We start from the raw sequence: 436,040 nt of genomic DNA, 5'->3' as shown, positions 1-436,040 counted from the left end.
GAGTTTTGCCGCATCGGGCTTGGCAAACAGCTTCGTCTCGAAATCGAGCCCCGCAGAAAGCCCCATATAGGCGTGTGTCGGCCGGGCGAAACAATAGATGCAGCCGTGCTCGCAGCCGCGATAAGGATTGATCGAGCGGTCGAAGGAAATGTCCGGCGATTCGTTACGGGTGATCGCCGTGCGCGGTTTTTCGACCTGCACTTCCGTCTTGAACGGCGGCAATTCTTCCCACGTCTGCCAGCCGTCGTCGACGGTCTCGCGCTGCTGCGCTTCGAATCGACCTGTCGGGTTCAGTCCCGCCCCACGCCCACGACGCCGATCGACCTCGACCCTCAGACCGGAGGAAACGATCATCGCATCGGCAATATCTGCCGTATTGGCAGGCGCGAATGCGGCCTGCCCTGCCAGGGACTGCTCTCTCATCGGATTCTCCCGCGGCGAAAAGCCATCGCCGTCGCCCGTTTTGCTGATTAAATTCCTATCCGCAAAAAGAGAACAATGCAAGAACAAAATGAGGAAAACGGCGCTGGCAAAAATTTGTGCGGCGCATTATAAATAGTCAATGTTGACGGTTGTTCTCGAATGTCAGGATCAGGAATCTGAGCTGGCACAGACTTTATCGGTACTGGTGGCGGGCGCGGTGGAGGGGCTGGTGAGCGATGTGGTCGTGCTCGATCACGGCTCGCGCGACGGCACCTCGCGGGTGGCCGACGCCGCCGGTTGCCGCTTCCATTCGCAATGGGATATCAAGGACATCGTCCGCGCTGCCCGCGGCGAATGGCTGCTTTTCGTCGAGCCGGGTGCAAGACCCCAGGCCGGCTGGATCGATGAGATCGCCGAATATGTGGCGCTGAACAAGCTGCCGGCGCGCTTCACCGCATCGCGCGGCTACCGGCGCCCGTTCTTCCAGCGTGTCGGCCGGACCGTGCCGCCGCTGGAACTCGGCTTTCTCCTGCCGAAGAAGCAGGCGCTCGCCATCGCCAAAAGCGGCATGCGGCTCACCGAATTCGTCAAGGGCCAGAAGCCGCGCCGGCTGGCGAGTGAACTCATTCCCTCCTGGGCCGCCCGCGCTGCGCGGTAGGTGTCGCGACCCTCTCCACCGTTCGCGCAAAAGATGGCGCCCAATAGGATTTCGCGCTATAATTCAATCATGGCGCCGTCGAAGCGCCTCGCTTCGCAACGGAATGGCCATGGAATGCCGGTGAACGGCAGAACAGGTCAGCGAAAATCTCCTTTTCTGCCGGGTTCCCGGCGAAAGGAGGTGCGTCATGACACGCGGTAGGGTCTACGGCGTACGCAGTATGGTCTTCGGCCTCATAGCCGTCATATTGCCGACAATGGTGATCGCGCATCCGCATTCGGTAGCATCGCAGATGATGCGCAGTTGCGCAGGCCGACCCGAAATCGTCAATTTCCTGGACAAGAACTTCGCCGAAAAGCTCACGGCAGTCGGACTGATCAACCAGAACGCCATTCTCGAGGTCTATGCCGCCGAAAGCGGCACCTGGACACTCATCGTCACGGATGTTCATGGCATAAGCTGCGTCCTGCTGTCGGGTGATAGCTGGGACACGATGCCCGTCCTGCCGGCCATTGCGACATAACGCATGTCGCGCAAAAGTGTGCTGCGGTTTTGCGATAACGACATGCGTAAAAACAAAGACCTGAAGCGCAAGGAGCGAATCTGAAATACTGTGACGCGCCTTAGGCGATGCCGCTGTCGCAGGCAGTCTATCTGGTCGCGCCGCGTTTCAGGTGCTCGTCAAGACGCGGCATGATCTCGACGAAATTGCACGGCACGCTGCGATAGTCGAGCTGTCCTTTCAGAATGCCGTCCCAGGCATCCCGGCAGGCGCCGGGCGAACCCGGCAGCACGAAGATGAAGGTGGCGTTGGCAACACCTGCCGTGGCGCGCGACTGGATCGTCGCCGTGCCGATCTTCTCGTAGGAGATCCGGTGGAATATGGCGGAAAAGCCGTCCATCCGCTTTTCGAATAAAGGTTCCAGCGCCTCGGGCGTCACATCGCGGCCGGTAAAGCCGGTGCCGCCAGTGGTGATGACGACGTCTATATCTTCGTTCTCAGTCCAGGCCTTCACTCGCGCGGCAATCTTTTCGCGATCATCGGGCACAATTCCCCGGTCGACCAGCCTGTGGCCCGCCTCCGTGATCCGCGCCGCCAGCGTATCGCCTGACTTGTCCGTCTCCGGCGTGCGGGTATCCGAGACAGTCAGAACCGCAATGCCGACCGCGATGAAGGGCCGTTTTTCGTCCAGATCTGCCATCATGCACCTCCCGAAACGGTTTCCGTCGCCTGGAAATACCAGTCAGGGCGCGCGTCGTGAAGAGCTGCCGCAGCATCTTCGGCAGCAGTCATGCTCGCAAATATGCCGAAACAGGTGGCGCCGGAACCGGACATGCGGGTCAAAAGCGCGCCCTTCGCTTGCAGCATCGCCGAGATTGCCGTGATCTCGGGCAGGAGTTCGCGCGCCGGCGGCTCCAGGTCGTTGCGGGCAGCAGCAATTGCCGCGAGCCAGTCGGCAGTCTGAAGCCGGCTCGGTGCCAGGCGCAGAGCCGGATTGTTTTTCTCCGCCAGCCGGCGGAAAACCTCGGGCGTCGAAACGCCCTTCAGCGGATTGGCGAGCACCATGGCAAAGGCCGGCAGCTCTGGCACAGGTTCGAGCTCTTCGCCGATGCCGCGGGCAATCAGCGGCCGGCTCGCAAGGCACATCGGCACGTCGGCGCCGAGCTTCAGGGCGAGAGCTGCGAGCGCCTCCTCGGGCAATGTCGCGCCCCAGAGCCGCATCAGCCCGCGCAGCGTCGCGGCCGCATCGGCCGAGCCGCCGCCGATACCGGAGGCAACAGGCAGGTTCTTTTCCAAATGGATGCGGACGGGGAAGGCGAGGGGACCGATCGCCTCTCGCAGGAGGTCGCGCGCCTTCAGCACCAGGTTGGTGCCGCCATCGCCGGCAAGTACCTCGCCGAAACGGCCAGACAGAAAAAATTCGTCGGCCGGCGACCGCGTGAAGCCCAGCCGGTCGCCATGATCTGCGAAGGTCACCAGCATATCGAGCAGATGATAGCCATCCGGTCGCTGGCCCGTCACATGCAGGGCCAGGTTGATCTTCGCGCGACCTTCTTCGGTGATGCTGGAGCATGATGCCGAAAAGTGTGAGAGATTTTCGGACGACATCATGCTCTATTTCTTTGACCTGTTTCCGGCCAAGCCCTTATCAGGCATGCCTTCCGCCCGTCAGGATTTCTTGTCGACCGGCGGCGGGATGACGGGCGCCGGATCCGGCTGCTTCTTGTCGGCCGCCTTGGCATCGTCGCTGGCGGGAGGCAGGCCGTTGGCGACCTTGTCCTTGATCTTCGGGATCTCGGCAGCTTCGGGCTCGGAGCTGAGCGCCCGGTTCCATTGGTAGACGGCCTCGAGCTTGCGGCCGACGCGCCAGTAGGCGTCGCCGAGATGGTCGTTGATCGTCGCATCGCCGGCCTTGATCTGGGCGGCGCGCTCCAGCTCGTCGACGGCATCATCGAAGCGGTTGAGGCGGAAATAGGCCCAGCCGAGCAGATCGATGATGTAGCCGTCGTCAGGGCGAAGGTCGACGGCCTTCTTGATCATGCCGAGACCTTCGTCGAGGTTCCGGTTCATGTCGATCCAGGAATAGCCGAGATAGTTCAGCACCTGCGGCTGGTCGGGATTGAGCTCCAGCGCCTTGCGGAAGTTGGGCTCCGCCTGGTCCCACTTCTTCAGCCGCTCATAGGCAATGCCGCGCTGGAAGAAGACGCTCCAGTTGGCGCGGCCGGGAATGGGGCCGATCGCTTCGACGGCCTTGTCGTAATTGGTGGCCATCGCCTCGTAGTCCTTGGCGTCGGAGAGCACGCTGCCATAGGCGAGGTAACTGCGGATGTCCTTCGGGTCGGAGGCGATCAGCGCCTGCAGGTGCTTGCGCGCCTCGTCCACCTTGCCGCCCTGGGCAAGGGCAAGACCGAGCTGCAACTCGGAGATGCGCCGCATCGGCGAATTCTCCGGCACCTTCTTGTAGAGCGCGATGGCGCGGTCCATCTGATTCTGTTTCTCGGCGATGCCGCCGAGCAGCACCAGCGTATCGGCGCTGTTCGGATCGAGCGCATTGGCCGTCTGCAGGTACAGCGAGACGATGTCCTCGGCGCCGTCGCGGTTCAGCGCCCCGCCGACGGAGAAGAGCACGCCGGCAGCCCCTTCTTCGGCCGTCTTGACCTGCTGTTCCTGCTTCTCGTTCTTTTCAATGCTGTCGCGTAGCGCGTTCAGCGGCGCATAGTTCGGCAACAGGTTGTCGCCGACGGAAACGGCGTCGAGCGCCTTCTGCTTGTTGCCTTGTGTTGCTTCGAGGCGAGCAAGCGCCATCACCGCGCGCATGAAGGTATCCGGCGCCGTTGCGCCGCCTTCCTTGTCGAGCACGGCATCGTTCAGATGCTGACGGGCGGCTTTCACGTCGCCGGTGACGATGGCGATCGCCCCGGCATTGTAATTCTGGAAGATGCGGAACCAGTCCGGTCCCTTCATCTTCTCGACCACCGTGAGTGCTTCCTTGCCGCGGCCGGCGCCGACGCGGGCCCAGGCGAGCAGCAGGTCGTTCATCATCCGGTCGAGATCGTTCGGCCCCGTATATTTCAGGATGGACTCGGCGGTCTTGTAGTCGTCGCGGCGCACGGCATCCATGCCGCGCACGATCGTGGTGATGCGCTCGACGGAAGGATCGCCTTTCAGGTCGTTGGCATATTTGACGCCTTCCTTGATGTCGCCATTGAGCAGCAGCGAGATCATCAGCCGCTGGCGGATCTCGGGATTGCCAGGCTCGATCTGCAGCGCCTTCTTGTAGAGCTCGATCGCCGTTTCGTAGTCATGATCGACATCGGCGGTGCGCGCCGCGAGGAAGGCGCCGGAGAAGGTGGTGACGCTGTCCGCATCAAAATGAGCGGCCGTACCGGCATCGTCTGCCTTGGCCGCATCCTCGGCGTTCACGCCGCCGACACTGCCCAGCGAAAGGACAGCTGCAAGCGCTGCGCTCGTAAGAAGACGGATGGCAAGTCTCTGCCGCATTAGGAAACCTTTCTTCGACAGCGTCCCGACAAATGCTGCCGGTCGCAAAACCAGTTGCGATCACTGATTCACAACAGGATGGCTTTTTTGAAGCGGCGCTGCAAGAAAATCAGCCTGCGATCAAGGACGTTTGATCAATTGACGCGCTCGATGCAGAAGTCGATCACTTCCATCAGGGCGGATTTCCAGACCGTATCGGGAAGGGGCGCAAGCGCGTCCCGTGCGATCGTTCCGTAATGGATCGCGCGGCCGATCGTGTCGCTGAGCGTGCCATATTTGGTGATCAGCCCCAGCGCTTTTTCGAGATTGGCGTCGGTGCTGTTGCCGGCTTCGATCGCATCGCGCCAGAAGGCGCGCTCGTCCTCGGTGCCGCGGCGATAGGCCAGAATGACGGGCAGGGTGATCTTGCCTTCGCGGAAATCGTCGCCGACATTCTTGCCGAGATCGGCCGCCTTGCCGCCGTAATCAAGCGCATCGTCGACGAGCTGGAAGGCCAGCCCAAGATTCATGCCGTAGGATTTCAACGCATTGCGGCCGGACCGGCCGATCTCGGCGACGATCGGCCCGACTTCGGCGGCAGCGGCAAAGAGGGCCGCCGTCTTGGCGCGAATGACGGAGAGATAATCGTCCTCGGTCGTCTCCATGTTCTTGGCGACGGAAAGCTGCAGCACTTCGCCTTCGGCGATCACGCAGGCCGCGGAAGACAAGACGTCGAGCGCATCGAGCGAGCCGACATCGACCATCATGCGGAAGGCCTGGCCGAGCAGGAAGTCGCCGACCAGCACGCTTGCCTGGTTGCCCCAGATCATCCTCGCCGTCGATTTGCCGCGGCGAAGATCGCTCTCGTCAACGACGTCGTCATGCAGCAGCGTCGCCGTGTGCATGAACTCGACTGAGGTGGCGAGCTTGACGTGGTTTTCGCCCCTGTAGTCGAACAGCGAGGCGGAAGCCAGCGTCAGCATCGGCCGCAGCCGCTTGCCGCCCGATGAGATAAGATGGTTCGCCACTTCGGGGATCATCTGCACGTCGGAGCCGGCCTTGGACAGAATGAGCTGGTTCACTCGCTCCATGTCCGCCCTGGTGAGATCGACCAATGGCTTGATGGATGCCAGTTTGTTTTTGCTTTCTTCAAGCGGTATGACCACGCCCAACGACCCGGACTCCTGTTCATTCTTTGCATCTGACAATAGAAAGGGGCGATGGACGCGGCAAGGGGTGAATTGTCGCGCTGAGCGAAATTGGAAGGAAAACGACGGCAAATGCATGAACTTATCCGCGCCAACGACCCCGTTCTTCTCTCCTATGCCGAGAGTTTGATGAAGGATGCCGGAATTCACTGCTTCATCGCCGATCAGGGCATGAGCGTGCTGGAGGGCTCGCTCGGCATGCTGTCGCGCCGCCTGCTGGTGGATGAGGAGATGGCCGATCAGGCGCGCCGCATCCTCATCGATGCCGGTCTCGGTGGCGAGTTGCGCGAGCGGAAGTGAGCTCCGATGACCGGGGAAACCACTGACACCATCGATGCCTTTCATCGCGGCGCCTTCCACGTGATGCAGCCGAAGGGCAGGGGCCATCGCTCCGGCATGGATGCGATGCTGCTTGCAGCTCTGGTCGCCGACGATCGCCCGGTCAGGGTTGCCGATCTCGGCGCCGGCGCCGGTGCCGCCGGTCTTGCCGTCGCCTCACGGCTTGCCAATTCGCAAGTGGTGCTCTTCGAGCGCTCGGCCGAGATGGCCGATTATGCCCGCCGCAGCATCCTCTTGCCCGACAATGCCCATGTCGCGGGCCGCGTCAGCGTCGTCGAGGCCGATGTGACGCTGACCTCCAAGGCGCGCAACGATGCGGGGCTCACCGATGAGAGCTTCCACCACGTCATCATGAACCCGCCCTTCAACGACGCCGGTGATCGGCGCACGCCGGATGCGCTGAAGGCCGAAGCCCATGCGATGACCGAGGGCCTGTTCGAAAGCTGGATCCGCACGGCCGGCGCCATCATGATCCCAGGCGGGCAATTGTCGCTGATCGCCAGGCCTCAGTCGATCGCCGAGATCGTTGCCGCCTGCGGCCGGCGCTTCGGCGGCATCGAGATCACCGCTATCCACCCGCGTCCGGGTGAAAACGCCGTGCGTATCCTGGTGACTGGTATCAAGGGATCGCGGGCGCGGCTGTCGCTGCGTGCGGGCCTCATCATGCACGAAGAGGGGAGCCACAAGTTCTCCCCTCTCGTCGATGATTTCAACAATGGCCGGGCGGCCTACGCCAGGCTTTAGACTGGCGCCACACTTTTCCTGGAATTGCTTCAGCCGGTGACGAAGTCGAAGAGCAGCTTGACGTTCAGTCCTGCAATGACGACCGCGATCAGATAGGCGATGCCGCTCAGCCAGCGGGGCGCCACCAGTTCGCCCATCTTGGCCTTGTTGCCGGTAAACATGACAAGCGGGAAGACGGCGAAGGAAAGCTGCAGGCTGAGCACCACCTGGGTGAGGATCAAAAGCTCGGCCGTGCCCTGGTCGCCATACCAGATGGTGACGATCGCCGCCGGCACGATGGCGATGGCGCGGGTGATCAGCCGGCGTATCCATGGCTTCAGCCGGATCTTGAGAAAGCCTTCCATGACGATCTGGCCGGCAAGCGTTGCCGTCACCGTCGAATTGAGACCGCAGCAGAGAAGCGCGATGCCGAACAGCGTCGGCGCGATGGCGAGGCCAAGCAGCGGCGACAGCAGCGAATAGGCATCGCCGAGTTCGACGACGTCGGTCTTGCCGTGCGCATTGAAGGCGGCGGCCGCCAGGATCAGGATCGAGGCGTTGATCAGCAGCGCGAAACACAGCGCCACCGTCGAGTCGATCGTCGCAAAGGTCAGCGCTTCCCTCTTTTCGGGAACCGTATGGCCGTAGGCCCGCGTCTGTACGATGCCGGAGTGGAGGTAGAGATTGTGCGGCATGACGGTCGCGCCGAGAATGCCGAGTGCCAGATAGAGCATCTCGGGATTGGTGACGATCTCCGTGGTCGGGAAGAAGCCGGTGAGAACGGCGCCCCATTGCGGGTCGGCCAGCAGGATCTGCACACCGAAGCAGACCGCGATGACGCCGAGCAGCGCGATGATGAAGGCTTCCACCCAGCGGAAGCCGAGCTTCTGCAGGAAGAGGATAACGAAGACGTCGAGTGCGGTGATCAGCACGCCGAGTTCAAGCGGGATGCCCATCAAGAGGTTGAGGCCGATCGCCGTGCCGATCACCTCGGCAATGTCGGTGGCGATGATGGCGATTTCCGCAAAAGCCCAGAGCGGCAGCGAGACATATTTCGGAAAGGCGTCGCGGCAGGCCTGGGCGAGGTCACGGCCCGACGCGATCGCCAGACGCGCGCAGAGCGATTGCAGCACGATGGCCATCAGGTTGGAAAGCAGCGCGACAGTGAGCAGCGCATAGCCGAATTTCGAGCCGCCGGCGAGGGATGTCGCCCAATTACCGGGGTCCATGTAGCCGACGGCGACCATGTAGCCCGGCCCGGCGAAGGCTGCCGCCCTTCGCCACATCGAGCTGTGACGCCCGGTTCCGACGGTGCGGTAGACATCGGACAGCGACGCCTCGCCGCGTTCGTGCCGCCAACCGCTCTTTGCATTCGGATTAAGGACGTCCATGCGATTTCCACCTGTTCTATCGTCAGCGCACTATGACGAATTAGAATGATAATGCAAGTCATTCGCAACAACAAATTCAAACCCGCTATTTTCGGGAACGCGGGGATTGCGTTTGCCGTTCCAACGCATACATGGATGCCGATCGCAAACTGCGATCGTGCGACCCGAAGCGAAGGATGGGAAATGGCCGGATTCTTGAGAAAACTGCTGCCGAAACGGTTCCGCAAGGACGGCATCACCATCCCGGTCGTCCGGCTGCAGGGGGCGATCATCAGCGGCGGCGGCCAGTTCCGGCCGACCCTCAATCTCGCCAATGTCTCTCCGGTTCTGGAAAAGGCCTTCGCTATGAAGGACGCGCCGGCGATTGCCATCTCCATCAATTCGCCGGGCGGTTCGCCCGTCCAGTCGCGCCTGATCTTCACCCGCATTCGCGAGCTTGCCCGCGAGAAGCAGAAGAAGGTTCTGGTCTTCGTCGAGGATGTCGCCGCCTCCGGCGGCTACATGATCGCGCTGGCCGGCGACGAGATCATTGCCGATGCCACCTCCATCGTCGGCTCGATCGGCGTCGTCTCCGGCGGTTTCGGTTTTCCCGAACTCTTGAAGAAGATCGGCGTCGAGCGCCGCGTCTATACCGCCGGCGAAAACAAGGTGATCCTCGATCCGTTCCAGCCGGAAAAGGAAAAGGATATCGAGTACCTGAAGAGCCTGCAGCTCGAAATTCATCAAGTCTTCATCTCCATGGTGCGCGAGCGTCGCGCCGGCAAGCTGACAGACGATGCGACGGTCTTTTCCGGCCTGTTCTGGAGCGGCACGCGCGGCCTGGAGCTCGGCCTCATCGATGGCCTCGGCGACATGCGCCAGGAACTGAAAAGGCGCTACGGCCAGAAGACCAAGCTGGAGCTCGTCACCGCCGGCCGCGGCCTGTTCGGCCGCCGAATTCCCGGCGTGTCCCCGGTGTCGCTCGAGGGCGCTGCATCCGGTCTCGCAACAGGGCTTGTCGAAGCGGCGGAAGAGAGAGCATTGTGGAGCCGTTTCGGGCTTTGAAGGGAGCAAGAGAGGGGCATGCCGCAGTTAATTACCATTCTGATCCTGATCTTCTCAGCCTGGTGGCTCTACCGCCGCTTCGTCTCTGACGCCCGCAAGCTCGCCGAAAAGTCGCGCCGCGCCGAAAAGGAGCGCCAGACCGGCGCGATCGGCACGCTGGTCAAGGACCCGGAGACCGGTGAATACCGGCTGAAGCGCGAGGGCGAATAAAATTAAGAGCACAAATTGAAGGGTCTCGCCACTGCTCTGCCCCATCCAGCATCCTAGACCCCTCCCCAACCCCTCCCCACAAGGGGGAGGGACTAACCCGGAGTACCCGCCTCGCTCCTCCTTGAACGTCGAAGATCTGGAAAGCGGGCGCAGCAAGTTAACCCCTCCCCCTTGTGGGGAGGGGTTGGGGAGGGGTTTTAGATCTCTCCGCCGCCGCAAAAGTCTTGACCCCTGCCGCCCTCCATGGCACCTGTCGCGCCGATAAATCCCACGCAATCGGTGCCGTTCGATGTCAGCTATCCCAGACCATATGAACCCGAAGCGCTCCTTTCAGGCGCTGATCCTGACCCTGCATCATTACTGGGCGGATAAGGGTTGCGCGGTACTGCAGCCCTACGACATGGAAGTCGGCGCCGGCACCTTCCATCCGGCCACCACGCTGCGCGCCCTCGGCCCCAAGCCCTGGAAGGCCGCTTACGTTCAGCCATCCCGCCGCCCTTCCGACGGTCGCTATGGCGAGAATCCGAACCGGCTGCAGCATTATTACCAATACCAGGTCATCCTGAAGCCGAACCCGCCAAATCTGCAGGAGCTTTATCTCGGCTCGCTGGCGGCGATCGGTCTCGATCCGCTGCTGCATGATATCCGTTTCGTCGAGGACGACTGGGAAAGCCCGACGCTCGGCGCCTGGGGCCTCGGCTGGGAGTGCTGGTGCGATGGCATGGAAGTCTCGCAGTTCACCTATTTCCAGCAGGTCTGCGGCATCGAATGCTCACCCGTCGCGGGCGAACTGACCTATGGTCTCGAACGCCTCGCCATGTATGTCCAGGGCGTCGACAATGTCTATGACCTGAACTTCAACGGCCGCGAAGGCGACGAGAAGATCAGCTATGGCGATGTTTTCCTGCAGTCCGAGCAGGAATATTCGCGCCATAATTTCGAATTCGCCAACACCGAGATGCTGCATCGCCACTTCGTCGATGCCGAGAAGGAATGCCGGGCGCTGCTCGATGCCGGCGCACCCGGCGACAACGCCAACCAGCGCCTGCACAAATGCGTCTTCCCGGCCTATGACCAGTGCATCAAGGCGAGCCACCTCTTCAACCTGCTCGATGCCCGCGGCGTCATCTCGGTTACCGAGCGGCAGAGCTACATCCTGCGCGTACGCACGCTCGCCAAGGCCTGTGGCGAAGCCTTCCTGCTGACCGATGCCGGCGGCGTCAATCTGGCCAAAGAGGCGGCGTGACGCAACAGCCAGCCAGCCGCATCATCCATATCAACGGCTGGCCGGGCACTGGAAAGCTGACTGTCGGCCGCCTGCTGGCGAAGAGGCTCGGCGCGCGGCTCGTTGATAATCACATGCTGCTCAATCCGGCTGAGGCCCTGTTCTCGCGCAGCGATCCGCTGCACGCATCGCTGCGTGGGCAGATCCGCCACATGGTTTTCGATCATGCCGTGCGCGCAGACCCGGCTGAAAGCTTCGTCTTCACCGATGCCTTGTCGGACGATGCACAAGACACTGCGACGTTTTCCTGGTATCGCGATCTGGCTACCGCAAGAGGCGCCGATCTGGTGGCAATCCTGCTCGATTGCGCCCCGGAAGAGAACGCCAGGCGCCTTGTTTCTCCCGGCCGGTCCGAGGCGCTCAAGCTGACGGATATTGCGGTACTGCAACGGCTGCGGGCAAACCATAGGCTGCTGCGCGGGCTGGCTGAACGCACCGTCGAAATCGACACGACAGGCCTTTTGCCGGAGCAGACGACGGCCCGAATCCTCGGAGATATCGGCGTTTGACGGCAGCCGGCAAAACCGCTTAGTGTCCGCCCGGACATTACTTCGCTGCGGGGGATTCGCGATGTATATTGCACTTGGCGTCATCGTTCTGGTCGCGCTCTATCTCGTCTTCATCTACAACGGCCTGGTTCGCGCGCGGCAGATGGCTGAGGAAGCCTGGTCGGGCATCGATGTCCAGCTCAAGCGCCGCGCCGACCTGATCCCGAACTTGATCGAGACGGTCAAGGGCTATGCCGCCCATGAGAAGTCGACGCTCGAAGAGGTGGTTGAGCTCCGCAACAAGGCGCAAGCCGTGCCATCAGGCGATGTCGCCGGCAGGGCGCAGGCGGAAGGTCTGCTCGGCCAGGCGCTCGGCCGCGTCATGGCGCTCGCCGAAGCCTATCCCGATCTCAAGGCCAACCAGAACTTTGCCGAGCTGCAGGCCTCGCTGGAAACCATGGAAGGCGAGCTGCAAATGGCGCGGCGTTATTACAACGGCGCCGCCCGCGATCTCAACGTCAAGGTCGAAAGCTTCCCGTCCAATCTTGTTGCCGGCCAGTTCGGATTCTCCAAGCGGGAATATTTCGAAATCACCAACGAGGCCGACCGCGCCGTCCCCGCCGTGAAATTCTGACGATCCGGCATTTTGCCTTTGCCGGAAAGCGATTAAGAGCAAGGGCAGATTGCGGCCGGCTTGAGCATGTCGCGCAAAACCAAAGACCTGAAGGGTGGGTCAAGCAGATCTGAAAGATCGCGACGCGCTTTAGGGACGCCCCATGGACGGAAGAACAGCATGACACGCACAGCCAAACTCACGATCATTCCGCCGGGCCGGCCGCTTTCAGGCCGCGCCATGCCGCCGGGCTCCAAGTCGATCACCAATCGCGCGCTGCTGCTTGCCGGCCTGGCGAAGGGCACGAGCCGGCTGACCGGGGCGCTGAAGAGCGACGATACGCGCTATATGGCCGAAGCGCTGCGCGCCATGGGTGTTTCGATCGACGAGCCTGACGATACCAGCTTCGTCGTCACCGGCAGCGGTAGGCTCCTGCCGCCGAAGGCGCCGCTCTTCCTCGGCAATGCCGGTACGGCGACACGTTTCCTGACGGCCGCTGCGGCTTTGGTCGACGGCACCGTGATCGTCGATGGCGACGAACATATGCGCAAGCGCCCGATCGGCCCGCTGGTCGAGGCGATGCGCACGCTCGGCATCGACGTGACCGCCGAGACCGGCTGCCCGCCGGTCACCGTCAAGGGCGCCGGCCGCTTCCAGGCCGACCGCATCCGCATCGATGGCGGCCTGTCCAGCCAGTATGTTTCGGCACTGCTGATGATGGCGGCCGGCGGCGACCGGCCGGTCGATATCGAACTCGTCGGCGAGGATATCGGCGCACTCGGCTACATCGACCTGACCACGGCGGCGATGAAGGCCTTCGGCGCCAAGGTCGAGAAGACCAGCCCCGTCACATGGCGGGTCGAGCCGACCGGCTACCGCGCCGCCGATTTCATCGTCGAGCCGGATGCCTCGGCGGCGACCTATCTCTGGGCGGCCGAGGTTCTCACCGGCGGCGCGATCGATCTCGGTGTTCCCTCCGATACCTTCTCGCAGCCCGATGCGCGCGCCTATGACATCATCGCCAAATTCCCGCATCTGCCGGCGGAGATCGACGGCTCGCAGATGCAGGATGCCGTTCCGACCCTTGCCGTGCTTGCCGCATTCAACGAGACGCCGGTTCGCTTCGTCGGCATCGCCAATCTGCGCGTCAAGGAATGCGATCGCATCCGGGCGCTCTCGACCGGCCTCAACCGCATTGTGTCAGGCCTTGCCCGCGAAGAGGGCGACGATCTGATCGTGCAGTCCGATCCCGCACTTGCAGGAAAGCGTCTATCGGCGGAGATCGACAGTTTCGCCGATCACCGCATTGCCATGAGCTTCGCGCTGGCGGGGCTCAAGATCGACGGCATTACCATTCTCGATCCCGATTGCGTCGGCAAAACCTTCCCCGCCTATTGGCGGACGCTCGCGGCACTCGGCGTGAAATACCAGGACAACGATTGACGGAACGCGCAGCCGAGGCTGCCGGCGAGGAGACAGGGATGGGGCGTCGGGTTTTCGTATTTTGCTTTGCGCTGCTGTTGATGCTCGCCGCTCCGGCGGTGTTTGCCGCCGAGGTGATCGACAGTTTCGCCTCCGATATCGCGCTCGAAAAGAGCGGAGCGATGACGGTGACGGAAACGATCACCCTTAATGCGGAGAACAACCAGATCAACCACGGCATCTTCCGTGACTTCCCGCTCTATTTCACCGATGCCACAGGCCGTCGCCGCAGCGTCGATTTCGATATGGTCTCGGTCCAGCGTGATGGCGATAACGAGCCCTGGCACACCGAGTCGATATCAGGCGGCATCCGCATCTATGCCGGTTCTGCCGATGTGACGGTGACGCCGGGCCGTCATCAATATGTCTTCACCTACAAAACCAACCGCCAGATCCGCTATTTCGACGATCATGACGAACTCTACTGGAACGTCACCGGCAATGGCTGGATTTTCCCGATCCGCTCGGCAACGGCGACGGTGCACCTGCCGCCCGGTGTCGGCGCCACTGATACGATCTTCTTCACCGGCCCGGAAGGCGCGACCGGCAAGAATGCCCGCGTCAGCGAAACCGGCGCCGGCCTGGTCTTTTCGACGACCGAGCCGCTCGACGCACACGAAGGCCTGACATTCTCGATCAAGATGGCGAAGGGCGCCATCGATGCGCCGAGCGCCGATATGGAAAGCAGCTGGTGGTTGAAGGACAACCGCAATTATTTCATCGGCTTCGGCGGCCTGATCCTCGTCTTCGCATACTATACGCGCTCCTGGCTGAAGGTCGGCCGCGATCCCGCCCGCGGCGTCGTCGTGCCGCGCTGGGATGCGCCAGACGGCATCTCGCCGGCACTGGTCAACTACATCGACAATAAGGGCTTCTCCGGCGGAGGCTGGACGGCGCTGTCCGCCACTGCGCTCAATCTCGCCGTTCGCGGTTACGTCAAGCTCGAGGACCTGAAGAATTCGATCGTCATCAGCGGCACCGGCAAGCCGCTCGGCAAGGAGAAATTCCAGGCCGGCGAGATCGAATTGCTGAAGGTTGCCGGCGGCGCCAGCTCGACGCTGACGATCGACAAGGCCAATGGCGAGCGGGTGAAGTCCGTCGGCCAGGCCTTTCGCTCGGCGATCGAGAAGGAACACCGCGGCAAATATTACAATTCCAACCTCGGTTATACCGCAGGCGGCATCGTGCTCAGTGCCGCCGCCCTGGTGATACTGTTCGTCTTCGGTTCGCTGGAGCCCGAGACGATCGCGCTGATGCTGATTCCAATCGCCATCTCGGTCTTCGTCGCGGTGTTTGCCGCCGGCCTCGTCAGATCGGTGCATCGCGGCAAGTCGCTGTTCGGCAAGATCATCGCCATCATCTCCACGGCGATCGGCGTTTTCGTCGGCGTCAGCATCCTGGCGATCATGGTGATGGTGCTCACCTCGTCGCTGATGGAGCTGCATGAAACGCCGATGCTCTTTGCCGTCGGCGGCATCGTGCTTTTGAACATCCTGTATTTCTTCATCATGGGCGCCCCGACCCCGCTCGGCGCCAAGATGATGGACGGCATAGATGGCCTGCGCCAGTATCTGACGCTTGCCGAGAAGGACCGGATGAACACGGCTGGCGCGCCCTCTATGTCGCCGCAGCATTTCGAGACGCTACTGCCCTATGCGGTGGCGCTCGGCGTCGAAAAGCCCTGGTCGCGCACTTTCGAGGCCTGGCTTGCGGCAGCTGCCGCCGGCGCGGCTGCCGCCTATGCACCCGCCTGGTATTCCGGCAATTTCAACAGCGGCGGTTTCTCCGATCGTATCGGCGGCTTTTCCTCGTCGATGGCCTCGACCATCGCTTCGACGATTCCTTCGCCGCCGCCGTCTAGTTCATCCTCCGGTTTTTCCGGCGGCGGCTCGTCCGGCGGGGGCGGCGGAGGCGGCGGAGGCGGGGGTTGGTAGCTTTCCCGCTTGACCTTTCGGTCCTTCGCCCTTAACCGCCAGACGAAACAGGAAAGGGTCGCGCATGAAGGTTCTGTTGATCGGATCGGGCGGACGCGAGCATGCGCTCGCCTGGAAGCTGGCGCAATCGCCGTTGATGACGGAATTCTATGCTGCACCCGGCAATCCCGGCATTGCCGAACACGCCGTGCTGGTGCCCCTTGACATCGAGGATCACCAAGCGGTCGCGGCCTTCTGCAAGGACAAGGCGATCGATTTGGTCGTCGTCGGTCCGGAGGCGCCGCTGGTTGCCGGCCTCGCCGACCGGCTGCGCGCCGATGGCCTGGCGGTCTTCGGTCCCTCCGCTGCCGCAGCCCAGCTCGAGGGTTCCAAAGGCTTCACCAAGGATATCTGCGCCCGCTACGGCATCCCGACAGGCGCCTACCAGCGCTTCAACAATGGACCGAAGGCCAAAGCCTATATCCGCGCCGAGGGTGTGCCGATCGTCGTCAAGGCCGATGGCCTTGCCGCCGGCAAGGGCGTCACGGTTGCGATGACGCTCGAGGAAGCTTTGGCTGCTGTCGACGACTGCTTCGAAGGCGCCTTTGGCGTTGCCGGCGCCGAAGTCGTCGTCGAAGCCTATCTTGATGGCGAGGAGGCGAGCTTCTTCTGCCTCTGCGATGGCAAACATGTGCTGCCGCTCGCAACCGCCCAGGATCACAAGCGGGTGGGCGAGGGCGATACCGGCGTCAATACCGGCGGCATGGGCGCCTATTCGCCGGCGCCTGTGATGACCGCCGAAATGGTCGAGCGGACGATGAAGGAGATCATCGAGCCGACGATGCGCGGCATGGCCGAGAGCGGCCATCCCTTCTCCGGTGTCTTTTTCGCCGGGCTGATGATCACCCAGAAGGGGCCTGAACTCATCGAATACAATGTCCGCTTCGGCGACCCCGAATGCCAGGTGATGATGATGCGGTTGAAAAGCGACCTTCTGCCGCTGCTGCTCGCCACCGCCAACGGCACGCTCGATCAGGTCAACGCCGAATGGAACGACGATCCGGCGCTGACGGTGGTCATGGCGTCCAAGGGTTACCCCGGCGCCTACGAGAAGAATACGCCGATCCTCTCCCTGCCTGATACGGGCGAGGGCGAGAAGGTGTTTCATGCCGGCACGGGTCTGAAAGACGGTGTGCTGGTTGCGACCGGCGGCCGCGTGCTGAACGTCACCGCGTCAGGTGGCACGGTCGCCGAGGCCAAGGACCGCGCCTATGCGCTGCTCGACAGGGTAAGATGGGAAAACGGCTTTTGCCGGCGCGACATCGGCTGGCGGGCGATCGAGCGCGAAACCGGCGCGGAATGAGTATAAACCGGCCCGTTCTTTAAATTTTTACCCTTTCCCCTGACGGGATAGAAACAAAGCTGCGCTAATTTGCTCCCAAGATGAGACGGAGTAGCGTTGATGCGTCAGATTTTCCTCGGTGCGGCAATCCTGCTGATGGCAGGTTCTGCGATGGCGTCCTCGATCGAGGTGGTCGGCAAGACTGCGCCGCGTGCTGAAGGCAGCATCGTCACCGAAACCTGCGCCCATTGCCCGCCGCTCCAGACCGAGCTGACCAAGAGGGACTATACGGTGCCGGAGCTGAAGCCCGGCGTCCTCGAGGCGAGTGAAATCCGCGATGTCGGCGGTGAAAAGAAGATTTACCGCACCGAAGGCTGGATGGGTGGCTCGCCCGTCGTTTTCGTCAGCAAGGCGACGCCGGAATCCATGATTGCGGCCGCGCCGTCGGCGCCGGCGGTCGACGGCATCGACATGAATGCAACCACCGCGGCCGTCATTGGCGGCGACGCCAGGCCCGTTGCGGCCGGCATGGCGGAACAACCGGCAGCGCTAAACGCTTCCGAATTCAAGCTGCGTTTCTAGGAGCAACTTCCGGCAAAAGTGTTGAGCGGTTTTGCGTCCGGAATTGCCTAAACAACAAATTCCCTGCCCCCGCCTGATCAAGGTTTCGATCGTTTGGGGGTCCACCACAGGTGGGCCGAATGCACCCTCGATGAGCAGCGGGGGTGCATTCATGTTTTGATGCACCGGGCACGCTGAGAATTCAAAAGAGAAATGATATTTGGCCGGCGGATGAAAATCCGGCGGTCTGCCTAACTTTACCCCCTGATTTTCAGGGAAGTTCACATCGCGAACAATAAAATTAAAGCTTTTTTATAGGGTGAGCATTAATTGATACTTTACCCGGTCGCAGCATGTTTATTTTAGCAGCGGTAGACGCGTCCTCTTTTTCGGCGCGCTCGCACAGGCGGTAGAAGACCGCACCGGAATGCAGCCATCCATTCCCGTTGCGAGGCGTCATGAAAAATTTGAAGATATCGAAGCAGCTCATATTGCTGGTCGTCGGCCTGATGATCGCCTTTGCGATCGCCACCTCCCTGCAGATCCGCTCCTCCGTCAACGCGATCTACAACGAACGCTACGACATGCTGCGGGCGGAGGTGCAGTCTGCGGTCTCTGTTCTCAAAATCTACCAGGCCAAAGTGACTGCCGGCGAAATGACGCTGGAAGACGCCCAGAAGCAGGCTTACGCCACGGTCAATGCGATGAAATACGACCCCGATGGCTATTTCTTCGGCTATAGCTACGACATCCAGATGATGTTCCATTACGATGCGGCGAAAGTCGGTCAGGTCAACAAGGGCCAGCCGGACAGCAAAGGCAAGCTCTATCGCGAAGAGCTCGTCAAGCTCGGGCAGCAGGGCGGCGGTCTCGTCGAATATTATTCCACAGCCAAACCGGGCCACCCCGCTGGCGATTTTCGTAAGACGGCCTATGCACAGGCCTTCGATCCCTGGAAGGTCGTCGTCGTCACCGGCGTCTATATGGACGATCTCGATGCTCAGATAAACAGCACGATCCTGACCGCGCTCTCCGGCAGCATCGTTCTGTTCTTCCTTGCCATGACAGCCGCATACTTTGTCATCCGCGGTATATCGGGACCTCTCAACAACGTCCATGCCGCCCTGAAGGCCGTCGCCGAAGAGGATGTTTCGATCGCCATCCCGCATACCGGGATGAACAACGAAGTCGGCATGATGGCGAAGGCGACGTTGTCGCTGCAGGAAAAGATCAGGGAACGCCATCAGATGTCCGATCGCGAGGCGGCTCAGCAGCTGGCGCTGGAAAGCGAGCGCGAAAACAATCTGCGCCAGCAGCAGGATGAGACGACCCTCCAGGCGCGGGTGGTGGCAACGATTGGCCAGGCACTGGCGATGATTGCCCGTGGCGATCTCACCGTCCGCTGCGCCGATCTCGGCCAGAAGTATGCCGCCCTCCGCGATAACTTCAACGATGCACTGTCGCATCTCGAAGCCGCCATGGCCAAGGTCAGCGCCAAGGGAACCGACATCGGCACCAGCAAGGAAGAGATCCGCCGCGCTTCGAACGAGCTGTCGCAGCGCACCGAGCGTCAGGCGGCCAGCCTGGAAGAGACTTCGGCCGCCCTCGATGAGCTCACCGTCGCCGTCCGCCAGACGGCCGATGGCGCGCACGAAGCCAGCAAGCGCGTCCACTCGGTCAGCACCGAGGCCACCCATAGCGATGCGATCGTCACCCAGGCGATCGAGGCGATGAGCGGCATCGAGAAGTCGTCCTCGGAGATCACCAAGATCATCGGCGTCATCGACGAGATCGCCTTCCAGACCAACCTTCTGGCGTTGAATGCCGGCGTCGAGGCAGCGCGTGCCGGCGAATCCGGCAAGGGCTTTGCGGTCGTCGCCCAGGAAGTGCGCGAACTTGCCCAGCGTTCCGCCGCGGCCGCCAAGGAGATAAAGGACCAGATCGCCCGCTCCTCCAGCCAGGTCGACCATGGCGTCCGTCTGGTCGGCGAGGCAGGCGAAGCGCTGAAGCGCATCTCCGACCAGATCAAGGCCGCCAACGAGATCGTCGCCAAGATCGCCCACAGCGCCTCCGAACAGGATACGACGCTGCGCTCGATCTCGTCGTCGATGAACCAGCTCGATGCCGCCACCCAGCAGAACGCCGCCATGGCCGAGGAGACCACGGCATCGGCCGAGACGCTCGCCACCGATACCGACGAGCTGATCGACCTCATCCGTGGCTTCCGCGTCAGTGGCGAAAGCGCTGCCCCGGCAATGCATCAAGGTCGCCGCGCCGCTTAAACGGCGCGGGGACAAAAGCGTTTTCATCACCAAATTCTTAGCGGCCGTCGGTTCTCCGGCGGCCGTGCCTTTTGAGGCTTATTGCGCGATACGTTCGATCAGCCGCTCGATCTCATGATCGGAAAACACTTCGACACCGGCCGCTTTCAGCGCCGCCGCCGTCACGCCGTTGCCGGCCTGCTTGCGGCCGGAAAACGTGCCGTCATAGATGAAACCGGATCCGCAGGACGGGCTGCCGTCGATGAGCAGCGCATAGTGGCAGCCGGTCTGCCTTGCGAGCGCCACGGCATTTTCCGCCGCCAGCAGGAACTCTTCCGTTACGTCGGCGCCCGTCAGCTCGACAACCCGCGCCGTGCCGGCCAGCACATCCTCGCCCGTTGCCGCCTCTGCGATCTCCGCCGGCGGCCGCGGCACCGTCATGCCCGCCGACATCTCCGGACAGATCGTCACGAGCCGGCCCTCGGCCCGCCATGTCTCGATCGCCGGATGAAGCAACGGCTTCGCCCGTCCGTCATACCGAACGGCCTGGCCCATGAGACAGGCGCTGACGAGAATCTTGCTCTGCATGTCTGTATGAATAACGCTACGGCGGCGGCAATGCCAGACCGCCGATGGCGGCCGAATTTCACCCCGAAATCTTCGAGAAATCCGCAACCGTTCCCGTCGCCTCGCGGATCAGCCGCAGCAAAGCGAGACGGTTGGCGCGGATGGCGGCGTCCTCGTCGTTGACGAGCACCTCTTCGAAGAAGCGGTCGACCGGGCCGCGCAGCTTGGAGAGCGCTTCCATCGCCGAGCGAAAATCCTCGCCGGCGACGGCGTCCGACGCATCCTTCGAGGCGCTGGAGATTGCGGCGAACAATTCCTTCTCGGCATCGAGCTTCAGAAGCGCTGGCGAAACACCGTCGGCGATCACGGTGCCCTTCTTCTCCTCGGCGGCAAGCAGCTGCGTCGAGCGCTTGGTGCCGGAAAGCAGGTTCTTGCCGTCTTCCGAGGTGATGAAGGCCGTCAGCGCTTCGACGCGGCGCGCCACCATCAACAGGTCGTCGGCATCGGGCGTCAGCACGGCGTCGATCAAATCATGGCGGGCGCCTTGGTCGCGCAGGTAGACCTTGAGGCGGTCGTGGAAGAAGGAGAGCAGGTCGCCATCCCTGGTCGTTGCCAGCAGCGGCAGGCGGATCCTTCGCTCCAGCAGGATCCTGACGACACCGAGTGCTGCCCGTCGCAGCGCAAACGGATCCTTCGACCCTGTCGGCTTTTCATCGATCGCCCAGAAACCGATCAGCGTATCGAGCTTGTCGGCAAGGGCGATGGTGATCGCCACTCTGTCCTCCGGCACGCGGTCCGACGGACCCTGCGGCTTGTAGTGGTCCTCGATCGCTGCGGCAACGGAGGCGTCCTCACCCTGCAGCACCGCATATTTGCGGCCCATCAAGCCCTGCAGCTCCGGGAATTCGCCGACGGCTTCGGTGCGCAGATCGGCCTTGGCGAGTACGGCGGCGCGATCGACGAGGGCCGCATCCGCACCAGTTATCTTCGCCAATTCCTTGGCCAGCGTGCGGATGCGGGCGACGCGCGCGCCCTGTGTGCCGAGCTTGGCATGGAAGGTCACGTCAAGCGCATCGAGCTTGGCCATGCGCTGATCGAGCGGCTTCTTGATGTCGAGGCCGAACTTTGCCGCCGAAGCCGTCAGCATCTCGAGATCCGGCAGATTGCCCTGGTCGCGCTTCCAGAAATGCAGCGCATCCGAAAGCCGGGCCCGCACCACCTTGCCGTTGCCGTGAACGATTTCCTTGCCGCCGTCGCTCGCCTGGATGTTGGAGACGAGGATGAACTTGTTCGACAGCGTTTCGCCGCCCTGCGGCCGCGTCACGAAACACTTCTGGTTGGTCTTGATCGTCAGCCGGATGATTTCGGAGGGGATCGAGAGATAATCCTCCTCGAAGCTGCCCATCAGCACCTGCGGCCATTCGACGAGGCCGGAGACTTCCTCCAGCAGGCCCTCGTCTTCCACCAGCTCAAGCCCGTTGGCAAAGGCGATGTCGCGGGCGTCGTGCAGGATGATGTCCTTGCGCCGCTCGGCATCGAGGATAACCTTCGCCTTTTCCAGGTTCGCCGCATAATCGTCGAAGCGCCGGACGGTGATCGCCTCGGGCGCATGGAAGCGATGGCCGTAGGTGATGTTGGACGCGGTGATGCCGTCGATCTCGAAGGGGATGACGGTGGTCTCTTCATGCTCCGGGCCGAAGGTGCAGACGATCGACTGCAGCGGCCGCACCCAGCGCAGCGCACCGGGCTTCGACGAGGCCTTGCCCCAGCGCATCGATTTCGGCCAGGGAAAATCGCGGATGATGCCGGGCATGATATCGGTGACGATCTCTTCCGTCGCGCGGCCGGGCTTGGAGATGACCGCGACGTAGAAATCGCCCTTCTTCGGATCGCTCACCACCTGCGCCTCGGAGACCGAGGAAAGGCCGGCGCCGCGCAAAAAACCTTCGATCGCCTTCTCGTTGGCGTCGGTGCGCGGTCCCTTGCGTTCCTCGCGAACATCGGCTGAGCGGGCCGTCAGGCCATGGATGTCGAGCGCAAGCCGCCGCGGCGTCCAGTATTCGCGCGCGCCCTCGTAGGACAGGCCGGCTTCGACAAGCGCATCGGTGACGAGCTTCTTCAGGTCGCCGGCAGCCTTGCGCTGCATGCGGGCCGGAATCTCTTCGGAGCGGAGTTCGAGAAGAAGGTTTGGCATGTCAATCTTTTCCTTGCGCCCGCGGGCAGGGCGATCCAAAAACGTTGCTTCTGCTATCAAAGAATGCCGCATCTGCACAACCGCAAAAACGGACGAGAGCGATGGGGTGGGGCGACCGGCGGGCGTGTTGCCATGTGGCCCCCTCATCCGCCCTGCCGGGCACCTTCTCCCCGGTGGGTAGAAGGGGAGTTGCGGCAGCGATCCATTCTTGCCACTGCCGTTTGTGATGGAGGAAAGCAGTGCGGCATATCCCTTCTCCCCTCGGGGAGAAGATGCCGGCAGGCAGATGAGGGGGCCATGCGGCAACACGCCGATAATCCCCAATCCATTAACTTCCGCTGTGAAAACCACAGCCGGGCATTGCCTTGCCGCTTTTCGCCGCTATGGTCCCGCCACCTCTGTCGAAACAGGAAATCCCATGGCCGCAGACCTCCGTTTTCTCGCAGCCCGCATCTCCGCCGAAATCAACGCCCGGCCCGAACAGGCCAAAGCCGCCATCGAGCTGCTTGACGAGGGCGCAACCGTGCCCTTCATCGCCCGCTACCGCAAGGAAGTGACGGGCGGGCTGGATGATACACAGTTGCGCAATCTCGCCGAGCGGCTGGTCTATCTGCGCGAACTCGAAGCCCGGCGCGACGCGATCGTCGAATCGATCACCGGCCAGGGCAAGATGACCGACGAGCTGATGGCCAAGGTCGCAGGCGCCGAAACCAAGGCCGAGCTTGAAGATCTCTATCTGCCCTACAAGCCGAAGCGCCGCACGCGGGCAGAAATCGCCCGTGAACGCGGCCTCGGCCCGCTCGCCGAGAGGATCCTCGCCGACCGCGCCAGGGAACCGGCGGGGCTGGCCGAAGGCTTCGTCACCGCTGATGTGCCCGATGTGAAGACGGCGCTCGAGGGCGCGCGCGATATCATCGCCGAAGGCATTGCCGAAAATGCCGACCTGATCGGCAGGTTGCGCGCTCATATGCGCCAAGCCTCATTGCTGAAGGCGAAAGTCGTCGACGGCAAGCAGGCGACGGGCGAGAAGTTTTCCGATTATTTCGACCATTCCGAACGCTGGGCGACCGCCCCCGGCCACCGCGCGCTCGCCATGCTGCGCGGCTGGAACGAGGAGGTGCTGACGTTGACGATCGAGGCCGACGCCGAGACGGCCTCCCCGAACAAGCCGGTCGAGCGCATGATCGTGGCGGCATACGAGATCGGTACCAGCCGTCCCGGCGACCGCTGGCTGATGGAGGTCGCAAGCTGGACCTGGCGCGTCAAGCTTTCCATGTCGCTCTCGCTCGACCTGATGCGGGAACTGCGCGAAAGGGCGGAAGAGGAGGCGATCCATGTCTTCGCCCGCAATCTCAAGGATCTGCTGCTGGCCGCGCCCGCCGGCTCGCGCGCGACGATGGGTCTCGATCCGGGCATCCGCACCGGCGTCAAGGTCGCCGTCGTCGACGGCACCGGCAAGGTGGTGGCGACATCGACCGTCTATCCCTTCCAGCCGAGGAACGATGTGCGCGGCGCCCAGGTCGAGCTGGCCTCGCTGGTCCGCAAGCACAATGTCGAGCTGATCTCGATCGGCAACGGCACCGGCAGCCGCGAAACCGAAAAACTGGTGGCCGACATGCTGGCCGATTTGCCGGCGCCGAAGCCGACCAAGGTCATCGTTTCGGAAGCCGGCGCCTCGGTCTATTCCGCCTCGGCGACCGCTGCTGCTGAATTCCCTGATCTCGACGTGTCGCTGCGCGGCGCCGTCTCGATCGCGCGGCGCCTGCAGGATCCGTTGGCCGAACTCGTCAAGATCGAGCCGAAGTCGATCGGCGTCGGCCAGTATCAGCATGACGTCGACCAGCAGAAGCTGTCGCGTTCGCTCGATGCGGTGGTGGAAGATGCGGTGAATGCCGTCGGTGTCGATCTCAACACCGCGTCTGCGCCGCTGCTGTCCCGCGTCTCCGGCCTCGGCCCGTCGATTGCTGACGCCATCGTCCGTCACCGCGACAGCGAAGGCCGTTTCGAGACGAGAAAGGATCTCCTGAAGGTCGCCCGCCTCGGCGGCCGCACCTTCGAGCAATGCGCCGGCTTCCTGCGCATTCCCAACGGCAAGGAGCCGCTCGATTCCTCTTCTGTGCATCCGGAGGCTTACGGCGTCGCCAAGAAGATCGTCGCCGCCTGCGGCCGCGATCTGCGCGCGCTGATGGGTGATAGTGCCGTCTTGAAATCGGTCGATCCACGCCAGTTTATTGACGAGAAATTCGGCCTGCCGACGGTCAGGGACATCATCGCGGAGCTGGAAAAGCCTGGCCGAGACCCGCGTCCGAGCTTCAAGACCGCGACCTTCGCCGAGGGCGTCAACGAAATTTCCGACCTGACGCCCGGCATGGTGCTGGAAGGCACGGTGACCAATGTCGCCGCCTTCGGCGCCTTCGTCGATATCGGCGTGCACCAGGATGGTCTGGTGCATGTGTCCCAGCTTGCCGATCGCTTCGTCAAGGATCCCCACGAGGTCGTCAAGGCGGGCGATGTCGTCAAGGTGCGGGTTGTCGAAGTCGATGCCAAGCGCAAGCGCATCGGTCTTTCCATGCGACGCGACGATGGTTCATCGGCGCCGCCGCCGCGCGGTGATTCTCGTCCAAACCAAGGGGCGCGGCCGCAGAACGAACGCCGGCCTGCGGCTCAGAAACCGGAAAGCCAGGGCGCATTCGGCGCGGCACTTACCGAAGCCATGAAGCGAAAATAGGGGTTTAGCCGGCATTTCGGCAAAAATGCAACAGTTTGGCAGCGTTCTGAACGGAGTGCTAAATCCGGCGCTTGTAAGGCGAAAGAGAGCGACTAAGTTGATGTGACCATCCTGTCACATTTGCGAGGCGTGCATGGCGTCGGCATTCTTATCGATCGTCCAGCAAATCGTCCGCAAGGGTTCGTTGAAACTTACCCTTGCCAATGGCGAAACCCACACGATCGGCGACGGCACGGGTGAACCCGTTGTCGCTCGCCTTGCCGATCAGGAGGCCGAGGACGCCATCCGGCGCGACCCGACCATGAAGCTCGGTGAAATGTACATGCAAGGCCGGTTCATTCTCGAACAGGGCAACATCTACGATTTCCTGTCGCTGGTGAAACAGAACACCACCAATGAAATCTTCGATTTCAAGATGGCGGCACTGCTGCTTGGCCGCATTGCCTGGCAGCAGCTGAAGAGCCGCGTGCCGGTCAATCGCAACAAGCACAATGTCGCCCATCATTACGACCTTTCGGCCAAGCTCTTCGATCTTTTCCTCGACGAGGACTGGCAATATTCCTGCGCCTATTTCGAACCCGCCGGCATCAGTCTCGATGAGGCGCAACTCGCCAAGAAGCGCCATATCGCCGCCAAGCTTCTGCTCGAGCCGAACCAGCGCATCCTGGAGATCGGCTCCGGCTGGGGTGGCATGGGCATGTACCTGACGGAGGCGACCGAAGGTGCCGAGTTCACCGGCATCACACTGAGCGAGGAGCAGCTCAAGGTCTCGCGCACGCGCGCCGAAAAGCGGGGCCTTGCCGACCGGGTGCGGTTCGAACTGCAGGACTACCGCACCATGACCGGCCGGAAGTTCGACCGCATCGTCTCGGTCGGCATGTTCGAACATGTCGGCATCGGCAATTACGGCAATTTCTTCCGTAAGGTGTCGGATCTCCTCGACGACAACGGGGTCATGGTGCTGCATTCGATCGGTCGCCCGAAGCCGAGCTTTGCCACCAATGCCTTCATCGAGAAATATATCTTTCCCGGCGGCTATATCCCGTCCGTCGGCGAGGTCGTGCCGCCGCTCGAAAAGGCAGGGCTGCTGGTCAAGGATATCGAAATCCTGCCGATGCATTATGCCTATACGCTACGCCATTGGCGCGAGCGTTTCGTGGCGCGCAAGGCCGAAGCCGTGGCGCTTTACGACGAGCAATTCTTCCGCATGTGGGAATTCTATCTGGCCGGTTCGGAAATGGGCTTCCGCTGGGACGAGCTCTTCATCCTGCAGATCCAGATCGCCAAGAACCAGTTCGCCGTTCCCGACAATCGCAATTACATTGCCCGCAACGAAGCCAAGCTGAAGGAATTCGAGGCGAGGCGCGCCCCGCTGGAAAAGGTGACGTTCTAATCCCGCGGAAGTGCTGCTTCCGCTGGCGCTTTAGCCGAGGGACCGATTCTCATGAAAGGACGTGCCGATGAGCAGTGCGTTTCCCGAGACCTATCTGGTCCGCCACGGTGAAACCGAATGGAGCCTGTCGGGGCGCCATACCGGACGCAGCGATATTCCCTTGACGGCGAACGGCGAGGCTGCCGCCCGCAAACTTGCCGACCGGCTGGCGGGCCTTACCTTCTCCGCCGTCTGGTCGAGCCCGTCCGAGCGGGCCCGCAAGACCTGTGCGCTCGCCGGCTTCGGCTCGGGCGCGGTGATCAAGGACGATCTCGCCGAATGGGACTACGGCGCCTATGAAGGCATCACGACCAAGGCGATTCTGGCGGAGCGCCCCGGCTGGCAGCTCTTTCGCGACGGCTGCCCAAATGGCGAATTCGCCGCCGATGTCGGCGCCCGCGCCGACGCCATCATCCATGCGCTTCGCGAAACGGCCGGCACCATCCTGATCTTCTCCAGCTCGCATTTCCTGCGCGTCCTCGCTGCCCGCTGGCTGGGTCTGCCGCCGGAAGGCGGCGCGTATTTCTCGCTCGATACGACGAGTATCAGCGTGCTCGGCTACGAGCACGATCTGACCGAACCGGTCATCCGCCGCTGGAACCAGAGATAGGGAAGCGGGGGAGTGGTTTTGCGGAATTCGATAGTAGATGCCACCAGGGTGCGGCCCCCTCATCCGACCCTTCGGGCCACCTTCTCCCCGAGGGGAGAAGAGGGGAGGAAGGCGCGCCGACACTGCCAAACGAACCCGCCTGCTCAACGGTACGCCATCCAATGGGGTTGCTGACGAAGCGGCGTTCTCCCTCTTCTCCCCTCGGGGAGAAGGTGCCCGTAGGGCGGATGAGGGGGCCGCACGGCACCGACTTTCATGAGCGCCCATTGTTTCACCGTGGTTAACATTGGGGTAACGACATCAGGATAGATGTAGCGAGCGCCGCTCTCCGCGGCTTTGTTTTTGCTTTTTCTGGAGTGCGGACGTGTCTCATCGATCAGTCGTATCGATCTCTTTAGCTATTGCCATTTCATCTCTAGGTTCGGCGGCCGCCGCGCAGGAAAGCGGCCAGCACTTCTGGTCCGGCGACTGGTATCTGAGCGTCGGCGTCGCCGGCTTCTCCGCCCCGAAATTCGAGGGCTCGTCGCACAACGAATTCAAGTTCAGCCCGCTGATCTCGGTTGGCCGCCAGGGCGCCGGCCAGCGTTTTTCCTCGCGTAACGATAATCCTTCTTTCGCCCTCATTGACAAGGGTGCCTTCCGTGCCGGCATCGTCGGCAGATTCGTGCCGTCGCGCGATGACGGCGACGGCAGCGAGCTGAAGGGCTTGAAGAAGGTCAAATGGGGGGCGGAAGCCGGCGGTTTCGTCGAGGTCTACCCCACAGATTTCCTGCGCGCCCGCGCCGAAGTCCGCCAGGGCATCCGCGCGCATGACGGCATCGTCGCCGATCTCGCGGTCGATGCCTTCACCGATATCGCGCCCGACCTGCAACTATCAGGCGGTCCGCGCGCGACCTTCGCCACCAGCGGCTATTACGACGCCTATTACGGCGTCAACGCCAAGCAGGCGGCGGCAAGCGGTCTTGATCCTTATAAGCCGTCGTCGGGCATCCAGTCCTATGGCGCCGGCACGGCGCTCACTTGGAAGGCGACGGAAAACCTCTCTGCCAGTTCCTTCCTCGAATACAAGCGGCTGGCAGGTCCTGCCGCTGACAGCAGTCTCGTGCGCGAGCGCGGCTCGAAGAACCAGGTCGTAATCGGGGTCTCGGCGACCTACAAGTTCAATTTTTCACTGCAGTGATTGACGGCGCCGCGGGCCTTTCCGGACATGCGGCGCTGTAACGCTTTGAATTGCCACATGACTTCGCCGGGATCGATTCCGGTCTGAGGAATGATGCAAGTGGCATTGCAATGATCGCGTCTTGACCGGGTCGGCGGCCCGCCGCTAGATGAGCGGCATGCACGATACCGGCGATTTCAACGATCGCGTCTCCGACGCACCTTCCGATAACTGGGTCTACCGGATCCTGCCGTCATGGCTTTGGCCCTATGCGCAGTTGGCGCGCTGGGATCGCCCGATCGGCTGGCAGTTGCTGATGTGGCCGTGCTTCTGGTCGGCGACGCTTGCCGCCAATGCGGCGATCGGTGAGGGGATCTATTCCGGCAGTGTGCTGGTGTCTCACCTGTTCCTCTATTTCATCGGCGCGGTCGCCATGCGCGGCGCCGGCTGCACCTATAACGATCTCGTCGACCACCAGATCGACATGGAGGTGGCGCGCACGCGGTCGCGTCCGCTCCCCTCCGGCCGCGTCAGCCGCCGACGGGCGAAGATCTTCATCGGCTTGCAGGCGTTGGTCGGCCTCTTCGTGCTGCTGCAGTTCAACTGGCTCAACGTCTTCCTCGGCGTACTCTCGCTCGGGATCGTGGCGTTCTATCCCTATGCCAAACGGTTCACCGACTGGCCGCAATTCTACCTCGGACTTGCCTTCTCCTGGGGCGCGCTGATGGGCTGGGCCGGCATTCTCGGCGGCCTCTCCTTTGCCGCCATCCTGCTCTACGCCGCCTCCGTCGCCTGGACGATCGGTTACGATACGATCTATGCGCATCAGGACAAGGAGGATGACGAGCTGATCGGCGTCCGCTCCACTGCGCGCCTGTTCGGCGATAGGACACGGCGATGGCTGATCGGCCTTTATGGGCTGACGCTGGTGCTGATGTTTATCGCTTTCGCTCTCGCCGGCGCTAATCTCATCGCTTTCCTGGCCTTGCTCGGTGCGGCCGGCATGTTCGCCTGGCAGATCGTCCGGCTCGATATCAACGATGCCGACCAGTGCCTGGCGCTCTTCAAATCGAACAACCGCGTCGGCCTGATCATCTTCTTCGGCCTCTTCATATCGCTGCTGTTTGCTATTCCCTGATTGGGACAATGGATGAAACGATAAACCCGGCGCGGGCGCCGGGTTTCAAAATCGTATTGCCAAATCGGGACTTTCGCGATTTCGCTCAATTGCGGGCGATGATTTCCTTACCTTCGATCTTCATGGCGACGCCCAGCCGGCCGGTGGTGCGGCGCACGAGGAAGCGCGGACGGCGATTGGCGAAGTAGGAATGACGGCGGCGCGGCTTGAGATCGCTGGTGCGTAAGGCACCAATATGGTCTTCGAGCGGCCGGGCGACACCATCGGCCTCGACCATCAGCATCGGGATCCGGAAGGCTTCGGACCAACTGCGCCAGTCGGCAGCGATATCGCTGAGATCATGGGCGACGAGCAGCGGAATGCAGAGCTCCGGATCGGTGTGATGGAGTTCGAGGGTTACGGTGACATCGCCGTCGCCATGGTCGATGGCGCGGGCGGCGACACCTTTGAAAACGCGCTTCGGCAGCGCAATCGAGAGCGGCAGGCCGCTGGAGGGGAGGACCTTGCGCAGGACCGCACCGCGTTCGTCTATCGTGATATTGACGTCATCCGAACAATCGTGGATGGCATAGCTGACCTGCTGGGGAAAGCGGGTCGGATCGAGGCGCAACGTCGTGCCAGCCCAGGCGGGCTTCATAACGGGATTGTTCATTTCATTCTACCCTTGTCTTACCTGAGAGCCGATTTCCGGTCTTCTCCTTGGGACTTTTCGTCCTCTATGGCTGACAATAGGCAGCCGCCGTTCCGTACAGCTTAAAAATTGCGGTTAAGAAAACTTTGCCTCCTCTGATGGTTATCAAAACCGAATCCGGCAGGGTTTCCGGAAGGTGAACGATGTGGTGTCCTGAAATGATGCATCCAGAGGTAAGCCTCAGGTAAGCTTTCCATGGCAAAATGTGCTCACCAGCAGTTCGTCTTTCTTTTAGAAATTTGGGTGAAAAGGGCGCTTTTCATGATCTCGGCTTCCCTCGCTTACACGATCCTGTCGCGGGATATGACGTCCAGCCTCAACAAGGTTGCGTCGCAGGCGACGGTCAAGAAGGATGCTCAGTACTACGCCGACCATATCAACAAGGTCGAAAACGTCGACGATTTCCTCGGCGACTACAAGCTCTATAGCTATGCAATGAAGGCCTATGGTCTCGAGGATATGACCTATGCCAAGGCCTTCATGAAGAAGGTGCTCGAAAGCGACCTCACAGACCCCAACAGCTACGCCAACAAGCTTTCCGATACGCGTTATCGCGAGTTTGCCGCCGCCTTCAATTTCAACGCGCCGGCCAAGGATGTCCAGACCGACGCGCAGGAGGACGACCTGATCGGCCTCTACAAACAGTCCTTCGTCGATGCCGACAAGGCCGCCAGCGCTGAGAGCACCTATTACAGCAACAATATCGATAGCGTGCAGACCGTCGACGACCTGGTCAACAACGCCCGGCTGCGCACCTATGTGCTGAAGACCTTCAAGATTGATCCGACCTATGCGTCGAAGGATTTTCTGCGGCAGGTGCTGACGAGCGATCTCAGCGACCCCACGAGCGTCGTCAACACGCAAGGCGGCGACAAGTACAAGGCGCTTGCCGCCCAGTTCAGCTTCAATGCCGACGGCACCGTCACCGGCACGGCGCAGACCGCCGCGCAGAAGGCCTCGGTCATCGAATCCTACACCCTGAATTCCCAGTCCGTCATCATCGACAATTCGGTCGGTTCGGACGTCTATTACGTCGGCCAGACGGCGGCCGATTACAACAAGGCCTATTATACGGCGAAGATCGGCACGATCACCAATGTCGACGATCTGGTCGCCGACAAGCGCCTGACCTCTTATATCACGACGGCCTACAGCATGGGCGCCGACTTCACCGCCGCAGCGCTGCGCACGGTGCTGACCGATCCCGGTTATGCCCAGCTGATGGGCTTTACCAATGTTTACAACGCTTTCAACTTCAAGGCTGACGGGTCGGCCTCCAGCACGGCGCGCGTCCAGACGCTCGATCAGGCAAACAGTCTGAAGGCGGCCGCATCGAACACGAACAACTATTATACCGTCACCTCACAGTCGAGCGGCATCACCAATGTCGACGACCTGCTCGCCGACAGCGTGCTGGCGCGCTATATCAAGGATGCCTACGGTCTCGGCACAGGTTTCAGCAATGCTGACCTGAAGAACATCCTGACCGATTCGGCCTATGCCGCGGCCCAGGGCCATTCCGATCTCAATGCCGACTTCAACTTCCAGGCAGACGGTTCGATCAACGGTTCCGCGATCCAGACCGCGGCGCAGCGGAAATCGACGACCGACAAGTCAGCGGCGAATGCAGCACATTTCAACAGCATGATCGGCAACGTCACCAATGTCGACGACATCATGTCCGATGCGGTTGCGGTCAGCTATATCAGAAACAGCATGCAGATCGCAGACGGCGTCTCCGATGCGACATTGAGGACTTTCCTCGTCGATCCCACCGCGGCCAGCGCCCAGGGCTACAGCGACGTTCACAACCTCTTCAATTTCAAAGCGGACGGTTCGGTCGCGACCCTTTACGCCTCGCAGAGCGCGACGCAAAGCGCCAGCACCACCAGCAAGGCCGACAATGCGGCAGTCTACTACCAGTCGACCATCGCCGGCATCTCAAACGTCGATCAGTTGCTGGCGGACCAGAAGCTGAACAATTTCGTCCGCAACGCCTACGGCATCCCGTCGACCGTCAACGACGTCGCTCTTCGCGCTATCCTGACCGATCAAAGCGGCACCGGAACCTATGCCGACGTCGCCGCCGCCTTCAATTTCAAGGCGGACGGCACGCTTGAGGACGGCATGGCGGCGCAGACCGCGACCCAGATCAGCAGCACCAAATTTGCCGCCGCGGCGCGCACCGATGATTATTCCGCCAGGATGTCGACGATCGGCAATGTCGATGATCTGCTTGCCGACAGCGCCATGACCAATTTCCTGAAGAGCACCTACAATCTGCCGTTCAGTATTTCGGACGCCGATCTGAAGAGCATCCTGACCGATGCGACGGCCGCCGCCGCAGCCGGCCATGCCGATCTCAATGCCGACTTCAATTTTGCCGCCGACGGATCGCTTCCTGTCCTCAGTTCGGCCCAGACGGCCGATCAGGCACAGACCACCAACGACAATTATGCGGCGCGCTACGACGACGAACGCGACGAGGCGATCGACGAGGTCGCATCCAACTACCAGAAGCTTATGGCCGACAGCAGCAGTCTGCTGAATTTCTCCGACGTCAACAGTGTCAATGATTTCCTGCGCAGCAATTCGTCCGCCGATTTCAGCAAGAGCAACGACAAGCTGCCGGATCTCTTCCATGTGGCGCTGCAGGCCTTCGGTCTGACCGACCAGGAGGTCTCGCGCTCGATGATGCGCAAGATCCTGACGAGCGATGCCTATGATCCGAATGGCTATGTCGCCTCGCTCAAGGATGAACGCATCACCAATCTTGCCCGGGCCTTCAATTTCGGCCCCGACGGCAAGGCGGCATCACCCTTCCAGGCGCTCCCCGACGCGACCATGGCCAAATATGCCACCGACTATCGATCGCATATCACCATGCTGATGAAGGACGGTCCGGTGAAGGACAAGGCGGCGAAGGACGCGACGGCTGAAGTCAACTATTTCGCCAAGGGCATGGCGAAGGTGAAGTCGCTCGACGATTTCCTCGACGACAGCCGCCTGACCGGCCTGGTGCTGAAGGCGAACAACCTTGATCCGAAGGATTACGACAAGGCGACGCTCAAGAAGATCTTCACATCCGATCCAGACGACAAGAAGAGCTATCTCAACGCCACCGCCGATGCACGTTTCAAGGATATCGTCGCCGCCTTCAACTTCGACAAGGATGGCAATCTGACCCGCGCCAAGATCGGCACCATCCAGAACAAGGCGGCCGAGGAGCACACCCAGGAGCTCTACGTCAAGCAGACGATGGAAACCCAGGAAGGCGAAACCAACGACGGCGTGCGCCTGGCGCTCTATTTCAGCCGCAAGGCCCCGAGCATCACCTCGATCTATTCGATCCTCGGCGACAAGGCGCTCTATCAGGTCATCACAACAGCCTACAGCCTGCCGTCGCAGATCTCGGGCATGGATGTCGCCAAGCAGGCCGATCTCATCAACCGTTTCGTCAAGCTCGAGGATCTCCAGGATCCGAAGAAGGTCGACAAGCTGCTGCGCCGGTTTACCGCGATGTACGACGTCCAGAACGCCACCCAGCAGTCGCCGGCGCTGATGATCCTGACCGGCGGCGGCACGCAGCAGTCCTAAGGCAATTCCCAGCAAAGTACGCAGCGGGTTCCTCCACGTTTCGTCGTCCCAGGGCTTGAGCTACAGCTGTCCGGTTGGCGTCAATGACTGCTCCTCACCCTAACCCTCTCCCCCTTCTGACGGGGAGAGGGGACGTGCCCTGCGAAAGGTTGGTGGGAACCGAAAGGTTGTGTCATATTCCCTTCGCCCCGCCTGCGGGGAGAAGGTGCCGGCAGGCGGATGAGGGGCAAACGTTGGCGATCCCTCCGATTGTCGGCCTCACGGATCGAGGCTGACGACCTTTCCCGGGTTCATGATATCGGCGGGGTCGAAGGCGCGCTTGATGCGGCGCATCAGCTCGATTTCGATCACAGGCCGGATCGCCGCCAGTTCGTCGCGCTTCAGCTGGCCGATGCCGTGCTCGGCCGAGATCGAGCCGCCATGCGCAAGCACCCGTCCATGGACGATATGGTTCATCTCGTGCCAGCGGGCGATGAAGGCGTCCTTGTCGGCGCCGAGCGGCTGGGAAATATTGTAATGAATATTGCCGTCGCCCATATGGCCGAAGGCGCAGATGCGGGCGCCCGGCATCGCCGCCATGACAGCTTCTTCGGCCTCGGCCATGAAATGCGGGATCTTCGATACGGGCACGGAAACATCGTGCTTGATCGAGCCGCCTTCCGGCTTTTGCGCATCCGACATGCTCTCGCGCATGTGCCAGAGCGCCTTCTGCTGTGCTACCGACGAGGCGATTGCCGCATCCAGCACCAGCCCGGCCTCGAATCCCTGTTCCAGCACGCCACTCATCATCCGCTCCGCCGTCTCGGCCGAGTCCGACGTCGAAATGTCGATCAGCACATACCAGGGATAGGCGGTCTCCAGCGGATCGCGCACGCCGTCGATATGGCGGGTGGTGATTTCGACGCCGAAACGCGGCATCAGCTCGAAACCGGTGAGCGAGGCGCCGCAGAGACTGGAGGCGAGGTTGAACAGGGCAAGCGCGTCCGCCACCGAATTCAGGCCGGCGAAGGCTATCTGATGGCCGAGCGGCTGGGGAAAGAGCTTCAGCACCGCACCGGTGATGATGCCGAGCGTGCCCTCGGCGCCGATGAAGAGATCGCGCAGATCGTAGCCGGTATTGTCCTTCTTCAGGCGGCGCAGGCCGTCCCAGATCTCGCCGGTCGGCAACACCACTTCGAGGCCGAGGCAGAGCTGGCGCATATTGCCATAGGCAAGCACGGCCGTGCCGCCGGCATTGGTGGAAAGGTTGCCGCCGATGCGGCAGGAGCCCTCCGAGCCGAGCGACAGCGGAAACAGCCGTCCATGCGCCTCGGCCGCCTTCTGCACCTCGGCAAGGATGGCGCCGCCATCGGCCACCAGCACGTTCGCCACGGGATCGACATCACGAATCCTGTTCATGCGCTCGAGTGACAGGATGACATCGGACTTGCCCTGGCGCGGCGTCTGGCCGCCGACGAGGCCGGTATTGCCGGTTTGCGGCACGATCGCCGTTCCGGTCTCCGTCGCAAGCTTCATGATATCAGAGACTTCTTCGACCGAACCGGGTTTCAAGAGGAGAGGGGAGGAGCCGTGATAGAGCCCGCGGTTTTCGATCAGATGCGGTGCAAGATCTGCCTCGCTACGCAAGGCGTATTTTTCACCGACGATGGCCGCGAAGCGATCGAGGAGTTCGGTGGAAATGCTGGAATTGCTCATCGGCCTCGGTTCTCCATCGTGATGCACTGTCCTTCAGTCGCGGGGCGCGGCTGCCCGCTGCAGCCGGTCGTTGATCGCTTCGCCAAGCCCATCCTCGGGAATCGGCGAAAAGGCGATGCTCTGGGCGCCGCTGGCATCGGCCCGCTTCATATAGTCGAAAAGATTGGCCGCCGCCTCCGCCAGGTCGCCGCGCGGGCTGAGATCAAGGACGATCCGGGCACCGTTCGCGCCGGAAACCGCAGCGCTCCCGAAGGCAATCAGTGCCTCGCCGGGTTCCACCGCCGTCGCATTGAGGCGCACGGAAGCGCCCGGCGCGTAATGTGAGGCGAGCATGCCCGGCGCTTCGATCGCCGCCGATGCCGTTTTCGGCCGCAGCAGCGGCTGGCCCGCGACACGCTCGATCTCGCGCGCCGCCAGTCCCCCGGGCCGAAGCAGCCGCAACCGGCCGCCCTCTGCTTTGACGATCGTCGATTCGACGCCGACAGCACTTGGCCCCGCATCGAGGATCAACGGGATCCGCGCCCCGAGATCGGCTTCGACATGGGCGGCACTCGTCGCACTGATCCGGCCCGAGGTATTGGCGCTGGGGGCTGCGAGCGGCCGTCCGAAGGCGCCGATCAACGCGCCCGCAAAGCCCTTCGGCACGCGGATGCCGACGGTGTCAAGCCCGGCGGTCGCCAGCGAATGGATCGAGCTTTCTGGCTTCAGCGGCAGCACGAGGGTCAGCGGACCGGGCCAGAAGGCTCTGGCCAGCGCCCGTGAGACCGGGTCGAACTCGGCGTGCTCTTCGGCCATGGCGAGATCGGCCATGTGGCAGATCAGCGGGTTGAAGCGCGGCCGACCCTTTGTCTCGTAGATGCGGGTGATGGCTGCGGGATTGGTGGCGTCGGCCGCAAGGCCGTAGACGGTCTCCGTCGGGATGGCGATGGCAAAGCCGTCGGCAAGAGCAGCTGAGGCCGCCTCAAGCGCTGCTTGCCTGTCTGCCGTGATGTCGATTATGCGTGCCATATCCTGCCCGGTCCTGGCAGTCATTAGGCTTTCCGCCGCTCGCGATCAATCGCTTTAGAGCTGCCGGATGATTTCGCGCAGCTGTTCGTTGCGGGCACCGAGCAAGAGGATGTTGCGGATCGCAGCCTGCGGATCATGGGTGCGGAAGAGCAGGCCGTTGCCGCGCACCGACCGGTCGATGGTCATCTTTTCCGCGGAGTTCTCGCCAGGTTTGATGGCGACGGCGAAATACATGCGGGAATAACCGACATCGATGCGCTCGAAGAAATTATCGTTGTCGCCGATGTCGGAATAGAAATTGGCGATGTAGAAGGCCCAGCTTACCTCTTCGTAATGCGCGAATTTCGTCCGCGCGGCGGTGACGTGGCAATAGCCGAGATGCGGGCTGTCCTCCAGCGTCCGGTGAAAGATCATCTTCGGAAACTGGATCGAGTGGTGAAAGCCGTTGATGTGCTGATGCGTCTTTTCGCCGGCGACCTGCAGCTTGCGGCCGGTCTTTGCGGCGACCTCGTCATGGGTGAAATAGCGCTTTTCCTCGGCCAGCCAGTGCCGCCGCTCGCGGGGAATGCGGCCGGTGCGCAAAAATTCGGAATGCGCGGCAATCAGCTGCGGCTCTTGCAGTTTACCTGCTTCTTTCGCGTCGAAATACCGGAGTTTGGCCATGGTTCGCATTCTTCGGTCGGTCTGAATCAACAGCAGGATAGGACGGTATGCTTAAGGCGATGTTAAAAAATCGCCATGGCGGCAGGCCGGCTGAAGGCAAATGCCGGTAGATGTCGCAAACACGACTGACATCGATATCAGGCAGTGGACCTCTTTGCGCAACGGGTCTTTACGCCATGTCGCAATTGAGGATAATTGCCGGGAGAGTCGGGCGAGGTGATCGACCGGGATGGGCCGCTTCAAGCCTTGCCGCATCCTGTCGTCAATTTCGAAGCCGATGTCGCATTACAACCAAGCGGCAGCCATGCTCGGTGATTAAATGACGCCATGAACAATTCTCCCGAAGGAGAAGGAAGCGGGCGCGCTTCCGCCGGCCTTCTTGCCGGAAGGCGGCAGCCGGGTGCACGAGGACATGAAGATGGATATTCGCAGCAACGTTTTGCGTCAGCTCAAGAGCCGCCGTGAGGGCTTCAGCCTCGAACAGCCGTTCTATATCGACGAGGAATATTTCCAGCTCGACATGGAGATGATCTATTATCGCGACTGGCTGTTCATCGGCCATGATTGCGAACTGCCGAAGCCGGGCGCCTATTTCACCGTCCAGATCGGCAGCTATCCCGTCGTCATCGTCCGCGGCCGCGACAATATCATCCGCGCCTTCCACAACAGCTGTCGTCATCGCGGCTCGCGCGTCTGCACCAAGGAGCACGGCTCCTCCGTGCGTCTCGTCTGCCCCTACCATCAATGGACCTATGATCTCGAAGGCAAGCTCGCCTTCGCCCGCCACATGGGCGATGATTTCGACAAATCGGGTTTCAACCTGAAGCCTGTCCACTGCGAAACCGTCGCAGGCTTTGTCTTCATCTGCCTTGCCAACACCGCTCCGGATTTCCAGACGGTGCGCGACAAGATCGAACCCTATGTCGCACCGCACCGGATCAGCGAGAGCAAGGTTGCCTTCCAAAGCACGATCATCGAAAAGGGCAACTGGAAGCTTGTCTGGGAAAACAACCGCGAGTGCTACCACTGCGCCGCCAATCACCCCGAACTCTGCCGCACCTATCCCGAAGCGCCGAGCGTGACCGGCACGGATGGCGGCGCCGACGATCCCGAGATCGCCGGCCATTGGGCGCGCTGCGAGGCCGCCGGCCTGCCGAGCAAGTTCCAGATTTCGCCGGACGGTCAGTTCCGCACCGCCCGCATGCCGCTGATCGAGGATGCCGAAAGCTACACAATGTCGGGCAAGCGCGCCGTCAAGCGTCCGCTCTCCGACGATATCTCGATCGGCCATATCGGCACCATGCTGCTCTTCCACTACCCGACGACGTGGAACCACCTGCTCGGCGACCACGCCATCTCCTTCCGCGTGCTGCCGCTCAGCGCCAACGAGACCGCGGTGACGACCAAGTGGCTCGTCCACAAGGACGCCGTCGAAGGCGTGGATTACGATCTCGAGGAACTGACCCACGTCTGGACCGAGACCAACGATCAGGATCGCCGCATCGTCGAGGAAAACGCCTTCGGCATTCACTCGCCCGCCTATGAGCCCGGCCCCTATTCCACCCTGCATGAGGGCGGCGTCATGCAGTTCCTCGAATGGTATTCGAACTTCATGGTGAACCGTCTGCAGGGCGACCAGGCGAAAATTTCCGCCGTGGCCTGATCCATCGCGCCCGGAACTGTTAGCGGTTCCGGGATCACGATATGCATGAACAGAGGACTGAGGTGCGTTCCGGGCGAGATCATCGAGGAAGGCCTCGCGGTTAATGCCCGGTTCAGATCGATTTCTTTAGACATACGAAAGCAGCCGGCCCCGGCCGCTTTCGGAACCATTCCGGCACGAAAGCGTTGCTGAGCAGGCGGTTATCGCTGTTGAATGGGAGAGAAGAATGTTCGGTTTGAGTAACAAGATCGCGACTGCAGTTCTGGCTGCGGCCGTGGTTCTGACAGGTTTCGTGCCGTCGCAGGCAATGCAGATGCCGACCGCCCCGCAGGTGGAAAAGTCCGCAGCCGTCGAGAACGTCCAATACCGCCGCTATTATCGCCCCGGTTACCGTCCGGGCTACCGGCCAGGCTATCGTCCCGGCGCCTACTACCGGCCCGGCTATTACGGCGGCTATCGCGGATATTCCTATTACCGCCCGGGCTATCGCCATTATAACGGTTATTGGTATCCGCTCGCCGCCTTCGGCGCCGGTGCGGTCATCGGCGGCGCCATTGTCGCGCAGCCGCGTTACGTCGCGCCTGCGCCCAGCATGGGTTCGAGCCACGTTGCCTGGTGCGCCAACCGCTACCGGTCCTATCGCGCCTACGACAATACCTTCCAGCCCTATAACGGCCCACGCCAGCAGTGCTATTCGCCGTATTGATAAACGTGCTGTTCTCGAGAAACGTCTGCCCCTCACCCTAACCCTCTCCCCGTAAAAACGGGGAGAGGGGACGTGCCAAATGTGCAGCGTCGAGGTTGAGGAAAACGGTGCGGCATGTTCCTTCTCCCCGCCTGCGGGGAGAAGGTGCCGGCAGGCGGATGAGGGGCCGGTGCGGGTTGATCCCCATCGGATCGAGGCGTAGGTCCGCGAGCCCCGGCAGTCACGCCGCACGTCCACCCTCAAAGAATATCCACGCGCCTCAGCAGCCACCAGGCAAAGGCGATGGAGGCGACGATCAGAGCGACGGCGTATTCGGTGCCGTAGTCGCCGACGGCGAAGGGCAGGTTTGCCGTGTTCATGCCGAAGAAGCCGGTCACCAGCGTCGGCGGCAGCAGGAAGGCCGTCATGATCGACAGCAGATAGAGGTGACGGTTGGTTTCGGAGGATTGCTTCGAATCGATTTCTTCGTGCAGCAGGCGTGCCCGGTCCTGCAGCGCATAGATATCGTGGTCGACCGTTTCCAGCCGGCTCGTCAGCCGCCGCGCCACATCGTCGAAGCCGAAGGGCATCTCGTCGTCGTCGGCCGCCGCCGCCCGGCGCATCAGCGCCAGCACGGTGCGCAGATGGCGATGCAGCCTGACCACGGTTCGCCGCACCGGCGCCAGGCGCCGGCGCTCGTCGCGCTGCGCGCTGTCGTAGACGATATCCTCGATCTGGTTCAGTTCTTCGGTGAGTTCGATGACGACCGCGATCAGCGTGCGCTGGAATTCGATCACCAGCAGTTCGAAGAGATCGACTGGCCGGGAGAATTTGCCTGGATTCTTCTCGATCAGGGCGCGTGCCCGTTCGACGCTGCGCAGCGGCTGCAGCCTCGTGGTGATGATGAAGCGGTCGGACATGGCGAAATGCAGCCAGCCGAGATTGTTGGTATCCTGGGCGAAATCGCGCTGGCAATCGACGAGCGTGCCATAGAGCATCTGCTCGTCGACAGTGATGGTCGCATGCGTATCGCGCGTCGTCAGCGCCGATTTCGCGTCCTCCGTCAGCCCGTCCAGCGTATCGAGCAAGGCTGGCACGCGGGCGTCGACAAGGTTGAGGTGCAGCCAGTAGAAACAATTGTCGGCGGTCAGTTCCGCCACCGTCGCACTATTGTTCAGTCGCACCGCGGTCTTTTCTTCGGGTGAGAAGCGATAAGCCCAGACGAAACCGGGTATGTTGACGGGCAACGTGTCCATTGTTCGCCGGTCCTTTGCGAAGGCGATGTCATTCCTTAGAGTGTCTCCATGACGTGCATTTGTGCAAGGGTGCAAGAGCAAAGCGTCACGTCATGCGACTTATCGCATGACGGCCGAGGAAATCGAAAGTGACGTTTACGTAAAAATCAATTAGCCCGTGTCTCGGAGGGGCTTTGCCGCTGTGAGGCCGGTCTGCGGAGGAAAAACCATGTACAAAGCGCCCGTCGAGGAAATCGCGTTCACGTTGAAGCACGTAGCGGGCATGGGCGAGGCAATTTCCAAGGGGCTGCTCGGCGATCTCGGCGAAGATCTGGTCGATGCGATCCTTGCCGAGGCGGGACGTTTTGCCACAGAGGAAGTGGCGCCGCTGGCCGACATCGGTGATCGTCAGGGCGCTCGTCTGATCGATGGCGAGGTCCGGCTGCCGGATGGCTGGCGCGATCTGTACCGCCATTGGATTGCCGGCGGCTGGAACGGCCTGACGGCGCCCGAAGCTTTCGGCGGCCAGGCCTTGCCGCATATGCTGAATGTCGCAGCACTCGAAATGTGGAATTCCGGCTCCATGGCCTTCGCCCTCGCCCCGACGCTGACGATGGGTGCCGTCGAGGCCGTCAACACCCATGGCAGTGCCGCGCTGAAAGCCAAATATCTGGAAAAGATGGTCTCCGGCGAATGGACCGGTACCATGAACCTGACCGAGCCGCATGCCGGCTCCGATCTCGGCGCCCTGAAGGCTCGCGCCGAGCGCCGCGACGACGGCAGCTACCGCCTGTTCGGCCAGAAGATCTTCATCACCTGGGGCGAACATGACGCGGCCGACAACATCATTCATCTGGTGCTGGCCCGTCTGCCGGATGCGCCGGCCGGCACCCGCGGCATCTCGCTCTTCCTGGTGCCGAAGTTCCCGGTGAACGACGACGGTTCGCTTGGGGGCCGCAACGATCTGTTCTGCCACTCGCTGGAGCACAAGCTCGGCATCCATGGTTCGCCGACCTGCACGATGATCTACGGCGACGGAAAATTCGGCGGCGAAAAGGGCGCTGTGGGCTGGCTGGTCGGCGAGGAGAACAAGGGGCTCGCCTGCATGTTCACGATGATGAACAATGCCCGCCTCGCCGTCGGCATGCAGGGCGTGGCGATCGCCGAGGCCGCCACCCAGAAGGCGCTCGCCTATGCCAGGGAACGCACCCAGGGCAGGGCGCCGGGCTCAAGCGGCGCCGGCATGAGCCCGATCGTCGACCATCCCGATGTCGCCCGCATGCTCCTCACCATGAAGGCTCTGACGCAAGGGGCGCGCGCCATTTCCTATGCCTGCGCCCACGCGATCGACATGTCGCACCGGGCAGGTGACACGAGCCGCCACTGGCAGGAGCGCGCCGCCCTTTTGACGCCGATTGCCAAGTCCTTTTCGACCGATGCCGGCGTCGATGTCGCCTCGCTCGGCATTCAGGTGCATGGCGGCATGGGTTTTATCGAGGAGACGGGTGCGGCGCGTTATCTCCGCGATGCCCGCATTGCGCCGATCTACGAGGGCACCAACGGCATCCAGGCGATCGACCTCGTCACCCGGAAGCTGCCGCTCTCCGACGGTGACCAAGTGAAGGGCTTCATCGCCGAGCTTAGAGATCGCCGATGGCGTCCGCCGCTCCAATCTCAATGGTTTCGGCGAGACCGCTGCCAGGCTCGAGGCTGCGATTGCCGATCTCGAACAGGCGACCGCCTGGCTGCTGAAGACGCTTGCCGACAACAGGGTTACCGAGGCGCTCTCGGGAGCGACACCCTATCAGCGCCTGTTCGGGCTGGTGCTCACCGGCTGTTATCTCGCCAAGGGTGGTCTCGCCGAGGGAGTCGATGGGGCGGGCGAAAACCGCATCGCGCTCTGCCGCTTCGCCGCCGAAAACCTGCTTGCCGAGACCGCAGCCCTTTGCGACCGGGTCGTCAATGGCGCGGCAAGCCTTGCCGCCGCCCGCATCCTGCTTGCCTGAGGAGACCTTATGACCGACCACATCATCGTCGAGCAGCCTTCCGCTTATCCCGGCGTGCAGTCCATCCGCTTCAACCGGCCGGAAAAGAAGAACGCCATCACCCGCCCCATGTACCGCACCATGGCCGATGCGTTGACTGCGGCCAACACGAACCCCGACATCCGCGCCACCGCCTTGCTCGGCACCGAAGGCTGCTTCTCGGCCGGCAACGACCTGAACGATTTTCTTGCTGCCGCGATGGGCGGCCGCGGCCTGGAGCAGGAGATTCTCGATTTCCTCTATGCGCTGGTGAAGGCCGAAAAACCCGTCGTCTCCGGCGTCGACGGCCTTGCGGTCGGCATCGGCACGACGATCCATTTCCATTGCGACCTGACCGTCGCCTCCAACCGCAGCCAGTTCCGCACACCCTTCGTCGATCTGGCACTAGTGCCGGAGGCAGGTTCCAGCCTCGTCGCGCCGCGGCTGATGGGATATCAGCGCGCCTTCGCCATGCTTGCCGCCGGCGAAGCATTTTCGGCCGAGGAAGCGAAGGAAGCCGGCCTGGTCTGGAAGGTCGTCGAACCAGGCGAGGTCGATTCACTAACGCTTGCCCTCGCCGCAAAGCTCGCGGCCAAGCCGCCGGAGGCGCTGCGCATCGCCCGCGATCTCATTCGCGGCGATCGTGGCGAGATCATCGCCCGCATCGACGAAGAGGCCCGCTATTTCTCCGCGCGGCTGAAAAGCGCCGAGGCGCGGGCGGCCTTCGAAGCCTTCATGCGCCGCTGAGCGCCGATCTCGATCGTTTCCGAACAATCCATGGCAAGCAGGCCGGTACCAACACCAGTTCGGGAGCAAACGGATACCGATCAGACCGCCGGCACATTGAATACCTCGCCGGCCCTGAGCGGCCGGAACCGTTCCGGGGGAATATCATGCTCGCTCATGGCTTCTTGCAATGCTCTTGCCGGCGCGTCGACCGCTTCATTCGTCAGTTGGAACGTGGCGAAGTGGTGTCCGGCCACATAGGCCGCATTTGCCAACTTCATCCCGGCCACCGCCTCCTGCGGATTCTGGTGCTGCCCTTTCATGAACCAGCGCGGCTCATAGGCGCCGAAGGGTAAAATGGCCAGGCGAAAGCCGCCATGCTTCTGCTGTGCCGCTTTGTAGTTGATGCCGTCGTGAAAGCCCGTATCTCCGACGTGATAAATCTTTCCGGCTGGAGTCGATAAAATGAACGACGCCCAGAGTGCCATCCGGCGATCGGCGGTTCCGCGAGCGGACCAATGGTGTGCAGGCTCGGCATCAATGCTTATTCCGGCGTGCGAAATGCGCTCGCCCCAGTCCATCGATGTCGTCTGTATATCGGGCACGGCACGGCGTATGATTGTGTCATTGCCGAGCGGCGTCACGACAAGTGGCCGATGCTTCGCAGCCAACCGCCTGAGCGTTGCGATATCGAGATGATCATAATGATTGTGCGACACCAGCACGAGATCGATTGGCGGCAAATCATCGAATGCGATGCCCGGTTGGACGACGCGCTTGGGTCCGGCAAAAGCGAAGGGACTCGCGCGCTCTGACCATACCGGGTCGGTGAGGATATTGAGCCCAGCGACCTGCACGAGCATAGTCGCATGGCCGACCATGGTCACTCTTAGGTCCTCGCCGTCGACGCATGAATCCGGTTTGGCCGCCGCGTACGGACTTGCGACCGACCTCGGCCAGGGCTCACGGCCACCGCCGAATTGCCACCGCAACACATCGCGGAAACCAAGAGGTTCGATACCTTCGGGATTGAAGAAATGCGTGCCGTCGAAATGATCGGACACGGGGCCGTTATAGTAGGGGTTGCGTCTTTTGGACTTAGTCATTGCCGGTGACCAGGGCAACGCTTCTGTTTTTGTCGATCATGTTTCACCTTAGGGTGGAGATCACCGCCAATTGGTTACTATCTTTTCGATATCGCGTCACTATCGAAAAGATACCGATAAAAGCCTATCGATTCCGCGATGCCTTTCCGCTGCGGCCTTATCTGTGGCGATGTGCGTGGAGCATTCTCGTCTTGCAGGATGCACATAGGGGCCTCATCCGGTTCTACCAATATAGGAAGAGCCGCGGCATCGTGACCACTATGGCGGGCTCGGAGATCCAACCCATTGCAACAGATGCCGTTTCAGGCACACAAGCCGGGACTCGGGCAATGCGACACAGCTCGGATCGGGACACGAAAACCGGAAACCGACAAGGTAGCTCCAACGCTAGGAAGACGGTTCGGGCACCACACCGCCGGCACAGAGAGCAAAAACTTAGCCGACAGGCACGCCTATTTCTCCAGCGTCGCCACCACCTCGACATGCGAAGTCCAGAGGAACTGGTCGATCGGCGTCACGCCGGTAATGCGGTAGCCGCCCTCGACGAGGATCGCCAGATCGCGCGCCAGCGTCAGCGGATTGCAGCTGACGGCCACGATCTTCTTCACGCCTGAGCGGGCGAGCTCCTGGCACTGGAACTCGGCGCCGGCCCGCGGCGGATCGAAGACGACGGCGTCATAGGGCTTGAACTCCTGCGTCATCAAGGGGCGGCGGAAGAGATCGCGCTTTTCGACGGTGACCGGTTTCAGCCCCTGTGTGTTGCGGGCCGCATGATCGAGGGCTGCGAGCGCCTTTGCCTCGGCTTCGACGGCGTGCACGCGGCCGATCCGCGCCAGCCGCAGTGAAAACGTGCCAGCGCCGGCAAAGAGATCGGCGATCCGCTTCGACTTGCCGACATGAGCAAGTACCAGTTCGGCCATCGCCTCTTCCGCGGGCTTGGTTGCCTGGGTGAAGCCGCCCGGCGGCGGTGAAACCTGGACGCCACCGAATTCGACCATCGGCTTCGACGGCTCGACGAGGATTTCGCCGTTCAGCGAAACACGGGCGATGCCGCGCAGGCTGAGCGCGGTCTCGATCGCCTTGCGCCGCTGCGGGTCGGAGAGTTTCTTCACCTCGTCGACTGATATGTCCAGGCCGGAAAGCGTTTCGAGCACGGCGACGCGGAAGGGTTCGGCGCTGGTCGCCAGCGATGCAGCAATCGCCCTGATCGCCGGCAGCCGGGCGATGATCCCTGCCGACGAGATCGGACATTCCTCGATGGCGACGATATGGTGGCTTTCGGCCTGGTTGAATCCAACAAGCATGTCCTTCTCGGTCTTGCGCGCCGCAAAGACGAGGCGCCGGCGCTCGCCCGGCCGGGCCGGAACGATCTCGCCGACCTCTGACGTCAGACCCTTCGATTTCAGCGCATCGATCACAAGCTGGCGCTTGAAGGCGCGGTAGGGCGCATCGGCCATATGCTGCAGTGTGCAGCCGCCGCAGGTGCCGTTGACGCCATCCGGGCCGAAATGCCGGCAAGGCGACTCCTGCCGGTTGGGCGAGGGCGTCGTGATCGACATGATCGTGCCCTGGCTCTTGACCCGGGCAATCGCCACCGTTTCGCCTGGCAGGGAAAAGGGCACGTAGACAGGCCCGCCGGCGCTGCTGGCGATGCCGTCGCCCTGGGCGCCGAGCTTCTCGATCTTGACGGTTTCGGTGCTCACGGTTTCAATCCTGCCAGAAGAAATTCCTGATTGCCATCGCCGCCGGAAATCGGGGAAGGGATGAGGCCGAGGCTTTTCCAGCCCATGTCCTCTGTGAACCAGCGCTCCAGTTCCGCCGCAACGGCGGGAGCGGAGGAGGGGTCCTTCAGCATCCCGCCCTTGCCGATCGCCTCGCGCCCGGCCTCGAACTGCGGCTTGACCAGCAGCACGGCGATAGCGCCGGGTTCGGCGATCTCGAGAGCCGGCGCAAGCGCCAGCCTCAGCGTGATGAAGGAGACGTCTGAAACGATGAAGGTGGCGGGATGGCCGATATCCTCTGCGGTCAGATTGCGGGCGTTGAGGCCTTCCCTGTTGGTGACGCGCGGATCGCCTGAAATGCGCGGATGCATCTGCCCGTGGCCGACATCGATCGCGGTGACATGCGCAGCCCCGCGCTGCAGCAGCACCTCGGTGAAGCCGCCAGTGGAGGCCCCGACATCGAGACAGTGATGGCCGGCAGGATCGAGCCGGAAATGGTCGAGTGCGGCGGCAAGCTTCAGTGCGGCGCGCGAGACATAGTCCTGCGCCGGATCGTCGATCTCGATTGCCGCGTCTGCGCCAAACAGCGCGCCAGCTTTCGTCACCACTTGGCCGCCGATCTTGACGGTGCCGCGCTGCACGGCGTCGCGGGCGCGCGAGCGGCTGGCAAAGAGGCCGAGGGAGACGAGAAGTTGGTCGAGGCGTTGGGTGTTTTGATCTGACATCGGCTGTGCATGACCGGCAAAGCCGCCGGTTGCAAGCAATTTGTTCCCAAGACCGTCATTGACCCTCAAAAGCTTTCGGCGATAATCCTGCCGCGGCGACCGCGCGGCCGCAGACACGGGGGTGTTCCATGCTGAAGCTCTTCACGCTGATTGCCGCGGCAGTGATCGCATCGCCCGCGATCGCGAACGACACGATGGCCGAGGTCAAGACCGGCGGGCTGATCTTTGCCCAATCCGACGATGTCAGCATGGCTGAAGAGGATCTCTTCATCTCCGCTTCGGAAGTGCGCGTCGACTATATCTTCGAGAATAGTTCCGACAAGGATGTCGAAAGCCTGGTCGCCTTTCCGATGCCCGACATCACTGGCCAAGTCGACAACAATTCCGCCATCTCCGATTATGACAGCGACAATTTCCTGCATTTCTCCACCGTGCAGGACGGCAGGCCGATCACCGCCAAGCTGCAGCAGCGCGTCGTCTCGCTCGGCATCGACGTCACCGAGGAATTCGCCAAGCAGGGCATTCCGGTCCTTCCCTATAGCCAGAAGACGACCGAGGCGCTCGCCAAGCTTCCCGAAACCGTCCGCAAGGACTGGACCGCCCGCGGGCTCGTCTATCCCATGGCCGAGGGCGATGCCGATGGCGTCGCAAAGGTTGATCTCGTGCCGCTCTGGACGCTGCGCTCGACCTATTGGTGGCGTACCACTTTCCCGGCGAAGAAGAAGGTCAGCGTCCAGCATCGCTACAAACCGGCCGTCGGCGGCACCGTTGCCATCAGCTTTCTCGAAGGTGGCGAGCCGAAGGGCGAGCGTTTCGACGAATATTCGCGCAAATACTGCCTCGACGGAGATTTCGTCAAAGTTGCCCAGCAGCGTGCTCGGGAAGCCGAGGCCGGGGGCGCCAACTATACCGAAAGCTGGATCTCCTATGTGCTGTCGACCGGCGCCAACTGGGCGGGACCGATCAGGCGCTTCCAACTGACGATCGACAAGGGCAAGCCGGGCAGCCTCATCAGCTTCTGCGGCAGCAACGTTCGGAAGATCGGTCCGACGACCTTCCGGATGACATCACAGGATTTCGATCCCACAAAGGATTTCGACATCTTGATCCTCAATCCTCCGGAAACGGCACAATAATCCGCGCGCTCGGCCTCGGTTGCAGTGCACAAATTTAAACAAATTTAAAGCCTGCCCGGATAGGTTCGGCGTGATTGCGGCGGTTCGTCTGAACTGCTCAGCGCCATGAAGGCGCACGCGTTTCCACGCCGATCATGTTCTCAGTTTCAAACATCCCGGCGGTTGCGTCTCGCGCGACCTGCCTCTCGCCGCGTCGACTGTCGTCAGGAGAAATCACCGATGTCCGCCAAAAACATATCCTTGAACGGTAAACTTGCGGCCACGTTCGCAGCCCTCATTCTCATTTTCGTCGCCGTTTCCGCTTTCGTTTACTCCAAGGCGACGGCGTCCGCGGCCGCGTCTGCCGAGCAGGAAAAGTCCGAGCTGCTCGTCAATCAGATCGACGATGCGCTGCAGGCGATGCTCGAACAGGCCGTTAACCTGCGTGGCTTCATCCTCTTTCGCAGCGACAGCACCTATGACGACGTCTTCGCCAACCGCGAGCGCATGCTGAAGGCGATTGCCGCCGCCAAACAGACGGCGGCCGGCGAGCCGCAGCTGGTCGAGATGATCGAGGGCATGCAGAAGGCCGCCGACCTCTATTTCCATGAACTCGCCGAGCCGCAGACCAAGGCGCGCAAGGAAACCGACATGCCGATCGAAGAGGTCGTCAAGATCGGCGTCAACGCCACCAAGGGCCAGCTCGACGGTTTCCGCCAGGCCTCGGCCAAGATCAAGGCCACCGCGCGTGAAAAGTCGGAAGCGCTTGCCGAGATCCGGGCTGATGCCAACAGCGATCTGAAGATCACGCTGCTTGCCGGCGGCATCCTCGCCTCGCTTGCCGCTGCTATGCTCGCCTGGCTGATGTCGCGCATCATCGTCCGCCCGGTCGTCGGCATGACGAGCGCCATGGATCGCCTCGCCGGCGGTCAGAACGACATCGAGGTTCCGGCGACCGACCGCGGCGACGAAATCGGCCGCATGGCCCAGTCGGTCCTGGTCTTCAAGCAGGCGGCGATCGAGAAGCTGCGCCTTGCCGGCGAGACCGACCGCATGCGCGACGACGCCGAGCGTCAGCGCCGGGCAGGTGATGAGCAGAAGGCGCGCGAGGAAGGCGAGATTCGCTATGCCATCGACGCTTTGGCGGGCGGCCTTGCCGAGCTTGCCAACGGCGATATGGCCGGCCGCCTCCAGACGCCGTTCGCCTCGCAATATGACAGCCTGCGCAATGACTTCAACCATGCCGTCGAAAAGCTGCAGGCGGCGCTGCAATCGGTCGGCCGCAACGCCTCGGCGATCAATGCCGGCGCCGGCGAAATCCGCTCGGCTGCCGACGATCTGGCCCACCGCACCGAGCAGCAGGCTGCCGCCGTCGAACAGACCGCCGCGGCACTCGAGGAAGTGACGACGACCGTTCGCGACAGCGCCAAGCGCGCCGAGGATGTCGGCAATCTCGTCGAGCGCGCCCGCCTCGGCGCCGAAAAGTCAGGCGAAGTCGTCCGCAAGGCGGTCTCCGCCATGCAGCAGATCGAGAAGTCCTCGGGCGAAATCTCCAACATCATCGGCGTCATCGACGACATCGCCTTCCAGACCAACCTTTTGGCCCTGAACGCCGGCGTCGAAGCCGCCCGCGCCGGCGATGCGGGCAAGGGCTTTGCGGTCGTCGCCCAGGAAGTGCGCGAGCTTGCCCAGCGCTCGGCCAAGGCCGCCAAGGAGATCAAGGCGCTGATCACCACCTCGGGCGAACAAGTCGTTGCCGGCGTCGGCCTGGTCGGCGAAACCGGCAAGGCGCTGGAGGTCATCGTCTCCGAGGTGCAGGAGATCAACCACCACGTCAGCGCCATCGTCACCGCCACCCGCGAACAGTCGATCGGCCTGCAGGAGATCAACACTGCCGTCAACAACATGGACCAGGGCACGCAGCAGAACGCGGCCATGGTCGAGGAGCAGACTGCCGCCAGCCATGCGCTCGCTCAGGAGGCAAACGCTCTCGAAGAATTGCTGCGCCAGTTCAAGCTCGGCCAGCTGGCCCCGGCGCCGCGCGCAAGCGTTGCCGGCACCAACGCCCGCCCGGTCGCCTCCCCGGCCCACGCCCTGACCCGCACCGTCGCCAAGGCTTTCGGCGGAAGACAGGCGAGCGCTGCAGCCGTGAAGGAAGACTGGACGGAGTTCTGAGAGGGCGGCCTTCTTAGGAAGGGATGTTAAATGAACAGGGCGGTGCAGTGATGCGCCGCCTTTTTATTGAGAGGACCTGCCGAGCAGCCCCCTCATCCGCCCTACGGGCACCTTCTCCCCGAGGGGAGAAGAGGGAATCGAGACGTTGCGGCATATCTCTTCTCCCCTCGGGGAGAAGGTGCCGGCAGGCGGATGAGGGGGCCACACGGCACGCCCTCACCCAAATCTTACCCCGCAACCCCAACCCCAACCGCCCGCCGGCGCCCCAGCGCCCTGAACACCGTTGAGACGATGCCGGCGCGGTCGAGGCCGGCGTGGGCGTTCATGGCTTCGGGCTTGGCCTGCTCCATCCAGATGTCGGGCATGACGAGTGAGCGCAGCTTCATGCCGTTGTCGAGCAGGCCTTCGGTGGCGAGGAAGTGCATCACATGGCTGCCGAAGCCGCCGATTGCGCCTTCTTCGACGGTGATCACCATCTCGTGGTGGCGGGCAAGCTGGCGGATCAGGTCGTGATCGAGCGGCTTGGCGAAACGCGCATCGGCGACCGTCGTCGAAAGCCCCGCGGCATCGAGATCCTCGGCGGCAAGCAGACAGTCGGCAAGCCGCGTGCCGAAGGAGAGCAGCGCCACCTTGGTGCCTTCCTTGACGATGCGGCCCTTGCCGATCTGCAGGATTTCGCCGCGCGCCGGCATGTCGACGCCGACGCCTTCGCCGCGCGGATAACGGAACGAGATCGGCCCGCCATCATAGGCGACAGCCGTGCGCACCATGTGCTTGAGTTCGGCCTCATCGGCGGCTGCCATCACCACGAAGCCGGGCAGGGTGGTGAGGAACGTGGTGTCGAAGGAGCCGGCATGCGTCGGCCCGTCGGCGCCGACAAAGCCGGCACGGTCGATCGGAAAACGCACCGGCAGTCCCTGGATCGCCACGTCGTGCACGACCTGGTCGTAGGCGCGCTGCAGGAAGGTCGAATAAAGCGCTGCGAACGGCTTGTAGCCTTCTGCGGCCAGGCCGGCAGCGAAGGTCACGGCATGCTGTTCGGCAATACCGACGTCGAAACAGCGCGACGGAAAGGCCTCGGCGAGCTTGTCGAGGCCGGTACCGTTCGGCATGGCGGCGGTGATGCCGACGATCTTGTCGTCGAGGGCGGCTTCCTGCACCAGCGCTTCGGCAAAGACGCTGGTATAGCTCGGCGCATTCGGCTTGACCCTTGCCTGGGCACCGGTGATGACGTCGAACTTGTTGACGCCGTGATATTTGTCGGCCGCGGCTTCCGCCGGCGGATAGCCCTTGCCCTTCTGGGTGACGACATGGATCAGCACCGGTCCGCGCCCATTGTCGCGCACATTGCGCAACACCGGCAGCAGGTGGTCGAAGGAATGCCCGTCGATCGGGCCGATATGATAGAAGCCCATCTCCTCGAACATCGTGCCGCCGGTGACATAGCCGCGCGCATGCTCGACGGCGCGGGTGATCGCCCGGTCGATGTTCTTGCCGAGATAGGCCGTCAGCTTCTTGCCGAGATCGCGGAAGCCCATATAGGTGCGTCCCGAGGCGAGGCGGGCGAGATAGGCGCTCATTGCGCCCGTCGGCGGCGCAATCGACATGTCGTTGTCGTTGAGGATGACGATGAGGCGCGCGTCCAGCGCCCCGGCATTGTTCAGCGCCTCATAGGCCATGCCGGCCGACATCGCCCCGTCGCCGATGACGGCGATGACGCGGCGGTCTGATTTGTCGAGGTCGGCGGCAATCGCCATGCCGAGGCCGGCCGAGATCGAGGTCGAGGAATGCGCGGCCCCGAAGGGATCATATTCGCTCTCCGCCCGGCGGGTGAAGCCGGACAGCCCGTCTTCCTGGCGCAGCGTCCGGATGCGGTCACGCCGGCCGGTGAGAATCTTGTGCGGATAACATTGATGGCCGACATCGAAGATCAGCCGGTCATCAGGCGTGTCGAAGACGCTGTGGATGGCGATCGTTAATTCAACGACGCCGAGACCGGCGCCGAGATGGCCGCCGGTGCGCGACACCGCATCGATCATTTCGTCCCGGACTTCGCGGGCAAGCTGCGGCAGGTCGCGATCCTCGAGCTTGCGCAGGTCGGCGGGATAGATGACCTGGTCGAGCAGGGGGGTCTTCGGCAGTTGTGTCACGGGCGGGCGCTCTTTCTTGCTTTTCCTTGTTCCGCTTTATTCGATTAGATTGCGGCAAAACAAGTGCATTTCAGGAACCGAAGGTTTTCACCTTAGAGCATGATGCCGAAAAGTGTGAGCGGTTTTCGGCGGAGATCCAGCTCTATTTCTCGATCCCGATCCGGAGGATTCGGATCATTGGGATCCATTTAGCCTTCCGGCAAAGGCACGAATTCCTCTTCGTCACCGGGAACGATATCGAAGCGGCCGCTGCGCCATTCCTCCTTGGCCTGTTCGATCCGCTCCTTCGAGGAGGAGACGAAATTCCACCAGATATAACGTTTCGAATTGAGCGCCGCCCCGCCGAAGAGCATCAGGTGGCAGCCGTCGCGGCCGGCTTCCAGCGTGATCTGATCGCCCGGCCGGAAGACTAGCAACTGGTCGGCGGCAAAACGGTCGCCTGATATGACGACCTCGCCCGACAGCACATAGACGGCGCGCTCTTCGTGGCCTGCGCCGAAAGGAAATTTGGCGCCCGGCTGCAGGTCGAGATCGACATAGAGCGTGTCGGAGAAAACACCGACCGGCGATGTCATGCCTTCGAACGAGCCGACGACCACGCGCCCGCGCACGCCTGCCGTCTCTATCAGCGGCATGGCGGACTTTTCCGTATGGGCGAAGGCGGGATCGATCTCCTCCTTGTCGTCGGGCAGAGCCAGCCAAGTCTGCAGCCCCGACATCAGCAGCGGATGGCCACGCAGATTGTCGGGCGTGCGCTCGGAGTGCACGATGCCGCGGCCGGCCGTCATCAGGTTGATATCGCCGGGACGGATGACCTTTTCGGTGCCGAGGCTGTCGCGATGGCGGATCTCGCCGTCGAACAGATAGGTGACCGTCGACAGTCCGATATGCGGATGCGGCTTGACGTCGAGCGCCTCGTCGGGCTTCAGGATCGCCGGACCCATGCGGTCGAAGAAGATGAACGGCCCGACCAGCCGCCGCTGCCGGCTGGGCAGCGCGCGGCGCACCTGGAAACCACCGATATCGCTGGTGCGCGGGATGATCAGGTTCTCGATCGCGTCGCAGGCAAAGGCATCGCCGGGCAGGGGGTCTTTACCGGGAAAGAAGGACATGGGGATCTCCGATCGCTACAGGGCCGCGCGTCATCGCCCACAAATAGCGCCTGGAGCGCCGCGCGTCCAATCGGATGCGCAAAGGACGCTCCAGCACTGGAAAGCGCGCCGCGCGTCCAATCGGATGCGCAAAGGACGCTCCAGCACTGGAAAGCGCGCCGGACGATTGGCTCAGATCGCGGTAAAACCGTTGTCGACGAAGAGATGGGCGCCATTGACGAAGCTCGACTCGTCGCTGGCAAGATAAAGCGCGGCCCGCGCCACGTCTTCGGGCTCGCCGATCCGCCCCTGCTGCGCGGCAATGGCGGCATCCGAAACATCGACGCCGAGCGCTTGCAGGTCGGCCACCTCGCGCAGGCCGTGCGGCGTGCGGATGAAGCCGGGGCAGACGGCGTTGCAGCGGATGTTGCGGTCGCGGAATTCCACCGCGATGGCGCGGGCAAACATATGCACGGCACCCTTGGTCGTGTCGTAAAGGACTTCCATCGGCGTGGCGGCGACCGCCGAGATCGACGAGGTGCAGACGATCGACCCGCCACCGCTTTCAATCATCTTCGGCAGCACGGCCTTGGTCATCAGGAACATCGAGCGCACATTGACGGCGTGCAGCCAGTCCCATTCCTCGACGGTTGTTTCGAGAAAAGGTTTGATGACGATCGTGCCGGCGTGATTGAAGAGCACGGTGACTGCGCCGTAGCGTTCCTCGACACCGGCGACGGCGGCATTGACGGCGGCTTCGTCCGAGACATCGGCCGTCCAGCAATCGGCCTCGCCGCCGGAATCACGGATCGCCTCGACTGTCTCGGCTGCTGCTTGCCGATTGCGGTCGATGATCGCAACGCGCGCGCCTTCCGCCGCAAAAAGCTTCGAGGCGGCACCGCCCATGCCGGTTGCGCCGCCCGAGATAATGGCGACCTTGCCCTTCAATCTGTCCGTCATTCCTATGTCCCCTCATTGCTTGGGAGAGGATCATAGATCGGTCCGAAGCCGATAGCCAAGCGTCTTCAAAGGGAGTTTGCCGCCTCAGGCGCCGTCGAGCGGCTCGACGCCCTGCGGCTTGCCGGCGCGGTCGAGCCGGATCTTCTCGATGCGGTTCTCGGCGGCCGAAAGCAGCGTCTCGCAATGTTTCTTCAGCGCTTCGCCGCGCTCGTAGATTTCGATCGATTCATCCAGCGCCACATCGCCGCGTTCCAGCCGGGCGACGATGCTTTCGAGTTCGGCGACCGCCTTTTCGAAGGAAAGGCCTGATACCTCAGGCTTGGCGCTGTCTGTCATTCTCAACCCTTCATCATTCTCAAAATATGCATGCCCGCCGATTCGGCGAGTCCCTCGAGATCATAACCGCCTTCGAGCAGGCTGACGACCCGGTTCTTCGCGTGCCGGTCCGCCAGTTCGAGCACGCGCCCGGTCGCCCAGTCGAAATCCTCGCCGGTCAGGTTGATCTGCGCCAGCGGGTCGCGGTGATGCGCGTCGAAGCCGGCGGAGATGATGATGAGATCCGGCCGGAAATCGTCAAGGGCGGGCAGCACGCGCGATTTGAACGCTTCGCGAAAATGGTCGCTGCCGACATTCGGCGAAAGCGGCGCATTGACGATGGTATTGTGCTTGCCCTTCTCATCCTTGGCGCCGGTGCCGGGATAGAGCGGCATCTGATGCGTCGAGCAGAACAGCACCGAGGCATCGTCCCAGAAAATATCCTGCGTGCCGTTGCCGTGATGCACGTCCCAGTCGACGATGGCGATGCGCTCGGCGCCATGCGTCTTTTGCGCATGCCGGGCGGCGATCGCCGCATTGTTGAAGAAGCAGAAGCCCATCGCCGTCATCTTCTCGGCATGGTGCCCCGGCGGGCGGGCGGCGACGAAGACATTGTCGGCCCGGCCGGTAAAGACGTCGTCGACCGCCGCCATCGCCCCGCCGATGCCGGTCAATGCCGCCTGCAGGCTCTTGCTGCTGGCATAGGTATCGGCTTCGATCTGGTTGATCTCACCCTCTTCCTCGGGAATCTCCCGCATCACGGCGGTAAGATGCTCCTCCGGATGCGCCAGCAGCACCGCATCCTCATTCGCCTGCGGCGCCTGCCGGCGCTCCAGCCGCTCGAAATTCGGATGCTCCAGCGCGACATTGATGGCGCGGATCCTGTCCGACCGTTCCGGATGGCCGGCTGGTGTCACATGTTCCAGGAAGATCGGGTGTTCATAAAGACGGGTGCTCATGAAGACACTCTATCGGTCGCTTATGTCATGTGCCACAGCAGATGGGGCGTCGCCTGACGATTTCAACAAGCGCTCTTGTCGCGCCGTCCGACCGTTCGCCTATCAGGACTGTCTCTTTTGCGCCGTTCCCGTCGATCAGGTCCCTTGCAAGGCCCTGCATGTTACCGGTACGTGGAGGACACTGTAACACTTTGAACTATTGCGTAATTTTATCCTTAAGCCGGTTCCGGTATAAGCTATTATGAAGTACTGTTGCCATGGGAACTCTGTAAGGCAGATCTGTTGATGAGTCAGTCGAAACGTCCTGATGTGGCGGAAATACGCGTGCCGTTTCGCGATGTCGATATGACCGGCCGGATGTTTCTGGCCTCCTATATTTCCTATGCCGAGTCCGTGCTCGCAGGCTTCTGGTCCTCACGGCCCGATGTCGACGACGAACCCGTCTATAGCCCCAGCAAGGTTTCCTGCTTTCTCCACCGCCCGCTGCACTATGATGAGACGGCAACCTTCACCGCCACCGTCGACAAGATCGGCGTGCGCTCCATCGGCTTCCTCATCTCGATCGAGGCGGGCGAGGAGCGCGCCGCCGAGGTGGAAATCATCTGGCAGGCCCACGCCCCCGAAGACGAATCGCCGGCTCCGTTGCCGGAGGAGACGCGAGACTGGCTTTATCGGTTTTTGAATTAAAGGATTCCAAAGGCAAAACGGTCCCCGTGAGCTGGGCGAGAACCAAAAGAAGGCATTTCAGTGCCTTTGAGAAACGGGAGCGGTCTTTCCGACAGCTGAATAGCCGGCCGGAGCCCAAGCCCGGCTATGCGATGACCGGCTCCGAAACGCTCTTTCGCGAGCTCCACTCTTCCTTGGTCTGCGTCTTGACGTCGAATTGGTCGCGTGTCCTCGCATATGTGTGGCCACCCATCCTTCCGACGGCGTCCATCAGTTGCTGGTCGATATGCAAGTTTGTCGGATTGACCGCGTCGCTTCTGACATAGACGCCAAGCACTTCGCCGAGGATGATTTCGCGCGCCGGCCCGACCTGCAGGGTGGTGTGGCGGCGGCATTCGAGTGCTGCGGGCGCGGCCAGGATGCGCGGGCTTCTGACCATCTGTCCCGGCGTCGTTGCCAGTCCGGCTTCGGAGAGTTCGTCGACCTCGGGCCCGAACTTGATGGCGCAGACCTCCATCTGGTCGACAAGGGCGTCATCGCAGATATGGACCGTGAATTCGCCGGTTTCGCGGATGTTGCGGGCGGTATCCTTGAAACGCATGTCGGCATAATTCTCGACGCCGATGGCGACGATTGCCGGGTCGTGGGTGAGGACGTTGAAGAAGCTGAACGGGCCGGCATTCGGCAGGCCTTCCTTGCTCAAGGTGGTGACCAGCGCGATCGGGCGGGGGATGACCGTGCCGATGAGGATCTTGTAACGCTCGCGCTCGGTCAGCTTGGCGAAATCGAAATGGGTGTGTTGTATGATGGGTCATGTCAGGCCTCGGCAGCGACGCGGTGGGTTTCAAGCGGGGTATGGCGGCTGAGGTTCTCGAAACCGTCCTTGGTCACGACATACATGTCGCCGATGTTGCAGCCGGCCGATAGCGGTTCCAGCCATTGCGTGTGCAGCACGAAGACCATGCCCTCCTCCATCCTGTCGTAGTTATGCGAGGAGATGTTGAAGCTGTTCTGGCCGCCGGCCATGCCGACGGAATGGCCGAGGTTCGGATTGTGCGGTCCGTGCGTTGCCGGATAGACGTGCATCAGCTTGCGGCCCTGCGCCTCCCAATCGACGTCCTTCACATACTGATGGGGGATCAGGCGCGCGCCGCCGTCGTCCATCGGCGACCAGTTATAGGGCATGGTGCGCGCTTCCGGTGACGAAAGCATGCCACGCTCGATCATCGGTTCGAAGGCGGCATTGTTGACGTCGCGCATCAGTGCGCCGGGCTTGATGAGCTTTTCGGCCCGCTTGACGCCCTCGGTGCAGGCGGCAAGCACGACTTCCTGACGGCTGGTGATGTCGCCAACCGCGATCATACGGGCGGTCTGGGCGGTATAGCCGCGATACGTCACGTTGGAGATATAGAGGTTGATGAGGTCGCCCGGGCGGACAATGTGGCCATAGGGCTTGCCGCAATGGGTGCCGAATTCATTGATGCCGATCTGATAGCCGTCGCCGGTTTCACCGCCGAGCGCCATCTGCGCATAGGTAAAGGCGGCCAGGATTTCATGGTCGGTGACGCCTGACTTCGCCACATGATAGGCGGCCTGCGTGCCGATGCTGACCAGTTGGGCGGCGGCGCGAAACATCTCGATCTCGCGCGATGAGCGGACCTTCTGCATGCGGTCGAGAATGGTGTTGTCGGCGACGAACTTGCTCTTCGGCATCAACTCGTCGAGGGCAGACCAGAAGGTCAGCGACGTACGGTCGCCGATCCTGCCGATCTGGGCCTTGGCAAGACCGAGACTGGCGAGAACCTCGGCGCATTTCTCAGCGGTCTTGATGACGGAATCGCCGGGGCGGTCGGCATATTCGCGGCCGATCGGGCCGATCTGCCAGATTTCGTCGACGAGCACCGGCTCGCCGCCCGGTGGCAGCAGAACGGACTGCGTAAAGAAGGAGAGAAGCACCATCGCCTTGTCGGCGTCGGTCGGAATGATCAGCACGCCTTCGCGCATCCAGTCGCAAATATAGCGAAGATAGGCGTTCGAAGCGTGGAACCAGCCGACGCTGCCGGCGTGAACGATCAGTGCGTCATGACCGGCTTCGACCGCCTGACGGCGAATTCTGCGAAGGCGATCCTCGAACTCTTCGACAGGAAGCGGCAAGGGCGCGGAGAAGTCGAAATCCGGCTGGAAATCGGCCAGCAGCGATCCCATCCCGCCGCCTGCGTTTGTCGCACGCATGTTCATAAGTTTGTTCCTTCCAATTCGAGCATAGGTCAAATGGCGGATCGTTCAGGCCTGCCGCGGCGGCGCGAGAACGCGCCGGGCAACCAGCAGTCCGACCAGCGTCACGGCGATCAGAATTCCGGAGATTGCAGCGACGCGCACATCGAGCGATTCCTCGATCAAAGCGAACATCCGCAGCGGCAAGACGGTCGTTCGGGCGTCGGCGAGGAAAAGCGATACCGACACATTGTCGAGCGACTGGATGAAGACGAGGAATGCGCCGGCCAGGATGCCGGGCATCAATAGCGGCAGGGTGACGCGCCGCAGTGTCATGAACCAGCTGGCGCCCATCGTCGTCGATGCCTCGGCAAGCGAGGGATTGACACCCTGGGCGACGACGGAGGCGGCGCGGTACATCAGCGGCCCGAAGACGACGACATGGCCTGATACGGTCAGCCAGAGCGACGGCTTGAAGCCGATGAAGTTGGCGACGATCAGGGCGGCAAGGCCGTAGACCAGGCTCGGCAGGACGAGCGGGGCGAGCAGCAGCGGCTCGATGGTGCCGGCGGCGCTGCGCTTCATGCGCGTCATGCCGATGGTTGCCGGAACCGCAAAGATCAGCGATCCGAGGACGGCAAGGCCGGCAATCTTCAGCGAGTTCCAGGCGGCGATATGTTCGGTTGCCGAGCGCACGGGATCGAGCAGCGCCGCGTACCACCGGAGCGAAAAGCCCTGCGGCGGATATTTCAATGTCTGCCCCGAGGTGAACGACATCGTCAGCGCAATCACGATGGGTGCCACGAGATAGATGACGCAGAGCCCGCCGAAACCGTAGACGAATGCCTTGTAGAGCATGACGGGAATGGGATTTTCGCGACGATCAGGCATGACCGACCAACCTCCTGTGACGGGACATCATGGTAAGGGCGACCAGCAGGCAGCCGGTGGACAGCAGCAGGACGACGGCGATGGCCGAGGCCAGCGGCCAGTCGAACAACGTGCCGACTTCGCGGTAGATCAACTGTGGAACATAGACGTTGCGCGCACCGCCGATGACGGCCTGGGTAACGAAGGAACTGCTGGTACTGGCAAAGACCAGGATCCAGCCCGCCAGCAGGCCCGGCAGCATCAGCGGCAGAAGCACGGTGACAAAGATGCGCCAGGGACCGGCGCCGGAAACCTGGGCCGCTTCCGTCAGTTGCACCGGCGTGCGCGACAGGATGGCGATCAGCGGCAGGATGATCAGCGGCAGGTCGATCTGGCACATGGCCATCACAAGGCCGAGTTCGGTAAACAGCAGGCTGGTCGGCATGCCCGTCAGGCCGAGCCCGACCAGCGCTTCGCTGATCGGCCCCTGGCGCCCGAGGATGACGATCCAGGCGAAGGTGCGCACGACATTGCTGGTCAGCATCGGAATGAGCGTCAGGAAGATCAGCACCTGCCGCAGGTTTCGGCCGCCGTGCCAGTAGAGAAGCGCGATCGGCACGCCGAGCAAGGTCGTGCCGATGACGGTTTCGAGCCCGAGCCTTGCAGTATTGACAAGGACGCGGAAATTGAACGCGTCGCCGAAGAAGCGGGCATAATGTTCGAGGGTCGCCCCGCCGGGGCCGGCGAAGCTGAAACCGACGAGGACGGCGAGCGGCGTTGCAAAGAACGCCACGGAAAGCAACAGCATCGGCAGGACGTATGGGAAGCCGCTCGCCTTCATCAGATCACCTCAACCGGCAACGAGAGCGTCGAACTGGCGGATCCAGTCGTCGCGGTTCTTGTTGATCGCCACCCAGTCCGGATAGACCATGGTTTTGATCTGGTCGCGGGTGACATAGGCTTCGATGCCCGGTGTCAGCGCCACGTCCTTGTTGGTCGGGAACATCTCGGTCGGCGGCTCCTTGAGCTGGTCCTGGGCGGCCTTGGAAATGGCGGCATCCATATAGGCATAGGCCGCGTCGAGATTGGCCGAGCCCTTGGTCAGGTGGATGTTGACGGGGGCTGCCGGCGAGCCGGTTTCGGGGTGGACGAATTCGGCATTGAGGCCGAGGCTTTTCAGGTGGGCGACGTTGCCGGTCGAGCACATGAAGACGGCGATTTCGCCCTGCTGGAACAGCGTCATCTGATGGTTGGTGCTGTCGACCACGCCCTTCAGATGCTCCGGATGATCCTTGAACAGCTTGAAGACGGCGTCCATGTCGTTCGGGCCGGAACCGAAGATCTTGGCGATCTCGGTATAGGCCATGACGGCGGTGTTCGAGGCAAAGCCAGTCCAGGAAACCTTGCCGCTATAGGCCGGGTTTTCGAAGAGATCGCGATAACCCTTCGGCTTCGGAACGAGATCGGGATTGTAGGCGATGCCGTTGACTTCGATGGTCACGGTCGGGCCATATTCGCCCTGGAAGGACGGATCGAGCATGCCCCAGTTCTTGAGCTTGCTCGGATCGATCTTCTGGATGAGATCCTTCTCGATGGCGACGGCCATCTGGCCGGGCGACATCAGCAGCGTGTCATAGGGCGGGTTGCCGGGGCTTGCCATGATTTTGGCAAGCTGGTCCTGCGCCATCGCCGGCGCAATGGTCAGGTCGTAGCCTGCATCCTTGACCATCGGCGTCAGCACTGTGCGGTAGGCATCCTCCCAACTGCCTGGGAAAGTGGCGGCAACGGCTCCGCTGCCGGCGGCGCGGGCGGCAAATGGAAGCATGGCCGATGCGGCAACACCGGCTGCCAGGAAACCGAACCCACGGCGGGTAATCTGAAAGTCCTTCATCTCGTTCACCTCTGTTGAATTGTTTCTTCACTCATGATTTCCGGTTCGGCCGGAAAGGCGTGACACCTTGCGGTGTCGATCTCGGCAAATAGCTGCGTTCCCGGTTCGGGAATGAATGTGGTGGGGCCTCTGACCTCGGAGGCGCGCAGGCCCGTGCCGTCTTCCAGAACAAGGTCATGGACGAGGGAAGGGCCGAGCGGCACGGAAACCGTCATGCGAACCGGCAGCGTGCTTTCGCTCGGCTGCGTCGACAGGCGAACCTCTTCCGGCCGGAAGGTGATCGTGACCTTCGAGCCGAGGGTGAAATTCAGCCGGCGCGGCAGCAGCAGGGTCTGGTCATTCGCAAGGCCGATCAGCGAGCTCTCGGCATCGAGCCGCAGCACCGTTCCATTGAGCAGGTTGGCCTGGCCGATGAAGGTGTTGACGAAGAGCGTCTTCGGGCGGTCATAAACGGTCATCGGCGTGTCGATCTGTTCGACATTGCCCTTGTTCATCAGCACCAGGCGGTTTGCGAGGCTCTGGGCCTCCTCCTGGTCGTGCGTGACGATCAGCGTTGTGATGCCGAGCGTCTTCTGCAGGTGCAGCAGCTCCACCTGCAGATCGAAACGCAAGGCGCGGTCGAGCGCGCCGAAGGGTTCGTCGAGCAGAAGAAGGGACGGGCGCCCGGCGATGGCACGCGCAACGGCGACGCGCTGCTGTTGGCCGCCGGAGAGTTCGCGCGGCAGGCGGCTGCCATAATCCTTGAGTCCGACGAGCGACAGCATCTCCTCGACGCGCACCTTGCGCTCGGCGCGAGGAAGCTTCTGGCAGGCGAGCGGATAGGCGATGTTTTCTGCGACCGTCAGATGCGGAAACAAAGCATAGTTCTGAAAGACCATGCCGACGCCGCGTGAGCGGGCCGAGACCTCTGCCAAGTCTTTCTCTCCGAGCACAATCCTGCCGGTCTTCGGCTGGATCAGCCCGGCGATGGCGCGCAGCACGGTCGACTTGCCGCAGCCGCTCGGCCCGAGCAGAGCAACGATCTCGCCGGCCTCGATATCGAAGGCCACGTCGCTGATGGCGTTCTGGCCACCGTAACTGTGGGTGAGGCCCTGAACGCTGAGCCGCTTGCGTTCAGCCATATTCGGTATGCCTGGCATAGGGCCTCCCTGGTTTTGGGTCGAGGTCACGGATTGCTGTGCTGTCTCCGGCACAAGACGGAGATGCGGTCCGGCGAGAAATTTTGCGTCGAGCTTGTTCATGAGAAACGAATTGCAAGCGGCATGCCAGTTTTCACGTTCGTCATTATGGTCAATGCCAAGCTAATGAAAATTAAGCGGTATTTTTGACTTATAAAGTTTCGAAAGTTTATAATAAAACACATTCGATCTGAAATTCGAATTTAGTTTCTGTATAAATTTTCGCCAGTGTCGTATATTAAATGGGCATCAGATAGAAACAGCCACGGCCCCTGAACGGGCGATTAAGCGCCGAAAAGTGCGGGATTTGGCATCTGAAGGGTGCTTTCGGGTCTCGTGAGCCAATGAAGGCGGTCAAAAGTGATGCGGCAGGGCAGGGGAGCGTAAAAAGTGTGCATCATATGTTCGAAACTTAATGCGAATTATGTTGCGAAACTCCATCAGAAATGTCGTCATCAACAAAAAGACTATAGATATCAGATAATTATCGATGCGCCACTGCAGGTGGCACGGCGATTGCATGGATGATCCCGAGAATTCACCGACACAAAAAGAGGGGATCACATGATGTGCATCCAGAAAATCTTGAAGGCCGGAGTTGCCGGAGCGATGGTCACTTTGATCGCGGCCTCTGCTTATGCCGCCGGAGGTGCCGTCGAGAAGATGACGGCCGATGCCGATGTCGCCAAGCTCCCCGGCGTCGCCCTCACGCAGAAACTGGCCGACGGTCTGCCGCCCTCCATCAAGTCGTCGGGCGTCTTGAAGGTCGCGACCGACCTGACGCCGCCGATCAGCTTTCACGGCGAGAATGGCAAGCTGATCGGCATTGATGCCGATATCGCTGCCGCACTCGGCGTCATCCTGGGCGTCGATGTTGAGATGACCGATGTCGGGGCGGGTGCGGCGATCGTGCCCTCCATATTGGCAAAGCGCTTCGACATCTCGATCTCGGGAATCAACGACGATCCGGAGCTGGAAAAGCAGGTTGACGTCATCGACTATATGTATGACGCAACGACGATCATGACGATCAAGGACAATCCTCTCGCCATCAAGGGCATGGAGGATCTGTGCGGCAAGAAGGTCGCCGTTCCCGTCGGCACCTTCCAGGCGAAGATGGTCGAGGCGGCATCGGCCAAATGCGCGACCCCAGTCACCATCATGTCGATCCCGAAGATGCCGGATGTGCTGCAGGCCGTCCGCACGGGGAGGGCTGACGCCACGGTCAATGGTTACGCCACCAGCGTCTACACGACCGAGCACCAGACCGGAAACGGCAAGGGCCTGCAGGCGCTGCCGGATATCCGCCTTGCCGTCGGTTATCTCGGCATGCTGACGGCCAAGGACAATTCGCAGCTGCGCGACAGCGTCGTAGCCGCCTTGCAGCAGATGGTGGACTCCGGCGCCTACGAGACCATCATGAAGAAGTGGAGCCTCGGACCGCTGGCCGTGAAGACCGTCAAGGTCAATGATGCCGCCAGCATGCCTGCGGATTGACGCCGATGGCCCTGTTTCAAGCGTCACCCATATCGCTCTCCCTTGCGCCATCGGTCGGAAGACCGATGCATTGGTGGCAGATCGCAACCGGTGCCATCGCGATGTCAGCGCTGGCCTTCTTCGCGCTCGTCGTCGGGCAGAGCCAGAGCATCCAGTGGTCCGAGATCCCCCGCTATCTGGTGGATCCTTCGATCCTGCGCGGCGTGCTGCTGACGCTTGAACTGACGGCTGGCGCCATGGTGTTCGGCATTGTGCTCGGATGCCTGCTGGCGCTGATGGCGACGAGCCATAACCTCGTTCTCAAGGTGATCGCCGCCGGCTTCGTCTGGTGGTTTCGCGGCGTGCCGCTCATCGTCCAGATCTTCTTCTGGTTCAATATCGCCCTCTTCGTCCCGCAGATCGGGATGGGGAGCTTCACCATTTCGATCAACGATCTGGTGACGCCGGCCCTGGCCGGCTTCCTCGCACTCGGACTGCACGAAGCCGCGAACATGTCGGAGATCATCCGCGGTGGCCTGATCGCGGTCGATCGCGGCCAGCGCGAAGCGGCCACGGCGCTCGGGCTAAAAAAGACACAGACTTTTTTCACCGTCATCATGCCCCAGGCCACGCGTATCATCGTGCCGCCGACGGGGAACCAGGCCATCGGCATGCTGAAAGCCAGTGCCATCGTCTCGGTCATCGGCATGCAGGATCTGCTGACGCAAGCCCAGGCGATCTACGCCCGGAACTTCCTGGTCATCGAACTGCTGTTCGTCGCTTCGATCTGGTACCTCGCCATCACGAGCGTCGCATCCATAGGCCAGCACTATCTCGAAAAGAGTCTTGTTCCGAAAGGCCGGACAGCAGAGAAGTCTCGCGCTCCCGGACGGGCGTGATCGCGGATCCATCGACGTGAATTGAGATCAACAACGAAGGGGTCGCCAGTGCAGCGCGCCCCATCAGGAAACAGCAGAGGAGCATGACATGAAATTGGGTATCGACAGCATAAAGCTGCCCGAGGCGAAGAAGCGGGGGCCTCTGGCAAGCCTTGATCACGTCAAGAAACTTGGGCTCGCAGGCCTTTTCTTCAGTACGGCGCTGGACATGAGTCCTGACCTCGACAGCGGCCTGCTGCGCGAGATCAGGGCGAAGGCTGACGACCTTGGCCTCTATCTCGAAAGCGGCATCGGCAAGATCAATCCCTATTGCAGCGCCGAGGAACCGGCCCTGCGGGCAGCCGGCGGCGGCGATATCATTGCCGGTTTCACGCGCATGATCGAGGCAAGCGCCGCGATCGGCTGTCATGAGCTCTGGGTTGCTCCGGGCAATTTCAAGAGCGAATATCGCGGCCGGCTGGCCAATGACCGATTCCGCACCGATGTGACCTGGGAAGAGCAGTTGCTCGGAATCGAAAAGGTCCTCCGCAAGCTCGCGCCCGTCGCCCGTGCCAATGGCGCGCACATGAACATCGAAACCCATGACGAGATCACCTCCTTCGAGATCCTGCGATTGATCGAGAAGGTCGGCGCCGATTGCGTCGGCGTCGTCTTCGACACGGCAAACGGACTGCAGCGGGGCGAGCATCCGGTCTTCGCCGCCAAGCGGCTGGCTCCCTATATCCGCCAAACCCATATCAAGGATGCCTATGTCGGGCGCGCTCCGGGCGGTCTCGATTTCCAGACCAGACCCGTTGGCGGCGGCATCGTCGATTTCGCCGCGATCCTTCCCATTCTTGCCGACGCCAACGCCGCGCTGAACCTGTCGCTGGAGGTCGCCCAGTCTGTCGCCGACAAGCCCCGCAAAGCCAATCCGCGCCAGTGCATCGAGATCGACGATCCTATCTGGCGCGCCGGCCACCCCGACCTGACGGCGGATGAGCTTGCGGCCTATATGGCGATGGTGGATGCCTATGAGAAACGGGTCGCCTCAGGTGAAATTCCGGACTGGGTCGCCTATGAAAGCAGCCAATACGGCTACCCGACTTACGAAAATCAGTCCTACGGCTTTGCCGAGGCGATCGGCTTCATCCAGCAATCGGCGCGTCATGTCGAGGCGGTTTGCGCCGAAAAGGGTATTGCCCTGTCCGCATCGGTGAAGAAGCAGAAAGCGGCTTGATTTCCCAAGGCGGTATCGGCGTTTTCGCCAGTACCGCCGATCGGAATGCACGTGCCGAGATGATCTACGCAGGAATATTCTTATGGAAATAATTATCGGGCACGGATATCTGGTGATCGATCAGATCGACGCAAGGCCGCCAGAGGCAATTTGGAGACTGAAATGAGAAAGATGCGCCGTCAGAGTCCCAAGGCGATGACAGCGGCCAATGGGTCGGTGGAGAGCGCCGATACCCATGACGATGTTTCGGAACGCATCCGCGCCACGCTTGCCGCCGCCATCGGCGAGGGTGCGCTCAAACCCGGCACCAAAATCCTGGAGGAGGCGATCGCCGAGCATTTCGGTGTCAGCCGAACCGTCGTGCGCGGGGCACTCGGTGTGCTTGAGAGCGACCACCTGCTGGAACGCAAGAGAAATCGCGGTACTTTCGTTGCCGAGCCGAGCGTCGAGCAGGCAAAGAGCCTTTTCGAGGCGCGGCGGAAAATAGAGCGGCTGCTTCTGGAACTCGTCATCGCCCGGGTCACGCCGGAGCAGCTGGATGCGCTGCAAAAGCTGACGGACGAAGAAGAGCACATCCACCACCACGGCGACGAAAAATCGAAGACGGTTCTGTCCGGCAAGTTCCACATCGTGCTTGCCGAAATCGCCGGCAACCCGGTGCTGACGGAAGTGCTCGCCAAGATCGTTGCTCGGCTTTCGCTCGTCATGTCCTTGTACGAAGAGGACCGCAAGGACGACTGCGGTGCGGACCACCATCGCATGATCGTTGCTGCCTTGAAGGCAAAAGACCTCGCCAAGGCGCAACAGCTGATGGACCACCACCTCGCCGACATCGAAGGCCGTGTGCGCCTGACCGAAGGGCAGGGTGACCGGCACACATTCCTGGCCGTACTGGAGAATTTTTCCTGATGGAGATCCGCGCGTATCGCTGATGCTTGCTCCAGGACTTGAATCAACAAGAGTCCAGCGAGCTATCTGCCGTGGCGGGTTCGTGCGTACAGCCCTCCAGCCCGCTTGGAGACGGCAAAAGAGGGCAGTCATCCTCGGATTGGCTGACAGCGGACATTGGCATGATCTGCAGGATCGAGTAGATGTCTGTCTTCGGTCACATCGCAACAGCCAAAATCCCAGTGTAGGTCAGATGATGCAACAACTGATCGGCTCCGTGCGCGGCCCAGTAAGGACGGCTTGTCATGGCAGCCGGATGGCGGCGCGCGTGAACGGCCTTTACGTGATCAACGGTAAAGTGAATTAGAAATTCGCCTAGCGCCAAGACCGTGATCGTCACGCCATCCAGCCCGAACAAAAGCAATCCCGGAAGGGTGCCTGCGACGTGGATCGCGGCATGAATATAGCCTCCCGGGTGGCGGATATCGCCCTTGCCCTGCAGAATCCAGGCCGGCTGCAAGAGATAGTCGGCGGCGAAATGTTTGACCTGCAGCCAGGCGAGTAAGCCAATAAGGAAAGATGCACTTTCCATGATCCGTCCTCCCTCAAATCGGGGGCGATTTCCGATCCAGGGTAAAGATCGGCACCGGTTGCGATTTGCCGCGCACCACCGTCTCTCCCAGCGAGCGGGCATCGAGCCGCCGGTTCGCCCGTTCCCACGTCTCGCCACTCAACACGATTTCAACGCCTTTGTCTTTGGCGACGCCGACCAGGCGGCTTGCGAGGTTTACGACATCGCCAATCGCCGTGTAGCTCAGGCGTTCGGCCGAGCCGATATTGCCGACGAGTGCCGTCCCGCTGTTGATGCCGATCCTGACCCGCACTGCGTCATGCTGGGGCGCGAGCGGCGGGATGGCATGCATCGCGTCACGGATCGCGGCTGCCGCACGGCAGGCACGCGACGCGTGATCGGGCTCGTCGTTCGGCGCATTCCAGATCGCCATCACAGCATCACCGATGAATTTGTCGACCGTGCCGCCCTCGGCGTGGATCGCGGCGATGGAAAGCGTGAGGAAGCGGGTGAGATGCGGTTCGACACCGGCGCCGAGTTCCTCGGTCATCTCCGTAAAGCCCGGCAGGTCGGCGAAGAGAACCGTGATGTCGGTAAGCTTGCCGCCGGGCCTGGGCTCGATGCCGCCGTTGACGAGCGGCTTGACGACATCGAGCGGCATGAAGCGGGCGAAGGCCGATAGCCCCGAAGACATCCGTTTCAGCGCGACGGAGAAGTCATTGAGTTCAACCAGCACGGTGGGCGTGTGGCTGACGGCATCGAGTTCGAAGCGTTCGACCGCGTGCAGTTGTTGCGCCAAGCGGGCAAGCGGCCGGGCGAAAAGCAGGCGGGCGAAAATAATCGCGGTGACAGCGGCAAGCAGCGCGATGGCAGCGACGATGAAGAACACGCGCTTGGTGTTTTCATCGATATCGCCGGCAAAGGTGGAGCGCGGAATCGCCGTCAGCAGCCGCCAGTCTTCAAAAGGCAGCGCACTGGATGAAATGAACACCGGCCCGAGAGCGGCACTCTGTTGCAGCGTGCGGAAGACGTTTTGAGGATGGGTGCGGCGCGCGGATGCGACGGCAGCAGAAAGCACGTCGGTCTTCGGAAAATCGGCGAGATGGGCGGCCATGACGCCGTCCGACGGTTCAGACGTGGCGAGGACCACATCGTCCTTCGCGAGCACATAGATTTTGCTTTCGGAGGGCATGTTGAGATGCTGCAACGTCAGTGACAGTTGTCGCAGGCTGACCGCCACCATGACGACACCTTCGAGCCGTCCGAAGGCTTCGACCCGTTTGGAAAGAACGATCGAAGGCTCGAAACCGCTTGGCAAGATGTCCACGACCGTCCAGGCCGGATCGGTGCTGTCCTTGCCCTTGCGATACCAGGACGAGCCCTCCGTCACATAGGCGCTCTCGGTGTTGACGCGCTCTTCGAAGAATATGTCGCCGGGGATCGGCTTGTATCGGTCGCGGCGCAATGTTCGAGGTTTGCCGGGCGCGGCTTTGCCGATTTCGACCATCTCGATCCGGCCGTCGGCGGCGGCATGTGAACCGAAGAAGCGCCCATCGGTGAAACCGAACCCAATCCAGGCGATCGCCGGCTGCTCACGCAGCAGCGAGAGAAACAGGAACTCGCGCTTGACCTCGTCATCGGGCTTGATGGCGCCCTGGAAGAAGACCGAGCGGATTATTTCCGCGGTACTCGATACCAGTGCGAGTTGCGAGGCGAGTTCGTTGCGAACGGCGCCGGTGCTTTGCGCATCGAGGGCGGCCACGACATTATCGACATTGGCACTCGCGGTGCGTTGCCAGATCAGATGGACGAGGACAGCCGTCGAGATGACGGCAAGCAGCAGCAGCATAGTGACTGCGCGGCCCATCTTCACGCGTGGAAGGAAATCAGCGCTCATGGCGGTCGGTGATGAGGCGGGCGCTCCGCTCGTAGCGAAGATAGGCCAGGCCCCAATCCATGAAAACCACGAGGCGATTGCGGAAACCGACGAGGAACCAGAGATGGGCGAGGTTCCAGATCAGCCAGGCCGAAAACCCGGACAGCCTGATCCGTCCGAAATCGGCGACCGCCGCCTTGCGGCCGATCGTGGCGAGATTGCCGAAATGCCGATAGCGGAACGGCTTGACCGGATTGCCCGCGATGAGCGCCCGGATGGCATGCGCGGCATGCTCGCCCATCTGCTTGGCGGCCGGCGCTGTGCCTGGCACGGGATGGCCATCCGCTTTCTTCGCCGCAGCTGTATCGCCGATGACGAAGATGTTGTTGTGGCCGTGGACATTCAGCCGTTGGTCGACCACCGTGCGGCCGGCGCGGTCGGCCCCGGCGCCGAGCCATTTGGCCGCTTTGGATGCCATGACACCTGCGGCCCAAAGCACGCATGCCGAGCGAATCTGGCGCCCGTCGGCGAGCATGACGCCTTCGCTATCGCAATGGGTGACGGCAGCGGTGCGTAACACTTCCACGCCCAGGCCTTCGAGATGACGCTGCGCCTTTGCCGAAAGGCAGACCGGCATGGTTGGCAGGATACGGTTGCCGGCTTCGACCAGGACGACGCGTGCCGAAGCGGCATTGATGTGACGGAAGTCGCGAACCACGACCTTGCGGGCAAGTTCGGCAATCGCACCGGCCATTTCGACGCCTGTCGGGCCGCCGCCGACCACAACGAAGGTCAGTAACGCCGCGCGCCGCTGATCATCCTCAGTGACTTCGGCGCTTTCGAAAGCGGAGAGAATCCGGGCGCGGATCTCCGTCGCATCGCCGATCGTCTTGAGGCCCGGCGCGCTTTCGGCCCACTCTTCATGGCCGAAATAGGCATGACGGGCGCCGGTCGCGACAACAAGATAGTCGTAAGGAATGGTCCGCTCGGCGGTGTGAACAACCTGCGTGGCTTTCTCGATCCGCTCTACCCTTTGCATCAATACCGTCACATTCTTCTGCCGCGACAGGATGCGGCGGATCGGCATCGCGACTTGAGCGGGAGATAGGCCTGCAGTCGCCACCTGGTAGAGCAGCGGCTGGAAGAGGTGATAATTGCGACGGTCGATGACGGTGATATCGACCTGGATATTCTTGAGCGCCATCGCGGCGGCAAGACCGCCGAAGCCGGCACCGAGAATGACCACGCGCGGGCGGCCATTCCCGGGCATTGGGCGGATCATGTTCGGCGCACCGCCTGTCATCGCGCCCTCGGCTTCGATCCGCATGGCTCAGCGCTCCTGCGAGAAAAAGCGGCCGGCGAGATGGTCGAGCGAGATGACGCCCGCGCCTCGCGCGAAAATCAGCAGCAGCGGAGCCGCCCAGGTCAGATGTTCGCCCCAATGGGTGGGATAGACGAAGATCTGGATTGTGGCGACGACGCCGAGCAGCATCAGTGCCGCGAGACGCGAGAAGAGACCGAAGAGGATCAGCATTGCACCCGACAGTTCGGCGGCCGTGGCGAGCAGGGCTGCGACGCCGGGATCGAGTACCGGCAGGCGATATTCCAAGGCGAAGAGCTGGACCGTGACGGGCCAGGAGGCGAGCTTGCTCTGCGACGATTGCCAAAACACGTTCGCAACAGTGAGCCGGGCGACGAACTGCACCGCCGAAAGCGGTACGGACGAGGCCAGCCGGAGTGCCTGCGAATAAAGGCCGGCGAAACCGCCTCGTTCGGGCATGGATGTCGGGGTCATCATGGTCATCGATCCATTCCTTCTCAGTTGATGTTTGCAGGTTGGTGGCGGACGCGGGTGACGAGGCCGTCAGCAAAGAGACCGCCGAGCGAGGCGACGAGGTCGAAATTCGGATCGCGAGCGGCGGCTTTCTGAACGGCATGTTCAAGTCCGCGGCCGCTCTTCAGCGCCTGCAGAAAGACGTAATGGGCGCCGCTGAGGCGGAGAAAGCGAACGCTGTCCCGGTTCCGCCACAGCGCGATCCGCTGCGGTTTCCTTCTGATATCGCCAAGCTGTTCGAGATCGCCGCTTGCCTGGTGCGCCGACCAGATGTCGAGCGCCGGCCAACGGCAAAACAGCAGTCGCAACGACGGCTGGAGGATCAGGTCGGGCATGGTGTCTTCGCCACCCCGGGAGAGTTCCGCCATATTCGCAGGCGGCAGCGCCGGCGCATCGAGCGCCTCGGCGATCAACCATTCAAGCCGCGCCGTATCGGCGATGAAGGGCATAGGCTTGAGGTCTTCGAGCCGGCCGAGGAAGTCGGCGAAGTCGCCACCATAGCGTACCAGCCGCGCTTCGGAGGGCGGGCTCACGCGAATGAAGCTTGCGGCAATATGGCGGAAATACCGCTCTCCAATCAGGCTGACGGCGACAGGAAAGACCGACACGAGCGTGGCACTCAGCGATGCGAATGTGTTGTTGCGGTAGATGTTGAAGCGGCGCATCGGGTCGAAGCGGCCGCCCGTATCGAATGAGGGGCCGAGATCCGGCCCTCGGCGGTTAAGGATAGCATCCGCGACGGCTTGCTGCAGTTCGAGTTCAGGCAGCATAACGCGCCCTCCGTGTGACGGAGTTGCTCGCGAAGACCGACGGTGTGATCGTCGTCAAGGCCGAGATCGCCGGCATGGCGCCGCGTGCGAGATTGCTCGTGGAGAACAGCTCGATGCCGTGGAACCGGCGGTCCGGCTGCTGGGCGATCTGCGGCGGGCCACGCTTTTCGAATTCGATCGAGGCGGCCATCATGTCGGCCCACATTGCTTCGCCGAGCAGCACATCGAGCGCGGGAACCTCGGTGTCCCATTCAATCAGCGTCGGTCGTGGGCCGATCTTGCGCAATACATGCGCATAGAGCGACCAGACGGCCGGCGGCACGCGGGAGCCATGATCGTCGATCAGCACGATGTCGCCCTCGACTTCGTTGACTGCATGGCCGGCGAGATGGATTTCGCCGATCGCATCGGCGGGCAGGTCGTCGATGAAGGCCTTGGCATCGAAATCGAGATTGCAGGCCGAGACATAGACATTGTTGACGTCGAGCAGCAGGCCGCAGCCGGTACGCTTGACGAGCTCGGCGAGGAATTGCGCCTCGGTCATCGTGGAATTGGCGAAGGCGATATAGGCCGACAGGTTCTCGATGAAGACGCGGCGCTGCAGCCTGTCCTGCAACTGATCGACATTGGCTGCAACGCTATCGAGCGCATCGTCGTCATAACGGAGCGGCAGGAGATCGTTGAGATAGGCGCCGTCGGCAACGCTCCAGGCCAGATGTTCCGAGACCAATGCTGGCTGGAACCGGATGCACACGCTCCGCAACCGTTCCAGATGGTCCCGATCAAGGCCCGAAGCGCTGCCGAGCGAGAGACCGACGCCGTGCACCGACAGCGGATAGGTCTCGCGCAACTTTTCCAAAGCATCGACGGCGGCGGAATCGCCCATGTAGTTTTCAGCATGGACCTCCAGCCATCCCGCCGAAGGCCGGCGGGAGATCATATCGGAAATATGTCGGGAGCGCAGACCAATGCCCGCGGCATCCGGTACTGGAAGATTAGGAAATATCTTGGACATTGGTCACTCCTTCATATGGGTTGAATGAAGCTTGGGAGGCCTCAGGCCTTGGGTTCGATGGCGCCGCCGGAAATCTTGGCGCAGGTGCCGGCCGGCACGTAGACCCAGGCATCACCCTGGTTGTCGGCCGTCGAGGTGCCGGCGCAGGAATGGGTGGCCGTCTGGCAATCGTTGAGGCCGGCCTTGACCACGCCGTAGCACTTCTCGAACGAGAATTCGGGCTGTGCAGCCGGGCCGGCAAAGGCGCTGGAGGCAGCCATGGAGGTGATGGCAGCAAGGGCGGAGCCGATGAGGATGCGGGTCGAGTTCATGGAAATGTCTCCTGGTTGAGGTTGGATCAAACCGGTTTTCGGCTTGACTGGAATTACTTTCCCGCATTGCCGGTGATGTTTGAAATGCTGTTGCGGCATGGTTTTGATAGGCTGGCGCTATGCGCGGCGGCGGCTGGCGAGAAGGCAAAAAAATACCCCCGGGGCGACCGGGGGTAGAAGTGGCGTGGCCCGCGACGGAGGGAGCGGAGCGGAGCCGGCGACGCGGAAGGAAGTCCTTGGAAAATCAGAGATATCGTTCGCGAATGTCGACCGTCGATCGCTTGCCGATGTCCTGGTAGTTGGCCAGCAGCCACATGTCGGCGCATTCCCGGCCGCGGTCGCGCAGATCGACCAACGCCCCCCAATCGGCATTGAGCTTGCTCGACACGGAAAGGCTCTTCATCGTCTCGTCATCGGAGATGCCGTGCACGAAGATGCGCTTGAGATTGCCGGTACTTTCAGGAGATGCATCGATCAAATCGGTGACGAAAGCCACCGCCCGCATTTCCCGCAGCAGCGACGAATTGAAACTGATCTCGTTGATGCGATTGAGTATCTCGGAGGCGGTGTGCGGCACCTCGGCCCGCTCGATCGGATTGATATGGACGACCAGCACATCCGGCGTGTCGCAGCCATAGATCAGCGGAAAGATTGCCGGATTGCCCATATAGCCGCCATCCCAATAGGACTCGCCGTCGATTTCGACAGCCTGAAACAGAAAGGGCAGGCAAGCCGATGCCATGACGGCGTCGATCGACAGTTCGTCATTGCCGAACACCTTGACCTTGCCGGTTCGGACATTGGTAGCGCAGATGCTGAGTTTCACCGGACAGCGCGCCGTGCGGATCGCATCCATGTCGACCGATTGCTCCAAGATCTGCCGGAGCGGATTGAAATTGAAAGGGTTGAACTGGTAGGGCGACATCAGTCGCGTCACCATGTCGAACATCATGAAGGCCGGCGAAAATTCCAGCGCCCGCGATCCGGTTATCTTGTCGAAGATCGTCGGCTGCAGAGGTCCGGATGCCGACGCATGGCTGACGCGCCGCCAGAAATTGGCGAGCGCGGTCTGCGCCCCGCTCCGCCCGCCTTCGGCCAGGCCATAGGCCAATACGGCGGCATTCATTGCGCCGGCGCTGGTTGCGACGACACCTTCCAACGACAGGTTCGGCTCGTCGAGCAGCCGGTCGAGCACGCCCCAGGTGAAGGCGCCATGCGCGCCTCCGCCCTGGAGCGCCAGATTGAGCGTCCGCGGCTCTCGCTCAGAGGAGGCGACAACCGCGCTGTCGGCGATAATTTTCTTCACACCTGTGTGCTTGTTCATGGTCCTCACTCCCGATTTCTTCGTGTTGAGATCAATGCGCCGTCCAGCCACCATCGACCGGAATGGCCGTGCCGGTGATGGAGCCTGCGAGATCGCAGCAGAGAAAGACGCTGAGCGCGCCCATTTCCTCGACCGTCGCGAACCGCTTGGTCGGCTGGTTCTTGAGAAACACGTCGCGGATTACTGCGTCGCGTGCGATGTTATGCGACTTCGCCTGCGCGTCGATCTGCTGCTCGACAAGCGGCGTCCAGACATAGCCGGGGCAGACTGCATTCGATGTCACGCCGAATTCGGCACCCTCAAGTGCAATCGACTTGGTGAACCCCACCATGCCGTGCTTTGCTGCGACATAGGCCGACTTGAATGGCGAGGCGACAAGGCCGTGCGCCGAGGCGACATTGATGATGCGGCCATAACCGCGCTCGCACATGCCGTCGAAAGTGGCCTGGACAAGATGAAAGGCGGCCGACAAGTTGATCGCCATGATCGCATCCCACTTCTCAGGCGGAAATTCGCCGATGGGAGAAACGTGCTGGATGCCGGCATTGTTGACGATGATATCGATTTGGCCAGATCGAGCCTTGGCGCGCTCCACCATCATCAGGATAGCGTCGCGCTTCGACATGTCGGCGCTGTCATAGGCGACATCGACATCGTTGCTCTCGGCCATCTCGGCGCGCAACGTTTCAATGCCGGCGGGATCGCCGAATCCATTGAGCATGATCGAGGCACCCGCCCTTGCCAGCGCATGGGCAATGCCAAGGCCGATACCGCTGGTCGAGCCGGTCACGATCGCCGTACGACCCTCGAGCATCTTGCGGCCAGCCAAGGGTTCAGTTTCGGTAGCAAGCAGATTGAGCATTGCGTTCTCCATTTTTAGACGCCACGATGTGTAGCTTCCCGTTCAAAATGGCGCGGTTGCAGTCATAAGAGAAATGCCGCTCAATAATGGAATTGATAATTCAGTGGCATTGGCCGAATGTAGCGCCGGGGACCAGAGTAGATGCATTGGCTTACTTTGGAATTGTTGGGGAGCGGATATGGATATCCATCACATCCGGTATTTTCTGGCCGTTTGCGAAACGCGCAACTTCACGCGCGCGGCGCAGAACTGCAATGTCACTCAGCCCGCGCTGAGCAGAGCGGTTCAGCAGCTCGAGGACGAGGTGGGCGGGCTGCTTTTCCGTCGCGAACGAAACCTCACCCACATCACCGATCTCGGCAATCTCTTGCGTCCGCGTTTCCAGCAAGTGCAGGACGAACTCCTGGGCGTCAAAACCGAGGCGTCGAAATTTCTCTGTCTCAACGACGCGCACCTCAAGGTCGGCATCATGTGCACGATCGGACCGCGGCGCTTTACCGGCCTGCTCACCGATTTCAACATGCGCCACAAGGGTATCCAGCTCCAACTCGTCGAGGGCATTCCGGCCAAGTTGGCGGGATTGCTGGAGCAGGGCGAACTCGATATCGCGATCATGTCGAGCGCCGACAATTTTCCGGAGCGCTTCGATGTGACGCCGCTGTTTCGGGAACGGTTTATGCTGGCCTTTCCGGCGGGGCACCGGCTTAGCCAATACGATGCCATTCCCATCGCCGCGATCGATGGCGAGATCTATCTTCGCCGTGTCAATTGCGAGTACTGGGACTACCTGACGGATCTCTGTGACGCTCAGGGTGTGAGCACTATCGTCTCCTATTCGAGCGAACGTGAGGACTGGATTCAGAATCTTGTCGCTGGTGGTCTCGGTATCTGTTTCATTCCTGAATACAGCGCCGTCGTGCCTGGCCTGCAAGTCCGGCCGGTCGCCGAACCGGAGGTAACCCGCGAAGTCTGCCTTGTAACCGTAGCTGGCCGCCGCTTCTCCCCGGCCGTCTCGACTTTCGTCGGCGCTGTCAAATCTTACGGTTGGGCCGCGCTGCCAGGCCGCTCACATTGAAAGCATAACGAATAATGAACTGTGCTCCGTGTCCTGGCGATGCGGAGCGTCCGCACGTCCTGCGTTTCACGATAGCCTCAGGCTATGGAATTGAGAATGAGGCGGCATTTCTCATTCGCCATCACCTTCTCCATGCTCCTTGTCATGCCCGGCGCGAACGCTTCATCCGGGCCCAACAAGGAGAACTCTGATGAAATTCGAACTGAATGCCAAGCGCCTGACGCTCGCCTCCGTCCTCGCTCTCGCGTCCTTCACCACCATTTCCACAGGCCAAGCCTATGCCGGCGAATGCCCGGCCGGCCAGGTCGCCGAAAACGGCATGCAACCCGGCGAAATGATGCCGAAGGGTGTGACTGACAAGCTCATCTCATCGATTGACCTCGCCTCCAAGGGAGACGCCTGGAAGAACAGCGCCCTGCGGATGCGCAAGCTGGTTGTGCAGCCTGGCGGCGTCGTGCCGTGGCATTCGCATGAGAGCCGTCCGGCCAACATCCTGATCGTTTCGGGCTCGATCACCGAATACCGCAGCACGTGCAAAGTGCCGATCGAGCATAAGGCTGGCGACGTGACTGCCGAATTCGGCATGCTGTCGCATTGGTGGAAGAACAACGGCAGCAAGCCGGCTGTTCTCTACTCCGCCGACATCCTGACCTCGGAAGAGCAAAAGAACAGATCCATGTGAGCCGCTTCCGAGCTCGCTGACAGCCGTCTCCGGCCCCCCAAGCCGGAGACGCCACACGCATTCACCCGACACTTGGAGTGATCGCCATGACCGGCATCGAGCATGTCCTCAATCCGCCGAGAACGACCCTCGGCGCTACCGCCGCCGATGGCTGGCGCTTTGCCGTCATCGCGCTGATTTCTTTCCTGACATTGGTCGATCTCTTCGCGGCTCAGGCGATCCTGCCCGCGCTTGTGGAGAGATTTCAGGTCAGCCGCGCCGCCATGGGCTTTGCCGTCAATGCCAGCACTTTCGGCATGGCCGTCGCCGGGCTTGGCATAGCTTTCTTCGGTCGCAGGATCGATCGCCGCAGCGGTATCTGGATCAGCCTTGCGCTGCTTTCACTTCCCACGACAGCTCTGGCCTTTACCCACGATCTGACGGTTTTTGCCGTCCTCCGTATCGTCCAGGGCCTCTGCATGTCGGCAGCCTTCACGCTGACCATTGCCTATCTCTCGGAACACTTCTCGCCAACCCAGGCGACAGGCGCCTTGGCGGCCTATGTCACCGGCAATGTCGCGAGCAATTTCTTCGGCCGCATCCTCTCTGCAATAGTCGTCGGGTTCGGTGGGCTTGAAATCAACTTCCTCACCTTCGCGGCCCTCAACATCGCCGGCGCGCTGCTTGTCCGGCTCACCCTCAAAAAGACCTCGGCCATGATGCAGACCAGCGAAGACGGCTCATTCAACATGCGCCGCTGGACTTATCATTTCGCCGATGGTGAGCTGCGCCGTGTCTTCGCGATCGGCTTCCTCATCCTTTTCGTCTTCATCGGAACTTTCACCTATGTGAATTTCCAGCTCGTGGCTCTCGGCCTGTCGCCGATGACGCTCGGCCTCGTCTATCTGGTATTCCTACCGTCGATGCTGACCACGCCGATGGCAGGCAAGCTCGCGGTCCGAATCGGAGCAAAACTCGGGATCATCTCGACGCTTGGGCTCGCCATTGTCGGCGTCGCGGCACTTCTGAGTGTCAGCTTGCCTCTGGTGTTGGCCGGACTGGCGCTGGTGGCAATAGGGACATTCCTCGCCCAAGCGATCGCCACCGGTTTGGTTGGCCGACGCGCGGTTACGGACAAGGCAGGCGCCAGCGGAATTTACCTCGCCTCCTATTACACCGGGGGTCTCGCAGGCAGCCTCGTACTCGGCCAGATCTATGATCAGGTGGGCTGGCCGGCCTGTGTCGGCGTGCTCGTCGCAACGCTGCTTGCAGCCATCGTGATCGCCCTTCCCATCGGCTCAACGCCCGGTCCAATCCGGCGATGATCCAGGGCCATCGAAACGCACATCGAACGGCATTCTACAGTGTCGAGACGGCCACAGGCGGGAACGCAGGCAGAGCTACCGAAAGCTATCCGAGGGGCAAGTGGACGAACCGATCTACCGTCCGGATCAATCCAACGGCATCACAAAGGTGAAGCGCGTCTCCTTATCATCGGAACTGACCGTGATTGTCCCGCCATGGGCGCGGGCGATTTCCGAAGCGATGTGCAGACCCAGCCCCAATCCTCTTTGATTTGTACCGATTTCGCCTCTGAAATAAGGCTGAAAAAGCCTTGTCATCGCATCGCAGGCAATCGGAGGGCCGCTGTTGGCGATCCAAAGTTCCAGTCTTCCGCCGACAGTTGCCGCCGAGAGCCGCACCGGTTCGTCCGGCGTCCCGTGGGTCAGGGCGTTTCCGAGCAGGTTGGACACCAGCTGGCCGATCCGGCCGCTGTCGCAGTTTATCGGTCCGGCGAAGTCGATACTCACCTCAATTGCGCGGTCGAGATGACAGGAGCGGAGTTCGCCGATGACCTGTCGCAGGATCGGTTCGAGATGCTCCGCTCGCCTCTCGATCGTGATGCCGCCACCCAATCGTCCGCGCGCGAAGTCGAGAACGTTGTCGATCAGGCCGGACATGCGAACGACGCTGCCCTGCATCAAATCGAGAATGTTGATCGAGCGATCGGTCTGCTCTTCCTTTCGCAGCATGCGCGCCGCCGCGGCAATCGAGGCAAGCGGATTGCGCAGGTCATGGCCAAGGACAGCGATGAACTGCTCCCGCAATTCGGCAGTTTGCTGTTCAAGATGGAGCTGGAATTTGACGATGGCGCCGGCTGCGTCCGCGGCTGCGCGCGCCTCGACCAGCTCCCGTTCGTAACGGCGACGCTCGGCAGCCTGGAACATCGTCACGCGGGTGAAAAGCAGGGCACCGTCTTCTGCGCGTCTTTCCATTGCATTGGCGAGCACGGGCAAGGTCCTGCCGTCGGCCGTCACAAGATCGAGAGCAACCTCATTGAAAACCCCCTGCATGCGCAGCAGAGGCGCAAAATGGGTCTCGTAAAATATCCGGCCCGACGTGTTGAGCAGGTCGCGAAGTCGTTTGCCGAGGAGTTGCTCGGCAGGGATGCCGATCCAGGTCGATAGCGTTCGGTTCACCTTGACGATGCGCCCGTCCGGCTGCAGCGAAAGATAGCCGCATGGCGCGTTTTCGTACAGATCCTCAAGGTCTTCCGCCGGCATGACGATCTGCGTGTCGCCACTGGTCATCGGACGAACCGCCGGATTGCAGATATGACCTCGTCGGGAGCGCTGAGGCTAGGGCAGTGGCCACTGGCGTTCAGCACGACCAACTGACTGTTTGGGACCTGCTGATGCACGAATTCGCCGACCGGGGCCACGAAGCGCCACATGTTCTGGTCGCACCCGAATCCATGCGAAAAGATCATCGCACGCTGGCCATCGCCCCGGACTTGAACATGATTTCGATCGATGACTGTCATCTCGCCCTCTTCCCTGCTTTCATAGCATGTTCAGCCTGCTTTGGATTGAGGAAAGAATTGGGCAATGGGCTCGATGGTCGTGTGCCGCGATGTTCCGGAGGTGGCGCCAGCCGTTTGCTGCATATCTCAGTCCATCACTTTCCGGAGCTTGAAGAAGAACCGCCGAGGGTCGTCGCGCACGCACATCATTCCGGCAATCTCGTCATCGTCAATCCTGCGGAAGTAGTCCACGACCGGCTGTTTGTCGTAGATCATCGCAGCCGTTTCGACGCCGTCGAGGGCCTGAAGCTTCAACGAAGCTGTGGTGCCTCTCGCTCGAAGCAGCTTCTGCAGGTATGAGAACCAGCCGCGGGCAACGAATGTCCGGCCAAAGGGCGCCATCTTGATCGCCAGGCCAATGGGTAACAAGCTTGGCTCAAGCGCCACAAGTCGGCCCGATCTCCACGTGAAGAGCAGGGCGTCCGCCCGCATATTGGAATGGAAGCGCTTGCCAAACCAGTTGAGGTTCTCGAGCACGCCGTCCAGCGGATGACCCGACGGAATGCCGACGCCGCTCCAAAGGCCGACCATGTCCTTCGGCTGGACAGGCTCCAGCGAGCGGAACCAGGCAGCCATCTCCTCCTGCGGGTCGCCTCGCATGGGTTCTCCTCCAGGGACGGTCATTGCAAAAAAATGAAAAGAAGGCTTGGAAGTTCCCGTTCATGCCGACCGGAAGCCCGACGGCCCCCGAAGGGGCCGTTGGGGGTGTTCACCGGACAAGACTGGCCTATGCCTCAGGCGCGCGACGGCAGCAGGGGATAGCCGACCATGACGGCGCGGCCAAGCAGGGCTGCGACGAAAGCCTTGATCACATCACCGGGAATGAAAGCCATCGAGCTGATGAAGGCTTTCGTGAAGCCGAGGCCGGCGACGGTGGCCAGATAGGTGATGCCGAAGGCGTAGAGCACGACGATGCCGCCGACCATGGCGGTGAGGAAGAAGCTGACCGTCTGCACCAGGCCGGATTGCTGATGGTTGACCAGCCGCTCGCTGAGATAACCGGTGACGAAGGCCGCAAAGATCCAGCCGATCAGGAAGCCGGCCGTCGGCGACGCGAAGATCGCAAGCCCGCCGCGGCCGCCGGAAAGCACCGGCAGGCCGATCGCGACCAGCACCAGCACGATCAGCACGGCAATTGCGCCGCGCCGGGCGCCGAGCACGACGCCGGCCATCATCACGCCGAGGGATTGCGCCGTGATCGGCACCGGAATGAAGCCGAGCGAGATCGGCGGCAGCAGGCCGAGTGCCACGATGATCGCGGCAAAGAGGGCGGTAAGAACGAGGTCGCGAGTGCTCATCATGAATTCCGTGTTTATCAATCGTTAACTCACATGCCGCCGAATGCCGCGCGCGTCAATCGCCGCGGCGATATTATCCGCATCCTTGAGCGTCAGGATGATCAGCGGCGCAAGCAGCGTCGTCGGCCGCACCTTCAGCCCGCGTGCCTTGTGCGCCTCGCGGATCGCCTGATAACGGCCGACGATCTCCGGCACGAAACGCAGCACCAGCCCAAGCGCCAGGCCGATATCGTCCGCCTGCACCCAACCGGTGCGTTCGAGCGGGCGGGCAAGCGCCGTCACCTCGTCGATGAACTCGGTGATCGACGTCGTCGCCGTCACGGTGGCGGCAAGCAGCATCAGCGCCGTCAGCCGCAACAGGGGCACGAGCGCCTCCTGCCAGGGATTGAAGATGAGGTTGAAGAGTGCGACGACCGCGATCGTCAGGAAGACCGGCCGCAGCCGCCTGAGCCCATCCGCAAACGGCAGGCCGATCATCCGGTAGAGAACCGCCGTCAGCAGCACGGCGATCGACAGCAGGATGAGGTTCCCGCTGACGAACAGCACGACGCCGAAGATCGTCAGCGACAACAGCTTTACCCGCGGCGAAAGCCGGTGCATCACACTGTTGCCTTCGACATAGAGCGATTGCATCAAGCGGCGATCTCCTTGTAGCGGGCGATCGCCTCAGCAGCCGGCGCATCGGCGGCAAGCCGGCCTTCATGAAATAGCAGCACCCGTTCGAAATCGGCGATCAGCTCCAGATCATGGGTGATGATGATGGCGCTTTCCGGGAGCCCGGCGATAATCCCTTCAACCAGCGCCCGGTTCCTGAGGTCTAACTGGTTGGTCGGTTCGTCGAGGATGAGAATGCCCGGCCCCGTCGCCAGCACCGAGCAGAGGGCCGCCACCTGCAACTCGCCGCCGGAAAGCTCATGCGCGCGGCGATCGGCCAGCGCCTCGGCGCCGAAGCGGGCCAGCACGCCCTCGACCTTCGCCTCGATCTCCGCCTTGCTGAAGCCGCGCCGCTTCAGCCCGAAGGCGATGTCGTCTTTGACGATCGGCAGGATGATCTGGTTCTGCGGCGACTGGAAGATGAAGCCGACATCGGCCACCGCAGTCTTTTCATCGCTGGTGTCGCGGCCGTTGACAGTGACGCGGCCGACCGATGGTTTGATCAACCCGTTGATCAGCCGCGCGAAAGTCGTCTTGCCCGAACCGTTCAGCCCGATGACGCCGATGCGTTTTCCACTGATGCCAAGCGTCAGCGGCTGCAGCGCCACCCGCGCCCCGAAACTGACACCGGCACCTTCGAAACGAATATCCAAACCAATCCCTCGCACTTTTCATCGGAGGAGATTGCCGATGCCGGCCCCTCATCCGCCTGCCGGCACCTCTGCCTGGGTCGAGCCACATGTCTCGACCCGTCCTTCGAACCCCCGCTCGCGGGGAGAAGGGATATGCCGCACCCGCTTCCTCAATCTCGACGCTGCGTTTGGCAAGTCCCCTCTCCCCGCAGGCCGGGAGAGGGTTAGGGTGAGGGGCAGCCATTGGCGCCAACCGGATAGCAATGCTTCTATACGGGGACATCGGCCTGATGAAAGAGCAAATTGCGCTGTCGATATCGGGTGGCTAGGAAGATTTTCCGGATTATGATGGGGTCATGACGAATCTGCTTTCCAATTCCGACGCCCGCCGTGTCTTTCTTGCCAAGCAGGGCCTCAGCGCCCCGCCGAACCGCGCCTTGACCAAGGCCGGCCTGCTGCAGCTCATCCATGAGCTGGGTTTCGTCCAGGTGGACAGCATCCAGACGGTGGAGCGGGCGCATCATCAGATCCTGTTTTCCCGCAACCAGACCTACAGGCGCGAGCATCTGAAGGCGCTGCTCGAAAAGGAACGCGCGTTGTTCGAGCACTGGACGCACGATGCCTCGATTTTGCCGAGCGCCTTCTTCGTCTATTGGAAACACAAGTTCCGCCATCAGGAAAAGGTCCTCGTCGAACGCTGGCGCAAATGGCGCGGTGAGGGTTTCGAGGCAGCCTTCGAGGAGACCTATGAGCGCGTGCGTCGCGACGGCGCGATGCTGGCGCGCGACGTCAAGTCCGACGGCCACGTTTCCGGCGGCTGGTGGAACTGGCATCCGAACAAGACGGCGCTCGAATATTTCTGGCACACCGGCAAGTTCGCCATCGCCGGCCGCTCGAACTTCCAGAAGATCTATGACCTGGCGGAGCGCGTCATCCCGGCCGAGTTCCGCGAGCCCGAGGTGAGCCGCGAGGAATTCATCGACTGGGCCTGCCGCAGCGCGCTTGCCCGCCTCGGCTTTGCTACCCATGGCGAGATCGCAGCCTTCTGGAACCTGGTCTCGCCCGATGAGTCCAAGGCCTGGGTATCGGCACATCGCGACGAGCTGACCGAAGTGCTGATCGAACCGGCGCTCGACGGCAAGGCGCGCCCATCCTGGGCCTTTGCCGATTTCCCGTCGACGCTCGACAGCTATCCCGATGCTCCGCCGCGCATCCGCGTTCTCAGCCCCTTCGATCCGATGATCCGCGACCGCAACCGCACCGAACGCCTGTTCGGCTTCTTCTACCGCATCGAAGTCTTCGTGCCCGAGCCGAAGCGCGAATATGGCTATTACGTCTTCCCGCTGCTCGAAGGCGACCGGCTGATCGGCCGCATCGACATGAAGGCGGATCGGAAGAAATCGACGCTCGACATCAAGCGGCTGTGGCTGGAGCCGGGCGTGAAGCCGTCGGCCGGCCGGCTGGAGAGGTTGGAAGCGGAGTTGGAGCGGGTCGCGCGGTTTGCCGGCGTGGAGAAGGTCATCTTGCTCGATGGGTGGAGAGGGTAATCCCTTCTCCCCTCGGGGAGAAGGTGGCGGCAGCCGGATGAGGGGGCTTCATGGCACGCCGCTCAATATTGCCCTTCGCTTGCGCTCAGTGCAGTCGCTCCTAACGTCGCTCACCCCTTCATCTGTCCTTCGGACATCTTCTCCCCGCTGGGGAGAAGAGGAGGAGTGCTCAGCAGATCTCCGTCGTGCTGATCTTGATGCCGAAGCCTTCGAGGCCGACATAGTGGCGCTCGCGGCTGGTGAGCAGCTTGATCGAGCTGACGCCGAGATCCCTGAGGATCTGTGCGCCGAGGCCGATTTCCAGCCATTCGCTGTCGCGGGTCTGGGCTTCGGAATGGGCCTCGCGGCCCTGGTTGCGGGCCTTGCGGCCGTTGTCGTGATGGCCGACGCCGACGGAGCCTTCGCGCAGGTAGACGATGACGCCGCGGCCCTGCTCGGCAATCTTCTGCATGTAGAAATCGACCGGGCTGTTCTTGCCGAAGAGATCCTCGGCGACATTCTCCGGATGCAGCCGCACCGGGATGTCGACCCCGTCGCGGATGTCGCCGAAGACGACGGCGAGATGCTGCATCGGATCCCAGGGCAGGGAATAGGTATGGGCCTTGGCCTTGCCGAACGGCGTGTCGATGTCGAAGCTGGTACCGAGTTCGATCAGCGTTTCCTTGCGCTGGCGATAGGCAATGAGATCAGCGACCGAGACGAGCTTCAGCCCGTGCTGTTCGGCAAAGTCGACCACCTCAGGCCCGCGCGTGACGGTGCCGTCGTCATTGACCAGCTCGGAGATGACGCCGATCAGCGGCAGGCCGGCAAGCTTGCAGAGATCGACGGCGGCTTCCGTGTGGCCGGAGCGCATCAGCACGCCGCCTTCGCGGGAAACCAGCGGGAAGATGTGGCCGGGGCGGACGAAATCGGAGGCGCCGACATTCGGATTGGCGAGGTTGCGCACCGTCAGCGTCCGGTCGTCGGCGGAGATGCCGGTCGTCGTGCCGTGCTTGAAATCGACCGAGACGGTGAAGGCCGTCGTATGGGCCGAATCGTTTTCCGCCACCATGGCGTTGAGGTTGAGGCGTTTTGCCTCTTCCTTCGGCATCGGCGCGCAGACGATGCCGGAGGTGTGACGCACGATGAAGGCCATCTTCTCGGGTGTGCAATGCACCGCGGCGACGATCAGGTCGCCTTCGTTCTCGCGGTCATTGTCGTCCATGACGACGACGATCTCGCCGGCCTCGAAGGCCCGGATGGCGTCGACGACGCGCTTCTGGTCATAAGACATGGGCGAGCGCTCCTATTTCAGGCGGCCGGTCTGGCCGCGGTCGCGAAGATAATGATCGGCGATGGCGCAGGCGACCATCGCCTCGCCGATCGGCACGGCGCGGATGCCGACGCAGGGGTCGTGCCGGCCCTTGGTGCGGATATCGACATTCTTGCCGTCCGCATCGATCGACTGGCGTTCGGTCAGGATCGAGGACGTCGGCTTGACGGCGAAACGCGCCACCACCGGCTGCCCGGTGGAGATGCCGCCGAGAATACCGCCGGCATTGTTGGAAAGGAAGATCGGCGTGCCGTCATTGCCCATGCGCATCTCGTCGGCATTGTCTTCGCCTGACGTTTCGGCGGCGGCAAAACCATTGCCGATCTCGACGCCCTTGACCGCGTTGATCGACATCAGCAGTGAGGCGATATCCTGGTCGAGCTTGGCATAGATCGGCGCGCCGAGGCCGGCCGGCACACCTTCGGCGATCACCTCGATGACCGCGCCGATCGAGGAGCCGTTTTTGCGGATGCCGTCGAGATACTCCTCCCAGACCGGCACGATCGCCGCATCGGGCGAGAAGAACGGGTTCTGATCGATCTGGCCCCAATCCCAGTTGCGGCGGTCGATCTTGTGTTTGCCGATCTGCACCAGCGCCCCGCGCACGGTAACGCCTGGTACGACAAGGCGGGCGATGCCGCCGGCGGCAACCCGCGCGGCGGTTTCGCGCGCCGAGGAGCGGCCGCCGCCGCGATAGTCGCGAATGCTGTATTTGAGGTCATAGGTATAATCGGCATGGCCGGGGCGGTATTGCCGGGCGATCTCGCCGTAATCCTTGGAGCGCTGGTCGGTGTTTTCGATCAGCATGGAGATCGGCGTGCCGGTGGTCGTCATCGTCTCGCCATCGGCGTCCAGCATGACGCCGGACAGCACCTTCACCAGATCGTCCTCGCGCCGCTGCGTCACGAAGCGGGATTGCCCGGGCTTGCGCTTGTCGAGCCAGACTTGCAGGTCCTCGAGCTTGAAGCGCAACCCCGGAGGGCAGCCGTCGACGACACAGCCGAGCGCCGGACCATGGCTTTCGCCCCAGGTGGTTACGCGGAAAAGGTGACCGAATGTATTGTGCGACATGTGTTCCCACGGTGGCGCGCCAAAGCCGGTCGCTGCCGGCCGCGCCATTGCTTGAAAAGGCGCGACACTCATAGGCCAAAAAACCGCCGAGGCAAAAGCCTTTCTTTGCGCCAAACCGGCAGCTCAGGAAATGCTGTTTCCGTCCGTTGTCAGGGACGGGCGGTGCATTGTGCCGCCATTCTCTCTGCGCAGGCGGGGAGGGGTCAGGGCTGGGGGCGATCGGCAGGCAGCGATCAGGACGCCAGCCGCCACCCCGTTCCGGTGGCTTCCTCGGTGAAGTCGTCGAAGGAGAGCGGCCGCGAGAAGGCATAACCTTGCAGGATATCGCAGCCGAGATCGCGCAGCAGTGCGGCATGTGCCGCCGTCTCCACCCCTTCGGCCACCGTCTCGACCCCGAGCGAGCGGGCGATTTCGATGATCGAGCTGACGAGTGCCCGCTCCTGCGAGGCATTGACGATCGGCTGCACCAGCTGGCGGTCGATCTTCAGCCGCTTCGGTTTCAGCTTCAACAGGCTGACGATCGAGGTATGGCCGGTGCCGAAATCGTCGATCTCGATATCGATGCCGAGCGCCTTGATGCGTTCGAGGTTCTGCGAGACGACGTCCTCGCTCTCGTCGAGGAAGATCGATTCCACCAGTTCGAAGGAGATCTCGCCCGGACGGATATGCAGGTCGGCGAGCGATTCCAACAGGCTGCCGTCATGCAGCCGCCGCGCCGAAACATTGACCGAGACTTTGGGCACGGCAATACCGCGCGCCGTCCAGCGCATCTTGTCGTGCAGCGCCGTTTCGAGCACGATCCGGTCGAGCATCTGCACGACATTGATTTCGTCGGCAATGCGCAGGAACTTGTCGGGGGCGAGCCACCCCTTGGACGGGTGGTTCCAGCGCACCAGCGCCTCGACGCCCGTCAGCTCCATCGTCCGGGCCGAGAATTGCGGCTGATACCATGCGGTGAATTCGCCATTGTCGATGCCGGCAAGGATCTCGTCGGCGGTGCGCTTGGTGTTGATGATATCGGCCTGGAGATTGTGATTGAAGAATTCGAAGCGGTTGCGGCCCATGCTCTTGGCGCGGTAGAGCGCGATATCGGCATTGATCAGCATCTTGCGCGCATCGACATGGATGCCGTTGGCGAGCGCAATGCCGATCGACACGCCGCAGCGGCAGGAAAAGCCCTGGAAATCGATCGGCTGGCGCATCTCCTCGATGATCCGCGTCGAAAGTTGAGCCATCTCCTTGTCGCCGACGTCGAGGGCGAGGATGACGAACTCGTCGCCGCCGATGCGCGCGACGACGTCGCTGCCGCGGACATTCTTGGCGAGCACCTTCGAGGCGTGTACCAGCATCGCATCGCCGGCGGCATGGCCGAGCGTATCATTGATGTCCTTGAAGCGGTCGAGATCGATATGCAGGATCGAGAATTTCTGCCGCTCTCGGCGTCCGTCATGGGTCAGATTTTCGAGCGCGATGTCGAGCTTGCGGCGGTTGGCGAGTGCAGTCAGCGGATCGTGCAGCGAATTGTGCTCGATCCTGTTCTTGGCAAGCTCGAGCTCGATATTCTTGGCGACTGCCTCGTCCTTGGCGGTCTTCAGCCGGATCGTCATCAGCACGTCTTCGGTGGCGTCGAAGGCGATGCCCATGACCTTCATCTCGCCCGTCCCCGTCTGGTGGACCTTGCCGACCGAGCGCACGTAACGCACCGAGCCGTCGCCGACCAGCACGCGGCAGACGAGCGTGTGCGTATCGCCGTTCTTCTTGAAGTGGCGTGCGCTTTCGAGCGCTAAGGCTCGATCCTCGGGGTGGATGCAGCCAAGCCAGATCTCCTCGGTCATGAAGCCGTTGCGCGGCGCAAGCCCATAGAGCTCGTGCATCCGCTCGTTCCAGATCGAGCCGCCTCGGCCGGGCCGGGCTTCCCATATGCCGCACTGATAGGAATTGAGCGCCAGGTCGAGCCGGCTGGAAAGCTCGGCGAGCTGCCCCTCGCGGCTCGAGAGCTCTTCAAGCGCCAGCTCCAGCTCGGCATTCTTGACCTCGCTCATATCCTTGGCCTTGCGCAGCCTGTCGGTGATCTCCGCATCGGCTGTCACGTCCCAGACGATGCCGATCGTCTTGCTGACGCCGCCGGCATCCGTATAGAAGGCGCCGACCGAGCGCAGGTGGCGGATACCGCCGTCGGCAAGCAGGATGCGGTATTGTGCCGTGCAGGCAGCACCGGCAATGCTGCAGCTGAAAAAATGCACTTCGGCGATGTCGCGGTCCTCGGGCAGGACAGCCGCCAGCCATTCGTCGAGCGCCCAGCTTCCTTCCTCAGCCGGCTTGCCGTGCAGGGCCGCGGCGCGCGTGTCCCAGAGCAGGCTGCTCGAATCATCCTGCAGCTCCCAGATGCCGATATTCGAGGATTCCAGCGCCAGATTGAGCCGCTGCGACAGTTCCAGCAGTTTTGCCTCGCGCGTCTCCAGCGCGGTAATGTTGCGATTGCGCTCGCCGAGCAGGAGGGTCGCGAAGAAGATCGGCACGATGATGACGAAGCCGCCGGCAAGGATGATCAGGCGCAGCTCGGTGCGGTTTTCGGGTATCGCGTCCCAGCCGCTGTTGGGGACCGCGGAAAGCTCCCACTTGCCGCCGGCAAAGCCAATCTTCTGGCGCATCGGATGCTTGTCATCGATATCGGACGAACCGAAGAACGGCGCCGGCAGAGCGGCATTGGTCGCGGCCGCCGCGCTGATATCGCGGATGGCGATCGAAAGATGGTCGAGATGCGGATAGCGTTCCCGGTTCTCGCGGTCGTGTGCCGGCATCAGCCCGGTCGCCTGGTAGAACATCGTCTGGTCGATGGCGACTTCGACCGCCCCCCAGAGCCGCCGTTCGCCGTTCTCCCTGACGAAAACCGGGAAGAAGATGGCAAAGGCGTCGCGGCTGTCAATGCTGATCGGGCCGTAGAAGCGCGCCGACTGGTCGCCGGCGGCGCCGGTCATCGCCTGGCGGAAGAACAGAGCCTCTCGCACGTCGCGGCCGATCCGCTCGTTGCCGGATTGCGGCGGGTGGATGTCGCGGACGATGAAATCAGGCGCGACGGCGATATGAATGAAAGAGGGGTTCTGGATCAGCAGCCAGTTGATCTGGCGTTCCATCTCCTCTCCGTTTGCCGTGCTGACGGAGATCAGGTTCGTCAGGTCGCGCACGACGCTGAGGTCCATATTGATCTCGGCCATGACGCGGGCGCGGATCAGGTTCGTCTCGTTTTCGGTGCGGATATGAAGTTCGCGCACATGAGACGCGGTATTGGCCTGGTCGAGCCCGAAGCCGACCACGATGACGACCAGGGCGACAAGCGACGAAACCAGAAACGAGACGCGGCTATTCTTCAACACGCGCCGCAACTGCTTGCTGTCGCTGAGCCTGGATAACAAAATGAAACCCCCATGTTGACGAGCAACTGTAGGGCGCGCGGGTTAATTTACGATTGCCCGCCGTCGATTCCGGGAAGGCGAGGAAAGGCGTAAAAACCGGGGTTAACGCGGCATCTTGATTATATTTAAAATCCTATTCATCAATTGGGCGGGAAAAGACATCCTTCCGGGCAATTTTCGCCATATTCAGGAGCTTATCTGTGGCCAGTCAGTTTCTCGTGCAGCGTCTTATAAGGATTGTCGCCATGCGTTTCGTCGTCGCCACGCTTTTGGCAACAGCAAGCTTCCTGTCACCCATGAGCGGTTTTGCCGAGAGCGCCGACGTCGAGGCGACGATCAAGAAGGTCGACACGGCCAACCTCGTGCTGACGCTCGATGACGGCAAAACCTATCAGGCGCCCGAGGAATTCAATTTCGACGGCCTCGAAGCCGGCGTGAAGGTGATCGTCTTCTATACCGAGGTCGACGGCAAGCGCGTCATCAACGATCTCGATATCGTCAAATAGGCAGCGTAACGCCTAGATCGGCGTATAAAATTCACTTCCATTCCACTACATATGTACACTATGCCACGTCGGCGTAGTGCCCACAGTGGTGCGCAACCTCGTAGGACAATCGTGTCCGCTATGGAGACTGATCGTATGAAGCACGCCTCGATCATAGTGCGCGCGGATTGGGATGAAGAGGCTGGTGTTTGGGTTGCCAGTAGCAACGATATCGAAGGGCTGGCCGTCGAGGCCGACACCCTCGAAGCCCTCGAGCCTAAAGTTGTGGCAGCTATAACCGACCTTTTCGAGCTTAACGGCTTCACCTCGAGTCTGCCGGAAATCCCCGTCCATATCATGGCCGAACAGCTCGTTCGCATCCCCAATCCGACCTACTGAGCGCATGGCCGGCTATCTCCGCGAACTCAAAGAGTTATTGCTGAAAGCCGGCTGCGAATACGTGCGACCGGGAAAGGGTGATCATGAAATCTGGTACAGCCCGATTTCTAACCGCCACTTCACGGTCGACCATGGTGTAAAATCCCGCCATACGGCCAATGAAACGCTAAAACAGGCCGGACTTCCGAAGGCTTTTTGATCGAGGCGCAATGGCAATGCCTACAGCCAGACGATCGTCCGCTCCGTGGTTTCGATCCTGATGATCCGATCCTGTGGGATCGCACCTTCCGCAGCAGTGCTTTTCGGCAGGTCGGCGATCGTCTGGAACAGCGTGCGGATGACGCCGCCATGCGTCACGCAGACCGTCGGCCGATCGACCGAGTTCAGCCAAGAGCCGGTGCGCCAGGAGAGGATTTCATAGCTTTCCGCATCATCGCCGGGCGGGATAAAATCCCATTTCGAGGCGTTGCGCTCCGCTACCCGCTCGCGCTGCGTCGCCTTCAACTCCTTGATCGTCGAGCCTTCCCAGTCGCCGAAGGAAATTTCCACCAGCCTTGGATCGGTGCGATAGGCCAGCGGCGGCAGGCCCATGGCGGTGCGCATGATTTCCATCGTCGCGCGCGTGCGCTGGAGCGGGCTTGCGACGAAATCGAACTGGTCGATCGTGTCGCCGAGAATCTCCGCCAGCGCGATGCCGTTCTGCCGGGCCTGTTCCAGGCCCGTGGCATTCATCGGGATATCCTTCTGACCCTGCAGGCGGCGCTCGGCATTCCAGGCGGTCTGGCCGTGTCTGATCACGTAGATAAGCACGGTCTCGCATCCATATGGAGAAATCAGTCCTTGATGACGGAAATGTCGGGCGCGTCGACCGCCTTCATGCCGATGACATGATAGCCACTGTCGGCGTGATGCACTTCGCCGGTGACGGAGCGCGAGAGATCCGACAGGAGATAGAGGCCGACATCGCCGACTTCCTCGATGGTGACGGTACGGCGCAACGGCGCGTTATATTCGTTCCACTTCAGAATATAGCGGAAATCGCCGATGCCGGAGGCGGCAAGCGTCTTGATCGGTCCGGCCGAAACGGCGTTGACGCGGATGTTCTGGGGGCCGAGATCGACGGCAAGATACTTGACGCTGGCTTCGAGCGCGGCCTTGGCGACGCCCATGACGTTATAGTTCGGCATCACCTTTTCGGCGCCGTAATAGGTCAGCGTCAGCATGGCGCCGCCATCCGTCATCAGCTTCTCGGCGCGGCGTGCGACCGAGGTGAAGGAATAGACGGAGATCTGCATCGTCTTGGTGAAATTGTCGGGCGAGGTGTCGACGTAGCGGCCGGTCAGCTCGTCCTTGTCGGAAAAGCCGATCGCATGCACGAGGAAATCGATCTTGCCCCAGAGCTTTTCGACGTTTTCGAAAACGGCGTCGATGGTTGCTTCGTCGGCGACGTCACAATGGCCGACGAGCGTCGCGCCGATTTCGGCGGCGAGCGGCTCGACGCGCTTCTTCAGCGCATCGCCCTGGTAGGTGAGCGCGACTTCTCCGCCCTGCGCATGAATGGCCTTGGCAATACCCCACGCAATCGAACGATTGTTGGCGACACCCATGATGACGCCGCGTTTGCCTGCCATGAGGCCGGATGCTTGAGCCATATTTCGCTCCCTAGGATTCTGATCGATCCTGCCTATGGCATAGGCCGTTAATCGGTTCAAGCTTGGCCGGGATCATCAACTGTTAGGGATCGTAATAAAGGGTGCGAATGTCATAAAAATTTCATAGGAACAGGCCTTCGCGCATGCTCCGCATGAGATCGGTGATTTTGTCGTCGGGTTTTTCCCACAAGATAATGCGCAATTCGACGACGAGATCGCCTCTGCCGCCCTCTTCGCGGGGCAATCCCTGGCCGGGAACACGGATCGTCTTGTCCGAGCCCGACCATGCCGGGATCGTCACGTTCAGCGGGCCGCTCGGTCCTTCGATACGCGCCTCGGTGCCGAGCACGGCATTTTCGATGCTGAGCGGCAGCACGGCGTGCAGATCGAAACCATCGACCGTGAAGCGCGGATCGGGTGCAATGCGAATGTTGACGACGGCGTCGCCGCGCTGCATGCCCGGCAGTTTGAAGCCCTGTCCCTTGAGCCTGATCTCGTGACCGTCGGTCGTGCCTGCCGGCAACGCGAAGCCGACTTCGCGGCCCTCCGGCAATGACGCGGTGATCCAGCCGCTCTTCAACACGTCGTCGATCGTGACGGTCGCCGTTGTCACCTCATCCGGCGCCCTTTCGAGGCCGGTGTCCTTAGCGCCGGTGAAACGGCGCACCAGGTTTGTCAGGATGCTGAGTGGCAGCGACAGGTTGGCGGCGGCATTTGCCCCCGCTTCGCCCGCTTCCTCGTCGCCCTTGGTGTCGGCCTCGGCGGTGTCGCCATCCATGCGCTTGCCGGCGTCGCCCTGGGCGTTTTGGGCCTGCTGGTATTGCGTCTGCTGGGCGCGACCCTGCGCCTGGCCGCCGGCAGCCGCGCGAGCCTGGGCGCCGAAAATGCGATCCACCATCTCATCGGCCGCCTCAGCGGAACCTGCCTGTTGCCTGGAGCCGTCGGCGGCAGCCTTCTGGGCGGCGCGCGCCAGCTCTTCCATCACGCGCTCGGCATTGGCCTGCGCCGCCTTGGCGCGCACGGCCGCCTCGCGGGCGGCCTGGCGCTGCTGCATGATCGTCTGTTCGTGCTTCTTGGCTTCGGCCATCCGCAGGGCATTGTCGAACAGGCTGCGTTTGCGCGGGTCCTTCAGCGTTTCATAGGCGCGGCCGATCTCGGCGAATCGGGCCGTCGCTGTCGGATCGTCCTGATTGTGGTCGGGATGGGCTGATTTGGCCATGTTGCGCCAAGCCGCCTTGATCTCGTCTACTGCCGCGTCGCGCTTGACGCCCAGAATTTTATAAGGATCGCGCATGTTAAAACCGCCGGTGTTGCGATGCGGCAAGCCTCGTCCTTGCCCAGCATCCCCGTCCAATAAAACGTATGTGGCGCCGCCCGCTACATAGGCAGGAACAGCCACTCTCAACGCCGATTCTGCGGCGGAGTTGCTAATCACTTGTTATTTCTGTGGAGACATGTGGGGTGTTTCGCGGCGAATGGTTAGCTCTTTGCTAAGCACGTGGCAGAAAGTGGACGGGCGTTAACCTGTCGGCGACGGCGCTACCCGTCTTTTCGGGCGCGCAAAAGGACGCTGTCACACATTTGATTATGCAGAGGCAGATCAACTTTCCCGCCGGATCAACTTTCCGGCTGGAAGCTCAGAAGCTGCCAGTTGCCGCCGCCGACAAGGCAGGTCTTGCCGTAGAATTTGGCGATGCCGACATAGGAATGGCGGGTCGTGCGGAACTGCCGGCAGACCTGGCCGGACTCATTGTTCTCGACGATCGTTTCGATGACGCCGGCACTGCCGGTCGATGCGTTCGCCCAGGGAAGCGGCTGGCCCTCCAGCCTTTCCACATCGGCCGATGTGACGGCGTTGCGCACGGTCATCTCGTCGGAGAGCGTGTCCGTGCTCGGCGGCGTCTGCGGCACGGTGCCGGTTGCCACCGACCGGTCGACCTTGGCGTCACTTAGGAAATCCATGCCGCCGCCGACGCAGCCGGAAAGCGACAACATCGCGACGCCGATGACGAACGAGGCGCTGCTGCGTCGCCGCAGCCCCTTTGTATAGCGAGATGACTTTGCTATGACTTCCACCCTGCATCCTGTCCAGTTATCGAAAGCTGGGCGAGTTTTGAATAATCCGGGGCATTTGGACCAATATGTCGGCAAACGAGTTAACAAGCGGTGACTTTACCGAAAGTGGCGAGCCCTTCAAGCTCTTTGCCGAATGGCTGAAAGAAGCGGAGGCCTCCGAGCCCAACGACCCCAATGCGGTGGCGCTGGCGACGGTCGATGAAGATGGTCTTCCGAATGTCCGCATGGTTCTCCTGAAGGGATCTGACGACGACGGTTTCGTCTTCTACACCAATTTCGAGAGCCAGAAAGGCCGCGAAATTCTTGGCCAGAAAAAGGCCGCCATGTGCTTTCACTGGAAAAGCCTGCGCCGTCAAGTGCGGCTGCGCGGTCCCGTCGAGATCGTCACCGACGCCGAAGCCGACGCCTATTTCAAGACACGTGCGCGCGGCAGCCGCATCGGCGCCTGGGCCTCTAAACAATCCCGTCCGCTCGAAAGCCGTTTCGCGCTGGAGAAGGCCGTGGCTGAATATACCGCGCGTTATGCCATCGGCGAGATTCCGCGCCCCGCCCACTGGTCGGGCTTCCGCATCCGGCCGACCTCGATCGAATTCTGGAAGGACCAGAAATTCCGCCTGCATGATCGGGTCGAATTTCGCCGGCCATCACCGGAAGGCGAATGGGACAAGGTGCGGATGTATCCGTAACGGGCTTTACCGGCCCATCAGCTTCAACGGTATGCCGGAAGCAAGCGCCGAGACGTAGCGTCGCTTCTGGTAGAAGCCGTTGAGCGAAATGCGCGGGAGATAACCGGTGAGCCGCGCTGCCGGCAGCCCGGGTTGCGTGGTGACCGCGAGAGTAAAGCCGAGATTGCGTGCGATGCGCGCCTCGCGGGCAGTCGCAGCCTCCGGCGTGCCGTAGGGATAGGCGATCGTCTCGGGACGGATGCCGGTCATCGCCTCGAGGTAATCCGCTGAAGCCTGCATTTCGATTCGCGCTTCGGCTTCCGGCAGGCGGGCGAGCGCGCGATGGCTGATCGTATGGGCGCCAAGCGCTGCAAGCGGATGGCTGGCGAGCCGTTGCAATTCGCCAGGCCCCATCACCAGTTCGCGAACGATGTCTGTCGGCTCGATATCGTTTTCCCGCGCCAGCAGATCGATCGCGGCGATGGCGCGCGCCTCGTCGGAGCGGTGGATATACCAGGCGAAGCGTTCGAAGGCATGCCATTGCTGCTGTAGGCTGTCGAGCACCAGGCGCTCCATGCCGCGGCCGAAATCGAAGCGGATTTCCGGCGCGTGGCGCAAGAGGATCGCCAGCGTCTCCCACCAGACACTGTGAGAGCCCTCGGCAAAACCCTTGGCGACGAACACCGTGAACGGCGCCTGATGCCGCTCGAACACCGGCAGCGCATGTTCCAGATTGTTGCCGTATCCGTCGTCGAGCGTGAAGGCCGCAAACGGCTGTGCGCCCTCGGGCTCTGCCAGCAGCGCCGGCACCTGATCGAGCGGCACGAAGCGATAGCCCTGCCGCCTCAGCCGTTGCAGCGCCGCGTCGAGAAAACGCGGGGTGATTTCGAGATGCGCATTCGGTTCGAAGGTTTCGGGCACGTGCGGGCGGACATGATGCAGCGTGAAGACGACGCCGCGCCCGCGCGCTTCGCGCATCAGCCCGGCCGAGCCAAGCAGCCAGGAAAGCTCAAGCCCGGCGCCGATCGCTGCGCGTTTTGCCAGTCGCTTGAATTGTCCCGTCATGCGGCGCCCGTTCCTTGCCTTTGCCGGAAATTAGCAAGTGCGACTTAAGCCTTGCTGAATCCCTGTTCGGAACATGTCCTTGATTTCCTGTTAACCAAGGTGATGAAAAGAATAGAAAAATGATAGGCGTTGCCTCAAAGTCGCGCCAAACTTACGGCTTCTGTCACATTACGACACAAACGCCGGTCTGACCGAGAGCCGGTGCATCAAGTGCCGAGCATCAGGGCAAGCGTATGAGGGGAAGTGGATGAGAAAGCTTTTGGCGGCTGTTTTGACCGTAACGCTTGCCGTTTCGGCGCCGCTTGCGGCCCTTGCCGGAAATGCTTCGCTGATCCTCGATGCCCGCACAGGCAAGGTTCTCGCTGCCGAAAACGCCGATACGCTGAACCATCCGGCCTCGCTGACGAAGATGATGACGCTCTATCTCACCTTCGAGGCATTGAAACGCGGCAAGATCGCCTGGGACACTCCGATCAGGATATCGAAATACGCCGCCGCCCGGCCGCCGACCAAGCTTGGCGTCAAGGCGGGCGGCACGATCACCGTTCGTGAGGCGGTCTATGGCATGATCGTCAAATCCGCCAATGACGCCGCCTCCGCCATGGGCGAGAAGCTCGCCGGCTCGGAAAGCGGTTTTGCCCGGATGATGACGGCCAGGGCCCGCCAGCTCGGCATGAGCCGCACCGTCTTCGTCAATGCCTCCGGCCTGCCGGACGGCCGCCAGGTCACCACAGCGCGCGACATGTCGACGCTCGCCGTCGCCTTGATGAAGAATTATCCCAACGAATATCGGCTGTTTTCGACGGCAAGTTTCAATTTCCGCGGCCGGACCGTGCGCGGTCACAACAATCTCATGTACCGCTACCAGGGCATGGACGGCATCAAGACCGGTTACACCAACGCCTCCGGCTTCAACCTCGTCAGCGCCGTCAGAGACGGCAACCGCCGCGTGGTCGGCGTCGTGCTCGGCGGCCGGACCGCCCGCAGCCGCGACGACAAGATGGCTGGTTTGCTCGACCGCTATCTCGGCCGTGCCTCGTCTTCCGGCGGCGCAAAGCTGGTGGCGAGCGTCGGCGCCAAAGATACTGTCGAAGTCGCGTCCGCCGCTGACGCTTCGGATGTTCCGGTACCGCTCAATGCTCCGCGCCAAGCCGACGATCTCGCAGCCAAGAGCCTGGCCTACGCCGATGACGCCGTCGTGCCGCTGGAGCGTCCGGTCGCGATGGACGAGATCCTGAACGCCGGCAAGACACCGAAGACATCGGCAGAGAAGACCAATGGCGACTGGCAGATCCAGATCTCGGCCGCTCCGAGCGCCGACGCCGCACGCGCGCTTCTCGCCCAGGCGAAGTCGGAAGGCGGCGCGCCACTCCTTTCTGCTTCGCCCTACACCGAGGCGGTCGGGCAGGGGGTCAACAAGATCTATCGCGCCCGCTTCGTCGGTTTCGCCAGCAAGGATGCTGCCGTCTCGGCCTGCGATGCGCTGAAGCAGCGCTCCTATGACTGCATGCTGCTGCCGGATCGCGGTTGATCGCCGCCCGGCATTGGCATAATCCCAGTCTGGACAATCATGGGGAATCAGCGTCTCCTCCCTAAACAAAAGGAGAACGCCCATGCTGCGCCGTCTCGCCGATCAGTTCGAAATTTCTTCCTCCACCCATGTCGCCGCCAACGGCATTGAGCGTGATGCCGATTGGTTCCTTCTGAAACTACAGGAGGAAATGGGCGAGCTGACACAGGCCTGGAACCGGCTAACGGGGCGCGGCCGTGCAAAGGGGCGTTCACCGGAAGATATGCAGCAAGACCTTGCCGACGAGACCGCCGACGTTCTCGGCCACCTCCTGCTCTTCGCCCGACGCAACGATATCGACCTTGCCGCCGCGATCGAACGGAAGTGGCTGTTTCAGCCGGCGCAAACGTCGAAGAGCTGATGCAGGGCGGCCAAAACGTGCGGCAGTTTTCAGATGACGGCATAGTCGCTTTAGGCGAGGCTGTTCGTGTTCAGCCGCATCACGATCTTCCCAGAGGTAAAGTCAGCCGACCTTATGGCGGTAGAACTTGCTGTCCACCGCCATCAGCGGGAAGGCGCGGGGCAGGGCGCTCTTGGCAATCTCGCTAAAGCCGTTCTTCTCGTAGAAGCGGTGCGCCGCGACGAACTTGTCCGTCGTGCCGAGGAAGATATCGGTAATGCCGGCATCCCGGGCATGGGCAAAGAGGCGATCGAGAAGCCGCGCCGCGACGCCGTGCTCGCGGCCGCGAACCGCAGCTGAGACGAACATCTTGCGCAGCGCCGCCTGATTATTGCCGATATCCTTGAGCCCGACGGTGCCGACGATGGCGCCATCCTGGACGGCAACCCAGAACTGTCCCTTGCCGGACTGATAGAAATCCGGGATGACCCGGAGATCCGGCTGCGCATCCGCGGTGATGTCGATGCCGAACTCCTCGCGCTGGATTGGCAGGATCACCGAAAGCACGGCATCGGCGTCATCGGCGGCGAAGGTCCTGATTTCAATGTCCGCCATCACAGTTCCTTCTGCCTCAGGTCTGCGTGCCGCCGACCGTCACCTGATCCATGCGCAGGTGCGGCTGGCCGACGCCGACGGGAACCCATTGGCCGGCCTTGCCGCAATTGCCGATGCCGGTATCGAGCTTCATGTCGTTGCCGATCATCGACACCCGCTTCATCGCATCTGGACCGTTGCCGATCAGCATCGCGCCCTTGATCGGCGCGCCGACCTTGCCGTTCTCGATCAGATAGGCCTCGGTGCAGCCGAAGACGAACTTGCCGGAGGTGATATCAACCTGGCCGCCGCCGAAGGAGACGGCGTAGATGCCCTTCTTCACCGAGGCGATGATCTCCTCGGGCGTCCTGTCGCCGCCGAGCATATAAGTGTTGGTCATGCGCGGCATCGGCACATGGGCATAGCCCTGGCGGCGGCCGTTGCCGGTGGGCGCCATGCCCATCAGCCGGGCATTCTGCCGATCCTGCATATAACCGACGAGCTTGCCGTTTTCGATCAGCACGTTGTAGGCAGACGGCGTACCCTCGTCGTCGATGGTGATCGAGCCGCGGCGATTGTCGATCGTTCCGTCGTCGACGACGGTGACACCGGGAGCGGCGACCATCTGGCCGAGAAGCCCGGCGAATGCCGACGTCTTCTTGCGGTTGAAATCGCCTTCCAGCCCATGACCAACAGCCTCGTGCAGCATCACGCCCGGCCAGCCCGAGCCGAGCACGACATCCATCGTGCCCGCCGGTGCATCGATCGCCTCCAGATTGACGAGCGCCTGGCGCAGCGCCTCGTCGGCGCCGTATTGCCAGCTGCCCTCGGCGATGAAGTCGCCGAAGCCGATGCGCCCGCCGTGGCCATAGGAGCCGCTCTCCTGCCGATCGCCTTCGCCGACCATGACCGAGATATTGATGCGCGTCATCGGCCTGATGTCGCGCACACGATGTCCGTCGGCCCGCAGGATGTCGACGACCTGCCAGCTCGCGGCGACCGAGGCCGTCACCTGCCGCACTTTGTCGTCCTTGCCCCTGAGATAGGCGTCGATGTCCTGCAGGACCTTGACCTTCTCCTCGAAGCTCGGCTGGCCGATCGGGTTCTCGTCGCTGTAGAATTTCTTATTGGTGCCCTGGGGCGCTGCCGCATAGGAGCCGGAATAGCCGCGCGTCACAGCGCCGACGGCATCGGCCGCCCGCTTCAGCGCCGCCACCGAGAGATCGCCGGCATGGGCATAACCCACAGCTTCGCCGGCAACGGCGCGCAGGCCGAAACCCTGTTCGGTGTTGAAGCTGCCGCCCTTGAGCCGGCCATTGTCAAAGGTCAGTGCTTCCGCCTGCGCATGCTCGATGAACAGTTCGCCGTCATCGGCGCCGGACAGGGCCTGGGCGACGTGCTTGCGCATCGTGGCTTCATCGGCATCGAAAAGCGTCAGGAGATCGGTGGTCATGGTATGGCTCCAAGCATGCGTTCAGGAGTGCACTTACTCCCTAGATAGGGCTCCATATAACAAGGAGTGAAGCCCTGCCGTCGAATATTCTTTGTTGTGCAGCGCGATCTCGGGAGATGGAACGTCCTTCGAAAGAGATGTAAGCGTTTTGTCGTTTCGCGCTGGGTGGCGGCGTGGCTGTTTTGAGATGATCAGTTTGGGGGCCGATTTGTTCGAAATGATGACACGTGGTGCGAGTGGAGTGGTTCTCGCTCTTCTTTTTCCCGTGACGGGACTGGCGGCCGATAACTGGCTTGAGAAGGTCTTTCCCGATCCGGAGGAATGCCTCGCGGTGGACGGAATGATCTATTTCGACTTCGACGAAAAGAAGCTGGTCGTGAGGGGATATGAACAGGCCCAAGTTCAAAAGCATATCGCGGCCGGGGATGTAATCGTCCGGGAGGAATGCAAGGGCGGGGCCGGGATTGCCTCGCCAGTGATAAACAAGCCGGGCGAGTTCTTCGGAAATCAATACTCCGCATTCGAAATCCCGGCTTCGGGACAGTCGAATGATGGATGTCTAACAGTATCATCCTATAACATCCTGTTATTGAAGCCCGCTGCCGCGCTCAGGGATGAGATCGAAAGGCGCACCGGAAAAAGGCTGGAAATATACTCTCCCACCCGTCCCCGTGATGGCAGCGCAGATGAGATGCCTGGTTATATCGTCGATGCAGGCGATCACTCTGAATATGTTTGTAGCTTTTCCGAATATGATTAGGGTTCTGGGCTTATTGCCGAACTGAACATGGTCCGTGTGGGCACGGGGAGTCTGGTGGCGGCGCGGTTCCGAAAACCTCTGCCCCTCACCTAACCCTCTCCCCGTAAACGGGGCGAGGGGACGTGCCCCGCGAGAGGTGGCGGCAGCCGGATGAGGGGCTGGCCATGGCAGACGGCAGTTGATGTCACGGCAGAGCGTCGAAACCTTCGGCAAAGCCCTTGAGGTCGACGGGGATGCCGATGCCTTCCTCCGGGGTCTGGAAGACGATGAAGGTTGCCTGGGCGCCACTGCGGAAGGTCTTGAGCAGCTCGTCCTCGAGCACGACCTCGGCATAGCAGCCATCGGCGAAGCAGCGGACGAAATAGGCGCGGCCGATATCCTTGCCGTCGACATTGAGCCCGAGGCCGTTCGGCAGCAGCACGCCGAGCGGCGCGAGCACGCGCAGGATCTTCGATTTCCGGTCGGCCGTCTTCAAGACAACGACGGAAAGCCCGACCTCCGGCCGGTCCTCGGCGATGACATTCTGCATCAGCGCGCATTGTTCGGTCGAAGCCCCGGCCGGCTTGTCGCAGACGACAGACCATGCGCCGTGATTGGATTTCACCGTGCCGGGCGCCGGCGGCTGCGTCTGGCCGGGCGTCACCTGTTCGACATTCGGTTTGGCGGCGCTCGGCTGTTGCGGCGCCGGAGCAGGGGTCGGCGCCGGCGCCGAAGCGGGCGGCTTGGCCTCCGACGGGGTGGGTTGCTGCTGTGCGAAAACGGGCGTCGTCGCTGCGGCCGCGATGCTGGCAGTCAGGAGAAGCGACTGCGCGAGGGAACGGAAACCCATGGAAACCTCTGGATATCGAATCATTGCGGCTATTGTTGAAGCTGCCCACCAAAAATGAAAAGCCCCACCCCGTGAAAACCGGGGGACTGCGGCGGAAATTGGACCTTTGCGAAATAATGTGTCGCGCGCGGATTGGCCGGAAAGCCGATTTTTCATATGCTGATGAAAAACTTGGTATGTTTTGCCGTTCCAGCCTGCCTATGCTTTGAGCAAAAATGCCGCATAGACAATTGCTCTGACCTGTTGCGGCGAATGCCAAACTGTGGTTTGAAGCGCTGAAGATGGCAAGGATTCTGCGTTCTATTGTGCAGGTCAAGCGCTCGAGGGAGATAATAAGGTGATGAAGAAGGCTTATGCAGCCCTGACCGCGCTGGTCTGTCTGCTTTTTGCTTCCGGCACATATGCCGACCAGCCCATGCCGTGGCAGGCGACGCTGCAGCCGGCGGCAACGCCGATCATGCGGGAAATCCACTGGTTCGAACAATATACCCTGTGGTTTATCGTTCCGATCACGCTTTTCGTTCTGGTCCTGCTCATCGTCGTTTGTTTCAAGTTCCGCGCCAGCGCGAACCCGGTTCCCTCGAGGACGAGCCACAACACGATGATCGAGATTGCCTGGACCGTGGGGCCGGTTCTGGTGCTGCTTCTTCTCGCCATTCCTTCGTTCAACCTGCTGACGGCGCAGCTGACGCTGCCCGAAAATCCCGACGTGACGATCAAGGCGACCGCCACCCAGTGGCAGTGGAACTACGAATATGAAGGTTCGGGCGAAAGCCCGCTGGCTTTCGATTCCTACCTCTTGAAGGATCAGGATCGCGCCGCCGCCGGCAAGGAAGACAAGTCGATCTATCCCAGACTTCTCGCCGTCGACAACGAGCTGGTCCTGCCGGTCAACAAGACGGTCCGCGTTCTCGTGACCTCTGCGCCGACCGACGTCATCCACGCCTTCGCCATGCCGTCCTTCGGCGTCAAGATCGATGCCGTGCCGGGCCGCCTGAACGAGACCTGGTTCAGGGCCGAACGCGAAGGCCTGTTCTACGGCCAGTGTTCCGAGCTCTGCGGCAAGGACCATGCGTTCATGCCGATCGCCATCCGCGTCGTCTCCGAGGACAAGTACAAGCAGTGGCTGACCGCAGCCGCCAGCGACCTGCCCGGCGCCTACAAGACACTCATGGCCGCAACCGATGGTCCCGCAAAGACCCTCGACGTCGCCGAAGCACAGTAATTAAGGGGATCGGGACAATGGCTGGACCTTCCGCTCACGACGATCATTCTCATGATCACGATCGCACGCATGGCGATCACGCCGCCCATCATGACCACGCGCATGACGATCACGATCACGGGCACAAGCCGAGCTTTGCCAATCGCTGGCTGTTCTCGACGAACCACAAGGACATCGGCACGCTCTACCTGATCTTCGCGATCATTGCCGGCATCATCGGCGGCGCACTGTCGGTTGCCATGCGCATGGAGCTGCAGGAGCCTGGCATTCAGATCTTCCACGGCCTGGCCTCGATGGTCTACGGCTATGAAGGCGATGCCGCGATCGACGGCGCCAAGCAGATGTTCAACATGTTCACCACAGCGCACGCGCTGATCATGATCTTCTTCATGGTCATGCCGGCGATGATCGGCGGTTTCGCCAACTGGATGGTGCCGATCATGATCGGCGCGCCCGACATGGCCTTCCCGCGTCTGAACAACATTTCCTTCTGGCTGATCGTTCCCGCTTTCGCGCTGCTGCTGCTGTCGATGTTCGTCGAAGGCCCGGCAGGCGCCTACGGCACGGGCGGCGGCTGGACGATGTATCCGCCGCTGGCGACAAGCGGCACACCGGGACCGGCGGTCGACCTTGCGATCTTTGCGTTGCACATTGCCGGCGCCTCGTCGATCCTCGGTGCGATCAACTTCATCACCACGATCCTCAACATGCGCGCTCCCGGCATGACGCTGCACAAGATGCCGCTGTTTGCCTGGTCCGTGCTGATCACCGCCTTCCTGCTGCTGCTGTCGCTGCCGGTTCTGGCAGGCGGCATCACCATGCTGCTCACCGACCGCAACTTCGGCACCTCCTTCTTCTCTCCGGAAGGCGGCGGCGACCCGATCCTCTACCAGCACCTGTTCTGGTTTTTCGGTCACCCCGAGGTCTACATCCTCATCCTGCCGGGCTTCGGCATGGTCAGCCACATCATCTCGACTTTCTCGAAGAAGCCGATCTTCGGCTATCTCGGCATGGCCTATGCCATGGTCGCGATCGGCGCCGTCGGCTTCGTCGTCTGGGCTCACCACATGTACACGGTCGGCCTGTCGCTCGATGCGCAGCGCTACTTCGTCTTCGCGACGATGGTCATCGCCGTTCCGACGGGCGTGAAGATCTTCTCCTGGATCGCGACGATGTGGGGCGGCTCGATCTCGTTCCGCACGCCGATGCTCTGGGCAATCGGCTTCATTTTCCTGTTCACGGTCGGCGGCGTCACCGGCGTCCAGCTTGCCAATGCCGGTCTCGACCGCTCGCTGCATGACACCTATTACGTCGTGGCCCACTTCCATTACGTTCTGTCGCTCGGCGCCGTCTTTGCGATCTTCGCCGGCTGGTACTACTGGTTCCCGAAGATGACCGGCTACATGTACAACGAGTTCGTCGGCAAGCTGCATTTCTGGGTCATGTTCATCGGCGTCAACCTGGTGTTCTTCCCGCAGCACTTCCTCGGCCTCGCCGGCATGCCGCGCCGCTATATCGATTATCCGGATGCCTTTGCCGGCTGGAACTACGTGTCCTCGATCGGCTCCTACATCTCGGCCTTCGGTGTGCTGATCTTCCTCTTCGGCGTCTTCGAAGCCTTCGCCAGGAAGCGCGTCGCCGGCGACAATCCGTGGGGTGAGGGTGCAACGACGCTCGAATGGCAGCTGCCTTCGCCGCCGCCCTATCACCAGTGGGAACAGCTTCCGCGCATCAAGTAATTTGCGCGGACATCGGGACGCCGCATGCGGTACGGCGTCCTGATGGTAAGACATTCAGGACGGAATGATGACGGTCATCGACAATCACGAGGTGCTTGCAAAGGACGGCGAATTGTCGGAAGCGAGTGCGCGCGATTATTTCGAATTGCTGAAGCCGCGAGTGATGTCGCTCGTGGTCTTCACAGCCTTTGCCGGTCTGGTGCTGGCGCCGGGCCACATCCATCCCGTCCTCGGCCTGATCGCCATTCTCTGCATCGCCGTCGGCGCCGGCGCCTCCGGCGCGCTGAACATGTGGTATGACGCCGATATCGACGCCATCATGAGCCGCACGGCCAACCGTCCGATCCCGGCCGGCCGTATCGCGCCTTCGGAGGCTCTGGCCTTCGGCCTGGTGCTGTCGGGCTTCTCGGTCGTGATCCTCGGCCTTGCGGTCAACTGGCTCTCGGCCGGCATCCTCGCCTTCACCATCTTCTTCTATGCCGTCGTCTACACCATGTGGCTGAAGCGCTCGACGCCGCAGAACATCGTCATCGGCGGTGCCGCCGGCGCCTTCCCGCCGATGATCGGCTGGGCTTGCGTGACCAACAGCGTGACGATCGAGAGCACCGTTCTCTTCCTCATCATCTTCCTTTGGACGCCGGCGCATTTCTGGGCGCTGGCGCTCTTCAAGATGCGCGATTACGAGGCCGTCGGCGTGCCGATGCTGCCGAACGTCGCCGGCGAGCGGGTGACCAAGCATCAGATCGTCGCCTATGCGGTGCTGACCGGCGTCTGCGCGGTCTTGCCGTCCTTCCTCGGCTTTGCGAGCCTCGGCTACGGCCTCGTCGCAGCCGTCCTCGGCGCGATCTTCATATACTGTTCCATCGCCGTCTGGCGCATGCCCGACGGCGATCTGAAGATGATCCCGGCGAAGAAGCTGTTCGGCTTCTCGATCTTCTATCTCTTCGCCGTGTTCTCTGCCTTGATGATCGACCGGCTGGCCTCGCTGCTGGTCTCGCATGCGGGAGGTTGGTTCTGATGGAATTGGTCAAGCTCACGGAAAAGCAGCTCAAGTCGCGCCGCAACCGCAACATCGCGCTGGGGCTGGTGCTTGCCGGCCTCGTCGTTCTCTTCTACGTGATGGCAATCGTGAAGATCGGCGGGGGAACTGCCGGATGAGCGATAACCCCGCCGCACCGAAAAAGCCCGGCCGCAACAACGGCGCCGTCGTGATGATGTGCCTGAGCTTCGTCTTCGGCATGGGCGCGATGAGTTATGCCGCCGTGCCGCTCTATCGCATCTTCTGCCAGGTGACCGGCTATAACGGCACGACGCAGCGCGTCGACCAGGTGTCGAGCGTCGTGCTCGACCGCACGATGCGCGTCACCTTCGACGCCAATGTCGCCCCCGGTCTGCAATGGGAATTCAAGCCGGTCCAGCGCGAGGTCAATCCGAAGATCGGCGAAACGATCCAGGTCAATTTCACCGCCGAGAATCGTTCGAACGAGACCCAGCGCGGCCAGGCGGTTTTCAACGTCACCCCGGGCGAAGCGGGCGTCTATTTCAACAAGGTGCAATGTTTCTGCTTTACGGAAACGGACCTGAAGCCGGGCGAGAAGCTCGACATGCCGGTCGTGTTCTACATCGATCCGGAAATCGTCAAGGCCGTGGAATCCAAGGATATCCACACGGTTACGCTGTCATATACGTTCTACCCGAAAGAGGGTCCGAAGCCGGTGGCTTCGAATGAGGGTGGAGCGGAGAAGATTGAAAAGAAACTTTGATCAAGGCTCGTTTCCGGCTATGCCGGGAGCGGAGTGAAGGAAGACATCCGGGGATAACTACATGGCCGATGCTCACCAGAAGAATCACGACTATCACATCATCGATCCGAGCCCGTGGCCGATTATCGCTTCGCTCGGCGCCTTCCTCATGGCGATCGGCGGCGTCTGCTACATGCGCTACCTGAACGGCGGTTCGTTCAAGGTCGCCGGTGCCGAGCTCGCCAATCCCTGGCTCTTTTATATCGGCTTCGCGCTGGTTCTCTACGTGATGTACGGCTGGTGGGCCGATACGGTGAAGGAAGCCCATGAGGGCGCCCACACCCGCGTCGTCTCGCTGCATCTGCGCTACGGCATGATCATGTTCATCGCTTCGGAAGTGATGTTCTTCGTCGCCTGGTTCTGGGCCTATTTCGACGCCAGCCTGTTTCCGAACGAGGCGATCCAGGCCTCGCGCCTGGCCTATACCGGCGGCGTCTGGCCGCCGAAGGGCATCGAGGTTCTCGATCCCTGGCACCTGCCGATCTATAACACCGTCATCCTGCTCCTGTCGGGCACAACGGTCACCTGGGCGCACCACGCGCTGCTGCACAACGACCGCAAAGGCCTGATTCAGGGCCTGACGCTGACGGTGCTGCTCGGCGTGTTGTTCTCCTCCGTCCAGGCCTATGAATATGCCCACGCGCCCTTCGCCTTCAAGAATTCGATCTACGGCGCGACCTTCTTCATGGCGACCGGCTTCCACGGTTTCCACGTCCTCGTCGGCACGATCTTCCTGGGTGTCTGCCTGATCCGCGCGCTGCGCGGCGACTTCACCCCGAAGCAGCATTTCGGCTTCGAGGCGGCCGCCTGGTACTGGCACTTCGTCGACGTCGTCTGGCTGTTCCTGTTCTTCTGCATCTACGTCTGGGGCGGCTGGGGCGCACCCGTCGCAGCCGGCTGATCGGAACGATAGTCAAACAAAAGGCGGGCCTCGTGCCCGCCTTTTTTGTTGGCAAATCTCGTTTTGCTCGGCCTCGTGCCACAGGTGTTCGGTTCGCGCGGCTGCCCCTCACCCTAACCCTCTCCCCGTAAAAACGGGGAGAGGGGACGTGCCATACGAGACGCGAGAGAGGGACGGAGAGGGCACGGCAATGTCCCTTCGCCTCGTTTACGGGGAGAAGGTGGCGGCAGCCGGATGAGGGGCTGCCATCGGCAATCGCCGGCCGAAGTAAAGGCTCCGTGGCCGCCTTATATCGCCTCAGCGCGCCCCGGCGATCCGTTCGAAGGCCGAAGGCGCGGGAATGCCGAGATCCAACTGGTGGCGGATCGCTTCGGCGCATTCGAGCGGCGTCAGCACCGACGTATCGACCTCCATATCGTAGATGCCGGGGCGATGAACCTCATCCTGCCAGCGTTGCACCGGTTCTGGAACGGGCACGTCCTCCGTGGCGCTGAGATAAAGCGTCTCGCGCCCTTCCTGGGCAACGTCGCGCCGCTGCATGATCGTTTCGATCGGACAGCGCACGCCAACGAACAGCACTGGAAAGTCTTCCAGTCGCCGGGCGCAATCGCCGAGGATGCCGAGCGGCTGCGAATAGCTGTCATGGTGGCCGAGATCGGCGATGACATTGAGCCCCAGGCTGGCATGGATGGCGATCGATTCGTAGAGCGCCGCATAAAAGAACGGCACCAGTTCCTCCAGGTCCGGCCGCTCGCCGCCCGGCCGCAGTCCGATGCCTGGCAGGTAGCGATTCGGTGTCATGGCATTGTAGCCGTCGACGCCGAGGTTGATCCACGGCCCCTCGAAGTGTTCCTGGATTGCGCGCGCGATGCTTGATTTGCCGCTTCTGGGCGCACCGTTTAAAATAATGATCTGTCCGGCATGGCTGTCTTTGGTCATCAGTCTTCTTCTTCTGTTTGGCGCGAATCACTCGGCGGAGACCGCGCAGGCCTTTCCATCCGGGATGCAAATACTTTATGGGAGAGTTAAGGCAGCGTGGAGCGCCTAAAAGGAATTGCCATGAACGAGGACAGCGCCCATTTTCCCCCGTCGATCCGGTGAAGACCGGCATCAAGGGCTGCTGCCCGCGCTGCGGCCAGGGCAAGCTCTTCGATGGCCTGCTCGGCGTGAAGCCGCGCTGTGCTGCCTGCGGCCTCGATTATTCCTTTGCCGATTCCGGTGACGGCCCGGCCGTCTTCGTCATTCTCATCGTCGGCTTCATCGTCATCGGCATGGTGCTGTGGCTGCAGGTGAATTACGGGCCGCCGATTTGGGTGCATATCCTGCTCTTCGCGCCGCTGACGATTATCCTGTCGCTGCTGACGCTACGCTGGTTCAAAGGCATCCTGATCGCCATGCAATACCGTCATAATGCCCGCGAAGGACGCCTGAGTGACTGATATCGACCATGCCGCGCCGCGCCGCCGGCTGCCTGTCTTGACCGGCATCCTGGTGCTGATCGCCCTTGCCATCCTGATTTCGCTGGGCACCTGGCAGGTGGAGCGCCTGCACTGGAAAGAGGGCCTGATCGCCGATATCGCTGCGCGGCAGGCAGCAAGCCCCGTGCCGTTCGCCGACATCGAGGCGATGGCGGCTGCAGGCGGCGACATCGAATACCGCAAGGTCACCGCCACCGGCCGCTACATCAACAACAAGGAGCGGCACTTCTTCGCCACCTGGCGCGGCCAGACCGGCTTTTATGTCTATACGCCGCTGGAGCTTGCCGACGGGCGCATTCTCTTCGTCAATCGCGGCTTCGTTCCCTATGACAACAAGGAGCCGGAAACGCGCATGCAGGGCCAGTTGACGGATCAGCAGACCGTCACCGGCCTGGCGCGCGAAAAGCTTCCCGGCAAGCCTTCCTGGGTGGTGCCCGATAACGACGTCGCCAAGAACATCTTCTACTGGAAGGATCTCGACGTCATGGCCGAGAGCGTCGGCCTCGAGAAAGCGAAGGTCATTCCCTTTTTCGTCGATGCCGATTCCACCCTGAATCCGGCCGGACTGCCGATCGGCGGCGTTACCCAGGTGGATCTGCCGAACGACCATCTGCAATATGCTTTCACCTGGTACGGGCTGGCCGCGGTGCTCACCGCGGTGGTGGCGATCTCCTGGTTCCGCAAACCCGGCACGCAGCCTCGGCAATAGTATCGCTTCAATTCCCGGTCATATTGGGCTAGAGGTCGCTTATCCCGACGCGGTACGGAATTTTGACGGAACAGACATGAATATTGCGGCGAAACCTCCTTTGACGATCCGGCTCTGCGGCCCGCGCGGCTTCTGCGCCGGCGTCGACCGCGCCATCCAGATCGTCGTGCTGGCGCTGAAATCCTACGGCGCGCCGGTCTATGTGCGCCACGAGATCGTCCACAATCGTTATGTCGTCGAGGGGCTGGAGGCCAAGGGCGCCGTCTTCGTCGAGGAGCTGGACGAGATCCCGGCCGAACATCGCGCCCAGCCGGTGGTCTTCTCCGCCCATGGCGTGCCGAAATCCGTGCCAGAGGATGCGGCAAGCCGCAACCTCTTCTATCTCGACGCCACCTGCCCGCTGGTCTCCAAGGTCCACAAGCAGGCAATGCGCCACAATCGCCTCGGCCGCCATGTCGTCCTCATCGGCCATGCCGGTCATCCCGAAGTGATCGGCACGATGGGTCAGCTGCCGGAGGGGTCGGTTTCGCTGATCGAGACGATCGAGGACGCCGACGCCTATATTCCCACGGACCCCAATAATCTCGGCTATGTTACCCAGACGACACTGTCCGTCGACGACACCGCCGGCGTCATCACCCGACTGCACGAGCGCTTCCCCAACCTGACGGCGCCGGCAGCGGACTCGATCTGTTATGCGACGACCAACCGCCAGGAAGTGGTGAAGCAGGCAGCTCCGGGCTGCGATCTTTTCATCATTGTCGGCGCGCCGAATTCATCCAACTCCAAGCGCCTCGTCGAAGTGGCGCTGAGGGCAGGGGCGAAGAAATCGATCCTCGTGCAGCGCGCCGCCGAGCTCGACTGGGACGAGATCGGCACGATTTCGACGCTCGGTCTCTCCGCCGGTGCCTCGGCACCCGAGGTCATCGTCAACGAGATCATTGAGGCTTTCCGCGCCCGCTTCGATGCCCGCGTCGAACTGGCCGAAACGGTGCAGGAAACCGAAAACTTCCTCGTCAACCGCGAACTGCGCAATATCGAGCTGACGGCGGCCGATATGGCCTTCGTCAACGGCTAGATCGGCCTTCGGCCTGGCGTCCACTCCGGCAAATCCAATATCAACAAGGCATGAAGGCGAGACCTCACTTGGCAGTCTATACCGATATAGCCGAAGACGATCTGAAGTGGTTCCTGACGGAATATGACGCAGGCACGCTGCTTTCCTACAAGGGGATCGCCGAAGGCGTCGAAAACTCCAACTTCCTGCTTCACACCTCCAAGGACCCGCTGATCCTGACGCTCTATGAAAAGCGCGTCGAAAAGAGCGATCTGCCTTTCTTCCTCGGCCTGATGCAGCATCTCGCAGCTCGCGGCCTGTCCTGCCCGCTGCCGCTGCCGCGCCGCGACGGCGCGCTGCTCGGCTCGCTCTCCGGCCGTCCGGCGGCGCTGATCTCCTTCCTCGAAGGCATGTGGCTGAGAAAGCCGGAGGCGAAACACTGCCGCGAAGTCGGCAGAGCGCTGGCCGAGATGCATGTGGCTGGTGATGATTTCCAGTTGAAGCGGGCGAATGCGCTGTCGATCGACGGCTGGCGGGGGCTGTGGGAAAAATCCGAGGCGCGTGCCGGCGAGGTCGAGCCCGGGCTGCAGACCGAGATCCGCAGCGAACTCGATTTCCTCTCCGCCGCCTGGCCGAGTGGCCTGCCTGCCGGCGTCATCCATGCCGACCTCTTCCCCGACAACGTCTTCTTCCTGGGCGACCAGCTCTCCGGTCTGATCGATTTCTATTTCGCCTGCAACGACCTGCTCGCCTATGACGTCTCGATCTGCCTGAATGCCTGGTGCTTTGAGAAGGACGGCGCCTATAACATCACCAAGGGCACGGCGATGCTCGACGGGTACCAGAGCGTTCGGCCGCTGAGCGATGCGGAAATCTCAGCCCTGGCGGTACTGTCGCGTGGGTCCGCGCTGCGCTTCTTCCTGACCCGGCTCTATGACTGGCTGACGACGCCGGAGGGAGCCATGGTCACCAAGAAGGACCCGCTCGAATATCTCCGCAAGCTGCGGTTCCACCGCCAGATCAAATCGCCCGCCGAATATGGATTGAGCCTATGAAGCACGTCGATATCTTTACCGACGGCGCATGCTCCGGCAATCCCGGCCCCGGCGGCTGGGGCGCGGTGCTGCGTTATGGCGACGTCGAAAAGGAGCTTTTCGGCGGCGAGGCCGACACGACCAACAATCGCATGGAGCTCCTGGCGGCAATCTCGGCACTGTCGGCCCTGAAGAGCCCTTGCGAGGTCGATCTCTATACCGACAGCGCCTATGTCAAGGACGGTATCTCCAAGTGGATTTTCGGCTGGAAGAAAAACGGCTGGAAGACATCAGACAAGAAGCCGGTGAAGAATGCCGAGCTCTGGCAGGCGCTGGAGGCGGCCCGCGACCGCCACAAGGTGACACTGCACTGGGTCAAGGGCCACGCCGGCCACCCGGAAAACGAACGCGCCGACGAACTCGCTCGGAAGGGCATGGAGCCTTTCAAGAAAGGCAAGGCGGTTTCGTTTTAAGTAGCGGCCGTTTCCTTGAGCTCTTGACGGATGAGAGGAATACGGCGCCGCCACACGTCTCTTCTCCCCGGCGGGGGTCCGAAGGACGGGTCGAGACCTGTGGCTCGACCCCGGTCGGTGCCGGCAGGCGGTTGAGGGGGTGAGCGGCGAAGCCGCGAATGCACCGAGCGGAAGCGAAGGGCAATGGATGGCGTGCCGTGTGGCCCCCTCATCCGACCCTTCGGGCCACCGCTGGGGAGAAGAGGGGCGAGCAGCGCGGCCCGAACCTCATTCAAGCCGCCTGCTGCTGCTGCGGCGCCGTCGCTGCGCCCTGGATCAGCCGGTGCAGATATTCGAGCTTTGCCACAACAGGCGAAGACAGCACGAAGGGGTAGGAGTCGGGCTGGCCCATGCTGCGCTGGATGGCGTTGATCGCGATGCTGAGCGGCACCCAGGCGCTGACCAGCTGTTCGGCGCTTCTTGCCCGGTAAGGGATGAAATCCACCTCGCCTGATATTTCCTCATGGCCGCTCGGATCGATGGCGATGCCGAAGGCGCGCGCGGTTTCGAGCGTATCGACGATATGGAGGTAATGCGCGAAACATTCGGCGAAATCCTCCCAGGGGTGCGAGGCGGCATAGGCGCTGATGAAATTATCCTGCCATCCCAAGGGCGCGCCGCCGGCATAATGGGTCTGCAGGGCTGCTGCATAATCCTGCCGTTCGTCGCCGAAGACGGCGCGGAAATCGGCAAGGCCGCCCCGATCGCGCACCAGCTTGTTCCAGATGAAATGGCCAGCCTCGTGGCGGAAATGGCCGAGCAGCGTGCGATAGGGTTCGTTCATCGAGCTGCGCGCCTGTTCGCGCGTCGCATCGTCGGCCTCTGCGGCGCGGATGGTGATCAGGCCTTCCTCGTGGCCGGTCATGGCAGGCACGACATAACCGTTGCTCTCGATCAGATCCTCGAGGAAATCGAAGACCAGCCCGCCTTGCGGATCTTGCGCGCGATCCGGATGCGGCAGCTTCCAGCGCAGCAGCGAATAAAACAGATGGCGCTGCGCCTGGCTGATGCGCCGCCAGCGATCGATGCCGTCCTGGGTGTCGGTGTTCGGAACCAGCCGGTTATGGCGGCAGGCAACGCAGAATTCGCTCTCGCCGTCACCGTCCACCAGCCAGTTGCAGATATCGAGGCCGGCATTGGCGCAGAAGCGGACCTCGCGATCGGGATTGGAAACGAGCTGCCAGAGCGTCTCGTCGCGCGGCTCCAGCGCATGCATGGCGAGATCGCCGGGCAGGAAGCCGAGGCGATGGTTGCAGCGCACGCATCGACGGTTGTCGAAGTGGACGACCTGATCGCAATTGTCGCAGGCAAAAAGCTTCATTGGGTCTATCTCTGCAGAGCATGAGGGTGACGGACTAAAAATGCCTGCCGCGTGAGGGGCGCGACAGGCATGGTGATAAAGGATGAGCGTCTACTGCGCATTCCTTAAATCGGAAGCACAGCGTCCTTTGCTCGTCTTATTGCTGTCGCTCAGAGCCGGTCGACGGCGCCCTTGAGCTTGTCCTTGACCTTGCCGGTTGCGACCTGTCCCTTGCCCTTGGCTTCCTGGACGGCGCCCTTGGCCTTCATGTCGCGATCGTCCGTCGCCTTGCCGACGGCCTGCTTGGTCTTGCCGGCAATTTCATTTGCCTTGCCGGAAATCTTGTCGCTGGTGCTACCCATCTTGTGATGTCTCCTTGGTTGGCATGGGCTTTTTGTCCATGCTCGCCGAAATGAAACGTCACTCTCGGCTATTCGTTCCCGCTGCCGCCAGGTCAGCGACCGTCAGGCCAGCCTCTCAAGCATGGCCGGCTTCGGCCGACAGCATAGCAGCGGTCACGCCCATGCCGGCGAGCGCCCGCTCGTATTTGTCGTCGAGGCTGCGGTCGAAGATCAATTCCTCATTGGCCGGGCAGGTGAGCCAGCCATTGTTGACGACCTCGTTTTCGAGCTGGCCGGCCGCCCAGGAGGAATAGCCGAGCAGCATTGTCGCCCGTGTCGGTCCGGCGCCCTTGGAGATGGCGCGAACGATGTCGAGCGTCGCCGTCAGGCAAATGTCGTCGCTGACGGGGATCGAGGAGTCGCTGGCATAATCGTCCGAATGCAGCACGAAGCCGCGGCCGCTTTCCACCGGGCCGCCGGTCTGGATCGGGAAGTCGCGCGCCCGCTTCGGCAGCACGATCGAATCTTCCTGCTTGATCATGTCGAGATGCAGCAGCACATCGGTGAAGGTGAGGCTCTGCGGACGGTTGATGACGAAGCCCATGGCGCCGGCATCCGAATGCGCGCAGATATAAATCACGGTGCGCGCAAAATTGCGGTCTTCCATGCCCGGCATGGCGATGAGGAACTGGCCATCGAAGAAGCCACGTTCCCGTCTGTTCTTCAGCGTCGATAAGGACATCGTTCCTCCTGCTGCTAGACCGCACCAAGGCCTCGACAAGAGAAACATGGGCCAATGTCACACATCAATCAACTGAAAATGAAGATTTAAATCGCCGCGACTTCTGGCGGCCAAACAGCAGTTTCGGTAAACCTTTGTTCCATGATGATTATTTCCTCAGGCCCGCGCGGGCTTTTAATCGCGCTTGTGTCGGTGGTCGCAGCCCTTGTGCCGTTTTATTCCGCCCACGCTGAAATGAGCGCCTGGGCGGACAACGAGGGCGGCCGCATGCGCCTGGTGGCGCTCGCGCCCGATGCCGGCGGCAAAATCCGCGCCGCCCTTCAGATCGAGCCGAAACCCGGCTGGATCACCTATTGGAGAGAGCCCGGCGGCAATGGCATTCCGCCGCAGATCACCATCGCGGCGGAGAGCGGGGTCAGCCTCGATGCCATCGCCTATCCCGTTCCGAAGCATTTTTTCAACGGCACGGTCGAGGATATCGCCTATGACGCACCGGTGACGCTGCCGCTGTCGCTGACGGCGGCCGGCAAAGGCCCGGTGGCAATCGACGCTTCCGCCTTCATCGGCATCTGCAAAGATATCTGCATTCCCTTCCAGGCGAATTTTCAGCTGAAGCTTGGCCCCGCCATCCAGTCGCACCCGCAGGAGGAGTCAATCCTTCAGGCCGCCGATGCGAAGCTGCCGAAGCCGCCGTCGCCGGATTTCGACGTGACGGCGCATGCGATGTCGCCCGACAGGAAGACGCTGTCGCTGACCCTGGCTCTGCCGAGCGGGGGCCGGGCGAGGGGAACGGCGCGCCGGATATCATCGTCACCGGCCCGAGCGGCCATGCCTTCACCAAGCAGATCGGCGGCAAGCGCGACGGCGCCACCTTCAAGGTCGATGTATCTATCGGCAAACTGCCTGAGAATTACGACCTATCCGGCAAGCGCTGGAGCGTGCTGGTCATCGATGGCGAAAGGGCGATGGAGACCACTCTTGCCTTTCAATGACCGGGTCTTATAGTCGCCGCAGATCCCCTGCGGCGGCCGCTGCCAAGCAGAACCCAAAGCCAGAACTCCCAAAGCCGGAACCAAGGAGAAGACCATGACCATCGCGATCGGCGACAAGCTTCCTGCCGCCACCTTCAAGGAAAAGACGGCTGACGGCCCGGTCGAAATCACCACCGATCGGCTCTTCGCCGGCAAGCGCGTCGTGCTCTTTGCCGTGCCGGGCGCGTTCACGCCCACCTGCTCGCTGAACCACCTCCCGGGTTATCTCGAAAACCGAGATACCATCCTTGGCAAGGGCGTCGACGACATCGCCGTCGTCTCCGTCAACGACTGGCACGTGATGGGCGCCTGGGCGCAATTGTCAGGCGGCATGGGCAAGATCCATTTCCTCGCCGATTGGGATGCCGGCTTCACCAAGGCCGTCGGCCTCGACGCCGACCTCTCCGCCGGCGGCCTCGGCCTCCGCTCCAAACGTTATTCGATGCTGGTGGAAGACGGCGTCGTCAAAGCCCTCAACGTCGAGGAAAGCCCCGGCCAGGCAACCGTCTCGGGCGCTGCCGCGATGCTGGAACAGCTCTGAGCTTCGAACAAGATCTGCCCCTCACCCTAACCCTCTCCCCGTAAACGGGGCGAGGGGACGTGCCCCGCGAGAGCGAGGTGGGAACGGAGAGGCTGCGGCTATCTCCCTTCGCCCCGCGAGCGGGGGTCCGAAGGACGGGGCGAGACCCGTGGCTCGACCCCGGTCGGTGGCGGCAGCCGGATGAGGGGCACGCGCCGACGTCTCTACGCTTGCTAGAGCTCGAGCGGTCGCAGGTCGCGCGTCGGCACCCGCGGTCTCGGTCAGCCGGCCACCATCTCCATAGTGTCACGCCATGTGAAATGCGAAATGCGCTTCGAGATCAGCCACCGACCGTCCTGACGCACATACTCGTCATTGTAATAATCGCCGCGTAAGCAGCGGCTGAACCCGGATTCGGGTATCCATGCTGTCGCTCCCGAGGATACACTTCAGTCCTTCGTCGGCTCGCCGAGCGTATGCATCAGACGGTTCGCCCAGCCGAAGATCGCCGAGGAGAGGACGAGATCGAGAGCCTGCAACTCGTCGAACCCGACGTCCGCCAACGCCTGCGCATCGGCCGCGACGGCCTCGGGCGGCGTGGTCGACAGTCGGGCCGAGAAGTTGAAGATTGCCTGGAGGTGCTCGTCGAGCGTCGCCTCGAGACCATCGGCGAACACTGCGTCGATGACATCGGTGCGTTTTGTCAAATTGTTGAACCGGGATGCATGGACGGCGGCGCAGTAGACGCAGCGGTTGACGACAGAGGCGGCGACGGCACCCAGTTCACGCTCGCTCGCTGCCAGTCCGTCCTTGCCGTACATGATCAGGTTGAACAGGGGTGAGCGGACCGCGAGCGTCTCGGGGTCGTGCGCCAGGGTCAGCACATACGGCGAGATGCCCTTGTTCGACGGCGTCGTCTGCATCGCTGCATGCTGCTCGTCGGTGGCGGTCGCGAAATCGACCGGAACGACGTAGGGCTGCCAGCGCGGCACCGTGGTGGTGAAGGTGTGGACGACCTCGCTCATCGCATCTCTCCCAGCAGCTTCAGGCCGGCGAGAACCCGCACCTGGTAATTGACGAAAGCCGCAAGCTCTGCGAGCCGGACGATGTCGGCGTCGGTTACGCCGACTTGGCGCAATGCGTCCACATGGGTGCGCGTGGCATCGCGCGGCGCGACCGTGAGCCGGTCGGCATGGCGAACGATCTCGGCGGTACGCGGATCCGACACGTTCGTGTTCGGCTCGGCGAGCAAGGCTGTCGCCGGTTCGTCGGCGCTGGCAACGAGCGTGTCGTAGTGGCCTGTGAGCGCCGGGCTGCGATTGTGGCGCGCCATCCGGGCGGCGAGTGCCGCCCTCAGGCCGTGCGACAGTCCGCCGGGATCGCGTGGCAGAAGCACAGCGTCGTGGGCCGCTTCACTGAGGCGCAGGATCTCCGCGCGTTTCCCCATGGCTTCCGCGAGCGCGGAACCCGGCCTCACAGAGGCAAGAGTTTCGATGAGTGTCAAAACAAGCTCCTCAATACGTCAGCGGACATAAGCTCTAGGTAGGCCGGACCTCTCATTATGTCAAACTGGAATGATAAACAGCACTTGATATGAATTTTTTATCTACAGCCAGTCGTCAAATAAGAATTGTCATGCTTTACTGACATGAAGGAGAGTGTTTGATGTCCACTATGCATTCTAACTCTTTCGATATCCGGCAACTTGAAGCCTTCGCGGCGGTGATGTCCGCCGGCAGCGTGACCGGGGCGGCAAGGCTGCTCGGCCGGTCGCAGCCGGCGGTCACGCGGCTGATCCAGGATCTCGAAGCCGATATCGGTTATGCGCTGCTGCATCGAAGCGGCCCGCGCATCAGCCCGACCGCGCGCGGTCTGCTCTTTCACGCCGAGGTGGAGCGCCATCTTGCCAGCCTCGCCCACATCCGCGAGCGGGCGAATGCCATCGGTCTCGATGAACCGCCGTCGCTGACGATCGCGGCCACGCCTTCACTTGCGGCGGGCGTTCTGCCCCAGGCGATCGCGGCCGTCGCGCCGGACCTGATACCGCGTCATCTCCATGTGCAGGCGCTGGCGGCAGAGAATGTCGTGCAGGCGGTGCTCGCCCGCTCGGCCGACTTCGGGATATCAAGCCTGCCGCTGGAACATCCCGGCCTCGACGTGCACTGGGTTGCCGAAGCGTCGTGTGTCGTCGCTCTCGCCGCCAACGATCCGTTGGCCAACGATGACATGGTGCGTCTCTCCGATCTCGCCGAGCGACGCATCATCACGCTCGCCAATCCCTACCGCCTGCGGCACCGCATCGACGAGGCCCTGGAGCGCGCGGGTGTGGCGCCGCAACGGATGATCGACGTCAACGCCTCGCTGACCGCCCTGACGATGGTCCGGGCCGGACTGGGCGTCGCCATCGTCGAGCCGGCGACCGTCTGCGGCGTTCCGCTCGAGGGGATCGTAATGCGCGTCCTCGACCACACCATCCCCTTCCTGTTCGGCGCCATCTCGCCTGCCGCGATGCCGCTGACCCCGACGGTCGCCGCCGTGATCGATGCGGCGCGCGCCGTGGCCCTGGCGATGCCCGGTTGCCGGCTGCACGACGCAGGTGGCGTCGAAGCCTTGGCCGATACCGTCTACGGCGGTAGCCCGATGACCGAGGACGTGCCGTGATGAGCGATCTCTCGACGTTTCCGAACAATCTCGAAGCGCTCGAGGCACGCCTGCGCCAGGACCTCGCCTGGCTGGAGCTGCCGGCCAAGTCCTGGGTTCCGCCCCGCCTCGTCGACGGCCAAGCGGTCATTGACGTCGTGATTATCGGTGCGGGCATGGCCGGGCTCGTGGCCTCCGCCATGCTGAAGCGGCTCGGCGTCGCCAACCACACCGTTCTCGACAAGGCGCCTGCCGGAAGCGAGGGTCCCTGGGTCACCTTCGCCAGGATGCGAACCCTTCGCTCTCCCAAACAACTGACCGGACCGGCAATGGGGCTGCCGGCACTGACGTTCCGCGCCTATTACGAGGCGCTGCATGGCCGCGATGCCTGGATCGCGCTCGACAGGGCGCCGCGTCAGACATGGATGGACTACCTCGTGTGGTACCGGCGCGTGCTTGACCTGCCGGTGCGCAATGGGGTCGCCGTCGAGGCCATTCGTCCGCGCGCCGACGGCCTGATCGATGTGGTCTGCCGTCACGATGGCCGGTCCGAAACGACGATCGCGCGCCATGTGGTGCTGGCAACGGGCCGCGACGGCCTCGGCGGTCCCTTCGTACCCTCGATCGCCGACGGCATCGAGCGCAAGTTCTGGGCTCATACCGCCGACCCTATCGATTTCGCCGCATTGCGCGGCAAGCGGGTCGGGGTCGTCGGAGCCGGCGCCTCGGCGATGGACAACGCCGCCACCGCGCTCGAGGCCGGCGCTGCCCGGCTCGACATGTTCGTGCGCAGGACCGACCTGCCGCGGATCAACAAGTTCACCGGCATCGCCAGCCAGGGCGTGGTGCATGGCTTTGCCGGTCTGCCGGATGACTGGAAGTGGCGTTTTCTCGACTATGCCATGCGCTCGCAGACGCCGCCTCCGCGCCCGAGCGTCCTGCGTGTCAGCGCATTCCCGCAGGCTCATCTTCATCTCGGAAGCCCGATCGATCGATTGCAGGCGCAAGGCGACCACATCGTTGTGACGACGCCGAAAGGCAGCTATCTCGTCGATTTCCTGATCTTCGGCACCGGCTTCAAGGTCGACCTGACGAACCGGCCGGAACTCGCTGCCGTCGCATCGCATATCCGTCTCTGGCGCGACCGCTTTCCCGTGCCGGCGGACATGCGAAACGACGAACTGGAAACCTCGCCCGACCTCGGCGAGGCGTTCGAGTTCCTCGAGGCCGAGCCCGGCGCCTGCCCGGCGCTCGCCCGCATCCACTGCTTCAACTTCCCGGCGACGCTCAGCCACGGCAAGCTCACGGGCGACATTCCCGCAATCAGCGAAGGCGCCGACCGGCTCGCGCGCGGCATCGTCAGGGCGCTGTTCGTCGCCGACCGCGAGCGTCATTTCGCCGATCTCCAGGCCTTCGACACGCCCGAGCTGCTCGGAGACGAGTGGGCCGACGACGAGACCGCGACGTTTTCCGACCTATCTGCCGAAAGGACCCCGACCCGAAATGCTTGAGCTCAAAAACCTAAAGCTGTCCTACGGAAACACGCAGGTCCTGAACGGCGTCGATCTCTCGGTGAACCGGGGCGACGTGGTGTCGATCATCGGCCCCAGCGGTACCGGCAAGACGACGTTGCTGAAGTGCATCAACTATCTGGCAAAGCCGGCGTCGGGCACGATCGCCTTCGATCAGGTCAGGATGGATTACCGGAAACCGGACAATACCGCTGTCCAGGCGATCCGACTGCGGACGGCGATGGTCTTCCAGCAGTTCAACGTCTTCAAGAACATGACGGTCATTCAGAACGTGATGGATCCGCTCGTGGTCGTGCAGCGCAAGTCGAAGGACGAGGCGCGTTCGATCGCTTTGCAGGAGCTTGAGCGGGTGGGCCTGTCGAACAAGGTCGACAGCTACCCGTCCCAGCTTTCCGGCGGTCAGCTGCAGCGGACCGGCATTGCGCGTGCGCTGGCCGTTAAGCCGGATGTGATGCTTTTCGACGAACCGACATCGTCGCTCGACCCCGAACTCGTCGGCGAGGTTTTGAAGGTGATCAGGGACGTCACGTCATCAGGCATCACCTCGCTCCTCGTCACCCACGAGATGCAGTTCGCAAAGAATATCTCGAACCGCATCGTCTTCATGGATCGAGGCGTCGTCGCAGCTCAAGGCAGTCCTGCCGAGATCTTCGACACGCCCTCCAACCCGCGCCTTGCCCAGTTCCTGAATTCCGAACACTCCATCCAGTAAAGAAAGGATGCCTGACATGTCTTCCATCAAGTCGACTTCCCGCCGTAGCTTCGGCCTCGCTGTCGCCGGCGTTGCCTTTGCCTTCGCAACCGCCGGCCTGTCGCATGCCGAGGACGTGCGCACCATCAAGATCGCGACGGCTGCCGAATCCAAGCCGCTCTCCTGGGGTGCCATCGGCGTCGAGCCGCAGGGTTACGAGCCCGACGTCCTGAAGGCGATCAACACCAAGCTGCCCCAGTACAAATTCGTCATGGAGGGTGCTGCCGACATCGCTCAGGAGACCGGCCTTGCCACCGGCAAGTACGACATCGCGACCGGCGGCTACTACCGGGCGCCCGCTCGCGAAAAGCAGTTCCTAATTCCAGAAAGCCCGATCGGCGCCAGCTTGATCAAGATCTACAGCCGCAAGGACAGCGGCATCAACGAGATGAAGGATCTCGTCGGCAAGAAGATCGTGCCGGTGACGGCCGGCGGCGGCATCTACAAGTTCGCCACTGCCTGGCAGGAAAAGAACCCCGACTTCAAGATCGAGATCACCGCGTCCAGCGCCGGCATTCCCTATCCGGATCGCCTGAAAGAGGTCGAGAACGGCAAATACGACGCGCTGGTTCTGCCGTCCAACCTCGGCGAGCAGACGGTCATCGACCAGCAGAAGCTCGACGTCAAGGCGAGCGAGCCGGTCGCGATCAACAATACCTTTGTCCTGATCCATCGCTCCGAGGAGAACAAGGCACTCGCCGAAGACATCGACAAGGCTCTGAAGGAGCTCAAGGCCGACGGCACGCTGGCCAAGCTCTCGCAGAAATGGTTCGGCGAGGACATCACCACCTACATGAAGTAACGCTGAGAAACGATCGGCGATCAGGCCCAAGACCGAAACAAGGAGTGTTCCGAAGTGGACCTATCCATCATGATCCCCGAGCTGCTCAAGGCGCTGCCGCTGACGCTTGCGATCACGTTCACGGCCATGATCGCCGGCTTCCTGCTGGCCCTGATAACGACGACGTTCCGGGTGCGCAGGATACCGGTTGTCAGTCAGCTGGCTGACCTCTACGTCTCCTATGCCCGGAGCGTCCCCGTCGTGCTGCAACTGTTCGTCGCCTTCTACGGGCTGCCGCTGGTCGTCGCTCTGTTCGAGGTCGAGGACTTCGTGTCCCCGAACGTCGCGGCGATCGTCGGCCTCAGCCTCTACCATGGAGGCTATCTTTCCGAGGTTCTGCGGCCGGCCTACCTCGCCGTGGAACGCGGCCAGCACGACGCCGCCGATAGTCTCGGATACAGCTTCCTTCAGAAGATCCTTCGGGTCGTCGGGCCTCAGGCGGTGCACATCGCCCTGCCAGGCTACGGCAACTCGATCGTCTACCTCATCCACAACGTCGCACTGGTGATGTACATCGGCGCCGCAGATGTCATGGCGACCGCCCATCTCGTCATGGAGCGCGACTACAACCAATACCAGTTCGAGACCTACCTTGTGCTGGCGGTGATCTATTCGCTGCTATGCCTTGTCGCATGGATCGTCGTGCGCTTTTTCGAAACGCGAAACGCAAAATTCGCGCCCAATACCGCACCGGCCAAGGCCACCATGATGGCAAGCGTCTGATCGAATAGGAGGTCATCACATGTTCGATTCCGAAGTCCTTCTTCCCGATCTCTGGGACATCCTTGGCGCGGTCCCGGTGACGCTCGCCATGGCGCTTGGAATCTTCGTCTTCTCCACCATCGTCGGCAGCCTTTTCGCGATGGTGGAATATCGCCGGGTCCCGCTGCTTCGGGAACTGGTCGTCGCCTACAAGGTCGTCTTCAAGGGCGTTCCGATGGTCATCGTGATCTTCCTCGCCTATTACGGCCTGCCGCCGACGCTGCAGTTCCTGACCTCGCTCGTCGGCATCGACTATAATGGTCACTCGACGCCGAACTGGATCACGCTGATCGTCGCCCTGACCGCCTGCGTCGCAGCCTTCCAGGCTGAGGTCGTCAAGGGTGCACTCAACTCCTTCGACAACGGTCAGGCCGATGCGGCCTATTCCCTGGGCTACAAGCGCAGCCAGCTGTTCCGCCGGGTGATGCTGCCTCAGGTCATCGTCGCCGCCATCCCGGATCTTGCCAACTCCATCATGGTGATCATGAAGGCGCTGTCGCTGGGATTTGCAATCGAGGTCGTCGACATCTTCGCGCAGTCGCAACTGACCGCGGCGCTGAACTTCTACTACCTCGAAGCCTTCCTGATCGCTGTCGTCATCTACATGGTGATCGCCTACGTCGTCACATACGCAGCCGACCGGATGGAACGGGCTCTTAGGGTATGGGCCTAGGGGCACTTCGCTCTTCCTCGCAGCACGATGCACGGGATCAGGATTTCCACAGTCGTTTCGGCATATAGCGGCCATCGCTTCCGCTGTGCCGGCGGGAAGTTTGGCTGGAACGCGCCCCCAACCTCCGTCATCCCAGGCCTTGAGCCTGGGATCCAAGCCCACGCTGATGGAGGCGAGGGTGGATCCTCGGGTCAAGCCCGAGGAAGACGGAGGGTGGGGTGGCCTCTGGAGCAAGGATAGCGGGGGCCGCATACGCGCATCCTGGCAAATGAAAGGTGGCCAATTGTCGCCCTTTTCAATTGTGTGAATAACTGCCAGGCTCCGCCTCAATCTCGCCGCAATCGTTATAACATAACACGTAATGTTATTACATTGTAGGATGCGCTATGCCCCCGAGCCCCGACCGCCCCTCCGTCAGCCTGCTGGGACAGTCGGCATTCTCTAGGGTGATCGGCATGGCGCTGGTCATTGCGCTCCTTTGGCTGGCGATCCAATGGGCGGTTCTCTTGCCATGACGCCGCTGATCCGTCTTGACAATCTCACCGTCGCCTATAACCGGCACCCCGCCGTGCATCATGTCTCCGGCGCCTTCGCCTCAGGCAGTCTGACGGCGATTGCCGGGCCGAATGGGGCGGGCAAGTCGACGCTGCTGAAGGCGATCATGGGCGAACTTCGTCCCGCCGAAGGCAGGGTCGAGCACCGGTTGGGGCGGGCCGAATTCGGCTATCTCCCGCAGGCGGCCGAGATCGACCGGCGCTTTCCGATCTCGGTGATCGATACCGTCATGCTCGGCGCCTGGAAGAAGACCGGCGCCTTCGGCCGCATCGCGCCCGCCGAGGTGAAGAAGGCAGGCGAGGCCCTCTCCGCCGTCGGGCTCGAAGGCTTCGGCCGGCGCCATGTCGGCTCGCTTTCGGCCGGCCAGTTCCAGCGCGTGCTTTTTGCCCGCCTGCTGCTGCAGGATGCCGGCATCATCCTGCTCGACGAGCCGTTTACGGCAATCGATGCCCGCACGACCAGGGACCTCATCGATATCGTCTCCCGCTGGCATGGCGAAGGCCGCACGGTGATTGCCGTGCTGCACGATTTCGAGCTGGTCCGCGCCCATTTCCCGCAAACCCTGCTGCTTGCCCGCGAGCTGGTCGGCTGGGGTGCGACCGCAGACGTCATGTCCTCCGTCAATCTCCTCAAGGCCCGCGCCATGGCCGAGCGCTGGGATGAGGATGCGAATGCCTGCGCACCCGAAGAGGCGCCGGCGGCATGACGGCTTACGATCTCTTCCTCGCACCTTTTGCCGACTACGGTTTCATGCGCCGAGCGCTCATCGCCTGCCTCTGCCTCGGGCTCGGCTCGGGGCCGATCGGCGTCTTCCTGATGCTGCGGCGCATGAGCCTGATGGGTGACGCCATGAGCCATGCCGTGCTGCCGGGGGCGGCGATCGGTTACCTCGTCGCCGGCTCCCTGTCGCTGACGGCGATGGGGCTCGGCGGCCTCATTGCCGGCCTGTCGGTGGCGCTGCTGTCCGGCGCCGTCAGCCGGATGACCGTGCTGCAGGAGGATGCGAGCTTTGCCAGCTTCTATCTCGCATCGCTGGCGCTCGGCGTGCTGATCGTCTCGTTGCGCGGCTCCAATATCGATCTGTTGCATGTGCTCTTCGGCACCATCCTGGCGATCGATGCGCCCGCCCTTTATCTGATCGGCGCGATCACCTCGCTGACCCTGGTCATCCTCGCCTTCATCTACCGGCCGCTGGTGGCCGAATGTTTCGATCCCGGTTTTCTGCGTGCCGTCGGCGGGCGCGGGCCGGTCTATCACCCGCTCTTCCTGCTGCTCGTGGTGCTGAATCTCGTCGCCAGCTTCCAGGCGCTCGGCACGCTGATGGCCGTCGGCCTGATGATGCTGCCGGCAGCCGTCGCCCAGCTCTGGTCGCGCAGTCTGCCCGTGATGATGGCGATAGCAGCCGTCAGTGCGGCCGCATCCGGCTATCTCGGCCTGATCGCCTCCTATCATCTCGAGCTCGCCTCCGGCCCGACGATCATCATGACCGCGGCGATCTTCTACGGTTTTTCTATTTTTTTCGCGCCCTCCGGCTTGGCCCGGCGCGTCTTTCCCCGCCCGCATTTGAAGGGCTGATTCCAAGGAGCCTTCGATGACACTGCACAGACTGCTTCTCTCCGCAGCAATCCCCGCTTTGATGGCGCTGTCGGCCATGCCCGCCTCCGCCGAAACGCTGAAGGTTGTGGCCTCCTTCACCGTGCTTGCCGACGTCGTCAAACAGGTCGGCGGCGAGCACGTCAAGGTGACGAGCCTAGTCGGGCCGAATGGCGACCCCCATGAATTCGAGCCGTCGCCGGCCGATGCAAAGAATTTGAAGGCGGCTGCAGTGACCTTCGTCAGCGGCGAGGGACTGGAAGGCTGGATGGACCGGCTGATCACCGCCTCGGGCTATAAGGGCAAACCGGTCACCGTCTCCGAAGGCATCGACACCCGCACCATGGAAGAGGACGGCGCGGAAATCACCGATCCGCATGTCTGGAACAGCCCCGTCAACGTCAAAGTCTGGGTCGCCAATATCGAAAAGGCGCTGTCATCGGCCGATCCTACTGACGCCGCCGCCTTCAAGGCCAATGCCGAGAAGTACACCAGGAGGCTGGATGAATTGAACGCCTATGCCCATGCGAAATTCGACAAGGTGGCCGACGATCGCCGCAAGGTGCTGACCAGCCATGACGCCTTCGGTTATTTCGGCCGCGAATATAATGTCAGCTTCCTCGCCCCGCTCGGTCTGTCCACGGAAAGCGAGGCATCGGCCGCCGACGTCGCCAAGCTGATCGAGCAGATCAAGGGCGAGCATGTGAAAGCTTATTTCTTCGAGAATTCCAACGATCCGCGCCTGGTCAAGCAGGTCGCCAAGGCAACCGGTGCCGAGCCCGGCGGCGAGCTCTATGTCGAATCCCTTTCCGACGCCAAGGGGCCGGCGCCGACCTATGAGAAGATGTTCAAGTACAATGTCGATCAACTCGCCGCCGCCATGGCGAAATCGAGTTGAGGATTAAGGGCTGCAGGCCTATCCTGCGGCCCTCACATATTAAGGTCGAAGACCAGGATGCCGGCAAGGCCTCCATCCGTCGACGAGACGATGCGCTCGCCCACCGTCACATGCTCGGGATGGATGAGATAGGCGTCGCGGGCCTCGGCGCTTTCGAAGGTCACGGCAAACCCGTCGACGAACCCGCCGTGCAAACCTTCGGGCGAAACATTCGGCCCGTATTTGATATCCAATATGCCGGGAATGACCTGTTTCAGGGCGACGATCGCCGCAAACAGCGATTGCTTGTCTTCGCTCGTCATCGCGGTCTTCAACCGCAGGAATACGCAGTGCAGGATCATCAGTGGTCCTCCCGGTTTTCTTTGGCCCGATTTTCTTTGGCCCGATTTTCTTTGGATGGAGAATAGCGGCGAAAGCCGGGAGAGCAATGAGATTTATTTTCACGCAGACGTTGCGCCGTGAGCCGGCACCCCAACCAGATTACATCTGGTCGGTGGCGACCATCGGGCGCTTGTAGATCTTCTGGACGAGATCGCGGGACGAGGCGCGGGCCTGGTCTTTCTCAGCCGGCGTCATCGGCCGGCAGGTGTTCCTGAGATTGGAAGCGTCGAGCACTGTCGCAACGCCCGAATTGGCAATGACCAGATGCCAGCTGCAGGAAGCGACCTTGTCGATGGCGACGGCGCCATGGCAACCTGTGGACAGGCAGAAGGCAACGGTCACCTGTGCACCGTGGTCGCCTTTATAGGCCAGCTCGACGGCTTTCTTAATATCCGTGACCCATCGCTCGCATTGCGCCTGTTTTGCCCCCGGCTCGCAGCTTTTGGTCACCGGAGTGATGTCGCCGGCCTGAAGCGACGAGACGCAAAAAACACCCATCGAGAGGGCGAGCAGAAACTTGAGCATGGGATTTTCCTTGTACAAGCCATGACTGGCGCACATCGCAGGCGGTTGGTCAATGGCCACTCACAAAAGGGAAGGGCGGCACGCCAGCAGATGTTGGCACGCCACCGGGAAAATCCGAAATTGTGTCGATCCGGTGCCGCTCCTAATCCAGAACGACGGTGGCTTCGACCTCGAAGAGCATGGGATCGATGGCAAGCTTGGGAACGGGAATCAGCGTCTGCGCCGGCAGTGCTTCGCCGAACATGTCCTTGACGTTGCTGGTCAGCACCTCGAGCTTGGACATATCGTGATCGACCACGAAAACCGTCAGCTTGGCGACCTGATCCGGCCGTGCGCCGAGCGTATCGAGGGCGGTGCGCAAATTCGCATAAGCCTGCTTCACCTGGACGGCGAAATCGGGCGACAAGGCTCCCGTGCTATTCTGGCCGCCCTGTCCGGAGATATAGGCCAGCCGGCCTTGGCGGGGCACGATCACCGCCGTGCTGTAGCCATTCGGCGAGGGGTCGTAGAGGTTTTCTGGATTGACGATAATCAATTTGAGATCGTCATTGGCTCTCGTCGCAGTGGGAACGCTGATGGTCATGATGATGAATCCTCCGATAATGAAATGCTTGATCGCGGGTGACATGATTTTCTCTTGGCTTCTCAGGGCTGCGAGCGACGGATCCTCGTGGCCTGCAGGATGAATCTTTATCGCCTTTATGAGATAACTCGTACGGCGTACGATTAGATTGCATCGTACGTCGTACGAGTCAATTGGTCAGGATCGACATTCCCAGCATTGTCGGCTTAGATCGACGTCTGATCGATAAGGAAGACGAATGGCAGACAAACGCAGCGGTGCTGAGAGCAAAGGGTCTGGGCGGAGAAGTGAGTCACCTCAGTCCGGGCAGGAGCCACGCAGTGTACCGACTCTTTCGCTGGAACGGATCGTGGCGACGGCGGTGGAGCTGCTGGACGCCGAGGGTGTCGACGGATTGAAGATGCGTCGGCTGGCCGATCGCCTCGGCTCGGGCGCGATGAGCCTCTATTGGCACGTCGACAACAAGGAAAAGGTCTTCGATCTGGCGCTGGATTCGGTGCTCGAATATCGCGGACCGTCTGACATCGTCGAGTCTCGAGACTGGCGCGGGGACGTCGTTCATATGCTCGAAGACTGGCGCGCCAGCATGCTGCGCCATCCTTGGTCGGCCTCGCTGCTGCCGCGCCGGGCGCTCGGCCCGAACATCCTCATTCGCCTGGAACTGCTGAGCAAGACCCTGTCCGGTGCCGGTGTCACTGATGCGGATTTGAACGTCGCGATCTGGTCGCTCTGGAACTATGTGATCGGCGCGACCATCACCCGGGCGAACTTCGATCTCTCGGACGACGACAGGGCGGCTGCGCAGCAGCGCCTGACAGGTCTGAGCGAGCACTATCCGACGATCGAGCGCTCTCGTCTGCTGCTGGACAATGATTGGGACGGCGCTTTCAGGAAGGGCCTCGACTTCCTGCTCGATGGTCTTGCTCCGCGACGATGAACATCCATCTCCCGGGCGAGACGGTGCCGGATTCTGCGGGCTTGCCGTGGGTGATCGCGCACTGCCGCGACGCGGTTTCCCGGCTATTTCCGTAGGATTTTCTCCATCGCTTTCCCTTTGGCGAGTTCGTCGATCAATTTATCCAGGTAGCGGATTTCCCGCATCGTCGTTTCCTGGATGTCTTCCACGCGGACACCGCAGATCACGCCCGTAATCAACGATCGGGAAGGATTCATCTGAGGCGCTTGCGCAAAGAAATCCTCGAAGCTGGTCTTCGCAGCCAATTGGTCGTCCAGGCTCTGCCGGCCATGCCCCGTCAGCCAGCAGATGATGTCATCGACCTCCGTCTTCGTCCGCCCCTTCTTCTCTGCCTTGGCGACATAGTGGGGATAGACGCTCGCGACGCTGACCGAATAGATGCGATGCTTCGTCATCGAGTGCTCCTCAACGTTCCGGATATTTTCCGGCTTGAGATAGCTGACTTCAAGTCCTCAACAAGCGGTCGACAATGAGTAAGCTTCCGCGGGCGCGAAGTAGATCAGTGCAAAGGCGGCATCTCTACAGCGCCGCGCGTCTTCGCGATTGCATCAACAACGGACATCGGCTCGGATTGGGTAGACGACCGCTACGGGACTGAAAGCCGTCGGTCGGCTTCCGGGCTCGGATTTTCGAAAGCAGACCCTGAGCCTGGCGGACGCGTGATCTGACGCGAAGTGGACCTTCGGTCGCCCTCGGCCGAACGCGCGGGCCGGCGACCCCCTTCGTAAGTCCGAAATCCTTGGTTTCTGTCCCATCATTTCAGCTATATGGTGGGAGACATCGCCCAAAGGGGATTCAAGACCAATGCCCCCAGAGAAGAAGGACCGTTCACCGGTTGCGCTGGAACAGCGCGACATAAGCGCCGACCAGCGCATGTTCTCACCTTCCGTTGCGCGAAATTCGGCGCCGATCGTCGCAGTCCTAAAACGTGTCCTTCCAACACGTGGAGCCGTGCTGGAGATTGGATGCGGGACCGGCGAGCACGCCGTGTGTTTTGCGGGAGCAATGCCCAACCTCACCTGGCAGCCGAGCGATCCGGATGCCGACGCCCGCACCAGTACGTCTAGCTGGATCAAATTCGCAGGGCTGAAGAATGTGCTGGCACCGCGGGATATTGATGTGTGCTCAGGACAATGGGGCGTCGAACAAACGGGGCATTTTGACGCCATCGTGTCGATCAATATGATCCATATCGCGCCATGGGCGGCAAGCTTAGGATTGTTCGCAGGAGCTGGCCGTTTGCTTCACGCTGGTGGGCTTCTTCTTCTCTACGGCCCGTTCATGCGCGACGGGGCACACAACGCCCCCTCGAACGCTGCTTTCGACGCGGCTCTAAAGGAGCGCAACCCATCCTGGGGTGTGCGTGATATCGCTGATCTTGAACAAGTGGGTGAGGCCGCTGGACTTAATCTCCGCGAGACGATCGAGATGCCTTCCAACAATATATTGCTGGTCTTCTCCAGCGGTAGTGCCTGAACGACAAGCGGGCGCGAAAGAGACGTAGGCCCGTAGCAGCATTCGGGCCCTTTGCTGCCGTTCGAGGTCGATCCGAGAAACGTGCGGTATGTGCTAGAATGCGGCCCGAAGGCGGAATGCGACGGACGCACTGCGAGGGGCGGTGTGATCGTACCGGAATTCGCGCGACCGGGAGCCGACGTTGTGCTCTTGAAAGGGGAGACGAGGACGATGCCGACACCACAGCAACCCAGTCTGATAGTTCGACAAAAATCCCCACAGAACATCGAGTTTCCGTTTGCGTCGCTCTCCGATTGGCTGATCCCAACCGAGCTGTTCTTCGTGCGAAACCATTTCCCGTCGCCGGACCTCAATGCGCGCGACTGGAGATTGCGCGTTGGCGGGGCGGTGGAGCGGCCGATCGAACTTGACCTCGACAGCATCAAGGCGATGCGGAGCACGACTTTCACCGCCGTCGTCGAGTGTGCAGGGAACGGGCGCGTCTACTATGAGCCGCCGAAGGAGGGGTTGCAGTGGCAGAACGGAGCCGTCGGCAATGCCGGGTGGACAGGTATTCTTCTGCGCGAGATTTTAGAAATGGCGGGCGTTAAGCGAACCGCGCGTGAGGTTCTGCTCATAGGCGCAGACAGCGGCGTCGTCGACACGAACAAGAAAACGGCTTCTCCCGGCCCCATCGCTTTTGCGCGCAGTTTACCGCTTGAGAAGGCCATAGCTGACAGCACGATCCTTGCCTATTCGATGAACGAGCAGCCGTTGACGCGCGATCACGGCTACCCGCTACGCGCGGTCGTGGGTGGCTGGTTCGGCATGGCTTGGGTCAAGTGGATCACGCATATCACGGTTTTGGAGGAACCGTTCCTTGGCTACTGGCAGGCGCGCGACTATTTCCGTTGGGAGCGCAGCCTCGGGGAACCCACGCTGGTCCCCCTTGCGGAGATGGAGGTCAAAGCGCAGATCGCGCGTCCCGTACAGGGGGCGCATCTCATCGCCGGCCAACCGTACCGGATTTTCGGAGCCGCCTGGAGCGGAGAGGCTGCTATCCGGCAGGTGCAGGTCTGCACCGGAGATGGCAGGGGCTGGCGCGAGGGGAGGCTCCTCGAAACAGAACGTCCCTTTGCATGGCGCTTGTGGGAGTACATGTGGACCCCTGAAGAAGTGGGGCGATATATACTGCGATGTCGCGCGATCGATGGGGCGGGGTGCGTGCAGCCCGAGCTCCAGCGTTCCGATTGCGAGAGCTACGCGGCCAATTGGATCGTGCCGGTGGAGGTTACGGTCGTTCCCGAGCCACAGACGTATGACGAGGAATTCGTAATCTAATCACCCGCATGGGGCGGAATGGCGGCTTTTGGCGCAACCGCGACCCGCGTTGTCACTGCGTCATGTCCGCTTTGCAGCAGCAGCGAAAGGTGGCTCGATGACCATTATGAGGGCGCCTTGCCGCCCGGCAGCATTGGCGCGGTCGGTGGTGTCTCTGGCCGCATTTCTGCTAAAGCTCGGAAGCAAATCGCCCGCGATATCACCAACTGCCGAAGTGTGAAGGGCGCAACGGACTGATGGGCCTCTCGCTCATCAGGCCTCTTGTCTTGAAGGAGGAGCGCTAGGATGAGCACCGACCTGGATACCGTGCGGTCCTATGATACGGTTGCGGCGGAGTACGCTGCGGAGGCCGCGGCGATGCCAGAATGGGTCGCGACAGAGATCGATGCGTTCGTGACCGAGCTAGGCGGCTCGGGCAGGGTGCTGGAGATCGGAAGCGGTGGCGGGCGAGATGCACTTGAGCTTGAGAAGCGGGGAATGAGCGTCCGGCGCACCGACATTGCAAAGGGTTTCGTCGAACTGCTTCGCGAAAGCGGCTTCGAAGCCGACCTGTTGGACCCGCTGACCGATGATTTGGTCGACCCGCAGCGTCCCGGCACGCCGTATGACGGGATCTGGGCCTGTGCCTGCCTGATTCATGTCGCCCGCGAGGATTTCGGCACGGTGCTTGGACGGCTTGCCGAGGCGACCCGGACCGGTGGCCGACTGCACGCCTCGGTTAGAGAGGGCGAAGGCGAGGATGTGTCCACACACGGCAGTGCTGCAGCGCCTCGGCGCTACGTCGAGACGTATTGGCGCGAGCCTGCCCTGCGGTCCGCACTCACAGACGCCGGCTGGATCGTCAGCGAGGTACGTCGGTGCGTCGGAAGGCCCCATGATCGGTGGCTGAGTGTTCGGGCGAGCCGGGCGTGACGCACACAGAACTTGCGGGAATGGCCGGTTGTGGCGCGACTATGAACGCCAGGTGGTCACCGCAATGTCGGCTTCCGGGCGAAGGCAAAGATCCCCTCTGTGGCCGACAAGGGGGCGCAAAGCAGTGGCCGTCTCGGGCTGACGTCGGCCTTTTGTTGCTACCGAGGAAATCGACGAGACTGGGCGTTCCGCTCGGGCCCGTTTCGTCAGCGGAAAGCGGACGCTTCGGTCCTCGGCGCCAAGGTCTTGAGCAGCTATCGTCACAAAATCCCATACCGTTTTGAGTAGGATGTCTCTTAACCTGCACTTCAAACTTTGCGTTGAACCTTATTTTCTCGCCAGGCTGAACGAGAAGTGGCTGCCTCGGTGATAATCAATCGCGTAGATCACCGGTATGCCGGCAGCATTGAAGCAGGTTTCGGTGATCAGGAGAGCCGGGCCGAAGTCCCTTAGATCGTTGCGCTCGACAACGTCGTTCGGCAGCACGACGGCGGATACGCTCGCTGCCGACATTCGTGGCTTGTTCTTGTGCTCCTCGAGCAGCGCGAGCAGCGAACCGCTCCAGTCGATGTCGTAGAGACGAGCGGAAATGAGGCTGCGCGGCACGTAATCGACGCAGTACATGATCGGCTCATCGCGCTGGAGCCGCAGGCGTTCGATGCGGATCACGCGATCCGAGACCCGCATCTGCAATTGCCTTGCGACGAGCTCATCCGGCGCTTCTTCGGCAATGGACAGCACCTTGTTGACTATCTCATAGCCATAGTGCCGGACCATGTCGGTCACGCTCTCGAACACCGTAATCGGCCGATCGACTTGCACCGCGGACATCGGCGAAACGAAGCGGCCGCGGCCATGTTCGGCATAAATCAGGTTGTCTTGTTCGAGGAGTTTGAGAGCCTCGCGGACGACGGGGCGGGAAATCCTGAAGCGCTGGGTAAGTTCGGCCTCGGTTGGCAGCTTGTCACCGGGCTTCAGGCTCGCGTCGCGGATGAGATCCAGGATCCTGTCGCGCAGCTTGATCACAAGGGTCTGTTTGTCACGCAAGGGCTCGTCCAAGACCGCAATCCTCTCTACCGTCCTGAATGTGCTTGTCTGACATTGGCAGCGTGGTCAACAAATTTCTGGTGCCCCGACAGCGTCGCATTAACCAAGGGTATTGCTAAAGCCAGTGCAAATTCACAGTCGAGTTATTGACACATCTAAATCAAGATGTCAGTTGTCTTACAACATTGTCGGTGTTAGTCGCTGACACTATCGCGAACGGAGGCTTGCATGCTGAATTTTGACGAACAGAGGTTTCTCCGCATCCAGTCCGGCGCGGTGGCCCTGCGCGAACGGTTGGACCGGGTGATCGCCGATTGCCTGGCCGCCGGTGCCGAAAACATCCATTTCCTCGGAACGGGCGGCGCTGCGATCCTGATGCAGCCGGCAGCCCAATTGCTGCTACGCCAGTCGCGGTTTCCGGTCTTTTTCGACATACCGGCCGAGCTGGTCCTGACCGGATCGGCAAACCTGAATGGCAAATCGATCGTCGTCATACCCTCGCTGTCGGGCACGACGAGGGAAAGCGTGGCACTCCTCGCCAAGGCGAAGGAAGCCGGCGCTATGGTGATCACTCTGGTCGGCCATGAGGAAACGCCGATCGGCAAAGGTGGCGATCATGTCTTCGTGAACTTCGCCGAGGACGATACGTCCTGCGAATCCTTCTATCTGCAATCGCTGTTCATCGCGCTTTCGATCATGCGCCATCGCGGGGAGATCGAGAACTACAATCAGATCGCGGGTGAACTCGACAGGTTGCCGGCGCTACTGCTCGAAGTGAAGCGCGCTTATGAGCCGAAGGCCGAGGCTTTTGCGAGGGTGCTTGCCGGAGCCGAATATCACATCATCACCGGTGCCGGGAATGTCTGGCCGCAAGCCTTCTATTACGGCATGTGCATTCTCGAGGAGATGCAGTGGATCCGTACTCGGCCGGTGCATGCATCCGATTTCTTCCACGGCACGCTGGAACTGGTCGAGGAGGGCGTTTCCGTCATCCTGTTCAAGGGCGAGGATGCCTTGCGTCCACTGGCCGACCGGGTGGAGAATTTCGCACCTGAATATACCGACCGGTTGACCGTGCTCGATACGGCCGAATTTGCGCTGCCCGGCATTTCACCCGAGGTCCGCGGGCTGGTCTCGCCAGCGTTGCTCGCCACGGTGCTCGAACGCATCAGCGCGCATCTCGAAGTCATGCGAAATCATCCGCTGACCACGCGACGCTACTATAAGCGGGTCAACTATTGACGCGAGTTTGACAGCGCGCCGCGAATGCTCCTAGAGGCAGGCGCGGCATTGTCGGGGATGAGCTGTATGAAGAGACTTCGCGTTGCAGCGGTTGGCGACAATTGCATCGACAAGTTCCTGTCGCCGTCGATCGGCGAGGCACTTGTTGGCGGCAATGCGGTAAATGTCGCAGTACATCTCGCGACGCTTGGCCATGAGGCATTCTATCTCGGAGCCGTCGGCCCTGATCTCGATGGCCGGCGGACGCGAACTGCCCTGATCGAGAATGGCGTTGCTGTTGCGCATATGCAGGAACGGCTAGGCAAGACTGCCCATACGGACATCGAGGTCCTGCCGTCGGGCGAGCGCGTGTTTCTGTTTGAGGATTTCGGCGTCTGCGCTGGCTACCGGCCATCGGAAGAAGATATCGCCGCGCTGAAGACCATGGACCACGTCCATATAGGTTGGCTGGATGATGGCGGTGCTCTGAGACACACGCTCGCTGCAGCCGGTGTCAGTGTCTCGCAGGATGTCTCCGTCAACGCCGGCCCGGCCAATCTCGGCATTGAGGGCCTGACGATTGCCTTTGGCTCGGCGGGCGAGGACGACACGGCGGTCGAAGCGATGATCGACCGCTTTCTTTCCGCCGGTGTTCGGGTCGCAGTGGTTACGCGGGGCGCGAAGGGGTCGGTGGCGGCGACGCTTGAAGAGCGGGCAGAGACGGGCATCATGCAGGTCGAGGTCGTAGACACCACCGGCGCCGGCGACAGCTTCATCGCGGGATTTCTGTCCGTGCATGTTGGCGGTGGATCGTTGCAGGACGCGGTCAAGGCTGGACGAGACCGGGCAGCGCTCACCTGCAGCCATGTCGGCGGCTTTCCACAGAAGCCGACGGCGCTGTGATACCTATTGGAGTACCAGCCAGCCGAACAGAATGATGATCAGCGCGCCAGCGATCGTGTAGGGATCGACCGGTGCCGCAAAAGGAGGCAGCCCCAGATGATCTGCCTGTACTGAAACGGCGCCACGACCGATGCCTCGCCGGCACGGAAGGCCCGCACCAGTAGCACGTGGCCGGCAAGACCCAAAATGCCGGCGATAACAACAATGCCCGTATGGTTGAAATCCATGGCCGAGAGGCCGGTGCTGCTGAGCGCTGTCAGGAGGCTCAAGGGGGTCATGACCACCAGCAGGGTCGCAATCAGTGCTTTATCGCTTTCCGCAGCCTTGGCGCGTCGCAACAATAGCAGCGAATGTGCGAAGACGACCGTCGAGACGAAGGCGGCGACGTGGCCGATATTGAATTCGGCGGTGCCGGGTCGCAGCGCCACCGGCAAGGCAAGAACGGCGATACCGGCGGCACGCCTATTGGAGTGTCCTGATGAAGGAGGTCTCAGCGGACATTGAAACGGCCGAACCGCTCTTCGATGCGGGATTGGGTATATTCCAGCCCGATTGAAAGCAGCCAATAGATCATGGAAGCGGTGATCAGCATTTCAATATGGCGGAACTCGGTCTGTCCCTGGGTGCGGGCGAGATACATGATCTCCCATACCCCAACGACCGACACGAGCGAGGAATCCTTCAGCATGGCAATAAACTGGTTGCCGGTCGGCGGGATGATGATGCGCATGGCTTGTGGCAGAATCACCAAGGCCATGGTCTGGCCGGGCTTGAGACCGAGCGCGGTCGCCGCTTCCGACTGGCCCCTGTCGATGCTTTCAATGCCGGCGCGGAAAATCTCGGTCATATAGGCGCCATAGCAGAGCGACAGGGCAAGGATGCCCGCCGGTATCGCGCCGATGACATAGCCGACCTGCGGCAGGCCGAGATAAATGATGTAGATCTGCATGAGCAGCGGCAGGCCGCGAAAGAGCGAAGTGTAAAAGGTCGCAAGCCCATAGATCACGCCGTTGCGCGAGAGCTTGGCAATAGCGCCAGCCAGTGCGATTACAGTGGCGACCGCGATTGAGATCGCCGAAATGAATAGCGTCGTTGTGACTCCCTGGGTGATGAGGAAGCCGATTTTCTTCGCGATGAAGGCGAAGGAAAGATTGAACGAATAGAAGAAGAGCATTAGCAGGACGAAGAGTTCGACCCACACGCCGATGATCTGCCAGCGGCGCGGTAGGAGCCGCAGCAGCGTCCAATTGGCTGCGAGAATCAAGGCGATCAGCAATGAGGACACAAAGCGGCTGACGAGCGGATTATCGGTCACCCATGGCGCGCTCGACGGCAGCATATACCCGAGCCAATGCGAACTGACGCCAAGCTGGAACAGGCCGAGCGTAATCACCAGGATAATCAGCGCCACGCCGAGGCGCCTCATGGCATCAGGATAGGTGAGAATGAGTCGAGCCAGCATGCGCTGCGTCCCTTGGTTCAGGCAGTGCGTTCGCGCCACCAGTCCTGTGCTTGAAGTTTCCAGTAGGTGAGCTGCGCCACGGCAAGGCCGGCGACGCCTCCAGCCCAGACCAGGCCGAATGGCGCAAACAGCTTGTAACGATCGCCCTGGCCGAGTATGGCCTCGGCCACGAGTTTGCCGCCGATCGCGGTGGTGTTGAGCCCGTGGCCGCCAAAGGCCGTGCAGTGCCAGACGCCGGGCTTGACCTCGCCAATCTGTGGCATCAGGTGGCGGGCATAGGACATCAGGCCCGACCAGGCGAGTTCTGTCTTGAGGCCGGAGAGCTGCGGATAGGTGCCGGTCATCTCGCGGCGGAGTTCAGCAACGACGCCGGCCGTGGAGGCCGCGCGTGTGGTGATCCGGCCGCCCCAGAGGATGCGTTTTCCATTGTCCACAAGCCGGTAGTAATCGCCGGCGCGGCGGTTGTCGCCGACCGCATCGCCGGTCGCGATCGCATTGGCGATCAGATCAGGCGCCTCCTCGCTGACCATCACATAGGTCGCGATCGGCAGGAAAGCGCGCTGGAGCCGCGGCTCCAGGCTGCCGGTGTAGCCGCCTGTCGTGAAGACCATGTGCCGGGCTCGGACTTCGCCATTGGCGGTGCGCACGCGTTTCTCCGCGCCTGAAAGGCTGGTCGAAATCGCTGCCGAACCCTCGAAGATCTTGCCGCCGAGCCGTTCGATTTCGGCGGCGATGGCGCGGAGATAATTCAGTGGATGCATGTGAAAGGCTTTGGGATTGCGGAGCGCCTGAAAATATCGTTGCGACTTCAGCATCGCCCGCACCTGCTCGGTGTCGAGATAGTCAAGTTCGTAGTCGTAGTCTTTGAGCAACTGCTCGCGGTAGGTCTTGAGCGACGCGGCATCATCATGGCGCAACACACTGGTGATGCCGGGCTGCGGCGCTGCACTCTCGATATTGAGATCGCGGATGGTGTCGCGGATGAATTCGACACCCTCCGTCGAGAGATGGAAGAGCTTTTTGGCGGCATCCTTGCCCGCCGTCCGGGCGATGTCATCGCTGCCGGTGGCGAAGCCGGGGGCTACGAAACCACCGTTGCGGCCGGACGCGCCGAAGCCCACGATCTCGGCTTCCAGCACGACCGCTTTCTGGCCGGCGCGGACGAGTTGCAGCGCAGTTGTCAGACCAGCCAGCCCTGCGCCGATCACGACCGCGTCGCAATCCTCCGGCCCAGAGAGGGAAGACCGCGACCGATCTTCGGCAATGGTTCTCTTGTAATACGTATCGGGGTAGGACATTGCATGCTCTTCGAAATGGAAGGCACGGGCGGGCAAAACCGCCCGTGCGACGCCGCAAATCAATCTGCGCTATAGTCCTTGCCGTACCACTTGGTGGTCAGCTTGGCGAGCGTGCCATCCTTCTTCATCTCGGCGATGATGTCGCCGACCTTCGCGGTCCAGTCCGGGTCGACCTTTTCGGCGATCACGACGAGCGGCTCGCGGAAGGCATACTCGCCTTCGAGAACGCGGACCGGATAGCCGTTCTTGATCGCGTTCCTGGCCGTCTGTTCCGGCGCGATAACGGCGGACAGGCGAACGCCGTCACCGAGGCGAAGGTCATCGAAGGGCAGCATGGAATCGGCGAACGTGCGCACTTCACCGGGCTCCAGCTTGTACTCGATCGGTGGAACGCCCGGCGCGTCTATCTCCAGGCGGCGATTGATGAAATCCTCCGAGGTCGTCGCGGTCTCGACGCCGATCACCTTGCCGTTGAGGTCGGTGACGGTCTTGGCGGTATTGTCCTTGTGCACGACATAGACATAGGGGCTGTAGTAATAGACGCCGACGAAATCGATCACTTGCGCACGCGGTTTGGTCGGTGTCACTGAGCCGACGCCGAGATCGTAGCGGCCCTGCCACCGACCGCCGGTGAGCGTCGCCCAATCCGGCGTTTCGAAGCTAATTTCGACGCCAAGACGCTTGGCGATCTCGCGGGAAACATCGATATCGAAACCGACCATTTGGTTGCTGTCGTCAAGATAGCTCTGCGGCGGCCAACCACTGTTGGTGGCGACGACCATTGCCTTCTTTTCCATCACCCGATCGAGCGTCGCCCCAGCTTGAGCCTGCGTCGAAAGCGTCATTGCGGCCGCACCAAGTGCCAGCCATGTCAAAAGTCTCCTCATCGAAATCCTCCCTTTCCATCACATGAAGTATGTAAGATGTCTTACAACATAGATGAAAGGAATGTTATGGCGCTGTCAATAGCCACTCCGCCCCATTGATACGCCAAGCAGTATTGCACGCGCTTGCCCACCGTACATTTCACGAGAAGCGTTACGTCGGCGATCGCCAGGGGCTGGCTGACAGGAGGGAAGAAACGCCGTGCTTAGAAATTGCGACGGAACATCGCGTTCGAGGATCGACGATGGTCTGCTTTCGGTAAAAGCCCAGAAAACGTCAACGACCGATAAGGGCGCAAAGCAGCCGCATCCTTCAACAACGAACATATCTCCGCCGCGGGCCGAAGGCGGTCGGCGGTGTCTCTGACCTGCATATCTGCTAAAGCTCGGAAGCAAATCGCCCGCGATATCACCAACTGCCGAAGTGTGAAGGGCGCAACGGGCTGATGGGCCTCTTGCTCATCAAGCCTCTTGTCTTGAAGGAGGAGCGCTAGGATGAGCACCGACCTGGATACCGTGCGGTTCTATGATAGGGTCGCGGCGGAGTACGCTGCCGAGGCCGCGGCGATGCCCGAATGGGTCGCGACAGAGATCGATGCGTTCGTGACCGAGCTAGGCGGCTCGGGCAGGGTGCTGGAGATCGGAAGCGGTGGCGGGCGAGATGCACTTGAGCTTGAGAAGCGCGGAATGAGCGTCCGGCGCACCGACATTGCAAAGGGTTTCGTCGAACTGCTTCGCGAAAGTGGCTTCGAAGCCGACCTGTTGGACCCGCTGATCGACGACTTGGCCGACCCGCAGCGTCCCGGCACGCCGTATGACGGGATCTGGGCCTGTGCCTGCCTGATTCATGTCGCGCGCGAGGATTTCGGCACGGTGCTTGGGCGGATTGCCGAGGCGACCCGGATCGGTGGCCGGTTGCATGCCTCGGTTAGAGAGGGCGAAGGCGAGGATGTGTCCACACACGGCAGTGCTGCAGCGCCCCGGCGCTACGTCGAGACGTACTGGCGCGAGCCTGCCCTGCGGTCCGCACTCACAGACGCCGGCTGGATCGTCAGCGAGGTACGTCGGTGCGTCGGAAGGCCCCATGATCGGTGGCTGACTGTTCGGGCGAGCCGGGCGTGACGCACCAGAACTTGCGGGAATGGCCGGTTGTGGCGCGACTATGAACGCCAGGTGGTCACCGCAATGTCCGCCTCCGGTCGAAGCCCGCCTTTGGTTGCTACCGGAAAACCGACGAGACCTGCCGGGTCACGCCCGTTTCGTCAGCGGAAACCGGTCGCGCAGCAGCCGCAGCACCGATTCCGAAGGGATCGGCGGGCCGAAAAGGTAGCTCTGGCCGTAGTTGCAGCCCATCTTGGCGAGTTCGATCGCATCCTCGTTGGATTCGATCCCTTCCGCCACCACCTTCATCTCAAGTTCGCGTGCCATCGATATCACCGATCTGAGCACGATCGCCTTCTTGTCGCTGCTGTCGCGCACCAAAGTCTTGTCGAGCTTGATCGTGTCGAAGGGGAAGCGCGTGAGATAGGCGAGCGACGAATATCCGGTGCCGAAATCGTCGAGCGCCAGGCCGATGCCGGCCTCCTTCAGCTTCTGCAGCACGAGGCGGGCCTGTTCCGGATTTTCCATCACCATGGATTCCGTCAGTTCGAGCTTGAGGCGCGAGGGCTGGCAATGCGTCTTGGCGAGAACCGAACGCACGTCGTCATAGAGTTCGTTGTTGAGCAGTTGCACGCTCGACAGGTTGATCGAGACGAAGATCGGCAGTTCGCCGGTCTGGTGCTGCCAGCTCATCAGATCGTTGGTCGCCTGTTCCAGCGCGAACATGCCGAGCGGGCCGATAAGATCGGAGGCCTCGGCGATCGGGATGAATTCGGATGGCGGGATATTGCCGCGTTTGGGATGTTCCCAGCGCATCAGCGCCTCGAAGCCGGCGACCTCGACATCCTCCAGCCTTGCGATCGGCTGGTAGACCATCGACAATTCCTTGCGCTCGATGGCGCGGCGCAGATCCGTTTCCAGCTGCAGCCGGTCGGTGCCGAAGTCGCGGAAGGCCGGCTGGAACGGCTCGACGCGGTTGCCGCCGGCCCGTTTTGCCCGGTACATCGCAAGCTCCGCATCGCTGAGTAGGCCGGTGGCGCTCTCCTGCCGGTCGACCCATGAGGCAAGCCCGACCGAGGCCGTCAGGATGATCTCGCGATTGGCGAAGTTGATCGGCACCATGATCGCCTTGCTGATCGCATCGGCAAAATCGGCGACCTTGGCCGGATTGTGCTCGGAAACCAGGATGAGGCCGAACTGGTCGCCGGCAAGCCGGGCCAGCGTGTCCTGCGGTTTCAACAGCCGGCGCAGGCGGCGCGTCAGCGCGATGAGGATGTTGTCACCGGCGGCGACGCCGAGCAGATCATTGACCAGCTTGTAGCGGTCGATATCGATCACCATCACCGTCGGCCTGAGCGTCTCGCCGCCCGGCGCCAGCGCCAGCACCGACTGCAGCCGGTCGAGGAAGACCTGCCGGTTCGGCAGGCCGGTCAGATTGTCGTGCAGCGCATCATGCAGCAGCCGCTCGACGGAATTCTTCTGCTCGGTCACGTCAACGATCGTGCCGACGCAGCGGATGATCTCGCCGTTCGAGCCGAGCACCGGCCGGGCGCGGATCAACAGCCAGTGGAAATGCCCGTCCTCGGCGCGGATGCGGAACTCGTGATTCAGCCGCCCGCGCCGGTGTTCGAGCAGCACGTCGAGTGTGGCGCGGAAGCGGTCGCGGTCGTCGGGATGCAGCCGCGGCAGCCAGTTGCGCGCCGCGCCATGCATGGCGCCGGGAGACAGGCCGAGCTTGACGGACACGTCGGGAATGGTGACGACGCGGTCGCGCGCCACGTCCCAATCCCATACCATGTCGCCGGAGCCGGTCAGCGCCAGCGATTGCCGCTCGAGATCGGAAAACAGCCCCTGCTGGAAGGCGCCGCCGGCAAAAGCGTGCTGCATGACGGTGAAGCCGATCAAAAGCACGATCAGCACGAGGCCGCCGCCGAGCGCCGGCTGGATGATGTCGTTGTCGAGCCGTCCGGTAACCGTCAGCCACGCCCCGAACAGCCAGACGAGCGTCAGCGCCCAAGCAGGCACCAGCAGAATGGCGCGGTCGTAGCGGTTGAAGCCGAGATAGATGATCAAGAGCAGTCCCGTCGCGGCCGTCAACGCGAAGGAAAGCCGGGCGATGCCGGCGGCGATCGACGGATCGTAGATCGCGACGCCAAAGAGCAGGGCAAGGCCGAGCACCCAGGCAAGCGTGGCGTAGCCGAGATGCGCATGCCAGCGGTTGAGGTTGAGATAGGTGAAGAGGAAGATGACGAAACTCGAGGCCAGCGCCACCTCCGCGCAGGCGCGCCATATTCGCTGGTCGGCCGAGGCGACGCTGATCAGCTTGCCGAGAAAACCGAAATCGACGCAGATATAACCGAGCACCGCCCAGGCAAGGGCTGCCGTCGCCGGCAGCATCGAGGTGCCCTTGACGACGAAGAGGATCGTCAGGAACACCGCGAGCAGGCCGGCAATGCCGAGCACGATGCCGCGATAGAGCGTGAAGGCGTTGATCGTGTCCTTGTAGGCGTTCGGTTCCCAGAGATAGATCTGCGGCAGCTCCGGCGTCGACAGTTCGGCGACGAAGGTGATGACGGCGCCGGGGTTCAGCGTGATGCGGAAGACGTCGGCCTCGTCGCTCGGCTGCCGATCGAGCGCAAAACCTTCGCTGGGCGTAATCGCGCTGATGCGCTGCGAGCCGAGATCCGGCCAGAACAGCTTGGAATTGACCAGACGGAAATGCGGCGCGACGATGACGCGCTCGAGCTGTTCTTCCGAAACGTTGGCAAGCGCAAACACCGCCCAGTCGCCCTGATGGTTCTCCGAGCTCGCCCTGACCTCGATGCGGCGGCGGATGCCGTCGGCGCCGGCGGCCGTCGAAACCTGGAAGGCCTCGCCCTGGTTGGCGTAGATCTCGGTCGTCGCCGTCAGATCGAGCGCGGTATCGTCACGGGAAATTTTTACCGGTTCGGCCGCCTGGGCAACGCCCGCCATGAAGGCGAATGCCGCCAGGAAAAGGGCTGCGATCACCGCGATCACTTGTCCGGACGGTGACTTGGGCAGCATGCGGTCTCTTGTCATCGGCTGTCGGTTTTCCTGCCTTTATCCGTATCGGTGGCGAGACGTGAAAACATCACATGGTCGTGCCACTGACCGTTGATCTTCAAATATCCGCGCAGATAGCCTTCCTGTTGAAACCCGGCTTTTTCAAGCAGACGGATGCTGCGCGCGTTATCTGGAATACAGGCTGCTTCGATACGGTGCAACTCAAGCCCGGTGAAGATGTAAGGAATAACCATTTGAAGAGCGGCAAACATATGCCCCTGGCCGGCATGACGTTCGCCCATCCAGTAGCCGATCATGCAGCTTTGTGCCGCACCCCTTCTGATGTAGCCGATGGTGACGCCGCCGACGAGCGTCATGTCGTCTTTGAGGAAAATGAACAGCGGCACCGCCTGGCCCGAGGCATATTCCTGCTTGCCGCGGACGACGCGTGCACGATATGCGCCCTCCGTCAGCTCGTCGCGCCGCCAGGTCGGCTCCCAGGGTTCCAGGAATTTGCGGCTGTCGGCGCGCAACCGGTGCCACTGGTTGAAATCCTGGTAGCGCGGCAGGCGCAGGAGATATCTGTCGTTCTCCAGCTGCACCGCTTCCGGCTGCCGCTGCAGGAACCGAAAAACCGATTTTGGCATCGATCACTCCCGGCAGGACGGACGTCGGCTCAGCGGCTTGCCTGCAGCGTCTTCGACGCCGGGACCGAAAGCGAGGCAGTGATGTCTTCCATCGGGGCGAGCTGTTCCAGTGGACCGATCGCCGAAAGCGTCGGCACCGTATCATAGAACAGCCGGCCGGCGAGATCGGTCAGCCGTTCGATGGTGATACCTTCCAGCCGCTCCATCATCTCCGGATTGGAGATCGGCCGGCCGTAAAGCATCATCTGCCTGGCGATCTGGCCGGCGCGGGCAGCCGGGCTTTCCGCACCCATCAACAGCTGGGCGCGGATCTGGGCGCGGGCGCGCTCGATTTCCTTCTGATGGATCGCATCGGCCGATTTGTGCAGCTCATCGATGATGACGGGCACCAGCTCCGGCAGGTTTTCGCCGCCGGTCGCGGCATGAATGCCGAAGATGCCGGTGTCGGAAAAGCCCCAGTGGAAGGCATAGACCGAATAACAGAGGCCGCGGAACTCGCGCACCTCCTGGAAGAGCCTGGAGGACATGCCGCCGCCAAGGATATTGGCGAGGATCTGCGAGCAGTAGAAATCGCGGGCGTGATAGGGCTTGCCTTCGAAGCCGAGCAGGATTTGCGCGTCCATCAGGTCGCGCGGTTCGCGCACGCTGCCGCCGATATAACGCGCCGGTTCCATGACCGGCGGGGCGGAAGGGGTCGTCGGCAGGCTGGCGAAGCGATCCTCGACCATGCGCAGGAATTCTTCATGTTCGACGGCGCCGGTGGCGACCACGAACATGCGGTCGGTCGTATAGTTGCGGCCGAGATAGCCACGGATCTGCTGCGGCGTGAAGGAGACGACGGTCTCCGGCGTGCCGAGGATCGCCCGGCCGAGCGTCTGGTCGCGATAGGCGGCCTCGGAGAACCGGTCGAACACCACGTCGTCGGGCGTGTCGTTGGCGGCGTTGATCTCCTGCAGGATCACCTGCTTCTCGCGCTCCAGCTCCTCTTCCTCGAAGGCCGATTCCGTCAGAATGTCGGCGAGGATATCGACGGCGAGCGGCACGTAGTCCTTGAGCACGCGGGCATAATAGGAGGTCGTCTCGGTCGAGGTCGCGGCATTGACTTCGCCGCCGACATCCTCGATCTCCTCGGCAATCTGGCGGGCCGTGCGGCGCGCCGTGCCCTTGAAGGCCATGTGTTCGAGCAGGTGAGCGATGCCGTGCTCGTTGTCCGTCTCGTTACGCGATCCCGATTTGATCCAGACTCCGAGCGCAACGCTTTCAAGATGCGGCATGGTCTCTGTGACTACTGTCAGCCCGGATTTCAGCCGGGTGCACTCAACTGTCATTGGCTATCTTTCTGCGCCTGCTGTCGTCTCGCCGCGGGCATGCTGGCCGATAAAAGTCTCAACGGCTTTCAGCTCCGGTTTGATGATCTGGAAACGCTCCTCCCTGTGCATCAGATCAGCAAGCCACGTCGGAAGCGTCGGGTCAATACCGCAGGCGGATTTTACGGCGGCGGGGAATTTCGCCGGATGCGCGGTCGAAAGCGTCACCATCGGCGTATTCGGCTTTTCTTTCTTGGCAGCGACGAAGACGCCGATCGCCGAATGCGGATCCAGCAGATAGCCGGTCTCGGCGTGGGTCTGGCGGATCGTCTCGGCCACTTGCTTCTCGCTGGCGCGCCCGGCGCGGAAGTCGCGGCGGATCGCCTTCAGCGCTTGCGCACCGATCTCGAAGCCGTTGGATTGCTTGAGGCTTTCCATTGCCGCGCGCACCTTCGAGGCGTCGCGGTCATAGGCTTCGAACAGCAGCCGTTCGAAGTTCGAGGAGATCTGGATGTCCATCGATGGCGAACTCGTCGCCTTGACCGCTTTCATGTCGTAACGACCGGTCTTCAGCATCCGCGCCAGGATGTCGTTTTCATTGGTGGCGATCACCAGCCGGTCGATCGGCAGGCCCATGCGCTTGGCGCAGTAGCCGGCGAATATATCGCCGAAATTGCCGGTGGGCACCGTGAACGAGATCTTCCGGTCGGGGCCGCCGAGCGCCACCGCCGCCGTGAAATAATAGACGATCTGGGCCATGATGCGCGCCCAATTGATCGAGTTGACGCCGGAAAGCCGAACCCTGTCGCGGAAGGCCACGTCGTTGAACATCGCCTTCACGAGGTTCTGGCAATCGTCGAAATTGCCCTCGACGGCAAGCGCATGCACGTTCGGCGACGAAGAGGTCGTCATCTGCCGCTGCTGCACCGGCGAGACCTTGCCATGCGGGAAGAGGATGAAGATGTCGGTGCGCTCGCGGCCGGCGAAAGCGTCGATCGCCGCCCCGCCGGTGTCGCCCGAGGTGGCGCCGACGATCGTCGCGCGCTCGCCGCGCTTCTCGAGCGCATAGTCCATCAGCCGGGCGAGCAATTGCATCGCCACGTCCTTGAAGGCGAGCGTCGTGCCGTGGAACAGCTCCATGACGAAGCTGTTCGGCCCGGTCTGGACGAGCGGCGCGATTGCCGGATGGCGGAAGGTGCCGTAGGCCTCGTCGATCATCGCCCGGAAGGTGTCGTCGGGGATTTCGCCGTTGGTGAAGGGCGACAGGATGGTGAAGGCGATTTCCTGATAAGACTTGCCGCGCAGCGCGCGGATCTCCTTCTTCGAAAAGCTCGGCCATTTGCGCGGAACGTAGAGCCCGCCATCGCGCGCCAGCCCCGTCAGCAGGGCGTCGCAAAAGCCGAGGGAAGGGGCCTCGCCGCGGGTCGAGATATAGTCCACGTTCGTCATCCTTGATCTATCGCTGAAGGAAATCCGGCCGGGCGCCGCCGTGGCCCGGTCCGCTGGAAATCGAAAAGAGGCCGCCCTGCAGGCATGGCATCGCGGATATGCTGTTGAGGTTGCCCGCATCCGGCGGCGAAAAGTGCATCAAAACGGCGCTTACCCAATCGATTTTTGTTTACGCCGCTGATATAGACCATCGCAAACCGTCATGAAAGGCCCCGCGAAAAAGACATGGGGCCTCCAAGAAACGCTTGTACAAGGGATGGAATATGGTGCTCGGCAAGGTCTCGCGTCTCATCGTCTCCGCATCTTTTCTTGCCTTGCTCACTGGTTGCAACTCGCTCGGTATAGGTGGCGACAGCAAGTCGTCGGCGCCGGCGACGCAGTCGAACGGCACCGCCCAGATCATGCCGCTGGCGCCCGCCAACCCATCCTCGAATAATCCCTCGATCGGCACGGCGACGACGGCGCAGGGCACGGTCGCTCCCGTCGTCCAGGGCGCCTGCCCACAGATCTTCATGCGTGACCAGGATGCGATCTTCCGCACCTATGCCAAGGGCAAGAAGGACGATCCGCAGCAGATCGTCTTCCAGGCTTCCTTCGGCGATTACACCCGCCAGTGCACGCTGAACGACACGAACCTGACGATGACGGTCGTTGCCCAACTGCGCCTCATCACCGGCCCGGCCGGCACGCCGGGCCCCCTGACGCTGCCGATCCGCATCTCCGTCGTCGATGGCGAGACCGTGCTCTATTCCGAGGTCACCAAGTTCCCGACCGAGATCCCACCGGGTGCGCCGGGCACCCAGGTGGTCTTCCGCAAGGACGGCATCAAGATGCCGGTCGGCTCCGGCGCCCTGGTGCGCGTCAACATCGGCTTCGACACCCAGCCGGCAAAGACCAAGAAGAGCAGCTAGAGCAATTCCAGGAAAAGTGCGCGGCGGTTTTCCGTCCGGAATTGCGTGAAAAGGAAAGCCAATCTCAGGAAAGGCGGGAAGCGGTTTTCGGACGACGTCCTATTCTAGGGCTCGATCCGCTCCGGGGGATCGGTGAACGGATTGAGCAGCCGCGTACCGCGGCCCTCGAAATCTTTGATGTTACGCGTGACAAGCACGAGGCGGTGAACGCGCGCAGTCGCTGCAAGCGCCAAGTCCCAGCGGTCCTTGTTCTTGGCTCCGAGCAGGCGCGTCCATTCTTCCACAACTGGGGCGTCCACCGGCAAAATCCGATCTGCAAACGCTTTCTCCAGGTTGGCAATTCCTCGAATGATAGCAGCGGCGCGTTCCGGGTCGCGCCGTTTGAGCATTTCAGCACCTCGGCGCTTCTCGAATAGCGTCGCTACGCTGAGGCGCAGTTCCGCGTCATCGACGCCGGCGATCCACTTGCGGACGTTGGCGTTCCCTCGCGGGCTGAACTCACGCAAGACATTCTCGTCCAGCAAGTAGCCGGTCACGGAATTATTCGCGGGCCTGCAACATCGGCTGCTCCGTCGACTTCATCGAAGGCCCCAAGTTCGGCGAGGTCGGCGAGCGATCGCTTGAGACTGCGGGATGGATAGGGTCGCCCCCGCTTCGGATATGCTTTCGCGTATTCGATGGCGGCCTCGACCTGCTCGCGGCTGAGAGAAGGAAAATCCTCGACGATCTCCGCGACTGTCTGTCCGCGGGCAAGTGCTGCCACCATATGGACCGGAACGCGCGTAGCCTTTATCAGCGGTTCTCCACGCTCTACGTCTACCCACTCTCGCAAAGCTTCCAGGCGCTGAAGCCGAGTTTCGAGATCTGCATCTATCTTCCCCAGGTCGAGCTCGATTTCCCCGAGACTGACACGATGAGCGTCGAAAGAGAGTTGACGGATCGCATCGTATAGTCTGCGACGGCCGGCAGGAGTTAGGTCCTTATCGAGGCCGTCGGCGACGAGCAAAAAACGCATTTCTGCGGGGCCCAAAAGCCGCTGAACAGCGCTACCGACCTTGCGCTGGCGCGCGCGGATAACACCTGTATCGACAGCCTTGTTGAGAGCGGTCGCGGACCGGTTCAGGACGTAACCGGCCTCAGTCAAAGTGAGAGCGTGGGTAGCAGGCATAAGCGTTCCCTTGCTAATTGATCTCCAATATAGGGATGATTTAAGCGCGTAGCAAGGAAAGATCGAACGACAGCTTCATTGCCGTCCTCAATTCCGCGCCGATTGGCGCAGAGGTGGGAAACCCATTTCTCAGCTTCGATTTATTCAGGTTCTAGAACACCGATGTCAGCGGGGCTTGAAGCTGCCGCTGTCCCGATCAGAATCGTCGGCATAGTCACAGATCGCGGCCTCAGAACCTAAGGCGCCTCAGAGAACGCCTTCCCAGGCCGCCAGTGCGGCAACGACGCCTGGCAGGTCGTTCATGCGGGAGATTGCCGTTTCGGCGCCGGCATCCGTCAATTTGTCGGCATGGGCGGGATAGCTGTGCGAGGCGCCGGTAAAGCCGATGACGCGCATGCCGGCGGCACGCGCCGCATGCACGCCGTGGACGGAATCCTCGACCACGACGACCTTGTCGGGCGAAACGCCCATCTGGCTTGCGCCATGCAGGAAGATGTCGGGCTTCGGCTTGACGCGGTCGGGGCCAAGATCCTTGGCGGAGAAAATATTCGGCGCAAACAGCGGCTTGAGGCCCACCTTGGTGAGCATCATGTCGAGCCGCTTGGTGCTCGAATTCGAGCAGATGCAGCGCTTCATTGCCAGCCTGGAGACGGCGAATTCGATGCCCGGAATGGCTTGGACGTCCTGCGCCAATCTGAGGTCGAGCAGATGCTCCGACTTGTCGAGCAGGGAGGCCGAAAACGGGATGCTTGCCTCGCGCTCGATCTGCAGCAGGATGTTGCGCCACGTCATGCCGGCGAAGCGCTCGCCCATTTCCTCGGCGCTGATCGGATATCCGGCCTCTGTCAGAAGTCCGGATTCGACCTCAGCCGCGATGATTTCCGAATCGACGAGAACGCCGTCGCAATCGAAGATGATGAGGTCGAAGCCGTCCATATGTTCACGCCTTGCTGAAAGTCTGGGTCTTGTCCGGGAATGCTGCGGCTTTACACGATGCCCGGCCAAAGCTCAACCTGATCTCAAGCATGGCTGCGATGCGGCAGCCGCCCGGCTCCCTGGCGGTTGCCGGATCGGTCGTGTCGGGTTGACTTGGGACCGAACAATGGCGAGCAGATAGCAGCCGTCAGGCCGCCAGCTGCCCACCCCGACGTCCAGTTACAGATTGCGTCGGCGCTGTCGCCCGAAGCTTGAACCGGGAAACGAGTTCGCGCAGCGTGGCAGCTTCCTGGGCAAGCTGGCCGGATGCCGCGGTGGATTGCTCCACCATTGCCGCGTTCTGCTGGGTCACCTGGTCCATGGAGTTGACCGCGGTGTTGACTTCGGCAAGGCCGGTCGACTGCTCTCTGGCCGATACGGCAATTGCATCCATGTGCTGATTGATGCGGGCAATCTGTTCGCTGATCGCCTTCAGAACCTGGCTGGTGTCGAGAACCAGTTTGACGCCGCTTTCCACTTCCACCGAGGATTTCTGGATGTGGCCTTTGATTTCCTTTGCCGCCTGGGCCGATCGCTGGGCGAGCTCGCGAACTTCCTGGGCCACCACCGCAAAGCCCTTGCCGGCGTCTCCGGCGCGCGCCGCTTCGACGCCGGCGTTCAGCGCCAGCAGATTGGTCTGGAAGGCGATCTCGTCGATCACGCCGATAATGCTGGAGATCTGCTGGGACGAAGCCTCGATGCGGCGCATGGCCTCTTCGGCATGCGACACGACCTCCGAAGACTTGACGGCATTGCGGTTTGCATCGGTCGCTTCAGTGCGTGCCTCGTCGGTGCGCTTGCTCGAGTTCGAGACATTGGCGGTGATCTGGTCGAGTGCCGCGGCGGTTTCTTCGAGAGCGGCTGCCTGCTGTTCGGTTCGTTTGGACAGATCGCCGGCCCCGGACGCGATTTCCCTGGTGCCTTCGTCGATCGCGGCAATAGCGGTCGCGATCGCGCCGAGCGTCTGATCGAGCTGCCGGATCGACATGTTGAAATCATGCCGGAGGTTTTCAAAGTCCGGGGCGAAGGGCTCGTCGATCTGGAAGGCGAGATCGCCGGATGCAAGCCGCTTCAGGCCTGCGGCGAGGCCTGATGTCGCTGCCCGCAGCCGAACGGCTGCATCTTCGTCAGCCTGCTTTCGGGCCGTGATCCGCTCGGCTTCGCCCTGCAATCGGGCTGCCTCGGCGTCCTGCTCGAGTTGCTTGTTGGCAATCGCCGCCTGGCGGAAGACTTCGACGGCCGATGCCATCGTTCCGATTTCATCGGTGCGGCCGATCCCGCTGCAGGCAATGGCTGTGTCACCGCCGGCGAGCTTTTGCATATCGTTGGAAAGCGAAAGGATCGGCTTGGTGACGGTCTTGCGGGTCAGGAAATAGAGGCCATAGGCGAAGAGCGCGGCCAAGCCCAGAAGTGCTTTCAGAACGATATCGACCGAAGCTTTTATCTCGGAGCTGTGCTTGGAAATATCGTCCGACGCCGCCGTGATCTGGTCTCCGGCCTGTTCCATGGCCGTTTCCAGCGTCGAGAACTGCGCCATGAAATCCGGCAATGCCTTCAACGCCGCGGTGGGATCCTTGCCGGCGAGATCGACCATCGCAGTGGCGCTTTCCATATAGGCAAGCAGGGGACGTTCGACGCCGGCGAGGATCGTTTTGGTCTTGTCGTCGGTGGCAAGCGCCTTGTTGGCGTCGATCATCTCGCGGAACGACGCCTCGTGCTCCACCAGATCTGCCTTCACCGCGTCAGCGCCGATGCCCGCTGCCGGGTTGGATGCCAGCATCGATGCGAGTACGTCGGCGCGCAGCGCGTCGTGCATCATGTCGGCCTGCATGTGGTTGCGCAGAATTTGCGCTGACTGGCTGACATCGGCGCTGTTTGCGGTAAGAATGGAGGCCGACCAGATACCGACGCCTGTTGCGCCGCCTGCCAACCCGAAAATCGCAATACTCGCGATGATGATCTTATGCTGGATCGATGCCATGACAGGATTCTCACGTTGATTCAGAACGTGAGAATACCGGAACATGATTAATGATTTCTCAGCGTTACCTCACTTGGCTGAATTAAAACAACAGGTTGCATACCCCGTAACTCCGGGCAATGCTGATCCCTCTGGCGCCGTGGAGCTGATGTCTGCAACGGACAGCCGCGGGCGCCAGAAGGAGATGCGCGATACTTGTCTGCGAGGACGAGCCCCACCCGGCTATTGTTCCGGCAGGATGATCTTCTTATTGGTGGTGCTCTTGACCGGCTTCTCGCCGGGGACGTGCGACATCGTGCGTGTCGTGCTATCCAGCGTGCTCCCGTCGGTGCTGGTCTTTGTGCGAGACTTGCTGAACGTCCCTTTGTCCACAGCCTGGGCTTTGGTCTGGGCCTTCAGCTGGTCGCCATTGTCGTTGACGTGAGTCTTGCTTTGCGCCTTACCATCGGTCGTGGCTGCACTTCCCCCCGATCCAATCGAAGAGGTGGTGCCGTCGTCGGTCCGGCAAGTACCGGCGGTTCCGAGCGAGCTTGCGGATGTGTCGCCTGCCGAGGCGCTTCCGGCCGATCCGACCGTTCCGGCCGCGATGCAATCCTCGGCAAGGACGGCCGGGGTCGACGCCAGCAGCGCGATCGAGGCGGCCGCGATAAGGTTGATAGGTTTCATTGCTATCTCCTACTTCTTGGGTTTCGTAACCGAGCAGGTTCCGTCGGACCGTTTGGTGATGACGGTGCCGTCAGGCCGGGTAATGCTCGCCGTCGAAAAGCTGTCGACGCTTCCCGATCCGGCCGAGGAGCCGGCGGAGGAGGATGACGAAGAGGTACCGGTCGATCCGCCGCCGGTCGTGGTCGATGAGGAAACATGACCGTTACCGGCCGTTACGGTGGACGACATGTCCCCCTGCGACGACTGAGACTGGACGATGGTGCACGTCGTTCCGTCGTCGAGCTTGATTTCCTCGGACATTGCCTGTCCGGCGATCAGGGCGAGTGAAGCGCCCATTGCGATAGTGGAAAAGCTGGTCATTGGTCTATCTCCAAGGGATTGGCCGACGCCATCAAGGCGCCGGCCGACATCGTCAGCAGTCTTTGGTGCCGGCGGCGTCCTTCTTGACCTGTCCGGGTGCACAGCCCTTCTTGCCCTTATTGTCGTGAGAGCTTCCCGCAGCGCTGCCGCCGGTGCCGACTGTGCTGCCGGTCTTGTCTCCGTCCGCTGACGAAGCACCGGTTCCGACGCTCGAGGCCGAGTTCGCGTCGCCCGAGCCTGCGGCGGAGCCGCCGGTGCCGACCGAGCTGCTGGAGGTGCCGCCGCCGGCCGACGAACCGCCGGTGCCAAGCGTCGAAGCAGACCCAGAGCCGGAGCCGGAGCCCGCAGCGGAGCCGCCGGTGCCGACGGTGCTGCTCGATGTACCGCCGCCGGCCGACGAGCCGCCGGTGCCGAGCGTCGAGGACGAGCCGGAATTACAGTTGGTAGCGCCGGCAGGGCAGGTGCCCCCGGCAGAGCTGCCACCAGTACCGATCGTGCTGCTCGCAGTTCCGCCGCCGGCCGACGAACCGCCGGTGCCGACGGTGCTAGACGATTGGGCGAAGCCGGAAACAGCCGTGCCGGCCAGAAGGGCGGCCGCCAAGGCCAGATGTGTTGCCTTCATCATGGTGTATTCCTCCGTTTGTTTCTAACGTGCCGTCGCATCCGGAATGGATGGATAGCTGTCTGACAAACTTGGCTCTCACCCCACTGTTCCTGTCTTAGGCCCTCAGTCGGATGGGCCTCAGACCTTGGTCCGATCCTCGCCGCCATGGTTGACGATCGAGCACGATGGGAGCGCGTTCCCGCCCGTCCGGCTGTTCGGAACTCCGACATTTCCTGGCTGGCGCGACACCATCCTCATTGCGGGCTCACCGGCTCGGGCGTAGCATGCGGGGCAAGAGGAGAGGGGAAATGAGGCTTGCAGCGTTCGTCCGGTCGGCGGCAGCCGTAGCGCTGCTGTTTGCCTCCACATCCACCGACGTCACCGCCAAGGGCGGCAAGCACCACCACAACCGAACCTGCGCCCAGATGCAGGCGATGATGGATCATGGTCTGACCGGCGGCAAACATGTCGGGGATGGGCCCGAAAAGAGAGCCAAGCTCGAAAAGAAGATGAGGAAGAAGGGCTGCTAAGCGCTGGGTAACCTGCGAGAGCCGACGACGGGTGCGTAGCTGCGCGAAATCAAGGAGGATGAAAGCATCCTCGGTGCAGCCGAGAGCAATCACGCGGCGCTGGCCCTCACGCCGGCGGCACGGCGGGCGCATGTGCGGCAGGAAGATGAAAAGAGGGCAGCTGCGTGAGGGCCGGGAAGGTTAAGCGGCGCGCTTGAAACCGTCGTGAGACGGCAAGATCCCGCGCATTTTCATCGGAACAAATCGAAGGAATCCCGGTTCGCACACCATCCCTGGTGAAGCAAAAAGGAGATTCCAATGCTTCTGAGACTGCTCGCAGTAACAGCGCTTTCACTTGGCCTGACAACGGCCGCCATCGCACAATCCGGCGGCGGCAGCGGCGGTTCCGGATCCGGCTCCGGCAGCAGCAGCGGCGCGTCCGGCTCCGGTAGCGGCAGCGGGTCGGATTCCGGTTCCGGCGGCACGGGATCCGGCAATTCGGGCTCTGGCAATTCGGGCGCGAATTCGACAGATGGAGGAGGCGCAGGAGGAATGAACGGCGTCAACAACTCCGGCGGCGATCCGGACGATTGCCAGCGCCAGCAGGCAGGCCAGCCCGGCAATTCGGCACCCTCCGGCACGACGACAAACAAGCCGGATTCCGCCACCGCCTGCCAATAGAAGACGCATCCGATTATGACTGGATCCCTGGCAGCGCCTCCACGGCAAGCTGCCTGAGCTGACGCCATGCTCCGGTTGTGCCTATTTGTGAAAAGCTATGACTGGCGAGCTGTCATCCGCAGAATGCTGCTCATCTGCGGTCGGCACGCTCCACCAGACCTCATCCTGAGGTGCGCAGCCCGCAGGGCGAAGCCTCGAAGGACACGCCGAGACGCTTCTCCTTGCCTCTATCAACGCCGGTGCACCCGCCTCGCCCTTCGAGGCCCTGCGGGCACCTCAGGGTGAGGCTCTCTTGGGTGCTGGCGTTCTGGGGCATTGGCGCAATGGGAGCCGGATGGGTGGTGAAGAGCTAGAGCCGGGATCGCGCGCCAACATTTTTTAGATCCGTCCCGACCTATGAATCGACCGGAAAAAGCATCAGAAATTGCCGGTCGCCTTCCGGTGAAAACAGGATGGAGCGGCTTTCCGCCGTGCGCCGCGCCCAGCCTTTGTCGAGGAAGCTCGAGAGTAGGGCCTTGCCGAGGCTGCCGGCCAGATGGGCGCGTCTTTCGCTCCAGTCGAGGCAGGAGCGGCAGAGCGGGCGGCGCGAGGATCTGAGGTCGCTGACATCGATGCCGATGCATTTGAGGTCGCTTTCACCTTTTTCCGTCAGCGCCAGGCCATCGCCGACCGCGTCGATCGATCCGGAAGCGATCAGGCTGTCGAGCATGCGCACGCCGTAATCGCCGGCAAGGTGATCGTAGCAGATGCGCGCCTTGCGCAGCCCCGGCTCCTTCGGGCCCGGCTGGTGACGCAGATGGCCGCGCCCGGCGGCAAAACCCATCATGCTTTCGATCAGCCGGGCAGCGGCTTCGTCGGCCAGCGTGAAATAACGGTGGCGGCCCTGCTTGCGCTGGGTCAGCAAGCCGCCGGCCTCGAGCTTGGCAAGATGCGTGCTCGCCGTCTGCACGGTGATGCCGCCGACGCCGGCAAGCTCGGTCGCCGTCAGCGCCCGGCCGCCGGTGAGTGCCGCCAGCATGTTGGCGCGCGCTGGATCGCCGATGAGCGCGCCGATCTGCGCAATGTCAGGACCTTCCTTCATAGTTCGATCGTAACCGAAGCATCGCAGTCACGCAATGTGCGAAAACGTGAAGAGCCAAAGGAGAAAACCATGATCACCTGCTTCATCCGATACGAGATCGACCCTTTCAAGAAGGAGGCGTTTGCCGAATATGCCCGCAACTGGGGCCAGGCGATTCCGAAGAACGGCGCCGACCTGATCGGCTATTACGGCCCGCATGAGGGATCGGCGACGACGGCTTACGGCGTCTACAATATCGAAAGCCTCGCCGCTTACGAAGCCTATCGTGCCCGGCTGGCTGCCGACCCGCTCGGACGCGAGAATTACGAATTTGCCAGACGCGAAGGCTTCATCTTGAAGGAGGATCGCATCTTTCTCAAAAATGTCTCCGCTCCTCACGCCAAGCTGGTGCTGTCATGATCGCCGTCATCTTCGAAGTCGTGCCCTATATGGGCGAACGCCACAAATATCTCGATCTCGCCGGCGAGTTGCGCGGCGAACTCGAAAAGATCGACGGCTTCATCTCGATCGAGCGTTTCGAGAGCCTGACGACACGCGGCAAGCTGCTGTCGCTCTCGTTTTTCCGCGACGAGGAGGCGGTGAAGGAATGGCGCAATCTCGAAGCTCACCGGGCAGCCCAGCAGGCCGGCCGCAGCGGCATCTTCGCCGACTATCGCCTGCGCATCGCCAGTGTGGTGCGCGATTACGGCATGTTCGAACGCGACGAAGCGCCGGCCGATAGCCGCAAAGTTCATGATGCCGCCTGATCGCCGGCGGCCGGCCGGCATCGGGCAACGTTTGCCGCTTACTCATCGGGCACCCGAATAAATTCCCGAAATCGGCCACCGCTTCAGGCTTTGGTAACTAAGTTGCGTAACCATAACGGACAGTTAAGCGTAGAGCGTATGAGTGAGTATTTAAATGGCATCAGTTTTTCCGCTTGCCGACCTCAAGGCTTCCGTCAAGTCGGATTCCCGGCCGGGATCCCGGACGGATTCCTGGGTTGACACGATAATCAAGGGCGACTGCGTCAGCGCCCTTGAAGCTCTGCCCAGCCACTCCGTCGATATCATCTTTGCCGATCCGCCGTATAATCTGCAACTCGGCGGAACGCTGCATCGTCCCGATCAATCGCTGGTCGATGCCGTCGACGACGAATGGGATCAGTTCGCCTCCTTCGAGGCCTATGACGCCTTCACCCGCGCCTGGCTGCTGGCTTGCCGCCGCGTGCTGAAGCCCACCGGGTCGATCTGGGTGATCGGCTCCTACCACAATATCTTCCGCGTCGGCGCCACGCTGCAGGATCTGAATTTCTGGATCCTCAACGACATCATCTGGCGCAAGACCAACCCGATGCCGAATTTCAAGGGCCGCCGTTTCCAGAACGCCCATGAGACGATGATCTGGGCAAGCCCCAGCGCCAAGGCCAAGGGCTATACCTTCAATTACGATGCGCTGAAGGCGGCGAATGACGACGTACAGATGCGTTCCGACTGGCTCTTCCCGATCTGCAGCGGCGGCGAGCGGCTGAAGGGCGAGGACGGCAAAAAGGCGCATCCGACGCAGAAGCCGGAAGCGCTGCTTGCCCGCGTCATCATGGCCTCGACCAAGCCCGGCGATATCGTGCTCGATCCCTTTTTCGGCTCGGGAACGACGGGCGCCGTCGCCAAGCGTCTCGGCCGCCACTTCGTCGGCATCGAGCGCGAGCAGGATTATATCGATGCGGCCTCCGCCCGCATCGCTGCCGTCGAGCCGCTCGGCAAGGCGGAACTGACCGTCATGACCGGCAAGAAGGCCGAAGTGCGCGTCGCATTCAACGTGCTTGTTGAAAGCGGCCTGATCAAGCCCGGCCAGGTGCTGACCGACGCCAAGCGCCGCTATAGCGCGATTGTCCGCGCCGACGGCACGGTAGCATCCGGCGGCGAGGCCGGCTCCATTCATCGTCTCGGCGCCAAGGTGCAGGGCCTCGATGCATGCAACGGATGGACCTTCTGGCATTTCGAAGACGGGCAGTCCCTGCGCCCGATCGACGATCTCAGGTCCGTCATCCGCAGTGATCTGGCAAAGGCGGAGTGAGCAGCGCCTTCGCCAGATCGAGATACCTTCTTCCGGTTTCCCTCCAGTTGCGGAAGAAGACCAAGGCGCCCGGGGTCAAACCCGGGCGTCCTCTTTTTGTTTTGTGCAATTCCGGACGCAAAACCGCTCTACACTTTTGCTGGAATTGCTCCAGTCAGAACTCCTGGTAGTCGGTGACCTCGACCCGAGTGACGCGGCCTTCCGCGTTGAAGGTAATCGTCTCCTCGCCCTCGCGGACCAGCGGCTTGCCTGATTTGCTGTGGGTGGCGCGTACCGACCAGACCGACCGGCCGGAGAGTGGCGTCAATGTTTCCACCAACGAATTTTCCGCAGTCTGATCGGGATAGTCGTCGAAATAACGCCGGAAGGCGGCCATGATCTCGGCGCGGCCGGTGAGGTCGCCGACGCCGTTCGAGACATAGGTCGCATCCTCGGCGAAATAGGCCTCGATTGCTGGAAAATCGAGGGCATTGATGGCGGCGTGAAAACGTTCGATCTCTTCTGCTGGGTCGAAAGTCATGGGTCTCAGACCTTCAATCCGTAAGCCGTGAGATCGCTGCGCAGCTTCTCGGGCCCCGAAAACAACACCGCATTCCAGCCGAAAGCCCTGGCGCCTTCGACATTGGCCGGCGCGTCGTCGATGAAGATCGTCGCTGCCGGATCGAGGCCGAAACTTTTGGTATGGGTCTCGTAGATGGCGATATCGGGCTTGATCAGACCGACATCGCCGGAAACGGTGACGCCGCGCGGTTTGGTCAGGAAGGGGAAGCGTTGCTGCGCCTCGCGGAACGTGTCGGAGGCGAAGTTTGTCAGCATCGTCACGTCGCGCCCTTCGGCAATCAGCCCTTCCATGATCGCGACGCTGTCGTCATAGGCGTGCGGCACCATCTCGTGCCAATATTTGCGGAAGGCGCGGATATGCTCCTCACGCGCCGGATGCTGTTTAATCAGCAGCGCTTCGGCCTCCGCCCAGGTGCGGCCGCGGTCCTGCTCGATGTTCCAATCATGGGTGCAGATATTGGCGAAGAACCAGTTGCGCTCGGTCTCATCAGGGATGAGGCGGCTGAAGGGAAGATGCGGATCGTAATGAATTAGGACTTTGCCGATATCGAAAACGATATGTCTTATGTCGGTTGTCATGGTCATCCCTTGGATGTTTTAAACGCGAGAGGAATAGCCGCTGCGATCGCTTTTTTCATGATTGTCGGCAGCGCCTGGGCTTCAAGATTTGTAACCGGCTCCCACCATCCGTCATTCGGGCCGTCATGCATGGCGACTTTGGTCGCAATCGCCGCGCGCCAGATCGAAAGCCTGAGTTCGAAATGGGTGAAGATATGGATGACGGTGCCGGAGGCCTGCCATGCCGCTTCGAAGGGCGCGGCGACAGCCGAGGTCTCGCAGTCGATGCGCGCCGTCCACGCCGTCGTCGGCACCTCGGTCATGCCGCCGAGCAGGCCGCTGTCGATGCGCCGCCTGAGCAGGATCTCGCCATCAGCGGTCACCGCGATGAAGGCCGCGCCATACCTGACCGGCTTCTCCTTCTTTGCCGCCTTCACCGGAAAAAGCTCGGGATCGGAAAGCTTCAGCGCCTCGCACGCACCACGGAACGGACAGAGCGAACAGGCCGGTCGTTTCGGCGTGCAGATCGTCGCGCCGAGATCCATCATCGCCTGGGCGAAATCGCCGGGCCGTGTCTCAGGCGTCAGCAGCGCCACCTTCTCTCTCATCGCGGGTTTGGCGGCCGGTAGCGGCGTGGCGATCGCATAGAGCCTGGAAATCACCCGCTCGACATTGCCATCCATGACAGCCGCCTGCCGGTTAAAGGCGATTGCCGCGACGGCGGCGGCCGTATAGTCGCCAATTCCGGGCAGGGATTTGAGGCCCTCTTCGGTATCGGGAAAGATACCGCCATGCTCGTTCGCCACCGCTTCGGCGCATTTCTTCAGGTTGCGGGCCCGCGCATAATAGCCGAGCCCCGCCCAGGCGGCCATGACAGCATCGTTTTCGGCTGCGGCAAGATCGGTCACCTCGGGCCAGCGCTGGAGAAATCGTTCGAAATAGGGTTTGACCGCCTGCACCGTCGTCTGCTGCAGCATCACCTCGGACAGCCAGACGCGATAGGGGTCGGGTTTGACGCCGCGGGCCGCCATACCGGGCGAAACGCGCCAGGGCAGGTCGCGGTGGTGGCGATCGTACCAGTCGAGCAGGGGCTTGGCTGAGGGCGTGTCGAATGTGGTGATCGTCATGATTTGCCGCGATGGGGGGAAGTGCCTATACTTGGCGAAGCAATGCCGCGCGATCAAGTCGCCTGTGCGAATTGGCATGCGAATTGGCGGCGTCGCCGAAGGGTTTCGATGAGTTATCCACGCAAAGGTGCAAAACAGATCTCCGAGCTGGCGAACGGGCTGATCGATCCCGTGCTTGCCCGGCGCGCCGGCATCAACACGGCGCTGCTCGGCTCGTGGAGCGAAATCGCCGGCGAGGATTTCGCCGATTGCACTCGGCCGGAAAAGATCGCCTGGGCCCGCGGCGGCAATGAGACCGGCGGCTTCCGCCCCGGCGTGCTGACGATTGCCTGCGAAGGCGCGCGCGCGCTGTTCCTCACCCATGCCCAGGGCGAACTCATCCAGCGCATCAACAGCTTCTTCGGCTTTGCCGCCGTTCACCAGATCCGCATCGTCCAGAAGCCGGTCTCACAGGCCATCCGCCGCTCCCGCACCCCGCCGCCGCTAAAGGGCGAAGCCGCCCGCAAGCTCGAAGGCATGATGGACGGGATAGAGAACGACAAGTTGCGCCAAGCGATCCAGCGCTTAGGGACGGCGGTGATGGGCAAGCGGGGAAATCAACGCTGATGAGCAAGACGCCCAAGTTTACCGGCAACGCGCTTAGTTTTTTGATCCTGCTTCGACAAGCTCACGGGTTACAGCGAATTCCGTCCTGCCCGAGATCGAGCTATAAGGCTCGCACTGTGTGATTGCATCGGCGATCAACGGGGCTGCCGTTTTTTCCCATTCGGAAGGCGGCGTGCGGAAGTTGATCGATAAAAAGTCCGCAGATCCGTCCTTGATTACCGCAACAACTATGAAGTCATAAGCGCTCGGCGCGTCCGCAGGCAGCTTTAGACATTTAAGCATCTGATTGAAAACAACATTGCCGCCCTCTTCAGAGGCAAGCACGCTCGTGACGTTCATGGCCGATACGATAGAGGCAATAAGCAAGCCGTAGAGAAAAGTCTTAGTCAAAGAATGCATTCAAAATTCCCCTCTGAATAGTCGTCTGCTATACCTGTAGAGCAGACGGCAGAAAAGTCATGCTGGTCTTGGAGTTGCCCCCTGATATCGAAGCGCGGCTGATTGAGCTTTCGAGGCGTACCGGCCGCAGCAAGAGCTTCTATGCGCGGCAAGCCATCCTCGCGCATCTCGACGACGTCGAAGATATCTATCTTGCCGAAAGGCGCCTCGAAGAACTTCGTCGCGAAGAGAGCGATACCGTGCCGCTGGCCGAGCTGTTGGCGCGTCATGGCTTGGATAACTGAGTTTCATCGAGCAGCCGGTACGAGGTAGGCAACCCTTGCGATCTCTGCAGGTGAAATCGGGCAAAAGCTCCAATCTCGCAATTTTTGATCTATGGTCTTCCCGCGGTCACAATTCTTTGAAGGAAGTTGGCGAACCGTGCCTTGTGAGTGGCCGCCAGCCGTTATATCGCACAGTCATGCCGTCAATCTCATTATTTATGGGGAATCCATGCAGATGTCCGAAATGCAACTGACGAAACGCCGCTTGCTCAGCGGTATCGCCATCGCCGCAGCTGCCGTCGCGCTTGTCGCCTGCAACGACAGCAAGGACGCTGCCGATGCTTCGTCCTCCGGCAAGACCATGGCTGACGGCACCAATGTCGACACCGTGCAGACGGCCGCCACCTCGGCGACCGAAATGCCGCAGTCCGATGGCGATGTCGACATGGCGGAAGTGCTGAAGCCCGGCGCGCTGCCGGAAATGGCGCTGGGGAAGGCCGACGCCCCGGTCAAGATCGTCGAATATATGTCGATGACCTGCCCGCATTGCGCCCATTTCCACAACACCACCTTCGATGCGATCAAGCAGAAATACGTCGATGCCGGCAAGGTGCAGTTCATCATCCGCGAGTTCCCCTTCGACCCGCGCGCTGCCGCAGCCTTCATGCTCGCCCGCTGCAGCGCCTCCAATCCGGAGCAGTTGAGCACGCCGGAACAGTATTTCCCGATGGTTTCGATGCTCTTCAAGCAGCAGCAGGTCTGGGCCGCCGCCGATGATGGCCGCGGCGCACTGCTGCAGATGTCGAAGCTTGCCGGATTTACTGAGGATAGCTTCACGAAATGCTTGACGAACCAGAAGCTTCTGGATGAAGTGAACGCCACGCGGGAAAGAGGTTCCAAGGATTTCGGCGTCAACGCCACACCGACTTTCATCATCAATGGCAAGCGCTACTCTGGAGACATGCCGGTTGACACCATGTCGAAGCTCATCGACAGCCTGCTCTGAACCGGATCGTTTCGATAGAACGGGCGACGGCGAAAGCCGTGCGCCCGTTTTTCGTTTTCAGCGCAGTTTGCAGGTGTGGCCCCCTCATCCGCCTGCCGGCACCTTCTCCCCGTTGGGGCGAAGGGGATTTGCCGCAGCGTCTCGATTCCCTCTTCTCCCCAGCGGGGAGAAGGTGCCCGTAGGGCGGATGAGGGGGCTTCCTGCCGTGGATATTTCCGCATGAAGTTCAACAAGCTGCGCCTGGTCGGCTTCAAATCCTTCGTCGAGCCGACGGAATTCATCATCGAGCGCGGGCTGACCGGCGTCGTCGGGCCGAACGGCTGCGGCAAGTCGAACCTCGTCGAGGCGTTGCGTTGGGTGATGGGCGAGAATTCCTACAAGAACATGCGCGCCTCCGGCATGGACGACGTGATCTTTTCGGGTTCCGGCAACCGCCCGGCGCGCAACACCGCCGAAGTGGCGCTCTATCTCGACAATGGCGAGCGCACCGCGCCTGCCGCCTTCAACGACAGCGACGAGATCCAGGTCACCCGCCGCATCGAGCGTGAACAGGGCTCGCTCTATCGCATCAACGGCAAGGAAAGCCGCGCCAAGGACGTGCAGCTGCTGTTTGCCGACGCCTCGACAGGCGCGCGGTCACCGTCGATGGTCGGGCAGGGGCGCATCGGCGAGCTGATCCAGGCAAAGCCGCAGGCCCGCCGCCAGCTGCTCGAAGAGGCGGCCGGAATCTCCGGCCTGCATTCCCGCCGCCACGAGGCCGAGCTGCGGCTGCGCGCCGCCGAAGGCAATCTCGAGCGTCTCGACGACGTCACCTCGCAGCTCGAAAGCCAGATCGAGAGCCTGAAGCGCCAGGCCCGCCAGGCAAACCGCTTCAAGACGCTGTCTGCCGATATCCGCGCCCGCGAGGCGATGCTGCTGCATATCCGCTGGGTGCAGGCCAAGGAAGCCGAGGCCGAGGCCGACAGTGCCTTGAACCAGGCGACCTCCGTCGTCGCCGAAAAGGCGCAGATGCAGATGGAGGCGGCGAAGAACCAGGCTGTCGCCAGCCTGAAGCTGCCGGAACTGCGCGAGGGCGAGGCGCGTGCGGCTGCCGCCCTGCAGCGCCTGCAGATCGCCAGAAGCCAGCTGGAGGAGGATGCCGGCCGCATCTTGCGCCGCCGCGACGAGCTGACCCGCCGTCTCGCCCAGCTTGCCGAGGACATTAGCCGCGAGCAGCGGCTGGTCGCCGACAATGCCGTCATCCTGGCAAGGCTCGATGCCGAAGAGGCGGAGATTTCGGAAATCCTCGCCGATTCCGGCCGCTATGCCGAGGAAACCCGCGAGACCTTCGAGGGCGCGGCGGCAAAACTGGCCGATAGCGAGCGGATATTCACCCAGCTGACGGCCGAGCGCGCCGAGGCTGCCGCCGGCCGCAACCAGCTGGAACGCGCCATCCGCGATCTCGCTGACCGGCGGATGCGCCTCGAACGGCAGATGGACGAGGCAAACCACGAACTGTCCGCCATCGGCGAGAAGATATCAGGCCTGCCCGATCCCGACGAAAAACGCGCCATCGTCGAGGCAGGCGAGATCGCCGTCGCCGACGCGGAAGCCGCTGTGCAGGCGGTCGACCAGGCGCTGGCCGGCGCCCGCCAGACCGAGGCGCTGTCGCGCGCGCCAGTCGAGCAGGCACGTTCGGCGCTGAATGCGCTGGAAACCGAGGCCCGGACCATTTCCCGCATGCTCGCCGCCGGTGCCGCGGCCGGAAAATTTCCGCCGGTTGCCGACGAGCTGAAGGTCGACCGCGGCTTCGAAACCGCACTTGGCGCCGCCCTCGGCGACGATCTGGAATCGCCGCTCGATGCCGAGGCGCCGGCCCATTGGTCGGACAATGGCGATGGTGCCGGCGACCCCGCGCTTCCATCCGGTGTCGCGCCGCTGCTCGATCACGTCCGCGCACCGGCAGCACTCACCCGCCGCCTGCGCCAGATCGGCCTGGTCGCGGAAGGCGATGCCGAGCGGCTGATGGCGGCGCTGAAGCCCGGCCAGCGGCTGGTGACCAAAGAGGGCGCGGTCTATCGCTGGGACGGCCACGTCACCAGTGCCGATGCCCCGAGTGCTGCGGCCCTGCGCCTGGCCCAGAAGAACCGCCTGGCCGAACTCGAAGGCGAAGCCGCCCTTGCCCGCGACGTGCTTGCCGAAGCCGAAGAGCGGCAGGCAGCCGCTGCCGAAGCGATCCGCGCTGGGGAGCGCCGGCTTGCCGAGGCGCGCGACATGAGTCGTCTGTCGGCACGCCATCTGACTGAGGCGCGCGAGGCGCTTGCCGCCGCCGAGCGTGCCTCCGGCGATCTGATCCGCCGCCGCGATGTCGTCAGCGAGGCTTCAAGCCAGCTGCGGTCGCAGCTGGAGGAGATCGCCGTCCAGGAAGAAAATGCCCGCATCGAGCTGGAGGACGCGCCCGATCTGACTGATATCGACGAGCGGCTGCGGTTCCAGCAGGCGGAGGTGGCGACCGATCGCGGCGCGCTGGCCGAAAGCCGCGCCCGCCATGAGAGCCTGGCGAGGGAAAACGAAGCCCGCCAGCGCCGCATCGTGGCGATCGGCCAGGAGCGCGAGACATGGCGCCAGCGGGCGGCAAGTGCTGAAGACCATGTCGCGACATTGCGCGAGCGCGAGGAAGAGGCGCGCGACGAGGCGGCCGAGCTCGAACTGGCGCCGGATGAATTCGACGACAAGCGCCGCGCTCTGCTCAGCGAATTGCAGAAGGCCGAGGAGGCGCGCCGCCAGGCGAGCGACCTGCTGGCCGAGGCCGAACGCATCCAGCGCGAAGCCGACCAGAAGGCGACGACGGCTCTGTCGGAACTTGCCGAATGCCGTGAACGCCGCGGCCGCGCCGAGGAGCGCCTGGTTTCGGCTCGCGAGAAGCGGCAGGAAAGCGAAGCCCGCATCCGCGAGGTTCTGAACGTCGCGCCGCACGAAGCGCTGCAGTTGACCGGGCGCCCGACCATGCAGGCGCTTCCCGATCCGCGCGAAGTCGAGCGCGAGCTGGAACGCCTGAGGATCGAGCGCGAGCGGCTGGGCGCCGTCAACCTGCGCGCCGACGAGGAACAGAAGGAGCTGAGCGATAAGCTCGAAGCGCTGATCAAGGAACGCGACGACGTCATCGATGCGATCCGCAAGCTGCGCGGCGCCATTCAGAGCCTCAACCGCGAGGGCCGCGAGCGGCTGATCGCCGCCTTCGACATCGTCAACGCCCAGTTCCAGCGGCTGTTCACCCATCTGTTCGGCGGCGGCACCGCCGAGCTGCAGCTGATCGAATCCGACGATCCGCTGGAAGCCGGCCTCGAAATCCTCGCCCGCCCGCCCGGCAAGAAGCCGCAGACCATGACGCTGCTCTCCGGCGGTGAGCAGGCGCTGACGGCGATGGCGCTGATCTTCGCCGTCTTCCTCACCAATCCGGCGCCGATCTGCGTGCTCGACGAAGTGGACGCGCCGCTCGACGACCACAATGTCGAGCGCTACTGCAATCTGATGGACGAAATGGCCGCCTCCACCGAAACCCGCTTCGTCATCATCACCCACAATCCGATCACCATGGCCCGCATGAACCGCCTCTTCGGTGTCACCATGGCCGAGCAGGGCGTCTCCCAGCTCGTCTCCGTCGACCTGCAAATGGCCGAGCGCCTGCGCGAGATTGCCTGAGGTTTGCGACGAAGGCGTTTTCTGCGTCGGGGAAGGGCTGATTGTCACTGGAGATTCCGGCCCAGGGGATTGGCGAGAGCAGCCCCTCATCCGCCTGCCGGCACCTTCTCCCCGTAAACGGGGCGAAGGGGATATGCCACAGCCTCTCCGTCCCCCGCCGATGTCTCGCACAGGGCACGTCCCCTCTCCCCGCGAGCGGGGAGAGGGTTAGGGTGAGGGGCAGCCGCTTGCGCCAACCGGACAGCAGTGGGCCTGACCCGAGTATCCATGGAGCCACCCGCGCAGACGCAATTTCCGTAAAGCGACGGCGCAGTTTTGCGCCCAGAAATTGCGCAAAATCAGCTGACAAGCAATAAACACCAAAAAAGGTCGGCTTCCTCGCCCCTCGTAGTCCATTTGGGTGATGCTCTTTTCGCTGACTTGCATTAGAAGTTGTTTCAACGCAACCTAATTACCCTGCTCGAAAACGGGCGATCAACGGTTGTGCATTGTCGAATTTGCGTGCGGTATTCCGGGCGAGGGCAAGAACCGGAAACCGAGAGCAAATCTTGGGAAGGTAGCGATCTGTTTTCCCAGGAATTGCGTAAGACGAGGTCAGAGCGGTTCTGCTTTACAAAAAAGCTGAGCCGCTCCTGGGTTGAGGGACCCCCGTCCGGTTTTCCTGGCCGGACGGAAACAAGGCTTTGCGGGACATTGTTGCAGTCCCGCAAAGCTTTTTTTGTGCCTTGTTTTCCGTTTGGGCACCTTTCAACCGTTTCAACGCCGGCCACAGCCAAGATTTATTGTGCAGCGCAACATTCTGCCGCATTTGTCGATTTTCATTTCAACACCAACGGATTAAGCTAGCCCCGATTTGGTGTTGGGGGGAAGATGACCAAGTGGGTCTATAGGTTCGGCGACGGGCAGGCTGAGGGCCGGGCACGCGATCACGAGATTCTGGGCGGCAAGGGCGCCAATCTGGCGGAAATGTGCGCCCTCGGACTTCCGGTGCCGCCGGGGCTGACGATCGTCAGCGATGCCTGCAACACCTATTACAAGAACGGCCGCCACATCGAGGATGCGGTGAAGGCCGAGGTGCGCGCCGGCATATCGGCGATCGAGGCAATCACCGGCCGCCACTTCGGTTCTGTCAGCCAGCCGCTGCTGCTCTCGGTGCGCTCCGGCGCCCGCGTCTCCATGCCGGGCATGATGGACACGGTGCTCAATCTCGGCCTCAACGACGAGACGGTGCAGGCGCTCGGCCACGATGCCGGCGACGCGCGTTTTGCCTGGGACAGCTACCGCCGCTTCATCCAGATGTATGCCGATGTCGTCATGGGCCTCGGCAACGACGCCTTCGAGGAGATCCTGGAAGACGAGAAGGCCAAGCTCGGCCATGAATTCGATACCGAACTCAGCGCCTCGGAATGGCAGCACATCGTCTCGCTCTACAAGAAGCTGATCGAGGAGGAGCTGGAGCAGGAATTCCCGCAGGATCCCGAAGTCCAGCTTTGGGGTGCCGTCGGCGCCGTCTTTTCCAGCTGGATGAGCGCGCGCGCCGTCACCTACCGCCAGCTCCACAATATTCCGGAAGGCTGGGGCACGGCGATCAACATCCAGGCGATGGTCTTCGGCAATCTCGGCAATTCGTCGGCGACCGGCGTTGCCTTCACCCGCAACCCCTCGACCGGCGAGAGGGCGCTTTACGGCGAATTCCTCGTCAATGCCCAGGGAGAGGATGTCGTGGCCGGCATCCGCACGCCGCAAAGCATCACCGAGGAGGGGCGGATTTCCTCCGGCTCCGAAAAACCCTCGATGGAAAAGCTGATGCCGGAGGCATTCCACGAGCTCTGCCGCATCTGCACCGATCTCGAAATCCATTACCGCGACATGCAGGATATCGAATTCACCATCGAGCGCGGCAGGCTGTGGATGCTGCAGACCCGCTCGGCCAAACGCTCGACGCGGGCGGCCATGAAGATCGCCGTCGACATGGTCGACGAGGGGGTGATCACCGAGGACGAGGCGGTGCTGCGCATCGAGCCCTCGAGCCTCGACCAGCTGCTGCATCCGACGATCGATCCGCGCGTCACCCGCCAGGTGATCGGCACCGGGCTGCCGGCCTCGCCGGGCGCTGCCACCGGCGCCATCGTCTTCACCGCGGAAGAGGCGGTCGAGGCGGAAGCCGAAGGCCGCAAGGTTATCCTGCTCAGAGTCGAGACCAGCCCCGAGGATATTCACGGCATGCATGCCGCCGAGGGCATTCTGACGACCCGCGGCGGCATGACCAGCCATGCGGCGGTCGTCGCCCGCGGCATGGGCATCCCCTGCGTCGTCGGCGCCGGCACGATGCGCATCGACCAGCGCAACGAGCGGCTGCTCGGCGTCGGCGTGACGCTGAAGAAGGGCGATATCATCACCATCGACGGTTCTGCCGGCCAGGTGCTGAAAGGCGAGGTGCCGATGATCCAGCCGGCGCTGTCGGGCGATTTCGGCCGCATCATGGGCTGGGCCGACCGCGCCCGGCGCATGACGGTGCGCACCAATGCCGATACGCCGGCCGATGCGCTGGCCGCGCGCTCCTTCGGCGCCGAGGGCATCGGCCTTTGCCGCACCGAGCACATGTTCTTCGAGGGCGAGCGCATTCATGTCATGCGCGAGATGATCCTTGCCGTCGATGAGAAGGGCAGGCGAGTGGCGCTCGACAAGCTCTTACCGATGCAGCGGCTGGATTTCACCGGCCTCTTCACCGTCATGCATGGCCTGCCGGTGACGATCCGCCTGCTCGACCCGCCGCTGCACGAATTCCTGCCGAAGACCGACGACGAGGTCGCCGAGGTCGCCTTCGCCATGGGCATGGAGGCATCAACCCTTCGCCAGCGCGTCGATGCGCTGCACGAATTCAACCCGATGCTCGGCCATCGCGGCTGCCGGCTGGCGATCTCCTATCCCGAAATCGTCGAGATGCAGGCCCGCGCCATCTTCGAGGCAGCGGTCGCCGCAGCCAAGGAGACCGGGGCTGCCGTCGTGCCGGAGATCATGGTGCCGCTCGTTGGCCTGCGCACCGAGCTCGATTACGTCAAGGCGCGCATCGACGAAGTCGCCGGCGAGGTGATGAGCGAGGCCGGCATGAAGATCGATTATCTCGTCGGCACGATGATCGAGCTGCCGCGCGCAGCGCTCCGCGCCCATGTGATTGCCGAGGCCGCCGAATTCTTCTCCTTCGGCACCAACGACCTGACGCAGACCACCTTCGGCATTTCCCGCGACGACGCCTCGGCCTTCATCCCCACCTATCAGCGCAAGGGCATCATCGAGCACGACCCCTTCATCTCGCTCGATTTCGACGGTGTCGGCGAATTGATCAGCATCGCCGCCGAACGCGGCCGGCGAACCCGCAACGACATGAAGCTCGGCATCTGCGGCGAACATGGCGGCGACCCGGCCTCGATCCGCTTCTGCGAAACGATCGGCCTCGACTATGTCTCCTGCTCGCCCTTCCGCGTGCCGATCGCCAGGTTGGCGGCGGCGCAGGCGGTGATTGCAGGCAATCTGGAAGAGGTCAGGCGCGGTCCGAAAGACCTGCGGGCAATCGTGTAGGATTTTCGCTGGAGGCCTGGTGCAGGGCGCCCGTGGCAATCAGTGGTGATGCCGCCAGTGATTGCCGTAGACATAAGGTCCGTTCAGATCCCAGGCCATGTCGTTCATCAGCTCGGCACTTTGCGCCCGCGATTCGGCGCGCCGGTCGAGATCGATGCGCTGCAGGCAGGTGGCAAACCCATCCGTGCCGCGGCGGAAGCCATAGCCCAGGCACCGCTGCTCATCCGCCGCCCGCCGCTCCTCCGGCGTCATCGTCTGGCAGGCGGACAGCCCGGCGACGATGGCGGCGAGGGCGGTGATGAGAATAGGGATGCGCATGGGTGTGGTCCTTGGACTGCTTTTCCCTGAGGAAAGGCCATTCGGGCGGGGTCGTCAAGCTAGTGCCTCGGTTCGGATATTGCCGAGACTGGGTGATTGGGCGAGCCGTGTAGCGTGCGGCCCCCTCATCCGCCCTACGGGCACCTTCTCCCCGAGGGGAGAAGAGGGCATCGAGACGTTGCGGCACATTCCCTTCTCCCCAGCGGGGAGAAGGTGGCCCGAAGGGTCGGATGAGGGGGCCGCACGGCACGCCATTCATTGTTGCCTTCGCTTGCGCTCAGCGCATTCGCGACTTTGCGGCTCACCCTTCACGCCGCCCCAGCCGGATCCCCGATCGGCAGCAGCGCCGGATCAACCGGCGGATCCAGAGGGTTCTTCGTATCGTCCGGATCCTGCGCCGGCGTCTGTGGCGGTTTTTCCTGGATGCGATCGGGAGTGCCTGATGTCGGCGTCGGGCCGTGCGGGGTATCGGCATTGGGTGTCGGGATCGGGTGTTTGTTGGGCATGAGTGCCTCCTTTTCGAAAAAGGAACGGCAGCCTCGGCACTTAGTTCCACTTTTGCCGGCCAACCTTTCTATGCATCAGGGCCATTCCTATGTATGAGGAAAGCTTGCAAACCTTGGAACGAGCATGGCCCTTCGCGATCGATTTTCGAAAAAACTGAACTGTCCGCAATGCGGCAATGAGGGCTTTGCCGAGGCCTCGGAGGTCGATGATCCCAAGCGCAAGCATCCGGATTTCAAGGTCGATCAGCTGCCGCGCGGCTTTGGCGTGCAGCGGCCTTCCAACCACCAGGAAAATTTCGTGATCAAGTGCGAATGCGGGCGCAAGTTCCCCTTCCGCAGCGTCGCGGAAGCTGCGGCCGAGCGCCGGTAGAGCAATTCCAGGAAAAGTGTGAAGCGGTTTTCCGTCCGGAATTGCGTAAAAAAATGAAACTCAGATCCGCTCCAGCACTTCGATGAAGGCATCGGCGAAACGCACCAGCGGCGCGGTCTCTTCATCGGGCGCCTGCATGCGGATCTCAGTGCCGTTATCATCGAGCAGCGCCAGCACGACGCGCATCTCCCGGCCATCGCCCGGAATGCGCAGCACGGCGATACGCCGGCAATCCTGGACGAGGCCGCCGGCCGGAAGGTCGAACAGCAATTCGCCACCGGAGCGTGCCGCGGCCTGGCGCACCGCCGCGCAGAAGTCGGTATCGCCGCCGGCATAGCTTTCGAGCGAAAGTTCGAGTTCGAGCAGCTCCAGCGGCAGCATCGTTTCGGACTGGTGGTCGGTTCCGCCAAGCGCGGACGCCTGCGGCCTTGCTGCCATGTCGGGTGAAATCATCCCGTCTCTCCTCTGCATCTGGAGATGAAACCGCGGCAGAATGGCCTTTTTTTGACATATCAGCAAGGGCTTATAAAGAAGGCCCCGTTTCGCCATGGCCATCGCCCAGGATTCCAACGCAATGCTTCAGACAATCGTTTCAATTTAGCCGAATCTTGCCCCAGGTCCGGATGACTTCAGGCCGGGCCGGCCTAAAATCTGAATCCGGATCTAAATCAAAGAATAGAGCATGATATCGTCCGAAAACCGCTTCACACTTTTCGGCATCATGCTCTAAACAGGGTTGAGGCGATTTGCGTGGTCGAACGCGCGGGCGCTGACGAGCAACCGGTAAGTTTGATGGCCATCCGCTATGACCGCCCCGTTTCCAGCGCCGCCCGCTTTTCGCGGCTGCTCGGGGCGTTTTCCCTGGTGCTGGCGCTGGCTGTCATGATCGCCCATCGCTTCGGCGGCCTCGCCACACCCTATCTGGTGCTGCTGCTGATTGCCGCCGCCGGCGGCGCGCTTCTCGCTGTCATGCTCGCCGCACTCGGGCTGCGCAGCCTCTGGATGACGGGGGCCGAAGGCGGGCTGGCGGCGCTGGCGGCGTTGATCTATGCTGCCTTTCCGCTGGGCCTCGGCGCCTATGCCACCGAGCGCTACATGACGCTGCCTGATATCTACGACGTTTCCACCGATCCGGTCTCCGCACCCGACTGGCTGTCGCAGCCGTATTTCAACCAGATCTGGCTGAAGCGCAGGGTTGAGGTGACGCCGGAGGATCGCGAAAAGCAGCTCGCCGCCTATCCCGAACTCACCGGCCGGCGCTACGAGGGCGCGCTCGACCGCGTGCTCGAAGCGGTGCGCAAGGTCGCCAAGATGAGCGGCATGACCATCACCAAGAGCAGTGGCGACACCGAGCCCGGCCGCGATCCCGAGGACAGACCGGTCAAGCCGCCGGAGGCGAGCGACGATGCCGTGGCCGATGCGCCCGATATCATCCCCGTGCCGACGCCGCGCCCTTATGACGACGATGTCGCCAAACTGATCCGCGGCGTCAACGGCGTGACGCTGCAGGGCACCACGCGCACGCTGATCCTCGGCCTGCGCTTCGATTTCATCATTCGGCTGCGCGAAGAGGCCGAAACCACCTTCGTCGACATCCGCGTCGCCTCCCGCTACGGCCAACACGACCTCGGCTTCAGCGCCGAAATCGCCGGCGATTATCTGAAGGCGCTGGATGCTGAGCTGCTGGGAATTGCGGGTGGGTGAGCCGCGGTGCCGCTGCAGGCGGCAGCAATCGATCCAGTGAATCGATTGCAGCGGCGAACGCCCTGAGCCCAAAGCGAAGGGCCGGGATAGGGTGCGGCAAACACAACGCCTTGGACCGCAGCGTCTCGATTCCCTCTTCTCCCCAGCGGGGGTCCGAAGGACGGGTCGAGACCCGCGGCTCGACCCCGGTCAGTGCCCGTAGGGCGGATGAGGGGGCCGGCGAAGCCGGTCTTTCTTCACAACGCTCATGCGGAATTCGACAGCGCTCGCGTCGGCATGGCGGGATAGTTAAAATGAGAGGGCGTGCCGTGTGGCCCCCTCATCCGACCCTTCGGGCCACCTTCTCCCCGCTGGGGAGAAGGGGAGACATGCCCCCTCACTCCACCACCAACCACCCCGCATACCGCACCACCAACCCCGTCAGCCGCCCACCGATCTCCACGTGGAAGTGAAACCGCCCATCACGCTCCTCCTCATACGTCTCCCCGCCAGGCGCCAGGAACATCGGCAGCGGAATGCCGCAGAACCGCCAGCCGCGCACGACGAGCCGCAGCTTTTCCCCATCCGGCACCGGCGCCAACAGCACCCGGAACGGCCCGAAGACCTCGGCGAGCAGATGCCGGTCGCGGCCCTTTGCCTCGACCTGCCAGCTGCGGAAGACCGTGCCGCCAAAATCGCGCGTCCAGATCTCCTTGTCGCCATCGGTCACGAAACGCACCGTCACCGGCACATCCTCACCCGCCTTGGGAAAACCGATCACCCCAGCGACGATCCTCGCCAACAGCCCGCCGCCGCGCTCGATCCGCGCCCGGCCGGAGGCGACGCGCGCGCCGCCGGCATGCAGGACGGCGAGGGCGGGCGGCAGCTGATCCCAGGCGCTGCCGAGGATTCTCTGGTAGAGCGGCTGGCGCGCCTCCTCGTTTTCCGTCGTGATGCCGGATGTGATCGAAAACCGCTGGAAGGCCGCTTCGAAATCCGCAAGCTGCAATTCGCCTGCCGCCGGCCGCGCGCCATTCTCCGGCCGCATGCCGGTCAGCAGCCGGCGCACCAGCGCTTCGACGCCGATCACGGGGATGAACGGCCCGTCATCACCTTCGGCAATCAGATGCCAGCCGGACGTCAGCCGCTTTCCGGCGTGATCGATGCCGCCGACGCGGACGAACATGCCGCCGCGATGGTCACCCACCGCGAAAGCGTGGCTGGCCCGCTGCAGCAGCCGCGCAAACGGCAGCAGCGACGGCAGCAGCCGGAGGCGGACGAGCCTTGCCGAGAAGCTGAGCAAGCGTTGCAGCGGCTGCGGTTCCGTTCCCACCCCGGTGAAGCTGGATTGGAGATCGGCAAAGCGCGCCGGCAGCAACTTGAGATCCGGCGCATCCACCAGCAGGAATTTCCGGCTGCGCAGCGGCTTGACCCCCGGCGGCGCCACCGTCACCCGCATCGCATCGATCAGCCCGCGGCCGGAGGCCGGCTGGCCATCGCGCAGCACCGGAACCTTCTTGCCGGCATAGCTTGATATCGCCCTGACGACATTGAGCCCGATCTTGACATGCGCCGACGGGGCAATGCCCGCCGCGACACTCTCGACCCGGGAGAAATGCGGCGCCATCGCATCCAGTGCTGCGAAGGAGAGGGCGGGCAGGCTGCTGAGCCCCGAGAGCGCAAAGGTGCCCTTGGCCTTGGCTGCCGCATCGAGCCCACCGATGCCGGCGACGAAGCCGGTGCTGTCGGCGATATCGGCATAATCGATGCCGAGATCGATGCAGGCCTCGGCCACCTTATAGGCATGCTTGCCGAAGCTCTGGAACGGCCCCGAGGCATCGACGACCAGATCAGGCCTCATCCGCGTCAGCTGTTCGGTGAGATCGCCATCGCGATCAAAGCGCACCGCCTGCACCATCGCGCCGAGATTGTTGCTGCCCAGGCCCTCGGCGCCATCTTTCGGAGTCCGGAGATCGGCAACGAAATCGTCAGCCTTCTCAAGCGAGCGCCCCGCAACCAGCAGCCTCAGCCGCGGTTCATCGCCCAGCAGCCGGGCAAGCCGCCCGCCAAACGTGCCGTAGCCGCCGATGATGAGCAGGCAAAATCGCTCGCCGCTCATGCGATGAACCGGCTGCGCTGCTGCGGCGTCGGCACCATGCAGCTTTGCCGGCCGGCAATCTTCAGCCTGTTGCGGGCGATGAATTCATAGAGCGCATCGGCCGCCCGCCGCGGCAGCAGCCGGAAAATCTTGACCAGCGAATAGGGAAAGCCGAGCCCCGCCACCATGCGGATCGAGCCGTCTGACTTGAAAAAGGCGCGCCCGTTTTCGATCAGGATATTGGTCTCGTAGTCGCGCGCATGCAGCCCATAATGCCGGTATAGCGATTGGCCGAGCGGCGTCTGCGCTGCCAGAAAGCGGTATCGCTGCTGCTTGTCATGTTTCAGCGCGAATTTCACCCAGCCGGAGCAGAACACACATTCGCCGTCGAAGATGATCAACGGCCGGTCATCGGCAAAATCAGGCACATCAGGATCTTCGCGATAGCTGTATTCGGCGCGCCCCATGCTCATCTCTCCCCCTCATCTCCCTTACGCCGGCCGGTAGCCGGCGGCAAGCGAAGGCGGCCCATCCGCCGCAATCATACCGCGCTCCAGGAGATCCTCGATATGGGCGAGCACGGAAAGCGCGGCTGCCCCATGCAGCTTCGGATCGGTATCGCGATAGATCGCCTTCACCATCTCGGCGATGCCACGATCGCCCGCCCGGATGCGCGCCAGCACCGCCCGCTCGCGCTTCAGTCGATGCGCCTTCAGCGCCCGCAGGAAACTTGCGGGCTCCGTCACCGGCCCGCCATGGCCGGGCAGCAACAGCCGGTCGTCGCGTTCGATCAGCCGGTCGAGCGAGGTCATGTAATCCGCCATCGAACCATCCGGCGGCGCGACGATCGAGGTCGACCAGGCCATGACGTGATCGCCGGAGAAGAGGATGTCGCGACCTTCGAGCGCGAAGGCGGCATGATTAGCCGTGTGCCCCGGCGTCAGCACCGCGCTCAGCGCCCAGCCATCGCCCGCAATCGTCTCGCCGTCGCCGATCGCGATATCCGGCATGAAGGATAGATCCGAGCTTTCGGAGAAAGGATTGATCTCGCCATCCCTAAGCGGCCGCGCCGGCCGGTGCGGCCCTTGCCCCACCGTCACCGCCCCCGTTGCCGCCTGCAGCCGCCTGGAAAGCGGCGAGTGGTCGCGATGCGTGTGGCTGACGACGATATGCGTCACCGCGCGGCCGGCAAGCGCTGCCATCAGCGCCTGATAATGCGCCTCGTCCTCCGGGCCGGGATCGATGACGGCGACCGAGGAGGAGCCGACGATATAGCTGTTGGTGCCGAAAAAGGTGAAAGGCCCGGGATTGTTCACTGTAACCCGCTCGACACCTGCAACAACCGGCACGGCCTGCCCATAGGCCGGCTCGAAAGCGAGGTCGAATGCGGGACTGTCCATGAAGGAATGATCTCGGGCCGATGACGTCGCCAATTTCTAGCACGACTGCCGCCACCGCGCATCGCATAAATCTGCGCCGGGTTAAACTTAGTCATTGTGACAGGCGAAGAGCTTTGCTAATCAGGCGTCGATTTGAGCAGGCGGTTTCCGCTCAAGCTCTGGTGGGGCGTCGCCAAGCGGTAAGGCAACGGTTTTTGGTACCGTCATCCCTGGTTCAGAATCCAGGCGCCCCAGCCAGTTTCGTATTGCTTCCTTGTGTCTTACCATTCTTCCAGACGCCTGCTGAGCTTCGAGGGCAAGCGAATGGTTGCTTGCGGCAAGATCGATGGCCACCTTACATGCTCGGTCTCCAAAGATAATCATAGGATTGTATTTATATCTTTATGAGCTGGCCATGGCGGCAGAGGGCAATTTAATGTGAATTGCTTTGCAAAGAAGCTCTATCCGCGTTGCATTGATCTGGCTTCGCGTATTTCAAGTTGCTGACGCTCTAACGTTAAGTTAGCTTCGAGCGGGGGCACGATGGGATTACATATCTTATATAAACATGCAGCGATCCCTCTCTTGGCCGGGATAATTTTGGGCACGGTCAATTCTAGCCGGCATGTCGATTTGAGGAGTATTTTCAATGAGGTCGGCGGTCGGTGTCATGGCTCGAGGCACTCTGACCCCTGTCGCCTTTTCCTCGAATTGAGAAGTCGTTGATGCGAATCATTGATAATACATCCCAGCTTCTCGGCGATGATTTGAAGGCGACACTTGTTCGCGGCTCGCGGGTTAAGGTCGCCGCGTCCTGCTTTTCGATCTATGCCTTCGAAGCTCTCAAAGCAGAGCTTTCCAGGGTGGAAAGCCTGCAATTCATCTTTACGTCGCCAACTTTCATTACGACCGAGGTAGGGGATCGGCTGCGCAAAGAGAGGCGAGAGTTTTTCATTCCGAAATTGAGCCGTGAGAGTAGTCTCTATGGCACGGAGTTCGAAATTAAGCTCCGCAATACGCTGACTCAGCGCGCGGTGGCGCGGGAATGCGCGGAATGGATCAGAAAGAAAACCCGCTTCAAATCCAACACCACTCAGGCGCCGATGCAGCCCTTTCTCCATGTGGCCGCGGGAGACGCCGCCGTGGCTTATATGCCGATCAGCGGCTTTACCGCCGTCGACCTCGGTTACCAAAAGGGGAATGCCGTCTCCAATTTCGTGACACGCACGGATGAGCCAAGCCATACCAGCGTCTATCTTCAACTGTTCAATCAGATTTGGAATGACAGCGAGAAGTTGGAGGACGTCACCGAAGCGATTTGCGACCATATCGAGTCGGTCTACCAGGATAATTCGCCTGAACGCGTTTATTTCGCGATGCTTTACAACATCTTCCGGGAGTTTCTGGAGGATATCGACGAGGACGTTCTGCCGAATGACTTAACGGGATATCGCGATAGCATCGTCTGGAACAAGTTGTTCAACTACCAACGAGACGCCGCGACCGGCATTATAAACAAGCTGGAAACCTATAACGGCTGCATTCTCGCCGACTCCGTTGGTCTCGGAAAGACGTTCACAGCTTTGGCCGTGATCAAATATTACGAACTGCGTAACCGCGCTGTGCTTGTCCTTTGCCCAAAGAAGCTCGCGGACAATTGGCTGAACTATAACACCAATCTGACGACCAATATTTTCGCTAAGGATCGCTTCAACTACGACGTCCTTTGCCACACTGATCTTTCCCGGACGTCAGGGGAATCTTTCGGCATCCCGCTCAGTCGCGTGAATTGGGGCAACTACGATCTTGTCGTGATCGACGAGTCCCATAATTTCCGGAACAACGAAGTCTTCAAAGATCGAGAAACCCGCTATCAGAAGCTGATGAACAGGGTGATCCGGGATGGCGTGAAGACGAAGGTTCTGATGCTTTCCGCCACTCCGGTGAACAACCGCTTCACGGATCTGCGCAATCAGCTCGCACTCGCCTACGAGGGGCAGTCGGATGCCCTAAGCAAGAGCCTGAAATCCGAGATCAGTATTGAGGAAATCTTCCGGCGTGCTCAAAAGGCCTTTAATGAGTGGTCGGCGCTGCCGTCAGAAGAGCGGACAGCGGCGTCGATCCTGAAGACGCTGGATTTCGATTTTTTTGAACTGCTAGATGCCGTGACGATCGCGCGGTCGCGAAAGCACATTGAGACTTTCTATGACACGAAGGACATCGGCAAGTTCCCACAGCGGCGCAAGCCGCTCTCGTTTCATTGCCCGATCACCCAGAGGCCTGACGTGATGGGGCTGAACGACATCTTCACACACTTATCGGTGCTGAAGCTCGCAGTCTATGCACCGATCAGTTACATCCTGCCGAGCCGTTTGCGGAAATACGAGGAAATCTACGACACACAGATCGAGGGCGGTCGGCGCAAGCTGCGGCAGGCCGATCGCGAGCGCAGCCTTCAAGCGCTCATGACGACCAATCTGCTGAAGCGTTTGGAAAGCTCGGTCGCCGCATTCCGGCTGACGCTTGGGTCGCTCGGGACCAATATTTCCCGCGCGCTCGACGCTATTGCGGAGTTCGAGAGAACGGGACGGAGTGGGAGTGTCAGCGACCACCTTGAGGATGTCAGCGATTTCGATCCCGAGGATGATGATCTGAACGGTCTCGACGAGTTTACCGTCGGCAAGAAAGTCCAGATCAGCCTTGGCGACATGGATCTGCCGTCTTGGAAGCATGACCTGGCGGCCGACCTGGCGCTGATCGAGAGCTTGATCGGCTCCATGGATAGGGTGGCGCCTGAAGACGATGCCAAGCTCCAGCACATGCTTGCAATCATCAAGCAAAAGATTGCGGAGCCGCTGAATCTGGGAAACCGCAAGGTCATCATTTTCACCGCCTTTGCCGACACAGCTAACTATCTCTTCGAGAATCTTGCTCCCGTCGCCCAGGGGCTCGGCCTTCACGTTGGTCAGGTCACCGGTTCGGGGGCGCCGAAGACGACGCTTAAAAAAGCTTATGACTTTCAAAGCGTCCTGACTCTGTTCTCACCTCGCTCGAAGGAGAAGGCGATCACCCTGCCGAATGATCCGGCTGAGTTGGACGTCCTCATCGGTACCGACTGCATTTCGGAAGGTCAGAACCTCCAGGACTGCGACTTCCTGATCAACTACGACATCCATTGGAACCCCGTCAGGATCATTCAGCGCTTCGGCCGGATCGATCGTATCGGTTCGCCCAACAGCCAAATCCAGTTGGTGAACTATTGGCCGGACATAACCCTCGACGAGTACATCAACCTCAAGGAGCGGGTCGAAAACCGCATGGTGATCGCGGACGTCACCGCTACCGGCGACGACAACGTCCTTACCGCCAAGTCGAGCGACATTTCCTATCGTAAGGAGCAGCTCAAGCGGCTCCAGGACGAGGTGATAGAGTTGGAGGATGTGAAGGCCGGCATCTCAATCACAGACCTCGGTTTGAACGATTTCCGCATGGACCTGCTCAACTATGTTAAAGAACATGGCGAGCTCGACAACGTGCCGTTTGGCATGCACGCGGTTGTCCCGGCGCAGCCGGAGCTAGGACTGCGCCCCGGCGTCATTTTCGCGCTAAAGAACATCCATGACAGCGTCAACGTCAACCAGCAGAACCGCCTGCACCCGTTCTACCTTGTCTATATCGGTGACACCGGTGAGATCGTCGCCGACCATACGGAGGTCAAGCGCCTGCTCGACCTCATTCGAACGAGCTGCAAAGGTCGGGCCGATCCGATCCGCGACATCTGCCGCATCTTTAACGAACGTACGGAGGATGGACGCAAGATGGGGCACTATTCGCACCTGCTTGGTCAGGCGATCCGCTCCATGATCGAGGTAAAGGAAGAAAAGGACATCGACAGCCTGTTCAGCGGTGGCCGTACATCGGCGCTTACCCACATGATCAAGGGTCTGGACGATTTCGAGCTGATCGCCTTCCTGGTCATTGAAGGGTAGCTGTGATGCTATACGACTGGCCACGTGCCGCCGCCTTCGGACGCGTGATCCCCAAGAACAAGATTTACGAACACGCGGGCGCGAACTCCGCGCTTAAGGACCTTTTCGTTCGCGAAGTGGATCAGATCGTCTGGTCCCACAAACTGGCTCCGGAGACGATCAATCTGGCTGCAACGAAGTCGGTAGCTGAGATTCAGGTGTTCCGCATCCTGCAAAGAGAGCCGACGCTCAATCAGGACGTGTTACGCGCCATAGACCGAGCTATTCCTTTTCCGCTGGTCTTTGAGCTGGAACATGGCGGCCGTATCAAGCTGGCGGCCGCCTATAAGCGGCCCAGCAGATCTGACGGTAGTAGATGGGTGCTGGGAGACTATTTCGAAAGCGATTGGCTGTCGGAGCATGCGCCCCGCGCAGCCATGCCCGTGGCACTGAACATGGGCGCGCTCTATGAGCGACTTCTAAGCCCGCTGGTCGAGAGGCAGGCAGCTCGACTTGTTCCCGGCATGGCCGAGGCGCCGCATGCATCGTTCATCGCGGCCGCTGCGATGGAACCTATTTCGCTTGAAACCCGGATCGCCCAAGCTGAGGCGATCAAGGCCAAGACCCGCGAGGTTGAGCGGATCAAGGCCCGGATCGCACGCGAGAAGCAATTCAACAAGCGCGTAGCGATCAATGCCGAACTGCGTGCTGCCAGGGAAGAGTTGAAAAGGTTGAGTGGAGGTGGGAATAGCGAAGTCGAATGAACATCATCAGGTAGTGTTGGTGGAAAGTTATCGCCCAAACAGCATGTCTGGCTTGCATAGAGACGTCCACATCTGTCCTCACCCCGGAAAGGGTTTTCCGACAATAATGCACGTGGAGTGCTCAAAAAGCCTAAGCCATAATTATCCCGTAGGAACAGTGTTCACGATCTGCGCGAAGTTGACCGACAGAGAGGGGACAGGCGACTTCCTTTACAGCTACTTTGGCTGGAAATACGACGTCGTAGATTTTGGAAAGAAGTGATTTATGGAAAAATTGAAGATGCATAGCCCAGACATTAGCCAGCAGAACATCGCCAAAATCCGCGACATGTTCCCCGGCTGCGTGACCGAGGCTCGCGACAGCGCGACAGGAGAATTGCGCTTAGCCGTGGATTTTGATCAGCTTAAGCAGGAACTGAGTGACCATGTCGTCGAGGGGCCACACGAGAGATATCGACTGGACTGGCCAGGAAAACGCGCGTCCCTGTTGGCTTCCAATGCCCCGGTGGCGAAGACCCTTCGTCCGTCAGTTGAAGAAAGTGTTGACTTTGAAAATACAAGAAATCTGTTCATTGAAGGCGACAATCTGGAAGCACTGAAGCTTCTACAGGAAACATATCTCGGCTCCATAAAATTTATCTATCTCGATCCTCCTTACAACAGAAAGAAGGGTAACAACCTCGTATATAGAGACGATTTCGTCGGAAATACATTCGATTATCTTCGAGAAACCAACCAAATAGATATAGAAGATAATAAGCTCGTAGCAAATACAGAGTCCAACGGACGATTTCATTCCGATTGGCTTGGTATGATGTATCAGAGATTAAGGGTCGCCAAGAATTTGCTGTCTGCCAATGGTGTCATAATGATCTCTATTGACGACGCTGAAACCGCAAACGTAGTTCACCTCTGCAACGAAATTTTCGGTGAAGCGAATTTTGTTGGAACTGTAATATGGAAAAATGCGACTGATAATAATCCCACCAATGTCGCGGTTGAGCATGAGAGCATCCATGTTTACGCGAGAAATAAGCAGGCTTTGGAGGGCGTATGGAAAAGCCAAGTATCAGATGTGAAGGATGCCATTAAGCTTATCGGTGATGAACTTATCCAAAGATATAAAGATTTAGACGCTCTTCAATACGCCTATTCTGAATGGTTCAGAGAGAACAAGAGTCAACTTGGGCCTCTTGATAGATACAAATATATTGACGCAGGTGGGGTTTATACCGGTAGCCAAAGCGTCCACAACCCCGGAAAAGAGGGCTATCGCTATGATGTTTTTCACCCGGAAACCGGTCGAGCCTGTAAGCAGCCTTTGATGGGCTATCGCTTTCCAAAGGAGACAATGAATCGTCTTCTTGCGGAGGGGAGAATCCTTTTTGGAGATGATGAAAGCAAGATAATTGAACTGAAAGTCTATGCAAACGAGTTTGAGGATAAACTGTCTAGCGTTTTCGAGCTTGATGGTCGAACCGGCCCCTATGATTTAAAAGCACTATTTCCCGAAGGGAAGAAGATTTTTTCAAATCCAAAGCCTGTGCTGCTGATGGAGCGATTAATCTCTTTTGTGACCGGTCATGATGATATCTGTGTAGACTTGTTCGCTGGGTCTGCAACTCTTGCCCATGCTGTCATCGAACTCGGGCGCCGCCAAGGCGGTCGCCGACGGTTCATTAGCATTCAGTATCCTGAAGAGATCGGACAAGACAGCAAGGATGCGAAAGAATCTCACCAGTTCTGTTCCAATTTGGGCTTCAGACCGTTGATTTCGGAGATCTCGAAGGAGCGTATACGGCGTGCCGGAATAAAGGCCGTATCGAGTGAATTTCACCCTGAGTGGGATCGCGATGTGGGTTTCCGAGTCCTGAAGATCGATACCTCGAACATGAAAGACGTTTACTACCGCCCCGATGAACTCAAGCAGGGCGACCTTCTCGACATGGTCGAGAACGTGAAGCAGGGACGCACGGCGGAGGACCTGTTGTTCCAGGTGCTCGTCGATTGGGGTGTGGACCTGACACTCTCCATCCGTCGCGAGACTGTGCATGGGAAAACTGTGTTCTTCGTGGATGACAATGCCCTCGTCGCCTGCTTCGAAAATGGTGTGACCGAGGAACTGGTGAAGGAACTGGCGAAACGTGAACCGTTGCGCGTCGTCTTCCGCGACAACGGCTTCGTTTCGGACGCGCTGAAGATCAACGTCGAACAGGTTTTCCGTCAGCTTTCGCCTTCCACCGAAGTCAAAGCGATCTGAGGCCGCGACCATGAAGCTGAAATTCAAAGTCCAGCCATACCAGACCAGCGCTGTTGAATCCGTGATCGATTGTTTCGCTGGCCAGCCAAAGATTGACGGCCTGTCCTATCGGATCGACCCCGGCCGTAAGGCGCAGTCGAGCGCTTTCGAGGAAGGGTTTAAGAATGCCGATTTCGCACTCAGCGAGCAACAGATTCTGGAAAATATCAAGCAGGTCCAGCGGCAGCAGAATCTGCCCATGTCGCAGCGCCTTGATGATTTCATGGTGCTGGACAGGAGCAATCAGCGTGTAGCTGCACCAGCGAATTATCGTCGCGATGTCCTCGCAGCAACGCGCGTTCATCTCGATGTCGAAATGGAGACGGGAACCGGCAAGACCTATTGCTACATCAAGACCATCTTCGAGATGAACGAGCGCTATGGGTGGTCAAAATTCATCATCATGGTGCCGTCGATCGCCATACGTGAGGGTGTCTATAAATCGCTCCAGATCACGGCCGACCATTTCACCGAAAGCTATGGCAAAAAGGCCCGCTTCTTTCTTTACAACTCCAAGCGCTTGCCGGAGCTGGAGAGCTTCTCCTCAGATGTTGGCATCAACGTCATGGTCATCAACATCCAGGCTTTCAACGCTGCAACCAAAGCGAACGCTAGCGAAGAAGCTCGACGAATCTTCAGGAGTTGGACGACTTTCAATCGCGTCGCCCTATTGACGTTATTGCTTCAAACCGACCGATCCTCATTCTAGACGAGCCCCAGAAGATGGAGGGCGAGGCTACGCTCAAGGCATTTGCAGAATTTAAGCCACTGATGATCCTCCGTTATTCAGCAACCCATAAGACCCAGCACAATCGCGTCCACCGGCTCGATGCGTTAGACGCCTACAATCAGAAGCTTGTGAAAAAGATCGCCGTGCGCGGCATCCAGACTCGCGGGCTGGCCGGAACCAACGCCTATCTGTATCTCGAAGGAATCGACATCTCCAAAAAGGCTCCAGTGGCCCGGATGGAACTGGAGGTGAAGCTGAAATCGGGCGAGATCAAGCGGCAGCTTCGTCGCTTGGAATTCGGCGATGATCTATTTGTCGAGTCAGGTGAACTCGATCAGTATCGTGGCTTCACGATTAGCCAGATCGACTACAACACCGACACGGTCCAATTTACGAATGGCGTGGTGCTGAAGGCCGGCGAAGCGAGCGGTGACGTTTCGGAGCGCGACATACGGCGTATCCAGATTCGTGAGACGATCAAGGCCCATCTGGACAAGGAGAAGCAGCTATTCTCCCTTGAATCAAAGTTCTGTCGCTCTTCTTCATCGACGAGGTGGTGAAGTACCGGGACTATAGCCAAGCCGACGAGCAAGGCGAGTATGCTCGCGTTTTCGAAGAGGAGTACGCTCTTCTCCAGGACGAGTATCTGTCCGAGCTGGCAATCGACAACGAAGACTATAGAAATTACCTCGCTGGGATCGACTCAGCTAAGACGCACAGCGGCTATTTCTCGGTCGACAAAAAGACCAATCGCCTTAAGAACCCTGATGTTAGCGCGAAGGCGGTCGATTCTGAAGATGTCGATGCTTACGACTTGATATTGAAGGACAAGGAAAGCCTACTTTCCTTTCATCGACCAAAGGATGGCGCTGAAGATCGCGCTAAACGTATGGTGAGATTTGTTTTCTCTCATTCAGCATTGCGCGAAGGATGGGACAATCCGAACGTCTTCGTGATGTGCATGCTGAAGCACAGTGACAACACGATCTCTCGCCGCCAGGAGGTTGGTCGAGGCTTACGATTGAGCGTCGATCAGCACGGCGACCGTATGGATAATCCTAGTTTGGTGCATGACATTAACGTGCTTACCGTCGTGGCGAGCGAGAGTTACAAGGACTTCGTTGCCGGGCTGCAGGGGGAGATTGCGGAAACTTTGTCATCTCGTCCCCGCTTGGCAACCGAGGCCTACTTTACTGGCAAGACAATCACCACAGATCACGGTTCGGTCGAGGTGCCTGCGGCCATGGCGAAGCAGATCTACCGCTATCTCGTCAAGAATGACTATACCGACGATGCCGACCAGATCGCCGACACTTATCACGAAGCCAAAGCGGCGGGAACGCTGGCAGAATTGCCAGCGGAGTTGAAGCCGTATGCAGACCAGGTATTCGAACTGGTCGATAGTGTGTTTAGCATCGCACAGATGCCGAAGGTCGATGACGGCCGAAAGCCGAAGACCAATCCGCTGAACGCAAATTTTGAGAGGAAGGAGTTCCAGGAGCTCTGGGCGCGGATCAATCAAAAAGCCGTCTATCGGGTGGAGTTTGAGTCCGCCGAACTCGTTCAAAAGAGCGTTGATGCATTGAACAGGAGTTGCGGGTAACCCCGCTGCGGTACACGGTCAAAATCGGGACCCAGAGAGACACTCTCACTGACGGCGAGCTAGCTCGTGGTGAAGGCTTCGAAGAGAATGAGCAAGCGACGTACCAGGCAGATTCCGTCGTTTCATTGGTGAAATATGATCTTCTCGGGAAAGTGGCCGAAGCGTCCGAGCTGACGAGGAAGACCACCGCGAGTATCCTTGGGCAGATCGAGCCGGCCATTTTCGCGCAGTTCAAGACGAATCCTGAGCACTTCATCGCCGAGGCTTCGCGGGTCATCGCCGAACAGAAGGCTTCTATGGTGATCGAGCGGTTGACCTATGATGAGATTGACGGGAGGCACTCGGTCAATATTTTCACCGCAGCCCAGACGGGCCAAGATTTCTCGAGGGCCACAGCTAAGCTGAATAGGCATATCTTTGACTACGCGATCACGGATTCTCAAGTAGAGCGGGAGTTCGTCAAGGAATTGGACACGAGCAGCGAGGTTGTCGTCTATGCCAAACTGCCGCGGGGTTTCCTGATTCCCACTCCTGTCGGCGACTATAATCCGGACTGGGCAATATCCTTCAAATCGGGAAGTGTCAGGCACATTTACTTTGTCGCCGAGACGAAGGGATCTATGTCATCGATGAAGCTTCGCGAAATCGAGAAAACGAAGATCGAGTGCGCACGGAAATTCTTCGACGAGATCAGTCGAAGTATTACACGGGATCGCGTGAAATATGATGTGGTGACTGACTATGCCAAGCTTATGGATCTCGTGAATCCTGCAGCTTAAATCAGCTTTTTATATGAGGGCCGCTCGACTGTGCTCGTGAGGCTGCATGCAACAATTCTTCTGGGTTTCGGCGAAAGCCCTATAAGGCGGGCGCCGGTGACCTTGCCCTGAGGCAGTAAAACCGAGGCCAGCTTCGAAGCGTCGGTTCAAACATCATCTGTGAGAGGGTTCACGTCGTAGCAAAATCGTTGCATGTACTTCCCGCTACCACGCTCACGTACACTTCGAGCAAGCATTGCCGCGTCGGATCTTCCTCGTTCACGAAGCGAAATTCCATCGCCTTGATCCGCTCGGTCGCCGCTCGAAACTCTGCTACGAAGTTCTCATTCAACATCAGCCGCGCTCGCGTAAACTCGTCGCTCTTATAGGTCGGCCTGGGAATCCCTGCCGCAACCCGCGCTAACTTGAATGCGAACGGAGCGTTGTTTTGCGTGGTCTTCTGGCCAATGTGTTGTTTGTATCGTTGCTGGACATTGCGGGTCCGGCCGACGTATTGGTTGACGCCGTTTTCTGTAAATATGTAGACGCCGCTGCCCTTGATATGATCAGGAAGGTTGCCACCAAGGATAGGCGCCATGTTCATCAGCGCAATGTACTTTGGATGAAGGGCATCAACATATTCTCGAAATCTCATGTCCATCGATTCGTCTCTGCAATTTTCGCCGCCCTTCGCTCGCTGAAAAGGCCGCCTCAATGATTGCTATTCGATAGCCGCTGGATGACTATCACCGAATAACTCGGCAAACTTTCTGCAGCTGCTTACGTTCAGGTAAACATCGGGGGCGCCTCTGACGCGTCGCCCTCAAATCGCCTCTCTTGGCGAAAAAATCGAGGCGGATGGCCAGATTTGGAGCGCTCTGGAAAGGAGTTCTCTCGCGCGCTGTTCGATGGAATTTTCATCCCATACAGCGTATTTCGAAATGTCTTGGTTCAGTGAGAGAAGAGAGTGTTTCAAAAGTTCAGGACGCTTCTGCTCCCAACCCAAGTGCGATTGCGCAGAATTAAGTCCTTGAGTCAGAATGGTTAGGTTACCGAAAGATTGGATTTTGTCATTTCGACACTTAGTCAACCCTGCGTTTTCATCTCCTTCCTCGGTGTTGAGGAGTTCGAAAAAGTGCAACCCCTTTTCGCCATTTGAAAGGGGCCAATGCTCAAGCCACGCTTGCGGCATTATGTGTTCGATCGAAGGTTGTTCTTGGAAAATCAGAGCTTCCGATTTCCCGCTCAGGTAAGTGGCGTTGAGGCGGCTAAAGATATGAACAAGCTTGGCGTTTCCGAGCTCGTAGGCGCGTTGAGACATCCAGGCCTGCTCTACAGCTGCGTCCGTTGGCCAAGCGGAAGATTCACCTGTTTGGGAAGCTAATTGCGCTGCTAGGTTGCGGGCTGTAACCCCATTGCGGCGCAGCGCCTTTGTTGCCTGTAGAAAAATGCGATTATAATTCTTGGTATTCCACCCACAGATCGCCCTTCGAAGCAAATATGTCTCAAGCACGGTGGTTATTGATATCCATTCGTCTTCCGACAGATTCGTGTCGAGAAGGAGCAACAGAAGTGGGTAGGCCGTTCTAATGTCGAACGCTTCCAAAAAGCTTGCCAGTCCATAAATCTGATGCTCAGGCGAAGGGGCGATAATTTCCCGAAAATTATCGCCATAACGCGCGAGTGTTTGAAGTTCTTGTTCAACGTCAGCAAACGGTGTCTTTTTTTCGATCCAATTTCTATATTCAACAAAGAGATGCTTTACCGGTATATCTTCTTCAATTTGATTGGATAAAAAATGCTGCATGAAAAGATCACTTCGGGGGCGGACAAGTCGACCTTGTTTTACTTCCATCCGCCAAAAAGTGTCGTCAAACCGAGACCAATACTTATGGTATAGAGCCTCCTGGTCCTTACCAGTGCGCGCTGCCCTGAGAAAAATGTAATTTCGTAGTAGGTCAGCAGGAAGGAGCGGCTCCCCTCTGGCATTCAGCGTCTCAAATATCACCTGAGCGTCGTCACCGACCTGGAGGTCGATGGTTACTACCTGAAGGGAGTTTTTTAATGCTTGGAAGCACTCTTCAAGGCGTGCGGATATCGGATGTTCTGCGGAGATTGGGGGCTCGTCCTCGGTGCCTAAAAAGAAGTCTTCCAGTTGGTCGTAGAAGAACAGATATGCGTCTACCATCCGCGGTAGTGGGTCCGCCTTACGAGCATATTTCTGCCAGACAAGCGGGTTGCGACGCCTTAGTTCGTCACGCGATCCGGAGGTAACCACATCCGTAAACTGCTTGCGATCGAGCTGCGTCGGCCAAACTTTAAAACGATCGACGTCCGGATTTGCCATCATGCCCTTGTTTTCGGTGAAGCCCTCGCATTCCTTGGCGAGGTCTTCGCAAGCATTTGCCCGGCAGAAATCACGAAATGCACAGATAAAAATCTGTAGTGTCGTTAAGCGTTGTTGCCCGTCGATCACCTGTCGCTTTTCGACATGAGTTACAGGTGTTTGCTTTTGATCGAGCACCATGGCGCCAAGGAAATGAACCGGCGCGTCCTGCCGGCCCTCCAGATTCTCAATAAACTTCCGGGAAATATCCTCCCAAAGCGGCTCCCACTGATGCTCTTTGTTCCATACATATTGGCGTTGGAAGAGCGGAATTTCGAGCCGCATTTTCTTTTCGAAGATTGCAAGCAACGGTACAGCATGTGCGTCCATATCGGGTAAATCTCTGGCTCAGAATCAATTTAAGGATGCACCACAATAGCTGAATTCCGATCCTGGAACACTGCGTGTTTGCATGAATACAGTCGCTCGACCGTGTGCTTTGCTTTAAGGGCTACACGTATACGACCAACAGCACCCAAGGCTGGTTTGCTGTTCTGCTGTCTGCCGCATTGATCCCGAGTTTGTCGCGAGATCGCCGCAACCGCCGCTATTCAATCACTCGATTCCAAAATAAACCTGATGTAGTGTTTCATGACTCTCTCAATCTTGCGCGAAGACCTGCGGTGGGACATCTTGCCTTTGATTGGGAGGAGCAAAATGAAGATTTTAGGATGGGCCTATTCTAGGAATACGGGACACACTCACGAGGTTGCGAGTTATCCAATCGGTGAGACTGACGTCGAGGTGGACTCTGATGGGAACGTACGTGTGAAGTTGATAAGCAACGAAATTTCGCTGACCGGTCAATACGTATTAAGCGTCCGACTTACCCCTGAAGAAATCGAGATGATCCACTCGGAACTAAAGACCGGCGAACTGAAAAAAGATTACAGAAGCTTGAAGAGCGATTGGGCGAACCTGATTGAGCCCGAAGCCGCATCAAATGATCCGGGCGGATTCAATATTTCTATGGTTTTCGACGTGCCTGGCGCGGGTGTCGACCAAACCGCGATGACGTGGCCGAGTCGAATGCGCCGCGTTCGAAATGCAGCAACGCCCGATAACTCGCTGGTCTTGCCCTTTACTCGCGCTCCACGAACAGACGGATGCCCGTCAGTTCGGAGAGCTTCTCCACCAACGCCTCCTGAAACCCCGGATCACCAACCTCCAGCGCCGCCTCCCGCCGCTGCCGATGATACCAATAACCGCCGCTGATCTTCGCAGCTTCGTCGTCGCTCGTCGCAAGCCATGTCTGCGTAAGGTGCCCCATTTCGAGGTTATCGGGCGCGCCGGCGCCGCCCATCTTTGTCGGCACCCAGCCGGGGTCCACGGCGTTGCTCAGCACATCCGGCCAGTGGCGGGCGATGGCGGCGGCGAGGGTGGCGATGTAGAGCTTGCTTTCCGAATAGGCTTGGCTGGCGTTCCACGGCCGCTTCTTCCAATCGATATCGCCAAGGGCGCTGCTGCCGCTGCGGTGCATGCCGCTGCTGAGATAGACCAGGCGATCGGGGCGGGTGATCCAGGCGGTGAGCAGATAGGGGGCAAGCACATTCACCGCCAGCGTCTTGGCGTGACCATCCGGCGTTTCGCCCCGGCTCCGCTCGAGGTAGATGCCGGCATTGTGGATGACGGCGTCCATGCGGCCGATGGTATTGACCTGAAGGGCGATCGATCGCGTTTCGACGGCGCTGGCGAGATCGCCGATGGCGAGCCCAAGCGCCGCAGCCGAAATTTCGGAGATATCGGAGGCGCGCTCGCTGGAGCGGGCATGCAGCACGACCTCGTGGCCTTCCTTCATCAGGGCGCGGGCGGCGGCAAGGCCGAGGCCATCGGTGGAACCGGTGATGAAGATGCGGCTCATGGGGGCTCCTTTCGCGGTCGTCGCGCGTTTGCCCGTTCTCGTTGCGAGCTTTGGTGCGAGCTCATTGACTCTCAAAGAATAGCGATTTCAGATCTCAAGCCAGGTTGACTGTCACGAATCAAACTCAAAACTGCTTGTCTATCAATATCTGCATGTTTTGATAGACAAACGCCGTTGAGTTGATCATGGTGCAGACAAGGCTATTTGCCTTGCAAATTTCGCGAAATCTGGAAGTCAAATATGGTCCAACATCCTCTCGACCTATCAGATGCTGTAGAATACCACTACGATCAGTTTCCTCCAGAGAGGATCGATGCCAACCAGCTTATAATGCCGATCGCCTCGGCATCAGCCGCGCTTGCCCGTTATGATCAGATGCTGAAAGGCATGCACAATAGTGAAATCCTGCTTGCGCCATTGCGCAATCAGGAAGCTGTCGTCTCATCCCGAATGGAAGGAACCGTAAGCACTCTCGACGAAGTCCTGCGGTATGAGGCAGATCAGGAGGAAAGCGGTAACGAGCCGGAAGGCCATTATCGGAATGAAGCGATCGAAGTCTTCCTCTATAGCCGAGCCCTGACCGCGGCGCAGCGCAGCATCGAGCAAGGCGCGCCCCTTTCAAGCTTCCTTATCAAGAGCGCTCACAAGGTTCTGCTCGGCTTTGGTCGAGGTGCACATCTTTCTCCCGGTGAGTTCAAGGTCGAACAAAATTACCTGGCCGACCGCATGCGCCGCAAAGTGCATTTTGTCCCGATGCGCCCGGAGCAGCTTAATGATGGGATGGAGCGACTTTTCTCGTTCGTCGAGGATAGGAATTGGCAGATACTGATCAAGACGGCCGTCGCCCACCTTGAGTTTGAGGCATTGCATCCTTTTAAGGACGGCAATGGCCGAATCGGGCGAATGCTCATCACGCTAATGCTATGGAAATATGGAGCAATCCGCTCCTCACTTCTATATCAGCAGCTATTTCGAAGATCGACGCGACGAATATATTGACAGGATGCGCGAGGTTTCGAAATCAGGTGCGTGGACCGAGTGGATTGTGTTCTTTCTAGAGGCGCTTGAAACCCAGGCGAATAAGAACCTTGCGACCGCAGAACGGATTCGTGATCTTTACGACGAGCTCAAGCGGGAATTTCCGCAGATCCTCACATCTCAATGGAGCACCTCGGCGCTCGACTTTTTGTTCTCGCGTCCCGTGTTCCGGAACAATGTATTTACAAGCAAATCGGGGATTCCGGAAGCAACTGCACACCGGTTCACGCGCATCCTGGTCGAGAAGGAGCTGGTTAAGACATTGGAGCCCTCCGCAGGCAGGCGTCCGGCTCTATACAGCTTTGAGCCGCTGCTGCGAATTGTTCGCGAATAGGCGCCGGCTGCGCATCACCCGCGCTCTTCAAACAACCGAACCCCAGTCAACCCAGCAAGCTTCTCCACCAGCGCATCCTGAAACCCGGGATCGCCAACCTCCGCCGCCGCCTCCCGCCGCTGCCGATGATACCAATACCCGCCGCTGACTTTCGCAGCTTCCTCCTCGCTCGTCGCAAGCCATGTCTGCGTAAGATGCCCCATCTCCAGGTTATCGGGCGCGCCGGCGCCGCCCATCTTTGTCGGCACCCAGCCGGGGTCCACGGCGTTGCTCAGAACTTCGGGCCAATGGCGGGCGACGGCGGCGGCGAGGGTTGCGATGTAGAGCTTGCTTTCCGAATAGGCCTGGCTGGCGTTCCACGGCCGCTTCTTCCAGTCGATATCGCCAAGGGCGCTGCTGCCGCCGCGGTGCATGCCGCTGGTGAGATAGATGAGGCGATCGGGGCGGGTGATCCAGGCGGTGAGCAGATAGGGGGCAAGCACATTCACCGCCAGCGTCTTGGCGTGGCCTTCCGGCGTTTCGCCGCGGCTCCGCTCGAGGTAGATGCCGGCATTGTGGATGACGGCGTCCATGCGGCCGATGGTGTTGACCTGAAGGGCGATCGATCGCGTTTCAACGGCGCTGGCGAGATCGCCGATGACGAGCCCAAGCGCCGCAGCCGAAATTTCGGAGATGTCGGAGGCGCGCTCGCTGGAGCGGGCATGCAGCACGACCTCGTGGCCTTCCTTCATCAGGGTGCGAGCAGCGGCAAGGCCGAGGCCATCGGTGGAACCGGTTATGAAGATGCGGCTCATGGGGGCTCCTTTCGCGGGCGTGCGGGTTGGGCAGTCAAGCAGCTTTTGGCTGGTTGCTCAATGCGGGAGTTGGGGTGTGGGTTCCTGGGGTTGATCGATATGTAGCTGGTTCGGACCGATCTAAGACCCCTCCCCAACCCCTCCCCACAAGGGGGAGGGGCTAGCCCAGCATCACCGCTTTGCCCGAGATCATCTCGTCGTTTGCCGATCTGGAGTTTTGGGAGATGCGGTGCGGCAGGTTAAGCCCCTCCCCCTTGTGGGGAGGGGTTTGGGGCGGGGTCTTTGCCCAGCGAGCGGGGGTCCGAAGGACGGGTGCCGGCAGGTGGACGAGTGCTTTTTAGGCGGTGATTTCAGCGCTTTGACTCGAAGCTCATGCAGCACTCATCGGCAGCGGCATGGGTCCTCGGGTCAAGCCCGAGGAGGACGGAGGGTGGGGAGAGGCGACCGGCCAGAGGCGCGACGTCGGGCGTCGTTTCCCGTTTCCCTCAACCTTATAACGTCAACCTCGCTGTCTCGGCTCGGTCTGTTATCACGCCGGCGATCGCGTCGATCGGGTCTCGATCGGGCGATACGTCTGCCAGCTCATCGGCGACCTTGCCGGTCAATGTCAGCACCTTGTCGCAAAGCTCGTTCACGCGGCGGCGCAACAGCGGAGTGCCGATGCCGGCCTCTTCCGCAAAGGCCTTCCAGCCTTCGGCATCCATTTCGGCCAGTGTGGCGCGCTTGCCGATTCTCATCGCCAGCCTTGGCGACAGTTCCGGATAGATCACGGTGGAGAGGAGGTCATAGAGTTTTGCCAGCCGCGGGCCTTGGCTGTCGTAGAGAATGGAGAAGTTCTTGCCGTGGGCATCGGCATTTCCGGCGATCAGGTTGAAGATGGCCGCGTCCAGCAGCTTCAGCACGTCGACAGCCGGCCTTGCCGAAATCCCCCGTATGAGATCGAAGCAATCCTTGAAGGTCGGCCCGCCTTCGCTCGCATATTTCGTTTCCGGCGGTACGCTGAGCGCCTGGCAGAAATCTTCCTGGTGGATGCGATGAACCAGTCCGCCGGCGCCGCGCAGGCGGTCATATCGTTCGACCAGAAGGAACGGGCGTCCCTGCACATATCTCGGTTCGACGGCCGCGACATCGAGCCCGATGGCGGCCGCAAGCCTCATCACGAAAGCTTCGTTCTCGGTCGTCGCCTTGAAGCGGGCTATCGGCGGCTTCAGAATATGGGTCGTGGCCTGACCGGGCAGGGGAAGCCCGATCCGGCCATCGGTGAGAACAACCGGCAGTTTGGACTGCGCGCCGGCGAGCGACAGTCTGAGGCCCTCCTCGCCGGCCAGGAGAGGCCGCACGGGCAGCGCCTCCAACACGGCAACGATGCCTGCTTCGTCCAAGGGCACAGGCTGGCGATCGGCAATCGACCCAGTCTCGGCCGGTGCCTCACCTTCGGCAAGCAGTTGCAGCGCACCGGCGACATCGCCGCCCAGGTGATCGAGAAGCGCAAAGTCATTGGCGGGAGACACGCCCAAGGCCCGTGCTGCGGCCAGGCGCTGGCTTTCCTCGGGCAGCAGGCCGCCGAAAAACGGCCGGCATTCCCGGCGGGCAAATCGCTCCGGTCGTTTCGGCAGAGAGGCCGAGAGCGGCAGCGTTTTGTCATCGTCAAGCCAGGCTCGCGCATAGACAAAGCCGATATCGCCGTGTCTGTCCTGCGTGAATTGACCGACAATGCGGCCGTCCCACCAGACGTTGAGAAGCCTTGATGTCATTGCCTGCGCTCGCCGGGAGCCAGAATGTCGAGGGAGCAGCCAAGCGTTTGCAGAACCTGCAGGACTTTGCCGATCTGCGCCGTGGGCTTGCCGGCTTCGAGGTCGACGATAAAGCGAAGCCCGACGCCGGCAACACCGGCAAGCTCGTCCTGCCGCAGGTTTTGCTCCTTGCGGGTGCTTCGAACCAGGGCGCCGATGTCGGCTGGACTTGTCACGTGTTTTGGCATGTGGTTTTCCCGATCGGGAAAATATAGCGAATGTGGAGAAGGTGTCCAGGGAAGTTTACCGATCGGGATATTTTTGGAATATGGAAGGGGTTGAGGTACGAAATTTCCCGCTCGGTAAAATAGTTAGGAGTTCTTTGAGCGCGCGTGGATCCTCGGGTCAAGCCCGAGGATGACGGAGGTGGAGGGGAGCGACTGGCAAGAGGCGGGACGCCAGAGCAAGTCCGGCGGAAGCGCGAAGCGGTTTTCCGCTGCTTGCCGCATAGGCTTCCTCATACTCCGTCATCCTCGGGCTTGACCCGAGGATCCATGCGGCGAGCACTTTGCTGGCCGTCGGCACCGGGGACGGCAGGGGGCATCCATCGAAGAACATATACGCGCCGAGTGCTGCATGTGGGTGCTCGGGTCAAGCCCGAGCATGACCGAGAGTGGGGTGGGGCTTCCGGCTAAAACGGCAACGCCGTCAGCCCTGCGCTACTTGCCGTGTCGTTCCCCCACACTCCGTCATCCTCGGGCTTGACCCGAGGATCCATGCGGCATCCATCGGCAGCGAGGTATGGATCCCAGGCTCAAGGCCTGGGATGACGGAGAGTGGGGTGGCGTCCCAACCAAATTCCACCCATTAAACCAATGAAATCACCCCCATCACCTTCGCCGCTCCGCCCCCGCCGCGATCGTCTGCACCAGCTCATCCACCTCCCGCGCCAGCCGCTCCAGCGGCAGGCCGACGAAGCGGCCTTCGAGGCTGATGCTGACGACGCCATGGACCGCGCCGAACAAGGTGCGGGCGCGGATGGCGCGGTCTTCGGGCGGCATGTCCGGCTGCAGTTCGGCCAGCGGTTCGGCGATCACGTCCATCAGAAAGAGGTGCTCGTTAAGATGCCATTGCGGCGTCGGGCTCGATTCCGGCGGGAAGTGGTCGAACAGCGCCTTCCAGAGATTCCGGTGCTCGACTGCGAAGGCGAGATATCCCTGCGCCAGGTTGCGCAGCCGGTCGGTCGGTGGCTTGTCGCGGGTTTCGGGCAGCGTCAGCCTCGCCTCCAGCGCCTTCAGCGTCGCGGAGTTGACGTGGATGACGAGCTCCGCGAGGTCTGAAAAGACCGTGTAGAGGCCGCCGAGCGCGCAGCCGGCATCCTGGGTGATGTCGCGGGCTCTGAGGTTTGCCAGCCCGTCCTTGGCGATCCGCTCGCGCGCCGCCTCGATCAGCCGGGCCTTCAGGTCTTCGCGTTTTTCTTCTCGTCTGCCGGCCATTAACCATGCCTTTTCGATTTTCTGAACGTCGTTCAAAATTTATCTTGAACGACGTTCATGATTCTGCCATAACAACTCTCGTGAACAACGTTCATAAACCGGAGGAAGGAAATGTTCAAACTGATTTCCATTTTGTTGCGGGGCAGGGCGCATGATGCCGAGCAGGCTTTCGCCGATCGCAACGCCGTGCCGCTGCTTGCCCAGCAGATCCGCGATGCCGCCCAGTCGATCCAGTCGGCCCGCCGCAGCGTCGCGGTCGCCATCGCCCAGAACGAACAGGAGAAGGGGCAGCACGGGGCGATCGTTGCCCGCATCGCCGATCTCGAAATCCGCGCCTCCGCCGCTTTGGCGAAGGGCAATGAGGGCCTGGCCCGCGAGGCGGCCGAGGCGATCGCCTATCTCGAAGCCGAGCGCGATGCGTCCGAGAAGGCGCAGAGCCAGTTCACCAGCGCGATCGACAAGCTGAAAGGCATCGTCCGCGCTTCCGAGGCACGGCTGCAGGAGCTGCAGCGCGGCGAGCGGCTGGCGCGCGCCACGCAGGAGGCGCAGAAGCTCGACGTGGTTGTTGCCGGCCCGGGCCTGGCGACGCTCGACGATGCCGAGGAGACCCTCGCCCGCCTTCGCCTGCGCCAGAGCCAGAATGAGCTGACGGCCGTCGCCCTGAAGGACATGGAAGGCGCCATCCGCCCGGCCGGCATTATCGAAAAGCTTGCCAATGCCGGCTTCGGCGCGCCGCGGCACTCATCCGCCGATGATGTGCTGGCGCGGCTGAAGAGCCGCATCACGCCTGCTGCCTGAAATTGCATCCATCCAACCATTCATCCATCGAACCATAGGGACCACTGATATGAACGACAGTTTCCAGAAACATTCCGCCAGCTGGGTCAGCTTCTCCTACGTCTCCTTCGGCTCGGCCGCCTTCATGCTGGCGCTCGGCCTCTACATGATGCCGCTCGATCTCTGGGGCAAAGGCTATCTCGCCATGGGCATTCTGATGCTGGTGCAGACCACGGTGAATATCACCAAGACGCTGCGCGACAATGCCGAATCCGAAAAGCTGATCCGCAAGGTCGAGGATGCCCGCACCGAAAAGCTGCTCGTCAAGTTCAATCGTAGCGATGAAGATTGACCTTCCTTAACCACAGCGCAGAGTTGTTGACGCATTCAACTTTTGCGTAACAACTCTGTGGCCTTCTCTGTCAGCCGAAAGAGGAACGAGCCCGTGCAACACAATCTGATGACCTCCAGGAAATTCGCGCCGCTGTTCTGGACCCAGTTCCTCACGGCCTTCAACGACAATTTCCTCAAGAACACCCTGGTGTTCCTCATTCTCTTCAAGATGTCGGCAAGCGAGGGGGCCGCCCTGGTGACGCTTGCCGGCGTCATCCTGATCGTGCCCTTCCTGCTGCTCTCCGCACTCGGCGGCGAACTCGCCGACAAACATGACAAGGCAAAGATTGCCGAACTCTTGAAACGCTGCGAGATCGCGGTCGCCGCCCTTGCCGTTATCGGCCTGGCCTTCTCGTCGATTTTTGTGCTGATGGCGGCGCTGTTCGGCTTCGGCGTCGTCTCAGCGCTGTTCGGGCCGATCAAATACGGCATCCTGCCCGATCATCTCGAACGCCGCGACCTGCCGAAGGCCAATGCCTGGATCGAGGGCGGCACCTTCATCGCCATCCTCGCCGGCACGATCATCGCCGCCTTCGCCTTCTCCGGCGGCGACAATGTGCTGATCTTCGGCACGATGATGATGGGGCTTTCGGTGCTCTGCTGGCTGGCCAGCCGGATGATCCCGCCCACCGGCTCCAAGGCGCCGGATCTCGAAATCGACCGCAATGTCATCCGCTCCAGCTACACCCTCGTCATGGAAATCCGCCAGGACAAGCGCCTGTGGCGTTCGGCGCTGATGAATTGCTGGTTCTGGCTGGTCGGCGCCTTCGTGCTGTCGATCCTGCCGACCATGGTCACCGAGCTGCTCGGCGGCTCCGAGATCGTCGTGCCGGCCTATCTCACCGTCTTTGCCATCGCCGTCGCTGTCGGATCGGCGATTGCCGCCTGGATGTCGTCCGGCCGCATCGTGCTGCTGCCGGCCCCCGTCGGCACGGCGCTGCTCGGCCTCTTCAGCCTCGATCTCGCCTGGAACCTCTGGGGCCTGCAATCCACAAGCCATGCAACGACGATCGCCGGCTTCTTCACTGGTCAGAATACCATCCGCGTCGCCATCGATCTCGCCGGCATGGCGATCTCGGGCGCCTTCATCGCGGTGCCGACCTTCGCCGCCCTGCAGACCTGGGCGCATGAGGACCGCCGCGCCCGCGTCATCGGCGCCGCCAACGTGCTCTCGGCCCTGTTCATCACCGTCGGCCTCGGCCTCGTTGCCGCCGTCCAGGCGATGGGCGCTTCCATTCCTCAGATCCTGATCGGCCTCGGCATCATCAATTTCGCCGTTGCCTGGCTGATGCTGAAGACGCTGCCGACCAATCCCTTCCGCGATTTCATCTCGATCCTGTTCCGCGCCTTCATGCGCCTCGAAGTCGAGGGTCTCGAGAATATTAAGAAGGCCGGCCGCGCGCCGATCATCGCGCTCAACCATGTCAGCCTGCTCGACGGCGCCTTGGCGCTGGCCATCACCGAGGAAGAGCCGACCTTTGCCGTCGATTACAAGATCGCCCAGGCCTGGTGGGTGCGGCCCTTCCTGAAGATGTGCAAATTCCTGCCGCTCGACCCGACAAAGCCGATGGCGACGCGGTCGCTGATCAAGGTGGTGCAGGACGGCAACCCGATCGGCATCTTCCCCGAGGGTCGCCTGACGGTGACCGGCACGCTGATGAAGGTCTATGATGGTGCGGCCATGGTCGCCGACAAGACCGGCTCGATGGTCGTGCCGGTGAAGATCGACGGGCTGGAGAAGAGCTATCTCTCCTATCTCGACAACGGCAAGATCCGCCGCCGGCTGTTCCCCAAGGTCAAGGTCACCATTCTCGAGCCGGTGAAGCTCGAAGTGCCGCCGGAGCTGAAAGGCCGCAAGCGCCGCACGGCGGCAGGTGCTGCCCTCTACCAGGTGATGTCGAACCTCTTGTTCCAGACCGCCGATACCTCCTCGACCGTGCTCGACCGCGTCATTCGGGCAGGCCATGAATTCGGCATGAAAAAGCTTGCCGTCGAAGATCCGGTCACCGGCCGGCTGACTTATGGCAAGCTGCTCACCGGGGCTGCCGTGCTCGGCGCCAAGTTCCGCGCCCGCTTCCCGGAAAACAATCTCGGCGTCATGCTGCCGAATGCCAATGGCGCCGCCGCCACCCTTCTCGGCGTGATGACGGCGGGCAAGGTGCCGGCCATGCTGAACTTCACCGCCGGTGCCGCCAATATCCTCTCCGCCTGCAAGGCGGCTGAGGTCAAACATGTGCTGACCTCGCGCGCCTTCGTCACCCAGGCGAAGCTCGGTGCCGTGATCGAGGAGATGGAAAAGCAGGTGACGATCGTCTGGCTCGACGATCTCCGGGCTGAAATCTCATTCAAGGACAAGATCATCGGTCTTCTCCGCAAGAGCCAGCCGCTGGTCAAGCGCCGGCCGGACGATCCCGCCGTCATCCTCTTCACCTCGGGCTCCGAAGGCACGCCGAAGGGCGTGGTGCTCACCCACCGCAATATCTTGTCGAATGCCGCCCAGGCCGCCGCCCGCATCGATTTCCACAGCGGCGACAAGGTGTTCAACATCCTGCCGGTGTTCCATTCCTTCGGGCTGACGGCCGGCACGGTGCTGCCGCTGATCTCGGGCGTGCCGGTTTATTTCTATCCGTCGCCGCTGCATTACCGCATCGTGCCGGAGCTGATCTATGTCTCCAACGCCACGATCATCTTCGGCACCGACACCTTCCTCAACGGCTATGCCAGGACGGCGCATCCCTACGATTTCCGCTCGATCCGCTATATCTTCTCCGGCGCCGAGCCGGTGAAGGCCGCGACCCGCCAGACCTATATGGAAAAATTCGGCCTGCGCATCCTCGAAGGCTATGGCGTCACCGAGACGGCGCCGGTCATTTCCATCAACACGCCGATGTACAACAAGTCGGGCACGGTCGGCAAAATCCTGCCCGGCATGGAATGGAAGCTCGAACCGGTGCCCGGCATCGATGAGGGCGGAAGGCTGCATGTGCGCGGCGCCAATGTCATGGCCGGTTACCTCCGCGCCGAAAAGCCCGGCGTGCTCGAGCCGCTCGCCGACGGCTGGCACGATACCGGCGACATCGTCACCATCGATGAGGACGGCTTCGTCAAGATCCGCGGCCGCGCCAAGCGCTTCGCCAAGATCGGCGGCGAAATGATCTCGCTCGCCGCCGTCGAAACGCTCGCCGCCGAGCTCTGGCCGGGCGCCCTCTCGGTCGTCTCCTCGATGCCCGACGCCAAGAAGGGCGAGCGCCTGGTGCTGCTCACCGACGCCCCCACCGCCACCCGCGCCGAATTCCTCGCCTTCGCCAAATCCAAGGGCGCCATGGACATGATGGTGCCGGCCGAGGTCAATATCGGCAAGGTGCCGGTGCTCGGTTCCGGCAAGGTCGATTTCGTCGCGGCGCGCAAGCTGGCGGAGATGGCGGCGCAGGCGGGGGAGGCGGCGTAGGCGTCGTGTGGCAGCCCTCAGGCGCAAACCGGAATTGTTGCAGGCGCGTTGCAAGACCCCTCCCCAACCCCTCCCCACAAGGCGGAGGGGCCAAGCCGTGGTCCCGGCGGCGACCAAAGGAGAGGTCCTGCCGGCTGTTACCGTTAGTTTGGTACGATGCGGGGTCACGTGAAGCAGTGCGGCACGTTAGCCCCTCCCCCTTGTGGGGAGGGGTTGGGGAGGGGTCTTGAGACGGGCGCCGGCGCGGTGATCCCCCGCAGGATCGACAGGCAGACCCTGTTGAAATCGCTTTCGACAACTGGCTGCGCTGGAAGAACAACCCGTCGTCGTGAAGCCAGGACGATTTCGTCGCGCCGCTGGTCGTCTTGAAATTGCGCTCGGCGCGGCATTTCGAGAGATTATCGGCCACGCTCAGCGGCTCGATACACGCACTGCGCCGGCAGCTCGGAGACTGCGCTGGACGGCGGCGACCTGGCGGGATGCGATATCCACCGAGACCTCGATCTCGCCTTCGAGTGGCCCATCGCGACGGGCGCCGTCGTCATGAGAGGCATCCCCGCCTGATGGCGCCGAACCGGCACTGTTCCGGTCGCTTGCCGACTGGATAAAGATGTCGGGCCTCGAAATCCCATGCTGCTGAACCAGATGTTCGACCGCCAGATCGGCGGCTTCGCGTGTTTCGAACCTGGCTCGGATCGTGGTCGTGCTGTCGTCCGCCATTGGCTGCCTCCTGATATCGATGTCCACAGCATGACAACGCCTCGGGCGGCTGGTAGTTTCGACGGCGGTCCCGGCCGCCGATTGGAATCGTTGATATCGCATTCCAAGCCTGCTATGTTCTGTTTTTGTTTCGGCGCGCAATTTCAGAGGCCGATCCCATCGCGATCGCTGAAACCGCCATGAACGAGACAAGCTCACCCCCAGTCCGGAAAATCGTCCATGTCGACATGGATGCTTTTTATGCGTCGGTCGAGCAGCGCGATAATGCGGACTTGCGCGGCAAACCGATTGCCGTCGGCGGGTCGGCCGCCCGGGGTGTGGTGGCGGCGGCGAGCTATGAGGCCCGCAAATTCGGTGTTCACTCGGCAATGCCATCTGTGACCGCCAAGCGCAAATGTCCTGACCTGATCTTCGTGCCGCCGCGCTTTGCCGTCTACAAGGCGGTGTCGCAGCAGATCCGTGAGATCTTTGCCGAATACACGCCGCTGATCGAGCCGCTGTCGCTCGACGAGGCCTATCTCGATGTGACGCAAAATCTGAAAGGCATGACGATCGCCACCGAGGTGGCTTTGGAGATCCGCGCCAAGATCAAGCAGGTCACCGGCCTCAACGCGTCGGCCGGGATTTCCTACAACAAGTTCCTTGCCAAGATGGCAAGTGACCTCAACAAGCCGAACGGCCAGGCTGTGATCACGCCGAAGAACGGGCCGGCCTTCGTCGAGCAGCTTCCCGTCCGGAAATTCCATGGCGTCGGACCGGCAACCACCGAGAAGATGCATCAACTCGGGATCGAAACAGGCGCCGATCTCAAGGAGAAGACACTCGAGTTCCTCGTCGAGCATTTCGGCAAGTCGGGGCCTTATTTTTACGGCATCGCCCGCGGCATCGACGAGCGCCAGGTCAAGCCCGACCGGGTGCGCAAATCCGTCGGCGCGGAAGATACCTTCTCAGAGGACCTCCACGCCTTCGAGCCTGCTCGCGAAGGGCTCCAGCCGCTGATCGAAAAGGTGTGGGCTTACTGCGAGGCCAACGGCATCGCGGCCAAGACAGTGACGCTCAAGGTGAAATATGCCGACTTCAGCCAGATCACCCGCAGCAAGACGGTTCTGGCACCCCTGCCGGCAATAGCCGACCTCGAGGATCTGGTCAACCTGCTGCTCGCGCCGATCTTTCCGCCGCGAAAGGGCATACGGCTGCTCGGCGTCACCCTCTCCTCGCTGGAAGGACGAGCACCGGCCGCGGAACCGCAGCTGCGGCTGACTTTTTAGGCCGCGAGCATCGGCTGGGCGGAAGCGGCGTCACGCCGCGCGCTGACATCCTGAGCTTTGCTCGCGCTCTCCTCGCGTCAATGTGCGTGGCGTCTTTGATATCGGTCGCCAACCTGACGCGCCGGCCTGGGCGGATGCGCGGCGGGTTTGGCCGTCCAGGGGGCCAGCACCGTCGGCATGCCGGCTTCGAGGCAGGCTGCGACAAAAGCCTCCCGCGCGACCATGCTCGGTATGATGCCGTTGAGGGCACCGCGACACGTCTTCACCGCCCGATCATGGCGCTCTCCATGACGCAGCGGCCACTCGTTTTCGAGAAAATCCAGGGCGTCGTAGACGCTTGTGAAGGCGCGCTCCAAACCGCACTGCAACCGGAGTCTCACCGGCCGAACCCATGGGACATCGTTCAGCGGCATTATTTCCTCCTTTCATGCCACCAATGATCCTGATCGAAATGATATTGTGGGTGACAGCGGACCGTTCAAGAGCCCAGGACCAGCCCAATTTTTGATCGGTGCGACGACGCAACCTTGCGTCTCCGGCTGCCATAGGCGCCCGGTGCACATCCTTGAACGACGCGCGACCGTCCGTCGCCCCATTGGTTTCATCCACCAGATATCCGCGATTTCGAGCCGGGCGGAACCTCCTCGGACCTCCGAAGTTTGCGGGACGAGGAGAATTCCACATGCATCTGATACGCCAAATCCAAGGGCGCCATGGACATGATGGTGCCGGCCGAGGTCAGGATCGGCAAGGTGCCGGTGCTCGGTTCGGGCAAGGTGGATTTCGTCGCGGCCCGGAAGCTGGCGGAAGCTGCGGTGCAGGCGGGGAGGCGGCGTGAGGGCTGGAGTCATCAGTTGCGGTGAGTTTGTTGAAAACTCAGCCCCTCACTGCAACCTTACCGGGGTCGAGCCACGTGTCTCGCCCCGTCCTGCGGACCCCCGTAAACGGGGCGAGGGGACGTGCCCTGCCAGAGGTTGGTGTGGAACGGAGAGGTCGCGGCGTTGTCCCTTCGCCCCGCGAGCGGGGAGAAGGTGGCGGCAGCCGGATGAGGGGCGGCTCTCGGCACCAAGCAACAATGGCCCCGTGCCGAGGAAACCGTCCGTTACTTCTGTTCGGGCGCCAGAAACTCCGCGCAATAGGACGGGCCGTTGACGCCGGGGATGTCGGCGACGGTGCGGATGTCGCGGATCGTGTAATCGGAGTTGGTGGTGATTTCGGCCTGGCAGCGCAGATAGGCGGTGCGGGCCGACGCGATCTGCTTGCCGCGCTTGCCATCGGCGCCTTCGGCATATTTCGCCGGGATGCGCACGGTCTTGTAGCCGCCCCGCCAGGTATAGATGGTGCTCGATCCTTGCTCGCTGTCGCTGATCGGCGGCCCGTAAGCGGCAAAGAAGACGCCGGCCGATTTGCCCACCCAGCGGGCCTCGATCGGGTTGCCGGCGGAAGGAATGGTCGTGCATCCGGCAAGCGCAATGGCAAGCCCGGCCGCGGTCATCATGCGGAAATTCATCGTGTCGTCCCTGATCTCTAGCGCATTGGCTGGCAAGCCGCCCCCGTGAGCGGTTTCGCCTGTCCCGTCGTGCCCTTTAGCGCGGAACCCGGCAAAAGAAAATTGCCCCATTGAGACTTAAGTTCGATTTGCGGCAGGTGTGTCTTTTTGCTGCAGCCGCCGACCTCCCGACCCGTCACAACCCCGTCAAAAATTCCGCCGGCTTTTTGGAATTTGGTGCTTGTGCAACCAGATAGGCTGTTCTATAGAAGCGCCGCTGGTCACGGAGTGTAGCGCAGTCTGGTAGCGCACCACGTTCGGGACGTGGGGGTCGAGTGTTCGAATCACTCCACTCCGACCAGCTTGAATTCATTGCGCTTTTCCCGAATTTTTTGAGCGCGAAATCGGCCCTAAATTGGCGGACCCGACAGAAATCCCGACAGAAAACATCTAGGCTCTTTTGACGAGATTTCTGTCTGCCACTTCTTGAAAATCGATTTAAAACCTTGAGGGGAAAATGAAGCCTGAGTGTTTGGATATTGTCGAAGACCACCTTGGATCGTTTTTTGATGAAGCTCTGGCCTATCCGCAGAACGCCTGGAACATCCAGTTCGTCCTCGACCATTTCAAGGAGCGGCCTGAGCTTACTGGCATCGACATCGACAATCTGTTCGAGCACGAGGATAGACGTGGACTAGCCGACATCATCGAGAGTGCCTCGTTTGTCTCACGGGTTACCCTCGGTCAGCCTTGGTCGGAGGCAACCCGCTGGAAAGCTGATGGCGGAACTGTGCCACCTATTTCCCGAGAAATTCGATAAGTCAAAAATGTTTCGGGCTTAGGTCCTCGAATTCGCGAGAGGAGTATAGATTCTGGTCTTTCGATTCGAAGGTGGCCTTGTCAGATTTGTATCGCAAGTCTCCATCCACTCCGAGGTCTCGAAGCACCTTCAGTGTCTCACCGACGCAAGCTTCATCCGAGGTGGCACAGTACACGCACACCAGGTGATGACCGATCTTCCTGGCGAGAACGTCCGTCGATTTCTTAACCGCCAGCAGCCTGCCAGCGAGCGCCGCGTCCTCGATGTCCTCCCATATCAGACCGACATCAGGAATTTGGATCGGCACCAGCCATTTTCCGCTGGACGCTTCATTGGTGTCGAGGATTTTTGACTTGAAACGGAACGTCGAAAGTGTGGGATGCCAGAGCATGAAGAAGGTCTCGGTACCGTACACCGGCTGTGAATAAAGAATGATTGCCCGTCGGCTTACTCTATGCAACTCAATGCTTCAGCTTTGATCATTGCAGCCGAGGGATGTTATGGAAAAAGACCTAGAGTTCGCGAGAACAAATGCGATTTCGTTCAGCATTTCGACCGGAAAAAAACTTCACTATTTCGAACATTGGCATACCCTCAAGATCATCTTGTCCGAATATGATCTGGTCCGCGCGGTCGGCGGTTTTGAACAAGATTTCGAAAAGAATATATTCGCTGATTTCCCCGGCGGCGAGTGGCAGGCGAGAACGAAAGAAGGGTTCGCCGCATACAACAAGCTGAGGTTTGCTCAGATCAAACCGGCTCCAGGCCGAACGGGATACGGCATAATGGGGCTTGGTCAAATCGAGCGAGACCGGGTCGTCTGTGCATTCGTCCGCGACCCTAGCCGCACTCCATCCGATCGAGACGATACGGCTTACGAGAAGACTTTCCGAGATGTGATCGTGGACATCGTCAGCGTAATGAATGGGGGCGCTGACGGCGGGTCATTGTTCTTGTTCAAGGACGACATGGGTGATCTGAGGCCAGGGGGCGACAACCTCCATCTGACGCTTTATATGGCCGCCGACCAGCTACGCGATCTGTTCGGGGAAATTCGCTCAAGCAAGGCGCGGCCTCAGCTTCAGGTCGCTGCCCTGGTTGCTATCTACCAGAGTGAGGTCGAAGCAGGATTGAGGGATTGGCACCATCCGCAGAATTTCCTACTGCCCGACCAAAGTTATGCACCGGCTCGTTTAATGCAGGTTCGATTCGGCTTCGACAAGCCTGCGACGTTGGAGGAACCGGACGTCCAGGAAACTCAGTTCGTCGCAGACACCGCTAGCGCCCCTGAACCTGCGCCCGACGCCCCGGCACAGTCGACGGCAAACCTCAAAAGCATTAAGATCGCTCTCTGGATTATTGCGGCGGCGAGTGTGTTAGGAGTGTTCATACGATGATCACGAAGCTTGTCCAGCAAGCCATGCCGAAGCTCAAGCTGATTGGCCGCAATGAGATCAAGGAGGCGTATACGGCTGGGCTGCTGGGCGGCCGAATTGAGGAGGTGCATCGTGACACCTGAACAGAAACACCTGCTTCGTCAGATCAATAACGATTTCGAAGAGTACCATGCCGTTGTCAACCGCACGCTGCGGATCAAGAGCATGCCGACTGGGCCAGGCTTTCGGCTGCGTGATCTCGACAAGTACCAGGCATTTCTCGATAGCACGCCGACCGACCAAGCTGAATTTTTGAAGGGTGTGCATAAAGACGAAATCGAATTCTTCGAAGAACTGCTGATCGCACGAGCGGAATTCGAGATCGCCGAAGAAAAAAGTGGGTCGATCACCGAAGAGCGCGTTGCCAAGAACTCGGAGCGGTATAGCTGGACACCGGAATGAGCGTCGCCGAGGAAGTCGAAGAGCTTGCTAAAAAGCACGGCGTTGAGGTCGCAATTGACGAAGCAGCGTGGCTGGCGGTTCAGTTTACGCGGCTCAGCGATGGCAGTGTTGAGGCCGACCGAACCAGTCTCCTGATCGCAGACTTGATGCGCGATGAAATTCTAACCCTGGAGCAAGGCACCGACTTTGTACTCCGGCACATCCGAGAGCAACCCGATGAACCTCGGTGAATTCCTGATCTGGGAAAGCCAGCAGCCAGTTCGCTACGAGTTCGTCGACAGCCGCCCGGTCCCGCTGGAATCATCGACGCAAGCTCGCTCCCTCTTGATCAGCGATATCGTCTCAATCCTGCGGCCAGCGGTCCGGGGCACAGGTTTGCGCGTCCTTGCAAATTTCCGCGTCCGCTGCGGTAGTGAAGTCCGATATCCAGCGGTAGTTATCGACAGCGGACCCTACATCCCCGACGCAACCGAGCCGTCTCAGCCGTATGCGATCATCGATGTCGACCGTGCTCGCGACTGGTCCGCTCTGCCAGGCGTGCAATTTCTTTCGTTGATGACCGGGGACGATCCGGAAGAAGTGTTGACATTAATGTCCGTGAGAAAAAAATAGGAACATATTCCGCACATCGGAGTGTGAGCCAGTGAAACATCGTCGCGGCATCGATCTGACGCGCATGCCTGACCCGCCGGTTATCGTCGACAAACCGAAGGAAGTTGCCGAACTGACCGAGGTCGCTATGGGATTGCTTGGCGATATCAATTCTTGGGTTCTGATAGGTGGGCGGTGTTCGAGGTGCGAACGCGAAGGCTGGGTGGATAGGGACTGGCTGGAAGCAAAGTATTCGAGCGTCGTCATCAACACCCTAGCTCCATTGTTGCGGTGCCGGAAGTGCGGCTCTAAAGGTAACAATCGCTGGATCGTGGGGAAGCCACCACGATAACCGATAGGCTGTTAAAGGTCTAAATACCATAACCTATGTCTTATAAAGTATAACGACGGTCTGTCGATGTGACAACCCGGGGCAAAATCTGAAATCTGCCCCGGGTTTGTCACAAATTACTGAAAGCGTTGTGTTTTCTTTCGAAGAATCCGCATTTATCTGTTGTTTTTAACCTCAAAATTAATAGCTTGTTTAGGGGTGCGATCCGATCATGATCGCGTTGAATTTGAGAAGGAGCCGGTCATGTCGTTGTATACTTCCAAGAACCCTGCAGGCGTTGCCGCGATGGAAACCGGAGCGATCTTCGCTGTGCTGGCGAGCGGTGCCGTGAACGCTCACATGAACGGTTTGCAGGCTATGCGTCAGGCCCGCGAATCCTCGAATTCACAAGTTCTGCGTCATCAGCTCGGCGTCGCTATCGACCGTGCGCAGTCGCTCTGCGATGTCGCTGTACAGCAGGCCTCGGAGATCGAGCAGCTGCGTGCGGAGAACGCTCGCCTGCGTGCAGCCAGCGCCACCTATCTCGCGGCAGCTCGTCGCCGGGCGGCTGCGTAATGGACATCAATGAAGCTATCGGTAAGTGGATGGCAGGCGAACTGACGGTCAAGGAACTGTTCCTTGCGACGGGGCTTCGTTCGGTCCGGTCCATCTACGACGAGGTCCTCAACGACCGGCTCGAACGCGACGCCGAGAACTCCACATGGAGCTACGACGATGATGCCGCCCAGGAGAAGGCATTGATGGAAGCAATGGCCTGGCACCGCTGGAAAGACTGGCTCGCAGAGGAGCCAGGCTACTTGGATAACTGCATTCGCATGCTCTACTCGGAGCGTGCGCAGCGGCTTGGCCTGAAACAGAAAGTTTCTGCCCGTTAGTGGACGGCATATCCGACGTTGTGAGAGGGAGCGGTCCGCGAAAGAGGCCGCTCTTTTTGCGTCAATCCGGTGCGCAAGCCAAGCATTGTCGTCCGGCTCGGGCTGACCGACACTCCGGATCGCGGTGATTGCGTTATGCTCACCAGCAAGTGCAGCTGCGATCCTTCGATCTGAGGTCTCACCTACAGACTTGAGCTGATCATCGGAGAGGTCGATAAGCCAGGTGGTCTGCTCAGGTGTTAGCAGCGACAAGTCGGCCTGCAATCGGTCTTCTTCGCTTGCACAAGCAAACAGCTTGACCTGCATTTCAGGCGACATAGTCCGGATGTGATCAGCGACAGCGGCTTTTCCCCGCTCCAAGTCGCGAGCTTTATCAATTCGGCTTTCATCCGGCAAAGCGGCCTCCAGGTTTTTAACCGGATCAGCCGGGGCCGCGCCTCCGCCACCTGTCAGTTTGGCAAGCAGCCAATCGAGAAATGCGGTAGCGGCATTGATGCTGGTTAGTGCCAACTCGATGATTGCTCGGACGACGGCGGCAAGAAATCTAAACATGATGAAGCTCCCTAACTTCTATTATTTGGAGAGCCTGACTATGCGTTTCGGCGGCGAATGGAACAAATCAGCCGACAGCCCCACAAACTTGCAAAATTTATTGTGTTGACGGCGCTAATATTCTCCCGCGTTTTTTACGCAACCGAATGAATTCATCCCACATATGCTTGCCACAGGCCGATTTCGATCAAACCCTTGTTAGTGAGGACGCTGTTGTCCTCCAACAAAGGGGAAGCATCATGAAAATGAAGCATCATGAAATGCCATATCGACTGCGGGATTTGCTGGTAAAATTCGGTCCGACACCGAAGGCAAAATATGCCGAGCAGATCGAGGGCCTCGCAGAATTCCTGGGCAAAGAGCCTCGCACGATTGAAGCCTATGCCTCGTACAATGAAGACAGAACGATATCGCCAGACAACTACTGGCGAGTCTGCGTGGAATGGGTCAAGCGCACGGCCCGGTCGACCGCGAGTCCGGGATCAGCGTTCGTCATATTCGACGACAACGATGATCAGCTATTCGAGGCAAGGTGGCTTTGGCAGGCCCAGTTTTTGGCCGATGTCGAAGGTGCCTCGTGGGTAGCCGGTCCAAGCGGTCAATGGCAGCTCAAATCTGGATTGGACGAACGGGCTCAACGTCGATCCCGTCTTCGCAGACTTCTGCGATCCGGTCTGGTGACCGCCGATCAGGTTTGCGACGTCTTCAATTTCGACCACTGGTGTCTGGTCGATTACCAAATGGAGGGTGTTACCTGGAACTCGACGCCCGATGAATTGCGACTTCGGGTCCTTGAAGCTTACGCCCGAGAGAAGATCGGCGAAGCAGCATGAGGTTAGCCAGTTCCCTCCGCGAGTGTTGCACGATATTTCTACTGCATGCAGACCAATAAGAGGGGATAGGCATGTGGTGGACGCGTCGCAAGAAAGAGGTGCTGCCGTGGTATCGCCAGCCCACTTACAAGGGAAAAATGACCGAAGCGGAGAAGCGAAGGCTCGACGCGTTTCGGATGCAACCAAACCATCCGGCTGCAACAGTCGACGAACTACCCGAAGAGGTACAGTCGTACATCAATCGGCTTGAAATGGAACTCTACGATAAGAAGCAGGATATGCTCACCGGTCGCACCGTGGGCATTAGCGCCGCTGGTGCCGCATGGCTCTGCATCAGCTATTTCGGTCCGCCTGCTACAACGATTTGGACCTATATTTTTGCCACCGCGCTCTTGAGTGTTCCGTGGTTAATCCATCAATTCGAATGGAAAAAGAATGCCGATGAGTTCCTTCCAGAGAAGCTCGAACCGGATGCTCTCATGCCGAGCGACGAAGGCATCCGCGCTGAATGGGAATTGAACTACACAGTCGCTGCTAGCAGGCAGGAGCGTGATTCAAAGCGTGACTAAATTATTTCCCATCTGTGATCTTCTTAACGGCCCGCAGCCTGGCCCTGCAATCGGCACCGGCAATCGCCACCTTGTCGGTGAACTCCAGGAGGTCGGCAGCGGACACGTTCGGGCGGCCGGTGTATCGCGGCTCATCCTTGCACACCAGCAACGCAGGTGGGATCGTTGAAGCACAGGACACGACCATCCCGGTGATGAAAACGAAGCTGGCAGCCGCCGCGATCCTACCGATCATTGCTCGCCTCCAAACCTTTGCAGGAAGGCATCAGCCAAAGGCTTCGGCAGCTCGACATCATCGGCGACCCGTGCCTTGGCGATGGCGGTCTGGAGGGTCGAAGACTTTGCCTGCTGGACTTCTGCGTCCTTGACGACGTCGTTCATGGCATCGACTGCAGCCTTGGCGGATCGCAGTTGATTGTCCTTGTCGGCCAGCTCGATCTTGAGAGACGAGACCTGATCGACAAGGGAGGTGTAGTGCCAGTAGCCGAAGCCGACCACGGCGAGGATAACAATGACGGCACCGAGCTTGAGATATGTTGACAGCCCAAAATTAAACATCGGCCCCTCGCTTCCTGAGCTTCAGCAGCTCGCTCGCGAGAATTGAGCGCAGATCGAGATGGCCGGTGCCCATGTACAGTAGGAGATGTGCCACGGCGGCAGAGCTGACGGCGTAGATGACATCCGCTTCTCGGCCGAGCGCGGCCAACGCGAAGATGCCTGCCAGGCTCCCGGCGGTCAGGCGTTTGGAATACCTACGGGATTTCTGGTCGCGGGGAGGTCTGGTCATGCAGCCTCCATTAGGCGGTACTGATCTCTTCGGTTCTTCGCCAGGCTGATGACCGGGAAGATTTCGAGAGCCTCGCACATGGAGAACAATCGCTTCTCTCCGAAGACGACCCCGTCACGCATCATCTCGATGTAGCCCTTGCGGAAGGTGCCGTAGTATTTTGCAACCTCGGCAGCACTGATGCCAAGCGCGTCAATGCGCTGGAGGATGAGCGTGGTCAGATGTTCACGAATTAGGATCGAGGTCCGAGGGACGTAAGGATCAACCTTGTCTGGAATCGATTTCCCCATGTCAGGCCGCCTTCTTCAGGAGGTCGGCAAACTCGGGAACGGCGTCGAAACAAGGGCAGGCTTTGATCCACTCCCGCTGGCTGACCTTGCCGTCCTTATTGAGGTCTGGGGAGAAGTCGCGGTGACCGGCAACTTTCTTGACCCCGGGGAACCTCTTGATGAGATCGGCGATGAGCTTGCGGAGAGCGGCCTTCTGAGCTTGAGTACGCGTATCTTTCGGGGTCTTGCCGTCCTTCTCAACGCCGCCGATGTAACTGACGCCGATAGACCCGGCGTTGTGCCCCGCAACGTGTGCGCCGACTTCCTCCACCGGTCGTCCAGCTTCGACGGTTCCGTCCAAATGAATGATGTAGTGGTAACCAATTGTTCGCCACCCGCGTGCTTGATGCTCTTTGATGAGCGTCTGCAGGGAAATTTCACGGCCCTCAGGCGTTGCTGTGCAATGGACGATGATAGTGTCGATGGGCCGCATTCGAGTTCCATGGTGTAATACTGTTACCTCATGGGAACCCCGTCGGCCGAATTGACCAAGCGGAAAATGCAAGATGCAAGACGTTGATGCAATAAGATTTGACGAGCACGCGATCCGTCATCTGAAGACGATGATAGGGGACGGCAAAGCCGGATATTTTGAAGACCCTCGCTTTCCTTTTATCGTGTTCATCGAGCGGCGCGATGGTTTCAAGCCGTGGAAAGTCTGGTCCATCGACACGAGAATGCCGAAGGATCAGCAGAATCTTAAAGCGGATCGGTTGGAATTCGGCGAAGACAAAATCAATGGTGTCGACGCGGCTGTGGACATGGTCTTGGCCGCGCTCCGTACTAGGATCGAGCAGCTAGAAAAAGACAAAGATCAAAAGTAACGTCACCTCAAATGGGGGGTGACGGTGATGGGTGAGAGACAAACTGGCTTCATAATGCTGATGTGGCTGATTGCGACGTTGATATTCTTCGGCCTGATCGGCTTTCGAATATGGGATTACGGCCTCGACTGGCTGCTGCATTCACCAGAGTCTCTAATTTCAGTAGGGCTGATTGCGATATTTTCCTATATCGCGATCATGTTCTCGCAGGTCGATGAATATCGGAAGAAAGACAACGCTGATCGCGTTCAGCGGCACCAGGAAGCTCTCGATATCGTCCGCACCGCACACCGTCTCCTAGACGAAAAGGTAATAACTGCACGCGATGCGGTTGAAGAGCTTGATCGGAAGATTGGACTTCGAGGTTAAGCTGCTTCGGAGTAGGGGACTTGAACTACATCACCCATCGCCTGGAACCGTCCGTCTGCGTGCATCAGGATCATGCCGCGCTTGCCATTCGGGTTGAGCACGATGTGTGCATGAGCCCATCGTGTCGGCCCCTTGTTATAGCCCTGCCGGAGCTTTGCGGCGAGACCTGTAACGTAGGCTCCGTCCATGATGCTTGGTGAATGTGTGGCCGGTGGACGTCCGTCGGCCGAAGCGTCGGAATTGTTGAGGTGTTCCCCGCGATCCGCCGACACCGATATCGCCGTGAAGACCATGTTCGATGTCGAGAATGGTGAAGCTCTCGCCCGAACCAATGAAGTCGACGTGGTCGGCAAGACCGGCCATCCGGAGCGCTTCGTGAACCGGGTTGAAGTTGTCGTTTTCCGCCCGAATTTCCCGGTGCCAGACGCTGTTCAGCAAGTGCCAGTAATAGGCGTTCTCGGCGTCGAACATCCCTTCCGGATTCTTGAGCCATTTCGCGATCGCGGCATCATGATTGCTCTCGACGACGATTGTCCGGCATCCGTCACGGGAGATCGCGTTGACGAAGGCTGCGGCCTCGGCAACCTCGCTCTCGACGTTAGAATTCGTCACTACGTTGATACGAGCGCGTTCGTGTGGATCGTGAAGTCCGTGGTGATTGCGACGGCGGAAGTCGAGTGTGTCGTGGACGAACTCGTATTCGGCCTGGAGGTATCCGGAGAGCGACTTTTGGGTGACCACCTTTTTCTCGGCAGTGCAGTAGCCCCAGGTAGAGAGGGCAATCGCCGGATCGAGTTGATCGTGATGGACGTCGCCCCAGGTGATTGCCTTGACCCGATTTCCGAATGTCATGCTCTCGCCGTCAACGATGCGGTCGAGGTGTTGGAACGCACCGTCTTCATCGGGGACCAACTGGTGGAAGAAGCACTCACCGTCGATGTCGATCTCGATCAGGAGAGCGGCGTAGGTGTGGTGGAACATGGCCTTCCGCCCGGCAGCGCGTGGCGTGTAGGACGGAAGCGTGCAACAGCCGGTCGAGATGGCGAAGCGCGGCGGGTCGTCCTGCATGCGCGGGATACTTTCCAGTGCGATCCTCGTCGACGGGATGACGACATGCCCACCCTTGTTCGCCGTCTGCCATCCTTGAAGCGGATTAGCTGTGGTAGGCAGAACGTTTGCGTCACAAATGATGAGGAGGTCTGGAGTGAGCTGAATGCGCTCGACGATCAGGTAATCTTCGACGTCTTTGTCGTAGGTTGCGGTCGAGATCGCATGATCTTCGAAGAGGCCCTTCTGGTAGGTGAGGCCGCAGGTGATCATGGAAGCGCCCATGAAGCGGGAATAGGTACAGAGACTGGTCCAGAAGGCTTCGAATTTCGGGGTGTCGTCCTGGGCTGCGGTGACGATGAACCGGTGGACTTTTCCGGACTCCAAGTTTGCTTCGATGACCGGGATTTTAGTGAGGCGCGGCGGCTTCGGTTTTTCGGCTTTTGTGGCTTTTGGTTCGATTTCCGCTGCTTCTGGTGTGATTTCGGTCGGTTTTGAGGTTTCTTGAATCGTGCCGAATGCCAACATTGCGGCGGCGGTCTGGTATTGCCACTTGGTGAAACCCGTCTGCTCGCGAATTTCTCTTGGCTTTAGACCCTGGTTTCTCAGACTGGCGATGAGCGCTGCGTCTGCTGCCGAATTGAAGGACTTCGGCCGTCCAATTTTCTTTTCCATTTTAAACCCTTTGTTTTCCGCTGCCTTTTGACAGTCGTGAAGCAATGGGAACCCGGGAGCTTGTCGGCGGCAACCTGAAAATGAAGTGATTGCAATGGGTTAAATGCTGTTTTGTTGACAACATCAGAGCCCGCCTCGATTTATAATCCGAACTTTTTTTGCAGGATCGGCCAGCCGAATGTCATGAAGACGCCCATTGCGGCGGAGACGACGGCCGATGCTCCCAACACCCTGTTGCGGATGGTCGAGTGTGTGATCTTAATATTGACAATGTCAGTCTCTGTGGAACTGACGCGTGTCTTAAGTCCGTTGATCTCGGTCTGCATGCCATTTTGCGACTGGAGAAAGCCATCGATCTTGCCCGAAATTCCGGCGACGGCGGTGTTCAATTTAAGGATTTCCGTCATCAGGAAGTTTTCATCGATGGCCATGCAGAGGTCTCGTCAACGTTGTATATGCTGAAGGTATCAGCGCACACGGCGCTGCAAGATTCGAGCGTCTGGGGAGGGGAAAGATGTTCTGGAAAAAGAAAACGAAGTCGGCTCGACAAACACTGCTGGAAGAGATCGAGGAGCATCGAGAAGCGATCCGGCTATCGGAAGATTTTGATGATGCATTCCCCGATCCGGTCGATCATCCTGAAGTCCACAAGCAGCCCGTCAGCCTGGAGGCGATGGACTGCAGGCACATCACGGAAGCAGATCGAAAGATATTTGACCGCTCGGCTACTGTCGGTCGTCTATTGAACGACCGACTTTCATACGGTGGCGGCTCTTGGCGCGTGATTGAAAGTGACGTCAGGCTGGCTGACCACTGGTCAGGTTATTCTCTGCCAGGCACCACTGGTCGACACTACAAGCTTTTTTACGGCAAGCTCCGTAGCGGGGCGCTGGTCATCAGCCAGGATGCATCGGAGCAATATGGAACAGACGGCGTTCACTTCGGTTTGACCTTCCGGTTTCCATTCTTATACGAGTTTGATGTGATCTATAGAATGCTGCGCACGCTCACCTGGCAGTTGAGCGACGGCAAAGGCGCTGACATGGATCGTCGGGATACGGCGCTGAACCGGGAACTTTTGCGAACGCTATGGGGTATTCAGCGCGACGAGATGTACATCTTTCAATTTCATGATGCGGGTCCAGCGACGGTGCTGTTCAAGGCACTCGAAAAGAAGCAGGACAGATCATCGGCGCAGTAGAATTAATCGAGCGGCTGGGCTGCCGCGAGGTCCGGGAATTTCCAACGCCAGTTGTCGTCGGCGGTCTTCAGGATATCTGCGTTATCGGTCATAACTTTGAGTCCAGCAAAGGTCAGGTCTGTGAACTTGTCGGAGAGCGTCTGGTCCAGCCATTTTTCGATCAGGTCCTCAACACCCATCTCACGGTTGAGGTCGGCCCATTCGTAGAAATGCTGATAGACCTCGGTCTTCAACTGCGCCTGGGCCTGTTTAACGTGGTCCATGTAAAGCGAGTATTCGACCCTTGCCACCAAGAGTGGGGAATGTTCGTCCTGCTGGCGAGCGCTGTCGAGTTGCTTTTGGATGACGCCCAAGTATCCGGTACGGATTTGTTCGAAGCGCCAACCGATGTAGTGTTCGATCTCTGCGATCTGCGCCTGCGATATCTCGCGACCTTTGTCGAAAGCCGCCTGGTCCTCAGGAGACATCGAAGGTATAGCAGGTTTTGGAGGCTTCTTGGAAAAGAGCTTGGCAATGGTTTTCAGCATGGGGTCCCCGGCGTTAAGACAACCTAGCATGGAACTGAAACTATGGGAGCGGCGATTTGCTCGATCCCCCGCTAAGCGTATTGACTTTCAAGTCTGTGAAAGAATCGCGATTCTTTTGTGATTCTTTCTGGTTTCCGGGGACTGCAGCGTATCGCGAATCATTGTCAAGGGATTTTTCCCTTGACGAGACTCATTGAAAATTTCAAGGTGTCCTTACAGAACCTGTAGGGACCGGTGCTGTAACACCGATCCCCTTGGCAGCACCGCTGTTACGGTTTTGCTTCATCAGAGCCGTGACGAGCAATCGCCACGGCTTCTCTGATTTCGCCCCAGGCGTGAACGACGTAATATGCCGCTACCGTCAGGAACGCTGCTGCCAGCCAAACCTTGAGGATCATAGTGATCTCCTTTCGTTTGTCGGCCTGAACAGTAAGGCAGGGTCGAGATGAATCTGCAAGACCCTGTTTTTGGTGAAGGTTAAATATCCGCCCCAAGGGAACCCCTCACAAGCGCTTGATATTGCAGCGCTTTCGATACATAAAAACGATGTGTGCCTGTGGATATGCTGTGGAAAAAGTAGGGTATTTACGCTCAATTCCACAGGAATCAGATGCCGATTTTTGGAAAAATCCGAGAAAGTTTAGTCAAACTGAACGATTCCGTTGACAGAGTCAGCACTAGTGATTCGTTTAGTCGTCAGGCGGCGTGTAATCAACCGACGTCTGAATCACAGCGTAGCTAATATCGCTGCCGCCGCCGATGACCAGCTCCTGTTCTTGATCGTGGCGTTCTCTGCTGATCGTCGACGTCCGGATGCGCGGCCGCGACACCAGCTCTTTACGCGCCTGATGTCCAATAAGTTGTTTCAAAGCTGATACGGTCGAGGTCATGGCGTCTCCGGCGATAGGTCGATGCCCTTGCGGACAAAGATCGGCTGCGTGTGGGCTGAAATCCTGCGCGTGATCAGGTCTTCCTGTCGCAATGGTTCGAAGTAAACCCTGAGCTTGGTCGGGATCGCCTCTATTGCGATGATTGGATTTCCCCCAAAAGAGGCTGCGGTCAAGGCAGCGCCGTTCTGGGCATCGGCGTCGTTCTCGACGACAAGGATCGAGGGGCCTGGCTGTCTAGCGTCGACGTGTTCACAGGTGCGTTCACGGCGGGCGCGGTCATATCGTAAGCGATATCATCGGTCCGTTCGATACCGTCACCGGTATAATCGGGCGCGACGCCGGTACCGATGGAAACGCCGAGCGTGATAATGGCTGACCGTTTCGATCCCTCGATCTTAAGCTGGACGCCGATGACTTTGCCGATCAGTTCACCACCCGGCCAACGTCGGTATTCGACTAGACATTCGTCGGTGCAGGTAATGAACCGGCCGACTTTCCATTCAACCTCGAAACTGACTTCGGCGGCCCGGGCTCGGCGCTGGACAATACGATTGAGGCGGCGCAAGCCATGACGGACAGCCCGCTTTCCACGAGCGGTATCGAAGAAACGCGGAGACACGGCGTCGAGAGCCGATTGTTTCACCGTCTTGATCCAAAGGTTCTGGGCAACTTCGCCGGTCTCATCGTCGAAGAGGTTCGCCGTGAATGTCTCGGTCGCGTCATGTTCGAACGTGCAGAGCCAAACCAAGCCATTCGCCTGAACCTTGTCTCCGACAAGGTAATGTATGATTTCCAGCGTTTCCGGGTCTTCGTAGAGCCACTCCGGCGTGCTCACATCGAGCGTCAGCGACGACAGCGTGATCTGGTCGACGGTCTCGGTCTTGTCGTCGTCGAGCACCGGCTGGACCCCGGCAGACATATACAGGTCGAGGATTTCCTCGCGCTCTTGGCTGTATTCGTAATGAGCACGCATACCGATTGTCAGGCGCTTAGCCTGCATCGTGACTTGTTGCTCGGTCGCTCCCCAGATGGACGGAAAGGCGTGCCCGAAAGTCTGGGGCAGTAAGTCCTCTTCACCTTTAATTTCAGCGGCTGCAATCGTCCAGCCGGTGGACGAACCGATAGCCGTGCCGGGCTTCGGCAGTCCGTCGATGAACGACTGATAATTGTAGGTGTCGATCTCGCGGGTTCCCAGGAACTCCGTTGGTTGATCGCCGGAAGTTGCCTGTGTCCAGTTGCTGATCAGACGGACGCGGGACAATGCCTTTGGCGGATTTCGAATCGACATTCGAGCGGACTTGTGAGTTCCCGCCGTAGCATCCGCGATGACGTGCTGGACAGCTCCGTTGTTCAAATGGACGCGCTCAGGAGCCAGCGTGAGCCGGTTCCAGCGCCAGACATCCATCGTCGCGGCCAGGACGTTGCTTGGATCGTCATCTGCCTCGGGGGAGTAGAACAGCGGGTCGTAGACCTCGGCAGCCTCTCGGTCTTCTTGGTCAGCATCCGGATCGTAATCGACTTCCCCGATACGAAGGGCGTCGGCAGCGGCTTTCAGGACGTCATCTTCGTCAGGAGGAACGCAGGTAAATTCGACCTGGCAATCATCTCCGGCAAGCTCGACCGGAAGCGTTGAAAGGCGGCCGCGTGCCAGTTCGACCGGCTCTACGTCATCCTCACCTTGTTCGGAAAACACGGCATACCGCGACGGCTGGGAAGCTAACCAGGCGATGCCGGGGTTCTGAATGGTCACGCTGAAAGACGGTACGATGACGTCGCCTTCCTCGCGTTCCTCAAGCGATCCGTCGAGGCAGAAAAAGGCGTTGGTCTTGTGAGCCACCGGGTCGAAGGCCTGATCGTAAGCGTCAAGGAAAGCGAGATAGAGCATCAGCTGTCGCTCCCAATTTCCTCGACGGTCAGAGACCAGGATACCTTGCGATCCGTAGCCCGTTCCGACCACTTCACCGGCTCTGTCACAGCGACCTGCAGCACCGGGCGATAAGAAATGCGAACCGGTGTTGCGGCAGCTGACGATAATGTGACGACACGACCGGCAATGCTGAACGGAATATCGTTCCAACCCAGGTTCTTAGCCTTGATCGAACCGGCGTAAGGATCGCGGGTAAGGGTCCGCGTGGTTCCTCCGGTCGCAATGAAGTCTTCGAAGTCGGCATCGATGGTCAAGCTGAACTCGTCGCCGGGCATCAGTCGAGTAAGTGCCGGGGTCATATATTCTCCGTCACCGGATGACAGCTCGACACGGTACAAGCGGAAGGACGGATCAGCGAAGTTACGAATGCGACCATTCCAGCTGCGTCGCATGTCAGCGGCGTCATCGATCAAGCTGATGTTCGCAGTCATATCCGTGCCGGACTGCCAACCGAGCGGCATTGCGGAGCAGGCGATCTTAGAGGGAGAGCCAGGGTACATGTCGATCTCCTCAGTAGGTCCGCAGGTTGCGGTTGATGTCGCGAAGCATGTCCGCATTGTCTCGGTCGATGGTCGCGGACACGGTCTTACCGCCAAGGTTGAGATCGAGTGCGATCCGCTCCGTCACGCGCTGATTGTTTCGGGCATAATCTGCGACGATCCCAGCGCTTCGGACCGCACCCGCTTCAGCACTCGTGTTCTGTACAGCTGACAGCTCGTTCAGCTGATCGCGGGTCAGAAGCTTCTCCCCCATGAAAGACCCTTCAAAGGGTTTGGCGACCGGGTGCATGATCTTCCAATCTTCACGAGCCTGTACCTGACGGTCGGCTTGGAAGCGCATCAGCTCAAGCTGTTTCTGAATGACGTTGTCGCCGGACTTTTCGGAGTAATCGAGCGCGTACTTGCCCGCGATAACGACACCAGTGACGACAGCACCGAGCACGCCGAAGCTACGGATAAGTCCAAGGACAAGGGTGCCGACGCTGGCGAGCGTGGCAACAAGACCACCACCCGCGACTGCGGCACCGGCTGCTCCAGCGGCTCCGGCAGCGGCGGTAGTTGCCGCAGTTCCAGCAGCCGCCAATCCACCAAGGCCAAGGAGCGTCTTAACTAGCCACCAAGCACCCCGAGCCGCAGTGCCGATCCCGGTGATTGCGATGGCGATTTTGGTGAAGATGCCAACCAGGGCGATAGTCGTTGCATCGCCGCCGAACAGACCGAAGAACTTCTGCGCAACGGCGTGAATTTTCTCGAACCCGCTCGCGACGATGTCGAATGCAGCCTTAGCTTTGTTCGCGAAATCGACGATCTGATCACGCCAACCATTCAAGAAGCCAAACCGCTGGGCATCGCCACCGGTCAGGACTGACCAGACGTCGACCGCGAGATCGCGCACGTAGAGCAGACCGTCGCGGATCGTGTTCAGCCAACCCCAGTCGCTGTCACCACCGTTCCAGGCCGTCTTGATCTGCTCAGGTAGACTGAGGACGGCGGAGTAGACCCACTTGATCTGGGCCACCATGTTCTCGACCCACGGGAATGTCGCGGCCTTGCCGCCGAAGGCAACGGTCCAGATGTCTTTGATCAGCTTATATGTTGACACCAGCCCGTCACGGGCGAGATTGAGCCAGGTCCAGTCGCTATCCTTGCCACTGAAAATCTTGCCGACCTGGTTTTGAATCCTACCAATCCAAGTGCCGATGAAGATCAGGGCCGGAGCGGCAGCGTTCACCCAGGAATTACGGAAGTCGTTCTGCTTGCCATGGAAGAGATCGATGATGTCGTAGAAGAGGTCACGCGTCTCGACGAACGCAGCCTTCATAGTCTCAGCAATCCAAGTCCGGTTTTTCACCAGCCATTCCTGCAGCTGGGTCTGGCTCTCGATCAAGAGGGGCAGGAGGCCACGGGCCAGCTCAAGGCGAACACCCCGCACCGCGAGCTTCGTTTGCAGCAGGCTGTCGTTGTAGTCTGAACCAAGTTTCGCGTCGGCATCGGTAACGTCCCCGCCAAGACGCTGGACTTCCTTGCGGTAGCTCTCGATACCTTCACGTCCGGACTCAAGGACGGTAACCATCTTCGCGCCCGCATCTTCCCCGAATAGCTGCATGGAGATACGGAGCTTGAGCGCCGGGTCCTGTACTTGACGGAAGGCTTCAGACAAAGCGGTTAGGCCCTCGACGCCACCTTGGACCGCTTTGTCGAAATCAAGCCCGTAGTCCTGCAACGAGAACAGGGCCTGACCCTGCTGCCCCAGTCCCTGGATCAGCTGAGTACGAGCAGTTTCCAAGGCTTTGTATTGTTCGACGAGGTCGAGGCGCAACTTGTTCTCACCTGGAGCCGACATCTCGATCCGCTTACGGATGAGTGCCTGCTGGTCGGCGATGCCGGAGAATGAATTCGGTGCCGCGTCAGCATTCGAGGTGAGCGCCTCGGTGATCGATTGCGGATTGCGGAAGGACAATACCTTCTGAAGGTTCCAGCTCTTCGTCTTGCTATAAGCAAGGTCGGCGGCATCGATCTGCTGACGGATCGCTTTGAACTCATTTCCGATATCGGAAAGCGATTGGAGCACCTCGTCAGGCTCGACGCCCTGCTTTTCGAAGCCAAATCGAAGAGCACTTAGATCACGAGTGGAAATGCCGAGCCGTCGACTGTCCTTCGATATCTGGTTCATCAGCTCCGCTATGCCCTTCGAGCTTTCGAGAGCTGCGGCGGCTATGGCTTTGATCTTCAGGGATGCCAGGACGGCACCGGCTGCTATCCCCTTGAAGGCGAGCGAGGCAGCCTGTTGCAGTTTCTTGAAGGAGAATGCGGCGATCTTATTCAGGCCAGCAATGATCGGCGCAAGGTACCGAGCGGCAGCGGCCCTCATCGCCTGCAGATTGCCGGTGAACGACGTAGCGACGCGGCGCAACGAGGCAATCGCGGACTGAATGCCCGAGATTGTGAACGTGGTTCCGATAGTCCGTGTGATCGTGCCTGTTGCCATTCGCTATCTCAAATCAAAATCTTCTCGGCGTCCTCGTCTCCAAAGGCACGAGCGACTGACGCAGACACCGCTCGGTATAGGTCTTCTCGCTGTCGCTCCCTGACGTCCTCCAGAGCCGCCAGCCGTATGCCCAGCTCTCTCGGCGTGAGGTCCCACCCCTCCTGTCCCGTCAACGACCGATAAAGCTGATAGCTGCGGAACAGCTCAGCCAGGCCGCCGAAGTTCGGGATCACGCGGCCTTCGCTGAGGTCACTTTCGCTTGGCGATTTGCCTTGATGGCGAGCTTCCTCTTCGGTTCGCCGCCCCTTCGAATTCCCATTTTCTCGAACTCGATAAGTACGCCGGTAAAAAAATCCATCGGCGACTTACCTCCAAATGTTGCGGTCATGCCGACATTGAGGATGCCAAGGAGGACGTCATTGCGACCGGCCATCAAACCCTTCTCGAAAGGCAGGTCGCCGCCATGACCACAATAGATCGCGCCCAGCGCAGCAGCGGCGTCATCACCAATATCGATAAGGATGTCGACGATGGTCCTAGAGTTGAAGGCCTTCATCACGTCTTCAGCATCGCGGTCACTGCCGAACATGATGTCGGCAACGTTGTGTATGAGAGCGCGTGCCTTGGGGAATCGCTTGACCAACTTGAAGAGATCGAAGGCGTTCGCACCACGGATTTTGATTTTCTTGATTTCGCCTTTGACTTCGATTTCGAAGACCTCTGTCGGCGGAAGGATCGCTGCAAGGAAGTCGTCGGCGGATAGGAACGCCGCGTTGTCGACAAGTTCGAGTTTAGATTCAGACATTCAGTTTCTCCCTAATAATTGAGGGGTGACCCCGAGATCGAGGCCACCAACTTTGGATTAGCTGGCAACAGGCTGGATGAAGCCGTAGCCGACGCCGCCGGTGTTGAAGACCTTGCCCGTGAGTGAGCCAATGTTCTGAGCATCGACGCCCTTAAGCGTGGTGTCGCCGTTTGGCCGAAGCTGAACGTCCGGGAAGATGTAGTCGACCGGTGCACCGGGCAGGCCGCCGTCGACAACGCCCAGAATACGAACTTCTCCACGGACGCCTGCCGTGCTCATGATCTGCCGACGAACGATCTTGTCGGCTTCGGTGATCGCGGCCTGCGCGTAAGTTACGACCGCGTCGGCTCCGGCTCCGGCTGGAATTTTGATAAATTCCACGATGCCGCGAGCCTGCTGGTAGATGTAGTCGCCGTTACCGAAGCCTGTTGCGTCCTCTGTATAGGTGACCGGGTCTTCAGCTGCGCCGTCGGTGATCGAAGTGATCGTCGGCTTGATACCTGGGACGATGATAACGTCGCCAACAGCAACATCTTCAACGGTGAGCGTAGTTGCCGGAACTGCTGCCTGCGTAAGGTAGAATTTCTCGGTCAGGAATTGGGCGTCGTAGAGGATGTCGGTCCACATCTGAATGTTTGCGATATTCAGCACCGCGTCGGACTGGGTCACCCACGATCCGATCAGCTGCGATGTGCCGGACTCGTCAGAGCGGCTGTCGATCTCAGTCAGAGTTGGCGTGAAAGTCACGTCGCCAACAGGTCCGAATTTGACGAATTTGTCCGACCCGGCGGGTTTGAATACGACGATACCGCCCATGATGCGCTGGCCGGTGGTAAGCTGTTTGATTGGCGATGTTGCCATTTTGTTCCTCCAATAAAATCTAGGGGTTGATGTTCCGGCCGGGATCGGTGTCCAAGGTGGAGACGGTGAAGGTGATAGGGATGACGACGCTCCACACGACCGTCTCATCGCCCATAGCTTCTTCGAACGGTGGGGATGTAGCTCCGATCTTCCAGTTCGAATATTTCCCAAAACCAAGGTCGCCGGGACTTGCCATTGCGATTTCCACTCGCAGGCACATGGCGTCGATCCGATCTTCGAGATCGTCGAAAGCAGTCCGCTCGGACACCTTGAGATTAACAAGCACATCATGGTCGACGATGCGTCCACCGGGCGGCTCCGAGGATGGGCGAGGACTTTCGGTTACGGCAATGAGCGCGAGCGGGAAATTATCAGGCTGGAACTTACGGTTCTCACGGCTGGCGTAATGCACATGCACGTCGCCGACAGCGGCCGACAGGTGCGCCTTAACGCCCTTGCGGACCTGCGTGCGAATATGTTCAGCTGCTGCCATCAATTGGACCGATCAAACCTACGTTGATCCAACCATGACTGTCCTGGCTGCAAGATCCGATGGTGAAGGTTTTGCCGCCAATCGTAATTTTGTCGCGGCCGTCATTCCTGAATAACTGGCCGGTACGGGTCGGATCGACAGCCAGGACATCGGTGACCTGGAAGGTGGCTTTGGCCGTCGCATTAGACATCTGGATGCCGTCAGCGTCGACGTCGATCCAATTCTCGATGAAATGACAGTCCAGATAATCCGGCTGGCTCTGCCCTTCGCGCAGCCACAGCGCTCCGCCGTCTTCGCGGAAGACCCGGAATTGCACTCTGGAGCTGTGTGCGAAGAGTTTCGAAACCATCGTATTTCCTGGCTTTCTGATGCTGAACGGAAGCTAAGCCACCTTAGCTTCCAAAGTTGATTATGAGATGCTCTCGATCCAGAGGCGCAGCCGAGACAAGCCGTTTCCGCCGACGCCGCCAGCAGTGCTACCTGCGCCACCGCCTCCGCCGCCGAGACCGCCATTGCCGCCAGCGCCGGAGGGATTTGACGAGCCGCCTCCGCCACAGGAAAGAAAGATCGAGTTGTCGGCATCGAAGCCGGGGCCGCCGTTAAAGCCGCCGCCGATCATCCAAGGGTCCGCGTTGCATCCGTTTCCGCCCAGTTGAGAGAGGCCGAATGCACCGCTGGTCCAGGTTTCGTCGCTAGCCTGAAGCCGCCCACCGCAGCCGGGGCCATGTTTGGATGACGGAGCACCCCAATCATTAGTCGTCAGTGTAGGATCGGCGAAATCGATGTAGCTGCCATGTCCGAATAACCAAAGCTGCTGCGTCTCAGCGCGAGCGGTTGAACCACCGAAGCCGGAATTACCGCCTTGGGCTCCAGAGATTTCAAAGTCGTCAGATGCGGTGATGGAAGTGTAGAAGCCATTCATCCCAGCTGCGCCGCCTTGAGCGATGTCGATTGCGATGTCACCATCGGCGACATCGATGAGCTTGCCAGATCGCACCTGAACAGCCGCACCCAGGCCACCGGTCGCGCCGCTGCCAGAACCACCACCACCGCCGGAGCCGACGGTCAGCCAGTCGTAGTGGACGGCTGACAAAGGGATCGTGGGATCGATGACGGTGACCAGGGCATAGAGGGCTTCTTTGGAGGTGATCGCGCTCTCGGTCCAGGTGAGGTGGGTGGCACCCTCGTCGCCGATAGGCAGGTTTTGACGGGTGATGTAGGCGGGGCCGGACAGTCCGCCGCCAAAGGACCTGCGAGGAGAAGGGTACGGGATCATCATGAGGTCATGCCTCCAGGATTTCGATGTGAGCGCTGCCGGAAGCAGGGGGATCGAAGGTTAGCTTGCGAGGGTTTGAGGCGACGTCATCGTTGTCGATGACCTTGACCACGCTGAAAGCATAGTCGCGCTCAAGGATGCGCTTCTTCGTGCCGGTGGTGCCTCGCAGAACCTGGACATACGGCAGCGCATCGGTCGATGTGAACGTGGCTGTGATGGTCACGAACTCGGTCCGATCGCTGAGCGTGTGCTCATGCGGATCGTCGCCGGATGCGATGTCGAAAGTGAACAGACGATTGCTGTCGAGCGGCGGTGCCTGGACGGTGTCGGCGTTCGGTGAATCTGAGACGGCTAGTTTGACGACGCCTTTGTCGAGCATGGTGACCTCACTTTAAGAAGGGGTGCCCATCGCCGAGTTAGGGAGCCTGGCGATGGGCGGTTCCGGCCGGATAAAATCAACGGCCGAAAGCTGTTAGTCTCCAGAGTCGGTGATCTGGCAGATGGCTTCCGGACGCTCAAGGTAGGAAACGACAGCCATTTCCATTTCGAGTTCGTCGCCTTTATCGAACGGCAGGGTCTCGATCTTCGAGTATTCCGGGATACCGATGGTGTTGACGACGTCCTTGCCGGTGCCAGGTGCGTAACGCGTCTGGTAGAGGCCGCTGATCACCGGGCAGAGTAGAGCCTTGTCCGGGTCCAAGAAGTAGGTGCTGCCGATCTTGCCCTTCGAGTAGCTGACCAGGTTGACGTTGGTCGTGATCGGGAAGCCAGCACGAACGTCATCACGAGCGGCCGAGCCCTGGTTGCCGACGGCACCGGTTGCAGACCAGAGCTTGAAGGCTTCCTGAACCGACTTGTGACGGGCGAACTTCTTGTGGATGTTTTTGCCCGCGATCAGCATGTAGCTGGTTGCGAGACCCTGGTATGCGCCGAGCTTGTCTTCAACGAGTTCGACGGCGTCGATGAGGTCACCGATAACGTCGGTTGCGGGATCGGTCAGGTCGATGCCAGCGGTCAGTGCGGTCGTTCCTGCAAGGGTGTGCAGGTTCTGTGAAACCGAACCGTCCTTCTTGTAGATAATGCCCTGCAGTGCGCCAGCGCGGATGAACTCGCGAGTCAGGGCGTTGCGGTTCTTCATCTTCTCGACTTTCTTGGAAAGCTCGATCAGGTAGGACTGCGCCTCGTTTGCGGAACCGAATGCACGAACGCCCTGGGTCGCTTCAGCGATCAGCGCGTCGTATTGCGGGTAGTATGGGATGCGAACGGTGAAGCCGTTACGGGCGTCGTTATCGACGTAGCCCTTCTTGCCGGACTTCGGGTTGGCTTCGTCGAGGATGCTGAGCGAACCATCAGCTTCGACTTCGATGAAGACGGAACGGGTCGTTACGCCCTCAGCGTTCCACGGAAGCCACTGCTCCAGCTCGTGCGGGATGTACTCCGCCAAGTTAACTGCGGTCGTAAGCTCGACGCGATCGTAGGGGTTCTTGATATTCAAAACGTTCATCGGAATCTCCTGTGGTGTTCCCGGTTTGTTCTATTAACGAATGCGGACGAACTGCTTCTTCAGCAGCGCTGCGGCCTCGCTCGGGGTGATGGATGCGTCGAGAACCAGCTCACGGCTCTTCACCGTGGCGAGCCACGAGATGACCGGAGCGAGAGCGTCCGCTGCCGTTGCGTCGGTCTCTTCCGAAACGATTGCGTAGTCGGCGATGTGGCCGGTGTCGGTGTCGACAAGCGTCTGCGTTACGCGGACGAACTTGCCGGTCGCGGCACCCGCAGCGATTTCGCTCATGACAAGCGTTCCGACGGCATAGACCGTTGCGCTGGTCTTGAGGGTAAGTTCGTCACGGGAAATCTCGCCATTGCCCTCAGAGAGCAGGAAGGCGAAGGCCGGACGGGGAGCGGTGTAGATCATAGTGGTCTCCTGGTCTTGTTGGGGTTAAGCGCGTTTCGCACCACGGAAGCGGCTGTTTTCGCGCTGATAAATTTGAACGGTGTCGAGGGTCGCGGGAGCATCAGCGCCACGTTTCGCAGCGACAACTGGAACTTCGACAGCGGCCGAGCGAGCGAAGTAAGCTTTGCGAACTGCCTTGCGGATCGCCTTGGCCGACGACCTCATCTTCAGTCCGTCGGTGACGATCTGAGAGAGGCCAAGCTCGCGGGCGTAGCCACGGACTTCTTCGACTTCCTTCTTCTCTTCCTCCGTGTCCGGCGCATCGTCATCGTCGGCTGCAGCGGCAGCGGTCGTGTCATCCTTCTTTTCCGGCGTGTCGCCTTCAGCACGCTTGGCGCGGATGGCCTTGGCGCGTTCGACGACTTCTTCGGAAGCGCCTTCGTCCTTCGCGTCAACGACGGCCTGGGCTGCAGCAGCAGCTGCCGTCTCAGCGTCCTCGGCGGCGGTTACGAGTTCTTCTAGGTCCATGGTTTTGTTCTCCTGAGGGGTTGTTTCCAGTGCCCTGACGCGGGTGGTCGGATGGGGAAATGTCCGCTGTTGATTGCGGACGTAGGCATTCGGGTCGGCACCGACGGGGACGAGGCTGGCTTCGTGAAGGGTCCAACGATGGACCAGCAGGAGGGGAACCTGATCGGCTCGCTCCACCAGTTCGGTCTCAAGGTGGCAGTAGCCCGCAGAGACTTGGCTGAAGAAACCTTCTTGGATATCGGTGATGAGATCGGCGTTCTTGTTCGCCAGGACCCCGGTGCCGCGAACCATCTGACCATCGATCCGAACATTGTCGACGCGGCCGATCTGAGCCCGGAGGCCTGAAAATGTGTCGTGGTTGTCCAGTAGCGGCATGCCGCGTGTTCGGCTGAAATCCATTCCGCCTATAACTAGAACCTCATCGACCTCGATGAAGCTGCAGTCCTCGTTCTCGAAGTCGGAGATGCGCGGGTCCGGAATCCAAATTCGATTTGGAGCGTCGGTCGCAATGACAATTTCGAAGGAACGCGTAGCCTTATCCACGGTCGACGGCATGCCATCAAGCGAGCGCTTGATCAGCGGATAGCCGGTCTGTTGGGATTGCGGTGCAGTCATTTACTGTCTCGAAGAAGAGTATCGAGATCAGCCTGGCGACGGCGGCTGCAAGATCTGATGGTAACGCCGAAAAAATAATCGACATGAAAAAGCCCGGACAATGCCGGGCTCGGTATTATGAATAGAGGGGTGTGCCTTCAGGCGGCAGCGGCCACATGCCTAGTGCGATATATTTTTTTTCGATAATACTTTTTGCGGCACTGGCGTTCGATAGCTCGCCTCGTGCGAGCCTCCGCGTTCGCTAGACGAGCTTCTTCTTCATTAGCCTTGTCGGCGTCAGCTTGCTTGTCTAGATTGGCAAAGAAGCGATCAAATGCTCTCTGAATGTCACGGTCCGAACGGGTCAATTTAGCTTTGGCAGGCACTTTCATAGGGGTAGTCTCGGTTTCGATGAAGGTATGGTGACCTGCAAATTTCGTTGACGCAAGCAGAAAAATGGAGGGCTAACCTATTGAGCGGCCTGCATAATGTTGACATTTCGCGTAACCGACCGAATAAAATGAATTATTCACCCGCCTGCTGTTCCGGACTTTCTTCGAAACCCGGTGCCGCGAACGGAGAAGACGGTGAACTGCCGTCTGCCTTCGCGAGAGTGATCGGAGCGCGGACACCGGACTGGCTGTCCCAGTAATCCTTGGTTGCCTGGGATATCCCCGGCATTCCTGCCATCGCTCTGAGAGCTTCTTCGTCTTCCGGCTGCGGCGTCCAGATGCCGCCGCGAACCGCAATGGTGAGGGCGTCGACGAAGTCTCTCGATAGCGGCATTACGTTATCCCCCCCCGGCATCTGTTGATGGATTATCATTAGCGGCAGCTGCGGGAGCCATGGCCGCCTGCTGCTTCTCTGCCCAGCCATCGAAGACGGAATAGAAGAGACCCATCGCCTTCGAGCGGTCGAAGCTCTCCTTGTTCTGAAGGTCGATCTCCAGGCTGTTGAGACCCATCTCGGCTGTTGCCTGCTGATGAGATAGGATGCCAGCTTTTACGGCTTCGACGAGTGCTTCGATCTCCTGGACCGGGTGAACGTGACCACGGGGCGGCGGCATCCATTCAGGGTACATGAAGTCGTTGATCGATTTTCCAGCAGGAACCTTCCATGCGCCTGCATCGACGGCGGAGACAAGGAACCGACGCCAAACCTTTGCAAAGCACTGAACGACGAGATGGTAGATGATGCTGTCGAGGAACTTACCAACCTGCAACATCATTGCCCGATAGGCCCGGTCGTTGATGTTCTGGAAATCGAGCGTGATCAGCTCGTAGCAAAGACCGAGACAGACGGCGATCTCTGACAGGATCGTCCGGTTGAAACCGTCCCAGTTGCTATCGGTCGTCGGCATCTGCGCGAACTCAGCCTTGTAGCCTTCCGGGACTTCAACGGCCGAGCCGATCTCCGGGTTCACGAAGTCGAGTTCGTCGTCCTCATTTCCCGCGAACCCACCTTCTTCATTTATCGGGCGGGTGTAGAAGGTGGTGATCTTCGACTGGATCGCTTTCTTCGCGACTTCGCCGACATGGTACTCTTCGAGGAACTCAAGCTTGTTGAGGGCGGCAGCGCCCCATGGGATGCCGCGTTCGGACGTCGGGCGTTCGGGCAGAAACATGTGACAGATATCGGCAGCGTCAATCGGCACCGGCTGCAACGCGTTCACCATTCCCCGAAAATCGGAGGGGTGGCGCGGGTAAAGCCAATAGCGAGTGATCCGGTCAATGGCGTTACGTTCGACACCGTCGAGAGTGTAGTTGCCGTTGGCTTCCTGCCGGGTCCATCCGAGCGGCAGGTGGTCGGCTTCCATGATCTGAAGCTGGAGCGGGACACCGGACTGCATATCATCGCTAGCCTGACGGGGCCGCATACGGAACAGGACTTCGCCATCCGTCGCAAGGGCTTCGACGGCATGCCACTGAAGGCCATAGAAACTAAAGTGACCGCGAGCATCGGCTTCGTTCACCCACTGATCCCAGACCTTCTCCAGGTCGTTGTCGACAATGATCGGACGGATACCGTAGCCGACGGTGTTATTGGCGAGCTGGCGGATGCCTTGCTTGAAGAAGGCGTGGTTGGCCTTGGCATACCGGCTGCGAGCCCGGATGACTGCGATCTCATCGTTGTTTGAGTTCGGGCCCATGTCCATGGGAATACGAAGGCGGGGGTTGGCTGCAGCTGCCTGATAGTAGGTGCGACCGTCGGCCCGGAAGAAATCGAAGACGGTTTTGATGGCAGAGCGAATGCGGCTACGACGGGCTGGACGCCTCGTGGTCGTTTGCGTGGTGACAACCTGGGTTGCGACCGGTGCAGGAGGTGCAGGAGCCGTCGACGATGTGAGGGCGCTTTTGGTGAGGGTAATTGTCTTACGGGTGGCCATTAGAACGTGCCTCCCGAAATTCGCTGCTTGATCATGCGTGGGCCGTTCTTTTCAGCAGGCTTGCCGTCGAATTCGTCGAGCCGGGCATAGAGCGAGCGGAGGATACGGAAGCCGTTATCGGGAGAGCTGAACTGGATCGAGCCTTGTTCCTGAGTTGAAGACGACTGCACGCCATTGGCGAGACTGGTCTCCAGGAGCTGGATCGCGTCGACGATCTGCGTTCGAGACCACGTTCTAAAAAGCTTCATATACTCCTCCCGTCGTCAGCGGATAATCCCGCCTCGTCGACGCTTCCTCATCTGGTCGCCACCAGCTGGTGCGGCCGCCCTCGGCTGCGCTGGCGCTATGTCCACCTTTTGTTCCAGAGGCAAACGAGGCTGTGCCTTCGCCTGAGCGACTGGAGCAACTGTCACTTCGATCTTTGCCACGGCTGACTTGTCGACACCGTCGTAATCCAACTCACCGGTCTGAGGATCGAAGCTGATAGCTGGTACTCGAAGGCTTTCAGCTGCAAGATTCAAGGAGCGCCACTTTTTGTAGCTGGTTTTGAGTCCGACGAGTGCGGCATAGGCGTAAGCCAAACACATCCATTCTTCCTCGGCCCGATGTCCCTTCTTGTCACGCCAATGCCAGCGACCGTCTTTCCGGATGCGCTCCTGACACATCAGCTTGTCGAGGTAGGCGGAGCTGAGGGATGACGGCACAAACGGCTCCTTATCGCCGACGAGCTGCATTAGCTTGAAGACGTCGTCACGGGCGTTGTGAGAATCGATGGTGTAATAGGTCGTGCCGGACGTGGATTTCGAACGAGACTTCGGCCAGACGAAGTCCTTGCGGTGAGCGTTGCCCTTGATCGCCCAGACGTTTCTCGATGGCATGAAGCTGTTGCAGAACATTCGAACGGCGTCAGCGTAGCCCTGACCACCGAAGTCGTGGGCCGACGCCTGGACGAACCATTTCGATCCATCACGCTTGTAGAATGGCCGATTGAGGAGTTCACGCAGCTGCTTGTCGGCTTCCGGATCACCAGGCTCGCCAAGGATCGTCCAATGGCCGATGACACGGAACTGGCCCAGGGCGTTCCAGCCGACGACGGACACTTCACGGGAGGCCTGCCGTTCGAGGGTGGTGCCCTCTTTATTGTCCTGAGTATCTCCGCCCGCCGTTAGAACGACCACGTCATCTGGCACCTCGGCAGGGTAGGCTTTGAGGAGGCTGGACACCGTCTTGGCATCCATCGCGCTCGTCGTATATTCGTCCCAGACCCACGCTCGCACGTTATTGGTGAAAGTCTTTAAGTCCTCTGGATTGCCTTGGGCGCTCAGGAAACGCTGGGCGAGGTTCTTCCAGTTTGCCTTTCCCGCGAAAGACAGCCATTGCGGGATGTGAAACCCATAATGCCCCGGCGTCGTCGGTACCGATGTCGGAATATATTCCAGCGAGGCGTCCAGCGCCTGCTTGTTGTTCTCGGTGATTTTGCAACCGCTGACGCACTGGTACCAGGCCTCGTCGACAAACCCGGTTGCCTCATCGCACTTCCATTTAAAGCCGAATGCGCTGTCGGCGTCGCCCCACTCCATGACCTGCTGTCGCTCGCAATGGGGGCAAACTACGTAAGGATATCGAGCGTCGGACTTCTCCCACCGTGCAAAGGTCCGGCAGTCCTCCTTGCTGAGTGGTGACGAACCCATCGCTGTCGTGGAATGCCAGTATTCGTTGCCGCGTTCCTTGAAGAGGGCCGCCTTGTCGCCCTGCGATCCGCGCTTCGGAGCCCAGCCGTCACCCGAGTATTCGTCACCGATCATCCTCTTTGAGCCGTAGCGACGGAAGCTGTCGTCTGACGCGGCTCCCACCAGCCTGATCGATCCACCGTTCTTGAATTGCAGGAGATACCACGCGCCAGGCAGAAGCTGTTCCTTCAAAGCCTGGCAGCAATCGATCATCGGCTCGATGACTTCCTTGTAATATTCCTCGGCGTCCTGCTCGGTAGGCTGCGCAACCGTGACGGCTTCACCAAGGTAGGCGACGAAATATGCCGTCATGGCGGCAACGAACAGCGACCAGCCAACGCGGGTGCCTTTGAGCGCCGTGATGTCGGAGCAATCCTCGTTCATGAAGGCGTGAGCCATGGCACGTTGATAGCCCGTGAACTCCAACCATCCCTCTCGCTGAGACATCCCAGCCTTCAGCCGGATGTTCGAGCTGACCCACAGCTCCGGAGGCATGAATTCCGGGATTTTGAGGACCTCGTTTCGGGTATTCATGCGGTACCGATTGAACGCATCGATGCTCGCCGCGAGCAGATCGGCCGGTATGCTGACACCCTCAATGTCGATATCTTCGAGAGACCGAGGCAGGAGCATGGTTACTCCTCGTCGCTGGCGGTGATCTTGACCTGCAAGGTGTTCATGACGTCTCGGATTTGCTTGTCGGCCACACGTCGAACGTGAGCGGCAATTGCGGAGTCGACGTTAGCAGCGATGATATCAGGGATTTTCATGATGATGGATTTGATCTCGGCGTAGTCCTTCGAAATCGAGGTCAGAACGTAGTCGACCGGAACGACAGCCTTTAAGTCTTTGAGGAGTGCGATCTCTTCGCGGATACCTGCGGCGACGGCCTTCCGGCGCTTACCGTCAGCTTCTGTTGCGTTCCCTTCGGCGCTCTCGTATTTCGCCAGAGCTTTGTCTGTGGCCTGATCTTCGAGCCACTTCACCACAGCGGCGACATCGAAAATCCATGGGATGTTCGAATCCTTATCGGCGCGTTGGATGAACGGACAACCTTTGTCCGGCCAGCGTGCAATGGTGTTCCGATCACGACCCAGCAATGTTGACAACTGGGATAAGGAGACATGGCGATCCGGCATGATTTCCGACGGGGGTGCTGAACCCCCGGAGGATTTAGGCGAAGAATTCAGCAGGGGGTCGCGTTCTCTTTGGACCTTCGGCATCTAATATTTCCAACAAAACCACTGGAAATATTAGCGTTTATGCGGTTGCAAGATTCAATTCGACGCCGGTCGTGGATGAGGTGCTGCTGCTGAACTGGTTTTAAAAATTTGCAAAACAGAGACCATATGCGGCCTCCAATCCACCGCATGCTGTCATCTGGCCCAGGGGCCCCGTCACCATTTCCGTTGGAGTGTATTCTCAGAGAATTCGAGCGTGTGGAGCGGTGATATCGCCAAGATATCGTCTACCTGAGCCTCGCGTTCAACCTCGGGGGCTGGGACAAGTTCGATGATCAACCGAGCGACTGAGCTTGGATGGTAATCATTTCTGGCACCCTCAACCAAGCTGTCGTGCTCCAAATAGCTATTCGAATAAAGACGAGGGTCGACCAACGCTTCATCTGTAATGTAATCTATCACCGTCCTGAAGACATTACTCACCGCGTCGACACCATCGAGTACGCGCATCACCGTGTCATCGATCTCGAACCGATCATCACCAATGGCAAATTCGAAAGGGTTCTCAGGATACCAGAATGAATTGGCGTTCTCATGCGGCAACAGGGACCGCGCTAGTTGGACGTCGAGGTCTGCCGTCTCTTCCATCCAGGCTTTGATAAGTTTCAAGCACTGGCGAACGCGCCGGTCAGGTGTGCAACGCGTTGATCGCTTCAATGCGGGATAGATAACCGATATAGCTGCTCGCCGATCAATGTTTTCAGGCAAACTGCGCAGCGCAATCACAGACCCGCATGTTGCGGCGATATCACCTAAGCTAACTTGAAAACTGTCATCATTTGCTAGTTCGTGACCCCAATCCTCCAGGCACTTTGACAGTGGCTTAAGCGGATTGATCCACTCGTAAGCTGCGAACAGACCAATTTTTTCTGCATTGAGAAGCAAAGAGATGGCTCCGATATTGAAAGAAGCTTTCAGGTATCAGCTTCATCCCTTCACCTCAATCGTCACAGACACCGATCCATCCCCGCTGACCATCTCCTCGGTGCTCAGGACCTTCAGTTCTCTAACGTCGAGCGGATGCGGCAGGCCGTCCATGCGCCACTTCATAGTTGTAGAATAGACGACATATTCTTGCGGGATGTCTTCCAGGTACGCAGTATGAATTTTCATTCGGACAAGCAGGTGGCGGTTGGATGCTGGGCTGGGGCTGAGGATTTCGACCGGGCCGTATTCGTTGGTGTATTCAGTCATGCGGATATCTCATCGCCCAGCACGGTAACCGACCCGTCAGGTTCCGCGATATAAATCGTGTAACCCTTGCCGAGCTTGGATTTGTCGGCTTTTGCATAGCCCTCAAGTATCTTGGGGTGCGTGACCAGCTTATCGACGAAAGCCCGCGTGAAGAACGCGGTCCCGCCGTTGGTCTGGGTGTCGGCTCCGACGATCTCGATGTGCTTTGCGATCTTCATACCTTCACCTCTCGGTCCAACGACCAGATTTCGAACAGCTGCTGGATGATAACCTGCCTCATGGCATTGTATCGGGCGGCGTCCAGCTGAGGTTCGCGCCGGATTTGATCAATCATCTGGATAACGGTCATGCCAAGACCCTGAAATTGAGCTTCGTTGGCCGAAACCTGGTATGCAGCGCCCTTTTCTAGAACGACGCGGCGGTCATTCGCCCAGCGCTGCCAGCTGTCTGTGAGTGCCTGAGAGTCCATCATGCCACTTTCTTCCGGCGAAGCTTGTCGCCCATCTTCTTGGTGCCGCAGACCTCCTCCAGGTGAGAGAACGTGGACTCTAGGAAATATTGATATGAGCTGTATTCGTGCCCTTCGCCGGTCGCGTCGCGATACCCGGCAGCCGCACAAGAATCCCGGAAATTGATGATCATACGGGCGGTCTCGGCAGGCAGGACGAAATAGCTGTCCTTCGAACGGAGGTAGACGAATTCCCGCTGAGGAACGTCATCATACCGGCCGCCACGAGATTCGGTAAGTTTAGTCATTTGACGCGTCTCCCTAACGCGTTTCGATACCTACAATGGTTGTTCGTCGGCGGAACTGACACAAGTGAAATCGCTGGAAATATTGCCGTTTCCATGCAATCTCTGGGCGCAGGGGATACTTAGGGGTGGGAATGTTTTCGTTTTTCAAATCAAAGAAGGTCGATCCGAACGCAGAAGCCGACAAAGGCGTTGAGCTGTACTTTCGCGTGACTAGACTCAAAACAGTGAAGCTCGAATTCTTTCAGGGGTTGCTGGAGCTAACGGACGAGATCACTCAACGTATGAGTGAGCAATATCAGGGTCTTGGTGTATATAATCAGCTTGAGGTCGAAGCCTTCTGTGCCTCGATCATCACCACAGCCGTCATCGCAGCCGACCTGTCAGACGACGAGAGTTTGGAGATCATAGATATCTACCTGGGGCTGTGGGTGGAGATTGCTGTCAAAAACTATCCTGGCACCTCAGAGACAGGCTTGAAATCGCGAATGAACAGCTTGTGCCTGGAATATAGTCGGATGATCCTGCGAGCATACGGTGAGAGCCCACAACAAACGATGATCGTCGAGGAGAGCGTTGCTCGTAACCTGGTGCGTGACGTAGATCGCCTGGCGGGCATTCAGCGTGAGGAAATAAAGCAGGCGGTGACTGCTGTGATGTTCAAGGCGACTATTGGTGAGACGATCAGGATCGTTACAGACCTTGTCGAAGAAGGGCGTCGAGAGTGAAGATTCCTCATCGTGGCGCATGCCTTACTACCATGCCGTTGACAGCAACCTGCTCGGTATTGGACAGATAGTGCCGCGACCACCATCGAAATACTTCGGCTTGAGATCGTCGACCGACCTTTATCTCAAGCTTCTCCACGATATCGAGCGCCTGCGGTCCGGCGGCGGCACGAAAGCGGTCCAGTATGCCGCCTTCGATGCGGCGGTCACAGGCTCTCACATCCTGGATTGGGTGCTCAATGAACTGACACCGGAAGCCTACCTGCGGCTGACGGGCCTCAGGAAAGGCAAGAAGCCTCCGAAGGACGACCCAGGCCCAATCATCAGGTTCATCGAACGCAATGGCGACGAGCTGCGAGGCATCAATTTCTGCCGCCAGATCGCCAACACGGTGAAGCATATGAAGATTTCGTTGGGCAAACCGATGAAGGACATGGCTATCGGTTCAACAGTCAAGTTCGGAATGACGGATAAGCAGATCACGAACGCACGCGCGATTGCGTATATCCAGATCGAACCAGAAGGCGAAAAGATCAATATTGTCGAGCTGTTCGAAACCACGGCCGAGCAGTGGTTTTTGTTTCTGGAGAGGGAAGGCTTGTGGGTAGAGCAGCCGCCAGATCAAGAAGATTAGGCAGCCACAACGGTAGTCATTCCGCATCCGTCTTTGGGCAAATCACTGGATACGCGTGTCCGCCGTTCGGCTGCGAATGCTTCATCATCGTGCACTCGCCGAAATGTGCTACCGGCTGCATATCAGGGGTAATTGCAGCAGCTTTGGTGAATGGTGCCGCAACGGAATCGGTGCCGGGCATGTCGAGAAGACTTTGTTATCAAAGCCGCCATCGTAGAACCGGTAAACCTTGCAGCCGTCCTGCTCAAACAGGAAATCAATCCGTGTTCCTGTGGATGTCCGAGAGATGCTCTGAGCAGGGGCTTCGATAAAGTGGGCAATAATTCCCATAAACAAAACAAACAGAACGAGTCGCATCACAGCACACCTCCAACGACTTTCTCGATCTCCTCTTGGATGACCGACCGGAGGAAATCATGTTCGCGCAATGACATCGGCGTGAGGAACCGGCGAGCATGTGTGTGGATGACGTTGACGGCCTTGCCGATGGCTCCGGTCGGCAACGACGGAGGAGCGACGACAGGGGCAGCTGGTATTTGCTTCATCGCCTCGACGTGATCGAGGATCGCCCGACGAGCTGCTTCAATCTCGTCGACCTCTCTCTGGTGGTCCTTAAACGTTTTCTGCGCGGGCCAGGACAACGGCTCATAATGTTCGCCGACTAGGTCTTTAAATTTTTCGAGTAGGTCTTCGAAGTTCGATGGTTCCGGCAGCGGCTCGGCGGCCTGAACTTGCTGAACGAGTTCGTAGTCAGCCTTCATCTTCGCCAGCTTTTTGGCAAGCTTGGGGTGGATGAGCGAGGATGGTTCGACAGCTTCCTCGCCAAACCCAGCAGCTTCCATTTCTGTGATGCGCTCCTTGGTCGCTTCCACGGACAGCTCTAGGGCTTTCACGGCCGGACCGTTGTCGTCGAGTGGGGTGCTGAAATACGTGCCGCCGGTCCATTGCGGCCGGGCTCCCTCGAAGTACGCAATGTCGGCAATCTCGTCGGTCAGGACGCCATTTTCGTAGAACTGCGTGACCTGTGAGCCATTCGGGGCGGTGAAGGTACGGGTCTCGACGGAGCTAGAGCATTCGCTGTCCCACTCCTGAGGTGCGATGTCGCCGTGCTCAGGTACGATAAACTTGAATGACTGGTTCCATGGGGTGTTGTCGCAAGGCTCGTCTAGTTCCTCCGTAATGGACATCGCCCAATCCAGCGGAGGAGCCGCCGCGATAATCCACTCGGCCTCAGCTTTGCCACGGCGCTCCTGTTCCAGGCGTTCGGTGACCTCGAAACGAGACTGAATAACATGTCGGTGGGAAAGGCCACCAAGCGATTTCCGGGATTTTTCGACCCAGGAACGGAGTTCGTCGACGATCTCGATTTGGCAGACTGTGAGGATGCCCATGATGTTAAGGTAGTCAACGGCGTCGCCGCTTAAGTTGATGCAGCCTTGTCGGTCGAAAGCGCAGGTCAACTTCGGCCCGTTGTCGTAATCAGCTAATTGAAAAGTGATTTTGAATTCGTTGTTGAGTACGTCGTATTCTTGGAGACGGATTTTCTTTGTGATTTTGGCCATAACCGACGGCTCCCTACCGTCTTTTTGTTGGCGTTGAATCAATGGTTGTCGCAAAATCCATCGGCGTCCAGTGGTTGATGCAAGAATCGTGTTGCCGGGGAAAACAATGAGCCGACAGGAATTAATCGACTACCTCAGGAAGCTCTCCAACAAAGACGTCCCCATCACCGACAGCCCTGTTCCGGACGCCGTCAATAAGGCTGCACGTCTCGAAGCGAACGGGCCCGGCCGATCAGGGGATGATTACGCATCCACGCTCCAAACATGGGTCGCCTTCTGCCAGCGGTTCCGCGATACGAAGAACAAGCGACATCGGACCGTAATGCAGCAAGTGGCGAATTTCGCGCTGACCGGTGAAATGGGGATCGCGTACGTTCTCACGACAGGTCTGGAACAAGCTTTGAAAGCGGAACGACGTGCGAGGAGGGGACTGTATCCGGACGCCCTCTACTCAGTTGTAGCTGATGGCATCGCTGCAGGGCTGAACTGGAAAAGCATCAATGTTCAAACCGGAGCCAGCCCCTACCGCATGTCCGGCGAAGCGAAGGTTTTCCGAGGTCGCTACGAGGACTGGACGGCAACGGAGATTTTGGGCGCTCATATCGAAATCGGCAAGCACACGCTTCATGTCGGCACCACCGTTCCCAAAATTCTGACGGCACTTGAAGATCGATACGGTATCGACTTCAAGGAACTTGAGAAGCAGCGGAGACTACAGAAATGATCGAATGGTTTCGACATCTAGCTGCTGATGAGGTCGGACGTAATCTCATTACCATAGCTGGAACACTGACGGCCGTTGCGTTCGGTACGTTCCTGGGAGCCTTCAAGGACGTCTTCATAGAGAGCGGAAAGCGGAAGCGCCTTGCGTGGCTTACCGCCGTCCGCCTGACCGTCATCCTGGACAAGTATGTCGACAACTGTTCGGAGAATGTCCGGGACACCGGTCAATACGACAACGAGGGTGAACGACGTACCCGCGTGCCTCAACCGCAATTGGAATACCCTGCGGACCTTGGGTGGACATCGCTGCATCGGCAGCTGATGTATGGCGCGTTCCGGCTCAAGGTTGAACATGACAGCATTGAGAACGGTCTTGAATTCACTGGACGTGAGATCGCGTCTCCCCCCGACTTTGAAGAATACTACGCCGAGAAGGGAGTTTGTTTTTCCCATCAGGGCATGGCGGCACTTGAGTTGATACGATCTCTGAATGATCACTACGGCGTTCCTACAGTGGATCGCAGGGGCTTTGACCCACGCGACACGTTCAATCGCAAGATCGAAGAGCGCCGCAAGCGTGATGAGGATCGGGCGGCATACATGGAGCGAATGGCGAAGATACCTTTCGATCCGACCAAACCGCCCGGTCTGTTTCCGATAGGCTAGAACTTCGGCTTGAATGCCATCGTTACCTTGTCCCTGTATTTGCCCATCTGAACCACGTTGCCGGTGTCCTCAGTCTTCGCCATGCCTTCACGCACCTTGTCGACGGCAGCGACCCGACGACGAACGCGCTGATGGCGGTCCTCATGCAGCTTGAGACCAGCCAGAAGGTGGTTTCTAACGGCGTTATACATCTGGCGGCTATCACACAGCACGTCGATGAAAGCGTTCATCTGTGGAGCGTTCTTGTCTTTCCACGTCTGCCACAGCTGCGCCTTCGCCTGGGCAAGCTCCCATTTCAAAGCCAGAGGTTCCTCTGGGAAAGCATCCATTATCGCATAGTCGCTATCCAGCTTCTGGCGCATCTTGTGAACGACCTCAGCACCGATGTGTGTGACGTCGAGCTTCATGTTGTGGAGGATCGACAGGTCGCGGAAATCCTTCCAGCGGGTTGTGGCCGGGTTTGTCACGACCTCAATCAGCTTGTCTGCCACCTGAGACTCGAAAGTCTGATACAGGCCGAAGAGCGGCTCCTGGCCCTTAAAGAACACCGATCCGTGGCGGCGTTCCGGCCTAAACTTCGGGAACTGCTGGGTGCCACCGGTCATGTCGATCTGCGTATTGATGCGGGTGTTTCCGGCCATCGCCATGATCTTGTATCGATCACCGCCATGACCATCAATGTGAAGAGGCTCTGGGTCATGGGAATAGGTACGCAGCTCTATGCCCTTCGCGGCTAGATCATGCTTCATCAGTTCAAAAGCCCGATGCATTTCGTGAGCCTCGATTTTCCGTTCAAACAGGATATCGAGGTCGGCAGTTTCCCGGCTCACTTGAGGATGCAGGAGGCCGCCTTTGATCATGTGTCGAGGGATGAGGTGTTTCGAAAGCCCCCGGGAAATCTCCTCGGCAAGCATGCGTTCGGTTGCGAGACGAGTGTCGATGCCATGGAGCTGGCAGGCAGATTTAATGCGGTCGATGAGGCGAATTCCAAGATCGTAAGTGGCAGCGTTGGCCATGGCAGCTCTCCCAAAGCTTGTTTGAGAGAGCGTCGATCTGATCTATGCATACGACGAATTCGCCGATCCGCCGCCGTTATGGAGAACGCAGTGCCTTACGAATATTCCGCGCAGAACCATGATTGGGATATGACGCTCTACGCCGCTGCTGAGCTGATCAAGGCCGGATTGATTGCCGACAGGCGTCCTAAGACTGGCAATATGTCCATGGGGTTCTCGTTCTTTACAGGTGGAATGGTGCTGTCATTCGCAGCGGTCGAGAGTTTCTCCGCATCGGTGGCGTTCACGATGCCTTCGACTCCAGGCTATGAGACTTTCGACTTTAAGGCCTACCAGTCGGCACGGCGCTTTTGGGATAAGATGACGATCCTATGCTCGGCTGCCGGTATCGTGGCCGACAAGTCACAAGGGCTGTTTCAACGGATCGAGCAGATGCAGCAGTGGCGCAATCTCGTCACGCACGCTCAGCCTTTCGAGATCGAGCCGACCATTATTCAGTCGACGGCGAATGAGCCCGGCAAGCTCCACAAGAAGCATCAACGTAAGGATTACCTTCGCTCGGCTGAGCCAGAGCCAGCCAAAATGTTTTATAGGACAGCCGTCGAGTACATCGATCTCCTGAAAGGGAAAACCGGCATCGACCCGCGAGCCTCAGCGTCTTACAGGGTGCTCGCAGAACCTACGGACGGTTAACGAACCAAGTCTTCTTTGCTTGCAGGACACGGACGAAGTTGGCCTCCGTCATCGCCTGGGCGTAACCGGCATGCATGGCGTCGTCGTAATGGATCGTGACCGGGGTCCGAACGGTCGCCTGAAAAGCTAGAAGCAGCTTCAGCTTCGATCCCGCACGAGTCCATGGCATCGTAGAGCCCCCGCGCGATCCAGCGGTCGAGATATGTCCCGGCTGGCTTCTTGCGTTGCCGATAATCCCGTCGCGCTCAGCCCGTGAGTACCTATCTGGTCGCTGCCAGAGCCCGTGAGTGCCATTTACAACGCCCCAAAATACGCCAGGCGCATTACGGGACGCGGAAACCCATTTCAGGCTTCTAGGCAGCCTTCCAGCAGCTCCGAAGGCCACACGCTGAGCCCGTAGCGCTGCACGTCCGACGGCTTCCTTCTTAGCCCGAGCCGTCAACCTCTTGAATGGGGTCCTGTTGAATGCACCGCCGAACTGGGTGGCTTGCGCTGACCACGACAGGATATCGTTCCGGGCAGTTCCAGGATCGCCGGGGTGACGGGTTTGTCCGGTGATGGGAAACCATAGGTAATCCGCCTGGACCGGAAGCATGTCGACGGATGCAACCATACGGTCGCCGTCACGCCATTTCGCTCTCGTGATCTTCATGGGCCGCAGGGTGAAAGGCCTTGGGCGGTCCACCGACCGGCGGATTTCATCCTGGACTTTGTCACGAACTAGGAATGCGGTGTCGTCGAGCTGCTGAGCGAGAGCACGCGGCAGCACCTGCCGTCCGATGGCGTCCAGTTCCTGTTGAATTGCTTGGCGGTTGAAGTTGAGGGCTACGCTGACCATGGCGTCATCTCAAAAAAATGGCCCGGCAGCGAGTGAACGCGCCAGGGCCAAGATGGGCGCAGGAAAAGAATGTGGTGCGCCAGGGAAATAAAAGTGTGAGTCCCGGCGGAGCGTGAAGCAAGGGCCATTATAGACCTCCGGAGGAAAGGCGACTTTCTGCGGATGACATACGGCTTTGAAGTGCTTCAATCATGCTGACGATGGAAGTGCTTCCGGTCGGAACTTTGTTTGTCGCTCCGAACACACGAAACGCGATACTGTTGCTGCTCGTGTTACCAAAATGATCGCCGCCCAGGATCGCGTCCAACATGTCTATGTTGCCGAATGTCGCGCTCGCTACGCTAGCACCACTCACATATTCTTTCAGGAGAGGTCCGTACGCATCGTAGCCGATAGTCAGTGACAGCAGGCTAGTTCCAGCACTCCAGAACCAGGTGTCAGTATCGTGAGCAATCATAGTCGATATCGGAGCCGGACCGCCGCCAGCTATAATGCTTGCGGCAAGCTCGCTGTTAAACCCGAAGATCGAATAGAACAGACTGTTTTGACCTAAGTCAAAGACGGTCTCTGAACGGGGATCGGCACTGGTTGGGTTGGTGTAAGAGCCGAACGAGACCATCTTGTAGAGACGGTCGAGGTCTTCATTGACTGCTGTGAGGTCAGGGTTTTCCGGGCCGGTGAGATCGGCGAGCTTATCGAGAACGCCCTTGAGAACCGCCTCAACTTCCTGCAGGCGGATCGCAACGTCGGTGGCGCTGGTGCGGGCGGAGGTGAAGGTTGCCATCAGCGCTTCATCCAGATTGACTGACGGCGGTCGCGGGTTTCCCTGAGGGCAACGTTGGCGGCGACCTTTGCGATAAAGCCGTTATTGCCCTTGAGAGCCTCGACTTCCGTCAGGCCGTAGATCGCGATATTGGCTTTGTACCGGCGCTCGTATTCGGCCAGCTGTGCCTTCGTAAGGTATGATAGATCGACGACGTGCATGGTTGTCTCCAAGTCTTTCGAATAGGAGACAACGGTCGGCCGATTTGACCAAGCTTAAACCGAAAGAGACCCTTGCCGATTGTTTGGATCGAAGCGAAGGGCTGACGGGATTTGTCGACGGTATTTGATCGCCAGCTTCACCAACGCTTGTGCCAACACCTCGCTTTTCAGAAAGAGTTGGACCGGAGCCTTGGCGAGCTTATGCCCTATCGTCTGGTCGGATACCGAGAAGCCGACCCCGTTGAGCTGGCGAGCGCGATCTGGATCATCGGCAGCAACGTGACGTAATCCGGCATGGCAGTTCCTTATGATGTCGTCCAATTCACTACGCGAAACGCGATATTTGTGATGCAAAAATGCGAAGTAATGGGGGGAGACCGGCGTCTGATTCAAGGTCGCTGAAACGCCTTCTACGGAAACTGGAGCGGTCATTTCACACCTCCCAGCAATGCCTTCGGCAGGTCAATTGACTTCGTCACCCGCCTTATTCGACGAGCATCCGGTTTGCGGCGCATCCCGGCTCGCTGGATAACCTTCCGTTCTGCCTCGGCGGCATCGAACGAACGGCCGGGATGAGAGGCCAAGATTGCCGCTGCCGCTTTTACGATCCACCGCAGCGCTGCGGTCTCGGACTTCTCTTCCTTGACCCGTTCCGCATAGGCAAAGACGGCTGCTGCCAGTGCCGTGTCGGCGAAAGACGCCTCAGGACGGCCCTCAACGGCAGCCTTACGCCTAGACCGTTCAGTCGCTGCTCGGAAATACTCATTGCCCGGGTCTGGCTTGCGCGGCATGACGGTCTCTCTTTCACTACGAAACTTTACTACGAAAAATGTAGAGCTGTTCGATGCAAGGAACCCGGCTTGTCGCTGATGCGCCGAACGGCCATGATCAACCTCGACCCGCTCCAAAGCCCAGAGGACTGCCCTCCGCGCTAAGGGTAGGTAAGGCAGAGCGGACAGGCTGGGTTGAACAACAAAAATCGCGAAGCGAAACGGGAAAAATAATTATAAATTGAGCGAAGCGATCCACCCCGTACATAGTATTAGCGCGGAATCGACGGGACGAAGGTCGGTGAAGTCTCTGTAAACATTGGTTTTGTCCACAGTGTTTTAATCCCGGATTTCCCAAAAACAAGTAATTGTTGACATCGTTTATATCCCAGATTTCCCAACTCCGGATCAAGTCAGCAAATCCCACAAACTGTGAACCGGGATTTAAACGGAAACCTATCTAATCCCTGTCAACTATATTTGGGATTTAAAGCTTGCTTCTTGTTCCGCCGACGACAACACTGGTTGCAAGGGAATAGAGCAATGACGAATGAACACCCAAACTGTGCTGCCAACGCTCGGCCGCAAATCCTTTCGCCCAAGGCCTCGGGGCAGCCTCCAAATCCTTGAAAAGCAGCCACACAAGTTCTCAGAAGTAGCTCCGGCGTCACCACGCCCGCCTGAGATGATGACCGGCGTCCGAGTAACGAAGGGGAAGCTCTCGGTATTCGACATCGGTGTCTGGGAAATCCTCCTGGCGAACGCGTACGAGGCTGACCCGGCGATGGAGAGACTGGACTACTCCGTCTCGTTGAAGGCGATAACCCGTTTCATGGGGGAGGACGCGAGGAAGCAAGCAGTGATCGCTGCCGTGGACAAACTGACGGCAGTTAGGCTCGACTTTTGCGACGGTGACAATCCGGATCGCAGGTTCGCGAATGTGCAGATGGTTACGACTTGGCAGGAAATCACGCGAGACGACCATCGCATCGAATACTCGTTCCCAACGCCGATCCGGAAGCTGATGCGGCGCATGCCTCGATACGCCTACGTTGAGTTGGCGGCCATTGCTGATGGCTCGATGACATCGAAATACAGTCCAGCGCTCTACAAGCACTTGGCACTCGAAAGCCACCGGCAGAAATGGCAGCCGGGAGAAAGCAACGAGGTCTTTGTTCAGCTGACGCCCGACCAGCTTGGCGATATCATAGGTTTCCCGCGCGACGCTGAAGGCAACATGAACACCGGCAAGCTCCGTGACTTTGTCGACCGGTCAGTCGAAGACCTCAAAAAGGTCCGTCGATTTCGAACCAGCATCAAGAAGGTCACCGAGACCGGTCGTGGCAAAGCTATCCGCTATTACATTTTCACGCTCACCCTTCAGCCACCGCGTCCGTGCCTTGTTCCGGGCGACAAGGTCACCGTTGCCGACGGTGGTCCCGACGATCCGCTTTACCAGATCAATTCCGGCACATGGGCAAAAGCCGTCCATTTGTTTGGTCGAGGCGAGGTCTTCGACGGATATTACGAGCGCCGGTTCTTCGAATTGTGGCTCGCCATCCTTAAAGAGGCCATCGACAAGAAACCGCTGTCTGCCGGTTACGACCTACGAACCTTTCGCGGGGAAAGTCTTCTGGCTACCATCAACGAGTTCGGTGCCGAGCACGCCCTCTGGTCAATGCTGGCGGAAGAGGCTGCCGACCCTGATCTGGCGGCCCGCGTCTCCTCGACGGACCGCATGCAAGCCCAGATTGCTCGGATCGAACGGCTTGGCGGGAAGGCGGGTAAGCTGAAGCGAATGGTCAAAGTCGAGGCCGATGCCATCCAGCGGAGAAAGGACCAGGCGGTAGCCGAAGCGAAAGCCCTTGCCGAGGCGGCCCTGGTCATTCCGAACGGCGCAGGAGGTGGCACCTTCGAAGACTGCGTGAAGGCAGTCATTCAACTGAACGAGATCGAAGAAGGCCGCTGGCAGGAGGTGATCGAGGATGTCGAAGAGATGCAGGTGCGATGGACCGGCAACAGACAGGTACTTTTGCGGCTGTTCACAACGTCCGGAAGCCACCGTTCAACATTCAGAGTTAAACCAACAAAAACAGAATGGTCGGAGCTGCTGAGCACGCTGGAGACCATCACAGCGGAGGTAACCTATCAATGATCCCAGATGTCATTCCCAACGCGATTGTCTTCAAAGTCGACTACAGCATTCGTGATGGAGCCTACAATGATGTCATCGCAGACATAAAGAGATTGACCAAGAACTGGGTGGGCCTTCCGACCCACGAAGCAGTTTTCAGCCACCATCCTTACAACAGCACGCGTCAATACGTGCCGCTATCTTTCCAGCTCCCTGACGATCCGGACGGCATCGATGAAATCGTTTCCGACGTTGCTGAGCTGAACCGCGTATATCCCACGCGAAACCTGAATTGGGTTGCTGAAAACAAGAAGAAGCCAGGACAGAAAACAAGAGTTAAAAAGCCGGAGCCGAAGCCCGCTGTGGACCCGAACAATATCGTCCACGGCCACGATATCACGAAGGTGAAAGCGGAGCTGAGATTCATGCTGACTGAAGATGGACCGGAGATCGATGCTGAGAATTTCGCTGCCGCACTGGATGGATATCCGTTCGCTGATAAGTCCCCCGCACAAAACCGAGACTACATCGAGATTGAATTAATCGCTTCGTTCGAAATGAGATATCCTTTCCTAGCAGACTTGAACCGGCTGTTTGGTGGGAAGATCATTCGGGAGCTGCGGGTACTGGCCGACGTTAGGAACCAACAGCGTCTACCAGCACACTGGCACCAAGCGTTTGGACGGGCATTTGTACGAGGCGGCAATAACCCCGCGACATACGAGCAATGCTGCAACTTCATCAGCGGTTACTTTGTGATGCTGGAGCGGATTGCCGCTAAAGGTAAGGTTACGCCGCAGCCGAGCAAGATCGCCAGCCGTTTTACAGAGCTTGCCATCGAGACCGACCACATCACCGCAGCGGCAATAGCTTTCGGTTAACTTTCTTCCAGAATCCGCTTGATCAGGGGACTCCCTTGTGGTTGTATATCCGCAGCCACAAATGCCCCAGAAAGGCACCATGCATGCGAGTTCTACGAATAGACCTACGGAACCTATGACCAGCTAACGCTGGCTACCCGTTCGCGCGGGTATCCGTACGTGACTATTCGAAGGATTAAGAGGACTCGCAAAGTGGCTTACACTCAGCAGTATTTTGTCGGCGACACCCATTTTGGGCATCAGTTGATGCTCCAGTTCCGGCCGTTTGAGACGACGGAAGAGATGGATCGCTTTTTCATCGACCGGTGGAACGAGACCGTCGCGCCGACGGATATCGTCTGGCATCTCGGTGACTTCGGCTACGGCGACGCCGACCGTACCCGCAAGATTTTCCAACAGCTCAACGGACGCATCCGCCTGATTATCGGAAATCACGACACCGACGCCAAAGGTCGCGTCCATAAGCACCTCGCCGATCTCGCATGGGACCAGCCGCCCGTGCACATGGCGGAGGCCCACGTTGACGGAGAACGGGTAACGCTTTGCCACTACGGCATGCGCGTCTGGCCCGCCAGTCATCACGGTGCCTGGCATTTTTTCGGCCACAGTCATGGTCGCCTCCCGAACCACGGCCGGTCGCGTGACGTCGGTGTGGAGAAGGCTCTCGACGTGATCCAGGCGGTTTGCCGCTTCAATTGGCAAGTCTGCGAAACTTGTGAAGTCTGCGCGGGACCGTCTCACATTATCGTTAAGGAGCCAAACGGTCTGCATCAACAACGGCTATGTGAGCACTGCGCTGAGGAGCGACTCGCAAAATTCGAGGGGAGGTCGGTTCAATGAAAAAGGAGATCGCTGAACGCCTTCATGCCGAATACAATCTCCTCTGGCATGACAGCATGTCCGCTTTGCCGGATGGCTGGACCGAACCGCTTGTCAATCTGCTGGAGCGCATGTACCGCCTGTCGACCGTCGGCCCCGGCAATTTCATGGCCCCGGGGACCATCACTTGGTGCCAACTTCGTGTCGAAGTCTATCGGTCGAGTGCGATGGCGTTCGCGTCGCCGATGATGCCGCCCGGCAAATGGCACCCCGACCGCGCTCTGGTCTGCGTCGAGGCACTGGCAGAATTCTATGGCCAGACGCAGGCGACTTGCATGGTCTGCGGTGCTGAAGGTCATCTGCGGATGCGGATTTTGGGCGGGACGAACGAAGGCGTCTACTGCGAAGAGCACGCGGGAGGTGTCGCATGAGCCCGGACAACATCGACCGCATCCGCACTATGTATCGCGATTACTATCACTCATCCATCGACAGCCAGCCTGACGGCTGGACCCAACTCATCATGGATTTCCTGTATCAGATGGACGGTATCGGCGACCTGACCGACTCCGTTTCCTGCCGCTTCGAACGGTGCCCTGACGGGTGCCGAGCATTCGTTTTTCCTGAGATGTCGCGCTGGCATCCAGAGCAAATGGACACTCTTCGTGTCGCGCAACGGGAGCTTTATGGGCTGTCGCAGCAGACGTGTGAGGTGTGTGGAACCCCTGGCGCAATGGAAGGCAATCGTGTCTTCTGCATCGGGCATGCCGGGGGCGCAGCTGAGAAGGCAGCTCGTGAGGCGGCTCTCTTCGACGAAGTTCATATGTTATTCCCGCCCGGCCATGGGGCCTCAATCAACTTGGCCGTTCCCAATCACCTTTTCGACTTGCTGTCGACAACCCTTCGCTCGATCCACAAGGTCGTGAAGCAGGAAGATATCGTCGGCAAAGTCCTGATCACGCGCGTTGAGATGGACGACGGCACCCTTTATGTCCGGGTCCGATACCATGACCTTCCAGCTGTTTTCCTTGGCACGCAGATGGCAATCAACGAGATGATCAGCGATCTTGAAGTGCTTTCTGATGAGGCTACTCGCAAGCACAATCAGGGAGGTCCCGATGCTTCCTGAGAATTTTGATCGCGACGAGTTTATCCAGCAGCTCCGTCAGAAGCACGCCCGCATCCTGCCGCCGGATATCGCCTTTGCGGTCGAGGATGGCTGGCTGTTCATCGTCCAGCTGGCGCTCGAACGCATCCAGGAGAGCCTCGAACGACATGGCTGGGCCGGTCGCGCGAAGATAAAACAAGTCAAAGAAAAATGGGGCGAGCTGCAAATCTACGTGCGCCCGGTCATGGAAGTCGACAGCTATCCCGAGCCGCTCGCTGCTGAGTTGACGGCGATCAGGATGATGTCGGCCGGTGACAGTCTGCAAACTTGTGAAATCTGCGGAGAGCTGGGAGAGCCCGGGAATTTTGATGGTTACTGGCAGACGCTCTGCTCAAAGCATGCCGAGCAACGCCGCGCGTGGGTTGCTGGCGGCCGTAAAGGAGAAATCTTTGATTGAGTTTGTCGAACATCTTCATGCTACCCGACGCGCTGAAGCGGATCGCATCGCTGCTGCCGTCACTGACTACCTGGCTGCAACGGCTGGGCTGGCGAAGAATGACCGCCTGAATCTCGACCGCCGCCGGGAGTTTGTCCGGCCGCGATTCGAGCATCTCGACGGAAAGACGCGCATCTGGATCGTCGCTCAAGTCGGATTTGAAATCGCCCGGCGTATTCACGATGAGATTTTGGCCGCGATGCCGGACCAGGACAAGATTTTCTGCGGCGAGGGCTGGCTCCCCATCGTCGACCGCTTCCTTGATGATGTCCGCGAGCAGCCCGGCTTTCTGCTCAAGAGCGCTGGGGAGAAGTGGGGTGCGCTTGAGCTTCGCTACCGTTGCGATCCTGCCGGGCTTGAAGCATGCCGCGCGGCCGACAAGGAAGCAGTCGAGGCGTCGCAGCGGACCTGTGAAAAATGTGGGAAGCCCGGACGGACGCGCACTGGTGGCTGGCGGAAGACACTTTGTGATGAGCATGCGCGAGGTCGGTTTGATGACTGAAGATGACCTCCGCGCTCGACACCCCGATCTCATACGAGATGCGGAGATCAATGTACGGTCCCAATGGCTGCCCTTGATCGACCAATTCTTCACAGCCGTGAGAGATATCTACGGCGAAACGAAGCCGAGTGTCACTCTATACACTGCGTATGAAGACAACGGCTTGGTTATCGACTGCGACGACACCCCATGGTCCGGCAATCAGGACCCCGCGCGGAAGCAGCAGGTCCGGGCGCTGGCTCTCCAAATCCAACTGAGGAGTCGCGATGTCTTATGAAACCGACTTCGTTCAATGGACACGAGAACAAGCGGCGCTGCTACGTGCTCTCGATCCATCGCCTACAGGTCTCGATGCCGACAATCTCGCGGAAGAAATCGAAGCGCTCGGCAGGATAGAGATCAGCAACATGTCGCGTCATTTCAAGATCGAGGTCCCGGATTTCCCGGCACAATGTCCGCTGACTGTTGAACAGCTGGTCGATGAAGACTTTGACTTCCCGGGTGCGATCAAACGTCTGGAGAGCCGAGATGTCTGATTTGTTGACGCTGCGAGAAGCTGCCGATGTTCTTGGGGTTGACGTTGTGACTTTAGTCCACGTCATTGACGTCGGCGATACCATACCAACCCCGCCAGTTCCCAAAGATTTTAAAGATGTCGTCTTCGCTCCCGATGACATCGAGCGCTTTCAAATCGAATTGCGTCGTCGACGTTTTGAAGATTTCAAAACGGAATATGCCGACGTCTTTCAGGAAGATGATGCACCCGGTGCCCGTCATTTGGAATTCGGACCAGGCTGGTTAGGCATCCTCATGGAATTCTGCGACGGGCTGCGTGAGTTTCAGAATGCCGGATATCGGGCGAGGTTGCGCTGGGGTAAAGAAAAATTCGGTGCACTCCGGCTATTTACAGATTGTGCTGATGAGATTGCAGCGTATGTGGGCGAGCGACGCGGCATCGCCTACGGCAAGAGCCTGAGGACGTGTCAGGAATGCGGAGAGCCAGCGCGGTTAAGGTTTGGGCACTCAATCTGTTTGACGCTTTGCGACCGGCACAAGCACCTTGTTGGCGAGCCTGACCCGTCGCGAGATGGCATCATTCTCGACGTCGATGCGTGGTCGAGGCAACAGCGAGGAGACCAAGGATGAGACTGCTGCGACCAGCGAACGACCAGCTGATTGACTACACGGCAACGCTCGAATTCTTGGTCGGCGACAAGATCGCGTAGGGCTGACGATGCCGTCGACAAGCTGATGGCGGAACTCATCCAAGCTCTCGGCTTTCACGACTACCAGATGCCCAGCAATTCCTGATTTTTCGACAGTGTAGCGGAACCTACCTAGCCTTAGCTTCCGAAGTGAATGATGACGCAGTGGCTCGCGCAGGCTGCGGTGACCTATGGAGATCGCCTCGTTCTGGCAGTGTCGTAGATTAAAATTCCTTCGGCCCAGTTTCAGTAATCAAGTGGGAATTCCGGCTTTGTTACTGATCGCGTGTGGAAACAACGGCTTGCCCACAACGATTAGAATTTTAACGAAAACAAACGTCGGTAACAGCGCGTTTGTGGCCGACATTTGTTTTAACTAACTGAAATGGTTTTGCTTTTTTCTTTAAGTGTATTGCTCCCACGTCATCCGACAGCTATCTTCCCTGGCGTCGAAACCGGAACCCATTGAAAGCATGTCTGATATTAACGAAACCGCACGTGCGGTGGCGGCTATAGTTGCGCGTTCACAGCAAGTCCGCCGCGATATCGAGAAGACGAGGATAGCTTTGCGGCTCTGGATACCCTCAGAGGCGGAGCTGGTGCCCATTCGTCGTGCCATCTGCCACCCGCTGCTCGGTGGCATTCTCCGAAAGGACGCGCAGCGCGATGTGTCCGGGCCGAATTTCACCCTCAATTCCTTGCGGCTGGCAATATCTAAAGGGCATCTCGTCTGCATCCGGAAGGCTGAGAAGCAGTATGTCACGCCCGCCGCACTGAGAGATTGGCTCGGCCTGTCTGAGGGCGAGCACAGAACGTCAAGGGTAATTCAGTACCAGCCTTCGGCGGCCAAAACCAACTACGAAAAGCAAAAGGGTGGGGCGTCGCTAGCCAACGCATCGGCGAAGCTCCTGTCTATGAAAGCTGCGCTGGCGAAAAAGAAAGGCAAGTGAATGGGCCGCAAATCCGACGGCATTCGACCGTGGTACGACAAGAAGATTGATAAGTGGCACATCATCGATCCAGAGCCAGGTGCACCGAAGTATCGGTGGAGCCTTGGGTTCGGTGGCGAAAAGGAGGGCGCAAAAAGGGCCTATGCCGAAGCTAAGGCATACGAAGAAGAAAAGAGGGCCGGTGGCCGCTTGATGATGACGCGACAGTCGACTTCAGATGTCACCGTCGCTGATCTCATTGCCTTTTATATCGACCGCCGGATCGAAAACTTCGTGCCCGATGACGACTATCCGAACGAACTGGTACGACAAGAGGATGTCCTCGGCCGCCTTACGGTGCTTATCGAATTTTTCGAGGACCTGCCGCTCGATTCAGTCAGTCGCGTCCGTTGCCTGGATTTCGGCAAGTTTGTCCATACTCGTGAAATCGCACGAGCCAAGGCGCTTCATGATCGACAATATGCGATCTATGAGGGCAAGCTTGCGGCATTCCAGAAGAAGGCGGCAGCGAGAGAGAAGTTCGTTGCCGACCTTACCGGACGTGGGTGGAACCGTGTTTTACGGCCGCTGCGTAGCAAGCCGCCTGAACCTTTGGAGCCCTTCAACCCGGCCTCGATTCCTTATCGACGGTCTGCATCTAGACGTTATCTGGAGGAGCTTAGCGCGGCCGTCACCTTTGCGGTCACCTACGAATTCATCCGTCACAAAATCCATGTTCACTTGCCGCCGAAGTATGAACCTCGAAAGCATCAGTTCACGTTGGCGGACGTCCGTCGCATGATCCGGTCGGCGTATCGCTTCAAGGGAATGGGCTGGGTGAACGGCAAGCCAGTCAAAGACCTGCCGACGCGACGGCACCTGGCGAGGTTTGCATTCCTGGCGATCACCACTGGATCGCGTAAAGACAAGATCGAGCGGGTGTCGTTTCGTAACGAGGGCGATCGGCCGTGGATCGATCTCTGGCAGGAGTGGGTGCCTGACATCGATGAAGAGACCGGCGAGGATCGTGGAAGTCTCCAATGGAAAGGTCGATATCACCGACTTGGTGATGACGAGATCGAGCACAAAACGAAGCAGGCCCCAAATTTGCCAATTCCGGCTATCGCAGTGAAGCGACTGGTCAGGTGGCGAGATCAAGGAATTATCTATCCCTGTGCCTACCCGTACCATCGGCAGGGCAAGGAAGAGCCGGGCAACGTAAAAGACGGCATGAGGGCAATCTTCGAGGAAACGTTTGGCGACGACACGGAATCCGTAATTCACACATTCCGCCATTCTGCTGCGACCTGGCTGTGTGCCGACAAGGAACTTCCGTTGCCATCTGTCGCCGCGTATCTGGGCATGTCCACCGAGACCCTCGTCAAAACTTATGCCAAGCACCGCGAGGAAGACCTACAAAAAATCGCTGCAGCGATTTCTGACCCGTATCGCAAGGGCAAGGGCGTTCACACGGTTAAAGTGCGAGAGACAAAGCCGCAACAGGGCAAGAACGGCCGACAGAAATCGACAGATAACGACAGAATGGCACCAAACGGGCGTAGACAGGAATCGACAGCAATTGATGAAAGCCGAGCAAAATCAACGCGCGATGCGGCGTAGCAAGGTGACTCGTCTACTGACGCTGGTCGTTCGGGACGTGGGGGTCGAGTGTTCGAATCACTCCACTCCGACCAGTCTGAAGCCCCGCTCCGGCGGGGTTTTTCGATTCTGCTGATCTCAGCCAAAAATTCCCCAGGATTTCATCGTGAGGCGCAGAACCAGCGTGGGGCATCATCGCCAAACCCTGCCGCGTCCCTGGCCGTCCTCGCGCCTTGCGCGCTATGGATCAAAAAGAAGCCCCGCCGAAACGGGGCAAATTGGGAACGGACGGACCGCACAGGAAGGAAGGGTTGGCGTACGGCCCCGTCACAAGAGGGGGCACCTGTGCGATCCTTGTGGCCAAACGACGGATAGTCGGAAGAGTTCCTGTGCGATTCCGCACCAATCGGTCGATAGATCGCCGGTCGCATCAGTCGTTCCGCCGCTTCGTCACAAGCCGTGAAAAGCCCCGCGCCTGAAGGATTGCAGTCGGCACCTTGTTTCATTCGAATAAGAGCACATTTCGATGGAGTAAGCGTCGTCAGGAAATCAAATGGCTTACGAGCGGGATATGGCTATCGTCTTCGATAGCGTGACAAAGGCGGTGATCGTCAGTTTCCGCGGCGTCACGGTCTATCTGCCAGGTCCTTACGTTGACCGAAAGGCGGCGGTCCTGACCGCCGAAGCCCATTGCCGCCGACTTGGCTGGCGAGATTGATTGCGGCTTTTAGCAACGATCCGCAAAAGGCAGATATTTATTTTGTGAATCGCTCGTCCTTTCGCAATGAGCGCGCATGCCGAGGCAAAATGTGCTAGGGTCTTTGGCCGGTATCGAAAGACCGCTGCCGGTTTATCGCCGCTGATCATCAACAATTTCAGCGGCTTATGTGCGGTTTTGTCATAAACGCACACTTCCCCGGGACCTATGGCCAAACCAACGGCCGTCCCGTAGTTTTTCACCAACTCACAGGCGTTTGGTTTTGACATCCAAGCTCCCATGCGGAGCCGCTATGACTCACATTGACCAATCGACTGTCGAAAATACCCTGCTGAAAATGTTGAGCGCGGAACGCTTCGCACGCCTCTCGGAAGGGATGTCGCGCGTCGACCTGCCATTACGGCATGCTCTTGTCGATCACGACGTGCCGACCACGCATGTCTGCTTCTTGGAAAGAGGCCTGGCATCCATGGTTGTCAGCAGCATCGACGAAGAAGTGGTGGAAATTGGCCATATCGGGCGCGAAGGCGTATCCGGGATGCACGTCGTCCTGGCGGTAGAGACCACCCCCACCCGCACCTTCATGCAAGTCGCAGGGTCCGGAATTATGGTGCCGATGGAGACGTTTCAGCGCGCGCTCGCCGATGATCCCGAGATGAAGGATTTCTTCCTTCGCTATGTTCACACAACCGTGCTGCAGCTTGCCCATTCGGCGCTCGCGAACGCCCGCTACAATATGCATGAACGGCTGGCTCGGTGGATCCTGATGTGCCACGACCGCCTTGAAGGCAACAACCTGGCCATTACCCATGAATTTCTGGCATTGATGCTCGGCGTCCGGCGTTCCGGCGTCACCAATGAACTACACGTTCTTGAGGGCGTCCACGCCATCCGATCGACCCGCGGAAACGTGCGAATATTGGATAGGGAAAAATTGATCGAAATTGCCGGTGGCTGCTATGGAGTGCCGGAGCGCGAATACGAAAAGGTGCTGGGTCTTCCGCTCCGCGCCAGGTAGATCAGTCCATTCGCTTAACCGCTTCCGAAAAGGGCAACACGAGCAGGATATCGCCTGCTTCATTTCTGATCTCGATGCTTCTTGACGCAATGTCATATCCAAGCAGCACGGCACTGCTCATCAATGCGCGAGCATCACGCACCGCTTCCATGCGAGCGGCGTCCAAATCAGGAAGCTCGGTTCCTTCCCAGTCGTCGAGCGACCCGGCTTCCGACAGGATATTGAAGTAGAAGCGTGGCATTCGAAATCCTTCAAAGCCCGGCAGGATAAGTCGCTTATTTTGCCGTTCAGCAGGTTTCAAATCAACAGTATCGGGCATGCTTTCGTCATCGATGCCGATGCCCTTACGGCCACTGTGCGCAACCGCACTGATAGTTGGCAGCGAGGAGCCAATGGCTTAAATTTTTTAGCGCGAGCTTGAACTCAAGATTAACCCGGAGCGGCGAGACGTAGGAGGACGATATGATCGATTTCAATCTCTCGCTCCGGACGAAAGACGTGAACGTGCTTACGGAGGCTATTCGGACCTGGTACCGGCATAATCATGTCACGCCGACGGAACGAGCAACGCAATTGCTCTGCAGCGCGGCTGCCGATCTTTATAGCCAAGGGCACAGGACGCCGGAGGAACTGGCTACGCTGCTGATCACCAGGTTTGACAGCCCCTATTCGGTGCAGGTCAACGCAGCGACGTCCACTGCTCATCACTAAAGCATGTCGCGCAAAAGTGTGCAGCGGTTTTGCGACAACGACATGCGTAAAAACAAAGACCTAAAGCGCGACAAGCGGATCTGAAAGATCGCGACGCGCTTTAGCGATCGGTTTCATCCCCTGGCGGACCGTAGGCGCTCTCGGATTTTGGAGGCATCGAAATGCTTCAGTCCCTCATTACCTTGTCCGATCAAGAGATCGAACTCGTCATCACTGCGGTTCGGCAGTGGTGTACAAAGAACCACTGTGAGATCGATAGCAACGAAGGCCGCCGCGCCCTGACCCTTGCCATCGATCTCGTCCAGAACTCCGCCCGGGATAGGCTCCTTCAGAACTTGACGGATCGCCTTGGCCCCCGGTCCGGTCAGATGGACGCGGAAACCTTCGGCGCTGGCTGACCAGCAATGAGTGCCTCCATCTGGGGTCAGGACTCACCAATCAGAGCCGGAAGATGACGGCCGCAGCTATGGGAAGACGTTGCCGCTAATAGCCGTCGTTGGCGCCTCGCGGACGTTATAACCATTGCTGGACCTGTCGTATTCGTCCCCCGTGGATGGAACTGCTTTCATAGTCGGGCGTTTTTGCCAGTTAGATCGGGTGCTGGCATTCCGCCGGCACTGCCGAATGGGAGAAAAATCATGAGAACGATATTGATTGCGATAGGCGCGTTAACTGCTTTAGCCGGATCCGCTTTTGCGGCCGAGCCTGCCAAGATGGTGGACACGAAAATGGGCAAGGTCCTGGCGACTGAAAAAGGCATGGTCCTTTACACCTTCGACAAAGATACAAACGGCAAATCCAACTGCGACAAGGATTGCCTGAAGAAGTGGCCGGCTTTCCACGCCGGAGCCAAGGCCAAGGCAGAAGGCGAATGGACTCTGGTCAAAGCTGCGGATGGCAAAGAGATGTGGGCCTACGAGGGCAAGCCGCTCTACACCTATGTCGAGGATAAGAAAGCCGGTGAAGCCAAGGGCGACGGCGTTGGGGGAGTTTGGCACGTGGCCAAATAGCTGAATCGGGGACCGCTTGAACGGGCGGTCGCCGGATCGCCTCGAACCGCAAGACCAAGCTCTGGAACTACATATCCCTTCTCTACGGCTTTCGCCGACAAACCCGGCGACCGCCGAATGCTGCACCATTCCTTGCGACATCATCTACTAGATTCCAAATGCCGGTCAGAAGCAGGGATCGGGGACGCGGTGTCGGCAACAATCATTCCGACCAGAACGCGGTGGGGAAGCGGCCGAGCGACAGCAAGTGCGGCTCGTGATCGGCGGTGCTTCGGATCATTCCGACCGGAACGCGGCGGGAAGATCGACAGAGACATCAAGCGGCTGGAAATGCCGCAGGTTTTCCGTAATGACAGTGAGGTCATAGGCGCGCGCGGTCGCCGCGATGATGAGATTGCCAAGGCCGGGATGACGGCCCTGGCTCTCGGCGTCATCTTCCAGGGCGCCGACAATGCGCGCGACAACGGTATCCATCGGCAATATCCGATCGCCGAAACTGTCGGTGATGGAGTCCAGCCATGCCGAAAGGCGCTTTGCCCGCTCGATTCCGCCGCGACGGTGAAGGCTCCGCATTCCCTTCTCGATCTCCGCGACTGATAGAGCCGACAGAAAGAGAGCATCGGCGTCGCCCTGCTCATGAAACCATACCCGCACCGGATCGGACGGCGCCACCTTGCCCGGCGCGAACTTCGAAATGATGTTGGTGTCGAGAAGATAGGCGGTCACAGATCGATATCCCGCATTTTCGATGGGTTCCGCTCCAGCTCGACCCCACCGGGAAACGTCAACAGGAAATCCCCGAAATTCGGCCGTGGCTTCCTCAAAGCCCTTTTCGCCGCCTCGGCCGCTTCGACGGACACAAGCACGGCAGCGGGCTTCCCGTGCCGCGTGATCGTCACGAACTCCCCGCTTGCCGCTTCATCCACCAGACCGGCGAAACCGGCCTTTGCCTCCGCCACGCTGATCGTCGACATTGCGGCCTCCTGTCTTAAATGACCATATATGGTCAAAATAGATATTGGCGCAGGCGGAATCAAGAGGGGGAGTTTTCCAAGGGTGCAGCGGCGGCGGCTCAAGGAAATGAGTTCGGCAGATAATTGTCCAGAATATAGAAGTGTTCGCCGATCTTTCTGACGCTGACGTACTCGTCCGGATCGGGATCGAGATCCACGCATTCCTTCTTTTCCGAGCATGATGTCTGGGCACGCTGTTGCCAGGCCGCGGATTGCTCGCCCCTGAGCAAGGCGACTTCATCGCTCTCGTCGTAGACGAGCGTCGAGTAGGTTTTCTCGAGGAACGTATCGTCCCATACGAATGTCCTGAATCGTTGCTCTCCGCCCGGCAGATCGGTTCGTTCGATCTCTGCCAGATAGGATTGCTTGGTCAGCGCAAATCGAACGCTGTCGGAGGTGATGCCGACAGCAGCGAGGATACGGAGCGGGACCAGCAACAGAAGGGGTGCGATGAGCAGAGAGACGAGACGCCGCCAGCGTCGCTGCGCCAGATTGATGCAGAGGGAGCCTGCGACAGCGATCAGGGTCAGGACCCATATGATAAGGCTGATCGTCCACCAATCCCACGTCGGAAGAAGCCAGTATAGCCAAATTGGCGCCAGCCACGGCAACAGCCAGAGGGCATATGTCCACGTAAACTTGTCGCTACGTTTTTCTGGCTCTGGCACGTTTTAGCCACCGGCAAATTTCACTGATTCTCTGATCAACAATAACACGCAAGATAGGCGCCTCAACGGGAGCGAGTCTTGCCGTGTTTCGCGCGAGGTGCCGCGTCATGAGCATTGGTCGCGGTCGAGCCTATTGGTTCGAAGCCCCGGCGCTCAACAGCGCTCGCACCAATGCCGCCTGGTTGCGGACGCCGGTTTTGTCGAAGATGCGCTGTAGCTGGGTGCGCAACGTGTTGACACTGACCCCGAGCAGATCGGCGGCGGCGGTGAGGTCATGGCCATCGACGATCAGGCGCGCAAGCCGGGTTTGCGCCGGTGAGAGGCCTGAGACCTCCCGCGCACTCGCGATCCGGCGCACCAGGGTCTCGGCGTCGTCGAAGGACACCAGCGTCTTGCCGTCCTCGAGCAGGACCCAGCAGTAGAGCGGAATCCCCGCCGCGTCCTCGCCGAGCGCCACCGCCCAGGCTTGCTTCGGCGCGATGTTCAGCGGCCTCTGGCTTTGCAGCTCGCGGAAGGCCAGCCGCACCGCCTCGCGCAGCGCAGGGTCGCGTTCGCGCTGCCGGGCACGTAGGCGGCCGGCGGCGGCGACGAGCCCGGGATGGCCAGGCATCCGCTCCCGCGCCAGCCGGTTCGTCCAGAGAATCCCTGCATCCGCGTCGACCTCGATCAGTGGGCAGTTCGCCTCCTCGACGCTGCTCTCCATCATCACCACGCAGCCGATCTTCCAGGCGCCGTCGATCCGGTGGAGGATCCGGAGCTGGCGCTTGCGATCCTCGCCGGTGTCGCTGCCGATCTGATCGAAGGTCATCCAGGCCATGTTGCCGTCGACGACGATGTTGACTTTTTCCCAGCGGACGCGCTCCGAAAAGGTGTGTTTCTCCGGGAATCGCTCGACGATCCTCTTGATTCGCGCGGCGATCGGGTCCCAGCCTTCGTCCACCCGGACGCCGAGCGAGGCGAAGTATTCCATCCGCCGGGTCTGCGGCGACTGCACCCAGTGGCTCGCCAGCGCCTCGAAGTCCCGCTGCAGCCAGGCCTCGGTTTCGGCGCGGATCACTGCCATGATCGCCGCCCGGTCAGCCTCGCCGTCGTCCATCGCGCGGTCCCCCGTGACAACGGATCGCAGCATAGCATGATCGCTCTGTCGGAGCATGACGGCACCTCATGTGTGGATGACGCCGGCCAGAAGCAGCGTCACGCCGACGGTCGCGGCTGTCAGCCCGAGGAGCCGAAGCCTCAGGCGGGGCAGGGCGATCTGATTGCGGTAGTATCGGTCCTCGGCCGAAGCACCCATCGGCGTCGGGCGGCGGCGGTTTGGCATGTGTGCGGCGACGAGACTCTGAAGGTCCATTGTGTTGCCTCCCGGTTCGGGTTTCATCTGCCGCATTCTCGCACGCATCCGAGCCGGGCTCTGTCATGCAGGCGGAGGACATCGGGCTTGGCGCCCGGCCGGCGAACGAAGAATCATCTCAACTGGAACGAGTCCCGACGTGATTCGTTGAGTCGCGTGTCCAGCGTGAGGGGGCTGCATCATGAGCAGGCGACGAAGCTTCAAACCGGTGAAAATCACCATCAATGGGAAGACCAGAACCGTCTACAATGTGGTGCAGGCGGGGAACACTTTGCTGAACGACTGGCCCGAGCAGACGCCGGCGGCCAAGGTGGCCGAACGGCTTGTGCTTGATGTGTTCAATGATGCCGCCGGCCCCGAGCAGGTGCGGCGGGCATTCATTACGGCGGCCAAGGCGAGCGACATCAAGTTCAGCTCCTGAGCGACGGTGCTGGCAAAAGCCCTGGCTCACTTCCATGACACCTGCTCCTGGTTTCGCAGATCTTGGTTTTTGAGCTGCGTCTCCATCCAGGCGGCCGTAACGATCGCGGCGAGGAAGCCGAAGGTGAGGCAGGCGATGGCCTGGGTTCGCCACGAGACGAAGGTGAGCGGCGCCGGGGTGGTGGGCTTTTCAGCGCATTTGCCGGACGGGCAGGCGCAGCCGGAAAAGGCCCTGATCAGGCAATCGCTCATGCTGCGCCGCCTTTCACCGTGTCGATGGCGGCGAGGATCTTCCGGTGAAGCGGGCAGCCGCGATCGTCGCTGCCATCGAAAAAGCCTTCGGCCTCCACCAGCGCCGTCAGCAGATCGGGTGCCCCGGTGGTGAAACGGGCCTTGGCGCGGGTCTTTTCGTTTGCTCCGGCCTTTCGGGCGGCAAGAAGGGGAGGGCTCTCGATTGAACCAGGTGTCGGATTGGCGGCAGACATCTCCGTTCCCCTCAGGCGTAAAGCTGGTCGGTATCGGTGATGCCCATGATCTCGCGGGCATAACGGTAATGCTCCTCGACGGACGCCGCAGCACCGCGCAGCCAGGACGGGCCGCGGATCGAATGTTCGGGGCGGCGGAGGAAGGCGAAGCCGAGCGCGCCCATGCGCTGGGCCTCGATCGCCATATAGGCGCGACAGTCGCCGATCGTCTGTGCGCCATTCCAGCGGGCATCCCGCCTGCTTTCCTCGGTCTCGATCCTGCGAATGTGCTGCATCGCCCTGTCCTCTCACCCATTTAATCGGCTTGAGTGTGAGGTATATATAATACCCGATCGCGTCAACAGATAAAGGTATAAAAAATACCTCTCCGATTGACGAGGTACGAATCATAGGTCTATGTCTAGGGCCAGTGATTGGGCGACCGGGTGCAACTCCCGAGCTGACGAAGCCCAGCGGCGCGGGAAGCGAAAGTCCTTAAGTGCGCTGTCAGAAAATCAGGACGAGGGCGAAGCGAATGGCCCCTCTGGCACGTGTCCCATCCCGGCTCCGGCCTTCAGGACTTGGCCAATGCTCTCCCGGCTTCATGGGCTTTGCTCATGGGGTAGGGGGAAGCTTTGGCCGGAACCCTCCCTCACCAGCCTTCAGGAACCTTCTTCTCCTAAGCCTAAGAGAGAGGAGTGAGAACTGAAGCTGGAGTATGAAGCTAAGAGAAAAAAGGAGGTCGGCCATGCGCAACGAAATCGAAATCACCGACGAGGTGATCGAGGCGGGTCTGGATGCCATCCGGCAAGGTTCAGAGCGAAATCCTAAAGACCATAGATCTCCCGCGCGGCGCTGAACGCCAGGAGAAACACTGCAAAGGTCACGATATAGAACCAGATTCTGCCGGTGCGCGATGTCGGTTTCAGCATCTTATACCCTTTGTAAGGCGTTTGAATCATTGAGATATTCTTTAACGGACGACCTGACGTCGCGGCGTTATTGGCAATCGCTTGCCCTCAGGTCGAAACTCGACTGCCCATCCTTGAAGGCGTAGTTGTAGACGGCGAGTTCGGCCTCGCCCGAATCAAGCTTCGGCTTCCAGAAAGAGCACACGGACGAGGCAATGCCTGATTTCATAACGGCCCCATCCGTTAAAGGGAGGGAATCGCTCAGACGGTAAAAATATCGGACCGTCTTCCCCTCGACAGAGATGCGCTCAAGAGTGGTAATGGCGTCTATCTTCTGCGGCAGGTTAGCGTTCGCCTCGTCATTCTGGATTCTGGGAATGACGATCAGTTTGGTGACTTGGCTTGAGCTGGCAAGAAACAGAACAACAATGATCGTTCTCGCGTTCGGAAATCGCTTGGCCGCCAGATGGCCGACAGCCGCGCCGATCGCCCCGAATATCCCCCCAACCAGGCCGTAAACAACCGGCGCTGGCCATGTTCCCATAAAAGCAAGCATTTCCCCTCCAATGTTATCTTCTGCTGATCTGCCCGGCAGCTTGGTGATGTGCGCACACGGGTGCCGGTAGTACACCCAAAAACGGTGAGATCCTCGAGCGCGCCCGGCATGGAACCTCACATCTCGATGATCGATCGGCGGACGCGGCCGACGATGGTGACGGCGCCCTGGAATTCCGGCGGCGGCACGTCCTCGTAGGAAGCCGGCTGGAAGGGCGGGTCGTCGTTCGGGCGATAGCGCTTGTAGGTTGCAGCCCCCGTCTCGTCGGCGACGACATAGAGCGCGTTCGGCGCCAGGCGCTTGTCGCGCAGATTAACGAAGATGATCGAGCCCGGCGGCGAGATCTTGTTCATCGAATTGCCCTCGACCTCGAGCGCGATCCATTCGCCATCGGGAAGATCGAGGGCGGCGACCGTCGGGAATTCCGAAAAATCGGTGATCGGCGCCTGCTCGCTCAGCTGTCCGGCGCTGACCCAGGAGATTTTTGGGACATCGGCGACGGAGGCGGGCAGCTCATCCGGATCGAGCGCGTTGCCGGCGCCGAACTGCAGCCAGTTGAGATTGACCTTGAAAGCGCGGGCATATTTCTTCGCATCGGCAATGCCGAAGCCATTGCGGCCCGACTCATGCGCCTTGTAGACATTGGCATTCCAGCCGAACCGATCGACGATCGCCTTCGGCCCGGCAAAGCCCGCATTCTTTCGGGCCATGATGAGGCGCTTTGCGCGTTCTTCGCGCTCAAATTGTTCCTGCTCTTTCAACATGATATAAAAAATACCCTAAAATAAGGTACATGTCATGCCCTAATGCGCTTGACATATCGGGTATTAAATATACCCTAATCGCCATGACAAACAGCGACATCATCAGCAGCGGGCCAGCCTTTCGGACTGGGGAGACCATGGAATGAGGTTCACCATTTCCTCGGAAGAGCGGCTCGCCATGGACGTCATGCCGACCGGCGTCATCATTCATCGGCCGCAAGGCCCAAGGGGAGGGCGGATGTCGGTGATATCAGTTCGCAACGAGGATATCCCCTTCCTCGCCAAGGCCCTGCAGCAGGTGCTGAACGCCAACCGGGAGGTGGAATCGATATGACCGTCTCCACCACAACACCCGCCCGCCACAGCGGCTGCCCGACCTGCGCAAAGGCGCTGTCGATCGCCGAAGTGATCGAGCGCCACTGCGAAAATTGCGGCCGGCCGATCAGCCCGAAAGAGATGCGGGAAACGATCATCCCGCCCGGCGCTCTGCCGATCCCCAACCCCGATAGCCCAGCCCCTCCCTGACGGCTATCGGCCGCTGGCGTCGTTGCCCTCCCTCGGCGACGCCAGCATCCCGGGCGCGACTCTGTCGCGCCCACCGGGCGCGACTGTGTCGTGCCCACCGGGCGCGGCGATGCCGTGCCCACCCAGGCGGCGGCCTGGCAGACGACCGGAGCCTTTGCTCGCGCAAGAGCCGGCTCCGGTCGTCATCGATGAATTTGAAAATGAAGCACGAGGCTAGCCCCGCTCCGGCGGGAACGGCGAGCCGCGTTCGAAATCGGAAAGAAGGATCAAGCGATGAGCTTCCAGGCCGAGGCCGCCCCGGCGCATCAAGGCACTGACATGAACGCGCTCGGACTCTTCCGCACCGGCCGGGACTATATCGAAATCGCTGCCATCCTCGGAGTGTCGGTGCCGTCGGTGGAAACCGAAATCCACCGGCTTCGAAGCGCAGAAAAGGGCGACACCACCCAAAAGGACCACGCCGGCTCAGAGATCCGGCGGTTTGCCCGCCGCACCGCCAGGCCCGGCGCCCCGGTGAATTTTGCCGGTGGGCGGCGGAGGCTGCGGGTTTGAGGAGGCCATCTAAACCACGAAAGGGACATCGCATGGGCAAGGACACAGTGAGTGAGGAGATCATGGAGATCCTCCGCCCGGTGCTGGGGGAGGAGCTGGCGGCAGCGATCATCGAGCATCGCAAGCGCACGCTGAAGAAGCCGCTGACGGTCTATGCCGCGCGGATGCAGGCCAGGGAATATCTGATGACCGGCGATCCGGTCGGCGCCGCCGAGATGCAGATCTTCCGCGGCTGGCAGGCAATCAAATGCGACTGGTACCTCAAGGAGAAGGCGAGGGAAGCCGGGTCGATCAACAGCAGCACGAGAAGGACGACAGTGGATGCCGCACGAGATTTCCCCTCTGGTGAAGATCATTTCGGGGATGCTTTCTGGCTTCCCGGCATCCGCCGGCACTGATCCCGACATGCAGATCCGCGCCTATCTCGTCGCCGTCGAGGGCCTGCCGGCAGAGGCGGTCTGGCGGGCCGCCAAACGCTTCATCTCCGGAAAGGTGAGGGACCATAACCGCGCCTTTGCCCCGAGCAGTGCCAGCTTTGCCGAAGAGTGCCGCCATCAGCAGGCGGCGATCGAGGCCGAGCGCCGGCCGCGCCTGGAAGCCGAGCCCGAGGTGCCGCGGCCGAAAGTGCCGGCCTACAAGATGCAGCTGCTGCGCGATGCGGCCAATGGCAGCCGCAACGCCAAGCGGGAGCTCGCCCGCATGTTTCCCGACAACCCGATCATCGCCCGCGCCGCACGAGATACACAGGAGGGCACCAAGTGACCATCACCTTTTGGACGGAAGACAAGATCGTCAAGGCGGAAAAGCTCTGGAAGGAAGGGCTGTCGGCGAGAGAATCGCCAACCTGTTCGGCTCGAAGAAGAACACCGTCATCAACATGGCGCATCGAAACCGCGACAGGTTCCCCTCGAGGCAAGACACCTGGCATCCGCAGCCGAAGGCGGACCCGCCGGTCCAGCCGATCCGCCACCCCGACCGCGTGACGCGTGTGACCCTGTCGGGCGCGCATGTGACGATGCCGCGCGTGCCCAGCATCGATGGGCCTGCGGACCCATGAGCCAGGTCACCCCGCGCGAAACCGAAGTGATCCGCTGGATGGCGGCGGGCAAGACCGCCGCCGAGATCGGCACCATTCTCGGCATTTCGCCGATCACCGTGAACACCCACATCGCCAACGCCAAGATGAAGCTCGGCGTCTTCAAGGAAACGGCGCTGGTCGCCGCGGCATTCAGAAACGGCATCATTCGATAGAAGGACGATCAGCATGGGCGGCAAGGCCACCAAGGTGAAGACAGGACGGGTCAACAAGGGCGCCGGCCGGCCCCGCAAGGAAAATGTCGAGCGTTTTCCCGGCGGCAAGATCAAGCCCTTCGAAACCGAGAAGGACAATATCAGCGTCGCGATCTCAGCCCGCAGGCGCATCCATGGCTTCGGCCGGACGGTTGATGACGAGACGGTCAAAAGCCCCTTTGCCGGCTACACCCTCGGCCGCATGTTCCTCGACGGCCTGATCACCGCCGAGCAGCGCCAGGCCGGCGACGACTATGCCGAGGCGATCGCCCGCTACCACAAGACGACAGGCATCCCGGCCCCGAGCCCGAGGGCGCAATCGCTGTTCTCCGTCAAAGGCCACGAAGGCGAACAGACCGAAACCTTCGCCGACCGCGCCCGCAAGGCCAGCAACCGCATGATGGCGCTGCAGGGCATCCTGCTCCGCTGCCCGGATGGGCCGCAGGTGCGCAGCATGGTCTATAACGTCACGGTGATGGACTACGACCATTTGCGCCAGATGCCGCCGCAACAGTTGCTGTGGCTGCGGAGAGGTTTGACGGCATTGCGGGGGGCGAGGGGTGGGTGATGCGGTGAATGTCCCTCCCAAGCCGAAGCCTGGGAGGGGGTGAAGAGAAAAAATGTGGCGTTGCTTAACGCCGTAGGAAGGGATTCTCTGCAACAAAGGACCCAAGCAAAGAGTTTGAGCTTGGGACGCTTTGACGATTGCAAACAGGATTGAGCCCATGACGAAGATCAGTCTCAACGCTCAGGCGATAGGCATCGCCATTAGCAGCCATAACACCGACAAAATTAGCACCGGCACGCGTTGCGCGTTTATACCCGTCGTGGTCCATAAGCCCGGTATTGATGCGATCTTCGAGGGACTGCGCCTCGCCAACATAGAGGGCTTCGAAAAGCCCAACGCCAGCCGGTTTGCAAAAGATATAGACCCCAGAGACGGGGTTGAATAACTGTCCGATCGGGTACACCTCGAAAGTGTATTGAACGCCTGATTTACCAGGCCAAATTACTTTTATGCTCATGCGATTGTCCTTTGATAAGAGAAAGGACAGCTTGACGACTTTTTGTCGAGAGGATTAAAGTCTTCAGTGTTTTCATGCCTAGCCGTCCTTTGGCTTGGTTTGAGTCGGGGTGGTGGTCTGCGAAACCATCACCCCCAGATGTTTCCCAAGAAAATCGAGTCGAGCAAAGCAGAAAGCCATGTCAAGTCGCAAGATTTTGTGACAACTCCACATGTTTACTGGCTTTTTCCAGGCGGAAATGGCTTCCCCATACAGCCGAGGGGTAAGTTTTCATCGCGAACGCAAGCTCGGTGTCAGCTCATCTGGCCCCATCAGCAACGGCCATGGATCCCAGGCTCAAGGCCTGGGATGACGGAGGGTGGGGCGCGCGTTTTCGCCAGACTACGTGCCAGTTGAGCCGAACACCTGTGCCGGATCCCGCAGCCGCTGCTGCTCTTGTGGGCGACCAGCGGCTTACGACGGGGCGAGGGTCGGTTGACGCCGGAGCTGCTCGGCCTGACGCTCATCCGCATGGGCGCTGGATCAGGTCCATCGCATGCTCTTCCATCCAGGTGACCTCAAGCATCCCCTCATCAAGCACACCGCGGCTGGCCAGTTCCATCTCCCATGCGGAGCCCGCTGCAGCAAGGTTGCGCATATGCGCCTTTCTCGTCACGCCAGAACGGCACCCAACGCCAGCAACCGCATGATGGCGCTGCAGGGCATGCTGCTGCGCTGCCCTGATGGGCCGCAGGTGCGCAGCATGGTCTATAACGTGACGGTGGTGGATTACGCCCATCTGCGCCAGATGCCGCCGCAGCAGCTGCTGTGGCTGCGAAGGGGGTTGACGGCTTTGCGGGGGGCGAGGGCTGGGTGACGAAATGGCGCGAGGCCTGTCGGCGGCTTCCAAGCCCATACGAAGCAGCCTTGGCTTTGCCGAGCCCGACATATGGAATGCCGGGAGTTTTTGCGCTAACCCTTCAGCCTGCGCTTCGCTTCTGCTGTAGGATTTGCGAATGAACGACATCGACCTGTCGCCGGAATTTTACGTCGAATTTTCTCGCGGAGGAGGCTCTGATTCCGGCGTCATCTATCATGTCACACGGCACAAAGACGGTGCTCGGTTCTCTGCGCTTGTCGCACGTTTTTTCATCACTGACCCCAGGATTCCTGCGGAAGGCGTTTTCCGCCACAAGAGGCTCGATTGTTTCGTGATCGATAAAAGCCGGGTTCCCAAGTCGGAGCGGCTTGCCGGGATTTTGTTTGAAGCCCTGAAAAAACACGGCGCGATTGACGAGCCCGCATGGCTGCAATGGTATGTTGCCGAAGAGCGCGGTGGTAAACCTCACGGCAACGTCCTCGACTTCGAATGACTCGATACAGCGACGGAAGCGAAATTCTTCCATATGCCGTCTGCAGTCGCTGTATTTGCCGCAGAGCTCAACCCACCCTCCGTCTTCCTCGGGCTTGACCCGAGGATCCACGCCGGCCTCCATCAGCAACGGGCATGGATCCCAGGCTCAAGGCCTGGGATGACGGAGGGTGGGCGTGTGTTTTCGCCAGACTCCTGGCCAATCGAGCCGAACACCTGCGTCGGATGCCGTTGCTCAAAGCCAAAGCCGAAGACGATCAGCACCCGCATTTGGCCCACCCTCTGCAACCCCGGCCAGCGCCGGGCAGGCCAAGCGCTGATCTTCATCACACGCCTAAACACAGGCGATCGGATTGACAGAAGATTAGCGGTTCGCACATACCTGCAGCGCCTGTTCTAATAGGGATATTGACGGATCCAACGTGAAATTGACGTTGCTGCAAGTTTTGAGGACATTGTGGGCGCAGCGGAGCAAGTGCCAAACACATGTCGTTCTCAAGGGACATAAGGAAGCAAAACTGTGATCTACGAGCTCAGAATTTACGACTGCCTGCCCGGCCGATTGCCCGCGCTGCTCAACCGCTTTGCCGAACATACGCTGGCAATATGGGACAGGCACGGCATCAAGCAGGCGGGTTTCTTCACCACAATCGTGGGCGAAAGCAGCCAGCGTCTCACCTATCTCATCGCCTGGGAATCGCTAGCCGATCGCGAGGTGAAATGGAAAGCTTTCACCACTGATCCTGCATGGCTTAAGGCCCGCGACGAGTCAGAGCGCGACGGGCAAATCATCTCCAATATCTCTAGCCAGCTGTTGTCACCGACCGCCTTTTCGGCAGTAAAGTAAGACACCACCGATCCCCGCTTGCCGCCAGTCGGAATTCCACCCGATCTGGTCATCCGCGGAAGCGATGACGAACGGCAGCTCCTAGAACAGGATGATTTTAGGCCCGGTCGGCCTAAAATCTGAATCCTGTTCTAAATTAAATAGTTGGAGCATGATGTCGTCCGAAAACCGACCACACTTTTCGGCATCATGCTCTAGGATATCGCCAACGCTGCCCGAACGGCCGGAATGGGGCGCTTCGCCGACGGCTCTTCATCACCGTCGGCAAAATCGCTTCGGTCAGATCTCAGTGGCTTCGGAGAGCGAAGGCGCGCCTGCACCAGATTCCGACGCCGCTGTTCTCGTGGGCGAGCAGGTGGCTTGCGGCGGACGAGGGCCGGGTGACGCCGGAGCTGCTCGGCCCGGCGCTCATCCGCGTGGGCGCTGGATCAGGTCAGTCGCATGGTCTTCCATCCAGGCGACCTCAAGCATCCCCTCGTCAAGCACGCCGCGGCTGGCCAATTCCATCTCCCATGCGGAGCCCGCTGCAGCAAGGTTGCGCATATGTTGCTGCATTTGCCGAACCCGTTCGATTCCGGCCTGCATGATGCCGATCTCCGGCGTTATCCCGTAGGCGTCGAGCAGCAATTGAAAGCGCCGGGCTTTCTCGCGGACGCCCGTTTGCAAGCCATGCGCCTCGCATTTCTCGTCACGCCAGAACGGCACCCAGCGCCAGGCAACAAAGCCGAGGTCCCAGGCGCGCGGTCCCGGCGCTGCCGCGTCCCAATCGATGAAAGCCACGGGGAGCCCGGCTTGAAACACCGTATTCCACGGCGTCAGGTCATTGTGGCAGACCGTTTCAACAGGGTGCCGGGCGTCAAGACGCCATTCGCGATCTTTCCATGAAAAGCTGGCTGCAGCATCGTGGTAGGATCGCAGCAATTGTCCCAGGCGCTCGAGGACGCTGTCGCGCCAGACATAATCCGGGAGACGGAGATCGAAGCGACCGCCTTTATCGGGATGGAAGCCTTCGCCGTTGCCGACGTCACCGTCGATATAGGTGAGGACTTCCCGACCCTGGTCATCCAGGCCGAGCGCACGCGGGCAGCCATCATATCCCTGGAGCTCGACGTGCCGCAGCAGGTCGAGAACGGCGGGAGACCACGCACGTCCGCCGCGCCGCACCGTTTCGCCGATGCGCACGACGTTCGAATCCTTGCCGCCGGTCAGAGGAATTTCTGGCTCGTCCATAGCCTAGCTTAGGCGAGGGCGAACTGACGGGTCAACGGACAAGATACCCGCAAAGGCGAGGAGCGTCGAACCGACGTCATCGACGATCGCAGCAGGCAATAGCCGCGAAAGCCCGCAAAGCCGGTCGGGCATGTCGAGCAGCTTGATTAGGAGCCGATAGTCCATAGGTCGCTCCGTGCCTAGATTCTGGCGCCGACAAACGAGTGACGGCTGGGTCGGCGGGCTCAGCGGCGGACGCGGTAGCGGATGTGCGTGGCCTCGGGTGTATCGATCACCCCAACGATCTCCAACTCGACGCGCGATGGTAAGACTTCGAACATTCGGCGGCCAGATCCGAACAAGACTGGAACCTGGTGTATTTGCAGTTCGTCGAGCACGCCAGCTTCCAGCGCCCGTTGCGCCGTATACGCGCCAAGCATCAACACGTCCCGGTCCCCGGCGGCGGCCTTCGCCTGCGCCATTGCGCTCTCGATCCCGTCGCTCACGTATTTGACCAAGGGATAATTCGCGACGGATGGCCCGGGCGGCCTGTGACTGGGTACGAAGATCGCGACACCGTGATTGTCACCGCCCCAGTGATCGACCTGCTCCACGGTTCGGCGACCCGCCAGAATCGCACCTGGCGCGTTCCATTCGTCCCACAATTGTCCGACCGGTCCGGTCGGTCGGGAAAAATCCCCGTACCACTCGTGCAACCGCATAAAGTCGTCGCCGCCGGGATTGCCCACTTCATCGTTGGGCCCCGCGATATACCCGTCCAGTGACATGGACATGAAGAGCACTGATGCAGACACTTTTATCTCCTGTGGTCTTTTTCCAAAATGGAGCGGTGGGAATTCGCTCTGAGGGTGGGCTATTGATGCAAAAGCTCGTTCAGGCAAGCGGAGAGCGCGGGCGGACAGTCTTGATGTTCCCAAGGACGCTCGAGCGACGCTGACGCCGACATCCCGAATACGGATTTTGGGTACTGCCCTAGGGGCGATCAGGGAGACCAGCGGCGGGAAGCCGCTGGCATGTTTCCCTGCTCGTTCGGGGAAGATGTGTCGGTGCGCATAGGCCCAGGGACTGGTATCACAGAGGTTGGGGATGCGTTTTCGCTAAACTCTGAGCGGATCGAGCCGAAACCCGCCGTGGAGCGATAGCGCACTTTAGCGACGCCGGACGAACCCTTTTCGTTGCCGCTCCATGGGCGTATTTTGCTCCCAAACTGTCTCAACTTGGCGTTGGAGAGTGCAGTGTTTGTGGACGGCAGTCGCACGTTCCTGCTCTTTTTGGCCGTCGCATCGTGTCAGGTGGCGTTCGCGCCACAATTGGGTGCGGCAGACGACACCGTGATAATCGATAGCGGAATGCTGAAGGGTGAGAGGTCGGGTACGGTCGTCAGCTTCAAAGGCATACCCTATGCGGCACCGCCGGTGGGTGACCTGAGATGGCGCAATCCGAGACCAGTGGAGACATGGAGCGGTATCAAGGATGCCCGCGATTTCGGTCCGTCCTGCATGCAGACCGACGACCTGCCGAAGTCAGAAGATTGTTTGACCCTCAATGTCTGGACACCCGCCAAGCGTCCCCGGACGCAGCTGCCGGTGATGGTTTGGATTTATGGCGGCGTTCTTGTCCATGGAAACACCCCTCAATATCCCGGTGGCCAGCTGGCCGCCCAGAGAGTTGTGTTCGTCAGCATGAACTACCGCATGGGCCGGCTGGGTTATTTTGCCCATCCGGCGCTGATGAAGGAATCCCCTGACGAGCCCGTCGGCAATTATGGCTACATGGACCAGCTTGCAGCCTTGAAATGGGTCCAGAATAATATCGAAGCCTTCGGCGGCGATCCGAAGAAAGTGACGATATTCGGAGAGTCGGCAGGTGGCGGCTCGGTGATGGCGCACATGATATCGCCGTTGTCACGGGGGCTTTTCCGCGGCGCCATCCTACAGTCACCGGGTTTGCCGACCGCGCGTGCTGAGAGCACGCCTTTGTCAACTTTGAAAGCAGCAGAGAAAACCGCGTTGGACTATGCCGCTTCCCTGGGAATCAACGGCAGCGATGCCGAGGCTCTGACGGCCCTTCGGGCGCTGCCTGCGGAAAAGCTGACCGAAGGTGCATCGGCACAAGAGGTGCTGGCGGGGATGTCGACAGGCAAGCCCGTCATCGGCATCTCAGGCGCGATTGTTGACGGACGGTTTTTGCTCGAAACGCCGGAAGCGGCTTTTGCGGCCGGCCGTCAAGCGCAGGTTCCCGTCATCGTCGGGGCAAATGATCGGGATCTCGGTATCGGTCAGGCCGCGACGAAAGACGATCTCTTCGCGCTGTTCGGGAAGCATGCCACCGAAGCCCGCACCCTCTACGATCCCATCGGCCAACAAACCCTCGATGAGTTGAAGCAGCAGGTTCTGGCCGACAAAACGCTTGTCGAACCATCCCGCCACCTCGCTGACGAGATGATCCGCGCCGGTCAGCCGACGTGGTGGTATCGTTTCTCCTATGTCGCCGAGGCTCTCCGCAACGATCCGGCATGGAAAGGCACTCAGCACGGCTTCGAAATTCCGTTTACGTTCGACATTCCAGACGCACTGGTGAAAGACAAGGTGACGCCTGCCGACTGGGCGATGGCCACATTGGCGAGTGCTTACTGGGTCGAATTTGCAACGAGCGGTGACCCCAATGGAGGCTCACGGCCAAAATGGCCTCACCACGACCCCTTCGTCCACAGGGTCATCGACTTCACCAATCACGGCGTGACGTTCGGAGAAGATCCGCTCAAACTCAGGCTCGACCTCTGGCAAAGCTATTGGGAGGCCCGTCACTGAGCGGCTAAGCTCGGCAAACCCTGAACCTTGGTGATCGGAGGGGGATTCCATTTGCCGGTGAGGGCTTCGGCCTTTGGGCTGTAGAGACGCATGGTGAGGTTGAACGGCCCCTTGGGTGCGGGCAGCCAGTTGGCTTCCTTGTCTTTGCCGGGGCTCTCGTTCTGGAAATAGATGTCGAGAGAGCCGTCGGCATTGATCTTGAACGGCATCCAGCTGCTGGCCGCAAACCGGTTGAGCACGCTTGCCACCTGGAAACCTTCCGCGTCGTAGAGGGTGATCGACCAGAAAGCGTTCACCGGCGGCGTTGCTCCCTTCTCGAAGTGAATCATGTACTTGTTGGCGCCATCGAGCGGCTTGCCGGTTTCGTCGGCGAGGTTCAGCGGGTAGATCGCGTCTTCAGGAAGATTGGCGCCGAGCCCGAATTGCGTGACGATCGCCCGCTTCAGGTAGTAATTTCCGTAGACGCCCATGGTGTCGGTATTCATCGACCAGCCATTCGCAACGCGCGAAAGGGTCGGCACCTTCCACGCCATCAGCTGCTGGGCTGCTTCGGGCACATCTTCCAGCGCCTTCTTGACGGCGGGGGCGAGCTTATCGAAGTCGAAGCTCTTGCCGGGCTCGATGCCGATGCGTTTCATCCGGGCGATGATCGGCTGGTCGGTCATGTGGGGCGGGTGCAGCTTCAGCAGTTCGGCAGCGTAGGTGAAGTATGTCGCCGCCGCCATGGTATCGACTTGAATCTTCGGCGGCGTTTTCATATCGACGCTCGGGTCGATCTTGGCCGGGACCGGCTCCGCCGCCTTGCCCCAGTCAGACAGCGGCGTGACCGTGTAGCCGGCTTGAATGGCATGCACGGCAGCGTAATCCGAAGGTCCGTCCGTCTTGGTGCGTCCGATGATCCAGACATAAGGGGTCGGCGCGGCAAGCCGCGTCACACCGTTCGGAACCGTCCCCTTCCAGTCGGGCGGCGTGACGAGAAACTGCCCTGCCGCCGTTCCCGTCGTCCGCCAGCCCGGCGACGCGAAGACATCCGTCCACATGTCGAGCATCGGCAGGAGATAATATCGTCCGGCCGTATCCGGCGCGGAAATGATCAGCGGCTCCTTGGTAAGGTCCAGCCACGCAATAGAGTAAAGCGTATCGAAATTCGAACGCACGACGCCTTTGAAATCGGCGGGGGGATATTCCGGAACGTTCACGAACATATTCATCGGCCCTTTGCCAAACTCCTTGCCGGGTTCGACATTGGTGAACTGCTTCCGGGTGACGTCCATCGACAGCAGCGGATAGAAGTAGACGTAGGCATCCACGCCGATGTTATGCGCCTCCTGCTCCGAAATCGCCTCCTGAGCAAAAGCGGCCCCTGAAAGGGAAAGACCGACAACAAGTCCTACCGTGAGCGATGTTGCACGTTTGATCATCATCATGTCCTCATCGACAACAGTCGGTTCGAAGCCTGGGGCGGCGGTTCAGGTGAGATGCTGGAGGCGTGTTGACGGCCATGGCATCGGCCGGAAAATCGGAATGGATTTTCGGAAAGCACGATGCGTGGATTCAACATGTTGGAGCGTCCGAAAGGACGCACGGCACTCTAGGGCTTGTCGTCGTCCATCCCCGGAATGTCATGGTGATGACAACGAACACCATGACCGGCACTTCTACCTCGGACCATAGTGCCTTTACCGAAAGTTGCAATTACCTCGAAGGAGGTAGGCCGTGACCTTATGAATGCGGAATGACCGAGTTGGGGTGGCCGGCTGTCCTCACGAGCGAGTTGGTCCGGACCCGCCGACCCAGCGCTGTGGCGTTTCATCCAGGGGCGGTGATGGCTGGAAGGGTTTGCCGATCGTAAAGCGCCAACTCCTCGACGGTTGGCGGCTCGAACAGCGTGCACCACCTGAGCAGGTCCGCTCGCGAGATGTGAAACGTGCCCGCTGGAAGCTCGGCGTTTCGCCGGCAGACCCGGTCCCAAAGCCGATCAAAGGGAACGTCGAGGTAGCAGAGGACGACGCGGGCACCGGCTGCGCGCGCTTCCTCCCGGCAGGTGTCGCGTTCTGCCCGTGACCACACTCCCCAATCCACGACGACGTTACACTGAAGCCTGATGGCACGCAGGGCGATCTGCCATTGCAGGCTCTCGACCCGACCTCGGCACGGACCAGTTTCGGCTTCCGGCGTGGAGATGCCGGGGTAAAGCCTGTGCATCCAGTCGTCGCCGGTCAGACGGAGGGCAGATGCTTCATGTTCGATGATCTTGGCAAGCGACGTCTTACCCGAACCGGGAAGACCGCAAGTGAGGTAGAGCGTGGGCATTGGAAAATCTCTGATTTTGGCTTGGCAAGGGGAAGTGGCCCCGCGGTGTCGTGCAGGACTGCGCTTCGCTCAAGGCCGCAAGGCGCGGCCAATCAGAGGTGTGTTGCCATGGTCTGTCTTGTAGGACCGCTCTGCCCGGGGGTCAAGACGGAGCGCATGGGTGGCGGACATTCGGGCGGGTGCGGAGATCGTCGTGACCTGACCCTGAGTGGGCTTTCGGAACGACCGCGTTGGGCGGCCGGCAGCATGACGGAGCCGTCGTTGCATGAGGCTGCACCACCAGCTGCGTCCACATCAGCCGTGGCCAGCGCGATCTCACCAGGATCGCTCTGAGCAGCGGCTGAAAGTTCTTTCTTGCCCTCTGTCTCCCTGTTATCTTGGACGTCGGGAGACAGCGCCATGAGCGAGAACCGAAAGCTGGCTGCGATCCTGGCCGCGGACGTGGTCGGGTACAGCCGCCTTGCCGGCGCCGACGAGGACCTCACCCTGGCGAGGTTGCGGACACTGCGCAGCGATCTCATCGATCCGACGATCGCCGTGCACCATGGCCGCGTGGTGAAGCGCACCGGCGATGGTGCGCTGGTCGAGTTCCGCAGCGTGGTGGACGCCGTGCGCTGCGCCATCGAGGTGCAGAACGGCATGGTGGAGCGCAATCACGGCGTCCCGCAGGACCGTCGCATCGAGTTCCGGATCGGTATCCATTTGGGCGACGTCGTCGAGGAAAGCGACGGCGATCTGATGGGCGACGGCGTCAACATCGCCTCGCGATTGGAGGGCGTCGCCGCGGCGGGCGCGATCTGCCTGTCCGAGGATGCCTATCGCCAGGTCAAGGCGAGGCTCGACCTCTCGGTCAACGATCTCGGCAGCACGCAGCTCAAGAACATCGCCGAGCCGATCCGGGTCTATTCGCTGCAAGTCGGCAGCGCAGCGACCAAGTCAGCCGCGGCCTCGGAAACCGCGACGAGCCAACCGGCGACGGCAGCGCCGCCGAAGCTGTCGATCGCCGTCCTGCCCTTCGCCAACATGAGCGGTGACGCCGAACAGGACTACTTCGCCGACGGCATCTCGGAAGACATCATCACGGCGCTATCGAAGCTGTCGCAGCTCTTCGTCATCGCTCGCAATTCGTCGTTCACTTTCAAGGGCAAGAACGTCCAAGTGCAGGAGGTGGGCACGAAGCTCGGCGTGCGGCATGTCCTCGAGGGCAGCGTACGCAAGTCGGGAAACAGGGTACGCATCACCGCGCAGCTCATCGACGCGACCACCGGCGGGCATCTATGGGCGGAGCGGTTCGATCGCGACCTCACCGACATATTCGCGGTTCAGGACGATGTCACCCAGCAGATCGTCGATGCGCTGGCGGTCAACCTGACAGAGGGCGACCGGCAAAGACTTGCGCCGGGGCAGACCCGGCACCCCGAGGCATATGACTGCTTCCTGCGCGGCCGGGAGCTGTGGCACCGGCTGACGAGGCAAACGAACAGCGACGCCCGCGACCTTTTGCAACGTGCCATCGAACTGGACCCGAACTTCGCCTCGGCGCACGCCTTCCTCGCCCTGACCCATGGGCTCGACTACCTGAACCGGTGGAGCGCGTTACCGCAGCGCTCGGTCGAGCAAGCCGAAGCGGCGGCGACGCTGGCGGTAGCGCGGGATGATAGCGATCCCGTGGCGCACTGGGCGCTCGGTATGGTCAAGCTCTACTCGCGACAGCACGATGGAGCCATCAGCGAGGTCGAGCGTGCGATCGTCCTCAATCCGAACTTCGCCGAAGGGCAGGTCAGCCTCGGCGAGGCACTCATCTATTCAGGCAGACCTGAGGAGGCACTCGCCTATTTCGATCGGGCGAGGGTCCTGAACCCGTATTTTCCGGATATCGTTCTTCACTTTCAGGCCTTGGCCTTGTTTCAACTGCGAAGGTACGAAGAGGCCGTCGAACTATTGCTGCGGCGCGTCAGCCGCAACCCCGTCACCGATGTCTCGCGCGCGCTTCTGGCCGCCTGTTACGGGCACCTCGGCCGTTTCGAAGAGGCTCGCGCGACGTGGCAAGAGGTGATGCGCGTCAATCCCGACTACTCCCTGGAATACCGTCGCAAAGTCCTGCCATTTAAGAACCCCGCCGATTTCGAGCTCGTCGTGGAGGGGCTACGCAAGGCCGGTGTCGTACAATGACGGTGATCACTGTCCGATCTTGAATCGGTTGCCGCCGTTTGCTCGAGGGATGAGCAATAGCCAGTGCCGGCGCAACGACGACCTCCAGCGTGATCGCCAGCAAGATCTGCTTTCAGGAAGCTGCGAAGCCGCCCTCTGCCACAAGAGCTGGATCAGGCAGGCCGGCGGTCAAACCAACGTGCAAGCCAATGGTCGATCGACAGTTTTCCCGGCCCCCACGCCATGAGCGACAGCGCCATCGCAGCCCAGGTAATGTGGATCGGCCATCCGTCCGGCACCGTGAGCTCGACGATCAACGTCATGAACAGCAGGCCGGTCGCCGCAAACCGGGTAGCGAAACCCAGAACCAGCAAGATCGGAAAGGTGATCTCGGCAGCGCCGGACAGGAAGGCCATGGTGACTGGCGCCGGATAGGCATAGGGACCGCCCGGCACATGGAGCATGAATTCGTCGGTGAACAGTGTGATCGCCGTATCGTTCAATTGCAGGAAGCCATCCCACTTCAGAATGCCCGACTTCCAAAAGGGCACGGCCAGAGCGACGCGCACAACCGCCTGAACGATGCTCGGCTGCGCAAAGGCCCGAACCAGTCTCTGTGCCATCTCTACAAGTGTCACGATCGGCTGAAACCTGTCTTTGATCGAAGTCTGTTGGGTCGTGGTCGATATCATCATGCGTCTCCCAGAGTGATGCCGCAAAATACCCCCGCTTCGATCATGCCGGTCAAGCTGGCCGCGATGTCGAACGACGGACAAGCGTCGATGGCCTTGGCTGCGGCGACACCAAGTGGTTCGCCGGCAATGAGGGAAATCAGGAACTCTGCGCCGCCCAAAGGAAGATGACGCACCGCCACCTCCATATCCGGCCGGGTTACAAGCGCATCTTCCGGGTCGACCACTTCGATCGGGCTTATGGGGCCGTCACCGCGATTGGCGGCAAAGATCGTCAGCGCCGGATAGTCCGACCGAACGATCCTCGTTGCCGGATGCGCTGCAAAGACCAATTCACCGAGACGGTCCGGCGGAACGGAAGCAAGAGCATCAGCGGCAAGCGGCTCGACATCGGTTGCATGGTAGGCGTCCAGCCAAGCCCGTTCGATCCGGGCGACGTCGGCAAGCCAGGGCAAGGACCGGGCATATTCGTACTGTTCGATGAAAGCGGGAAAATCCCGGCCATATTCGAAGAGAAGCGGCGATGTCGGTGGCGTGGCGCGCAGGTGAAAGCGCGCCATGGCGCGGAAAAACTCAGCCCCCGTCAGGCGTTGCACCGCCGGGAAAATCCCGGCCAGGGCATCGATCAGACTGACGGTGACGTTGTTGCGGTAGACGTTGTAGCGTTTGATTGCTCCCTTGCCGTTTGGCCCGACAACGCCGTCGGGCGTCCCAGCGTCCGGGTTGGTCAGGGCCGGCGCAAAATCCGCCGCATAAGTCAGGGGCTCTATGCGGCGAGATGGGGGATCAAGCCGCAGCATGGCTTTGATCCTGCAACGCGATGGAACCATGGTGATCCATGATCGCCTGCGCCGCGAGGGCCTCGCCACGCAGTATCGGCCAATCGGGTATGTTGCTGTCCCACTCGATGAGCGTTGGGATGGGGCCACTACGGCCAATGACGATCTCGTAAAGCTTCCAGACGGCATCGGCGACCGGACCGTCATGGCTATCGATCAGCAGCAGCTCGTCCTCGTCGTCAGTCTGCTCGGCGTGGCCTGCGAGATGGATCTCACCAACCGCAGCAATGGGAAAATCGGACAGGTAGTCGAGCGCTGAAAACCCGTGATTGGTGGCGGAGACGAATACATTGTTGACGTCGAGCAGAAGACCGCAGCCGGTGCGCCGGACGATGGCGCCGATGAACTCGGTCTCGCTCATCGTCGATTGGCGGAACGTCACATAGGTGGACGGATTCTCCAGAAGGATCGGGCGTCTGATGGTCTCCTGCACCTCCTCGATATGCTCGCAAACCCGCGCCAGGCTTTCGCGTGTGTAGGGAAGAGGCAGGAGGTCGTTGAGGAAGGTCGTCCGATGCGTCGACCAGGCCAGGTGCTCGGACACCAGAGCCGGTTCGTAGCGTTCGACGAGAGAGCGGAAACGTTCAAGATGGGCCCGGTCCAGCGGCTGAGGTCCGCCGATCGACATGCACACGCCGTGGAGCGACACCGGATTGTCACGGCGGATCTGTTCGAGAATACGATGCGGCGGCCCGCCGGCCCCCATATAATTCTCGGCATGGACTTCGAAGAACCCGCGATGAGGCCCGTCCGCGGCTATGGCGGCAAAATGCTCGTGCTTGAAGCTCGTCCCCGCGAGCCCCTCGATCGGATGGCGGGGAAAGCGGAGAGTCGTTGCCGCAGACGCGGTCGTTGAAATTCGATCGGTGGTCATGGCGTCTCTCCGCCCCCTCATTGTCATCGCTGTCGCGTGTAGAAATTACATTGCCTTCAGCGTGCCGTGCTTGCCGTTCGGCAGGACGATGGAGGTGCAGGTGCCGCCCCGTACGAACTTCCAGGAATCGCCCTGGAAGTCGACTGTCGAGGTCCCCTGGCAGGACGTGCCGGCGCCGGCTGCACAATCATTCTGGCCCTTCAGGGCAACGCCGAAGCATTTTTCCTTGTGAGCGGCGGTTGCAGCGGCGCCCTCAGCTTTGGTGAGCGGTGCGGCGCCGGCCATCGAAGCAAGGGCGGTGGTGACAGCGCCGGCGAGGACGACGGAGTTGATGGTGGATTTGATGGACATTGCGTTCTCCGATGATGGATGGACGCTCTCGTTGAGCGCATATTCAGGTTCGCAATCTCCCCGACATTCGTTACACCAGTCGCTATCACGAGTTCGTGAGAGCTCGCCATGTCGCCGGAAACCGGCACGGGCGCGGCGAGGCCTGCAACTGCTTCTCGCACGCCTGCCGGCGCCCGAAACTCTTCACGTCAAGAGACCCTCCGCTGCAAGCACAATGCAACGCAACAAGCAGGCAACTGAGTGCTCCTCGGCAAGGCTCGGGATCGACCTGGAGCCGTCAGCACTGCGCGCTCAGCCAGCCATTAGCCTCCCCCAGTTGCGATACAGGATGTAGCCCGCGACCGCGAAGATGAGCGCTGCGAACAGGCGGTTGAGAATGTTCTTGTAGGCGCTGAGCCGGGTGGCGAGCAGCATGCCGAGTACGCCGCCGCCGATGCCGCCGCCGATGAATTCGGCGGCAAGCCACCAGTCCACCAGGCCCGAACTGGCATAGTTCAAGGCCGTCGCCAGTCCGAACGCACCGACGGAGAGGAGCGATGTGCCGATCGCGTTGATCATCGGCATGCCCGTTGCCAGCATGAGGCCGGGAACGATCAAAAAGCCCCCGCCGATGCCGAAGAAGCCGGAGGCAGCGCCGGCGGCGAGTGCCACGGCGGCGGTGGCAAGGCACATCCTGAGGTCGACCGGACGGCACTCTACCGTCCCCGCCTTCCTGGGCTTCAGCATCAGAGCGCCGACAACCGCCATCAGGACCCCGAATAGGAATATCAGGCTGTCTCCATCCATCGCCTTGCCGAGGCTGGAGCCGCCGAGGGCGCCGATCACGCCGAGCGCGGAGAAGACGGCCGCGCAGCGCCACCAGACGTGCCCCTTGATCGCGTGGCTGGCAAAATTCGCGAAGGCATTTACCGAGACCGCAAGCGCACCCGTTCCGATCGCGATATGCGGCTGGGTCACGCCGACCACGTAGAGGAGCAGCGGCGTCGCCAGGATGGACCCGCCGCCGCCGAGCAGGCCGAGCATGAAGCCGACGATTCCGCCGGAGCCAACGGCCGCCAAAATGACGGTGCTCACGTCCGTCTGCTCCACACTCTGTCATACAAGGTCATCCCGACCAGCATCGCGATGACGAACAGAAACGTCTGGGGAAGGCCGACCGATAGGGATGCGACGGCCGGACCGGGACAGAAGCCACCGATCCCCCAGCCCAGGCCGAACAAGGCCGAACCAACGACCAGCGGAGCATCGATCCGACGGTTCGTCGGCACGTGGAAGCTGTCGTCGAAGGCGGGACGCTTCATCCGTGTCATGATCTGGATGCCGGTGAACGCGACAACGATCGCGCCGCCGAGAACGAAGGCAAGGCTCGGATCCCAGGCGCCGAACACGTTGAGGAAGCCTTGGACCCGGACCGGGTTCAGCATGCCGGACAAGGACAGGCCGAAGCCGAAGACGATACCCGAGGCGAGAGCGGCCACGAATTGGAAAATGTTCCGGTTCATAGCCCGAGACCTCGCAGTGTTGCGACGGCGATAACGCCGGCCGTCAGGAACGTGGCGACCGCCACCATCGACCGCGGCGACAGGCGGGCAAGCCCAAGCACGCCGTGGCCGCTGGTGCAGCCGGATCCCATGCGCGAGCCGAAGCCGACGAGCAGCCCCGCGACGACGATCAGCGGCCAGCCGGCGGTGATCCGAACAGCCGGCCAGCCGCCGAACGCCAGCAGGTAGGTGAACGGCCCCAGCAGCAGCCCGAGCACAAAGGCGAGATTGGTGCTCAAGCCGACGCCTTGAGCAAGACGCCCGACGATCCCGCTGATCCCGGCAATGCGGCCGTTGAGGAGCAGGAGCATTACCGCGGAGGTGCCGATTAAGATGCCCCCGGCCAAAGATGGAAGATAGGTGCTCATTCGCCTTGGCCGACGCAGAAGATGTCATAAAGGGCGGCAACCAGCTGGGCGGCCTTCTCCTCCGTCAGGCGATAGAAGATCTGCTTCCCCTCCCGCCGCGTTTCGACAATCCCGGAGCCACGCAGCACGGTCAGATGCTGCGACAGATGCGGCTGGTGGACGTCGATCTTCTCTTCAAGCTCCCCGACCGAATGCTCGCCTTCCACCAGCGTGCAGACGATCATCAGGCGCGCCGGATGGGACAGCGTCTTCATGAGGTTCGCCACCTCTCCGGCCCGGCCGGCCATCTCGGCGGGGAAGAGCCCCGCCTTCATCATCGCCTTCAGATCGCTTGTCATTCCCATGCCGCTCCCTGCAATGCATCCAGGGGAAACTTGAGATAGCGCTTGCCGTTGGCTTCCGGCTCCGGCAGGCGCCCGCCGCGGATGTTCACCTGCAGGGCATGCAGGATGAGCTTTGGCATAGGCAGCGTCTTGTCGCGCTTCGTCCTGAGCGCCACGAACTCCTCCTCGTTCACGCCGGCGAGATGCGGGTTGGACTTCTTCTGCTCGGCCACCGTGCTTTCCCATCGAGGTGCCCGACCCTCTGGCTGGTAGTCGTGACCGGTGAAGATCCGCGTCTCGTCCGGGAGCGCGAGGATCTCCTGGATCGATTTCCACAGGACGCGCGCGTCGCCGCCGGGGAAGTCGGCGCGCGCCGTGCCGCTGTCGGGCATGAAGAGCGTGTCGTGCACGAAGGCCGCGTCGCCGATTACATAGGTAATCGAGGCGAGCGTGTGTCCCGGAGAGAAAAGCACTTTGGCATCGATCGAGCCGACCGCGAAGGTCTCGCCATCGGCGAACAGCCGGTCCCATTGCGAGCCGTCGGTGACAAGCTCAGGCCAGTTGTAGATGCCCTTCCACAGCTTCTGGACATCAACGACGCGCTCGCCGACCGCCGTTTGTGCGCCGGTCTTCTCTTGCAGATAATGGGCGGCGGAGAAGTGGTCGGCATGGGGGTGGGTGTCGAGGATCCACTCGACCGTCAGCCCATTGTCGCGGATGTAGTCGAGGATCGCGTCCGCGTTGATGGTCGCCGTCGCTCCGGATTTCTCGTCGAAGTCGAGTACCGGATCGACGATAGCGCACTTGCGGGTCAGCGGATCGGAAACCACATACTGGACGCTCCAGGTGCGCTTGTCGAAGAAGCCCTTCACCTGCGGCCTGCGGGCAGCATGTTGCTTGAGCCAGGCTGCGGCGGCGCCGGTGTCGAAGCCGCGGCTGCGTCCGAGTTCGACGACCTTGTCGACAGACATGCTGCCGTCCAGAACCTCTCCAATCAGATAGAGGTTAAGCGCGCGCTTGCCGGTCTGGCAATGTGCGAGAACGGGTCCGTCCGATTCATCGACGGCCCGCTGGAAGGCACGAACGTCCGCCTCGGTGATCGTGTCGGCCGTGACGGGAATGAACGCATAGGACAGGTCGCAGTGCTTCGCTTCCTGTCTTTCGACTCGCGTGTTCGGCTGAGACGTATCCTCGTTGTCCGGTCGGTTGCTGATGAGGGACTTGAATCCTTGGTCGCGGAGCGACCGGATGTCCTCGACACTTGGCTGCGGCGAGACGCAAAGCTTCTCGGATATCGCTGTAATGGACATCATTGGCTCCGGGTGAAAGTTCAATATATAATCTAATATAATATATATCTATATATCGTCAATCCGAGGCACAGAAGTTTGTGCTGGCCCTGTGATTCCCACGAAAAGGAGGGATTGCCGAAAAAATTGAGACAGCGTCGTCATGAAGCAACTTGCAATATGCTCAACTTCGCCGCACAACGTTAATGGAACGGCACAAATCAGAGGGGGAAACTACCCTCCCGATCGAGGTTTTTCAGCTTGTTGCGGATCCAACCACCGGATTGGATACGGCCATTTCCGTCGGACGTGACCGGTCTTGTTCCTTAGAAACTCCGGGCAGCCCTCATTTCCAACCAACACACCTGTAGGGAGTGAAGACCACTGAGCCTGACCGCCATCGCTGCGGGTGCAGTTCCTCCGCTGCTATCGGTTCACGGCTTGCCCGCAAGGCTACGGAACAGGGAAATTTCTCGGCCTCCAGCCACACCTGGGATACCTCAGCCGCCGCCCCTACGCATCTGCACCAATGACCTCAGGGACAGAGTCAGCGTCATTGATCAGCCATCATTTGTCATCAGATGATCTCACCGTGATGCGTTAGCGTCATCGAGAAGATCGGGACTGCTGCCCCGCGCTAGTGCAGCACAAATCCCCACGCTGAGGGATCGAGGTATTCGCGAGGCGGCTGCATTTCGCCGATGTCGACGGGTCGACGCGTAAACCACACTGTGTCGAAGCTCTCCACTGCGCTCCTGCCGTACCACTGCTCGTCCTTCAACGGAATACCGTCGGACGTGATGCACTGCTTGTGACTTGAACTGGCCATATTCGGCGTTAGGTTATACCATATGCAATTTTCGCCAAGAAACTGGCCTTGCTCACCCAGATTTTCCATTCCTGTTTGGCTGCTGAATCGAGAGAAGGGACGCTTCGCATCCAGCGAAGAGCGACCACCGACAATTCTGCGTTCCATCTTCGACGACGAATAGACAACACCCTGGTTCTCAAGCTCGTTCCAAACCTCGATCCGGATTGACCCGTCCTTGCCCTCACGCCGACGAAACCACCATGGATAATGTCGCAACAGCCTCACCTCAGAAGACTTGTCTATCGACGGATTGTCTGACGCCCTCGTAACCAACTTCGCCTCGAAGTCGACAGCACTTGGAGGGTGATCCGGGTAGGTACGCAGCGGCTTGAGCCACGTGCTTGCGTCAAAAAGCTGTCTTGGCGGCAACACTTCGGCCTCCGGGACCGGACCTCGCTTGATCTCGGTCAGACGCGCCTCGGACATCAATTTACCCTTGGAAAAGAGAACCTTGGTTGCGACCTCTATTCCGTCGCTGGTCAAGCAGGTCATCCAAATAGGGCTTGGCGGATCGTGTCGAACTATTTGAAGCCAGCGACACTCCTCGCCGCCCACTGTCTCCACATCGTTCGTTTCCTTGACTTGCTTGATGCCGAGGTAGTCATACGATGGCTCGACTTGCCTGATACTGAAGCGCTTGATCTCCTCTCCATCTTTCTTGACTGTTGACAAAAAAATATTCTGAAAGAAGTGCCCATACCAGATATGTGTCTCGTCACCTTGTGTCTCCTCAACATGCGTCCAGCCGTTGTGATGCTGCACGAGCCGCCAGTTGTCCTTCCCATCTAATGTGTCGCGCACAGCCAGCTTCGCGGTGTAGTCGGGGACCTTCGTGTTGGGGAAAAACGGAAGCCCGTTTGCATGCGCGGTGCCGGTCGCAAGGGCAACCGCAAGGAAGACGATCAATCGGTTCATGAATGCACCCCTGTCATAAACACTTGTACACCTGCGGTAGCATTCGGCGCAGCCCCTGACAATCAGGATGCCCTGCAATCCCGAGTACCGGGTCATTAGCAATCTCCAACCCGCCCCTGGTCGCTTGGTAGGTAAGGGCTACTCCTGGCTCCGAGTGGAGCCAGTTCGTGCTGATGCAGATACGATATACCGGAATTTTCTACCGGCGGACGATGTCGATGAAGATGGAGCGGTCAACGGGAATGCCCGACAGGCGCTATGCTGGGCGAACCTTCCGGAATCACTAAATGGGAGCATCAGCATGCCAAGCCTCGCCCAAATGGCCGGATCATTGCATATTCATCAGTTCTATATCGGCAAGTTGAAAGCCAAACAGGAACAGCTTTTTGACAGCGACCCCGAATTGGCGATGCTTCTCGACAATGTGGTGTTCTGTCCGAGCACGCTGAAGTCCTGGCTGGCGACATTACTGATATGGAATGCGATGATTGATAGCGCGTGACAGCCATTCAGCCACTCAGTCTCTTGGATAGAAAATTCTATGGACAGAGACGTCTATGGAGCGCGAAAGGCCAGAGCCTCTCTTGCGCCGCAGCACGCCGGGAGGATCAATTTTCGATGATCAAGCCTGAACTCGCGTTCGCCATCATATTTATGAGCAACTTCGCAGCTCCGCTCGTGGCTTTTATCGCTGGCCGCACATGGCCACGTTGCCGGAAGACATTGCATTTTTTGGCGGTCATCTGGGTCGTCCTGCCAGTATACCTATGCGACAGAGTGACGTTCACGCCAGATATCATCGATGTAGGCGACGACTCTTATGACGGATTGGATCAGTTTATAGTCGTCGTCGCCATCTTGTTGCAGCAGCTAGCCATTCTAGCGACCTATCTAGTTTGGTATTTGTGCAGCGCATTTGTTAAACGGCAGCGGGCATCTCGAAGAGAAGTAAGACCCTTCGTGTGATAAACATATGCATGTCGACGGGAGTGTGGTGGCCTCGGTTGCAACCGACCAGGAAGTCTGGACGTGAGGTGAATCGGCATTGGCCGGACGACGTCAAGGCGCAGATCGTTTCGGAAAGTCTAGCCGGGTAAATCAGCTTATGCCGTGGAACTTCGAACGAGCGACTGAAGTCTGCTTCCGGCCCGTTGCGGACCTCTATGATGCTGAGGTTCACCTTGGGTGGGAGGCCATCGTTCAACTTTCTCAATACGAGCTTACAAATCATCGGCTGTCACAATTCGATGCTCGATTATCGGCTCAGAATTGCACGCAACATCAATTACATGATCCTCGCAAATCACTGCATAATGCACGAATGGTCCTGGATGGTCCGACGACGCCCAAGTGCCCTTCGACACAAAATCCAAAAAAGCGGATTGTTCGTGCGTACGTAAGCGGTGCGAATAATCCTCAACATTTTCGGGAATTGCGTAAGTCTCGTTCCTAACCGAAAAGCAAACGTAACTCTCAAATATGATTGTAAAGGCGTCGTATCCCTCCTTTGTCATGATAGGATGCGCCTCCGCAAAAATCGCTTCCAAGTCTCTGTCACCGGGTCTAACCGAAACAAGTTCATCTTGGACGCGGGCTTCCACAACAAAAATACGAAGGTCGAGCGAAGGCCCGGTCCCGAGTTTGGCAAGGAATATGTGGCGGCAGGCATCCAGTTTTGCGACCGCCGAATCCTGACTGTCCATTCAAACGACCCTCGTCACCTCAAAGGAGATCATCTGGATAGTCGCGTTAGGAGTTGTCCGCAACGGGTCATCGTGGCCGCTGATGGGACTCTCGCTGTGCGACTGCTCTTGGCGCATTGTTGCCATCGATGTCGCAGCAGTAGTTTTCTGAACGGCCTACCGCCTTGGTCAATGTGCGAAGAAAACAGCTCTCACGTTTAACGCGGGCGGAGTCCGCTACGTCACGGCAAATCCCAGCTCAATCAAGTTCAAGCGGTCGCTAGGAAAGGCAGGGCTCGGCAGGCAAACAGCGCTAACGAGAGGGGGACTTCTAATGCCCGGCGACGAAGTTTCAGGCTTCTGCCCCCTGCGCTTATCGTTTCGAGACAGGTAGCCGTTCTCCGGCTCTCACTGCGCCTTTCAGTCGATTGCCCGATGGCGCAAGTGGACAGACATAACGGGAAGAATAGGCGCACGAAGGAAAATAGGAAAAATTGAAATCGAGCACCAGTGCGCCGTCTGAACGGACGACTCCGAGATCCGCTCCCTTGATGGTGTCGAGGAGATATCGGCCACCACCATACGTCTCGGTTCCTGAGGTCGCATCGACAAACGGCAGGAACACGCCACCGCCGTACCCCTCAATCCAGTAAAGAGTTAATTCGCCGCCCAATCTGGCCTCCAGCCCCGTTGTACGAGAGAACGCATGCATCGACAGGTCACCATCCACTCCTGTTGCGACGGTTATCCGTTCCGGCGTTACCGGGACAAGCTGTACCGTCAAGCGCAACGAGGGATCATAAGAAAATGTCGTCGGCCCTTCGAACGTCTTGCGGTCCGCCGGGTCAATTGGCGACTGAGGATGGTCGCGAAACAGGGTCGAACGGGTGGCGCACCAAAGCCCCCAAGCAGCAACCACGTCCGGGCTAGAACGTACCGCGTAGTAGAGATTTGCGATCTTCTCGCGCCATTCCCACAGTTGTTGAGTCTCGTTCAAATCATTTCCCTCATGTCGGAAATTTCGCCGCTCTCATTCATCGACGCTCGCCCAATCATCGCGGCGCAACTTTAAGCAATCACGCACTGATCCGAAAGGTGCGGTCTAAACACCGCTTACGGATTGCCATGGCCGCGACAGCAAACTTGGTCAGCGCCCACATCCAACGAGATCAACCGACGCCTGCGCTGGCAGGTGGAGGAGAGGCTCGCCTACTACGAGACTCATCCCACCAGATCGGATCCAGGCTGGCGGAACTCGACCGGGAGTGGGACATCGAACGAACGCTCGAGGCGAACGCATCGACATTGGCATTGACGGGAACTGTTCTGGCGGCCACGATGGACCGCCGGTGGCTGGCCCTGCCGGCCATCGTGACGGGCATCCTGTTCCAACACGCCGTCCAGGGGTAATGCCTCCCGCTACCGATCCTGCGGAGGACGCAGTACCATTCGGCGTCAGACGAGGCACGGCATGACGGCGGCGCCGATCAGTCCTTACAATCACGGACGACGTCACTTTTTGACAGCTCAGTCTAGGTCCTGCACCTATCACTCCGTCGTCGAAACCGCATGGGCACGTTCTTGCCGATCGACGCGGGAAAGCACCGTCAGCGCACTTCATTTGGCAGGGGCTGCTCGCCGATATTAAGTGGCAGCAATATCTCGGCGATCAGGTTCCGAATCCAACGATGGGCGGGATTCCCTGTCGCGCGCTTGTGCCACACGCCGACGATGAGGGCCGGCGGAAGCGGCATGGGAGCGTTATAGAGGGAGAGCCCGAAAAGATCCGCCAAGCGCTCTGCCAATTGTCGAGGGACGAGTGCGATGTGATCACTTTCGCTCACAGCTCGGCAGACGCCGAAGAAAACAGGAACCGTCATGAAGCCGACGAAATAGATCGGCATTTTGGGGAAGAGGCCATGCCGGATATAGAGACCTTGCGAGACACGATTGAAGGAGAACGTTATCAGCGCCCGGTGGGCTGCGCTTGATTTTCGGGCGTGCTCCATGGTTCGTCTCATGAGCTCATTGCCGATACCTTGACCCTGTTGCGCCGGGTCGACAAACAGCTGGGCAAGGAACCAAAGCTCACCACACGCCCAACTCCAGGCGAATCCGACGATGTCGCTGCCGTTCTCAGCGATCCATCGACCGCCGGGGTCGTCCCCAAGCGAAAACAGCTGGAAGCTGGGAGGGCTTGGCATCGCCATGGGGCCGAAGCCATGTCGGATGGTGAGTTCGTTGATGCTGGCGACCACCAGCACGTCGGTGGCGGCCAAATCCTCCGCCCGGGCTGGCCTGTAAACGACAGACATCGAGGACTCCCCCACAGGAATATCAACGGGGTGAGCACGAACCGCAGTGTCGCAGATACCCCGACGTCACGCTGCTCGGCTGATTATTCCAGCGAGCCCACATTCGGTCAACTCTCATGGTCCACCCGCCCCGAGTGTCGGGAAGGGCAGGCAGCCCCCTCGGCCACGGCAACACGAGGCAGGTTAACTTCGACGCAACCTTCATTCGCGTCGACGCCATTGCCCCCACTGAGGGTGAATACAGTCGGCTGGAAGGCTAGGCTGAGAATTTCACCATGACACCGCGCTGGCGAAAGTAGGCCTGCATTCGCTTCCTGCCGGAACGGTTATTCTGCACGAGCCGAGCCGGGTCGAATACCGCCTCTTTCAAACCCGCCCGCGTCAGCGCTGCCTTGAGCACCGCGATATGCACGTCGATTTCGGCATTGTCCGCCTGCAGCGACTCATAAATGCGGTTTGTTGCATCTGCTACGGTCGGTTCGCTCACGATTGCACTCCTGTTTTCGTCTGGTTGGCCTGACCCTATTGGGGTGAAAACCGTTCACGTCAATGGGTGACGATGGATTGGAACAAAGCGTTCTCAGGTAGAGTGTCCTCTCACCAGATAGAAGGCCATGATAAGCAGCGCCTATGGGAATCAAGAACTATCTGATCGAAGGCGGTTCCGGGACTGGGAAAACGTCTGTCGCTACCGAACTGGAGCGGCGGGGCTGCCATGTCGTCCATGGTGACCGGGTCTTGGCCTATGTCGGCGACCCCGAGACGGGCCAGGCGCTCGCAGGACCACCCGCAGGCGCGGACCGCATCGTTTGGGGATACGCCCACTGGATCTGGCCTGTCGACAAAGTCCGCGCTATTGCTGCCGACACCAGCCATCCTGCCACCTTCTTCTGTGGCGGCTCGCGCAATTTCCACAAATTCCTGGACCTTTTCGACAAGGTTTTCGTGCTCGATATAGACGTTGAGACCTTGAACCGACGATTGGATGGGCGGCCGAATGAGCCGGGCTTCGAGCCGGCCGAGCGGGCGCTGGTGCTCCGCTACCATCATACCCGGGAATATCTTCCCATCGGCATCAATATCGACACGACGGGTACCGTCCCAAGTGTCGTCGACGCTATCCTCGCTCAACTCACCTGACGCCCCGAAAGTATTGAGAATGGGATGAAAGCGGCGGCGAGTGGGACATGCTAGACACTTGAGCCATTTGTAACGACAATCCCTATCTTCCGGAAGGCAGGAATCCCGTCACCTTTCAGGCCCACCCTTGACGTCTTTAGGTCGATTGTCCTAAAGAGCTTTTATAGGGCAATTGTCCTACTCGATGGGCAATGGCAGCGGAGAACCGGGCACTTGGGGGCAGCGACCACACGACTGCAGATTGTTGAGGCTGCAGACAAGCTCTTTTATGAGCGGGGATTCGAGGCGACGTCCTTCGCCGACATTGCGGCAGTCGTCGGACTTTCGCGAGGCAATTTCTACTATCACTTCAAGACGAAAGACGAGATTCTCGATGCGGTGATCGCCCATCGTCTTTCAAAGACCAAGACGATGCTAGATGCGTGGGAGGCTGGGGCTGAAGCTCCCGGCGAACGGATCAGAAGCTTCATCCACGTGCTCATCATGAACCAGACAAAGATCATGGCCTTTGGCTGCCCAGTCGGCACGCTTTGCAACGAACTCGCCAAACTTGACCACGCTGCCAAGGACGAGGCGACCAAGCTTTTCACTCTGTTTCGCAATTGGCTTTCGCGCCAGTTCGCCGCACTTGGTCGTGAGACCGATGCCGACGCGCTTGCCATGCACATCCTGATGCGAAGCCAGGGCGTGGCTGCACTTGCGACCGCCTTCCGCGACGAAGCCTTCATCCGCCGTGAAGTCGACGATATGTGCCTATGGTTGGCAATGCAGCGGCCCAATCTATCCGATCATCCCGAATCCGTTTCCATCCAGAATTCCTGAAGGCCCCCTGTATGTTCGTCGTTACACTTAAATTCTCCGCCAACAAGGCCCGAGCCTCCGCCCTTATGGAAGGGCATAATGCCTGGATCAAACAGGGCTTTGACGATGGTATCTTCCTCCTTACCGGAAGCCTTCAGCAAAGTGCGGGCGGAGCGGTTCTCGCCCACAACACATCCCGCGCCGATCTCGAAATGCGCCTCCAGCAAGATCCTTTTGTTGTGGGGGGTGTCGTAAGCGCGGACATTCTCGAAATTGCACCGGGCCGCACCGACGACCGCTTGGCCTTTCTTAGGGCGTGAGAAAATGAGCGCGACGATCTTCGGCCCGGATCGGCAGCCGCGTTGCCGCTGGTGCGCAGCCGCTCCGGAGTTCATGCCCTATTACGACACCGAGTAGGGCTTTCCGGTAGATGATGATCACCGTTTATTTGAGAAGCTTTGCATCGAAGGCTTCCAGTCAGATTTGAGCTGGCGCACTATTCTGTCCAAGCGCGAGAATTTTCGGGCTGCCTTTCTCGGTTTCGACTTTGACCGCACCAGCTAGGCCCTTCCGCATATGTCGCGCTCGACCGATCTTGCGATTTGGTATGGATCAATAGCTACCGGAGGGCGATGATCAACGCAGGCAGCTCCCATTCAGACAACCATATGGATCGGAACACCACGCCCGATGGAGTCAAGAGACCCCAACGCCGGCACCCGTCGTCATGCTTTCACCACCGAGAAGAACAGGAACCGCGGCTTGGTCGTCAGGCTCTGATAGGCCTGCGGGAAAAGCGTGCGGGCGCGCGGATCGGGCTGGGGCTCGCCGACGATATCGATCTGGAATCCGGCCGACTTCAGCGCATCGAACATGGCATGCAGCGGCCGATGCCAGAAGCGCATGGCGATATGTTTTCCGGCGCGCTGCCAGGTCTCATCGAAGCTGTAGGTCTCGAAATAATTGTCGCGGCCGGTCGAGGCGTGATCCATGAAGGGATGGTGGGTGGAAAAAACCAGGCGTCCGCCTTCGGGCAGCAGCCGGTGGAATTCCGAAAGCGGCCTCGACCAGTCGGGCAGGTAATGCATGACAAGCGAGGTAAGGATCAGATCGAAAGCCTTGTCCGCAAATGGCAATGCTTCGTTGAGATCGGCCGATAGCAGCCGCGCCCGCCCTTCCAGCCGACGTTGCGCGATCTCAAGCATGCCCGCACTGGCGTCGATCCCGGTCACCACAGCCCCGCGCTCGATCAGCGCCGCTGCATGCGCCCCGCCGCCGCATCCCGCATCGAGCACGGAAAGCCCGGCGACGTCGCCAACCAGCGCAAGAATGGCCGGCCGCTCGTAATAGGCATTCCAGGCATTGACCTCGTTATCGGCATCATAAGCCGCGGCGAAGGCATCATAATCATTCTCGGCCACGATATCTTTCCCTTTGCGAAGACTGTTCGAGGAAGCCAGGAGCTTGATCGATCGACCTGCAAAATGGCAGAGATTGCTTCGCCGGCACAGTTTGAGCTCGGGCCCCAAGCTCGGTGCGTTTGGGAACGTCGGTTCGAGTGGCCGATGCCGCGCTGTATCTTACGCTGGCGCGACGACCGAAGGCCGTAGTGGCACCAGCGAAAAGAGCATAGCCAAGAGATCGAGATCACCGCACCAGAAAATCCAAGGAGCATCCGATGCGACATGCGACGAGAGCGGCCACCCCGCCAGCCACCAAAAACCTGTCGGCAGGCAATCCCGTTATCGCGGATGGCAAGGTTCCCGACTTCCGGCTGCAGAAGCAGGACGAAGGCGGCTGGCAGGTGAAGGTGGTGAGCACCCGCGGATCGTACTGGTTGCGCGCCAACCATCTTGAACTTTGCGACCCGGAAACCCTCATCGATCTGTCACATGCGAATTCCTTCCTGCGCGAAGTCCGAAAGACTGGGTTCAAGACCGAGTATATCGGCCCGAACGGCAGCGCCGTCATTTAGCAGCCAAGATCCGCAAGCGCGCTTTCCCGTTCGCTGAGGCCGGAGATTCTCAAGGTCTCGCATTTTTTCGGGCCGATGCGCTGGAGGCGGGATACCTGTCTCGCCGGCGAGGGGCCGCTCGCCGCCGAGTGGGGAAGAAGGTCCAGCAAGGGTGCTGCAAAAGGCAGTCGCCCGCCTTACGGCGTCACCGTCAGCCTGGCTTCCATCCCGGCTTCGTAGTGGCCCTTCATGTTGCAGAAGAGCAGATAGGTGCCCGGCGCCAGCTTGGTATTCAGCTTGCCGCTGGCGCCCGGCTTCAGATCGGAAACCTCGCCCAGGCTTTTCAGCTTCGATTCATCGACGCGGTTTTTGGCAGCGTTGACCGGAATAGGCAGGTCCGGAGATTTCAGGCGAACGACGACCATTTCATGCTGCTCCGTCATCGCATCATTATGGACTGCGAAGGTCGCGGGGCCGGCTTTGACCGTTGGCGGGTCGAGCTTCAGCGACATCGCCCCACCGCCTTCTCCATCTTCCGTGACATTGATCACGCTGGTGGCGGCAAAGCTTGCTCCGGCCGAGCAGGCGATGGCGACTCCGGTAAAAAGCGGCAACAGTCTGGCACGTGGTTTCATCGTTGGTCTCCGTCGGGTTTGAGAGTGGGCGCTGAGCGGCTTGCTCAAGCCAAGGGTCATCCGGCACGGCACGCAGTGGGTCGCTGTCGTCATCGAAGGCGCGCTGGTTGTCGTTTCGATCGCGGGAAGGGAGGCGTCCACTGCATGCCGCAGGAGAGCTGGTAGCGCGGCATTCTTACGCGTTCTTTGCCGGGATCATACCAATCCGTAAGAATGCCGGCCCGTCCGCCCGACCGCCGCACTTTACCAAAATGTATAGTCCCAGCGAGGTCCTCGTGAGGTTTGGAGCGCAGCTTGGCGCCATCATTGCCAAGTCGAGGTCAGCTCTCTCATGAACATGCGCGCCGCACCTGCCGCCCTTATGCCGGCCCTTCATCCGGTCAGCCTGCGGGTGAACACCTATCTGATCAATCTCGATCGTGCCCCCTTGCGCAGGTTCCGAATGGAACGCCTGCTGGCAAGCTTCGGCCTTGCCTTCGAGCGCGTCGCGGCGGTCGATGGGGCAGGGCTGAGCCTGCCGCATCCGGGCTTTGACGAAGCAGCCTATCTCAGCCGCCACGGCCGACGGCCGAACCCTTTCGAGGTCGGCTGTTATCTGAGCCACGTCGAATGCGCCAAGCGGTTCCTCGGCAGCCATGCCGAGTTCGCCCTCATTCTGGAAGACGATCTCGATTTCGATGACGACCTGGCCGAGCTGCTCGAAGCCGCCCTCAAGCACCAGGCGCGCTGGGACATCCTGCGTCTGTCCACCGTCAATTCCGGGAAAAAGCACAAGGTGGAGCCGCTGACTGCGTCGCGCTCGCTCGCCATCGCGCTCACCCGCGAGAAGGGGTCCGGCGCCTATCTGATCAACCGCAAGGCGGCAGGCTGGATTGCCGGTGTGCTTGTCCCCATGCGCCTGCCCTATGATCTCGCCTTCGATCTGGAGTTCGACGATGGGCTTTGCGCCTGCTTCGTCGATCCGCTGCCGGTCAGCCAAAGGGCCGATCCCTGTTCCCAGATCCAGTCAGGGCTCTCGGCCTATCGGCTTGGCCGCCGCCGGCCGTGGAGCGTGCTGCCATATCGCGCCGCCGCAGAGCTGCGCCGCTTTGCCGCCCGCTTCAGCCGGCTCGCGGCATGGCGGATGAGAGGTTAGGTGTTTAGTCCCGGCATCAGCGGGAAGCCGATCGAAACGACGAGGCCGGGATGATTGTCCGCCATGCCGATCTCAGCCGAATGCAGGTCGGCGATCGCCTTGACGAGGCTGAGCCCGAGGCCGCTTCCCGGTGTCGCGCGGCTCTTGTCGAGCCGGTAGAGGCGCCGGAAAACCTTGTCCCTCTCGTCGGCGGGAATGCCGGGGCCGCTATCGGCGACCGAGAGGATGGCGCGGCCGTCCTGGCGGCGGAGCGAAACCGTGATGCCGGTTCCGGCCGGGCAATGGTTGATGGCGTTCTCCACCAGGTTAGCGATCATCTGCGTCAAGAGATCGCGGTCGCCCCGGATGAGCGCCGGACAGCGTTCCGCGATCGTCAACGCCATCTGCGCGTCTTCGGCGACGTCGACATAGACCTCGGAAATGACGGCAAGCACGGCGTCGAGATCGGTCGCCTGGAAACGCTCCTTGCGGGCGCCGGCCTCGATCTGGGAAATGCGCAGCAGCGCCTCGAAGGTGGCGTTGATCCGGTCGCTCTCGTGTCTCGCTTCGTCAAGCAGCGCCGAAACATCCGCCTGCTGATCGTTTCCGGCCACGGCGGCATCCAGCGTCAGGCGCAGCCTGTTGAGCGGCGTCTTCAGATCGTGGGCGATATCGGCGCTCACCTGCCGCATGCTCTCGACCAGTCTCTGCAGCCGCTCCAGCGCCGCGTTGATCTGGATCGCCACCGTATCGAGGTCGTCGCCGTTGCCGGTGATCGGAATGCGGGCGTCGAGCGCGCCGTGGGAGACATGGTTCATGGTATGGGCGACCCCGTCCAGCCGTGCCTGGGCCCGGAAGGCGAGGAAGACGCCGCCGCCGATCGCGGTCGCGACGACGATCGCGGCGGCCCATTCGAAGCTCACCAGCACGATCCGCAGCATCTCGTCAACATCGTTGAAGTTTTCCGCCACCACCAGGCTGTAGGGGCCGATGGTCGAGACCTGCATCCGGTAGCGCTCATGGCCCTTCAGCCCGACATCGCCTGAGGTGACGGTATAGACGCCGTTCGGGATGCGGGGGGCGGCGAAATTGCCGGCAAGTTTGCGCCCGCCTGCATCCGTCAGCGAATAAAGCCCGTCGGAGGTCGACTGGAAGTTCGCATAATTGTTCAGCGTATTGATCAGGTCCTCGGGATCATTGGGCTCGTAGGTCGAGACGATCAACGAATTCATTTCGCCCAGCGACTGTTCGAGATCGCGCACGAGGCCGAGCCGCAGCATGTGATAGATGATCGCGCCGCTCAGGATGAAGGCGACGACGAAGAGCACGCCGAAGGTCACGGCAAGCCGGAACGGCGTGCTCCTGCGCAGGCTAGATGCCGAAAAGTGTGCGCGGTTTTCGGAGGACATCATGCTCTTGCTCTTCAAATTGCGAACAGGATTTGAGATTTTCCTGTACTAGAGCGGTTCAGCTTTTCACGGAAACGCAGAAGCGCTCTAACTTTTTGTTTTTACGCAATTCCGGACGGAAAACCGCTTCGCACTTTTCCTGGAATTACTCTAGCGAGGCGCATGCAGGCTGTATCCGGTGTTGCGGACCGTGTGCAGAAGCTGGGCCTGGAACGGCTTGTCGACCTTGGCCCTGAGGCGGCTGATATGGGTCTCGACGACGCTGGTCTTCGGATCGAAGTGGAAGTCCCAGACCCGCTCCAGCAGCATCGTCTTGGTGATGACCCGGCCTTCGCCGCGCATCAGCACCTCGAGCAGGGTGAACTCGCGCGGCTGCAGCTCGATCACCTGGCCGGCGCGGCGGGCCTCCCGCCGGATCAGATCGAGTTCGAGATCGGCCACCTTCAGCACCGTCCTCTGCTCCTGCACCGGCGGCCGGCGGCCGAGCGCATTGACGCGCGCCATCAGCTCGGAAAAGGCAAAGGGTTTGACCAGATAATCGTCACCGCCCGCCTCCAGCCCCTCGACCCGATCGTCGACGCCGCCGATTGATGTCAGGAACAGCGCCGGTGTGCCGACCTTGGCCGCCCGAAGCGAACGCACGATCGCCAGCCCATCGAGACCCGGCAGCATGCGATCGACGACGATGACGTCATAGGCCTCGCGCTGCGCCTGAAACAGCCCATCGCGGCCGTCGCCGAACACGTCACAGACATGCCCGGCCTCGGAGAAGCCCTTGGCGATATAATCGGATGTTTTCCGGTCGTCCTCGATAAGCAGGATTCGCATCAGTCCGATCGTTCCCGGCATGCCTGGGGCGAGATTTAGCCGAGAGGATGGCTTGGCGACAACTTACGGATTGGTAAGATTTCGCGTTCCAATCCCCGACGACGCAATTCCCCTTGCGCCTGCGCACCCCCGTGACATCCTCAACCTTTTCGAGCGTTTGGTAGCGCTGCTCCTTCCATTTTGCTTGCAAGATAAAGCGTAAGCGGTGTTTTCCGCGCACATTGACCAAGCTCGGCTGGCCATTCCGAAAAATGCCGCTACAACATTGGTGGCAAGAATGCGCCAACAGCGGACGTTAGTCGATGGCGACGGTCGCCAACTAATAGCGTGCCAACGTGACTTGGCCGGGCGAGCTGCATCTGCGTATCGGGGGTTGCCAAGGCAGCTTAGTGATGCGCATCTAGCCGCGTATTTTCCTTCCACTTGTATCTGGCGGCCCTCATGTCCAAGCTCTTTTCACCGATCACCCTGCGTGGTGTCACGCTGCGCAACCGCACAGTCGTTTCCCCGATGTGCCAGTATTCGGCTCAGGATGGCTTTGCCAATGAATGGCACTATGTACATCTAGGGCGCTTCGGAATGGGAGGCTTCGGCTTGATTCTGGTTGAGGCCACAGGGGTCCTGCCCGAAGGGCGCATTTCGTACGCCGACCTCGGTCTATGGAAGGACGAGCACATTGCCCCGCTTGCCCGGATCGTGAATTTCCTGCACGGCCAGGGTGCCGCCGTGGGCATTCAACTTAGCCATGCAGGCCGCAAAGCCTCGACGCCGGTTTGGCGGGATAAGGCAGATCAGCCCGCAACAGAAGAGCAGCGCCGCGCCGTTGGCTTCGAGCACTGGATTCCCGTAGGTCCGAGCGCTCAATCGAACGACCCAACCAACGCTGACTATCAGGTCCCCAAAGCCCTCGACAGAGACGGCATCCGCCGTGTGGTCGACGGATTCGCGGCTGCTGCTACGCGCGCCAACCAGGCAGGCTTTGACACGGTTGAAATCCATGCCGCGCATGGTTACCTGCTCAATCAATTTCTGTCGCCGCTCGCCAACCATCGAACTGATGAATATGGCGGTAGCCGACTAAATCGAATGCGGCTGGTTCTTGAAGTCACCGAAGCCGTCCGCAGCGTGTGGCCAGCCGAAAAACCTCTCATCGTTCGCCTCTCGGTCAGTGACAACAATGCCGACGGCTGGCAGGTGGACGACAGCGTTGCGCTGGCCGCGGAACTGAAGGCACGTGGTGTTGATGCTATCGATTGCTCTAGCGGCGGCTTTGCTCAGGGCCGCATTAGGTCCGCTCCAGCCTATCAAGTCCCCTTCGCTAAGGCGGTAAAACAAGGCGCCGGTATCCCGACTATCGCAATCGGGCTATTGGGCGATGCCTATGAAGCCGAAGCGTTCATTGAGAACGGCGATACAGATTTTATAGCTTTAGCGCGGGGCGCGCTCAACGATCCCAACTGGCCGCTCCATGCCAATCGCGAACTCGGCGGCGACTACACTCTTTGGCCGGTCCAGACCCGTCAAGTCGCTGAACGTGATCGCGTCCTTTCCTCTCCTCAGTGAAATTGGCGATGAGCCTCACGTCGGTCCCGCCGCGTCGTGAGAACCTCCAATGTAGTGTCCATGGAGAAACTCCTTGTCGCTCGTCCATGGAAACTCGATCACAGATCAGGCGACAGCGGACAACGTGGGGTCACAACACCGGTTACGATAAAGCAGCGTAGATTGGTGACGTGAGATGGGTAAACTTTGGCAGCGGATCACGTATTACCGTCATCGCAGCGAGCTCTGGGCAATCGCCTTGGCGAAGCGGGCGCCTTGCTTGGCTATCTATCCGATCGGATTTATGCTCTGTTTCTGGTGGGGGATCGCTCCGTCGCTGATTCTTTTCCCGATTATTCTATTGCTCGAGAACAGCGGCCAGCTCGGCGAAACGATCTTGGCTCTCCTTTCAATCCCGGCTCTTGTGGTGCTGTGGTTCGCCTTGCCATGGTTCTCTAGCTGGTGTGACATTGTAGTCGGTCTGATGGTTGGTCGCTTCACGGCCGCGAGCGCCAAGGAGAAAGCCTTGGCGGAATCAATTCATGCCTACCGGACGAGGGCCAGTTGAGCCGCGGTGACAGCTTTCACAAACTCGATCGCAAGGGCCTCTTCTGGAGCGCGCTACGATCCGATCTTGTGTCCCGATGCGGCTACCACATGCCGACTACCCGTGAGGCCAACCCGCCCCGGCCGTCTCGACCTCGACGGACAACAGCTGGCCAGTTCCGCCCATCTGGTCCATCTTGTCCATCCCGAACCATCTGGCGGCAGTTATGTAGAGGGTGGTTCGATCAGGTCCGCCCAGCATGCAGGCGAATGCGCCGCGATCGAGCTTCACTTCATCGAGGAGCGCGCCGCCTTCACGAACCCTGCGGCAGTAAGCATTGGGGACGTCGGCGTACCAGATCGCGCCTTCAGCGTCGAAGCATATGCCATCGGGCGGCCCGGGAAGATCGGCCCAAACTCTTCGATGGGAAAGTTGCCCGTCGGCGGCGACATCAAACGATGTCAGCCGTTTCGCCCAGCTTTCGGCGCAAACCAGTGTGCGCCCGTCCGCAGAGAGAGCCATTCCGTTCGGAAACTGAAAGCCTTCCGCTTGTGTATCGACCGTCCCGTCTGGACGTATCAGCAGGATCGCCGGGCCGTTGACGTAGATCCGGCCTTGCGGATCGATCACGATCTCGTTCCAGCCATTCGCTCCCAACTCGGCGAACTCTTCCAGTCCGGAGCCGTTGAACCGCAGCAAATGCGATGCCCCGGACGCGATGACGTACATGTCGCCCTGTGGTCCGAAGTCGAATGACAGGGGCGGGGCTTTGGCGGTTGTCGCCACTCTGACAGTTCCGTGCTCGCTGAAGGCCAGGATTTCGCCGCTTGTCCAATCCGCGAACCACAGCTCGCCGCCATGCCATCGTGGGCTTTCGACCAGCCCCCGGTCTTCCAACCGAACCCTTGCCCTGTTCATTTCGGCCTCCTGTCGTTCTGCGCCTTGGCCCATCGAGTGGAGCCACGGTGTAAAGACGAACAAGCAAAGCCAATGCCGACACGTGTCTGGCGAAAGGGCAATCACGGCCGCGACTGGTTACGCAGAAAGTGCCGCAAACCTTGCCGGTATGCGGCGTCGCAAACGGGTCCGTCCGAGTACCCCCTCAAAGGGCGGCGGGTGGCACCACCCGCCAACCCCAGAGTTCTCAGATCACGCTCGACATGCCGAGCGCGCTGAGCAGGTCGTTCTGAATTGGGCTTACCGCGTCGTTCAGCCGCTGCACTCCGAGGTCCATGCCTTCAGGCATGACGACCGTGCGCAACGGACGTCGTTCCGTGGCCTCGACCAGCCGTGCGATGGCATCGGCAACCATCTGGGGCCGCGGCGGGTTAGCCTCGTCATGTCCGTCGTTGGCGTGGGCTTTTATCTGACCCGGTATCGCCGCAACCTCGCCGTAGGATGCAAGCACGGTCTGGTCAGATGGCTCCGGGCTCGACGAGATGAGGTTGCTGGGGAACGGCCCCGGCTCGACGATGACGGAATCGATTCCAAATCCCTTCAGTTCATACCGATAGGCTTCGGCAAGCGCTTCGAGCGCGAACTTGCTCGCGGAGTAGGTGCCGAAGAACGGAAAGACCACCCGACCCATCAGCGATGTCACATGAACGAGCAACCCGCTGCCGGCGGCACGCATATGCGGCAGAGCGGCGCGGTCGGCCCGCACGGCGCCGAAGAAATTGACCGCAAATAGCCGTTCGACGTCAGCGACAGTATAGGCTTCCGTGACCCCGACGGGCATTATGCCGGCATTGTTGATCAGGGCATCGATCTTTCCGTGCTGCTTGACGACCTGGTCGATCGTGGAATTGACCGACGCCTCGTTGGCAACGTCCATGTCAAGGACTTGCAGCACATGCCCTTCAGCTTTCGCCGCGTCGATAAGATCGCTCCGCACCTGGGCGTTTCGCCCTTCGACGTCCCGCATGGTCGCAACCACCGTATGGCCCCGCCTTGCAAGCTCCAATCCCGTGAGTTTCCCAAAACCACTGCTCGCGCCTGTTACAACAACGACTTTTCCGCTCATCCTAAGTCCTTTCCATGAAATCCAAGGGGCGTCGCACCATATAGACAGACCTGTATGTACTTGCAATCACAAAGTTGACAGAATAGTCTGTCTATAAGCGGACAATGAATCTGAGGTGATGGAAGATGCCAACGCGCAGCGTGCTTGAATTTGTGGATGTGGAGGGACAACCGCTTAATGCGCTTTCCCCGCGAGAACGAATATTAAAGACGGCATCGGACCTGTTTTACCGGTTCAGCATCCACTCTGTCGGGATCGACCGCATCATTGCCGAAAGCGGCGTGGCGAAGATGACGTTCTACAAACACTTTCCATCGAAGGCCGACCTGATCGCTACCTATTTGCGTTACAAAACGGACACCTGGTTTCAGATGCTCGCAACCTCGACTGAAAGAGCCGGGCTGTCGCCGCTGGAGCGTGTCCTCGCTATTTTTGACGCGATGGAGGAACCGTTCCGCGCGCCTTCTTTCCGCGGCTGCCCATTCGTAAAGGGGTTGGCCGAGTTCGGACCGGAGGCCAATTCCCCAGACGTACAGGCGACCATCGCCGGGTATTTCAGGGGCTTACATGAATTTGTTGCGTCACTCATCGAGCCCTTGGCATTGAGCAATCCCGAAAGAGCCGTGATCCAGATCCTGTCGCTCTTCCAAGGCGCGATCGTGATCGCACAATCGACGCGCGATCCTGCTATTGTGGAGGCAAACCGCGATGCAGCCAGAGTGTTGCTGGAAGATGCGTTGATCTCGTCGTCCGAACCCGGAGTTCGTAAGGTGGTGGGGTAGGCGACCCGGCGCCATCGTCGCTTGAGGTCGCGGCTTCCCACGTCTCCGTTGGAGTGCGTTGAATCCAATATTCGCAGCAAAGGAAATGTTATGAAGATCGGAATTATCGGCGCAGGGAACATCGGCGCGACGCTGGCGCGAAAGCTCGCGGCCGCTGGGCACGAGATCAAGCTTGCCAATTCCAAGAGCCCGGAATCTATTCGCGAGCTTGCAGCGAAAGTTGGTGCGACGGCAACGACCAAGCAAGATGCCGTGGCGGGGGTGGATATTGTGATCCTTTCCGTCCCGTTTTCGGCTCATCGCGATCTTGCCGATTTATTCGCAAATGTTCCCGAGAACGTCGTTGTCGTAGATACGTCCAATTACTACCCGTTCCGTGACGGAGCGATCGCCGACGTCGATGGTGGCAAACCGGAAGCGGTCTGGGTCAGCGAGCAGATCAACCGACCGATCGTTAAAGCCTGGAATGCGGTGCTTTCTGCGACGCTCGCGGAAAAAGGCGTAGACAAGTCGCAACCCGGCCGCATCGCCCTTCCGGTGGCAGGTGATGACCTCGGAAAGAAGTCGATTGTCATGCAACTGGTAGAGGCGACGGGCTTCGAGGCTCTCGATGCCGGGGGTCTCGCGACCTCGTGGCGACAACAGCCAGGCACGCCTGCCTATTGCACGGAACTGTCTGCCGACGAGCTGCAAACGGCGCTTGAAAAAGCTGATCAGAACCGCTCGGCGGGCAACCGCGATGCCCTGATCAAGGTCTTCATGGACAAAGGCGGCAGCCTTACTCACGATGAAATCGTAGCCCGAAACCGCACGGGGTCCGCGTGAGCGATAAGGAGACATCATGAAGTCCTCAGACCAATTCACGCCATGATGGCGGATGACGGGAGCTCTTATGCATAAAGGCAGCTGTCTCTGTGGCACAGTGAAATACGAAGTTCGCGGCGAGCTAGGTGCGGCGATCTATTGCCATTGTTCGCGTTGTCGCAAGGCGACCGCTACCGCATTCGCCAGCAATGCGCCCGTCGCGACCAGCGACTTCGTCATCATTGAGGGCGAGCCGGCGCTGAAGGCATTCGATTCTTCGCCAGGCGTTCATCGCCTCTTCTGTTCCAACTGCGGTTCGCCCATCATCAGTCGCCGCGATGCGGTGCCGGATGTCGTGCGCTTGCGGCTGGGGACGCTCGATACGCCGCTGCCAGCGCCGCCGACCGCGCATTACTTCGTCGCCTCGAAGGCCGAGTGGTACGATATACACGACGACTTGCCACAGTTCGCGTAGCACATCATCGATGCCAGCACGAAAGCCATCCCCGGTGACGATCTCAGCCAAACCGCGATCTTGAAGAGCGGAATTCCGTTGCCTAAATCAGCGGCACTCACGCCATGAAAGGAGGTAAACGATGGCACTTGATACTTTTGAAAACCCGATTTACGCGCAACGGAAGTACTTCGTGCAAGAGATCGCCGGGCTTGACGATCTTTTTGATTTTCTTGACGAATGGCCGGAGCAGAAACGCGATGTCACCTATGAGGTGATGTTGGACGCCTGCCAGAAAGCCGCCAACCGTCAACTTCCCGCGTCGGTCGTCGCGGCGAATTTCAGTCGCTTTCTCAGAACGCATGGCAAGCTCGCAGACATAGAAGACGTGCCCCCGCACCTGCGGCGGGTCAGCGATCGAAATGTCTCAGAGATCTAGTACCGAAGGTGATAGCCACGGCCCAGGGAGGCCCGAGGGGCGCGCGTCGCCCAGCTCATCCGTCCGGTTGAAAGTAGATGTCCTGGTAGGCGTTCAACGCCCTGGAGCCATCCGCAATTGCCGAGCGGTTCGACCGGGCTCCCTGCGTTCGCAATGACCACACTTCGAAGACGACGTCGGCGGCTGCCTGCGAAAGCGACGCGCTGTTGCGGAAGAAGACCAGCTAGCGAGCCATTGCGCCGGAACCAAAACACGCTCGCTGAGTTCGGCAAAATGAAGTCCTGATGGGACTGGGAAGGCCTACTGGAAAGGAGGACGCAGGAAGCAGCCGTTGCAAATTTAGGATTCAACTGCCGCATGCCTTTTAGTATGCGGCCCCGATTTTTGCGGTCGACTCTCTGCTCACCTGAGGAGATTTTGCCGATGAAGATCGCTCAGATCGCCCCGCTTGCAGAAAGTGTTCCGCCGAAATTATACGGGGGAACCGAGCGGATTGTTTCGTATCTTACCGAAGAGCTGGTGGCCCAAGGCCACAATGTGACGCTGTTTGCCAGCGGTGATTCCGTTACCGATGCCCGCCTCGTGCCGTGCTCGAACGTTGCCCTGAGGCTAAATCCCGCCATCAAGGACCACCTGCCGCACCAGATCCTTATGCTTGAGGAAATCCGCAGGCGCGCGCCCGAATTCGATGTCCTGCATTTTCATGTCGATCTGCTGCATTTCCCGCTGATCCGACATTTTGCCGACCGCACCGTCACGACGCTGCACGGGCGGCTCGACCTGCCTGATCTCTGGCCTTTCTACAAGGCGTTTCCGGATATTCCCCTGGTATCGGTCTCCAATGACCAACGCCACCCAATGCCGCCGGTCAACTGGTTGGGGACGGTCTATCACGGCCTGCCCGCTAGCCTCCTGTCTTTCACGGAAAAGCCGGCGGGCGGTTACCTCGCGTTCCTCGGACGGATCGCTCCGGAGAAGCGGCCTGACCGGGCGATTGAAATCGCCGCCAAGGTCGGCATGCCGCTGAAGATCGCCGCCAAGATCGACAATGCCGACAAACATTATTGGGAAACGGCAATTCAGCCGATGGTGATGAGCCATCCGAACGTTGAGTTCATCGGCGAGATCAACGATCATCAGAAGGCGGACTTCCTGGGCAATGCCGGCGCGTTGCTTTTCCCGATCGACTGGCCTGAGCCCTTCGGGCTTGTGATGATCGAGGCGATGGCCTGCGGCACACCGGTTCTGGCCTTCCGCTGCGGCTCGGTCCCGGAGGTGATCGACGACGGGATCTCGGGAATTTTGGTCGATACCGTTGCCGAAGCTGTCGAGAACGTCGAATGGGCACTGCAGCTTGATCGACGCAAGGTGCGGGCGAACTTCGAGCGACGCTTTACTGCGGGACGTATGGCAAGAGACTATCTCGCGGTCTACGGCCAGCTGCACGGATTTTGCGCAAAAGCCGCGCACCGCCGGCGCCCGAACCCTGAGATATCCATTGGCCAGGTTGTGGCATAAAAACCGGAGGCGACAATGACGACATCGGCAGGCGGCAATCCAAATCCCGCCGCAATGAAACAAGTGGCGCCGATAGCGCAGTTCTTCATTCCCGCTGCCGCGTCGCTGCAGGAACGGCAACCACGTACACTGAAGCATGGCGATACATTCGCGGTCTTCGACCACAATGGCGATGCTCTTTCCGGACCAGGAAGTCCCGACGGGCTCTTTCACCGCGACACGCGATATCTTTCGCATCTCTACCTGACGCTCGAGGATAGGCGTCCGATGCTGCTGTCGTCGACATTGCGCGACGACAACGCCACGCTCACCTGCGATCTCACAAACCCGGACTTCCTTGGCAAAGATGGAAAGCTGCGTCTCGAGCATGATCTCATCCATATTCGAAGGACACGCTTTCTATGGGCGGGGCGTTGTTATGAGCGCCTGGCAGTGACGAACTATGACGACAGCGATCATCACCTGCGGATGAAGCTGCAATTCTTTTCGGACTTTGCCGACCTCTTCGAAGTGCGAGGCACCGTGCGGGCAAAAAGAGGCCGTAGCCTGCCGGCCGTCATCGAAGATGGAAGCGTCCTTCTGTCCTATATCGGCCTCGATGGAAAAACACGGACAACCCGCGTCTCGTTCGATCCGGCTCCCGATGAACTCGCACCGGATCTGGCGGTCTACGACCTCCACTTGAGCGCGCGCGGCAGTCGCTCGATCTTCATCGAGATCGACTGCGACCGTTCGGACAAGGATCGCCGCGTCAACGGCTTTTTCCTCGCCATGCGCGATGCTCGACGGGCATTGCGATCGTCGATGGCAAGGACGGCATCGGTCTCGAGTTCCAACCAGATCTTCAATCAGCTTGCGCGGCGAAGCGTGTCCGACCTTTACATGTTGATCACCGACACGCCTGAAGGGCCGTACCCTTATGCCGGGACGCCGTGGTTCAGCACGGTGTTCGGCCGCGATGCGATCATCACCGCGCTGCAGACGCTCTGGCTGGATCCAGCCATCGCAAAGGGGGTACTTCGCCATCTCGCCGCCAACCAGGCGACCGATATCAATCCCGCTTCGGATGCCGAACCCGGCAAGATCCTCCATGAGGTTCGCTTCGGTGAAATGGCCGAGCTGGGGGAAGTTCCGTTCCGCCGTTACTACGGCAGCGTCGATTCGACCCCGCTGTTTGTCATGCTGGCGGGGAGTTACCTGGACCGCACCGGTGACACGGCCACCCTTCATCAGCTTCTGCCGCATATCGAGGCGGCGCTGACCTGGATCGACGAATATGGCGACCGCGACGATGACGGCTTCGTCGAATACGGGCGCCAGACCTTGGAGGGCCTGATCAACCAAGCCTGGAAGGACAGCCAGGATTCGGTCTTTCATGCGGACGGGACACTCGCCAAGGGACCGATCGCGATTGCCGAGGTACAGGCCTATGTCTATGGCGCGTGGCAAGCGGGCGCGGAGATATTCCGCCGGCTCCACCGGCCCGAGCGCGCGGCGAAATTGCTGGCGAAGGCAGAAGCGCTGCGGCGTGCTTTCGACCTCCGTTTCTTCGACGAGGAACTCGGTACGTTCGTGCTGGCGCTGGACGGAGACAAGCGAGCCTGTCGGGTTCGCTCTTCGAATGCCGGCCATGCTCTCATGACCGGCATTGCCTACCCCGAAAGAGCCGAACAGGTGGTTCGCACCTTGATGAACGCCTCGTCCTTCTGCGGCTGGGGCATTCGCACCATTCCCGCCACCGAGGCGCGCTACAACCCGATGAGCTACCACAACGGCTCGATCTGGCCGCACGACAACAGTCTGATCGCCATGGGGCTTGCGCGCTACGGCTTCAAGCCAGCGGCAGCGCAAATCTTTGAAGGTCTGTTCGCAGCCTCGACCTATATCGATTTACGCGGGCTTCCCGAGCTGTTCTGCGGTTTTGCCCAGCGGCGGTCGCACGGACCGACCTTCTATCCCGTGGCGTGCTCCCCGCAGGCCTGGGCCGCGTCAGCGCCTTTGTCGTTGCTGCAATCGTGCCTCGGCCTGGATTTCGACCCGAACGCCTCACAGATCAGCTTCAACCAGCCGCGCCTGCCGGCATTCCTGGATGAGATCACCCTGCGGCATCTTATGGTTGGCTCCGGATCCGCTGACGTCGCCATTCGCCGATCCGGCCGACAGGTCGTCGTAGACGTCGTGGGTCGCAAGGGAGATGTACGCGTTCTCACGACCGCTTAGTTCGGCAACCTCCGCAGCATCTGCTCGGCGGCCCCACCCAAAGGTGCCCCCTGCGCTTGCGCACAAATTTGGAACTTAGACGATCGATAGCGGGTTAGTTGATGATCGAATTTTTATGACATTGCCTTGTTTGCAGTGAGGAGATGCATTTTGATCCTGTGTTTGTTGCGGAGCAGCTCTACCGACGTTGCAAAAGCTTCGATGTCACAACTTTCGCGGCATAAGAGGCGAGGCAGGTTTCCTCGATTTTGGAAAATAGCTTTATCGGCGTTTCTATCGCTGTCCCTCGTCTCCTGCACGAACGAGAATGAGCGGTTCGATAAGCAAATGCAGCAGATCCTCTCCTGGAGTGCCAGCGCCGAAATGATCCTCGATGCCCGCATCGCTAAAAATGTTCCAGAAGGTTTCACCGATCTCGCAGTCGAGAAATGCCAGACGGAGATCTCCGATATCGCATCACAGCTGCCGCAAACGGCGCGAACCGCCCACGCCAGAGCTGCCGTCGTCATGCTGAATGGATTGATCTCTGCGGCGCATGACGAGATTGGCCATGGCCGCCTTGAACAGGGGCACCAGCACATCGCCGAGCTCCACCGCTATCAGGCCGAACAGCGTTCGACCCTTGGAGCGGGCGGATGAAAAAGCTGCTTCAGATATCACTTGGAATCGTAACCAGCGTCGGAGGGTTTATCGAAACCGGTCAGATTGCGACCTCGGCCCAGGCCGGCGCAGCATATGGATTCAGCCTGCTTTGGGCCATTGCCATTGGTACAGTCTGCCTCATTTTCCTGATCGAAATGTCCGGGCGATTTGCCATCGCCAGCCACCACACCGTTGCGGATGGAATGAGAGAGCGATTTGGATCGAACTATTTTCTGCTCACGCTGCTGATCGTTTCGATCGTCAATCTTCTCGTCCTGGCGTCGGAGATCGGCGGCGTTACCCTGGCATTGCAGTTCGTCAGTGGCGTGGACTATCAGTGGTGGGCCTTGCCTGTCGCCTTCATCGTGTGGCTTCTGCTCTGGAAGGGCACGTTCGGCATGATCGAGGACGGCGTCGCTATACTGGGCCTGGTAGCGCTGTGCTTCGTGGTCGGGGTATTCGTCATGGATCCGCCCTGGCTGGAGGTGGCCAAAGGTCTGGTGCCGACGCTGCCGGACAAACAGCCGCTGCACTATGGATTCATTGCCGTCAGCATTCTCGGTGCCGTCATCGCTCCGTTCCTGTTCCTGTTCTACTCGTCAGGCGCAATCGAAGAAAAATGGGACAAGAGCTTCTTTGGCGCCAATCGCGTAATCTCGACGCTCGGCATGAGCTTTGGCGCCGTCATCGCAGCCGCAATCTTGATCGTGGCGGCACTCGCCTACCCGCCGCGCGGCATCACCGACATCGAAGGGTATGACCAAATTGCGCCGATCTTGACTCCGGCTTTGGGCAAATGGGGTTTTTACCTGTTTGCAGCCTCGCTTGGCATCACCTGCTTGGGCGCCGCGCTGGAAGCTAGCCTCGGCCAGGCCTATCTGGTTGCCCAGGGTTTCGGCTGGAACTGGTCGGAAGACGCCAAGCCGAGGACCAACCCGGCCTTCTCGCTCGTCTATACGGGTTTCATCGCAGTTGCCTTCATGCCGATCGCGATTGGGGTCGATCCTCTCCAACTCACTATTTTTTCGATGGCGATCACGGCCTTGGCCTTGCCCTTTGGCGTGGTTCCGTTTTTGTTTTTGATGAACGATCGGAATTATGTCGGCGATCATGGCAATGGATGGATCAGTAACACTGCCGTGCTGGTCATCATCGGCCTCTCGTTTATCGTCGCTCTCATAACCATTCCGTTGCAAATATTCGGAGGATGATATGCTTCTGATCCGCGACGTTCTTGACAAGCAAATGGTTGACGAAGAGCAAAATCGTATCGGTAAGGCAGACGGGATCGTCCTGTCCCTGTCTGATGGGAACGCGCCCGAGGTCGCGTTCATTGAGATGGGCAGTTTGACGCTGTCGCGGCGGCTGGGCCGCCGGCCCCATCGCTGGATGCTTTGGATTCGCAGGGCCGCAGGCGCAGAGGGTGCGGCCGAGATTTTTCGTGTGCCATGGGCAAAAGTGAGAGACGTGGGTGTCGACATCGAAGTGGACGTGGATCGACGCGTGACGCCGTTGGGGCGATGCCAGGAATGGCTGGAGCAGCACGTGATCAACCGGATACCGGGAGGGCAATCATGAAAGAGGTCCAGCTCGAGTTGCTTCTGGGCAAACAGGTCTACGACCTTGACGGCAAGCCTGTCGGGCGTGTGGAAGAGGTCAGGGCAGAAGCACGCGGTGAGAATTTTTATGTCATCGAGTATCACCTCGGTGCTTACGGCCTTTTTGAACGGCTGTCCGCCCTGGCCATTGGCCGCGCCGTTCTGACCGCCCTGGGGGCGGCAGGACCTGGCAGCAAGATATTGGTACCATGGGACCAGCTCGACATAAGTGATCCAGAGCATTTGCAGGTGACATGCGGCAAAGCTGCCCTACAGACTCTTGGCTGAATCGGTCGGCAATAATCGATTGTAGATTGCGATCGCTCTCCCACCAAGACCCTGCGGCAACGTCCGCATCCTGGATCGCGACAAGCCGATCGAGATCGCCGGCGGCTGCTATGGGGTCCCCCGAGCAGGCGTACCAGCGGCTGATCGATGGGCCGAATCTGAGATGGTTCGTCCGGTCGCGCGCCCCGGCAGACCGCATGCCATCGTCGCGCGGTAGCCCAGAAGCTGCCTCCGGCATTGACACGATCAAGCAGAAGGACGTCAGGCCCGTGGGTCGGTGATCCCGATCGCGGCCAGCCGTGATCCCGATCGCGGCCAGCCGTGATCCCGATCGCGGTTCAGTCGTGATCTCAAAGTCGTTGTCATGAGCGATAAGCCCTGGAAAACCTGAAGCCTTCGCAAACCTGCTCGAAATTGCCTTCATCCCCGACGAGCCGGGAACCGAACATGCCGCCGTTTGTTTTCACAGCGCATAAGCTGAGCACGTCGGAGCGAGCACATGAACCCGAAAAGCACGTTGAGCATCGCCGGCCATCCGATCCATCCCATGTTGATCCCGTTCCCGGTGGCCTTCTTCGTCGGAACGCTTGTCACCGATATCCTTCACAGCCAGTCCGGCGACCCGTTCTGGCCGGCGGCGTCGAACTGGATGCTGGCGGCCGGCCTCGTCATGGCAGCACTGGCGGCACTCGCCGGATTGACCGACTTCTTCGGCGATAGCCGCATCCGCAGCTTGCGGGCTGCGTGGTTTCACATGATCGGCAACATCGTCCTCGTTCTGATCGAGGCCGTCAGCCTTTGGCGTCGGGTCGTACAGGGCCCTGATTTCATCGTGCCGACCGGGCTGGCGCTGTCTTTGATCGCCGTTGCGCTGCTGCTGTTCAACGGCTGGAAAGGCTGGGAAATGGTGTATCGTCACCGGGTCGGCGTCAGCGAAGAAACCGGCAATTCAACGCGGTGAGGGAGGCGGCAAACGTCCGCACGTCTAGCGTCCTCTGGCCGACGGACAACCCTCCTTGCGGCGCGCAAGGACTCGAGCCGGGTTTAGATCGCCTTCAGTCCGTAGCTGTCGTTTAGCGATCTCGAGGTAGACGACCGCTTCGCGCCCGGTCCGGTCCATTCACAAAAAGAGGACCATGGAGCGGAAGCATAGCGAGCATTCCGTGCCGGCGAGCGCCGCCAGCTGCTTGCGACTGCCCTGTAAGCCGGATGTTGTTTGACACCAGGTTCCGGAATTACAGGGAATATTACGGGGCGGATCCTCCCACTTCATCAGCAACGTCTTAAAAAGCAATTGCCCCGGATTGGGTATCGATTGTTCGGTTCCGCACGGGAACGGTTCTGTTGCCTTGACCTGCCGAGGCAGGATTACATCTAAATAAGTAGTTCCCAATGGCATGGTCGAATGTGTAGTCGCGTTTATATCAAGGAATCGCTTCACGAGCTTGCGCGTAGGTTCGCTTTCGCCGGACAAGGCGACCTTGACGGCTTGGTTGACCGCATCCCTCGATATAACGGCGCGCCGCGGCTGGTCTACGCGATCATCATCCAAGACGCAGGGCCGGAGACGGATATCATGGCGCCGGTCTTTGCAATGGCGGTATGGGGCCTGGTGCCCGCATTGATGAAACCGAGCGACCGGCGTCTCCCATTGATCAATATTCGCTGCGAAAACATTGCCACGCATGGACTTTCCGGACCTGCCTATCGGTCGCGCCGCTGCCTGATCCCAGTCAATGGCTTCTTTGAGTGGAAGTACGCCAGCGGCCGGGACAAACAACCTTATGCTGTCGCGATGAAGACCGACGTTCTGTTCGCTCTTGCCGGCATTTGGGAGGTCTGGCGTCACCCGGCTGGCATCGATATCCGCACCTTCGCTGTCATCACCTGCCCGTCGAATGAGTTGATGGCGAACATCAGTAAACGAATGCCCGTCATCCTCCGTCAAAAGGATTATGAGCGCTGGCTATCTCCTGATCCAAATCCATCCGACCTGATGAAGCCATACCCGGCGGAGCTTATGACCATGTGGCCGACCGGAACGGGCGTTGACAGCCTGAAGAACACCGGCCCCGAAATCATCCAACCCGGTTGCTCTTGATCCGCAGCGTTGGAATTGTCGGCCTAGCTGAGGGGCCGCAACCGCCGTCCATGCTGCCATGACGTCAGCCATCTTGAAAAGGAATAGAGTATCGCGCACCTGAACACAATAAGAACATCGGCGCTGCGGCCGCCAAATCTGAAGATCAGAACGTCTTGCTCATAAGCAGGATAGGAACCGGAGCCCCGCCACGCTCGTCGAAGAATTTCTTGACGGGTTGGTACCAGCAGGCGCGATATAGTGGCTCTCCGGCCGCGGTAGCTGCCAGCTCAGCACGGGCGAAACCCTCAGCCTTGGCGGCACGCTCTTTTGGCCCTTCGAAAATCTGAAATCTTCGCAAACCTGCTCAAATCTCGAGGGAGGCGGCAAACGTCCGCAAACTCCATCGCAAGAGCTTCCCTTGGGCCGGCATAGGGACGGTTTCGCGTGCTCTGGCCGACAGCCAACTCTCCTCGCGAGGTGCAAGGAGGGTTGAACTCAAGGCCGATTAAACGGCTGTCCGCCGATACCGGTCGCGCTCTTGCGCGATCTGCTCGGGGGAGTAGCGATCGGGCGCGTCGTCGAACCGGGTCCATCCCTGCTCGTTATAGGCACGCCGGCGCCGACCGGGTCGACCCGGTTCGAACCCTTGAGGATGGCCTGCGCCTCGGAGGCGCGGGCGTCGTCGACCTTGGCCGTGACCAGGCTGCCGCCACGGCGGACACCTTCGGCATAGAGGTGGGCATCGTCTTGCGAAACACCCGAGTCGGTGAGGGCGCCGATCAGGCCACCAACCGCACCGCCAGTGACGGCGCCGGCGACAGCCCCGGCCGCAGTCACGGCGAGCCAGCCTGCGGCAACCGCCGCTCCGACACCAGGAATGGCCATCAGGGCCAGTCCGGTGAGCAGGCCGCCGGCGCCACCGACGGCAGCGCCGATGCCGGCGCCGATCGCTGCATCCTCGGCAACGCCGGAGCGATGGACCCGGCCAGCCTTGTTGGAGACGATACTGATGTCGTTCGAGGGAATACCTGCCGCTTCCAATTTGGTGACGGCGGAGCGAGCGTCCGAATAGTCGTCGAAAACTCCGGTTACAGTTCTCATGATGCTTCTCCTTGGGCTACCTGGCGACGATGTTGCCTCGATAATCGAGGGCGGAGACGGCTTTCCCGTCCTTCATGCCGCAGGCCATCCAGATCCCATTGTCGTCGAGCTTGAGATTCTTGACTTCGGTGTAACCCGCTTCCGCAATACGATCCTTCGCCTGAGCTTCGGTAAGGCTGTTGGCGCCCTCAACGGGCGCAGTCGGATTTTTGGTGTCTGGGATTACAACCGCAGATATATCTCCATCCGCAGGTGGAGCCGGTGTTGTCTGGGCAAGGGCTGCAACTGTAGACGTGCAGAGAATGGTCGCCGCAAAGGCGATCTTCTTCATACGTGGTTCCTCCACTTTGCGGATCAGATGAAGATCCTTGCGGTCAAAACACGCAGATGCGATCTTTGTTCCCGGAGAATATGTGCTTGATTTTTCTACATATATGGCAAGGCAGGCGGCCTGTCGGACTATTCTCTATCGTGCCGGGCCAATGCAAGCAGACAACAATGGAAGGGACATCCGGTGATCCATGCCACGCCTGCAGGAGGCTTCTGAGAGTGAGATCGGATCTTTAAATCTAAAGTTGTGATACTGTCTAATGGTCAGGAGGTGGCAGGGCGGGGCCGCTCTTCTGCCGGGCGCTTCGTGCGGCGACGGATGCGGCCCGCCGATGTCAGTGACTTCACGGAATACGGGCAATGACCTTGATCTCGAAGTCGAAGCCGGCGAGCCAGTTGACGCCGATGGCGGTCCAATTAGGGTAGGGCGGCTTGCTGAACATCTCCTGCTTGACCGCCATGATCGTTCCGAACTGGTTTTCGGGGTCTGTGTGGAAGCTGGTGACGTCGACGATATCATCCAGCGTTGCGCCGGCGGCACTCAGCGTCGCCTTCAGGTTTTCGAAGGCAAGCCGCACCTGGCTTTCGAAATCGGGTTCGGGAGTCCCGTCCGAACGGCTGCCGACCTGTCCGGACACAAACAGCAGATCACCGGATCGGATCGCGGCGGAATACCCGTGCTTTTCGTAAAGAGCGTGCCTGTCGGCCGGAAAAATTGCTTCGCGTTGGGTCATTCTGATCTCTCTTCATTGTTGACAACGACCGTTGAGCGCGACGTATCGCTTCACATCTCACGCCCAGTTTGATATACGTGTCGTATGTGAGATGTATGGGATACGCATCATATGTCAAGTCCATATACGATCCGTATCTGAAATTGAGGGATCGCATGGCCAGGAAACGCAGCGAAACGATGCAGGAAAACCGCGTCAAATTGATCGCGGCGGCGCGAAAGGCTTTTGCGGAAAAGGGCTACGCCGCAGCATCGATGGACGAGTTGACGGCCGACGTCGGGCTGACACGCGGCGCGCTCTACCACAATTTCGGAGACAAACGCGGGCTGCTGGCGGCGGTGGTCGATCAGATCGACACGGAGATGGCGGTGCGCGCGCAAGAGATCGGGGCGCGCGCAGGCAGCGATTGGCAGGGCCTGCTCGCCGAGGGTGCGGCCTATATCGAGATGGCGCTGAACCCGGAAGTCCAGCGCATCGTTCTGCTCGACGGACCTGCGGTGCTGGGCGATCCCTCGCAGTGGCCGAGCCAGAACAATTGCCTGCAGGTGACCAGGACCACCGTTGCGCGCCTGATCGCTCAAGGCATGCTCAAGCCGCTCGACCCGGAGGCGGCCGCCCGATTGCTGAGCGGCGCGGCTCTCAATGCCGCCCTCTGGATCGCCGCCAGCGAAGACCCAGAGAGCGTGATGCCAAAGGCGGTCGAGGCTTTCCATGCCTTGGCGGCAGGCCTGCTGGCGGAGCATTTGTGATCTGCCAAGGGCGAAAGTCGAGCGAAGGGACGGGCGACAACGGAAAAGCCATCGAGAAACAGACTTGCGAATCGCATAAGTGTGTGCTTATGTGTTTGCATGATCGAGAATGACATTTTCCGAGCCTTGGCTGACCCGACCCGCCGCTTGATCTTCGAGAAGCTGGCGGCGGGCGGCATGAACGCCAGTGCCCTGCGTGAGGGCATGGAGATCAGCCAGCCGGCAATGTCGCAACACCTCTCGGTTTTGCGGAGCGCAAAGCTCGTGAGGGAAGAACGGCAGGGGCGTTTCGTGAACTACGAAGTCGATCCGGACGGGCTGGCTCTGATCGCACAATGGTTGGCGAAATATCGCGCCTACTGGCCTGCCCGCATCGAAGCTCTCAAGGTCTTGCTGAAGGATATGGACCAATGAACGATCAAAAGGCCAAGGAGCAGAAAGACGGCATCGAACTGGAGTTCGATCTGGATGAACCGCCGCAAAAGGTCTGGCGGGCAATCAGCATTCCGGAATTTCGGGAAAACTGGTTGCCGAAAGACGCTTTAGCCGATCCCGCCCCGGCCACGATCACACCTGGCGAGGAAGTCCGTTATAGCCTGCGCGACGACGCTCCACCCTTCCTTGAAAGCACGGTGACGTTCACGATCGTCCCGAACGCGACCGGCGGCACCCGCCTGCGCATTATCCACGAGCTTACCGACACGAAGCTTGACCGGATGGCGAAAACGGCCGCGAACAGCAACGCTCCGGCCCTCATGCTCGCCGCCTGACGCGGCAAGCTCTCCCCTTTGATTTCTGGAAGATTGGAGTTCGCCGATGCGCGAAGCGATGCAACTCGTCCCTATGGTCATAGAACAATCCAGCAGAGGGGAGCGGTCCTTTGACATTTACTCCCGCCTTCTGCGCGAACGCATCATCTTCCTCAACGGCGAGGTCAACGATACCGTTTCCGCTCTGGTCTGCGCCCAGTTACTGTTTCTTGAGGCCGAGAATCCAAAGAAACCGATTAATCTCTACATCAATTCTCCCGGCGGCGCCGTGACCAGCGGCCTCGCCATGTACGACACCATGCGCTTTATCCGCGCGCCGGTTCATACGCTTTGCATGGGGACAGCCCGTTCCATGGGATCGTTCCTGCTGATGGCAGGCGAGGCCGGCGGAAGAGCTGCTTTGCCCAATGCCAGTATCCTCATTCACCAGCCATCGGGTGGCTTCCAAGGGCAGGCTTCCGACATGCTGATTCATGCCGAAGAAATTCTGAAGACCAAGCAGCGCATGACGCGGCTCTACGCGGAGCATTGCGGACGCTCCTATCAAGACTTCGAGCGCGGGATGGATCGCGACCGCTTCATGACGGCGGAAGAAGCCTTGGAATGGGGTCTTATCGACCGTATTCTAAAGATTCGGGAAGCCGAAGTTCCCGATTGAAGCGACACACTTGTTTTCCTGACTGTTGCAACGTCGCAGAAAGGACGGTTTTGCGATGTCGGCAATGTCTGCTGTTGGCGCAAATCCGCTCCGCGCACAGCGGAAAATATGCCGAGCTGGACCGGGAAGCCGCGGACTTTTAGGGAATGGTTTTGGTATGGTCTCGGGCTCGAGATAAATGCCGGACTTGCAAAGGCGGTGGAACAGCTGAGCGACCATGCTCCGTGTGGATCGATCAGAGGAGGAAAAGGTCATGAGCAAAAATAATTGGAAGGTCGGGCTTCGCGCCAAGCTGGAGCATCTCGTCGACGACTGCGTTGTGGCCGGGGCCAGGCAGCAGGACGTCTTCTATGCGATCATCAAGGAGATCGCCAATCTGCGAGCAGCCCTTGAGCGCGACCCCGACCCTGCCGACGACGATGTTGCCGTCATAGAGGAGCCTGCGAACGATTGGCCGGCAGCCGACAAATGACCTGAAGCAGATCGGGGAGGGGCACGCGAGCGCTTGGGGTGCTTATGGAACCAACTGGCGCGGGAAAGATTTACAGTCTTGTCGCTTGGCAATCGGTTTAACTTGGATCTGCGAGATCTGATTGCCCGCGCCGGCCGCTCATCATTCACAAGGGGGAATTGCTATGGAAAGTGCAGGTATCGGCTGGATCGCCGCAATCGTCATCGGCGGCATTGCCGGCTGGCTCGCCGAATTGCTCATGAAGAGCAACATGGGCGTGCTGATGAATATCATTCTGGGTATTGTCGGCGCCATCGTCGCCAACTTTATCCTGTCGCTCTTCGGCGTCGTCCTTGGCGGATGGCTGGGTTATCTCATCGCGGGCTTCATCGGAGCCTGTATCCTCATCGCTGTGGCGAGAATGGTCAGGCGGACGGCCTGATCAAACAGGAGGCGGCCTCGCAAACCGGCCGCCTTCATCGCGTTTTCGGGTTGGCGCTCACGCTTGGTCGTCCGGCGTTCAGGGATTGATCCAGCGGGAGGAGGTCAGCGCGCCCAGACGGTCGTAGGCAAAGACTGCGCGTCGGTTGTCGGCATGGCGCAGCTGGAACCAGTCCAGCGTTTCGGCTCGGCCGAAGAAGGCCCGTCCATCGGCGTCTGCGATCCTACCCTCGCTGGCCGATTTCATGGCCCGGCGGCCCGCCTATCTAGGTGGTGCGCGGCGATCGCGGCAGCAAGCTCCGGGCCTCGGCCGCGCCTTCGCTTGCCGGCCTGCTTGACAGGGCGATCCTGCTTTGAGAGTTTTGGCTCATGGGGCAGCGATCGCCCCACGAGGCTAAGGCCGAAGAATCGCGTCCTTGAACCCGCATCAACGGAGGACGCGCCATGCCGTCATTTCTTGAAATCACACCTGACAAGCTGAATCTGATCGTCGGTACATCAGGCGCCCAGAGGCTGATCGACGTCTGCTGTCAGCAGGGACGCAAACTCGGTCAAGGCGCCTTCGCCTATCGCCTGTCGTTGGAGGTGCATCCATGACGAACTCGCCCCCAAGGATTGCCATCATCTGGCGCGGCGACCGGGATGCCCGGTGCGCGGCGACGCCGCAGAACAACCGCTTCCACCGGATCTTCGAAGAACTCGCGGCAGTCGGCTTTGCGCCGGAGCCGGCCGTCTTCGACGAAGAGTTCGCCGACGAGGTCCTCGAACAGCTCCTTGCCGTCGACGCCGTGCTTGTCTGGGTGAACCCGCTCGATGATGGGAAGACGAGAGAGATCCTCGATCCGCTTCTGCGGCAGGTGGCGAAAGCCGGCCGATTTGTAAGTGCGCATCCGGACGTGATCCTCAAGATGGGGGTCAAGGAAGTGCTCTACGAGACCAGGCATATCGGCTGGGGCGTCGACACACGTCTCTATCGCACCGGCGCGGACTTCCGCCAGGCGTTCGTTCCAACCTTCCTGGCCGCCGGACCGCGCGTGTTGAAGCAAAACCGCGGCAACGGCGGACAAGGTATCTGGAAGGTCGAATTCACCGGAGCCCCACGCGGCGGTGGGACCTTGATCAGTGTGCTGGAAGCGAAATCAAGCAGTGTCCCTGAAACCATCGATCTTTCAGACTTCATTTCCCGCTGCGACACCTACTTCACCGAGGGCGGCTGCATCATCGATCAGCCGTTTCAGTCCCGTCTGCCCGAGGGCATGATCCGCTGCTACATGTCTGGAAGCAGGGTCGTCGGCTTCGGACAACAGTTGGTCAAGGCGCTGGTGACGCCACCGTCAGGACCTGGTGGGGAACCACTTCAGCCCGGCCCACGCATGATGCATCCAGCATCCGCAGAACCGTTCCAGACCTTGAGGACAAGGATGGAAAGCGAGTGGACGCCGGAAATGATGTCGACGCTTGGGATCGAAGCAGCGTCGTTGCCAATCATCTGGGACGCCGATTTCCTTTACGGGCCACCAGACGCTGCAGGCAACGACACCTACGTTCTCTGCGAGATCAACGTCAGCTCCGTCTTCGCCATTCCTGACGAAGCCCCTGCGGAAATTGCACGGGCGATGGCGTCGCGGCTAGAGCAATCCAGCAAAAGTGCATAGCTTTTTTTGCGTCGGGAATTGCGTGAAAACAAAGAGATAGAGTATTTTCGCGATTCGAAGAATAACGGAAATACTCTAAGCCGGTCGCGACTGTAACTCTGTCGCCGGCGCATCTTCTGATGTGCGTCGATCATATCCATGAATTGCAGGCGGAGACGGGCGGCACGCCCATCCGCCGCCTGATTGCTCCCCCCGGGGATTCCGGCGGCGCGCAAGGCGCCGCCGGGACATGTCTACTAAAGCAATTCCAGGAAAAGTGCGAAGCGGTTTTCCGTCCGGAGTTGCGGCGAGAGAGAGGTTGAGCGGTTCTGCGGTTCGATGAAAAGCTGAACGGATCTAGGCCTCGATGATGTAGACAATCTCGAGAGTATCGGGATCGACGATGATGATCCGGCCATCCGCAAGGATGAAGAAGCGGTAGTCTTCATACTGCGGAACGATCTTCACGATGCGGGGCGGCAGTGGTTCGAGACGAACCTTCTTCGGGATCTTCGTTCCGACGGAGACCGTGAAATTCACTTCCTTCACCGGCGCAACATGGACCTCCTTCACCGCTGTTCGAATTTCAGTCTGCTGTTCGACGGAAATGTTGACGTTGGTCTTGGACGTCTGATTGTTCGTCGTGGTGTTGTTGTTGACGTTGGTTTCGGAAGAGCTCTTGTTCGTCGTCGAAGAGTTCTGGTCGGTCGGCTGCTTCGTGGTGGCGGCGTTGCCGGAGCCCTCCGCAGGCTTGGCATTTTGCGTGCTGCTGTTCGTGCCTGAGGTGGCTGAGCCGCTTGTATCGGTGCTGCCGGACTTGGCGGCGGGCTTCTGTTCGGTCGTGGTGGCGCCGCCGGCGTCTTGCGATCCGGGTTTGGCTTCTGTCGAAGACTTGGTGGAGGCAGTTCCGCTCGTCGAAGAATTATCGTTCGAAGGCTGCCCGGCGCTCTTTTTCATGTCCGAGCCCTGGCCGGATTTCTGCTGCGATGACTGGTCCTTGCCTTGTGGGCAGGCTCCCGACGCGTCGGGGGTGCAGTCGGTGCCGGTGGTCTTGGAGCCGGACTGCGAACCGGCATCCGTACCGGTCTGTGAACCGGATTGGGCCTGGCCGCCGCTCTTTGTGTTCTGTTGGGCTGCGGCGGGCAATGTAGCAAGTGGAGAGACACTGAGTGACAGCGCCGCCAGGAGCATGGTGAGATGCTTGCTTTTCATGATCAATCTCCGAGGTTTCGGGCACGCGATTCCATCCCGCATTCTCATGCGTTTGCATGCATGCCCTAATTATCGTAAGGGCGGCCGAAGCCGCCCGAAGGTCACTGAATGACCTGGATGACCTTCCGGGAGGAAGGTTCGACGATCACACGCTCATCATTGACGATCGCGTATGCATATTTGGGGTCATCGGGAACTGGCGTGACGACCACGGTCTCCGGCAGAGGTTGTCCGACGACGACCTTCTCCTTGACCACGACGCGCTTGGTCGGGGCGGGAGCCTGCTGAACATAGGTCACCACCTTCTGCGGCGGCGGTTCGATGGCGCTGCCTGCCACGCCGCCGGCGATGCCGCCGACAGCAGCACCGACCGGGCCACCAACGGCTGCACCCGCTGCAGCGCCGCCTGCTGCGCCCGTGACCGTCGACGACTGCGCAAAGGCTGACGTCGATGCCAACAGGATGCCGGCGGCGATTCCTACTAGTTTGGTATTCATCTGTTTTCCTCCTTGGATGCGGTTGGTTCCGCTGCGCAGCCAAACCGAAAGATGGAGGAAGTGTTCCTGACGTGGGACTTCATGCCGGGGTTTGCTCAGACCTTCGTCCTATCGGCAGGATTCGGTTGTCTACTGCGGGGGAAAACGGCTCAGCATCCGGTCCTGGACGTTCTCTTCGCCGACGATCATCGCAGCAAGCGAGATGGCTTTCTCGCGGTCTGCGGCGTTGCTTATATAGCCTTCGAGCAGGACGACAGGACCGAGCATCCTGATCTCGATCGCACTGCTGTCGATATCCGGATCGGCGGAAAGCACCGCTTCGATCGTCGCGATGGTCGACGCCGAACTGTGGCCTTGCGAGCAGCGCTCTTCGTGATTGGTGTGATCGGGGCCGAACTTCATATTCTCCTCCTATCCGCCCCTCCACGGACCTTCACCTTACTTCGCATGACATATGAGCAGCGTCTCCTGACGTCGCCAGCCGGACTTAAGTCCGACTTTCCTTCGGCCCGATCCGGCTTAGATTCTCCTGATCCTTGTTGAAAGGACATCAGGGAGGTTTTAGCGATGTCGCTGAGTTCCAGTCAAAACCTCCCTGATGATTTATCGATCAGTGCCAGCGGGAGAACCCGCCTTGCGAGGTAAAGGGAGGCGCTCGGCCGATGGTACCTTCACGGTAAATCTCGTGTTCGATGTCGAGCATCGGGGCCATTTGGAATGGCAACGATGGGCCAACATCAATTGAGGCGAAACTAGGAAAATTGGTGGCGGCCCGCCGGGCACGCGTCCGCAGTCACGGCTTCGCCCCGATCACTTGTCTATTCTTGTGTCAAATCACACGAATTCAGCCGACCTGCTCTACCGCCAACGCTCCTGCTATCGGCACGCGAATAGCGAGCGTTGAAAGAGATGTCTGTTTCCTTTCAAGAAATTCCAGAACGGCCACGGCTGCCCCAAGGTACAATATCGCGGCGGAACGCCGTTTGGTAGGTTGCGCGCCGTGAGCCTCCTTTCGCAAACCAACGGACCTCACGCTCGGGCGGTGCGGTCCCACTTGACGACCGTCCGGAACTGAAATTGCTCCAGTTGTTTCGATTGAATTCAGAGTGAATACGCGACTGCGGCGCTCGTTGAATTTTGCTGCCGTGCGTTCGGATGGTTCATCGTTCGGCCGGAAATCACAACGGAGGAGTCACATGTATCGCAAGATCATCTGCGGCATCGGAGCATTGGCTGCTTCGGCCGTTCTCTGGGGCGCGCTTGTCCCGGCGCAGGCACAAGAAGCGCAAAAGCCCAATATCGTCGTCGTCATGGGCGACGACATTGGCATGTGGAACATCGGCGCATATCACCGCGGCTTGATGGCCGGCCGTACGCCGAACCTCGACAAGATCGCCGCCGAGGGCATGCTGTTCTCCGACTATTACGCCGAGGCGAGCTGCACGGCGGGCCGGGCGAACTTCATCACAGGCGAGCTTCCGATCCGTACCGGCATGACCACCGTCGGGCAGGCAGGTGCCAAGACCGGCCTGCCGGCGGAAGCCGTGACGTTGGCGACTGCCCTCAAGGACATGGGTTATGCCACCGGCCAGTTCGGCAAGAACCATCTTGGCGACCTCAACGAGTTCCTGCCGACGGTTCACGGCTTCGACGAGTTCTTCGGATATCTCTATCACCTCGACGCGATGGAAGATCCCGCGCATGCCAACTACCCGCAGGACTTGCTGGACAAGGTCGGGCCGCGCAACATGGTCCATAGCTGGGCAATGACAACAGACGACGCGACCGTAGACGCGCGCTGGGGGAAGGTGGGCAAGCAGAGAATCGAAGACGCCGGCACGCTCTATCCGAAACGGATGGAAACGGTGGACGACGAGATCCGCGACCAAGCCCTGAAGTTCGTGGAGAAGGCCAAGGCGGAAAACAAGCCTTTCTTCCTGTGGCTCAATCCGACGCGCATGCACGTCATCACTCATCTCTCGCCCAAGTATGAGGCGCTGCGGACTGCGGCGAATGGCTGGTCGCTCCAGGAAGCCGGCATGGCTCAACTCGACGACGACGTCGGCCTGGTGATGCAGAAGCTCAAGGATCTGGGCGTCGACGACAACACCATCGTCCTGTTCACGACCGACAACGGCACGGAGACATTCACCTGGCCGGACGGCGGCAACACACCCTTTCGGGGGCAGAAGGGTACGATCTACGAGGGCGGCTTCCGCGTGCCGGCGTTTATTCGCTGGCCCGGCCAGATTCCTGCCGGAACTGTGGAGAATGGCCTGATCTCCGGACTCGACTGGCTGCCGACATTCGTCGCCGCTGCCGGAAATCCGAACATCACGGACGAACTGTTGAAGGGAAAGCAGATCGGAGACCGGACCTATAAGAACCATCTCGACGGCTACAACCAGTTAGATCTGCTCACTGGCAAAGGCCCATCGAAGCGCCACGAGATCTTCTATTTTGGCGAAAGCACACTGGGCGCGGTGCGCATCGATGACTACAAGTATCGCTTTATCGAGCAGCCGAATGGCTGGCTCGGAGCCAAGGAGCATGTCGACGCGCCGTCGATCACGAACCTGCGCCTCGATCCCTTCGAACGCCTGGGCACGCCGGGAAACGGAACGCTGGACGGCGCACAAGGGTATTTCAACGAATGGTTCATGTTCGAATTCTGGCGCTTCGTGTTTGTCCAGCAGGAGGTCGGGAAGCTGGCGGAAACCGCCATCGAATTCCCGCCGATGCAGAAAGGCGCGAGCTTTAACCTCGACGCCGTCAAGGCGCAAATCGAGGCGGCTAGAGCCGCAATGGCGAAATAACCGAAAATATGTTGCGGGCGGCTTGCAACGGCCGCCCTCTGGCCTCCACGAAACCACCGCTGGGATGCCGGCTCAAATGTCTGCTTTTCGCGCCCGGCTGCGGAGACGGGGCTTGTGGTTTATAGCCATCGGAGTGAACCCGTTCGCTAGAGGCTCAAAGATTGAGCTCAGCTTGGCATCCACCTCCGTCAGCCGCATCAGGTGTCGTCGAAATTGTGCGGTCTCATCCGGCCGTTCGACAGGGGAAGGGATAATTTGCGGGTCGAATTTCGGCCTAGTCGTTTGCGGCGGATCTTGACCGTTTGCTGTTGTGGTCACGAGACGAAGACAATGTTGTATCAGGCGCAGGCATTTATCGAGTACAAGTCGAACCACGAAATATGGCTCGCTTCGTGATATCGAAAAAATGGTTGCAAGTGACAGATATGTGTTCCTGGCTTGGCGGAATTCCCAAAATGCATATTTCTGAGTTGCGTTGGTTGCGCTTCGCGCTGCGTATTTTGGAAGCGGAGCATTTGCGGCCAGCGAACGCCTGACAACTTCCAGAGCGCTTTGGCCCATTTGCAGGTGATTGGACGACATGTTGCCGGGATACTGCCTGTATCCCACCAGGCGTTCGGGGATGACCTCGACATGATAGCGCGCTGCCAGCCTGAGTTCGAAATCGAGGTCTTCGCAGCCGCCAATTCCTGCTGCAGCATAGGAGCTGTCAAATCCGCCAATCTCGAGCGCGACATCTCGACGGACAAGAAGCGCGCTTCCGTTGCCAACATATTTGAAAGTCAGATGCCGGGCGTAGATATATCCTCTGGCGACAACCGGCCGGCAGGAGCGAATGATCTCATCGTCGTGATTGATGATATAATGCAGCACATACACGGCGGCCCACTGTGGGGATAAGCGCTCGAGAGCATTTACCTGCTTTTCGATTTTTGTCTGGTGCCAGAGATCGTCCGCGTCAAGGAATGCCAAAAATCGACCTGTTGATGCCTGGATGCCGGTGTTCCTTGCAGCGGCAACGCCGCGATTTGCCGTGGACAGCAGGCGAATCCGGGAATCTTCCAGTGCCACTTGCTCGACCACCTTTGCGGTATCATCGGTAGAGCCGTCGTTGACGACTATGATCTCCAGGTTCCGGTAGGTCTGGCGCCCGGCAGATCGAAGTGTACGTTCAACGAAGCGGGCAGCATTGAAGGCGGGAATGACCACTGAAACCAGCGGCTGGGTCACATGACGAACGTCCCTCAGATTCTTGTCTGAAGAGGAAAACATTCCAGATCTCTCATTCGGCCGAACACTGATTATAGTCGTTCTGATGATGGGTGAGCGCTGGGATTGTCGCGGTGTTCCTGCGGATAGGTTGGACGCTGAGTGTTTAGATCTCAACCCTTCACGTTGGGAGCACCGCCGTCTAAATGCATGGGCAAAAAAGGCAGAACAGTCAAACCGCATCCTAACTTCGTTGCGGGCAACCGAAAATAGACTTTGGTCCGATGCAGCTGACGGGGTACGGAAACGTACGAGCCGCGGGCGTCCCGCATGGACGTGCCACAGTGACCGTCCAACGGCGCTGTTCACTTACGGTCGAGTTTGTCTTCGACCTTCTTGCGGCTGTTGCCGACCGCCTTGACGGTCTTCTTTACCGCGTCTTTTGGCACGCCTTCTTTCGTCGCCTTATACTTCACTTCGTGCTCTTAGCCGCCGGCGACGTGCGCGGTCCTGAGCGCGGCTTCGAGATGGTGTCGCCATGTCTGAAGTTTTTCTTTCGGTTGCCAGGAAGAAACCGAGGCTGATTTAACAAGTCCCCTCGCACCTTCGCATACGCGACGACGGGTTTAATCCAACGCCAAAAAGAAAGCCCCGCGCGAGAGGCGGGGCTAGTAATTTTCGACAGAAGGAGTGGGTCGCACAGAAGCAGCGAAGGGTCGCGGCGTCAAACTTGCCTCCGCACGGCCCGGCCCCTTACTCTCACTGAACGAATTGGTTCCGGAGCCGGCGGACATACCCAACAAGGTGGAACTACTCGGTTGGTGGCTTCTCGCGATCTCGGTGATGGCGGCATCGACGGCAACCTCGCGAAGGATCGTGCCTTCCTTGCCGCAGATCGCGATGCCAAGCGGAATTCTTTGCTTTCTGGACAAAAGAGCCGTTGCGACTATTTCTTGGAGCCTCTCCCTGGCTGCTTCAATTGCAACAAAAAGGTCGGGGAATTCCCGGCCCTCGGTGTCCAATACCGAACCATCCATGTGCGTGATATGAAAGTACAGCGTCAGCAAGGCACACCTCCTTCACAGGTGCCCACTTACGCTTGATCTGCTTCAGAAGTTTCGGTCAAAACCGTACAGTTGCTCGAGCGGCGCCAGCGCAGAGCTTGGAAGAGCAGCCACCCAGCACCAGAGACGGGAACTCGTGAGACAGGCGCGCACGGCAACTCTGCTTCACTGCGCATCGGGCGGTTCGCCGACCGGTCCATCAAGTCTCTTGGAGAGCTCGAGCGGCAGCGCTTCACGAAATCCCGTCGTCTGAATCAGATCCACGGCGGTCGTAAGCGCAAGTCTGCCGCGACGGCTATCGATGGTGCAATGATGCTGTGAGCACCAGTCCCGCACCGTATCGATGACACATTCGACATCCTGGTCGGAAAGAGAAATCAGGGATTGCAGCATCGTTTGCTCCACTATTCTCTAGCGCAGAGAGACGACGTCTCTCCAGGTTCAAGATGACAAAAGATCTGTGTGACCAAAAAGATAGTGCAGTTTTGTGACGATTTAAATGAGCGCATGCGAACGGAGCGATATCGTACGTTCTGGTAGCCGGCGCCGAAATGGACCAGCCTCAGCGTCGGCCTTCTTTCACGACTGATCCCTGGGTCGCGTTCACTATAGCTCGCCGTGCGTTAGCCTTTTGGCGGCTCGAGGAAAGCAGAGCGTCAAGCCGAACCGGCTGGAGTTCACGTGCATCGACGCCGACATCGAACTGACGGGGGACCGGCTTCAGCCTGCCGTGGGAGTGTCCGTGCAGATTGATCGAGCCCTTGCCCATCTTGTTCCAGGTTCTAAACGCGTAGTGGCATAGCACCAGATGGTAGCCGTCCAAGGCCAACTCTTTGTAATGCTGGACGCTGCTCCAGCCCGATGCATCGGTCGTCGCCTCTGTATCGTTGTTGCCGACAATGAGATGTTTCCTGCCGTGCAGGAGGTCGAGGAGCGTGTCGCAATCGCCCGCCCGCGATGACATGAAGTCGCCCAAATGCCAAACTTCGTCGTCGATCCCGACGATCAGGTTCCAGTTCCTGATGAGGGCAAGATCGTGGGACACCATATCAGGGAAGGGTCGCCGATCGATGCGAAGGACGCGAGAGTCGCCGAAGTGGGTGTCGCCGGTGAAGAAGATCATGCTGATCACTTATGATCGAGTCTGTCTTCGACCTTCTTGCGGCTGTTGCCGACCGCCTTGACGGTCTTCTTTACCGCGTCCTTTGACGCGCCTTCCTTCATTGCCTCGTACTTCACTTCGTGATCCAGGCCGCTGGCGACGCGTGCGCGGTCCTGAGCGCGGCCTCGAGATGGTGTTGCCATGTCTGAAGTTTTCCTTTCGGATTCCAGGAAGAAGCTGAGGCTGATTTAAGAAGTTCCCTCGCTTCGCATGTTCGCCGATGCGTTCAAAACAACCTCCAAAAAGAAGCCTCGCGCGACGGGGCCAGCTAATTTGCGACAGAAGGAGTGGGCCGCACAGAAGCAGCGAAGGGTCGCTGTGTCCAACTCACCTCCGCACCACCCGGCCCCTTACTCTCACCGAACGAATTGGTTCCTGAGCCGGCGGATATACCCAACGAGGTGGAACTACTCGGTGGGCGGCTTTTCGTGATCTCGATGATGCTGTGAGCGCCGGTCCCACACCGTATCGATGACACATTCGACGGTGACGATCTCGGCCAAACCGTGATCTTGAACAGCCGATATTCGTTGCCTAAATCAAGGGCACTCAATGCCATGAAAGGAGGTAAACGATGGCACTCGATACTTTTGAACACCCGATCTACGCGCAACGAAAGTACTTCGTGCAGGAGATCGCTGGGCTTGACGATGTCTTTGACTTTCTCGACGAATGGCCACAGGAGAAACGCGATATTACCTACGAGGTAATGTTGGAGGCCTGCCGGAAAGCAGCCAATCGCCAGCTTCCCGCGTCGGTCGTGGCGGCGAATTTCAGCCGCTTTCTCAAAAAGCATGGCAAGCTTGCAGACATAGAAGATGTGCCCCTGCACCTGCGGCGGTTCAGCGATCGAAATGTCTCGGGTATTTAGGACCGAAGGCGATGGGCGCCGGCCAGAGCGGCCGATGGGGCGCGTTGCGCTCCTGCCGTATCCGTCGAAAGCGACCGTGATTGGTTGCGCCGCCCCCGTGGAGCTGCGCAGGCCGAAGCGCCCCGCAGCTTCCGCGACGTGTTCACACGAAGTCAGGGCTGAGAAACGGTCGCGCATGACATGGACACCGCGGCCTTAGTGCCGCCACAGAATTGGGCCCAATCACGCTTGTACAACGAGCGGATAGCGACGAAATGAGAGTACTGGTTCTTGTGGCAGCGCTTTTGCTGACGGCCTTTGCGGCGAGAGCACAGGTTTACGGACCTTATGACGGGTATGACGATTATGGTGGCGATGTCTATGACGATCCATACAGCCTCTACCCACCGATCCCAGATTATGAACCGGTTCCTCGCCATCGTGACTACCTGCACGATCGCGGGCCGCTGCCAAGACAAAGCCCGGGAGGCACGATCTTAATAGTGACGAGTCAGCATGCGCTCTACTACACGACCTCATGGGGCGAGCAGTACGCGTATCCGATCGCCGTGGGTCGTGAAGGCAAGCAATGGTTCGGCTCCACGCGGGTCGTATCCAAAAAGGAGCATCCTGAATGGAGGCCAACGGCGAGCATGCGCCAGAAGAACCCGAAGCTTCCGACTGTCGTAAGGCCCGGCCCCTCCAATCCACTCGGAACGCGGGCCATCTATCTCGCCGATGGACTGCTGCGCATTCACGGCACCAACGACCCTTCATCCATCGGCACCAACGCATCGAGTGGGTGCTTTCGGATGTATCGCCAAGACGTCGAGGAACTTTACGAATTGGTCCAGCCCGGAACTCACGTCATCGTCCGACGATGAGCCTTGGCCGATAAGAACGCTCGCCACTGCGGTGGTCTGAAGCATTCGTCGCCCCAATGCGCAACGTAGAACGGTTCAGCGAAGCGCTGAACCGCTCTATCCGACTGTTTTTACGCAATTCCGGACGGAAAACCGCTTCACACTTTTCCCGGAATTGCTTTAGTCTAAAGACGAGGCGGTTGCGACTGTGCAAGCCGGATCCTGCCGCGGCAAGCGGGGCGCCATTCATGCTGTGCGCCCGCGTGCCGGCTGTTCAACGGTCTCTACAAACGCCTGCAATTCACGCTCATCGAGAGTTTCCTTCTCAAGGAGAAGCCTTGCGGACCGATCCAGTATCTCTCGTCGCTGTCCGAGGAGCTCCACCGTTCCATCGAAGACATGGTCGACGATCCGGCGGATCTCCTGGTCGACCCTCGCTGCAGTCTCATCGGAATAGTCGCGTTCCTGCGGACCGTAATACAGCCGATCAGCCTCCAGTAAGGAGCGCCGGTCTTTCTCCAGAGCCACGTGTCCCAGCTTGTCGGTCATACCGTAGCGTGTGACGATCGCGCGGGCAATGTCGGCAACTTTAACGAGATCGTCAGCAGCGCCGGTCGAAAGATGGCCAAAGACGATCCATTCCGCCGCGCGGCCACCGAGCAGCACAGCCATCTTGTTCTCCAGTTCCTCCCGCGTCATCAGGAAGCGATCCTCGAGTGGACGCTGGACGGTATAGCCGAGGGCGCCGACCCCTCTGGGAATGATGGATACTTTGTGCACCGGATCGACGCCGGGCAGCGCCATGGCGACCAGCGCATGTCCCATCTCATGATAGGCGACGATTTCACGCTCCCTTGGATTGAGCAGCCGATTGCGCTTTTCGAGACCGGCGACGATGCGTTCGACGGCGTCATTGAAATCGGCCATCGTTACCGCCTCCGCCCGACGGCGCGTGGCGAGCAGGGCTGCCTCGTTGACGAGATTGGCGAGATCGGCGCCGGTGAACCCTGGTGTGAGCGCGGCGATCTTTTCCGGTGAGACATCCGCCGCGAGCTTCACTTTCTGAAGGTGGACGCCGAGAATCTGGAGTCGGCCCGACTTGTCCGGCCGATCCACCAGCACTTGCCGATCGAAACGACCGGCCCGCAGCAGGGCGGGATCAAGAATCTCTGGTCTGTTGGTCGCGGCCAGCAAGACGAGGCCAGTGGAGGGATCAAAGCCATCCAGCTCCACTAGAAGCTGGTTCAGCGTCTGCTCCTTCTCGTCGTGCCCGCCAGCCATGGAACCAATCCCACGAGCGCGGCCGAGGGCATCAAGTTCATCGATAAAGATGATGGCGGGTGCTTTGGCGCGCGCCTGCTCAAACAGGTCCCGGACCCGTGCTGCGCCGATACCGACAAACATTTCCACGAACTCCGACCCGGAGATCGAGAAAAAGGGCACACCGGCTTCGCCCGCGACGGCGCGCGCCAAAAGCGTCTTACCGGTTCCAGGTGGACCCACTAAAAGCACACCCTTTGGCATACGCCCGCCAAGGCGGCCGTAACCCGCCGGGTCCTTCAGGAAATCAACGATCTCCTTCAGTTCGTCCTTGGCCTCGTCGACGCCGGCCACGTCCTTGAACGTCACGCCGGTGTCGGTCTGGACATAGATCTTCGCCTTCGATTTGCCGATCTGCATCAGGCCTCCGCCGAGCCCACCGCCCATGCGCCTGATCATGAACATCCAGACTCCGATAAAGAGCGCCACCGGGATGAGCCAGGACAGCAGATCGCGCAGGAATGTGCTCTCGATCTGACCTGTCACGACGACTCCGTATTGCCGGAGCTGCTCGGCCAGATTGGGCTCGACGCGTGTCGTGACGAAAAAGGGGCGCTCATTCTGAGGCTCCTTATACCGGCCTTGGATAAAATTGTCGGAAACGGCAACCTCGGCGATCTTCCCCTCCTTGAGATCCGTCTCGAACTGGCTGTAGGGAATCCGCGCAATCTGGTGAGTAGTCGCGAAAAAGGACTGAAATGCCGCAAGAAGCAGGAAAGCGATAATCCAGTACCAGATGTTGAACCGCGTCTTCCTATTCATCTCCATGGCCGACTACTCCTACCGGATTACCAGAAGGAGTCGCGCACCCTCACGGATCAGTTCAAGCGCCAATACGCCAGGTTTTTCGGCGATCCTGCGCTGCAACTCGGTGACGGAAGCGACCGGAACTCTATTGAGCGCGACGATCATGTCACCTGCTTGAAGGCCGGCACCGGCAGCCGCGCTGCCGGAAGCCACCTTTTCGATCACCACGCCGTAACCTCCGGCTTGCTGCGCCTCTTCGCCAGAAGCATTCCTCATCGTAGCGCCCTCGAGCGGCGTGCCGGAGAGAGTTGCGGATGACCGATCGTCCATCGCAATGGTAGCCGTGATCACCTTCTCCTCGTCGCCGCGCTTCACCGTGAGGCTTAGCTTGCTGCCGGCAGGCATGAGGCCGATGCGGTTCCTGAGGTCGGTCGCACCACCGATCGGGCGTCCGTCAGTTGCGGTGACCACGTCTCCGGTCTTCAGTCCGGCCTGTTCAGCCGGCGAGCCCGACTCGACGTTGGCGATCAGTGCGCCGCGGAGGTCACCGAGTCCGAGAGCCTCCGCCAACTCCGGCGTCAGATCCTGGATGCCGATGCCTAGCTCGCCGCGCTCCACCTTGCCGTGCGCGATCAACTGGTTCATGACCGACGCCGCCATGCTGCTTGGCACGGCAAAGCCTATACCGACGCTGGCTCCGGCGGGGCTGAGAATTGCAGTATTGATGCCGACCAATTTGCCGTCGAGCGTCACCAGGGCACCACCTGAGTTTCCAGGGTTGATCGAGGCATCTGTCTGGATGAAGTCCTCATAGCCTTCGATATTCAGACCGCTTCGCCCCAATGCGCTGACGATGCCTGAGGTCACAGTCTGGCCAAGCCCGAACGGATTGCCAATCGCTACGACGTAGTCACCGACTTTGAGTGCATGAGAATCCCCGATCTGAATAGCGGTAAGGTTTGGAGCATTGACCTGCAACAGAGCGATGTCCGTGTCCTTGTCGCTGCCGATCAATTTGGCCGAAAGCTGTCGTCCATCCTTCAGCGTTACAGAAATCTCACTGCCCTCGTCGACGACGTGATGATTGGTAAGCACATATCCTTTGGCGGCGTCGACGATGACGCCGGATCCTGCGCTCATCCTCGGTCGTTGTTGCTGTTGCGGCAGATTGAAGTAGCGGCGGAAAGTGGGATCGCTGAAGAGAGGATTGTCTCGCGACGGTGCGCGGGAGACGACCGCGATGTTGACGACGGCCGGCGTGACTTGTTCAAGCATCGGCGCCAGAGATGGAAGTGACGCCGAAGAGGTGCCAGATTCCGGGGTCTGCGAGGTGACCGGCGCTATCGTAAGCAGGATTGCTGCAAAGGCGATCACGACTGACGCGGCAATCCTGTGAAATCCCTGGCGGAAATCGAACATGGTTTGCTCCTTGGATTTGACGGGAGGTCAATGCCGCCCAGCCGCAACGCAAACTAAGAAGCGGGCCCGGAGTTCCGGGCCCGCTCGCATTTGCCTCAAGTGGTCGACAGCGGGTGGTTGTGAGTGAACCAGATGCTGCCCGCGGCCAAAACCGCGACCACGATGCCGGCAATCAGATGTGCCCACATTGCAGCGGCCACGGCCGAGAAACCCAGGACCCATGGCGCCACGACAGACCAGACGCCGAGCACCAGGTTGATCCATTCTTCCGCCTCGTAAAATGCGAAGAGCGCGGCGGCGGCGATCACGGCGATGGCAGCGCCGACAATCCAGGCATTCCACGGTGCGTAGGCCTCGGTTGCGAAACCAAGGAGCCAGGGTGACAGGAAAAGAGCCAGCCCAGCAACGATATTGATGATATCGAATGCTGCACGGTCCTTCGAAGACTGAGACTTCATCATTGTCGTTTCTCCTTACTTGTTTGCATCATCATTGAACCGCCTCCGGTGGCGTGGAGACGGGTGCTGCAGCGGCGATCGTTCGCCGTTGCCGCGAAGGCGAGTGGCCGGATCGGCGGAGTGAAGTCGCTTTGTCCCTGCCGGTCCGCCCAGAAAGGGTGCGAGCTCGCTGCTGGTGAACGAGCCTCTTGCAATCTCCTGCAGCGCGAGTTCGCTGACGCAGGCATCTGAAGGATCCAGCCTCGGCTCCGCCCCTCGATAAAGGGCGCGGCTTCGTGCGGCCGCAGCCATAGTCAGCGCGAACCTGTTGGGCAGGATCTTCTCGCAATCGAAGACGATAGATGGGTTCATGGCTCCACCTCACGCGGCATCTCGGTTGATCGTCGGCTGAAGATCTCGCCTCTCGACGTTGCGCTCGAGGTCAAGCAGTGCCTGCAGCGTCCGATCTCGGACAACGTCAGCAGGCGATGGCCATGTTGCGGGTTCATAGACGTGGGTCTGCAAAGCGGGGCCTTGTGCCTGTCCGCAGATCTTCTGACATGCGGCGGGACCGAGCCGTTGCAATGCAGCGTCGGAGAAGGCACGAGATGGCCGGCGCGTTTGCTGGCGGGTTCTCTGCTTTGTCGACGCCGCGGCGCTACTCGCCTGACGCTGCACCCTGTAGGTCAGCCCCTGGCGCTCCGCATATCGGATTGCTGATTCAAGGGTTGGAAATTCCAGCTCAACCTGCGTGAGCGTATCGGTACTGCCCGTATAGCCCATCAAAGGCTCGATGAACGGTGCGCTACGGCGCTGGAAGACGAGCCGCCAGCCTTTCGTTCGCCGGGTGCCTGACGTCATCGCCGAGCGCGATGGCTTGAAGATTCGGGCGACAGCTTCCTCGGGAAATACCGAGCGGCCGAATGACAGAGGCTTCCGCTGGTTGTCGTTTGCTGGCCAGCTATCCGAAACAGCCGTATGTGGTTTCTTCGTCTCTCTGTTGTGCGTCTCTCTGTTAACGTCCATCATCATATCCCTCCCTATCGGCGAAGGATGCCGACGGCCGCCACAAGGCCGGCCGTCGGTTGGGTCAATTGGTTAGCTCTTGATGGCGATCCGCTTGACTTGCGACTGCGCCTGCTCACTCTTCGGCAAGGTCACTGTCAACACACCGTTTTTGAAGCGGGCGTCGATCGCGTCTTCCTTGACCTCGGCACCGAGCGGAATGCGACGCTCGAAGCGACCGTAGTAGCGCTCGGAGAACTGGCGATCCTTGTCCTCCGTCTCGGACTGCTTTTCGCCTTTCAGCGTGAGCACGCCGTCATTGAGCAGGACTTCTATGTCCTTTTCCTCAAGGCCAGGCACCTCGGCCGTCACCTTGATCTCCTTCTCGCTGTCGGAGATCTCGACGCTCGGCCATCCGCCACCAAAGGCTCTGGGGCCAGTCAACGACGGAAAGTTGGAACCGAATCCGCGGAATGCCTCGTCGAACAATCGGTTCACCTCGCGATGCAGGGACAGGAACGGATCACGATCATCATCACGCAACAGGCTGGGAGCCTGATGGCCGTTGTTCCCGCTCCAGGGAATGAGATCACGAACACTCATGTCTTTTCTCCTTTCTCTTGGATTGGCAGCGAAGCATTCACATCGGCGCCGGGTGTGCCCGGCGCCGATGCGCCTTTCGAGGCTTACGCTGCTTGCGTCTCAGCTTCGATCTGCTTGGGCTCGAACTTCGGAAGGGCCTGGCCGGTTCCGATTTCGATCTGGCGCGGCTTCATTTCTTCAGGGATCTCGCGCTTCAGATCGATGATCAACAGTCCGTCGACAAGTTCAGCCCTTTCGACCTTGACATAGTCGGCAAGTTCGAACCGGCGCTGGAAGCTTCGCTGAGCGACGCTGCGATGAAGATATTGCACGTCGTCATCGCTATCCGCCTTCTTGCCCGCAACCACGAGCAGGTTCTGCTCCTGCGTCATCGTCAGTTCGTTCTGGGAGAATCCCGCCACCGCCATTTCGATGCGGTATTCATCCTCGCTCGTCTTGAGGATGTCGTAGGGCGGCCAGTTGTCGATGGTGTCGATGCCGGCTTGAAGCGCACCTAACATGCGGTCAAAGCCGATGCTCGACCGGAACAGGGGAGAGAAATCGAGGTTTGTCCTCATAGCCATATCCTCCTTTGAAGCAACATGGATACAAGGAGACGCCAAGAGCTACCGGCGTCTCCTGGACTTTGCCGGTCCCAATTGGGCTACCAGCATAAATCATTTAATTCAGGCTATTAGCGGTTCAAGAGGGGCCGGCCACCCAAAATGAAAAAATGCAATTGCTGCGCTGTGCCAGCGTGTGGAATCGGCAAAATGCTGCGTCGCGGCGCGGGCGGAGAAAGGGACCCGGTTGCGCGACCGCTGATATTCAAGGCGCAATGGATACCCGCGCCCCCGGTTCAGCCAGGCTGTCAAAAAAGCCCCGCGCTGGACGCGGGGCTAGTGAGCGTACATGGAAAGGGGTTCAATGAAGGCTAGGGGAAAGACCTTCAGATCCGCCCGCCAAACGCATGGAAGCAAAAAAAGGTTCCGGCGCGGCCGATGAACGCTCGGCCTCGCCGCGCAAGCACTTTCGGGATTACGGGCCTTCTTTAAAACATGATTACATGCGATAATCGATCATCATCCGCCATCGTCCCAGGCGCGGATGGCTGGGAGATATTAGTTGCTCTTGCCTGTACAGGAGCAACAGATGTGGCTCGCTACTTTTTCAACGTTCATGACGGCATCTCCATTCAGGATACGGTGGGCTCAGAGCACCCGGACCTCCAAAGCGCCCGCAGCGAAGCTGTTGAGACCATAGCCGAGCGGCTGAGGGGCGCTCTGTTGAAGAAGGCCGACGTCTCGGCATGGCTGATGAACGTCACCGATGAGCAGGGGGTCACGGTCATGGTTCTTTCCTTCACGGCCGCCGTCCAGATCGTGGACCAGGTCTACCTTGCTACGCAAGAATCCGGCGCATTGTAGCAATGTCAAAACCGCACAGAAGACCGGCGCCTCTTGGCCTGTGAAGATGGTCTGGCACATAAGCGAAACATTGCCGGCGCTTCGCCGTACGTCGACAGGAGATCGGGCTCAATCCCGCCGGAGGCTGGGCCATGTCCGACTTTTCGCAGTCAAACATCCAAAACCTTCTTCTCAGAGCACTTGCGCCTGAAGCATTCGATCTGCTGCAGGCGACGATGCAGCCGCGCGAGCTTCCGGTGCAGTTCGAACTGGTCGCGCCTGATGTGCCAAGTGAGACCGCCTGCTTCCTTGAGAGCGGCTTGGCATCAATTGTTGCCACCAACTCCGATGACGAGTCCGTCGAAGTCGGGCATGTCGGATATGAGGGCATGGCAGGAGCCCATGTGTTCCTGAAGGTCGATCAAACGCCAAACAGGACCTTCATGCAGGTCGAGGGGCACGGAATTTCGGTGCCGGTATCCGCACTTCTTTCCATGGCGCAACGAGTTCCGTTGGCCAACGACCTGCTGCTCAAATATGTGCATTGCTGCGAGTTGCAGCTGGCCCATTCCGCCCTTGCCAATGCCCGTTACACCATGCCCGGGCGGCTGGCCCGATGGCTGTTGATGTGCCACGACCGGCTGCGCGACAGAGATCTGCCTCTTACCCACGAGTTCCTCTCGCTTATGCTCGGCGTACGACGTGCAGGCGTCACCAATGAAATCCACATCCTCGAGGGCGTGCACGCGATCAAGGCGACGCGGGGGAATATCCGGATTTTGGACCGGCCCAAGCTGGAGGACTTGGCCGGCGGCTCCTATGGTGTCCCAGAGCACGAATATGAACGGCTCATTGGGGTCCCCATCAGGCGGACCTGACCTCGGAAAAGTCGCAGCTTTTCCCATACATCGTTGCCATCCTAAGGCGCGATGCAGCTAATCCGGCGCCCAACAAATCATAAATTTTCAATAAAACTGTAATTTATGACTAATCTTTCCAAGATATCTGCTGAAAACTATCAAACTATAGCTAATTATAAGAGATGACTTGTAGTTCATATATGGCGGACGGAGACTGTGCTTGACGGCGGTGGGAGAAATCGGCAAATGCACAGAACTATACTGACTGGACTATCTATGGTGTTTCTCGGAACCCAAGCTATTGCCGCTACCGCGGTGATAGGAAAGGAGCTTCAGGCCCTGCTTTCAGACGGCAAAGTGATTGCGCTGGGCGGCCCAAAAGAGGGTTATAGTGGCGAGCTTTCTGTACTCAAGGACGGCACCGCACATGGTCAGGTTAAACTCGATTCCGGAGATGTAATCTCAATTGATGGCATGTGGCGCATTTCTGGCAACACGTTCTGCAGTAGCTGGAAGGGTGGGAGGGACGCGGGCACGGCGGTATGTGACACCTGGAATAAGACAGGCCCGAAGTCTGTCAGCGAGTTGAACGGAAAAAGAATATTGGCGGAAATTCTTAGAAATAGCCTCGAGCCATGATCGATTTGCAAGCCGGGCGCGGGCGCTGCAAGCATCGGTGAAGCAGGTGAGATGCCGTCCTCTTTGAATTGGAGGATCCGCAACATCGATCAAGAGCACCGTCGACCTGCAAGCCGTGGCGGCCGCCCGGCTTAACAGGAGACAGCGGTTTTCGGGGTGAAAACCAGCCGAGCGACCGGCTCTCAAATCGCCTGAGAGTTCGGCGGTTCCGCTTCTCACCCGAAAGGACGATACCTTCACGAAGCACGAAGCGTCGGCCCTGGGCGATCGCCGGTATCGGGATGTCGTCGTCGACCGAAAAGATGGAAGAAGTGTTCCAGACGTCGGACGTCACGCCGCTGGCCGAACCTCATATTCTCCGCCTGTTCCGCCCCTATCAGCGCGGCTTGCCTTGCAATACGGCGATTCAATCCCGCATTGATCCTGCATCTCAACTGATGTATACCTTCTGAGGTACGTACATCATATTCATGGCTTGCGGGCGGAGACGAGCGTTGCGAGGCCTGAATTCCAGACCTGCAGTTCGGCCATGCGATGAGAGGGACTTCGGGAGGGGAGCATGACGGCCTTACAACTCAATCCAGAATGTGCCATCGCCGATGAGCAGTCGCTTTGGGCGCTGTTCGAGCCGACCCACGCCCTGGCAATCGTGAAGTGTCAGAATTCGCTTGGCGAGCACGCGCAGGAATTCATTCGGCGCTCGCCGTTCTTCTGCATCGGCACGCAGAGTTCGGAGGGAAGGGCCGACGTCAGTCCTCGCGGCGACCCTCCGGGGTTCGTCAAGGTTCTTGACAAGCACACGCTGGCGATCCCGGATCGACCCGGCAACAATCGTCTAAGCAACATCATCGCCAACCCGAATGTCGGGCTCTTGTTTCTCGTCCCCGGTTTCGACGACACATTGCGCGTCAACGGGCGAGCAAGTCTGACCAATGATCCTCAACTGCTGGCTGGCATGAGCGTTGCCGATCGTCTCCCGAAACTCGCTATTATCGTGACGGTAAGCGAAGTTTTCATGCATTGCGCCAAGGCATTCAGACGGTCCCGCTTGTGGAGCCCGGATCATTTCCAGGACCGCACCGAGATGCCCTCGCTCATGAAGATCATTCTGGATGAGACGACAGGGGCGCCGAGGGACGCGGATGAAATGCGAAAGATGGACGAAGACCTGGAACAAGCCTACCGAAGGACACTTTACTAAAGCATGATGCCCGCAGAAGCGGGCGATGGCGACGCTCCAAACAGGCCGGCGGCTCATTGCGGATCAGAACGGCGCTACCCGTCCTTTCCGACGGTCGTGACTTTTCGCAGAGGTCTCAGATCGCGGTCTGCATCAGATAAGGAGATTTCTCGACGGGAACCCGCGCGACGATCTTCATCACCAGCGTGGGAGCGACATCGGGAACAGAGCTCACTCGTCCGTCTTTGTAGAGCACCCGCAAGACGCAGGTCTCGCTATCATATTCAAGTTCGGCGATCGTCTTTGAATGGACCAGAAATTGCATCTTCAGCTGCCTCCTGCACTGCAGCATGACCAATGAAAATGACCGACCGCCGCCCACCCTCGAGGACAATACTTGATCGGCACGAAAACTCTTTGCCATTTCGGCGGCCGGCGCTGTCCGAAACGCGATCCAGAAGACATGCGTCCCACCAAATCGTGCCGGCGAAGCCGTGAAGAAATCTAGTAAAATCCACCATCGAAATCGCGTGAAATCAGCGTGACACACGCCCCGCGACTATATGCAACCCGGGACCACCAGAATAAGATGTGCGTAGCGCCTGCCGCAACGAGGCCGAACGCAGTTGCACCGCGGTCGTCGGCTGAAGGTGAGTATCAGGGCAGGGTCGCGATCGCTTGACTCTCGCATGCGACCCCTATGATCATCTGCCGATGATCGTTCCGCGCATTCACACTCGCCTCTCGCTGGCCAGGGATCTCGACAGTCTCGGCATTCGCGCCGGCGACATGGTCATGGTCCACGCCGCGATGAAGCGGGTGGGGCGGCTGCTCAACGGGCCTGATGTACTGATCGAAGCGCTTCGCGATGCCGTGGGCCCCGCCGGCACCATCGTTGCCTATACCGACTGGAACGGTGACTATGATGCTTTGCTGGATGAAAATGGCCGCGTCCCGCCGGAATGGCGCGCCCATATCGCGCCGTTCGATCCGGCTGTTTCCCGCGCTGCCCGCGATAACGGCGTGCTCGCCGAATTCATTCGAACGACATCAGTGGCAAGACGCAGCGGCAATCCGGGCGCCTCGGTCGCGGCGATCGGCGCGCGCGCGGATTGGCTCACCGCCGACCACCCGCTCGATTACGGCTATGGAGAGACATCGCCGCTCGGCAGGCTGGTGGCGGCAGGCGGCAAGGTTCTGATGGCCGGAGCTCCGCTCGACACCATGACCCTGCTCCACCATGCAGAACACCTGGCGCGAATTCCGAACAAGCGCCTCCGCCGCTACGAGGCGCCCTTTGCCACATCGGCCGGCGTGGTGTGGCGGATGCTGGAAGAATTCGACACAAGCGACCCGGTCGTGCCGGGCCTTGACGACGATTATTTCGGCGGGATCGTGGGCGCGTTTCTCACCAGCGGGCAGGGTGCGCAGGGCCTAGTCGGAGACGCAGGATCGGTGCTGGTCGATGCGGCCGCGATCTGCAGCTTCGCTGTCGCATGGCTGGAGCATCATGTTCGGCTTGAAGGCTGAGCGGCTAAGCCGCGCGTTGCTTTAAAACAGGTGGTCGACACATTGCTCGGTCTCCCACGTCTTGAGGAAAATCGCCAGCCTGGCAATCCAACCGACAGTCTGGCTTCCCCATTCCTGTGCCCCGCGTATTCGCCCATCAGCCGGATGTGGCGGACGATCACAAAGCGATGGCGCTTCGACGTCGTCCGGCGTTCAGGGGTTGACCCAGCCGGAGGAGGTCAGCGCGCCGAGATGATCGTAGGCAAAGACTGCGCGTTGGTTGTCGGCGTGGCGCAGCTGGAGCCAGTCCAGCGTCTCGGCCCGGAATATCAGCACCCCGAAGAAGGCCTGTCCATCGGCGTCTGCGACCGCCGCCTCGCTTGCTGGCCGCTCGCCGATGTCGTCGCCCGGCGGCCCGCCCATATAGGTGCTGCGCGTCGACAGCGGCAGCAGGCTCCAGGCCTCGGCCGCGCGTTCGCTCGACGGTCCGTTGAGTTCGGCCGATCCTTGAAGGCGAAGCTGCACTTTCGGCTGCGGGCCGAAGCCGAGGATGGTGACCCGAGGATTGGCCGATATTTCCAGCCATTTAGGGCTTCTGACATCCGTATGGATTTCCAGGATGCGCCGCGCCGCATCGACGCGCCTCAGCACCACCATGCGGGCTTGCGGCCGGCCGCCGGCGTCGACCGAACAGAGGTTCAGGTAGCGGAAGGCCGACTGCGGGTCGGCGGCGGCCCCTTCGAGCTCGGCCCAGGCCGATGCATCGACCTCGGCGAGGGTCACTCTGTCGCCTCCGTGTGCTTTATCTCACCGGCCTTGACGTTCCAGTTGAAGCACATCGCTGTTTTCCTTGGGCGTAGAGATCCTGTCAGACGGACCGGGTAAGGCCGCCGTCGATCCTGAGGCTCTGGCCGGTGATATAGCCCGCTCCCTCGGAAATGAGGAAGGAAATCGTTGCGGCCACTTCGGCGCTGGTGCCGTAGCGCTTCATCGGCACGCTGTCGCGGCGCTCCTCCGTCGGCGGCAGGCTGTCGATCCAGCCCGGCAGCACGTTGTTGATGCGAATGCCGTCGCCAGCATAGGTATCGGCGTAAATCTTGGTGTAGGCCGCGAGCCCGGCGCGGAAGACGGCCGAGGTCGGGAACATCGCGGACGGTTCGGACACCCAGGCGGTGGAGATATTGACGATTGCGCCCGACTTCTGCGCCTGCATGACCGGCGTGACCAGCCGAACCGAGCGGATGACGTTCATCAGGTAGACGTCGAGGCCGGTATGCCACTGTTCGTCGGTGATCTCGGTGATCGGCGCACGCGGACCGTGACCGGCGCTGTTGACGAGAGCGTCGATCCGGCCCCACTTTTCCATGCATGCGTCCACCAGGCGCTTGAGGTCGTCGTTGGATTGGTTCGAGCCGGTGACGCCGATGCCGCCCAGTTCTTTCGCAAGCGCCTCGCCCTTGCCCGACGAGGATAGGATGGCGATCTTGAAGCCATCGGCCGCCAGCCGCCTCGCGGCTTCCGCACCCATGCCGCTGCCGCCGGCCGTAATGATTGCTACCTTTTCTACTGCCATCGCCGCTCTCCCTACTCGGTTTGCACCCATTGCCGGGCATTGATCCCTGGGATATCATGGGTCCCAAGCGGGAACGAACCAGTTTTCCTGAAACGTCCCAGTAGTAAAACTATCGAACGTCCATGCTGATCGGCAATCTTCCCTCTCTTAACGGGCTCAAGGCCTTCGACGTGGCAGCGCGCCATCTGAACTTCCGGCTCGCGGCCGAAGAGCTCGGCGTCACCCAGGGAGCCGTCGCCCAGCACGTGCGCGGGCTTGAGGCGGAACTCGGGGTGACATTGTTCGAGCGCCTGCCGAAATCATTGGCGCTGACGGGCGAGGGGCGAAGCTACGTCGCCGATGTCAGGCGCGCCTTCGAACTGCTCGCAAACGCGACGGCGAACCTGAAGCCTCAGCCGGTCAAACTGGTGGTCAGCACGACACCGACCTTCGCCTCGCGATGGCTGATCCCGCGTCTTCCGGACTTCACCTCGAGGCATCCCGATCTCGATCTCCACATCCTGGCGACGGACCGCATTTCCAGCTTCCAGGTGGACGGCGTCGATCTCGCCGTCCGCTATGGCAGCCCTCCCTTCGGCCCAGGCCTTGCCGCCGAACTGCTGTTCGAGCAGGAGATCATTGCCATCTGCAATCCGAGCCTCGTCGCCGAGGGGGCCGAGCCCAACAACGCGCAAGAACTCTCGAACTACACGCTCCTTCACGATGCCCATAATTCCTGGCCCGAATATATCGATCGTTTCCTCGGCGGCGGTGATCCCACGCTGTTTCGGGGCATCAGCTTCTCACAGACATCGCACGCGATCGAAGCTGCCATCGCCGGACAGGGCATCGCCGTGGCAACCCGCGCCTTTGTCTCGACCGACATCGAGGCGGGCAGGCTGAGGCAAGTCTTCGACGGCGCCCTCAGAGCGCAGTCGCACGTCTATCTGGTGAAGCCGCGATATCGGAAGTCCGAAGCGGTGGACAAGCTTCAGGACTGGCTGCGCTCGCAGGTGCAGGCCTGATGGCTGCTCTTACGGCACCCCTTCTGGGACCATTTGACTTCTAGACTCGATTGCTCGGCAGATTAGACTTGTCGCCGCCCGAACCATCGTTCGCACGCAGCGCAGTACTCCAGCACGGTCTAATTGTCGCAGGTCGGAACCCACTCCCCACCAAAGCGTTTGCGGGTGGGGCGATTATGCCCTTTCGGAGGAAATGCACATGCTGAGATCGATTTTGATCGCGGCCGTATTTGCGGCTGCGGGCACTATGCCCGCCTATGCCGCATCTATGGCGAAATGTGACGACGCTTCCATAACGGCCTTGCAGACCAAGGTGGACGCAATGGCCGATCAGACGAAGAAAACAGCCGCCACCAAACAGGTGGCCATGGCGAAGGATGCCATGAAGGCGCACAAGATCAAAACTTGTGTGACGCATATGGAAAACGCCGAGAAGGGCATGAGCAAGATGTAACGGCGCACCCGGCGTAGTTGAAATCAGAGGATGAGGCCCGGGCTTCCGGGCCTCAAATCGAGGGGATACTCCGGATGGGAATATCCGGACGGCGACAGCTACGCGACGCTTACGTTGCCAGGTGCGCTGCACGTCAACAGTGCGCAGACTTACGACGCCGCTGCCCTCGCCGGCCTTGGCGTGATTCAGGCGCCACTCTTGGGGATTGGCCAATACTTTAAGAGCGGAGCGCTTGTGGAGATCATGCCCGATTTTCGTCGCCGGGCGCTCCCCGTATCCCTCATCGTAGCACATCGGAGCAATCTGTCGCGCCGAGTCCGCGCATTCATGAAGCGGATCGAAGATGTGCTGACGCCGTATCTGGAATAGATGGCCGATTTTGGGACGACCCACTTTGCCCGAGAACAGCGAGGAGAAGGCGCAAAACAACCTTATCCTTCGATAACGAAAAAAGTCCGCTTAGGGCCGACGGGGCCGGTGGCCCCTAAGTGCTGATGTCCCTGACAAGTTCCCCTATATCGACCTTCTCGGGCGTTCCTTTACCCTGCCCCAAGGGTGGGCGACGGTCGAAGCGATCGCCGACTGCGCCGACAGCGCCGACGCATCGCCGATCCTCCGGCTGCCGAGCAGACCTGAATTCAGAGCAGCCGGTCGACACATCGCTCGGTCTCCCACGTCTTGAGGAAATTTGCTTCCCGGGCAATCCAGCCGACAGCCTCGCTTCCCCATTCCTGTGCCCGGCTGGCGTATTCGCCCATCAGCCAGATGTGGCGGATGATCACAAAGCGGTGGGCGGCTTCGAAGTCAGGCCTGATCGGCCGGACGGCTCGATAGGCATCGATGAAGGCGTCCCACATGGCGGTCGACGTCCGGCCGAAGGAGACTTGCGCCCACAAAAACACCGACAAGTCGTAGGCGAGGTATCCCGGACCGCCGTCATCGAAGTCGAAAAATACGGCTTCGCCGGCGTCGTTGATCCGTGCGTTGAAGCCGTGACAGTCACCATGGCAATAAGTCGACGTCAAATCGGCGAAGGCTTCGATCGCCTTTGCCGTCCGCGAGGCGATGTCTTCAAGATCGCTGCAGACCTCGGCGTCTTCCACGACGCCGCTATCGCATATGCGGGCGAGGGGCCGATGCAGCAAGTGTTCAAGCTCGAGCCGATAGAGCGCTTCCTCCGACTGGAATGTCTCGGCGGCGTTGTGCAGCAGAGCAAGGGTCTTGCCGTTGGCCCTTGCATCGCCGGAATCCGCCGCATCCGGCTTGCGGCCCTCGATCGCCCGGAAGAGCACGGCCTGACGCACACCCTCCGGCGCCTGTCCCTCGACGAACAAGCTGCCCTCGCGTGTCGCGATGGCTGCTGCGACCGGAACGCCCGATTGCGAGAGATGCGCCAGGAAAGCCGTTTCGGTCTTGACGTCGGCCAGACCGCGAGCGCGGCGATGAGAAAGCCGGAACACATACCGCTCGCCGTTGCTTGCCACGGCAAGATACACATCATTCAAGCCGCGTTGCAGCATCCGGCAGGAAACCGGCCCTGCAAGCGGATAATGCCGATCGATGAACTGTTCGATGGCCGCAATCTGCGGGGTCGAATAGAGCGGACTAAAGTCGAGCATGGGCGCTGTACCATCGGGCTTTGCTGGCAGGCTGCTTCCGCGGTGAGAAGGCCATGAAGGTGGTGGCTCCCGCAGGCACGTAAGTTTGCAAAGAGCCGCTGTTTGGATAAGGTGAACGGCGCTATTAATAAAACCAAGAGATGAAAAACAAAATGCGGGCTTCGCGATTTTTGCAAGAAAACTCTATTTCGATTTCTGTCTTTCCATCATTTTAGGTCTGTCTGGATGCGTCACCACCAAAGACGGTGTCGCTATTTCTGCGGATCACAGTCGGGCTCTGAATGGAGAGCGCACTAAGATGGGCCAGTCCTACAATTTGAATGAGGACTGCACGGCTGCAACAATCGCCAATATAAAATTAGTAGAAGCCCCGGCGCATGGCTCGGTTGAATTCGTCAAAGAGAATATTTATTCCAATTACAAGGATGACATCCGCAATAGATGCAATTCCAGGAAATCTCCCGGCGTGTCGGAATACTATACTTCCAGGAGCGGCTATTCCGGACGTGACATGAATAAGGTGAGGTGTCCTACGGCGAGGGGACCATCAAGGACGTCACCGTCAACATCAATGTGATCAAGAATTAAGTCAAGGCCAGCGATTTCGATCTCGCCGATCATCGGCAAAGCCTGGGCCAGCTCCGTCGTCGGTGGAACGGGCAACTGGATCCTTGCGACCATTCGTGTCGCCTGCAGCACCTGGTCCAGGTTGATCGAAACAGGATCTTGTAGTTGGCATTGCTGTCGAAGGGCGGATCGCGATAATTTCAGATCGACGCTTGTGAAAGCGACACTTTTATCCACAATCGAAACCTGTGATGCTGTCCTTCCGCTTCAAGGCTAACAGTTTGCGACTCCGGAGTGTCTGTGAAACTTCTGACATCAGTTATCATTCTCGCGTTGGGTACAGCTTCGGCTGCACAGGCTGAACGGCGTTGCGGTTGGTTGTCTAATCCGGCCACGGGAAAGTGGGAGCTGTACGATGCCAAGGGAGGCTGGCAGATCATGTTTTTGGGAGGCGACGGAAGCCGGGCTGAAGGCGTCGATAAAATTCCGGACCTGACGGCAGGTGAATACGTGTACACGTTCGCAATCCACGGCTACGCGTGCGCATGCATGAACGTCGATGCTGATCAAGAAGCCATTACCCGCATCTATTCAGTTCAGCAGCTGCCGTTGGCCACGTGCCGAAACGACCCCGCCATCCAGTACTTTCTGAAGCAAGATTAGTCGCTGCTAAAATTAGGCACCTGCCGGCCTGCCGAACGTCCGCATGGTTGAGGAATTGGGATTTCACATTTGCAACTGCAGCCGGCACAGACCGAAATCTGTCTGAGTTGGGTCGCGCCCTGTCAAGCTTTTCATTATCCACGCCCAAGAGCGAAAATGATGACTCTTTTCAGCTCATTCGAACGTCCTTGTTGCGACTGCCTTTGCGCGGTTTGGATCGAACGAGGAAAAGAACATGGATTTGGATGGAAAACGGATCGTTGTCGTCGGTGGTAGCCGCGGTTTGGGCTTCGGAATGGTCGAGGCCTTTGTAGCGCGCGCAGCTAATGTGACCGTCGTGGCGCGCGACTCGACGATTTTGCAAGCGGTGGGAGAGCAACTGGCCGTCACGACTGTGGCTGCCGATGCGACCAGCGCCGACGCGGCAAAGAGGATCATGTCGGAGACACGACCCGATGTCGTCATCATGAACGCCGGCGCGGAACCGCCCATGGAACGGATCGACCGTATTGGCTGGGAGGCGTTCACGACCAACTGGAACGTCGATGTGAAGGCCGCCCTGCATTGGATCCAGGCCGCTCTGACGTTGCCGATGGCGCCGGGCGGGCTGGTCGTTCTCGTTTCCAGCGGGGCCGCGGTGCAAGGCTCGCCGCTATCGGGAGGCTATGCAGGAGCAAAACGGGCGCAGTGGTTCATTGCAAAATATGCCGAGGGCTTGTCGACCCAGCTCGGCCTGGGCCTGCGTTTCCGGGTCATCGTTCCCCGGCAGATGTTCGCAGGAACCGGCGTGGGCAACGCCGGAATCTCCGGTTATGCTGCGGCGGCGGGCCGGACATTCGCAGAACAGGCGGCTGCCTGGCCGGACATGACACCGCGCGGCTTTGGCGATACGGTGGCCGAGCTGATCGGCAAGACGGCGCTGGAAGAGGCTATGATCTACGCCGTGCGAGGAGATACAGGCGTGACGGTCATCGAATGATGGATGAAGCTGCCCTCGAAGCAGAAGCGAAGAACACACTCTACGCGGCGCTGGCCAAGGAGGCGGATGCAGTTCGCCCGGAACTGCATCGCTATGCCGCCCGGTTGGTCGGCTCGGTGATCGACGGCGAGGACGTGATTCAGGACGCGCTGGTCAATGCGTTCGCGATGGTCGGCTCGATCTCGTCCGGCACGCCGCTGCGACCATGGCTGTTTCGCATTGTTCACAATCGCGCCATCGATACGCTGCGCCAGCGAAGTACCCATCCGTCAGAGCCGCTGGAGACGGCCTTTGATCTGGCGGATGCCAGTGCTGTTGATCCGGAGGATGCGCTGATAAGGCAGGACACGGTGCGGATCGCCTTGGCTCACTATGCCAAATTGCCGGTGCCGCAGCGTAGCGCGGTGATCCTCAAGGATGTGCTGGGAGAGCCCATCGCAGACATCGCCGCGCTGTTGGGCCTGAGTATCGATGCTGTCAAAGCCCATCTCTCACGTGGTCGGGCAGGATTGCGATCCATCACCGAGACGGAGTCCGAAGTTCCGCTGCCCCCAAGCGCCGAGGTTCTGAATTTCGCAGCGCTCTTCAACGCGCGGGATTGGACGGCCCTGCGCAGGCTGCTTGCCGAGGATGTTCGGCTTCGTCAGGCACGACGGCCGCAGGTCTCCGGTGCGGCGGATGTTGGCCGATTCTTTTCCTATTATGCGGATTATCCGCGGGTTTGGATCGAACCGGCTTGTCTGGAGGGCAGGGAAATATTGCTGGTCTCGGCTGCGCCGTCCGCTGCTCCTGCCTACTTCATGCTGCTCGAATGGAGGGACCAAAAGATAACACTGATCCGCGACCATCGATATGCGACCTACGTCATGGAGGACGCGGCGGTGACGCGGGCCGCATCGCAACGCGAATCTTAGGCCCGGCGCTTTCACGGCTCGTGCCGGCGCACGGATCGCCGCGTCAAAGCAGGCCGCTTTCGGTCTGAGGCCACAATGACCTCTATGACCGCGAGCTGCCATGCTGAATTTTTGATAGACCCTGTCGATTCCGGCACCGTAAGATCGACAAAGCCTGATCAACATGGAATGAACATACCTCCCCGGCACCGTTGTCATCGCGGGCGGCACATTCGCCGATCCAGCGTTTCCTGCGCCCGATCATGTTCACTGGTGGGACAATCGCCCGCATTGGATCGATCTCGCCCAATCGATCGAGCGTCATGGCGGAGATTAGCGTTTCCAGAAACGCGAGACTGCAGCTAAAGATTGCAAGGATGACGAACTCCAGGGGGCAGGATGCGCCGCGTTTTGGTGATGATCGGGGCAATTTGTGTCGCTTACGCGGTCTGGCATGTGGCGATGGCGCGGTCGACTACAATTCGGCTTGAGCCTGCCGGCTACCAGTTGACCTACAGCATCGCATGGGGCTTGGGCATGGAAGAGCGATTTGCCCTTAAAAAGTTCGGCGCGATCTGGCCATCGCAATCGAGCGCGTGGACCGAGATTTGGAAAAAACCATATAATTCCGGGATGGTTGCCTACGTCAGCGATGACGGAAAGACCTACTATTTCGGAACAGGCTACGGGCTGCATTTCTTCCAGCCGGAACAAGGGGCTTACTGGACGACTTGTCACAAAGGCAACATTCCAAAACGTAAGCCTTTTGCGGAACGACTGTCATTCTTTGGATCGGAGCCCGACGACGAGGAACTCGATCCTGGCGCACCCCGCCTCTTCGAATACGTACAAGCAAATGAAGCGAGTGGCGCGATTCCGGCATCGCCGCCCGCGTCAAGATATTATGCCGGCCTCAAATACCTTGGCAGGTTCGGGCTGGTGGCGACAAACGGTCGAGGGCGGGGCGAGGAGGTAAGGTTCGTTCCAGCAGGGACCGCCATGGAGCCGCGCCTAGGGCTGCAATTCAGCTGCGGTTGACGCGAGGCTTGGCTAGGCGCTAGTCCGTCTTCGGCTCCCCGGGAAGCTGGCCGTACGCCGTCAGAATGGCCTTGATCAGGCCCGGGAAGCGCTCATCCAACTCGGCGCAGCGCGTTTGGTTGCGCATCTCCACACCCTGGCGCTCGCTCAGGATCAGTCCGGACTCGCGCAGCACTTTGAAATGATTGGACAGCGACGATTTGGGAATGATGCGGTCGCCGAGATCGGCAACCGCAGAGCATGTTCCGCCACCGGCGGCCCCGGCAAGCTTCGCATAAATGGCAACGCGCTCCGGATCCGACAGCGCATAGAGGATCGCTTCGGGCTTGATGTCCTCCAGGTCTGGGTGAAAGAGCGGTCTCATGAATTTTATATAGCGTCCCTTGACATCGAGATCAATAGTTCCGAATTTCCGAACTATGGAACAAGCCTGCCAATCCCGGCGGCTATCCAGATCTGAAGGAACGAGAAATGGCTAAGCTCACAGGAAAGGTCGCTGTCGTTACGGGCGCCTCCAAAGGCATTGGCGCTGCGATTGCCAAGGCACTCGCAGCGGAAGGTGCGCAAGTGGTGGTCAACTACGCGTCGAGCAAGGCGGGAGCCGACGCCGTCGTTCAGGCGATCGATGCAGCCGGCGGCAAGGCCATCGCGGTGCAAGGCGATGTTTCAAAGGCAGAACAGGCGCAGGGCGTGGTCGATGCCGCGATCAAGGAATTCGGCAAGCTCGACGTGCTGGTCAACAACTCCGGCGTCTATGAGTTCGCCCCTATCGGCGAGGTGACAGAGGAGCACTATCGCCGCATGTTCGACGTCAATGTTCTCGGCGTTCTCCTGACCACCCAGGCGGCGGCCAAACATCTCGGCGAAGGCGGCAGCGTCATCAACATCTCCTCGGTGGTCACCAGCCTGGGGCTGCCGGCCTCGGCCGTCTACACCGGCACCAAGGAAGCCGTGGAGGGCATCAACAGCGTGCTTGCCAAGGAGCTTGGCCCGCGCAAGATCCGCGTCAACGCCATTCTGCCGGGCATGGTCGAGACTGAGGGCGCGCACTCGGCTGGCGTCATCGGCTCGGATTTGCAGCAGACCATGGTTGCCCAGACGCCGCTCGGCCGCATCGGCCAGCCGGACGATATCGCCGACATTGCCGTCTTCCTCGCTTCCGACGATGCCCGCTGGCTGACCGGCGAACGATTGACCGCCAGCGGCGGTTTTCGCTAAAGCAGGATGATTTGACGCCGGGCCGGCCTCAAACCTGAATCCTGTTCTGAATTAGACAGCTGGAGCATGATGTTATCAGCGAACCGCTCACACGTTTCGGCATCATGCTCTGGTCGTGCATGCGCCTTCACAGGGCGCGCGCGATCAAGTCTGCCGGGTTTCACGAAGGGGCGGAACTCACCGATTGCTTGGGTCAGCTCTTCGTCCGCGCCGCAAGGGCATCGGAGACGACGGTAATCGAGGCATCGCAAAATGGTCGCCAACTGCTCGCAGAACGCGGACGGCTGCCCAGATGCGTTCGTCGAAGGCACGCCGCAGATAGGTGACATCGCCTCGTGGACCTTGCATGAATTGCCGCGGCGGTCCGGTGCACACCGTTAACGAGAGAACGACCGCCCGTCGCCACTTCCTCGTCCTCCGACCGGATATCCGTCAATTCGGCGGCGAGGGGAGCTGCCACCCTATGGCAAGGCGCCAGATTTCGAGCTGGGCCGGAACCTCGTCGGGCCTCCGAAGTTTGCGGGACGAGGAGAATTCCACATGCATCTGATACAGTTGTTTATTCCGGCAGCGCCGCAAGCGGCGATCGACATCGAAGACATTATCGCGATGATTCAGCGCGAGATGACGGAGCGCCATGGCGGGGCGACTTCATACCTCAATTCCCCGGCAAAGGGCTTTTGGTCCCATGGCGAGGGCACTGAAGAAGATACGGTCATCGTCATCGAAGTGATGGTGAACAGTCTCGATCGGGCCTGGTGGCGCCAATACCGGCGCAAACTCGAACAGTTGCTCGCCCAGGAAGAATTGCTTGTGCGGGCACTTCCAGTCGAAACGCTCTGACCGACCGTCTGGAAGCCTCCATGGAGACGCAGTTCCGCAATCTTGAAATCTATCGCAGACGCGGCGAGTTCGCAGGCTGGCCGGCAAATTATGGTCTCTGGTCGTGGGGCGACGAAATGGTCGTCGTCTTCGCGCGCGGCAAACTCGGGGCGAAGGGCGAGCTGCACGAATTGGACCGCAATTACCCCTTCGTACCCTGGCAGGCACGCAGCCTCGACGGCGGACTGACATGGATAGACGAGCCGTTCTGCGGCCACCTGCCGGGTGGGCTCTCGCTTTCGGCCGACGAGCATCTGAACGCCGAGCTCAAGGTCCGTCCCCGTCTGTCGGTCCGTGAAGACCTCTGCTCGATTGACGATCCCATAAACTTTCTCGACTCCGAGACGATCGTCATGTGCGCCAGAACCGATGTAGAGGGCAATGCTGTCAGCTGGTTCTATATCAGCCGGGATCGGTGCCTGACATGGCAGGGTCCGTTTCGTTTCACCGGTTTGCACCTTCCGATCTCGGCACGCACCGATATCGTTCCTCTCGGCAGGAACGATGCACTCTTCATGCTCAGCACGTCCAAAGACGACGGTACGGAAGGCAGAGTGTTCTGCGCGCGCACCGTGGACGGCGGGCGCAGCTTCATCCTTCAAGGTTTTGTCGGCCCGGAACCTGAGGGCTATTCGATCATGCCGGCGTCGACGGCACTGTCCGGAGGCGCCATTCTGACGCTGACGCGCTGCATGGGCAGAGGCGGTGGCAAGGGTTGGATAGAGGCCTTCACCTCCCGTGACCAAGGGAGGACCTGGACGCAGGAAGGCTGCATCGTCGAAAACACCGGCAGCAATGGCAACCCGCCGGCGCTCGGGCGGATCGAAGGCGTTCTGGTGCTCGTTTACGGCCACCGTGATCTGCCATTTGGTATCAGGATGCGCATGAGTTTCGATGATGGCCGGACATGGGGCGCCGAGACGGTCATCCGGAGCGACGGCGGCACGGCTGATCTCGGTTATCCCAAACTCGTACAACGCGGCGATGGATCCCTGCTCGCCGTCTACTACTTCAACGATGGCGACAGGGAAGAGCGTTACATCGCGGCGTCTATCGTCACGCCTGCCAAAGATTAAGAACATCACAATCGCAGTTTTGAGCCCCATCATGTCATCATGGGCCGAAGAGGAACGTTTCGGGCGCGTCCGGGGAACAAAGCGGGCCATCCATGGTTCGGGGCTGCGGCAGTTGCCGGCACGAATTGGGAGGTTCGAAATGCAAAACGATTTTACAGATTCGGCAGGGCGGAGCGCGTCCGCGCAGACCCCGTCCTCATCCCCAGGTTCCGGCTTCTCGCCGGGAACGCGCACGTCCATTTCCGATCTGGAGGCGAAGGTGAGCGAGGATGTTTCCGCCGCCAGGGAAACGATCAGGGAAGGCGCCGACACCGCCGTCGAGAAAGCCAAGGAGGTCATGTCCGAACGCACCAACTTTGCCGCTCGCCAGATCGGCGGAGTTGCAATGGCGCTCGAGAAGGCTGGCGCCGAAATGCAAAACTCCGGTCAGGCGGAAGTCGGACGATTCGCCAAGCAAATCGGCCGGAGCGTGCAGACCGTCGCTCGGCGGATGGAAGGCAAGGACATCGGCGAGATCGCCACCATGACCGAGGATTTCGGGCGCAAACAACCGCTCGCCTTTCTCGGCATCGCCGCACTTGCAGGCCTGGCCGCAAGCCGGTTCCTGACAGCGTCCGCGAAAAGGCAAACAGCTGCCGCGCCGCGCGAACCATCGATTGGCCTTCGCCCCGGCACCGCAACGACCGGAGGCGAGAACAATGGCTAAATCTTCAGAGAACATACCTCTCTCCGAACTCGTCAGTGGCCTCGTTGGTGATGTCACGGGCCTGCTCCGCAAGGAAATCGATCTTGCCAAGACGGAGGCTTCGGAAAAACTTTCGCAGGCGCTCAACGGCGTGGAGATTCTCCTGTTTGGTTTGGTCCTGGCAATCGGGGCGGTCGGCGTCCTGCTGAGTGCCCTTGTCGGCGGTCTCGCCGCCTTCCTCGTGACAAAGGGTTTTACCGAAACCACCGCCGGTGCACTCGCCTCGTTGATCGTCGGCATCGTCATTGCCGGCATCGCATGGGCAATGGTCTCCCGGGGCCTCTCCGCGCTTCGCGGCAACAACATGGCACTGGATCGAACTGCAACCTCGCTTCGCCGCGACGTTAATGTTGTGAAGGACAAAATCTGATGGAAAACTCAATGGAGAAAACATCGGCCGAGCTTCAGCGGGAGATCGACCAGGACCGCCGCCGCATCGGGGACCGGATTGACGCTATCCAGGAACGGATGTCGCCGGGCCAGTTGGTCGACGAGGTGATTGCCTACACCAAGGCAAGCGGCGGCGGAGAGTATGTCAGCAATCTTGGCCACGCCCTCAAGGCGAACCCTCTGCCGGTAGCCCTGATGGGCGTGAGCCTCGCCTGGCTCATGGCAAAAGGCAGCCCGTCCTCAGGCGATATGGCGACCTGGAGGGAGGAGGATGCCGAATACCCGCTCTATCCGGCGACCGGCCGGGTCCGCAGGATCGGTCCGCCGGCCATGGAAAACGGAGCGCGTTACAGCCACTTTGCCGACGAATCCGGCAAGAGGCTGAAAGCCTTGACCGACGAAACAGGGGGGCGTGCCGGCCATTTCATCGACGAGGCAGGCAAGACCTATCGCGGCTTCGCCGACGCCAGCGGAAAACAGATCAATCAGATCGCCGACGAGACTGGTGCAATGCTCGACGCGGCAACCGGCTGGGCGGCGGAGAAATGGGAGCAGGCGAAAAACGCCGCGAGCGACCTCACCGCTCGTGCGTCTGGCGCGGCGAGTTCGCTATCGAGCCGATCCTCTTCGGCGGCGACCAGTCTTCAGGAGCAAACGACCAAGCTCAACGAGGCGATCCTCACCCATTTCCGCGACCAGCCGCTGGTTGGCGGAGCCCTGGCTTTCGCGGTCGGAGCGGCGATCGGCGCGGCGCTGCCGCACACTGACACTGAGGATGAATGGATCGGGGAAGCCGCAGACAGCGCCAAAGACACCCTCAGCGATCAGGCGCAGGACGTCGCCGCGCAGGGTAAAGAGGTGGCGTCGGAGGTCTATCAAAAGGCTGTGGACGTTGCGTCCGATACTCATGATGCCGTCAAGGAACGCGTGGTGGATGAAGCCGAAACTTTCATAAATCGCAAGGACAGCTTGGGCGGAACCAATGGCCGGTAGAACGATGGCGAGGACGAGATGCAGGTTAGGCCACTGACCGGCCTTGTGCGAGGGCTTCCTCCAGAAGTGCGAGGAGCTACATAGCATGGCGCGAAAAAGTGTCCGGCGCTTTTGCGACGATGCTTGGTGGTCTGTAACGACCGGTGCAGCGCCGAGAGTCGACGGCGGCGTCGTGGACTCGCTCGTCTAAGCCCGATCAAAACCCACGCCGTGGTCACCGGCTTCAGACGTAGAAGACCGCCAGGCTGCTGAATCTCTCACACACTTCAGCGGTTCAAATCCCACTTGGGAAAGGCGAAGAATCCGATACCGGCGCTTCGGAAAAAGCGCCGGGTGGTCACCAAGCACGCCCGCAATCATCAGTAGGGCGAAATGCACGCACGCCGCGGACCGTAATAGGGCTGGAAGGTGTTGTCGTAAGCCCTGTAGGAACGGTAGCGCGCATAGCACCAGCTCGTATGTCCGTTGCCGCCACTATAGACCTGGCTGTAATAGCGCGGCGCGTAGTAGCGTGGACGGTAAAGGGTCGAGCCGTAGTAGCGCGGCGCACCGTAATAGGGCGATCCGTAGTAGCCCTGGCCGTAGTAGCCCTGATTGTAGTAGCCCTGACCGTAGTAGCCCTGGCCGTAATACGGCTGCGCCAGCATTCCGCCGATGATTGCGCCGGCCGCGAGCCCGCCGAGTCCCCAGGCCCAGCCGTTGTTACTACCGTGGTGTCCATGCCCGTAGTAGCCGCCATGCCCGTAGTAGCCTCCATGGCCGTAGCCGCCGCCGTGATGTCTGTACTGGACCGGCTGCGCCTTTGCGGCTTCGATCTTCGGTATGGAAACGGTGGGAAACGCCATGGCCGGCGGGACGCTCGTCAGCGCCGTCACCAGCGACAGGGTAACGATTGCTAACCTTTTCATTGGCTCATCTTTCCTTCTACTGCACCGCGCGTCGCGAGGCGGCGCGCAAGGGCGTTTCAGCCCTCTAGGTAAACTGGCGAATTATACTCTAAAATCGACTTTGATTCGAGGAATTATGCAGGGAGGCTTTCTTCGACGGCGAGCCCCCGGCGAAAGCACGCCCCCAACCCTCCGTCATCTCATATGAGCCGGTGCGCGCTGCATGAAACATGCAACGCGGGGCTCGTCAGTCTCGATGTCGCGGAACGGCTTAAAATCAAATGTGAATAAACATGTGGACTAAAAGGCGCCCATGCGCACGGCATCAATGATTTGCGCCATAATGCGACCTGCAGTCACGGAAACGACCGCTCTGACAAAGCGAACTGGTCGCCCCGAGACTGCTGGCGCTACGCCCGCGTGAGGAGAGGATGGCTGCAACCATCCTCTCCTTTCGGTAAAGTTACCGTGCAATATGTAGGGCGGTTGCGCAACATGCAACGTGTCGATATCCACGGTTCCATGCGGACGTTCGTCCGCGCAACCAACTGGAATACTCGCGAGATGACCACTCCCCACCCCGCCACCCTCCTTGAAGACGCCGCCGATCGTATCGGAGATATCTCGCGAGCGGATCTCCAGATCATGCTTCGCGAGGCCGCGCTCGCCTGCGCAAGGCCGTAATCAATCGCTCTCGAGACCTGCTAGCATTGACATTGGAGCGTGACCTCAGCATTGCTAAATTGATACTTGCAGGTCATGCTTCAAATGCTGCGCCTGTACAAGCTTCGTGGGATAAATGTCTTTTTTGGCTTTGCCGTGGGTCATCGGCCCAATTCCAATTGTAGTAACAGTTTGGGCTGCTTACGCTTGCGGTATCGCTGTAGCGACGAAAACGCCAACCAGCGGCGACGCATTTTTAGGTGCCTTACTCCTTCCAAGCGGTCTGACTGCGATCGCGTGTCAGTTAGTTCTTTCTAATCAGAACATTGCTATTCTTCTAGTAGGCAGTCAGATAATCTCAAGCCTATGCTGGTTTATTGTAATGCATGTCAGCGGTTTTCGCTTCACACCGATTGCAAACCTTGAAACATCCAATGAAAGTCATCCGGGATCCCTAAGATTTTTTGTGATTAGTTTGTCTAGCTACATTATAGTCAATGTGGTTGTCTGGAAATTTACTGGTTCTGATCGCTGCACTATTGGGAAATGCTTTGTTTATGAGTGGGCGCTAGGGAGAAAAGACCGTGTGTTTGCAGGGTTGTACTTAGGGATTTCATTTGGAGCGCTCGTGTTAATTGGAATATTTGCTTTCCTTTTTCGAGCATTTCTCAAATTTTACGCGACCACTTTTCCAAAGTAGAGTGGACTTGCCGCGGACTCGAGCTGTGGTGATGGAACGACCTGCCTCGGGCTATGCTTGGCTAATCGCCTAAACTTTTAGATGGAGCATCAGCATGCCGAGTCGCGCGCAAATGACGGCTCACTGCATATCCACTTTTCTATATCGGGAAGTTGAAAGCTAAGCAGGAGCAACTTTTCCGGAGCGACCCCGAATTGGCCCAGCTTCTCGACATTGTTGCTGAGGTTCTAAGCGAGCACGTAGTCAGCCTGGCCGATGAAATAGCCGAACTGGAATACGAAAAGTCGTCACATTTCGGCTTGATGCCGCTCTCGGGGCCGCCGTCGGGACTTCGTATGGCAGATAATTCGGTCGCTCAGGCGACGCATTCTCTCGACGAATGGTCATGTGGACGAGACGGCTTGATCCAGCTGCGCCACCGCTGATAGGCTTCGGATATTGGGGAGTTTTGTAGTGGTTGCGGGGGATCGACTTGTACTGTGGATCTTGTTCTGCGTGGTGGGCGCCTATTGCGCTCACAACTGGTATTGGTTCATCAGGTCGATCATCTTCTACAGTAGAAACGGCTTCGATTTCAGCGAAGATTTCGGGCCTGAGGCGTACTGGTCCGAGCGTGGGGGTGATGATGATAGCCTGCTGATGAAGCCGAAGGAGAAGTTCCTAATCGCCGGGCCTGTTTTCGTTGTAGTGACCTCGGTAATATTGACTTTCATAGTTTTAGGTTTGATGGGAATTATTTAGCCTTGCGTCGGTTGCAGGCCCGTAGCTGTTGAACATTATTCCAGTTCACAAACGGCCGCGATATCCTGCACATCATATGCGCAGTCGCCGAGGGCTTGGATGCTAGCTACAGCACTGCGACGTCCCTTCTGGTGCTCGAAATCGCAAATGAAAAATCTGGTCAAAGAAATATGACCGCATCCTCCGCGTCGACACCTTCGAGACCGTTGCCGGTACTCCGCTTAATCCTGCTCTGCGGCTGGTGCTCTTTGATGGCAGGGATTTTTCTATGGTCAGTCCACCCGATCGCGTACTACAGTTGGGACCTCACAGCTGTCCTTATGTGTTTGTGTTGGTTTTCGGGTCCGCTAATGGCTTTTGCCATTTCGGCTGGTGCACTTATTCTGGATCAACCGGCTCCTCGCTTGATGAAGCGAGCCGTCGCTGTGCACTTCGGGGTGAGTCTGTTTGCTTGTGTAGTGGTGTTGGTGACAGATCAGTTTATTCCCGCCAACGGACTGTTTATAGTGCTGGCTGCGCTGGTCGATCTGCCGATCCTTGCGCTCGCGCCAGGCCGGATCGATAGCCCGAGGGCGGACAAACTGCTACACATGGTGGTGGTGTCGTCGGTTGCTGGACCTATTGCCGGCCTATTTCTTTGGTCCGCCCTCAACATCAAGATTGTGGAGTGGCGTGCAATCGCTGTCGCCGGTTCACATCCCTATTGCGTGCAGGTGCCCGAGGATTATCTCGGGCGGTACGAGGCAGTCACCCAACGGGCTGAATTGGCGGGTTTGACGATGCAGACACCGTTTACAAACGGCGGTGGCTCCGACGACTACCAGTTCGCGTTTCACGCAGTGCTCGTGGTCAGGAAGGGTGGTGGGGACGAGTTCTACAACTGGTCCTACTTCGCCCAGAGCTTCGTCCCCGTTTCCGACCGAGCGAGAAAGGGACTCGCTCTTTTTCGGGCTGATTGTGAGCCAATCGTTGCTTTTTTCGACGAGCTTGATCGTTAGCAGTTGTCATGGAATGGTAGAAAACGCCCGGCTAGCAAAGCGCGGTCATCACCTGCCGATATAGGCGGCCAGCTCGTCAGCCGTTCCATTGGGGAATGCCTGTTTGAGAAAGTCCAGGAACGCCGACACGCGCGCGCTGAGCAGCCGCCGGGAGGGGTAAAGCGTCCAGAGGGTGACCTCGGGGGCGTCGATCTCCCCCCAATTGACCAGAGTGCCGTCAGCCAGGTCGTGGCTCACCAACGAAATCGGAAGACGGCCTGCGCCGACGCCGGCGCGCACCGCATCCCGGATCGTGATGAGCGTTGACAAGGTGAGGACCGGCTCGATTTTGATCGTCGCCCGGCCGCCTGATGTCTTCACCTGCCAAGTCTGCGCTTCGGATGCGCCACGCGCGACCCCGGGAGCGGCGCGTCCGCCGGTCGGGCGGGGAAGATCGGGGCTTGCCACCACAACCAGCCGATCATGCAGAAACGCACGTCCGACCAGGCTCTCGTCGGGATTTGGATTGACCCGGATGACCAGATCGTAGCCTTCCTCGATCATATCGACGGACCGGTCCTCACTCGTCACCTCGAGCCTCACCTCCGGATATTGGAGGGCAAAGCCGGCGGCGATCCTGCCCATCGCGGTCTGGGAAAAATGTAGAGGTGCGCTGATCCGCAATCTCCCTTTGGGCTTCTGACCGCCTGAGGCAATCGCTGCAGCCGTCTCGTCCAATTCGGCGAGCAGCGCCGCCGTCCGCTCGAACAGCGCCCGCCCTTCTTCGGTCAGCTTCAGGTTACGCGCACCCCGTTCAAACAGCCGCAGAGCGAGAGCGCTTTCCAACTCGGCGACGCGGCGCGACAATGTCGCCTTCGGCCGGCCGGTCGCCCGTGCGGCTTTGCCGAAGCCGCCATGGCGGGCAACAAGATTGAAATCGGCAAGCGCGAGAAGATCCATATCCGTTCCACCAGTGAGACTGTCTGTCTAAAATCGCCGTCTATCGGACTGCCAGTGAACCATACATATTCCGGGTGTCAAGCAACCCAATACGGAGAAAGACCATGACCATTCTCGTTACCGGTGCCACAGGCAATGTTGGCCGCCAAGTCGTCGAACACCTCGTCAAGCACGGCGCCGATGTCCGCGCTCTTGTCCGCGATCCATCGAAAGCGGACTTCCCGGCTGGCGTCAGCGTCGTGCAGGGCGAGTTCCTCGATGTCGACTCGCTGCGCAACGCCATGTCGGGCGTAACGACGCTGTTCCTGCTCAGCGCCGTGGTGCCGGACGAATTCACCCAGGCTTTGATTGCGCTGAACGTCGCCCGATCGGCCGGCATCGAGCGGATCGTCTATCTCTCGGTGATCCACGCCGACCTCTACGTCAACGTGCCGCATTTCGCCGGCAAGTTCGGCGTCGAGCGGATGATCGAGCAGATGGGTCTCAAGGCGACGATCCTGCGCCCGGCCTACTTCATCCAGAACGATCTCACGGTCAAGGATGTCATCACCGGCTACGGCACCTATCCGATGCCGATCGGCGCCAAGGGTCTCGCCATGATCGACGTCCGTGATATCGCCGAGATCGCCGCCCTTGAGCTGCTGCGCCGCGAACAGTCTGCAGAGCCGCTGGCGCTCGACCGGATCAACCTCGTCGGTCCGGAGACGCTGACTGGGGCTGGTATTGCCGCCATCTGGTCTGACGTGCTCGCCCGCCCGATCGCCTATGGCGGCGACAATACCGAGGCCTTCGAGCAGAACCTCAAGCAGTTCATGCCCGCCTGGATGGCCTACGACATGCGCTTGATGGGCGAGCGTTTCCTGACTGACGGAATGCTGCCTGAGACGGGCGACGTCGAGCGCCTGACAAAGCTGCTCGGCCGGCCGCTGCGCTCCTATCGCGCCTTCGCGTTGGAAACCGCTGCCTCTTCCTGAGGCAGCAACGGCGATCTAATCCAAAAGGAGTATCACCATGATTTATTCCACAGCCACAGTTCCGGTGAACCCGCACGGCGAAACCCCTTTGACACGCGCCGGGGCCTGGCAAGGTCTCGAACGCAAGGCACGCGACGCCCGGCTCTTTCTTCCCGTCGGTCTCTGCACCCGCTGCGATGTCGTCGAGGAAAGCCCGACCCATTTCGTACGCGAGGCGACGATTGCCGGGCAGGATCTGCGCGAGATCATCACCCTGGACCCGCAAAGCAAGGTCACCTTCTTCCAGGCGACGGGGCCACGCGAGGGAGCGATCGTCAACGAGCTGTTCGAGGATGAAGACGGTCAGCTGCAACTGCGGTTCTACTGCTATCTCGGCCTGCGCGGCAAACGGCCGAACGGCCCGGAAGAGCAGGCCGAGCAGGCACAATTCGATGGCGAAACGGGCTACAAGGCCGCCCTTCTATCGACACTGAAGCGGACCCGCGAACTGCTGGCAGAGGGAAAGCTCTGAACGCCGCCGGAACCGCAAACAACAGGGTGGCCTCTTGACGAGGCGCCCTGCCTCGCGTCGCACAAAATGGTGCGGTCGATTTCGAAAGATGCGTCAGGTGTGGCGCGCAAGATCGGTTGGCGGTTGCGCAACATTAGTGGAAATGCCTCGTAACCGGTCTTCCGCTCCCACGGGGGTCTCGCCGCCCAATCTCTGATCGCCTTTCCATGGACGGGGAACGGCAGTTTCTCCATCGAGCTGCATGCTGCATGGCAGGCACGATCTCTCACCCAACCGGATGAATTGCAATCACTCGTACGGTCTATAGTTTAGAGCAGGTTTCCGGCGAGCCCACGCGAAATTGTCGTCGATTGGGGCTCGCCGGAAGCAAGCAGATGTGGCTGGCGTAAAGGAACCTTCATGGCTGGAGCAGCCTTGAGCGCTCCGATAGGCTTCATGTCATCGGATGATGATTAAAGGGCAACGACATGCGCAAAACGATGGCAGCCGGCCTAGCCGCCTTGATCGCCATTTATTTTCTCGGCGGCATGAGCGCGAGACATGAGATCTTTCCGTGGCCACAACTTTCCGCGCTGAAGAAAATGGTTGGCGGAGAGAAGCCGGCGGCTCCAAGCCGTTATACTTTCGACGACAAGGCGCGACTCATCGGGGATGAATCAAAAACGCCTGTGACCTGTCCGGCTCAGACTGACCGAACGGCTGTCTTACTCATTCTTGGCCAATCGAACGCGGCCAACGACGGTGGGCAACGGCACACGTCAAATTATGCCGCCCGCGTTGTAAACGCCTTTGACAAACGGTGCTTCGTCGCGGCGTCGCCACTTCTTGGATCGACCGATACAAAGGGAGAGTACTGGACGCTTCTTGGGAACAATTTGATCGCATCGGGACAAAATGACAGCGTCATCCTCGCACCTCTCGCATATTCCGGATCTGAGGTCGCACGATGGGCGACAGGCGGTGACCTCAATCCTGTGCTGGTCGACACAATGAAACAGCTTCAGGATTCCGGTTATCGGATAACGAGCGTCCTCTGGGTGCAAGGAGAGAAGGATCTCGTCATGGGCACCACTGCGGAGGCCTATCAGAAACATTTCACATCGATGGTCGACACGTTGCGTCAGCACGGCGTCGAAGCACCCGTTTACATTTCGATTGCATCGAAATGCCTCGAACCGAGCAACGGCGGCTTCAAGGAGCATATTCCAGACAATCCGATCGTACGGGCGCAACTGGCCCTGTCAAAAAGCGGCCACGGCATCCGAGAGGGGGTAAATTATGACGCGTTGCTCGATGGAGAAGACCGCTACGACGATTGTCATATCGGGGGCTCAGGCGCGGAGAAAGTGTCGGGGGCCTGGCTGAACCTTCTGCGCGGCGATCGCCGCCTGGAAAGCTCTCGATAGTCTTGCCTGAACCGATTTTCGCTCCTTCGCGAGCGTCGGCCTCTATCCAGCGGGCGATATCTCCACTCCAATGACCTTTTTGCATGCGCTCCGCTGGCGAGCGAATATGTGCAAGTGACCTCCCGGATGCGGAATTTCGCGACGTTTTGAAACCGCCTTGAAAACCATTCAACCGGCTGCCACTCCGCTTCTGGCGACCCTGCGAAGTGCCTCAAAGACCTTGCTTCGGAAAGGGTTCGCCAGCAAGTGGAGCTCAAAGCAGCGGAATGATTGGTTCGGATGATCGTCAGATCCAGAGTGGCCGCCCAACGTACAGGAGACGCAATGCTTGGGGTATAGCAAGTGATCGCTGAGCGGCCCGCCCCAATGATACAAAATATGACTCAAAGTTGAAGTAAATTTCTATTTTCGTGCGAAATCGAACAATGTATCCTGTAGTTGAAATATCGAATCTGTGGATAACGAATTTCATAAAAGTAATATTTATTGCAAGGACCCTGAGGTTGTGCGAGTAGTCATTCCAACGCTAAGAGGCGTTATTCCTAAAAACCACCCCTCTTCTTGATCCCCGCTCTTGCGGGGTTTTCTTTTTCTGGCTCGGTTAACCTCCGCTAACCGAGCATATTAGAGATCTATCCACCCAACGGTACGGAACCGCGCAGCAACTTTTTCCGGCTATCTGCCGTTAGGCATATAGGATCGCACAGGTGGCCCCATGCGGGGCCGTCCGCCATCCCTTCTTTCGCCCTGTGCGATCCACCTTTCCCAATTGCCTCTGCCTCGTTTCGGCGGGGCTCATTTTCGATCTGCGGCGAGCAATGAGTGGTGCGATCCGTGCGGAAAGAGCACCGGGAACCTAGCCGGCCCCTTTCTCGTTAGATCGGTAGGAAAGCACGGGTGTTCCTCCTGCGCGATCCATGAACTTGCCCCGTCTCGGCGGGGGCTTTTTTTCGATTCGTGCGCCGCGGAAACACCGGCGCCGCCAGGCATGTTGATCAGGCGGCCTTTGCCGCCGCCACGGCGGCAAGCAGGATGCCGGCAGTCTGCACCGATGAACCGGGGTTCTGACCGGTGATCAGGAGGCCGTCCCGCACGGCATAGGACGACCAGTCATCGCCGCTGGAGTAGATGCCGCCATTCTCCTTCAACATGTCCTGGACCAGGAACGGCACCACCTGGGTGAGGCCGACGCCGTCTTCCTCGGAATTCTTGAAGCCGGTGACCTTTTTGCCCTGAACCAGCGGCGTGCCGTCGGCAGCCTTGACGTGGCGCAGCACACCTGGTGCGTGGCAGACAAAGGCGACCGGCTTGCCGGCCTGATAGAGCGATTGGATGAGGGCGATCGAATGCTTGTCTTCGGCGAGATCCCACAGCGGGCCATGGCCGCCCGGATAAAACACCGCGTCGTAGTCGGCATGGGAGACCGAAGCGAGCTTTACGGTCGAGGCGAGCACGGCTTGGGCATCCGGGTCGGCATGAAAGCGGCGGGTCTGGTCGGACTGGAAGTCCGGTTCGTCGCTCTTCGGATCGAGAGGCGGCTGTCCGCCCTTCGGCGATGCGACGGTGATGTCGGCGCCGGCTTCGAGGAAGGCATAATAGGGAGCGGCGAACTCTTCGAGCCAGAAGCCGGTCTTCCGGCCGGTATTGCCCAGTTGGTCGTGCGAGGTGAGAACCATGAGGATTTTCATCTGGAGATCCTTTCGAGGCAGATGTGATCGGGTGCTTTCGATGAGGGGATTATGCCTTGGCCATTCTCATTCCGGAAATTTATTTCTTTGATTTAAGATATGCGTTTGGCAATATATCTTGATGAAGTACGACCTCAACCTCCTACCTGTCTTCCTGGCGCTCATGGAAGAGCGCAATGTCACGCGCGCAGCTGAACAACTGGGCATGACGCAGCCGGCCGTCTCCAACGCCTTGACCCGCCTTCGCGATACGCTGCGCGATCCGCTCTTCATCCGCGAGCGCTACGGCATGAAGCCGACTGAGATGGCAGAGGCACTTGCTCCAGTGATCCGCGGGGCCTTGGCGAGCCTCGATGACGTCATTCTCGGTCAGCAGGCGTTCGATCCGGCGCGGGCGACACGGCAGTTCACCATCGCCCCGAACAGCTACGTCGAGTTCGTCCTGATGCCGGTGATCGTGGCGCGGCTGCGCGAATGCGCTCCCGGGATCAGGCTGCGCCTGACGCCCTTCGGCAATGATCTGGCCGAGACCGGCGCGATATCGGGCGCGACGGAAATGGTGCTCGGACGGATCGTCGAGCCGCCGGATAACATGGTCGTGCAGCATCTCATGGATGATGGATTGGCCTGTGTCGTGCGCAAAGATCATCCCGAGATCGCCGAAAGCATCTCCGAGGAACAGTATCAGCGGCTGCGGCATGTGAACGTGCTTCCGCCCGGCCGGATGCGCGTCGGCCTGTTCCAGATGCTGCAGCAGGCCGGCCTCAGGCGCGACGTCTCGGTCTCCGTCACCCATTTCCTGGCGGTCCCGGAAATGGTGGCCGTCACCGACTATTGCGCGACGCTGCCACGGCTGATCTGCCATCGCCTTGCCCGCGACCCACGTCTCAAAATCCTGCGCGCACCGGTCGATCTCGGCAGCTTCCCGGTCGAGCTGGCATGGCATGTCCGCTATCGAAACGATCCGGCCCATCGGTGGTTGAGGTCGTTGATATCAGAGGTGGCAAAGGAAATCTCCGACGCTGCGGTGGCAGAAGCGATGACTGGAAACTGAAAGCGCGTGTTCGAACCTCGGCGAGGCCTTCATGGGCGAAATTACGGGCAAAAATCGGTGTTGATGGCACCCGATCATGTGGGGATACGTCGCTGTTCCCCCTGCAGACGCCACGCAGCACTCCGTCCTCCACGGGCTTGACCCGAGGATCCGCTCTGGCCTCGCTCAGCCGCCGGCATGGATTCCAGGCTCAAGGCCTGGAATGACAGAGGGTGGGGGCGTCTTGGCCGGATCCCCAGGATTCGTTTCAGCCTCGCGCAATCGAGACGAAATAGACACGCCTGTGCATAAGGAAAGATACCGATGCCGAGAGCGTTCCTGAATCCGCACATGCGACTGGGCTTCACAGCAGTTTTTGCTTTATTGGTTATGGGTCTCAGGCCAGCAGCCGGATTGCCGCGATGCCCTCCTCAGGATGAACTGCTGGCGAAAGCGGAGATCGTGGTTGAGGCGCGCGTGAAATCGCTATCGATCGGCGAATCCGGTTTGCTTCTGACAGAAAATTTTCCGTCGCGGATGGTGAGAGCAGATTTGGAGATCAAGAGAGTTATCAAAGGCAAATTCCTGGGAAAGGAGGCGACGGTGTACGGTATCCTGTATCCCCCAGGGCCTTTCATGGAGTTGACCGCGATGGCGTTATCTTACGGTCTCGATGACCGTGACACCTTCGAATGGGAGCTTTCGCGCCACGAAATCGGTAATGATGTGGCGTTGTTTTCAATGAACGCCTGCAGCTATCACAAATTCCCCGACTGGGCAGTTGCTCCCCGCTGATCGACGGGGTCACATCGCAATTGGCGCACGTCGGCTCACTCGCCATTCATGAGACGACGGGAGATAAGCCGTGCGGGCGGGCCGGCGGACGCCGACCGCCACGAACTTGGAGACTCGCGCTCCGATCAGCTCAGGCCCGCTTCGGCGTATCCGGCGATGTTGGCAATGGACGGCGCTTCCGGCATTTGCGCCTGGTCGCGCTCGCCGTTTCCTTCCTCACCCAGAATGCCGCGCGGGCGAAGGACTCGCCGTACGCGCTGCCGCGCGCGTGAGGAGCAGGCTCAGGGCTGGATATGGCGGAGGTTCGGGACATGCCAATTATAAGGGCCCTCGCAAGATCGAGGATAAGGCGGGGTTTGAATGAGGATGTCCATTTCAGCCTCACGCTGCCGAGGCGAAATAGACATGCCTATGCATAAGGAAAGATACCGATGCCGAGAGCCAGACAATGCCACGCTATCATCAAACCGGGCGCGTAATCATCAGCCAGATAATTCCCAACACTGCAGCGAAAGCCGGAAAGCCGAAATAAAACCAAGTCCAAAATAGCCGATGGTATCGCGCCGGCAGCGGCTCGCCTTTCGCCGCTGCTTCCGTCGCAATGTTTCGCATCTCCATCTGCATCCAAACAACCGGCAACCAAAAAGCGCCGGTGAACAGATAGAGAACGATCGACCAAAAGATCCACCGCTCCCAAAGGGAATAGCCGATATTCCAGGCAAGCGCTACGCCGGTGATCGGCTGAATAATCACGACCGTTGTGGTAAAGACGAAGTCGGCGATCACCACAATCCGCGCTACTGCGCCCACGGTCGTCGCATTGCCGGAGCGATGCGCGACCAACATGAAGAAGGCGATCCCCGCGCCGGTGCCGAGAAGAACGGTGGCGCCGATAATATGCAGGAATTTCAGTACGAAATAGATCATCGCTCCTCCAGAATCGCGAGAGCAACCAGGTGCAGCACAAGGATCGGCCATATCTTTGTCAGCGGGCCGAGGGGCTCATTCCACAACTGAGGCAATATTGCCGTGCCGGCTGCCGCATAGAAGAGCGACAACAGGATGGCCGCATATAGCCCCCATCGTGCAGTGCGACGAAAGGCGATGGCGCATCCGACGAGAATGTCTGCAAGAGCTCCGGCAATCACGCTCGGTGCCGCCAAACGACCTGCGCCGCCGGCCAACATCAGTTGGACACCCTGGTCGAAACCTGATGTCAAAGAAACTATTCCGGTCGATATCCAAAACAGTGGCAGCAGCACGAAAATGACGGGCTTTAGAAAGTAGAGTTTAGCAAACCAACGCTCCTGAACCGAAACCGGGCGACGCGCCAAAGCATCGTCCAACGATAAGGGCCGGATTCCCGTAGCGGCACTCCAATTCGTTGGATCACCCACGGCGCCGCGGACGATCTCCCTTGCGGCAGTGCTTCGAACCGGCGGGCGCCATCCCAGCAGTCCTGCGAAATCGCCGAGCCGATAGAGAAGGTTGGCGAGGGGGCGGGGCAGCAGATAGCGCTTGGCGGGAGGCCAGCCAAGCCATCTCCGATATCGAGCTACAATCTGGTCGAATTCGAGCTCTTGCGGGCCGACGATTTCGAGCGAGATTTTCGATGGGGCAGTTTTGTCGACAAGGCGAACGGCGGTTTCGGCGACGTCATCGACCTGCACCACCTGAAGTTTGCCGGTCGACGGCATCAATGGCAGAAACGGCAGCGCGGCAAGGCCGCGAAACAATGCACTGGAACCGAAGGCGGCGTCGCCTAGGATCACGGCGGGACGCAGTATCACCCAGTCGAGATCCGTCTCCATCAGAGCCATGTCGCCGGAAAGCTTTGTGCGCGAGAACGCCGACGGCTGCTGCCGATCCACTCCAATTGCTGAGAAGTGAATAATTCGGCGTACACCAGACTGCTCGCAAGCGCGGAACAACGCTCGCGGTCCCTGCGCATGGACGCCCGTCATGTTGTGCCTCAGTCCGTCCTGCAACGCGCCGGCACAGTTGACGACAGCATCTGTTCCTTCGAGATGACGCAGCCAATCAGAGGGCTCCACCGCCCTCGCCACGTCGACTTCGACCCAGGTGCCGAGCCCACCTGCGAGCTGTTTTCCAGGGCGAACGGCGCGGATGATATCATGTCCGCCTGTCGCCAGCCGGGTGCAGACGGCACTGCCAACAAGTCCGGTCGCGCCGATGACAAGGATTTTCATACTGACGACCCTCGTGCTCAACGGCTCTAACTTGTGCGTGCACAATTCGCTCCAGTGCCGGTTGATGCTATTCCTCAGATACAGCATGTCCGACAAAAGCCCGAATTCCTGGCGCTGATGCCCGGCGTTCGGCAGTCAGGCGCCACGAACGAACGTTGCGTTCTTGAAGGCGTGGGGGCGAAATGGACGCGTGTCGTTCCATGGTTCCATTTACGACTGTCGCTATGCTTGCACCAGGCCGCTCCCGAAGCATTGCCTACTGCCTATGCTCCATCTCGGCCAGCGTCTCCGGCGGGAGACGAACAGAGGCACCGGTCAGCAGTCCATGGATCTCCTGTGCTCGCCGCAGATGATCGAGGACGACCGGAAGCAGGGATGAGGCCAGCCGCTGCAGATCGCCGTCCTCGCCCATCGATATCTCCCAGGCTAGAAGTTGCGCGGTCTTTTGATGGTCAACGATCTGTGCCTTGATATAGGCGGCGTCGAAGGCATCTGCCTCCAACGTCCGCAGCCGCTCGCGAAGCAGGGCATGTTCGGGGTCGAGCTGGTCTGACAGTGGGATTTTAGCGGCGTCTGCAAGCTCCTTGAGCTTCCTGTTTGCGTCGGAATGGTCGCTGACCATCATGTCGGCAAACTGTTTGACAGCATCCGCTTTCGCCTTGCCGCCTGCAAGATTTCCGAGCTCGACTTCAGCAAGCCCCCGGACGGTTGCAAGCTGCGCAAAAAGCCGGTCCTGATTGTTGGTCTGGTGTGGCGCTGGAACGCCTGGCCGAGCCATTCGCGTGTCGACGCCCATTCCGGCCGGATTGCCGATCTGGCCAAGCGCCGACGAGCCGGCCAGAACGACAGCGACGGTAAAAAGCACCCTGCGAAACATGGCGTCTCTCCCTCTAAAGCGTCACCAGATAAGCAACCAGGTCCTTCTTCTCCTGCTCATTAAGCTTGACGCCGAGCACGAGATTGAAGAATTCAACGGTGTCGGCCAAGGTCATCAGACGGCCGTCATGCAGATAGGGCGGCGAGTCCTTGATGCCGCGCAAGGTGAAGGTTTTGATCAGACCGTCGGGAAGGGCGACGAAGTCGTTGAAGACCTGCCCGATTTTATAGAAGCGCTCCAGCTTCAGGTCGTGCATGTCGTTGTCCATGAACTGGGTCTGCGGCACGTGACAGTCGGCGCAACGACCCTTGCCCATGAATATTCGCTCGCCCGACAGTTCCTGCGGCGTCGCAAGTTCAGGATCGAGTCTTCCGAAGACGTCGAGCTTGGGAGCGGGTGGAAAATCGATGATGTTCTGCATCTGCGCCATCATCGCGACCTGGTTGGTGCGGTCGGGAAGGTTTGCGCCCTTCCTCGTCGCGCTGACATGGTCGCCGTTGAAGTATGCGGTGCGCTGCTCGAATTCGGAAAAGTCTTCGACGGAGCGAAGCGAACGTTTGGAACCGTGGATCTGTTGGTTGAAAAGACCTCGCAGGCTGGTGCTGTCGAGGCGAAAGCGGTCTGCCTGCGGACGAACGTCGGGCGTGAGATGAAAGGCAGCATTGGTATGGAAGTTGGAATGACAGTCGAGGCAGGCGACACCGGTGCTTTGGTCCGCCACTTTGCGATCCTCGGTCTGATTGAATTCCTCCTGCGGGAACGGCGTCAGAAGGAGCCTCAGACCCTCCATTTGTACGGGGGTGACGATGCCATTCATGATTTCATAAAAGTTCTTGATCGTCAGAAGCTGCCCGCGTGAGACGTCGCCGAGTTCTGGGTGCGTCGTCAGGAAGATCGGAGGCGGAAACTCGGGCGTCAGGTTGTCGGGAAGGTCAAAGTCGACGTCGAACCTGCGGAGGTCGCGCATCTCCTGCGCGTGGATTTCGTCGATCTGCCGATTGGGAAAGACCTGTCCGCCAGTCGCCTGCTTGACATGGGGGAGAGGGAGAAAGCCTTCGGGCAGGAGATTTTTCTGCTTGATCTCCGCCGGCTTCATCGCGGTCAGCTCACCCCATGTCACGCCCGCAGGCAACCTGACGCGGATGTCAGCTTGAACGGGTTTCATGCCGCCTGACATCATCGCGCCGGGCATGGGCTTATCAGAGAGATCGTACCGCCTCTGAAGGAGATCCAGTTGGCGCTTCATGACGTCCGGCTTCTGCGCCTCGTCAATTCGCCGGGCGTCGGAAAACGGCATCGTTGGAAGCGGTCGGTAGGTGGTGTCAGGCGGCAGCGGGTCGGAAAAAGCGCCGACGGCGAACACGCAGAAGCCGGCACCGATCGAGCACGCGGCGAGAATGAATGACCTCTTGTATCGAAACATAGCGCTCCCCTCAATTTTACACCGCAACCCTGCGGACCATGAAAAGTTCCGGCGCGTGAAAGCTTTTTGCTGAAAGGGCCGTTTCAGGCGACCGCAACGGATCCAGACTGCCAGAGGCTGCTATGGTCATACGAATACCAGCACCGCGATCATCGCGACCGCCGAAGTAACGCCCGCACCCGTGAAGGCGGAGATCAAAAGCTGAGAGGTCCGGCCTATCTTAACGTCTTTGATTTCCTCGGCAGCGCCAAGAACGGCCATCAACCCCGCCGCCATCCAACATACGAGCGTCAGCGCTCCCAGGATTATCGCCAATTGCGCGGTATCTATTGGAGGAACACTCATGAGAACACCTCCGCAGCGACAGCAGCATCTATGAATGTCCTGCGAGCAAGCTCAGCGCTTCCATGGTGTATGATGGCGTCTGAGCATCTGCACTTGGCAATGGCGTATTCCGCCTGCGTTTGCGACGGCCAACGATATATTAAAGCTTCCAGTGCAGCCCTGGGTCCGTCGATACGCTCGCGGAAGCCGTTGCCGATACGAACGAACACGGGAACTGCCCATGTGATGTCGAAGTCACCTTCGATAAGCTTCTCCAAAATGATGAGCTCCCTTGTTAGCTGCTTACGTGCCAACCAAACGAACCTGCCTGCTGCGTCGCAGTTCCTGCTCTGTCGCCGTCTGTGCGCAATCGGACATTCATCAAGCGCCTAGCAACGGAGGGAGGGCTGCAATTGCCGGTGGCCGCCGATACGTCGGTGAACATCCTTTTCTTAGGTCGAAGGCGAAGATCGAGGTTTAGGCGTGACATCGCTGTCGATCGGCGAATCCGGTTGCTTCCGCGCGGAAGACGTTCCGATGCGCCTGATAGGATGAATTTGGAGATCAGGAGAGTCATTAGAGGCAAATACCTAGAAGCACGACGACGTCTCACGACCAATCATGACATGACAGGAAGTAGGGGCGGCGGGCGAGCCATTCCGACGCCGCCCGCCACGAACTTGGAGACTCCCGCTTCGATCACCTCAGACCCGCTTCCGCCGCATCTGCGTGACGCTCCGCCAGACGGCCGACACCAGGAAATAGAAGGCGCCGAGGCCGGCATAGCCAGCGATGTTGGCAATGGACGGCGCTTCCGGCATTTGCGCCTGGGCGATGAAGAAGCCGCCTGCGACGGCAGATTGGCCACCGCTGAGGATCATCGCCCACTGGCCGCCATTGGTCTTCCAGCGCCGCACAGCGGTTCCAAGTTGCAGCAGGCCGGAAAAGATCGCCCACAGGCCGAAGACACCGAGGACCCAGTTCATGCTCATCGTCAGCGCGACGATCACCGCGGCTGTCGTCACCGCGCTGACGGCGACGTTGATTGCCTGGCTGCGGTTGTTTGCCAGGCCGCCGTTGCGGACTGCATCGACAAGATTGGCGGCGGCATCCCAGGCCGGGTAGAGGATCAGCAGGGCGGCCGCGACGGCAAGCGACTGGCGGCCAGTGGTCAAGGCGGCGGCGACCCAGATGGCGGAAAAGGCTGCTCGCGTGAAGTAATAGCGCGTCAGCCACTCTTCCCTGTCGCCAGATGCGACGGTGGTTTGATCGGTGGTCATCATGATCTCTTTCCTGAATGTGATGGTGTTGGTCTGATAGGGGCGGCTCACCGTCATCGGTGGCGGCGTCCGTCATGGGGATTGGATTTTCTTGGTTTGCCCGAACCGCTGGGCACCGCCGGGCTGCTGTCGAGACGACGTTCTCCGTCATTCGGGTCGATCGCCTGCCGATCAGGCGGCATTCCCTGGCAAATCGCCGGTCGAACCGGGGGCGGCCCGGCCGACCGGCGACGACGTGGTCACATGGGCGGGACCACGCCATTGTTGCCGACAAGCACCTGATGGGCGAGGGGGCCGGACGGCGACTTCTCGGCCGGAATGAAGACGCCGGCGCCGGGCACGAGATCGTCCTTGGTGGCCGGAGCGATGGTGACGACGGGCGTGCCATCCGGAATGGCGATCTTCTTTTCCTTGCCGTGATAGGAGACGGTGACGGTGCGGCCATCGACGCCCTTGACGGCGTCGGCGACGGTCGCATTGGTCATGCTGCTGTTGGGCTTGAGGTCCCAGCCATAGCTGCCTTCGCCGGCACCCTTCAATGCCGGCGGGAAGATCAGCACTTCAAGCGCGCCGTCGCCGCCGCCTGCGCTCGGCAGCGATGCAATGTCGACGAAGTCGCCCGGCTTGATGTCGGTGACCGCAGCATTTGCGACGCTCGCCAGTTTCCAGCCGTCGGCAAGCGTCACATTGACGGTCTCTCCCTCGCGGGTCTTCACCTTGAGAGCGGAGCCGCTGTAATTGACGATGCTGCCCCTGATATGGATCTGCTCGGGTTTCTGGTCTTCGGCATGGACGGGCGCCGCTGGAAGTGCCGTCGACGCGATAGCGCTGAGCCCCAGCAAGAGGGCGGGGAGAATGGTCTTGATCATGTCGTTCTTCCTACTAGTTGGTAGTTTCACTGAACATCGTTATCGCTCCGGGTTGTTATCCGCCCGGAACTTTATCGAGCGGCCGTTGGAGACAGCCGCTGCAAGGTGGGGGCTAGGATAGTGGCGAAGACCTCGGGGGTGCCGTAAGCACGGGCCGACAGCATGGCGCCGTGGACGGAGGCCATGAAGGCTTCAGCCTCGACACGCGGTACGCTCGATAGTGTCAAACTGCCATCCTTCAAGCCTCGCTCCATGACCGAGGTCAGCCATGTCGACGCAAAGCGGAAGAAAGCCTTGACCTCGGCTGCGACCTCCGGCGGCAGCGCCGGCAGTTCGCTTGCCAGCAGGGCGCACACGCAAAACGGCCGGCTGGCGTCCTCGATGCACTGGGCCCAGTGGCCCGCATAGGCCTGGAGGAGTGCCAGCGGATTCCGCACCTGCTGCTCCAGGCCCGCAATACCCGCCTCGGCATCTTCGCGATAGCGCACGACCAGCGTGCGCACCAGATCGGTTTTGCTCGGAAAGTGGTGATGGATGCTCGCCTTGCGGATCCCGACGACGGCAGCAATATCGGCATAGCTGAAGCCGTTATAGCCTCCGGTCATGATCAATGCTCGGGCAGAAGTCAGGATTTCGTCGGACGTCGTCGAAAGATTGCTCATGGCGCTTATCTACCTTCCAGTAGGAAGGCTGTCAAGCGGAATGCAGTTTTCTGCCATCGGCCGTCGTTGAGGCGGTAACCGGCTTCACTCTTGACGCGGGCGAAAGTGATGACGCATCGGTTGTAGCGACCGGCCTTGACTCGCCTCGAAACGCCAGAACATAATCGGAACATCTAATATGCGGGATGGAGTTCTGGATGTGCGGCCGCGTCTATATCAAGACCTCGCTTGAGGAACTGGTGCGCAATTTCGCCTTCGCGGAGCGTGGTGCGATCGATGCGCTCGGGAACCGATTTCCGCGCTATAACGGTGCGCCGACGCTGGATTATCCCATCATCATTCGCGACATGGTCCGCGAGCCTGATATCATGGGGCCGGTATTCGCCAGCGCTCGCTGGGGTCTGATGCCGGAATGGATGAAGCCGGGAGGGCGGCCCCCGCCGATCAACGCGCGCTGCGAGGGTATCGGTACCAACGGCCTATTCCGCGCGGCCTACAGGTCGCGCCGTTGCCTAGTGCCGATCAACGGCTTCTTCGAGTGGAAGGATATTTTCGGCACCGGCAAGAACAAGCAGCCTTATGCGATCGCCATGGCTGACGGCTCGCCCTTTGCGCTCGCCGGCATCTGGGAGATGCGGCGCGACAATGACATAGAGACCCGGAGCTTCGCCATCGTGACCTGTGAGCCGAATGCGATGATGGCGCAGATCCATGACCGCATGCCGGTCGTCCTGCACCGCGAAGATTACGAGCGCTGGCTATCGCCGGAGCCTGATCCGGCCGATTTGGTGAAGCCGTTCCCGGCTGAACTGATGACCATGTGGCCGATCGGCCGCAATGTGGGTTCGCCCAAGAACGACACGGCTGACATCATCGATCCGATCGACCCCGATCCGGAACCGACGCTGCTCTGAATTCACTGGCTCGGGCGGGAGCCATCCATCAACCGTGCGGTCAAAGAGATACCTCGCGAGAGGGCAGGACGACGCATGCCAGAACAAATCACATGGAAATCGTGGGAATATGTCAGCGGCCGGGACATCAAATACAAATGGCGGCACGCCTGGAGGGAGAAACCCGGCGACGATTACGTCGCTTTCGACGGCGATACCCAGATCGGAAGGATATTCCGGTCACAGGCAGGCGGAGGGATCGATAATCGATGGTTCTGGATCGTGGCGACAGACGGCAGCCATCGACTGGATTGGCCGTCGGCTGGATACGAGGACAGTGCCTACGTCGCCTCAAGGCGGCTCGAAATGATCTATGAGAGCATCAAGAGCGGAAAACCAAGGACGGCGCACCCATGAGCATCGAAGGCCATTCGAGTGCACCGGGCGCCAATGTGATCGTTGAGCATTATTGCGAGCACCGGATTGCTGACGGCACATGCTGCAAGGAATGGGGAGGCTGGGGCCACAGCCCGTCCCCGGCCGTGCCAACGCGCTGGTGGTGCTTCGAGCATTTCCCGCATAAGTCATACGAACAGGAACAGGCGCTCAGGCGGAAGCTGAGGCGGCCGAGGGCGGGAAAATCATCCAATGAGAGCTGGCTGATTGATGTTCCGCCGTCAGCCGTCGGTCGAGAGGGTGACGGATTTCCACGCCTCGATCTCCTGCTGGAGGCGAACGATCCTGTCCGACACGTGCTTGAGGGCGTCGCTGCCGAGCAGAAGCTGCGGCGGCGGATTATCGGATTCGATGAGCTCTAGAACCGCGGCGGCCAGTTTGGCGGGATCGCCGCGCTGCTTGCCGCTGACGGCCTGTCGCGCCTCGCGGATCGGGTCGAAAAGGGCATCATAATCGGCGATCGACCGCTCGGTGCGGACCATCGATCGTCCGGCCCAGTCCGTCCGGAAGGAGCCGGGGCAAAGGGTGGTCACATGGACACCGAACGGCGCCATTTCCGAACGCATCACTTCCGATATGCCTTGCAGCGCAAACTTGCTGCCGCAGTAATAGGCGATGCCGGGCATGGTGATCATGCCGCCCATCGACGTGACGTTGACGATGAACCCTTGGCGTCGCGCGCGAAACCGAGGCAGAAACGCCTTGGCGATGGCGACGGCGCCGAAAACGTTGACCTCGAACTGCCGCCGCATCTCTTCGATCGGCGACTCCTCGAGCACGCCTTCATGGCCGTAGCCGGCATTGTTGATCAGCACGTCGACCGGCCCATGCTCCTCCTCCGCCTGGCCGACGACATCGTCGATCCGGTCGAACTCCGTGACGTCGCAAAGGACCGGCCGCAGGCCGGGCAGGGTTTTGGCGAGCGCTGTCAGCGACGCCTGCGAGCGCACGGTGCCGATCACCCTGTGACCGGCCTGAAGAGCCGCAGACGCAATGGCGAGCCCGAAGCCGGAATTCGATCCGGTGATGAAGAAGGTCTTTCGTGACATGAGCGAAGATTCCTTGATTGAGGATGGGATTTGACAAATAGTATGAAGAACCCCGTGCTTCGATGGCGGATTGTCTGAATATGTTGCCAAATCCTATGCAAGGTGATCGCGGCCCATCCAGGCGAGGGGAGATGGTCGCGCTGGCCGGACGTCTCGCCCCGCGTCACGGATACAATCCGACGGCGCTTAGCTCCGTCCGCATCCTGCGCACCGAAGCCGTGCTCCACGACATCCCGGTGCTCTATAGACCGGGCGCGGTTTTCGTCCTGCAGGGCAGCAAGCAGGGCATCCTCGAAGGCGAAGTCTTCCTCTATGATGAGGAGCATTATCTGGCGGTGTCGCTGCCTGTTCCATTCCGGATGATGTCGACCGCCAGTCCCGAGCGGCCATTGCTTGCGGTCTATGTCGAGTTCGATATGCAGATGGCGGCCGAGATCGCATTGCAAGTGGGAAAACATGCCGAACTGCCAGGCGACGAGCCGAGAAGTCTCGTGTCGAGCAGGATGTCCGGCGATATAGAGGATGTGCTGCTGCGCCTGCTGACGGCACTCGGCAGCAGCGTCGAGGCGGATGTGCTTGGCGCCGGCATTCTGCGCGAACTGCACTACCGGGTCCTGGTCGGTCCGCAAGGCGGTGCAATGATCGCGGCCCTTCAGCAGAAAGGCAGATCCGGAAAGATCATTCGGAGCCTGGCCTGGCTGCGGAAAAACTATGGCTCGGAGATCGCGATCACCGATCTGGCAAGAGAGGTGGGCATGAGCGTTCCCTCCTACCATGTCCATTTCAAGGCTCTGACCGGCAACAGTCCGATGCAATACGTCAAGGCGATGCGCCTTCACGAAGCAAGATTGATGATCGCCCGCCGGACGAGAACGATCGCCGAGGTGGCGGCGTCGGTCGGCTACGCAAGCCCGGCGCAGTTCAGCCGCGATTTCAAACGGCATTTCGGGCGCACGGCATCGAATGAGATCAAGTGGGTCCAGCGCCACCTCGGCGAACCGGGTGACGATCACGGTTAGGCATAGCTCCCGGGCCTAGCTGGTTATCCGAGGCGCGCTGACGATCTTCAGGAACAAGGCCTCCATGGCCTGTTCAATACCTTCGGTGGGACTAACCGCGAAATAGAAGCCGGGGGTTGCGCATTCTTCCATTTTCGCGGCGATCTTGGTCTCGAAGGGCTTTACCCAATCCTTGTAGAAGTCGTTGTCGGGCAGGGGCAGATAGGTCGTATAAAGGACGGCGACTTTGATGCCGCGATCTTTGAGCTTCTGGCAATAAGTCGTGTCGATCGGTTCGATGCATCGTCCGCCGTTTACCCCTTTCGGGCTAGTGCAGCCGGCCGGCTTATAGCTATCCCCAACACCGTCAGCCACGAAAAATACGATCTTCTGGCGATCGGCATTGCTGGTGCCCTTGCCGACGTTGCCCTTGATTTCGCTTTCGATCCCTTTCAGCGCTTCGTCAAAGCTCGTCTGCTGGTCGCTGTAGTAGTTCTGATAAGGAATGCTCATAAGATTTATCATGTCCGTCGCGACTGCTACGGCGCTAAGATCATAGTCCAGGTCGGAGACCTTGAAGAGCTTTGCGGCTTTGGCGTCCTGGGCAGTCTTGCCGAACGTATAGGCAGCGACCCTGAATTGGCTTGCCATGGACTGCGTGTCCTTTGCCTTAGCCATCAAGGCTTTGACGGCAGCGGCGACCACGTCGATACGGATGGTCACGCCATTATTGCGTGCGACATTGTAATAGCTTTTCTTATCCTCGACGCCCTTTTCAGAAACGATATGGCATGCGAATGCGCAGTTTTTATCTTTGCCGCCATCGTGGCCGCTTGCTGTCGCATTTTTCATGGCGGTTATGTCAGCAGCGGTGGCCCCAACGCCCATTGATGGAGTGTTATCCAACAGCATGAAGAAATCCATATAGGACGGCGTCTCATACTGGGCCGTTGCCGTCCCGGAAACGGTGATCTGATGAAATCCCATCACCTGCATGAAGCTCGTGGGCATCGTCGCGTTAAAGGATACGGTCGAGCTGAGAACACCGCCCCTTTTTTGAACGCTGATGTCGACGGTGACGGGCACGTCGCCATGTTCTTTAGACATCTGCGAAAAGAAGATCTTCTGGGCTTCGGATTTTCCGAGCGTCAGCGACCCATCGCCGGACATTGTGTTTGCTTGCGTTGCCGCTTGTGAATTCGGCGTAATGGATCCGACCGCCGCCGCGTCCGCAGCGGCATAGAGTTCGGTGCGAAGCGACAGGGCGCTGCCAAAATCAATGGCTGTACCCGCCGCCCCGAACAGCGGGACGACGAGCAGCGCCGTCATGATTCCGAAGTTACCAGATCGGTCAACAATGAAACGAGGCAACATACAAAACCTGCCTTCCCGGTATCCGTGCTTGTGGTTGCGGCGCAAAGAAATTGCTACAAACGCGATCACTAACAGCCGAATATAAACCAAAAGCAAATACGTATGGTTGTATTTTTGCTAAATCACTGAAGAACTCGCGGTCGCAATCATGAGCGCCATCGCAGCCCGCAAAGCAGTCATCGGCATGTTCGGCATTGATAGACGAGCGCTCTTGGCGTGCGGGATTTCCGCGCTACCTCTGCACGCGGCAATGGAGGAAGACGATGAAAATCCGTAAGTTCACGGTTACCGATGTGGCGTTGGAGCGTTCTCCCGGGCAGCAGGCGGACATCTTCGTCGGCAATCTGGTCGACGAGCGGCAGGGCGGGCCGATCACCATCGGCTATGGACGCTACGCGCCCGGCCAGAGCCTCACCGAGACGATTGAAGTCGACGACGTCATGATCGTTCTGGAAGGGCGGCTATCGGTCTCGACGGATTTGGGAACAGTTACCGCCGGGCCAGGCGAGATCGTCTACATGCCCAAGGGCGAAGCGGTGACCATCCGCTCGCATGACGAAGGCGCGCTCACCGCCTATGTCACCTATCCGCATTGGCGACCGGCGCACGCCTAAACTACGGTCTGCGGCTCAGCGCCTGTATTCCGGCTCGCTGCGATCGAGCGCGCGCTTCACCGACTCCAGATGGAGCCGGGCCGACTCCGGGTCTCCTTCGCGCATTTGCCGGTACGCCGCCTCCGCAATCTCAGGCGCGACGGCAAGGACGTCACGCCCGGTGGACAGGGCGAGCGTCTGCACTTCGCAGGCGCGCTCGAGGTAATAGAGGTCGTCCCAGGCCTCGGCGATATTCGGTGCACAGACCATCACGCCGTGGTGCTTCATGAAGACGATGTCGGCATCGCCGATCGCAGCCGCAATCCGATCGCCCTCGCGCGTGTCGAGCGCCAGGCCGTTATAGTTGCGGTCGACGGCCGTGCGTCCATAGAATTTCAAGGCGGTCTGCCCGGCAAAGATCAGGGGATCGCCCTCGGTCATGGAAAGGGCGGTGGCATAAGGCATATGGGTATGGAACGCCGCCTTGGCGCGCGGGACGTTCTTGTGAATCCTGGCGTGGATGTAAAAAGCGGTGGCCTCGGGCTGCCCGCTGCCTGACACGACATTGCCGTGAAAGTCGCAGATCAACAACATCGAGGCCGTCAGTTCGGCAAATGCGTAGCCGTAAGGGTTGACGATGAACAGGTCGTCATAGCCCGGAACGACGGCCGAGAAATGGTTGCAGATCCCTTCCTCCATGCCGAGCCTTGCCGCCATCCGGAAGCAGGCCGCCAGTTCGACGCGGGCCTGCCAGATGTCGTCCGTATCAAGTTTCGGCTGGTTGGGGCCGCCGGCGGGCGATAGGGCAGTGTTGAGAGAGTGCGCCATGGGGTCGTTTCAAATTGGTGTCGAAGGAGAGGGTGGCTGCGTTCTGGATTACGCCCGGATCAGCCTCGCATCAAGCCGGCTCGAGGCAAACATGGTTCGGTTCGCGCCAATGGCTGCCCCTCACCCTAACCTACCAAGGTCGAGTCACTCGTCTCGACCCGTCCTGCGGACCCGTAAGATAGGGCCGGAGCGGGTGCAGATCTTTTGATCATGCACCACGCTCCGGCGGTTGCACTGAAAGCTTGCTCACAGCAAAACACCCGTCTTGACTCTCTTCGGTATCAGAACATAATAAGAACATCGGCGCGGCGGCCGCCATCTGAAAACCGAAGATATGGAGAGCGGATATGCGTGAGCAGCCGATCGGCGAAGCCGTGGAAGATGATGCGTGGCCTGTAAGTGATGTGATGTGGCCGCCGGAGAAGGAGATTGGGGTCTCCGAGGTGCATGCAAGCCTGGCCAAGGCGGTGGCGGGGAGCCGCGGTGTGAGATATTTCACGGCCTTCATGATCGACATCCCCAGCGATGCCTATCTGGGCGATGTCCAGATGGCGATCGACGAGGCCGCCGGCGAGGCCTGCGGTATCCTGCTGACGATGCATGTGACCGGCCGTGACGCCGCAACCGGCGAGCCGATTCTGACCCAGGAAGCCACGCGACCGTTCAAGTTTCCCTGCGGTGAGGGCGTCGCGAAAGCCATAGCGAGCTTCTGCGGCAAGCTCAAAATGGCCGGGATCTTCCCTTGAGCGCCGCCATGGAAGCCGAAACATCGTCACCGCCGGTCGAAAATGAGCTTGCCGAGGTGGTCGCCTATCACAATGGCGATATGCGGGCCGCAATCGGCACGCTGCTGGAGGACGTCCGCCATTTGCGCCGGCAGTTGATATTGGCAGAAGGCGCCATGGGCGGCGGCATGACCCGCGGCTGGCGGCCGAGCTACGATCGAGACTAAAGCGCGTCAACAACGACAAAAAGCTGCTGGGGCAGGACGCTCAGCCGACGGCTGCTCACCTATAGTGGGTCGGCATCGAGGATCTGGGATCCGGCGATGGGATGATAGCTGCGGCGCGACGCGGCCGCTGGCCGTCGCGGTTCCTCATTTGGCTTTTGCCGGTGCCGAAGCCTGTCGGTCGGCTCCGTCATCGATCCAGGCCAGCGTCTCCGTCAATATTTCCTTGGACAGGGCGGGATCGACGATGACGCGAGCGAGGATCGTTGCCCCGACCATCGCCGACCAGTTGGCGATTGCCCGGCGTCGGCGGTCGGCGTCCGGCCCTTCGACCTTCTCACTCATCCAGTCGATCTGCGCCCGCACACCCTCCGTCACCGCCGCGCGGGCCTCAGGCGTCTGGCGCAGCGTGTCGGCGGCAAGTCCGGAAATCGGGCAGCCACCGGCCCTGTTGTCGCGATGGTGCGGCGACAGATACTCTTCCATGTAGGCGCCAAGCGGGAGTGACGCGCCATTGCGCTGGCCAAGCGCATGCGCGAGCGCCTGGACGATCAGGTCGTCCTTCGAGCTGAAATGACCGTAGAAGCTGCCATGCGTCAGGCCCGCAGCCTTCATCACCTCGGCAACGCCGACGGCCTCGAATCCTTTTTCCCGAAACAGCCGGCTTGCGACTTCCAGGATCCTTAGGCGGTTTTCGGCCATCTGCTCACGGCTGATTTTCATGTTGAGATTTCTCCCTCTCTGCCATTGACTTTTTTATGATAGCCATCACTTTAAATCAGTAATTAGGATCGTCATCATAATTATATAACGCTCATTCGAAAGAGAACAAGACAATGACTGACACTCCCACCGTCCTCATCACCGGCGCCTCCTCGGGCATTGGAGCGACATATGCAGACCGTTTCGCCCGCCGTGGGCACAATCTCGTACTGGTTGCGCGCAATAAGGCAAGGCTGGATGCTCTCTCGGCGCGACTTCGCGAAGAAACCGGCGTAACGATCGACATCCTGCAGGCCGATGTCACCAAATCCGATGAGCTTGCTGCGGTGGAAGCCCGTCTGCGCGACGACCATCGGATCGGAATTCTCGTCAACAATGCCGGCACCAGCCTCGAAGGCACGTTCGTCAATCAGCCCGTCAATGATATCGCCCAGCTGATCGCGCTCAACGCGACGGCGGTTGCCCGCCTTTCCAGCGCCGTTGCGCCACGCTTCGTCGAAGCGGGCTCGGGCGCCATCGTCAACGTCTCCTCGGTCGTCGGGCTCGTCCCGGAATTCGGAATGACCGTCTACGGCGCCACCAAGGCCTTCGTGACCTTTCTTTCCCAGGGGCTCAGCCTCGAACTCGGTCCCAAAGGCGTCTACGTTCAGGCGGTCCTGCCGGCGGCAACGCGCACGGAGATCTGGGAGCTTTCCGGCATCGACGTCAACACGCTCTCCGGCGTGATGGAAGTGGGCGAACTCGTGGACGCCGCCCTGGCAGGCTTCGACAAGCGCGAGCCCATCACCATCCCGCCGCTGCACGATGCCGCCCAATGGGATGCCTATCAGGCCGCGCGCCAGGTGATGATCCCGGGCTTTTCGCAGGCTGAGCCTGCAGAGCGCTATCGCGCCGCCTCCTAGCGCTTCCCGAAGAAACGCGCTGTCACAAACACAGGCTGTGTCGCAAGGCCGGCCTGTGCCGGGTTTCGGCGCGAAACTCCGAGGCCTGGCAGAGATCCATGAAATCAGACGAAAGAAACGCAATGACGGACAACGCAATTTTTGAACCCTACAAACTCGGCAAGCTGACGCTGGCGAACCGGATCGTGATGGCGCCCTTGACCCGCAACAGAGCCGGCGCCGGCTTCGTGCCGGGCAATATCGCCGCGACATATTATGCCCAGCGGGCGACAGCCGGCCTGATCATCTCGGAGGGCGCGCAGATTTCGCAGGAAGGGCAGGGCTACCAGGATACACCGGGAATTTATACGCAAGCCCAGATCGACGGCTGGCGGAAAGTCACCGACGCGGTGCATGCCAAAGGCGGACACATTTTCCTGCAGCTCTGGCATGTCGGTCGTATTTCGCATGTCGATCTGCAGCCGAATGCGCAGGCGCCGGTCGCGCCATCGGCCATCAAGGCCGAGACCAAGGTCTTCGTGAACAATGCCTTCGTCGACGTGTCCGAACCTCGCGCGCTCAAACTGGATGAGATCCAGACGATCATCGCCGATTTCCGCCGCGCCGCCGCCAACGCGATTGCCGCGGGCTTCGATGGCGTCGAAGTCCATGGCGCCAACGGTTATCTGCTGGAACAGTTTGCCAAGGACGGCTCCAACAGCCGCACCGACGCCTATGGCGGCTCGGTCGAACATCGCGCCCGGATGATATTGGAAGTCGCTGCCGCCGTGGCTGCCGAGGTCGGCGCGGAGCGCACGGGGGTGCGGATTTCGCCGGTCAACAGCATCACCTCGAGCGATCCGCAGGCGCAATTCAACTATATCGCCGAAAAGCTTGGCCAGATGGGGATTGCCTATCTCCATGTCGTCGAAGCAGGGCGCGGCGGGCCGAATGAGTCTGCTGCCTTTGACTACGCCGAGCTCAGGGCCAAGTTCGCAAACACCTACATCGCCAATAACGGCTACGACCTCGACCGCGCAACGTTGCGATTGACGGAGGGCGCGGCGGATCTCTTCTCGTTCGGCCGGCCATTCATCGCCAATCCTGATCTCGTCGAGAGACTGAAGACCGCTGCTCCGCTGACGGAGGTGAACCCGGCGACCATCTATGGCGGCGGCGCCGAAGGCTATACCGACTATCCCTCCATCGCCGCATGACGCGCGCGTGATGCACCGGCGCCGTGCTGTTGCACGGCGCCTTTTCACCATGCCGGAAATTGAACTCTCCTGGCACCGCCTGCGTCAACTCGTGTGAGCGTCTTGTTCACTGCACATGACGATCTACGGGCGATTGCACCGGATTTATGCAGGAGCGTCACATCGACGGCATTCCTTCGAATGTCTGCGCCGCCGGATCGACCCTGTCCCAGGCAAGGCCGCGCGCGGTGTAGGTCACCATCTGCGGCTGGTACCGGCCGGGCTCGTCGAGGCTGGCGGCATGAATGGTGAAGAAGTCAGGCATGTAGGAGAAGGTCATGTAGACGGGTGCGCCGCAGGCGGGGCAGAAGCCGCGCGTCTTGACGTTGCCGTTGTCGGCGACCATCTGCCAATGCGTCGCCTGGCCCTCCAGCTTCACCGCCTGCCGGCTCGGGAAAGTCAGATAGGATCCGTGCCCGGTGCCGCTTGAAGCCTGACAGTCGCGGCATTGGCAGTCGTTCATCGCAATCGGCTCGGCTGAAATTTCATAGTGGATCGCACCGCAGGCGCATCCGCCGGTGTAAGGCTTGCTCATGTCTCTCTCCTGATGAAATGCTGTACTGGCGACCGCGTTCGGTCGTTTCAATTCTTCGCGTCGGTGACGGCGCCGATGTTCTTCACGACCTTCTTCCAGCCTTCGCCCATCTTTTGGAAGGCCGTTTCATTCCTGGGCAGGATGAAGCCGGAATGGATGAGACGAAGCCGCGTGCCGGCCTCGACCTCGGACAGGATGAAGGTGACGACGGTGTCGAGCGGAGAGCCGTAGCCGACATTTCCCTCATGCCCGCCCTCCCAGGCATAGGTGAGACGCTCGTTCGGCTTCACCTCCAGCACCCGGCAGTGGATGGTGCCGTCCCAGGCGCCGGCCGGCGTCGTCTGGTAGGTGAAGCGTTTGCCTTCCACCGGCTCGAAGCCCGCCGGCATCATCAGCCAGCGGCCCATCAGATCGGCCGTGGTCAGCGTTTTCCAGAGCGTCTCCGGCCGATGCGGGAAAACCTCGTCAACCACGATCTCCTGCGTGTCATGCTTCAATGCGGCGTCGCTCATGGATCGATTTCCTTCAGCAATGTTCTGAGATTGGCAAAACGTTCGCGCCAGAAGAGGCCGTAATGGCTCATCCAGTCGACAAGCGGTTCCAGGCCTTCCGGCTCGGCGCGGTAATAGACCTTCCGCCCTTCGGGGCGCTCAGTGACGAGGCCCGCCTGTTTCAGGGCCTTGAGGTGCTGCGAAACCGCGCCCTGCGTGACGCGGCTTGCCCGCGTCAGTTCGACGACGGTGATCTCATCGGCGTTGACGATCTGCTCAAACACGGCCCGCCGTGTGGGATCGGCAAGCGCGCGCATGACGGCGGTGATGGAAACGGCTTCGGTCATGGAGAAATCAATAGCGCATGCTAATTGATGAGTCAAGACTAATTTGTTTGATCGACGCCCGGTCGCTACGCCGCTCAGGTGGCGGCGCGTTCGGCTGTTCTTACGGAATGATCCAACGCCCTCGTGCCATGAGGAACAAAACGCGCATGCCGATGTTGCTACTCCAATGGTGATAGCACCGTGGGAGGAAGTTATGCATCAATCTCTTCAGTTTGTCCTGGTCGGCTTGGCCGCGATAAGCGGGCTGACAATCGCGCCGACGATCGCCGCGGCGCAGGACTTGGAGTTGCGTGTCGGCCCCGGCGGACTGGGCGTCTACGATCGTGATCGCGACCCTGACCGATATGACCGATATGACCGGCGCGGACGGCGAGGCTGCGATCCGGACGATGCTCTCGACATCGCACGCAGCGAAGGACTTCGCAGGGCGCAGATCATACGCATGTCTCCCCGCAGCATCGTTGTCCAGGGGATGACGCGCCGGGGACCGGAGCGAATGACCTTCGCCAACCAGCGAGGCTGCCCGGAAATCTGAGCCGCGGCGTGAGCAATAAGTCGGCCGGCCTTCGCGATCGTCGACCGAATGCAGCCGGCGCGGAACCTTTGGGCAATCCGAACATTGCTGCCCATGCAGCGCGCTGCTTTGGGCCGCCTGCATCGTTGAAGCACCATTGGAGGATTCATCATGATGAGCGGTCAATTGAAGGCGCTTCTCGCCGTCCTTGCCGTTGCCGGCTACCAGAACAGGGACAAGATCGGGGAGCTGCTGCGGGGCATCCAGAACCCTCAGCAGTCTGGCGCGGGAAACCAGCAGCCGGGTGGGCTTGGGGGCCTCCTTGGCGGACTGGGTGGTTCGGGCGGTCTCGGCGGCCTGCTCGGCGGGCTGACATCCGGCGGCATCGTCAGCGGCGGTCTGGGCGATCTCCTGAAGACGTTTCAGCAGAACGGACACGGTGACAAGATCGACTCATGGGTACAGCCCGGCCAGAATGCCGACATCAATGACGGCCAACTCGCCGAAGCACTGGGCCCGGACGTTCTGAACGAGATTGCTTCGAATACCGGCCTTTCACATCAGCAGATTCTCGATCGGCTGAGCCGCGATCTTCCCAAGGCCGTCGACGACCTGACTCCACAGGGAAAACTGCCCACCGCCGAAGAGTTTATGTCTTCCGCCAGCCAATCCACCACCTCCGCGCGGCCGAGCACCATTTGATATCGGGACGAACGGGCGCACAACCAGCAGGCCGCCGCCGCGCGTGATGACATCTTCGCGGACGACACGGGCGGCGAGGCCGGCATCAGACAGACGGCACGCATCGAGCTCGCGCGTTAGTTCGAGAGGTACTTCTGAAGGAATGCGTGAACGCTGCTGATCGATTTTTCGGCAGCGTCTGGATTGTATTTTTCGATGTGGCCAAACACCCGCCGCCCCACCTTAAACTCCGGGGCATCGAAATCGTGGTAGGTACCTTTGTAGATATTGAGCTCGATGGGCGGGCTATTGTCACTCAGACCGGCAAGCCTCTTCCGGCATCGGTCGGCCGGGCTCCAATTGTCCCGGTCCCCACTCAAGATCAGGGTCGGCACTGTCGCATCGCCCTGACTTGCCGCACAGAGGGGATAGTAGGCAACCGCTGCCCGGAATTTTCGGTCCATGAGCTGTTCGTTGCCTTCGATTTTTGTTCCCTCCAGCGTCGCCGTGCCGCCCGCTGAAAAGCCCATCAAGGCAACGCGCCTGATATCGACAAAGCTTTGTTTCGATAAAAAATTCAAAGCGCCATAGGCGTCGAAGACGCGATCGGGCAGAGTGCTTTGGCACGTGTCCTTGATATTGCGGGTGGTGAAGCTATCGACGACGAGCACGACGTAACCCCATGAGACCAGCCGCTTCGGCCAAAGGTCTTTGACGCTCAAACGCATACCCTCGCATCCATGTAGCACGACGACCGCCGGGAAGGGACCATCACCCTGAGGGCGGGACACATATCCGAGCAGGGGGGTGCCTTGCGGCTGAGGGAGGCTCTCTCCCTGTTCATTGGCCTTGCGGATTCGAAACGGGCTGAGCTTGACGGGCGCGCTTTCGAAGCGAACCATTTCGTCGGCATCAGCTGGGTTTCCAGCGAGCGTGGCGCTGAGAAAAGCGACGAGGCAAAGAAAAAGTCTCGTGGTTCTCACTGAACTTCTCCACCGTTTGTTCAACAGCCTGCTCATTGTACGCCGGAGCTGTAGGCTCGAAAAGCGGTGAGGGGTCTGCCGATCGGGCGATTTCAAACCGACGAATAACCTCAATCAAAACCACTTGATCACCCCCTGGCGGATCATTTATGACTACCGTAAATCCAAGCTGCGAGATTTGAATTCAGAGGTGATGTCGACCCAAGTCGGGCCGCCCAATGCCATGAAGACCAAGCCAACAGTGTCACTGAGCCACCACCATGGATTTGCCACTGAGCTCACCCCTTGCTCCGTCATCCTCGGGCTTGACCCGAGGATCCACCTTGGCCTCCAACAGCAGCGGGCATAGATCCTCGGCTCAAGGCCGAGGATGACGGAGGGTGGGGAGCGCTTTTTGCCAAACTCGCCGGAGAGCGGATGGTATTTCTGGCGCCCGCTTGGTCGGGCAGTTTTGATTCGAAACTGACGCAAGACTCACGATTAGCCGTTGATCACCCCCCGGCAAATCAGTTAAGACTACCGTAAATCCAAGCTGCGAAATTTGAATCCAGAAGGTGATGTCGATCATGTCGGCGCCGCCCTCCGACCGATATGTCTGTCACGGTCGGGCCAGCTTCCCCAGATCATCATTGATCGCCCATCCTCTTTCGCCTGACCTCCCATCTTCGATCACATCGGGATCGGGCCGGGTAGCGCTCGCCTCTTCAAAGGAGAACTGTAATGGACCCTTCGATTGCTCCGGCCTCGCGGGCCGCAGTGGTGACGCCGAACGATAGTGCTATTGTCGGTGCGCGTGCGCTTTATATCGGCACGACGGGCGATGTTGCCATTGCGCCGCGTCGGGACGTGGATCCGGTCATCTTCAGAAACGTGCCGGCCGGGACGATCCTGCCGGTTCATGCCGCCATCGTGGCGCTGACCGGGACCACGGCCTCCAACATCGTCGCACTGTTCTAGAACCGTCCAGAAGGCGGGCCATATGGGCAGACCGATCAAGTTCACCCAGGCGATTGCCGACAGGATTTGCGAGCGCATTGCCGACAGGGAAAGCCTGCGGTCGATCTGCCGGGATGAAGGGATGCCGGCGATGTCGAGTGTGCTCTCCTGGCTCGCCGATGACAATAAGGCGGCGTTTCGAGCCAAATACGCCCTGGCGCGCGAGATCCAGGCGGATGGCTTCGTCGACGAGATGGTCGAGATTGCCGATGACCGTGCAGACGACTGGATCGAAAAGAAGAATGCGAGCGGCGAGACCACCGGCTGGCAGGAGAATGGCGAGGCCATAAGGCGTTCGCAGCTCCGTATCGCCACCCGTCAGTGGGTCGCCGAGAAGCTGAGGCCGAAGAAATACGGTTCCAAGGTCGAGCCCGACCGTGGCATCGTGACAGGCGAGGTTTCGCAGTTGCTGGAAGATATCAATGGCAAGACGCGCGGACTTCCAAACGGCGGTTGACCAGTTTTCCGACTGGCGCTGGCGTCTGAACAACCTCTATTGGATCACCGACAAATCGGGCAAACGCGTCAGGTTCGAGATGAACTGGACGCAGATGACGTTTTTCGAAGAGATGCATTACCTCAATGTGCTGCTGAAGGCCCGCCAGCTGGGTCTGACGACCTTCATTCAGATCTTCATGCTCGATGCCTGCGTCTTCAACCGGGATATCCGCGCCGGCACGATCGCCCATACGCTGGGCGACGTGCAGACAATCTTCCGGGACAAGATCAAATACCCCTATGACAATCTGCCCGACGGTATCCGCAACGCCGTGCCTGTTGTCAGGGCCAACCAGACCGAGCTGCTGCTGGGCAACAATTCGAGCATCCGTGTCGGCACCTCGCTGCGCTCGGGAACGCTGCAATATCTGCATATCTCCGAATATGGAAAGCTTTGCGCGAAATATCCCGACAAGGCGAGGGAAGTTCGCACCGGCGCTTTGAATACGGTGCAAGCCGGCCAGCTGGTCTTCGTCGAAAGCACGGCGGAAGGCCAGGAAGGGCATTTCTACACGCTCTGCGAAGATGGCCAGGTCAAGCAGCGCCAGGCGGCGAAACTGACCGAACTGGACTTCAAGTTCCATTTCTTCCCCTGGTGGAAGGAGCCGCAATATGCGATCGCGCCTGAAGGCGTCATCATCACCGATGCTTTGGCAAAGTATTTCGGCAACCTGGCCGACCAGGGCATCGCGCTGACGGACTGGCAGAAGGCCTGGTACGTCAAGAAGGCCGAAACCCAGCTCGGCGACATGAAGCGCGAATATCCCTCGACGCCGGCCGAAGCTTTCGAAGCGAGCGTCGAGGGCGCCTATTACGCCGATCAGATGGCCGTGGCCGACGCCGAAGAGCGCATCGGGGTCTTCCCGCATGTCGACGGTTATCCCGTCCACACCATCTCCGACATCGGCATGGACGATACCAACAGTGTCTGGCTGTTTCAGGTGCTGCCCGGCCGTGTTCGGATGATCGGCTATTTCGAGCATACCGGCACCGGCATGGACGGCATGCTCGACGAGCTGGAGCGGCGCGGCGCCGAACATGGCTATGTCTATGGCGTCCACAACATGCCGCATGACATCAAGGTCAGGGAGTGGACGCGCGGCGGCATGACCCGCATCGAAGTCATGCTGAGAGAGGTCAAGGCCCGCGGTCTCGGCACCGTTCGCAAGATCGAGCGCGCCTATGTCCATGACCGGATCAACGGCACCAGGCGCATTCTGGCGAAGATCGAGTTCGATCAGGCCGGCTGCATCCAGGGCATCAAATGCCTGCGGAACTACCGCAAGGACTGGGACGAGGATCTGAGCGTCTTCCGCGACGAACCACTGCACAACTGGGCCTCGCACGGTGCCGACGCTTTCGGCGGTCTGGCGATCATCTTCACCGGTCTCGCTCCAGAGCCGCTGAAGCCGGAACCCAGGCGACTGCCGACGTTACAGACGACGACGTTCAACGACTTCGTCGCAGCAACCCCTGCATATAGCGAGCGTGTTTGATGGAAGACGAAACAACGGCTTTGGCGGGCGGGCAGCAATGGGACCTGGCAAAGGTCGGCGCCCGCTGGCAGCAGGAGCTCGAGCGCGCCCAGCGTTATTTCCGCTCCTGGCATGACCGCTGCGTCAAGATCGAGAAGATTTATCTCGACCAGCAGTCCGACCAGCCGAATGCGGCCAAGCGAAGGTTTCCGCTGCTTTGGGCCAACACCTCGGTGCTGCAGCCGGCCGTCTATGCCCGTGTGCCGCAGCCCGTCGTCGAGCGCCGCTTCAAGGACGCGCAGCCGGTGGCGCGCATGGCCTCCGAACTCGTCGAACGCAACCTTGCCTATATGGGCGACGAAGCCGATATCGATTCGATCATGCGGGCGGTGCGCGACGATTTCCTGCTCTGCGCCCGCGGCACCGTGTGGCTGCGCTATGAGGCCGATTTCGAGCCGCTCGACATGGGCGTCCAGCCTTCCGACCCGCCGGCGAATGGTGGCTTCCCCGAGGGTCTCCCCAACGGCTTCCTGGGCGGCTTGTCCGGCGACGGCGTGGGCGAAGATGGCGGAGCCCCGCCCGAGGTCATCAGCGACGAGCGTGTCTGCATCGATTATGTGCACTGGTCGGATTTCCTGCATTCGCCGGCCCGCCGCTGGAAGGATGTGACATGGGTGGCGCGCCGCGTGCCGATGACCGACGAGGAGATGGAGAAGCGCTTCGGCCCGAATGCCATGACATCGCTCTCAGCTCAGGCTGCCGGCAGCAACAAGGGCAGCAACCAGACGGAGCGCGCCGAAAACGAAGGCAAGACCCATGTCTGGGAGATCTGGTGCAAGAGCGAAAACTATACCGTCTGGATCGCCGATGGCGCGCCGGTGGCGCTCGAAGTGTCGGAGCCGCCGCTCGATCTCAGCCATTTCTGGCCTTGCCCGCGCCCGGCCTACGGCACGATGTCGACCAGCTCGCTGATCCCGGTTCCCGACTATGTCTATTATCAGCAGCAGTGTGACGAGATCGATCTGCTGACGAAGCGCGTCAACAAGCTGACCGACCAGTTGCGCCTGAAGGTGTTCTATCCCTCCGGCGACGGCGCGATCTCGCCGGCGATCGAGAAGGCGATGCGGCCGGAAAACGATACGGTGATGGTGCCGATCCCGGAATGGGCTGCCTTCACCGACAAGGGTGGATCCAAGGCCATCGTAACGCTGCCGATCGACGAAGTGCAGAAGGTGATCATCGCCTGCATCCAGGCCCGCAAGCAGCTGATCGAGGACGTCTACCAGATCACCGGCATTTCCGACATCGTCCGCGGCGATACCCAGGCGTCGGAGACGGCAACGGCGCAGCGGATCAAGAGCCAGTGGGGCTCGATCCGCATCCGCGACCGCCAGGCCGAGCTTGCCCGCTTCGCCCGCGACATCATCCGCCTTGCCGGCGAAATCATCTGCGACCAGTTCCAGCCGGAAACGCTGATGCTGGTGAGCGGCATCAAGCTGCCGAGCATGGCCGAGAAGCAGCAGGTCCAAATGCAGATGCAGCAGATGCAGATGGCCGCCCAGCAGGCAGCGGCGCGCGCCGAGCAGATGGGGCAACCCGCACCACCGCCGCCGCAGATGCCGCCGCAACTTGAGCAGATGATGCAGCAGCCGACAATCGACGAGGTCGTGCAGCTCCTGCGTAATGACAGCATTCGCGGCTTCCAGATCGATATCGAAACGGATTCGACGATCGAGCCCGACGAGGACGCCGAAAAGCAGCGCCGGATGGAATTCGTGCAGATGATCGGCGGCTTCCTGCAGCAGGCGGGCGCCATGGCGCAGCAGAACCCGATGCTGGTGCCCGTCATGGTCGAGACGCTGCTCTTTGCCGCCCGCGGCTTCAGGGCCGGGCGCCAGCTCGAAAGCACGCTGGAGCAGGTCGGCGCCCAGCTCTCCGAGGCCGCAACCGCGCCGAAGCAACCGCCGGAGCCGCGGGCCGAGCAGATGATCAAGCTGAAAACGGCTGAAGTGAAGGCGGGCGCGGAACAGCGGAAAGCCGAACTCGGTGTGGCGCAAGCCGAGATCGAGCATCGCGCCGTGGTGGAGCAGGCGCGCGGCGAGGCAGCGGCGCAGGCCTTGCAGCAGTTCCAGGCGCAGCAGCCTGCCTATCAATGATTGGGGTTGAAGCATGAGAGAACGCTATTGCCGCGTCTGCGGCGGCTGGCACCAGCTCGACGAGTGGCCGCGCAACTGCATGCCGGCTGCGAACCCCGCGCAATCGGATCTGCCGGCGCCGCATTTCGTCAGCGACAGCATCGATATCCAGTCGATGCATGACGGCAGGCATTACACCTCGAAAGCCAAGCTGCGCTCCGCTTACCGGGCGGCCGGCGTGGTCGAGATCGGCAACGAAAAGCCGCAGCCGATCGAGAAGCCGAAGACCGATCGAAAGGCGATCCGAAACGAATTGCGGCGGGTCTACGCCGAATACAACACCTAAAGCGCGTCGCAATCTTTCAGATTGCTCCTCGCGCTTTAGGTCCTTGTTTTCAAGCATGTCGTTAGCGCAAAACCGCTGCACACTTTTGCGCGACATGCTTTAGAACAAAACGCTCTAACCTTTTGTTTTTACGGGCATCAATCCCCGACAAAGGAAGTTTCCGACATGGATATGGAAGACCTGAACGAGGCCGGCAACGGCAGCGAAGATTTTGGCGCGTTCGACGAGAGGCCCCTGAATGACAGGCCAGCCAGCATCCGCGACAGCCTGAAGGCGGCGATCGACACCGTCGAAGGCAATGGACCGGGCGATATCGCCGGCCAGCCGCGCGACGGGGAAAACGGCCGCTTCCTGGCCAAGGGACAGGAGCAAGCCGCAGCGGCAAGGGCAGGGCAGGCGCCCGCGGCAAACGCCGCTCAGCAGACACCCCAGGCACAGACCCAGATGCAGACCCGGGAACAGCCGGCAGGCATCGGCAGTCGGGTTCCGCCCGGCTGGTCGGCGGAAGCCAAGGCGCAATTCGCGACCCTTCCAGGCGAAGTGCAGGCGGCCATTACCAAGCGGGAGCAGGAGGTCGACAACGGCTTCCGCGTCCTGCAGGATTACAAGGGGCTCGAGGAGTTCACGCCGCTCATCCGCCAGGCCGGCATGACCCATGCCGATGTCATGCGCCGGGCGATCGACTGGGAAAAGGCGCTGATCCACGATCCCGTCAACACCGTCGTTCACGTCGCCAGGATGGCCGGGGTCAATCTTCACGCCCTGGTCAATGGCCAGACGGAACAGGTCCTGCAGCGCAATGCGCAGCAGGCTGGACTACAGCCCGGACTACAGCAAGGAGGACCGCAGCCTCGACCCATCAACGTCGAGGCGACGGTCGAACATGTTTTGCGGAAAAGGGACACTGAAACTCAAGTCGATGCCTTTCTTTCCGACCCGGCAAACGCGCATGCCGATGACGTGCTTGACGACATGATCGCTCTTATCAATGCAGGGCGGGCATCGTCGCTTCAGGACGCCTACGACGCCGCATGCTGGATGCGCCCGGACATTCGCCGGCAGTTGATCAGCCAGACTGCGCAGGCACCCGCCCGAGAACAGCAAGCCCAGAAGGCAGCAGCGGCAGATCAAGCCCGCCGCGCCTCGCGATCCATCTCTGGTTCTTCCGCGCCGGGCCCGACCCGCGATGCGGCAAGAGGCCAGCCCACCTCAATCCGAGACTCGCTGCGCGACGCCATGCGCTTTTCGCGCGGTCAAGTCTGATCAAAGGAATGATCAATGCCCATCTCGCCCAACCTTTCTGAAATCGTGACCACGACGCTGCGCAACCGCAGCGGCACGGTCGCCGACGACGTGACGAAGAACAACGGTCTTCTCACCCGCCTGAACAGCCGCGGCCGCAAGAAGCCCATCTCCGGCGGCCGCACCATCGTCCAGGAACTACAATATCAAGAAAATGGCAGCTTCAAGCGCTATTCCGGCTACGATATTTTGAATGTGCAGCCCTCCGACGTCATCACGGCTGCCGAATACGACCTCAAGCAGGCGGCGGTCGCCGTCTCCATGTCGGGCCTCGAACAGCTACAGAACTCAGGCGAGGATGCGATCCTCGATCTGCTCGAGCAGCGCATCGAGAACGCCGAAACGACGCTGAAGAACAACATCGCGCTCGACTGCTATTCCGACGGAACGGCCGATGGCGGGCGTCAGATCGGCGGGTTGCAGTTGCTGATCTCGACCTCGCCGACATCAGGCACCGTCGGCGGCATCTCGCGCGCCACCTGGGGTTTCTGGCGCAACCAGAAATTCTCGGCCTCGGCCGATGGCGGTGCCGCCGCCTCGAACGCCAACATCCAGAGCTACATGAACCGGCTCTATATGTCCTGCGTTCGCGGCTCCGACGCGCCTGATCTTGTCGTCGCCGACAACAACTTCTTCCGCCTTTACTGGGAATCGCTGCAGGCAATCCAGCGCATCACCTCGGCGGACAAGGGCATGGCCGGCTTCCAGTCGCTGCAGTACATGGGCGCCGATGTGATCTTCGACGGCGGCTTCGGCGGCGGTGCGCCGCTCAATCAGATGTTCTTCCTGAACACCAAGTGCCTGTTCTACCGCCCGCACCGTGACCGCGACATGGCGCCGATCGGCGATGAGCGCATGAACACCAACCAGGATGCCTTCGTGCAGCTCATGGGCTTCGCCGGCAACCTCACCATGAACAACGCCTTCCTGCAGGGCGTGTTGTTCGCCTGATCGTCAACGAAAGGAAAAGCAAATGTCGGTCGCTTCAATCCAGTCCGATCGTCTTGGCGCGAACCCGTTCGTCGTCGAAGGCCCGATCGTTTCCGGCTCCGGTATCCCGGGCCCGAATTTCTCCCTCGGCGCTGTCGCCGGCGGGGACCGCGAATCCGAATGGGTCTATTGCCAGCTGGTGCTGGCCTCGCAGACGACCCTTCAGCCCGGTCAGTGGTTCCAGTGGACCCGGGATTATGTCGCCTCGCTGCTGACCACGGCAACTGCCGTCGTCGGCCAGCGCTGCGGCGTCTTTTCGGGTGCTGCCCAGCCTCCGGCACTGACCGGCGGCCCGGTCGGTGCCATCACCCTTCCAGCAGGCACCTATTACGTCTGGCTGCAGCGCAATGGTCAGGCGCCGTCCCAGGTGGCAACCGCAACGGCGGCCCTCGTCGTTGCCGAAACCACGACCACGGCAGGCCAGGCGAGCGCCCCGGCATCGGCCACGGCAACCACCAAGGCCATCGCCAACGTCAACTTCGCGGCGGCCAACCAGACGTTCACGGCAACCACGGTCAACGGCTCCAACCTGCTGACGAGCCTTTCCGGCCTGAATACCGGTTCCGGCCCGTTCATCGGTGCGGCCATTTCCGGCACCGGCATCGCAGGCGGAACCACCATCTCGGGCATCACCTACAGCCCGAGCGGCATCGTCCAGAGCATCACCCTCTCGGCCAACGCCACCGCCAACGGCACCGGCATCACCATCACCGCGACAGGCGTGCTCGAGGCAACGCTGATGCGTCCGTTCCTGTCGAAGGTGAACTAAACCACGTCAACCAACGGGCGTTTCGGCGCCCGTTTGGCTAACCTCTTTATGCGTGGCGTGCCCCTCATCCGCCTGCCGGCACCTTCTCCCCGTAAACGGGGCGAAGGGGATATGCCGCACCCTCTCCGTCCCCACCAACCTCGCGTAGGGCAGGTCCCCTCTCCCCGTCAGAACGGGGAGAGGGCTAGGGTGAGGGGCAGCCATCAGCACGACATCACAGCACGCGCTTCGACGCCCATTTCCTTTCCCCGCCATCAACAGCGAGACACGCACCATGCCCGACAGCAGCACCGGAATTTATGCCTCCTTCAGCCTCGAACCGGTCGAGCAGACCTTTCTGACAGAGAAGGAAGGCCGGCCGATCTTCGCCGACAAGGAATTCGTCCGCATCTTCATCTCCGGCGACAAACATACCGAAGTCTATCGCGAGGTGACGGACAACGACAAACAGCGCTTTTCCGACGCCTATAAGCGTTTCAAGGAAGGCGCTGCCGCCCGCGAACAGCTGACCGGCACGCCGCTGGCGCAATGGCCCTATCTCAAACCCAGCCAGATCAAGGAGCTGGAGGCGGTCAATATCTATACCGTCGAACAGCTCTCAGCACTCTCCGATACCAGCAAGCAGAAGATCGGCATGGGCGCCAACGAGCTCGTCGCCGCCGCCAAGGCCTATCTCGCCACCGCCGAAAACTCGAGTGCCGCCTCGGCCTTTGCCGCCGAAAACGAGCGGCTGAAGGACGAGGTGACGCGGCTGCAGGAGCAGATGAAGGAGATGGCCTTGCGCTTCGAGGCGCTCGAAAAGGACGGCGAGGACGGCAAAGGCCGCAGCCGGCAAGCGGCCTGATGAAGCCTCACAGCAAGCGGCCCCCTCATCCGACCCTTCGGGCCACCTTCTCCCCGCTGGGGAGAAGGGGTTATGCCGCGACGTCTCGACTCCCTCTTCTCCCCAGCGGGGAGAAGGTGCCCGTAGGGCGGATGAGGGGGCCACGCGGCACAACCCTCCTCGCCACGCCCACAGCTCTGCTTTGAACCGGAGATCCGCGCATGTCGCTCCTGACCATCATTCAGAATGTCTGCGCGGAAATCGACCTCGATCCGCCGACGGCCGTCATGTCTTCGGCGGATCCGCAGATCATGCAGCTGCGCATCCTCTCCACCCGTGCCGGCCGCGACCTGATGCGCGAGCATGACTGGTCGGCGCTGATGGTGCAGCGGCAATTCGCAACGACCGGCGCCAACCCGGAGCCGGCCGAGCCGCCCGCCGACTGGGACCGTTTTGCTGCCAATTCGAAGATCTGGAACGCCTCGCGCCTCTGGCAGCTGAATGGCCCTGTGGAGCCGCAGACCTGGCAGCGCAACACCATCCTCAATTCGAACCCGGTGCCTGAGATCTGGCGCATGGCCGGCGGCAAGCTCGACATCCACCCGAATGCTGCAGGCGAGACGATGGCTTATGCGTATATTTCCGGCTTCTGGGTGGCGCTGAATGGCGAGGCGACCTATGCCGCCAATTGGGCAAACGATACCGATACCGCCCGTTTCCCCGAAGACCTTCTCGAACTCTCGCTGATCTGGCGCTGGAAGCGGGCCAAGGGCCTCGACTATGGCGAGGAGATCGCCAGTTTCGAGCGATCCAAGGAAACCGCGATCGGCGCCGATCGCGCCGCAAGCGCCGTCGACCTCTCGCTGCCGGGCAGGGGCCAGGCGCCCGAGAATTATTGGCCCGGCACAATCACGGTATCCAAACCATGACCCGCAGACCTGTTCCTCAAAACGGGCGCACCCGCCGCGTTTCGCCCAGCAAAGACTGGATCGCGCCGATCGGCGGCTGGCGAACCGATGTCGAGATGGCGGATATGCCTGAAGATGCGGCGTTCCAGCTCGACAATTTCTTTCCCGAAGCCAACCGGGTGCGCGCCCGTTATGGCTTCCTCGCCTTCGCCACCGGCCTTGGCGCCGGCGTGCAGACGGTCATTCCCTATTCCGGCGTCGGCAACCGGCTGTTTGCCGCCGCCGGCGACAAGATCTTCGACGTGACAGCGGGCGGCGCCGTCGCTGCACCCGTCGTCTCCGGCATGGCAAGCGCCCATTGGTCGGTGCAGCAATATACCAACCCGGCCGGCCAGGGGTTTTTGCGCCTTGTCAACGGCCTCGACACGCCGCTGCTCTTCAACGGCACCGCCTGGACGAATAATTTTCTGGTGGGTACCGCAACGCTCGCCACCCAGAACGTCGCCGTCCGGAACACGGCCTATACGCTGAGTTTCTTCGGCACCGGCTTCGTCACCCTGTCCGGCGCCTTCACCGGCTCGCTGAACGGAACGGGCGTCGCCAACCGGGTGACGCTGACCTTCACGCCGGCGGCCGGCACGCTTGTCGTTACCGTCTCGGGGACGGTCACCAATGCGCAGCTCGAAAAGGGTTCTATCGCGACACCCTACGTTCCCTCGACGATGATCACGGGCATTCCTGACGCGTCGCCGTTGATTGCGGTGACGGCCTATCGCTCGCGTCTCTGGTTCATCGAAAAGAACTCGACCAATGTCTGGTATCTCGCCACCGACGCCGTCAGCGGCACGGCGACGGTGCTGCCGGTCGGCGGCGACATGAAATATGGCGGCACGCTGATTGCGATCAACGTCTGGACCATCCCGGTTTCGACAGGCCTGCAGCAATGCCTGGTGCTGATCTCCTCGGAAGGCGAAGTGATCGTCTTTCAAGGGTCCGATCCTTCGAGTGCTGCCAATTGGGGCCTGATCGGCACCTTCAAGCTCGGCCGGCCGCTCGGCACCGATCGATGCCTGCTGTCGGTCGGCGCCGATCTCGCGATCATGACGACGGATGGGATCGTGCCGATCACCAAGGCCGTGCAGCTCGATCGCGGCGCCACCAGCCTCGGCGCGATCACCGCCAAGATCGGCCCGACCTGGCGCGAGACCGTTGCGGCGACCGGCACGACCTCTGAGGAGTGGCAGCTTTCGAGCTTCCCGGCGCGGCAGATGGCGATCGTCAACCTGCCGTCCTCCTTCGGCCCCTATCAATATGTGATGAACACCGAAACCGGGGCCTGGTGCCGCTTCGTCGGCATGCCGGCCTCCTGCTGGGCGACATGGCAGGACCGGCTGTTCTTCGGGGCTGGCGACGGCACGGTTTATGAGGCCGAAGTCGGGGCCAATGACAACGGCGTGGCGATCGACGCGCTGATGGTCGGCGCCTGGAGCCGCTATGGCGACGGCCTCTCGACCAAGCTCTCGAAGCTGATCGGGGTGACGGCGCAGATCGGGGTGTCGACGCTGATGTATGCCGGGATCTCGGTGGACTATCAGACCAAGATTCCGACAGTCCTTCTCTCCTCGATCGAGAACAATGCGGCGGCGAAGTGGGGAACGGCGGTCTGGGGTGTCGCGAAATTCCCCGGCATTTCGCTCGTCCGCAAATTCGCCTCCGCCGGCGGCGCCGGTTCGGCCCTGGCGCCGACGATCTGCGCGCTGATCTCGGGCTCATCCGGCTCCGTCTCGGAAGCGGCCGTCGTCGGCGGCTCGGTGCTTTACGAAAAGGGCGCGCCGATTTGATCGTCTCCGAACCGCGCGAGGAGATCGCGACCTGGGTCGGCAACAGGATCGGCGTGAGCTTTCATCCGCCTTACACCACGCTTGCCCATATCGACCGCGGCCGGATCATCGCCGGCTTCGTCTTCAACGTCTGGACCGAGCATGACGTCGAGGTCTCGCTTGCCGCCGACCGGCTGACGCTGACGCTGATGCGATCGGTCTTTCGCTATGTCGTGCATCAGCTCGGCTGCGGCCGCGCAACCGCAAGGACCCGCGCCGACAATGCCGGAGCCCAGCACGTTCTGGCAAGGCTCGGCGCACGCCTGGAAGGCCGCCAGCAGGCCTACTTCGGCGACTGCGACGCGCTGCTTTACGCAATCATGAAAAAGGATTTTCCCTATGGTCTCCACGCCGAAGGCCCCAAAGGCGCCTGATCCGACACAGACCGCAGCGGCGCAGACGGCCACCAACGTCGACACCGCCATCGCCAATGCGGGGCTCAGCCACACCAACCAATACACGCCGGATGGCGCGCTGGAATACAAGGTCAGCGGCTACCAGACGATGACCGACCAGAACGGCAAGACCTATCGGCTGCCGACCTATTCGGCCTATCAGACCTATTCGCCCGAGAACCAGGCGATCTACGACCAGACGCAGCAGACGCAGCTCGGCCTTGCCAGGCTCGCCAACGACCAGACCGGCAAGATTTCGGGTGTGCTCGGCACCAATGTCGACCTCAGCGCCGGCAATGTCGACAAATATGTCAACGATCACTGGCAGTCCGGCTTCAACAACCAGTGGGACCGCGATCAGGCGAGCCTCGACCAGAGCCTGGCCGATAAGGGCATCTCGATGGGTTCTGCCGCCTATGACAATGCGCTGCGCGATTTTTCGACGCGCAAGCAGGCCGCATCCGACCAGTATCTCGGCGATATGTATTCGAATGCGCAGAATTCGATCCTGACCGAGCGAAACCAGCCGTTGAACGAGATCTCGGCGCTGATGTCGGGCTCGCAGGTCCACCAGCCGAGCTATGTCAACACGCCGACGACGCAACTGCCGACGGTCGACCAAGCTGGCCTCATCAATGAGAATTTCAATCAGAAGATGGGTCTCTACAATCAGCAGCTCGCCCAGTCGAACGCCGCGATGGGCGGCCTGTTTGGCCTTGGCGGCACGCTGCTCGGCGGCTGGGCGAAATCCGACCGGCGGCTGAAGGAAGACATCAAGCGCGTCGGCACGCTGGATAACGGCCTGCCGGTCTACGCCTTCCGCTACAAGGACGGCGGCCCGACGCAGATCGGCCTGATGTCCGACGATGTGCGCGAGCTCCATCCGGACGCGGTGTTCGAACACGCAGACGGTTTCGACCGCGTCGATTACGAAAGGGCAGCCGTATGATCCCAACCATCTTCGGCGGCGATACCGGCAAGACACAGGGTGACCTCAGCGACCAGCGCAAGCGGCTGGCCTACGCGATGTTGCAGCAGGGCATGGATACGAGCCCGGTGCAATCGCCGTGGCAGGGCGCTGCGCGGCTTGCGCAGGCGCTGATGGGTGGGCTGGAGATCAGGCAGCAGAATGAGGAGCAGCGGGCGGGGGCTGCCGCAACTCCCGCCGCGCCGATGGGCGCGCCTTCAACTCCGCCGGCGAAGGCTGCCGGCCTCCTGCCATCACTGTTCGGTGTATCTAAAGAGACGGCACCTGGCGCAACTGGCTCGTCGATCCCGAAAACGAAGCTACCAGGAAATGTCGGCCTCCCAAGAATTTCCTAGCCCCGGCAGGGGTCCCGGTTGATGTATGGGCGCGATGACGCCAGCGGAGCGTAAACTATGACAGAATTGACACCTGAGCAGATGCAAGCCATTGCCCGCGCGCGAGCCCGGGTGCAGCACAGGGAACCCCAAGATCAGCCGCCGCAACTACCTTCCGGGCGTCATCTAACGTATGAGGAGGGGTTGGCGGCTCTCGAAACTGGGGGGCTCTACGGCCAGGCCTTAACCGGCCTGGCTGGCGTCGTCGATGGCATACCTATTGCCGGCCCATATCTTCTCGGGGGAGTGAAAAAGGCAGCCGCTCATCTCCGTCCCCTCCTACACGGAGGGAGTTATGAGGATCAGCTCCGGGTTGTGAACGCCCGTGATCAAGAGGCCAAGATTGCGCATCCTAATGTCAACACAGCAGGGGAGATAGTCGGTGCGGTTGGTGGAACTATTCCGGCCGTCGTGGCTGCACCCGAAGCATTCGGCGCTGCCGGGGGCGGCATGTTGGCGCGCTCGCTGGTCTCGGGCTTGACCGGCAGCGGTATTGGTGCCGCGGACGCTCACGTGAGGAGTGGCGGCGATCCCGAAAAAACTCGCCGGGGTGCAATTGAAGGGGGACTGCTTGGACTAGCTGGTCCCTTAGCAGGGGAAGTCATCGGAGCCGGTGTCAAAGCAAGTGCCCAGGGCGTAAAGGCTCTCACGCGCGCGCTCCTTGGAGACGAGGTGGCCTCAAAGCCGGCGCGGGATATGCTAGCAGACCTGACCACGGATGCTCGCAATTGGCTCGCGAAGAACGTTTCTGATGCGGATAAGCTTGCGGCGAGTCGTGACCGTTTCGACAAGCTCGGATCTGAGGCGATGCCAGCAGACGTCTCGCCAGAATGGCGCGGCGCCGCCAAGAGCGGTGCAACCCGGGAACCCACGCGGAGCAAGGTCGTGGATCCTCTGAATGAGCGTGGCTCTATGGCAGGTGCCCGTCTCAGGTCGGACTTCGAGACAAACCTTGGGCCAGATCCTGTCCCGTCTGCTATCGACAGCGAATTGGACGCGGCTCGGGAACAGGTGGAAAACCTTCGCCCTGCGGCGGTTCGCGGGCAGCCGCCTTACGATTTCACATCGATCGCGAATGATCTGGATAACTCGATCCCGTACCTGCGCGATGATGCCCAGGGTAAGCTTGTTCGCGTCAGGAACATGCTCAATGACTTTGGGAAAGACACCGTCGCCTCCGATCCAGCGATAGCGTTCGCGACACGCGACGCAATCGACGGTATCTTGGCGAGTGAGAAAAATTCAAAAGTCATCAGCGTGCTCAAAAATGCCCGTGGGACGATCGACGACGCTCTTGCTCGAGCTGTCCCTGAGATGAAGGCCATCGATGCGCAAGTTGACGAGTTGGGCCGCCAGAGGGCGGGGCTGGCCCAGGGGCAATCCGTTCTCGCCGATGGGCCGCGCGCCATGCACCCCACAGAGCTTCAGGAGAAACTGGTGGCGGGTGCCGAACCGCAGGGTACGCTGATAGGTCCTTCTGCGGAGTCGGCGCGCATGCGGCAGGGAACGCTTGGCGACATCTATCGTGCGGTTGGAACCGAAGCCAGTGATATGAACGCGCTACGCAAGATCGTTCGCGGCAAAGGCGACTGGAATCGCGAAAAACTGGGCATGATGTTCGGGCCAGAAAAAGCCGATGCGTCACTCAATACCATCGATCGCGAAGCCCTTTTTGCCGACACGGCAAATGGTGTAACCAGCGCAGCTGACACGGCAAGGCAGGCTGGGTTTGAGAAATATCTCGGCGAGGTATCCAAGGCTCCAGAAATTCCAACGGATAAGAGCTGGACCGACCTCGGCCTGACCGCGGCTCGCCGTCTCGCGCGATCCCTCATTGAGGGGAATGCAGGCGCCCACGCAGCTCGCGTTGCCGATGAAGTCGCTCCGTTGAGTGTGCTTCGCGGGGACCAGCGTGATGCGCTAATGGAGGCGCTTAGCCGCCTGGGACCCGAAAACATCATCGACCAGCAACGCATGGCGCTGATCAACGCGCTCGTCCAGGGTGGTGGGGGGAGAGCTGCCTATCCGCTCTTGCCAGGCGAGGAGCATAAATAATCTCCGCCACCCTCGAAGATCGGAAATTGATCAACCGCCCACCTGGCGGGGCCTGTCCTGAGCGGGGATCATGAGGCAAGCGTCACATCGTGGTGAGCATCGCCACGATCTTGATCGCTCCGTGTGACGGTTGGTTCTGCTCGTGATCGCTCGCGCATGCGGCAAGCGAAATTACACGATTCGGGGCCTCGCAATCCGCCGGGCCTTTTTCCTCTGGAGAAGGTGAATGCCGAGAAACCCATCCACCGGCGTCTATTCCAAACCCACCGGAACGACACCCTCTGTCGGCCAGGTCATCGACCCCGAGGCCGGGATTTCGAGACCCGCGGGGGACGATGAACCATCTCCGCGAACAGCTTGCGGTACCGGCCGCCGAGAAAGCGGCTGCACTCGTACGCGCGCTGTTGCTTGCTCGGCAGCAGCAAAAATAGCGGTGGTGGCTGGTGAGCTATCCCCGCAGATCTTCCCACAATATGGCAACCCCTAGTGCCATCACGCTTATCGGTATGGCCCAGATGATCAATTTGACGGGTTGGCCGGCGTACAGGAACATGTAACCGGCCGCTGATGCTCCGCCGATGGCCATCATCGCCCCCAGTGTCATGGATATGAATTTCCTCATTAAAAATCCTTCCTGGAAGCTTGCGGGCCTGAGGGGTACATGATGTCAGCGGTTATCAAGGACGATCTGGATCCGGATGGCGACCAGCAGCAATGTTGCCAGCGTGATCATCAGGCCGAGGGTGGCGCCGGGCAGGCAGGTGGTGCCGTTGAAATAAAGTCCCTCGCAATTAGCCCGCGCCTGCTTCCATATAAAAAAACAGGCCGGCCCTGCCGTCAAAGCGCCGGCGAGAAACATGGTCAACTCGATCGGAAACTGATCAACCACCCACCTGGCGGGGCCTGTCCTGAGCGGGGACCATGAGGCAAACGTCACGACGGCGATGAGCATCGCGACGATCTTGATCGCTCTGTGTGACGGTTGGTTCGGCTTGTGATCACTCTGCATGCCGCAACCGATACTATACGATTCGAGGCCTCGCAATTCGCGCGGCCTTTTTCTTTGGAGAAGGTCAATGCCAAGAAACCCATCAACCGGCGTCTATTCCAAGCCTGCCGGAACGACACCTTCCGTCGGCCAGGTCATCGACCCCGTGCCTTGGAACGCGCTGACTACCGACCTCGGCAACGAAATCACCAACTCGCTGCCGCGGGACGGCTCGGCGCCGATGGTCGCACCCTTCAAGGCGGCAGGCGGAACGGTGTCCGCTCCTGGCCTCGGCTTCGCCTCCACCCCGCAAACCGGCCTCTATCTGAGGGGCGGCGGCCTGCTTGGGTTCACCCAGAACGGCGTCGACGTCTCGTTCGATCAGGCTCTGGTCTATGCGGCGAAGTCAGGCGATTACACCGCGCTTGCATCCGACGACAATGCGGTTCATCGCTTCACCGCGGCCGCGACACTCACCCTGACTCCAGCGGCAACGCTCGGCGCAAACTGGCACTATTGCGTCATTGCCGACGGCGGGGACGTGACGATCGATCCCAACGGGTCGGAGACGATCGACGGCGCGGCCACGCTTGTCGTTCCGAACGGGTATTCCACCTTCATCGTCTGCAGTGGGACAGCGTTCTTCACGGATAAGCTGATTGCCAAGATCCAGGCTAGATCGGAGATCAACAACGTCATCGGGTGTGAGACCGTCTATGTATCCAGCACTTCTATTCAAATGAAAGCCGGCGAGGTGTTCTTCAATTCCAAGAACGTCGTCTATGCTTCCGCGCTGACAAAATCCCTGTCCACCACCTTCACGGCCGGCAATAACGGCGGGTTCCTTGACGCTGGCGTCATTCAGGCGAGCAAAACCTATTTTGTTCACTCTGTGCGCAACCTGACAACAGGCGTTGGCGATTGGGTTGCAAGTCTGCAATCTGACCCGGCGCTCGTTTCAACAGGAAATCTTACAGGTTGGGAAGTTGTTGGGCGCGTAAACGTCGTCTTGACCACGTCTGGCAATGTCATTCGCCAGTATGTTCAGGATGGTAACGAATATCGAGTTACTGCCGCCGTGCAGGAGTACAATGGTTCTGGCATAGCTGCTAACGACATACAGCCTGTTGGCGCTCCAGCCGGGATTACTGCCGAAATTTATTGGCTACTTGCAGTTAATTCTGCGGCCAATTCATCCGGCGAGCTTGGCGTGGGGGCTGATGCTGTCACAACTCCTGTTGCAGTCTTCAATGTCAACGCGGGCAACACAGCACAAGCGGGTCGCGTATCTGCTCGCAGCCGATCGCGATCAACGGGGATTGTAACCTTTTACGCCATCACGACGGTTGGTAGCGTATCGTACACATTGCGATCAAATGGCTTTAATGACTATACCGTGCCGCGCCTGAATGGAGCTTGATCATGACTTTGGTTTACGTGACGCGCGACGAAAATGGCGTAATCAAAGGCGTGTTCGCCGGCAGACAGGAAATCGCACAAGAGGCGATCGATGACCTAGCCGAAGAGGTGCAGGCATTCCTTCACCCGCAGGCTTCGGTCTCTTTTGTTTCCGCCCGACAGTTCAAGCTCCACCTCCTTGCGTCTGGGTTGATCGACGCCGTTGGCGTGTGGGTGGCTCAACAACCCCGAGAAGTTCAGATCGCGTATGAGTATTCCGGGATATTCGTCAAGGATAGTCCGATGATATTGGCCGGGTTCGCTGCCATGGGATTTTCCGGTTCGCAGATCGATGCGTTCTTCGAGGCGGCGTCGAAAATATGACGGCGGGGCCGCTAAAACATATTGGCAACTAACACCCATTCTATCTAAAGATGCGTCATCATTAAGAGGGCTTGAACCTTGAGGCGCATACATCCCCTGATCATCATTCGAAATTTCATCCGAGACTTCGCTGAAAACAGAGCCATCAGAAAAAGATATAGGTCATGGCTCCGCGCATCTAAAGCAGCAAAGTCAGATTACCAAGCGGAGGTTCTGACACGTTTTAGAGCCAAACGGTCCCAAGCCATAGTAGGGCATGAAGAAGATTATGTTCGGCCGGTGGCGGAGTTGATCGAGATCATGTCGGATGTTTCCGGTGCGTTCGTGGATTTCGGTGGGTCTGCCGGCGAATCGTGCTCCGTTCTGCATCGGAAGTTTCCGGCAATGTCATTCGTCGTGATCGAAACGCCAGCAATGGTGAAGGCTGCGGCAAAGCTTCGGCCATTGATCGCATTCTCAAGCGAACTGCCGGATCGTATCGATATTTTCTATAGCAGCGGCACATTCCAATATCTGGAAGACCCGTATGCGCTTTGGAAGCACGGTCTCTCCAAGACGACCGGTTATGCCTTCCTGGCGCGGAACACCTTTTCTGAGACGGAGCAGTTCAGGGTTCAGCATTCGATGCTGTTCAACAACGGCGCCGGCCCGATCCCAGAAGATTTCAAAGATGTTGTCGTCCGATACCCGCACAGGACCATTTCAGAGCGGCGTCTGATCGATATCGCATCTGGAGCAGGCTTCGAGCTGGTAAGTCGCATTGCAGATAGAAATGGCGGCCTCATCCAAGGCGCCAAAGGCATGTACGGCGCCGATCTGCTGTTTAAGAGGCGGTAGACCGCCACCGTGAAAATTCAATAGCAGGGCGCTCTTCGGGGCGCCTCTTTCTTTTCCGAGAAATGGAGACTTCTGCTCCCCCCTCTGTTGGCGCGTCCTCGCGCGCTCCCTGTCGCTTTAGTGTGCTGCCGGAACGGGCGCGGGCGGTCTCGATGCCGGCGCCGTCGCAGCAAATGCGACATACTTCGCCTATGCGTTGCGCAAGGACGCCGACCTTGTCTTTCGACATGGCTTTCCCGACCTCGCCGACGATCGGCGGCATCACCACGACACTGCTCACGGGCTACATTGTGAAATGCATCGGCGTGGTGTTGACCGATGGGAGCTCGAACATTCGGCCGTTTGTCCTGTATCCGCGTGGCGAATATACCTTCGTGACGCCGGTCAAGGACGTGATCGGTGGCGCTATCTCTACGAGTTCTGCACTCATTGCGCTGACGGTGCCGAATGGAGCGCGGGTTAAGGCAAAATTGAGATTCCAGTATACCTCTACTGCCACGACGGCCTCCGCGCTCTTTTCAGGCCCATCGCAGGGGATACTGGCTGCAAGCATCGGTAATGACGGCGGCAACGTCGGTGCTGTCCAGGTTGCCAGCAACTATGCCATCGGCTCAGCGGATATATGGACAAACACGAACAAGCAGATCCGCCAAGTCGCGGGCGCAGCCGGCACTATATGGATGTGGACCGATGGTTTCTATTTCCCGTGTGGGAGGGCTGCATAATGCCTTTTGAAATTCCGGCTAATGCTTCGCCGCGCTGGTCTGCTTGACGTCGTGAAGTCATGGGTGGCCCAGCAGGACGGGAAATGCAGGGTGCCCCTTCGTCAAGGACAGCCCGATGATGGCAGCAGGGTTCGCGGCCACGGGTTTTTCAGCCGCCGAAATCGACGCTTTCTTCCAAGCGGCGTCGAACCTCTAACTGCTCCATCTTTGCTTTGGCACGGCGCGCGGCGGCATGGCACGGCTTCTCGATCCATCGATAGAAAGGATAGACCAGAGCAAGGGAAAGAGCGCAGACGATGATCGGCGCCGTCACGATTAAATCAACTACAGCCGCCGCTATCGCGTGGACGAGGTAAATCGAGAAGCAAGCGGCGCCGATCTTTTCCAGAGACCTTATTGGGCCTCGATCTGTCGCGGTCCTGATCTCTGCCAGTATCCAGCATCCCGCCAGCACTGAAAACGGCACCATCGTCAGATAGAAGCCAGCGCCCGTATTCGTCGTCGCCCAATAAAGTGCGGAAGCACTTGCGGCAGTCGCGACACGCCAGCCCCAAACACTGCCAGGTAGTTTCAGGCGGTCGAGATTTTGGGCGAGATAACAGCCAAGCAGCCAGGCAGGTAGCCCGACGACCCAATTGAGCTGCGGCCCGTATTTCATCGCGTTCCCATATTGGTCCGAGCCGAGACCAATTGCTACGCCGTAGGAGGCGATGACCGAAACGGCGATAAGAACCGGCCATCCGATCCGGCGCGATATCGGTAAGATCAGCGGGTACAGGCAATAGTAGACGGCTTCGCAGACGACGGACCAGAGAATGTAGCCGTCGATCGGATTGTAAGCCCTCATGCCCATGATGTGAGCCAGGATGAAGGCGGCGGTCGCGGGCGGCACGATCCGGATAAACCGACCGGCAAGGAATGGCGCGACCTGGAGGCCACGGAACCGATACGGGTAGTGGATGCAGAAGCCCGAAACCACAAAGAAGGCGATCACGGCAGGGTGGCCGGTGAATATGTATCGCGAGATCCCAGGCATCGACGGCCCAAGCAAATGCGCGAATACCACAGACAGCGCAGCAACTGCTCTGACGGTATCCAGGCCTTCGATCCTGTTTGAACTCGGAAGTGACCGCATTTCGCCAAGTAACCGCTAAGCGAAAACTTTAGCAATAGATAACTATTAGTGTACCTCATGGTACCTATATCGCCCATCAACAATCCGGAGACCACTCCCGTTCTCGTCAAACAATTGGCGCGAGGTGACATCCTGCGCCATGTGGTGCGAGGCAGGTCGCTCATTCAGCGAATGTTGTTGATAGCCTTTGAAGTAGATCGATCCTCTCAGGCGACGGGCTTCGTCCGGTCGGCCGCACACTCCTGGCTTTCGGACTCTAGCAAGTGGACGAGGGCAAGTCGAATGCCCTCGATCTTTTCGCTGTCGGAGAAGCCTTCAATGGAATAGAGGGATTCGAGAGTTGACGAAATCAAATCGTCCCGCGGCTTTGGCTGAAGTGGCGGCATCTTCGTCTCCGATCCATACAAATTTCGAGAGTTCCAATGGCGTTTGAAAATTTCAATCAACTACTGAATGTTTTTTGGCTTCGGCCTGAAACTGCTCTCTGGCGGTACTTGGATATCGAGGCGATGCGAGATTTTGAGTTTATCGGTCGCTCACTCGATTTCGGCTGCGGCGACGGCCTGTTCTCATTCATCAGGGCTGGCGGCGAGTTTGATCCCCTCTTTGATGCGTTTCAAAAGACGGCCAACCTTGATCGATTTTACGAGAAGGTCGACGTGTTCGATGCCTATGACGATAGTTACGCGCCACTAGTGGCAAAGAAGCCGGATTATCAGATTGCTGTTGGCTTCGACCACAAGCCAAATTTGCTGAAGAAAGCGGCTGGATTGAGTCTTTATGCCGAAACGGTTGTCGGCGACGGAAACGAGCCTCTGTCGTTTGAGGATGATAGTTTCGATACGATCTTCTCCAACATAGTTTATTGGCTGAATGATCCTGCAACTGTGATGGCAGAGCTTTGCCGAATACTGCGACCCGGCGGGCAATTGTGCCTGATGCTGCCGAATGCGACTCTTCCGGACTACAGCTTTTTCAATCGCCTATTCGTGCAAACCAAAGATCCCGCGTGGAGCTGGCTCGACGAGCTTGACCGAGGCCGTTTGAGCGACAACATCAAACAGGCAGCGAGCGACGAACAATGGCGGGAAATCTTCGAGTCTGCCGGATTGAAGGTCCGTCGTCACTCGAACCATTTGTCGAAACACATTATTCAGGCTTGGGATATTGGGTTCAGGCCGATGTTCCCGGCATTCTTAAAAGCGGTGGAGGCCATTCCGGTCGACAGGCTAGCTGATGTGAAGTCAGAATGGGTGGAATCGCTGAAGCGGTTCGCAGTGCCATTCGCGGCGACTGAGATTCACGATAATCCGGCCAACGCGTTCCACTGCTACGTCCTCAGCAAGTAAGCTATGGTGAATGCCCTACGGCTCAGAAAGGGTCATACAGGCACAAGTCACGGATCTTCAAGGCGGTTCTTCGGAGCCGCCTTTTTCTTTGCCTAATCCATAATTCGGAGCCCCCCATGCTCGTCCATAACTGGCGCGCCGTGCTGCGGCGCGCCTGGAGCGTCCGTCTCATGACGCTGGCGCTGCTCTGCATCGTCCTCGAGCCCGTCTACACCTTCGTCGCCGCCACCTGGGTGTCGCGCAACGTCTACATCCAGCTCGCCATGTCGGCGATCACTGGCCTCATGGCCGTTGCGGCGATCATCGCCCGCATCTTCGTTCAGCAGACAATCTCAGGAGATCTGAATGGCAAACCGCCTGCAGACGGGTAGTGCCGCCGCGGCCATGGCCGTGGCGCTCGTCGGATCGTTCGAGGGATTGCGCCAGAATGCCTATCCCGATCCCGCGACACGGGGGCAGCCGTGGACGATCTGCTATGGCAGCACCAATGGCGTCAAGCCCGGGGATTACAAGACGGTGGAGCAGTGCAAGGCGCTTTTGGCGCTGGAGCTTAAGACCTATGCGAGCGGCATCGAAAGCTGCGTGCACGTGCCCCTGCCGGATGCGCGCTTCGTGGCGCTGACCTCCTTTGCCTATAATGTCGGCGTCAAGGCGGCCTGCGGTTCGAGCACGGCCAAGCTCATCAATGAGGGCAGGACGGCCGAGGGCTGCGAGGCGCTTTTGAAGTGGAACCGCGCCCCGGCATCGTCTTTCCCGGTCTGACCCGGCGCCGGCCTTTGGACTAAGAAGGCGATCGACGGCAGTCGACGCAGAGGCGGCCATAGGGGCAGCAAGCGTCGTCAACTGGCCATCGTGATGCACCGCATACAATAAACTCTGACGCGGCTAACGTTTAGGAGCACTTTCAATCCCGGCAGGATTGCGTTATTCCGCCGAGAGACGGAGGGATTGGACTTGGATGCTCCTGCACATCGAGAGTTAGAGATACAGGCGCGCGGTCGCATACGCGGCTTAGATGGACTTAGAGCAATATCGCTACTTCTGGTGCTGATGGCTCATTGGTCACCGCTTCCCTATCTTAACAATGTCGCCGAATGGGGGAGAGGCGGGCTCGTAGTGTTCTTCGTCATCAGCGGTTTTCTGATCACGAGAATACTTGTCGACTTAGCCGGCCGAAGGCGTGAGGTTGAGGGCGTACAGCTTCTCAAGGGCTTCTATGGCCGCCGATTCTTCCGCATTCAACCCATCTATTATCTGGCTCTCGCATTTGTCATTTGCATAGGGCTGAATGGCGCTGTGCGGGAGGATGTGATTTATCACGTCTTCTTCGTGCAGAATCTTTCAAATGTGTTGCTAAGAAGCGATATCGGAACTTATGGACCAGCCGCCCCTTGGTGGTCGCTTGCGGTTGAAGAGCAGTTCTATGTTTTCTGGGCGCCGATCGTCATCTTTCTTCGGCCGAATGCTTGGAGGCTTTCGCTATTGGGAGCATTTGCCCTTGCGATCGGCTGGCGCGCTTTTGCCTGGCATGCCGATCTTGGGCAGGCGAATGTGCTCGTCACATTCGGAAATCTGGATTCGCTGGCTGCTGGCGCAGCGGTCGCCATCATCATTTCGACAGGCCGGATTACGCCCGCAGTGTCGCGCTGTTTCTCCGCAATTCTGACGGTTGGCATCGCGGCACTTTGCCTGCTGTCATTGACGGAGATGAGCGAAGGTATACTCGCGTTTCGGACGAGTTTTGTTAGCAAAGTACTTGCCGACGTGCCGGTTTATATGATCGCTTCATCGCTAATATTTTTCTTCGCTGTCCGCAGGGCGACAACCGCAGCGAAGGTGTTGGAAACCCCGGTTCTAGTGTTCATAGGCAAGCGTAGCTATGGTGCCTATGTCTATCATCAGGTCGTGAACTACACGTTCTTTTTCTTCGTGACACCCCGTTGGCTGGAGCCAAGTTTCGGCGTGAAGCCTCAATTGCATGGTCCCAGTGAGTTCTTAGCTTTCACGGCAATAACGCTGCTGCTCGCAGCCCTGTCCTATAAATACATTGAGCAGCCGATATTCAGGCTTCGTGATCGGATCTATCCGACCACTCGATAGCGTTCGTTGAACATGTCGCCTTGCTGAATAACCAAAACACGTCTCCCGTCTCCACCCAGGAGCCGGGTGCTTCGCCACGTCCAAAGTGCGGAGGCCACCCCATGCTCGTCCATAACTGGCGCGAGGTGCTGAAGCGTGCCTTGTCGGTGCGCCTCATGGCGCTTGCGCTGCTCTTCATCATCATCGAGCCCGTCTACACCTTCGTCGCCGCCACCTGGGTATCGCGCAATATCTACATCCAGCTCGCCATGTCGGTGGCGACAGGGCTTCTCGCCGTTGCGGCCATCATTGCCCGCATCTTCGTCCAGCAAAAAATCTCAGGAGACTTGAATGGCAAACCGCCTGCAGAAGGGTAGTGCCGCCGCGGCCATGGCCGTGGCGCTCGTCGGATCGTTCGAGAGAGGATAAAGACCCATGACGATTTACAACCCAGATGATTATGGAGCGACCGGGGATGGTGTGACCGATGACGCCCCGGCCTTTGCCGCCATGACGGCTGATCATCTCCATTCTGGCGTTGTCGCCTCTCGGCCGGAACCTAGCGAGGAAATCATCCAGTGGCCGTGGCGCGTTTGCCGCGCATGGGCAAAAACGGAATCACCTTGGGGACGCGCTCGGCATATGACCCGTAGTCTGGAAATGCCGCCCGGAGCACCGTCTCTTCGTTACTCATCCGGCGAAGTTGCAGGCACCAATGCACGATTCCGAGAAGTACCGTCCACTGAGAAAAGCTGAATAGGATCATTCCGATAATGAATATCTCCTCGGTCAGATAGAGCGGGTGCCGGACGATGGAATACGGCCCCGTTGTGACCAGAGCTCTTGCACCCGGTGCTATGCTGAAACTGCGGCCGAGGATCGCAAGCATATATGCCGATGAAAAGAAGCCAATGATCATCAAAACCATTGCGGCAAGGCGCGCAGTATCTGGCAACACCATTGGCGGAGGCAGGAAGGCGATCAGCAGGAAGAGGAAGGTGCCTGCGATCGCCGTCAGGTATGGTTCAACGCCGCGCGCAGATCGTACTTGGGGCATTCTCGTTAAGGTCACGACACACATCATGCCGATAAATAAGACCGCAGCGATCTCAGCTATCAGGAATACGACGCCCCGGGACGGATAGTCGCCGGTCGTCATCGTCCGCGCAATCTTGGTCCACACAACTAGTATTGAATAGGAACAAATGCCAATCCGGCCGATGACATCTGCAATAATCAAGTGTCGATTGCTCATTGGTGTCCCCGCGTTGTTTGAACGCATCTTCGCACGGTTGCGGAAAATGGCAATCGCAACCGGCAAAATTGGTGAATGCCAACTATTGGGGATGTAACTTACACCGACGCGCCGCCGTCGGCGTCTGTCAATGCAACGACACGCGATGCGCCAGCAGCCGATCAATTCTGGCCCGGATGCGGATGCGGCGGATGATCTCGGCGTGAGTGAAAAGGCAGGCGAGGGCGGCCACGACGATCAACGCGGTTCCGAGCAGCGCTGTAGGCAACGGCAGTGACCAGTCGATATAACCGGCGGGGAGTGACGCCCCACTGCGACCTGCTTCGGCTGTGCTTGCAGCGGCATTGGCAAGCACCAGCCCAAGCAGCGCAACATGGGCATGAACGAAGCGTGTCCTAAGAAACCGTTTCGGATGAAAAGCAAGATAGACGCCGAAAATCGCCATTGACGCAAACGCAATGAGAAGTTCCCACGCCCCCATCCCCGCCGCGCTAAGTAACATAAGGGGTAAGCGCAACACCGGCAGCATCGTCAGGTACAGCGCCCAAGCAAACGGGCGTGATGGATACATGGCCAGCAGTAGCATGCTCGCGGCAAATAGCGCACCGATGGCATAGACCAAAGCAGGTCCGAGACGAACAAAAGTCAGAACGAAGACACGCATTCGCTTTCCTCCTTCGGAAGGCCTCGTGGTTCTGGGCAGAATATTCGCAAATGCTTTAGCGGGGCTTGCCGCTCGACCAGCGCCGCATGAATGACTCCGGCTGCGGAGATTTGCAACCTTCCACAAAACTTATCCACCTTAACGAGGCGATTTCATGAACATCGACGGCACGCCGCTGCGGCTGTTGCTCTTCGTCGCCTTCGGAACCTGATCACGGCTTAACCCCTCCAAACATCGGAGACGTTCCATGCTCGTCCATAACTGGCGCGGGGTGCTGAAGCATGCCTGGTCGGTGCGCCTCATGGCGCTTGCGCTGCTCTTCATCATCATCGAGCCCGTCTACACCTTCGTCGCCGCCACCTGGGTATCGCGCAATATCTACATTCAGCTCTGGCGACAGGGCTTCTCGCCGTTGCGGCGATCATCGCCCGCATTTTCGTCCAGCAAAAAATCTCAGGAGACTTGAATGGCAAACCGCCTGCAGAAGGGTAGTGCCGCCGCGGCCATGGCTGTGGCGCTCGTCGGATCGTTCGAGGGGTTGCGGCAGAATGCCTATCCGGATCCGGCAACCGGAGGGCAGCCGTGGACGATCTGCTATGGCAGCACCAATGGTGTGAAGCCGGGGGATCACAAGACGGTGGAGCAGTGCAGGGCGCTGCTGACGCTGGAGCTTAAGACCTATGCGAGCGGCATCGAAAGCTGCGTGCGCGTGGCCCTGCCGGATGCCCGCTTCGTGGCGCTGACCTCCTTTGCCTATAATGTCGGGGTCAAGGCGGCCTGCCGTTCGAGCGCCATCAAGCTCATCAATGAGGGCAGGGCGGCCGAGGGCTGCGAGGCGCTTTTGAAGTGGAACCGCGCCGCCGGCATCGTCTTTCCGGGCCTGACGCGGCGCCGGCAGAAAGAGCGCCAGTTCTGCCTCGAGGGCATCTGATGTTCTCTATCCTCGACACGCTCAAGATGGGCGCCGGCATCGCCGCCGGCCTGATGCTCTATCACCTCTACGCCGTCTCGATCGGCTATCCCTCGGCGGCAAGGCAGGCGCGCGCCGGCTATGTCCTTGTTGCCGAAAAGAGCGCAGCCGAGGCCCAGGCGGCCGAGATGGAGCGCCAGCGCAACGCGGCGTCACAAGCCGGCGAAGAGCACCGCAAGCGCCTTGCCGGCGCACAAGCCGCCGAGCAGGCCGCCAGAGACACACTCGAAATCGAGATCCAATCCTATGAGCTTCAGCTTTCGGAAAAGAACCGCGCTTGCGCTGTCACTGCTGCTGATCGTCAGTGGCTGCTCCGCCACTGAGCGATTGAACAAGGCGGCGATGACGAGGGGGCAGGCGGCGGCCGGCGTCACTCTGCCACCATTGCCCAATGATCTGCGCCGGCAGGAAGCGCATGCGCCTGTCGTCGAGGGCGAGGCTGTCATCGCCATCCTCGCCCGCGAGCGCCAGGCGCTCGACCGCGCCAATGCCCGCCAGGGGCGCATCGTGCAATTCTACGACGACCTCACCAATAGATATGGAACACACCGATGATGAACGCCATTTCGCTCGCCCTTGCGAATCCGATGCTGAGCGGTGGAGGCGGGGCGGGCGGCGACCCCGATCGCTACATGTTCTTCGCGACCCGCAACCGCATGCCGTCTGGAAACATCGTCACCGCCGCATCCGGCGCGAATTATGTCTGCAGCAAGATCGTCGTCAACACGCCGCAGTATAAGACCAGGAGCTTCCGCTTTCACCTCTCGGGCTTCGCCTCGACAGAAGGCGGAAATTCGCCGCAGGAAACGGTCGTCACCGGCACGATCGGCACGCCGGGCAATTCCGTGGTTGCCGACGCAATGTTCATCAGGGCAGCCGACGTCTTCTACCAATGCACCTTCGCCGGCCTGAACACGGTGACCGTCGCTGACCAGACGAACGGCGCCTGGACGGACGAGCTGACCATTCCCGATGTCGCCCCGGAAAGCGAAATCGAAATCTGGCTGTTTTATCATACCGCCGTCGGCGAGAAGATCTGGCCGGTCTACCGCATCCAGAAGCACCGCGGCGAGCGCGTCTGGGGTGCGGGCGATCTCGCCACGCTGCTCGCCTTCAAGGACACCCCGCTTGCCGACAGCACGGCCGCACTCGATAGCAATTACGCGACCGTTACCCAGCCGCAATATTACGGGCCTGACTTCATGGTCGCCAAGGGCGATTGGGATGGAAGGCCGGTCGCCCTTGCTGTTGTCGACAGCCTGGGGGAAGCGCGCCAGCAGTTTTCCGCCGCCGCCGATGCGCGCGGCAATCTCGGCTGGTTTCGCCGCTGGCTCGATAGGGATGGCGGCATCGGCCGCATTCCGCATCTGCTGATCGGCATGCCGGGAAACGGTTCCGTGCGCGAGCTCACCGGCACCGGTGCGGCGATTGCGACCCGGCGCTGGGCCATTCTCGACGAGATCACCGCCTTCAACAACAATCAGAGTCCGTTCACCGTCATCGCCAACCAGATGGGACAGAACGATACGGCGGCGACCTACACGCAGTTTTTCAACACCAATTACAGAAGCCTGATCACCAGGCTTCGGGCGCGCTACCCCGGCGTCAAGATCGTCGCCTTGCCGCCGCTCGGCCGCACCGTGTCCACCCGCACGGTCACCTTGACATCGGTCGGCACCGTCGTCACGGCAACGATCGCCTCGGGCATCAACGGGCTTGCGACCGGCCAGACGCTGTCGATCTCGGGCGCTGCGCAGACGGAGTATAACGGCAATGTGGTGATCACGGTCACCGGGCCGAACAGCTTCACCTATAATTTTGCCGGATCGGCGACATCGCCCGCGACCGGCACGATCACCGCCAACGATCTCTATCTCAGGGCCGCCTACCAGAGCTTTTCGGCCAACAACACCTGGCCGGCGGACGGCACGGATGCCTCGGGCAAATGGCGGCTGCGCGCCGATATCCTGGCGAAGACCTCGGCCTGCTGCGACGATGCGATCGATACCTATGCGGCCTGGGTCTCCGCTGAAAGGGATGGCGCCTGGCCCGGCATGCTCGAGCTGCCGAGCACGGCGGTGACCCTGCAGTCGGGAACGGACGGGGTTGCGACCTACACGACGATCGAAGTGGCGGATGCCGGCATCTTCGCGCCGGAGCAGGAGATCAACACCTATGCCGGGCCGGATGGTATCACCCGCCTGTCGACCACGTCGATCGGCAGCATCTCCGGCAACACCCTCACTATCTCGATTCCGCGCTCCACGGTCCTGCCGGTCGGCTCCATCGTGCGCCCGAGCGTCACGCCGGATGGCGTCCATCCCTATGGCGCGGTGATCGACCATGTCGTCAACGGCATTCCCCAATCCGAAAAGCTGAAACTCAATCCTTGAGCGGGCAAGCGAAAGAGGCTTTTCGCCTCGTCACTTCGGCTCCGGCTGCTGGATGACCGGCGGCGGTGTCTCGCTCTTGCCGCTGCCTTGAATGAACGGCTTGATCAGCGGAATGCTCAGGATCGACGCGACCATAACCCCGATGATGATCATCAATAACATTCTCATGACCTTGCCTCGCGCCATACCGATCGACGCTATCTTGCGGCATGTAAACTTCTACGCAAAATCCTAGGATTCAACATTCTCCGGTTGAAAACGTTCCATCCCCAGAGGGGAGATAGATGACATCCAATGACGATATCCTCCGCGCCCTCGGGCGTGTCGAGGGAAGGCTGACCGGCATCGAGGACAACGTCGCGCTTCTGCGCAAGGAGGTCAGCGACGAAAAGGTGAGTGCCCACGACAGCCGCGCCGTGCTCCACAAGCGGCTCGACGAGCAGGCCAGGCAGATCGCCCAGCTCGATACAAGTGTGGCGATCAGCGGCGGTGCGGACGCGCAAATTCGCGAGGAAATCAAAAGCCTCAAGGACACCGTCGAGAAGAACCAGGAGGCGGTCGCGCCGGCGCTTGACGAGTGGAAACGGATGAAGACGATCGGTTACGGCATATCGGGGCTGATCGCCTTTGCCGGCCTGACCGTTGGCGGCGTGATCGCCTATGCGAGCGACGGCGCGGTAGCGGCGCTCAGGCACTGGTTGAAGATCAATTGAACCGCGGCCGTCGGTTTTGCGACAACGACAGCTGTAAAAACAAAGACTGAAGCGAGAGGAGCAATCTAAAGATTGCGAGGCGGTTCAGAGCCGCGCCAGCAGCCACCTCATCAATCAGCGGGCGAAGCCTGCTCAGCGGAGTTTGCTAGATGCGATCCCCGATTCTTTCCCCCCCCCCTTCAAATTCAGCTCGAGGGAATGAACCAGCTGCCTGCCGTAGCCTTCGATCAGCCGCTCGTATTCCTGCTCCGGCACGCCGTAGCAGCCGCCTGCGATCTCGATCAGCTTGCTGCGGTCCGTGATGCGGACGTTGCCGCGTGTCGATCTGATCGCGTGCATGCCTTCAAGAATGTGCAGCTCATCGGTGACGCTCGCCCGCCTGACGCCGAGCATCAGCGCCAGGAATTCGTGCGTCAGCGGCAGATCATTGCCGTCGATGCGGTCGTGGCACATCAGCAGCCAGCGGGCCAGCCGCTGATGCATGTTGAATTTCGCCGCTGCCAGCGCGCTGTGGGCAAGCTGCAGTTCGCAGGTATGCACATAGCGCAGCAGCAGTTGCCGCGCCTCGGGATGGTCAAGGATCGGAAGAAAATCCTCCGTGGCTACCTGAAGCCCGTGACCGGCCACCTGCATGAAGGTCTTGTTCGGCGTTCGCTCGACGCCGAGGACGACGGGGTATCCGGCGATGCCCTCGCGTCCGATGTGGCGGATTTCAACGCTTTTGCCGTCGGCGCTTTCCACAACCATCGAGGCGAGGCCGCTTTCAAGAAAACAGACATGCTCGATCGGCTGGCGCGGCCGCACGAGCGAATGGTTGACGGGAAGGTCGATGGGCTCGAGAAGCGGCGCGAGAAGCTCGAAGGCATCTCGCGGAAACGAGCGCAACAGCCTGTTCTTCACTCCGCTCTGCATCATCATCGTCATGATTCCAAACCGCCTGCTGAATGACAAACGCGAGGTTAATCCCTTGGTTCAGGGATTTCACCTTCTGTGCGGTTTTGACAATTGCAACGACCGACAATGTCTTGGAGAGCCGCAGCGCGACACCGAGCCAATCTCCTGCAGCGCGCTGCCCGCTGCCGCGCGTTTGTGTGATTTAGTCCAGGCGAATAGCGGATCGGAAGGGGACTGTCGCGACCAGCGAGCCGTCCTCAGTCATGATCTCGAACGCACCTCCGTCTGCCGGATCGCCGGTACGGATCCTCTCCGCAATGATCTCGCGGGCGGAAAGGGTTGCTTCCTCGCAAGCAAGTTCAGGTGAAGCGAGGTCAATGCCTTCCGAATCTTCCTCGAAGACATCATTCCTGCGGACGTGGAAAAAATATCTTGGCAACTTGTGTTCCTCCATCAATTGAGATGGCCCGCCTAACTCCGCTTGCGACAAATTGTTCCTCCCGGTCTTCAGACGAGCGCCACCCCAGGGGACCGAGCGTTGTTACAAAAAACGCCCCACCAAAGCGGGGCGAGTTGGGTTTTCTTGGGAGTTGGCGGGCCGCACGGAGAAATCGAAGTGCATGGTCGTTAAACCTTCCTCCGCACGACCCGGCGCCCTTACGCCGGCGAAAGGCTCTTGTTCCCGGCCGACCGCATTTTTCCATTCATCGCAGCAATCGTTCTGCTGCCGCCGGCAAATGCACCGGGGATAGCCTCAACGATTTGCAGGCTGCCGATCTCCGACGCACCGACGTCAGCAATTGTCGCCTGGCGTCGCGCCGGCGCAAAAAAAGCCCCGCGTGAGCGGGGCAAGGATGGAAAGGCGGATTGGGGCGTGCATTCCCATCATCCTCGCGCGTAACTCGGCGGCGGCGGAAAAGTTCCAGCTACCGATACAATCTCTGAAATTTTCCAGAAAGCGGCGAAGCCCACGAGCTTTCACGAGACGGAGCAAACGAAACCTGGCCGCACGAAACTCTTGCCACCTTCTGCAAAGATCAAATTTTAGCATCTGCTAACGAACAAAATGGCGGCGTGTCGGTTTTCCTCTCAAGGAGGAAACAGTCATGAAGACCATGAACAATCGCCAAGTTCGCATTCCCGGACCGCGAGAGCATGATGTTGCCGAACATTGCCGCAAGTTCGGGATCGGCCCGGCGGAGGAGAAAAAGCTGAAGAAGCTTCTCGGCCCCCGGGCGCCGCTCCATGAAATCCACGCGAACGCTCCGCCGCGCCAACCCAAGTGGCGTTAGGCCAGGAGACGTGCGACGCGGTTCTCCAGGAATGCATCAAACAAAAGGTGAGAGCGGTTCGGTCCATGAAAGCTGAACCGCTCTCGTTTGTGGGGGGGGGCGACAGGCGGGGCATATGAGTGCTTCACGCCGAATTACGGCAATGACTCAAAGATTGAGCGAAACGGAAGGTGCCGCGAAGGCGGGTGAAAGAGCTTCTGTTGCCCGGATTTTCAACAATCGATTTTGTTTGAGACCTGGACATAACTGCTCGGCTTGCTCCATCTGGATTCGCTGAAAGCCCCGCTCCGGCGGGGTTTTTCGTTGGCGTTGCGATGCGCCTGTCGGTTTTCGCCCCGCGGGAGTTTATCGGTGTGACGGTCGCAACGTGCCCGGGCAGGTTGTTGATGATCCCTCGGCGGATTTTCCGCGATCGTGGCGTCGCATTTTTGCCGGGGAACTTCCGACAAGATCAGGGGTTTTGGCGGCGGATCGCGCGGCAGGTCTCGTCTCCTGTACCACTGCTACCCCTGCAGTTGCTGCGCGATCCACTGACGCAAGCACGATGATAGCCACTTTGCTTCCGGCTGCTGCCAGCGGCCAAGATCATTGCAGGCCGTGCGTCTCTTAGCTAAGGCGCGCAACGGACGCTGCACCAGTCGTTCGTCACCTTGATGTTGAAAGTTCCCACCGTCGAAGACGCCGCAATCCGCGTCGACCTCAGCACCTGCGCTGGCACACGAAGCCACCGGTGCGGGCCAGGAAAGCGTTTCAACGCCGTGGGCGCCGCGACAGCATGAGAATGTAATCGTCGGCGATATCGGCAACCACCATGGCGGCTTCAGCGGCCGTATATCCTTTGCCGATGGCGTCGCTGACGATTTTCATGACGGCCGGCTCAAGCGCTTCCCGACAGTCGGACAGACTTTCGACATGCGGGCATTTTGCACGAAATTCCAAGACATTGTTCATGACATACCCTCCATTTTGATTGAGCTCGGCCCCTATGCATGGAAGCTGGCCTTTCCACGAAAAGGCAGGCAACGATTCCGGCGAGCTGCTTCAGGAACCAGAAGTGTTTTCCTGAAGCTACGATGGCATAGGCCCCAATGTATTCAAGCGCATGCTGATATTAAGGTAAGCCAGTAGGGTTAATTCGTCCGCTGATGTTGCATCGTGGCATCGAAAGCAGATGCAGGCCAGCCGCGGCTAATGCATCGGCCCGCAAATCGGAATCGATCTTCGGAAGCACGATGCGTCGATCCAAAGTGTTACAGCGCCCTTTGCGCGGCTGAAAAGACGCGCGGCGCTGTCATGCATGTCCCTCAAAACTGTGTCTTGGGACGAAGGTATGCATGAACGCCTGTATGGCTTCAGACGCTGATGCGCCGGCCGGCCTTATCAGCCTCTTTGCGATTGGCGCCGTGCTTTTCGATGATGCCTTTGGCATCCTCGTTGGAAATGCGGTGTTTCTTCGCGAAGTAGATGACGTCGTAGGGCCCGTCAGTCGCGGCCGCTTTGGCCGGCTGGGCCTTTTTCGTTGTGTCATTGGTCATGATTTTTCCTTTCAAGGCAATGTGGCGCCGGACATCAGGTCATGTCAGCGCCTATTCTCTCCGGAACGAGGATCGGAGAACCGTCACCCTCAATCCGGCATTGGTCGAAGAACTGGCTTCGTGCCGTTTTATCGATGCGCCCGGGCGGTCTTGTGTTTTTCCCAGATCTGCGTCGCCTGCGCTGCGATCCCGGTCTTGTGGAAGCGCAGCAGGTGAAGTCCTTCATTGCGTCGTTTTTCGTCGAAGGCGCTGTTTTCGTAGTCGGAGCCCTCGACAATGCTCTCGCTTTGAAGAACGGCCTTCAATTCCTGCACATAGTGTCCGGTGATGTTGAAAAGGGCTTCATTCTCGGGTGTGTCTGTCATCGTTTTCCCTGTGGGTGGTCGTGTGGCATTGAACGCGATGCTGGTTCAGCAAGCCGCGTTGGTAAGATGCATCAAGCAATCCGCGCCCCTATGGGAAGGCTGGTATCGGACAGCGCTGAGCCGTGTCTGTCTGGAGTTCCATATATCGTGCAGCAACGCCGCGCCGTGAATCGATGGTGGAGGCGCGGCAGGTCTGAAGACGCCACCTTAAACCACTTGCCGTCCCGATACCACGTCAATCGAAATGCCGAAGAATATGGAGGGAGCAGGCTTGTCTTCGCTTTCCGAGCTTAGAACAAGCGATCCGGGTTCCCACCAAAACGGTTGCTTTTGCAGCAGAGACCATGCGTGGAGGCGTTCGTCATGCCGGGCCGGCGTATCGGTCAGCTCATCATAGGTGCCCTGAACAAGCACGCTCTTCCACGTTCGGTTTTCGCCGAATTCCTCAACCTGAACACAGGTGGGTGAATGGGCCCGCAATAGATCAATCTTCAGGCCCGGCATGGAAAATATGAAGAGCCGGTCTGTTTCATAGGCATACTGAATGGGAACGATATAGGGATATTTTTCGCCGAGACATGCCAAGTGGCCACGGGTGTGGCCTGCCAGAAAGGCGAGGCAGTCTTGTTGACCCATTTCTCGCAGCTGCATCGCATTATCCAATTCCGTCAGCGTTTCAGCCCCTCGTTCGATTGGCAGCCGAGCGTCTTGGCCCGCCGCAACAGTCTTCCAGCGCCTACCAGAAGACATCCTTGAAGATAATATAGACGATAAAAGCCAGACAGATTGCCGGTGTCGATTTCACTAGAAAGTCGATGTACCGGAGCCTGCCGATATGCTGAGCCAGGCGTTTCCACGAATGGATGTTTACCGTGGAAGACATCATGCCCTCCTTTGGTTGGGGCCGGGTAATTCTGACCATCCCGGGAAGCAGCGCCCGTTCACAAGCTGCCACTACACCAGATATGGGCGCCAAACATCTGCGCTGCAAGGCGTGGCGGATTGCCGGTCCGGCAGTGTGATCCCGCTGCTGTGCATGATCGCAAGGGGCGGCGCGGATGTCCCAGGATTGCTGGGCACGTCCATGCAGGATTGCGCGTCTACCTCAACCATCGCTTCGATCAGTTTCAGCCGATCGAGCTTCCGCCGTTGATCGTCGTAGAGCCTGCTGAGCAGCGCATAGGCCGATCCGGAGGGTCTGCCTTTGCGCAATAGTTTCCTGATCACCATTTCCTGATCAGCAACGCGATGCGCCGCCTTCACGATATGGCGACGTGCCAGCTTCAGGTCTTTCGGGCGGTATCGTGTCGAACCCATATGCTTTGCTCCCCCTGTCTCATACGGCAGTAGCAGGATGGTCGCAGTTTCAGTTCGCCGACCGCACGCCTTCCATCGGTCAGCGAAAATCTGCGGCCGTGAGCGTAAAGTTATTTCCGCGTCTATGCTGATAGGCCCGCGATGCGGCTTCCTGAATCGAAGAACGCGCTGCATCAAATGCATTGAGGTAGGCGGCTTCGGAAGAATTATGGGTAATCGTGCTGCCGAGGGCTGCTTCTTCGACCAGAAACCTGACCTCGAACATGCCGTCATAGCCGGTGAAGCGGACACCTTTTCGCGCTTCGTCGAAGCTGCGGCTTCTGTTGGGGAAAATAAGCGTCATTGCGGTTATCCTTGAAATGGGCGCGGCCGACCTGCGGAGCTCGGGCACCGGTGATGATGGATGCAGGAAGGGCGAATAGCTTGATGCCGGATGTCCGGCGATCAGCCTGCCTGCATGTCGGAGCGTCCAGCAGATCTCAATGGATGGTCTGCACGATGACCCGGTTTTCAAGCAAAGCTTCCGATGTCTTGATCAAGCGCATCGTACCCGTGATAACCTCATCGGAATAGAGCGAATCCGCACGGGAAATTTCGTCCGTCATATCACGGAGAACTTTGTTGATCTCGAGCAGTGGCGGCACGAATTCCACCAATCCGGCGGCTGCCAGCCCGTGCGTCAACCGCGCGATTGCCTCTCTCAGGTGATTGACCAGTGCACGCCTTTCCACCGGCAGTGCCGACGGCTTTGTGAGGGTCGCTTCATCGTTGAACCGCATGATGCGAATCCTCCTCTCACTGAAATGGGTTCCGCCACGCCATTATCAATGGCCGTAGCCGAATGAGGTTGCGGTCAGCTGGCAATAAGCGCAAGCTAATTTATCGGCGGGCACGATACGGGCACCGCTGCTTGGGGCGCGCCAGTGATGTTAGCGCCAGTGAACCCTAGCCCCAACGAAGGAGGACATCATGTCTTCCACTTCAGATCAGTTTTTCGATATTGCCAATCTGAGAATGCTCGATCGTATTCTGCGAAAGGCCGGCTTTCGCGGCGGTGAAACCCACGCGGCCGATGAGGGTGAGATTGCCGCCACAAGTTTCCTCATTCATTGTTTCCAGATGGGCATCATCGACGAGGCCGCGTTGAGGTCGTCGCTGAAAATGTATCTGGCGACGCAGCTGAGTTCAGGCCCGCTTCCTCATGCGATCGAAGACGCCTCCTTTGCCAGGTGGCAGGATGACGGCGGCGCCCCGATGAAAGCCTATCGGATCGCGCGGTATACGGCGTCGGGGCGTGCGGATACACCACCACGGCCGCCAGGCTACCGTTTGACCAAAACCAGACTGCCTGAACGATTGTCCGAGATCCCGTGAACGGGTCTGCTGCCACAGGCCGGTTCTAAGACGTTACCGGCTGCCGCCACCAACCGGGGTCGAGACGAGTGACTCGGTCCCGGTAAGGTTGGGGTGAGGGGGCAGCCATCGGCGCTTCCGCTTTCCCGAGGTCCGGTCGCCTCAAGCAGCCCCAAGCGGCACGGCGACGAAGGTCTTGTTGCCGTCGCGTTCGACGAGCAGCAGCACCGACTTGCGGCCGGCCTTGCCGGCATCGGCGATTGCGGTCTTGACGTCGCGGGCGTTATGAACCGGTCTATCGTTCACCGAGACGATGACATCGCCGGACTGAATGCCGGCGGCAGCCGCCGACTTGTCCGGGGCGACCTTGGCGACCACCGCGCCACTGATCGAGCGCGGCAGGTTGAGCTGCTGGCGCACGTCGGGTGTCAGGTCGGCAAGGCCCATGCCGAGGCTCGGCTGGCCGGTGCTTTGGCCTTGGGTGTCCGGGCTTTCGGCTGCGGCCTGCTTCTGGCCTTCTTCATTGGTGCCGACCGTGACATTGAGATCGATGGTCTTGCCGTCGCGCCAGATGCTGAGAGCTTCCTTGGCGCCCGGCGAAAGGTCGGCGACCAGGCGCGACAGGTCTTTCGGTGTCTTGACGCTCTCGCCGCCGACTGAGGTGACGATATCGCCGGGCTTCAGGCCGGCATGGGCGGCCGGCGTATCGGCAGTGATGGCGGCGACCAGCGCGCCGCCGGTCTTGTCGAGGCCGACGGCATCGGCGACATCTTTGGTGACCGGCTGGATCTGCACGCCGAGATAGCCGTGATTGATCGACCCGTCCTTCTGCAGCTTGGCGACGATCGCCTTCGCCTCATCGGAGGGAATGGCGAAACCGACGCCGACGCTGCCGCCGTTCGGCGAATAGATGGCGGTGTTGATGCCGACGACATTGCCGCTGCGGTCGACCAGCGGGCCACCGGAATTGCCATGGTTGATCGGCGCGTCGATCTGGATGAAATCGTCATAGGGGCCGCTGTGCAGGTCGCGGCCGCGCGCCGAGACGATCCCTGCTGTCACCGTGGTGCCGATGCCGAAGGGATTGCCGATCGCCAGTATCTGGTCGCCGAGCTTCAGCCTGTCGGAATCGCCCCAGCCAATAGTCTGCAGCGGCTTGCCCGCCACTATCTTCAGCACGGCGACATCGGATTTCGGGTCGGTGCCGATCAGCTTGGCCGGCAATTCGGTGCCGTCATCCAGCGTCACCTTGATGTCGACGGCATTGTCGATGACATGGTTGTTGGTGACGATCACCCCGTCGGGGCTGATAATGAAGCCGGAGCCGAGCGCCATTGCCTGCTGCGACGGCCGGTTTTTCGGCGCCTGGCGCGGCAGCGGGATGCCCTGGTCCTCGAAGAACTGGCGGAACTGCTCGTCCATCGGCGACTCCTGCTCTCCGGCGCTGACATCGGTCGTCTTGACAGTCGTGGTGATGGTGACGACGGCAGGTTTGTCGGCATCGACGATGGAGGCGAAGGAGCCGCTGGGGGCGAGAACGCCGCCGGTATCCGAAGGCGCGGCAACGGCATTGGAGGCGTTGATGGCGAAGGGCAGGCAGGCTGCGCCGGCGATGATGGCGGCCCCGACAAGGGCTGCGGTGCGATGGTTGCGGAGGATGTGTGACATGGTGGTGATCCCTTGGGCGGTGGTCCCTGGCGAGAGCGTTGGCTTGGATGGCGTCGTGGTTCCATGTCATGGGACCTGGCGTCGGACGGCGTTTGGCGCCAATTCCTTCTGGAAACGCGCAGTCGTCGAGGGGCGGCGACCGGGGGGAGAGAAGAATTGGCGCCCGGGATTCATATGATCCCACCAAGCGGATTTACAAATTAAAGTTTGATCATGTTTATATTGCCGATTTGTAAGATATGACTGGAATTTAAACTTCGCTCAGGCAGCGTTTGAGCTTCTCAAAAATTCCGGCTTGATTCTGCCTCGCTTGGCGGCCGCCGTCATGTTTTTATTCGGCAATAAATGGACTTATTCCTGGGGGCGGTGATCCGATCGCCGCATGCGTCCGTAATTTGCCGGCAGACGATCCTGTGCTCTTTCTGGAATTGTATTCCGGATTCCATTGCAAATATAAAATGTTAGTAGACTCTAAATTATTTCTTCTTCAAAAAGTAAAGGCCGCGATTCGAGGGCAGGCGACTCTCGCGGGCGACGTATAAGGGGGGATGAGGGCAGCAGTGGAGCGGGGGCGGAAAGCCAGGCGCGGCGCGCATGTGAAGTTGAGCGATGTGGCGAAGAAGGTGGGGGTCAGCCCCATCACGATTTCGCGCGCGCTTCGCAATCCTGAAATCGTCTCTGAGGATCTGCGCCAGACCATCCTGCGCACGGTAGACGAAATGGGGTACATCCCCAATCTTGCCGCCCGGGCTCTGGCCGGGCGCCATAACGGCATCATCGGTGTCATCACGCCCGCTTTGCACCAGCATGGCTTTGCCGGCTTGATGATCGGCATCGAGGATTGCCTGCGCGCCACCGAACTCCGCGTGCAATATTCCAGTACGCTCCACCACGCCGACGGCGAGGCCGGCGAGCTCAGGTCCTTCCTGACGCAGAAGCCGGCCGGCGTCATCATCGCCGGCGCCGAATCCTATGGTGATCTCCTGCCGCTGATCGAGAATGCCACCTGTCCGATCGCCCATATCACCGATCTCAGCCAGGAGCCGGCAAGGCTGGTCGTCGGCCTTGATCATCATGCTGCAGGCGCAGAACCCACCCGCTTCCTGCTGTCGAGGGGCTACGAGAGGATCGGCTTCATCGGCCGCGGCACGGATATTCGCTCGCGCCGACGGAAGGAAGGCTATCAGGCCGCGATGCGGGAAGCCGGACGTTTCGATCCCGATCTTGCCATTGGCGGAAATGAGGGAAGCAGCAGCAGCAGCAGCACCGGCCTTGGCCGGGAGTTGTTTGCCCGCCTGTTGCAGCGCGTGCCGGATATTGATGCCGTCTTTGCCCAAAGCGACGATCTGGCGCTGGGCGTGCTCATCGAATGTGCCGCGCGCGGCATCCGCGTGCCGGAGGATGTCGGCATCTGCGGCTTCAACGATCTGGAATTTTCAGCCTTCACCCAGCCGACGCTGACGACGGTGCAGATTCCACGCTACGAAATCGGCTACCGTGTCGCCGACATGCTGCTGCGCGCGGTCCGCGACGAACCGGCCGGCGAAGGCAAGGTCGATTGCGGCTTCTCGATCATCCCGCGCGGCTCGACGCGATAATCCGAGACGATCTGCCGAATGAATTCCCACTGAACTGTCGGCGTATGCTCCGAACTAGGCACCATCCAGATTGTTCCCTATATGGAATGAATGACGATCGCTGTGCTGAAAAATGGATAATACCGGACTGTCTCTCGACAGAATGCGCACCTTCGTTCGCGTCGCCGAACGCGGCAACCTGTCGATGGTCGCAAGAGAGCTGGGTGTCGGTCAATCCACCGTGACGCGGCACCTCAATGAACTTGAGGAGGCTGTCGGCGTACCGCTTCTCAGCCGCACCACGCGTCGCGTCACCCTGACCGACGAGGGCAGCCGCTATTATACCAATTGCCTGCAGATATTGCGGCTGGTCGAACAGGCTGCTGAAGAAGCAAGAGATGCCCGTCAGGCCCCCGCAGGCGCTGTTCGGCTTTCTTGTACGGCAGCGCTCGGCGTGATGCACATCACGCGCCTGATCTTTGATTTCCAGGACAGGCATCCGGACATCCGGGTCGACCTCAACCTGACGGACGAGCGGATCGACCTGGTTCGCGAAGGCGTCGACGTCGCACTCCGTCTTGGACCTCTCGCCGACAGCGCAATGAAACTTCATGCGCTCGGAGAAAGCCATCGTCTGCTGGTCGGCGCTCCGGCCTATTTGTCGGCCCATGGACGGCCCGAACGCCCTGCCGATCTGTCACGCTACGAAACCGTCGTAATGTCCAATGTGGCCGGCAGCGATCAACTCGTTCTTTCCTCTCCCGATGGCACAAGCCTGATGATCCCTGTCAGCGGCAAGTTGCGCGTCGATCACGGGCTTGCGGCGCGCGAAGCCTTTGCCGCCGGACGGGGCATTGGTCCCGCACACCTCTGGTTGGTCCACGATCTTCTCGATGACGGGGAGCTCGAGGTCGTGCTTGGCGACTATCGTCCTTTACCGGTTCCGGTGAGCTTGCTGATCGTTCCAGAGCGTGCCGCCATTGCCCGCGTTCGGCTTCTCGTCGACTTTCTTGTCGCCGAGGTTTCCAAATTACCGGGAATCCGGCCGTCATGATTTAGAGTCCGAATGACCGTTTATCGCCACGCCACCTCGTCGTTCGCAGATATTGTTCCCAGTTGAACGTGTCGGGGTTCAGGCGACGGCTCCATTCGAGGTCTTGCTCCTTGCCGAAATAGCCATAGTCGACAGCATATTCGACCATCCCCAGAATCTCTCGAACGAGAAGTTCGTTGGCGGCAAACTCTGGAAAAAAGTGCAGCAGGCCATCCCGGGTGAAAGCGTTTCGATACGCGGCCTTGAGCCCGGTCACGCGCTGAAAGGTTTCGACCATCTCCCGCGGAGAAATGATGTCGCCAACGATCGGCAGCGTCTTGCCGTGGTAACGCTCGGGGTTTGAGAAAATTTCAAGCACGACCGGCCCGGTCGCCGTCAGCGGATCGACAAAGGGCGCTCGAAAATCTTCAGGAAGATAGACCGGCAGGAGCAGCGTATCGCCCTCCATGCGCGGCACATAATATTCGAGCAGATTCGTGTAGAAGAATGCCGGCATGATGAAGGAATGAGAGATCGGCAGGCTGCGAATATAGTCTGCAACGCGCGCCTTGTCGGTAAAATGCGGCGCATACTTCGTGCCGCCGGTGATCTTGTCGACATTCTCAAGCGTGCTGAAAACAATATGCCCGGCGCCGGCCTCAACGGCGGCATCCGCCAGTTGCCGCCCGAGAGGAGCCTCGATCGTCTCCGGCGGGGCGATCGGCGGCGTCATCAGAAATGCGCCATCCGCGCCTTTGAAGGCGGCAACGAGGTCCCTTTGACGGCCAAGCTCGAGAGGGACGGCTAGGATTTCAGCGCCGCGTTCCTCCAGACGTAACGCTTCAGGCGAATCCTTTTTCCGGGTTAAAGCACGCACCCGGAAACGCTGGCTCTCAAGGAGGGCCGCCGCGACGCTGCGCCCCTGCTTGCTCGTTGCACCGGCAATCGCGATCAGTGGCTTTTCATGTACAGACATAGAGCTTTAAACCTTTCCCTGTCATTGACACCGACTGCGGTGCTCATTTTGCGGGGAGGACGGTCGGCCAGTGCCGAGAGCCCACCTCGATGACGGGCACCTTATCGCAGCAGGTTCTATGGCTGTAGATATCTGAAATGCATAATATAATTCCATTTTATGGATAAGTGGCGCCGGCCAGCCGCGGATACAAATCGGTTCGCCATCCCGGATCACAACGCCGAAACCCGCGCCTGAATGATGCCGACATCGCGGATCGCGACGGCGCAAATGTCGTCCTCGAAACCATTTCTCAAGTGCCGGCGTTGGCTCAGACATCTCTTCGCCAATGGCGGCTCTAATGGACTAAAGCTGAGAGCTACATTGCAAATTTCACCCTGCTGATCGACAAATAAACCGATAAAGCCAAGGATTTTGAAGTGCTGCTCGGTGGCCGCAAGATATTACTTTTATTGAATTCTTTTCGACTCGGGATCTTAGCCTGTCTGGCAGATGTATTAATCATTGTTAAGTACTGTTGAATATGATTAATATTATGTTAATCTTAAAGAGATTACGAGGCGTTCATCGCTTTAAAAGCGGAAATTCGAAACATGAAGCTTTCGAAGATAGCATCTCCAAAGATACCTCAATATAGGTCGAGAATCCGTTCTCGCCTACATCAAACAATACTGTGCATGGTGTTTGCAGCAATTGTTCCATTGACGCCAGCAGCGGAAGAGTTGCCTTCGCCTACGGAAGCGGTCTCGGTTGTGACACCTGGTGAGACTTTGGCCCGGCAGCCTCAATTGTTGCGTGACGGTCTTCGCTCAGGCGATAAATTGAATCTGGCATTTTACGAAAGCTTGGCCTCCGTCGAAGACCGCTGGACGGGTTCACGGGGCACGGTTCCCTGGAACTTTTATCAGCGCCCCGAACTCACTGGCGAATACGTCGTTGAAGCGGACGGAACGATTTCGCTTCCGCTTTTGGGACGCTTCCGGGTTCGAGGGCTTCCTCCGGCGGATGTGGAGGCGATAATTCTTCCTTCGTACGAAAATTTGGTCGGCAGAAAGGGGTTCGTGAATATCGTCAAGATTGAGCACCAGCCTGTTTATATTACCGGCCCGGTTCGTAATCCCGGCTCGTTTCGATATGTTGATGGCATGACCGTTCTGCATGCCGTTGCGCAAGCGGGTGGCATGGCGGCGAAGGGTATTGAGCCGTGGCAGAGTGTGGAAATTACACGCCAGATCGAGCGGTTGAAGACTGAGTTGGCCGATCTGAAGCGGCTTGCGTCGCGAACCGAGGTGCTCAGGGCGAAGCGCGATTCCGTGCAAATTGCCAGCATTGGTGCACCAATTCTCGGTCCCGATCCCGATGCCCAACGGTTGCTGGATGATGAGACATGGCAGCGCCAATTGATAACGACGAGCAAGGATGCGCAGAGCAGTGCTTACGCAAAATCTGTTGCCGATGCTCAGGCCGATCTCGATCTGCGTCAGGCCCGCGTCGGCAATTATGATGCCACCATTCGGGTCCGTCAGGATCGGCTGGCAAGTATCGAGAATTTGGCCAAAAACAAGCTTGTCACCAGCATCGAATTGACCCGGGCGCAAAGCGAACTGACCGAGTCGGAAGATCGAAAGCAGCAAGCCGTCATCGATGTCGAGAGCGCAAAGCAGCGGCTGGCGGCAGCGAAACAGGACGTTGAGCGCGATCGTATCGAACGCAAGATCGAGATCGAGAAGTCGGCAGCGGATGCGGAAAGAGGCCTATCTACGGCATTGAAGACGACCGAGAGCGATCTTGAAATCTTCCGGTCGATGGTATCGTCGAATGATAGCGCCGGTGTTGAATTTGAAATCGTTCGGCCTGGACCGAATGGAGTCACAGTCGAACCTGCTACCGAAGAAACGGTCTTACAGCCTGGCGATCTAATCAAAGTACATTGAGACGCAGCCACATACCCTTCCCGACTGGGGAGAGTTTAGTCCTCCTCTCGGCCAAAGAGCTCAGAGGCATCGTCGATTTGCGATTTGTCACGCGGTCCAAAACGCCAAGGAGAGCTTATGTCTGCAATACAAGCTGTAGAAGCCTCGCATTCCTCGATGCCGGTCCAAGGTCCGATGTTCAATTTGCCAAGGACCTCGCTCGTCATTCCAACCTTGAACGAAGCGGAAAACATTAAGCTGCTTTTGCCCCGCATACCGACATGGGTGCATGAAATCATCATCGTCGATGGGCGATCGACAGACGGAACGCCTGACATAGCGCGAAGCATGCGCGATGATGTCAAGATCGTACTTCAGCCTAAGAAGGGCAAAGGCATCGCATTGCGGACGGGCTTCGAAGCCGCATCTGGTGATATGATCGTGATGCTGGATGCTGACGGTTCGATGGATCCTTACGAAATCATCCTGTTCGTCGCGGCTCTTGTTGCAGGTGCGGATTTCGTCAAGGGTTCGCGCTTTATGCAGGGTGGCGGAACCAGCGACATGACGGTCATCCGCCGGTTCGGCAATCTGGGCCTGACCCTGCTGGTCCGGATGCTGTATGGTAGCTCTTTCAGCGATCTGTGCTACGGCTACATGGGCTTTTGGAGGCGGCATGTTCCTTTGCTGCGTGCCGATTGCGACGGCTTCGAAATCGAGACGCTGATCAATTTGCGGGCCCTGAAGAACAAGCTCAAAATCATGGAAGTCGCGAGCTTTGAATCGGAGCGCATCTACGGCGTCAGCAATCTGCGTGCCCTTCCGGACGGCTGGCGCGTGCTGAAGACGATCTTCCGGGAACGCGTCAGTACGCCGACGGGCGTCCAAGTCCTCGAGCAGGGCATGTCCTGAGGTCTGGATGTAATTGGCGAGGCCGCATGATGCGCATTTTGATGCTCAGCGCGAGATACCTGCCTTATGCCGGAGGAACGGAAACCCATGTAAGCGAGGTCGCAACCCGGCTCGTGGCCAAGGGGCATGCGGTGACGGTATTGACGGGCAATCCCGATGGCCTTCTTCCGGCAGAGGAAACCCGAGACGGCGTGCAGATTATCAGGCTGAAGACCTTTCCCCGTGGGCGGGATTGGTGCTTCGCCCCCGGCGTCTTCAAGGCGGTCGCCGAAGGTGATTGGGACCTGATGCATGTTCAGGGCTACCACACGTTCCTGGCACCGCTCGGAATGGCCGCCGCATCGCGCAAGGGGCTTCCTTTTGTAGTCACCTTTCACAGCGGTGGTCATTCGTCACCATTTCGATCCTCGATCCGGCGCTTCCAACACAGAATGCTTGCGCCTCTGGCTGCCAGGGCAGGGCAACTCATTGGCGTGTCGCGATTCGAAGCGGACCTATTCAGCCAGAATATGACAATCGCGAGAGACCGGTTCATCGTTATCCCCAATGGCGCGCGCCTGCCGGAAAAGTCCGGGCGGCGATCCCCTTCACCTGACGACAAGCCGCTGATTGTCTCGCTCGGCAGGCTGGAGCGCTATAAAGGTCATCATCGGGCGCTTGCTGCCTTTAATGTGCTGGCAACGAAATTCCCTGATATGCGCCTTCGGATCCTGGGAGAAGGCCCCTATGAGGCGAAGCTGCGTCAGCAGGTGGCCGAGCTCGGGCTCGGCAACCGCGTCGAGATCGGGGCAATTCCGCCGGCCGACCGGTCCGCAATGGCCGATCTTTTGTCTTCGGCCGCACTTGTCGTGCTCCTCAGCGATTATGAAGCTCATCCCGTCGCGGTTATGGAGGCGCTTTCGGTCAAGGCTCCCGTCCTGACCACCGACACATCAGGCTTTCGGGAGCTGGTTGAGGAGGGCCTCGTGCGATCCATTCCGCTCAACGCTTCGCCAGACTTCACCGCACGTGAAATGCTCGCCACCATGGACGCCGGGCCGATCTCAATTGAGACGAGGTTGCCGGACTGGGACGATTGCACGGACCGGCTGCTGACGGTGTACAGACGCGTATTTTCGCATCAGCAGCCTGAACTGCGAACCGGTCCAGCACTGCTTGGAGATTTGAAGCACGATGACCGTTGTTAAGGGACGGGCTTCTCCAGGCCAGCAGAAGGCCTACCAGGAGGGAGCTTATCGTCACGGCTATAGAGAGAGGGTTTCCATTCCACGCATCGATCTATGGATCGCGGCATTTCTGGGCCTGCGCAGGCAGGACAGCGCGGTCGGGGGCATTGCCGATCCTTCGTCGCTGGGCATGTCGCCGGTCTTTGCCTTGCTATGCAGTTGCGCCCTTGTCGTGATCGCACTTGCCGCAAATGCCAGTCGGCTGGGGGAGGGCTGGGCGGTTTCGACGTTCTATACCGCCATCGCCGCGATCTTTCTCCCGCCAGCGGCGCGGATCATCCATCCGGGAGCCAGCCGCCTGGAGCGCTTGGCGCTCATAGTGATCGTCACTTCAGCCCTCTTCGTGGTACGCGTCATCCGCGCACCCGTCGCATTCATAGATCATGACGAATTCCTGCACTGGGCGACGGTGAACGACATTCTGGAGGCGCGGCGACTGTTCCTGCCCAATCCCCTTCTGCCGGTCAGCCCGCTCTATCCCGGACTGGAGCTCATAACGTCCGCCTTGGTCAACCTGTCCGGACTGTCCGTCTTCGCGGCAGGCCTCATCGTGTTGGCGGCAGCGCGGATGGTGCTGATGCTCACGCTATTCCTGCTCTTCGAGAAGATCACGGATTCTGCGCGGATCGCCTCCATCGCCTGCCTGATCTACATGGGCTCGTCCACGTTTTTGCTGTTCGACGTCCACTACTCCTATGAAAGCCTGGCGATCCCCATGCTTGTGGCGGTGCTGTTGGCTTCGGAAAGCCGACGCATGGAGCCAAGCGACACGGCAGCCTGGCCGACGGTCGTCGCCACCATGGTCCTGATCGTGGCGCTCGCGGTTACTCATCATCTCACCTCCTATTTTTGCACGGCCCTTTTGTGCGGCACGGCGGTGATGGAATGCCTGCGGCAGGGCGCGTCCGCCATGCAGAGGCGGCAGGCGATCCTGTTGGCCTCGATCGCCGTGATTGCTCCGGTCGCCTGGTCGAAGATCGTCGGGAACCCCACCGGCGGCTACATCCTTCCCGTACTGGAAGGCGGCATAAACGAGGTAGCGCAACTCGTATCGAATTCGACCGCGACGCGTAGGCTTTTCGTGTCGGACACGGGAGCCTTGGCGCCTGCTTGGCAACGTTACCTGACGATGGCAGGCGTCGCGCTGATCTGCCTGGGGCTTCTCACCGGCTTTCTCCGCTCGCTCGTTTTCAATGGGCAGCACCGGGATGCGAGCATCCTCTGGCCGCCGACCAGATGGCGGCTATGGCGCTCAAGTCTTCTCGAGATCCTCGTTTTGGCGACGCTGGCCTATCCCGTCAGTATCATCTTCCGCCTGACGCGCAGTGGGTGGGAGATCGGCAACCGCATCGGCTCGCTATCTTTCCTCGGCGTCGCGATTGTCGTCGCGGTGGCCGTCGCGGCGTTCTGGCACGGCACGTCGCGTGGCTGGCTGCGCGCAACGGCGCTTGCCGCCGCCGCAACGACGGTGCTGATTGCTGGCGTCATCAGCTCCGAGGGACCACGTATCCTGGTTCCGGCCGCCTATGAAGTGTCAGCCGACTCCTCGTCGATAGAACCGATGGGGATCAGCGCCGCAAGGTGGACCAAGGAATGGCTGGGCGGCGACCAGAATTTCGCAACCGATCGGATCAATCGCCTGCTCCTGTCCACCTACGGCCGTCAAAAGGTCTCGACCACGCTTGAGAGTGGGCAAGATACGAGCATGGCCATCACCGCAGCCGATCTCGGCCCGATGGAACGTCAGCTGCTGATTGACCAGGGCATCGGCTTCGTCATGGTCGACCTGCGCATGACCACC

General features: G+C 60.1%; 483 protein-coding genes, 2 tRNA genes and 20 pseudogenes (2 of these 505 only partly in view). 264 read left to right on the top strand and 241 right to left on the bottom strand.

All coding sequences use genetic code 11. The annotated features are described in order from the left end of the window. A protein-coding gene (locus ACS4RR_RS22165; RefSeq protein ID WP_170276672.1) for a PA0069 family radical SAM protein crosses the window boundary here: on the bottom strand, window positions 1–423 show its start. The gene continues 735 nt to the left of window position 1, outside the view; the window shows 423 of its 1,158 coding nt (coding positions 1–423); the start codon lies at window positions 421–423; the stop codon falls past the left edge of the window. Between the two features lie 139 nt (window positions 424–562). Between ACS4RR_RS22165 and ACS4RR_RS22160 the strand changes: the two genes are divergently transcribed. Next, window positions 563–1,081 (top strand): glycosyltransferase family 2 protein, encoded by a 519-nt coding sequence (locus ACS4RR_RS22160; protein ID WP_456189406.1) that lies wholly within the window; start codon window positions 563–565, stop codon window positions 1,079–1,081. Window positions 1,082–1,268: 187 nt separating this feature from the next. Then, complete coding sequence (locus ACS4RR_RS22155; RefSeq protein WP_456189405.1) at window positions 1,269–1,604, top strand: hypothetical protein; 336 nt, start codon at window positions 1,269–1,271, stop codon at window positions 1,602–1,604. Between the two features lie 127 nt (window positions 1,605–1,731). On the opposite strand, the gene moaB is transcribed toward ACS4RR_RS22155, so the two are convergent. The 4 genes from moaB to ACS4RR_RS22135 all read right to left on the bottom strand — a co-directional run bounded on the left by moaB (window position 1,732) and on the right by ACS4RR_RS22135 (window position 6,235). Then, on the bottom strand, window positions 1,732–2,283 hold the full coding sequence (gene moaB, locus ACS4RR_RS22150) for a molybdenum cofactor biosynthesis protein B (protein ID WP_017963028.1): 552 nt from the start codon (window positions 2,281–2,283) through the stop codon (window positions 1,732–1,734). Further along, entirely contained in the window at window positions 2,283–3,194 is a 912-nt protein-coding gene (locus ACS4RR_RS22145; RefSeq protein WP_260110216.1) for a 4-(cytidine 5'-diphospho)-2-C-methyl-D-erythritol kinase, read from the bottom strand. Before ACS4RR_RS22145 ends, moaB begins: the two co-directional genes overlap by 1 nt. Before the next feature lie 57 nt (window positions 3,195–3,251). Then, window positions 3,252–5,084: a tetratricopeptide repeat protein gene (locus ACS4RR_RS22140; RefSeq protein WP_456189404.1), complete on the bottom strand. Its 1,833-nt coding sequence runs from the start codon at window positions 5,082–5,084 to the stop codon at window positions 3,252–3,254. Between the two features lie 134 nt (window positions 5,085–5,218). Continuing rightward, window positions 5,219–6,235, bottom strand: coding sequence for a polyprenyl synthetase family protein (locus tag ACS4RR_RS22135; RefSeq protein ID WP_017963032.1), 1,017 nt, complete (start codon window positions 6,233–6,235; stop codon window positions 5,219–5,221). A gap of 108 nt (window positions 6,236–6,343) precedes the next feature. Between ACS4RR_RS22135 and ACS4RR_RS22130 the strand changes: the two genes are divergently transcribed. Continuing rightward, a complete protein-coding gene (locus ACS4RR_RS22130) occupies window positions 6,344–6,571 on the top strand; it encodes a putative signal transducing protein (protein ID WP_024321294.1) in 228 nt (75 codons plus the stop codon). A gap of 6 nt (window positions 6,572–6,577) precedes the next feature. Then, a complete protein-coding gene (locus ACS4RR_RS22125) occupies window positions 6,578–7,354 on the top strand; it encodes a tRNA1(Val) (adenine(37)-N6)-methyltransferase (protein WP_260110218.1) in 777 nt (258 codons plus the stop codon). 29 nt (window positions 7,355–7,383) lie between these two features. On the opposite strand, the gene ACS4RR_RS22120 is transcribed toward ACS4RR_RS22125, so the two are convergent. Next, the gene (locus ACS4RR_RS22120; protein WP_260110219.1) at window positions 7,384–8,724 is read right to left on the bottom strand and encodes an Nramp family divalent metal transporter; all 1,341 of its coding nucleotides are present in this window, start codon (window positions 8,722–8,724) and stop codon (window positions 7,384–7,386) included. A 183-nt stretch (window positions 8,725–8,907) separates the two neighbouring features. Here ACS4RR_RS22120 and ACS4RR_RS22115 point away from each other — a divergent pair, with 183 nt between their 5' ends. From ACS4RR_RS22115 to ACS4RR_RS22070, 10 genes are all read left to right on the top strand, one after another. Continuing rightward, window positions 8,908–9,768 (top strand): S49 family peptidase, encoded by an 861-nt coding sequence (locus ACS4RR_RS22115; protein WP_162118367.1) that lies wholly within the window; start codon window positions 8,908–8,910, stop codon window positions 9,766–9,768. 18 nt (window positions 9,769–9,786) lie between these two features. Continuing rightward, window positions 9,787–9,978, top strand: a complete 192-nt coding sequence (locus ACS4RR_RS22110) for a hypothetical protein (RefSeq protein ID WP_162118366.1) — start codon at window positions 9,787–9,789, stop codon at window positions 9,976–9,978. Between the two features lie 289 nt (window positions 9,979–10,267). After that, window positions 10,268–11,224 (top strand): glycine--tRNA ligase subunit alpha, encoded by a 957-nt coding sequence (locus ACS4RR_RS22105; RefSeq protein WP_456189403.1) that lies wholly within the window; start codon window positions 10,268–10,270, stop codon window positions 11,222–11,224. Next, entirely contained in the window at window positions 11,221–11,772 is a 552-nt protein-coding gene (locus ACS4RR_RS22100; RefSeq protein WP_407766858.1) for a P-loop nucleotide/nucleoside kinase family protein, read from the top strand. Before ACS4RR_RS22105 ends, ACS4RR_RS22100 begins: the two co-directional genes overlap by 4 nt. A gap of 61 nt (window positions 11,773–11,833) precedes the next feature. Further along, window positions 11,834–12,385: a LemA family protein gene (locus ACS4RR_RS22095; protein ID WP_260110221.1), complete on the top strand. Its 552-nt coding sequence runs from the start codon at window positions 11,834–11,836 to the stop codon at window positions 12,383–12,385. Between the two features lie 159 nt (window positions 12,386–12,544). Then, complete coding sequence (aroA, locus tag ACS4RR_RS22090) at window positions 12,545–13,807, top strand: 3-phosphoshikimate 1-carboxyvinyltransferase (RefSeq protein WP_407768081.1); 1,263 nt, start codon at window positions 12,545–12,547, stop codon at window positions 13,805–13,807. Between the two features lie 38 nt (window positions 13,808–13,845). Then, a complete protein-coding gene (locus ACS4RR_RS22085; protein WP_456190167.1) occupies window positions 13,846–15,780 on the top strand; it encodes a DUF2207 domain-containing protein in 1,935 nt (644 codons plus the stop codon). 64 nt (window positions 15,781–15,844) lie between these two features. After that, window positions 15,845–17,122, top strand: coding sequence for a phosphoribosylamine--glycine ligase (purD, locus tag ACS4RR_RS22080; RefSeq protein ID WP_456189402.1), 1,278 nt, complete (start codon window positions 15,845–15,847; stop codon window positions 17,120–17,122). A 99-nt stretch (window positions 17,123–17,221) separates the two neighbouring features. Next, complete coding sequence (locus tag ACS4RR_RS22075) at window positions 17,222–17,683, top strand: plant virulence effector HPE1-like domain-containing protein (RefSeq protein WP_260110224.1); 462 nt, start codon at window positions 17,222–17,224, stop codon at window positions 17,681–17,683. Window positions 17,684–18,120: 437 nt separating this feature from the next. Then, on the top strand, window positions 18,121–19,944 hold the full coding sequence (locus ACS4RR_RS22070) for a methyl-accepting chemotaxis protein (RefSeq protein ID WP_222385788.1): 1,824 nt from the start codon (window positions 18,121–18,123) through the stop codon (window positions 19,942–19,944). A 78-nt stretch (window positions 19,945–20,022) separates the two neighbouring features. Here ACS4RR_RS22070 and ACS4RR_RS22065 read toward each other — a convergent pair whose 3' ends face one another. Both ACS4RR_RS22065 and glyS read right to left on the bottom strand, forming a co-directional pair. After that, the gene (locus tag ACS4RR_RS22065; protein ID WP_260110225.1) at window positions 20,023–20,511 is read right to left on the bottom strand and encodes a 2-thiouracil desulfurase family protein; all 489 of its coding nucleotides are present in this window, start codon (window positions 20,509–20,511) and stop codon (window positions 20,023–20,025) included. Window positions 20,512–20,569: 58 nt separating this feature from the next. Further along, window positions 20,570–22,684 carry a glycine--tRNA ligase subunit beta gene (gene glyS / locus ACS4RR_RS22060; RefSeq protein WP_260110226.1) on the bottom strand — a complete coding sequence of 705 codons (2,115 nt, stop codon included), beginning with the start codon at window positions 22,682–22,684 and terminating at the stop codon, window positions 20,570–20,572. 418 nt (window positions 22,685–23,102) lie between these two features. Between glyS and ACS4RR_RS22055 the strand changes: the two genes are divergently transcribed. The 5 genes from ACS4RR_RS22055 to ubiA all read left to right on the top strand — a co-directional run bounded on the left by ACS4RR_RS22055 (window position 23,103) and on the right by ubiA (window position 29,751). Beyond that, on the top strand, window positions 23,103–25,412 hold the full coding sequence (locus ACS4RR_RS22055; protein WP_407768077.1) for a Tex family protein: 2,310 nt from the start codon (window positions 23,103–23,105) through the stop codon (window positions 25,410–25,412). 133 nt (window positions 25,413–25,545) lie between these two features. Further along, complete coding sequence (locus tag ACS4RR_RS22050) at window positions 25,546–26,805, top strand: cyclopropane fatty acid synthase (RefSeq protein ID WP_017963048.1); 1,260 nt, start codon at window positions 25,546–25,548, stop codon at window positions 26,803–26,805. Between the two features lie 67 nt (window positions 26,806–26,872). Then, window positions 26,873–27,454 carry a histidine phosphatase family protein gene (locus tag ACS4RR_RS22045; RefSeq protein ID WP_260110228.1) on the top strand — a complete coding sequence of 194 codons (582 nt, stop codon included), beginning with the start codon at window positions 26,873–26,875 and terminating at the stop codon, window positions 27,452–27,454. A 364-nt stretch (window positions 27,455–27,818) separates the two neighbouring features. Next, entirely contained in the window at window positions 27,819–28,634 is an 816-nt protein-coding gene (locus tag ACS4RR_RS22040; RefSeq protein WP_456189401.1) for a MipA/OmpV family protein, read from the top strand. Window positions 28,635–28,791: 157 nt separating this feature from the next. Further along, window positions 28,792–29,751 carry a 4-hydroxybenzoate octaprenyltransferase gene (gene ubiA, locus ACS4RR_RS22035; protein WP_260111101.1) on the top strand — a complete coding sequence of 320 codons (960 nt, stop codon included), beginning with the start codon at window positions 28,792–28,794 and terminating at the stop codon, window positions 29,749–29,751. An 85-nt stretch (window positions 29,752–29,836) separates the two neighbouring features. Here the strand turns inward: ubiA and ACS4RR_RS22030 are convergent, their stop codons facing one another. Then, window positions 29,837–30,403, bottom strand: a complete 567-nt coding sequence (locus tag ACS4RR_RS22030; RefSeq protein ID WP_260110229.1) for a DUF6101 family protein — start codon at window positions 30,401–30,403, stop codon at window positions 29,837–29,839. Between the two features lie 300 nt (window positions 30,404–30,703). Here ACS4RR_RS22030 and ACS4RR_RS22025 point away from each other — a divergent pair, with 300 nt between their 5' ends. Beyond that, entirely contained in the window at window positions 30,704–34,039 is a 3,336-nt protein-coding gene (locus ACS4RR_RS22025) for a DUF1217 domain-containing protein (RefSeq protein ID WP_456189400.1), read from the top strand. A 258-nt stretch (window positions 34,040–34,297) separates the two neighbouring features. Here ACS4RR_RS22025 and ACS4RR_RS22020 read toward each other — a convergent pair whose 3' ends face one another. The 3 genes from ACS4RR_RS22020 to ACS4RR_RS22010 are packed head-to-tail and all read right to left on the bottom strand — an operon-like array spanning window position 34,298 to window position 37,405. After that, window positions 34,298–35,734: an FAD-binding oxidoreductase gene (locus ACS4RR_RS22020; RefSeq protein WP_456189399.1), complete on the bottom strand. Its 1,437-nt coding sequence runs from the start codon at window positions 35,732–35,734 to the stop codon at window positions 34,298–34,300. Between the two features lie 33 nt (window positions 35,735–35,767). After that, window positions 35,768–36,742: an L-threonylcarbamoyladenylate synthase gene (locus ACS4RR_RS22015; RefSeq protein ID WP_456190166.1), complete on the bottom strand. Its 975-nt coding sequence runs from the start codon at window positions 36,740–36,742 to the stop codon at window positions 35,768–35,770. Between the two features lie 54 nt (window positions 36,743–36,796). Next, a complete protein-coding gene (locus ACS4RR_RS22010) occupies window positions 36,797–37,405 on the bottom strand; it encodes a DUF6656 family protein (RefSeq protein ID WP_017963056.1) in 609 nt (202 codons plus the stop codon). 418 nt (window positions 37,406–37,823) lie between these two features. Between ACS4RR_RS22010 and ACS4RR_RS22005 the strand changes: the two genes are divergently transcribed. Both ACS4RR_RS22005 and ACS4RR_RS22000 read left to right on the top strand, forming a co-directional pair. Beyond that, window positions 37,824–39,068, top strand: a complete 1,245-nt coding sequence (locus ACS4RR_RS22005; protein WP_162118348.1) for an aromatic ring-hydroxylating oxygenase subunit alpha — start codon at window positions 37,824–37,826, stop codon at window positions 39,066–39,068. A gap of 226 nt (window positions 39,069–39,294) precedes the next feature. Continuing rightward, window positions 39,295–39,774: a BA14K family protein gene (locus ACS4RR_RS22000; RefSeq protein ID WP_456189398.1), complete on the top strand. Its 480-nt coding sequence runs from the start codon at window positions 39,295–39,297 to the stop codon at window positions 39,772–39,774. A 239-nt stretch (window positions 39,775–40,013) separates the two neighbouring features. Here ACS4RR_RS22000 and ACS4RR_RS21995 read toward each other — a convergent pair whose 3' ends face one another. Then, on the bottom strand, window positions 40,014–41,009 hold the full coding sequence (locus ACS4RR_RS21995) for a transporter (protein ID WP_020486033.1): 996 nt from the start codon (window positions 41,007–41,009) through the stop codon (window positions 40,014–40,016). Window positions 41,010–41,217: 208 nt separating this feature from the next. On the opposite strand from ACS4RR_RS21995, the pseudogene ACS4RR_RS21990 reads away from it, so the two are divergent. Both ACS4RR_RS21990 and ACS4RR_RS21985 read left to right on the top strand, forming a co-directional pair. After that, window positions 41,218–42,994 (top strand): annotated as a pseudogene (locus ACS4RR_RS21990) (acyl-CoA dehydrogenase family protein). 9 nt (window positions 42,995–43,003) lie between these two features. After that, window positions 43,004–43,759 (top strand): crotonase/enoyl-CoA hydratase family protein, encoded by a 756-nt coding sequence (locus tag ACS4RR_RS21985; protein ID WP_456189397.1) that lies wholly within the window; start codon window positions 43,004–43,006, stop codon window positions 43,757–43,759. Window positions 43,760–43,839: 80 nt separating this feature from the next. Here the strand turns inward: ACS4RR_RS21985 and ACS4RR_RS21980 are convergent, their stop codons facing one another. The 3 genes from ACS4RR_RS21980 to ACS4RR_RS21970 form a co-directional block, all read right to left on the bottom strand. After that, window positions 43,840–44,844, bottom strand: a complete 1,005-nt coding sequence (locus ACS4RR_RS21980; protein ID WP_456189396.1) for an MBL fold metallo-hydrolase — start codon at window positions 44,842–44,844, stop codon at window positions 43,840–43,842. A gap of 452 nt (window positions 44,845–45,296) precedes the next feature. Beyond that, window positions 45,297–46,547 carry a class I SAM-dependent RNA methyltransferase gene (locus ACS4RR_RS21975; protein WP_260110238.1) on the bottom strand — a complete coding sequence of 417 codons (1,251 nt, stop codon included), beginning with the start codon at window positions 46,545–46,547 and terminating at the stop codon, window positions 45,297–45,299. After that, window positions 46,544–47,290 (bottom strand): TlyA family RNA methyltransferase, encoded by a 747-nt coding sequence (locus tag ACS4RR_RS21970; protein WP_170258288.1) that lies wholly within the window; start codon window positions 47,288–47,290, stop codon window positions 46,544–46,546. Before ACS4RR_RS21970 ends, ACS4RR_RS21975 begins: the two co-directional genes overlap by 4 nt. Before the next feature lie 128 nt (window positions 47,291–47,418). On the opposite strand from ACS4RR_RS21970, the gene ACS4RR_RS21965 reads away from it, so the two are divergent. Together ACS4RR_RS21965 and ACS4RR_RS21960 are read left to right on the top strand one after the other, a co-directional pair. Further along, window positions 47,419–48,426 (top strand): DUF4424 domain-containing protein, encoded by a 1,008-nt coding sequence (locus ACS4RR_RS21965; RefSeq protein WP_456189395.1) that lies wholly within the window; start codon window positions 47,419–47,421, stop codon window positions 48,424–48,426. A 219-nt stretch (window positions 48,427–48,645) separates the two neighbouring features. Beyond that, window positions 48,646–50,580, top strand: coding sequence for a methyl-accepting chemotaxis protein (locus tag ACS4RR_RS21960; RefSeq protein ID WP_456189394.1), 1,935 nt, complete (start codon window positions 48,646–48,648; stop codon window positions 50,578–50,580). A gap of 227 nt (window positions 50,581–50,807) precedes the next feature. On the opposite strand, the gene dxs is transcribed toward ACS4RR_RS21960, so the two are convergent. The 5 genes from dxs to ACS4RR_RS21935 form a co-directional block, all read right to left on the bottom strand. Beyond that, window positions 50,808–52,730: a 1-deoxy-D-xylulose-5-phosphate synthase gene (dxs, locus tag ACS4RR_RS21955; RefSeq protein WP_456189393.1), complete on the bottom strand. Its 1,923-nt coding sequence runs from the start codon at window positions 52,728–52,730 to the stop codon at window positions 50,808–50,810. Window positions 52,731–52,918: 188 nt separating this feature from the next. After that, complete coding sequence (locus ACS4RR_RS21950; RefSeq protein WP_222385805.1) at window positions 52,919–53,842, bottom strand: pirin family protein; 924 nt, start codon at window positions 53,840–53,842, stop codon at window positions 52,919–52,921. A gap of 171 nt (window positions 53,843–54,013) precedes the next feature. Further along, on the bottom strand, window positions 54,014–54,781 hold the full coding sequence (locus tag ACS4RR_RS21945; protein WP_170282388.1) for an SDR family NAD(P)-dependent oxidoreductase: 768 nt from the start codon (window positions 54,779–54,781) through the stop codon (window positions 54,014–54,016). An 84-nt stretch (window positions 54,782–54,865) separates the two neighbouring features. Continuing rightward, complete coding sequence (locus tag ACS4RR_RS21940; protein ID WP_003545921.1) at window positions 54,866–55,117, bottom strand: exodeoxyribonuclease VII small subunit; 252 nt, start codon at window positions 55,115–55,117, stop codon at window positions 54,866–54,868. A 2-nt stretch (window positions 55,118–55,119) separates the two neighbouring features. Next, the gene (locus ACS4RR_RS21935) at window positions 55,120–56,055 is read right to left on the bottom strand and encodes a histone deacetylase family protein (RefSeq protein WP_017963072.1); all 936 of its coding nucleotides are present in this window, start codon (window positions 56,053–56,055) and stop codon (window positions 55,120–55,122) included. A 285-nt stretch (window positions 56,056–56,340) separates the two neighbouring features. Here ACS4RR_RS21935 and ACS4RR_RS21930 point away from each other — a divergent pair, with 285 nt between their 5' ends. Continuing rightward, window positions 56,341–56,742, top strand: coding sequence for an acyl-CoA thioesterase (locus ACS4RR_RS21930; protein ID WP_032985021.1), 402 nt, complete (start codon window positions 56,341–56,343; stop codon window positions 56,740–56,742). Between the two features lie 124 nt (window positions 56,743–56,866). Here the strand turns inward: ACS4RR_RS21930 and ACS4RR_RS21925 are convergent, their stop codons facing one another. From ACS4RR_RS21925 to ACS4RR_RS21900, 6 genes are read right to left on the bottom strand one after another with little or no spacing between them, the layout of a single operon-like run. Continuing rightward, window positions 56,867–57,529: a flavin reductase family protein gene (locus ACS4RR_RS21925; protein ID WP_456190165.1), complete on the bottom strand. Its 663-nt coding sequence runs from the start codon at window positions 57,527–57,529 to the stop codon at window positions 56,867–56,869. Window positions 57,530–57,537: 8 nt separating this feature from the next. Then, window positions 57,538–58,959 (bottom strand): M24 family metallopeptidase, encoded by a 1,422-nt coding sequence (locus ACS4RR_RS21920; RefSeq protein WP_456189392.1) that lies wholly within the window; start codon window positions 58,957–58,959, stop codon window positions 57,538–57,540. A gap of 45 nt (window positions 58,960–59,004) precedes the next feature. Then, a complete protein-coding gene (locus ACS4RR_RS21915) occupies window positions 59,005–59,826 on the bottom strand; it encodes an ABC transporter permease (protein ID WP_260110245.1) in 822 nt (273 codons plus the stop codon). Beyond that, window positions 59,819–60,646, bottom strand: a complete 828-nt coding sequence (locus ACS4RR_RS21910) for an ABC transporter permease (protein WP_012755672.1) — start codon at window positions 60,644–60,646, stop codon at window positions 59,819–59,821. Before ACS4RR_RS21910 ends, ACS4RR_RS21915 begins: the two co-directional genes overlap by 8 nt. A 9-nt stretch (window positions 60,647–60,655) precedes the next feature. Beyond that, entirely contained in the window at window positions 60,656–61,705 is a 1,050-nt protein-coding gene (locus ACS4RR_RS21905) for an ABC transporter substrate-binding protein (RefSeq protein ID WP_222385808.1), read from the bottom strand. After that, entirely contained in the window at window positions 61,702–62,937 is a 1,236-nt protein-coding gene (locus ACS4RR_RS21900) for an ABC transporter ATP-binding protein (protein ID WP_456189391.1), read from the bottom strand. Before ACS4RR_RS21900 ends, ACS4RR_RS21905 begins: the two co-directional genes overlap by 4 nt. 501 nt (window positions 62,938–63,438) lie before the next feature. Here ACS4RR_RS21900 and ACS4RR_RS21895 point away from each other — a divergent pair. The 4 genes from ACS4RR_RS21895 (at window position 63,439) to ACS4RR_RS21880 (ending at window position 67,377) form a co-directional block, all read left to right on the top strand. After that, entirely contained in the window at window positions 63,439–64,371 is a 933-nt protein-coding gene (locus ACS4RR_RS21895) for an ABC transporter substrate-binding protein (RefSeq protein WP_456189390.1), read from the top strand. A gap of 5 nt (window positions 64,372–64,376) precedes the next feature. Beyond that, window positions 64,377–65,249, top strand: coding sequence for an amino acid ABC transporter permease (locus tag ACS4RR_RS21890; protein WP_456189389.1), 873 nt, complete (start codon window positions 64,377–64,379; stop codon window positions 65,247–65,249). Window positions 65,250–65,337: 88 nt separating this feature from the next. Further along, window positions 65,338–66,468, top strand: coding sequence for a sugar phosphate isomerase/epimerase family protein (locus ACS4RR_RS21885; protein WP_407766463.1), 1,131 nt, complete (start codon window positions 65,338–65,340; stop codon window positions 66,466–66,468). Window positions 66,469–66,630: 162 nt separating this feature from the next. Continuing rightward, window positions 66,631–67,377: a GntR family transcriptional regulator gene (locus ACS4RR_RS21880; RefSeq protein WP_017963084.1), complete on the top strand. Its 747-nt coding sequence runs from the start codon at window positions 66,631–66,633 to the stop codon at window positions 67,375–67,377. A gap of 196 nt (window positions 67,378–67,573) precedes the next feature. Here the strand turns inward: ACS4RR_RS21880 and ACS4RR_RS21875 are convergent, their stop codons facing one another. The 9 genes from ACS4RR_RS21875 to ACS4RR_RS21835 all read right to left on the bottom strand — a co-directional run bounded on the left by ACS4RR_RS21875 (window position 67,574) and on the right by ACS4RR_RS21835 (window position 75,919). After that, complete coding sequence (locus ACS4RR_RS21875) at window positions 67,574–67,948, bottom strand: DUF3307 domain-containing protein (protein WP_017963085.1); 375 nt, start codon at window positions 67,946–67,948, stop codon at window positions 67,574–67,576. Between the two features lie 13 nt (window positions 67,949–67,961). Next, window positions 67,962–69,824 (bottom strand): adenylate/guanylate cyclase domain-containing protein, encoded by a 1,863-nt coding sequence (locus ACS4RR_RS21870; RefSeq protein ID WP_456189388.1) that lies wholly within the window; start codon window positions 69,822–69,824, stop codon window positions 67,962–67,964. After that, the gene (locus ACS4RR_RS21865) at window positions 69,814–71,130 is read right to left on the bottom strand and encodes an NAD(P)/FAD-dependent oxidoreductase (protein WP_456189387.1); all 1,317 of its coding nucleotides are present in this window, start codon (window positions 71,128–71,130) and stop codon (window positions 69,814–69,816) included. Before ACS4RR_RS21865 ends, ACS4RR_RS21870 begins: the two co-directional genes overlap by 11 nt. A 3-nt stretch (window positions 71,131–71,133) precedes the next feature. Next, the gene (locus tag ACS4RR_RS21860) at window positions 71,134–71,607 is read right to left on the bottom strand and encodes a DoxX family protein (RefSeq protein WP_407766467.1); all 474 of its coding nucleotides are present in this window, start codon (window positions 71,605–71,607) and stop codon (window positions 71,134–71,136) included. A gap of 14 nt (window positions 71,608–71,621) precedes the next feature. Then, complete coding sequence (locus tag ACS4RR_RS21855) at window positions 71,622–72,407, bottom strand: HvfC/BufC family peptide modification chaperone (RefSeq protein ID WP_407766468.1); 786 nt, start codon at window positions 72,405–72,407, stop codon at window positions 71,622–71,624. Further along, window positions 72,397–73,422, bottom strand: coding sequence for an MNIO family bufferin maturase (bufB, locus tag ACS4RR_RS21850; RefSeq protein ID WP_407766469.1), 1,026 nt, complete (start codon window positions 73,420–73,422; stop codon window positions 72,397–72,399). Before bufB (ACS4RR_RS21850) ends, ACS4RR_RS21855 begins: the two co-directional genes overlap by 11 nt. Before the next feature lie 41 nt (window positions 73,423–73,463). After that, on the bottom strand, window positions 73,464–73,733 hold the full coding sequence (locus tag ACS4RR_RS21845; RefSeq protein WP_003545955.1) for a BufA1 family periplasmic bufferin-type metallophore: 270 nt from the start codon (window positions 73,731–73,733) through the stop codon (window positions 73,464–73,466). 244 nt (window positions 73,734–73,977) lie between these two features. Next, window positions 73,978–75,057: a patatin-like phospholipase family protein gene (locus tag ACS4RR_RS21840; protein ID WP_222385817.1), complete on the bottom strand. Its 1,080-nt coding sequence runs from the start codon at window positions 75,055–75,057 to the stop codon at window positions 73,978–73,980. Between the two features lie 31 nt (window positions 75,058–75,088). Beyond that, window positions 75,089–75,919, bottom strand: coding sequence for a 3-hydroxybutyrate dehydrogenase (locus ACS4RR_RS21835; RefSeq protein ID WP_456189386.1), 831 nt, complete (start codon window positions 75,917–75,919; stop codon window positions 75,089–75,091). A gap of 178 nt (window positions 75,920–76,097) precedes the next feature. Here ACS4RR_RS21835 and ACS4RR_RS21830 point away from each other — a divergent pair, with 178 nt between their 5' ends. The 3 genes from ACS4RR_RS21830 to ACS4RR_RS21820 all read left to right on the top strand — a co-directional run bounded on the left by ACS4RR_RS21830 (window position 76,098) and on the right by ACS4RR_RS21820 (window position 78,980). Further along, complete coding sequence (locus ACS4RR_RS21830) at window positions 76,098–76,994, top strand: LysR family transcriptional regulator (protein WP_162118318.1); 897 nt, start codon at window positions 76,098–76,100, stop codon at window positions 76,992–76,994. Window positions 76,995–77,184: 190 nt separating this feature from the next. Beyond that, window positions 77,185–77,676 (top strand): cupin domain-containing protein, encoded by a 492-nt coding sequence (locus tag ACS4RR_RS21825; RefSeq protein ID WP_456189385.1) that lies wholly within the window; start codon window positions 77,185–77,187, stop codon window positions 77,674–77,676. A gap of 86 nt (window positions 77,677–77,762) precedes the next feature. Further along, complete coding sequence (locus ACS4RR_RS21820; RefSeq protein WP_456189384.1) at window positions 77,763–78,980, top strand: MFS transporter; 1,218 nt, start codon at window positions 77,763–77,765, stop codon at window positions 78,978–78,980. Between the two features lie 126 nt (window positions 78,981–79,106). Here the strand turns inward: ACS4RR_RS21820 and ACS4RR_RS21815 are convergent, their stop codons facing one another. From ACS4RR_RS21815 to ACS4RR_RS21790, 6 genes are all read right to left on the bottom strand, one after another. Beyond that, a complete protein-coding gene (locus ACS4RR_RS21815) occupies window positions 79,107–80,246 on the bottom strand; it encodes a PAS domain-containing sensor histidine kinase (protein WP_456189383.1) in 1,140 nt (379 codons plus the stop codon). After that, complete coding sequence (locus ACS4RR_RS21810; RefSeq protein WP_206119895.1) at window positions 80,243–80,479, bottom strand: alpha/beta fold hydrolase; 237 nt, start codon at window positions 80,477–80,479, stop codon at window positions 80,243–80,245. Before ACS4RR_RS21810 ends, ACS4RR_RS21815 begins: the two co-directional genes overlap by 4 nt. Before the next feature lie 126 nt (window positions 80,480–80,605). Next, a complete protein-coding gene (locus tag ACS4RR_RS21805) occupies window positions 80,606–81,142 on the bottom strand; it encodes a GXWXG domain-containing protein (RefSeq protein WP_222385821.1) in 537 nt (178 codons plus the stop codon). 110 nt (window positions 81,143–81,252) lie between these two features. Next, on the bottom strand, window positions 81,253–81,816 hold the full coding sequence (locus ACS4RR_RS21800) for a biotin transporter BioY (protein WP_456189382.1): 564 nt from the start codon (window positions 81,814–81,816) through the stop codon (window positions 81,253–81,255). A gap of 24 nt (window positions 81,817–81,840) precedes the next feature. Further along, a complete protein-coding gene (locus tag ACS4RR_RS21795) occupies window positions 81,841–82,449 on the bottom strand; it encodes an energy-coupling factor transporter transmembrane component T family protein (protein WP_024321249.1) in 609 nt (202 codons plus the stop codon). Beyond that, window positions 82,449–83,123 carry an energy-coupling factor ABC transporter ATP-binding protein gene (locus tag ACS4RR_RS21790; RefSeq protein WP_170258277.1) on the bottom strand — a complete coding sequence of 225 codons (675 nt, stop codon included), beginning with the start codon at window positions 83,121–83,123 and terminating at the stop codon, window positions 82,449–82,451. The genes ACS4RR_RS21795 and ACS4RR_RS21790 overlap by 1 nt, the downstream gene beginning before the upstream one ends. A 335-nt stretch (window positions 83,124–83,458) precedes the next feature. Here ACS4RR_RS21790 and ACS4RR_RS21785 point away from each other — a divergent pair, with 335 nt between their 5' ends. After that, the gene (locus tag ACS4RR_RS21785) at window positions 83,459–84,649 is read left to right on the top strand and encodes a winged helix-turn-helix domain-containing protein (protein WP_260110262.1); all 1,191 of its coding nucleotides are present in this window, start codon (window positions 83,459–83,461) and stop codon (window positions 84,647–84,649) included. A gap of 169 nt (window positions 84,650–84,818) precedes the next feature. Here the strand turns inward: ACS4RR_RS21785 and ribB are convergent, their stop codons facing one another. From ribB to ACS4RR_RS21770, 3 genes are all read right to left on the bottom strand, one after another. Further along, a complete protein-coding gene (gene ribB / locus ACS4RR_RS21780) occupies window positions 84,819–85,922 on the bottom strand; it encodes a 3,4-dihydroxy-2-butanone-4-phosphate synthase (protein WP_260110263.1) in 1,104 nt (367 codons plus the stop codon). A 12-nt stretch (window positions 85,923–85,934) separates the two neighbouring features. Beyond that, on the bottom strand, window positions 85,935–87,032 hold the full coding sequence (gene aroC, locus ACS4RR_RS21775) for a chorismate synthase (RefSeq protein ID WP_222385823.1): 1,098 nt from the start codon (window positions 87,030–87,032) through the stop codon (window positions 85,935–85,937). Window positions 87,033–87,265: 233 nt separating this feature from the next. After that, the gene (locus ACS4RR_RS21770) at window positions 87,266–90,445 is read right to left on the bottom strand and encodes a bifunctional diguanylate cyclase/phosphodiesterase (protein WP_456189381.1); all 3,180 of its coding nucleotides are present in this window, start codon (window positions 90,443–90,445) and stop codon (window positions 87,266–87,268) included. A gap of 245 nt (window positions 90,446–90,690) precedes the next feature. Here ACS4RR_RS21770 and ACS4RR_RS21765 point away from each other — a divergent pair, with 245 nt between their 5' ends. From ACS4RR_RS21765 to ACS4RR_RS21755, 3 genes are all read left to right on the top strand, one after another. Beyond that, window positions 90,691–90,951: a DUF1344 domain-containing protein gene (locus tag ACS4RR_RS21765; protein WP_003569889.1), complete on the top strand. Its 261-nt coding sequence runs from the start codon at window positions 90,691–90,693 to the stop codon at window positions 90,949–90,951. 135 nt (window positions 90,952–91,086) lie between these two features. Next, entirely contained in the window at window positions 91,087–91,329 is a 243-nt protein-coding gene (locus tag ACS4RR_RS21760; protein WP_037115447.1) for a DUF1902 domain-containing protein, read from the top strand. Between the two features lie 4 nt (window positions 91,330–91,333). Beyond that, the gene (locus tag ACS4RR_RS21755) at window positions 91,334–91,528 is read left to right on the top strand and encodes a type II toxin-antitoxin system HicA family toxin (RefSeq protein WP_003588117.1); all 195 of its coding nucleotides are present in this window, start codon (window positions 91,334–91,336) and stop codon (window positions 91,526–91,528) included. 20 nt (window positions 91,529–91,548) lie between these two features. Here the strand turns inward: ACS4RR_RS21755 and ACS4RR_RS21750 are convergent, their stop codons facing one another. The 4 genes from ACS4RR_RS21750 to ACS4RR_RS21735 form a co-directional block, all read right to left on the bottom strand. Then, on the bottom strand, window positions 91,549–92,139 hold the full coding sequence (locus ACS4RR_RS21750; RefSeq protein ID WP_260297967.1) for a histidine phosphatase family protein: 591 nt from the start codon (window positions 92,137–92,139) through the stop codon (window positions 91,549–91,551). Window positions 92,140–92,162: 23 nt separating this feature from the next. Beyond that, window positions 92,163–92,981 (bottom strand): enoyl-ACP reductase FabI, encoded by an 819-nt coding sequence (gene fabI, locus ACS4RR_RS21745; RefSeq protein ID WP_017963100.1) that lies wholly within the window; start codon window positions 92,979–92,981, stop codon window positions 92,163–92,165. Between the two features lie 121 nt (window positions 92,982–93,102). Next, on the bottom strand, window positions 93,103–94,305 hold the full coding sequence (locus tag ACS4RR_RS21740) for a J domain-containing protein (RefSeq protein WP_456189380.1): 1,203 nt from the start codon (window positions 94,303–94,305) through the stop codon (window positions 93,103–93,105). 293 nt (window positions 94,306–94,598) lie between these two features. Then, on the bottom strand, window positions 94,599–95,057 hold the full coding sequence (locus ACS4RR_RS21735) for an RT0821/Lpp0805 family surface protein (RefSeq protein ID WP_017963102.1): 459 nt from the start codon (window positions 95,055–95,057) through the stop codon (window positions 94,599–94,601). 65 nt (window positions 95,058–95,122) lie between these two features. Here ACS4RR_RS21735 and pdxH point away from each other — a divergent pair, with 65 nt between their 5' ends. Beyond that, window positions 95,123–95,743 (top strand): pyridoxamine 5'-phosphate oxidase, encoded by a 621-nt coding sequence (gene pdxH / locus ACS4RR_RS21730; protein WP_456189379.1) that lies wholly within the window; start codon window positions 95,123–95,125, stop codon window positions 95,741–95,743. Between the two features lie 6 nt (window positions 95,744–95,749). Here the strand turns inward: pdxH and ACS4RR_RS21725 are convergent, their stop codons facing one another. Beyond that, on the bottom strand, window positions 95,750–96,787 hold the full coding sequence (locus tag ACS4RR_RS21725) for a polysaccharide deacetylase family protein (protein ID WP_260297971.1): 1,038 nt from the start codon (window positions 96,785–96,787) through the stop codon (window positions 95,750–95,752). A 247-nt stretch (window positions 96,788–97,034) separates the two neighbouring features. On the opposite strand from ACS4RR_RS21725, the gene ACS4RR_RS21720 reads away from it, so the two are divergent. Then, the gene (locus tag ACS4RR_RS21720; RefSeq protein WP_260110270.1) at window positions 97,035–98,318 is read left to right on the top strand and encodes a D-alanyl-D-alanine carboxypeptidase family protein; all 1,284 of its coding nucleotides are present in this window, start codon (window positions 97,035–97,037) and stop codon (window positions 98,316–98,318) included. An 82-nt stretch (window positions 98,319–98,400) separates the two neighbouring features. Further along, window positions 98,401–98,718 carry a nucleoside triphosphate pyrophosphohydrolase family protein gene (locus ACS4RR_RS21715; protein ID WP_017963106.1) on the top strand — a complete coding sequence of 106 codons (318 nt, stop codon included), beginning with the start codon at window positions 98,401–98,403 and terminating at the stop codon, window positions 98,716–98,718. 102 nt (window positions 98,719–98,820) lie between these two features. Here ACS4RR_RS21715 and ACS4RR_RS21710 read toward each other — a convergent pair whose 3' ends face one another. Then, window positions 98,821–99,312: a GNAT family N-acetyltransferase gene (locus ACS4RR_RS21710; RefSeq protein ID WP_260110271.1), complete on the bottom strand. Its 492-nt coding sequence runs from the start codon at window positions 99,310–99,312 to the stop codon at window positions 98,821–98,823. Between the two features lie 16 nt (window positions 99,313–99,328). Next, complete coding sequence (gene tldD, locus ACS4RR_RS21705) at window positions 99,329–100,744, bottom strand: metalloprotease TldD (protein ID WP_260110272.1); 1,416 nt, start codon at window positions 100,742–100,744, stop codon at window positions 99,329–99,331. A 187-nt stretch (window positions 100,745–100,931) separates the two neighbouring features. On the opposite strand from tldD, the gene ACS4RR_RS21700 reads away from it, so the two are divergent. Beyond that, window positions 100,932–101,504, top strand: a complete 573-nt coding sequence (locus ACS4RR_RS21700) for a hypothetical protein (RefSeq protein ID WP_260110273.1) — start codon at window positions 100,932–100,934, stop codon at window positions 101,502–101,504. Between the two features lie 184 nt (window positions 101,505–101,688). On the opposite strand, the gene ACS4RR_RS21695 is transcribed toward ACS4RR_RS21700, so the two are convergent. After that, entirely contained in the window at window positions 101,689–102,357 is a 669-nt protein-coding gene (locus ACS4RR_RS21695) for an invasion associated locus B family protein (protein ID WP_170258284.1), read from the bottom strand. 316 nt (window positions 102,358–102,673) lie between these two features. Between ACS4RR_RS21695 and coxB the strand changes: the two genes are divergently transcribed. From coxB to ACS4RR_RS21665, 6 genes are all read left to right on the top strand, one after another. Beyond that, window positions 102,674–103,558 (top strand): cytochrome c oxidase subunit II, encoded by an 885-nt coding sequence (coxB, locus tag ACS4RR_RS21690; RefSeq protein WP_032985025.1) that lies wholly within the window; start codon window positions 102,674–102,676, stop codon window positions 103,556–103,558. A gap of 17 nt (window positions 103,559–103,575) precedes the next feature. Then, window positions 103,576–105,297 (top strand): cytochrome c oxidase subunit I, encoded by a 1,722-nt coding sequence (gene ctaD, locus ACS4RR_RS21685; RefSeq protein ID WP_017963111.1) that lies wholly within the window; start codon window positions 103,576–103,578, stop codon window positions 105,295–105,297. A gap of 67 nt (window positions 105,298–105,364) precedes the next feature. Further along, window positions 105,365–106,315 carry a heme o synthase gene (locus ACS4RR_RS21680; protein WP_456190164.1) on the top strand — a complete coding sequence of 317 codons (951 nt, stop codon included), beginning with the start codon at window positions 105,365–105,367 and terminating at the stop codon, window positions 106,313–106,315. Beyond that, the gene (locus ACS4RR_RS21675; RefSeq protein ID WP_020048779.1) at window positions 106,315–106,455 is read left to right on the top strand and encodes a cytochrome c oxidase system small membrane protein; all 141 of its coding nucleotides are present in this window, start codon (window positions 106,315–106,317) and stop codon (window positions 106,453–106,455) included. Before ACS4RR_RS21680 ends, ACS4RR_RS21675 begins: the two co-directional genes overlap by 1 nt. Further along, entirely contained in the window at window positions 106,452–107,060 is a 609-nt protein-coding gene (locus tag ACS4RR_RS21670; RefSeq protein WP_260297982.1) for a cytochrome c oxidase assembly protein, read from the top strand. Before ACS4RR_RS21675 ends, ACS4RR_RS21670 begins: the two co-directional genes overlap by 4 nt. A gap of 61 nt (window positions 107,061–107,121) precedes the next feature. Continuing rightward, on the top strand, window positions 107,122–108,000 hold the full coding sequence (locus ACS4RR_RS21665; RefSeq protein ID WP_017963115.1) for a cytochrome c oxidase subunit 3: 879 nt from the start codon (window positions 107,122–107,124) through the stop codon (window positions 107,998–108,000). A 297-nt stretch (window positions 108,001–108,297) separates the two neighbouring features. On the opposite strand, the gene ACS4RR_RS21660 is transcribed toward ACS4RR_RS21665, so the two are convergent. After that, entirely contained in the window at window positions 108,298–108,939 is a 642-nt protein-coding gene (locus ACS4RR_RS21660) for a chloramphenicol phosphotransferase CPT family protein (protein ID WP_456189378.1), read from the bottom strand. A gap of 120 nt (window positions 108,940–109,059) precedes the next feature. On the opposite strand from ACS4RR_RS21660, the pseudogene ACS4RR_RS21655 reads away from it, so the two are divergent. The 5 genes and pseudogenes from ACS4RR_RS21655 (at window position 109,060) to rnhA (ending at window position 112,751) form a co-directional block, all read left to right on the top strand. Next, window positions 109,060–109,439: pseudogene (locus ACS4RR_RS21655) on the top strand (DUF983 domain-containing protein). Continuing rightward, complete coding sequence (locus ACS4RR_RS21650; protein ID WP_456189377.1) at window positions 109,432–110,187, top strand: SURF1 family protein; 756 nt, start codon at window positions 109,432–109,434, stop codon at window positions 110,185–110,187. Before ACS4RR_RS21655 ends, ACS4RR_RS21650 begins: the two are co-directional and overlap by 8 nt. Window positions 110,188–110,263: 76 nt before the next feature. Beyond that, window positions 110,264–111,265, top strand: a complete 1,002-nt coding sequence (gene ispH, locus ACS4RR_RS21645) for a 4-hydroxy-3-methylbut-2-enyl diphosphate reductase (RefSeq protein ID WP_260110278.1) — start codon at window positions 110,264–110,266, stop codon at window positions 111,263–111,265. A gap of 68 nt (window positions 111,266–111,333) precedes the next feature. After that, window positions 111,334–112,299: a homoserine kinase gene (locus ACS4RR_RS21640; RefSeq protein ID WP_260110279.1), complete on the top strand. Its 966-nt coding sequence runs from the start codon at window positions 111,334–111,336 to the stop codon at window positions 112,297–112,299. Beyond that, on the top strand, window positions 112,296–112,751 hold the full coding sequence (gene rnhA / locus ACS4RR_RS21635) for a ribonuclease HI (protein ID WP_017963120.1): 456 nt from the start codon (window positions 112,296–112,298) through the stop codon (window positions 112,749–112,751). The genes ACS4RR_RS21640 and rnhA overlap by 4 nt, the downstream gene beginning before the upstream one ends. A gap of 271 nt (window positions 112,752–113,022) precedes the next feature. Here rnhA and ACS4RR_RS21630 read toward each other — a convergent pair whose 3' ends face one another. The 3 genes from ACS4RR_RS21630 to ACS4RR_RS21620 all read right to left on the bottom strand — a co-directional run bounded on the left by ACS4RR_RS21630 (window position 113,023) and on the right by ACS4RR_RS21620 (window position 115,173). Continuing rightward, window positions 113,023–114,111 carry a zinc-binding metallopeptidase family protein gene (locus tag ACS4RR_RS21630; protein ID WP_456189376.1) on the bottom strand — a complete coding sequence of 363 codons (1,089 nt, stop codon included), beginning with the start codon at window positions 114,109–114,111 and terminating at the stop codon, window positions 113,023–113,025. 149 nt (window positions 114,112–114,260) lie between these two features. Then, a complete protein-coding gene (locus ACS4RR_RS21625; protein ID WP_162118290.1) occupies window positions 114,261–114,452 on the bottom strand; it encodes a CsbD family protein in 192 nt (63 codons plus the stop codon). 115 nt (window positions 114,453–114,567) lie between these two features. Next, the gene (locus ACS4RR_RS21620) at window positions 114,568–115,173 is read right to left on the bottom strand and encodes a YqgE/AlgH family protein (protein ID WP_017963123.1); all 606 of its coding nucleotides are present in this window, start codon (window positions 115,171–115,173) and stop codon (window positions 114,568–114,570) included. Between the two features lie 141 nt (window positions 115,174–115,314). Between ACS4RR_RS21620 and ACS4RR_RS21615 the strand changes: the two are divergent. Together ACS4RR_RS21615 and ACS4RR_RS21610 are read left to right on the top strand one after the other, a co-directional pair. Then, window positions 115,315–116,165: pseudogene (locus tag ACS4RR_RS21615) on the top strand (protein-disulfide reductase DsbD domain-containing protein). Window positions 116,166–116,259: 94 nt separating this feature from the next. Beyond that, window positions 116,260–116,745, top strand: coding sequence for a peroxiredoxin (locus tag ACS4RR_RS21610; protein WP_260110283.1), 486 nt, complete (start codon window positions 116,260–116,262; stop codon window positions 116,743–116,745). Window positions 116,746–117,173: 428 nt separating this feature from the next. Here ACS4RR_RS21610 and ACS4RR_RS21605 read toward each other — a convergent pair whose 3' ends face one another. Further along, a complete protein-coding gene (locus tag ACS4RR_RS21605) occupies window positions 117,174–117,749 on the bottom strand; it encodes a peroxidase-related enzyme (protein WP_260110284.1) in 576 nt (191 codons plus the stop codon). Further along, window positions 117,746–118,228, bottom strand: coding sequence for a CMD domain-containing protein (locus ACS4RR_RS21600; protein ID WP_456189375.1), 483 nt, complete (start codon window positions 118,226–118,228; stop codon window positions 117,746–117,748). Before ACS4RR_RS21600 ends, ACS4RR_RS21605 begins: the two co-directional genes overlap by 4 nt. A 161-nt stretch (window positions 118,229–118,389) precedes the next feature. Here ACS4RR_RS21600 and ACS4RR_RS21595 point away from each other — a divergent pair, with 161 nt between their 5' ends. The 10 genes from ACS4RR_RS21595 to ACS4RR_RS21550 all read left to right on the top strand — a co-directional run bounded on the left by ACS4RR_RS21595 (window position 118,390) and on the right by ACS4RR_RS21550 (window position 126,969). After that, window positions 118,390–119,385 (top strand): LysR family transcriptional regulator, encoded by a 996-nt coding sequence (locus ACS4RR_RS21595; protein WP_456189374.1) that lies wholly within the window; start codon window positions 118,390–118,392, stop codon window positions 119,383–119,385. Next, window positions 119,385–120,875 carry an NAD(P)-binding domain-containing protein gene (locus tag ACS4RR_RS21590; RefSeq protein WP_456189373.1) on the top strand — a complete coding sequence of 497 codons (1,491 nt, stop codon included), beginning with the start codon at window positions 119,385–119,387 and terminating at the stop codon, window positions 120,873–120,875. Before ACS4RR_RS21595 ends, ACS4RR_RS21590 begins: the two co-directional genes overlap by 1 nt. After that, complete coding sequence (locus tag ACS4RR_RS21585) at window positions 120,868–121,608, top strand: amino acid ABC transporter ATP-binding protein (RefSeq protein ID WP_020048793.1); 741 nt, start codon at window positions 120,868–120,870, stop codon at window positions 121,606–121,608. The genes ACS4RR_RS21590 and ACS4RR_RS21585 overlap by 8 nt, the downstream gene beginning before the upstream one ends. 16 nt (window positions 121,609–121,624) lie before the next feature. Then, window positions 121,625–122,449 carry an amino acid ABC transporter substrate-binding protein gene (locus ACS4RR_RS21580; protein WP_456189372.1) on the top strand — a complete coding sequence of 275 codons (825 nt, stop codon included), beginning with the start codon at window positions 121,625–121,627 and terminating at the stop codon, window positions 122,447–122,449. 54 nt (window positions 122,450–122,503) lie between these two features. Continuing rightward, the gene (locus ACS4RR_RS21575) at window positions 122,504–123,211 is read left to right on the top strand and encodes an amino acid ABC transporter permease (protein ID WP_456189371.1); all 708 of its coding nucleotides are present in this window, start codon (window positions 122,504–122,506) and stop codon (window positions 123,209–123,211) included. 19 nt (window positions 123,212–123,230) lie between these two features. Beyond that, the gene (locus ACS4RR_RS21570; RefSeq protein WP_456189370.1) at window positions 123,231–123,923 is read left to right on the top strand and encodes an amino acid ABC transporter permease; all 693 of its coding nucleotides are present in this window, start codon (window positions 123,231–123,233) and stop codon (window positions 123,921–123,923) included. Window positions 123,924–124,309: 386 nt separating this feature from the next. Beyond that, entirely contained in the window at window positions 124,310–124,438 is a 129-nt protein-coding gene (locus tag ACS4RR_RS21565; protein WP_456189369.1) for a hypothetical protein, read from the top strand. Beyond that, window positions 124,435–125,184 (top strand): metal ABC transporter ATP-binding protein, encoded by a 750-nt coding sequence (locus ACS4RR_RS21560; RefSeq protein WP_456190163.1) that lies wholly within the window; start codon window positions 124,435–124,437, stop codon window positions 125,182–125,184. Before ACS4RR_RS21565 ends, ACS4RR_RS21560 begins: the two co-directional genes overlap by 4 nt. After that, complete coding sequence (locus tag ACS4RR_RS21555) at window positions 125,181–126,053, top strand: metal ABC transporter permease (RefSeq protein WP_456189368.1); 873 nt, start codon at window positions 125,181–125,183, stop codon at window positions 126,051–126,053. The genes ACS4RR_RS21560 and ACS4RR_RS21555 overlap by 4 nt, the downstream gene beginning before the upstream one ends. Window positions 126,054–126,069: 16 nt before the next feature. Then, entirely contained in the window at window positions 126,070–126,969 is a 900-nt protein-coding gene (locus ACS4RR_RS21550) for a metal ABC transporter substrate-binding protein (protein WP_456189367.1), read from the top strand. Between the two features lie 32 nt (window positions 126,970–127,001). On the opposite strand, the gene ACS4RR_RS21545 is transcribed toward ACS4RR_RS21550, so the two are convergent. From ACS4RR_RS21545 to ACS4RR_RS21535, 3 genes are all read right to left on the bottom strand, one after another. Next, window positions 127,002–127,310, bottom strand: a complete 309-nt coding sequence (locus ACS4RR_RS21545; protein WP_222281466.1) for a Dabb family protein — start codon at window positions 127,308–127,310, stop codon at window positions 127,002–127,004. A gap of 139 nt (window positions 127,311–127,449) precedes the next feature. After that, a complete protein-coding gene (locus ACS4RR_RS21540) occupies window positions 127,450–127,875 on the bottom strand; it encodes a hypothetical protein (protein ID WP_222281467.1) in 426 nt (141 codons plus the stop codon). Window positions 127,876–128,017: 142 nt separating this feature from the next. Then, a complete protein-coding gene (locus ACS4RR_RS21535) occupies window positions 128,018–128,503 on the bottom strand; it encodes a RidA family protein (protein WP_222281468.1) in 486 nt (161 codons plus the stop codon). A 193-nt stretch (window positions 128,504–128,696) separates the two neighbouring features. Here ACS4RR_RS21535 and ACS4RR_RS21530 point away from each other — a divergent pair, with 193 nt between their 5' ends. Then, window positions 128,697–129,395 (top strand): TetR/AcrR family transcriptional regulator, encoded by a 699-nt coding sequence (locus tag ACS4RR_RS21530; protein WP_456189366.1) that lies wholly within the window; start codon window positions 128,697–128,699, stop codon window positions 129,393–129,395. Window positions 129,396–129,478: 83 nt separating this feature from the next. On the opposite strand, the gene ACS4RR_RS21525 is transcribed toward ACS4RR_RS21530, so the two are convergent. Further along, a complete protein-coding gene (locus ACS4RR_RS21525; protein WP_222281470.1) occupies window positions 129,479–129,829 on the bottom strand; it encodes a DUF2200 domain-containing protein in 351 nt (116 codons plus the stop codon). 409 nt (window positions 129,830–130,238) lie between these two features. Here ACS4RR_RS21525 and ACS4RR_RS21520 point away from each other — a divergent pair, with 409 nt between their 5' ends. The 3 genes from ACS4RR_RS21520 (at window position 130,239) to ACS4RR_RS21510 (ending at window position 133,142) form a co-directional block, all read left to right on the top strand. Continuing rightward, the gene (locus ACS4RR_RS21520) at window positions 130,239–130,910 is read left to right on the top strand and encodes a DUF938 domain-containing protein (RefSeq protein WP_170258454.1); all 672 of its coding nucleotides are present in this window, start codon (window positions 130,239–130,241) and stop codon (window positions 130,908–130,910) included. Between the two features lie 210 nt (window positions 130,911–131,120). After that, window positions 131,121–132,230 carry a sulfite oxidase gene (locus tag ACS4RR_RS21515; protein ID WP_456189365.1) on the top strand — a complete coding sequence of 370 codons (1,110 nt, stop codon included), beginning with the start codon at window positions 131,121–131,123 and terminating at the stop codon, window positions 132,228–132,230. 285 nt (window positions 132,231–132,515) lie between these two features. Continuing rightward, window positions 132,516–133,142: a class I SAM-dependent methyltransferase gene (locus ACS4RR_RS21510; protein ID WP_260110292.1), complete on the top strand. Its 627-nt coding sequence runs from the start codon at window positions 132,516–132,518 to the stop codon at window positions 133,140–133,142. 327 nt (window positions 133,143–133,469) lie between these two features. Here the strand turns inward: ACS4RR_RS21510 and ACS4RR_RS21505 are convergent, their stop codons facing one another. Next, window positions 133,470–134,201, bottom strand: a complete 732-nt coding sequence (locus ACS4RR_RS21505; RefSeq protein WP_017963143.1) for a GntR family transcriptional regulator — start codon at window positions 134,199–134,201, stop codon at window positions 133,470–133,472. Between the two features lie 216 nt (window positions 134,202–134,417). Here ACS4RR_RS21505 and ACS4RR_RS21500 point away from each other — a divergent pair, with 216 nt between their 5' ends. Together ACS4RR_RS21500 and ACS4RR_RS21495 are read left to right on the top strand one after the other, a co-directional pair. Then, complete coding sequence (locus tag ACS4RR_RS21500) at window positions 134,418–135,431, top strand: SIS domain-containing protein (protein ID WP_260110293.1); 1,014 nt, start codon at window positions 134,418–134,420, stop codon at window positions 135,429–135,431. 66 nt (window positions 135,432–135,497) lie between these two features. Then, on the top strand, window positions 135,498–136,313 hold the full coding sequence (locus ACS4RR_RS21495; RefSeq protein ID WP_260110294.1) for a PfkB family carbohydrate kinase: 816 nt from the start codon (window positions 135,498–135,500) through the stop codon (window positions 136,311–136,313). A 38-nt stretch (window positions 136,314–136,351) separates the two neighbouring features. Here ACS4RR_RS21495 and ACS4RR_RS21490 read toward each other — a convergent pair whose 3' ends face one another. The 4 genes from ACS4RR_RS21490 to ACS4RR_RS21475 form a co-directional block, all read right to left on the bottom strand. Beyond that, entirely contained in the window at window positions 136,352–136,741 is a 390-nt protein-coding gene (locus tag ACS4RR_RS21490) for a DMT family transporter (RefSeq protein ID WP_170258450.1), read from the bottom strand. A gap of 62 nt (window positions 136,742–136,803) precedes the next feature. Further along, on the bottom strand, window positions 136,804–137,775 hold the full coding sequence (locus ACS4RR_RS21485; protein WP_260110295.1) for an amino acid ABC transporter permease: 972 nt from the start codon (window positions 137,773–137,775) through the stop codon (window positions 136,804–136,806). A 17-nt stretch (window positions 137,776–137,792) separates the two neighbouring features. Next, entirely contained in the window at window positions 137,793–139,073 is a 1,281-nt protein-coding gene (locus ACS4RR_RS21480) for an NAD(P)/FAD-dependent oxidoreductase (protein ID WP_260110296.1), read from the bottom strand. A 59-nt stretch (window positions 139,074–139,132) separates the two neighbouring features. Further along, on the bottom strand, window positions 139,133–139,960 hold the full coding sequence (locus tag ACS4RR_RS21475) for a transporter substrate-binding domain-containing protein (RefSeq protein ID WP_170258447.1): 828 nt from the start codon (window positions 139,958–139,960) through the stop codon (window positions 139,133–139,135). 492 nt (window positions 139,961–140,452) lie between these two features. Here ACS4RR_RS21475 and ACS4RR_RS21470 point away from each other — a divergent pair, with 492 nt between their 5' ends. Next, window positions 140,453–141,079, top strand: coding sequence for a class I SAM-dependent methyltransferase (locus ACS4RR_RS21470; protein WP_222387134.1), 627 nt, complete (start codon window positions 140,453–140,455; stop codon window positions 141,077–141,079). Window positions 141,080–141,205: 126 nt separating this feature from the next. Here ACS4RR_RS21470 and ACS4RR_RS21465 read toward each other — a convergent pair whose 3' ends face one another. From ACS4RR_RS21465 to thrC, 4 genes are read right to left on the bottom strand one after another with little or no spacing between them, the layout of a single operon-like run. Beyond that, window positions 141,206–144,118: an EAL domain-containing protein gene (locus ACS4RR_RS21465; RefSeq protein ID WP_456189364.1), complete on the bottom strand. Its 2,913-nt coding sequence runs from the start codon at window positions 144,116–144,118 to the stop codon at window positions 141,206–141,208. Further along, complete coding sequence (locus tag ACS4RR_RS21460; RefSeq protein WP_017963151.1) at window positions 144,115–144,729, bottom strand: GNAT family N-acetyltransferase; 615 nt, start codon at window positions 144,727–144,729, stop codon at window positions 144,115–144,117. The genes ACS4RR_RS21465 and ACS4RR_RS21460 overlap by 4 nt, the downstream gene beginning before the upstream one ends. A gap of 29 nt (window positions 144,730–144,758) precedes the next feature. Further along, a complete protein-coding gene (locus tag ACS4RR_RS21455; RefSeq protein WP_017963152.1) occupies window positions 144,759–146,057 on the bottom strand; it encodes a M16 family metallopeptidase in 1,299 nt (432 codons plus the stop codon). Between the two features lie 3 nt (window positions 146,058–146,060). Beyond that, window positions 146,061–147,485: a threonine synthase gene (gene thrC / locus ACS4RR_RS21450; protein ID WP_260110297.1), complete on the bottom strand. Its 1,425-nt coding sequence runs from the start codon at window positions 147,483–147,485 to the stop codon at window positions 146,061–146,063. A 263-nt stretch (window positions 147,486–147,748) separates the two neighbouring features. Between thrC and ACS4RR_RS21445 the strand changes: the two genes are divergently transcribed. Beyond that, complete coding sequence (locus ACS4RR_RS21445; protein ID WP_260110298.1) at window positions 147,749–148,396, top strand: hypothetical protein; 648 nt, start codon at window positions 147,749–147,751, stop codon at window positions 148,394–148,396. A 104-nt stretch (window positions 148,397–148,500) separates the two neighbouring features. On the opposite strand, the gene ACS4RR_RS21440 is transcribed toward ACS4RR_RS21445, so the two are convergent. From ACS4RR_RS21440 to ACS4RR_RS21410, 7 genes are all read right to left on the bottom strand, one after another. Next, window positions 148,501–148,932, bottom strand: coding sequence for a type II toxin-antitoxin system VapC family toxin (locus ACS4RR_RS21440; RefSeq protein WP_017963156.1), 432 nt, complete (start codon window positions 148,930–148,932; stop codon window positions 148,501–148,503). Continuing rightward, window positions 148,929–149,540 carry a DUF433 domain-containing protein gene (locus tag ACS4RR_RS21435; protein WP_246709944.1) on the bottom strand — a complete coding sequence of 204 codons (612 nt, stop codon included), beginning with the start codon at window positions 149,538–149,540 and terminating at the stop codon, window positions 148,929–148,931. The genes ACS4RR_RS21440 and ACS4RR_RS21435 overlap by 4 nt, the downstream gene beginning before the upstream one ends. A 270-nt stretch (window positions 149,541–149,810) precedes the next feature. Next, complete coding sequence (locus ACS4RR_RS21430) at window positions 149,811–150,500, bottom strand: HAD family hydrolase (protein ID WP_017963159.1); 690 nt, start codon at window positions 150,498–150,500, stop codon at window positions 149,811–149,813. A gap of 187 nt (window positions 150,501–150,687) precedes the next feature. Further along, window positions 150,688–152,520, bottom strand: a complete 1,833-nt coding sequence (locus ACS4RR_RS21425; protein ID WP_222387139.1) for a methyl-accepting chemotaxis protein — start codon at window positions 152,518–152,520, stop codon at window positions 150,688–150,690. Between the two features lie 222 nt (window positions 152,521–152,742). Beyond that, the gene (locus tag ACS4RR_RS21420) at window positions 152,743–153,186 is read right to left on the bottom strand and encodes a hypothetical protein (RefSeq protein WP_162119400.1); all 444 of its coding nucleotides are present in this window, start codon (window positions 153,184–153,186) and stop codon (window positions 152,743–152,745) included. A 9-nt stretch (window positions 153,187–153,195) separates the two neighbouring features. Next, a complete protein-coding gene (locus tag ACS4RR_RS21415) occupies window positions 153,196–153,546 on the bottom strand; it encodes a hypothetical protein (RefSeq protein WP_260110300.1) in 351 nt (116 codons plus the stop codon). A gap of 52 nt (window positions 153,547–153,598) precedes the next feature. Then, window positions 153,599–154,171 carry a hypothetical protein gene (locus ACS4RR_RS21410; protein WP_260110301.1) on the bottom strand — a complete coding sequence of 191 codons (573 nt, stop codon included), beginning with the start codon at window positions 154,169–154,171 and terminating at the stop codon, window positions 153,599–153,601. Window positions 154,172–154,458: 287 nt separating this feature from the next. Here ACS4RR_RS21410 and ACS4RR_RS21405 point away from each other — a divergent pair, with 287 nt between their 5' ends. After that, on the top strand, window positions 154,459–154,680 hold the full coding sequence (locus ACS4RR_RS21405; RefSeq protein WP_222387140.1) for a hypothetical protein: 222 nt from the start codon (window positions 154,459–154,461) through the stop codon (window positions 154,678–154,680). Between the two features lie 297 nt (window positions 154,681–154,977). Then, window positions 154,978–155,340: an oxidoreductase gene (locus ACS4RR_RS21400; RefSeq protein ID WP_260110302.1), complete on the top strand. Its 363-nt coding sequence runs from the start codon at window positions 154,978–154,980 to the stop codon at window positions 155,338–155,340. 394 nt (window positions 155,341–155,734) lie between these two features. Here the strand turns inward: ACS4RR_RS21400 and ACS4RR_RS21395 are convergent, their stop codons facing one another. Continuing rightward, window positions 155,735–156,421 (bottom strand): ArsR/SmtB family transcription factor, encoded by a 687-nt coding sequence (locus ACS4RR_RS21395; RefSeq protein WP_260110303.1) that lies wholly within the window; start codon window positions 156,419–156,421, stop codon window positions 155,735–155,737. Between the two features lie 69 nt (window positions 156,422–156,490). Between ACS4RR_RS21395 and ACS4RR_RS21390 the strand changes: the two genes are divergently transcribed. From ACS4RR_RS21390 to ACS4RR_RS21380, 3 genes are all read left to right on the top strand, one after another. Beyond that, window positions 156,491–156,820, top strand: coding sequence for an NIPSNAP family protein (locus tag ACS4RR_RS21390; RefSeq protein WP_164055556.1), 330 nt, complete (start codon window positions 156,491–156,493; stop codon window positions 156,818–156,820). Then, on the top strand, window positions 156,817–157,167 hold the full coding sequence (locus ACS4RR_RS21385; RefSeq protein WP_260110304.1) for an antibiotic biosynthesis monooxygenase family protein: 351 nt from the start codon (window positions 156,817–156,819) through the stop codon (window positions 157,165–157,167). The genes ACS4RR_RS21390 and ACS4RR_RS21385 overlap by 4 nt, the downstream gene beginning before the upstream one ends. A 154-nt stretch (window positions 157,168–157,321) precedes the next feature. After that, the gene (locus ACS4RR_RS21380; protein ID WP_170259767.1) at window positions 157,322–158,476 is read left to right on the top strand and encodes a site-specific DNA-methyltransferase; all 1,155 of its coding nucleotides are present in this window, start codon (window positions 157,322–157,324) and stop codon (window positions 158,474–158,476) included. Between the two features lie 154 nt (window positions 158,477–158,630). Here ACS4RR_RS21380 and ACS4RR_RS21375 read toward each other — a convergent pair whose 3' ends face one another. Genes ACS4RR_RS21375 through mutY form a run of 3 tightly spaced genes read right to left on the bottom strand, consistent with a single transcriptional unit; the run spans window position 158,631 to window position 160,722 of the window. Next, window positions 158,631–158,996 carry a nuclear transport factor 2 family protein gene (locus tag ACS4RR_RS21375; RefSeq protein ID WP_170259768.1) on the bottom strand — a complete coding sequence of 122 codons (366 nt, stop codon included), beginning with the start codon at window positions 158,994–158,996 and terminating at the stop codon, window positions 158,631–158,633. A 5-nt stretch (window positions 158,997–159,001) separates the two neighbouring features. Then, window positions 159,002–159,616 (bottom strand): HAD family hydrolase, encoded by a 615-nt coding sequence (locus ACS4RR_RS21370; protein WP_260110305.1) that lies wholly within the window; start codon window positions 159,614–159,616, stop codon window positions 159,002–159,004. Between the two features lie 2 nt (window positions 159,617–159,618). Further along, window positions 159,619–160,722, bottom strand: coding sequence for an A/G-specific adenine glycosylase (gene mutY, locus ACS4RR_RS21365; RefSeq protein WP_456189363.1), 1,104 nt, complete (start codon window positions 160,720–160,722; stop codon window positions 159,619–159,621). Between the two features lie 108 nt (window positions 160,723–160,830). On the opposite strand from mutY, the gene ACS4RR_RS21360 reads away from it, so the two are divergent. Next, window positions 160,831–161,328 (top strand): DUF721 domain-containing protein, encoded by a 498-nt coding sequence (locus ACS4RR_RS21360; protein WP_222387144.1) that lies wholly within the window; start codon window positions 160,831–160,833, stop codon window positions 161,326–161,328. A 33-nt stretch (window positions 161,329–161,361) separates the two neighbouring features. Here ACS4RR_RS21360 and ACS4RR_RS21355 read toward each other — a convergent pair whose 3' ends face one another. Next, complete coding sequence (locus ACS4RR_RS21355; protein ID WP_260110307.1) at window positions 161,362–161,727, bottom strand: hypothetical protein; 366 nt, start codon at window positions 161,725–161,727, stop codon at window positions 161,362–161,364. A 59-nt stretch (window positions 161,728–161,786) separates the two neighbouring features. Between ACS4RR_RS21355 and relB the strand changes: the two genes are divergently transcribed. From relB to ppdK, 4 genes are all read left to right on the top strand, one after another. Beyond that, window positions 161,787–162,011: a type II toxin-antitoxin system RelB family antitoxin gene (relB, locus tag ACS4RR_RS21350; RefSeq protein ID WP_260110308.1), complete on the top strand. Its 225-nt coding sequence runs from the start codon at window positions 161,787–161,789 to the stop codon at window positions 162,009–162,011. A gap of 208 nt (window positions 162,012–162,219) precedes the next feature. Beyond that, on the top strand, window positions 162,220–162,996 hold the full coding sequence (locus ACS4RR_RS21345) for a DsbA family protein (protein ID WP_222387146.1): 777 nt from the start codon (window positions 162,220–162,222) through the stop codon (window positions 162,994–162,996). Window positions 162,997–163,215: 219 nt separating this feature from the next. Further along, window positions 163,216–166,677, top strand: coding sequence for a chromosome segregation SMC family protein (locus ACS4RR_RS21340; RefSeq protein WP_456189362.1), 3,462 nt, complete (start codon window positions 163,216–163,218; stop codon window positions 166,675–166,677). Window positions 166,678–167,547: 870 nt separating this feature from the next. Then, a complete protein-coding gene (gene ppdK / locus ACS4RR_RS21335) occupies window positions 167,548–170,256 on the top strand; it encodes a pyruvate, phosphate dikinase (protein WP_456189361.1) in 2,709 nt (902 codons plus the stop codon). Between the two features lie 39 nt (window positions 170,257–170,295). On the opposite strand, the gene ACS4RR_RS21330 is transcribed toward ppdK, so the two are convergent. After that, the gene (locus tag ACS4RR_RS21330; RefSeq protein ID WP_407768256.1) at window positions 170,296–170,574 is read right to left on the bottom strand and encodes a hypothetical protein; all 279 of its coding nucleotides are present in this window, start codon (window positions 170,572–170,574) and stop codon (window positions 170,296–170,298) included. Between the two features lie 308 nt (window positions 170,575–170,882). Next, the gene (locus ACS4RR_RS21325; protein ID WP_456189360.1) at window positions 170,883–171,080 is read right to left on the bottom strand and encodes a hypothetical protein; all 198 of its coding nucleotides are present in this window, start codon (window positions 171,078–171,080) and stop codon (window positions 170,883–170,885) included. 124 nt (window positions 171,081–171,204) lie between these two features. Here ACS4RR_RS21325 and ACS4RR_RS21320 point away from each other — a divergent pair, with 124 nt between their 5' ends. After that, the gene (locus tag ACS4RR_RS21320) at window positions 171,205–171,450 is read left to right on the top strand and encodes a hypothetical protein (protein ID WP_003546063.1); all 246 of its coding nucleotides are present in this window, start codon (window positions 171,205–171,207) and stop codon (window positions 171,448–171,450) included. Between the two features lie 60 nt (window positions 171,451–171,510). Here ACS4RR_RS21320 and ACS4RR_RS21315 read toward each other — a convergent pair whose 3' ends face one another. Next, entirely contained in the window at window positions 171,511–171,903 is a 393-nt protein-coding gene (locus ACS4RR_RS21315; protein ID WP_456189359.1) for a hypothetical protein, read from the bottom strand. A 339-nt stretch (window positions 171,904–172,242) separates the two neighbouring features. Here ACS4RR_RS21315 and ACS4RR_RS21310 point away from each other — a divergent pair, with 339 nt between their 5' ends. Further along, window positions 172,243–173,154 carry a DUF1499 domain-containing protein gene (locus ACS4RR_RS21310; protein ID WP_456189358.1) on the top strand — a complete coding sequence of 304 codons (912 nt, stop codon included), beginning with the start codon at window positions 172,243–172,245 and terminating at the stop codon, window positions 173,152–173,154. A 376-nt stretch (window positions 173,155–173,530) separates the two neighbouring features. Here ACS4RR_RS21310 and ACS4RR_RS21305 read toward each other — a convergent pair whose 3' ends face one another. The 3 genes from ACS4RR_RS21305 to ACS4RR_RS21295 are packed head-to-tail and all read right to left on the bottom strand — an operon-like array spanning window position 173,531 to window position 176,631. Next, window positions 173,531–175,252, bottom strand: coding sequence for a saccharopine dehydrogenase family protein (locus ACS4RR_RS21305; RefSeq protein WP_456189357.1), 1,722 nt, complete (start codon window positions 175,250–175,252; stop codon window positions 173,531–173,533). Next, window positions 175,249–175,698: a thiol-disulfide oxidoreductase DCC family protein gene (locus tag ACS4RR_RS21300; protein WP_456190162.1), complete on the bottom strand. Its 450-nt coding sequence runs from the start codon at window positions 175,696–175,698 to the stop codon at window positions 175,249–175,251. Before ACS4RR_RS21300 ends, ACS4RR_RS21305 begins: the two co-directional genes overlap by 4 nt. 24 nt (window positions 175,699–175,722) lie before the next feature. Next, window positions 175,723–176,631 (bottom strand): MBL fold metallo-hydrolase, encoded by a 909-nt coding sequence (locus tag ACS4RR_RS21295; RefSeq protein ID WP_456189356.1) that lies wholly within the window; start codon window positions 176,629–176,631, stop codon window positions 175,723–175,725. A 162-nt stretch (window positions 176,632–176,793) separates the two neighbouring features. Between ACS4RR_RS21295 and ACS4RR_RS21290 the strand changes: the two genes are divergently transcribed. From ACS4RR_RS21290 to ACS4RR_RS21255, 8 genes are all read left to right on the top strand, one after another. Next, window positions 176,794–176,868: transfer RNA gene (locus ACS4RR_RS21290), tRNA-Gln, on the top strand. 467 nt (window positions 176,869–177,335) lie between these two features. Then, window positions 177,336–180,599: a helicase-related protein gene (locus ACS4RR_RS21285; protein ID WP_456189355.1), complete on the top strand. Its 3,264-nt coding sequence runs from the start codon at window positions 177,336–177,338 to the stop codon at window positions 180,597–180,599. Between the two features lie 5 nt (window positions 180,600–180,604). Beyond that, window positions 180,605–181,342, top strand: a complete 738-nt coding sequence (locus ACS4RR_RS21280) for a DUF4391 domain-containing protein (RefSeq protein ID WP_456189354.1) — start codon at window positions 180,605–180,607, stop codon at window positions 181,340–181,342. 265 nt (window positions 181,343–181,607) lie between these two features. Further along, window positions 181,608–183,602 (top strand): site-specific DNA-methyltransferase, encoded by a 1,995-nt coding sequence (locus ACS4RR_RS21275; RefSeq protein ID WP_456189353.1) that lies wholly within the window; start codon window positions 181,608–181,610, stop codon window positions 183,600–183,602. Window positions 183,603–183,612: 10 nt separating this feature from the next. After that, the gene (locus tag ACS4RR_RS21270; protein WP_456189352.1) at window positions 183,613–184,350 is read left to right on the top strand and encodes a DEAD/DEAH box helicase family protein; all 738 of its coding nucleotides are present in this window, start codon (window positions 183,613–183,615) and stop codon (window positions 184,348–184,350) included. 14 nt (window positions 184,351–184,364) lie between these two features. Continuing rightward, a complete protein-coding gene (locus ACS4RR_RS21265; protein ID WP_456189351.1) occupies window positions 184,365–184,931 on the top strand; it encodes a hypothetical protein in 567 nt (188 codons plus the stop codon). Then, window positions 184,928–185,974: a hypothetical protein gene (locus ACS4RR_RS21260; RefSeq protein ID WP_456189350.1), complete on the top strand. Its 1,047-nt coding sequence runs from the start codon at window positions 184,928–184,930 to the stop codon at window positions 185,972–185,974. Before ACS4RR_RS21265 ends, ACS4RR_RS21260 begins: the two co-directional genes overlap by 4 nt. Beyond that, window positions 185,965–186,753 (top strand): restriction endonuclease, encoded by a 789-nt coding sequence (locus ACS4RR_RS21255; protein WP_456189349.1) that lies wholly within the window; start codon window positions 185,965–185,967, stop codon window positions 186,751–186,753. Before ACS4RR_RS21260 ends, ACS4RR_RS21255 begins: the two co-directional genes overlap by 10 nt. A 169-nt stretch (window positions 186,754–186,922) precedes the next feature. Here ACS4RR_RS21255 and ACS4RR_RS21250 read toward each other — a convergent pair whose 3' ends face one another. From ACS4RR_RS21250 to ACS4RR_RS21240, 3 genes are all read right to left on the bottom strand, one after another. Further along, on the bottom strand, window positions 186,923–187,393 hold the full coding sequence (locus ACS4RR_RS21250; RefSeq protein ID WP_456189348.1) for a GIY-YIG nuclease family protein: 471 nt from the start codon (window positions 187,391–187,393) through the stop codon (window positions 186,923–186,925). A gap of 162 nt (window positions 187,394–187,555) precedes the next feature. Continuing rightward, the gene (locus tag ACS4RR_RS21245) at window positions 187,556–189,448 is read right to left on the bottom strand and encodes a DUF262 domain-containing protein (RefSeq protein WP_456189347.1); all 1,893 of its coding nucleotides are present in this window, start codon (window positions 189,446–189,448) and stop codon (window positions 187,556–187,558) included. Window positions 189,449–190,199: 751 nt separating this feature from the next. Beyond that, entirely contained in the window at window positions 190,200–190,979 is a 780-nt protein-coding gene (locus ACS4RR_RS21240; protein ID WP_456189346.1) for an SDR family NAD(P)-dependent oxidoreductase, read from the bottom strand. A gap of 240 nt (window positions 190,980–191,219) precedes the next feature. On the opposite strand from ACS4RR_RS21240, the gene ACS4RR_RS21235 reads away from it, so the two are divergent. After that, window positions 191,220–191,978, top strand: coding sequence for a Fic family protein (locus tag ACS4RR_RS21235; protein WP_456189345.1), 759 nt, complete (start codon window positions 191,220–191,222; stop codon window positions 191,976–191,978). Between the two features lie 4 nt (window positions 191,979–191,982). Then, a complete protein-coding gene (locus tag ACS4RR_RS21230) occupies window positions 191,983–192,351 on the top strand; it encodes a Fic family protein (protein WP_456189344.1) in 369 nt (122 codons plus the stop codon). A gap of 14 nt (window positions 192,352–192,365) precedes the next feature. Here the strand turns inward: ACS4RR_RS21230 and ACS4RR_RS21225 are convergent, their stop codons facing one another. The 4 genes from ACS4RR_RS21225 to ACS4RR_RS21210 all read right to left on the bottom strand — a co-directional run bounded on the left by ACS4RR_RS21225 (window position 192,366) and on the right by ACS4RR_RS21210 (window position 196,374). Next, window positions 192,366–193,145 (bottom strand): SDR family NAD(P)-dependent oxidoreductase, encoded by a 780-nt coding sequence (locus ACS4RR_RS21225; protein ID WP_456189343.1) that lies wholly within the window; start codon window positions 193,143–193,145, stop codon window positions 192,366–192,368. A 491-nt stretch (window positions 193,146–193,636) separates the two neighbouring features. Then, entirely contained in the window at window positions 193,637–194,899 is a 1,263-nt protein-coding gene (locus ACS4RR_RS21220; RefSeq protein WP_456189342.1) for a type II toxin-antitoxin system HipA family toxin, read from the bottom strand. After that, window positions 194,896–195,126, bottom strand: a complete 231-nt coding sequence (locus ACS4RR_RS21215; RefSeq protein WP_017963200.1) for a helix-turn-helix transcriptional regulator — start codon at window positions 195,124–195,126, stop codon at window positions 194,896–194,898. Before ACS4RR_RS21215 ends, ACS4RR_RS21220 begins: the two co-directional genes overlap by 4 nt. A gap of 642 nt (window positions 195,127–195,768) precedes the next feature. Continuing rightward, on the bottom strand, window positions 195,769–196,374 hold the full coding sequence (locus ACS4RR_RS21210) for a TetR/AcrR family transcriptional regulator (protein ID WP_162118260.1): 606 nt from the start codon (window positions 196,372–196,374) through the stop codon (window positions 195,769–195,771). A 111-nt stretch (window positions 196,375–196,485) separates the two neighbouring features. On the opposite strand from ACS4RR_RS21210, the gene ACS4RR_RS21205 reads away from it, so the two are divergent. The 3 genes from ACS4RR_RS21205 (at window position 196,486) to ACS4RR_RS21195 (ending at window position 200,992) form a co-directional block, all read left to right on the top strand. Further along, entirely contained in the window at window positions 196,486–197,172 is a 687-nt protein-coding gene (locus ACS4RR_RS21205; RefSeq protein ID WP_456189341.1) for a PspA/IM30 family protein, read from the top strand. Window positions 197,173–197,221: 49 nt separating this feature from the next. After that, window positions 197,222–197,503, top strand: coding sequence for a YiaA/YiaB family inner membrane protein (locus ACS4RR_RS21200; RefSeq protein ID WP_170278609.1), 282 nt, complete (start codon window positions 197,222–197,224; stop codon window positions 197,501–197,503). Between the two features lie 93 nt (window positions 197,504–197,596). Beyond that, a complete protein-coding gene (locus ACS4RR_RS21195) occupies window positions 197,597–200,992 on the top strand; it encodes an acyl-[ACP]--phospholipid O-acyltransferase (RefSeq protein WP_456189340.1) in 3,396 nt (1,131 codons plus the stop codon). Window positions 200,993–201,403: 411 nt separating this feature from the next. On the opposite strand, the gene ACS4RR_RS21190 is transcribed toward ACS4RR_RS21195, so the two are convergent. Further along, window positions 201,404–201,712, bottom strand: coding sequence for a hypothetical protein (locus tag ACS4RR_RS21190; protein ID WP_260057509.1), 309 nt, complete (start codon window positions 201,710–201,712; stop codon window positions 201,404–201,406). 179 nt (window positions 201,713–201,891) lie between these two features. Between ACS4RR_RS21190 and dinB the strand changes: the two genes are divergently transcribed. Beyond that, window positions 201,892–202,980: a DNA polymerase IV gene (dinB, locus tag ACS4RR_RS21185; RefSeq protein WP_456189339.1), complete on the top strand. Its 1,089-nt coding sequence runs from the start codon at window positions 201,892–201,894 to the stop codon at window positions 202,978–202,980. A gap of 77 nt (window positions 202,981–203,057) precedes the next feature. On the opposite strand, the gene ACS4RR_RS21180 is transcribed toward dinB, so the two are convergent. Next, window positions 203,058–203,393: a DUF982 domain-containing protein gene (locus ACS4RR_RS21180; RefSeq protein ID WP_456189338.1), complete on the bottom strand. Its 336-nt coding sequence runs from the start codon at window positions 203,391–203,393 to the stop codon at window positions 203,058–203,060. Between the two features lie 300 nt (window positions 203,394–203,693). Here ACS4RR_RS21180 and ACS4RR_RS21175 point away from each other — a divergent pair, with 300 nt between their 5' ends. Next, a complete protein-coding gene (locus ACS4RR_RS21175; RefSeq protein WP_456189337.1) occupies window positions 203,694–203,843 on the top strand; it encodes a hypothetical protein in 150 nt (49 codons plus the stop codon). 239 nt (window positions 203,844–204,082) lie between these two features. Here ACS4RR_RS21175 and ACS4RR_RS21170 read toward each other — a convergent pair whose 3' ends face one another. Beyond that, on the bottom strand, window positions 204,083–204,490 hold the full coding sequence (locus ACS4RR_RS21170) for a hypothetical protein (protein ID WP_017963207.1): 408 nt from the start codon (window positions 204,488–204,490) through the stop codon (window positions 204,083–204,085). 263 nt (window positions 204,491–204,753) lie between these two features. Here ACS4RR_RS21170 and ACS4RR_RS21165 point away from each other — a divergent pair. Together ACS4RR_RS21165 and ACS4RR_RS21160 are read left to right on the top strand one after the other, a co-directional pair. Beyond that, window positions 204,754–204,830 (top strand) — tRNA-Pro (locus ACS4RR_RS21165). A 171-nt stretch (window positions 204,831–205,001) separates the two neighbouring features. Beyond that, on the top strand, window positions 205,002–205,289 hold the full coding sequence (locus ACS4RR_RS21160) for a hypothetical protein (protein ID WP_456189336.1): 288 nt from the start codon (window positions 205,002–205,004) through the stop codon (window positions 205,287–205,289). 1 nt (window position 205,290) lies between these two features. Here ACS4RR_RS21160 and ACS4RR_RS21155 read toward each other — a convergent pair whose 3' ends face one another. After that, a complete protein-coding gene (locus tag ACS4RR_RS21155; RefSeq protein WP_456189335.1) occupies window positions 205,291–205,680 on the bottom strand; it encodes a hypothetical protein in 390 nt (129 codons plus the stop codon). A gap of 109 nt (window positions 205,681–205,789) precedes the next feature. Between ACS4RR_RS21155 and ACS4RR_RS21150 the strand changes: the two genes are divergently transcribed. The 9 genes from ACS4RR_RS21150 (at window position 205,790) to ACS4RR_RS21110 (ending at window position 210,899) form a co-directional block, all read left to right on the top strand. Then, window positions 205,790–206,686 (top strand): hypothetical protein, encoded by an 897-nt coding sequence (locus tag ACS4RR_RS21150; protein ID WP_456189334.1) that lies wholly within the window; start codon window positions 205,790–205,792, stop codon window positions 206,684–206,686. Continuing rightward, window positions 206,683–206,808: a hypothetical protein gene (locus ACS4RR_RS21145; RefSeq protein ID WP_456189333.1), complete on the top strand. Its 126-nt coding sequence runs from the start codon at window positions 206,683–206,685 to the stop codon at window positions 206,806–206,808. The genes ACS4RR_RS21150 and ACS4RR_RS21145 overlap by 4 nt, the downstream gene beginning before the upstream one ends. Continuing rightward, on the top strand, window positions 206,798–207,127 hold the full coding sequence (locus ACS4RR_RS21140; protein WP_456189332.1) for a hypothetical protein: 330 nt from the start codon (window positions 206,798–206,800) through the stop codon (window positions 207,125–207,127). Before ACS4RR_RS21145 ends, ACS4RR_RS21140 begins: the two co-directional genes overlap by 11 nt. Beyond that, entirely contained in the window at window positions 207,124–207,357 is a 234-nt protein-coding gene (locus ACS4RR_RS21135; RefSeq protein WP_456189331.1) for a hypothetical protein, read from the top strand. The genes ACS4RR_RS21140 and ACS4RR_RS21135 overlap by 4 nt, the downstream gene beginning before the upstream one ends. After that, window positions 207,344–207,739 carry a hypothetical protein gene (locus ACS4RR_RS21130; protein ID WP_456189330.1) on the top strand — a complete coding sequence of 132 codons (396 nt, stop codon included), beginning with the start codon at window positions 207,344–207,346 and terminating at the stop codon, window positions 207,737–207,739. The genes ACS4RR_RS21135 and ACS4RR_RS21130 overlap by 14 nt, the downstream gene beginning before the upstream one ends. Before the next feature lie 574 nt (window positions 207,740–208,313). Next, window positions 208,314–208,625, top strand: a complete 312-nt coding sequence (locus tag ACS4RR_RS21125; protein WP_456189329.1) for a hypothetical protein — start codon at window positions 208,314–208,316, stop codon at window positions 208,623–208,625. Further along, window positions 208,625–208,945 (top strand): hypothetical protein, encoded by a 321-nt coding sequence (locus tag ACS4RR_RS21120; RefSeq protein WP_456189328.1) that lies wholly within the window; start codon window positions 208,625–208,627, stop codon window positions 208,943–208,945. The genes ACS4RR_RS21125 and ACS4RR_RS21120 overlap by 1 nt, the downstream gene beginning before the upstream one ends. A 791-nt stretch (window positions 208,946–209,736) precedes the next feature. Further along, window positions 209,737–210,330: a hypothetical protein gene (locus tag ACS4RR_RS21115; RefSeq protein WP_456189327.1), complete on the top strand. Its 594-nt coding sequence runs from the start codon at window positions 209,737–209,739 to the stop codon at window positions 210,328–210,330. A gap of 71 nt (window positions 210,331–210,401) precedes the next feature. Continuing rightward, on the top strand, window positions 210,402–210,899 hold the full coding sequence (locus ACS4RR_RS21110) for a hypothetical protein (RefSeq protein ID WP_456189326.1): 498 nt from the start codon (window positions 210,402–210,404) through the stop codon (window positions 210,897–210,899). A 1-nt stretch (window position 210,900) separates the two neighbouring features. Here ACS4RR_RS21110 and ACS4RR_RS21105 read toward each other — a convergent pair whose 3' ends face one another. Genes ACS4RR_RS21105 through ACS4RR_RS21085 form a run of 5 tightly spaced genes read right to left on the bottom strand, consistent with a single transcriptional unit; the run spans window position 210,901 to window position 212,448 of the window. Further along, the gene (locus ACS4RR_RS21105; protein WP_456189325.1) at window positions 210,901–211,134 is read right to left on the bottom strand and encodes a hypothetical protein; all 234 of its coding nucleotides are present in this window, start codon (window positions 211,132–211,134) and stop codon (window positions 210,901–210,903) included. Beyond that, entirely contained in the window at window positions 211,131–211,457 is a 327-nt protein-coding gene (locus tag ACS4RR_RS21100; RefSeq protein ID WP_456189324.1) for a hypothetical protein, read from the bottom strand. The genes ACS4RR_RS21105 and ACS4RR_RS21100 overlap by 4 nt, the downstream gene beginning before the upstream one ends. Beyond that, window positions 211,450–211,686, bottom strand: a complete 237-nt coding sequence (locus ACS4RR_RS21095) for a hypothetical protein (RefSeq protein ID WP_456189323.1) — start codon at window positions 211,684–211,686, stop codon at window positions 211,450–211,452. The genes ACS4RR_RS21100 and ACS4RR_RS21095 overlap by 8 nt, the downstream gene beginning before the upstream one ends. After that, window positions 211,683–211,976, bottom strand: coding sequence for a hypothetical protein (locus tag ACS4RR_RS21090; protein ID WP_456189322.1), 294 nt, complete (start codon window positions 211,974–211,976; stop codon window positions 211,683–211,685). The genes ACS4RR_RS21095 and ACS4RR_RS21090 overlap by 4 nt, the downstream gene beginning before the upstream one ends. Window position 211,977: 1 nt before the next feature. Beyond that, window positions 211,978–212,448 (bottom strand): N-acetylmuramoyl-L-alanine amidase, encoded by a 471-nt coding sequence (locus ACS4RR_RS21085; protein WP_456189321.1) that lies wholly within the window; start codon window positions 212,446–212,448, stop codon window positions 211,978–211,980. Window positions 212,449–212,521: 73 nt separating this feature from the next. On the opposite strand from ACS4RR_RS21085, the gene ACS4RR_RS21080 reads away from it, so the two are divergent. Continuing rightward, complete coding sequence (locus ACS4RR_RS21080; RefSeq protein ID WP_456189320.1) at window positions 212,522–212,839, top strand: hypothetical protein; 318 nt, start codon at window positions 212,522–212,524, stop codon at window positions 212,837–212,839. A gap of 27 nt (window positions 212,840–212,866) precedes the next feature. Then, window positions 212,867–213,208 (top strand): hypothetical protein, encoded by a 342-nt coding sequence (locus ACS4RR_RS21075; RefSeq protein WP_456189319.1) that lies wholly within the window; start codon window positions 212,867–212,869, stop codon window positions 213,206–213,208. 135 nt (window positions 213,209–213,343) lie between these two features. On the opposite strand, the gene ACS4RR_RS21070 is transcribed toward ACS4RR_RS21075, so the two are convergent. Both ACS4RR_RS21070 and ACS4RR_RS21065 read right to left on the bottom strand, forming a co-directional pair. Beyond that, window positions 213,344–214,975, bottom strand: a complete 1,632-nt coding sequence (locus ACS4RR_RS21070) for a hypothetical protein (RefSeq protein ID WP_456189318.1) — start codon at window positions 214,973–214,975, stop codon at window positions 213,344–213,346. A gap of 95 nt (window positions 214,976–215,070) precedes the next feature. Then, window positions 215,071–215,361, bottom strand: a complete 291-nt coding sequence (locus ACS4RR_RS21065) for a hypothetical protein (RefSeq protein ID WP_456189317.1) — start codon at window positions 215,359–215,361, stop codon at window positions 215,071–215,073. 83 nt (window positions 215,362–215,444) lie between these two features. Between ACS4RR_RS21065 and ACS4RR_RS21060 the strand changes: the two genes are divergently transcribed. Continuing rightward, window positions 215,445–216,131, top strand: a complete 687-nt coding sequence (locus tag ACS4RR_RS21060) for a hypothetical protein (protein WP_456189316.1) — start codon at window positions 215,445–215,447, stop codon at window positions 216,129–216,131. Between the two features lie 2 nt (window positions 216,132–216,133). Here ACS4RR_RS21060 and ACS4RR_RS21055 read toward each other — a convergent pair whose 3' ends face one another. From ACS4RR_RS21055 to ACS4RR_RS20930, 26 genes are all read right to left on the bottom strand, one after another. Then, the gene (locus ACS4RR_RS21055) at window positions 216,134–216,658 is read right to left on the bottom strand and encodes a hypothetical protein (RefSeq protein ID WP_456189315.1); all 525 of its coding nucleotides are present in this window, start codon (window positions 216,656–216,658) and stop codon (window positions 216,134–216,136) included. A gap of 269 nt (window positions 216,659–216,927) precedes the next feature. Beyond that, window positions 216,928–217,056 carry a hypothetical protein gene (locus ACS4RR_RS21050; protein WP_456189314.1) on the bottom strand — a complete coding sequence of 43 codons (129 nt, stop codon included), beginning with the start codon at window positions 217,054–217,056 and terminating at the stop codon, window positions 216,928–216,930. Window positions 217,057–217,347: 291 nt separating this feature from the next. Beyond that, window positions 217,348–217,548 (bottom strand): hypothetical protein, encoded by a 201-nt coding sequence (locus ACS4RR_RS21045; protein WP_456189313.1) that lies wholly within the window; start codon window positions 217,546–217,548, stop codon window positions 217,348–217,350. Window positions 217,549–217,717: 169 nt separating this feature from the next. Next, complete coding sequence (locus ACS4RR_RS21040) at window positions 217,718–219,433, bottom strand: hypothetical protein (protein ID WP_456189312.1); 1,716 nt, start codon at window positions 219,431–219,433, stop codon at window positions 217,718–217,720. Further along, window positions 219,433–219,975: a hypothetical protein gene (locus ACS4RR_RS21035; protein ID WP_456189311.1), complete on the bottom strand. Its 543-nt coding sequence runs from the start codon at window positions 219,973–219,975 to the stop codon at window positions 219,433–219,435. The genes ACS4RR_RS21040 and ACS4RR_RS21035 overlap by 1 nt, the downstream gene beginning before the upstream one ends. Window positions 219,976–219,985: 10 nt before the next feature. Beyond that, complete coding sequence (locus ACS4RR_RS21030; RefSeq protein ID WP_456189310.1) at window positions 219,986–222,463, bottom strand: hypothetical protein; 2,478 nt, start codon at window positions 222,461–222,463, stop codon at window positions 219,986–219,988. Between the two features lie 229 nt (window positions 222,464–222,692). Then, entirely contained in the window at window positions 222,693–223,268 is a 576-nt protein-coding gene (locus ACS4RR_RS21025) for a hypothetical protein (RefSeq protein ID WP_456189309.1), read from the bottom strand. A gap of 57 nt (window positions 223,269–223,325) precedes the next feature. Beyond that, window positions 223,326–224,129, bottom strand: coding sequence for a hypothetical protein (locus ACS4RR_RS21020; protein ID WP_456189308.1), 804 nt, complete (start codon window positions 224,127–224,129; stop codon window positions 223,326–223,328). A gap of 19 nt (window positions 224,130–224,148) precedes the next feature. Next, entirely contained in the window at window positions 224,149–224,622 is a 474-nt protein-coding gene (locus ACS4RR_RS21015; RefSeq protein ID WP_456189307.1) for a hypothetical protein, read from the bottom strand. Further along, window positions 224,609–224,971, bottom strand: coding sequence for a hypothetical protein (locus ACS4RR_RS21010; RefSeq protein ID WP_456189306.1), 363 nt, complete (start codon window positions 224,969–224,971; stop codon window positions 224,609–224,611). Before ACS4RR_RS21010 ends, ACS4RR_RS21015 begins: the two co-directional genes overlap by 14 nt. Before the next feature lie 60 nt (window positions 224,972–225,031). Beyond that, the gene (locus tag ACS4RR_RS21005) at window positions 225,032–225,901 is read right to left on the bottom strand and encodes a glycine-rich domain-containing protein (protein ID WP_456189305.1); all 870 of its coding nucleotides are present in this window, start codon (window positions 225,899–225,901) and stop codon (window positions 225,032–225,034) included. Between the two features lie 4 nt (window positions 225,902–225,905). Beyond that, window positions 225,906–226,277: a hypothetical protein gene (locus tag ACS4RR_RS21000; RefSeq protein ID WP_456189304.1), complete on the bottom strand. Its 372-nt coding sequence runs from the start codon at window positions 226,275–226,277 to the stop codon at window positions 225,906–225,908. Between the two features lie 93 nt (window positions 226,278–226,370). Then, window positions 226,371–227,402: a major capsid protein gene (locus ACS4RR_RS20995; RefSeq protein ID WP_456189303.1), complete on the bottom strand. Its 1,032-nt coding sequence runs from the start codon at window positions 227,400–227,402 to the stop codon at window positions 226,371–226,373. Window positions 227,403–227,435: 33 nt separating this feature from the next. Beyond that, window positions 227,436–227,813 (bottom strand): head decoration protein, encoded by a 378-nt coding sequence (locus tag ACS4RR_RS20990; RefSeq protein ID WP_456189302.1) that lies wholly within the window; start codon window positions 227,811–227,813, stop codon window positions 227,436–227,438. A gap of 24 nt (window positions 227,814–227,837) precedes the next feature. Next, entirely contained in the window at window positions 227,838–228,935 is a 1,098-nt protein-coding gene (locus ACS4RR_RS20985) for an HK97 family phage prohead protease (RefSeq protein WP_456189301.1), read from the bottom strand. 137 nt (window positions 228,936–229,072) lie between these two features. Beyond that, window positions 229,073–229,306, bottom strand: coding sequence for a hypothetical protein (locus ACS4RR_RS20980; RefSeq protein WP_456189300.1), 234 nt, complete (start codon window positions 229,304–229,306; stop codon window positions 229,073–229,075). A 133-nt stretch (window positions 229,307–229,439) separates the two neighbouring features. Then, a complete protein-coding gene (locus ACS4RR_RS20975; RefSeq protein WP_456189299.1) occupies window positions 229,440–229,700 on the bottom strand; it encodes a hypothetical protein in 261 nt (86 codons plus the stop codon). A 4-nt stretch (window positions 229,701–229,704) separates the two neighbouring features. After that, window positions 229,705–231,300 (bottom strand): phage portal protein, encoded by a 1,596-nt coding sequence (locus ACS4RR_RS20970; RefSeq protein WP_456189298.1) that lies wholly within the window; start codon window positions 231,298–231,300, stop codon window positions 229,705–229,707. Further along, complete coding sequence (locus ACS4RR_RS20965) at window positions 231,300–231,548, bottom strand: hypothetical protein (protein WP_456189297.1); 249 nt, start codon at window positions 231,546–231,548, stop codon at window positions 231,300–231,302. Before ACS4RR_RS20965 ends, ACS4RR_RS20970 begins: the two co-directional genes overlap by 1 nt. Window positions 231,549–231,563: 15 nt before the next feature. Then, on the bottom strand, window positions 231,564–233,663 hold the full coding sequence (locus ACS4RR_RS20960) for a terminase gpA endonuclease subunit (RefSeq protein ID WP_456189296.1): 2,100 nt from the start codon (window positions 233,661–233,663) through the stop codon (window positions 231,564–231,566). Window positions 233,664–233,665: 2 nt separating this feature from the next. Further along, window positions 233,666–234,253 (bottom strand): DUF1441 family protein, encoded by a 588-nt coding sequence (locus ACS4RR_RS20955; protein ID WP_456189295.1) that lies wholly within the window; start codon window positions 234,251–234,253, stop codon window positions 233,666–233,668. Window positions 234,254–234,427: 174 nt separating this feature from the next. After that, window positions 234,428–235,156, bottom strand: a complete 729-nt coding sequence (locus tag ACS4RR_RS20950; RefSeq protein WP_456189294.1) for a hypothetical protein — start codon at window positions 235,154–235,156, stop codon at window positions 234,428–234,430. Between the two features lie 42 nt (window positions 235,157–235,198). Further along, on the bottom strand, window positions 235,199–235,465 hold the full coding sequence (locus ACS4RR_RS20945; protein ID WP_456189293.1) for a hypothetical protein: 267 nt from the start codon (window positions 235,463–235,465) through the stop codon (window positions 235,199–235,201). Next, a complete protein-coding gene (locus ACS4RR_RS20940; RefSeq protein ID WP_456189292.1) occupies window positions 235,462–235,683 on the bottom strand; it encodes a hypothetical protein in 222 nt (73 codons plus the stop codon). The genes ACS4RR_RS20945 and ACS4RR_RS20940 overlap by 4 nt, the downstream gene beginning before the upstream one ends. Further along, window positions 235,680–235,937, bottom strand: a complete 258-nt coding sequence (locus ACS4RR_RS20935; RefSeq protein WP_456189291.1) for a hypothetical protein — start codon at window positions 235,935–235,937, stop codon at window positions 235,680–235,682. Before ACS4RR_RS20935 ends, ACS4RR_RS20940 begins: the two co-directional genes overlap by 4 nt. Further along, window positions 235,934–236,221, bottom strand: coding sequence for a hypothetical protein (locus ACS4RR_RS20930; RefSeq protein ID WP_456189290.1), 288 nt, complete (start codon window positions 236,219–236,221; stop codon window positions 235,934–235,936). The genes ACS4RR_RS20935 and ACS4RR_RS20930 overlap by 4 nt, the downstream gene beginning before the upstream one ends. A 131-nt stretch (window positions 236,222–236,352) precedes the next feature. On the opposite strand from ACS4RR_RS20930, the gene ACS4RR_RS20925 reads away from it, so the two are divergent. Both ACS4RR_RS20925 and ACS4RR_RS20920 read left to right on the top strand, forming a co-directional pair. Beyond that, window positions 236,353–236,946, top strand: coding sequence for a hypothetical protein (locus tag ACS4RR_RS20925; protein ID WP_456189289.1), 594 nt, complete (start codon window positions 236,353–236,355; stop codon window positions 236,944–236,946). Then, window positions 236,921–237,580, top strand: a complete 660-nt coding sequence (locus tag ACS4RR_RS20920; RefSeq protein ID WP_456189288.1) for a hypothetical protein — start codon at window positions 236,921–236,923, stop codon at window positions 237,578–237,580. Before ACS4RR_RS20925 ends, ACS4RR_RS20920 begins: the two co-directional genes overlap by 26 nt. 108 nt (window positions 237,581–237,688) lie before the next feature. On the opposite strand, the gene ACS4RR_RS20915 is transcribed toward ACS4RR_RS20920, so the two are convergent. Both ACS4RR_RS20915 and ACS4RR_RS20910 read right to left on the bottom strand, forming a co-directional pair. Then, complete coding sequence (locus ACS4RR_RS20915; protein WP_456189287.1) at window positions 237,689–237,937, bottom strand: DUF4884 domain-containing protein; 249 nt, start codon at window positions 237,935–237,937, stop codon at window positions 237,689–237,691. Next, on the bottom strand, window positions 237,937–239,142 hold the full coding sequence (locus ACS4RR_RS20910) for a hypothetical protein (RefSeq protein WP_456189286.1): 1,206 nt from the start codon (window positions 239,140–239,142) through the stop codon (window positions 237,937–237,939). The genes ACS4RR_RS20915 and ACS4RR_RS20910 overlap by 1 nt, the downstream gene beginning before the upstream one ends. A 106-nt stretch (window positions 239,143–239,248) precedes the next feature. Here ACS4RR_RS20910 and ACS4RR_RS20905 point away from each other — a divergent pair, with 106 nt between their 5' ends. Both ACS4RR_RS20905 and ACS4RR_RS20900 read left to right on the top strand, forming a co-directional pair. Beyond that, complete coding sequence (locus ACS4RR_RS20905; protein WP_456189285.1) at window positions 239,249–239,866, top strand: hypothetical protein; 618 nt, start codon at window positions 239,249–239,251, stop codon at window positions 239,864–239,866. Beyond that, window positions 239,863–240,531 carry a hypothetical protein gene (locus ACS4RR_RS20900; RefSeq protein ID WP_456189284.1) on the top strand — a complete coding sequence of 223 codons (669 nt, stop codon included), beginning with the start codon at window positions 239,863–239,865 and terminating at the stop codon, window positions 240,529–240,531. Before ACS4RR_RS20905 ends, ACS4RR_RS20900 begins: the two co-directional genes overlap by 4 nt. Here ACS4RR_RS20900 and ACS4RR_RS20895 read toward each other — a convergent pair. Next, entirely contained in the window at window positions 240,528–241,547 is a 1,020-nt protein-coding gene (locus ACS4RR_RS20895; protein WP_456189283.1) for a nucleotidyl transferase AbiEii/AbiGii toxin family protein, read from the bottom strand. The genes ACS4RR_RS20900 and ACS4RR_RS20895 overlap by 4 nt on opposite strands. 90 nt (window positions 241,548–241,637) lie before the next feature. Between ACS4RR_RS20895 and ACS4RR_RS20890 the strand changes: the two genes are divergently transcribed. After that, complete coding sequence (locus ACS4RR_RS20890; protein ID WP_456189282.1) at window positions 241,638–242,240, top strand: hypothetical protein; 603 nt, start codon at window positions 241,638–241,640, stop codon at window positions 242,238–242,240. Here ACS4RR_RS20890 and ACS4RR_RS20885 read toward each other — a convergent pair. From ACS4RR_RS20885 to ACS4RR_RS20865, 5 genes are all read right to left on the bottom strand, one after another. Then, complete coding sequence (locus ACS4RR_RS20885; protein ID WP_456189281.1) at window positions 242,227–243,078, bottom strand: hypothetical protein; 852 nt, start codon at window positions 243,076–243,078, stop codon at window positions 242,227–242,229. The two genes, ACS4RR_RS20890 and ACS4RR_RS20885, sit on opposite strands and share 14 nt — an antisense overlap. A gap of 127 nt (window positions 243,079–243,205) precedes the next feature. After that, the gene (locus tag ACS4RR_RS20880) at window positions 243,206–243,862 is read right to left on the bottom strand and encodes a hypothetical protein (protein ID WP_456189280.1); all 657 of its coding nucleotides are present in this window, start codon (window positions 243,860–243,862) and stop codon (window positions 243,206–243,208) included. Next, complete coding sequence (locus ACS4RR_RS20875) at window positions 243,862–244,062, bottom strand: hypothetical protein (protein ID WP_456189279.1); 201 nt, start codon at window positions 244,060–244,062, stop codon at window positions 243,862–243,864. Before ACS4RR_RS20875 ends, ACS4RR_RS20880 begins: the two co-directional genes overlap by 1 nt. Before the next feature lie 54 nt (window positions 244,063–244,116). Beyond that, complete coding sequence (locus ACS4RR_RS20870) at window positions 244,117–244,494, bottom strand: hypothetical protein (protein WP_456189278.1); 378 nt, start codon at window positions 244,492–244,494, stop codon at window positions 244,117–244,119. Next, window positions 244,491–244,970: a hypothetical protein gene (locus ACS4RR_RS20865; RefSeq protein WP_456189277.1), complete on the bottom strand. Its 480-nt coding sequence runs from the start codon at window positions 244,968–244,970 to the stop codon at window positions 244,491–244,493. Before ACS4RR_RS20865 ends, ACS4RR_RS20870 begins: the two co-directional genes overlap by 4 nt. A 412-nt stretch (window positions 244,971–245,382) precedes the next feature. Between ACS4RR_RS20865 and ACS4RR_RS20860 the strand changes: the two genes are divergently transcribed. From ACS4RR_RS20860 to ACS4RR_RS20800, 13 genes are all read left to right on the top strand, one after another. Next, window positions 245,383–246,987, top strand: coding sequence for a hypothetical protein (locus ACS4RR_RS20860; protein ID WP_456189276.1), 1,605 nt, complete (start codon window positions 245,383–245,385; stop codon window positions 246,985–246,987). After that, window positions 246,984–247,847 carry a hypothetical protein gene (locus ACS4RR_RS20855; protein ID WP_456189275.1) on the top strand — a complete coding sequence of 288 codons (864 nt, stop codon included), beginning with the start codon at window positions 246,984–246,986 and terminating at the stop codon, window positions 247,845–247,847. Before ACS4RR_RS20860 ends, ACS4RR_RS20855 begins: the two co-directional genes overlap by 4 nt. 192 nt (window positions 247,848–248,039) lie before the next feature. Beyond that, on the top strand, window positions 248,040–248,687 hold the full coding sequence (locus tag ACS4RR_RS20850) for a hypothetical protein (RefSeq protein WP_456189274.1): 648 nt from the start codon (window positions 248,040–248,042) through the stop codon (window positions 248,685–248,687). Continuing rightward, window positions 248,684–249,097 (top strand): hypothetical protein, encoded by a 414-nt coding sequence (locus ACS4RR_RS20845; protein ID WP_456189273.1) that lies wholly within the window; start codon window positions 248,684–248,686, stop codon window positions 249,095–249,097. The genes ACS4RR_RS20850 and ACS4RR_RS20845 overlap by 4 nt, the downstream gene beginning before the upstream one ends. Beyond that, entirely contained in the window at window positions 249,094–249,795 is a 702-nt protein-coding gene (locus ACS4RR_RS20840; RefSeq protein WP_456189272.1) for a hypothetical protein, read from the top strand. Before ACS4RR_RS20845 ends, ACS4RR_RS20840 begins: the two co-directional genes overlap by 4 nt. Further along, the gene (locus ACS4RR_RS20835; RefSeq protein ID WP_456189271.1) at window positions 249,785–250,231 is read left to right on the top strand and encodes a hypothetical protein; all 447 of its coding nucleotides are present in this window, start codon (window positions 249,785–249,787) and stop codon (window positions 250,229–250,231) included. The genes ACS4RR_RS20840 and ACS4RR_RS20835 overlap by 11 nt, the downstream gene beginning before the upstream one ends. Beyond that, window positions 250,224–250,772: a hypothetical protein gene (locus ACS4RR_RS20830; RefSeq protein ID WP_456189270.1), complete on the top strand. Its 549-nt coding sequence runs from the start codon at window positions 250,224–250,226 to the stop codon at window positions 250,770–250,772. The genes ACS4RR_RS20835 and ACS4RR_RS20830 overlap by 8 nt, the downstream gene beginning before the upstream one ends. Window positions 250,773–251,038: 266 nt before the next feature. After that, the gene (locus ACS4RR_RS20825; protein WP_456189269.1) at window positions 251,039–251,308 is read left to right on the top strand and encodes a DUF29 family protein; all 270 of its coding nucleotides are present in this window, start codon (window positions 251,039–251,041) and stop codon (window positions 251,306–251,308) included. Beyond that, on the top strand, window positions 251,301–251,918 hold the full coding sequence (locus ACS4RR_RS20820; RefSeq protein ID WP_456189268.1) for a hypothetical protein: 618 nt from the start codon (window positions 251,301–251,303) through the stop codon (window positions 251,916–251,918). Before ACS4RR_RS20825 ends, ACS4RR_RS20820 begins: the two co-directional genes overlap by 8 nt. 532 nt (window positions 251,919–252,450) lie before the next feature. Beyond that, window positions 252,451–252,927 carry a hypothetical protein gene (locus tag ACS4RR_RS20815; RefSeq protein WP_456189267.1) on the top strand — a complete coding sequence of 159 codons (477 nt, stop codon included), beginning with the start codon at window positions 252,451–252,453 and terminating at the stop codon, window positions 252,925–252,927. Continuing rightward, a complete protein-coding gene (locus ACS4RR_RS20810) occupies window positions 252,928–254,526 on the top strand; it encodes a site-specific integrase (RefSeq protein ID WP_456189266.1) in 1,599 nt (532 codons plus the stop codon). It begins immediately after the preceding gene. 532 nt (window positions 254,527–255,058) lie between these two features. Continuing rightward, on the top strand, window positions 255,059–255,223 hold the full coding sequence (locus ACS4RR_RS20805; RefSeq protein WP_170257879.1) for a hypothetical protein: 165 nt from the start codon (window positions 255,059–255,061) through the stop codon (window positions 255,221–255,223). Between the two features lie 292 nt (window positions 255,224–255,515). Continuing rightward, the gene (locus ACS4RR_RS20800; RefSeq protein WP_222295582.1) at window positions 255,516–256,241 is read left to right on the top strand and encodes a Crp/Fnr family transcriptional regulator; all 726 of its coding nucleotides are present in this window, start codon (window positions 255,516–255,518) and stop codon (window positions 256,239–256,241) included. Between the two features lies 1 nt (window position 256,242). Here the strand turns inward: ACS4RR_RS20800 and ACS4RR_RS20795 are convergent, their stop codons facing one another. Then, the gene (locus tag ACS4RR_RS20795; RefSeq protein ID WP_222295610.1) at window positions 256,243–256,482 is read right to left on the bottom strand and encodes a DUF6894 family protein; all 240 of its coding nucleotides are present in this window, start codon (window positions 256,480–256,482) and stop codon (window positions 256,243–256,245) included. A gap of 221 nt (window positions 256,483–256,703) precedes the next feature. Between ACS4RR_RS20795 and ACS4RR_RS20790 the strand changes: the two genes are divergently transcribed. The 3 genes from ACS4RR_RS20790 (at window position 256,704) to ACS4RR_RS20780 (ending at window position 257,962) form a co-directional block, all read left to right on the top strand. Next, on the top strand, window positions 256,704–256,952 hold the full coding sequence (locus ACS4RR_RS20790; protein ID WP_162118251.1) for a hypothetical protein: 249 nt from the start codon (window positions 256,704–256,706) through the stop codon (window positions 256,950–256,952). A gap of 161 nt (window positions 256,953–257,113) precedes the next feature. Beyond that, window positions 257,114–257,350, top strand: coding sequence for a hypothetical protein (locus tag ACS4RR_RS20785; RefSeq protein ID WP_170278615.1), 237 nt, complete (start codon window positions 257,114–257,116; stop codon window positions 257,348–257,350). Window positions 257,351–257,590: 240 nt separating this feature from the next. Further along, complete coding sequence (locus ACS4RR_RS20780; protein WP_162118249.1) at window positions 257,591–257,962, top strand: COG4315 family predicted lipoprotein; 372 nt, start codon at window positions 257,591–257,593, stop codon at window positions 257,960–257,962. Between the two features lie 276 nt (window positions 257,963–258,238). Here ACS4RR_RS20780 and ACS4RR_RS20775 read toward each other — a convergent pair whose 3' ends face one another. From ACS4RR_RS20775 to ACS4RR_RS20755, 5 genes are all read right to left on the bottom strand, one after another. After that, window positions 258,239–258,688 (bottom strand): type II toxin-antitoxin system VapC family toxin, encoded by a 450-nt coding sequence (locus ACS4RR_RS20775; protein WP_222295581.1) that lies wholly within the window; start codon window positions 258,686–258,688, stop codon window positions 258,239–258,241. Further along, window positions 258,685–258,936, bottom strand: a complete 252-nt coding sequence (locus ACS4RR_RS20770; RefSeq protein ID WP_456189265.1) for a type II toxin-antitoxin system Phd/YefM family antitoxin — start codon at window positions 258,934–258,936, stop codon at window positions 258,685–258,687. The genes ACS4RR_RS20775 and ACS4RR_RS20770 overlap by 4 nt, the downstream gene beginning before the upstream one ends. 98 nt (window positions 258,937–259,034) lie before the next feature. Further along, a complete protein-coding gene (locus ACS4RR_RS20765; protein WP_260298162.1) occupies window positions 259,035–259,643 on the bottom strand; it encodes a hypothetical protein in 609 nt (202 codons plus the stop codon). 130 nt (window positions 259,644–259,773) lie between these two features. Beyond that, entirely contained in the window at window positions 259,774–260,796 is a 1,023-nt protein-coding gene (locus tag ACS4RR_RS20760; protein WP_456189264.1) for a LuxR family transcriptional regulator, read from the bottom strand. Window positions 260,797–260,805: 9 nt separating this feature from the next. Further along, a complete protein-coding gene (locus ACS4RR_RS20755; RefSeq protein ID WP_222387772.1) occupies window positions 260,806–260,994 on the bottom strand; it encodes a hypothetical protein in 189 nt (62 codons plus the stop codon). A 181-nt stretch (window positions 260,995–261,175) separates the two neighbouring features. Here ACS4RR_RS20755 and ACS4RR_RS20750 point away from each other — a divergent pair, with 181 nt between their 5' ends. Then, entirely contained in the window at window positions 261,176–261,415 is a 240-nt protein-coding gene (locus tag ACS4RR_RS20750) for a DUF982 domain-containing protein (protein ID WP_064647069.1), read from the top strand. Between the two features lie 26 nt (window positions 261,416–261,441). Here the strand turns inward: ACS4RR_RS20750 and ACS4RR_RS20745 are convergent, their stop codons facing one another. The 5 genes from ACS4RR_RS20745 to ACS4RR_RS20725 all read right to left on the bottom strand — a co-directional run bounded on the left by ACS4RR_RS20745 (window position 261,442) and on the right by ACS4RR_RS20725 (window position 264,109). Further along, window positions 261,442–261,666 (bottom strand): hypothetical protein, encoded by a 225-nt coding sequence (locus ACS4RR_RS20745; RefSeq protein ID WP_456189263.1) that lies wholly within the window; start codon window positions 261,664–261,666, stop codon window positions 261,442–261,444. Then, window positions 261,663–261,899: a hypothetical protein gene (locus ACS4RR_RS20740; protein ID WP_456189262.1), complete on the bottom strand. Its 237-nt coding sequence runs from the start codon at window positions 261,897–261,899 to the stop codon at window positions 261,663–261,665. Before ACS4RR_RS20740 ends, ACS4RR_RS20745 begins: the two co-directional genes overlap by 4 nt. 11 nt (window positions 261,900–261,910) lie before the next feature. Next, entirely contained in the window at window positions 261,911–262,174 is a 264-nt protein-coding gene (locus ACS4RR_RS20735; RefSeq protein ID WP_222387770.1) for a hypothetical protein, read from the bottom strand. A 703-nt stretch (window positions 262,175–262,877) separates the two neighbouring features. Continuing rightward, on the bottom strand, window positions 262,878–263,345 hold the full coding sequence (locus tag ACS4RR_RS20730; RefSeq protein WP_017963221.1) for a hypothetical protein: 468 nt from the start codon (window positions 263,343–263,345) through the stop codon (window positions 262,878–262,880). Between the two features lie 116 nt (window positions 263,346–263,461). Continuing rightward, on the bottom strand, window positions 263,462–264,109 hold the full coding sequence (locus ACS4RR_RS20725) for a S24 family peptidase (protein WP_222387769.1): 648 nt from the start codon (window positions 264,107–264,109) through the stop codon (window positions 263,462–263,464). Between the two features lie 142 nt (window positions 264,110–264,251). Here ACS4RR_RS20725 and ACS4RR_RS20720 point away from each other — a divergent pair, with 142 nt between their 5' ends. From ACS4RR_RS20720 to ACS4RR_RS20680, 9 genes and pseudogenes are all read left to right on the top strand, one after another. Further along, a complete protein-coding gene (locus ACS4RR_RS20720; protein WP_222387768.1) occupies window positions 264,252–264,443 on the top strand; it encodes a hypothetical protein in 192 nt (63 codons plus the stop codon). Further along, complete coding sequence (locus ACS4RR_RS20715; RefSeq protein ID WP_456189261.1) at window positions 264,440–264,634, top strand: hypothetical protein; 195 nt, start codon at window positions 264,440–264,442, stop codon at window positions 264,632–264,634. The genes ACS4RR_RS20720 and ACS4RR_RS20715 overlap by 4 nt, the downstream gene beginning before the upstream one ends. Window positions 264,635–264,907: 273 nt before the next feature. Then, window positions 264,908–265,186, top strand: a complete 279-nt coding sequence (locus ACS4RR_RS20710) for an RNA polymerase sigma factor sigma-70 region 4 domain-containing protein (protein ID WP_222387766.1) — start codon at window positions 264,908–264,910, stop codon at window positions 265,184–265,186. A gap of 32 nt (window positions 265,187–265,218) precedes the next feature. Beyond that, window positions 265,219–265,584 (top strand): hypothetical protein, encoded by a 366-nt coding sequence (locus ACS4RR_RS20705; RefSeq protein ID WP_456189260.1) that lies wholly within the window; start codon window positions 265,219–265,221, stop codon window positions 265,582–265,584. After that, window positions 265,550–265,948, top strand: a complete 399-nt coding sequence (locus ACS4RR_RS20700) for a hypothetical protein (protein WP_456190161.1) — start codon at window positions 265,550–265,552, stop codon at window positions 265,946–265,948. The genes ACS4RR_RS20705 and ACS4RR_RS20700 overlap by 35 nt, the downstream gene beginning before the upstream one ends. Beyond that, a pseudogene (locus ACS4RR_RS20695) lies at window positions 265,945–266,243 on the top strand (GcrA cell cycle regulator). Before ACS4RR_RS20700 ends, ACS4RR_RS20695 begins: the two are co-directional and overlap by 4 nt. Next, window positions 266,240–266,437, top strand: a complete 198-nt coding sequence (locus ACS4RR_RS20690; protein ID WP_017963229.1) for a response regulator transcription factor — start codon at window positions 266,240–266,242, stop codon at window positions 266,435–266,437. The pseudogene ACS4RR_RS20695 and the gene ACS4RR_RS20690 overlap by 4 nt, the downstream one beginning before the upstream one ends. Before the next feature lie 13 nt (window positions 266,438–266,450). Further along, window positions 266,451–267,044 (top strand): hypothetical protein, encoded by a 594-nt coding sequence (locus ACS4RR_RS20685; RefSeq protein WP_017963230.1) that lies wholly within the window; start codon window positions 266,451–266,453, stop codon window positions 267,042–267,044. A gap of 157 nt (window positions 267,045–267,201) precedes the next feature. Then, window positions 267,202–267,429, top strand: coding sequence for a hypothetical protein (locus tag ACS4RR_RS20680; protein ID WP_164594753.1), 228 nt, complete (start codon window positions 267,202–267,204; stop codon window positions 267,427–267,429). A 574-nt stretch (window positions 267,430–268,003) separates the two neighbouring features. Here ACS4RR_RS20680 and ACS4RR_RS20675 read toward each other — a convergent pair. Further along, window positions 268,004–268,141: pseudogene (locus tag ACS4RR_RS20675) on the bottom strand (aminoglycoside phosphotransferase family protein); the annotation flags it as partial. Between the two features lie 15 nt (window positions 268,142–268,156). Here ACS4RR_RS20675 and ACS4RR_RS20670 point away from each other — a divergent pair. The 3 genes and pseudogenes from ACS4RR_RS20670 to ACS4RR_RS20660 all read left to right on the top strand — a co-directional run. Next, window positions 268,157–268,357 (top strand): annotated as a pseudogene (locus ACS4RR_RS20670) (hypothetical protein); the annotation flags it as partial. A gap of 139 nt (window positions 268,358–268,496) precedes the next feature. Then, window positions 268,497–268,853, top strand: a complete 357-nt coding sequence (locus ACS4RR_RS20665) for a hypothetical protein (RefSeq protein ID WP_407768231.1) — start codon at window positions 268,497–268,499, stop codon at window positions 268,851–268,853. Window positions 268,854–269,372: 519 nt separating this feature from the next. Continuing rightward, on the top strand, window positions 269,373–269,699 hold the full coding sequence (locus tag ACS4RR_RS20660) for an NIPSNAP family protein (RefSeq protein WP_222253195.1): 327 nt from the start codon (window positions 269,373–269,375) through the stop codon (window positions 269,697–269,699). Between the two features lie 408 nt (window positions 269,700–270,107). Here ACS4RR_RS20660 and ACS4RR_RS20655 read toward each other — a convergent pair whose 3' ends face one another. Together ACS4RR_RS20655 and ACS4RR_RS20650 are read right to left on the bottom strand one after the other, a co-directional pair. Next, window positions 270,108–270,929: an aminoglycoside phosphotransferase family protein gene (locus ACS4RR_RS20655; RefSeq protein WP_222364421.1), complete on the bottom strand. Its 822-nt coding sequence runs from the start codon at window positions 270,927–270,929 to the stop codon at window positions 270,108–270,110. Window positions 270,930–271,153: 224 nt separating this feature from the next. Further along, window positions 271,154–271,711: a dihydrofolate reductase family protein gene (locus ACS4RR_RS20650; RefSeq protein ID WP_222336411.1), complete on the bottom strand. Its 558-nt coding sequence runs from the start codon at window positions 271,709–271,711 to the stop codon at window positions 271,154–271,156. 453 nt (window positions 271,712–272,164) lie between these two features. On the opposite strand from ACS4RR_RS20650, the gene ACS4RR_RS20645 reads away from it, so the two are divergent. Beyond that, window positions 272,165–273,739: a carboxylesterase/lipase family protein gene (locus ACS4RR_RS20645; RefSeq protein ID WP_456189259.1), complete on the top strand. Its 1,575-nt coding sequence runs from the start codon at window positions 272,165–272,167 to the stop codon at window positions 273,737–273,739. Here ACS4RR_RS20645 and ACS4RR_RS20640 read toward each other — a convergent pair. Further along, a complete protein-coding gene (locus ACS4RR_RS20640; protein WP_456190160.1) occupies window positions 273,733–275,160 on the bottom strand; it encodes a DUF1254 domain-containing protein in 1,428 nt (475 codons plus the stop codon). The genes ACS4RR_RS20645 and ACS4RR_RS20640 overlap by 7 nt on opposite strands. A gap of 388 nt (window positions 275,161–275,548) precedes the next feature. Next, window positions 275,549–276,052, bottom strand: coding sequence for a P-loop nucleotide/nucleoside kinase family protein (locus ACS4RR_RS20635; RefSeq protein WP_456189258.1), 504 nt, complete (start codon window positions 276,050–276,052; stop codon window positions 275,549–275,551). 399 nt (window positions 276,053–276,451) lie between these two features. Here ACS4RR_RS20635 and ACS4RR_RS20630 point away from each other — a divergent pair, with 399 nt between their 5' ends. Then, window positions 276,452–278,224 (top strand): adenylate/guanylate cyclase domain-containing protein, encoded by a 1,773-nt coding sequence (locus ACS4RR_RS20630; protein ID WP_222387371.1) that lies wholly within the window; start codon window positions 276,452–276,454, stop codon window positions 278,222–278,224. 152 nt (window positions 278,225–278,376) lie between these two features. Here ACS4RR_RS20630 and ACS4RR_RS20625 read toward each other — a convergent pair whose 3' ends face one another. The 10 genes from ACS4RR_RS20625 to ACS4RR_RS20580 form a co-directional block, all read right to left on the bottom strand. Further along, window positions 278,377–278,895: a DoxX family protein gene (locus tag ACS4RR_RS20625; RefSeq protein WP_456190159.1), complete on the bottom strand. Its 519-nt coding sequence runs from the start codon at window positions 278,893–278,895 to the stop codon at window positions 278,377–278,379. Beyond that, on the bottom strand, window positions 278,895–279,695 hold the full coding sequence (locus ACS4RR_RS20620; RefSeq protein ID WP_456189257.1) for an HvfC/BufC N-terminal domain-containing protein: 801 nt from the start codon (window positions 279,693–279,695) through the stop codon (window positions 278,895–278,897). The genes ACS4RR_RS20625 and ACS4RR_RS20620 overlap by 1 nt, the downstream gene beginning before the upstream one ends. Continuing rightward, the gene (bufB, locus tag ACS4RR_RS20615; RefSeq protein ID WP_456189256.1) at window positions 279,682–280,608 is read right to left on the bottom strand and encodes an MNIO family bufferin maturase; all 927 of its coding nucleotides are present in this window, start codon (window positions 280,606–280,608) and stop codon (window positions 279,682–279,684) included. The genes ACS4RR_RS20620 and bufB (ACS4RR_RS20615) overlap by 14 nt, the downstream gene beginning before the upstream one ends. A gap of 45 nt (window positions 280,609–280,653) precedes the next feature. Then, window positions 280,654–280,959: a BufA1 family periplasmic bufferin-type metallophore gene (locus tag ACS4RR_RS20610; protein WP_012760544.1), complete on the bottom strand. Its 306-nt coding sequence runs from the start codon at window positions 280,957–280,959 to the stop codon at window positions 280,654–280,656. 291 nt (window positions 280,960–281,250) lie between these two features. Further along, complete coding sequence (locus ACS4RR_RS20605; RefSeq protein WP_456189255.1) at window positions 281,251–282,048, bottom strand: sulfite exporter TauE/SafE family protein; 798 nt, start codon at window positions 282,046–282,048, stop codon at window positions 281,251–281,253. Beyond that, window positions 282,030–282,461, bottom strand: coding sequence for a DUF6691 family protein (locus ACS4RR_RS20600; protein ID WP_456189254.1), 432 nt, complete (start codon window positions 282,459–282,461; stop codon window positions 282,030–282,032). The genes ACS4RR_RS20605 and ACS4RR_RS20600 overlap by 19 nt, the downstream gene beginning before the upstream one ends. Further along, entirely contained in the window at window positions 282,458–282,868 is a 411-nt protein-coding gene (locus ACS4RR_RS20595) for a YeeE/YedE family protein (RefSeq protein WP_162118227.1), read from the bottom strand. Before ACS4RR_RS20595 ends, ACS4RR_RS20600 begins: the two co-directional genes overlap by 4 nt. Next, window positions 282,865–283,212, bottom strand: coding sequence for a sulfite-sensing transcriptional repressor BigR (bigR, locus tag ACS4RR_RS20590; RefSeq protein ID WP_456189253.1), 348 nt, complete (start codon window positions 283,210–283,212; stop codon window positions 282,865–282,867). Before bigR ends, ACS4RR_RS20595 begins: the two co-directional genes overlap by 4 nt. Further along, window positions 283,203–284,501, bottom strand: a complete 1,299-nt coding sequence (blh, locus tag ACS4RR_RS20585) for a bifunctional sulfur transferase/dioxygenase Blh (RefSeq protein WP_456190158.1) — start codon at window positions 284,499–284,501, stop codon at window positions 283,203–283,205. Before blh ends, bigR begins: the two co-directional genes overlap by 10 nt. A 616-nt stretch (window positions 284,502–285,117) precedes the next feature. After that, the gene (locus ACS4RR_RS20580; protein ID WP_456190157.1) at window positions 285,118–286,257 is read right to left on the bottom strand and encodes a hypothetical protein; all 1,140 of its coding nucleotides are present in this window, start codon (window positions 286,255–286,257) and stop codon (window positions 285,118–285,120) included. A 310-nt stretch (window positions 286,258–286,567) separates the two neighbouring features. On the opposite strand from ACS4RR_RS20580, the gene ACS4RR_RS20575 reads away from it, so the two are divergent. Next, window positions 286,568–286,768 carry a hypothetical protein gene (locus tag ACS4RR_RS20575; protein WP_245268333.1) on the top strand — a complete coding sequence of 67 codons (201 nt, stop codon included), beginning with the start codon at window positions 286,568–286,570 and terminating at the stop codon, window positions 286,766–286,768. A 718-nt stretch (window positions 286,769–287,486) separates the two neighbouring features. On the opposite strand, the gene ACS4RR_RS20570 is transcribed toward ACS4RR_RS20575, so the two are convergent. The 4 genes from ACS4RR_RS20570 to ACS4RR_RS20555 form a co-directional block, all read right to left on the bottom strand. Further along, a complete protein-coding gene (locus ACS4RR_RS20570; protein ID WP_017963243.1) occupies window positions 287,487–287,969 on the bottom strand; it encodes a hypothetical protein in 483 nt (160 codons plus the stop codon). A gap of 352 nt (window positions 287,970–288,321) precedes the next feature. Continuing rightward, the gene (locus ACS4RR_RS20565; protein ID WP_170261944.1) at window positions 288,322–288,945 is read right to left on the bottom strand and encodes a DUF1684 domain-containing protein; all 624 of its coding nucleotides are present in this window, start codon (window positions 288,943–288,945) and stop codon (window positions 288,322–288,324) included. 610 nt (window positions 288,946–289,555) lie between these two features. Continuing rightward, window positions 289,556–290,263 (bottom strand): GNAT family N-acetyltransferase, encoded by a 708-nt coding sequence (locus ACS4RR_RS20560; protein ID WP_456189252.1) that lies wholly within the window; start codon window positions 290,261–290,263, stop codon window positions 289,556–289,558. Window positions 290,264–290,519: 256 nt separating this feature from the next. Beyond that, the gene (locus ACS4RR_RS20555) at window positions 290,520–290,753 is read right to left on the bottom strand and encodes a hypothetical protein (protein WP_222387375.1); all 234 of its coding nucleotides are present in this window, start codon (window positions 290,751–290,753) and stop codon (window positions 290,520–290,522) included. A 140-nt stretch (window positions 290,754–290,893) separates the two neighbouring features. Here ACS4RR_RS20555 and ACS4RR_RS20550 point away from each other — a divergent pair, with 140 nt between their 5' ends. The 4 genes and pseudogenes from ACS4RR_RS20550 to ACS4RR_RS20535 form a co-directional block, all read left to right on the top strand. Next, window positions 290,894–291,403, top strand: coding sequence for a DEAD/DEAH box helicase family protein (locus tag ACS4RR_RS20550; RefSeq protein ID WP_456189251.1), 510 nt, complete (start codon window positions 290,894–290,896; stop codon window positions 291,401–291,403). A gap of 213 nt (window positions 291,404–291,616) precedes the next feature. After that, window positions 291,617–292,225 carry a TetR/AcrR family transcriptional regulator gene (locus tag ACS4RR_RS20545; RefSeq protein ID WP_222282088.1) on the top strand — a complete coding sequence of 203 codons (609 nt, stop codon included), beginning with the start codon at window positions 291,617–291,619 and terminating at the stop codon, window positions 292,223–292,225. A gap of 11 nt (window positions 292,226–292,236) precedes the next feature. Further along, window positions 292,237–292,524, top strand: coding sequence for a YciI family protein (locus ACS4RR_RS20540; RefSeq protein WP_131666216.1), 288 nt, complete (start codon window positions 292,237–292,239; stop codon window positions 292,522–292,524). A 4-nt stretch (window positions 292,525–292,528) separates the two neighbouring features. Beyond that, window positions 292,529–292,759, top strand: a pseudogene (locus ACS4RR_RS20535) (DNA-3-methyladenine glycosylase I); the annotation flags it as partial. Window positions 292,760–292,929: 170 nt separating this feature from the next. On the opposite strand, the gene ACS4RR_RS20530 reads toward ACS4RR_RS20535, so the two are convergent. Further along, window positions 292,930–293,625 (bottom strand): class I SAM-dependent methyltransferase, encoded by a 696-nt coding sequence (locus ACS4RR_RS20530; RefSeq protein ID WP_456189250.1) that lies wholly within the window; start codon window positions 293,623–293,625, stop codon window positions 292,930–292,932. Between the two features lie 257 nt (window positions 293,626–293,882). Here ACS4RR_RS20530 and ACS4RR_RS20525 point away from each other — a divergent pair, with 257 nt between their 5' ends. Next, a complete protein-coding gene (locus ACS4RR_RS20525) occupies window positions 293,883–294,179 on the top strand; it encodes a hypothetical protein (protein ID WP_456189249.1) in 297 nt (98 codons plus the stop codon). A gap of 176 nt (window positions 294,180–294,355) precedes the next feature. On the opposite strand, the gene ACS4RR_RS20520 is transcribed toward ACS4RR_RS20525, so the two are convergent. Next, window positions 294,356–294,793: a copper resistance protein gene (locus tag ACS4RR_RS20520; protein WP_162118209.1), complete on the bottom strand. Its 438-nt coding sequence runs from the start codon at window positions 294,791–294,793 to the stop codon at window positions 294,356–294,358. Between the two features lie 331 nt (window positions 294,794–295,124). Between ACS4RR_RS20520 and ACS4RR_RS20515 the strand changes: the two genes are divergently transcribed. Then, a complete protein-coding gene (locus tag ACS4RR_RS20515; RefSeq protein ID WP_222282085.1) occupies window positions 295,125–295,928 on the top strand; it encodes a glycosyltransferase family 25 protein in 804 nt (267 codons plus the stop codon). On the opposite strand, the gene ACS4RR_RS20510 is transcribed toward ACS4RR_RS20515, so the two are convergent. Both ACS4RR_RS20510 and ACS4RR_RS20505 read right to left on the bottom strand, forming a co-directional pair. After that, a complete protein-coding gene (locus tag ACS4RR_RS20510; RefSeq protein ID WP_168724901.1) occupies window positions 295,925–297,319 on the bottom strand; it encodes a HAMP domain-containing sensor histidine kinase in 1,395 nt (464 codons plus the stop codon). The genes ACS4RR_RS20515 and ACS4RR_RS20510 overlap by 4 nt on opposite strands. Window positions 297,320–297,466: 147 nt before the next feature. Then, entirely contained in the window at window positions 297,467–298,144 is a 678-nt protein-coding gene (locus ACS4RR_RS20505; RefSeq protein ID WP_222282084.1) for a winged helix-turn-helix domain-containing protein, read from the bottom strand. Between the two features lie 441 nt (window positions 298,145–298,585). Here ACS4RR_RS20505 and ACS4RR_RS20500 point away from each other — a divergent pair, with 441 nt between their 5' ends. Both ACS4RR_RS20500 and ACS4RR_RS20495 read left to right on the top strand, forming a co-directional pair. Continuing rightward, the gene (locus tag ACS4RR_RS20500) at window positions 298,586–299,707 is read left to right on the top strand and encodes an NADH:flavin oxidoreductase/NADH oxidase (RefSeq protein WP_456189248.1); all 1,122 of its coding nucleotides are present in this window, start codon (window positions 298,586–298,588) and stop codon (window positions 299,705–299,707) included. A 175-nt stretch (window positions 299,708–299,882) separates the two neighbouring features. After that, window positions 299,883–300,254 (top strand): hypothetical protein, encoded by a 372-nt coding sequence (locus ACS4RR_RS20495; RefSeq protein WP_456189247.1) that lies wholly within the window; start codon window positions 299,883–299,885, stop codon window positions 300,252–300,254. A gap of 96 nt (window positions 300,255–300,350) precedes the next feature. Here ACS4RR_RS20495 and ACS4RR_RS20490 read toward each other — a convergent pair whose 3' ends face one another. Then, window positions 300,351–301,151 carry an SMP-30/gluconolactonase/LRE family protein gene (locus ACS4RR_RS20490; protein WP_456189246.1) on the bottom strand — a complete coding sequence of 267 codons (801 nt, stop codon included), beginning with the start codon at window positions 301,149–301,151 and terminating at the stop codon, window positions 300,351–300,353. A 226-nt stretch (window positions 301,152–301,377) separates the two neighbouring features. Beyond that, window positions 301,378–302,256, bottom strand: coding sequence for an SDR family oxidoreductase (locus ACS4RR_RS20485; RefSeq protein WP_456189245.1), 879 nt, complete (start codon window positions 302,254–302,256; stop codon window positions 301,378–301,380). Between the two features lie 125 nt (window positions 302,257–302,381). Between ACS4RR_RS20485 and ACS4RR_RS20480 the strand changes: the two genes are divergently transcribed. From ACS4RR_RS20480 to ACS4RR_RS20420, 13 genes and pseudogenes are all read left to right on the top strand, one after another. Next, window positions 302,382–303,038, top strand: a complete 657-nt coding sequence (locus tag ACS4RR_RS20480; RefSeq protein WP_170278646.1) for a TetR/AcrR family transcriptional regulator — start codon at window positions 302,382–302,384, stop codon at window positions 303,036–303,038. Window positions 303,039–303,128: 90 nt separating this feature from the next. Next, a complete protein-coding gene (locus tag ACS4RR_RS20475) occupies window positions 303,129–303,863 on the top strand; it encodes an NADPH-dependent F420 reductase (protein WP_456189244.1) in 735 nt (244 codons plus the stop codon). A 67-nt stretch (window positions 303,864–303,930) separates the two neighbouring features. Continuing rightward, window positions 303,931–304,317 (top strand): GFA family protein, encoded by a 387-nt coding sequence (locus ACS4RR_RS20470; RefSeq protein WP_246709835.1) that lies wholly within the window; start codon window positions 303,931–303,933, stop codon window positions 304,315–304,317. 121 nt (window positions 304,318–304,438) lie between these two features. Further along, the gene (locus tag ACS4RR_RS20465) at window positions 304,439–304,735 is read left to right on the top strand and encodes a DUF982 domain-containing protein (RefSeq protein ID WP_222387351.1); all 297 of its coding nucleotides are present in this window, start codon (window positions 304,439–304,441) and stop codon (window positions 304,733–304,735) included. Between the two features lie 423 nt (window positions 304,736–305,158). After that, window positions 305,159–306,253, top strand: a complete 1,095-nt coding sequence (locus tag ACS4RR_RS20460) for a glycosyltransferase family 4 protein (RefSeq protein ID WP_456189243.1) — start codon at window positions 305,159–305,161, stop codon at window positions 306,251–306,253. Window positions 306,254–306,268: 15 nt separating this feature from the next. After that, a complete protein-coding gene (locus ACS4RR_RS20455) occupies window positions 306,269–308,473 on the top strand; it encodes an amylo-alpha-1,6-glucosidase (RefSeq protein WP_456189242.1) in 2,205 nt (734 codons plus the stop codon). A gap of 150 nt (window positions 308,474–308,623) precedes the next feature. Continuing rightward, window positions 308,624–309,112, top strand: a complete 489-nt coding sequence (locus ACS4RR_RS20450; RefSeq protein WP_456189241.1) for a hypothetical protein — start codon at window positions 308,624–308,626, stop codon at window positions 309,110–309,112. Then, window positions 309,109–310,326, top strand: a complete 1,218-nt coding sequence (locus ACS4RR_RS20445) for an Nramp family divalent metal transporter (RefSeq protein ID WP_170261928.1) — start codon at window positions 309,109–309,111, stop codon at window positions 310,324–310,326. Before ACS4RR_RS20450 ends, ACS4RR_RS20445 begins: the two co-directional genes overlap by 4 nt. Before the next feature lies 1 nt (window position 310,327). Continuing rightward, window positions 310,328–310,693 (top strand): hypothetical protein, encoded by a 366-nt coding sequence (locus ACS4RR_RS20440; protein WP_170278652.1) that lies wholly within the window; start codon window positions 310,328–310,330, stop codon window positions 310,691–310,693. Continuing rightward, window positions 310,690–311,001 (top strand): PRC-barrel domain-containing protein, encoded by a 312-nt coding sequence (locus ACS4RR_RS20435; protein WP_170278653.1) that lies wholly within the window; start codon window positions 310,690–310,692, stop codon window positions 310,999–311,001. The genes ACS4RR_RS20440 and ACS4RR_RS20435 overlap by 4 nt, the downstream gene beginning before the upstream one ends. A gap of 55 nt (window positions 311,002–311,056) precedes the next feature. Further along, window positions 311,057–311,282 (top strand): annotated as a pseudogene (locus tag ACS4RR_RS20430) (hypothetical protein); the annotation flags it as partial. Window positions 311,283–311,500: 218 nt separating this feature from the next. Next, window positions 311,501–311,962: a DUF2231 domain-containing protein gene (locus tag ACS4RR_RS20425; protein WP_162118194.1), complete on the top strand. Its 462-nt coding sequence runs from the start codon at window positions 311,501–311,503 to the stop codon at window positions 311,960–311,962. Window positions 311,963–312,406: 444 nt separating this feature from the next. Then, window positions 312,407–313,102, top strand: coding sequence for an SOS response-associated peptidase (locus ACS4RR_RS20420; RefSeq protein ID WP_017963273.1), 696 nt, complete (start codon window positions 312,407–312,409; stop codon window positions 313,100–313,102). A gap of 487 nt (window positions 313,103–313,589) precedes the next feature. On the opposite strand, the pseudogene ACS4RR_RS20415 reads toward ACS4RR_RS20420, so the two are convergent. The 3 genes and pseudogenes from ACS4RR_RS20415 to ACS4RR_RS20405 form a co-directional block, all read right to left on the bottom strand. Continuing rightward, a pseudogene (locus tag ACS4RR_RS20415) lies at window positions 313,590–314,185 on the bottom strand (general stress protein). 16 nt (window positions 314,186–314,201) lie between these two features. Then, window positions 314,202–314,516, bottom strand: coding sequence for a PepSY domain-containing protein (locus ACS4RR_RS20410; RefSeq protein ID WP_456189240.1), 315 nt, complete (start codon window positions 314,514–314,516; stop codon window positions 314,202–314,204). A 343-nt stretch (window positions 314,517–314,859) separates the two neighbouring features. Continuing rightward, window positions 314,860–315,249, bottom strand: coding sequence for a RidA family protein (locus tag ACS4RR_RS20405; RefSeq protein WP_027668482.1), 390 nt, complete (start codon window positions 315,247–315,249; stop codon window positions 314,860–314,862). 155 nt (window positions 315,250–315,404) lie between these two features. Between ACS4RR_RS20405 and ACS4RR_RS20400 the strand changes: the two genes are divergently transcribed. The 6 genes from ACS4RR_RS20400 to ACS4RR_RS20375 all read left to right on the top strand — a co-directional run bounded on the left by ACS4RR_RS20400 (window position 315,405) and on the right by ACS4RR_RS20375 (window position 318,319). Further along, window positions 315,405–315,998: a TetR/AcrR family transcriptional regulator gene (locus ACS4RR_RS20400; RefSeq protein WP_170278657.1), complete on the top strand. Its 594-nt coding sequence runs from the start codon at window positions 315,405–315,407 to the stop codon at window positions 315,996–315,998. Between the two features lie 99 nt (window positions 315,999–316,097). After that, window positions 316,098–316,412 carry an ArsR/SmtB family transcription factor gene (locus ACS4RR_RS20395; RefSeq protein ID WP_170278658.1) on the top strand — a complete coding sequence of 105 codons (315 nt, stop codon included), beginning with the start codon at window positions 316,098–316,100 and terminating at the stop codon, window positions 316,410–316,412. Beyond that, on the top strand, window positions 316,409–316,768 hold the full coding sequence (locus ACS4RR_RS20390; RefSeq protein WP_170278659.1) for an SRPBCC family protein: 360 nt from the start codon (window positions 316,409–316,411) through the stop codon (window positions 316,766–316,768). Before ACS4RR_RS20395 ends, ACS4RR_RS20390 begins: the two co-directional genes overlap by 4 nt. Before the next feature lie 46 nt (window positions 316,769–316,814). Next, window positions 316,815–317,426: an ATP-dependent Clp protease proteolytic subunit gene (locus tag ACS4RR_RS20385; protein WP_456189239.1), complete on the top strand. Its 612-nt coding sequence runs from the start codon at window positions 316,815–316,817 to the stop codon at window positions 317,424–317,426. Between the two features lie 253 nt (window positions 317,427–317,679). Further along, a complete protein-coding gene (locus ACS4RR_RS20380; RefSeq protein WP_260110355.1) occupies window positions 317,680–317,898 on the top strand; it encodes a hypothetical protein in 219 nt (72 codons plus the stop codon). 163 nt (window positions 317,899–318,061) lie between these two features. Next, the gene (locus ACS4RR_RS20375; RefSeq protein WP_017963287.1) at window positions 318,062–318,319 is read left to right on the top strand and encodes a GlsB/YeaQ/YmgE family stress response membrane protein; all 258 of its coding nucleotides are present in this window, start codon (window positions 318,062–318,064) and stop codon (window positions 318,317–318,319) included. A 78-nt stretch (window positions 318,320–318,397) separates the two neighbouring features. Here ACS4RR_RS20375 and ACS4RR_RS20370 read toward each other — a convergent pair. Next, window positions 318,398–318,647: pseudogene (locus ACS4RR_RS20370) on the bottom strand (pyridoxamine 5'-phosphate oxidase family protein); the annotation flags it as partial. A gap of 115 nt (window positions 318,648–318,762) precedes the next feature. Here ACS4RR_RS20370 and ACS4RR_RS20365 point away from each other — a divergent pair. Continuing rightward, the gene (locus ACS4RR_RS20365; protein WP_260110356.1) at window positions 318,763–318,915 is read left to right on the top strand and encodes a hypothetical protein; all 153 of its coding nucleotides are present in this window, start codon (window positions 318,763–318,765) and stop codon (window positions 318,913–318,915) included. Continuing rightward, entirely contained in the window at window positions 318,912–319,973 is a 1,062-nt protein-coding gene (locus ACS4RR_RS20360) for a Cj0069 family protein (RefSeq protein ID WP_260110357.1), read from the top strand. The genes ACS4RR_RS20365 and ACS4RR_RS20360 overlap by 4 nt, the downstream gene beginning before the upstream one ends. A gap of 336 nt (window positions 319,974–320,309) precedes the next feature. On the opposite strand, the gene ACS4RR_RS20355 is transcribed toward ACS4RR_RS20360, so the two are convergent. The 3 genes from ACS4RR_RS20355 to ACS4RR_RS20345 form a co-directional block, all read right to left on the bottom strand. Then, window positions 320,310–321,164: a DUF1236 domain-containing protein gene (locus ACS4RR_RS20355; RefSeq protein ID WP_260110358.1), complete on the bottom strand. Its 855-nt coding sequence runs from the start codon at window positions 321,162–321,164 to the stop codon at window positions 320,310–320,312. A gap of 101 nt (window positions 321,165–321,265) precedes the next feature. Further along, window positions 321,266–321,661: a DUF1236 domain-containing protein gene (locus ACS4RR_RS20350; protein WP_017963291.1), complete on the bottom strand. Its 396-nt coding sequence runs from the start codon at window positions 321,659–321,661 to the stop codon at window positions 321,266–321,268. 129 nt (window positions 321,662–321,790) lie between these two features. Beyond that, complete coding sequence (locus ACS4RR_RS20345) at window positions 321,791–322,063, bottom strand: BON domain-containing protein (protein ID WP_170278662.1); 273 nt, start codon at window positions 322,061–322,063, stop codon at window positions 321,791–321,793. A 794-nt stretch (window positions 322,064–322,857) separates the two neighbouring features. Here ACS4RR_RS20345 and ACS4RR_RS20340 point away from each other — a divergent pair. Next, window positions 322,858–324,477 carry an arylsulfatase gene (locus ACS4RR_RS20340; RefSeq protein WP_260298235.1) on the top strand — a complete coding sequence of 540 codons (1,620 nt, stop codon included), beginning with the start codon at window positions 322,858–322,860 and terminating at the stop codon, window positions 324,475–324,477. Between the two features lie 72 nt (window positions 324,478–324,549). Here ACS4RR_RS20340 and ACS4RR_RS20335 read toward each other — a convergent pair whose 3' ends face one another. From ACS4RR_RS20335 to ACS4RR_RS20310, 6 genes and pseudogenes are all read right to left on the bottom strand, one after another. Further along, window positions 324,550–325,749 carry a glycosyltransferase family 2 protein gene (locus ACS4RR_RS20335; RefSeq protein WP_170257821.1) on the bottom strand — a complete coding sequence of 400 codons (1,200 nt, stop codon included), beginning with the start codon at window positions 325,747–325,749 and terminating at the stop codon, window positions 324,550–324,552. A 302-nt stretch (window positions 325,750–326,051) separates the two neighbouring features. Further along, window positions 326,052–326,226: pseudogene (locus ACS4RR_RS20330) on the bottom strand (DUF3606 domain-containing protein). 128 nt (window positions 326,227–326,354) lie between these two features. Further along, window positions 326,355–326,753 carry a DUF6894 family protein gene (locus ACS4RR_RS20325; protein WP_017963295.1) on the bottom strand — a complete coding sequence of 133 codons (399 nt, stop codon included), beginning with the start codon at window positions 326,751–326,753 and terminating at the stop codon, window positions 326,355–326,357. A gap of 162 nt (window positions 326,754–326,915) precedes the next feature. Then, the gene (locus ACS4RR_RS20320) at window positions 326,916–327,143 is read right to left on the bottom strand and encodes a hypothetical protein (RefSeq protein ID WP_170257820.1); all 228 of its coding nucleotides are present in this window, start codon (window positions 327,141–327,143) and stop codon (window positions 326,916–326,918) included. Window positions 327,144–327,312: 169 nt separating this feature from the next. Then, window positions 327,313–327,873 (bottom strand): hydrolase, encoded by a 561-nt coding sequence (locus ACS4RR_RS20315; RefSeq protein WP_170257819.1) that lies wholly within the window; start codon window positions 327,871–327,873, stop codon window positions 327,313–327,315. Between the two features lie 5 nt (window positions 327,874–327,878). Next, window positions 327,879–328,055, bottom strand: a complete 177-nt coding sequence (locus ACS4RR_RS20310; RefSeq protein ID WP_456189238.1) for a DUF3606 domain-containing protein — start codon at window positions 328,053–328,055, stop codon at window positions 327,879–327,881. 431 nt (window positions 328,056–328,486) lie between these two features. On the opposite strand from ACS4RR_RS20310, the gene ACS4RR_RS20305 reads away from it, so the two are divergent. Together ACS4RR_RS20305 and ACS4RR_RS20300 are read left to right on the top strand one after the other, a co-directional pair. Continuing rightward, a complete protein-coding gene (locus tag ACS4RR_RS20305; RefSeq protein ID WP_017963299.1) occupies window positions 328,487–328,783 on the top strand; it encodes a DUF982 domain-containing protein in 297 nt (98 codons plus the stop codon). Window positions 328,784–329,037: 254 nt separating this feature from the next. After that, window positions 329,038–329,646 carry a L,D-transpeptidase gene (locus ACS4RR_RS20300; RefSeq protein WP_170281623.1) on the top strand — a complete coding sequence of 203 codons (609 nt, stop codon included), beginning with the start codon at window positions 329,038–329,040 and terminating at the stop codon, window positions 329,644–329,646. Between the two features lie 225 nt (window positions 329,647–329,871). Here ACS4RR_RS20300 and ftsH read toward each other — a convergent pair whose 3' ends face one another. From ftsH to ACS4RR_RS20265, 7 genes are all read right to left on the bottom strand, one after another. Beyond that, a complete protein-coding gene (gene ftsH / locus ACS4RR_RS20295; protein WP_017963301.1) occupies window positions 329,872–331,713 on the bottom strand; it encodes an ATP-dependent zinc metalloprotease FtsH in 1,842 nt (613 codons plus the stop codon). A 12-nt stretch (window positions 331,714–331,725) separates the two neighbouring features. Continuing rightward, complete coding sequence (locus ACS4RR_RS20290) at window positions 331,726–333,111, bottom strand: Do family serine endopeptidase (RefSeq protein ID WP_456189237.1); 1,386 nt, start codon at window positions 333,109–333,111, stop codon at window positions 331,726–331,728. 95 nt (window positions 333,112–333,206) lie between these two features. Next, the gene (locus tag ACS4RR_RS20285) at window positions 333,207–333,572 is read right to left on the bottom strand and encodes an SPW repeat protein (RefSeq protein WP_131714474.1); all 366 of its coding nucleotides are present in this window, start codon (window positions 333,570–333,572) and stop codon (window positions 333,207–333,209) included. A gap of 12 nt (window positions 333,573–333,584) precedes the next feature. Further along, window positions 333,585–333,860 carry a DNA-directed RNA polymerase subunit omega gene (locus ACS4RR_RS20280; RefSeq protein WP_456190156.1) on the bottom strand — a complete coding sequence of 92 codons (276 nt, stop codon included), beginning with the start codon at window positions 333,858–333,860 and terminating at the stop codon, window positions 333,585–333,587. 69 nt (window positions 333,861–333,929) lie between these two features. Continuing rightward, window positions 333,930–334,577, bottom strand: coding sequence for an ETC complex I subunit (locus tag ACS4RR_RS20275; protein ID WP_456190155.1), 648 nt, complete (start codon window positions 334,575–334,577; stop codon window positions 333,930–333,932). Between the two features lie 69 nt (window positions 334,578–334,646). Beyond that, complete coding sequence (locus ACS4RR_RS20270) at window positions 334,647–335,156, bottom strand: Hsp20/alpha crystallin family protein (protein WP_017963306.1); 510 nt, start codon at window positions 335,154–335,156, stop codon at window positions 334,647–334,649. Between the two features lie 83 nt (window positions 335,157–335,239). After that, window positions 335,240–335,713, bottom strand: a complete 474-nt coding sequence (locus tag ACS4RR_RS20265) for an Hsp20 family protein (protein WP_170278667.1) — start codon at window positions 335,711–335,713, stop codon at window positions 335,240–335,242. A 576-nt stretch (window positions 335,714–336,289) separates the two neighbouring features. Between ACS4RR_RS20265 and ACS4RR_RS20260 the strand changes: the two genes are divergently transcribed. The 5 genes from ACS4RR_RS20260 (at window position 336,290) to ACS4RR_RS20240 (ending at window position 339,241) form a co-directional block, all read left to right on the top strand. Further along, the gene (locus ACS4RR_RS20260) at window positions 336,290–336,562 is read left to right on the top strand and encodes a DUF6894 family protein (RefSeq protein ID WP_017963308.1); all 273 of its coding nucleotides are present in this window, start codon (window positions 336,290–336,292) and stop codon (window positions 336,560–336,562) included. A gap of 131 nt (window positions 336,563–336,693) precedes the next feature. After that, window positions 336,694–337,419 (top strand): Crp/Fnr family transcriptional regulator, encoded by a 726-nt coding sequence (locus ACS4RR_RS20255; protein WP_456189236.1) that lies wholly within the window; start codon window positions 336,694–336,696, stop codon window positions 337,417–337,419. A 258-nt stretch (window positions 337,420–337,677) separates the two neighbouring features. Continuing rightward, on the top strand, window positions 337,678–338,040 hold the full coding sequence (locus tag ACS4RR_RS20250) for a hypothetical protein (RefSeq protein WP_456189235.1): 363 nt from the start codon (window positions 337,678–337,680) through the stop codon (window positions 338,038–338,040). A gap of 281 nt (window positions 338,041–338,321) precedes the next feature. Further along, window positions 338,322–338,492, top strand: a complete 171-nt coding sequence (locus ACS4RR_RS20245) for a hypothetical protein (protein ID WP_017963311.1) — start codon at window positions 338,322–338,324, stop codon at window positions 338,490–338,492. Window positions 338,493–338,599: 107 nt separating this feature from the next. Then, window positions 338,600–339,241 carry a pyridoxamine 5'-phosphate oxidase family protein gene (locus ACS4RR_RS20240; RefSeq protein WP_456189234.1) on the top strand — a complete coding sequence of 214 codons (642 nt, stop codon included), beginning with the start codon at window positions 338,600–338,602 and terminating at the stop codon, window positions 339,239–339,241. Between the two features lie 115 nt (window positions 339,242–339,356). Here the strand turns inward: ACS4RR_RS20240 and ACS4RR_RS20235 are convergent, their stop codons facing one another. Next, window positions 339,357–339,545 carry a hypothetical protein gene (locus ACS4RR_RS20235; RefSeq protein WP_017959409.1) on the bottom strand — a complete coding sequence of 63 codons (189 nt, stop codon included), beginning with the start codon at window positions 339,543–339,545 and terminating at the stop codon, window positions 339,357–339,359. A 389-nt stretch (window positions 339,546–339,934) separates the two neighbouring features. On the opposite strand from ACS4RR_RS20235, the gene aac(3) reads away from it, so the two are divergent. Next, on the top strand, window positions 339,935–340,750 hold the full coding sequence (gene aac(3), locus ACS4RR_RS20230; RefSeq protein ID WP_026154049.1) for an aminoglycoside 3-N-acetyltransferase: 816 nt from the start codon (window positions 339,935–339,937) through the stop codon (window positions 340,748–340,750). Window positions 340,751–340,771: 21 nt separating this feature from the next. Here aac(3) and ACS4RR_RS20225 read toward each other — a convergent pair. The 3 genes and pseudogenes from ACS4RR_RS20225 to ACS4RR_RS20215 all read right to left on the bottom strand — a co-directional run. Further along, window positions 340,772–340,942: pseudogene (locus tag ACS4RR_RS20225) on the bottom strand (kinase); the annotation flags it as partial. Beyond that, window positions 340,943–341,512: a pyridoxamine 5'-phosphate oxidase family protein gene (locus ACS4RR_RS20220; protein WP_456189233.1), complete on the bottom strand. Its 570-nt coding sequence runs from the start codon at window positions 341,510–341,512 to the stop codon at window positions 340,943–340,945. It lies immediately after the preceding pseudogene. A gap of 85 nt (window positions 341,513–341,597) precedes the next feature. After that, on the bottom strand, window positions 341,598–342,302 hold the full coding sequence (locus ACS4RR_RS20215; protein WP_170278672.1) for an SDR family oxidoreductase: 705 nt from the start codon (window positions 342,300–342,302) through the stop codon (window positions 341,598–341,600). A 122-nt stretch (window positions 342,303–342,424) separates the two neighbouring features. Between ACS4RR_RS20215 and ACS4RR_RS20210 the strand changes: the two genes are divergently transcribed. The 3 genes from ACS4RR_RS20210 (at window position 342,425) to ACS4RR_RS20200 (ending at window position 344,129) form a co-directional block, all read left to right on the top strand. Next, window positions 342,425–343,306, top strand: a complete 882-nt coding sequence (locus tag ACS4RR_RS20210) for a LysR substrate-binding domain-containing protein (protein WP_222387410.1) — start codon at window positions 342,425–342,427, stop codon at window positions 343,304–343,306. A gap of 199 nt (window positions 343,307–343,505) precedes the next feature. After that, window positions 343,506–343,760 carry a hypothetical protein gene (locus ACS4RR_RS20205; RefSeq protein WP_246709952.1) on the top strand — a complete coding sequence of 85 codons (255 nt, stop codon included), beginning with the start codon at window positions 343,506–343,508 and terminating at the stop codon, window positions 343,758–343,760. A gap of 30 nt (window positions 343,761–343,790) precedes the next feature. Beyond that, window positions 343,791–344,129: a LysR substrate-binding domain-containing protein gene (locus ACS4RR_RS20200; RefSeq protein ID WP_456189232.1), complete on the top strand. Its 339-nt coding sequence runs from the start codon at window positions 343,791–343,793 to the stop codon at window positions 344,127–344,129. Window positions 344,130–344,398: 269 nt separating this feature from the next. On the opposite strand, the gene ACS4RR_RS20195 is transcribed toward ACS4RR_RS20200, so the two are convergent. Further along, complete coding sequence (locus ACS4RR_RS20195; protein WP_456189231.1) at window positions 344,399–345,379, bottom strand: phosphotransferase enzyme family protein; 981 nt, start codon at window positions 345,377–345,379, stop codon at window positions 344,399–344,401. A gap of 152 nt (window positions 345,380–345,531) precedes the next feature. Between ACS4RR_RS20195 and ACS4RR_RS20190 the strand changes: the two are divergent. From ACS4RR_RS20190 to ACS4RR_RS20170, 5 genes and pseudogenes are all read left to right on the top strand, one after another. Beyond that, window positions 345,532–345,967, top strand: a pseudogene (locus tag ACS4RR_RS20190) (hypothetical protein). A gap of 279 nt (window positions 345,968–346,246) precedes the next feature. Next, on the top strand, window positions 346,247–346,609 hold the full coding sequence (locus ACS4RR_RS20185) for a DUF4087 domain-containing protein (protein WP_130699755.1): 363 nt from the start codon (window positions 346,247–346,249) through the stop codon (window positions 346,607–346,609). 235 nt (window positions 346,610–346,844) lie between these two features. Beyond that, window positions 346,845–347,588 carry an SDR family NAD(P)-dependent oxidoreductase gene (locus ACS4RR_RS20180; RefSeq protein WP_456189230.1) on the top strand — a complete coding sequence of 248 codons (744 nt, stop codon included), beginning with the start codon at window positions 346,845–346,847 and terminating at the stop codon, window positions 347,586–347,588. Continuing rightward, the gene (locus tag ACS4RR_RS20175) at window positions 347,585–348,502 is read left to right on the top strand and encodes an RNA polymerase sigma factor (RefSeq protein WP_456189229.1); all 918 of its coding nucleotides are present in this window, start codon (window positions 347,585–347,587) and stop codon (window positions 348,500–348,502) included. Before ACS4RR_RS20180 ends, ACS4RR_RS20175 begins: the two co-directional genes overlap by 4 nt. 378 nt (window positions 348,503–348,880) lie before the next feature. Beyond that, complete coding sequence (locus ACS4RR_RS20170) at window positions 348,881–349,519, top strand: hypothetical protein (protein ID WP_456189228.1); 639 nt, start codon at window positions 348,881–348,883, stop codon at window positions 349,517–349,519. Between the two features lie 19 nt (window positions 349,520–349,538). Here ACS4RR_RS20170 and ACS4RR_RS20165 read toward each other — a convergent pair whose 3' ends face one another. Then, on the bottom strand, window positions 349,539–349,883 hold the full coding sequence (locus tag ACS4RR_RS20165) for an ArsR/SmtB family transcription factor (protein ID WP_456189227.1): 345 nt from the start codon (window positions 349,881–349,883) through the stop codon (window positions 349,539–349,541). Between the two features lie 107 nt (window positions 349,884–349,990). Between ACS4RR_RS20165 and ACS4RR_RS20160 the strand changes: the two genes are divergently transcribed. From ACS4RR_RS20160 to ACS4RR_RS20135, 6 genes are all read left to right on the top strand, one after another. Beyond that, a complete protein-coding gene (locus tag ACS4RR_RS20160; protein WP_456189226.1) occupies window positions 349,991–350,737 on the top strand; it encodes a glucose 1-dehydrogenase in 747 nt (248 codons plus the stop codon). 540 nt (window positions 350,738–351,277) lie between these two features. Next, window positions 351,278–351,580 carry a hypothetical protein gene (locus ACS4RR_RS20155; protein ID WP_017963329.1) on the top strand — a complete coding sequence of 101 codons (303 nt, stop codon included), beginning with the start codon at window positions 351,278–351,280 and terminating at the stop codon, window positions 351,578–351,580. Window positions 351,581–351,600: 20 nt separating this feature from the next. Then, window positions 351,601–352,695, top strand: a complete 1,095-nt coding sequence (locus tag ACS4RR_RS20150; RefSeq protein ID WP_456189225.1) for a sialidase family protein — start codon at window positions 351,601–351,603, stop codon at window positions 352,693–352,695. Between the two features lie 139 nt (window positions 352,696–352,834). Beyond that, window positions 352,835–353,401, top strand: coding sequence for a hypothetical protein (locus ACS4RR_RS20145; RefSeq protein WP_017963331.1), 567 nt, complete (start codon window positions 352,835–352,837; stop codon window positions 353,399–353,401). Further along, window positions 353,394–353,810, top strand: a complete 417-nt coding sequence (locus ACS4RR_RS20140) for a phage holin family protein (protein ID WP_170278680.1) — start codon at window positions 353,394–353,396, stop codon at window positions 353,808–353,810. The genes ACS4RR_RS20145 and ACS4RR_RS20140 overlap by 8 nt, the downstream gene beginning before the upstream one ends. Next, the gene (locus ACS4RR_RS20135) at window positions 353,810–354,823 is read left to right on the top strand and encodes a DUF3618 domain-containing protein (RefSeq protein WP_170261900.1); all 1,014 of its coding nucleotides are present in this window, start codon (window positions 353,810–353,812) and stop codon (window positions 354,821–354,823) included. Before ACS4RR_RS20140 ends, ACS4RR_RS20135 begins: the two co-directional genes overlap by 1 nt. 359 nt (window positions 354,824–355,182) lie before the next feature. On the opposite strand, the gene ACS4RR_RS20130 is transcribed toward ACS4RR_RS20135, so the two are convergent. Further along, window positions 355,183–355,731 (bottom strand): BA14K family protein, encoded by a 549-nt coding sequence (locus ACS4RR_RS20130; protein WP_162119048.1) that lies wholly within the window; start codon window positions 355,729–355,731, stop codon window positions 355,183–355,185. Between the two features lie 501 nt (window positions 355,732–356,232). Between ACS4RR_RS20130 and ACS4RR_RS20125 the strand changes: the two are divergent. From ACS4RR_RS20125 to ACS4RR_RS20110, 4 genes and pseudogenes are all read left to right on the top strand, one after another. After that, window positions 356,233–356,376: pseudogene (locus ACS4RR_RS20125) on the top strand (CopG family transcriptional regulator); the annotation flags it as partial. Window positions 356,377–356,509: 133 nt separating this feature from the next. Continuing rightward, window positions 356,510–357,073 (top strand): hypothetical protein, encoded by a 564-nt coding sequence (locus tag ACS4RR_RS20120; RefSeq protein ID WP_456189224.1) that lies wholly within the window; start codon window positions 356,510–356,512, stop codon window positions 357,071–357,073. Window positions 357,074–357,267: 194 nt separating this feature from the next. Next, complete coding sequence (locus tag ACS4RR_RS20115; RefSeq protein WP_456189223.1) at window positions 357,268–357,498, top strand: hypothetical protein; 231 nt, start codon at window positions 357,268–357,270, stop codon at window positions 357,496–357,498. 666 nt (window positions 357,499–358,164) lie between these two features. After that, on the top strand, window positions 358,165–358,812 hold the full coding sequence (locus ACS4RR_RS20110) for a hypothetical protein (RefSeq protein ID WP_222387403.1): 648 nt from the start codon (window positions 358,165–358,167) through the stop codon (window positions 358,810–358,812). A gap of 48 nt (window positions 358,813–358,860) precedes the next feature. On the opposite strand, the gene ACS4RR_RS20105 is transcribed toward ACS4RR_RS20110, so the two are convergent. After that, complete coding sequence (locus ACS4RR_RS20105) at window positions 358,861–359,751, bottom strand: LysR family transcriptional regulator (protein WP_456189222.1); 891 nt, start codon at window positions 359,749–359,751, stop codon at window positions 358,861–358,863. Window positions 359,752–359,855: 104 nt separating this feature from the next. On the opposite strand from ACS4RR_RS20105, the gene ACS4RR_RS20100 reads away from it, so the two are divergent. The 3 genes from ACS4RR_RS20100 (at window position 359,856) to ACS4RR_RS20090 (ending at window position 362,642) form a co-directional block, all read left to right on the top strand. Then, window positions 359,856–360,725, top strand: coding sequence for an SDR family oxidoreductase (locus ACS4RR_RS20100; protein WP_456189221.1), 870 nt, complete (start codon window positions 359,856–359,858; stop codon window positions 360,723–360,725). Window positions 360,726–360,762: 37 nt separating this feature from the next. Continuing rightward, on the top strand, window positions 360,763–361,236 hold the full coding sequence (locus ACS4RR_RS20095) for an AtaL-like protein (RefSeq protein WP_456189220.1): 474 nt from the start codon (window positions 360,763–360,765) through the stop codon (window positions 361,234–361,236). Window positions 361,237–361,703: 467 nt separating this feature from the next. Further along, complete coding sequence (locus ACS4RR_RS20090; protein ID WP_170281642.1) at window positions 361,704–362,642, top strand: sialate O-acetylesterase; 939 nt, start codon at window positions 361,704–361,706, stop codon at window positions 362,640–362,642. Window positions 362,643–363,637: 995 nt separating this feature from the next. Here ACS4RR_RS20090 and ACS4RR_RS20085 read toward each other — a convergent pair. Further along, window positions 363,638–364,330, bottom strand: coding sequence for a type 1 glutamine amidotransferase domain-containing protein (locus tag ACS4RR_RS20085; protein WP_170281643.1), 693 nt, complete (start codon window positions 364,328–364,330; stop codon window positions 363,638–363,640). A gap of 121 nt (window positions 364,331–364,451) precedes the next feature. On the opposite strand from ACS4RR_RS20085, the gene ACS4RR_RS20080 reads away from it, so the two are divergent. Then, window positions 364,452–365,384, top strand: a complete 933-nt coding sequence (locus ACS4RR_RS20080; protein ID WP_017963344.1) for a LysR family transcriptional regulator — start codon at window positions 364,452–364,454, stop codon at window positions 365,382–365,384. Between the two features lie 303 nt (window positions 365,385–365,687). Beyond that, window positions 365,688–366,158 carry a hypothetical protein gene (locus tag ACS4RR_RS20075; RefSeq protein ID WP_017963345.1) on the top strand — a complete coding sequence of 157 codons (471 nt, stop codon included), beginning with the start codon at window positions 365,688–365,690 and terminating at the stop codon, window positions 366,156–366,158. Window positions 366,159–366,620: 462 nt separating this feature from the next. On the opposite strand, the gene ACS4RR_RS20070 is transcribed toward ACS4RR_RS20075, so the two are convergent. The 9 genes from ACS4RR_RS20070 to ACS4RR_RS20030 all read right to left on the bottom strand — a co-directional run bounded on the left by ACS4RR_RS20070 (window position 366,621) and on the right by ACS4RR_RS20030 (window position 373,803). Beyond that, window positions 366,621–367,085, bottom strand: a complete 465-nt coding sequence (locus ACS4RR_RS20070) for a DUF2269 family protein (protein WP_017963346.1) — start codon at window positions 367,083–367,085, stop codon at window positions 366,621–366,623. Beyond that, complete coding sequence (locus ACS4RR_RS20065) at window positions 367,082–368,368, bottom strand: SDR family oxidoreductase (RefSeq protein ID WP_026154052.1); 1,287 nt, start codon at window positions 368,366–368,368, stop codon at window positions 367,082–367,084. The genes ACS4RR_RS20070 and ACS4RR_RS20065 overlap by 4 nt, the downstream gene beginning before the upstream one ends. 256 nt (window positions 368,369–368,624) lie before the next feature. Next, entirely contained in the window at window positions 368,625–369,245 is a 621-nt protein-coding gene (locus tag ACS4RR_RS20060) for a DUF4142 domain-containing protein (protein WP_456189219.1), read from the bottom strand. A gap of 13 nt (window positions 369,246–369,258) precedes the next feature. Continuing rightward, the gene (locus ACS4RR_RS20055; protein ID WP_456189218.1) at window positions 369,259–370,668 is read right to left on the bottom strand and encodes a cytochrome B6; all 1,410 of its coding nucleotides are present in this window, start codon (window positions 370,666–370,668) and stop codon (window positions 369,259–369,261) included. A gap of 126 nt (window positions 370,669–370,794) precedes the next feature. Further along, window positions 370,795–371,013, bottom strand: a complete 219-nt coding sequence (locus ACS4RR_RS20050) for a hypothetical protein (protein ID WP_017963350.1) — start codon at window positions 371,011–371,013, stop codon at window positions 370,795–370,797. Next, a complete protein-coding gene (locus tag ACS4RR_RS20045; RefSeq protein WP_026154053.1) occupies window positions 371,010–371,270 on the bottom strand; it encodes a DUF982 domain-containing protein in 261 nt (86 codons plus the stop codon). The genes ACS4RR_RS20050 and ACS4RR_RS20045 overlap by 4 nt, the downstream gene beginning before the upstream one ends. Before the next feature lie 426 nt (window positions 371,271–371,696). Next, complete coding sequence (locus tag ACS4RR_RS20040) at window positions 371,697–372,275, bottom strand: DUF308 domain-containing protein (protein WP_245268338.1); 579 nt, start codon at window positions 372,273–372,275, stop codon at window positions 371,697–371,699. 236 nt (window positions 372,276–372,511) lie between these two features. Continuing rightward, window positions 372,512–373,141, bottom strand: a complete 630-nt coding sequence (locus ACS4RR_RS20035; protein WP_456189217.1) for a hypothetical protein — start codon at window positions 373,139–373,141, stop codon at window positions 372,512–372,514. Between the two features lie 71 nt (window positions 373,142–373,212). After that, window positions 373,213–373,803: a TetR/AcrR family transcriptional regulator gene (locus tag ACS4RR_RS20030; RefSeq protein ID WP_170281645.1), complete on the bottom strand. Its 591-nt coding sequence runs from the start codon at window positions 373,801–373,803 to the stop codon at window positions 373,213–373,215. A gap of 197 nt (window positions 373,804–374,000) precedes the next feature. On the opposite strand from ACS4RR_RS20030, the gene ACS4RR_RS20025 reads away from it, so the two are divergent. From ACS4RR_RS20025 to ACS4RR_RS20015, 3 genes and pseudogenes are all read left to right on the top strand, one after another. After that, window positions 374,001–374,717 (top strand): SOS response-associated peptidase, encoded by a 717-nt coding sequence (locus tag ACS4RR_RS20025; protein ID WP_456189216.1) that lies wholly within the window; start codon window positions 374,001–374,003, stop codon window positions 374,715–374,717. Window positions 374,718–374,792: 75 nt separating this feature from the next. Then, complete coding sequence (locus tag ACS4RR_RS20020) at window positions 374,793–375,113, top strand: hypothetical protein (RefSeq protein ID WP_170281647.1); 321 nt, start codon at window positions 374,793–374,795, stop codon at window positions 375,111–375,113. Beyond that, window positions 375,110–375,348 (top strand): annotated as a pseudogene (locus ACS4RR_RS20015) (hypothetical protein). The gene ACS4RR_RS20020 and the pseudogene ACS4RR_RS20015 overlap by 4 nt, the downstream one beginning before the upstream one ends. A gap of 25 nt (window positions 375,349–375,373) precedes the next feature. Here the strand turns inward: ACS4RR_RS20015 and ACS4RR_RS20010 are convergent. Beyond that, window positions 375,374–376,201 carry an oxidoreductase gene (locus ACS4RR_RS20010; protein ID WP_456189215.1) on the bottom strand — a complete coding sequence of 276 codons (828 nt, stop codon included), beginning with the start codon at window positions 376,199–376,201 and terminating at the stop codon, window positions 375,374–375,376. A gap of 80 nt (window positions 376,202–376,281) precedes the next feature. Between ACS4RR_RS20010 and ACS4RR_RS20005 the strand changes: the two genes are divergently transcribed. After that, window positions 376,282–377,220, top strand: a complete 939-nt coding sequence (locus tag ACS4RR_RS20005) for an AraC family transcriptional regulator (RefSeq protein ID WP_456189214.1) — start codon at window positions 376,282–376,284, stop codon at window positions 377,218–377,220. Between the two features lie 15 nt (window positions 377,221–377,235). On the opposite strand, the gene ACS4RR_RS20000 is transcribed toward ACS4RR_RS20005, so the two are convergent. Then, on the bottom strand, window positions 377,236–378,573 hold the full coding sequence (locus tag ACS4RR_RS20000; RefSeq protein ID WP_456189213.1) for a TadE/TadG family type IV pilus assembly protein: 1,338 nt from the start codon (window positions 378,571–378,573) through the stop codon (window positions 377,236–377,238). A 148-nt stretch (window positions 378,574–378,721) separates the two neighbouring features. Between ACS4RR_RS20000 and ACS4RR_RS19995 the strand changes: the two genes are divergently transcribed. Continuing rightward, entirely contained in the window at window positions 378,722–378,850 is a 129-nt protein-coding gene (locus tag ACS4RR_RS19995) for a hypothetical protein (RefSeq protein ID WP_456189212.1), read from the top strand. After that, on the top strand, window positions 378,837–379,187 hold the full coding sequence (locus ACS4RR_RS19990) for a EutQ-related cupin domain-containing protein (RefSeq protein ID WP_456189211.1): 351 nt from the start codon (window positions 378,837–378,839) through the stop codon (window positions 379,185–379,187). The genes ACS4RR_RS19995 and ACS4RR_RS19990 overlap by 14 nt, the downstream gene beginning before the upstream one ends. Before the next feature lie 15 nt (window positions 379,188–379,202). Here the strand turns inward: ACS4RR_RS19990 and ACS4RR_RS19985 are convergent, their stop codons facing one another. Continuing rightward, a complete protein-coding gene (locus tag ACS4RR_RS19985) occupies window positions 379,203–379,994 on the bottom strand; it encodes an aldolase (protein WP_456189210.1) in 792 nt (263 codons plus the stop codon). A gap of 347 nt (window positions 379,995–380,341) precedes the next feature. Here ACS4RR_RS19985 and ACS4RR_RS19980 point away from each other — a divergent pair, with 347 nt between their 5' ends. Next, the gene (locus tag ACS4RR_RS19980) at window positions 380,342–380,740 is read left to right on the top strand and encodes a hypothetical protein (RefSeq protein ID WP_456189209.1); all 399 of its coding nucleotides are present in this window, start codon (window positions 380,342–380,344) and stop codon (window positions 380,738–380,740) included. 8 nt (window positions 380,741–380,748) lie between these two features. Continuing rightward, window positions 380,749–380,946: a hypothetical protein gene (locus ACS4RR_RS19975; RefSeq protein WP_442177686.1), complete on the top strand. Its 198-nt coding sequence runs from the start codon at window positions 380,749–380,751 to the stop codon at window positions 380,944–380,946. A gap of 144 nt (window positions 380,947–381,090) precedes the next feature. Here ACS4RR_RS19975 and ACS4RR_RS19970 read toward each other — a convergent pair whose 3' ends face one another. Further along, the gene (locus ACS4RR_RS19970) at window positions 381,091–381,666 is read right to left on the bottom strand and encodes a TetR/AcrR family transcriptional regulator (protein ID WP_456189208.1); all 576 of its coding nucleotides are present in this window, start codon (window positions 381,664–381,666) and stop codon (window positions 381,091–381,093) included. A gap of 113 nt (window positions 381,667–381,779) precedes the next feature. Here ACS4RR_RS19970 and ACS4RR_RS19965 point away from each other — a divergent pair, with 113 nt between their 5' ends. Together ACS4RR_RS19965 and ACS4RR_RS19960 are read left to right on the top strand one after the other, a co-directional pair. Then, window positions 381,780–382,568: an SDR family NAD(P)-dependent oxidoreductase gene (locus tag ACS4RR_RS19965; protein WP_222387390.1), complete on the top strand. Its 789-nt coding sequence runs from the start codon at window positions 381,780–381,782 to the stop codon at window positions 382,566–382,568. Window positions 382,569–382,690: 122 nt separating this feature from the next. Beyond that, entirely contained in the window at window positions 382,691–383,764 is a 1,074-nt protein-coding gene (locus ACS4RR_RS19960; RefSeq protein WP_456189207.1) for an alkene reductase, read from the top strand. A gap of 157 nt (window positions 383,765–383,921) precedes the next feature. Here ACS4RR_RS19960 and ACS4RR_RS19955 read toward each other — a convergent pair whose 3' ends face one another. The 3 genes from ACS4RR_RS19955 to ACS4RR_RS19945 are packed head-to-tail and all read right to left on the bottom strand — an operon-like array spanning window position 383,922 to window position 385,176. Beyond that, window positions 383,922–384,338: a GFA family protein gene (locus ACS4RR_RS19955; RefSeq protein WP_456189206.1), complete on the bottom strand. Its 417-nt coding sequence runs from the start codon at window positions 384,336–384,338 to the stop codon at window positions 383,922–383,924. A 47-nt stretch (window positions 384,339–384,385) separates the two neighbouring features. Continuing rightward, window positions 384,386–384,850, bottom strand: coding sequence for an SRPBCC family protein (locus ACS4RR_RS19950; RefSeq protein ID WP_222387387.1), 465 nt, complete (start codon window positions 384,848–384,850; stop codon window positions 384,386–384,388). After that, the gene (locus tag ACS4RR_RS19945; protein WP_456189205.1) at window positions 384,847–385,176 is read right to left on the bottom strand and encodes an ArsR/SmtB family transcription factor; all 330 of its coding nucleotides are present in this window, start codon (window positions 385,174–385,176) and stop codon (window positions 384,847–384,849) included. Before ACS4RR_RS19945 ends, ACS4RR_RS19950 begins: the two co-directional genes overlap by 4 nt. A gap of 193 nt (window positions 385,177–385,369) precedes the next feature. On the opposite strand from ACS4RR_RS19945, the gene ACS4RR_RS19940 reads away from it, so the two are divergent. Further along, complete coding sequence (locus tag ACS4RR_RS19940; protein WP_170257786.1) at window positions 385,370–385,711, top strand: hypothetical protein; 342 nt, start codon at window positions 385,370–385,372, stop codon at window positions 385,709–385,711. 150 nt (window positions 385,712–385,861) lie between these two features. After that, a complete protein-coding gene (locus ACS4RR_RS19935; RefSeq protein ID WP_456189204.1) occupies window positions 385,862–386,392 on the top strand; it encodes a YidB family protein in 531 nt (176 codons plus the stop codon). Window positions 386,393–386,508: 116 nt separating this feature from the next. Here ACS4RR_RS19935 and ACS4RR_RS19930 read toward each other — a convergent pair whose 3' ends face one another. Next, complete coding sequence (locus ACS4RR_RS19930) at window positions 386,509–387,390, bottom strand: dienelactone hydrolase family protein (protein WP_456189203.1); 882 nt, start codon at window positions 387,388–387,390, stop codon at window positions 386,509–386,511. A 684-nt stretch (window positions 387,391–388,074) separates the two neighbouring features. Here ACS4RR_RS19930 and ACS4RR_RS19925 point away from each other — a divergent pair. The 16 genes and pseudogenes from ACS4RR_RS19925 to ACS4RR_RS19850 all read left to right on the top strand — a co-directional run bounded on the left by ACS4RR_RS19925 (window position 388,075) and on the right by ACS4RR_RS19850 (window position 403,288). After that, window positions 388,075–388,311 (top strand): spike base protein, RCAP_Rcc01079 family, encoded by a 237-nt coding sequence (locus ACS4RR_RS19925; protein ID WP_162119072.1) that lies wholly within the window; start codon window positions 388,075–388,077, stop codon window positions 388,309–388,311. A 22-nt stretch (window positions 388,312–388,333) separates the two neighbouring features. Continuing rightward, window positions 388,334–388,807, top strand: a complete 474-nt coding sequence (locus tag ACS4RR_RS19920; protein WP_222387383.1) for a terminase small subunit-like protein — start codon at window positions 388,334–388,336, stop codon at window positions 388,805–388,807. Then, the gene (locus ACS4RR_RS19915; RefSeq protein ID WP_456189202.1) at window positions 388,773–390,344 is read left to right on the top strand and encodes a terminase; all 1,572 of its coding nucleotides are present in this window, start codon (window positions 388,773–388,775) and stop codon (window positions 390,342–390,344) included. The genes ACS4RR_RS19920 and ACS4RR_RS19915 overlap by 35 nt, the downstream gene beginning before the upstream one ends. Next, complete coding sequence (locus ACS4RR_RS19910; RefSeq protein WP_456189201.1) at window positions 390,344–392,479, top strand: hypothetical protein; 2,136 nt, start codon at window positions 390,344–390,346, stop codon at window positions 392,477–392,479. The genes ACS4RR_RS19915 and ACS4RR_RS19910 overlap by 1 nt, the downstream gene beginning before the upstream one ends. A gap of 13 nt (window positions 392,480–392,492) precedes the next feature. Further along, entirely contained in the window at window positions 392,493–392,804 is a 312-nt protein-coding gene (locus tag ACS4RR_RS19905; RefSeq protein ID WP_456189200.1) for a hypothetical protein, read from the top strand. Window positions 392,805–392,969: 165 nt separating this feature from the next. Continuing rightward, entirely contained in the window at window positions 392,970–394,067 is a 1,098-nt protein-coding gene (locus ACS4RR_RS19900) for a hypothetical protein (protein WP_456189199.1), read from the top strand. 15 nt (window positions 394,068–394,082) lie between these two features. Next, window positions 394,083–395,057 (top strand): phage major capsid protein, encoded by a 975-nt coding sequence (locus tag ACS4RR_RS19895; protein WP_456189198.1) that lies wholly within the window; start codon window positions 394,083–394,085, stop codon window positions 395,055–395,057. A gap of 22 nt (window positions 395,058–395,079) precedes the next feature. Continuing rightward, the gene (locus tag ACS4RR_RS19890) at window positions 395,080–395,865 is read left to right on the top strand and encodes a hypothetical protein (RefSeq protein WP_456189197.1); all 786 of its coding nucleotides are present in this window, start codon (window positions 395,080–395,082) and stop codon (window positions 395,863–395,865) included. Between the two features lie 274 nt (window positions 395,866–396,139). Next, the gene (locus tag ACS4RR_RS19885) at window positions 396,140–396,709 is read left to right on the top strand and encodes a hypothetical protein (RefSeq protein ID WP_456189196.1); all 570 of its coding nucleotides are present in this window, start codon (window positions 396,140–396,142) and stop codon (window positions 396,707–396,709) included. 19 nt (window positions 396,710–396,728) lie between these two features. After that, a pseudogene (locus tag ACS4RR_RS19880) lies at window positions 396,729–396,851 on the top strand (endonuclease domain-containing protein); the annotation flags it as partial. A gap of 58 nt (window positions 396,852–396,909) precedes the next feature. Further along, window positions 396,910–397,617 (top strand): phage adaptor protein, encoded by a 708-nt coding sequence (locus ACS4RR_RS19875; protein WP_456189195.1) that lies wholly within the window; start codon window positions 396,910–396,912, stop codon window positions 397,615–397,617. Next, window positions 397,614–399,437 carry a hypothetical protein gene (locus ACS4RR_RS19870; RefSeq protein WP_456189194.1) on the top strand — a complete coding sequence of 608 codons (1,824 nt, stop codon included), beginning with the start codon at window positions 397,614–397,616 and terminating at the stop codon, window positions 399,435–399,437. The genes ACS4RR_RS19875 and ACS4RR_RS19870 overlap by 4 nt, the downstream gene beginning before the upstream one ends. After that, window positions 399,434–399,850, top strand: coding sequence for a GNAT family N-acetyltransferase (locus ACS4RR_RS19865; RefSeq protein ID WP_222386112.1), 417 nt, complete (start codon window positions 399,434–399,436; stop codon window positions 399,848–399,850). The genes ACS4RR_RS19870 and ACS4RR_RS19865 overlap by 4 nt, the downstream gene beginning before the upstream one ends. After that, the gene (locus tag ACS4RR_RS19860) at window positions 399,816–400,820 is read left to right on the top strand and encodes a tail fiber domain-containing protein (protein ID WP_456189193.1); all 1,005 of its coding nucleotides are present in this window, start codon (window positions 399,816–399,818) and stop codon (window positions 400,818–400,820) included. The genes ACS4RR_RS19865 and ACS4RR_RS19860 overlap by 35 nt, the downstream gene beginning before the upstream one ends. Then, the gene (locus tag ACS4RR_RS19855; protein ID WP_456189192.1) at window positions 400,817–401,194 is read left to right on the top strand and encodes a hypothetical protein; all 378 of its coding nucleotides are present in this window, start codon (window positions 400,817–400,819) and stop codon (window positions 401,192–401,194) included. Before ACS4RR_RS19860 ends, ACS4RR_RS19855 begins: the two co-directional genes overlap by 4 nt. Window positions 401,195–401,251: 57 nt before the next feature. Then, window positions 401,252–403,288 carry a hypothetical protein gene (locus ACS4RR_RS19850; RefSeq protein ID WP_456189191.1) on the top strand — a complete coding sequence of 679 codons (2,037 nt, stop codon included), beginning with the start codon at window positions 401,252–401,254 and terminating at the stop codon, window positions 403,286–403,288. 667 nt (window positions 403,289–403,955) lie between these two features. Here ACS4RR_RS19850 and ACS4RR_RS19845 read toward each other — a convergent pair. Next, window positions 403,956–404,240 (bottom strand): hypothetical protein, encoded by a 285-nt coding sequence (locus ACS4RR_RS19845; RefSeq protein ID WP_261321405.1) that lies wholly within the window; start codon window positions 404,238–404,240, stop codon window positions 403,956–403,958. A 124-nt stretch (window positions 404,241–404,364) separates the two neighbouring features. Here ACS4RR_RS19845 and ACS4RR_RS19840 point away from each other — a divergent pair, with 124 nt between their 5' ends. The 4 genes and pseudogenes from ACS4RR_RS19840 to ACS4RR_RS19825 all read left to right on the top strand — a co-directional run. Beyond that, the gene (locus tag ACS4RR_RS19840; RefSeq protein ID WP_456189190.1) at window positions 404,365–405,696 is read left to right on the top strand and encodes a hypothetical protein; all 1,332 of its coding nucleotides are present in this window, start codon (window positions 404,365–404,367) and stop codon (window positions 405,694–405,696) included. Between the two features lie 2 nt (window positions 405,697–405,698). After that, window positions 405,699–406,058, top strand: a complete 360-nt coding sequence (locus ACS4RR_RS19835; RefSeq protein WP_456189189.1) for a hypothetical protein — start codon at window positions 405,699–405,701, stop codon at window positions 406,056–406,058. 288 nt (window positions 406,059–406,346) lie between these two features. Next, on the top strand, window positions 406,347–406,895 hold the full coding sequence (locus ACS4RR_RS19830) for a class I SAM-dependent methyltransferase (protein WP_456189188.1): 549 nt from the start codon (window positions 406,347–406,349) through the stop codon (window positions 406,893–406,895). Window positions 406,896–407,019: 124 nt separating this feature from the next. Then, window positions 407,020–407,620 (top strand): annotated as a pseudogene (locus ACS4RR_RS19825) (hypothetical protein); the annotation flags it as partial. A 148-nt stretch (window positions 407,621–407,768) separates the two neighbouring features. On the opposite strand, the gene ACS4RR_RS19820 reads toward ACS4RR_RS19825, so the two are convergent. Further along, on the bottom strand, window positions 407,769–408,755 hold the full coding sequence (locus ACS4RR_RS19820) for an acyltransferase family protein (RefSeq protein WP_456189187.1): 987 nt from the start codon (window positions 408,753–408,755) through the stop codon (window positions 407,769–407,771). Between the two features lie 206 nt (window positions 408,756–408,961). After that, on the bottom strand, window positions 408,962–409,141 hold the full coding sequence (locus tag ACS4RR_RS19815; RefSeq protein ID WP_456189186.1) for a hypothetical protein: 180 nt from the start codon (window positions 409,139–409,141) through the stop codon (window positions 408,962–408,964). Window positions 409,142–409,177: 36 nt separating this feature from the next. On the opposite strand from ACS4RR_RS19815, the gene ACS4RR_RS19810 reads away from it, so the two are divergent. The 6 genes and pseudogenes from ACS4RR_RS19810 to ACS4RR_RS19785 form a co-directional block, all read left to right on the top strand. Continuing rightward, complete coding sequence (locus ACS4RR_RS19810) at window positions 409,178–410,104, top strand: methyltransferase domain-containing protein (protein WP_456189185.1); 927 nt, start codon at window positions 409,178–409,180, stop codon at window positions 410,102–410,104. A 116-nt stretch (window positions 410,105–410,220) separates the two neighbouring features. Further along, on the top strand, window positions 410,221–410,475 hold the full coding sequence (locus tag ACS4RR_RS19805) for a DUF7940 domain-containing protein (protein ID WP_456189184.1): 255 nt from the start codon (window positions 410,221–410,223) through the stop codon (window positions 410,473–410,475). Then, window positions 410,450–410,889, top strand: a pseudogene (locus ACS4RR_RS19800) (lysozyme). The gene ACS4RR_RS19805 and the pseudogene ACS4RR_RS19800 overlap by 26 nt, the downstream one beginning before the upstream one ends. Before the next feature lie 169 nt (window positions 410,890–411,058). Further along, window positions 411,059–412,204: an acyltransferase family protein gene (locus ACS4RR_RS19795; RefSeq protein ID WP_407768241.1), complete on the top strand. Its 1,146-nt coding sequence runs from the start codon at window positions 411,059–411,061 to the stop codon at window positions 412,202–412,204. A 101-nt stretch (window positions 412,205–412,305) separates the two neighbouring features. Then, the gene (locus ACS4RR_RS19790) at window positions 412,306–412,560 is read left to right on the top strand and encodes a DUF7940 domain-containing protein (protein ID WP_456189183.1); all 255 of its coding nucleotides are present in this window, start codon (window positions 412,306–412,308) and stop codon (window positions 412,558–412,560) included. Further along, a pseudogene (locus tag ACS4RR_RS19785) lies at window positions 412,535–412,603 on the top strand (lysozyme); the annotation flags it as partial. The gene ACS4RR_RS19790 and the pseudogene ACS4RR_RS19785, both read left to right, overlap by 26 nt. Window positions 412,604–412,754: 151 nt before the next feature. Here the strand turns inward: ACS4RR_RS19785 and ACS4RR_RS19780 are convergent. Beyond that, complete coding sequence (locus ACS4RR_RS19780; protein ID WP_456189182.1) at window positions 412,755–413,438, bottom strand: methyltransferase family protein; 684 nt, start codon at window positions 413,436–413,438, stop codon at window positions 412,755–412,757. A 127-nt stretch (window positions 413,439–413,565) separates the two neighbouring features. Then, on the bottom strand, window positions 413,566–414,102 hold the full coding sequence (locus tag ACS4RR_RS19775) for a hypothetical protein (RefSeq protein WP_260298319.1): 537 nt from the start codon (window positions 414,100–414,102) through the stop codon (window positions 413,566–413,568). Window positions 414,103–414,349: 247 nt separating this feature from the next. On the opposite strand from ACS4RR_RS19775, the pseudogene ACS4RR_RS19770 reads away from it, so the two are divergent. The 5 genes and pseudogenes from ACS4RR_RS19770 to ACS4RR_RS19750 all read left to right on the top strand — a co-directional run bounded on the left by ACS4RR_RS19770 (window position 414,350) and on the right by ACS4RR_RS19750 (window position 417,465). Beyond that, window positions 414,350–414,594, top strand: a pseudogene (locus ACS4RR_RS19770) (DUF7940 domain-containing protein). Then, on the top strand, window positions 414,569–415,033 hold the full coding sequence (locus ACS4RR_RS19765; protein ID WP_456189181.1) for a lysozyme: 465 nt from the start codon (window positions 414,569–414,571) through the stop codon (window positions 415,031–415,033). The pseudogene ACS4RR_RS19770 and the gene ACS4RR_RS19765 overlap by 26 nt, the downstream one beginning before the upstream one ends. Further along, on the top strand, window positions 415,033–415,395 hold the full coding sequence (locus tag ACS4RR_RS19760; RefSeq protein ID WP_456189180.1) for a hypothetical protein: 363 nt from the start codon (window positions 415,033–415,035) through the stop codon (window positions 415,393–415,395). Before ACS4RR_RS19765 ends, ACS4RR_RS19760 begins: the two co-directional genes overlap by 1 nt. Window positions 415,396–415,414: 19 nt before the next feature. Beyond that, on the top strand, window positions 415,415–415,627 hold the full coding sequence (locus ACS4RR_RS19755) for a hypothetical protein (RefSeq protein WP_456189179.1): 213 nt from the start codon (window positions 415,415–415,417) through the stop codon (window positions 415,625–415,627). Further along, a complete protein-coding gene (locus ACS4RR_RS19750; protein ID WP_456189178.1) occupies window positions 415,624–417,465 on the top strand; it encodes an SGNH/GDSL hydrolase family protein in 1,842 nt (613 codons plus the stop codon). Before ACS4RR_RS19755 ends, ACS4RR_RS19750 begins: the two co-directional genes overlap by 4 nt. A gap of 30 nt (window positions 417,466–417,495) precedes the next feature. On the opposite strand, the gene ACS4RR_RS19745 is transcribed toward ACS4RR_RS19750, so the two are convergent. Beyond that, entirely contained in the window at window positions 417,496–417,621 is a 126-nt protein-coding gene (locus tag ACS4RR_RS19745; protein WP_260298901.1) for a hypothetical protein, read from the bottom strand. A gap of 128 nt (window positions 417,622–417,749) precedes the next feature. Here ACS4RR_RS19745 and ACS4RR_RS19740 point away from each other — a divergent pair, with 128 nt between their 5' ends. Then, a complete protein-coding gene (locus ACS4RR_RS19740) occupies window positions 417,750–418,178 on the top strand; it encodes a DUF1515 domain-containing protein (RefSeq protein WP_222386124.1) in 429 nt (142 codons plus the stop codon). Between the two features lie 132 nt (window positions 418,179–418,310). Here the strand turns inward: ACS4RR_RS19740 and ACS4RR_RS19735 are convergent, their stop codons facing one another. Together ACS4RR_RS19735 and ACS4RR_RS19730 are read right to left on the bottom strand one after the other, a co-directional pair. Beyond that, a complete protein-coding gene (locus ACS4RR_RS19735; protein WP_456189177.1) occupies window positions 418,311–419,102 on the bottom strand; it encodes a Crp/Fnr family transcriptional regulator in 792 nt (263 codons plus the stop codon). A 172-nt stretch (window positions 419,103–419,274) separates the two neighbouring features. Further along, window positions 419,275–419,511, bottom strand: a complete 237-nt coding sequence (locus ACS4RR_RS19730) for a DUF6894 family protein (protein ID WP_026154058.1) — start codon at window positions 419,509–419,511, stop codon at window positions 419,275–419,277. Between the two features lie 667 nt (window positions 419,512–420,178). Here ACS4RR_RS19730 and ACS4RR_RS19725 point away from each other — a divergent pair. Beyond that, window positions 420,179–420,364, top strand: coding sequence for a hypothetical protein (locus ACS4RR_RS19725; protein WP_017963404.1), 186 nt, complete (start codon window positions 420,179–420,181; stop codon window positions 420,362–420,364). Between the two features lie 750 nt (window positions 420,365–421,114). On the opposite strand, the gene ACS4RR_RS19720 is transcribed toward ACS4RR_RS19725, so the two are convergent. From ACS4RR_RS19720 to ACS4RR_RS19690, 7 genes are all read right to left on the bottom strand, one after another. Further along, a complete protein-coding gene (locus ACS4RR_RS19720; RefSeq protein WP_017963405.1) occupies window positions 421,115–421,315 on the bottom strand; it encodes a hypothetical protein in 201 nt (66 codons plus the stop codon). Between the two features lie 401 nt (window positions 421,316–421,716). Further along, the gene (locus tag ACS4RR_RS19715; protein WP_017963406.1) at window positions 421,717–421,899 is read right to left on the bottom strand and encodes a hypothetical protein; all 183 of its coding nucleotides are present in this window, start codon (window positions 421,897–421,899) and stop codon (window positions 421,717–421,719) included. A gap of 128 nt (window positions 421,900–422,027) precedes the next feature. Further along, window positions 422,028–422,264, bottom strand: coding sequence for a hypothetical protein (locus ACS4RR_RS19710; protein WP_162119610.1), 237 nt, complete (start codon window positions 422,262–422,264; stop codon window positions 422,028–422,030). Window positions 422,265–422,471: 207 nt separating this feature from the next. After that, window positions 422,472–422,915: a pyridoxamine 5'-phosphate oxidase family protein gene (locus ACS4RR_RS19705; protein ID WP_222386126.1), complete on the bottom strand. Its 444-nt coding sequence runs from the start codon at window positions 422,913–422,915 to the stop codon at window positions 422,472–422,474. Between the two features lie 303 nt (window positions 422,916–423,218). Next, complete coding sequence (locus ACS4RR_RS19700) at window positions 423,219–423,581, bottom strand: hypothetical protein (RefSeq protein WP_456189176.1); 363 nt, start codon at window positions 423,579–423,581, stop codon at window positions 423,219–423,221. Window positions 423,582–423,660: 79 nt separating this feature from the next. Continuing rightward, window positions 423,661–423,924 (bottom strand): DUF1488 family protein, encoded by a 264-nt coding sequence (locus tag ACS4RR_RS19695; protein WP_170279068.1) that lies wholly within the window; start codon window positions 423,922–423,924, stop codon window positions 423,661–423,663. A 136-nt stretch (window positions 423,925–424,060) separates the two neighbouring features. Beyond that, the gene (locus ACS4RR_RS19690; RefSeq protein WP_170280312.1) at window positions 424,061–424,360 is read right to left on the bottom strand and encodes a hypothetical protein; all 300 of its coding nucleotides are present in this window, start codon (window positions 424,358–424,360) and stop codon (window positions 424,061–424,063) included. Between the two features lie 190 nt (window positions 424,361–424,550). Between ACS4RR_RS19690 and ACS4RR_RS19685 the strand changes: the two genes are divergently transcribed. Then, window positions 424,551–424,955 carry a hypothetical protein gene (locus ACS4RR_RS19685; RefSeq protein WP_170280313.1) on the top strand — a complete coding sequence of 135 codons (405 nt, stop codon included), beginning with the start codon at window positions 424,551–424,553 and terminating at the stop codon, window positions 424,953–424,955. Window positions 424,956–425,096: 141 nt separating this feature from the next. Here ACS4RR_RS19685 and ACS4RR_RS19680 read toward each other — a convergent pair whose 3' ends face one another. Continuing rightward, window positions 425,097–426,602: a DegQ family serine endoprotease gene (locus ACS4RR_RS19680; protein ID WP_456189175.1), complete on the bottom strand. Its 1,506-nt coding sequence runs from the start codon at window positions 426,600–426,602 to the stop codon at window positions 425,097–425,099. A 548-nt stretch (window positions 426,603–427,150) separates the two neighbouring features. On the opposite strand from ACS4RR_RS19680, the gene ACS4RR_RS19675 reads away from it, so the two are divergent. Then, on the top strand, window positions 427,151–428,200 hold the full coding sequence (locus ACS4RR_RS19675; RefSeq protein WP_456189174.1) for a LacI family DNA-binding transcriptional regulator: 1,050 nt from the start codon (window positions 427,151–427,153) through the stop codon (window positions 428,198–428,200). Window positions 428,201–428,312: 112 nt separating this feature from the next. Continuing rightward, window positions 428,313–429,233 carry a LysR family transcriptional regulator gene (locus tag ACS4RR_RS19670; protein WP_222295978.1) on the top strand — a complete coding sequence of 307 codons (921 nt, stop codon included), beginning with the start codon at window positions 428,313–428,315 and terminating at the stop codon, window positions 429,231–429,233. 1 nt (window position 429,234) lies between these two features. Here the strand turns inward: ACS4RR_RS19670 and ACS4RR_RS19665 are convergent, their stop codons facing one another. Beyond that, window positions 429,235–430,188, bottom strand: coding sequence for an NmrA/HSCARG family protein (locus ACS4RR_RS19665; protein ID WP_222295979.1), 954 nt, complete (start codon window positions 430,186–430,188; stop codon window positions 429,235–429,237). Window positions 430,189–430,865: 677 nt separating this feature from the next. On the opposite strand from ACS4RR_RS19665, the gene ACS4RR_RS19660 reads away from it, so the two are divergent. The 4 genes from ACS4RR_RS19660 to ACS4RR_RS19645 all read left to right on the top strand — a co-directional run. Next, a complete protein-coding gene (locus ACS4RR_RS19660) occupies window positions 430,866–432,122 on the top strand; it encodes a polysaccharide biosynthesis/export family protein (RefSeq protein WP_260110417.1) in 1,257 nt (418 codons plus the stop codon). 117 nt (window positions 432,123–432,239) lie between these two features. Further along, on the top strand, window positions 432,240–433,013 hold the full coding sequence (locus ACS4RR_RS19655) for a glycosyltransferase family 2 protein (protein ID WP_162119568.1): 774 nt from the start codon (window positions 432,240–432,242) through the stop codon (window positions 433,011–433,013). Window positions 433,014–433,039: 26 nt separating this feature from the next. Next, window positions 433,040–434,200: a glycosyltransferase family 4 protein gene (locus tag ACS4RR_RS19650; RefSeq protein ID WP_456189173.1), complete on the top strand. Its 1,161-nt coding sequence runs from the start codon at window positions 433,040–433,042 to the stop codon at window positions 434,198–434,200. Further along, window positions 434,187–436,040, top strand: partial view of a putative glycosyltransferase family protein gene (locus tag ACS4RR_RS19645; RefSeq protein WP_456189172.1) — the 5' portion only. The gene runs 246 nt beyond the window's last position; 1,854 of the gene's 2,100 nt are visible here — the first part of the coding sequence; the start codon lies at window positions 434,187–434,189; its stop codon lies off the right edge, out of view. The genes ACS4RR_RS19650 and ACS4RR_RS19645 overlap by 14 nt, the downstream gene beginning before the upstream one ends.

The sequence above is a fragment of the Rhizobium zaerense genome (assembly GCF_051810725.1).
GTDB lineage: Bacteria > Pseudomonadota > Alphaproteobacteria > Rhizobiales > Rhizobiaceae > Rhizobium > Rhizobium leguminosarum_I.
This window is presented reverse-complemented; position numbering and strand designations above follow the sequence as displayed.

Bases quoted from the DNA above. Each gene is read 5' to 3' on its own strand.
- ACS4RR_RS20490 (WP_456189246.1), bottom strand. From the start codon at position 301,151: ATGAACAGGGCAAGGGTTCGGTTGGAAGACCGGGGGCTGGTCGAAAGC.
- ACS4RR_RS21970 (WP_170258288.1), bottom strand. From the start codon at position 47,290: ATGTCAGATCAAAACACCCAACGCCTCGACCAACTTCTCGTCTCCCTC.
- ACS4RR_RS21150 (WP_456189334.1), top strand. From the start codon at position 205,790: ATGGAAAAAGACCTAGAGTTCGCGAGAACAAATGCGATTTCGTTCAGC.
- ACS4RR_RS19735 (WP_456189177.1), bottom strand. From the start codon at position 419,102: ATGACGATGATGATGCAGAGCGGAGTGAAGAACAGGCTGTTGCGCTCG.
- ACS4RR_RS20280 (WP_456190156.1), bottom strand. From the start codon at position 333,860: ATGGCTGCGGCCGCACGAAGCCGCGCCCTTTATCGAGGGGCGGAGCCG.
- ACS4RR_RS20170 (WP_456189228.1), top strand. From the start codon at position 348,881: ATGCGCCGCGTTTTGGTGATGATCGGGGCAATTTGTGTCGCTTACGCG.
- ACS4RR_RS21620 (WP_017963123.1), bottom strand. From the start codon at position 115,173: ATGTCCTTATCGACGCTGAAGAACAGACGGGAACGTGGCTTCTTCGAT.
- ACS4RR_RS19925 (WP_162119072.1), top strand. From the start codon at position 388,075: ATGGACCCTTCGATTGCTCCGGCCTCGCGGGCCGCAGTGGTGACGCCG.
- ACS4RR_RS21300 (WP_456190162.1), bottom strand. From the start codon at position 175,698: ATGGGGCGCGCCGAATACAGCTATCGCGAAGATCCTGATGTGCCTGAT.
- ACS4RR_RS21390 (WP_164055556.1), top strand. From the start codon at position 156,491: ATGATCACCTGCTTCATCCGATACGAGATCGACCCTTTCAAGAAGGAG.
- ACS4RR_RS20870 (WP_456189278.1), bottom strand. From the start codon at position 244,494: ATGACCGCTCCAGTTTCCGTAGAAGGCGTTTCAGCGACCTTGAATCAG.
- ACS4RR_RS21305 (WP_456189357.1), bottom strand. From the start codon at position 175,252: ATGAGCGGCGAGCGATTTTGCCTGCTCATCATCGGCGGCTACGGCACG.
- ACS4RR_RS20470 (WP_246709835.1), top strand. From the start codon at position 303,931: ATGCATAAAGGCAGCTGTCTCTGTGGCACAGTGAAATACGAAGTTCGC.
- ACS4RR_RS21890 (WP_456189389.1), top strand. From the start codon at position 64,377: ATGGCCCTGTTTCAAGCGTCACCCATATCGCTCTCCCTTGCGCCATCG.
- ACS4RR_RS21760 (WP_037115447.1), top strand. From the start codon at position 91,087: ATGAAGCACGCCTCGATCATAGTGCGCGCGGATTGGGATGAAGAGGCT.
- ACS4RR_RS21135 (WP_456189331.1), top strand. From the start codon at position 207,124: ATGAGCGTCGCCGAGGAAGTCGAAGAGCTTGCTAAAAAGCACGGCGTT.
- ACS4RR_RS19695 (WP_170279068.1), bottom strand. From the start codon at position 423,924: ATGACGCTTATTTTCCCCAACAGAAGCCGCAGCTTCGACGAAGCGCGA.
- ACS4RR_RS20620 (WP_456189257.1), bottom strand. From the start codon at position 279,695: ATGCTGCGGCTTGATCCCCCATCTCGCCGCATAGAGCCCCTGACTTAT.
- ACS4RR_RS22085 (WP_456190167.1), top strand. From the start codon at position 13,846: ATGGGGCGTCGGGTTTTCGTATTTTGCTTTGCGCTGCTGTTGATGCTC.
- ACS4RR_RS20195 (WP_456189231.1), bottom strand. From the start codon at position 345,379: ATGCTCGACTTTAGTCCGCTCTATTCGACCCCGCAGATTGCGGCCATC.
- ACS4RR_RS21475 (WP_170258447.1), bottom strand. From the start codon at position 139,960: ATGAGGAGACTTTTGACATGGCTGGCACTTGGTGCGGCCGCAATGACG.
- ACS4RR_RS19685 (WP_170280313.1), top strand. From the start codon at position 424,551: ATGTCTTCCACTTCAGATCAGTTTTTCGATATTGCCAATCTGAGAATG.
- ACS4RR_RS21945 (WP_170282388.1), bottom strand. From the start codon at position 54,781: ATGACGGACAGATTGAAGGGCAAGGTCGCCATTATCTCGGGCGGCGCA.
- ACS4RR_RS20340 (WP_260298235.1), top strand. From the start codon at position 322,858: ATGTATCGCAAGATCATCTGCGGCATCGGAGCATTGGCTGCTTCGGCC.
- ACS4RR_RS20060 (WP_456189219.1), bottom strand. From the start codon at position 369,245: ATGTTTCGCAGGGTGCTTTTTACCGTCGCTGTCGTTCTGGCCGGCTCG.
- ACS4RR_RS21835 (WP_456189386.1), bottom strand. From the start codon at position 75,919: ATGCTCAATCTGCTTGCTACCGAAACTGAACCCTTGGCTGGCCGCAAG.
- ACS4RR_RS20885 (WP_456189281.1), bottom strand. From the start codon at position 243,078: ATGGTCAGCGTAGCCCTCAACTTCAACCGCCAAGCAATTCAACAGGAA.
- ACS4RR_RS20035 (WP_456189217.1), bottom strand. From the start codon at position 373,141: ATGATCAAGACCATTCTCCCCGCCCTCTTGCTGGGGCTCAGCGCTATC.
- ACS4RR_RS20990 (WP_456189302.1), bottom strand. From the start codon at position 227,813: ATGATCTACACCGCTCCCCGTCCGGCCTTCGCCTTCCTGCTCTCTGAG.
- ACS4RR_RS20795 (WP_222295610.1), bottom strand. From the start codon at position 256,482: ATGCCACGCTTCTACTTCAATATCCTGTCGGAAGCCGGGTCGCTCGAC.
- ACS4RR_RS21105 (WP_456189325.1), bottom strand. From the start codon at position 211,134: ATGATCGGTAGGATCGCGGCGGCTGCCAGCTTCGTTTTCATCACCGGG.
- ACS4RR_RS19680 (WP_456189175.1), bottom strand. From the start codon at position 426,602: ATGTCACACATCCTCCGCAACCATCGCACCGCAGCCCTTGTCGGGGCC.
- ACS4RR_RS19660 (WP_260110417.1), top strand. From the start codon at position 430,866: ATGGTGTTTGCAGCAATTGTTCCATTGACGCCAGCAGCGGAAGAGTTG.
- ACS4RR_RS21430 (WP_017963159.1), bottom strand. From the start codon at position 150,500: ATGGACGGCTTCGACCTCATCATCTTCGATTGCGACGGCGTTCTCGTC.
- ACS4RR_RS22095 (WP_260110221.1), top strand. From the start codon at position 11,834: ATGTATATTGCACTTGGCGTCATCGTTCTGGTCGCGCTCTATCTCGTC.
- ACS4RR_RS20365 (WP_260110356.1), top strand. From the start codon at position 318,763: ATGCCGTCATTTCTTGAAATCACACCTGACAAGCTGAATCTGATCGTC.
- ACS4RR_RS20180 (WP_456189230.1), top strand. From the start codon at position 346,845: ATGGATTTGGATGGAAAACGGATCGTTGTCGTCGGTGGTAGCCGCGGT.
- ACS4RR_RS20995 (WP_456189303.1), bottom strand. From the start codon at position 227,402: ATGAACGTTTTGAATATCAAGAACCCCTACGATCGCGTCGAGCTTACG.
- ACS4RR_RS20480 (WP_170278646.1), top strand. From the start codon at position 302,382: ATGCCAACGCGCAGCGTGCTTGAATTTGTGGATGTGGAGGGACAACCG.
- ACS4RR_RS20095 (WP_456189220.1), top strand. From the start codon at position 360,763: ATGATTTATTCCACAGCCACAGTTCCGGTGAACCCGCACGGCGAAACC.
- ACS4RR_RS20845 (WP_456189273.1), top strand. From the start codon at position 248,684: ATGAAAAAGGAGATCGCTGAACGCCTTCATGCCGAATACAATCTCCTC.
- ACS4RR_RS20465 (WP_222387351.1), top strand. From the start codon at position 304,439: ATGGCACTTGATACTTTTGAAAACCCGATTTACGCGCAACGGAAGTAC.
- ACS4RR_RS22125 (WP_260110218.1), top strand. From the start codon at position 6,578: ATGACCGGGGAAACCACTGACACCATCGATGCCTTTCATCGCGGCGCC.
- ACS4RR_RS20010 (WP_456189215.1), bottom strand. From the start codon at position 376,201: ATGTCACGAAAGACCTTCTTCATCACCGGATCGAATTCCGGCTTCGGG.
- ACS4RR_RS20250 (WP_456189235.1), top strand. From the start codon at position 337,678: ATGGTGTTTCTCGGAACCCAAGCTATTGCCGCTACCGCGGTGATAGGA.
- ACS4RR_RS19875 (WP_456189195.1), top strand. From the start codon at position 396,910: ATGTCGCTCCTGACCATCATTCAGAATGTCTGCGCGGAAATCGACCTC.
- ACS4RR_RS20700 (WP_456190161.1), top strand. From the start codon at position 265,550: ATGCTTTCTGGCTTCCCGGCATCCGCCGGCACTGATCCCGACATGCAG.
- ACS4RR_RS20965 (WP_456189297.1), bottom strand. From the start codon at position 231,548: ATGAAGCTTTTTAGAACGTGGTCTCGAACGCAGATCGTCGACGCGATC.
- ispH (WP_260110278.1), top strand. From the start codon at position 110,264: ATGAATATTGCGGCGAAACCTCCTTTGACGATCCGGCTCTGCGGCCCG.
- ACS4RR_RS21385 (WP_260110304.1), top strand. From the start codon at position 156,817: ATGATCGCCGTCATCTTCGAAGTCGTGCCCTATATGGGCGAACGCCAC.
- ACS4RR_RS20210 (WP_222387410.1), top strand. From the start codon at position 342,425: ATGCTGATCGGCAATCTTCCCTCTCTTAACGGGCTCAAGGCCTTCGAC.
- ACS4RR_RS20090 (WP_170281642.1), top strand. From the start codon at position 361,704: ATGCGCAAAACGATGGCAGCCGGCCTAGCCGCCTTGATCGCCATTTAT.
- ACS4RR_RS21860 (WP_407766467.1), bottom strand. From the start codon at position 71,607: ATGACCATGATGACCCCGACATCCATGCCCGAACGAGGCGGTTTCGCC.
- ACS4RR_RS21630 (WP_456189376.1), bottom strand. From the start codon at position 114,111: ATGAAGCTTTTTGCCTGCGACAATTGCGATCAGGTCGTCCACTTCGAC.
- ACS4RR_RS21375 (WP_170259768.1), bottom strand. From the start codon at position 158,996: ATGACTTTCGACCCAGCAGAAGAGATCGAACGTTTTCACGCCGCCATC.
- ACS4RR_RS20600 (WP_456189254.1), bottom strand. From the start codon at position 282,461: ATGAACCGGAACATTTTCCAATTCGTGGCCGCTCTCGCCTCGGGTATC.
- ACS4RR_RS21010 (WP_456189306.1), bottom strand. From the start codon at position 224,971: ATGGTTTCGAAACTCTTCGCACACAGCTCCAGAGTGCAATTCCGGGTC.
- ACS4RR_RS21230 (WP_456189344.1), top strand. From the start codon at position 191,983: ATGCGCGAGGTTTCGAAATCAGGTGCGTGGACCGAGTGGATTGTGTTC.
- ACS4RR_RS21815 (WP_456189383.1), bottom strand. From the start codon at position 80,246: ATGACCAGTGGCGACACGCAGATCGTCATGCCGGCGGAAGACCTTGAG.
- ACS4RR_RS19675 (WP_456189174.1), top strand. From the start codon at position 427,151: ATGAGGGCAGCAGTGGAGCGGGGGCGGAAAGCCAGGCGCGGCGCGCAT.
- ACS4RR_RS19920 (WP_222387383.1), top strand. From the start codon at position 388,334: ATGGGCAGACCGATCAAGTTCACCCAGGCGATTGCCGACAGGATTTGC.
- ACS4RR_RS20110 (WP_222387403.1), top strand. From the start codon at position 358,165: ATGGCTTTTGCCATTTCGGCTGGTGCACTTATTCTGGATCAACCGGCT.
- ACS4RR_RS21675 (WP_020048779.1), top strand. From the start codon at position 106,315: ATGGAATTGGTCAAGCTCACGGAAAAGCAGCTCAAGTCGCGCCGCAAC.
- ACS4RR_RS21900 (WP_456189391.1), bottom strand. From the start codon at position 62,937: ATGAACAAGCTCGACGCAAAATTTCTCGCCGGACCGCATCTCCGTCTT.
- ACS4RR_RS20610 (WP_012760544.1), bottom strand. From the start codon at position 280,959: ATGTCCATCAAATCCACCATCAACTCCGTCGTCCTCGCCGGCGCTGTC.
- ACS4RR_RS20805 (WP_170257879.1), top strand. From the start codon at position 255,059: ATGGCTTACGAGCGGGATATGGCTATCGTCTTCGATAGCGTGACAAAG.
- ACS4RR_RS20245 (WP_017963311.1), top strand. From the start codon at position 338,322: ATGTCGTCGTCGACCGAAAAGATGGAAGAAGTGTTCCAGACGTCGGAC.
- ACS4RR_RS21870 (WP_456189388.1), bottom strand. From the start codon at position 69,824: ATGAGCGCTGATTTCCTTCCACGCGTGAAGATGGGCCGCGCAGTCACT.
- ACS4RR_RS19725 (WP_017963404.1), top strand. From the start codon at position 420,179: ATGAAGACCATGAACAATCGCCAAGTTCGCATTCCCGGACCGCGAGAG.
- bufB (WP_456189256.1), bottom strand. From the start codon at position 280,608: ATGACCACCGATCGAATTTCAACGACCGCGTCTGCGGCAACGACTCTC.
- ACS4RR_RS19840 (WP_456189190.1), top strand. From the start codon at position 404,365: ATGCCAAGAAACCCATCAACCGGCGTCTATTCCAAGCCTGCCGGAACG.
- ACS4RR_RS21040 (WP_456189312.1), bottom strand. From the start codon at position 219,433: ATGCTCTATCTCGCTTTCCTTGACGCTTACGATCAGGCCTTCGACCCG.
- ACS4RR_RS20790 (WP_162118251.1), top strand. From the start codon at position 256,704: ATGATCGATTTCAATCTCTCGCTCCGGACGAAAGACGTGAACGTGCTT.
- ACS4RR_RS20705 (WP_456189260.1), top strand. From the start codon at position 265,219: ATGGGCAAGGACACAGTGAGTGAGGAGATCATGGAGATCCTCCGCCCG.
- mutY (WP_456189363.1), bottom strand. From the start codon at position 160,722: ATGACGATCACCACATTCGACACGCCCTCAGCCAAGCCCCTGCTCGAC.
- ACS4RR_RS21370 (WP_260110305.1), bottom strand. From the start codon at position 159,616: ATGACAACCGACATAAGACATATCGTTTTCGATATCGGCAAAGTCCTA.
- ACS4RR_RS20160 (WP_456189226.1), top strand. From the start codon at position 349,991: ATGGCTAAGCTCACAGGAAAGGTCGCTGTCGTTACGGGCGCCTCCAAA.
- ACS4RR_RS22120 (WP_260110219.1), bottom strand. From the start codon at position 8,724: ATGGACGTCCTTAATCCGAATGCAAAGAGCGGTTGGCGGCACGAACGC.
- ACS4RR_RS21285 (WP_456189355.1), top strand. From the start codon at position 177,336: ATGCGAATCATTGATAATACATCCCAGCTTCTCGGCGATGATTTGAAG.
- ACS4RR_RS21055 (WP_456189315.1), bottom strand. From the start codon at position 216,658: ATGCTGAAAACCATTGCCAAGCTCTTTTCCAAGAAGCCTCCAAAACCT.
- ACS4RR_RS20265 (WP_170278667.1), bottom strand. From the start codon at position 335,713: ATGAGGACAAACCTCGATTTCTCTCCCCTGTTCCGGTCGAGCATCGGC.
- ACS4RR_RS20150 (WP_456189225.1), top strand. From the start codon at position 351,601: ATGGAGACGCAGTTCCGCAATCTTGAAATCTATCGCAGACGCGGCGAG.
- ACS4RR_RS20300 (WP_170281623.1), top strand. From the start codon at position 329,038: ATGAGAGTACTGGTTCTTGTGGCAGCGCTTTTGCTGACGGCCTTTGCG.
- ACS4RR_RS21920 (WP_456189392.1), bottom strand. From the start codon at position 58,959: ATGAACATGCGTGCGACAAACGCAGGCGGCGGGATGGGATCGCTGCTG.
- ACS4RR_RS21785 (WP_260110262.1), top strand. From the start codon at position 83,459: ATGACGAATCTGCTTTCCAATTCCGACGCCCGCCGTGTCTTTCTTGCC.
- ACS4RR_RS22130 (WP_024321294.1), top strand. From the start codon at position 6,344: ATGCATGAACTTATCCGCGCCAACGACCCCGTTCTTCTCTCCTATGCC.
- ACS4RR_RS20630 (WP_222387371.1), top strand. From the start codon at position 276,452: ATGAGCGAGAACCGAAAGCTGGCTGCGATCCTGGCCGCGGACGTGGTC.
- ACS4RR_RS20285 (WP_131714474.1), bottom strand. From the start codon at position 333,572: ATGATGAAGTCTCAGTCTTCGAAGGACCGTGCAGCATTCGATATCATC.
- ACS4RR_RS20335 (WP_170257821.1), bottom strand. From the start codon at position 325,749: ATGTTTTCCTCTTCAGACAAGAATCTGAGGGACGTTCGTCATGTGACC.
- ACS4RR_RS20455 (WP_456189242.1), top strand. From the start codon at position 306,269: ATGACGACATCGGCAGGCGGCAATCCAAATCCCGCCGCAATGAAACAA.
- ACS4RR_RS20070 (WP_017963346.1), bottom strand. From the start codon at position 367,085: ATGATCTATTTCGTACTGAAATTCCTGCATATTATCGGCGCCACCGTT.
- ACS4RR_RS20380 (WP_260110355.1), top strand. From the start codon at position 317,680: ATGAGCAAAAATAATTGGAAGGTCGGGCTTCGCGCCAAGCTGGAGCAT.
- ACS4RR_RS20290 (WP_456189237.1), bottom strand. From the start codon at position 333,111: ATGTTCGATTTCCGCCAGGGATTTCACAGGATTGCCGCGTCAGTCGTG.
- ACS4RR_RS21595 (WP_456189374.1), top strand. From the start codon at position 118,390: ATGTCCACTATGCATTCTAACTCTTTCGATATCCGGCAACTTGAAGCC.
- ACS4RR_RS20355 (WP_260110358.1), bottom strand. From the start codon at position 321,164: ATGAAAAGCAAGCATCTCACCATGCTCCTGGCGGCGCTGTCACTCAGT.
- ACS4RR_RS21820 (WP_456189384.1), top strand. From the start codon at position 77,763: ATGACCGGCATCGAGCATGTCCTCAATCCGCCGAGAACGACCCTCGGC.
- ACS4RR_RS20780 (WP_162118249.1), top strand. From the start codon at position 257,591: ATGAGAACGATATTGATTGCGATAGGCGCGTTAACTGCTTTAGCCGGA.
- ACS4RR_RS20710 (WP_222387766.1), top strand. From the start codon at position 264,908: ATGAGCTTCCAGGCCGAGGCCGCCCCGGCGCATCAAGGCACTGACATG.
- dinB (WP_456189339.1), top strand. From the start codon at position 201,892: ATGAACGAGACAAGCTCACCCCCAGTCCGGAAAATCGTCCATGTCGAC.
- ACS4RR_RS21250 (WP_456189348.1), bottom strand. From the start codon at position 187,393: ATGGACATGAGATTTCGAGAATATGTTGATGCCCTTCATCCAAAGTAC.
- ACS4RR_RS22030 (WP_260110229.1), bottom strand. From the start codon at position 30,403: ATGAACAATCCCGTTATGAAGCCCGCCTGGGCTGGCACGACGTTGCGC.
- ACS4RR_RS20075 (WP_017963345.1), top strand. From the start codon at position 365,688: ATGCCGAGAGCGTTCCTGAATCCGCACATGCGACTGGGCTTCACAGCA.
- ACS4RR_RS19940 (WP_170257786.1), top strand. From the start codon at position 385,370: ATGCATCAATCTCTTCAGTTTGTCCTGGTCGGCTTGGCCGCGATAAGC.
- ribB (WP_260110263.1), bottom strand. From the start codon at position 85,922: ATGTCTTATGACCAGAAGCGCGTCGTCGACGCCATCCGGGCCTTCGAG.
- ACS4RR_RS22075 (WP_260110224.1), top strand. From the start codon at position 17,222: ATGCGTCAGATTTTCCTCGGTGCGGCAATCCTGCTGATGGCAGGTTCT.
- ACS4RR_RS21380 (WP_170259767.1), top strand. From the start codon at position 157,322: ATGGCATCAGTTTTTCCGCTTGCCGACCTCAAGGCTTCCGTCAAGTCG.
- ACS4RR_RS21830 (WP_162118318.1), top strand. From the start codon at position 76,098: ATGGATATCCATCACATCCGGTATTTTCTGGCCGTTTGCGAAACGCGC.
- ACS4RR_RS20940 (WP_456189292.1), bottom strand. From the start codon at position 235,683: ATGAAGATCGCAAAGCACATCGAGATCGTCGGAGCCGACACCCAGACC.
- ACS4RR_RS20130 (WP_162119048.1), bottom strand. From the start codon at position 355,731: ATGAAAAGGTTAGCAATCGTTACCCTGTCGCTGGTGACGGCGCTGACG.
- ACS4RR_RS20715 (WP_456189261.1), top strand. From the start codon at position 264,440: ATGACCGTCTCCACCACAACACCCGCCCGCCACAGCGGCTGCCCGACC.
- ACS4RR_RS19995 (WP_456189212.1), top strand. From the start codon at position 378,722: ATGAGCGCCATCGCAGCCCGCAAAGCAGTCATCGGCATGTTCGGCATT.
- ACS4RR_RS21840 (WP_222385817.1), bottom strand. From the start codon at position 75,057: ATGAACAAGCACACAGGTGTGAAGAAAATTATCGCCGACAGCGCGGTT.
- ACS4RR_RS20255 (WP_456189236.1), top strand. From the start codon at position 336,694: ATGTCCGACTTTTCGCAGTCAAACATCCAAAACCTTCTTCTCAGAGCA.
- ACS4RR_RS21805 (WP_222385821.1), bottom strand. From the start codon at position 81,142: ATGACCGTCCCTGGAGGAGAACCCATGCGAGGCGACCCGCAGGAGGAG.
- ACS4RR_RS21200 (WP_170278609.1), top strand. From the start codon at position 197,222: ATGAACGACAGTTTCCAGAAACATTCCGCCAGCTGGGTCAGCTTCTCC.
- ftsH (WP_017963301.1), bottom strand. From the start codon at position 331,713: ATGGAGATGAATAGGAAGACGCGGTTCAACATCTGGTACTGGATTATC.
- ACS4RR_RS21265 (WP_456189351.1), top strand. From the start codon at position 184,365: ATGGAGGGCGAGGCTACGCTCAAGGCATTTGCAGAATTTAAGCCACTG.
- ACS4RR_RS20635 (WP_456189258.1), bottom strand. From the start codon at position 276,052: ATGCCCACGCTCTACCTCACTTGCGGTCTTCCCGGTTCGGGTAAGACG.
- ACS4RR_RS21005 (WP_456189305.1), bottom strand. From the start codon at position 225,901: ATGATGATCCCGTACCCTTCTCCTCGCAGGTCCTTTGGCGGCGGACTG.
- ACS4RR_RS21660 (WP_456189378.1), bottom strand. From the start codon at position 108,939: ATGACCAAAGACAGCCATGCCGGACAGATCATTATTTTAAACGGTGCG.
- ACS4RR_RS21245 (WP_456189347.1), bottom strand. From the start codon at position 189,448: ATGGACGCACATGCTGTACCGTTGCTTGCAATCTTCGAAAAGAAAATG.
- ACS4RR_RS20395 (WP_170278658.1), top strand. From the start codon at position 316,098: ATGATCGAGAATGACATTTTCCGAGCCTTGGCTGACCCGACCCGCCGC.
- ACS4RR_RS20505 (WP_222282084.1), bottom strand. From the start codon at position 298,144: ATGCGAATCCTGCTTATCGAGGACGACCGGAAAACATCCGATTATATC.
- ACS4RR_RS21295 (WP_456189356.1), bottom strand. From the start codon at position 176,631: ATGGACAGTCCCGCATTCGACCTCGCTTTCGAGCCGGCCTATGGGCAG.
- ACS4RR_RS22045 (WP_260110228.1), top strand. From the start codon at position 26,873: ATGAGCAGTGCGTTTCCCGAGACCTATCTGGTCCGCCACGGTGAAACC.
- ACS4RR_RS21180 (WP_456189338.1), bottom strand. From the start codon at position 203,393: ATGCCGCTGAACGATGTCCCATGGGTTCGGCCGGTGAGACTCCGGTTG.
- ctaD (WP_017963111.1), top strand. From the start codon at position 103,576: ATGGCTGGACCTTCCGCTCACGACGATCATTCTCATGATCACGATCGC.
- ACS4RR_RS20595 (WP_162118227.1), bottom strand. From the start codon at position 282,868: ATGAGCACCTATCTTCCATCTTTGGCCGGGGGCATCTTAATCGGCACC.
- ACS4RR_RS20770 (WP_456189265.1), bottom strand. From the start codon at position 258,936: ATGTCGACGATCAGCGTGGCGGAGGCAAAGGCCGGTTTCGCCGGTCTG.
- ACS4RR_RS21500 (WP_260110293.1), top strand. From the start codon at position 134,418: ATGCTGAATTTTGACGAACAGAGGTTTCTCCGCATCCAGTCCGGCGCG.
- ACS4RR_RS19965 (WP_222387390.1), top strand. From the start codon at position 381,780: ATGACTGACACTCCCACCGTCCTCATCACCGGCGCCTCCTCGGGCATT.
- ACS4RR_RS20945 (WP_456189293.1), bottom strand. From the start codon at position 235,465: ATGACTGAATACACCAACGAATACGGCCCGGTCGAAATCCTCAGCCCC.
- ACS4RR_RS21810 (WP_206119895.1), bottom strand. From the start codon at position 80,479: ATGACAGTCATCGATCGAAATCATGTTCAAGTCCGGGGCGATGGCCAG.
- ACS4RR_RS20405 (WP_027668482.1), bottom strand. From the start codon at position 315,249: ATGACCCAACGCGAAGCAATTTTTCCGGCCGACAGGCACGCTCTTTAC.
- ACS4RR_RS21725 (WP_260297971.1), bottom strand. From the start codon at position 96,787: ATGACGGGACAATTCAAGCGACTGGCAAAACGCGCAGCGATCGGCGCC.
- ACS4RR_RS21340 (WP_456189362.1), top strand. From the start codon at position 163,216: ATGAAGTTCAACAAGCTGCGCCTGGTCGGCTTCAAATCCTTCGTCGAG.
- ACS4RR_RS20315 (WP_170257819.1), bottom strand. From the start codon at position 327,873: ATGATCTTCTTCACCGGCGACACCCACTTCGGCGACTCTCGCGTCCTT.
- ACS4RR_RS19805 (WP_456189184.1), top strand. From the start codon at position 410,221: ATGCTCGTCCATAACTGGCGCGCCGTGCTGCGGCGCGCCTGGAGCGTC.
- ACS4RR_RS21845 (WP_003545955.1), bottom strand. From the start codon at position 73,733: ATGAACTCGACCCGCATCCTCATCGGCTCCGCCCTTGCTGCCATCACC.
- ACS4RR_RS21570 (WP_456189370.1), top strand. From the start codon at position 123,231: ATGTTCGATTCCGAAGTCCTTCTTCCCGATCTCTGGGACATCCTTGGC.
- ACS4RR_RS21680 (WP_456190164.1), top strand. From the start codon at position 105,365: ATGACGGTCATCGACAATCACGAGGTGCTTGCAAAGGACGGCGAATTG.
- ACS4RR_RS20410 (WP_456189240.1), bottom strand. From the start codon at position 314,516: ATGAAGAAGATCGCCTTTGCGGCGACCATTCTCTGCACGTCTACAGTT.
- ACS4RR_RS21120 (WP_456189328.1), top strand. From the start codon at position 208,625: ATGGACATCAATGAAGCTATCGGTAAGTGGATGGCAGGCGAACTGACG.
- ACS4RR_RS21130 (WP_456189330.1), top strand. From the start codon at position 207,344: ATGAACCTCGGTGAATTCCTGATCTGGGAAAGCCAGCAGCCAGTTCGC.
- ACS4RR_RS21025 (WP_456189309.1), bottom strand. From the start codon at position 223,268: ATGTCTGAATCTAAACTCGAACTTGTCGACAACGCGGCGTTCCTATCC.
- ACS4RR_RS19750 (WP_456189178.1), top strand. From the start codon at position 415,624: ATGATGAACGCCATTTCGCTCGCCCTTGCGAATCCGATGCTGAGCGGT.
- ACS4RR_RS21480 (WP_260110296.1), bottom strand. From the start codon at position 139,073: ATGTCCTACCCCGATACGTATTACAAGAGAACCATTGCCGAAGATCGG.
- ACS4RR_RS21225 (WP_456189343.1), bottom strand. From the start codon at position 193,145: ATGAGCCGCATCTTCATAACCGGTTCCACCGATGGCCTCGGCCTTGCC.
- ACS4RR_RS20725 (WP_222387769.1), bottom strand. From the start codon at position 264,109: ATGTTGAAAGAGCAGGAACAATTTGAGCGCGAAGAACGCGCAAAGCGC.
- ACS4RR_RS21030 (WP_456189310.1), bottom strand. From the start codon at position 222,463: ATGGCAACAGGCACGATCACACGGACTATCGGAACCACGTTCACAATC.
- ACS4RR_RS21190 (WP_260057509.1), bottom strand. From the start codon at position 201,712: ATGGCGGACGACAGCACGACCACGATCCGAGCCAGGTTCGAAACACGC.
- ACS4RR_RS20305 (WP_017963299.1), top strand. From the start codon at position 328,487: ATGGCACTCGATACTTTTGAACACCCGATCTACGCGCAACGAAAGTAC.
- ACS4RR_RS21100 (WP_456189324.1), bottom strand. From the start codon at position 211,457: ATGTTTAATTTTGGGCTGTCAACATATCTCAAGCTCGGTGCCGTCATT.
- ACS4RR_RS20925 (WP_456189289.1), top strand. From the start codon at position 236,353: ATGTTTTCGTTTTTCAAATCAAAGAAGGTCGATCCGAACGCAGAAGCC.
- ACS4RR_RS21535 (WP_222281468.1), bottom strand. From the start codon at position 128,503: ATGTCACCCGCGATCAAGCATTTCATTATCGGAGGATTCATCATCATG.
- ACS4RR_RS21910 (WP_012755672.1), bottom strand. From the start codon at position 60,646: ATGAAGGCGAGCGGCTTCCCATACGTCCTGCCGATGCTGTTGCTTTCC.
- ACS4RR_RS21000 (WP_456189304.1), bottom strand. From the start codon at position 226,277: ATGCTCGACAAAGGCGTCGTCAAACTAGCCGTCTCAGATTCACCGAAC.
- ACS4RR_RS21420 (WP_162119400.1), bottom strand. From the start codon at position 153,186: ATGAAACCTATCAACCTTATCGCGGCCGCCTCGATCGCGCTGCTGGCG.
- ACS4RR_RS21080 (WP_456189320.1), top strand. From the start codon at position 212,522: ATGCAAGACGTTGATGCAATAAGATTTGACGAGCACGCGATCCGTCAT.
- ACS4RR_RS20570 (WP_017963243.1), bottom strand. From the start codon at position 287,969: ATGGACAGTCAGGATTCGGCGGTCGCAAAACTGGATGCCTGCCGCCAC.
- ACS4RR_RS20275 (WP_456190155.1), bottom strand. From the start codon at position 334,577: ATGATGGACGTTAACAGAGAGACGCACAACAGAGAGACGAAGAAACCA.
- ACS4RR_RS20320 (WP_170257820.1), bottom strand. From the start codon at position 327,143: ATGCTGCAATCCCTGATTTCTCTTTCCGACCAGGATGTCGAATGTGTC.
- ACS4RR_RS19850 (WP_456189191.1), top strand. From the start codon at position 401,252: ATGACAGAATTGACACCTGAGCAGATGCAAGCCATTGCCCGCGCGCGA.
- ACS4RR_RS21855 (WP_407766468.1), bottom strand. From the start codon at position 72,407: ATGCTGCCTGAACTCGAACTGCAGCAAGCCGTCGCGGATGCTATCCTT.
- ACS4RR_RS22015 (WP_456190166.1), bottom strand. From the start codon at position 36,742: ATGGCACGCATAATCGACATCACGGCAGACAGGCAAGCAGCGCTTGAG.
- ACS4RR_RS19990 (WP_456189211.1), top strand. From the start codon at position 378,837: ATGAAAATCCGTAAGTTCACGGTTACCGATGTGGCGTTGGAGCGTTCT.
- ACS4RR_RS21880 (WP_017963084.1), top strand. From the start codon at position 66,631: ATGAGAAAGATGCGCCGTCAGAGTCCCAAGGCGATGACAGCGGCCAAT.
- ACS4RR_RS21115 (WP_456189327.1), top strand. From the start codon at position 209,737: ATGAAAATGAAGCATCATGAAATGCCATATCGACTGCGGGATTTGCTG.
- ACS4RR_RS21605 (WP_260110284.1), bottom strand. From the start codon at position 117,749: ATGAGCGAGGTCGTCCACACCTTCACCACCACGGTGCCGCGCTGGCAG.
- ACS4RR_RS20155 (WP_017963329.1), top strand. From the start codon at position 351,278: ATGCATCTGATACAGTTGTTTATTCCGGCAGCGCCGCAAGCGGCGATC.
- ACS4RR_RS19710 (WP_162119610.1), bottom strand. From the start codon at position 422,264: ATGACAGACACACCCGAGAATGAAGCCCTTTTCAACATCACCGGACAC.
- ACS4RR_RS22115 (WP_162118367.1), top strand. From the start codon at position 8,908: ATGGCCGGATTCTTGAGAAAACTGCTGCCGAAACGGTTCCGCAAGGAC.
- ACS4RR_RS22110 (WP_162118366.1), top strand. From the start codon at position 9,787: ATGCCGCAGTTAATTACCATTCTGATCCTGATCTTCTCAGCCTGGTGG.
- ACS4RR_RS21980 (WP_456189396.1), bottom strand. From the start codon at position 44,844: ATGACTAAGTCCAAAAGACGCAACCCCTACTATAACGGCCCCGTGTCC.
- ACS4RR_RS20980 (WP_456189300.1), bottom strand. From the start codon at position 229,306: ATGAAAGTGCCTGCCAAAGCTAAATTGACCCGTTCGGACCGTGACATT.
- ACS4RR_RS21720 (WP_260110270.1), top strand. From the start codon at position 97,035: ATGAGAAAGCTTTTGGCGGCTGTTTTGACCGTAACGCTTGCCGTTTCG.
- ACS4RR_RS20800 (WP_222295582.1), top strand. From the start codon at position 255,516: ATGACTCACATTGACCAATCGACTGTCGAAAATACCCTGCTGAAAATG.
- ACS4RR_RS20165 (WP_456189227.1), bottom strand. From the start codon at position 349,883: ATGAGACCGCTCTTTCACCCAGACCTGGAGGACATCAAGCCCGAAGCG.
- ACS4RR_RS21985 (WP_456189397.1), top strand. From the start codon at position 43,004: ATGACCGACCACATCATCGTCGAGCAGCCTTCCGCTTATCCCGGCGTG.
- ACS4RR_RS20385 (WP_456189239.1), top strand. From the start codon at position 316,815: ATGCGCGAAGCGATGCAACTCGTCCCTATGGTCATAGAACAATCCAGC.
- ACS4RR_RS21555 (WP_456189368.1), top strand. From the start codon at position 125,181: ATGACGGCTTACGATCTCTTCCTCGCACCTTTTGCCGACTACGGTTTC.
- ACS4RR_RS20975 (WP_456189299.1), bottom strand. From the start codon at position 229,700: ATGCCGCTATCGAGAGACTTCGTCGACGCCCTCACCATTGCGGTTCGC.
- ACS4RR_RS20680 (WP_164594753.1), top strand. From the start codon at position 267,202: ATGACGAAGATCAGTCTCAACGCTCAGGCGATAGGCATCGCCATTAGC.
- ACS4RR_RS20860 (WP_456189276.1), top strand. From the start codon at position 245,383: ATGAACACCCAAACTGTGCTGCCAACGCTCGGCCGCAAATCCTTTCGC.
- thrC (WP_260110297.1), bottom strand. From the start codon at position 147,485: ATGACGAACGTGGACTATATCTCGACCCGCGGCGAGGCCCCTTCCCTC.
- ACS4RR_RS22155 (WP_456189405.1), top strand. From the start codon at position 1,269: ATGACACGCGGTAGGGTCTACGGCGTACGCAGTATGGTCTTCGGCCTC.
- ACS4RR_RS20750 (WP_064647069.1), top strand. From the start codon at position 261,176: ATGAGCAGGCGACGAAGCTTCAAACCGGTGAAAATCACCATCAATGGG.
- ACS4RR_RS19915 (WP_456189202.1), top strand. From the start codon at position 388,773: ATGGCAAGACGCGCGGACTTCCAAACGGCGGTTGACCAGTTTTCCGAC.
- ACS4RR_RS22005 (WP_162118348.1), top strand. From the start codon at position 37,824: ATGGATATTCGCAGCAACGTTTTGCGTCAGCTCAAGAGCCGCCGTGAG.
- ACS4RR_RS20810 (WP_456189266.1), top strand. From the start codon at position 252,928: ATGGGCCGCAAATCCGACGGCATTCGACCGTGGTACGACAAGAAGATT.
- ACS4RR_RS21085 (WP_456189321.1), bottom strand. From the start codon at position 212,448: ATGCGGCCCATCGACACTATCATCGTCCATTGCACAGCAACGCCTGAG.
- ACS4RR_RS20440 (WP_170278652.1), top strand. From the start codon at position 310,328: ATGCTTCTGATCCGCGACGTTCTTGACAAGCAAATGGTTGACGAAGAG.
- ACS4RR_RS20420 (WP_017963273.1), top strand. From the start codon at position 312,407: ATGTGTAGTCGCGTTTATATCAAGGAATCGCTTCACGAGCTTGCGCGT.
- ACS4RR_RS19705 (WP_222386126.1), bottom strand. From the start codon at position 422,915: ATGCAGCTGCGAGAAATGGGTCAACAAGACTGCCTCGCCTTTCTGGCA.
- ACS4RR_RS21520 (WP_170258454.1), top strand. From the start codon at position 130,239: ATGCCCCCAGAGAAGAAGGACCGTTCACCGGTTGCGCTGGAACAGCGC.
- ACS4RR_RS20820 (WP_456189268.1), top strand. From the start codon at position 251,301: ATGTCTGATTTGTTGACGCTGCGAGAAGCTGCCGATGTTCTTGGGGTT.
- ACS4RR_RS20240 (WP_456189234.1), top strand. From the start codon at position 338,600: ATGACGGCCTTACAACTCAATCCAGAATGTGCCATCGCCGATGAGCAG.
- ACS4RR_RS20105 (WP_456189222.1), bottom strand. From the start codon at position 359,751: ATGGATCTTCTCGCGCTTGCCGATTTCAATCTTGTTGCCCGCCATGGC.
- ACS4RR_RS21110 (WP_456189326.1), top strand. From the start codon at position 210,402: ATGTGGTGGACGCGTCGCAAGAAAGAGGTGCTGCCGTGGTATCGCCAG.
- ACS4RR_RS19655 (WP_162119568.1), top strand. From the start codon at position 432,240: ATGTCTGCAATACAAGCTGTAGAAGCCTCGCATTCCTCGATGCCGGTC.
- ACS4RR_RS21240 (WP_456189346.1), bottom strand. From the start codon at position 190,979: ATGAGCCGCATCTTCATCACCGGTTCCACCGATGGCCTCGGCCTTGCC.
- ACS4RR_RS21395 (WP_260110303.1), bottom strand. From the start codon at position 156,421: ATGAAGGAAGGTCCTGACATTGCGCAGATCGGCGCGCTCATCGGCGAT.
- ACS4RR_RS20445 (WP_170261928.1), top strand. From the start codon at position 309,109: ATGAAAAAGCTGCTTCAGATATCACTTGGAATCGTAACCAGCGTCGGA.
- ACS4RR_RS21875 (WP_017963085.1), bottom strand. From the start codon at position 67,948: ATGGAAAGTGCATCTTTCCTTATTGGCTTACTCGCCTGGCTGCAGGTC.
- ACS4RR_RS21210 (WP_162118260.1), bottom strand. From the start codon at position 196,374: ATGGCCGGCAGACGAGAAGAAAAACGCGAAGACCTGAAGGCCCGGCTG.
- ACS4RR_RS20080 (WP_017963344.1), top strand. From the start codon at position 364,452: ATGAAGTACGACCTCAACCTCCTACCTGTCTTCCTGGCGCTCATGGAA.
- ACS4RR_RS21580 (WP_456189372.1), top strand. From the start codon at position 121,625: ATGTCTTCCATCAAGTCGACTTCCCGCCGTAGCTTCGGCCTCGCTGTC.
- ACS4RR_RS20575 (WP_245268333.1), top strand. From the start codon at position 286,568: ATGCCAAGCCTCGCCCAAATGGCCGGATCATTGCATATTCATCAGTTC.
- ACS4RR_RS19890 (WP_456189197.1), top strand. From the start codon at position 395,080: ATGTCGGTCGCTTCAATCCAGTCCGATCGTCTTGGCGCGAACCCGTTC.
- ACS4RR_RS20915 (WP_456189287.1), bottom strand. From the start codon at position 237,937: ATGCGACTCGTTCTGTTTGTTTTGTTTATGGGAATTATTGCCCACTTT.
- ACS4RR_RS21960 (WP_456189394.1), top strand. From the start codon at position 48,646: ATGTCCGCCAAAAACATATCCTTGAACGGTAAACTTGCGGCCACGTTC.
- ACS4RR_RS19980 (WP_456189209.1), top strand. From the start codon at position 380,342: ATGCGTGAGCAGCCGATCGGCGAAGCCGTGGAAGATGATGCGTGGCCT.
- ACS4RR_RS19930 (WP_456189203.1), bottom strand. From the start codon at position 387,390: ATGAGCAGGCTGTTGAACAAACGGTGGAGAAGTTCAGTGAGAACCACG.
- ACS4RR_RS19715 (WP_017963406.1), bottom strand. From the start codon at position 421,899: ATGACCAATGACACAACGAAAAAGGCCCAGCCGGCCAAAGCGGCCGCG.
- ACS4RR_RS20685 (WP_017963230.1), top strand. From the start codon at position 266,451: ATGGGCGGCAAGGCCACCAAGGTGAAGACAGGACGGGTCAACAAGGGC.
- ACS4RR_RS21885 (WP_407766463.1), top strand. From the start codon at position 65,338: ATGAAATTGGGTATCGACAGCATAAAGCTGCCCGAGGCGAAGAAGCGG.
- ACS4RR_RS21940 (WP_003545921.1), bottom strand. From the start codon at position 55,117: ATGACAGACAGCGCCAAGCCTGAGGTATCAGGCCTTTCCTTCGAAAAG.
- ACS4RR_RS20690 (WP_017963229.1), top strand. From the start codon at position 266,240: ATGAGCCAGGTCACCCCGCGCGAAACCGAAGTGATCCGCTGGATGGCG.
- ACS4RR_RS20930 (WP_456189290.1), bottom strand. From the start codon at position 236,221: ATGACTAAACTTACCGAATCTCGTGGCGGCCGGTATGATGACGTTCCT.
- ACS4RR_RS19970 (WP_456189208.1), bottom strand. From the start codon at position 381,666: ATGAAAATCAGCCGTGAGCAGATGGCCGAAAACCGCCTAAGGATCCTG.
- ACS4RR_RS21455 (WP_017963152.1), bottom strand. From the start codon at position 146,057: ATGACAGTTGAGTGCACCCGGCTGAAATCCGGGCTGACAGTAGTCACA.
- ACS4RR_RS21965 (WP_456189395.1), top strand. From the start codon at position 47,419: ATGCTGAAGCTCTTCACGCTGATTGCCGCGGCAGTGATCGCATCGCCC.
- ACS4RR_RS22055 (WP_407768077.1), top strand. From the start codon at position 23,103: ATGGCCGCAGACCTCCGTTTTCTCGCAGCCCGCATCTCCGCCGAAATC.
- ACS4RR_RS19900 (WP_456189199.1), top strand. From the start codon at position 392,970: ATGGATATGGAAGACCTGAACGAGGCCGGCAACGGCAGCGAAGATTTT.
- ACS4RR_RS19780 (WP_456189182.1), bottom strand. From the start codon at position 413,438: ATGAGCAATCGACACTTGATTATTGCAGATGTCATCGGCCGGATTGGC.
- glyS (WP_260110226.1), bottom strand. From the start codon at position 22,684: ATGCCAAACCTTCTTCTCGAACTCCGCTCCGAAGAGATTCCGGCCCGC.
- ACS4RR_RS21670 (WP_260297982.1), top strand. From the start codon at position 106,452: ATGAGCGATAACCCCGCCGCACCGAAAAAGCCCGGCCGCAACAACGGC.
- ACS4RR_RS20120 (WP_456189224.1), top strand. From the start codon at position 356,510: ATGTCTTTTTTGGCTTTGCCGTGGGTCATCGGCCCAATTCCAATTGTA.
- ACS4RR_RS21540 (WP_222281467.1), bottom strand. From the start codon at position 127,875: ATGCTCAAGTTTCTGCTCGCCCTCTCGATGGGTGTTTTTTGCGTCTCG.
- ACS4RR_RS20760 (WP_456189264.1), bottom strand. From the start codon at position 260,796: ATGCTCCGACAGAGCGATCATGCTATGCTGCGATCCGTTGTCACGGGG.
- ACS4RR_RS21065 (WP_456189317.1), bottom strand. From the start codon at position 215,361: ATGGCCATCGATGAAAACTTCCTGATGACGGAAATCCTTAAATTGAAC.
- ACS4RR_RS21800 (WP_456189382.1), bottom strand. From the start codon at position 81,816: ATGAGCACTCGCGACCTCGTTCTTACCGCCCTCTTTGCCGCGATCATC.
- blh (WP_456190158.1), bottom strand. From the start codon at position 284,501: ATGTCCATTACAGCGATATCCGAGAAGCTTTGCGTCTCGCCGCAGCCA.
- ACS4RR_RS20855 (WP_456189275.1), top strand. From the start codon at position 246,984: ATGATCCCAGATGTCATTCCCAACGCGATTGTCTTCAAAGTCGACTAC.
- ACS4RR_RS20215 (WP_170278672.1), bottom strand. From the start codon at position 342,302: ATGGCAGTAGAAAAGGTAGCAATCATTACGGCCGGCGGCAGCGGCATG.
- ACS4RR_RS21495 (WP_260110294.1), top strand. From the start codon at position 135,498: ATGAAGAGACTTCGCGTTGCAGCGGTTGGCGACAATTGCATCGACAAG.
- ACS4RR_RS20020 (WP_170281647.1), top strand. From the start codon at position 374,793: ATGCCAGAACAAATCACATGGAAATCGTGGGAATATGTCAGCGGCCGG.
- ACS4RR_RS21930 (WP_032985021.1), top strand. From the start codon at position 56,341: ATGAGTCAGTCGAAACGTCCTGATGTGGCGGAAATACGCGTGCCGTTT.
- ACS4RR_RS20540 (WP_131666216.1), top strand. From the start codon at position 292,237: ATGTTCGTCGTTACACTTAAATTCTCCGCCAACAAGGCCCGAGCCTCC.
- ACS4RR_RS21220 (WP_456189342.1), bottom strand. From the start codon at position 194,899: ATGACATCAAGGCTTCTCAACGTCTGGTGGGACGGCCGCATTGTCGGT.
- ACS4RR_RS20485 (WP_456189245.1), bottom strand. From the start codon at position 302,256: ATGAGCGGAAAAGTCGTTGTTGTAACAGGCGCGAGCAGTGGTTTTGGG.
- ACS4RR_RS19985 (WP_456189210.1), bottom strand. From the start codon at position 379,994: ATGGCGCACTCTCTCAACACTGCCCTATCGCCCGCCGGCGGCCCCAAC.
- ACS4RR_RS19790 (WP_456189183.1), top strand. From the start codon at position 412,306: ATGCTCGTCCATAACTGGCGCGAGGTGCTGAAGCGTGCCTTGTCGGTG.
- ACS4RR_RS19855 (WP_456189192.1), top strand. From the start codon at position 400,817: ATGATCCCAACCATCTTCGGCGGCGATACCGGCAAGACACAGGGTGAC.
- ACS4RR_RS21765 (WP_003569889.1), top strand. From the start codon at position 90,691: ATGCGTTTCGTCGTCGCCACGCTTTTGGCAACAGCAAGCTTCCTGTCA.
- ACS4RR_RS21400 (WP_260110302.1), top strand. From the start codon at position 154,978: ATGCTTCTGAGACTGCTCGCAGTAACAGCGCTTTCACTTGGCCTGACA.
- ACS4RR_RS19775 (WP_260298319.1), bottom strand. From the start codon at position 414,102: ATGCGTGTCTTCGTTCTGACTTTTGTTCGTCTCGGACCTGCTTTGGTC.
- ACS4RR_RS19955 (WP_456189206.1), bottom strand. From the start codon at position 384,338: ATGAGCAAGCCTTACACCGGCGGATGCGCCTGCGGTGCGATCCACTAT.
- ACS4RR_RS19670 (WP_222295978.1), top strand. From the start codon at position 428,313: ATGGATAATACCGGACTGTCTCTCGACAGAATGCGCACCTTCGTTCGC.
- ACS4RR_RS21530 (WP_456189366.1), top strand. From the start codon at position 128,697: ATGGCAGACAAACGCAGCGGTGCTGAGAGCAAAGGGTCTGGGCGGAGA.
- ACS4RR_RS20350 (WP_017963291.1), bottom strand. From the start codon at position 321,661: ATGAATACCAAACTAGTAGGAATCGCCGCCGGCATCCTGTTGGCATCG.
- ACS4RR_RS21320 (WP_003546063.1), top strand. From the start codon at position 171,205: ATGGCCCTTCGCGATCGATTTTCGAAAAAACTGAACTGTCCGCAATGC.
- ACS4RR_RS20880 (WP_456189280.1), bottom strand. From the start codon at position 243,862: ATGGCAACCTTCACCTCCGCCCGCACCAGCGCCACCGACGTTGCGATC.
- ACS4RR_RS20050 (WP_017963350.1), bottom strand. From the start codon at position 371,013: ATGAGTGTTCCTCCAATAGATACCGCGCAATTGGCGATAATCCTGGGA.
- ACS4RR_RS22160 (WP_456189406.1), top strand. From the start codon at position 563: ATGTTGACGGTTGTTCTCGAATGTCAGGATCAGGAATCTGAGCTGGCA.
- ACS4RR_RS19820 (WP_456189187.1), bottom strand. From the start codon at position 408,755: ATGCGGTCACTTCCGAGTTCAAACAGGATCGAAGGCCTGGATACCGTC.
- ACS4RR_RS20960 (WP_456189296.1), bottom strand. From the start codon at position 233,663: ATGCTCCTGCCTCGGTCTCTCGAAGATATCGACATTGAGGGTGTCAGC.
- ACS4RR_RS20345 (WP_170278662.1), bottom strand. From the start codon at position 322,063: ATGAAGTTCGGCCCCGATCACACCAATCACGAAGAGCGCTGCTCGCAA.
- ACS4RR_RS20835 (WP_456189271.1), top strand. From the start codon at position 249,785: ATGCTTCCTGAGAATTTTGATCGCGACGAGTTTATCCAGCAGCTCCGT.
- ACS4RR_RS19975 (WP_442177686.1), top strand. From the start codon at position 380,749: ATGGAAGCCGAAACATCGTCACCGCCGGTCGAAAATGAGCTTGCCGAG.
- ACS4RR_RS20270 (WP_017963306.1), bottom strand. From the start codon at position 335,156: ATGAGTGTTCGTGATCTCATTCCCTGGAGCGGGAACAACGGCCATCAG.
- ACS4RR_RS20745 (WP_456189263.1), bottom strand. From the start codon at position 261,666: ATGAGCGATTGCCTGATCAGGGCCTTTTCCGGCTGCGCCTGCCCGTCC.
- ACS4RR_RS21050 (WP_456189314.1), bottom strand. From the start codon at position 217,056: ATGATCCTCAAGGTTTGGCTGGCAGCAGCGTTCCTGACGGTAGCGGCA.
- ACS4RR_RS21330 (WP_407768256.1), bottom strand. From the start codon at position 170,574: ATGCGCATCCCTATTCTCATCACCGCCCTCGCCGCCATCGTCGCCGGG.
- ACS4RR_RS21155 (WP_456189335.1), bottom strand. From the start codon at position 205,680: ATGCTCTGGCATCCCACACTTTCGACGTTCCGTTTCAAGTCAAAAATC.
- ACS4RR_RS20900 (WP_456189284.1), top strand. From the start codon at position 239,863: ATGATCGAATGGTTTCGACATCTAGCTGCTGATGAGGTCGGACGTAAT.
- ACS4RR_RS20905 (WP_456189285.1), top strand. From the start codon at position 239,249: ATGAGCCGACAGGAATTAATCGACTACCTCAGGAAGCTCTCCAACAAA.
- ACS4RR_RS21280 (WP_456189354.1), top strand. From the start codon at position 180,605: ATGCTATACGACTGGCCACGTGCCGCCGCCTTCGGACGCGTGATCCCC.
- ACS4RR_RS21915 (WP_260110245.1), bottom strand. From the start codon at position 59,826: ATGCCTGATCGTCGCGAAAATCCCATTCCCGTCATGCTCTACAAGGCA.
- ACS4RR_RS21610 (WP_260110283.1), top strand. From the start codon at position 116,260: ATGACCATCGCGATCGGCGACAAGCTTCCTGCCGCCACCTTCAAGGAA.
- ACS4RR_RS20740 (WP_456189262.1), bottom strand. From the start codon at position 261,899: ATGTCTGCCGCCAATCCGACACCTGGTTCAATCGAGAGCCCTCCCCTT.
- ACS4RR_RS20065 (WP_026154052.1), bottom strand. From the start codon at position 368,368: ATGAAAATCCTTGTCATCGGCGCGACCGGACTTGTTGGCAGTGCCGTC.
- ACS4RR_RS19765 (WP_456189181.1), top strand. From the start codon at position 414,569: ATGGCAAACCGCCTGCAGAAGGGTAGTGCCGCCGCGGCCATGGCTGTG.
- ACS4RR_RS19810 (WP_456189185.1), top strand. From the start codon at position 409,178: ATGGCGTTTGAAAATTTCAATCAACTACTGAATGTTTTTTGGCTTCGG.
- ACS4RR_RS19895 (WP_456189198.1), top strand. From the start codon at position 394,083: ATGCCCATCTCGCCCAACCTTTCTGAAATCGTGACCACGACGCTGCGC.
- ACS4RR_RS19910 (WP_456189201.1), top strand. From the start codon at position 390,344: ATGGAAGACGAAACAACGGCTTTGGCGGGCGGGCAGCAATGGGACCTG.
- ACS4RR_RS21410 (WP_260110301.1), bottom strand. From the start codon at position 154,171: ATGATGAAGGCAACACATCTGGCCTTGGCGGCCGCCCTTCTGGCCGGC.
- ACS4RR_RS19870 (WP_456189194.1), top strand. From the start codon at position 397,614: ATGACCCGCAGACCTGTTCCTCAAAACGGGCGCACCCGCCGCGTTTCG.
- ACS4RR_RS20495 (WP_456189247.1), top strand. From the start codon at position 299,883: ATGGGTAAACTTTGGCAGCGGATCACGTATTACCGTCATCGCAGCGAG.
- ACS4RR_RS19650 (WP_456189173.1), top strand. From the start codon at position 433,040: ATGATGCGCATTTTGATGCTCAGCGCGAGATACCTGCCTTATGCCGGA.
- ACS4RR_RS21405 (WP_222387140.1), top strand. From the start codon at position 154,459: ATGAGGCTTGCAGCGTTCGTCCGGTCGGCGGCAGCCGTAGCGCTGCTG.
- ACS4RR_RS21545 (WP_222281466.1), bottom strand. From the start codon at position 127,310: ATGATCCTGCACTGCGTATTCCTGCGGTTGAAGACCGCGATGACGAGC.
- ACS4RR_RS20400 (WP_170278657.1), top strand. From the start codon at position 315,405: ATGGCCAGGAAACGCAGCGAAACGATGCAGGAAAACCGCGTCAAATTG.
- ACS4RR_RS21075 (WP_456189319.1), top strand. From the start codon at position 212,867: ATGGGTGAGAGACAAACTGGCTTCATAATGCTGATGTGGCTGATTGCG.
- ACS4RR_RS20875 (WP_456189279.1), bottom strand. From the start codon at position 244,062: ATGCACGTCGTCGATCTATCATACCTTACGAAGGCACAGCTGGCCGAA.
- ACS4RR_RS22000 (WP_456189398.1), top strand. From the start codon at position 39,295: ATGTTCGGTTTGAGTAACAAGATCGCGACTGCAGTTCTGGCTGCGGCC.
- ACS4RR_RS21995 (WP_020486033.1), bottom strand. From the start codon at position 41,009: ATGGACACGTTGCCCGTCAACATACCCGGTTTCGTCTGGGCTTATCGC.
- ACS4RR_RS21935 (WP_017963072.1), bottom strand. From the start codon at position 56,055: ATGAGCACCCGTCTTTATGAACACCCGATCTTCCTGGAACATGTGACA.
- ACS4RR_RS22070 (WP_222385788.1), top strand. From the start codon at position 18,121: ATGAAAAATTTGAAGATATCGAAGCAGCTCATATTGCTGGTCGTCGGC.
- ACS4RR_RS20730 (WP_017963221.1), bottom strand. From the start codon at position 263,345: ATGCTTGCTTTTATGGGAACATGGCCAGCGCCGGTTGTTTACGGCCTG.
- ACS4RR_RS21590 (WP_456189373.1), top strand. From the start codon at position 119,385: ATGAGCGATCTCTCGACGTTTCCGAACAATCTCGAAGCGCTCGAGGCA.
- ACS4RR_RS20625 (WP_456190159.1), bottom strand. From the start codon at position 278,895: ATGATATCGACCACGACCCAACAGACTTCGATCAAAGACAGGTTTCAG.
- ACS4RR_RS20040 (WP_245268338.1), bottom strand. From the start codon at position 372,275: ATGATGACCACCGATCAAACCACCGTCGCATCTGGCGACAGGGAAGAG.
- ACS4RR_RS21460 (WP_017963151.1), bottom strand. From the start codon at position 144,729: ATGCCAAAATCGGTTTTTCGGTTCCTGCAGCGGCAGCCGGAAGCGGTG.
- ACS4RR_RS19945 (WP_456189205.1), bottom strand. From the start codon at position 385,176: ATGACCGAAGCCGTTTCCATCACCGCCGTCATGCGCGCGCTTGCCGAT.
- ACS4RR_RS21525 (WP_222281470.1), bottom strand. From the start codon at position 129,829: ATGACGAAGCATCGCATCTATTCGGTCAGCGTCGCGAGCGTCTATCCC.
- ACS4RR_RS20005 (WP_456189214.1), top strand. From the start codon at position 376,282: ATGTTGCCAAATCCTATGCAAGGTGATCGCGGCCCATCCAGGCGAGGG.
- ACS4RR_RS20030 (WP_170281645.1), bottom strand. From the start codon at position 373,803: ATGAGCAATCTTTCGACGACGTCCGACGAAATCCTGACTTCTGCCCGA.
- ACS4RR_RS21125 (WP_456189329.1), top strand. From the start codon at position 208,314: ATGTCGTTGTATACTTCCAAGAACCCTGCAGGCGTTGCCGCGATGGAA.
- ACS4RR_RS19755 (WP_456189179.1), top strand. From the start codon at position 415,415: ATGACGAGGGGGCAGGCGGCGGCCGGCGTCACTCTGCCACCATTGCCC.
- ACS4RR_RS21060 (WP_456189316.1), top strand. From the start codon at position 215,445: ATGTTCTGGAAAAAGAAAACGAAGTCGGCTCGACAAACACTGCTGGAA.
- ACS4RR_RS20525 (WP_456189249.1), top strand. From the start codon at position 293,883: ATGCGACATGCGACGAGAGCGGCCACCCCGCCAGCCACCAAAAACCTG.
- ACS4RR_RS21715 (WP_017963106.1), top strand. From the start codon at position 98,401: ATGCTGCGCCGTCTCGCCGATCAGTTCGAAATTTCTTCCTCCACCCAT.
- moaB (WP_017963028.1), bottom strand. From the start codon at position 2,283: ATGGCAGATCTGGACGAAAAACGGCCCTTCATCGCGGTCGGCATTGCG.
- ACS4RR_RS21415 (WP_260110300.1), bottom strand. From the start codon at position 153,546: ATGACCAGCTTTTCCACTATCGCAATGGGCGCTTCACTCGCCCTGATC.
- ACS4RR_RS21095 (WP_456189323.1), bottom strand. From the start codon at position 211,686: ATGACCAGACCTCCCCGCGACCAGAAATCCCGTAGGTATTCCAAACGC.
- ACS4RR_RS21755 (WP_003588117.1), top strand. From the start codon at position 91,334: ATGGCCGGCTATCTCCGCGAACTCAAAGAGTTATTGCTGAAAGCCGGC.
- ACS4RR_RS20665 (WP_407768231.1), top strand. From the start codon at position 268,497: ATGAACGACATCGACCTGTCGCCGGAATTTTACGTCGAATTTTCTCGC.
- ACS4RR_RS20520 (WP_162118209.1), bottom strand. From the start codon at position 294,793: ATGAAACCACGTGCCAGACTGTTGCCGCTTTTTACCGGAGTCGCCATC.
- ACS4RR_RS20100 (WP_456189221.1), top strand. From the start codon at position 359,856: ATGACCATTCTCGTTACCGGTGCCACAGGCAATGTTGGCCGCCAAGTC.
- ACS4RR_RS20390 (WP_170278659.1), top strand. From the start codon at position 316,409: ATGAACGATCAAAAGGCCAAGGAGCAGAAAGACGGCATCGAACTGGAG.
- ACS4RR_RS19690 (WP_170280312.1), bottom strand. From the start codon at position 424,360: ATGCGGTTCAACGATGAAGCGACCCTCACAAAGCCGTCGGCACTGCCG.
- ACS4RR_RS20085 (WP_170281643.1), bottom strand. From the start codon at position 364,330: ATGAAAATCCTCATGGTTCTCACCTCGCACGACCAACTGGGCAATACC.
- ACS4RR_RS20055 (WP_456189218.1), bottom strand. From the start codon at position 370,668: ATGTTTCGATACAAGAGGTCATTCATTCTCGCCGCGTGCTCGATCGGT.
- ACS4RR_RS20785 (WP_170278615.1), top strand. From the start codon at position 257,114: ATGCTTCAGTCCCTCATTACCTTGTCCGATCAAGAGATCGAACTCGTC.
- ACS4RR_RS20000 (WP_456189213.1), bottom strand. From the start codon at position 378,573: ATGTTGCCTCGTTTCATTGTTGACCGATCTGGTAACTTCGGAATCATG.
- ACS4RR_RS20375 (WP_017963287.1), top strand. From the start codon at position 318,062: ATGGAAAGTGCAGGTATCGGCTGGATCGCCGCAATCGTCATCGGCGGC.
- ACS4RR_RS21565 (WP_456189369.1), top strand. From the start codon at position 124,310: ATGCCCCCGAGCCCCGACCGCCCCTCCGTCAGCCTGCTGGGACAGTCG.
- ACS4RR_RS20560 (WP_456189252.1), bottom strand. From the start codon at position 290,263: ATGTCTGTCGTTTACAGGCCAGCCCGGGCGGAGGATTTGGCCGCCACC.
- ACS4RR_RS21170 (WP_017963207.1), bottom strand. From the start codon at position 204,490: ATGAATTTCCGCATGATGACCGCGGCCGGGCTTGCCATTGCGCTTGCC.
- ACS4RR_RS20735 (WP_222387770.1), bottom strand. From the start codon at position 262,174: ATGCAGCACATTCGCAGGATCGAGACCGAGGAAAGCAGGCGGGATGCC.
- ACS4RR_RS21325 (WP_456189360.1), bottom strand. From the start codon at position 171,080: ATGCCCAACAAACACCCGATCCCGACACCCAATGCCGATACCCCGCAC.
- ACS4RR_RS20460 (WP_456189243.1), top strand. From the start codon at position 305,159: ATGAAGATCGCTCAGATCGCCCCGCTTGCAGAAAGTGTTCCGCCGAAA.
- ACS4RR_RS19860 (WP_456189193.1), top strand. From the start codon at position 399,816: ATGGTCTCCACGCCGAAGGCCCCAAAGGCGCCTGATCCGACACAGACC.
- ACS4RR_RS20640 (WP_456190160.1), bottom strand. From the start codon at position 275,160: ATGATCAAACGTGCAACATCGCTCACGGTAGGACTTGTTGTCGGTCTT.
- ACS4RR_RS21090 (WP_456189322.1), bottom strand. From the start codon at position 211,976: ATGGGGAAATCGATTCCAGACAAGGTTGATCCTTACGTCCCTCGGACC.
- ACS4RR_RS19720 (WP_017963405.1), bottom strand. From the start codon at position 421,315: ATGAACAATGTCTTGGAATTTCGTGCAAAATGCCCGCATGTCGAAAGT.
- ACS4RR_RS22140 (WP_456189404.1), bottom strand. From the start codon at position 5,084: ATGCGGCAGAGACTTGCCATCCGTCTTCTTACGAGCGCAGCGCTTGCA.
- ACS4RR_RS19845 (WP_261321405.1), bottom strand. From the start codon at position 404,240: ATGCTCATCGCCGTCGTGACGTTTGCCTCATGGTCCCCGCTCAGGACA.
- ACS4RR_RS21550 (WP_456189367.1), top strand. From the start codon at position 126,070: ATGACACTGCACAGACTGCTTCTCTCCGCAGCAATCCCCGCTTTGATG.
- ACS4RR_RS21035 (WP_456189311.1), bottom strand. From the start codon at position 219,975: ATGTACCCTGGCTCTCCCTCTAAGATCGCCTGCTCCGCAATGCCGCTC.
- purD (WP_456189402.1), top strand. From the start codon at position 15,845: ATGAAGGTTCTGTTGATCGGATCGGGCGGACGCGAGCATGCGCTCGCC.
- relB (WP_260110308.1), top strand. From the start codon at position 161,787: ATGCTGGTCTTGGAGTTGCCCCCTGATATCGAAGCGCGGCTGATTGAG.
- ACS4RR_RS20970 (WP_456189298.1), bottom strand. From the start codon at position 231,300: ATGGCCACCCGTAAGACAATTACCCTCACCAAAAGCGCCCTCACATCG.
- ACS4RR_RS19835 (WP_456189189.1), top strand. From the start codon at position 405,699: ATGACTTTGGTTTACGTGACGCGCGACGAAAATGGCGTAATCAAAGGC.
- ACS4RR_RS20200 (WP_456189232.1), top strand. From the start codon at position 343,791: ATGAGGCCCGGGCTTCCGGGCCTCAAATCGAGGGGATACTCCGGATGG.
- ACS4RR_RS21360 (WP_222387144.1), top strand. From the start codon at position 160,831: ATGAGTTATCCACGCAAAGGTGCAAAACAGATCTCCGAGCTGGCGAAC.
- ACS4RR_RS20720 (WP_222387768.1), top strand. From the start codon at position 264,252: ATGAGGTTCACCATTTCCTCGGAAGAGCGGCTCGCCATGGACGTCATG.
- ACS4RR_RS20135 (WP_170261900.1), top strand. From the start codon at position 353,810: ATGGAAAACTCAATGGAGAAAACATCGGCCGAGCTTCAGCGGGAGATC.
- ACS4RR_RS20755 (WP_222387772.1), bottom strand. From the start codon at position 260,994: ATGGACCTTCAGAGTCTCGTCGCCGCACACATGCCAAACCGCCGCCGC.
- ACS4RR_RS20550 (WP_456189251.1), top strand. From the start codon at position 290,894: ATGGGAATCAAGAACTATCTGATCGAAGGCGGTTCCGGGACTGGGAAA.
- ACS4RR_RS21695 (WP_170258284.1), bottom strand. From the start codon at position 102,357: ATGATTCGATATCCAGAGGTTTCCATGGGTTTCCGTTCCCTCGCGCAG.
- ACS4RR_RS20475 (WP_456189244.1), top strand. From the start codon at position 303,129: ATGAAGATCGGAATTATCGGCGCAGGGAACATCGGCGCGACGCTGGCG.
- ACS4RR_RS19760 (WP_456189180.1), top strand. From the start codon at position 415,033: ATGTTCTCTATCCTCGACACGCTCAAGATGGGCGCCGGCATCGCCGCC.
- ACS4RR_RS21485 (WP_260110295.1), bottom strand. From the start codon at position 137,775: ATGCTGGCTCGACTCATTCTCACCTATCCTGATGCCATGAGGCGCCTC.
- ACS4RR_RS19885 (WP_456189196.1), top strand. From the start codon at position 396,140: ATGCCCGACAGCAGCACCGGAATTTATGCCTCCTTCAGCCTCGAACCG.
- ACS4RR_RS20140 (WP_170278680.1), top strand. From the start codon at position 353,394: ATGGCTAAATCTTCAGAGAACATACCTCTCTCCGAACTCGTCAGTGGC.
- pdxH (WP_456189379.1), top strand. From the start codon at position 95,123: ATGTCGGCAAACGAGTTAACAAGCGGTGACTTTACCGAAAGTGGCGAG.
- ACS4RR_RS21700 (WP_260110273.1), top strand. From the start codon at position 100,932: ATGATCAGTTTGGGGGCCGATTTGTTCGAAATGATGACACGTGGTGCG.
- ACS4RR_RS20985 (WP_456189301.1), bottom strand. From the start codon at position 228,935: ATGACTGCACCGCAATCCCAACAGACCGGCTATCCGCTGATCAAGCGC.
- ACS4RR_RS21445 (WP_260110298.1), top strand. From the start codon at position 147,749: ATGGTGCTCGGCAAGGTCTCGCGTCTCATCGTCTCCGCATCTTTTCTT.
- ACS4RR_RS20205 (WP_246709952.1), top strand. From the start codon at position 343,506: ATGCTGAGATCGATTTTGATCGCGGCCGTATTTGCGGCTGCGGGCACT.
- ACS4RR_RS21345 (WP_222387146.1), top strand. From the start codon at position 162,220: ATGCAGATGTCCGAAATGCAACTGACGAAACGCCGCTTGCTCAGCGGT.
- ACS4RR_RS20025 (WP_456189216.1), top strand. From the start codon at position 374,001: ATGTGCGGCCGCGTCTATATCAAGACCTCGCTTGAGGAACTGGTGCGC.
- ACS4RR_RS21315 (WP_456189359.1), bottom strand. From the start codon at position 171,903: ATGATTTCACCCGACATGGCAGCAAGGCCGCAGGCGTCCGCGCTTGGC.
- ACS4RR_RS20910 (WP_456189286.1), bottom strand. From the start codon at position 239,142: ATGGCCAAAATCACAAAGAAAATCCGTCTCCAAGAATACGACGTACTC.
- ACS4RR_RS21015 (WP_456189307.1), bottom strand. From the start codon at position 224,622: ATGGCAGCAGCTGAACATATTCGCACGCAGGTCCGCAAGGGCGTTAAG.
- ACS4RR_RS21470 (WP_222387134.1), top strand. From the start codon at position 140,453: ATGAGCACCGACCTGGATACCGTGCGGTTCTATGATAGGGTCGCGGCG.
- ACS4RR_RS21215 (WP_017963200.1), bottom strand. From the start codon at position 195,126: ATGCCAAAACACGTGACAAGTCCAGCCGACATCGGCGCCCTGGTTCGA.
- ACS4RR_RS21275 (WP_456189353.1), top strand. From the start codon at position 181,608: ATGGAAAAATTGAAGATGCATAGCCCAGACATTAGCCAGCAGAACATC.
- ACS4RR_RS20235 (WP_017959409.1), bottom strand. From the start codon at position 339,545: ATGCAATTTCTGGTCCATTCAAAGACGATCGCCGAACTTGAATATGAT.
- ACS4RR_RS20935 (WP_456189291.1), bottom strand. From the start codon at position 235,937: ATGATGGACTCTCAGGCACTCACAGACAGCTGGCAGCGCTGGGCGAAT.
- tldD (WP_260110272.1), bottom strand. From the start codon at position 100,744: ATGACCACCGATCTCCTGACGCTTTTCGATGCCGATGAAGCCACGATG.
- ACS4RR_RS20655 (WP_222364421.1), bottom strand. From the start codon at position 270,929: ATGGACGAGCCAGAAATTCCTCTGACCGGCGGCAAGGATTCGAACGTC.
- ACS4RR_RS21560 (WP_456190163.1), top strand. From the start codon at position 124,435: ATGACGCCGCTGATCCGTCTTGACAATCTCACCGTCGCCTATAACCGG.
- ACS4RR_RS20425 (WP_162118194.1), top strand. From the start codon at position 311,501: ATGAACCCGAAAAGCACGTTGAGCATCGCCGGCCATCCGATCCATCCC.
- ACS4RR_RS19960 (WP_456189207.1), top strand. From the start codon at position 382,691: ATGACGGACAACGCAATTTTTGAACCCTACAAACTCGGCAAGCTGACG.
- ACS4RR_RS21205 (WP_456189341.1), top strand. From the start codon at position 196,486: ATGTTCAAACTGATTTCCATTTTGTTGCGGGGCAGGGCGCATGATGCC.
- ACS4RR_RS21425 (WP_222387139.1), bottom strand. From the start codon at position 152,520: ATGGCATCGATCCAGCATAAGATCATCATCGCGAGTATTGCGATTTTC.
- ACS4RR_RS21795 (WP_024321249.1), bottom strand. From the start codon at position 82,449: ATGCAATCGCTCTATGTCGAAGGCAACAGTGTGATGCACCGGCTTTCG.
- ACS4RR_RS20175 (WP_456189229.1), top strand. From the start codon at position 347,585: ATGATGGATGAAGCTGCCCTCGAAGCAGAAGCGAAGAACACACTCTAC.
- ACS4RR_RS19935 (WP_456189204.1), top strand. From the start codon at position 385,862: ATGATGAGCGGTCAATTGAAGGCGCTTCTCGCCGTCCTTGCCGTTGCC.
- ACS4RR_RS22010 (WP_017963056.1), bottom strand. From the start codon at position 37,405: ATGGCCAAACTCCGGTATTTCGACGCGAAAGAAGCAGGTAAACTGCAA.
- ACS4RR_RS22145 (WP_260110216.1), bottom strand. From the start codon at position 3,194: ATGATGTCGTCCGAAAATCTCTCACACTTTTCGGCATCATGCTCCAGC.
- ACS4RR_RS21175 (WP_456189337.1), top strand. From the start codon at position 203,694: ATGGACATGATGGTGCCGGCCGAGGTCAGGATCGGCAAGGTGCCGGTG.
- ACS4RR_RS21665 (WP_017963115.1), top strand. From the start codon at position 107,122: ATGGCCGATGCTCACCAGAAGAATCACGACTATCACATCATCGATCCG.
- ACS4RR_RS21625 (WP_162118290.1), bottom strand. From the start codon at position 114,452: ATGGGTAGCACCAGCGACAAGATTTCCGGCAAGGCAAATGAAATTGCC.
- ACS4RR_RS22020 (WP_456189399.1), bottom strand. From the start codon at position 35,734: ATGAGCAATTCCAGCATTTCCACCGAACTCCTCGATCGCTTCGCGGCC.
- ACS4RR_RS20955 (WP_456189295.1), bottom strand. From the start codon at position 234,253: ATGCCGAAGGTCCAAAGAGAACGCGACCCCCTGCTGAATTCTTCGCCT.
- ACS4RR_RS19665 (WP_222295979.1), bottom strand. From the start codon at position 430,188: ATGTCTGTACATGAAAAGCCACTGATCGCGATTGCCGGTGCAACGAGC.
- ACS4RR_RS20815 (WP_456189267.1), top strand. From the start codon at position 252,451: ATGTCTGATATTAACGAAACCGCACGTGCGGTGGCGGCTATAGTTGCG.
- ACS4RR_RS20435 (WP_170278653.1), top strand. From the start codon at position 310,690: ATGAAAGAGGTCCAGCTCGAGTTGCTTCTGGGCAAACAGGTCTACGAC.
- bufB (WP_407766469.1), bottom strand. From the start codon at position 73,422: ATGTCCAAGATATTTCCTAATCTTCCAGTACCGGATGCCGCGGGCATT.
- ACS4RR_RS21825 (WP_456189385.1), top strand. From the start codon at position 77,185: ATGAAATTCGAACTGAATGCCAAGCGCCTGACGCTCGCCTCCGTCCTC.
- ACS4RR_RS21145 (WP_456189333.1), top strand. From the start codon at position 206,683: ATGATCACGAAGCTTGTCCAGCAAGCCATGCCGAAGCTCAAGCTGATT.
- aroC (WP_222385823.1), bottom strand. From the start codon at position 87,032: ATGTCGCACAATACATTCGGTCACCTTTTCCGCGTAACCACCTGGGGC.
- ACS4RR_RS20360 (WP_260110357.1), top strand. From the start codon at position 318,912: ATGACGAACTCGCCCCCAAGGATTGCCATCATCTGGCGCGGCGACCGG.
- ACS4RR_RS21465 (WP_456189364.1), bottom strand. From the start codon at position 144,118: ATGACAAGAGACCGCATGCTGCCCAAGTCACCGTCCGGACAAGTGATC.
- aroA (WP_407768081.1), top strand. From the start codon at position 12,545: ATGACACGCACAGCCAAACTCACGATCATTCCGCCGGGCCGGCCGCTT.
- ACS4RR_RS20310 (WP_456189238.1), bottom strand. From the start codon at position 328,055: ATGGCAACACCATCTCGAGGCCGCGCTCAGGACCGCGCACGCGTCGCC.
- ACS4RR_RS21355 (WP_260110307.1), bottom strand. From the start codon at position 161,727: ATGCATTCTTTGACTAAGACTTTTCTCTACGGCTTGCTTATTGCCTCT.
- ACS4RR_RS19740 (WP_222386124.1), top strand. From the start codon at position 417,750: ATGACATCCAATGACGATATCCTCCGCGCCCTCGGGCGTGTCGAGGGA.
- ACS4RR_RS21510 (WP_260110292.1), top strand. From the start codon at position 132,516: ATGAGCACCGACCTGGATACCGTGCGGTCCTATGATACGGTTGCGGCG.
- ACS4RR_RS20145 (WP_017963331.1), top strand. From the start codon at position 352,835: ATGCAAAACGATTTTACAGATTCGGCAGGGCGGAGCGCGTCCGCGCAG.
- ACS4RR_RS21045 (WP_456189313.1), bottom strand. From the start codon at position 217,548: ATGACCTCGACCGTATCAGCTTTGAAACAACTTATTGGACATCAGGCG.
- ACS4RR_RS20825 (WP_456189269.1), top strand. From the start codon at position 251,039: ATGTCTTATGAAACCGACTTCGTTCAATGGACACGAGAACAAGCGGCG.
- rnhA (WP_017963120.1), top strand. From the start codon at position 112,296: ATGAAGCACGTCGATATCTTTACCGACGGCGCATGCTCCGGCAATCCC.
- ACS4RR_RS20510 (WP_168724901.1), bottom strand. From the start codon at position 297,319: ATGATGTCCTCCGAAAACCGCGCACACTTTTCGGCATCTAGCCTGCGC.
- ACS4RR_RS21865 (WP_456189387.1), bottom strand. From the start codon at position 71,130: ATGCGGATCGAAGCCGAGGGCGCGATGACAGGCGGTGCGCCGAACATG.
- ACS4RR_RS20500 (WP_456189248.1), top strand. From the start codon at position 298,586: ATGTCCAAGCTCTTTTCACCGATCACCCTGCGTGGTGTCACGCTGCGC.
- ACS4RR_RS22105 (WP_456189403.1), top strand. From the start codon at position 10,268: ATGTCAGCTATCCCAGACCATATGAACCCGAAGCGCTCCTTTCAGGCG.
- ACS4RR_RS21270 (WP_456189352.1), top strand. From the start codon at position 183,613: ATGAAGCTGAAATTCAAAGTCCAGCCATACCAGACCAGCGCTGTTGAA.
- coxB (WP_032985025.1), top strand. From the start codon at position 102,674: ATGAAGAAGGCTTATGCAGCCCTGACCGCGCTGGTCTGTCTGCTTTTT.
- ACS4RR_RS20515 (WP_222282085.1), top strand. From the start codon at position 295,125: ATGAACATGCGCGCCGCACCTGCCGCCCTTATGCCGGCCCTTCATCCG.
- ACS4RR_RS19905 (WP_456189200.1), top strand. From the start codon at position 392,493: ATGAGAGAACGCTATTGCCGCGTCTGCGGCGGCTGGCACCAGCTCGAC.
- ubiA (WP_260111101.1), top strand. From the start codon at position 28,792: ATGCACGATACCGGCGATTTCAACGATCGCGTCTCCGACGCACCTTCC.
- ACS4RR_RS21235 (WP_456189345.1), top strand. From the start codon at position 191,220: ATGGTCCAACATCCTCTCGACCTATCAGATGCTGTAGAATACCACTAC.
- fabI (WP_017963100.1), bottom strand. From the start codon at position 92,981: ATGGCTCAAGCATCCGGCCTCATGGCAGGCAAACGCGGCGTCATCATG.
- ACS4RR_RS22050 (WP_017963048.1), top strand. From the start codon at position 25,546: ATGGCGTCGGCATTCTTATCGATCGTCCAGCAAATCGTCCGCAAGGGT.
- ACS4RR_RS21310 (WP_456189358.1), top strand. From the start codon at position 172,243: ATGGCCATCCGCTATGACCGCCCCGTTTCCAGCGCCGCCCGCTTTTCG.
- ACS4RR_RS22025 (WP_456189400.1), top strand. From the start codon at position 30,704: ATGATCTCGGCTTCCCTCGCTTACACGATCCTGTCGCGGGATATGACG.
- ACS4RR_RS22065 (WP_260110225.1), bottom strand. From the start codon at position 20,511: ATGCAGAGCAAGATTCTCGTCAGCGCCTGTCTCATGGGCCAGGCCGTT.
- bigR (WP_456189253.1), bottom strand. From the start codon at position 283,212: ATGGGAATGACAAGCGATCTGAAGGCGATGATGAAGGCGGGGCTCTTC.
- ACS4RR_RS21950 (WP_222385805.1), bottom strand. From the start codon at position 53,842: ATGTCCTTCTTTCCCGGTAAAGACCCCCTGCCCGGCGATGCCTTTGCC.
- ACS4RR_RS21710 (WP_260110271.1), bottom strand. From the start codon at position 99,312: ATGGCGGACATTGAAATCAGGACCTTCGCCGCCGATGACGCCGATGCC.
- ACS4RR_RS21585 (WP_020048793.1), top strand. From the start codon at position 120,868: ATGCTTGAGCTCAAAAACCTAAAGCTGTCCTACGGAAACACGCAGGTC.
- ACS4RR_RS20895 (WP_456189283.1), bottom strand. From the start codon at position 241,547: ATGGCCAACGCTGCCACTTACGATCTTGGAATTCGCCTCATCGACCGC.
- ACS4RR_RS21895 (WP_456189390.1), top strand. From the start codon at position 63,439: ATGATGTGCATCCAGAAAATCTTGAAGGCCGGAGTTGCCGGAGCGATG.
- ACS4RR_RS21020 (WP_456189308.1), bottom strand. From the start codon at position 224,129: ATGGCAACATCGCCAATCAAACAGCTTACCACCGGCCAGCGCATCATG.
- ACS4RR_RS21515 (WP_456189365.1), top strand. From the start codon at position 131,121: ATGCCGACACCACAGCAACCCAGTCTGATAGTTCGACAAAAATCCCCA.
- ppdK (WP_456189361.1), top strand. From the start codon at position 167,548: ATGACCAAGTGGGTCTATAGGTTCGGCGACGGGCAGGCTGAGGGCCGG.
- ACS4RR_RS19950 (WP_222387387.1), bottom strand. From the start codon at position 384,850: ATGAGCGACGCCGCATTGAAGCATGACACGCAGGAGATCGTGGTTGAC.
- ACS4RR_RS19700 (WP_456189176.1), bottom strand. From the start codon at position 423,581: ATGGGTTCGACACGATACCGCCCGAAAGACCTGAAGCTGGCACGTCGC.
- ACS4RR_RS20840 (WP_456189272.1), top strand. From the start codon at position 249,094: ATGAGCCCGGACAACATCGACCGCATCCGCACTATGTATCGCGATTAC.
- ACS4RR_RS19815 (WP_456189186.1), bottom strand. From the start codon at position 409,141: ATGCCGCCACTTCAGCCAAAGCCGCGGGACGATTTGATTTCGTCAACT.